Consider the following 391,975-nt stretch of genomic DNA (forward strand, 5'->3'; position numbering starts at 1 on the left):
TTCGGGCCGGTTTTTTTACGTCCGCCGCCGGGCTCAGTCGCGCTCGAACAGCGCGATCGATTCGACGTGCGACGTATTCGGGAACATGTTCACGACACCGGCGCCCTTGAGCCGGTAACCGGCCTCGTGCACGAGCAGGCCCGCGTCGCGTGCGAGCGTCGACGGGTTGCACGACACGTAGACGATCCGCTTCGGCAGCGGGCCTTCGCCGCTCTGCGCGATCTCGGCCAGCGCCTTCGACACCGCGAGCGCGCCTTCGCGCGGCGGGTCGATCAGGAACTTGTCGAATGCACCAAGCGCACGGAGGTCGTCACCCGTCACTTCGAACAGGTTCCGGCACGCGAACGTCGTATGACCGTCGACACCGTTCTCGCGCGCATTCGCCAGCGCCCGCGTCGTCAGCGTGTCGCTGCCCTCGATACCCATCACTTCGCGCGACAGTCGCGCGAGCGGCAGCGTGAAGTTGCCGATCCCGCAGAACAGGTCCAGCACGCGGTCGTCGCGCGACGGCGCGAGCAGGCGCAGCGCACGCCCCACCAGCACGCGGTTGATCTGGTGGTTGACCTGCGTGAAGTCGGTCGGCTTGAACGGCATGCGGATGCCGAATTCCGGCAGCGTGTAGTCGAGCGCCACGTCGAGCGGATAGAACGGCGTCACCGTGTCCGGGCCCTTCGGCTGCAGCCAGAACTGCACCTTGTGCTCGTCCGCGAACGCGCGCAGCAGCGCTTCGTCGTCCGCGTTGATCGGCTCCAGCACGCGCAGCACGAGCGCCGTGACTTCCGAACCGACCGCCAGCTCGATCTGCGGCATCCGATCGCGGATCGACAGCCCCTCGACGAGCCGGCGCAGCGGCACCAGCATCGCCGACACGTGCGGCGGCAGCACTTCGCAGCTCGTCATGTCGGCAACATAGCTGCTCTTCTTCTCGTGGAAGCCGACCAGCACGCCGCCCTTCTTCGCCACGTTGCGCACGGTCAGGCGCGCACGGTAGCGATAGCCCCACGACGGGCCGTGGATCGGCGCGAACATCGTTTCCGCGCGCAGCTTCGCGAGGTGCCACAGGTTGTCCTCGAGCACGCGCTGCTTGACCGCCACCTGTGCACGCATGTCGAGATGCTGCATCGAGCAGCCGCCGCAAGTACCGAAGAACTTGCATTTCGGCTGCGTGCGCATCACGCTCGGGCGCAGAATATCGACAACCGTCGCCTGCTCGTAACTCGGCTTGCGGCGGTAGCTCGAATAGGTCACGCGCTCGCCCGGCAACGCGCCTTCGACGAAGATGACCTTGCCCGGCTCGCCGTCCTCGGTGATCGTGCGGCCGACACCGCGCGCTTCCATGTCGAGCGATTCGATCTCGAGAACCGGGGCGGGCCCGGGCGCGACGGGCGCATTTTTCGATTTGCGCGCAGAAGTGGGGACGGCTTCGGACACCAGCTTTTCCTGACAAACGTTGAAGAAGGCGAGATTGTAGACGACGAAGGCCCGTATCGCCCGCTTTGGATGGGCCGAGCGTCGATACTTGATGATGGACGGCCCTGCATCGCGCCGCAACGGCCACGCAGCCGGCTTACGGCACCGACAGCCGCACAAGACCGCAGAACGCGTCAGGGCCGGCCCGTAGCCCGCCACCCAACCACCAGGAGATTCGAGCATGCGACTGATCGACTGGAACATCCAATGGGGTCGGGACGCGGACGGCATCGTCGACCTTTCCCGCACCGTCTCGGCGATCCAGCGGCTCGGCGATTTCGACGTACTGTGCCTGCAGGAGGTCACGCGCGGCTTCGGCGCGCTGCCCGGGCAGCCCGGCCCCGACCAGTTCGCCGAACTCGCAGTGCTGCTGCCCGGCTATACGATCATCGGAGCGATCGGCGCCGATCTGCCGGCCATCGAACCGGGCGCACCGCGCCGCCAGTTCGGCAACGCGATCGCGACGCGGCTTCCGGTCGGGCGCGTGCTGCGCCAGTTGCTGCCGTGGCCGGCCGACGCCGGTGCGCCGTCGATGCCGCGCGTCGCGCTGGACGTCGAACTGCAGGCCCCGTTCGGCCCGCTGCGCGTGGTGACCACTCATCTGGAATATTATTCGGCGCGCCAGCGGCTCGCCCAGGTCGGCGCGCTGCGCGGCCGGCATCGCGAGGCCTGCGCGCACGCAGAACGTCCGGCGCCTGCCGAGACCGCCGAGGGGCCGTTCAGCGCGACCGGCCAGCCGCGCGACGCGATCGTCTGCGGCGACTTCAACAGTGCGTTCGACAGCGATGCATATCGGCGCTTCCTGGAACCGATCGCGGACGCGCCTCGTTTCGTCGACGCATGGGTCGCGCAACACCCGGGGCGCACGCCGCCCCCGACGGCCGGCGTCTACGATACGGTGCAATGGCCGGACGGGCCGCTCGCATGCGACTTCGCGTTCGTGACCGAGACACTGCTGCCGCGCGTCACGCGCTGCGACATCGACGGTGACGTGCGCGCGTCGGATCACCAGCCGGTGCTGCTCGAACTGGCCTGATCGCGCCGGTTGCGACGCAGGCCGCCCGCGCTACGCGTCGAAACCGGCCAGGTACTCGACCCAGTGCGGCGCCGGCTCCAGGGCGAGCGCGTTCTTCACGATCAGGATCTCGTCCGCGTACTCGCTCGGTGTCAGGCCGCCGCGCATCAACTGGAACCGACAGTACAGCAGGTAGGTGTTGACGACGTCGGTTTCGCAATAGTTGCGGATTTCATCGATCCGGCCATCCCGGAACGCCGGCCACACCTGGCTGCCGTCCATCCCGAGCTTGCCGGGGAATCCGCACAGCTTCGCCAGCGCGTCGAGCGGCGCGTTGGCGCGCGCCTGATACATCGCGAGCACGTCCATCAGGTCGGTATGCCGCGAGTGATAGCGCGAGATGTAGTTGTTCCACTTGAATTCGCGGTCGTCCTCGCCGAGATCCCAGTAGCGGGTCGCGGGGATGCCGTGCACGAGCGCACGGTAATGCAGCACCGGCAGATCGAAGCCGCCGCCGTTCCACGACACGAGCTGCGGTGTGTATTTCTCGATCACGCGGTAGAACGACTGGATCAGCGCCGCTTCGTCGTCCTGCGGCGTGCCGAGCGAGCGCACACGAAAGCCGTTGTTGTCGCGGAACACGCACGAGATCGCCGCGATCCGCTGCAGGTGATGCGGCAGGAAATCGCTGCCGGTCTTCTCGCGGCGTGCGGCGAATGCATGTTCGGCCACCGCGGCATCGTCGAGCGTCGCGGACAGGTCTTCCAGACGGCGAATGCCGTCGACATCGGGAATCGTCTCGATGTCAAAAACAAGAATCGGAGTCATCAGTTACAGAACGGCGTCCTTGCGCACGCCGTTGGAGGCAAAGAACCGCTTGAGGCGCACCAGCGCTTCCTGCTGGATCTGCCGCACGCGCTCGCGCGTGAGCCCCATCTCGTCGGCGAGCTCCTCGAGCGTCGCCGGTTCGATATGGTTCAGGCCGAAGCGTCGCTCGATCACGTGCCGATGCTTGTCGGACAACCGCGACAGCCACGCGCGCGTCAGCGTTTCGAGCTCGCGGTGCTGCACCTCGGCGTCGGGTGACTGGCTCTGATCGTCGGGCAGCAGGTCGAGCAGGCTGCTCGCGGGATCGAGATCGAGCGGCGCGTCGAGCGACGCCGTGTGCTCGTTGAGCGCAAGGATGTCAGTGACTTCCTCGGCGGTCTTGCCGGTGAGATAGGCGATGTCGTCGATGCTGGCTTCACGGCGCTCGGCCGCCTCGCCCGTCGACATCGAATTCTTTTCGAGGTGGCGCTTCGCGCGCAGCACCTGGTTCAGTTCGCGGATGACGTGCACGGGCAGGCGCACCGTGCGGGCCTGATTCATGATCGCCCGCTCGATGCTCTGCCGGATCCACCACGTCGCATAGGTCGAGAAACGGAACCCGCGCGTCGGGTCGAACTTCTCGATCGCGTGCATCAGGCCGAGGTTGCCTTCCTCGATCAGGTCGAGCAGCGGCACACCACGGTTCAGGTATCCCTTCGCGATGCTGACGACGAGGCGCAGGTTGCGCTCGATCATCACCTGCCGCGCCTCGAATTCGCCGGCCTTCGCCAGGCGCGAATAGCGCTGCTCTTCCTCGACGGTCAGCAGCGGCTTCACGCTGATTCGGTTCAGGTAATGCTGGATCGTGTCGGCCGTGAGCTCGGCCTGCAGCATCGTGCGGAAATCGTCGACGTCGGGCGCCGCTTCCGGGCGGCCCTCGCGCTCGTCATCGCCACCGTCCGCCTCGGCGTCGCGTGCCTCGATATCGCGTTCGTTGTCCGCGATATCGTCCTCGTCGTCCGTCGAAGCACCTGCTCGCCCCACCGATGCTTGCGTGGCACGACTGATCTTCTCAGACTCGGCTTGCGGCTCGTGGCGCTTCGATTTCGGCATGGTCGTCTCGGTTATTGAGGCGGCAAATACTTCAGCGGATCGACAGGCTTACCCTGTCGGCGAACCTCGAAATGCAGCATCACGCGGTCGGCATCGCTGTTACCCATCTCGGCGATCTTCTGCCCCTTCGTTACCGCGTCCCCCTCTTTTACCATCAAAGCACGATTGTGTGCATACGCCGTGAGGTAAGTTGCGTCGTGTTTGATGATAATGAGGTTGCCGTAGCCGCGCAGGCCGTTACCGGAGTAGACGACGCGGCCGTCGGCCGCCGCCTTCACGGTCTCGCCGGCCGTGCCGCCGATGTTGACACCCTTGTTCTTCGCGTCGTCGAACCCGTTCAGCACGGGGCCGCGCGCGGGCCATGCGAACGTCACGGGGCCGCTCGGGGCCGCTGCCGTATCGCTCGAGCCGGCGGCCGCAGCCGGCGGCGTGGCGAGCGTGGACGACGTGCCGGCAGCCGGCGTTGCCGGGCCGCTGCTGAGCGGCGCGGTCGCGACGGCGGCGCCCGCGATCGGCGCAGCGACCTGCGTGCCCGCAACGGCGGCGCCCGCCTGCGGCGAAACGCGCAGCAACTGGTCGACTTCAATCTGATTCGGGTTCGCCAGGTTGTTCCACGCGGCGATGTCGCGATAGTTCTGCCCGTTTTCGAGTGCGATCCGGTACAGCGTGTCACCCGGCTTCACCCGGTAGTAACCCGGGGGCGCCGGCGGAAGCGGCGCCGCGGGCTGCGCGGTGCCGGTCGTGCCGAGCGAGCCGGAGCGATCGACGACAGGCGCGTTGTCGAGCCGCGTCGCACAAGCGGCCAGTAGCGTGGAGAACGCAGCCACACAGATCGCGCGCTGGGCGAGTGTGAGCGGTTCCCTGGATCGGTTGTTTTGCATCGCGCGCAACATACTCATCGGTTTCAAATCACTCCGGATTTTAAAGGGACAAAGAAAACGCGATCAAGCCGTGACTCTCGCCATTGCGCGTGCGCGACGCGCTCGACGAGCGTGAGCACCTGATGCTGCCCGCTCTGCGCGCCGACCGGCGCGACGAGCCGCCCGCCGATCGCGAGCTGCTCGAGCAGCGCCTGCGGCACGTCGAGCCCCGCCGCCGCGATCACGATCGCGTCGAACGGGGCCGCGGACGGCAAGCCGACACGCCCGTCGCCGTAGTGCAGACGGATGTTCGGCACGCGCAGCGGCCGCAGGTTCAGCTTCGCGCGCTCATAGAGCGGCTTGATGCGTTCAATCGAATACACGTCGCGTGCCACGTGGCTCAGCACGGCGGCCTGATAGCCGCACCCCGTGCCGATCTCGAGCACGCGCTCGAGTGTGCGGCCGGCCATCGCGAGCTCGATCATGCGCGCGACAACCGACGGCTTGGAAATGGTTTGCTGGTGGCCGATCGGCAACGCCGAATCCTCGTAGGCCTGCGTTGCGAGCCCCGGATCCACGAACATGTGGCGCGGTACCGCGGCCATCGCGTCCAGTACGCGCGCGTCGGTCACGCCGTTCGCGCGCAGTCGTTCGACCATCCGCTCGCGCACGCGTTCCGACGTGAGCGCGAACGCGCCGGCCGGCGCGACGCTCGGCGCAGCCGGTTTCGGCATCGCGGGCTTCAGCGCGGTCGGCTTCGGCGCGGTCGCCGGCTTCGCGGCGGCGGGACCGTGCGCCGCCGACCGCACGGCGGCAGGCTTCACCGCAACCGGTTTCAGCACGGCAGCGGGCTTGTCGGCAGCCTTCGGCACCGCAACCGCCGCATGGCGTTCGCCGGCCCGACCTTCCGATTTGCGTGGCGCTCGCTTGAGATCTTCGAGCGCGAGCGGAAACCGCTTCGCGCGCTCGCCGCTCATGAAGCCCGCCCTCCGGCGCGCGCCCATTCGCGCGTCGCGGGCAGCATCTGCGTATGCGTGAGGTCGAGCTGCAGCGGCGTGATCGACACGAAACCGTTTGCGACGGCGTGGAAATCGGTGCCGTCGCTCGCGTCCATCGCCGCGCCCGCGGCGCCGATCCAGTAGATCGGCTCGCCACGCGGGTCGGTCTGGCGAATCACCGGCTGCGACGGATGACGCTTGCCGAGACGCGTGACCTTCCAGCCCTTCAGTTCGTCGTACGGCAGATTCGGAATATTGACGTTCAGCAGCGGGTTGCCCGGCAGCGGATGCGCGAGGTAGTGCTCGACGATCTCCGCGGCGACGCGCGCGGCGTCCGCCAGATGGGCCCAGCCCTTGTCGGCCAGCGAGAATGCGATCGCCGGCACGCCGAACATGATGCCTTCGGTGGCGGCCGCAACTGTCCCTGAATAGAGCGTGTCTTCGCCCATGTTCTGGCCGTTGTTGATCCCGGAAACGACGAGATCCGGCTTCGCATCGGCCATCCCCGTCAACGCGACGTGCACCGAATCGGTCGGCGTGCCGTTCACGTAGAAGAAACCCGTACCCGCCGCACGCTGTACCGACAGCGGCCGCGACAACGTGAGGGAATTCGACGCGCCGCTGCAGTTCTGCTCGGGCGCGATCACCGTGAGCTCGGCCAGCGGCTGCAGCGCTTGGCTGAGCGCGGCGAGACCGGGGGCGAGATAGCCGTCGTCGTTGCTGAGTAGGATTCGCATCCGGCGATTGTAACCGAGGAAAGATGGCGCGAGAGCGACAGTCCGACGGGCGCGAGCGGACGGGTGCGCGCATGTGCGCAGGGTGCGCCGCCGCATGGCGCGGCGTCTTTCAGCACGCTCGGGAAAACGCCATGCCGCCCCGGGTTTTCCGCCCCAAAGGAGGTCCCGTCGGCGAATGCCTGCGTCGCGGACCTGGCACGAGGCGACAGGTCCGCGCGCACTTCCCTCAGATCGCGCCCGCTTCGCGCAGCGCGGCAATCGCCTGGGCGTCGTAGCCGAGGCCGCGCAGCACCTCGTCCGTATGCTCGCCGAGCTCGGGCCCGAGCCAGCGCGTTTCGCCCGGCGTATCCGACAGCTTCGGCGTGATGTTCGGCAGCGGAATGTCGGTACCGTCAGCCAGCTTGAAACGCTGGATCATCTGCCGGGCAACAAACTGCGGATCGGTGAACATGTCGGCGGCGCTGTAGATGCGCCCGGCCGGCACGTCGGCCGCATTGAGCACGACCAGCGCCTCGTCGATCGTGCGCGGCGTGAGCCACGCGGCGATCGCGTCGTCGATCTCCTGCGTACGCGGCACGCGCCCGTCGTTTTGCGCGAGCGCGGGATCGTCGGCGAGGTCGTCGCGCTCGATCGCCTTCATCAGCCGCTTGAAGATCGGGTCGCTGTTGCCGCCGATCACGATGCTGCCGTCGCGGCACGCATAGGTATTCGACGGCACGATGCCCGGCAACGACGCGCCGGTGCGCTCGCGCACCATCCCGTACACGCCGTATTCGGGCACCACGCTTTCCATCATGTTGAAGACGGCTTCATACAGTGCGACGTCGACCACCTGCCCCGCGCCGCCGTTGACCTTGCGGTGATGCAGCGCCATCAGCGCGCCGATCACGCCGTGCAGCGCGGCGATCGAATCGCCGATCGAGATGCCGATGCGCGGCGGCGGCAGATCGGGATAGCCGGTGATGTGACGCAGCCCGCCCATCGATTCGGCGATCGCACCGAAACCGGGACGGTCGCGGTACGGGCCCGTCTGACCGTAGCCGGACAGGCGCACCATCACGAGACCCGGGTTGTCGGCCGACAGCACGTCGCAACCGAGCCCGAGCTTCTCCAGCAGGCCGGGACGGAAGTTCTCGATCACGATGTCGGCCTCGCTCGCGAGCTGTCGCGCGATCGCCTTGCCGGCGTCGGCTTTCAGGTTCAGCGTGACCGATTTCTTGTTGCGCGCCTGGACGGACCACCACAGCGACGTGCCGCCCTGCTCCGGGTGGAGCTTGCGCCATTTGCGCAGCGGGTCGCCGCCGTTCGGATCCTCGATCTTGATCACTTCCGCGCCGAATTCGGCGAACAGCCGCGACGCGAACGGCCCCGCGATCAGCGTTCCGAATTCGAGCACTTTGACGCCCGCGAGCGGGCCCTGGCTGGTGCTCATGTGTCTCCCTGGCATGAGGAATGGCGCCGCCGGCAGGCGGCGCCCGGCTTACATCGTGCGGCGATCGAGCATCGCGCGGGCGATGGTGCCCGCGTCGACGTATTCGAGTTCGCCGCCCACCGGCACGCCGCGCGCAAGGCGCGTGACCGCGAGGCCGCGCGCCTTCAGCGTCTGACCGAGGTAATGCGCGGTGGCTTCGCCTTCGTTCGTGAAGTTGGTCGCGAGCACGACTTCCTTGACGATACCGTCGGACGCGCGCCGCACGAGGCGGTCGAAGTGGATTTCCTTCGGGCCGATCCCGTCGAGCGGGCTCAGTCGCCCCATCAACACGAAATACAGCCCGCGGTACGTCATCGTCTGCTCGAGCATGATCTGGTCGGCGGGCGTCTCGACGACGCACAGCAGCGTCGGATCACGCTCCTCGTCGCTGCAGACCTCGCAGATCTGCGCTTCGGTGAACGTGTTGCACTTTTCGCAGTGCTGCAGGTGCTCGGTCGCGAACAGCAGCGACCGGCCAAGCCGCTCCGCGCCTTCGCGGTCGTGCTGCATCAGGTGGACCGCCATGCGCTGCGCGGATTTCGGCCCGACGCCGGGCAGCACGCGCAACGCTTCGACGAGAGCAGACAGGGCGGACGGCTGTTTCATACGGCGGCAAACAGTGGCAAGGACGCGGCGCTCAGAACGGCAGCTTGAAGCCCGGGGGCAGCGGCAGGCCCGACGTCATGCCGCTCATCTTTTCCTGCGACGTCGCTTCGGCCTTGCGCACGGCGTCGTTGAACGCAGCGGCGACGAGATCCTCGAGCATGTCCTTGTCGTCCGCGAGCAGGCTCGGGTCGATCGCGACGCGGCGCACTTCGTTGCGGCACGTCATCGTCACCTTGACGAGGCCGGCGCCCGACTGCCCTTCGACTTCGATCAGCGCAAGCTGCTCCTGCATCTTCTTCATGTTTTCCTGCATTTGCTGCGCTTGCTTCATCAGTCCGGCGAGGTTGCCTTTCAACATGGAAATACTCCTTCTTGATCGTGTGAAAACCGGCACGCGGCGCGTGCCGGCCAAAGTGTGCGGGGCGTGATTGTGCCTGTCGCGGGGCGGTCAGTTCAATGCAGCGTCGGCGGCACGCCGTCCGGCGCCGAATCGGCGAGAGGACGGACCGAACCCTCGACGATGCGCGCACCGAAGTCGCGCACGAGCTGCTGGACGAACGGATCGCCGTGAATCTCCTGCTCGGCCTCGCGCTGGCGCGCCGCGCGCGCGGCCGCATCGAGCGCCGCCGCGGTGCGCCGTGCGGGCCCGACCTCGACGGCCACCTCGACCGGCTTGCCGAGCGCATCGGCCAGCGCCGCCTTCAGCTTCGCCACCTGCGCGGCGTCCGCGTACTGCGGCACCGGCACCGAAAGTTTCAGGGTGGTCGCATCGACGGCCGTCAGCTCGCTGTTGAAGGCGAGCTGGTACGCGACGCCCTTCAACGGCAACCGAGCGGCCAGCGCCGGCCATTCGCCGTCGAAGCCGAGCGGATCCAGCGCGATGGCGGGCGGCAACGGTCGCGCATCGACCGGCGCGGACGGACGCGTTTCCGCCGGCTTCGGCATCACGCGCACATCGTCGGGACCGCTGTTGAACTCCGGCACGAAGCCGTCGTCCGGGCCGCCGAACATCTCGTCGGCGCTGAGCGGCACGTAGTCGTCGGGCGGAATGTCTTCCCACGGCGGCGAGGCCTGGCGCGACTCGGCAGCCTGCGGTGCACGGGCCGCGGCACGCGGCGTCGGCACCTGCACGGCGGGACGCGGTGCGGCCGGCTTCTCGGCGACCGGCTGGGCTGCCGGTTTCGGCGCCGCGCCTGCGCGCCCCCGATCGGACGACACGCGCATCCCCGCATTGCGCAGCACGTCGAGCGCGGCGGCGGCACCGCCTGCGCGCGCGGCCGGACGTGCAGCCGGCTCCGGCGGCGCAGCGCGCGGCACCGGTGCGGCCTGTACGACCGGTTCTTCGATTTGCAGCGCTACCGCGGCAGCGGTAGCCCCAAGCGGCTCGGGCTCGTTGCGGACAGGCGGCGGCAGGTCCGTCGCCGCTTGCTGCACGACATCCGTTCCCGGCTGCGGCGTTTCGATGACGGGTGCGTCAACCGGCACCGGCGCGGGCGCGGGCGCCTGAACGGCAGCCGGCTTCGCGGCCGGCGGGCGGGCTTCGTCTTCAGACCGAGCAGGCGCCGAACGCGCGACGGCTGCGATCGGGGCAGCCGGAGCAGCCGCCGACGGGCGCGCCGCCTCGACGGGCGCAGCCGATACCGGCTTCGCCGCAGCAGCCGATGCCGCGGCAGCGCGCGGCGCCGGCACGGCCCGCGGCACGGACGGCTGACCGCCCGGCGCACTGCCGGCGGCAACCGTCGGCTCGAACGCGAGCATCCGCAGCAGCGTCATCGTGAAACCGGCATACTCGTCCGGCGCGAGACCGAGCTCCGCACGGCCGACCGTCGCGATCTGATAGAACAACTGCACCTGTTCGGGGCTCAATGTCTCCGCGAAACGGCGCAGATCGGCCGCTTCCGGCCATTCGTCGAGTACCGATCCCGGGGCGAACTGCGCCCACGCGATCCGGTGCAGCAGGCTCGCGAGATCCTGCAGCGCGGTCGAGAACGACAGGCTGCGCAGCGACATTTCGTCAGCGATCGTGAGGATTTCGGGGCCGCTGCCAGCCGCGAGCGCGTCGAGCAGACGCACCATGTAAGTCTGGTCGAGCGCGCCGAGCATGCCCGACACGGCCGACTCGGTCACTTCGTTCGCCGAATAGGCGATCGCCTGATCGGTAAGCGACAGCGCATCGCGCATGCTGCCCTGCGCCGCACGCGCGAGCAGGCGCAGCGCCTGCTGCTCGAACGTGATCTGCTCTTCGCCGAGGATCCGCTCGAGATGCGACACGATGTGCCCGGCCGGCATCTGCTTCAGGTTGAACTGCAGGCAGCGCGACAGCACGGTAACGGGAATCTTCTGCGGATCGGTCGTCGCGAGGATGAACTTGACGTGCGGCGGCGGCTCTTCGAGCGTCTTCAGCATCGCGTTGAACGCGTGGTTCGTCAGCATGTGCACTTCGTCGATCATGTAGACCTTGAAGCGCGCATCGACAGGCGCGTACACCGCGCGCTCGAGCAGCGCGGCCATCTCGTCGACGCCGCGGTTGCTCGCGGCATCCATTTCGACGTAATCGACGAAACGGCCCTCGTCGATCTCGCGACAGGCGCGGCACACGCCGCACGGCTGCGACGTGACGCCGGTTTCACAGTTGAGTGCCTTGGCGAAGATCCGCGACAGCGTCGTCTTGCCGACACCGCGGGTTCCGGTAAACAGATAGGCGTGATGGAGACGCCCGCCGTCGAGCGCGTGCGTAAGCGCCCTGACGACGTGCTCCTGGCCGACGAGCGAAGCGAAATCCTTCGGACGCCACTTGCGTGCGAGAACTTGATAGGTCATCGGGAAATTGTATCAGTAACGCTGCGTCGCGCCGACACGCGAAACGGTGCGGAGAACGGGCAAAGTGCGGGTCGAACGGAGTGTGATGCAGAAATAAAAAACGCCCGGCGAACGGGGCGAGATGGAAGGTGACGAGCCCAACCCTCGGCACTGGCGGAAAACGATTGTGGCTGCTTCGTTCCCGACCTGACCAGGTTCACCGCCCCACCATGCGAGGAGGCCCGTCACGGCATATTCTATCACCGCTTCCGGACGAATGCGACCGTTTGTTCGCATCAATGCGAATATCGCCGGGCAAACCGGCGCGCCATCCGTTCGCACGACGCGCAAGCGTGCCGGCCCCTTGTAATCTGCAGGCCAGCCTCCACTTGCATGGCACAACGGTCGAACGTCGCGTCGTACCCCTACTCGCGTAGCGGCTACTATCGCCGCCCGCAGCAGATAGCAATTTAGGCTAATATGACGCCCGAACGACCCGCGAGCCGCGGCATGCAGTGCTTACGCCCCTCCTTTCCGGAGCGCGGAGTGGCCTGCCGCAGCGGCCGGCAGCCTACGGCGGCCGGCACGCCGCAACGCGCAAGCAGGCAGTCCCCGAACCGTAAGAGGTATTGACCCAATGAGCGAACAGATCAAACACATCAGCGACGCATCGTTCGAACAGGACGTCGTCAAATCCGACAAGCCCGTGCTCGTCGATTTCTGGGCCGAATGGTGCGGCCCGTGCAAGATGATCGCCCCGATCCTCGACGAAGTCGCGAAGGACTACGGCGACAAGCTGCAGATCGCGAAAATCAACGTCGACGACAACCAGGCGACGCCCGCGAAGTTCGGCGTGCGCGGCATCCCGACGCTGATCCTGTTCAAGAACGGCGCGGCCGCCGCGCAGAAGGTCGGCGCGCTGTCGAAGTCGCAGCTCACCGCATTCCTGGACAGCCACCTGTAAAACCGGCAGTTCCGCGGACGTGTTGTCAGCCGGCAACACGTCCGCCGTCAAGCCGCCGATCGCTCGCTCAAGCGCGAATCGGCCTATGCTAGAATTAAAAAACGTCGACAAGACGCATTTAAGTCTCTGAGCGCTTCCGCTCGCCCTCCTCCCTTATTTTCTTTCGTCGCTTCTCCTCCCTGGCGGGTTCTCCGTATGCATTTATCCGAGCTCAAGTCTCTGCACGTCTCCGAACTGATCGAAATGGCCAATGGCCTGGAGATCGAAAACGCGAACCGCCTGCGCAAGCAGGAGTTGATGTTTGCCATTCTTAAAAAGCGCGCCAAGACGGGAGAGACGATCTTCGGCGACGGTACGCTCGAAGTGCTGCCGGACGGCTTCGGTTTCCTGCGCTCGCCGGAAATGTCGTACCTCGCGAGCACCGACGACATCTACATCAGCCCGTCGCAGATCCGCCGCTTCAACCTGCACACCGGCGACACCATCGAAGGTGAAGTCCGCACGCCGAAGGACGGCGAGCGCTACTTCGCGCTGGTGAAGGTCGACAAAGTCAACGGGCAGCCGCCCGAGGCCTCGAAACACAAGATCATGTTCGAGAACCTCACGCCGCTGCACCCGAACAAGCCGCTGTCGCTCGAACGCGAAATGCGCGGCGAAGAGAACGTCACGGGCCGCATCATCGACATGATCGCGCCGATCGGCAAGGGCCAGCGCGGCCTGCTCGTCGCGTCGCCGAAGTCGGGCAAGACCGTGATGCTCCAGCACATCGCACACGCGATCAAGCAGAACCACCCGGACGTGATCCTGTTCGTGCTGCTGATCGACGAACGCCCTGAAGAAGTGACCGAAATGCAGCGCTCGGTCGCCGGCGAAGTGATCGCATCGACGTTCGACGAACCGGCCACGCGTCACGTCCAGGTCGCCGAAATGGTGATCGAGAAGGCCAAGCGCCTCGTCGAAATGAAGCACGACGTCGTGATCCTGCTCGACTCGATCACGCGTCTCGCCCGCGCGTACAACACCGTGATCCCCGCATCGGGCAAGGTGCTGACGGGTGGTGTCGATGCAAACGCACTGCAGCGTCCGAAGCGCTTCTTCGGCGCGGCGCGCAACATCGAGGAAGGTGGCTCGCTGACGATCATCGGCACCGCGCTGATCGAAACCGGCAGCCGCATGGACGACGTGATCTACGAAGAGTTCAAGGGCACCGGCAACATGGAAGTGCACCTCGAGCGCCGCCTCGCGGAAAAGCGCGTCTACCCGTCGATCAACCTGAACAAGTCGGGCACGCGTCGCGAAGAAATGCTGATCAAGCCCGAGATCCTTCAGAAGATCTGGGTGCTGCGCAAGTTCATCCACGACATGGACGAAGTCGAGGCCATGGAATTCCTGCTCGACAAGATCCGCCAGACGAAGAGCAACTCCGAGTTCTTCGACCTGATGCGCCGCGGCGGCTGATCGCCTCCGCCCCCGCAAGACGGCCGCCCGCGCAACTCGCCCGGCGGCCGTTTTTCCGCCCCAACCTGAACGTGAACGTACAGGTTGATCTATAATCGCGTCATCGCCCCGACCCAACCCCGCGCCTCCCGATGCCGAACGACGCCCCCACCCCGCTGCTGACCGTGAGCGACGCCGCATCGCGGCTCGGTGTCACGCCGCGCACGCTGAAGTATTACGAAGAGCGCGGGCTCGTCACGCCATCGCGCAGCGGCGGCCGCTACCGCCTCTATGACGAAGCCGACCTCGAGCGCTTCGCGCGCATCCTGCGGCTACGCGCGCTCGGCTTCTCGCTGCACGGCATCACCGAAATGCTGAAGCGCCCGCTGGAAGAAACGGGCGACGGCCGGCGCCGCTATTCGGATGCGTCGCTGCGCGACATCCGCACAGGCCTTGCCGACCAGATCGACACGCTGGACCGGCGGATCGCGGCGGTCCAGCGCGAACTGAAGGAAGCCGTCGCACTGCGCAAGGAACTGCAGCACGACATCGACTACGTCGAGCGGCGTCTCGCCGGCGAAAACCCCGATGCGCTGATCGCGCAGCGGCAGGCCGAAGCCGGTACGCGGCGCACGCACAAGGATCGCGAATGAACGCGGGGGCCGGTCGCCCGCCGCTGTGGAGCCGTGCGAACCTGCGCACGGACCTGTTCCCGTGGGCACTCGCACTCGTCACCGGCATCGACTACTTCGACAACGCGGTCTTCTCGTTCTTCGCCAGCTATATCGCTGGCGGCATCAACGCGTCGCCCGACGAACTCGTCTGGTCGTCGAGCGCGTACGCGGTCACGGCCGTGCTCGGCATCCTGCAGCAGCAATGGTGGGTCGACCGGCTCGGCCATCGCCGCTACGTCGCCGGCTGCATGCTGATGTTCTCGTTCGGCGCGATCGCGGCCGCGCTCGCCGATACGTCGCTGCAACTCGCGTTCGCGCGCGGTTTCCAGGGGTATTTCATCGGCCCGATGATGGGTGCGTGCCGCATCCTGATCCAGATCAGCTTCAAGCCGCAGGAGCGGCCGCCCGCGACGCGCGCATTCCTGATCATGATCCTGCTCGGCAGCGCACTCGCGCCGATCGTCGGCGGGCTACTGGTCGCGCATTCGACGTGGCGCGCCCTGTTCGCGTGCACGGCGCCGGCCGGCATCGCATTCGCGATCCTCGCGCTGCTCACGCTGCCCGACTCGGGCCGCACGCCCGACGACGAGCGCGGCTCCGGACACTTCTGGCCGTATGTCGTGTTCGCGCTCGCACAAGGCGCGCTGCAGATCGTGCTGCAGCAGGTGCATTACCAGCTCTACAGCGGCTCGCCGATGCTGATCCTGCTGACGATCGCGGGGATCGGCGCGCTCGCGTGGTTCGCGTATCACCAGTGGAACCACCCGACGCCGCTCGTGCGGCTGCATGCGTTTCGAGAGCGGACCTTCCAGGTCGGGCTGCTGCTCTACATGTTCTATTACTACGAGACGACAGGTTTCAGTTACCTGACGTCGCGGTTTCTCGAAGGCGGGCTCGGCTATCCGGTCGAGAACGCCGGACGCCTGGTGGGCACGATGTCGCTGATTTCGGCCACCGCGCTGTTCGCGTACCTGCGTTATGCGAAGTTCGTCACGCACAAGAAGTGGTTCGTCGTGCCGGGATTCGCGATCGCCGTCACGGCCGCGCTGTGGATGACGCGCATGACGCCGCAGGTCGGCGAAGCCGCGCTGATCGTGCCGCTGCTGCTGCGCGGACTGCTGCTGCTCTTCATCGTGCTGCCGGTGGCCAACCTGACGTTCCGGATCTTCGCGATCGACGAATATACGCATGGCTACCGGCTGAAGAACATCGTCCGGCAACTGACGATCTCGTTCGCGACGTCGTCGGTGATCATCGTCGAGCAGCACCGCGTCGCCGTGCACCAGACGCGGCTCGTCGAGCGCGCGAACGTGTTCGACCCGCTATTTCAGCAGACCGTCGACGCGCTGACGCGCAGCTATGCGGCAGCGGGCCACGCACTGAACGAGGCGCACGCCCTCGCGATCGCCTCGATCGCGCGGATGGTCGCGCAACAGGCGTCGTTCCTCGCGTCGCTCGACGGCTTTTACTTCCTGGCGGGCGTCGCACTCGTCGGCGGCGTCTTCGCAGCATGGCAAAAAGAGATCGATTGAGTTAAAAGACAGGCTTTGGATTATCGTCAGCCATCTCCATGCTCTCGAAACTCACCCGCTGGTTCGACGATCGCCGCCGCGACCGTGCGCTGCGCAGCCACCCGATCTCCGACGCGCTGTGGCAGGACACCGTCGAGCGACTACCGTTCCTCGCGGTGCTGGCGCCTGATGCGCTCGGCCGGCTGCGCGAGCTGACGAGCCTGTTCGTCGCGAAGAAATCGTTCTCGACCGCGCACGGGCTGGAGCTGACCGACGAGATGATCGTCGCGATCGCCGCGCAAGCCTGCCTGCCCGTGCTGAATCTCGACCTGTCGTTGTACGACGGCTGGGTCGGCGTCGTCGTGTATCCGGGCGAATTCGTGATCCGCAAGACCGTGCAGGACGAGGACGGCGTGGTCCACGAAGTCGAGCAGGACGCGAGCGGCGAGGCCTGGGAAGGCGGCCCGGTGATCCTGTCGTGGGAAGACGCGCAAATGACGGATGGCCGGGATGCGTACAACGTCGTGATCCACGAATTCGCGCACAAGATCGACATGGTCAACGGCGCGGCCGACGGCTATCCGCCCCTGTTTCGCCGCTGGCACGCGCCGCATCTCGATGCGCAGGCCTGGGCCGACGTGTTCGAGCATGCGTACGACCAGTTCTGCGCACGTGTCGACGCGGTGCCGGACCGTGCGTGGGCGCGCTTCGAGCGGGACTCGCTGATTGACCCATATGCGGCCGACCACCCGTCGGAATTCTTCGCGGTGTGCAGCGAGGCGCTGTTCGTGCGGCCGAAAGCGTTCGAGTCCGAATTTCCGGAGCTGTACCGGCTACTCGCGCGCTACTACCGGCAGGATCCGGCCGGCACCGGCGCTCTCGACGCACGTTGAAAATTATTCGTCAACCATCTGATTTTCTGGCATAATCGCCGTTTTTCGACCTTAGGCAAGTGGCTCGCGCCGGGCTTGGCGTCGTCTGGTATTGCGCAATGTGCGCAGGCCGGCACGGCAAGCGGCGGGTTGGCTACCGCTCTCACCAAGGAAAGACCATGAAAGAAGGCATCCACCCGAATTACCGCGAAGTCGTCTTCCAAGACATGTCGAACGGCTTCAAGTTCATCACGCGCTCGACGATCCAGACGCGCGAAAACATCGAACTCGACGGCAAGACCTACCCGCTCGCCAAGATCGAAGTGTCGTCGGAATCGCACTCGTTCTACACGGGTCAGCAAAAGATCATGGACACGGCAGGCCGTGTCGAGAAGTTCAAGAACAAGTTCGGCGTTCGCGCCAGCGGCAAGGCGAAGTAAGCTTCGCTCCGTATCCGGTGGTTGCATTGCGCCGGTATCGCACAAAAGGGCAGCCCAGGCTGCCCTTTTTTGTCTCTGCTCGCCCGGAAACCGCCGGCCGGCGTCCGGGCATCGACCTGACGCGCCACGGCCGGCGCGTCTACAATGCCGGATGCTCGAAACCGGCTCGTCCGCGCGCGACCGCGCCGGACGCGCGCCCATAACAAAACGCTCATCTGCATGAAGCCTGTCGTCCGTCTCACCGCCTCCGCCACGCGTGCGCTACCGCGCTGGCTGCTGCTCACGCTCTGCCTCGTCTACGCGGCGTTCGGCCTGTTCGGCCGCGACCCGTGGAAAAACGAGGACGCGGCGGGCTTCGGCGTGATGTGGACGATGGCCAAGGGTGGCTGGCACGACTGGCTGCTGCCGAACCTCGTCGGCAAGTTCATCACGACCGACGGGCCGCTCGGCTACTGGCTCGGCGCGCTGTCGATCCGCGGCCTCGGCCCGTGGGTCGATGCCAGCAACGCGTCGCGCGTCGATACGGGCGTGCTGTTCTGCGTCGCGTGCGCATTCGTCTGGTACGCGGCCTACCTGCTCGGCCGACGCGCCGAGGTCCAGCCGTTCAAATACGCATTCGGCGGCGAACCCGAGCCGCGCGACTACGGCCGCACGCTCGCCGACGGCGCGCTGCTGGTGCTCGTCGCATGTTTCGGCCTCGCAGAGCGCGGCCATGAAACGACGCCGCAGCTCGCGCAGTTCGCATGGATCGCGATGCTCGTCTACGGGATCGTGCGCGGCATCGACAAGCCGATGCAGGGCGCGCTGTGGTGGGGCGTCGCGATCGGCCTCGTCGCGCTTTCCGGCAACCCCGTGCTGGTCGTCGCGCTGCTCGCCGGCACGGCCGCGCTGTGGCTCGTCACGCCCGAGATGCGCAACCTGCGCCTGCCGCTGATCGGCGTGCCGCTCGCGGCCGCGATCTTCGCACTGTGGCCGCTGGCCGCGTTCGTCGCGGCGGCCGACGATGCCGCATGGTTCTTCAACCAATGGATCCACGGCAGCCTGATGCGCTTTTCGGGCCCGCCGACCGCGGTGCTCGGCTATGCGGCAAAGAACCTGCCGCTGTTCACCTGGCCCGCGTGGCCGCTCGCGATCTGGGCCTGGTGGAGCTGGGCCGGCATGCGCCGCCGTGCGCACGTCGCGATTCCGCTGTCGGTCGCCGTGCCGCTCGTCGCGCTCGTGATCCTGCAAAGCCAGCAGTCGAACCGCATGTACATGCTGCTGCTGCCGCCGCTCGCCGTGCTCGCGACGTTCGCGCTGCCGACCCTGAAGCGCGGCGCGATCAACGCGATCGACTGGTTCGCGGTGCTGAGCTTCACGATCCTCGGCACCTTCGTGTGGCTCGTGTGGCTCGCGTCGCTCACCGGCTTCCCGCATCCGCTCGCACGCAACCTCGCGCGCCTCGTGCCCGGCTACGAACCGCATTTCAAGATCCTGTCGTTCATCTGCGCAGTGATCGCCACGGTGTGCTGGTGCTTCCTCGTGCGCTGGCGCATCTCGCGACAGCCGAAGGTCCTGTGGCGCAGCGTCGTGCTGTCGGGTGCGGGCACCACGCTGATGTGGGTGCTGCTGATGACGCTGTGGCTGCCGATCGTCAACTACGGCCGGACCTATCGCGATGTCGCGCAGCAGATCGCCGTGCATTTGCCATCCGACTACGAATGCATCTCGCCCGTGCGGCTCGGTGACGCACAGATCGCGACCTTCGCGTATTTCGGCAACATGCGCTTCGATTTCTCCGGCGACTGCGACGTGATCCTGCGCCAGGACCACGCTGACTTCGGCGAGCCGAGCTCGATGTCGCAATACGTGTGGCGTCTCGTGTGGGAAGGCCGCCGCGTCGCCGACCGCGACGAGCGCTTCCGCCTGTACGAGCGCATCGAACGGCCGAAGGCGCCCGTCAAGAAGCGTCCGCCCCGCCGCCAGGCGGCCGATTGACGATGTTCGGCGACATCCGCCGGATCGTCGGTCTCGCGTGGCCGGTGCTCGTCGGCCAGCTCGCGATCATCGCATTCGGCGTGATCGACACCGCGATGGTCGGCCGCTACTCGGCCGTCGATCTCGCCGCGCTCGGGCTCGGCTCGTCGATCTACATCTCGATCTATATCGGCCTGACGGGTATCCTGTCGGCGCTGCAACCGATCACCGGGCAGTTGTACGGCGCGCGGCGCTATGCCGAGATCGGGGAAGAAGTACGCCAGGCGCTGTGGCTCGCGCTGCTGCTCGCGATTCCCGGCTTCCTGCTGCTGCATTTTCCCGAGCCGCTGCTGCGGGTCGCGCACACACCCGCCGCGCTGCACGACCGCACCGTCGACTACCTGCGCATCCTGTCGTACGGCCTGCCCGCCAGCCTCGTCTTCCGCATCTACAACGCGCTGACCAACGCGGCCGGCAAGCCACGCCTCGCGATGATCCTGCAGATCGGCGCGCTGCTGCTCAAGTTTCCGCTCAACGTGTGGTTCATCTTCGGCGGGTTCGGCGTGCCGGCCCTCGGCGGCCCGGGCTGCGGGCTGGCCAGCACGCTGATCAACTGGGCACTTGCGCTGATCGGCTACACGCTGCTCGCGAAGCTCGACGTGTTCGCGCCGCTCGCGATCTTCTCGCGCTTCTGCTGGCCCGTCTGGGAACGCCAGAAGGCGATCCTGAAGCTCGGCGTGCCGATGGGCCTGTCGTACCTGATCGAAGTCACGTCGTACACGTGCATGGCGCTGTTCATCGCGCAGTTCGGCACGACCACGCTCGCCGGCCACCAGATCGCCGGCAACATCGGCGCGGTGCTGTACATGACGCCGCTGTCGATCGGCGTGGCGGCATCGACGCTGGTTGCGCGCGCGCTCGGCGCCGGACGCCCGGAAGAAGCGCGGCTGCTCGGCCGGCACAGCGTGATGTTCGCGTGCGGCGTGGCGGCCGCCTACGGCGTGCTCGTGTTCACGCTGCGCCCGCTGATCATCGGCGGCTATACGCCGAACCCGGCCGTCGCGGCGGCCGCGATGCCGCTCGTCGCGATCGTCGCGTGCTACCACGTCTTCGATGCGCTGCAGGTCACGTCGGCGTTCGTGCTGCGCGCGTACAAGGTGGCGGTCGTGCCGACCGTGATCTATGCGGTCGCGCTGTGGGGCGTCGGCCTCAGCGGCGGCTACGTGCTCGGCTTCGACGTCGGCGGCATCGCGCCCGCGTGGCTGACCAGTGCACGCGGCTTCTGGTTCGCGAACACGGTCAGCCTGATGCTCGCAGGCGCCGGGCTCGTGCTGTACCTGCGCCGCGTGAGTCGTGCGCACGCCGCTGCCGCATCCTCCTCCTCCGCCTGACGCCAGGCCCGCTACGCGCCCTCCAGCACGTCGGCCGCATGATAGGACGACCGCACGAGCGGGCCGGCGACGACTTCCCTGAAACCGAGTTCGAGCGCCTCGTCGCGCCACGCAGCGAACGCCTCCGGGCTCACGTAACGCCGCACCGGCAGATGGTGCGCCGACGGCGCGAGATACTGGCCGAGCGTCAGCACGTCGACGTCGTGCGCGCGCAGGTCGCGCAGCGTGTCGCGCACCTCGTCGTCGCACTCGCCGAGCCCGAGCATCAACCCCGATTTCGTCACCAGCCCCGGTCGCGCCCGCTTCGCCTGCGCGAGCAAGTCGAGCGAGCCGCGATAGTCGGCGCCCGGCCGCGCCGCGCGATACAGCGACGGCACCGTCTCGATGTTGTGGTTGAACACGTCCGGCCACGCCGTCGACAGTGCATCGAGCGCACGCGCCACGCGGCCACGGAAGTCCGGCGTCAGGACTTCGACGCCGATGCCCGGCACGCTCGCGCGCACCGCCTCGATGCACGCCGCGAAATGCGCCGCGCCGCCGTCGCGCAGGTCGTCGCGGTCGACCGACGTGATCACGACATAGCGCAACCCGAGCGCCGCGGCCGCGTCGGCCAGCCGCGCCGGCTCGTCGGGATCGAGCGGATCGGGGCGGCCGTGCGCAACATCGCAGAACGGGCAGCGCCGCGTGCACAGCCCGCCCATGATCATGAAGGTCGCGGTGCGCTGCGCGAAGCATTCGCCGATGTTCGGACACATCGCCTCCTCGCAGACGGAATGCAGCCGATGGTCGCGCAGCACGGCGGCCATGTCGGCCACCGCCGCGCTCATCATCGGCCGCGCGCGCAGCCACGGCGGCTTCGGCAGCGCCGCGCCGGCCGCGGGCTCGACGCGCACCGGGATACGCGCGAGCTTGTCGCGGCTGCGCGTGCCCGGCTGGCCGAGCGCCGTGAGGCTGGGTCGTTCGAGCGCGGCGGTCATCGTCAGTCTCCGAGAAACGCGACGATCAGGCGGTTCACGTCGGCGGCAGCCTCCATCTGCACCATGTGCCCGCTGCCGGCGATCACCTCGGCCCGCACGCCGTCCGGCAAGCCCTGCGCGTGCTGCGCGGGAATCACCTGGTCGCGCTCGCCCCAGATCACGAGCGTGCGCGGCGCAAGCGTCGAAAGCCGGTCGCGGAACACGCGCCGCTGTGCGGCGCCGTCGAACGCGGCATTCGCGATCTTCTCGAGCGCGGCCTGCACGCCTTCGAGCCGCTTGTACTTGACGAGATCCTCGACGAGCTGCCGCGTCACCAGCGCGTTGTCGGCGAACAACGCGCCGAGGTGCGGCTTCAGCGTGTTGCGGCTGTTGCCGGCAACGAAACCGTCGATATACGCACGGTTGATGTCGGTGCCGAGCCCCGCGCTCGCGATCAGCGTCAGCGACGCGACACGTTGCGGCGCACGCTCGGCCGCTGCCATCGCAACCGCGCCGCCCATCGAATGGCCGATCAGGTGTGCTTGGTCGATACCTTTCGCATCGAGCAGCGCGAGCACCGTGTCGGCCAGTTCGTCGAGGCTGCCCGTCTCGACCGCCTTGCCCGATTCGCCGTGACCGGGCAGGTCAAGTGCCCACACGGGCCGGTGCGCGGCGAGATCCGCGTGATTGAACAGCCAGTTGTTCAGGTCGCCGCCGAAGCCGTGGATCAGCACGGCGGGCGTGCCAGCGCCTTCGCCGAGCTTCAGGAAGCGCACCGTGCGGCCGCCGATCTGCGCCTTCTCGGGTTGCGGGCCGGCCGCTTCGTCAGCCGCCGCGCTCGGCACGAAATCGCGCTGGAATTCGGCGATTGCCGCATCGATGTCGGCATCGCTCGCCTCGGCCGCCGCGACGACGCCGAGCAGCGCGCCGACCGGCAGCGTGTCGCCTTCCTGCGCGACCTGCCGGCGCAGCGTGCCGTCGAACGCGCATTCGACGCCCGACGAGATCTTGTCGGTCTCGACGTCGAGCACCTCATCGCCCTTGGTCACGCGTTCCCCGAGCGCTTTCAGCCAGCCGTTGACCTGCCCCTGCTCCATCGACAGCCCCCACTTGGGCATCGTGATCATGTGAATCGACATCGTGTCAGCTCCTCGTCTTCAGGACCGCCTGCGCAATCGCATCGGCGGTCGGAATGTACAGGTCTTCAAGCACGCTCGCGAACGGCGCGGGCGTATGCGGCGCGGTGACGAGCTCGATCGGCGACTTCAGCGAATGAAATGCACGCTGCGCGACGAGCGCGGCGATGTCGGTTGCAATCGAGCAGCGCGGATTCGCTTCGTCGACGACCACCACGCGCCCGGTACGCTCCGCGCTTTCGAGGATCGTTTCCTCGTCGAGCGGCGATGTCGTGCGCAGGTCGATCACGTCGCACTGGATACCGTCCTTCGCGAGCTTCGCGGCCGCATCCGTCGCGAGATGCACCATTCGGCCGTACGTGACGATCGTCACGTCGTCGCCCTCGCGCACCACGTTCGCCTCGCCAAACGGAATCGCATAGGATTCCTCCGGCACGTCGCCTTCACGCGTATAGAGCAGCTTGTGTTCGAGGAAGATCACGGGATCGTTGTCGCGGATCGCCTGGATCAGCAGCCCTTTCGCGTCGTACGGCGTCGACGGGCACACGACCTTCAGCCCCGGAATGTGCGTGAACAGCGACGTCAGCATCTGCGAGTGCTGCGCGGCCGCACGCAAACCGGCGCCGTACATCGCGCGAATCACGACCGGCGTCACGGCCTTGCCGCCGAACATGTAGCGGAACTTCGCGGCCTGGTTGAAGATCTGGTCGAAACACACGCCCATGAAATCGATGAACATCAGCTCCGCGACCGGCCGCATCCCGCACGCGGCCGCGCCAACCGCCGCGCCGATGTAGCCGCCCTCGGACAACGGCGTATCGAGCACGCGGCCCGGAAACTTGTGGAACAGCCCCTTCGTCACGCCGAGCACGCCGCCCCATGCGTCGTCCTCGCCCGGCGCGCCCGCGCCGCCCGCGTTGTCCTCGCCCATCACGATCACGCTGTCGTCGCGCGCCATTTCCTGCGCGAGCGCTTCGTTGATCGCCTGCGAATAAGTGATCTTCCTTGCCATGTCTGTCTCCTGGAATGTTCGGTTCGCCGTGCCGGCTGCGGTGTCAGGCCGCGCTCACGGATACGACACGTAGACGTCGGTCAGCAGGTCGGCGGCATCCGGCACCGGCGCGGCCTTCGCCTGCGCGACCGCGTCGTCGATCAGCGCCTTCACCTGCGCGTCGACCGCGCGCAGGTCGGCCGTCGTCAGCGCCTCGGCGCGCACGACACGCGTCTCGAAATGCTTCAGGCAGTCCTTCTCGTCGCGCAGCTTCTGCACCTCGCCCGGCGCGCGGTAGGTTTGCGCATCGCCTTCGAAATGGCCGAAATAGCGTGTGAACTTCACCTCGACGAGCGTCGGGCCGCCGCCGTTGCGCGCGCGCTCGACGGCTTCGCCGAGCGCTTCGTGCACCGCGAAGAAGTCGAAGCCGTCGACGATCACGCCCGGCATCCCGAACCCGTTCGCGCGATCGGCGATGTTGTCGGTCGCGACCGACCAGCTCGACGACGTCGCTTCCGCATAGCCGTTGTTCTCGGCGACGAAGATCGCGGGCAGCCGCCACACCGACGCGAGGTTCATCGATTCGAAGATCACGCCCTGGTTCGACGCGCCGTCGCCGAAGAAGCACACGCCGACGCCGCCGGTCTTCTTGTGCTTCGCCGCGAGCGCCGCGCCGCACACGAGCGGGCCGCCCGCGCCGACGATCCCGTTCGCGCCGAGCATCCCCATCGACAGGTCGGCGATATGCATCGAGCCGCCCTTGCCGTGGCAAACGCCGGTTTTCTTGCCGTAGATCTCGGCCATCATCCCGTGCACGTCGACGCCCTTCGCGATGCAATGGCCGTGGCCGCGGTGCGTGGTCGCGACGTAGTCGTCGAGGCCGAGGTGCAGGATCGTGCCGACCGCGGACGCCTCCTCGCCCGCGTACAGGTGAACGAAGCCGGGAATCTCGCCGGTCGCGAATTCGACGTGCAGGCGCTCCTCGAATTCGCGAATCGTGCGCATCAGCCGGTAGGCGTCCAGCAGTTTGTCCCTGCTGAGCTGTGTCGAAGCGGTCATGTATGTCTCCTGGGTAGGTCTGACTGCGAATGCCGCCGCGGCGATGCCGTGGCGACGGATTGCACGGCCTGCGGCCGTCAGTGGAACGTGAAGCCGCCGTCGACGTTCACGGCCTGGCCCGTCACGTTGTCCATCGTCGCGAAGAACAGCGCGAGCCGGCCCATGTCCTCCGGCGTCTGCGCGCGGCCCTGCGGGATCAGCGTCAACTGGTGCCGCTGCCACGATTCCTCGACCGTTTCGCCGTCGGTCTTCCATTCGTCGGACAGCCGGTCCCACATGTCGGTACGGACGATGCCGGGGCAGATCGCGTTGACGGTCACGCCGTCGCGCGCGAGCTCCTTCGCGAGCGCGTTCGTGAAGCCGACGACCGCGAATTTCGATGCGCTGTAGTGCGCGAGATTCGGAAAGCCCTCCTTGCCCGCGATCGACGCGACGTTGATGATCCGGCCGTGCCCCTGCGCCTTCAGATGCGCGAGCGCCGCGCGACAGCCGAGGAACGTGCCTTTCGCGTTCACGTCCATCACGAAATCCCAATCGCGTTCGGTCAGCTCGGCAACCGGATGAATGCTGATCACGCCGGCGCAGTTCACGAGGATGTCGAGCCGGCCGAGTTCGGCGAGCGCCTGCGCGACCATCGCGTCGACCTGTGCAGCCTGCGTGACGTCGATCTTCGCAACCGCCGCGCGGCGGCCAAGCGCGCGCACCTCGCGCGCCGTGGCGTCGAGCGCGTCGTCGAGCAGATCGGCCAGCAGGATGTCGGCGCCCGCGCCGGCAAGCGTCAGCGCAATGCCGCGGCCGATGCCGCGCGCGCCGCCCGTGACGATGGCGACCTGTCCTTCGAGTGGGGCTGTCATGGCAATGTCTCCTTGATGATCGTTATGGATGTCGAAATGTGTCGCGAGAAACCGGATGCTCAGTCATGCCATGCGCCGGCATCGCGCAGCAATTGCCGCGAAGACGCGAAGCGCAGCGTGCGGCCGACATCGACCGTCAGCGGCCCGCGCCAGTCGAGCGAGATCTCGTAGCGATCGCCGCGGGCGACCTCGATCTCGCGCTCGCCGTCGAACGCGAGCGTGCCGCGTTCGAACGGAATCGCCTGCCACGTACCCGGTTCGAGCCGTTCGCAACTGCGCATCACGACGCGGTCGACGCGACCCGGCGCGATCGGCGCCACGAGCGGCGTGCCGGCCGTCTTGCCGGCTTCCGCGAAGCGCATCGCGAGCCCGTGCGGCGCGCTGCGTTCGAGCGGCGCCCACGCGCCGCCGAGCGCGGACAGGCCGATACCGTCCGGCTCCGCGAACGTCAGGTAGAGCGAATCGATGTCGTCGGATCCGGAGATCGCGCGCGCGCCGATGAAGCGCTGCCGCGCGGCGCACACGTCGACCAGCGCGATTTCCTCGCGCCCCGGCTGCGCACCGGCCACGCAACGCACGACGAGCCGCTTGTTGCGCACGAACGCGACCTCGGCCGGCACGGCGCCGGTCGCGGCGAGCCCTGCCGCGACGCCGGCGACGGTCGCCTCGCGATGTTCGGGAAACGCATTGTTGGTGCCGGTGGACAGCGCGACGAGCGGCGTCGCGCCGCAATGCGCGGCCACCGCGCGATGGGTGCCGTCGCCGCCGAGCACGACGATCAGCGCGACTTCCATGCGGTGCAGGTACGCAGCGCCGGCCTGCGTGTCGACGACGGTATCGGTGATCGGCAGGTCGACGAATTCGACCTCGGGCCAGCGTTCGTGCGGCGCGACCGCGCGATGCGTGTCGATCGCGCGCAGCAGCAGCGTCGCGATGCCCGTGCGATCGCGCAGCGTCAGTACGCGCTCGACGCCCATCGCACCGAGGCCGGCCAGCAGGCGCACGACCATGTTCGCCTTCTCGGCCGTCGGAAATACGGATGCATGCGTCGTGAGGCGGCGGATGTCGCGCCCCGATGCGGGGTTCGCGATCACACCGACGGTAACGGGCGTCGTCACGGGTTCGTCTCCATCCAGTGGGCCGGCATGCCTGCCCTGCCTGTTTCGTCCGCTGCCATCGACGGGCGGCGGATCGTCGTCGCCGACACGACCGCATCGGCTTGCCCGTGATCTCTGCAAGCGGCGTGCCATCGCCGCGGCAATGTCCGTGGAACCCGCGTGCACACTGGCTCGGCAGGCAGGCACGTGTTCAGGATTCGCGATCGCGACGACGCGGCACATGGCGAATCCGCCGGTGCGTCTCACGACGTCGATGCGACGACGCGATCGTCCCGGCATCGGCGCATGCGCACCGCGCTGCCCGCAAACCCCGCACGCGTGCGGCTCGACGCATGCGCCGGCAAGCCTGTCGACCACCGCGCGCCACGCATGCGGCTGTCTCAACCGCGCGAGACACGGCGAGATACCGGTGAGACGAACGTCTCACGCGCACCGCGTGCTGCGATGCAATGTGATCCGCCGAACGGGATGTGCTACAAGGACAGCGATATCCCCGCCGTACGGAACCGGAGCCGACCATGCCCTACGCCGTCCCCCAGGCCCAGCACGCCGACCGTGTACTCGGCGCGCTCGCCGGGCGCCTGCCCGCGCCGGCCGACTCCGAGCGTCTCGTGTCGTCGTGGCAACGGTCGCTGGAGCGCTACTGTCTCGACCCCGCTTCATCGATCGGCCCGCGGGTGCTGACCGCGGCCGAGCTGCGCGAAGTGCGCGACAAGGAAGAAGCCTTCCTGCGCGCATCGGGCCAGTGCCTGACGCGGCTGCACGACATGATCCGCGTCGCCGACTACTGCGTGATGCTGACCGACGCGCACGGCGTGACGATCGACTACCGGATCGACCGCGAGCGCCGCAACGACTTCCGTCATGCGGGGCTGCACATCGGCTCGTGCTGGTCGGAAAGCGAGGAAGGAACGTGCGGCGTGGCGAGCGTGCTGACCGATCTCGCGCCGATCACCGTGCACAAGACCGATCACTTTCGCGCGGCGTTCACGACGCTCACCTGCAGCGCGGCACCGATCTTCTCGCCGGGCGGCGAACTGATCGGCGTGCTCGACGCGTCGGCCGTGCATTCGCCCGACGGCCGCGACAGCCAGCGCCTCGTCTACCAGCTCGTGCGGCAAAGCGCGGCGCTGATCGAGGACGGCTACTTCGTGCACAGCACCGCGCAGTACTGGATCCTGTTCGGGCATCCGAACCGTCACTACGTCGAAGCGCAACCCGAATGGCTGATCGCGTTCGACGAATGCGGCAACATCGTCGCCGCGAATCGGCAGGCGCGCGACGCGCTGCCGGCGCTGCGCGAGCCGCGTCATATCGACGAGATCTTCGATGCGACCGAGATGCCGCTGCGCGATGCCGCGCGGCTCGACACCATCGTCGCACTGCGGCTGCGCGCGACCGGCGCACCGCTCTATGCGCGGTTGCGGGCGCCGCTACGGCGCGCCGGCCGCGAACCCGGCACGGTATCGCGCCGCGCGGGCACCGCGCCACGCCACGTCGGCGCGCTGACGCCGTTCCTGCACAGCAGCGACACGCATATTGCACAACAGGCCGAGCTCGCGCTGCGCGTGGCCGGCAAGCGGCTGCCGATTCTCGTGCTCGGCGAAACCGGTGCGGGCAAGGAAGTGTTCGCACGCGCGATCCACGATGCCGGTGCTCGGCGTGCGCGGCCGTTCGTCGCCGTCAACTGCGGCGCGCTGCCGGACGCGCTGATCGAGAGCGAACTGTTCGGCTATGCGGCCGGCGCGTTCACCGGTGCGCGCAAGCACGGCGCGCGCGGCAAGATCGCGCTCGCCGACGGCGGCACGCTGTTTCTCGATGAAATCGGCGACATGCCGCTCGCGCTGCAGACGCGCCTGTTGCGCGTGCTCGCCGACGGCGAGGTCGTGCCGCTCGGCAGCGATACGCCGGTGCGCGTCGATCTCGACGTGATCTGCGCAACGCACCGCGATCTCGCGCGGATGGTGGCCGACGGGACGTTCCGCGAAGACCTGTACTACCGGCTGAGCGGCGCAACGTTCGAACTGCCGCCGCTGCGCGAACGCGCGGACGTGCGCGACGTGATTGCCGCCGTGTTCGCCGAGGAAGCGCAGGCAACCGGCCACGTGCTCACGCTCGACACGACGCTCGCCGAGCAGCTCGCCGCGTATGCGTGGCCCGGCAACGTGCGGCAACTGCGCAACGTGCTGCGCTATGCGTGCGCGGTGTGCGACGCCGCGCGCGTGACGCGGCACGACCTGCCGGCCGACCTCGCCGCGCAACTCGGCGGCGCGTCGACCGGTACACTGCCCGACGACGAACGCGGCCGCATCGTCGCCGCGCTCACCGCGCACCGCTGGCGGCCCGACGCGGCCGCACAGGCGCTCGGCATTTCGCGCGCGACGCTGTATCGGCGCATCGCGAAGCACCGGATCGTCGCGCCGCACCGCGCGTGACGCACGGGCGCGACTGCGATCATGCGGTCATGCGGCCTGCCCGGCCGCTTCGACCGACTTTCCGGCGTTTCCAGCTTCGGCGGCCGCTTCGTCACGCCGCGTGAACACCTCGTGCGCGGCGAACAGCGCGTTGAGTGCGGCCGGCATACCCGCGTAGACGGCCATCTGCATGAACACCTCGACGATCTCGTCGCGCGTGCAGCCGACGTTCAGCGCGGCCTCGATATGCACCTTCAACTGCGGCTGCGCGTTGCCGAGCGCGGCCAGCGCCGCGATCGTCGCGATCTCGCGCGCTCTCAGATCGAGTTGCGGCCGGCTGTAGATGTCGCCGAAGCTGAACTCGACCAGCAACCGCCCGAAGTCCGGTGCAATCGGCGCCAGCGCCGCAATCACGCGTTCGCCCACTTCGCCGTCGATTTCCTTCAGTTTGTTCCAGCCGCGCGTGTAGCGGTCTTCAACGAGTCGTTCCATTGTGTCCGTCCTGTTCCGATAAAGCGTGAGAAGGATTTGCCGGTCGGGTCGTATCGCGCTCCTGTGCCTCGTAGTACGTGATCTTGTCGCTGATCGCATCGAGGTTCACCTGCAGCTCCGCGAGATGCGCGCGCACCGCATCGCGATGCGCGACCAGCAACCTGCGCCGCGCACCAAATGTCGGCTCGCCCTGCTCGCGCAGTTCCACGAACGCCTGGATCTGCGCGATCGGCATGCCGGTCGCCTTCAGGCGCATCACGAAGGCCAGCCCGGCAAGGTCGGCCGGTGCATAGAGCCGGTGCCCGGCCACCGTGCGCGAAATCGCGCGCAGCAGGCCGGCCTGCTCGTAGTACCGCAGCGTGTGCGTCGACACGCCCGTCAATTCGGCGACTTGCCCGATCGTCAGCGGACCGGCGGCGGAGGGTTGGGATACGGTTTTCGACATGGCAGGAACAAGGTTAGGAGTTAGAGTTCACTCTAAGTCAAGCGTTATCGAACGGCCAGCGCGACGACGATCCGCTCGCCCCCTGCGACACCGTAAACAATGGTCAAAATCGCCTCCCGACGCGGTTTTCAGTCTTTACAGCACCGCAAGCCTTCAGCAAGATTCGGTCAGCCTGTCTTAAAAAGGGCACGCATTTGTCCTATGCTTAACGGCGACGCCCGGTCGGGCCTCGCCCCGCCGTCTGTTGCAACAGCCATTCATCCGTCAGAACCAGGGAGCCTTTGCCATGCTGAAAAAGCTGCTGATGCTGTTCGTCGCGCTATCGCTGTCGTTCGCCGCAGGCCTTGCCGCGGCCGTCGAAGTCAACTCGGCCGACCAGGCCGCGCTCGAATCCGTGAAGGGTCTCGGGCCCGTGAAGTCGAAGGCGATCATTGACGAACGTACCAAGAACGGCCCGTTCAAGGACGCCGACGATCTCGCGAACCGCGTGAAGGGCCTCGGAACGAAATCGGTCGGGCACCTGGAGGAAAACGGCCTGACGATCGGCGGCTCGTCGACGCCGCCGAAGGGCGTGAAGCTGTCGAAGCCGGCTGCGACGACCTCGGCGACCACGTCGGCAACGACGTCGGCAGGCACGGCGTCGACGTCCACGACCGCAACGGCCGGCACGACGACCGCAGCGCCGGCCCCGGCGGCAAGCGCACCGGATGCGGCGGCGAAACCGGCCAAGGCGAAGCGCGCGTCGAAGAAGGAAAAAGCAGCAGCCGCGGCGGCGGCATCCGCCGATGCGGGTGCGAGCGCACCGGCCGCAGCGTCGTCGGCAAAAGCGACGAAGGGTTCGAAGAAGAAAAGCAAGAAGGACAAGGCAGCCTCCGCCGCCGCGGCGTCGGGCGCCTGATGTGCGCCGCGCGCGCGACGGCGTGCGCGCGGCATTCGTTCAACGGGCGCCCACAGCGTGGCGCCCTTATCGGTAAAGGTGAAAAACCATGGGTCTCCTCGACATCGTTGGCGGTCTGATCGGCGGCCAGGCCGGCGGCAACTCGCAAAGCGCGCTGATCACGACCGCGCTCGAATTCATCAACAACCAGCCGGGCGGCCTGAATGGCCTGATCGAGAAGTTCAAGGCCGGCGGTGCCGGCGACGTCATCGGCTCGTGGGTCGGCACCGGCCAGAACCAGCCGATCTCGCCGGACGCGCTGCAAAACGTGCTGGGCTCGGACGCGATCGGTGCGCTCGCGAGCAAGTTCGGCGTCGACCCGTCGATGGCCTCGACCGTCCTCGCGCAGGTGCTGCCGCACGTCGTCAACCACGCGACGCCGGACGGCGCGGTGCCGGCCGACGGCCAGGCCCAGGTCGACCCGTCGAACGTGCTCGGCTCGCTGTCGCAGCTCGCCGGCATGTTCGGCGGCAACAAGCAGGGCTGAGCCCTGCGTCGTTGCGACGCTCCATAAGCAAACACCCCGCCGAGGCGGGGTGTTTGTTTTTGCGCGCCCGGCGCGAACCGGGCGGGCGGCCGATGGCAGGCGATCAGTGCACGACGCGGTCGAACACGAACTTGCCGTCGTGGACGTCGACCGGAATCACGTCCTTCGGACCGAAGCGGCCCGCGAGGATGAGCTTCGCGACCGGGTTCTCGATCTCCTGCTGGATCGCGCGCTTCAGCGGCCGCGCACCGAACAGTGGATCGTAACCGACCTTCCCGATCTGTTCGAGCGCCGCTTCCGACACCTCGAGCGCCATGTCGAGCTTCGCGAGCCGATCGTGCAGGCGCGCCAGCTGGATCTTCGCGATCGACTCGATGTTGCTGCGGTCGAGCGCATGGAACACGACGACGTCGTCGATCCGGTTCAGGAACTCGGGGCGGAAATGCTGCTTCACCTCGAGCCACACCGCGTCCTTGATCTCTTCCTGCGGCGCCCCCGTCATCGCCTGGATCACCTGCGAGCCGAGGTTCGACGTCATCACGATCACCGTGTTCTTGAAGTCGACCGTGCGCCCCTGCCCGTCCGTCATGCGGCCGTCGTCGAGCACCTGCAGCAGCACGTTGAACACGTCCGGGTGCGCCTTCTCGATCTCGTCGAGCAGGATCACGCTGTACGGCTTGCGGCGCACGGCTTCCGTCAGGTAACCGCCTTCCTCGTAGCCGACATAGCCCGGCGGCGCGCCGATCAGCCGCGCGACGCTGTGCTTCTCCATGAACTCGCTCATGTCGATGCGGATCAGGTGCTCTTCCGAATCGAACAGGAACGACGCCAGCGCCTTGCACAGCTCGGTCTTGCCGACGCCCGTCGGGCCGAGGAACAGGAACGAGCCGTACGGACGGTTCGGATCGGCGAGACCCGCACGCGAACGGCGGATCGCGTCGGCCACCGCGCCGATCGCCTCATGCTGGCCGACCACGCGCTCGTGCAGCTTTTCCTCGATGTGCAGCAGCTTCTCGCGTTCGCCCTGCATCATCCGCGATACCGGAATCCCGGTCGAACGCGACACGACTTCCGCGATTTCCTCGGCGCCGACCTGCGTGCGCAGCAGGCGCGGACGCGTCGGGTTGTGCTGCTCCTGCTCTTCGGCCTGCGTGACCTGCTTCAGCTGCGCCTCGAGCTGCGGCAGCTTGCCGTACTGCAGTTCGGCGACCTTCTCCAGCTTGCCGTCACGCTGCAGACGCGCGATGTCCGCACGCACCTTCTCGATCTCTTCCTTGAGCTGTGCGCTGCCCTGCACCGCGGCCTTCTCGGCGGTCCAGATCTCTTCCAGGTCCGCGTACTCGCGGCCGAGGCGCTGAATCTCTTCCTCGATCAGCTGCAGGCGCTTCTGCGACGCTTCGTCCTGCTCCTTCTTCACGGCTTCGCGCTCGATCTTCAACTGGATCAGACGACGGTCGAGCTTGTCCATCTCTTCGGGCTTCGAATCGATTTCCATCTTGATCTTCGAAGCGGCTTCGTCGATCAGGTCGATGGCCTTGTCGGGCAGGAAACGATCGGTGATGTAGCGGTGCGACAGCTCGGCCGCGGCGACGATCGCCGGGTCGGTAATGTCGACGCCGTGGTGCAGTTCGTACTTCTCCTGCAGCCCGCGCAGGATCGCGATCGTCGCCTCGACGCTCGGCTCGTCGACGAGCACCTTCTGGAAGCGGCGTTCGAGCGCGGCATCCTTCTCGATGTACTTGCGGTATTCGTCGAGCGTGGTCGCGCCGATGCAGTGCAGTTCGCCGCGCGACAGCGCCGGCTTCAGCATGTTGCCCGCATCCATCGCGCCTTCGGCCTTGCCCGCGCCGACCATCGTGTGGATTTCGTCGATGAAGACGATCGTCTGGCCTTCGTCCTTCGCGATGTCGCTGAGCACGGCCTTCAGGCGCTCCTCGAACTCGCCGCGGTACTTGGCGCCCGCGAGCAGCGCGGCCATGTCGAGCGACAGCACGCGCTTGCCCTTCAGCGTTTCCGGCACTTCGCCGTTGACGATCCGCTGCGCGAGCCCTTCGACGATTGCCGTCTTGCCGACGCCCGGCTCGCCGATCAGCACCGGGTTGTTCTTCGTGCGGCGCTGCAGGATCTGGATCGAGCGGCGGATTTCGTCGTCGCGGCCGATCACCGGGTCGAGCTTGCCCGCGCGGGCCCGCTCGGTCAGGTCGACCGTATATTTCTTCAGCGCCTCGCGCTGGCTTTCCGCGTCCTGGCTATGCACCTGCGAGCCGCCGCGCACGGCGGCGATCGCAGCTTCGAGCGCCTTGCGCGTGAGGCCGTGCTGGCGCGCGAGCTTGCCGGCTTCGCCCTTGTCGTCGGACACGGCGAGCAGGAACATCTCGCTCGCGATGAACGTATCGTTGAGCTTCTGCGCTTCCTTGTCGGCCTGGTTCAGCAGCCCGGCCAGCTCGCGGCCGATCTGGATGTCGCCGCCCGTGCCCGTCACCTGCGGCAGGCGCGAGATGGCTTCGTTCAGCGCGCCTTGCAGCGCCTGGATGTGAACACCCGCGCGCGACATCAGCGAGCGGGCGGAACCGTCCTGCTGCGCAACCAGCGCGGCCAGCACGTGAACGGGTTCGATGTATTGATTGTCGCGGCCAGCCGCAAGGCTTTGCGCGTCAGAGAGTGCTTCCTGGAACTTGGTGGTGAGCTTGTCGATTCTCATTTAGTCGAGACCTCCAATTTTCGATTAACACCAAGATGAGGATGGTTATGCGGCTTTCAAGCGAAATTCGGGTTGATTCAGCGCAAAAATTGCTGGATTGGCTGGAAGCGGCCCCGGGACGGGCCACGCTCGGATCGCGGGACGCGGCGCCCGTGTATCAGCCGGCCGCCGACGGCGGCTCGGCAGTCGCCGGGGTATCGTCCGGCAACGATTCGGCACGCACGAGCGCGACCGGGCGGATGCCGAGCAGCGCCGCGAGCGGCGACGCGGGCTCGACCAGCTCGCCGAGCCGGTGACGATCGAGTTCGGCGAAAAACGCATCGCGCGCGGCCGCCAGCACCCCCTTCAGGCGGCACTGCGGCTCGATCACGCAGCCGCGCGATTCGCCGTTCTCGTCCGAAAAGCAGCCGACCAGCGCGAAGTCGCTCTCGGTCGCGCGCACGACCTCGCCAACCGTCAGTTGCAGCGATTCCGGAAAGAGCCGCAACCCGCCATTGCGGCCGCGAACCGTGTCGACCCATCCCAGCTCGCCGAGCTGCTGCACGACTTTCATCAGATGGTTCTTCGAGATGCCGTAGGCATCCGAGATCTCCTGGATCGTCGCGAGCCCCTCGCCGCGTACGGCAAGGTACAGCATCACGCGCAGCGAATAGTCGGTGTAGTCGGTGAGTCTCATGAGCGGATACGGAAATGATCGATCGTGCCCCGATGACGTGAGCCGGGCCGAGCGCGATGCGCGCAAATCCGGCTGACGGTCCCGTTCCACGGCCTCGGGTTGCCGGGATCGCGTGCGCGCAATAAGATGCGTTACATCTACACGTTTTTCAGGGGGTATTGGACGCTATTTTGCGTCAAAATCCGACCGGCGTCCTAACCGACGCCCATGCCACCGCCCGCCTGCGCCCCGATCTACCGGCCCTTTTTGCCATGACTGCCCTGCCCGCCTCCCCCGGAACCGCACCGGCCCGCCCTCGCGACGCCGAGCCGACCGAAGACAACATCCGCGATCTCGTCTACGCGTTCTACGACCGCGTGCGCACCGATCCGCTGCTCGGGCCCGTGTTCGACGCGAAGCTGGCCGGCCGCTGGGACGACCACCTGCCGAAGATGGTCACGTTCTGGTCGAGCCTCGTGCTCGGCACCAAGGGCTACCGCGGCAACGTGCAGCAGGCGCACCAGCCGCTCGACGGGATCGAGCCGGCCCATTTCAGCCGCTGGCTGGCGCTGTTCCTGAAGACGGTCGAAGCGCGCTACGCGCCGCCCGCGGCGATCCGCTTCATGGAGCCCGCGCTGCGGATCGCGCAGAGCCTGCAGTTGAGCCGGTTCGGCTGGGACTATCAGATTCCGCCCGAGCAGCAGGCGCTGCTCGACGCGATCGCACCGCGCCGCCGCGACGCGGGCGACGATCCACACGCGTTGCCGTCGCGTGCCCGCGGCGAACCGTTTCCGACGAAAATCATCGGGCGCGGCGTCGATCCGGACGCGTAACGCGCGACCCGCGCGATGCCCGGCGATCACGCCACCTGCGGCACTTCGCCGCATCGTTTGTCCGGATGCCGCGTTCAGCGCGGCGTATTGCCCGACTCGACACCCCAGCGCGCGAGCGCTGCATCGTCGGTGCTGCGCGCATCGACCCACCGCTCGCCGTCCGGTGTCGTTTCCTTCTTCCAGAACGGCGCCTCGGTCTTCAGATAGTCCATCACGAACTCGCACGACGCGAACGCGTCGCCGCGGTGCGACGCAACCGTCGCGACCATCACGATCTGGTCGAGCGGCAGCAGCTTGCCGACGCGATGCACGATCGCGACGTCGATGCCCGGCCAGCGCCGGCCGGCCTCGGCGGCGATCTTCTCGAGCGCCTTCTCGGTCATCCCCGGATAGTGCTCAAGCTCCATCGCGGCGACCGATTCGCCTTCGTTCAGGTCGCGCACCGTGCCGACGAAGCACGCGACCGCGCCGATCTTCGGGTTGCGCGCCCGTAATGCCGCGACTTCGGCGTTCAGATTGAAGTCGTCGGTCTGGATTCGTATCGTTGCCATTACACGTTCCTGTCGACCGGAGTTGGCGCGTGAGCGTCCACTCCAGTCCCATGCAAAGCTCAACCGCCCGTCACCGGCGGAAAGAACGCGACCTCGCAGCCTTCGGTGAGCCGCGTGTCGGGATCGGTCATCTCGTGATTGCACGCCATGCGCAGCGCGCGCCCTTCGGCGAGCGTCTCGGCCCACGCGCCACCGCGCACGCGCAGCCATGCACGCACGTCGCCGACGGTCGTCACGCTGTCCGGCACGTCGGCCTGTTCGTCGGCGACGCCCAGTGCCTCGCGGACGCTTGCAAAAAATTTCAGCTGAATCTTCATGGTTCGGGAAGCCGTCGCGTTACGACAGCAGTTCGGAAAACGGAATGAAACGCACGGTCTCGCCGGCGCTGATCGCATGCTGCGGCGGATTGTCGATCAGGCCGTCGCCCCAGACCGTCGACGTCAGCACCGCCGAGCTCTGGTTCGGGAACAGGTCGAGGCCGCCGGCCGCGTTGACGCGCGCACGCAGGAATTCGTTGCGCCGATCGCCCTTGCCTTGCGAAAAGTCCGCCCGCAGCGACAACGCGCGCGGCGCGACGTCGCGCACGCCGGACAGGCGCAGCAGGAACGGCCGCACGAACAGCAGGAACGTGACGAAGCTCGAGACGGGGTTGCCGGGCAACCCGATGAAGTGCGCATCGGCACGCTCGTCGCCGCGGCGCACCGCGCCGTACGCGAGCGGCTTGCCGGGCTTCATCGCGATCTGCCACAGTGCGAGCCGCCCTTCGGACTCGACGGCCGGCTTCACGTGATCCTCGTCGCCGACCGATACACCGCCGCTCGTCAGGATCACGTCGTGATCGCGCGCAGCCTCGCGCAGCGTGTCGCGCGTCGCGGCGAGCGAATCGGGCACGATCCCGTAATCGGTCACGTGGCAGCCGAGCCGCTCCAGCAACCCGCGCAGCGTGAAGCGGTTCGAGTTGTAGATGGCGCCGGGCTTCAGCGGCTCGCCGGGCATCGTCAGCTCGTCGCCGGTGAAGAACACCGCGACGCGAATCCGCCGTGCAACCGACAACTGCGCGCAGCCGACCGAGGCGGCCAGGCCGAGCGCCTGCGGCGTGAGCCGCGTGCCGGCCGGCAGGATCACCGAGCCCTGGCGGATGTCCGCGCCCTGCGCGGTGATCCACTCACCGGCCTTCGGCGTGTGCAGGATCTCGACCGCGTCTCCGTCGGCCGATGTCTGCTCCTGCATCACGACCGCATCGGCGCCGGGCGGCACCGTCGCACCGGTGAAGATCCGCGCGGCCGTGCCGGCCGCAAGCGGTTGAGCCGGATGGCCGGCCGGAATGCGCTGCGACACCGGCAACCGCCGATCGCCGTGCAGCAGGTCGGCGACGCGCACCGCATAACCGTCCATCGCGCTCGTATGCATCGGCGGCACGTCGAGCGGCGAGCTCACGTCGGCGGCCAGCACGCGGCCGAGCGCATCGAGCGTGGGGACGGTTTCGGCGCCGGGCAGCGGTTTCGCGGCATCGAGCAGCGCGGCCAGCGCCTCGGCAGTCGACAGCATCGGCGCGCGCGGCGCCGCGGGATTCGGGTTCGACATCGATGGGATCGGGGATCGTTGGAATCAATACGTCATTGTAGCGACGCCGTCACACGGACGCGCGATATGGCGGACATGCGAAAACTGTGATCAGCGCGAACGCGCGGGTCTGGCACTTGTTTCGTGCAACAGGCCATGCCCGGGCGCCAAACGAAACGGCCGGAACCCCGATCCGTGCGACGAATCGGCATTCCGGCCGTCCTGCGCAGCCGGGCCCGCGGGCCCGGCCATGCGTCATGCGCCCGTGTGGGCGACGATGAAGTCCTTCACCTGCTGCGCGTCGGCGTTCACGACCTCGAAGCGCTGCGGCAGCGCCTCGAGCCCGTCGAATGCAGCCGGACGCTCGGCTTCGCGATCGAGTGCCTCGCGAATCGTCTCGCCGAACTTGATCGGCTGCGCCGTTTCGAGCACGACCATCGGCACGCCTGCATCCAGGTGCTCGCGCGCGACCTTCACGCCGTCGGCCGTGTGCGTATCGATCATCGTGTCGTAGCGCGAGAACACGTCGCGGATCGTCGCGATACGATCGGTGTGGCTGCTGCGGCCCGACACGAAGCCGAACTCCGCGACGCGCGCGAAATCGCCGCTCGCCGCGAGATCGAAACCGCCCTTCTCCTCGACATCGCGGAACAGCTGCATCACGCGCACCGGATCGCGGCCGAGCAGGTCGAACACGAAGCGCTCGAAGTTCGACGCCTTCGAGATGTCCATGCTCGGGCTGCTCGTGTGATACGTGTTCTCGGCGCTGCGCACGCGATACGCGCCCGTACGGAAGAACTCGTCGAGCACGTCGTTCTCGTTCGTTGCGACCACGAGCTTCGCGATCGGCAGCCCCATCATTCGCGCGATGTGACCCGCGCAGACGTTGCCGAAGTTGCCCGACGGCACCGTGAACGACACGCGCTCGTCGTTGGACTGCGTCGCGGCGAAGTAACCCTTGAAGTAGTACACGACCTGCGCGACGACACGCGCCCAGTTGATCGAGTTGACGGTGCCGATCTTCTGCTGCGCCTTGAACGCGTGATCGTTCGACACGGCCTTCACGATGTCCTGGCAGTCGTCGAACACGCCCTCGACCGCGAGGTTGAAGATGTTCGGATCCTGCAGGCTGAACATCTGTGCCGTCTGGAACGCGCTCATCTTCTTGTGCGGCGACAGCATGAACACGCGCACGCCGGCCTTGCCACGCATGGCGTACTCGGCCGCGCTGCCGGTATCTCCCGACGTCGCGCCGAGGATGTTCAGCGCTTCGCCGTGCTTCGCGAGCGTGTACTCGAACAGGTTGCCGAGCAGCTGCATCGCCATGTCCTTGAACGCGAGCGTCGGGCCGTTCGACAGTTCGAGCAGCGACAGCGCCGTGCCGTTCTCGGTGCCGAGCGTCTTCAGCGGCGTGATGTCGGACGCATTCTCGCCGTGGCGCGTGTTGCTGTACACGGCGGCCGTGTACGTGCGGCGCGTGATCGCGCGCAGGTCGTCGGCCGGCACGTCGTCGCAGAATTTCGACAGGATCTCGAACGCGAGATCCGCATACGACAGCGTACGCCAGCGCGCGAGCTCGTCGGCGGACACCTTCGGATACTCGGCCGGCAGGTAGAGCCCGCCGTCCTTCGCGAGACCGCCGAGCAGGATGTCGGAGAACGTATGGCGCTCGCCGATGCCGGCGCCGCGCGTGGAGATGTAGTTCATGTCGCCTTTCGTCCTCAGTTCAGCGCTTCCATGCGCAGCTTCGTCACCTTCGACACGACCGTCGCGAGGCTCTCGATTTGCGCGATCGCCGCATTGACGTTCTTCTCGACCGTTTCGTGCGTGATCAGGATGATGTCGGTTTCGCCGTTCGCGTCGTCCACCTGCTCCGATTCCTTCTGCAGCAGCGCGTCGATCGAGATGCCCGACGCGGCGAGGATGCGCGTGATGTCCGCCAGCACGCCGGTCTGATCGGCGACGCGCAGGCGCAGGTAGTAGCCGCTCGTCACTTCCTCGATCGGCAAAATCGGCGTGTTCGACAGGCTGTCCGGCTGGAACGCGAGATGCGGCACGCGATGCTCCGGGTCGGCCGTATGCAGACGCGTGACGTCGACGAGATCCGCGACCACGGCCGATGCGGTCGGCTCCGCGCCCGCGCCCTTGCCGTAGTACAGCGTCGTGCCGACCGCGTCGCCGTGCACGACGACCGCGTTCATCGCACCCTCGACGTTCGCGAGCAGGCGCTTTTCCGGGATCAGCGTCGGATGCACGCGCAGCTCGATGCCGTTTTCGGCGCGGCGCGTGATGCCGAGCAGCTTGATCCGGTAGCCGAGCTCCTCCGCGTAGCGGATATCGGTCGCGTCGAGCTTGCTGATGCCTTCGACGTATGCACGGTCGAACTGCACCGGCACGCCGAACGCGATCGCGCTCATGATCGTCGCCTTGTGCGCGGCGTCGACGCCTTCGATGTCGAAGGTCGGATCGGCTTCCGCGTAGCCGAGCTCCTGCGCGGCCTTCAGCGCGGTCGCGAAGTCGAGCCCGCGGTCGCGCATTTCCGACAGGATGTAGTTGGTCGTGCCGTTGATGATGCCGGCGATGTACTGGATACGGTTCGCGGTGAGGCCTTCGCGCAGCGCCTTGATGATCGGGATGCCGCCGGCGACGGCCGCTTCGAATGCAACCATCACGCCCTTTTCGCGCGCCGCTTCGAAGATCTCGGTGCCGTGCACCGCGAGCAGCGCCTTGTTCGCCGTCACGACATGCTTGCCGTTCGCGATCGCGCGCAGCACGAGCTCCCGCGCGATGCCCGTGCCGCCGATCATCTCGGCGATGATCGCGATCGACGGATCGTCGACGACTGCATTGAAGTCATCGGTGATCTGTGCGGCGGCGGCGTCACCGCCGAGCGCTGCCTGCGCTTTGGCCGGGTTGCGCACGGCAATGCGCGCCACCTCGATGCCGCGCCCCGCGCGTCGCTTGATTTCTTCCTGGTTGCGGCGCAGCACCGTGAAGGTGCCGCTGCCCACCGTGCCGAAGCCCAACAGGCCAACTTTGATCGGTTCCATGCTGCGTGTGATCGATGAGTAAGAAGTAGTGAATTCCGTGTGACACTGCCCGCTCAGACCGAATGGCGCTTGCGGTAGCCGTCGAGGAAGCGTGCGATCCGGTTGATCGAATCGGTCAGGTCGTCGAGGTTCGGCAGGAAGACCACGCGGAAGTGGTCGGGCGTCGCCCAGTTGAAGCCCGTGCCCTGCACCAGCAGCACGCGCTCCTCGAGCAACAGGTCGAGAATGAATTGCTGGTCGTTCTGGATCGGGTAGAGCTTCGGATCGAGGCGCGGGAACATGTACAGCGCGGCCTGCGGCTTCACGCAGGTCACGCCCGGGATCGACGTAAGCATGTCATACGCGAGCTCGCGCTGCTTGAAGAGGCGCCCGCTCGGCACGATCAGCTCGTTGATGCTCTGGTAGCCGCCGAGCGCGGTCTGGATCGCGAATTGCCCGGGCACGTTCGCGCACAGGCGCATCGACGACAGGATGCCGAGCCCCTCGAGATAATCCTTCGCGCGCCGGCGGTTGTCGCCTCCGAGGCCCGACACGGCCATCCAGCCCGCGCGGTAGCCGCACGAGCGATAGCTCTTCGACAGACTGTTGAACGTCACGGTGATCACGTCTTCCGACAGCGAACCCATCGCCGTGTGCTCGAGGCCGTCGTAGACGATCTTGTCGTAAACCTCGTCGGCGAACACGATCAGCCCGTGCTGGCGCGCGATGTCGAGCAGCTCGAGCAGCAATTCGTCGGAATAAAGCGCGCCCGTCGGGTTGTTCGGGTTGATGACGACGATCGCCTTCGTGTTCGGCGTGATCTTGCTGCGGATGTCGTCGAGATCGGGCATCCACGCGTTCTGCTCGTCACACACGTAGTGCACGGGCGTGCCGCCCGACAGGCTCACCGCCGCCGTCCACAGTGGGTAGTCGGGCGCGGGCAGCAGCACTTCGTCGCCGTCGTTCAGCAGCGCCTGGGTCGCCATCACGATCAGCTCGGACGCGCCGTTGCCGATGTAGATGTCATCGAGGCCGACGCCCACGACGCCCTTTTCCTGCGTGTAGTGCATCACGGCCTTGCGCGCCGAGAACACGCCCTTCGAATCCGAATAGCCGGACGACGCCGGCAGGTTGCGGATCATGTCCTGGATGATCTCGTCCGGCGCGTCGAAACCGAACGGCGCGAGGTTGCCGATGTTCAGCTTGATGATGCGGTGGCCTTCTTCCTCGAGGCGCTTCGCGTGCTCGAGCACCGGGCCACGGATGTCGTAGCAGACGTTGAGCAGCTTGTTCGACTTCTGAATCGGTTTCACGACGACACGGTTCCTGGGTTGGCCTTGCGGCCGGGGGGGACGGGATCAAAACTGGAAAGCGGCCGGTCTGTGCGCGCTGTCTAGACTGGAAAAAAGCGGGCGGTCGGACGCAGCTTGTGGCGACGCACGACGCAAGTGGCGCCCGGGGGCGACCAAAAAGTTATAATTTAGCGGATTTTGGCCGACTTTCGCAATGCACCATAGCCGCGCCGGGCCCGCGCCGTCAGGCGTCCCCACGTGGCCAGGCGCGCGAAACCGGCCAGACCGGGCCGCTGAGGCCCAGCGAACCATTCCCCTACGGAACCGCGGAATACCGATTTGAAACTGCACCAGGACACGAGCGGCGCGCTCAATACCGTCACCGGCTACGGCCCCGATTACGTCGACGTCAATCTCGAACGCCATGAAACGAGCGTCATCGTGCTGCCCGGCGCGCCGGTCCAGGCATGGCCCGTGTCGTCGTTCGACGCGCTCGCGCCCGAGCATTTCGCGATGCTGCTCGACCCGACGCCCGAACTCGTGATCTTCGGCAGCGGCGCGCGGCTGCGCTTCCCGCACCCGCGGCTCGTCGCGGCGCTCACGGCCAAGCGGATCGGCGTCGAGACGATGGATTTCCAGGCGGCCTGCCGCACCTACAACATCCTGATGGCCGAGGGCCGGAAAGTCGCCGCCGCGCTCTTAATTGAACGTTAATCCCCGATGCGGTAAAACTCGGGCCGGCGCAGCGGGTCGATCCCCCCGATCGGCCCGGCCAGGCCGCCCGCCCCCGGCGCAACCCGCCGGCGGCTCGTCACAACAACCAACAGGCTGAAAATCCATGAACGATACGCCGTCGAGGCTACCGCTCAATCGCATCACGCTCGTCCTCCTGCTCGTCGCGCTCGCGATTGTCTGGTTCGCGCCGCTCGGGCTGCGCCACCTGATCCCGAGCGACGAAGGCCGCTACGCGGAAATGGCGCGCGAGATGTTCGTCACCGGCGACTGGATCACGCCGCGCTACAACGGCTACAAGTACTTCGAGAAGCCGCCGCTCCAGACCTGGCTGAATGCGCTCACGTTCGCGTGGTTCGGCATCGGCGAATGGCAGGCGCGCCTCTACACGGCCGTGGCGAGCTTCGCCGGCGTGCTGCTCGTCGGCTACACCGGCGCGCGCCTGTTCAACCCGCTGTCGGGCTTCCTCGCGGCCGTCGTGCTCGCGTGTTCGCCGTACTGGAACCTGATGGGCCACTTCAACGCGCTCGACATGGGGCTCGCGTTCTGGATGGCGCTGTCGCTCTGCTCGCTGCTGCTCGCGCAACGCCCCGGGCTGCGTCCGGCCGCGGTGCGCGGCTGGATGTGGACGTGCTGGGCCGCGATGGCGTTCGCGGTGCTGTCCAAGGGCCTCGTCGGCCTGATCCTGCCCGGCGCCGTGCTCGTGCTCTATACGCTGGTCGCGCGCGACTGGGCGCTGTGGAAGCGCCTGTACCTGGTGAGCGGCCTCGTGATCTTCTTCGCGATCGTCACGCCGTGGTTCGTGCTCGTCCAGCAGCGCAACCCCGAGTTCTTCAATTTCTTCTTCATCGTCCAGCAGTTCCGCCGGTACCTGACCCCGGAACAGAACCGCCCGGGCCCGCTGTACTACTTCGTGCCGGTGCTGCTGGTCGGCTTCCTGCCGTGGCTGTCGGTCGCGTGGCAGAGCATCCGCCATGCGCTGCGGATGCCGCGCCAGCCGAACGGCTTCTCGCCGATGCTCGTGCTGCTGATCTGGAGCGCTTTCATCTTCCTGTTCTTCAGCACGTCGCATTCGAAGCTGATCTCCTACGTGCTGCCGGTCGCGCCGGCGCTTGCGCTGATCATCGGCGCGTACCTGCCGCTGATGACGGCCGACCGGTTCCGCCGCCACCTGCTCGGCTACCTCGTGTTCTTCGTCGTCGCCGCGTTCGGGATCATCTTCCTCGCCTACCAGGGCGACGCCCGCACGCCGAATGCGCTGTACCGCGTGTTCCAGATGTGGCTGTACGCGGGCCTCGCGGTCTCGGCCGCGCTGACGCTCGCGGCCGCGTGGCTGAACCGCCGCACGGGCGTGGCCGCCGCGATCACCGCCTTCGGCGCCGCATGGCTCGCGTTCGGCACGATCGGCGGCACGGGGCACGACGAGTTCGGTCGCTACAGCTCGGGCGCGCTGCTCGCCCCCGCCGTGCGCGCCGAACTGGCGAAACTGCCGCCCGACACGCCGTTCTACTCGATCGAGATGCTCGACCACACGTTCCCGTTCTACATGGGCCACACGACGATCATGGTCCAGCGCCAGGACGAGCTCGCGTTCGGGATCTCGATGGAGCCGAACAAGTGGATTCCGACCGTCGACGAATGGATCACGCGCTGGAAGCAGGAAACCCATGCGCTCGCGATCATGCCGCCCGGCCAGTACGACACGCTGGTCAAGCAAGGCGTGCCGATGCGCGTGATCGCGCGTGACAACCGTCGCGTGATCGTCGAGAAACCGCAATCGTAAGGACGCCCGTCGCATGAATCCCGTATCGTTGGTCTGCATCGTCACCGGCGTGATGCTCAACGCCGTTGCGCAACTTTTGCTGAAAGCCGGCGTCAACGCCGTCGGGCACTTCGAATTCAGCCGTGCGAACATCATCCCGGTCGGCCTGAAGATCGCGACCCAGCTGCCGATCATCGGCGGCCTCGGCTGCTACGTGCTGAGCGTCGTGGTCTGGATTCTCGGGCTGTCGCGGGTCGACGTGTCGATCGCGTACCCGATGCTGTCGCTCGGCTACGTCGTCAACGCGTTCGCGGCCTGGTACCTGTTCGGCGAGGTGCTGTCGGTCCAGCGGCTCATCGGCATCGGCATCATCCTGATCGGGGTGCTCGTGCTCGCACGCAGCTGAGCACGCCCCGCGGCGTTAAGCGTCCGCCTACAAAAAATCACGGTGCGAATCCGCCAACCGGTGTTTAATGCCGGTTTCGGGCGGGATCGCCCGACCCTTTTATTACACGCCATTACAGGCCAACGCGTTCATGAGCCAGAATACCGCTCCGTTTCTGCCGTTCACCCGCCCGGAAATCGACGAGGAAACCATTCAGGGCGTCGTCGAAGTGCTGCGCTCGGGCTGGATCACCACCGGCCCGCAGAGCCAGAAGTTCGAAGCGGCGCTGTCCGAGTACTGTGGCGGCCGTCCGGTCCGCGCGTTCAATTCGGGCACCTGCACGCTCGAGATCGGCCTGCGCATCGCGGGTGTCGGTGCCGGTGACGAGGTCATCACGACGCCGGCGTCGTGGGTCTCGACCAGCAACGTGATCATCGAAACCGGCGCGACGCCCGTGTTTGCCGACATCGATCCCGTCACGCGCAACATCGACCTCGACAAGCTCGAGCAGGCGATCACGCCGCGTACGAAGGCGATCATCCCCGTGTTCCTGTCCGGCCTGCCGGTCGACATGGACCGCCTGTACGCGATCGCGCGCGCGCACAAGCTGCGCGTGATCGAAGACGCCGCGCAGGCATTCGGCTCGACGTGGAACGGCAAGCGCATCGGCGCGATCGGCGACATCGTGTCGTTCAGCTTCCACGCGAACAAGAACCTGACGACGATCGAAGGCGGCGCGCTCGTGCTGAACAACGAGGACGAAGCGACGCTCGCGCAGAAGTACCGGCTGCAGGGCATCACGCGCACCGGCTTCGACGGGATGGACTGCGACGTGCTCGGCGGCAAGTACAACCTGACGGACGTCGCCGCCCGCGTCGGCCTCGGCCAGCTGCCGCACATCGACCGCTTCACCGCGCAGCGCCGCGCGCTCGCCCGTGCGTATTTCGACGCGTTCGACGGTAGCGCGGCCGTGAAGCTCGGCGTCGGCCTGCCGGTTGCCGACTTCGAGAACAGCAACTGGCACATGTTCCTCATCACGCTGCCGCTCGAGCGCCTGACGATCACGCGCGCCGAGTTCATGGCGCAGCTGAAGGAACGCGGCATCGGCACGGGCATCCACTACCCGGCGATCCATCTTTTCACGCTGTACCGCGCGCGCGGCTTCAAGGAGGGCATGTTCCCCCACGCCGAGCGGTACGGCGCGTCGACCGTCACGCTGCCGCTGTTCACGCAGATGACGGAAGGCGACGTGCGTCGCGTGGTCGACGCCATCAACCAGATTTGCGAACAATACGGAAAATAAGCGTACATGAGTCACCTTGAAGCACGCGCCGGGCACCCGGGCGCCGGACACCTGGACGCCGGCCGGCCCGAAGTATCGGTCATCATCCCCGTGTACAACGAGGAAGATGGCCTCGCCGCGCTGTTCGCGCGACTGTATCCGGCGCTCGACGCACTCGACACGTCATACGAAGTGATCCTGATCAACGACGGCAGCCGCGACCGCTCGGCCGCGATGCTCGCCGATCAGTTCCACGTACGGCCCGACACGACACGCGTCGTGCTGCTCAACGGCAACTACGGCCAGCACATGGCCATTCTCGCGGGCTTCGCGCAGTCGCACGGCGAGATCGTCATCACGCTCGACGCCGACCTGCAGAATCCGCCCGAGGAAATCGGCAAGCTGATCGCGAAGATGCGCGAGGGCTACGACTACGTCGGCTCGATCCGCAAGCAGCGCCAGGACAGCCTGTGGCGGCGCAAGGCGTCGCAGATGATGAACCGGCTGCGCGAACGCATCACGCGCATCAAGATGACGGACCAGGGCTGCATGCTGCGCGCGTACAGCCGCCGCATCATCGACACGATCAACGTGTGCGGCGAAGTCAACACGTTCATCCCCGCGCTCGCGTACACGTTCGCGCAGAAGCCGACCGAAATCGAGGTCGCGCACGAGGAACGCTTCGCAGGCGAATCGAAGTATTCGCTGTACAGCCTGATCCGGCTGAACTTCGACCTCGTGACCGGCTTCTCGGTCGTGCCGCTGCAATGGCTGTCGTTCATCGGCGTGATCCTGTCGCTCGGCTCCGCCGCGCTGTTCGTGCTGCTGCTCGTGCGACGCTTCATCGTCGGCGCGGAAGTGCAAGGTGTGTTCACGCTGTTCGCGATCACGTTCTTCCTGCTCGGCGTGATCATCTTCGCGCTCGGCCTGCTCGGCGAGTACGTCGGCCGCATCTACCAGCAGGTGCGCGCACGGCCGCGCTACCTGATCCAGGCCGTGCTCGAGCAGCACGACGGCATGCCGCCGGTGCCGGCCGGCGCGAACCGCACGGGAGCCGGCCAATGAAGCCGCGCGCAGTCGTCTTCGCGTATCACAACGTCGGCGTGCGCTGCCTGCAGGTGCTGCTCGCGCGCGGCGTCGACGTCGCGCTCGTCGTCACGCACGAGGACAACCCGAACGAGAACATCTGGTTCGGCAGTGTCGCGTCGGTCGCGGCCGAGCACGGCATTCCGGTCGTCACGCCGGCCGATCCCGCCGATCCGGCACTGCGCCGCGCGGTGTCCGACGCGCAGCCCGATTTCATCTTCTCGTTCTACTACCGTCACATGCTGCCGGTGGACCTGCTCGCGATCGCGCCGCGTGGCGCGTACAACATGCACGGTTCGCTGCTGCCGAAATATCGGGGTCGGGTACCGACCAACTGGGCCGTGCTGAATGGCGAGACCGAAACCGGCGCGACGCTGCACGAAATGGCCGCAAAACCCGACGCGGGCGCGATCATCGGCCAGACCGCGGTGCCGATCCTGCCGGACGACACGGCCACGCAGGTGTTCGACAAGGTCACGGTGGCGGCCGAGCAGACGCTCTGGCGCGTGCTGCCCGCACTGCTCGCGGGCGAGGCGGCGCACCTGCCGAACGATCTGTCGACCGGCAGCTACTACGGCGGGCGCAAGCCTGAAGATGGCCGCGTCGACTGGTCGAAACCGGCCGCGCAGGTCTACAACCTGGTGCGCGCGGTCGCGCCCCCGTATCCGGGCGCGTTTACGGACTTCGCCGGCACGCGTTTCGTGATCGCGCGCGCGCGCCTCGCGGCGCCCGGCAGCGCGGCCGCGGCCGCCGCGGCAGATTTGCCGCCCGGCCTGCACGTAAGCGATAATGCGCTATTCGGCGTCTGCGGCGACAGCCGCGCCCTATCCATTCTCGAGCTGTGGCAGCAGCGCGACGGCAGCGAAACCGTCGTGACGCCCGCGGAATTCGCGCAGTTCATTCATTCTTCCCGTCATTCATGAAAGCAAAAAAAGTCCTGATCCTGGGTGTGAACGGCTTCATCGGCCATCACCTGTCGAAGCGCATTCTTGAAACCACCGATTGGGAAGTGTTCGGCATGGACATGCAGACCGACCGGCTTGGCGATCTCGTCAACCACGAGCGGATGCATTTCTTCGAAGGCGACATCACGATCAACAAGGAGTGGGTCGAGTATCACGTGAAGAAGTGCGACGTGATCCTGCCGCTCGTCGCGATCGCGACGCCCGCCACCTACGTCCAGCAGCCGCTGCGCGTGTTCGAACTCGACTTCGAGGCGAACCTGCCGATCGTGCGTTCGGCCGTCAAGTACGGCAAGCACCTCGTGTTCCCGTCGACCTCCGAGGTCTACGGCATGTGCTCGGACGAGCAGTTCGACCCCGATGCATCGGCGCTCACCTACGGCCCGATCAACAAGCCGCGCTGGATCTACGCCTGCTCGAAGCAGCTGATGGACCGCGTGATCTGGGGTTACGGGATGGAAGGCCTGAACTTCACGCTGTTCCGTCCGTTCAACTGGATCGGCCCGGGCCTCGACTCGATCTACACGCCGAAGGAAGGCAGCTCGCGCGTGGTCACGCAGTTCCTCGGCCACATCGTGCGCGGCGAAAACATCAGCCTCGTCGACGGCGGCTCGCAGAAGCGCGCGTTCACCGACATCGGCGACGGCATCAGCGCGCTGATGAAGATCATCGAGAACAAGGACGGCGTCGCGTCGGGCAAGATCTACAACATCGGGAATCCGAAGAACAACTTCTCGGTTCGCGAGCTCGCGCACAAGATGCTCGAACTGGCCGCGGAATACACCGAGTACGCCGATTCGGCCAAGCAGGTGAAGCTCGTCGAGACGACCTCCGGCGCCTACTACGGCAACGGCTACCAGGACGTGCAGAATCGCGTGCCGAAGATCGACAACACGATGCAGGAGCTCGGCTGGGCGCCGCAGGCAACGTTCGACGACGCGCTGCGCAACATCTTCGAAGCGTATCGCGGCCACGTCTCCGACGCGCGCGCGCTCGTCGAACAGCAAGGCTGATCGGGACGTTCGCTTGGCTCGCATCGTCCTCAAGATCGACGTCGACACGCTGCGCGGCACGCGCGAAGGCGTGCCGAACCTCGCGCGCATCTTCGACCGCTTCAGTGCGCGCGCGACCTTCCTCTTCAGCCTCGGGCCCGATCACACGGGCTGGGCGCTGCGGCGCGTGTTTCGCCCGGGCTTCCTGAAGAAGGTGTCGCGCACATCGGTGGTCGAACACTACGGCGTGAAGCAGCTGATGTACGGCGTGCTGCTGCCGGCTCCCGACATCGGCCGCCGCGCGATCGCCGACATGCGCGCGATTCACGAGGCCGGCTTCGAATGCGGGATCCACACGTGGGATCACGTGTACTGGCAGGACAACGTCCGCGCGCGCGATCGCGACTGGACCGCGCGTGAAATGCAGAAGAGTCACGCGCGCTTCATCGAGATCTTCGGCGCGCCGCCCGTCACGCATGGCGCGGCCGGCTGGCAGATGAACAATGCCGCGTTCGAGCAGATCGATGCATGGGGGATGCGCTACGCATCCGACGGGCGCGGCCATTCGCCGTACCTGCCCGTCGTCGGCGGCCGCACGCTGTCGCACGTGCAGATGCCGACCACGCTGCCGACGCTCGACGAAGTGCTCGGCGTCGACGGCGTCGACACGCACAACGTCGCCGCGCACATTCTCAAGTTCACCGAAACCAATCCGCACGACCAGGTGTTCACGCTGCATGCGGAACTGGAAGGCCAGAAGCTCGCGCCCGTGTTCGAGCAACTGCTCGCCGGCTGGCGCGCGCAAGGCCACACGTTTGCGACGATGGGCGACTACCACGCGACGCTGGACCGCGACTCGCTGCCATCGTACCCTGTCACGTGGGGCGAAATCCCCGGCCGCTCCGGCGAACTGATCGTCCAGCCCGACTGAGTTCGCGCGCGAGCCGGCGTCGCCCGCGGCGCGGTTGCCACGCGCTGCCGCGACGCCCCGCCGCACCGCGCCGCCGCAGCGGCGCCTTTCCATAACAACAGGAGAAACACGTGTCTGTCGAAGTTGACCGTCAAGTTCCCGATTTCACTGCACCGGCCACGGGCGGCGACATTTCGCTGTCCGACCTGAAAGGCAAGAAGCTCGTGCTGTACTTCTATCCGAAGGACAACACGCCTGGCTGCACGACCGAAGGGCTGCAGTTCCGCGATCTCTATCCGAAGTTCAAGAAAGCCGGTGCGGAAGTCATCGGCGTGTCGCGCGACAGCCTGCGCTCGCATGACAACTTCAAGGCAAAGCTCGAACTGCCGTTCCCGCTGATCTCCGATGCCGACGAAGCGCTGTGCGCGCTGTTCGATGTCATCAAGATGAAGAAAATGTATGGCAAGGAAGTGCGCGGAATCGAGCGCTCGACGTTCCTGATCGACGCCGACGGCGTGCTCCGTCAGGCATGGCGCGGCATCAAGGTGCCGGGTCATGTGGACGACGTGCTAAGTGCTGTACAAGCGCTTTGAGGCGCGTTATATTGGGCCGCAATGAATGCCAGTTCGCCCCATATTTCTCGTAGCTGCGCCGGTGCTCGATGCGATGCTTCCCGGCACCTGAAGCGCATCACGACGGTATCAGCCGAGCCGCATGTCCCTGTCGACGGGGCAGCGGCTTTTTTTATGGATTGCGCGCCGGCCCTCCCGGTCCGGCCCTAACCGCATCGAGGAGCTGATCGACACTTAGGCGAACCGGCTAGACGAAATTCCTGTGCGCCACCGCGCGCAAACTGCATGCGTCTACGTCACGCAGGATGCGATCAGCGGCGCACGTCATGCGACACGATTCTCCCGAGGGACACCATGCCTTTGCCTACCCCCCCCAGCAAGCTCGGCAGCCTGCTGCCGCCCGACGAATACAAGGCGAAAGCGCGGCCCGCGAAAGCCGCGAAGAAATCCGCCGAAGGGGACGCATCCACAGCCGGTGACTACGGTCCGGCGAGCGTGGCCCAACCGATGATCGAAGCCGCGAACACGGCCGCGCCTCTGCGCGCCGTCGCGTCTTCGGCGCAGGAAACCGCGAGCGCACCCGCACGCGGTCGCAAGACCAAACAGACGGCCGCACTGTTGCAGCCGATGCAGGCGCCCGCCGAACCCGCGGCGCCGGTCGTCGCGCGCAACGACAAGCCGGCTGCCGACAAACCGGCCGCGGCACCCGCGCGCGACACTGGCGCCGCGACGAAGTCGCGCAGCCGCAAGCCTGCCGAAGTCGAACAGCAGAAACTGTTCGTGCTCGACACCAACGTGCTGATGCACGACCCGAGCAGCCTCTTCCGCTTCGAGGAACACGACGTCTATCTGCCGATGATGACGCTCGAGGAACTCGACAACCACAAGAAGGGGATGTCCGAAGTCGCGCGCAACGCACGCCAGGTCAGCCGCACGCTCGACGCGCTGGTCGCCGATGCGGGCCCGATCACGGCCGGCATCCCGCTGTCGCGCCTCGGCAGCCGCGAAGCGGTCGGCCGCCTGTACTTCCAGACGAAGCTCACCGACATCGCGCCGGTCGAAGGCTTGCCCGAAGGCAAGGCCGACAACCAGATCCTCGGCGTCGTGCGCGCGCTGCAGCGCGACCGGCCAGACCGCCAGGTCGTGCTGGTGTCGAAAGACATCAACATGCGGATCAAGGCGCATGCGCTCGGCCTGCCCGCTGAAGACTACTTCAACGACCAGGTGCTCGAGGATTCGGATCTCCTGTACAACGGCGTGCGCGAGCTGCCGCAGGACTTCTGGACCAAGCATGCCAAGGGCATGGAGAGCTGGCAGGACACGAAGACGGGCACCACGTACTACCGCGTGACCGGCCCGCTCGTCGCGTCGATGCTGGTCAACGAGTTCGTCTATCTCGAGCCGCAGAACGGCGAGCCGACGTTCCATGCGATCGTCCGCGAACTGAACGGCAAGACGGCGCTGCTGCAGACGCTGCGCGACTACAGCCACCACAAGAACAACGTGTGGGGCATCACCGCGCGCAACCGCGAGCAGAATTTCGCGCTGAACCTGCTGATGAACCCCGAGATCGACTTCGTCACGCTGCTCGGCCAGGCCGGCACCGGCAAGACGCTCGTCGCGCTCGCGGCCGGCCTCGCGCAGGTGCTCGACGACAAGCGCTACAACGAGATCATCGTGACGCGCGCGACCGTGCCCGTCGGCGAGGACATCGGTTTCCTGCCCGGTACCGAGGAAGAGAAGATGCAGCCGTGGATGGGCGCATTCGATGACAACCTCGAAGTGCTGCAGAAGACCGACGACGCTGCCGGCGAATGGGGCCGCGCCGCAACGCAGGAGCTGATCCGTTCGCGCCTGAAGGTGAAGAGCATGAACTTCATGCGCGGCCGCACGTTCGTCGACAAGTACCTGATCATCGACGAGGCGCAGAACCTGACGCCGAAGCAGATGAAGACGCTCGTCACGCGCGCGGGCCCCGGCACGAAGATCGTGTGCCTCGGCAACATCGCGCAGATCGACACGCCTTACCTGACCGAAGGCAGCTCGGGCCTGACCTACGTCGTCGATCGCTTCAAGGGCTGGGGCCACAGCGGCCACGTGACGCTCGCTCGCGGCGAACGTTCACGGCTTGCCGACTACGCGTCGGACATCCTGTAACACCGCAAGCCGGCCGATCGGCCGGCTGTCGACGCCACACGGCGCTCCGTTTCCGGAGCGCCGTTTTTATTTGGGGTCGAAGAGAAAAGTAATGCTTCGTCACGCAACAACGCAGTTTACGCGCGAAACTTCAAGTAAATTCTCAAGAATGGTTGCTTAAGCCCCGCCGGAACGTCTACCATCGGGTCTGTCTGTTGTCATACGATTCGCGAGCGCGCCGCGCTCGCCCGCCTCGCCATGCTTCGAATCTGGGTTCCCGTTGCCGTCGTTTCCCTGCTTGCGGCCTGCTCCAGCGTGCCGCCGCAGTCGGCATCGCGTCCCGCGTCGGGCATGAAGATCACAACGCCGCGCGCGTTCCCTGCTCCGGCCAATTTCCCGAAATTCGTCGATCACAGTGTCGGCCAGGAAGAAATCTCGATCCAGGCGATGAGCCTCGTCGGCGTCCCGTATCGCTGGGGCGGCAACACGCCGACGAGCGGCTTCGACTGCAGCGGGCTCGTGCGCTACGTGATCGGCCGCGCGGCCGACGTCAACCTGCCGCGCACGACCGCCGACATGAGCGGCCGCGGCGTGTCGATCGAACCCGACGAGATCGCGCCGGGCGACCTGATTTTCTTCAATACGACCGGGCGGCCGCATTCGCACGTCGGCATCTATGTCGGCAAGCTGCGCTTCGTCAATGCGCCGTCGACCGGCGGCACCGTGCGGCTCGACTACCTGACGAACCCGTACTGGGCCAAGCGTTTCGACGGCATTCGCCGCGTCGCGCCGCCGCGCACGGCGCCGACGCCGTTCGATGCGCCGACCTACGAGGCGAAGCGCGACGAGCCGCGCAACCTGCCGGCAGCTGCGCCGGCCGCGGTGGTCGCGACTGCCGCTGCGCCGCGGCCGCCTGCCTACGCATCGTCGCAAGCGAAAACGACGCAAGCGCCTGCACCCGCTCCGGTCATCGCGGCCGCGCCGGTCGTGACGACCGCCGCAGCAGCCCCTGCGGCCCCGGCCGCCGATCCGTACGAACCGCCACCGCCGCGCATGCAGGCAGCGCAGCAACAGGTATCCTCGATGAATGACGGCATGACCGCGATGACGGCCAATGCGGCGCCCGCCGCCCCGTCGGAATCCGGCACGCAGATTCCGACGACCGCGCTGACGGCCGCCCAGGCCGCCGCGTTCGATGCCGAACCGCCGCCCGCCACTGCGTCGGCCTCTGCGCGCAGTATCGAGCCCGCCCCCGTGCAGGTATTGCGTGCGTCGACGCAATCCGCGCCCGTCAGCCCGCGCACCAGCACCGCAGACGATCCGATCGCGCGATTTGCGAACGGAAATTACTGACCGGTTGCCCGAACCGCGACGGTGAGTAACGTTGGCGGCATCGGCCGCCGCTCCGCCCGTTCGTTCCGTCGCCAACGCCCCGCCCCAAAAGAAAATGCGCCGCAGCCTTTCGGCTTGCGGCGCATTTCATGTCGATCCGGCTGTGTCGGCGATCAGAAGATCTGGTGGCCGAGCCACCATCCGCCGGCCGCGAACAGCGCGGCTGCGGGCAGCGTCAGCACCCACGCCCACACGATGTTGCCGGCGACGCCCCAGCGCACGGCCGACAGCTTCTGCGTCGCGCCGACACCGACGATCGCGCCGGTGATCGTGTGCGTAGTCGACACGGGAATGCCGAGGAACGACGCGATGAACAGCGTGATCGCCCCGCCGCTTTCCGCGCAGAAGCCACCGACCGGCTTGAGCTTCGTGATCTTCTGGCCCATCGTACGCACGATGCGCCAGCCGCCGAACAGCGTGCCGAGGCCCATCGACAGATAGCACGCACCGATCACCCATGCCGGCGGCGCGTCGGCGGTGGCCGATGCGTAGCCGCTCGCGATCAGCAGCATCCAGATGATGCCGATCGTCTTCTGTGCGTCGTTGCCGCCGTGGCCGAGACTGTACAGGCCGGCCGACAGCAGCTGCAGCCGGCGGAAGCGCCGGTCGACCTTGCTGGGCGCGGTACGGAAGTACAGCCACGACACGCCGAGCATGAACAGCGAACCGAGAATGAAGCCGAGCAGCGGCGAAATGAAGATGAACGCAACCGTCTTCAGCAGCCCGTCGATGTTCAGCGAGCCCCAGCCCGACTTCGCCAGCGCTGCGCCGACGAGACCGCCGATCAGCGCGTGCGACGAGCTCGACGGAATCCCGTAGTACCAGGTGATCACGTTCCAGCCGATCGCACCGACCAGCGCGCCGAATATGACGTAGTGGTCGACGATCTCGGGGTCGATCGTGCCTTTGCCGACGGTCTGCGCGACTTTAAGGTGGAAGATGAAATACGCGATCACATTGAACGCGGCCGCGAACACGACGGCCTGCTGGGGCTTCAGCACCCCGGTCGACACGACGGTGGCGATCGAGTTCGCCGCGTCGTGAAAGCCGTTCATGAAGTCGAATACGAGCGCGACGAGCACAAGCGTCGCGACCATCCAGAGGGCGAGTTGTATCGAATGCATCGTGGTCCGCTCAGGCGTTTTCCAGCACGATGCCTTCGATGATGTTCGCGACGTCCTCGCACTTGTCGGTGATCTCTTCGAGCAGCTCGTAGATCGCCTTCAGCTTGATGAGCGTCTTCACGTCGTCTTCCTCGCGGAACAGCTTCGACATCGCCGCGCGCAGCACGCGATCGGCCTCCGACTCCCAGCGGTCGATCTCCTCGCACTGCTTGAGGATCTGTGCCGACTGCTTCATGTCGGACAGCAGCCCGACCGCCTGCTGCACGTGCTGGGCCGACTGCGTGACGATGTGCGCGAGCTGGCTCGCCTCGGACGTGACGGCGCGCACGTCGTACAGCGACACGGCCGTCGCGACGTCTTCCATCAGGTCGAGGATGTCATCCATCGTCGTGATCAGCTTGTGGATCTCGTCGCGATCGAGCGGCGTGATGAAAGTCTTGTGCAGCAGATCGATCGCCTCGTGCGTGAGCTTGTCGGCGGCCTTCTCGGCGGTTTGCACGTTTTGCTTGTGAATCTCGGCGTCGGCGAGATTGTCGATCAGCAGTTCGAGCTCGCGGCCACCGGAAACGATGTGCTTCGCGTGCGCGTTGAAGAGTTCAAAGAACTTGCCCTCGGTGGGCATGAATCGACCGAACATGGGATTCCTGAGAGATTGTCAAACTACTGTCACGAAAACGGGCGACATTGTACCGTTTTCGGTCGCGACGCGACGCGCGCACATGCGCGCGCCGGGATTGGATACAACGTTTGGCGATTTAGGGCTTTACAATCGGCGTTACTCGCCGTAGAACGTCTGCGCCCCTGCAAAGTTATCGAACTTCGTGTATTGCCCCAGGAACGTGAGCCGAACGGGGCCGATCGGACCGTTACGCTGCTTGCCGATGATGATTTCCGCCGTGCCCTTGTCGGGGCTGTCCGGGTTGTAAACTTCGTCGCGGTAAATGAACAGGATCACGTCCGCATCCTGTTCGATTGCGCCCGATTCGCGCAAATCGGACATCACCGGACGCTTGTTCGGACGCTGTTCGAGGCCGCGGTTCAGCTGCGACAGCGCGATCACCGGCACGTCGAGTTCCTTCGCGAGGCTCTTCAGCGATCGCGAGATTTCCGAGATTTCGGTCGCACGGTTCTCGCCCTGCGACGAACCCGACATCAGCTGCAGGTAGTCGACGATGATCAGGCCGAGCTTGCCGCATTGCCGCGCCAGACGCCGCGCGCGCGAGCGCAGTTCCATCGGGTTCAGGCCGCCCGTCTCGTCGATGAAGAGCTGCGCCTCGCTCATCTTCTGCACCGCATGCGTCAGCTTCGGCCAATCCTCGTCCGTCAGGCGGCCCGTTCGCATCCGGTGCTGGTCGAGCCGGCCGATCGAGCCGAGCATACGCATCACGAGCTGGGTACCCGGCATTTCCATCGAGAACACCGCGACCGGCAGCCCGTACTCGACCGCGACGTATTCGCCGATGTTCATCGAGAATGCCGTCTTACCCATCGACGGGCGCCCTGCGACGATGATCAGTTCGCCGCCGTGCATCCCGGACGTCATCCGGTCGAGGTCGACGAAGCCCGTCGGCGTACCCGTGACGTCGCTCGGATTCGCGGTGTGGTACAGCGTGTCGATGCGCTCGACCACCTGCGTGAGCAGCGGGCCGATCTCAAGGAAGCCCTGGTTGCCGCGCGCGCCTTCTTCAGCGATCGAGAACACCTTCGACTCGGCTTCGTCGAGCAGCTGACGCACTTCCTTGCCCTGCGGATTGAACGCGTCGGCCGAGATTTCATCGGCGACCGACACGAGCCGGCGCAGCACCGCGCGATCGCGCACGATTTCGGCATAACGACGGATGTTCGCCGCGCTCGGCGTGTTCTGCGCGAGTGCGTTCAGGTACGCGAGCCCGCCGACGTCTTCGGCCTTGCCGGACGTGACCATCGCTTCGTACACGGTCACGACGTCGGCCGGGCGCGTCGACGCGATCAGCCGGCCGATGTGCTCGTAGATGATCCGGTGGTCGTAGCGATAGAAATCGCCCTGCGACAGGAAGTCGGCAATCCGGTCCCATGCCGCGTTGTCGAGCAACAGGCCGCCGAGCACCGACTGTTCGGCTTCGACCGAATGCGGCGGGACTTTCAGCGATTCGATTTGGGGATCTTGCGGCGCGTTCATGGGTTGGGATTATCGCGAATAGATCGCAGCTGCGCTACCGCTGAGGCGATCGGGCAATAAAAAAGGCAGGCCCCGGTTGCCCGGGCGCCTGCCCTTGTCCGGACGGCGGAAGCCGCCCGGAAAGCTTGCGTACGCTTACGCGTGGTCGCCGATCACGTTGATCGTGACGTCGACGACGACGTCCGTGTGCAGCGCGACCTGGACGTTGTGCTCGCCGATCATCTTCAGCGGGCCTTCCGGCATGCGAACTTGCAGCTTCTCGACTTCGAAACCTGCCTTCTTCAGCAGTTCCGCGACGTCGCCGTTCGTGACCGAGCCGAACAGACGGCCGTCAACGCCCGACTTCTGCGTGATTTCGAACGACTGGCCGTTCAGCTTCTCGCCGACTGCCTGCGATGCTGCCAGCTTTTCAGCGGCGATCTTTTCGAGTTCAGCGCGGCGCACTTCGAATTCAGCGATCGCTTCCTTCGTTGCACGGCGAGCCTTGCGGTTCGGGATCAGGAAGTTGCGAGCGTAACCGTCCTTGACCTTGACGATGTCGCCGAGGTTGCCCAGATTGGCGACTTTTTCCAACAGAATGATTTGCATTCGAATTCTCCTTATGGCGTCGCCGAGTTACGCCTTGTGCTGATCGGTGTACGGCAGCAGCGCGAGGAAACGCGCACGCTTGATTGCCGTGTCGAGCTGACGCTGATAGTGCGCCTTCGTACCCGTCAGACGCGCCGGCGTGATCTTGCCGTTTTCGCCGATGAAGTCCTTCAGCGTTTCCGTGTCCTTGTAGTCGATCTGATCGACGCCTGCAGCCGTGAAACGGCAGAACTTCTTGCGCTTGAAGAGCGGGTTTTGTTGCTGACGACGCTTGTCGAATTTCTTACCAGTCGGGCGGGGCATGATTTCAGTCCTTTCCAATGTCCTGCAATGCTGTGATGTGAAACACCAAGGTTCTCGCGTTGCGGCTTTTCTTGGCCAGGAAGCCCGTGAACAGCGTTTCGACGCCCATTTCACGACTTTCCAGCCTGCCGCTCGCCTCACCGGCCGCCACCGCCTCGATCGTCATTTCGACCTGACGGCGGATGCCTGCTTCGACGACTTCCGTGCGGTGCTGCAATGTGGCGCTAGCGATCGGAACACCTGCCGGCGTATATCGCACCGGTGCGCGTTCGACGACGCTCGCCGTCAATTGCAACCTGTTCACGAGAGTGGCGCGCTCCTTGATGGCTTAATGAATGACGAACTTAAGCCTGCGCTTCGGTCGGCTGAGCTGCAGCCGCCTTCTTGGCTTCTTCGCGCTGAACTTCCTTCATCATCGGCGACGGGCCGGTTTCGGCCTTCTTCATCTTGACGATGAGGTGGCGCAGCACGGCGTCGTTGAACTTGAACGCGTGTTCGAGTTCGTCGAGCGTCGTCTGGTCGCACTCGATGTTCATGCAGACGTAGTGAGCCTTCGCGAGTTTCTCGATCATGTAGGCCAGTTGGCGACGGCCCCAGTCTTCGACGCGGTGGATCTGGCCGCCGTGCGACGTGATCGTGGACTTGTAGCGCTCGATCATCGCGGGCACTTGCTCGCTCTGATCGGGGTGCACGATGAATACGATTTCGTAATGACGCATTACACACTCCTTGTGGATTAAAGCCACCCGGGCGTCTGAACCGGTGTGGCAAGTGAGAAGCCGAAGATTCTAACCCGATTACGGGGCGCATGCAAGACCAATCAACGATCGGCGCGCGGATTCGGCCATGTTTTCAACGACTTGAACGGGCGGCCGGTGCGCACGGCCGCCCTTCAGTTCTTTTTTATCGGGGTCTGAACTCAAGTCGCGCGCGCACCGGCGCGCAGCAGCCATCGCGCCGTCACTCGCTGCGCGTGCCGGAAAGCCGCGCGTCGAGCGCCGTGCGGAACGCCGTGAGCGCCGACGGCTCGGCGTCGGTCACGGCCCACCACGTCATCCCGGCCGCGTCCCAGCGGTCGAGCGCATAACCCTGCGACACGGTCGTGTACGGCGCCGCGGGACCTTCCCCGGCCGGCCGCACGTAGACGTCGATCACATGCTGCCGGTAGCGGTAGACGAGCACCGCGACGCGACGCCGCCCAACGTAGTCGAGCCGGCCGCCGACCAGCGCGAAGCCGTTCGCCGCGAGATCCTCGACCGGCGGTGCGTAGTCGAGCCGGCCGTTGAACCACGGCTTGACCGTGTGCCGGTCGGTCGAGATCACGTCGATATCGCGCGCCGACAGGTCGGCCCGCACGTGGCTCGAGACGAGTTCGTCGACCGTGCGGTCGGTATCGGCGTGGCGCGCGGACAGCGTCATCCCGCCCGCCGCCGCGAGCGCCACCAGCAACGCGACGCCCCAGCCGAGCCCCGGTAATGCCGCGACGCGCGGCCCGGTGCCGGCCGTGGCCGGCCGTGCCGACCCGCCACTCCCCGGCAGCCAGGACCACCAGTTGCGCTCGCGCGGCCGCCGCTGCGACTGCGATCGGGATTCAGGCCGCGGCTCCGCCCGAGACGGCTCGCGGGCAGGCGCGTCGGCCGCGGCAGGCAGGCTCGCAAGAATGCTCGCCCGCAACGCATCCGGCGCACGGTGATAATCGGCCTGCCGCACGGCCTGCACCAGCGTGACGATACGCGCGCGTTCGCGGCGGCACGCGTCGCACCCTTCGACATGCTGCTGGACCCGCAACGCATCGGGCGCCGACAGCTCGCGGTCGACGTCCGCGTCCAGCAACGCTCGCGCTTCGTTACAGTCCATCGATAGCCTCCGATGCGGTTCCGCCGGCCGGCGTACGGCCCGGCCTGCCTTCGGGCGCCGGTGCCGGCGCGCCGCCCAGCAGCGCGGCGAGCTTGCGCCGGCCGCGCGCGAGCCGCGACATCACCGTGCCGACCGGCACGTCCGCGATCGCCGCGATCTCGCGATAACTCAGGTCCTCCATCTCGCGCAGCACGAGCACCTCGCGGTATTCGGGCGGCAGCTTCGCGAGCGCCGCATTCACGAGCCGCACGTTCTCGCCGCGCAGCAAGTGCGCCAGCGGATCCTCCGTCGCCGGCTGCCAGTCGTCGGGCACGTCGGTGTCGTCGAGCGTGTCGGGCAGCTCGACTTCGTGCGCATGCGTGCGGCGCCGCCACTCCGTGTACCAGGTGTGGCGCACGATCGTCAGCAGCCACGGCCGCGCATTGTCGCCGCGACACGAATCGACGAAGCGCAGCGCGCGCATGCACGCGTCCTGGACGACGTCGTCCGCGTCGCCGGCGTTGCCGCTCAGCCAGCGGGCGAGGTTGTACGCGGCGTCGAGATGCGGCAGCACGAGCACGCGAAACCGCTCTCCGCGCGCGACCGCATCGTCTGCCACCCGTTCATCGACCGCCTGTCCGGCTTGCGCCACATGACCTCCCTGGTCCCGGCGGCCGATGCCGCGCCCGTTCCGCGCACGGTGCCCGGACAGACCGGCAACGTGCGCGCTCGATGACCATACCGTTGCTGCGTCGAGTTTATTCCCGCGCCGGGCACACGAAGCGTAAAAAATCGCCGGGCCGCCCGCCTCCCGTTACGGCGTGGTGCTCCAGTAACCGGGGTGCGCATACGCGTCGCGCAGGTAGTCGATGAAATAGCGCACGCGCGCCGGCACGTAGCGCTGCTGCGGGTAGACCGCGAGGATGTCGTAGTCCGGCAGCGCGTATTCGTCGAGCACCGTCTCCAGCGCGCCCGTCTCGAGCTGCGCGGCAATTTCCCACGTCGAGCGCCAGCCGAGCCCGAGCCCCTCGGCCACCCAGCGGTGCAGCAGCTCGCCGTCGTTGCAGTCGAGGTTGCCGGCCACGCGCATCGTCGCGATCTTGCCGTGGCGCTGGAAATACCAGCCTCGGTTCTGCCCGCCCTGCAGGTTGAACGCGAGGCAGTTGTGCTTCAGCAGGTCGTCGAGCGACTTCGGCCGGCCGTGCCGCCGGAAATACTCGGGCGTGCCGCACACGACGCGCCGGTTCGACGCGAGCTTCACCGCGACGAAGTTCGGATCGACGGCGCCGCCGATCCGGATCGACAGGTCGTAGCCTTCGCGCACGAGATCGACGACGCGGTCGGTCAGGTTGAACGACAGCTGCATCTCGGGCTTGTCGACCAGAAAGCCGGGCGCGTGCGGCGCAACGTGCTTGCGCCCGAACGCGGCGGGCGCCGATACGATCAGGTGCCCGCTGACCGCACGCCGCCCGGCGGCCAGTTCGTTCTCGGCCTGGTCCCATTCGGACAGCAGCCCGCGGCAGCGCTCGAGGAACGCGGCGCCCTCCTCGCTGACCACCAGCCGCCGCGTCGAGCGGTACATCAGCTTCACGCCGAGGCGCTTCTCCAGCGCGTCGATGCGCCGCCCGAGCACCACCGGCGACACGCCCTCCTCGAGCGCCGCCGCCGCGAGGCTGCCGGCATCGGCCACCCGCACGAACGTCTCGATCTGCTTGAAGCGATCCATCTCCTGTCTCCGTCTCTGTTCCGGCCCCGGCGGGAAGCCCCGTCCGGCCGTCATTCCATACTTTTAGTTTCGAAATAAGCGACTCGGGCTGATCTTATCAAACCTTTCCTGCATCCCTAAAGTGTTCCCAACAGACCCATTCGCAAGATCCGCCACATTCAAGGAGACATTCATGGCCAAGATGAGAGCCGTCGACGCAGCAGTGCTCGTGCTCGAGAAAGAAGGCATCCAGACCGCGTTCGGCGTGCCGGGCGCAGCGATCAACCCGTTCTACTCCGCGATGCGCAAGTCGGGTGGCATCAGCCACGTGCTGGCGCGCCACGTCGAAGGCGCATCGCACATGGCCGAAGGCTTCACGCGTGCAGCCCCGGGCAACATCGGCGTGTGCATCGGCACGTCGGGCCCCGCCGGCACCGACATGATCACCGGTCTCTACTCCGCTTCCGCCGATTCGATTCCCATCCTCGCGATCACGGGCCAGGCGCCGCGTGCACGCCTGTACAAGGAAGACTTCCAGGCCGTCGACATCGAGTCGATCGCGAAGCCGGTCACGAAGTGGGCCGTCACCGTGCGCGAACCGGCGCTCGTGCCGCGCGTGTTCCAGCAGGCATTCCACCTGATGCGCTCGGGCCGTCCGGGCCCGGTGCTGGTCGACCTGCCGATCGACGTGCAGCTCGCCGAAATCGAATTCGACATCGACACGTATGAGCCGCTGCCGGTCTACAAGCCCGCGGCAACCCGCGCGCAGATCGAGAAGGCGCTCGCGATGCTCAACGACGCGGACAAGCCGCTGATCGTGTCGGGCGGCGGCGTGCTCAACGCAGCGGCCGAAGACCTGCTCGTCCAGTTCGCCGAAACGATCGGCGTGCCGGTGATCCCGACGCTGATGTCGTGGGGCGCGATTCCGGACGATCACCCGCTGATGGCCGGCATGGTCGGCCTGCAGACGTCGCATCGCTACGGCAACGCCACGATGCTCGCGTCCGACTTCGTGCTCGGCATCGGCAACCGCTGGGCGAACCGCCACACCGGCAGCGTCGAGGTCTACACGAAGGGCCGCAAGTTCGTGCACGTCGACATCGAGCCGACGCAGATCGGCCGCGTGTTCGGCCCGGATCTCGGCATCGTGTCCGACGCGAAGGCCGCACTCGAGCTGTTCGTCGCGGTCGCCCAGGAATGGAAGGCCGCCGGCAAGCTGAAGGACCGCAGCGCATGGGTCTCGGAATGCCAGGAACGAAAGCGCACGCTGCAGCGCAAGACGCACTTCGACAACGTGCCGGTCAAGCCGCAGCGCGTGTACGAAGAGATGAACAAGGTGTTCGGCCGCGATACCTGCTACGTCAGCACGATCGGCCTGTCGCAGATCGCCGCCGCGCAGTTCCTGCACGTGTTCAAGGCACGCAACTGGATCAACTGCGGCCAGGCAGGCCCGCTCGGCTGGACGATCCCCGCCGCGCTCGGCGTGCGTGCCGCCGACCCGAGCCGCCCGATCGTCGCGCTGTCCGGCGACTACGACTTCCAGTTCATGATCGAGGAACTGGCGGCCGGCGCGCAATTCAAGCTGCCGTACGTGCACGTCGTCGTGAACAACTCGTACCTCGGGCTGATCCGCCAGGCCCAGCGCGCGTTCGACATGGACTACTGCGTGCAGCTCGCGTTCGACAACGTGAATGCGCCGGAACTGAACGGTTATGGCGTCGACCACGTGGCCGTCGCGGAAGGCCTCGGCTGCAAGGCGCTGCGCGTGTTCAAGCCGGAAGAGATCGAGCCGGCGCTGCGCCAGGCGCAAACGCTCGCGGAAGAGTTCAGCGTGCCGGTGGTCGTCGAAGTGATCCTCGAGCGCGTGACGAACATCTCGATGGGCACCGAAATCGACGCGATCAACGAATTCGAGGAGCTCGCCGAAAAGGCCGAGCACGCACCGACCGCGATCTCGATGCTCGACTGAACCGCACGACATTTTTGACTGACCGACCGAAGAGGCTTAGCTCATGCCGAAGTTTGCTGCAAACCTGACCATGCTGTTCAACGAAGTGCCGTTCCTCGACCGCTTCAAGGCGGCCGCGGACGCGGGCTTCGACGCCGTCGAGTTCCTGTTCCCGTACCCGTACGCGAAAGAGGAACTCGCCGAGCGGCTCGAGACGCACCGCCTGCGCCTCGTGCTGCACAACCTGCCGGCCGGCAACTGGGACCAGGGCGAGCGCGGCATCGCGTGCCTGCCCGATCGCGTCGGCGAATTCCAGGAAGGTGTCGGTCGTGCGATCGAGTACGCGAAGGCACTGAAGGTGCCGCAGCTGAACTGCCTCGTCGGCATCCCGTCGGCCAGCACGGCGCGCGACAAGACGTTCGTCACGATCGTCGACAACCTGCGCTTCGCGGCCGACGCGCTGAAGCGCGAAGGCATCCGCCTGCTCGTCGAGCCGTGCAACAGCTTCGACATCCCGGGCTTCGCGCTGAACCGCTCGTCGGAAGGGCTCGACGTGATCCGCGCGGTCGGTTCGGACAACCTGTTCCTGCAGTACGACATCTATCACATGCAGCGCATGGAAGGCGAACTGGCCGCGACGATCGAACGCAACCTCGCATCGATCGGCCACGTCCAGCTCGCGGACAACCCGGGCCGTAACGAGCCGGGCACGGGCGAGATCAACTACGCGTTCCTGTTCGCGCTGCTCGACCGGCTGGGCTACGCCGGCTACGTCGGCTGCGAATACAAGCCCCGCACCACCACGACGGAAGGCCTCGGCTGGCTGCAAAGCGTTGCCGGCTGCGCACCGGGCTCGGCGCGTCGCGCCGCCTGAGTAGCGCCCTTCCCGTTTTCAGCCCTATAGGAGACTTTCACATGGCAACCATCGGTTTCATCGGCCTCGGCATCATGGGCGCGCACATGGCGCGCAACCTGCTCAAGGGCGACCACCAGCTCGTCGTGAACGGCGCGTTCCCCATTCCCGACGACTTGCGCGCGAGCGCCAAGGTCGTGGCGAACTCGACCGAAGTCGCGCAGAACGCGGACGTCATCGTCGTGATGGTGCCGGACACGCCCGACGTGCGTAACGTGCTGTTCGCCGACGACGGCGTCGCGAAGGGCCTGACGGCCGGCAAGCTCGTGATCGACATGAGCTCGATCTCGCCGCTCGACACGCAGGAGTTCGCGAAGCAGATCAACGCACTCGGCTGCGACTACCTCGACGCACCGGTGTCCGGTGGCGAAGTCGGCGCACGCGAAGCGTCGCTGACGATCATGGTCGGCGGCCCGGAAGCGGCCTTCGAGCGCGCAAAGCCGCTGTTCGAGAAGATGGGCAAGAACATCACGCTCGTCGGCGACAACGGCGCGGGCCAGACCTGCAAGGTCGCGAACCAGATCATCGTCGCGCTGAACATCGAAGCCGTCGGCGAAGCGCTGCTGTTCGCCGCACGCTCGGGCGCCGATCCGGAACGCGTTCGCCAGGCGCTGATGGGAGGCTTCGCCGCGTCGCGCATTCTCGAAGTGCACGGCGCGCGGATGACGAAGCGCACGTTCGATCCGGGCTTCCGCATCGAGCTGCACCAGAAGGACCTGAACCTCGCGCTCGACGGCGCACGCAAGCTCGGCCTCGCCCTGCCGCACACGGCAAGCGCTCAGCAGCTGTTCAGCGTGTGCGCATCGCACGGCGGCAAGGCATGGGATCACTCGGCACTCGTGCGCGCGCTCGAAATCATGTCGAACTTCGAGATCGGCCAGACGCCGGCCGCGTAACGCGACTGTCGCAACGCGCGTTTCCGCTGCAATGGCGGAGGCGCGCGACAGACTTGTGCGATCCGGCCACGGCCGGTCGCATCGATGCGCGAACACGCGCATCACGGTGGGGCGCCCCGCCCTGCATCGCCAATGGCGTGCGGGACGGGGCGAAAAACGCCGCTCTGGGCTGAGAGCGGCGTGGTGGGGTCCGCAGCGGCACCCGGCGGCGCCGGGGAAGCCTTGGTCGGTCAGACGTCGTCGTCGGGTGTCCGCCTGTCGGATTTTGCGTATTACATTTCTTTACGTTCAAGCGTGCGATTTTTCATGCAATCGTCGCGCTGAACGCCTACACTTTCGCCACGCCTTTCGAGAAAACCGCCGCGCTTGCGTTCACCTTCGGTGACCGCGCCCAGCGCGGTGTTTTTTTCGCCACTTCACGGCGCGTTTTCTTTTCAACCACCTAGGGAGTGCAGCGATGGGTCTTCTTTCGTTTATCAAAGAGGCGGGTGAAAAACTGCTGGGTCACGCCGACGCGCAAGCGGCGGAAGATCCGAATGCCGCGAACCAGACCGCGGCCGATGCGATCAAGAATTACATCAACACGCAAGGTCTCGACACGTCGAACCTGACCGTCGCGTTCGATGGCGCTTCGCGCACCGTCACGCTGTCGGGCAGCGTCGCCGACCTCGACACGAAAGCGAAGGTCAAGGTCGCGGCCGGCAACGTGCAGGGCGTCGCGGGCGTCAACGACGACGATCTGCAGCCGGACGATCCGGAAGTGCAGTACCACGACGTGAAGTCGGGCGACACGCTGTCGGCGATCGCCAAGGAAGTGTACGGCGACGCGAACAAGTACCCGGTGATCTTCGAAGCCAACAAGCCGATGCTGTCGAGCCCGGACCGGATCTACCCGGGCCAGAAGCTCGTGATTCCGCCGCAGTCCTGAGCATTCCTGCCGGACTGACGCAAAAAAGGCAGGCCGAATGGCCTGCCTTTTTTTCATGGGCGCCGCGCGCCGCCCGATCGGTACGTATCGGTTACAGCGTATCGAACGCGCGTTGCAGCGCGTCGCGATCGTGAATGCCGTTCGCGAGCGCGAGCATCAGCAGCACGCGCGCCTTGAACGGGTTCAGCGAACCCGCGCTGACGAAACCGAGCGCATCGTCGTTCGCGGCGCCGTTGCGCATCACATGCCCCGACCCGACGCGCGACGCGCGGACCACTGCCACGCCCGCCTTCACCGCATCGGCCAGTGCCGCCTGCAGCGTCGCGTGGATCGACCCGTTACCGGTGCCCGCGACGACGAGGCCGCGCACGCCGGCAGCCACCAGCGCGTCGACGGCCGTGCGCGTCACGCCCGCATAGCTCGTGACGACTTCGACGGGCGGCCAGGTCGCGGCGATCGCCAGCTGCGTGTCGCGCGAACGCGTGACACGGCGCGCGAATTCGACGCGTCCGTCCTGCACCCAACCGAGTGCGCCGAGCTCCGGCGACTGGAAGGCATCCACGGCATAGGTGCTCGTCTTCACGACGTCGCGCGCGCCGTGGATCCGGTTGTTGAACACGACCAGCACGCCCTGCCCGCACGCGGCCGGGTGGCCGGCCACCGTCACCGCGTTCAGCAGGTTCAGCGGGCCGTCGGACGACAGTGCGGTCGCCGGCCGCATCGCGGCCGTCAGCACGACCGGTTTGTCGCCTTTCACGACCAGATGCAGCGCGTACGCGGTTTCCTCGAGCGTGTCGGTGCCGTGCGTGATCACGATGCCGTCGACCGCCGGATCGGCCATCAGCGCGTCGATCCGCGCGGCGAGCGTGTTCCACAGCGGCAGCGCGAGATCCTTGCTGTCGATGCTGGCGACCTGTTCGGCGTCGATGCGCGCGACCGACGCGAGCGCCGGCACCGCGTCGACCAGGAAATTGACGCCGAGCGCGCCGGCCTGGTAGCCGGCCGTGCTGGCCGCGTCGGGGGCGGCGCCGGCGATCGTGCCGCCGGTAGCGAGCACGGCGATGCGCGGCAGCGCCGCCGCGGACGAAGGAGATGCGGAATTCGATGTATTCATGGCCGCGATTGTAATGGCTCGCGGCCGGGATCCGGCACGTTCCGGCGCAGCGGCCGACGCCGGCGGCCGCACGTCATGGTTTGTCCCGATCGCCCGGCCGCACGCGCCGTCAACGGCCGTGGCGTCCGCAACGTTATAGGAAGTGCCGTTTTGGTGTTTTCACATTGATTTGCCATAATCGGAGCGCACGGTGCGATGCGGCCCTATCCGCAACGCCGCGTGCTTCGTGACGGCGTCGATAACACGCAATTCACCCCATGGGAGTGTCGAAATGAAAATCCAATCGCTCGTAGCCGCAGTGCTTCTCGGCGGCATGCTGGCTTCCCCCGCATTCGCGGCGAACAGCCAGCAGGACAAGATGAAGGCCTGTAACACCCAGGCAGCCGGCAAGTCGGGCGACGAACGCAAGGCGTTCATGAAGGACTGCCTGTCGGCGAAGCCCGCGAAGGCGATGTCGCAGCAGGACAAGATGAAGGCCTGCAACACGCAAGCTACCGGCAAGAAGGGCGACGATCGCAAGGCGTTCATGAAGAGCTGCCTGAGCAATCAGCCGGCTGCCTGAGTCCCGGCGCTCCCGTATCGAATGCCGCGCACCGCTTCGGCGGGCGCGGCATTTTCGTTTTCGTTGCACGCGCATCGACACCCGCGCTTCCCGCCTGATTTCCCCTTCCCGCCCCGCTTTTCCTGCCCGCCGCCACATGGTGCGGCAATTCGCCGCGTTTTCTTCTATGATGGCTGCAACGCGGCCCACCCAAGTACAAGAAGCGCCATCGGGCCGCCCTCGAGACGGACGCGCACGCGCGTCAAACGGAGGCTTGGATGGCATGGAGACAACACCGCTGGTTCCGCCGCTGGCTGATCGTGATCGTGTTCTGGGCCGTGCCCGTCGCGATCGTCGCCGTTCGCGAGATCCGCGAGGAAATGGCCTACAACAAGGCGGACCTGCAGCTCGCGCTGACCACCTGGCAGCTCACCGACGCGCAGCAGGCCGCAGGCGCCGCCGCGAAGTGCCACGGGGAGCCTGACGAGGCGCGCGCGGCCGGCTGCCCGGTCGACGTGCTCGCCGCCAACGCGCCGCGCCAGCAGGCGGCCCGCGACGAATACGTGGTGCGCCGCAATACGCTCGCCGGCTACCTGTGGCACGCGTTCATCGGCTACTGGGTCGTCCCGGCCGCGTTCCTGTTCGCGTGCGGCGTCGTGATCGCGCTGATCCGCCGTGCGCTGCGCCGCCCCCCGATCAAGCCGCCGGTTCCGCCGGTCACGCACTGACGTACGCCGCAGGCGCTTGCCGCCCTCCCGCTCGACCGTCGAGTTCCCCGCGCGCGCCGACCGCGTGCGGGGCGCCCCGCACGCGCCGGCGCCGCTTCGTCCGTTGGCGCGCCGCGACACCCCCATGCGATTTGACGCTTTTTCATGCGCCGACGAAAAGAGGCTGTAATCCGCTGTGATATAACTGCCGACGTGATCCGCTTCATGAGCGAGACTCACTCCGAACATCATCCGATGGAGAAGAACGATGCAAAAACGGAATCTTGTGCTGAAAGCCGCCGCTGCGCTCATCGTCGGTAGCCTCGCGCTCACCGGTTGCACCACCACCCCGGACAAGCCGGACAACGCCGCGACCAACGCGTCGAAGCGCCAGTCGATCGACGCGAGCGTCGACGCCACGCTGTCGCGCATGTACTCCACGGTCAAGGGTTCGCGCGAACTCGTCGCGAAATCGCGCGGCGTGCTGGTGTTCCCCGAAGTGATCCAGGCCGGCTTCATCGTCGGCGGCCAGTCCGGCAACGGCGCGCTGCGCGTCGGCGGCAGCACGGTCGGCTACTACAACACGTCGTCGCTGTCGGTCGGCCTGCAGGCCGGTGCGCAGTCGAAGGCGATCGTGTTCCTGTTCATGACGCAGGAAGCGCTCGACGAATTCCGCGGCTCGGACGGCTGGGCAGCCGGTGCCGGCGCTTCAGTCGCACTCGTGAAGATGGGCGCGAACGGCGCGGTCGACACGACCACGGCCACCGCGCCGGTCCAGGTCGTCGTACTGACGAACGCGGGCCTGATGGGCGACGTGTCGATCAACGGCACGAAGGTCACGAAGCTCAAGATCTGACGCTGACGCCCGCGCCCCGCGCGGGCCATGCGAAAACGGCGATGTCCTTGCGGGCATCGCCGTTTTTTTTATCCGTCCGCGTGCTGCGTCGGACCGCTCAGGTCGTCGAGTCGATCACCTTGAAGCGCGAGCGCTTCTGCGCGCGGATCACCGACTGGTAGACGTCGACGTACTGCTGCGCCATCCGGCGCGACGTGAAGCGCTCCTCGAAGCGCTGCCGCACGCGCGCGCGCGGCAGCAGGTGCAGCCGGTTCACGGCCGCCACCGCGCTGATTTCATCCTCGACGATGAACCCCGACACGCCCTCGTCCACCACTTCGGGCACCGCGCCGCGATTGAACGCGATCACCGGCGTGCCGCACGACATCGCCTCGATCATCACGAGGCCGAACGGCTCCGGCCAGTCGATCGGAAACAGCAGCGCATGCGCGCCCGACAGGAATTCGGCTTTCTGGTGATCGGCGATCTCGCCGATGTATTCGACATGCGGCAACGCGAAGAGCGGCTTGATCTCGCGGTCGAAGTATTCCTGGTCGGCCGCGTCGATCTTCGCGGCGATCCGGATCGGCAGCCCGCACTGGCGCGCGATGCGAATCGCGGTATCGACGCGCTTTTCAGGCGAGATGCGGCCGAGGAACGCGAGATAGCGCGGCTCGACGGGCTGCGGCATGTAAAGCGTATCGGGTAGCCCGTGATAGACCGTCGTCAGCCATTTCGCCTGCGGCAGCGGCTGGCGCTGCGAGTTCGAAATCGAGATCACCGGCGCCGTATTGAACGTGTCGAACACCGGCTGCTGCTCGGGCAGGTCGAGCCGGCCGTGCAGCGTCGTCACGTACGGCGTTTCCTGCCGGTTGAATACCGAGAACGAGTAATAGTCCATGTGGAAATGGAGCACGTCGAAATCCTTCGCGCGGCGCGCGACCGTCTCCATCAGCAGCATGTGCGGGGCGACACGGTCGCGGATCGACGAATCGAGCCGCAGCGCGCGCGGCCAGACGGGCTCGAGCTTCGCCCGCGTCGTCGAATCGCCGCTCGCGAACAGCGTCACATCATGGCCGAGCTCGACGAGCGCCTCGGTGATGTAGGACACGACGCGCTCGGTGCCGCCGTACAGCTTCGGCGGCACGGATTCGGTCAGCGGGGCGATCTGCGCAATTCTCATGGTTCACGTCTCCTGTGTCCTGTCCCTTGCGGCACGGCCGGCGGGCGATTGCGCCATTGCGCTCGCCCTCCCCATGCAGCGCTGGCCGGCCTGGCACCGGCCGGATATTCCGACATTATTCGCGATCCCGATGCCCGGAACCGCCCGTCTTGCATTTTATGGGCGTTGTTACAGGCAGGATACATTCCGCTCGCGGGTCAGCCGCTCCGAACCGGGCGCGGACGGATCGATCCGCCCCCTTTAACGATACAGGAGGGAGAACCCGCTACCCGGCCCGTCAACGCGACGGCCACTTCCAGGCCGGCAGGTCGCGCGTGTCGGCATCGACGAGCGCGGTCGCGCCGAGCTGCTTGTCGAGCACCAGCGATTCGCAGCCGGCCTCGCGCTCGAGCGTCGCGATCAGCCGCGCCGCGTGCGACACGACGAGCACCTGCGAACGCTGCGCGGCCTGCGCGATCAGGCGGCCGAGCGCCGGCAGCAGATCGGGATGCAGGCTCGTCTCCGGTTCGTTCAGCACCATCAGCGCCGGCGGGCGCGGCGTCAGCAGCGCAGCCGCGAGCAACAGGTAGCGCAGCGTGCCGTCGGACAACTCGGCGGCCGCCAGCGGCCGCAGCAGCCCGGGCTGGCGCATCAGCACGTCGAAGCGGCCGCGGCCGCCCGGGTTGTCGATCTCGACCGACGCGCCGGGAAACGCGTCGTCGATCGCCGCATCGAGCGCCGCACCATCGCCGATTTCGCGGATTGTCTGCAGCGCGGCAGCCAGATCCGCGCCATCGTCCGCGAGCACCGGCGTATGGGTGCCGATATGCGACTGCCGCGCCGGCGCCTGCGCGTCGGTCCGGAAATGGTCGTAGAAACGCCACGAACGGATGCGCTCGCGAACCGCGATCATCTCGGGCGCACCGGTCGGATCGGCGAACTCGGTCATCATGCTGTCGAAGCTTGCGACCGGCTGCGGAATCGTCTGCCAGTCGCCCGACGCGGTGCGGGCGCGAATCTGCGCGCCCTGCCGGTCGACCAGCAGCGTCGACGGGCGCAGCAGCGCCCCGCCCCAGATGCATTCGCGCTTGACCACCGGATCGAGCCCGAACTGAGAATGGCTCGGAACCGGCAGGCCCAGATCGATCGAATAGCCGAAATCGTCGCACGCGAAGCCGAGCCTCAGGCTCACGGGGCCCTTGCGCACCGTGCCCGTGACCGGCGTATCGCCGGCCAGCATCGCGCGCGAGAAGCGCTCGGGGCCGGCCCACAGCGTCGACGGCAACCCGCCTTCACGGGCGAGCGACGGGATCACGCGGCCCTGCGCGGTATCGGCGAGCAGCCGCAGCGCGCGGTACACGCTCGACTTGCCGCTGCCGTTCGGCCCCGTGACGACGTTGAGCGCCGCAAGCGGCACGATCAGCTCGCGCAGCGAGCGGTAATTGGCGATGGCGAGCGTGTTCAGCGCGGTCATGGGAAAGAGGAATGGCAGACAGGCACCGGGCCGCACTCAGCGGCCTTCGGCGGCCTGCGGATCGGCAGCGGTATTGGCCGCCGTGCTGGCGGCGGGCGCCCGCGCGTGCGGCCGTTCGGGATTCGGTGCGTCCGGCGCGGATTCGTGCGGATACAGTTCCATCCGGCTGCGCGGCAGGCATTGCGGATAGCGGTCCTGCAGGTAGGCGATCAACCCTTCGCGCACGCGGCAGCGCAGATCCCAGCACGACGACGAATCGGCCGCGCTCACGAGCGCGCGCAACTGCATCGCGCGCTCCGTTGCGTCGGTCACCTGCAACACCTGCACGCGGCCGTCCCACTCGGGCGCCGCATGGACGAGCCGCGCGAGTTCCTCACGCAGCGGCGCGAGCGGCGTGCGGTAGTCGACCGACAGGTAGACCGTGCCGATGATTTCCGAGCTGCTGCGCGTCCAGTTCGTGAACGGATTCTCGATGATCCACTGCAGCGGCACGACGAGGCGCCGCTGGTCCCACAGCCGCACCGACACGAATGACCCGGTGATTTCCTCGATGCGCCCCCACTCGCCCTGGATCACGACCACGTCGTCGAGCCGGATCGGCTGCGTGAGCGCGATCTGCAGCCCGGCGATCAGGTTGCCGAGCACCGGCCGCGCGGCGATACCGGCGACCAGGCCCGCGACGCCGGCCGACGCCAGCAGGCTCGCGCCCACCTGACGCACGTTCGGGAACGTCATCAGCGCGGCGCCGGTACCGATGATCACGATCAGCACCATCACGGTCCGCACGAGCACCTTGGCCTGCGTATGGATGCGTCGCGCCTGGAGATTGTCGGCCGTATCGATCGGATGGGCCTGGATGATCGCGTCGCCGACGCCGGCCGCGAGCCGCACCAGCAGCCACGTGAGCGACACGATCGAACCGACCGCTGCCGCGGTGCGCATGCCGCGCACGAACGACATGCCGTCGTCCGCCTGGACCCACAGGAATTCGAGCGCCAGCAGCGCGAGCACGACGAGCGACGGCTTGTCGATGTAGCGCAGGATCGCGCTCATCAGCGGATACGGTTGCGCGACGCGCTTGACGATGCGTGCGCCGAGCCGGTGCACGATCGTGACGACCAGCATGACGATGACCGACACGGCCAGCGTGCCGAGCCACGAATGCAGCGGCGCATCGGCGATGCGCTGCAGTTCCTCGATTGAAATCATCGGCGCCCTCGGGTGATGAGGCGCACGCGCCTCGTCCTGGATGCGTCGGCGACGTCCGGGCCGCGCACGCGCCCGGACACGGCGTCAGGTCAGTTGCCGCTCCTGCACGGAAACGCCTTGCCGAGACCGAGCGACACCGCGGTGCTCGCGTTGTAGTCGGCGAGCTTCGGATTTTCCGCGATGTACTTGCGCACCGCGTCGGTCATCTGCTGCGCCCGGATGTCGGGCGGCAGGCAGAAATACTGACCGACGCGCGGCCCCGTGGTGCCGCCGATCGCGTCGATCGTGTTGTAGACGCCGTCGGCGGCGCCTTCGATATAGGCCGCGCACGACGCCCGCGACTTGACGTCCGTCTTCGCGCACAGCCGGTCGAGATCCGCGCCCGTGAAAGCCGCCGCCGACAACGGTACGGCAAACGCCGCGGCACAAAACATTGCGCGCAACATGGTGTTCCTTATGTCAATGCGGCCCGAGACCGCCTGCTGCCTTGGCCGGCGCGCCACCGGGCACCCTGCTCCGGCCGGAATCCGGCCGGGCGGGCGCACCGCCCGCCGCCCTGGCCGGTCGCACCGAAAACCGTCATTTTGCACTCTTTTGCGCATCTGCCGGCGCCGATCCGCCGACGCGCTCGGTCCGCTTGCTCAGGATGTCGATCGCGTCCGGCGCCTTGTAGTGCTTCGCGAACTCGAGCGCGGTGATGCCGAGCTGGTTCTTCACCTGCGGATCGGCACCCTGGTCGAGCAGCAGGTTGACCGTCGAAGCATGGTTGCCGCGCGCCGCCATCATCAGCGGGGTCGTGCCGTTCGGCGACGCGGTGTCGATGTAGGCGTCGTGATCGAGCAGCAGCTTGACGACCGCGTCCTGGCCATTGGTCGCCGCGTAGTGCAGCGGCGCCCAGCCCTTCTTGCTGACTTCCGCGCCCTTGTCGATCAGCAGCTTCGCGAGGCCGACGTCGCCGTTCAGTGATGCCAGCATCAGCGCGTTCTCGCCGGCCTTGTCTTCCTTCTCGAGGTCGACGTTCGGCGTCGTCGCGATCGCGGCCGCAACCTTGTCCGACTTCTCGCGGGCGGCGATCACCAGGATCGGATCGCCGTTCGGCGCGAGCGTGTTCGGGTCGAGCTTGCCGCTCTTGAGTTGCTTGCCGATGTCGGCGATGTCGTCGAACTTGACGGCCTTGACGATCGCGTCGAGCGACTCGGCATGCGCGCCGGCGGCGGCGAACAGGCCGCTCGCGACCAGCGCGGCGGCGACGAGTGCGCGTTTGGGCAGATGATTGGTCGGCTTCGTCATTGTTGTGGGCTCCTTCCCTGGGTTGTATCGGCTGCGCGCACGTCGTTAGCGGGCGATCTTGAACAGCCGGAAAAAGTTCTGCGTCGTCGCATCGGCGAGCGCCTCGACGGCGATCCCGCGTTCGGATGCGATAAAGCGTCCGACATGGCTGACGTACGCAGGTTCATTCGGCTTGCCGCGATACGGCACCGGCGCGAGGTACGGCGAGTCGGTCTCGATCAGCAGCCGCTCGAGCGGCACGCGGCGCGCGACGTCCTGCACGTCGGTCGCATTCTTGAACGTGACGATGCCCGACAGCGAGATATGGAAGTTCTGGGCGAGCGCCTGCTCGGCGACGGACCACGGCTCGGTGAAGCAATGCATCACGCCGCCCGGCACGTCCGCGCGCTCCTCGGCCATGATCCGCAGCGTGTCTTCCGACGACGAGCGCGTATGGATGATCAGCGGCTTCATCGTCGCGGTCGCCGCGCGGATGTGCGTGCGAAAGCGTTCGCGCTGCCATTCCATGTCGGCGATCGAGCGGCCTTCGAGGCGGTAATAGTCGAGGCCCGTTTCGCCGATCGCGACGACCTTCGGGTGCGCGGCCAGCTCGACAAGCTCCGCGAGCGTCGGCTCGCGCGCCTCCTCATGATCGGGATGCACGCCGACCGACGCGTAGACGTTATCGTGCGCGTCCGCGATCGCGAGCACGTCGGGCAGCGTCTCGAAATCGACGGACACGCACAGCGCGTGCGTGACGTCATGCTCGCGCATGTTCTCGAGAACGGCCGGCAAGCGGTCGGCCAGGCCCTTGAAATTGATGTGGCAGTGAGAGTCGACGAACATCGTGTTTCCTGAATACGTAAGGCGCGCGCTCAAGCGCTCGCCGGCAGGCGACGACGGGCCGCGTCGCCGAGTGATCCGTTCACCGTTTCGCAATTCACGGGAAGCAATGCTGGATCACGCGAACATTTCCCGATATCCGAGAAACAATTCCTCGAATACGAGCCGCGCGTTGAGCGGATGGTTCTCGACCGTCCGCTGCCGCGTCACGGCTTTCATGAAGCGTGCGAATGCGTTCGCGTCGACCGACTCCGCGCAGCGCGCGAGCGCCGCCGCGTGCGTCGGGAAGTAGCGCGGCGCGCCCGCCATCCGCTGCGCGAGCAGATCGTACAACCAGCGCTGCAGCCAGCCGAGCACCAGCGGCACCGGCAGCTTCTGCAGCGTCTCGCCGCACGCGAACGGATCGCATTGCGCACCGGCCGCGAGCTGCCCGAGCGTGTAGTCGCGCAGCGGGCGGTTCTCGTCGCTCGCGAGCGCCAGCGCGGCAAGCGGCGCGCCGCCGGCTTCCGCAAGCAGCGCGCCCGCATGGTCGACGCCCTGCGCCGTGAGCCATGCCTCGGCCGCGTCGGGCGCCGGCACCGTCATCGGCCACTGCCGGCAGCGGCTGATGATCGTCGGCAGCAGGCGGTCGATGCGCGCCGACACGAGCAGGAACACGACGCCGGACGGCGGCTCCTCCAGCGTTTTCAGCAGCGCGTTCGACGCGGCGACGTTGAGCGCCTCGGCCGGATACAGCACGACGACGCGCGCGCCGCCGCGGTGCGAGCCGACCCCGCAGAAGTCGAGCAGCGCGCGCACCTGCTCGATCTTGATTTCCTTGCTCGGCGCACGCGTCTTCTTGCCGCCGTCGTCGGCATCGGCCGGCTTCGCGTCGTCCGCGGCGCCCGGCGCCTCGCCGGCCAGCGCCTCGGGCAGCACGATCCGGTAGTCCGGGTGGTTGCCCTGCGAGAACCACGTGCAGGCCGCGCAGGCGCCGCACGGCTCGCCGTTCGGCTGCGGCGATTCGCACAGGAAGCCCTGTGCGAGATGTTGCGCGAACTGCAGCTTGCCGATCCCGGCCTGGCCGTGCAGCAGCAGCGCATGCGGCCATTGCGCGCGCAGTTGCTGCAGGCGGTTCCAGTCGTCGGTCTGCCACGGATAGATCATGTGGTGCGTTCCTTGCGGGTTACAGCGCGGCGAGCACGCGTTCGAGCTGCTGGCGGATCTCGGGAATCGACTGCGTTGCGTCGACGATCGCGAAACGGTGCGGCGCCTCTTCCGCACGCCGCAGGTATTCGCCGCGCGTGCGCGAGAAGAACGCGTCCGACTCGCTTTCGAACTTGTCGGGCATGCGCGCGGCGCCGCGGCGCTCGCTCGCGACGTGCGGCGCGACGTCGAACAGCACCGTGAGGTCGGGCTGGAACCCGCCCTGCACCCAGCGCTCGAGCGTCTCGAGCTTGTCGCGCGGCAGCCCGCGGCCGCCGCCCTGATACGCGAACGTCGCGTCGGTGAAACGGTCGGACACGACCCAGTCGCCGCGCGCGAGCGCCGGCTCGATCACGAGCGCCAGATGCTCGCGGCGCGCGGCGAACATCAGCAGCGCTTCCGTCTCGAGATCCATCGGCTGGTTCAGCAGGATCTCGCGCAGTTTCTCGCCGAGCTGCGTGCCGCCCGGCTCGCGGGTGACGACGACCTGCCTGCCGGCCGCGGCCAGCTTGCCCTGGAGCCGTTCGCAGAACCATTGCAGGTGGGTGGTCTTCCCCGCCCCGTCGATGCCTTCGAACGTGATGAATTTACCGCTCGCCATTATTGACCTCGTATGTACTTGTCCACGGCCTTGTTGTGATCGCCCAGCGTGTCCGAGAACACGCTCGTGCCGTCGCCCTTCGCGACGAAATAGAGCGCGCTCGTCTGTGCCGGATTGATCGCCGCCTGCAGCGCGGCTACGCCCGGCAACGCGATCGGCGTCGGCGGCAGGCCGCGTCTTGTGTAGGTATTGTAAGGAGTGTCGGCCTGCAGGTCGCGCTTGCGCAGGCGGCCGTCGTATGCGTCGCCGAGGCCATAGATCACCGACGGATCGGTCTGCAGCGGCATGCCGATCCGCAACCGGTTCGCGAACACGGCCGCGACGAATGCGCGGTCGGCCGCGTGGCCCGTTTCCTTCTCGACGATCGACGCGATCGTCAGCGCTTCGTAAGGCGACTTGTACGGCAACCCCGGTACGCGCGCGGCCCACGCCTCGTCGAGACGCGTCTGCATCAGATGGTACGCACGCCGGTAGATGTTCAGGTCGCTCGTGCCCTTGTCGAACAGGTAGGTATCGGGGAAGAACAGCCCCTCGCCGCTGCCGCGCTGCACGGCGCTCTCCGGCGCGCCGATCGCGCGCAGCAGCTCGGCGTCGCTCATGCCGGCCGTCGAGTGCGACAGATCGGGATTCGCATCGAGTTCCGCGCGCATCCGCTTGAAGGTCCAGCCTTCGATGACCGTCGCGACATACTCGTTCACGTCGCCGCGCGCGATCTTCTGCAGCACCTCGTAAGGCGTGATCCCGGTCTTGAATTCGTAGTTGCCGGACTTGAGCCGGCTCGACAGCCCGAGCACGCGCGTCATCGCGACGAACCCGAACGGCTCGACCGGCACGCCGCCGCGCTTGAGCTGCAGCGCGACGCTCTTCACGGTGCTGCGCGGCTTGATCGTGACGTCGAGCGATGCCGAGCCCAGCAGCAGCGGCCGGGTCGCCCAGTAATATCCGCCGCCCGCGCCGGCAGCGGCCACAACGACGGCCAGCGCCACGATCGTCGCGGCGCATTTCTTCAGTAGGGACATGGAAACGTGACTCAGGTAAGACCCATATAATACTTGCTCGCCTCCGTCAAAGTCAGGGTTGACTGTTCCCTCATTCCATGAGCACACCGTTCGCTTCACCGGCTGCCCAGGCCGCATCTGCCTCGCTCCCCGTTTTCCCCCGCCCGTCCGCCGCCGATTTCGATGCGCCGGGCGCCTGCATGCCGCTGCCGCAGTTCGGCGTGATCGACGTGGCCGGCGACGACGCCGCCACGTTCCTGCACAGCCAGCTGACCAACGACATCGAGCATCTCGATGCCGCGAGCGCGCGGTTGTCCGGCTATTGCTCGCCGAAGGGGCGCCTCCTCGGCTCGTTCCTCACGTGGCGCGCCGGTCATGGCGTGCGCCTGCTCGTGTCGAAGGATGTCCAACCCGCCGTGCAGAAGCGGCTGTCGATGTTCGTGCTGCGCGCGAAGGCGAAGCTGACGGACGCGAGCGACACGCTCGCGGTGGCCGGCTTCGCGGGCGACGTGCGCGACGCGCTGTCGGGCATCTTCGATGCGCTGCCGGACGGCGTGCACGTGAAGGTCGACGGCCCGGCCGGCGCGCTGATCCGCGTGCCCGACGCAGCCGGCCGCAAGCGCTATCTGTGGATCGGTCCGCGTGCGGAAGTCGACGCGCGCCTCGCGGCGCTCGCCGGCACGCTGCCGGTCGTGTCGCCGGCCGTGTGGGACTGGCTCGACGTGCGCGCGGGCGAGCCGCGCATCACGCAGCCGGCCGTCGAACAGTTCGTGCCGCAGATGGTCAACTTCGACGTGATCGGCGCCGTTAACTTCAGGAAAGGGTGCTACCCGGGCCAGGAAATCGTCGCACGCAGCCAGTACCGCGGCACGATCAAGCGCCGCACCGCGCTCGCGCACGTCGCCGGCGACACCGATACCGTGCATGCCGGCGTCGAGCTGTTCCACAGCGACGATCCGGGCCAGCCGTGCGGGATGATCGTCAATGCGGCGGCCGCGCCCGCGGGCGGCGTCGATGCGCTCGTCGAGATCAAGCTCGCCGCGCTCGACAGCGGCACGGTGCACCTCGGTTCCGCCGACGGCCCGGCGCTCGCGTTCGACGCGCTGCCGTACGCCTGGCCGACGGAAGTGTGACGCACTGACAACCCGTTCGGGCGCAGGCTCGCGAGTCGCAGCCGGCGCCCGATGTTTCCTGCGAGAGATTCGCCCGATGTGTCTGATTGCCTTCGACTGGCAGCCCGATGCCGCCGCCGGTCCCGTCTTTACCCTCGCCGCCAACCGCGACGAGTTCTTTCGCCGAACCAGCGCGCCGCTCTCGTGGTGGGAAGATGTGCCTGGCGTACTGGCCGGCCGCGATCTCGAAGCGGGCGGCACGTGGCTCGGCGTCTCGCGCGACGGCCGGTTCGCCGCGCTGACGAACTATCGCGCGCCGTTCGACATCCGCGCGGGCGCCCCGACCCGCGGCAAGCTCGTGTCCGACTTTCTCGGCGGCCCGTCCGTCGCGCCGCTCGAGTATCTCGGGCAGCTGGCCGAGCATGCGGCCGTGTATAACGGCTTCAACCTGCTCGTCGGCGACTGGCGGCGGCGCGAACTCGCGTGGTTCTGCAACCGTGCACCCGAAGGCGAAAGCAGTGTCGCCGCGCCCGTCGCGATCACGCCCGGCGTGCATGCGCTGTCGAACGCGCGGCTCGATACGCCCTGGCCGAAAGTCGTGCGCAAGCGCGCGGAACTGGGCACGCTGCTCACCGACAATCCGACCCCGTCTCTCGACGAGCTGATCGCGCTGATGCGCGACCCGCATGTCGCGGACGACGACGCGCTGCCGCACACCGGCATCCCGATCGAGCGCGAACGCGCGCTGTCGGCCGCGTTCATCGAGACGCCCGAATACGGCACGCGCGGCACGACCGCGCTGCGCGTCACGATGAAGGAAGGCGTGCGGCTGACGGTCGAGATCAAGGAGCGCTGCGACGACGACGGTTCGCACCGCACCGTCCGTCCGGGTTCGTTCGAGCGCGCGTTCACGTTCGACCTCGACGCGACGCGGCCGCGCTGAACGCACGCACCGCGCGCTACGGCGCGCGCGTCATCTCGACGTGCGGCACACCGGCTTCGACGAACGGTTCACCGACCGCCGCGAAGCCGTGCCGCACGTAGAACGCCACTGCCGAATCCTGCGCGTAGAGCCGCACGGCGGTTTCGCCGCGGTGCCGCGCGGCACCCAGCAACGCGTTCAGCACGGCTGACCCGACACCCTGCCCGCGTACATCGGCCAGCACCGCGACACGGCCGATCGTGCCGGATGGCAATAGCCTTCCCGTCGCGACCGCCCGACGCGTACCTGTCGCCGCATCGATCCGGTAGGCAACCACGTGGCACGACAGCGGATCGTCGTCGTCGAGTTCCCATTCCGGCGGAATCTGTTGCTCGCGTACGAACACCGCGTCGCGAATGCGCGCAGCGTCGCCGCCCAGCACCGTCCAGTCGCCCGTTTCCACTACGCCGTCCGCCATCGCAGCTCCCATGCGGCGCATGCGCCGTCAAATGCCCGCCGTCAAACGTCGTCGAATGCGGCCTTCAGCGCCGCGACCGCATCAACATGCGCGGCCCGCACCTCGGGGATGTAGCCGCCCATCTTGAAGAATTCGTGGATCATTCCCGGATAGCAGACCAGCGTAACCGCGTTGCCGGCCGCGCGCAGCTTCTCCGCATACGCGGCACCCTCGTCGCTCAGCGGATCGTACTCGGCCGTCGCGATCCACGCCGGCGCGACGCCCGCAAACGACGGCGCGCCGCGCGTGCCGTCGAGCGGCGCGAAGCGCCAGTCGTCGCGAGCCGCCCGGTCGCGCACGTATTGCGTGAAGAACCACTGGATCGTGTCCTGCGTCAGCAGGTAGCCATTCGCGAGCCGCGCGTGCGATTCGGTGTCCTGGTGCCCCGTCACGCCCGGATAAATCAGCAACTGCAGCGTCAGGCGAATGCCCGCATCGCGCGCGAGCACCGCGCAGACGGTGGCAAGCGTGCCGCCCGCACTGTCGCCGCCGACCGCCAGCCGTCCCGCGTCGATGCCGAACGCGGCGGCCTCGCGATGGAGCCACTGCAACGCGTCGTCGGCGTCGTTCACCGCGGTCGGGAACCGGTGTTCGGGCGCGAGCCGGTAATCGACCGACAGTACCGCGCACTGCGCATCGCGCGCGAACATCCGGCACAGCGCGTCGTGCGTGTCGACGCTGCCGACCGTGAAGCCGCCGCCGTGATAGTAGACGAGCGCAGGCAGCGGCTCCGCGAGGCTCGGCGCGACCGGCAGGTACAGCCGCGCACCGATCGTGCGGCCATCGCGCGTCGGCACGACGCATTCTTCCACCGAATGCATCGGCGCCGGTGCGACATCGAGGATCGGCGCACTCTTCTCGTACGCGGCGCGCGCCTGCTGCGGCGTCTGGTGGTGATAGGACGGACGTTTCGCGCGCTCGATCATGTCGAGCACCTGGGCGATCTTCGGATTCAGCGGCATCGGGGAAGACAGCGCCTGTGCGGCGCCACGAACGGACAAGCGTGACATGATGCCACGCCCGCGTCAGGCCGGCGTGGCGCGCGATGTGCGGGAATCCCGTGCCGCAAAAACAAACCGGCCCTGCCTCATTCCAGAGACAGGGCCGTTCGTCCGGGTGCTTACGCGTCGCTCGGGCCGGGCTGGGCGTCCGGCGCGGTGCGCGAGCGTTGCCGCTTGATGTCGCGGCCGACCGCGAGCCGCCGCATGTACTTGAACGTACCGAGCGCCTTCGCGACGAAGTTGCCGTCGCTGTCGCGCACTTCGCCTTCGCAGTAGGCCATCGTCGTCGAGCGGTGCATCACGCGCCCGTAAGCGCGCAGCTCGCCGCGGCCCGGCTGCATGAAGTTCACCTTCATCTCGACCGTGACGATGCCGATGCCGTCGTCGGTCAGGCTGCGCGCCGCCATCGCGAGCGCGATGTCCGCGAGCGTCATCGTCACGCCGCCGTGCGCGATGCTCCACGTATTCATGTGCCGCTCCTCGAGCGGCAGCACGATCTCGCTGGCGCCGTCCTTCGCGGACACGAGCTGCACGCCGAGCATGTCGACGAACGGGCTTTCGATCGACGGGCCTTCCGTCGGGGTTGCCGCGTCGCTCATCGTGCGCTGTCGACGATGTAGTCGACGCACTCGCGCGATTCGGCCACCGCGACGACGAATTTCTTCACTTCCTGGTGGACCGGGTGCACCTGGTACGCGTCGAGCGCGGCCTTGTCCGCGAAATCGGACACGAGCACGATGTCGGCGGTTGCGTCGAGGCCGGGTGTCGCCACGCCGACGTCGATCTGCAGGGTGCCCGGCACGAGGTCGCGGCAGCCTTCGAGCTTTTCCTTCAGCTTCAGCGCGTTCTGCGCGCGCGTCGCGCCTTCGGCCGATTCTTTCAACTTCCACATGACGATATGTCGGATCACTTCGGTTGCTCCTGTTCGTTGGTGTTCACGATGCGGGCTCGGCTCCCATCGTGGCCGGCCGGGTGATGTCCGGCCAGTCGTCTGTCTGCTTCGCTTGCGCGCGGTCGCGGCAACGGGAAAACAGCGCGTGTCGAATCGGCTGTCGTCCGGCCTTTCCGGCGACGATACGCGCATTTTCACCGTGTCGCTCGCCGACCGTGCGATCCGCGCAAGCGGCGGCAATCGCCAAGCCTACCAAACTTGACGGCTTCGATGGAACGATCGCGCAGTCTTCCATTGAATCGCGGGAACGCGGCTTGCCCGGCTTCGCGTGTGCCGTTTCAGCGCATGCCTGCTCGCCTCTGCAATGACGCGCGCAAATGCAACGCTTCAATTCCTGTCCGGTAGCAATCGCCGGAATGAAACGTCATTGCCAATTATTTCTTCACCGCATATCCAGATCCCAATACTCGCCCTCATTAAATCGCACAATTTACCGATTCAACGGGTAATAGTTACGATCGTTTTTTCACAAAAATCATGAAATCAGAAAAACATCGTTGACTTCGATTATTTATAAAATTTAAAATCCCCTACAGCAGCTTACGATTTATTTTCTCCCGCTTCACACAAGCCGGCATCCGCCCGCACGAACACCGTCCACATTGCTTTTTCTCGCATCGCGGCGGGATGGTGTCCCTTGCCGTTTCAGTTTTCGGCATTTATCGCCTACTCATATATTTTCTGCCTCAGTTCACTCACCGCAGCAGCATCACATCGTGATTAACACCTGGCATTCACTTGAATGCCAGCGACGCGGTACCAAACGGACCAAAGATCCGTCGATTCGACCATTCAGATAAAAAATCGCCGATCCAATCATCAGGAGGGACATCAACATGCATCGCCTTGCGAAGTCGCTGTGTCTCGGGCTCGTCTGCGCCAGCCTGCTCGCGGCCTGCAACGACGACGTTCAGTCGAACAACCCGCCGTCGAACACCGCCGCGCTGTCGTTCCGCATGGACACCGGCGGCCAGATCAATGCGTTCTACCGACAGGACAAGGTCGCCGCGCACCTGCTCGTGCGTTCGTCGACGAAGCCGCGCCTGCTCGTGGTCTTCCCCGCCGGCAACAGCGGCACGGGGCTGTGGTTCGACGACACCGCGCAGCCCGTGAACTGGAGCCTCGACACGCCGCCGTCCGCGCTGTCGGCCCCCGACGGGCACGGCCGCCCGCTGTACGGTATCGGCGCCGACGTGTCGGTCGACACCGGCACGCTGACGATCCGCCAGGGCGTGCTCAGCAACGTACGCTTCCTGCGCGACTTCAACGGCGGCGCGACGATTCCGCAGCAGATCATCACCGCGCCGACCGTCCAGGGCAGCGCCGCGCAATGGCAACGCGACCGCATCGACGGCGCGCCCGGCTATTCGCTTCGCATCACACTGCGCGACGGCGGCAGCATCGCGCCCGCAGCCGGCGGCAAGCTCGTGCTGAACGCGCCGGCCGGCTCGCACACGCTGAAGTTGCACATCGATGCGCTGTCGGGCGAGACGCCGTTGTCGCCAATCACGCGCGCCGACCTGTTCGCGCCGTCCGTGAACCCCGATCCGGTGAGCCAGAACGTGCTCGAATTCCTGAGCTTCAACGACAAGTTGCTGGCCGGCTCGTGGCAATACGACACGTACTTCGGTCGCGACACGCTGATCTCCGTCCGCATGCTGATGCCGGTGCTCGAACCCGCGGCAATCGAGGCCGGCCTGTCGTCGGTGCTGAGCCGCCTGTCGGTCGACGGCAAGGTCGCGCACGAGGAAGGCATCGGCGAATTCGCGCTGGTCGACAACCAGAAGAAGGGGAAACCGAACGATCCGACGCCGACCTACGACTACAAGATGATCGACAGCGACTACCTGCTCGCGCCGATCGCGGCCGCGTGGCTGATCGACGATACGCGCGGCCAGGCGCGTGCGGCTGCGTATCTCGCGCAGCGCGGCAGCGACGGGCAGACCAACGGCGCCCGCCTGGTCGTGAACCTGCTGCACGTCGCGACGACCGCGCAGGCGTTCGCGCAGCAGCCGTCGGTCGCGAACCTGATCCACCTTCGGCCCGGCGAGATCGTCGGCAACTGGCGCGACAGCACCGACGGGCTCGGTGGCGGCGTCTACCCGTACGACGTGAACGCGGTGCTCGTGCCAGCCGCACTGCGCGCGGCAAACGCGTTCCTCGCGCATGGCCTGCTCGACCCGTACCTCGATGCCGCGCAGCGCGCGACGCTCGCCAACACGGCAAACGAAGCGACCACCTGGGAGACGCAGGCGCCGCCACTGTTCCAGGTCAGCGTGCCGGCCGCGCAAGCGACCACCGACGTGTCAGCCTATGCGCCATCCGCCGGCGTGCCGGCCGGAGCCGCACCAAGCGCGCCGCTGGCCTTCTACGCGCTGTCGCTCGATCAGCAGGGCAATCCGATTCCGGTGATGAATTCGGACGGCGGCTTCGCGTTGCTGTTCGGCACGCCGCCGGACGACCAGCTCCAGCGGATCGTCACCGACGTCACGCGGCCGTTCCCGACCGGGCTCGTGACCGATGCCGGCATGCTGATCGCGAACCCTGCGTATGCGAGCCAGTCACTGTGGCCGAAATTCACGAGTTCCGCGTATCACGGCACGGTGATCTGGTCGTGGCAGCAGGCGATGTGGGTGGCCGGGCTCGATCGCCAGCTCGCGCGCCCGGACCTGTCGGCCGCCACTCGCACGCTGCTCACGCAGGCACGACAGACGATCTGGCAGGTGATCTCGAACGGGCGCGACATGCGGACGTCGGAAATGTGGACGTGGTCCTACGTGAACGGCAAGTACCAGACCGACGCGTTCGGCACGCGCAGCGCCGATGCGACCGAAGCCAACGCGGCCCAGCTCTGGAGTACGACGTATCTCGCGATCCGCGATCCGCAACAGCGCGCTGGCAAGTACTGGTGGCAGGCGTCGCAGCAGATGCAGGACGGGCAGTCGAAGCGCGCGACGGCGGTGGCGTCGCGCTAGCGCATTGCCTGTCGCCTGCCGACCGGCATGCAAAAGCCCCGGGGCGTTGCCGCCTCCGGGGCTTCGGCGAAACCCGGATTACCGCGACACCACGCGATTGCGCCCTTCCCGCTTCGCCGCGTACAGCCGCTCGTCGACCACCCTCAGCAATGCGTCGACCGTACTTCCATCGACGCCATATTGCGCAACGCCGACACTGACCGTCACCTGCACGCGCTTGAAATCCAGCCCGAACGGCGAACTCGCGATCGACGAGCGCACGCGCTCGGCCGTCATCCGCGCGCCTTCGAGCGGCATGTCCGGCAGCAGCGCCATGAACTCCTCGCCGCCGACGCGCGCGAGCCCGCCCGCCGGCCGGATCGCCTCGAGGCACTGGCGCACGACGCCGCGCAGCACCTCGTCGCCGATCTGGTGGCCGTACGCGTCGTTGATGTTCTTGAAATTGTCGAGATCGAGCGCGAGCAGGCAGAACGGCGCGCCGTCGCGTTCCGCCCGCACCATCTCGCGCTCGACCTGCGCGATGAACTGCCGGCGGTTCGACGCGCCCGTCATCGGATCGGTCGCGGCCATGTACTCGAGCTTCTGGTTCGTACGCCGCAGTTCCTGCAACGCGCTCTCGGTACGCGCCATCGATTCCGACAGCCGGCTCATCAGGTCTTCCTGGCTGTAGATCGCCGAGAACGAGCGGGTCGTCTGCAGCGCCTGCACGACGCCGAAGCTGAGCAGGAAGAAGCCGCCCGCGAAAATCGCGTGCGCCAGCCACCACATGTGGTTCCACGGCTTGCCGAGAATGAATGCGAGCGAAGACAGCGCGAACGCCATGATCGACACGCCATAGATCACCATCAGCGGCGAGCGGATCCGCCGCGCGAGCAGCAGGCAGACGTTCAGCAGCGAGAACACGAGCGCGCCGCCCTCCATCGACAGCCGCGTGCCGAGCGCGCCGGCAATCGGCGAATACGCGACATAGGCGACGACGACGTTGACGATCACGAAGAACGCGATCCACGGCAGCCACGTCCGCGCGCTCGTGCGTTTCTCGATCCGGTCGGACGGACGCGAATACGACAGCAGGCCCGTCAGCAGCAGGATCGCCATCACGAGCCGCGACGCGGGCCCGTACAGCAGAAACAGCCAGATATTGTGGTGCGCCATCCCGGTGAACGCACCGTGCAGCGCATAGATCATCGCGAAGCCGAGAAAGCCGAGCGTCAGCCAGCGCAGCAGCGGCTCGCCGGACGACCGGTAGCACACCCACGTCACGTAGGTGACGAACGCGCCTTCGAGGGTCGCGGCCGCGATCGCGATTTCATGGAATGCGTGGCTCTCGAACACGACGTGCGGGTCGCTGAAGAACCACAGGTAGGCAATCAGATACGCAGGCAGCAACGCGAATCCGACCAGCAGGCATTTCGCGTAGAGCCTGGCGGCCGCGCTGACGACGCGCGGCGGTTCCCCGGCTGCATAGGTCGTACTCATTCGGTCCCCGGTCGGTCTGCTGCGTTGGTTCGAACCTTCGCGGCACGGATCGCGCGATGCACGATCCTGCCCATCGTGCCGAAAGGCAAATGTCAGAGCAAGTATAGGTGGGGCAATTCGTTTGACAAGTAAGGGGAAACGGCATTACCGGGCGCATGCCTTTTGCTTCCCGATTGTTTCGAATCGCGGTTCTGTCACGCCGATTCACGTCGCGGCCGCGCGCGTCGTCGAAACGACACCGCGGCCGCTACCGGTCAAAGATCAGAGGATTTCGAACAGGCCGGCCGCCCCCTGGCCGCCGCCGATGCACATCGTCACCACCACGTACTTCACGCCGCGCCGCTTGCCTTCGATCAGCGCATGGCCCGTCAGGCGTGCGCCCGACACACCGTACGGATGGCCGACCGCGATCGCGCCGCCGTTCACGTTCAGGCGATCCTCAGGAATCCCGAGTGTGTCGCGGCAGTACAGCACCTGCACCGCGAACGCTTCGTTCAGCTCCCACAAGCCGATGTCGTCGACCTTCAATCCTGCCTGCTTCAGCAGCTTGGGCACCGCGAACACAGGGCCGATGCCCATCTCGTCCGGCTCGCAGCCGGCCACCGCGAAGCCGCGAAACACGCCCAGCGGCTGCAACCCTTCGCGCTGCGCGGCATCGGCGCTCATCACGACGCATGCCGACGCGCCATCCGAGAACTGGCTCGCGTTGCCGGCGGTGATCACGCCGCCCGGCACGGCCGAACGGATCTTCGACACGCCTTCGAGCGTCGTATCGGGGCGAATGCCTTCGTCGGCCGATACCGTCACTTCCTTCGTAAACAGGCGGCCCGTCGCCTTGTCGGCGATGCCCGCGAGCACCGTGATCGGCACGATCTCGTCGCGAAAACGCCCGGCTTCCTGTGCCGCCGCGGCGCGCAGCTGCGACTGCACGCCGTACTCGTCCTGCCGCTCCTTCGAGATGCCGTAGCGCTTCGCGACGTTCTCGGCCGTCTGCAGCATGTTCCAGTAGATCTCCGGCTTGTGCTGGACGAGCCAGCCTTCCTGGACCATGTGCCGGTTCATCTCGTTCTGCACGCACGAGATCGATTCGACGCCGCCGGCAACATACACCTCGCCTTCGCCCGCGATGATCCGCTGCGCGGCCAGCGCGATGGTCTGCAGCCCCGACGAGCAGAAACGGTTCACCGTCATCCCCGGCACGGTCACGGGCAGCCCCGCGCGCAGCGCGATCTGTCGCGCGATGTTCGCGCCGGTCGCGCCTTCGGGGTTTGCGCAGCCCATGATCACGTCCTCGACACGCGCGGGGTCGAGCTTCGCGCGTTCGAGCGCGGCCGCGACCACGTGGCCGCCGAGCGTCGCGCCGTGCGTCATGTTGAATGCGCCACGCCAGGATTTCGCCAGCGGCGTGCGGGCGGTCGATACGATTACGGCTTCGGTCATGCGAGTCTCCTTCGGTCCTGCTTCATATCGGATAGGGAAATGCGCTACGCCGCCGGGCGCGCGCCGGCGGACGTCACATGCGCGACGCCCGCTGCCTGCATCTGTTGCCATGCGTGCGCGAGCGACCCGTTCAGGTCGATCGCACGGCACGCATCGTTGATCACCGCGGCTTCGAAACCGGCCGCGCGCGCATCGAGCGCCGACCACGCGACGCAATAGTCAGTCGCGAGCCCGCAGCACCACACGCGCTTCGCACCGAGCTCGCGCAGGTAGCCTGCAAGCCCCGTGCGCGTCGTGCGATCGGCTTCGACGAATGCGGAATAGCTGTCGACCTGCGCGTCGCCGCCCTTGCGGATCACGAGCCGCGCGTGGGGAATGTCGAGGTCGCGATGCAGCGCCGCGCCGTCGGTGTCCTGCACGCAATGCACGGGCCACAGCACCTGCTCGCCATACGGCAGCGTGAGCGTGGAAAACGGCTCGCGGCCCGGATGGTTCGCCGCGAACGACACATGCTCGCGCGGGTGCCAGTCCTGCGTCAGCACGACCTGGTCGAAGCGCTGCGCAAGCGCGTTGATCACCGGCACGACCGCATCGCCGTCGGGCACCGCGAGCGCGCCGCCCGGCATGAAGTCGTATTGCACGTCGATCACGAGCAGGACGTCGTCGGTGCGTTTCATTGCGTGTCTCCGGGTGTGCGTCGCGCCGCGATCGGGCGCGTCAGCCGTTGAACCCGCGGCCGGCCTTCGCCAGTTCCGCGATCGACGGCGCGAGCTGCCATGCGTCGCCGTTCGGCGCCGCAGCGTAGCGACGAATCGCACGCTCGACGTTGTAGAGGCCGACCACGTCCGCATACAGCATCGGGCCGCCGCGCCACAGCGGGAAGCCATAGCCGGTCAGGTAGACCATGTCGATGTCGGACGCCTTCGACGCGATCTTCTCCTCGAGAATCTTCGCGCCTTCGTTGACGAGCGCCAGCACCAGCCGCTCGACGATCTCGTCGTCGCCGATCTTGCGTCGCTCGACGCCGCGCTCCGTCGAATACGCGACGACCATCTCGTCGACCAGCGACGACGGCTTCGCCTTGCGATCGCCCGGCACGTAGTCGTACCAGCCGGCGCCCGTCTTCTGGCCGAAGCGGCCCTGCTCGCACAGGCGGTCGGCGATCTTCGAGTACTGCAGATCGGGTTTCTCGACATAGCGCCGCTTGCGGATCGCCCAGCCGATGTCGTTGCCGGCGAGGTCGCTCATCCGGAACGGCCCCATCGCGAAACCGAACTTCTCGATCGCGCGGTCGACCTGCGCGGGCAGCGCGCCTTCCTCGAGCATGAACAGCGCCTGGCGGATGTACTGCTCGATCATCCGGTTGCCGATGAAGCCGTCGCACACGCCCGACACGACCGCCGTCTTGCGGATCTTCTTCGCGACCGCCATCACGGTCGCGAGTACGTCTTTCGCGGTCTGCGCACCGCGCACGACCTCGAGCAGCTTCATCACGTTCGCCGGGCTGAAGAAGTGCATGCCGACAACGTCCTGCGGGCGCTTCGTGAACGCCGCGATCTTGTCGACGTCCAGCGTCGACGTGTTCGACGCGAGGATCGCACCCGACTTCGCGACTTCGTCGAGCTTCTTGAACACCTGCTCCTTCACGCCAAGTTCCTCGAACACGGCTTCGACGATCAGGTCGGCATCCTTCAGGTCGTCATAGGACAGCGTCGGCGCGATCAGCGCCATGCGCGCGTCGAGCTTCTCCTGCGTGAGCTTGCCCTTCTTCACCTGCGCGTCGTAGTTTTTGCGGATCGTCGCGATGCCGCGTTCGAGCGCGTCCTGCTTCGTCTCGAGCAGCGTGACGGGCAGGCCCGCGTTGATGAAGTTCATCGCGATCCCGCCGCCCATCGTGCCCGCGCCGATCACGCCGACGCGACGGATCTCGCGCAGCGGCGTGTCCGACGGCACGTCGGGAATCTTGCTCGCCGCCCGCTCGCCGAAGAACGCATGGCGCAGCGCACGGCTTTCCGGCGTCATCATCAGCGCGACGAAGCCCTCGCGCTCGGCGATGCTGCCCTTGTCGAAGCCGTGCAGCAGACCGGCCTCGATCGCGTCGATGCACTTGTGCGGCGCGGGGAAATTCGGCGCGGCGGCCTGCGCGGAATTGCGCGCGAACTGGATGAAGCCCGCGGCATTGTCGTGGACGATCTTGCGATCGCGCACACGCGGATGCGGCCCTTTCTGTGCGCCGGCCTTCTGTGCGAATGCGACGGCCGCGTCGAGCAGGTCGCCGTCGGCCATTGCGTCGAACAGGCCGCTTTTCGCCAGCTGCTCCGACAGCACGGGCGCGCCCGACACGATCATGTTCAGCGCGGTTTCGAGCCCCACCGCGCGCGGCAGCCGCTGCGTGCCGCCCGCGCCCGGCAGCAGGCCGAGCTTCACTTCGGGCAGCGCGACCTGCGCGCCGGGCGCCGCGACGCGGTAGTGCGCGCCGAGCGCGAGCTCAAGGCCGCCGCCCATCACGACACTGTGCAGCGCCGCGACGACGGGCTTCGCGCTCGCCTCCACCGCGCGAATCACGGTGTGCAGCGTCGGCTCCTGCAACGCCTTCGGCGTATTGAATTCGGTGATGTCCGCCCCGCCCGAGAACGCGCGGCCGGCGCCGGTCAGCACGATGGCCGTGACCGACGGATCCTGCGCGGCGCGATCGAGCGCGTCCATGACGCCCTGGCGGGTCGACAGACCGAGCCCGTTGACGGGCGGATTGTTGAGCGTGATGACGGCCACGCCGTCGCGAGTCGAGTAATCCACTGCCATCTGCCTGCCTCCATGCATCGCGCGCCGGGGTGGCTGCGCTTCATTGTGCGCGGTCGAACAGCCGCATGTCCGGATGAACTGAGGCAGCATACAACGAAAAAGCACGGTCGTTCAATTTGAATTTTGTTCCCGATCCGGGGACGGATCGGGCGACCGGTTCGCGGGCCGTCGCCGGCCCGGAGCGCAACGCTTACGGCTCCAACACTGCCGTCGGCAACACGTAATCGCGGAACGTCTCGCGCAGCTTCAGCTTCTGCAGCTTGCCGGTCGCGGTGTGCGGCAGCGATTCGACGAACACGACGTCATCGGGGATCCACCATTTCGCGACCTTGCCTTCGTAGAACGCGAGCAATGTGTCGCGGTTCAGGTTCGCGCCTTCGCGCGGCACCACGACGAGCAGCGGGCGTTCGGTCCATTTCGGGTGCGCACAGGCGATGCACGCGGCTTCGGCCACGCCGGGGTGCGCGATCGCGACGTTCTCGATGTCGATCGAGCTGATCCACTCGCCACCCGACTTGATCACGTCCTTGCTCCGGTCGGTGATCTGCAGGAAGCCGTCGGGATCGATCGTCGCGACGTCGCCGGTCGGGAACCAGCCGTCCGTCAGCGGCGACGTGTCGCTGCGAAAGTAGTGGTCGATCACCCACGGCCCGCGCACCTGCAGCTCGCCGAACGCGACGCCGTCCCACGGCAGCTCGTGGCCGTCCTCGCCGACGATGCGCATGTCGACGCCGCAGATCACGCGCCCCTGCTTCTCGAGCAGCTTGCGCTGCGCGTCGAGCGGCCGCTGCGACTGCGCCCAGTTGAGCTTCGCGAGCGTGCCGAGCGGCGACAGTTCGGTCATCCCCCATGCATGGATCACGCGCACGCCGTATTCGTCCTCGAAGGTGCGCAGCATCGCGGGCGGGCACGCGGAGCCGCCGATCACCGTGCGGTTCAGCGTCGAGAAGCGCACACCGGCTTCACGCATGTAGTTCAGCAGCCCGAGCCACACGGTCGGCACGCCCGCGGAGAACGTCACGCGTTCGGCTTCCATCAGCTCGTACAGCGATTTCCCGTCGAGATCCTTGCCGGGCAGCACGAGCTTGCCGCCCGTGAGCGGCACGGCGTACGGCAGCCCCCATGCGTTGACGTGGAACATCGGCACGACGGGCAGCACGGCGTCCATCGCGGACAGGTTCATCGCGTCGGGCAGCGCGGCGCCATACGCATGCAGCACGGTCGAACGATTCGAATACAGCACGCCCTTCGGGTTGCCGGTCGTGCCCGACGTGTAGCAGAGCCCCGACGCCTGCTGCTCGTCGAGGCGCGGCCAGTCATAACGGCCGTCCTCGGCTTCGACGAGCGTTTCGTAGCAGAGGTACGGCGTCGCGCCCGACGGCAGGTGCGCGGCATCGGTCATCGCGACCCAGCCCTTCACGTGCGGGCACTGCGGCGCGATGGCGTCGACGAGCGGCGCGAAATTGATGTCGAAGAAGACGCAGCGGTCTTCCGCGTGATTGACGATGAACGCGATCTGCTCGGGGAACAGGCGCGGGTTGATCGTGTGGCATACGGCGCCCATCCCGCCGATCCCGTAGTACGCCTCCAGATGCCGGTAGCCGTTCCACGCCAGCGTGCCGACGCGATCGCCGGTTGCGACGCCGAGCCGGGCGAGCGCCTGCGCCAGCTGCTTCGCGCGGCGTTCGCAATCGCGGTACGTGTAGCGATGCAGGTCGCCTTCCACGCGCTTCGACACGATCTCCGTGTCGCCGGCGTGCCGCGCGGCATGCGAAATCAGCGAGGACACCAGCAACGGCATGTCCATCATCTGGCCCAGCAACGGCTTACCCATCGTCTTGTTCTCCGTGAGGATGCGAATCGGTGACCAGCCTGGGGCGCGTTTCCGTCCGGAAGCCGCCCCCGCGGCGCGCCCGTCAGCGGCCCCGGACGGGCGTGGCGCACGGCGCGCGGGCCACCATGCGGGCGGCGCGGCGCCGCCTTACAATATCGGCTTACCCAGAGGCGCTCAACATGTCGTTTTCCCGAAGCGCAGCCGATGCGGCTGACACCCTCCCCGACCTCGCCGCCACGCTCGGCGCGCCCGCCGCAGGCGCGTTCGTCACGCTCGGCGATGCGTTTCATACGCGGCTGCCGGCCGCGCCGCTTGCCGCGCCGTACGTCGTCGGATTTTCCGGCGAAGTCGCTCAGCTGCTCGACCTGCCGCCGTCGATCGCCGCGCAGCCCGGCTTCGCCGAGCTGTTCGCCGGCAACCCGACACGCGACTGGCCCGCGCACGCGATGCCGTACGCGTCGGTCTATTCCGGTCACCAGTTCGGCGTATGGGCCGGCCAGCTCGGCGACGGCCGCGCGCTGACGATCGGCGAGCGGACCGGCGCCGACGGCCGCCGCTACGAGCTGCAGCTGAAAGGCAGCGGCCGCACGCCGTATTCGCGCATGGGCGACGGCCGTGCGGTGCTGCGCTCGTCGATCCGCGAATTCCTGTGCTCGGAAGCGATGCATCACCTCGGCATCCCGACCACGCGCGCGCTGACGGTGATCGGCTCCGACCAACCGGTGGTGCGCGAGGAAATCGAGACGTCGGCCGTCGTCACGCGCGTGTCGGAGAGCTTCGTGCGCTTCGGCCACTTCGAGCACTTCTTCTCGAACGATCGCCCCGACCTGCTTCGCCAGCTCGCCGATCACGTAATCGACCGCTTCTATCCGGCATGCCGCGACGCGGACGATCCCTACCTCGCGCTGCTCGAAGCCGCGACGCTGCGCACGGCCGACCTCGTCGCGCAGTGGCAGGCCGTCGGCTTCTGCCACGGCGTGATGAACACCGACAACATGTCGATCCTCGGCGTGACGATCGACTACGGCCCGTTCGGCTTCGTCGACGCGTTCGATGCGAATCACATCTGCAACCACTCGGACAACAGCGGCCGCTATGCGTACCGGATGCAGCCGCGCATCGCGCACTGGAACTGCTACTGCCTCGCGCAAGCGCTGCTGCCGCTGATCGGGCTGCAGCACGGCATCGCCGACGACGATGCGCGCGCCGAGCGTGCGGTGGACGATGCCCAGGCCGTGCTCGCGAAATTTCCGGAACGTTTCGGCCCCGCGCTCGAACGCGCGATGCGCGCGAAGCTCGGCCTCGAGCTCGAACGCGAGAACGACGCCGAACTCGCGAACAAGCTGCTCGAGACGATGCACGCGAGCCACGCGGATTTCACGCTGACGTTCCGCCGCCTCGCGCAGATCTCGAAGCACGACGCAAGCCGCGACGCCCCGGTGCGCGACCTGTTCATCGACCGCGAAGCGTTCGATGCATGGGCGAACCTCTACCGCGCGCGGCTGTCCGAGGAAACGCGCGACGACGCCGCACGCGCGGCCGCGATGAACCGCGCAAACCCGAAATACGTGCTGCGCAACCATCTGGCCGAAGTCGCGATCCGGCGCGCGAAGGAAAAGGATTTTTCGGAAGTCGAGCGGCTCGCGCAGATCCTGCGCCGCCCGTTCGACGAACAACCCGAGCATGAAGCATACGCGGCGTTGCCGCCCGACTGGGCCGGGTCGCTCGAAGTGAGCTGCTCGTCCTGAGCCCGCAACCCGCGCGTATCGACCGACCGATCAGGAGAACCCCACATGTCCCACGATTCCGACGACAAAACCTTCCCGTACCAGAAGGACGAAGCCGACCTGCGCCGCCGGCTCACGCCGATGCAGTACGAGGTCACGCAGCATGCGGCCACCGAGCGCGCCTTCACCGGCGAATACACCGACACGGAAGACGCCGGCATCTACAAATGCGTCGTCTGCAGCACGCCGCTGTTCGAATCCGGCTCCAAATTCCACTCGGGCTGCGGCTGGCCCAGCTACTTCAAACCGCTCAACGGCGAGGTGATCGACGAGAAGGTCGACTATTCGCACGGGATGGTGCGCGTCGAGGTCCGCTGCAACCATTGCGGCGCGCATCTGGGCCACGTCTTCGAGGACGGCCCGCGCGACCAGACCGGTTTGCGGTACTGCATCAATTCGGCTGCGTTAAACTTCGAGTCCCGACCCGAAAACGACTGAGCGGCGCCGGGCGGATCGGCGGGGTCGACTCTCGCCGGCCGGCCAGCCTCGGGCTGGCCGCCCCGATCCGCAACGGTGGTGCCTGGCGGGTCCCTACAACGGTGAAAGGCCGCGCAAGCGGCCTTTCACGCAGCTGCGAGCGCCATGAAATTCCTGTTCGATCTGTTTCCGATCATCCTGTTTTTTGTCGCCTTCAAGGTCTGGGGCATCTTTACCGCCACCGCCGTCGCGATCATCGCGACGCTGGCCCAGGTCGCATGGGTCGCCTTCCGGCACCGGAAGGTCGACACGATGCTGTGGGTCAGCCTCGGCGTGATCGTCGTCTTCGGTGGTGCCACCCTCGTCCTGCATGACGAGAAATTCATTCAATGGAAGCCGACTGTGCTGTACTGGTTGTTTGCGGTCGGGTTGCTCGCCGCGCGTTATGCGTTCAGCAAGAACCTGATCGAGAAGATGATGGGCAAGCAGCTCACGCTGCCGACCCCCGTGTGGGACAAGCTGAACGTCGCGTGGGCGCTGTTCTTCGCGGTGCTCGGCGTCGCGAACCTGTACGTGGTGCACAACTTCACCGAATCGCAATGGGTGAACTTCAAGCTGTTCGGTACGACGGGCGCGATGGTCGTGTTCATCATCCTGCAGAGCCTGTGGCTCACGAAATACCTGAAGGACGAGTGACATGACGGACGCCTTTCTCCACGCCTCGCCCGACGAGCGCATCGCACTGATCGAAGCGCGCCTCACCGCGTCGCTGGCGCCGCTGGCGCTCACCGTGCGCGACGACAGCGCGCAGCACGCGGGCCACGCCGGCGCGTCCGCCGGCGGCCACTTCACGGTCACGATCGTGTCGGCCGCCTTCGCGGGCAAGCCGCGCGTCGCGCGGCACCGGCTGGTGTATGATGCGCTCGCTGATGCGATGCAGCGCGGCATTCACGCGCTCGCGATCGTGGCTTACACGCCCGAAGAATTCAACGAATCTTCAATCTAGTCTCATTAGGAATTCCCGATGATCCTGAAATCCCCCCGCCTGTGGGTCGCGGCGGCTGCTTTCGCAGCGGCACCGGCATTTGCCCAGAACATCGCCGTCGTCAACGGCACGCCGATTCCGAAGTCGCGCGCCGATGCGATGGTCGCGCAGCTCGTCCAGCAAGGCCAGACCGACGGCCCGCAACTGCAGCAGGCCGTGCGCCAGGAACTCGTGAACCGCGAAATCCTGATGCAGGAAGCGATCCGCGAAGGCATCCCGAATCGTCCGGACGTGAAGGCGCAAGTCGCCGTCGCGCAGCAGACCGTCGTGCTGCGCTCGATGATCGAGAGCTTCCTGAAGAAGAACCAGCCGACCGACGCCGAAGTGAAGGCGCGCTACGACGATCTCGTCAAGGGCGCTGGCGGCAACCGCGAATACCACCTGCACCACATCCTCGTCGACAACGAGCAGCAGGCGAAGGACCTGATCGCGAAGATCAAGGCCGGCGCGAAGTTCGAGGATCTCGCGAAGCAGTTCTCGAAGGATCCGGGTTCGGGCAAGAACGGCGGCGATCTCGACTGGTCCGATCCGAAGGCGTACGTGCCGGAATTCGCGGCAGCGGCGCAGAAGCTGCAGAAAGGCCAGATGACCGACACGCCGGTGAAGACGCAGTTCGGCTGGCACATCATCCGCGTCGACGATATTCGCGACATCGCCCCGCCGCCGCTCGAGCAGGTGAAGGCGCAGATCGCGCAACAGCTCGTGCAGCAGAAGCTGCAGGCGTTCGAGGAAGGTCTGCGTCAGCAGGCAAAGATTCAGTAACGTCGGCGATACTCGCCCGCGCATCGAAAAGCCGCTCTTCGGAGCGGCTTTTTTATTGCCCGCAGGCTGACTGCCGGCGCATCACGATACGCGGCGGCGCCCCCAAAGAAAAAGCCGCTCCGAAGAGCGGCCTTTCCCGTGTGCCGGATCGACTCGTGCCACACCCTTGCGTTACGCGGGGTAGAACACGTCGTGATAGCGAACGTCGCCCGACGGCCGCGGCGCCGAGTCGTCAAGCGACAGCGCAAGGAAATACTCGGGCGGCACGCCAGGAAACACGATATCGCCGGATGGCGCGAAGCCGAAGCGCGTGTAGTACGCGGGCTCCCCGAGCAGCACGCAGCCACGCGCGCCAAGCCGACGCAACGCATCGAGCCCCGTGCGCACCAACCCGGCGCCGATGCTCTGTCGCTGGCAGCCGGGCAGCACCGCGAGCGGCGCCAGCCCGTACCAGCCGTACCAGCCGTGGCTGCCGGACGGCTCGCCGCCGATCGACACCGGCGAGAACGCAACGTGCCCGATCACGCGGCCGTCACGTTCCGCGACGAGCGATACGCTCAACGCACCGTCCGCACGCAGCGCGTCGACGATCCGCCGTTCGAACTGCCCGCCTTCCGGTTCACCCGCGAATGCGGCGACGATCACGCGGCCGATCGCGTCGACATCGCCCGCGCGCTCGTCGCGCAGCGTGACGACCTCGACCGGCGCGTTCGGGTCGAACATCATCCCGCTCAACCGATCCAGCGACGCGCGTTACGGAACACGCGCATCCACGGGCTCGCTTCACCCCAGCTTTCCGGGTGCCAGCTCATTGCGACCGTACGATGCACACGCTCCATGTGCGGCATCAGCACCGAGAAGCGACCGTCGGCCGTCGTGACCGACGTAATGCCGGCCGGCGAGCCGTTCGGGTTGAACGGATAACGCTCGGTCGCTTCGCCGCGGTGGTCGACGAAACGCATCGCGATTGCGACGCGATCGATGTCGCCCTGCTGCGAGAAGTCCGCATAACCTTCGCCGTGCGCGACCGCGACCGGAATCCGCGAGCCTTCCATCCCGGCGAAGAAGATCGACGGCGATTTCTCGACTTCGACGAACGAGAAGCGAGCCTCGAACTGCTCGGACTTGTTGCGCGTGAACTTCGGCCACGCTTCCGCGCCCGGGATCATCGACGCGATGCTCGACAGCATCTGGCAGCCGTTGCAGATGCCGAGGGCGAACGTGTCCGGACGCGCGAAGAACGCCGAGAACATGTCGGCGAGATTCGCGTTGAAGCGGATCGTCTTCGCCCAGCCTTCGCCCGCGCCCAGCACGTCGCCGTACGAGAAGCCGCCGCATGCAACTGCACCCGCGAAATCGGCAAGATTCGCGCGGCCGGCGAGCAGGTCGCTCATGTGCACGTCGTGCGCGTCGAAGCCTGCCCGGTCGAACGCGTAGGCCGTTTCCAGGTGCGAGTTCACGCCCTGCTCGCGCAGGATCGCGACGCGCGGGCGTGCGCCCGTCGCGATGAACGGCGCGGCGATGTCGTCGGCCGGATCGAAGCTCAGCACCGGCGAGATGCCCGGATCGGCTGCGTCGAGCAACGCGTCGTATTCGGCATCCGCGCATGCGGGGTTGTCGCGCAGGCGCGCGATGCGCCAGCTCACTTCGCCCCATGCGCGATGGAGTTCGGTACGCGGTGCGTCGAAGATCTTCTTCGCGTCGCGGTACACCTCGATCACGTCGCGGTCGTTGACCGAGCCGATCACGTGCGAGCATGCCGACAGGCCGAACTCGCGCAGCGCGCCGAGCACTGCGTCACGGTCGGACGCGCGCACCTGCACGACGGCGCCGAGTTCTTCCGAGAACAGCGCGCGCAGCGTGCGGTCGTCACGACGGCCGCTCGTCTGCTTCGCCCAGTCCTTCGCGTCGCCGTAGTCGGATTCGTGGTTCGGATCGAGCGTCAGCATGTCGACGTTCAGCGACACGCCCGCGTGGCCCGCGAACGCCATTTCGCACACCGTCGCCCACAGGCCGCCGTCCGAGCGGTCGTGGTAGGCGAGCAGCTTGTTCTGCGCATTGAGCGACTGGATCGCGTTGAAGAAGCGCTTCAGGTCCTCCGCATCGTCGACGTCCGGCGTCGTGTCGCCGACCTGCTGCGTCACTTGCGCGAAGATGCTGCCGCCCATCCGGTTCTTGCCGCGGCCAAGATCGATCGCGATCAGCACGCTGTCGCCCGCATCGGCGACGCGGCGCAGTTGCGGCGTCAGGTGACGGCGCACGTCCTCGACCGGCGCGAACGCGGAGATGATCAGCGACACCGGCGACACCACTTCCTTCGCGACGCCCTGTTCGTCCCACTTCGTCTTCATCGACAGCGAGTCCTTGCCGACCGGGATGCCGATCCCGAGTGCCGGGCACAGCTCCATGCCGATCGCCTTGACCGTGTCGAACAGCGCGGCGTCCTCGCCGGCCGTGCCGCACGCGGCCATCCAGTTCGCCGACAGCTTCAGCTTGTCGAGCGATGCGATCGGCGCGCTCGCGATGTTCGTGATCGCCTCGCCGACGGCCATGCGGCCCGATGCCGGCGCGTCGATCACCGCGAGCGGCGTGCGCTCGGCCATCGTCATCGCCTCGCCCTTGAAGCCCGCGTAGTCGAGCGCAGTGACCGCGCAGTCGGCCACCGGCACCTGCCACGGGCCGACCATCTGGTCGCGCACCGACGTGCCGCCGACCGAACGGTCGCCGATCGTGATCAGGAACGACTTGCTGCCGACCGTCGGGTGCTTCAGCACATCGACCGCGACTTCCGACAGCGCGATGCCCGTCACGTCGACCGGCGTGCGCTCGGTCGCCACGCGCGCGACGTCGCGATGCATGCGCGGCGGCTTGCCGAGCAGCACTTCCATCGGCATGTCGACCGGGTATTCGTCGGCGCCCGTCGCTTCGTCGTCGACGAGCTTCAACTGGCGTTCGTCGGTCGCGACGCCGACCACCGCGAACGGGCAGCGCTCACGCGCGCAGATCGCCTCGAAGCGCGGCAGGTCGGCCGGCGCGATCGCCAGTACGTAACGCTCCTGCGCTTCGTTCGACCAGATTTCGCGCGGCGACAGGCCCGATTCCTCGAGCGCGACCTTGCGCAGTTCGAAACGCGCGCCCTTGCCCGCGCCGTCGACGATCTCGGGGAACGCGTTCGACAGGCCGCCCGCGCCGACGTCATGGATGCTCAGGATCGGGTTTTCCGCGCCGAGCTGCCAGCAGCCGTTGATCACTTCCTGCGCGCGACGCTCGATTTCGGGGTTGCCGCGCTGCACCGAGTCGAAGTCGAGCTCGGCCGTGTTCGCGCCGGTCGCCATCGAGCTCGCGGCGCCGCCGCCCATCCCGATCCGCATGCCGGGGCCGCCGATCTGGATCAGCAGCGAGCCTGCCGGCACGTCGTGCTTGTGCGTATGTTGATCGGCGATGTTGCCGAGGCCACCCGCGATCATGATCGGCTTGTGATAGCCATGCACCTTCCCGCCGACGTTCTGCTCGTACACACGGAAATAGCCGCCGAGGTTCGGGCGGCCGAATTCGTTGTTGAACGCGGCGCCGCCGAGCGGGCCGTCGATCATGATCTGCAGCGGCGATGCGATGCGGTCCGGACGACCGTACGGGCCGTGCGCGTCGTTCGGGTTGCGCTCGCCGACCGGCTGCGCTGCGTCACGTGCGTTTTCCCACGACTGGCGGGCGTCCGGCAGGTCGAGGTTCGACACGGTGAAGCCCGTCAGGCCGGCCTTCGGACGCGCGCCGCGGCCCGTCGCGCCTTCGTCGCGAATCTCGCCGCCCGCGCCGGTCGCCGCACCCGGGAACGGCGAGATCGCCGTCGGGTGGTTGTGCGTCTCGACCTTCATCAGCGTGTGCGTGAGCTCGGTGTGACGGCCGTAGCGCTCGCCCGGCTCGCCGGCCGCGCCCGCGTTGCGCGGGAACCAGCGCTCGGCTTCCGCGCCGACCATGATCGACGAGTTGTCCGAATACGCGACGATCGTGCCCTGCGGGTTCAGCTTTTCGGTGTTGCGGATCATCGCGAACAGCGACATGTCCTGCGCTTCACCGTCGATCGTCCACTGCGCGTTGAAGATCTTGTGGCGGCAGTGCTCGCTGTTCGCCTGCGCGAACATCATCAGTTCGACGTCGGTCGGATTGCGTTCGAGCTTGCGGAACGCGTCGACCAGGTAGTCGATCTCGTCGTCGGCGAGCGCGAGGCCCAGCTCGACGTTCGCGCGCTCGAGCGCGCCGCGGCCGACGCCCAGCACGTCGACGCTCGCCAGCGGCTTGGCCGGCAACTCGTCGAACAGGTGCTTCGCGTCGTCGCGCGCCGCGACCACGCTTTCGGTCATCCGGTCATGCAGCGCATCCACGACGGCTGCGCGCGCGTCGTCGGACAGCGCCTTCTTGCCGCCGAGCAGACCCGACTTCAGCGTGACCGTGAATTCGACGCCGCGCTCGATGCGGCGCACCTGCGTGAGGCCGCAGTGCTGCGCGATGTCGGTCGCCTTGCTCGCCCACGGCGAAACCGTACCGAAGCGCGGCAGCACGACGAAGGTCTCGACCGTGCCCTTCTCGGCTGCCGGCTGGAACGGCTCGCCGTAGTGCATCAGCGCGTCGATGCGCGTGCTGTCGTCGGCCGACAGCGGCTCGGCCGCATTGACGAAGTGCAGGAACTGCCCGCGCACCGCGACGATGTTGGCGTCGATTTGCCTGAGCGTGTCGAGCAGACGGGTTTGACGGAAATCGGAGAGGGCCGAAGCGCCGGGAAAACACGAGAAGTGAGCCATGGGCTGGACTGACGTCGATGAGTCGCGCGAGGTGGCGACGTGGGGCGAAAGGAAGGCCGTAATTATACCCGGAAGTCGGGCGCCCAAGACCGGCCGATCGGTAGTCCGCGTGCACCGCAACGGTGCCCGGGTGCGCACGGCGCACGGCCGCCCGCCGGGCCGGCCCGCGCGGGTGCGGGCGCCGGCCGCCATGGTGCGACCGCACGGCGCATGCTCGCCCGACGCCGGTTTCCGCGATTTTGGCGCTATCATTCCGGGTTCACCGGGCCCGGGCCCTCAGCGAATTCTCACCGGGCGGCGTGCGCGCCGCCCGTCATCGAAGCAATCCATGGATGTCATCGTCATCGGCGGCGGAATCAGCGGCGTCGCCACCGCCTACCAGTTGCGCGCGGCCGGCCATCGCGTGTGCGTGGTCGAACGCCACGCGACCGTCGCGCAGGGTGCGACCTACGGCGACGGCGGCGCACTGCTGCCGAGCCCGCTCGACGTCTGGTTCGGCCCGACCTTCATGCGCCAGCGCCAGCCGCACGACAGCGGCATCGTCTACAAGCCGGGTTTCAACGGCGGCGTGCGCCGCTTCGTCAAACAGCTCGGCACGCTGCGCGAGCCCGACGCGTTCGCCGCGCAGTACGCGCGGCTGCGCCCGCTGATCGACGCGTCGCGCGACACGCTCGCCGATATCGAGGCACGCCTCGAACTCGAATTCGAGCAGAAGCCCGGCATCCTGCACGTCGTGCGCGACCCGCGCGACTGGGAAGCGCTGCAGCCCGCGCTCGACCTGCTGCGCACGCTCGACCAGCCGTACCGCACGCTCACCGCCGACGAATGCGCGGCGCTCGAACCGTCGGTGCCGGCCGAACCCGGCTTCGCGGGCGGCGTGCTGCTCGAAACCGAGCGCACCGGCAACTGCCCGCTGTTCGCGAAACTGGTCAAGCAGACGCTCGACGAGCATGGTGTGCAGTTCCGCTTTGGCGCTGACGTCGCCGCGATCCGCGTCGACAACGGCCGCGCCGCGGTCGAGCTCGTGCCGTCCGGCCAGCGGACCGCGGCCAAGGCGCGCGAAGTCGACGTGATTTCCGCCGACGCGATCGTAGTCGCCGCCGGCGCCGGCAGCGTGCCGCTGCTCGAACGGCTCGGCTGGCGCCTGCCGCTGCACCCGGTGCGCGTCCACACGCTCACCGCGCCGGTCGCGTACGAAGAACATGCGCCGCACCTGAGCGTCGTCGATTCGATCAAGCGGATCTCGATCACACGCACCCATCAGCGGCTGCGCATCGGCGGCGGCGCCGTGCTGCAGAGCCTCGCCGACACCGCGAAACCGCTCGCCGAGCCGCTGTCCGAGGCCGCGCTCGCCCTGCTCGGCCAGGCCGTCCACGACTGGGTGCCGGGCGCCGCCAAAATCTCGGCCGCGCTGTCGTGGCAAGGCATGCAGCTGCTGTCGCCGGACGGCCTGCCCGTCGTGGGTCCGACCCCGCATCCGCGCGTGTTCGTCAATTTCGGGCATGGCCCGACCGGCTGGGGGCTCGCGTGCGGGTCTGCTAAAGTGGTGACCGACTACCTGGGCGGCGACGCCCAGCAGTGGCCCGCCGACACGCTCGCCGCGCTCAGCGCCGGCCGCTTCACGACCTGACCGCCACGGGCCCGTCTCGTGGCGGCATCCTTGCCAGCCGCCACGATCCCGATGACCGTTACCCGCCCGCTTCCCGATTCCGATCCGATCGCACTGCTGCGCGTCGCCGACCTGCGCGCGGCCGAAGCCGACGCCACCGCCGCACTGCCGCCGCACACGCTGATGGGCCGTGCGGGCGCCGCCGCTGCGCACTGGCTGTCCGAGCGCGTCGCCGGCGATGACCGCCCCGTCTGGTTCGCGGTCGGCCCCGGCAACAACGGCGGCGACGCACTGGTAGCCGCCGCGCATCTCCAGCAGCTCGGTGTCGCGACGCAGGCGTGGATGCCGGTACCGGTCAAACCGGACGACGCGCAATGGGCGCTCGGCCTCGCACGCGCGGCCGGCGTCCCGCTGTCGGCCACGCCGCCCGCCTCGCTGGACGAATACGCGTGGGTCGTCGACGGGTTGTTCGGCATCGGTCTCGGCCGCGCGCTCGACGGCGCATTCGCCGAGCAGGCCACGCGCATCGCCACGCATGCGCGCAACGGCGGTCGTGTGCTCGCACTCGACGTGCCGAGCGGGCTCGACAGCGATACCGGCCGGATCGTCGGCGCGGGCGTCGCCGTCGCGGCCACCCATACGCTCACCTTCATCGGCGCGAAGCCGGGCCTCTACACGGGTGACGGCCGCGACTTCGCCGGCGAGATCGACATCGCGTCGCTCGACGTCGCGCCGCCCGCCGCACCGGCCATCGTGCTGAATGCGCCCGCGCGGTTCGCCGCGGCGCTCCCCGCGCGTGCATTCTCGTCGCACAAGGGTACGTACGGCAGCCTTGCCGTACTCGGCGGCGACACCGGCATGTGCGGCGCACCGATCCTGGCCGCGCGCGCCGCGCTGTTCGCGGGCGCCGGCAAGGTACATGTCGGCTTCCTCGGCGCCGGTGCGCCGCCGTACGATCCGCCCTTCCCCGAACTGATGCTGCACCCGGCCGATACCCTCGACCTCGGTGCGATGAGCGCGATCGCCGCCGGTTGCGGGCTCGGCACGCGCGAGGCCGCGGCGACGCTCGTGCGCGACGTGCTCGCACACGCCGCCGCGACGCTGCTCGATGCCGACGCGCTGAACCTCGTCGCGACGCACGCGGATCTCGCGGCCGCCGTCGCCGCACGCGGCGCGCGCGGCAATCCGTGCGTGCTGACGCCGCATCCGCTCGAAGCCGCACGGTTGCTCGGCAGCGACACGGCCGCCGTGCAGCACGACCGCATCGCGGCCGCGCAAGCGCTTGCGGCACGTTATATGGCGATCGTCGTGCTGAAAGGCTCGGGCACGGTGATTGCGGCGCCCGACGGCCGCGTGACGATCAACCCGACCGGCAACGCGGCGCTTGCTACCGGCGGCACCGGCGATGTACTCGGCGGCCTGATCGGCGCGCTGCTCGCGCAGCGCGTCGCGCCGTACGAAGCGGCGCTCGCGGGCGTCTACCTGCACGGGCTCGCGGCCGACACGCTGACCGCGAACGGCATCGGCCCTTCCGGGCTCACCGCAGGCGAACTCGCACCGATGGTGCGCTCGCTGATCAATCGCCTTTTTTATGCGTCGCCGCGCGCCGACACGTAACGCCGCTATACTGACTGCCCCGTCGCACGGCGGGCCCTCTCGTCCGCCGGCCTTCCGATCCCGATGAGCCGGCGCGGCATTCCTCCCGATTCACGCTTCACTCGAACCGCCATGACGCTGAATTCGCTCCCCGCCTGGACTGCCCTTCAATCCCACTTCGAACAGATTCGTCACGCCCGGCTGCGCGACTGGTTCGCGCCGGAAAACGATCGCGCGCCGACGCGCGCCGAACGCTTCACGATTCCGGGCGGCGGTCTCGCCGCCGATTTCTCGAAGAACCGCATCAACGACGAAACGCTGCGCCTGCTCGCGCAACTCGCGCGCGACGCGGGTGTCGAAGCGCGCCGCGACGCGATGTTCGCGGGCGAGATCGTCAACCCGACCGAAGGTCGCGCCGCGCTGCACACCGCACTGCGCGCGACCGATCCGCAAGCGCCGTTCCACGCACAGGTGAGCGCCGAGCGCGCGAAGATGGCGACGTTCGCGCGCGCCGTGCGCAGCGGCACGTGGACCGGCTACACGGGCAAGCGCATCCGTCACGTGATCAACATCGGTATCGGCGGCTCCGATCTCGGGCCGAAGATGGTCGTGCATGCGCTGCATCACGTCGCGACGCCGGAAATCTCGACCCACTTCGTATCGAACGTCGACGGCGCCGATCTCGCGCGTGTGCTCGAACAGGTCGATCCCGAGGAAACGCTCGCGATCATCGTGTCGAAGACTTTCACGACGCTCGAGACGATGACCAACGCACGCTCGCTGCGCGACTGGTTCGTCGCGCGCGGCTGCCCCGAGGACGCGCTGTCGAAGCACTTCGTCGGTGTATCGGCGAACCCGGCCGAAGTCGTGAAGTTCGGCATCGCCGCGGAGAACGTGTTCGAAATGTGGGATTGGGTCGGCGGCCGCTATTCGCTGTGGTCGGCGGTCGGGCTGTCGATCATGATCGCCATCGGCCCCGAGCAATTCGACGAACTGCTCGCCGGCGCGAACGACATGGACCGCCATTTCCGCGAAGCGCCGCTGGAACGCAATCTGCCGGTGCTGCTCGGCATGATCGGCATCTGGTACCGGAATTTCTTCGGCTCGCAGAGCTATCTCGTTGCACCATACTCGGAAGCGCTGCACTACCTGCCGTCGTACCTGCAGCAGCTCGAAATGGAGAGCAACGGCAAATCCGCGCGCCTGGACGGCACCTTCGTCGATTACCCGACGTCGGCCGTTACGTGGGGCGAGCCGGGCACCAACGGTCAGCACGCGTTCTTCCAGATGCTGCACCAGGGGCCGACGATCGTCCCGATCGACTTCATCGCGGTGCTGACGCCCGAGCACCTGCTCGCGAGCCATCATCCCAAGCTGCTCGCGAACTGCTTCGCGCAGAGCGAGGCACTGATGCTCGGCCGTACGCTCGAAGAGGCCCGCAAGGTCGCCGGGCCCGGCAAGGAGGCGCTCGCGCCGCACCTGACGTTCCCCGGCAATCGCCCGACCACGACGCTGCTCGTCGATGCGCTGACGCCGCGCACGCTCGGCGCGCTGATCGCGCTTTACGAACACAAGGTGCTCGTGCAGGCAACGGTGTGGGACATCAATCCGTTCGACCAGTGGGGCGTCGAGCTCGGCAAGATTCTCGGCAAGGTCGTGGAAGCCGACCTGTCGGCCGAATCGGTCGATCCGGCGAAGCACGACTCGTCGACCACGGCGCTGATCGAGCGCGCCCGCGCGGCGCTCAAGCGCTGACGCAACAGGCGCATGGCCATGCCGGCCGCGCAGTACACCCTGCACGGCCGGCAGAACAATTCATGGGTGGCGCTATGCCGTATGCGGCGCGACGATGCGACCGGTGTCGAGCGTCACGGTCGTCGCGCAGCGACGCGCGAGTTCGGCATCGTGCGTGACGAGCACGAGCGTTGCGCCGTGCGTGCGGTTCAGCTCGAACATCAGGTCGATGACGGCATGGCCCGTCGCCGCGTCGAGACTGCCGGTCGGCTCGTCGGCAAACAGGATCGCCGGGCGCGTGACGAACGCGCGCGCCAAAGCGACGCGCTGCTGCTCGCCGCCCGACAACAGCTTCGGATAATGCGCGGTGCGCTCGCCGAGCCCGACCTGCACGAGCAGCGCGCGAGCGCGATCCGCCGCATCGCGTGCGCTGATGCCGCCCTGCAACTCAAGCGGCAGCATCACGTTCTCGAGCGCCGTCAGGTGCGGCATCAGCTGGAACGACTGGAACACGAACCCGACCGCGCCGTTACGCAGCGCGGCACGCTCGTCCTCGTCGAGCTGGTCGAGCGCGCGGCCGAGCAGGCGAACCGTGCCGCTCGTCGCGCTGTCCAACCCTGCGAGCAGGCCGAGGAGCGTCGATTTACCCGACCCCGACGCGCCGACGATCGCAAGGCTGCTGCCCGGCCGCACGGCAAGCGTGATGCCATCGAGAATCGTCAGCTCGCCCGTCGCATCGGCGACCCGCTTGCACACGTCATGGACTTCGATGATCGGATCGGTAATCTTGAACATGGACACGACATTTCGCTGGAAAAGACGCACGGCGGTCGCCGCGCTGCTGGGCACCCTGCTGGCCGTCGCCGTACCGGCACACGCCGCGACGGCGCCAGCATCGGGCCAGCCCGTGATCGTCGTCCTCGGCGACAGCCTGTCGGCCGAATACGGGCTGCCGCGCGATACCGGCTGGGTAGCGTTGCTGCGGCAACGGCTTACGACGGAGCGAGTTGATTATAGCGTCGCGAACGCCAGCGTCAGCGGCGACACCACGAGCGGCGGCCGCGCGCGGCTGCCCGCGGTGCTGCAGCGGCTCAAGCCGTCGATCGTGGTCGTCGAACTCGGCTCGAACGATGCGCTGCGCGGTGTGCCGCTCGCGACGACCGAGCAGAACCTGCGCGACATCATCGCCGGCGCGCGGCGCGTGCAGGCCAAGGTCGTGCTGGTCGGCATGTACGTGCCACCGAATTACGGCCCCGACTACACGCAGAAGTTCCACGCCGTCTATACGCGCCTGTCGAAGGATCTCGGCGTGCCGCTCGTGCCGTTCCTGCTGGCCGGCATCGAGAACAAGCCCGAGATGTTCCAGGCTGACCAGATGCATCCCACTCAGCAGGCGCAGGGCATTCTGCTCGACAACGTGTGGCCGGCGCTGAAACCGTTGCTCGGCAAGCCGCGCGGCTGACGCCGCCTCCCCGCCGGAAAACACAAAGCCCCGCTCGAAGCGGGGCTTTTTTGGTTGCGTGCGAAACGATACTCAGTTGTCGCCGTCTTGCTTCTGGCTGGCCGTCGAACCGTACAGCTTCACCTTCGAGCGATCGCGCAGCGCGGTGAGATAGGCCTCGCCTTCGCTCTGTGCGTCGACTTGCGCCATCTGCTGCTGCGCGGCCGCCAGTTGCTGCGGATCGACCGCCGAACCGGGGATCACGGCATTCACGCGGTAGATCGCGTAGCCGTCCGCGCCGAGATCGACACCGACGTAGGCCGGCAGCGTCTTCGCGTCGACCTTGTAGACGGCGCTCAGTGCAGCCGGCGTCAGGCCTTGCGACTGCGTGCGCGACACCTTCTGCGCAGCGGTGAACCCGTCAGCCGACTTCGACTTCTGCAACTCGGCCAGCTTCGCCGCGCCGTCCTTCTTCGCGAGTTCCGCAGCCTGCTCGGCAACGACCTTCTGGCGCACGACGTCCTTGATCGCATCGAGCGCGGGCACGGCAGCCGGCTTGTAGTCGGTCACGCGCGCCGAGATCAGCGTGTTGTTCCCGACGTCGATCGCCTGCGTGTTGTTCTGGCTCTTCACCGAATCGTTCGCGAACACGGCGGCCAGGAACTTCGGATTGTTCAGCGGGCTGGTCGGCGGCAGTTGCGGGTTCGGCGTCGGCGTGACGGTGGCCGTCTGGATCGTCAGCTTGTACTTGTCCGCGGCCGGCTGCAGCGTCTTCGCCTTTTCGTACACGGTCGACGTGAAGCCTTCCGCGTTGTCCGTGAACGCCTTCGATGCGTATTGCTGCTTCAGGTCGACCGCGATCTGGTCCTTCACTTCCGCGAACGGCTTCACGGCCGCCGGCTTCACTTCAGTCGCCTTCAGGATGTGGAAGCCGAGATCCGACTGCACGACACCGCTCACGTCGCCCTGCTTGAGCGCGAACGCGGCGTCGTCGAACGCCTTGCCGCCTGCCGTCGAGCCACGCGTGATGAAGCCGAGGTCACCGCCCTTCGCTGCCGACGGCGCGTCCTGCGAGTTCTTCTGCGCGATCTGTGCGAACTGGTCCGGATGCGCCTTCACGTCGGCGAGCAGTTGCTCGGCCTTCGTCTTCGCTGCCGCCTTGTCGGCCGCGCTGGCGCTGCCCGGCGCCGCGATGAAGATGTGGCTCACGCGCACCTGCGCTTCGGTGCGGAAGTGCGTCGGGTTGTCGTCGTAGAACTTCTTGATGTCCGCGTCGGTCGGCTGCGCGCTCGCGGCCGCTGCGGCCGGCGAATACACGAGGTACTGGATCGTCGCGGTCTCCGGCGTCGCGAAGCTCTGCTTGTGCGCGTCATAGTACGCGGTGAGCTGTGCATCGGTCGGCTGGACCTTCGCCGCGAAGTCGCTCGTCTTCAGCACGAGCGCCTGCACTTCGCGCTGCTGCGCGGCCAGTTCGGACAGACGTTGCGCGAGACTCTTCGGCGTAAATGCACTCGACACGATGCTGGCCGGAATCTGTTGCAGCGACAGGCTGTAGCGCACGCGCTCCTGGTACTGTTCGGGCGTCATCCCCTGGAACGACAGCAGCTGCGCATAGCGCTCGACGTCGATCGTACCGTCGGGCTTCTTCAGCGACGCGATCATCGGGTCGCTCATCAGCGCATCGCGCACGGCGTTGTCGGAGGCGGTGAGGTGGAGGCGTTGCGTCTCGTCGGCCAGCACACGTTGCTGGATCAGGCCGTCGAGCACTTGCTTGCGATGCTCGGGCGTATCGAACATCTTGATGTCGAACTGCCCGCCGAGCGCCTGGCGCGCCTGGTCGATCTGCTGGCGGAACGCGCCGTCGAATTCGACCCGCGTGATCTTGTGCCCGTTGACTGCCGCGACGTTCGCACTGTCGTCGAAGAAGCCGCGGAAGCCTTGGATCCCGACGAAACCCAGCCCCGGCAACACGATCAGGAGCAGGAGCGCCATCATCAGGCGCTGGTGATTACGGAAGAAATCGAGCATGCGTGACGGGAAAATTGGACAAAACGTCCGATATTACAACATACGGGGTGGGACGGGAGAAAAGCAGGTGCGCTGCGTGCGGGCGCAGCTGGCAACGCAAATGAAAAAGCCCGCACAACGCGGGCTTTTTCATTTTTTGGCGGAGCGGACGGGACTCGTCGACATCGTGCAGGACGCGCAGACAACTGCCTCCGCTCCGCAGTCACGCGCCCGATACGGGCGCAACAACTGGACGCACAAACAACAATGCCCGCTCGAGGCGGGCATTGTTGTTTGTTTGGCGGAGCGGACGGGACTCGCCTACATCCTGCAGGCCGCGGATGCGCGTGCACGCGCATCCCTTCGAGTCCCGCCGGAAGCCGCGCAGGCGGCTTCCTCCGCTCCGCAGTCACGCGCCCGCAAGCGGGCGCAACCTACGACACAAATGAAAAAGCCCGCACAAGGCGGGCTTTCTCATTTTTTGGCGGAGCGGACGGGACTCGAACCCGCGACCCCCGGCGTGACAGGCCGGTATTCTAACCGACTGAACTACCGCTCCTTGGTCTGGCTGAATCAGGAAACTGGTGGGTGCTGAGGGGTTCGAACCCCCGACCTACGCCTTGTAAGGGCGCCGCTCTACCAGCTGAGCTAAGCACCCGTTTCCGATTCGTTCTGACTGCGATCTGCGTTTCCGCATCAACAACCAGCGAGCCCGCAAGTTTAATTCATCCCCGATCATTTTGCCAAGCCCCCACGCGATTTTTTTCAACGTTCATGCACGCGTTTTCAATGCGCATAAAAAAACCCGCGGACACGCCGCGGGTTTCGTGAACAACCGTCAACAACGACGGCGTTCAGGGGCTCAGTGCTTGACGACTTCCGTCGAGCCGGCATCCTTCGCCGCCTCGCCAACCGGCGCTGCTGCCTTCGCCTCTTCTTCCGGCGGCAGCGGCGTCGGCGAACGCTCGAGCGCGAGCTCCAACACCTTGTCGATCCAGCGGACCGGCACGATCTCGATCGCGTTCTTCACGTTGTCCGGAATGTCCGCGAGATCCTTCACGTTCTCTTCCGGAATCAGCACGAGCTTGATGCCGCCGCGATGCGCAGCCAGCAGCTTTTCCTTCAGCCCGCCGATCGGCAGCACTTCACCACGCAACGTGATTTCGCCCGTCATCGCGACATCGGCACGCACGGGGATACCCGTCAGCACCGACACCAGCGCGGTCGTCATCGCACCGCCGGCGGACGGACCGTCCTTCGGCGTCGCGCCTTCCGGCACGTGGATGTGGATGTCCTGCTTCTCGAACGCTTCGTCCTTGATGCCCAGACGGCGCGAACGCGAGCGCACGACCGAACGCGCAGCCTCGACCGATTCCTTCATCACGTCGCCGAGCGAACCCGTACGGATCACGTTGCCCTTGCCCGGCATCACTGCAGCTTCGATCGTCAGCAGATCGCCGCCGACTTCCGTCCACGCGAGACCCGTGACCTGACCGACCTGGTTTTCCTTCGCCGCGAGGCCGAAGTCGTACTTGCGCACGCCGAGGAACGTGTCGAGGTTTTCACCGTCGACCTTGATCGCACCCGATGCCTTCTTCAGCAGCAGCATCTTCACGACCTTGCGGCAGATCTTCGACACTTCCCGCTCGAGCGAACGCACACCGGCTTCACGCGTGTAGTAGCGGATGATGTCGCGGATCGCCTGTTCGGTGACATCGATCTCGCCGTCCTTCAGCCCGTTGTTCTTCTTCTGCTTCGGCAGCAGGTAACGCTGAGCGATGCTGACCTTCTCGTCTTCCGTGTAACCCGACAGACGGATCACTTCCATCCGGTCGAGCAGCGGCGGCGGGATGTTCAGCGAGTTCGACGTCGCGACGAACATCACGTCCGACAGATCGAAGTCGACTTCGATGTAGTGATCGGCGAACGTGTGGTTCTGTTCCGGATCGAGCACTTCGAGCAGCGCCGACGACGGATCGCCGCGGAAATCCATGCCCATCTTGTCGACTTCGTCGAGCAGGAAGAGCGGATTGCGCACGCCGACTTTCGTCAGGCTCTGCAGGATCTTGCCCGGCATCGAACCGATGTACGTACGGCGGTGGCCACGGATCTCGGCTTCGTCACGCACGCCGCCCAGCGCCATCCGGACGAACTTGCGGTTCGTCGCCCGTGCGATCGACTGGCCGAGCGAGGTCTTGCCGACGCCCGGGGGCCCGACGAGGCACAGGATCGGCGCCTTGACCTTGTCCACGCGCTGTTGCACCGCGAGATACTCGAGGATCCGTTCCTTGACCTTCTCGAGGCCGAAGTGATCTTCGTCGAGTACCTGCTCGGCGTTCGACAGGTCGTTGTTGACCTTGCTCTTCTTGCGCCACGGCAGGCCGATCAGCGTGTCGATGTAGTTGCGCACGACGGTCGCTTCCGCCGACATCGGCGACATCAGCTTCAGTTTCTTCAGCTCGGCGTCGGCCTTCTTCTTGGCTTCCTTCGGCATGCGCGCAGCGTTGATGCGCTTCTCGAGTTCCTCGAGATCCGCACCTTCCTCGCCTTCGCCCAGTTCCTTCTGGATCGCCTTGACCTGTTCGTTCAGGTAGTACTCGCGCTGGCTCTTTTCCATCTGGCGCTTCACGCGCCCGCGGATGCGCTTTTCGACCTGCAGGATGTCGATCTCGGCTTCGAGTTGCGCGAGCAGGTGCTCGAGGCGCTCGATGACCGGGAACATCTCGAGGATGTGCTGCTTCTGGTCGAGCTTCAGCGGCAGGCGCTCGGCGATCATGTCCGCGAGGCGGCCTGCTTCGTCGATACCCGACAGCGACGTGAGGATCTCCGGCGGGATCTTCTTGTTCAGCTTCACGTACTGGTCGAACTGCGACACGATCGCGCGGCGCAGCGCTTCCGTTTCAGCGCTGTCGGCGTGATCGGGCTCGAGCGGCATCACTTCGCAGGAGAACTGCGTCTCCTGTTCTTCGATCGACAACGCCTTTGCGCGCTGCAAGCCTTCGACGAGCACCTTCACGGTGCCGTCCGGCAGCTTCAGCATCTGCAGGATGTTCGCGATACAACCGACCTCGTACATGTCCTTTTCGGTCGGTTCGTCCTTGGCCGCGGTTTTCTGGGCGACGAGCATGATGTGCTTGCCGCCTTCCATCGCTGCTTCGAGGGCCTTGATCGATTTCGGCCGGCCCACGAAGAGCGGAATTACCATGTGCGGGAAAACGACGACATCCCGCAGCGGCAGCAGCGGGAGCGTGATGCGTTCCGGCGGGAGAAGTTGGGTGCCTGACATTTCATTTCCCCATGAGTGGAATCAATTGTTCGGTAATTGAGGCCGCCACAACGAATTGCAAGCCTTCAAGTGCGGGAAATATTCGGTAAGAAAGTAACCACCGCGTTTCGAGTCAGAGTTACCCACAAGATAAACGAAAAAAAGCCGCCCACGGTCTCATGAACGGCCTTTTTCGCAGAACATCGTCGGCAAGCCGGTCAGTTCGAACCCGCCACCTTCGGCGTGTCCTCGTAGATCAGCAAAGGCTTGCCGTCGCCATCGATGACGTTCTCGTCGATGATGACTTTGCTGACCCCTTTCATCGTCGGCAGCTCGTACATCACGTCGAGCAACGCCTGTTCGATGATCGAACGCAAACCGCGCGCGCCGGTCTTGCGGCGGATCGCCTTGCGGGCGACTGCCTGCAACGCGCCCGGCCGGATCTCGAGCTCGACGCGCTCCATCGCGAACAGCTTGTGATACTGCTTGACGAGCGCATTCTTCGGCTCGACCAGGATCTTCATCAGCGCCGCTTCATCGAGCTTGCCGAGCGTCGCGACCACCGGCAGGCGGCCGATCAATTCGGGGATCAGACCGAATTTGATCAGGTCTTCCGGTTCCGTCTCGCGCAGCACTTCGCCCGCGTCGCGTTCCTGCTTGCTCTTGACCGTCGCGCCGAAGCCGATGCCGGTTTTCTCCGTGCGATCGGTGATCACCTTTTCGAGACCGTCGAACGCGCCGCCGCAGATGAACAGGATGTTGGTCGTGTCGACCTGGATGAAATCCTGGTTCGGGTGCTTGCGGCCACCTTGCGGCGGCACCGACGCCATCGTGCCCTCGACGAGCTTCAGCAGTGCCTGCTGGACGCCCTCGCCCGACACGTCGCGCGTGATCGACGGGTTGTCCGACTTGCGGCTGATCTTGTCGATTTCGTCGATGTAGACGATCCCGCGCTGGGCCTTGTCGACCTCGTAGTTGCAGTTCTGCAACAGCTTCTGGATGATGTTCTCGACGTCCTCGCCGACGTAGCCGGCTTCGGTCAGCGTCGTCGCATCGGCGATCACGAACGGCACGTTCAGCAACCGCGCGAGCGTCTGCGCGAGCAGCGTCTTGCCGGAGCCCGTCGGGCCGATCAGCAGGATGTTGCTCTTCGACAGCTCGACGTCGTCCTTCTTGTCGAGATGCTTCAGGCGCTTGTAGTGGTTGTACACGGCCACCGCGAGGATCTTCTTCGCACGCTCCTGGCCGATCACGTACTGATCGAGGATGTCGCGAATTTCCTGCGGGCTCGGCAAATCCGACCGGGACAGGCTGGCCTCGACGCCGGCGGCAGCCGCCTCGTCGCGAATGATCTCGTTGCAGAGGTCGATACATTCATCGCAGATGAACACCGATGGGCCCGCGATGAGTTTTTTCACCTCATGCTGGCTCTTCCCGCAAAACGAGCAATACAACAGCTTCTCGCTGTTCGAACCTTTTTTGTCCGCCATGAATGTAGAGCCTCCGGACAGGTAAATGACATGATACGCCGAATGCTCCGGACGCCGCGCCTAGGGCGCGACCGGAGCCGGCTGGATGTGCTTGCCGCAGATGCTCAGGGCGTTCGGGGCAGCAGGGGCCGCCGCACGAATCGGGGCGGCACCCTACTTACGCTCACGGGCGCTTCAGCAACACCTGATCGATGAGCCCGTACGCCTTCGCATCCTCGCTCGACATGAAGTTATCACGGTCGGTGTCGCGCGCGATGCGCTCGACGTCCTGGCCCGTGTGCTGCGCGAGCAACTGGTTCAGCCGCTCCTTCAGGTAGAGGATTTCGCGTGCCTGGATCTCGATGTCGGACGCCTGGCCGCGCGCGCCGCCGAGCGGCTGGTGAATCATCACGCGCGAGTTCGGCAGCGCGAAGCGCTTGCCCTTCGCACCCGACGCGAGCAGGAACGCGCCCATGCTGGCCGCGAGGCCCATGCACAGCGTCGACACGTCCGGCTTGATGAACTGCATCGTGTCGTAGATCGCCATGCCGGCCGACACCGACCCGCCCGGGCTGTTGATATACAGGCTGATGTCCTTGTCGGGATTCTCGCTCTCGAGGAACAGCAATTGCGCGACCACGAGATTGGCGGTCTGGTCGTTCACTTCGCCGACCATGAACACCAGGCGCTCCTTCAGGAGACGCGAGTAGATATCGTACGAACGCTCGCCGCGGCCGCTCGTTTCGACGACGATCGGCACCAGCCCCAGCGCTTGCGCCTCGAAACCCTGCGGCGCGTTCGAAGCAAGCATGTCCAGCAATTCAGCGCGAGTGATCATTCAATGAACCTTGTTCGAATGGAAAATTGAACGGAAGGAAGCCGCCCGCTCAATCGCCATATTAATGGCAACCGTGCGCTTGACGTAAAAACGGCGTGCGGGCCGTCGCTCCGACAGCCGGCACGCCGCTAGAGCAACACTTACGCTTGCGCCGATGCGCTCGCGAGTGCCTCGAAGCTCACTTCCTTGTCCGTCACCTTCGCCTTGCCCAGCACGAAATCGACGACGTTGCTTTCAACGACGAACGCTTCCATCTCGGCGAGGCGCTGCTGGTTGGAATAATACCAGCGGACCACTTCCTTCGGGTCTTCGTAGCTCTTCGCGAACTCGTCGACTTCCGCGCGGATCTGTTCCGGCTTCGCTTCCAGGTTGTTCGACTTCACGAGTTCGGCCAGCACGAGACCCAGCTTCACGCGGCGCTCGGCCTGCTCGGCGAACATTTCCGCCGGGATCGGTGCGTCCTTCGCGTTCGGCACGCCGCGCTGCGCCAGATCCTGGCGAGCCATTTCGACGAGGCGTTGCTGGTCTTGCTCGATCAGCGCCTTCGGCACGTCGAGTTCGGAGATCTTCAGCAGCGCGTCCATCACCTGGTTCTTGACGATCGACTGCGTGCGACGCTTCGCTTCGCGCTCGAGGTTTTCCTTGATCTCGCCGCGCATCTTCGTGAGGTCGCCGTCTTCGATGCCGAGCGACTTCGCGAATTCGCCGTCGATTTCCGGCAGGTGCGGCCACTCGATCTTCTTCATCGTGACCGTGAATTGCGCCGTCTTGCCGGCAACGTCGGCACCGTGGTAGTCGTCCGGGAACTTCAGGTCGAACGTACGCGCTTCACCGACCTTCAGGCCCAGCGCGGCGGTTTCGAATTCCGGCAGCATGCGGCCTTCGCCGAGCACGAACGGGAAATCTTCGGCCGTGCCTCCCTGGAACGCGACGTCGTCGATCTTGCCCACGAAGTCGACCGTCACGCGGTCGCCGTTCTTCGCTGCGGTATCCGCGCCGCCGTCGCCGTGCTCGCCGGCTTCGCCGCGTGCGTGGAAGTGCACGCGCTGCTTGCGCAGGATGTCGAGCGTGCGGTCGATTTCGGCGTCGCTGATCGACGTCGTCGAGCGCTCGACTTCAGCCGTCGCCAGATCACCGATCTTCACTTCCGGGTAGACCTCGAACGTCGCGTCGAACGCGTATGCATCCTCAGCCTGCTCCTGCTTCGGCTCGAAGCTCGGCTGGCCGGCGACGCGCAGGTTTTCCGCGCGGCTGATCGTGAAGAATTCCTGGCCGATCTTGTCGCTCAGCACTTCGGCTTCGACCTGACCCGCGTACTGTTGCGCGACCATCTTCAGCGGCACCTTGCCCGGGCGGAAACCCGGCATGCGCACGTTCTTCGCGAGTTTCTGGATACGGGCGTCGATTTCCTTCTGCACGGTGTCTTTCGGCAGGGAAATCGTCACGCGGCGTTCAAGCTTGCCGAGGTTCTCAACAACGTTAGCCATGGCTTCAATCGTCCTAAAATTATTCGAGCGAATCGGGTTTTCCTTGCCGTGCCTGCCTGCAGCATGCGGTGCGTCGCACTCACACGCCGCGCCGGAGCGCCACGCCATCCCTGCACGCGCCGAATGGCTAGCGCAAGCGGCTCGGAGCACGGCTTTGGCCGGAAGAATCGACTATTCTAGCAAACAATTTTCCTCGTACCGCCAGATCAGCGCGTCGCGCGTGCATCGTCACCATGCCGACAGCCCCGCGCACCGCAACGCGCGCGGATCGCCGCTATGCCGAACGCCGTATCCTCTACGGCCCCACCATCCTGTAAGCTCCAATGGAAAGTGAGCCGTCATTGCGGCCGCGTCATTCTTCACACCAATTACGCCTTCCGGAGACACCATGCCGCAACACCCGTCCGCGCCTGTCGTCGTCATCGCGCCCGATTCGTTCAAAGGCTCGCTTTCCGCCGAGCAGGTCGCGGACGCGATCGCCTCCGGCATCCGCCGCGCCCGGCCCGACGCGGTCGTACGCTGCTGCCCGATGGCCGACGGCGGCGAAGGCACGCTCGACGCGATGCTGGCGGGAGGCGGCACGCGGCGCACGCTGCAGGTGGCCGGCGCGTCGCTCGCGGCACGCGACGCGGCGGTCGGCGTGATCGACGCGCGCACCGCGATCGTCGAGACGGCCGAGATCGTCGGCATTACCGACGCGGTCGGCATGAGCGTACCGGTCGACGCGCGCAGCACGCGCGGGATGGGCGAGGCGATCCGCACGCTGCTCGACGACGGCGTGCGCCGCTTCTTCGTCGCGCTCGGCGGCAGCAGCACCAACGACGCGGGCGCCGGGCTGCTCGCGGGCCTCGGCCTGCAGTGCTTCGACGCCGGCGGCCAGCCGGTCGAGCCCGTGCCGTCGCGGCTCGCCGACATCGCGCGCGTCGACGCGTCGGCACTCGACCCGCGCCTCAAGGAAACGGAATTCATCGGCATGTCCGACGTCGACAACCCGCTGACGGGCGCGCACGGCGCGACCGCGGTGTTCGGCCCGCAAAAGGGTGTGACGCCCGATCAGGTTGCGACCCTCGACGCCGCCCTCGCCCGCTTCGCCGACCTGCTCGAAGCCGAGCTCGACCGCCGCGGCCGCGACCTGCCGGGCGCGGGCGCCGCGGGTGGCCTCGGGTTCGCGCTGCATATGCTCGGCGCGCAGTTCGAAGCCGGCGCCGAAGTGGTCGCGCGCCAGGTCGGGCTCGACGCCGCGCTCGCCGGCGCCGACTGGCTGATCACCGGCGAAGGCCGCTCCGACGTGCAGACGCTGCACGGCAAGGCGCCGTTCATCGCATGCCGTCACGCGCAGGCCGCCGGCGTACCCGCGTCGCTACTGTCGGGTGCGGTCGACCCGGCCGCGCTGCCGCGTCTGTCCGAACATTTTTCCGGCTGTTTTTCGCCGGCTCCCGGGCCGATCACGCTCGACGTCGCGATCCGAGACGCGGCCAATCTGCTCGCGAACGAAGCGGAACAATTGACGCGCCTGAAATACGGTGCACACTGACCGTTGACCCGAGCGCGCGATACAGGAACAATCGGGCCCGCCCTTTTTCTTCAGGATTCGACATGAAAGGCCGTCAAGCCGGGCTCGATCAGTTTCTGACCTATCGCCTCCACGCGCTAACGAAGCGCTCCGACCGCGGGATCGGCGAGGTGTACCGGCACAAGCTCGACATCTCGCTGCCCGAGGCGCGCGTGATCGCCGCCGTCGGCGCGTTCGGTCCGTTCTCGATCATGGATCTCGCGCGTCACACCAATCTCGACAAGAGCCAGGCAAGCCGCGCGGCCGAGGCGCTGCTGCGCCAGGGGCTGCTCGAGCGCAGCGCGAGCGAGGAGGACGGCCGGATCGTGCTGATCGCGCTGACCGTCGACGGTCGCGCACTGCATCGCAAGATCATGCCGATCGTGCGCAAATGGAACGACGGCCTGCTCGCCTGCCTGTCCGACAGCGAACGCCAGACGTTCGAGCGGCTGCTCGACAAGGTCGTCGCGCACGCCACCGAGCGGGACGACTGAGCCGCCTCACGGGCGTCGCGCCGGCCATATTGATCCGACGAATTCGACGGGCTGCCCACGTTGCCTGACCGGCAACGCGGGCGGCCCGCTTTGCGTCATGTGGCGGGCGCGACGAACGTCCCGCGCTTCGCCGCTGGCGCCGGGCCGCACCGGTAGCGGCCCTGCACGCGCTAGAGCCCGCTGTTCGCCGCGCGCTGGCGCAACAGTCCGAGCACCGCGTCGCAGTACGGGGTCGGCACGCCAAGCTTGCGGCCGAGCTCCGGAAACACGCCGAGGATCGGCCCGATCTCGAGCGAACGCCCCGCTTCGACATCCTGCAGCATCGACGTCTTGAACGCGCCGAGCTTACGCGTGAACGCGATCCGCTCGGGTCCGCTCATCCCCGTGGACAGGCCGAGCCTTGCGCCGATCGCCGCCGCCTCCTCCATCATCCGCAGCGCGAGTTCCTGCGTGAACGGATCGCCGAGCAACTGCTCGGTCGTCGACCCCGTCAGCGCACTCAGCGGATTCATGTTCATGTTGCCCCACAGCTTCGTCCAGATCTCGGCCCGGATCGCGGGCGTCGACTCGACGTCGAAACCGCCTGCCGCGAGCGCCGCGGCAAACCGCGCCGTGGCCACGTCGAGCCGCTGATCCGGCGCGCCGACGATCAACCGGTTGCCGCGCCCGCGGCGCACGACGCCCGGCGCATCGGTGCTCGACGACAGGTGCACGACGCAGCCGATCGCCTGCGCGGGCGGCAACGCCGCCGACACCGCGCCGCCCGGATCGACCGCGTCGAGCGGCACGCCGTCGATCGACCCTGCCAGCCCGTGCGTGAACCACCATGGCAGCCCGTTCATCGCCGCGACGATCACGGTGTCCGGCCCGACCAGCGGCGCAATGCGCTCCGCCAGTGCCGGCAGCGCCTGCGCCTTCAGCGCGATCACCACGTAGTCCTGCACGCCGAGCGCCACCGCATCGTCGCTCGCGCGCACCGGCACCGACGAGGTATCGCCGGTTTCGTCGATCACGCGCACGCCGTGCGTGTTCAGCGCGTCGAGCGTCGCGCCGCGCGCGTATGCGCTCACGGTCATGCCGGCCCGCGACAGCGCGGCCGCAAGCAATCCGCCGATCGCGCCGACACCGACCACCGCCGCGCGCACCGACCCTGAATTCGTGTCGTTCATGATGGAATTCCGTCTCCTGGGAGCTGACGAGCATAACGTCAAATAGTTGCGGACACAACCATTCGCGCGGAAGCACGCCATGCGCCCGCATTCGCGTGCTTCAGCGCGGCATGCCGCCTGTTTCGACGGGTTCGACCGGTTCGTCGTCGGCCATGCTGCTGCCGGTGGCGCCGAGCACGCCCGCGATCTGGCTCTTGTCGTGCATGCCGAGCTTGCGGTACGCGCAGCGCAGGTAGTGACGCACGGTCGTCGGCGAAATCTCCATCTGTTGCGCGACCTCCTTGTGCGACCGCCCGGCGCCGTAATAGCGGATCGCCGCCAGCTCGCGCGGGCTCAGCCGGTCGAGCAGCGAGCGCGGCCGCGCTTCGATCTGGAACAGCCCCGCGACGGGCACGCACTGGATGCGCAGCGCGTCGCCGACGAACGGCTGGCTCGACTGGCGCCGCAGGTGCGCGACGAGCGGCTCCGGCACGCGCGCCCCGGCCCAGGCCGGCCACTCGGTGCGCAGCACGTCGTCGAAACCGTGATCGGCATGGTGGAGCACGCCGAAGTTGTCGCACAGCGCGCGCGCCGCCGGCGCCACCGTCTCGGCGCGCTCGCGCGTGAGTTGCGCGGCACGATTGATCGTCAGCGCGGCCGCGAGGTGCGGAATCACCTCCTCGAAGCGACGCGCATCGTCGTCGCTGAACGGGCGATTGAGCCCCTGCCGGTAGATCGACATGAACGTCGTCAGGCCGAAACGGCGATCGAGCGTACACACGCACATCAGCTGCGCGAGCCCGTACTTCACGCACCAGTCGCGAAACCGCGCGTCGAGCCCCGGCTCGACGACCGTCAGCCGCACCGCGCGGCCGTGCGCGCCGTGCAGCGTGCGGTGCGCCAGCGGATCGCAATCGCGCACGCGCTTCCAGTCGATGAAGAACGCGTGCGGCAAACGGTACAGAAAGCTGTTGTGCATCACGGGGCCGGTCGGCGCATGGGTCGCGACGCCGGTCCACGCGGCATCGAACGGAATGAGCGCCTGCAGCAGCGAAAAGAACCGGTATTCGAATTCACCGATGCCGGATTGCGCGGCCACTGCGTACAGGTCGAGCAGCATCAGGCCGAGTTCGCGCTGCGCTGCGTCGCCACGCGTGACACCGTCGAAATCGGCGCGCCGGGACGGCAGCGGCGGCCACGCGAATTCGTCGAGCACGATGGCGGCCGGCACGTCGCGCAGCGCTTCGAGATCCTGCCCGATATCCGTCGTGATCCTCACCTTCCGCTCCCCTGCCCGATCGGGCTGCTGATGTGCGCTACGACACCGGCCGATTATAGCGAGCGGCTTTTTTGGCGGGCCACGGTGCCGGAACGGGCGCCAACCCCATCCATTTGAACGGTGCACGGCACGTTGCTGCTCCGCAGCACGCCGCGCCGCGGCATCGCGCGGCGGTAATGCCGCGCACCGCGGGTTTTCCACACCGTTCATCTGTACGACTGTTCGAAGGTTTTCCCGCTGCGGACACTGCGTCGCGACAACACCAACGACAAACCGATGCAGGACGGTATGGAGAACCCCACGTGACGAAATCCCGCTTCATCCGCGCGGCCGCGACCGCCGCGACGCTTGCCGCGTGCAGCGCCGCCGCCCATGCGCAGTCCGCCCTCACGCTGTACGGCGCGCTCGATGCCGGCGTGCAATACCTGACGCACGCCGACGGACGCCACTCGGCCGTGCAGTTGCAGAACTACGGCATCCTGCCTTCGCAGGTCGGGATCAAGGGCCACGAGGATCTCGGCGGCGGCTGGCGCGCGCTGTTCAAGCTCGAACAGGGTCTCAACCTCAACGACGGCACCGCGACCGCGCCCGGCTACGCGTTCTTCCGCGGCGCGTACGTCGGCATCGCGGGGCCCGTCGGCACCGTCACGCTCGGCCGGCAGTTCAGCGTGCTGTTCGACAAGACGCTCTTCTACGACCCGCTCTGGTACGCGTCGTACAGCGGCCAGGGTGTGCTCGTGCCGATGAATGCGAACTTCGTCGACCATTCGGTGAAGTACCAGTCGCCGACGTTCGCGGGCTTCGACGTCGAGGCGCTTGCCGCGACGTCCGGCGTCGCCGGCAATACACGCGCCGGACGCGTGCTCGAACTCGGCGGCCAGTACACGAGCAACGGGCTGTCGGTCAGCGCCGTACTGCATCAGGCGCACGGCGACGTGGCGGCGGCCGACGACACGTCCGCGCGGCGCCGGGAACTCGGCACGCTCGCCGCACGTTATGCGTTCGCCACGCTGCCGCTCACCGTCTATGCGGGCGTCGAACGCCTGACCGGCGACCTCGATGCGGCGCGCACGATCGTCTGGGGCGGTGCGCGTTACCAGACATCGAACGGGATCGGCCTGAACGCGGGCGTCTATCACACCGATTCGCGCACGCCGGTGATCGGCCACCCAACGCTGTTCATCGCGAGCACCACGTACGCGCTGTCGAAACGCACCGTCGCATACGTGAACCTCGGCTATGCACGCAACAGCGGCCAGAGCTCACAGACCGTCTACGAATACGACCCGACGCCGCTCGCCGGCGCATCGCAGTTCGGCGCGATGGTCGGCATGTACCACCTGTTCTGATTCCCCCAACGAGATCCCGCCATGAAAACCCTGTCCCCGGATGCCGCACGCTCGCCCGACGGCCGTACGCCGGCCTTCGCGCGCTCGACGCTCGTCGCGCTCGTCGTGTTCGCGGCCATCACGCCGCTGCTGCTGCTCGTTGCACCGGCCGTTGCCGGCCAGCTCGCGACGCAACTCGGATTGTCGGCGTCGCAGATCGGCACCTACTTCTTCGTCGAACTCGGTGCGTTCAGCCTCGCGACCGTGCCGTCGTACCTGTGGCTCGGCCGGGTCGACGCGCGCCGCGTCGCCGGATTCGCCATTGCTCTGTTCGGCGCGGGCAACCTGCTGACCGCGCTGTGGATGCCGGGCTTCGCCGCGCTGCTCGCGCTGCGCGCCGTCACCGCACTCGGCGGCGGCTCGCTGATGGTGCTCTGCATGACGAGCGCGGCGACGAGCGAGAACAGCGACCGCGTGTACGGCCTGTGGGTCGTCGGCCAGCTGATCGCCGGTGCGATCGGCCTGTTCGTGCTGCCGCACGTGTTCGCCGCGTTCGGGCTGCGCGCGCTGTATGTCGCGCTCGCCGCGCTCGCACTGTTCGCGGCACCGCTATCGCGCGGCTTTCCGTCGTCGCTCGGCACGCGGACGACGCCCACCCGATCCGCGCACGGCGACGCGACGCAAACGCCGCGAAGCTTCGTCATGCTCGCCATCGGCGCGGTGTTGACGTTCTATCTCGCGATCGGCAGCGTGTGGACCTTCGCGAGCCGTGCCGCGGCCGAGGCCGGGCTCGATCCGCAGTCGACCGGCAACGTGCTCGCGATCGCGAGCGTGATGGGGATCGCGGGCGCTGCGCTCGCATCGTGTGCGGGCGGCCGGCTCGCGCGACGCGCGATGCTGGCGGCCGGTTACGCGCTGCTCGCCGCGTCGCTCGTCGCGCTCGCCGCGATGCGGCACACCGGCGGCTACAGCGCGGCGATTTTCGCGTTCAAGTTCGCATGGACATTCGTGCTGCCGTTCATCCTCGCGACCGTCGCGCAGATCGACACGTCGGGCCGCCTCGTGGCAACGCTCAATTTCGTGATAGGCGCAGGCCTTGCCGCCGGCCCGCTCCTTGCGGGCCTGATGCTCGACGCCGGCGGCACGATGCGCGCGCTGTTCGTGGCCGCGACGGCCGTCGCGATCGTGTCGTTCGCCGCGCTGCGCCATATCGATCGCCGCGCACGCCCTTCCGTTTCCGTTTCCTCCCAACCGTGACAGGTTACGCATCCATGAATCGCACTGCCTTCTTCACCGACGAACGCACTTTCTGGCACACCGGCGGCACACACGCGCTGTTCTTTCCGGTCGGCGGCTGGGTCCAGCCGCCGTCGAGCGCGGGCTACGCGGAATCGCCCGATTCGAAGCGCCGCTTCCTGTCGCTCGTCCAGGCGTCGGGCCTTGCCGCGCAGCTCGACCTGCGCGGCGCCGAGCCGGCCACGACGACCGATCTGCTGCGCATTCATCCGGCGCACTATCTTGACGCGTTCCGCGCGCTCAGCGACGCGAACGGCGGCGACCTCGGCGATCTCGCGCCGTTCGGCAAGGGCAGCTACGAGATCGCCGCGCTGTCGGCCGGCCTCGCGATCGCGGCTGTCGATACGGTCGTCGGCGAGCGCGCGGCCAATGCGTTCTCGCTGTCGCGGCCGCCCGGCCACCACTGCCTGCGCGACCGCCCGATGGGCTTCTGCATGCTGGCGAACATCCCGATCGCGATCGAGGCCGCCCGCGCGAAACACGGCATCGAGCGCGTCGCGGTGATCGATTGGGACGTGCATCACGGCAACGGCACGCAGTCGATCTACTACGACGATCCGGACACGCTGACGATCTCGCTGCACCAGGACCGCTGCTTTCCGCCCGGCTACAGCGGCGCGGACGACCGCGGCGAAGGTGCCGGCATCGACGCAAACCTGAACGTGCCGCTGCTCGCAGGCAGCGGCGACGACGCATATCGCTACGCGTTCGAGCGGATCGTGCTGCCGGCACTGGAGCGCTTTCGCCCCGAGTTGATCGTCGTCGCGAGCGGCCTCGACGCGAGCGCCGTCGATCCGCTCGCGCGCATGCAGCTGCATACCGACAGCTACCGCTTCATGACGCGCGCGGTGAAAGATGCCGCGCAGCGTCATTGCGGCGGGCGGCTCGTGATCGTTCACGAAGGCGGGTATTCGGAGGCGTACGTGCCGTTCTGCGGGCTCGCGATCGTCGAGGAACTGGCCGGCATTCGCACCGATGTCACCGATCCGATGCTCGATCTCGCGATCGCCCAGCAGCCGGGTGAGCGGTTCGTTGCGTTCCAGCGTGCGCTGCTCGACGAACTGGCGACGTCGTTCGGGTTGTAACGCGCGGGAACGGATGTGACGGGGCCGGCCCGCGCCGGCCCTTGCGCGATCCGCGCGGATGGGGTTTCCTGTGCTTTTACCCCTGTTCCGGCTCGAGGCCGCACTCTTCCGATGAAATCGTCCCCGCGCGATGACAACGACAACGCCAAAACGCGCCGCCAGCCATCGAAGCTGGTCCTGAACATCGCCGCCGTCACGGTCGGCCTCATCACGTTCGCGATCGGCGCGGCGTGGGTGATCTACAGCTGGGTCGTCGATCGCGAAGCGCAGTATTTCGCGATTCCGCTGGTGTTCTCGGTGCCGGTGATCGTGGCGGTCGCGATCCGGAGTTTCTGGGAGTAGACGCGCCTGAAATGACAAAGCGCCGCGGTCGGGCGACTCGCGGCGCTTGTTGTCGGGCTGGCTTCAGCTGAAGCAGTGAATCGCGCAGTTCGCTTGCGTGTCAGTCACAGGCCGGGGCGCGGGCACGGATTGGGCGCTGCGCCCTGATAACCGCCGGCGACGGCGCCCAGAGCCGCGCCAGCCAGCGACGTGCCGAGCGCTTTCAGCACGTTTTCGGTCGACAGCGTCTCTCCGCTCGACATCACCCGCCCCGAGTACGCGGAGCACGCCGACGACGATGCAACCGTCTGCACGGGCTTGGCGCTCCATGCGATGTTGTCGGCAGGCGTATTGGCAAAAGCCGGCGCGGCCAGCATCAGTGCCAGAACGGAAAACGGAATGCGTACGGTATTGTTCATCGGTGGCCCCTCGGTCTGTTTGTGCATGTTGTATTCGATCGTGAACACGATATTACACGCGGCCGAGTTTCAATAAGCGGTCGTATGGGCGTGCACGTCAGAGAAAGACGACCATCAACGAAAAAAGCGCTGCGGTCTGTCGACCGGCAGCGCTTTTTTGGGGAACCGTACCCTGGCGGGTACGTATCCGACTTCTGGTGCGTGAGGCCGGACTCGAACCGGCACACCCTTGCGGGCGTCAGGACCTAAACCTGGTGCGTCTACCAATTTCGCCACTCACGCGCATTTCTGTCGCCTGACCGCGCGGCACGCAAGATACGTGCGCCACGCGCCCGGGACTTCATGCCGGCCCGAAAACCGGCACGCCCGATCAGGCGAGCGCGAGATTCTACCCGATCCGCGCGGCGTTGTCTCGCCCCGCCGGCACGCGTCGTGCAGCGATGCTAGAATGCCGCGCTCGACGTTTCGGCACCGCGCCGTCGCGCGTCCCCCGAACCCGCCCCCACCCGATTCCGCCCGTGAACTTCGACGACTACTGTCAGCAAAAGGCCGCCCCTGCGGGCTCCAGCGCCTACTACGCGCTGCGCCAGGCGCCGCTCGCCACGCAGCCGCGCCTGACCGCGCTGTTCGCGCTGCGCCGCGAACTCGAGGAAACCGTCAAGGAAACCAGCGACCCGACCGTCGGACACACGAAGCTCGCGTGGTGGCACAAGGAACTCGCGGCACTGGCCGACGGGCAGCCGTCGCACCCCGTCACGAAGGCGCTCGCGCAGCATCATCCGGCGATCGCCGCCGAAGCCGATGCGTTGCGCACGCTCGTCAACGGCTACGGGATGGATCTCGAACAGGCGCGCTACCTCGATTTCGCGAACCTGCAGCGCTACATCGCGCAGGTCGGCGGCACCTTCGCGTCACTGGTTGCGCGCGCAAGCGCGGCGAACCCGGCCGACCCGCAGCCGTGGGCCGCGGACGCCGGCCGCGCGCTGATGCTCGCTCAATTCGTGCAGGAACTCGGCAACGACGCGCGCCATGGCCGCATCTACCTGCCAATCGACGAACTGCAGCGCTACAACGTGACCGCGGCCGATCTGCTGAACGGCCGCTACAGCCCGGCCTTCACCGAATTGCTGCAGTTCCAGACGGCCCGCGCGCGTGAAGCGCTCGCGGCCGCCGAAGCGGCGATCCCCGCCTCCGAACGCCGCTCGCAACGCACGCTGCGCGCGCAGATCGCACTGGCCGGCGCGCTACTCGACGAAATCGAGCGCGACGGCTACCAGGTACTGCACCAGCGCATCGCGCTGACGCCGATCCGCAAGCTGTGGATCGCGTGGCGCGCGTCGCGCCGCCGCTGACCCCACGCATCACGCCTTCAACAACGGCAGCGTATCGAAGCGCTGCTGCAGCACGCGCGACGCATCGAGCCCCCACCACGGCCCGAGCACGGTCGCATAGAGCTGGCGGAAATCGACCGCGACCGGCAGGTTGCCGTTGCCGTCGAGCCGGCCGAGCGCCGGCGGCGCACCGTACAGTCCGCCGGCCACGCGGCCGCCCATCACGAAATGCGGCGCGGCCGTGCCGTGATCGGTGCCGTTGCTCTGGTTCTCGCGCACACGCCGCCCGAATTCCGCATACGTCATCACGAGCGTCTGGTTCCAGCGCCCGAGTTCGATCAGCGCGCCGCGCATCGCATTCATCCCTTCCGCGAACTGCTTGAGCAACGCAGCCTGCTGCCCCGGCTGGTTCTGGTGCGTGTCGAAGCCGTTGAGCGTCAGGCGCAGCACCGCGACGCCATCCTGCGCGCCGGGCCCGGACGCTTCGCACGCGGCCAGCACCTGCATCGCGGTCTTCACCGACGTGCCGAACGCGCCGGCCGGAAAGGCCGTCCTGAACTCACGCATTCCGCCACGCGGACGCAGCCGGTCGGCCGCCTTCACGATGTCGTTCTCGACGTCGATGATGTGCGCGAGCGCAGGGTTCTGCTCGCGCAGCGACGACGGCTCGGCGAGCCGGGCCGCCCGGATGAACTGCGCGGGATTGACGAGCGCGATCGCACGTGCGCCATTCGACAGCGGCCCCATCTCGGCGCTGCCGAGCACGACGCCATCCGCCGCGAACCCCGGCGGCACGGGCGCCTGCGCGAACGTGCGCGTGAGCCAGCCTTCGTGCAGGTACTGGTCCGAGCGCGACGCGGTATCCCAGATCTCGATCGAGCGGAAATGCGACAGGTTCGGTTGCGGGTAGCCGACGCCCTGCACGACCGCGACCTGCCCGTCGCGCCACAGCGGCATCAGCGGCGCAAGCGACGGGTGCAGCCCCGTATGCGCATCGAGCTGCAGCACCTGCTCGCGTTTGATGCCGATGCTGCGCCGGAACTGGTAGTAGAGCGGATCCGTGTACGGCACCACGGTATTGAGCCCGTCGTTGCCGCCCTTCAGCTCGACGAGGATCAGCACGTTCGCATACCCGGCCGCCGGTTGCCGCCCCGCCTGCGTCGCGGAAGCCGCCATCGCGGGCGCTTGCCACATCGACACGCCGGCCGCGGCCGCAGCGCCGGTCAGCGTCAGAAAATCACGTCGGTTCATCGCGCATCCTTTGGTTCGCCGTCCGGCACCTTTGCCGCGGCGGCGCCCCGCTTCGTCGTCGTTCGAATCATTTCAGTTGATAGGCCGGATCCATCAGCAGCGCCTCGAGATACGCGCTGCCGGTCGAATCCGTGTCGATCGCCGCGACCGGCGACAGTTGCAGCACCGCGTGCTGCAGTTGCAGTTCGGTCGACAATCCCGCGATTGCCTGCGGCCGCGCGCGATATTGCGCGAGCCAGCGTTCGAGGTCGAAACGCAGGCCGGCGCGCGCGGGCTTCGGCGGCGTGGCGCGCATGCCGGCCGCGGACGCCGTGTCAACCACCGGCATCGCTTGCGCACGCGCATTCGGCGGTGGCGTCATCGGATGCGCGGGAGGATGCATGCTGGCCGTCTCCGTCGCGCGGAACAACTGCTCGACGAACTGCTTGCGCGACAGCAGCGTGGTGCTGTTGATCCACAGCGCGCCGCCCGGCCAGCCCTTCACGTTCGGCGGATAGAACAGGTTCTGCCCGAGCGTGCGCACGGTGTTCGCGAGCATCTGCGGATCGCCGTACGCGACATCGAACAACCGTACCGACCCGACGACGAACTCGGCCGGCGATTTGACGAGCACGCCACGGTTGCGCGGATCCCAGAATGCATCGGTCGACCACAGCGCGGCGAGCGCCGCGCGAATGTCGTAGCCGCTCGCGCGGAACCGTTCGGCCACCGTATCGAGCACGCCCGGATCGGGCGTATCGGACACGAACTCGCGCCACAGCTTGCCGGCAATGAAGCGCGCGGTGCCCGGCCGCTTCAGCAGGATGTCGAGAAAGCCGTCGCCGTCGAACGGCCCCGTTTCGCCGAGTATCGTCTTGTCGCCGGCATCGTGCACTTCGGGCCGCACCTCGAAGCGCAGCGTATCGGGATCGATCGTCCAGCCCGTCATCGCACGCGCGGCCTCGGTCACGTCGTACTGCGTGTAATGCCCTTCGCCGAGCGTGAACAGCTCCATCACCTCGCGCGCGAAATTCTCGTTCGGACGCCCCTTGCGATTGCTCGCGCCGTCGAGATACTGCAGCATCGCCGGATCCTTCGCGACCGCATGAAGCAGCGTGCCGAAATTGCCGAGCGCCTCGCGGCGAAACAGCGCGTTCTGCGCGGCCATCGTCTGCGGGTAAGGCACCTTGTCCTGCCCCGACGTGAAGTGCCCGTGCCAGAACAGCGTCATGCGTTCGGTCAGCGGCGACGGCGTGACGATCATCTCGTTGACCCAGGCCGCGCGCAGCGCATCGTAGCGGACGTTGCGCTCGCGCTGTTCGTCGCGGCGCATGTCGGGTGTCAGCGCCTGACGCTGCGCGCGTGTCGGCGGCAGCTCGGCGATCCAGTCGGGCCACGTCGTCACGGGCTCGTGCCGCACGCTGCCAAGCGTGTCGGCCACGATCTGCGCGCGCGTCATGCCGACGACGCGCGCGACGTCGGCGGGCGTGGGAGAAAAACCGGTGCGGCTGAGGAAAAACAGTGCGTCGTCGGCATCGAGCGGCGACTGCATGGCAGGCGACGGCGCCGGTGCGGCAGCGTTCGCTTTCATCGTCATGGACTCCCGGAACGCACCGACGGTGCGGATGCCGGTACAACGGCATCCGGCAGGCGAAAGTTGACGGAAAAAGTGCTACGAATTCTTTCCGCGCGGGATGTCCGCGCAGGGCGAAAGACGGCGCGTGTCAGCGCTTGTACAACTCGCGAACGGCGTCTTCGATGTGCTGGCGCAGCAGGTGCCGCTCTTCGGGCGTCATGTGCCCGTCGCGGCGGTGCTGTTCGAGATCGGGAGGCACGGCGGAACGGACCGTCATATCGGCGGTACGGTCCGACTGCGGCGCTTTGCCGCGCGGCAGCTTGCGCGACGGTGCGCCCTGCTCGGGGCGCTGCGCATACGCGAAGTTCGACGCATACGGACCGGCAAGTGCGATCGTCAGCATCAGTGCAATCCGGGCAGATCGCATGACCGTCCTCGCTTCTTTGGTCGATTTGTTCCCTTCGTCACGCGGCAACCGGCTACCTCTGGTACTTGAAAAACCCTGCGGAAATCGGGTGTACAAAGATGAATGATGGAGTGCAGGGGAGTATCTACCGAATTTCGGCTTCGAGTAAAGGAATCTCTATAGCCTGCCTTTACTCGGCGCGACACTACGGGTAAATTTTGTAACCGACTGTAACGCACGAAAATACGTGACCGTGCGTCAATTCCCATTCGCGATAAGATGCCGATCATGGAAACGAAAAACCCCTCCAAGATTCTCGTCGTCGACGACGACCCTCGCCTGCGCGATCTGCTGCGCCGTTACCTCGGCGAGCAGGGTTTCAACGTATACGTCGCGGAAAACGCGACCGCGATGAACAAGCTCTGGGTACGCGAGCGTTTCGACCTGCTCGTGCTCGACCTGATGCTGCCGGGCGAAGACGGCCTGTCGATCTGCCGCCGCCTGCGCGGCAGCAACGACCGCACGCCGATCATCATGCTCACCGCGAAGGGCGAAGATGTCGATCGCATCGTCGGCCTCGAGATGGGCGCCGACGATTACCTGCCGAAGCCGTTCAACCCGCGCGAACTCGTCGCGCGCATTCATGCGGTGCTGCGCCGCCAGGCGCCGGCCGAACTGCCGGGCGCGCCGTCGGAAACCACCGAGGTGTTCGAGTTCGGCGAGTTCTCGCTGAACCTCGCCACGCGCACGCTGACGAAGTCGGGCCAGGAAATTCCGCTGACGACCGGTGAATTCTCGGTGCTGAAGGTGTTCGCTCGCCATCCGCGCCAGCCGCTGTCGCGCGAAAAGCTGATGGAGCTCGCGCGCGGCCGTGAATACGAAGTGTTCGACCGCAGCCTCGACGTGCAGATCTCGCGCCTGCGCAAACTGATCGAGCCGGATCCGGGCAGCCCGCGTTTCATCCAGACCGTCTGGGGCCTCGGCTACGTGTTCATCCCGGACGGCGCCGCCTGACCTTTTTCCTTTCCGGTTTCGCCCGTCCACGGCCCGTCCCATGCGTATCGACCGGCGCCTCCTTCAGCTCGCGTTCGGCGGGCTGTTCTGGCGCACCTTCCTGCTGATCGCGCTGCTGATCTCGGTCAGTCTCGCCGCGTGGTTCCAGAGCTTTCGCGTGATCGAGCGCGAGCCGCGTGCGCAGCGCGTCGCGCTGCAGCTCGTCGCGGTCGTGAAGCTCACGCGCACCGCCCTGCTCTATTCCGATCCCGATCTGCGGCGCGCGCTGCTGCAGGATCTCGAGAGCAACGAGGGCGTGCGCGTGTATCCGCGCGAGAAAACCGACAAGTTCAAGCTGCAGCCCGACGAATCGCTGAACCGCCTGATCGAACACGACATCCGCAGCCGCCTCGGCGACGATACCGTGATCGCGCAGTCGGTCAACGACATTCCCGGCGTGTGGATCAGCTTCAAGATCGACGACGACGATTACTGGGTCGCGCTCGACCGCGACCAGCTCGACAACGTCACGGGCCTGCAGTGGGCCGGCTGGGGGCTGTTCGCGCTCGCGCTGTCGCTGTTCGGCTCGGCGTTCATCACGAGCCTCGTGAACCGGCCGTTCTCGCGGCTCGCGCTCGCCGCACGGCAGATCGGCTCGGGCCAGACACCCGAGCTGCTGCCCGAGCGCGGGATGGGCGTCGCGGCCGAAACCAATCGCAGCTTCAACCAGATGGTGCGCGACCTCGAACAGCTCGAGGCCGACCGCGCGCTGATGCTCGCGGGCATCTCGCACGACCTGCGCACGCCGCTCGCGCGGCTGCGGCTCGAAACCGAGATGAGCCCGTCCGACCAGGCGACCAAGGACGCGATGGTCGACGACATCGAGCAGATGGACCGCATCATCGCGGCCTTCATCGACTACGCGCGCCCGTCGCAGCGCAAGCCCGAGCCGGTCGACCTGTCGTCGATCGCGCAGGAAGTCGCCGCGCGCGTCTCCGGCGAGGACGGCGTCGAGATCCGCACGCGACTCGCACCGAGCGCGATCATCGAAGCCGACGAGACCGACATGCGCCGCGTGATCGGCAACCTCGTCGAGAACGCGCGCAAGTACGGCCAGAGCAAGCAGGACGGCATCTCGCGCATCACGGTCGAGACCCGCGTGTCGCATGCACGCGTCGAGCTGTCGGTGAGCGACGAAGGCCCCGGCATCCCCGAGGATCAACTGCCGCTCGTGATGCGGCCGTTCTACCGCGTCGACACCGCGCGCACCAAGGCGGACGGCACGGGCCTCGGGATGGCGATCGTGCTGCGCCTCGTCGGCCGCTATCGCGGCGCGCTGCGCCTGCGCAACCGGAACCCCGAAGCGGGTCTCGAAGTCACGCTCGAATTCCCCGGCGCCGGCAAGGTACGTGCGACTGCGTGACGCGCTCACGCACACCTCTTGCGCTGCACACTATCGATCCGGTTGAAAAAAACTATGAAGGTCGTTAGTCAAAATCTATTGAAGTACTTTACCAATAGTGTTATAGTTTTGGCCATGCTGTCACACCATCGTTGCAGCACCGAGGTAGCTTGACTCAGTCCTCTTCCCAACTCATACAGGAGTATCCGCATGAAAACCGTGGGCGATAAACTCGAAGCTTTCACCGTCGTAGCCGCGAAGCCGGGCTTCAACAATCACGAGGAAAACGGCCAGTCGGCATTCGAGACCGTCACCGAAGCGTCGTTCCCGGGCAAGTGGAAGATCATCTACTTCTATCCGAAGGATTTCACGTTCGTGTGCCCGACGGAAATCGTCGAGTTCGCGAAGCTCACGAAGCAGTTCGAAGAGCGCGATGCCATCCTGCTGGGCGGCAGCTCGGACAACGAATTCGTCAAGCTCGCATGGCGCCGTGAGCACAAGGACCTGAACAAGCTGAACCACTACTCGTTCGGCGACGTCAAGGGCGAGCTGATCGACCAGCTCGGCGTGCGCGACAAGGAAGCCGGCGTGGCCCTGCGTGCAACGTTCATCGTCGATCCGGACAACACGATCCAGCACGTTTCGGTGAACAACCTGAACGTCGGCCGTAGCCCGGAAGAAGTCCTGCGCATTCTGGACGGCCTGCAAACGGACGAACTGTGCCCGTGCAACCGTGCAGTCGGCGGCGCAACGCTGTAAGCGCATCGATGCACGAAGCCCGCGGCGCACGTCCTGCCTGCGGGCTTTTTTAACGGCCAACCCATAGGAGATATCAATGGAATTCATCGACTCGATTAAGGCACGCATCCCCGACTACGCGAAGGACATCCGCCTGAACCTCGACGGCACGATCTCGCGCTCGTCGCTCGAAGGCACCGACGCGGTTGGCGTCGCGCTGGCGGCCGCCATCGCAGCAAAGAGCCCGGTGCTCATCAAGACGATCCGCGAAGCCGGCGTCCTGTCGCCCGAAGAGACGAACGCCGTGCTGACGGCGGCCGCGCTGATGGGGATGAACAACACCTGGTATCCGTATGTCGAGATGGCCGACGACGCCGACCTGAAGACGCAGCGCGCCGAGCTGCGGATGGGCGCGTATGCCACGCACGGCGGCGTCGACAAGCGCAAGTTCGAGATGTACGCGCTCGCCGCGTCGATCGTCGGCAAGTGCCACTTCTGCGTGAAGTCGCACTATGCGCTGCTGAAGGACGAGCAAGGGATGACCGTCACGCAGCTGCGCGACGTCGGCCGCATCGCGTCGGTGATCAACGCCGCCGCGCAAGTGATCGCCGCCGAAGGCGAATAAGCCGTTGCGCCGCGCGCGCCGGCAGCGACGCCCGCTTCAAACGAAAATGCCACGCTGATGCGTGGCATTTTTCATTTCCGCGGGACGGCATGCGGCGCGAACCGCGCGCCGCCACGAGCAACCGTCAGCCGCCCTGCTTCACCAGCAACGCGGCGGCCTGCGCCTCGATGCCTTCGCCGCGGCCGAGATAGCCGAGCTTCTCGTTGGTCTTCGCCTTCACGTTCACACGATCGAGCGGCAGCCCGAGATCGGCCGCGATGTTCGCGCGCATCCCGTCGATATGCGGCGCAAGCTTCGGCGCCTGGGCGATCACGGTGCTGTCGACGTTCTGGATCGTGAAACCCGCCGCCTTCACGCGCTCGGCGCACGCGCGCAGCAGCACGCGGCTGTCCGCGCCCTTGAACGCCGCGTCCGTGTCGGAGAAATGGCGGCCGATGTCGCCGAGCGCCGCCGCGCCGAACAGCGCGTCGGTGATCGCGTGCAGCAGCACGTCCGCGTCCGAGTGGCCGAGCAGGCCGCGCTCGTACGGAATCGTCACGCCGCCGATGATGAGGGGGCGCCCTTCGACGAGCTGGTGCACGTCGTAGCCTTGTCCGATTCTGAAATCCATGCGTGTTCCGATTGAGATGGGGTGAAAGTCAGGAAGCGTTCGCGGGGCGCGCGAGGATCGCTTCCGCGAGCGCGAAATCTTCCGGGTACGTGACCTTGAAATTGCGCAGGCTGCCCTGCACGACGCGCGGCGTATGGCCGGCCCATTCGATCGCGCTCGCTTCGTCGGTCAGGTCGTGCCCTTCGCGCTGCGCGCGCAGGATCGCCTCGCGCAGCATGCCGATGCGGAACATCTGCGGCGTCTGCGCCTGCCACAGCGCGTCGCGCGACTCGGTGCGCGCGATCGCGTCGCCACCGGCCGGCACGCGCTTGAGCGTATCGGCCACCGGCAGTGCGACGATACCGCCGACCGGGTCGTCCTTCAGCGTCGCGACGAGGGCGCGGATCAGCTCAGGCGTGATGCCCGGGCGCGCCGCATCGTGCACGAGCACCCAGTCCTGGTCGGTCGCGCCGAATTCGGCGAGTTCGAGCAGCCCGTTCAGCACCGACGCCTGCCGCGAGCCGCCGCCGCAGCGGCGCACCGCGAAACGCAGGCCCGCGAAGCGGCGCGCGTCGAAATGGGAATCGTCGGGCGCGAGCACGACGAGCGTCTGCGCGAACTCGCTGCACGCGTCGAACGCGGCGAGCGTGTAGTGCAGCAGCGCGCGGCCGGCCAGCGTGCGGTATTGCTTCGGCACAGCGGAGCCGGAACGGCTGCCCGTACCGGCACAGGGAATCAGGGCGAAAAGTCGGGGAGTCACGAAGGGAAACGCCGGAAAGATGAAATCGAGAAGCGGATTTTATAATAGGTCTTTCGTCTCGACCGGCGCACCGCGATGCGCCCGTGCACGCCACCCCTGTCGTCCCTATGCCAGATAACGCTTCCACCCCGTCCGCCTCGCCCGTTGCGCGCGTCAAACCCGGCCAGCGCTTTGCCTTCGACGGCACGCACGGCTCCGCCGACGCGCTCGCCATCGCCCGTTATCTCGCCGACAACCGCCAGGACGTGCCGCTCCTCGCGGTGATCTGCGCAAACGCCGTCGACGCACAGCGGCTCTCGCAGGAAATCCGCTACTTTTCGCCCGATGCGCGCGTGCGCCTGCTGCCGGACTGGGAAACGCTGCCATACGACACGTTCTCGCCGCACCAGGACCTCGTGTCCGAACGGCTCGCGACGCTACACGACCTCGGCGAGGGCCGCTGCGACATCCTGCTGGTGCCCGCGACCACCGCGCTGTACCGGATGCCGCCCGCCTCGTTCATGGCCGCGTACACGTTCGCGTTCGCGCAGGGCGAGCGGCTCGACGAGGCGAAGCTGAAGGCGCAGCTGACGCTGGCCGGCTACGAGCACGTGAGCCAGGTCGTGCGGCCGGGCGAATACTGCGTGCGCGGCTCGCTGATCGACCTGTATCCGATGGGCTCGCCGCTGCCGTACCGGATCGACCTGTTCGACGACCAGGTCGACTCGATCCGCGCGTTCGACCCCGACACGCAGCGCAGCCTCTACCCGGTGCGCGACGTGCGCCTGCTGCCCGGCCGCGAATTCCCGTTCGACGAAGCCGCGCGCACGGCCTTCCGCAGCCGCTGGCGCGAAACCTTCGAAGGCGACCCCAGCCGCGCGCCGATCTACAAGGACATCGGCAATGGCGTGCCGTCGGCCGGCATCGAGTATTACCTGCCGCTGTTCTTCGACGAAACGGCCACGCTGTTCCACTACCTGCCGCAGGACGCACACCTCGTGTTCATCGGCGATCTCGAGGCGTCGATCCGCCGCTTCACGGCCGATACGAAGCAGCGCCACGCATTCCTCGCCCACGATCGCGAGCGGCCGATCCTCGAGCCGCAGCGGCTGTTCCTGTCCGACGAGGATTTCTTCGCGTTCGCGAAGCCGTTCGCGCGCGTCGTGCTGCCCGCGCAGCCGGCCGGCGGCTGGGCGACCGCGCTGCCCGAGCTGACCGTCGACCGCCATGCCGACGATCCGCTCGCGTCGCTGCGTACCTTCGTCGAATCGTCGGGCAAGCGCGTGCTGCTGACCGTCGAATCGGCCGGCCGGCGCGAGACGATCCTGCAACTGCTCGCCGAGCATCACCTGCGCCCCGCGTCGAACGACCACTTCGCGGGCTGGCTCGCGAGCGACGAACGTTTCGCGCTCGGCGTCGCGCCGCTCTCGAACGGCTTCGCGGTGCCGGGCGAAGGTTATGCGGTCGTCACCGAAACCGAGCTGTACGGCGCGCTCGGCCGCCGCGCGGGCCGCCGCCGGCAGGAACAGGCGAGCAACGTCGACGCGATGGTGCGCGACCTGTCGGAGTTGAAGGTCGGCGACCCGGTCGTCCATGCGCAGCACGGCATCGGCCGCTACATGGGCCTCGTGTCGATGGATCTCGGCGAAGGCGAGACCGAATTCCTGCATCTCGAATACTCGGGTGACAGCAAGCTCTACGTACCCGTCGCGCAACTGCACGTGATCTCGCGCTACAGCGGCGCCGATCCCGACAGCGCGCCGCTGCACGCACTCGGCTCCGGCCAGTGGGAGCGCGCGAAGCGCAAGGCCGCGCAGCAGATCCGCGACACGGCCGCCGAGCTGCTGAACCTGTACGCGCGCCGCGCGGCCCGCGAAGGCCACGCGTTCTCGCTCGATCCGCGCGACTACGTGAAGTTCGCCGAAAGCTTCGGCTTCGAGGAAACGCCCGACCAGGCGGCAGCCATCGCGGCCGTGATCGGCGACATGACGAGCGGCAAGCCGATGGACCGCCTCGTGTGCGGCGACGTCGGCTTCGGCAAGACCGAGGTCGCGCTGCGCGCCGCGTTCATCGCGGTGCTGGGCGGCAAGCAGGTCGCGCTGCTGTCGCCCACCACGCTGCTCGCCGAGCAGCACACGCAGACCTTCGCCGACCGTTTCGCGGACTGGCCGGTGCGGATCGTCGAGCTGTCGCGCTTCAAGACCGCGAAGGAAGTGAGCGCGGCAATCGCGCAGATCAACGAAGGCAGCGTCGACATCGTGATCGGCACTCACAAGCTGCTGTCCTCGGACGTGCAGTTCAAGCGGCTCGGCCTCGTGATCATCGACGAGGAACACCGCTTCGGCGTGCGCCAGAAGGAGGCGCTGAAGGCGCTGCGCGCGGAAGTCGACGTGCTGACGCTCACCGCGACGCCGATCCCGCGTACGCTCGGGATGGCGCTCGAAGGGCTGCGCGATTTTTCGGTCATCGCGACCGCGCCGCAGAAGCGGCTCGCGATCAAGACCTTCGTGCGCCGCGAGGAAGAAAGCGTGATCCGCGAGGCGATGCTGCGCGAGCTGAAGCGCGGCGGCCAGGTGTACTTCCTGCACAACGAGGTCGAGACGATCGAGAACCGCAAGGCGATGCTCGAGGCGCTCGTGCCGGAGGCACGCATCGTGATCGCGCACGGCCAGATGCACGAGCGCGAACTCGAACGCGTGATGCGCGATTTCGTCGCGCAGCGTGCGAACGTGCTGCTGTGCACGACCATCATCGAGACCGGCATCGACGTGCCGAGCGCGAACACGATCATCATGCACCGCTCGGACAAGTTCGGCCTCGCGCAGCTGCACCAGTTGCGCGGCCGCGTCGGCCGCTCGCACCACCAGGCGTATGCCTACCTGCTGGTCCACGATCCGCAGTCGCTGACCAAGCAGGCGCAGCGCCGCCTCGAAGCGATCCAGCAGATGGAGGAACTCGGTTCCGGCTTCTATCTCGCGATGCACGACCTCGAGATCCGCGGCACCGGCGAAGTGCTCGGCGACAAGCAGTCGGGCGAAATCCACGAGATCGGCTTCCAGCTCTACACGGACATGCTGAACGACGCGGTGAAGGCGCTGAAGAACGGCAAGGAGCCCGACCTCACCGCCCCGCTCGCCGCGACGACGGAAATCAACCTGCATGCGCCCGCGATCCTGCCGGCCGACTACTGCGCGGACGTGCAGGAGCGGCTGTCGCTGTACAAGCGGCTCGCGAACTGCGAGCACGGCGATGCGATCGACGGCATCCAGGAAGAGCTGATCGACCGCTTCGGCAAGCTGCCGCCGCAGGCGCACGCGCTCGTCGAGACGCACCGGCTGCGGATCGCCGCGAAGCCGCTCGGCATCGTGAAGATCGACGCGAGCGAGGTCGCGATCGGGCTGCAGTTCGAGCCGAATCCTCCGATCGATCCGATGCGGATCATCGAGATGGTGCAGAAGCACCGGCACATCAAGCTCGCGGGCCAGGACAAGCTGCGCATCGAAACGCGCTCGCCCGATCTCGCGATCCGCGTGTCGACGATCAAGGAAACGCTGCGCGCGCTGGCCCCGAAACAGGGGGCGGCCACCGCCGCGCGCTGACGCGATACCGACGGGCGCGACGTTGCTGCACCGCATCGCGCCCGACGAAGGCGGGCCGGCGCGTTTTTGAGTATGATTTCCCATTCATCAGACGGAGTTTTGCCATGTCCACTCTCGACGCGTCGGCGCCGTCCGCCGCAACCCAAGGCGACGAATCGCTCGTCAGCCTGCCGTGGGTCAAGCAACTGGTGTCGATGGACACGACGAGCCGCGTGCCGAACCTCGGCCTGATCGAAACGGTGCGCGACGCACTCGCCGCGAAAGGCATTGCTTCGACGATCACGCACGATCCGCGCGAAGGCTGGGCGAACCTGTTCGCCACCGTGCCCGCGCACGACGGCTCGACCAACGGCGGCATCGTGCTGTCGGGACATACCGACGTCGTGCCGGTCGACGGCCAGCAATGGGACAGCAACCCGTTCGCGCCGGAAATCCGCGACGGCCGCCTGTACGGCCGCGGCACCTGCGACATGAAGGGCTTCATCGGCACGGCGCTCGCGCTGCTGCCCGAGATGCAGGCGACGAAGCTCGCGAAGCCGATCCATTTCGCGCTGTCCTACGACGAGGAAATCGGCTGTGCGGGCGCACCGCTGATGATCGCCGATCTCGTCAAGCGCGGCGTGCAGCCGTCGGGCTGCATCGTCGGCGAGCCGACCAGCATGCGGCCGATCATCGCGCACAAGGGCATCAACGCGTACCGCTGCTGCGTGCGCGGCCACGCGGCGCATTCGTCGCTGACGCCGAAGGGGCTCAACGCGATCGAATATGCGGCGCGCCTCATCTGCCATATCCGCGACATCGCCGAGCGCTTCCGCGCCGAAGGCCCGTTCGACGAACTGTACGACGTGCCGTTCACCACCGCGCAGACGAGCACGATCCAGGGCGGCAACGCGATCAACACGGTGCCGGCCGAGTGCCGCTTCGATTTCGAATTCCGCAACCTGCCGACGCTCGATCCCGAGCAGATCTTCACGCGCATCGAAGCGTATGCGCAGGAAACGCTGCTGCCGCAGATGTTGCGCGAGCATCCGAATGCCGCGATCGAGTTCTCGAAGATCGCCGCGGCGCCCGGCCTCGACGCGACCGAACAGGCCGCGATCACGCAGCTCGTGCGCGCGCTGACGGCCGACCAGGACAAGCGCAAGGTGGCATACGGCACCGAGGCCGGCCTGTTCGAACGCGCGGGCATCCCGAGCGTCGTGTGCGGGCCCGGCAACATCGAGCAGGCGCACAAGCCGAACGAGTATGTCGAGCTCGCGCAGCTCGCCGGCTGCGAGCAGTTCCTGCGCAAGTTCATCCGCAGCATGTCGGTCGACGCGCACTGACTGCCTCCCGCCACGCTGGCCCGCGTGCGCGGGCCGGCCCTCTCCGCCACCCGCCACGTCATGTCGACTGAACAACAGGGCACTGCCCATACGACGATCGACGGCGAGCCGATTCCGACGCTCGACGAAATCGCCGCGCAGCATTTCGCTTTGTCGCCGTGGGTCGCGCGCACGCCCGTGTTCGAGCGCGCCGACCTGCCGTCCCTCGAGGGTACGCACGTCAACTTCAAGTTCGAGCTGCTGCAGGCGAGCGGCAGCTTCAAGGCGCGCGGCGCGTTCACGCACCTGCTCGCGCTCGACGAGGCGCGCAAGAACGCGGGCGTCACCTGCGTGTCGGCCGGCAATCACGCCGCGGCCGTCGCGTATGCGGCGATGCGGCTCGGCAGCAGCGCGAAGGTCGTGATGTTCCACACCGCGAGCCCGACGCGCATCGCGCAGTGCAAGCAGTACCGTGCGGAAGTCGTGCTCGCGGGCAGCGCGTCGCAGGCATTCGATCTCGTGCGGCGCATCGAGGCCGAGGAAGGCCGCTTCTTCATCCATCCGTTCAACGGCTATCACACGATCCTCGGCACCGCGACGCTCGGCTACGAATGGGCGACGCAGACACCCGACCTCGACGCGGTGATCGTGCCGATCGGCGGCGGCGGGCTCGCGGCCGGCATGGCGACCGCGCTGCGGCTCGCGAATCCGCGCGTGCACGTGTACGGCGTCGAACCGGAAGGCGCGGACGCGATGAGCCGCAGCTTTGCGGCGAACCACACGATCAAGATGAGCGCGATGCAGACCATCGCCGATTCGCTGATGGCGCCGCATACCGAGGAATACAGCTACCAGCTGTGCCGGCGCCACGTCGATCGCATCGTCACCGTGTCCGACGACGCGCTGCGCGCCGCGATGCTGTTCCTGTTCTCGCACCTGAAGCTGTCGGTCGAGCCGGCCTGCGCGGCTGCGCTCGCCGCGCTGCTCGGCCCGCTGCGCGAAACGCTGCAGGGCAAGCGCGTCGGCGTGCTGCTGTCGGGCACGAACACCGACCCCGGCACGCTCGGCATGCATCTCGCACACGCAAAACTGCAGCACTGACCCCACATCGGGCACCAACGGACCAACCTAGGGTTATCCCCAGATTATGTTGACAGCCCTGTTGATAACCCGCCGGACAAGCACGCAAGTGGTTGAGCGCGCAGCGTTTTGCGCGCGCGAAGGTCGATCGTCACGAAATGGGCAGATGCGGCCGCTGGCCGCATGCGCGATGGCGCTCGCGCTGCTCGCCGGTTGCGCGACGGCGCCCTCGCCTGTCGTCAACGCGCAACCGTCGTCCTGCACGCAACCGGGCGAAAGCCGCATGCTGCAGGCCGACCTCCTGTTCGGGCGCGACATCACCGGGCGCGGCCCCGTCACCGATGCAGAACGCGCGGCGTTTCTCGCCGACACCGTCACGCCGCGCTTCCCCGACGGCCTCACCTACTGGGACACGCATGGCCAGTGGCGCGACCGCGCAACCGGTGCGATCACGCGTGAAGACAGTTTCGTGATCCGTATCATCGCCGACGATACGCCCGACACGCACACGCGGCTCACCGCGATCCGGCAAACATACATGCAGCGCTTCCACCAGCAATCGGTCGGCATGACGGTCGCGCCGGCCTGCGCGTCGTTCTGATTCCCCCTCTCCTGCTGCCGGCGATTCACACAAAAAAACGGGCGCCCTGAGGCGCCCGTCGCTTGTCTGAAGAACAGCGTACCGCTTACTTGTTCTCGAACATGTCCATGATCTGCTGCTTCTCCTGCGGCGTGACGGGCGGCGGCGCGAGCCCTGCCGCGCCAGCCGAACCCAGCGCGTCGTTCGCGCTGATCGCGTTCTCGGCCGGGTTGATGTCGACGTTCGCGACGAAGCCGTTGCCCGGCGTGCGATCGGCGTAGTACAGCTCGCCGTCGATCGAGGTCAGCCCATCCGGCATCGGCATCTGCTGCTCGGGCACGCCGTTCAGCGCGGTGCGCATGTAGTTCACCCAGATCGGCAACGCGAGCTGCGCGCCGAATTCGCGGCTGCCGAGGCTCTTCGGCTGGTCGAAGCCCATCCATGCGACCGCGACGAGCGACTGCTGGTAGCCGGCGAACCAGCCGTCCTTCGCATCGTTCGTCGTACCCGTCTTGCCCTGCAGGTCGCTGCGGCCCAGTGCGTTGGTACCCGCGCCCGTGCCGGCCGTCGCGACCGAATGCAGCAGGCTGTTCATCACGTACGCGTTACGGCCTTCGATCGTGCGCGGCGCCGTGCCGCCCGCGATCACCGGCTGCGACTTCTGCAGCGGCTGGCCGCGTGCGTCGTCGACTTCGGCGATCAGGTACGGATCAACCTTGTAGCCGCCGTTCGCGAACACCGCGTAGCCGGTCGCGAGCTGCAGCGGCGTCACGAGGCCCGCGCCGAGCGCCATCGGCAGGTACGGGGGCGTCTTCGCCGGATCGAAGCCGAAGCGCTGCGTCACGTACTGCTGCGCATACTGCGTGCCGATCGATGCGAGGATCCGGATCGACACGAGGTTCTTCGAGCGCTGCAGGCCGGTGCGCATCGTCATCGGGCCGTCCGGCTGGTCGTCGTCCTTCGGCTCCCACGCGGTGCCGCCCGGCACGCTCGGCGGGAAGTACAGCGGCGCGTCGTTGATCATCGTCGCCGGCCCCATGCCCTTGTCGAGCGACGCCGAGTAGATGAACGGCTTGAACGACGAGCCCGGCTGCCGCCACGCCTGCGTCACGTGGTTGAACTTGCTCTTGTTGAAGTCGAAGCCGCCGACGAGCGAGCGGATCGCGCCGTCCTGCGGGGCAATCGCGACGAGCGCGCCTTCGACCTGCGGCAGCTGCACGACCTGCCAGCCCGTCTTGCCGTCCTTCAGCACGCGCACGACCGAGCCCGGCTTGATGCGCAGCGTGTCGTTCGCGCGCGGGCTCAATGCGGCCGACACGAAGCGCAGCCCGGCCGGCCCGATCGTCGTGGTCGCGCCGCCGACGAACTGCACCTCGACCGCATTCGGTGACGCCGACAGCACGACCGCCGACTGCAGGTCGCCGTTGTCCGGGTGATCGGCGAGCGCGTCGTCGATCGCCTCGTCGCGGTCGTCGCCGGCCGCGGGCAGCTGGATCGACGCTTCCGGCCCACGATAGCCGTGGCGGCGCTCGTAGTCGAGAATGCCGCGACGCACGGCCTGGTACGCGGCTTCCTGGTCGGACGAGTTGATCGTCGTCGTGACGGTCAGCCCGCGCGTATAGGTTTCGTCCTTGTACTGCTGGTACATCATCTGCCGCACCATCTCGGCGACGTATTCGCCGTGCACCGCGTACTGGTTGCCCGGCGTGCGCACGTGGATCTCTTCCTTGATCGCTTCGTCGTACTGTGGCTGCGTGATGTAGCCGACCTCGAGCATGCGCTTCAGGATGTATTCCTGACGCACCTTCGCGCGCTTCGGATTGACGACCGGGTTGTACGCGGACGGCGCCTTCGGCAGCCCCGCGAGCATCGCCGCTTCGGCAAGCGTGATGTCCTTCAGGTCCTTGCCGAAATACACGCGTGCGGCGGCTGCAAAACCGTATGAACGCTGGCCGAGATAGATCTGGTTCATGTACAGCTCGAGGATCTGGTCCTTCGTCAGGGCCTTCTCGATCTTGTACGCGAGCAGCATTTCGTAGATCTTGCGCGTGTAGGTCTTCTCGCTCGACAGGAAGAAGTTGCGCGCGACCTGCATCGTGATCGTGCTCGCGCCCTGCCGCGCGCCGCCGTGCATCAGGTCGGCCACGCCCGCCCGCAGGATGCCGACGAAGTCGACGCCGCCGTGTTCGTAGAAGCGGTAGTCCTCGATCGCGAGCACGGCCTTCTTCATCACGTCGGGAATGTCCTGGAAGCGCACGAGGCTGCGGCGCTCCTCGCCGAACTCGCCGATCAGCACGTGATCGGCCGTGAACACGCGCAACGGCACCTTCGGCTGGTAGTTGGTCAGCGCATCGAGCGACGGCAGTTGCGGCGCCATCACGACCAGCGCGTAGCCGACGATCAGCGCGCCGACGATCGCCAGCGTCACGAACAGTCCGGCGAACCACAGCGCGACGCGCGAGCCGAACGAGCGACGGCGTCCGCCGCCGCCCCCGCTGCGCTGCTGCGCGCGGCGATCATCGTCGCGATCGTCGTCATCGGGGTAATAGGCCCCGGACGGCGAACGGCGCAGCGTGTAGTGGGGTTCGTTCCTGTCGGAAGAAGAAGGCGGTCGTTTGATAATTGGCATGTCGGAATGGCGGGCGTACGTGGCGCCCTCGGACGCATGCGGAAATGCAAGCGGATGAATCAGGGTGGGTGCATCGAGATGCGGCTGTCACGTCGACAGACCCCGCCGCGCGGCGATCCGTTCCCGCGACGTGACAGCGCATTTTAATGAAATCGACCGGGTGCCTTCGCGATTTTTTGTAAAAATTCCCGCAATGCCGTGATTTGCGGAACGTATTGTCCGCATCCTCGGCCTATGATGGACACGCAATATCGCGTGTTACCGATTTTTTCTTTCAGTTGCGAAAGGTTCGGTATCCGGATACTCGGGCCGCTTGAACTCGCGCGTTTAAGCCGTATTTAAGTGAACCGGTGGTGTAATATCCGCCGGCTCATGCGGGTCGGAACCGGCCTGCAGCGGGCACTGCCGCGAATGCGCGGCGCCTTTCAATCACGGAGGATTTCATGTCGCTTTTCGACTCTGTTTCGCGCACGATCAAAGGCCTGCTGAACGATGCGGCCGATTCGGTACAGGATCCGTCGCGCGACGCACGGCAGATCGTGCGGGAGCTCGACGACAGCATCGGCCGTGCCGAGAATTCGCTGATCGAGATCGAGGCACAGGTCGCGACCCAGCGCAGCAAGCGCGATGCGGCCGACGACAAGGTGAAGAAGTACGAGGACGGCGCGAAGCGCGCGCTGCAGTCCGGTGACGAAGCACTCGCCCGCGAGGCCCTCGCCGCGCAGTCGAACGCCGAAGCGGAGCGCGATGCGCTCGCGGCCGAGCTGACGACGCTCGAGCCGTCGGTCGACAAGCTGAAGGGGCAGATCGCCGACATGCGTCAGCGCCGCAACGACCTGAATGCGCGCTCGAACATCCTGCAGGCCAAGCAGGAAATCGCGCAGGCGAAGGACGTCGCGGCCAGCGCGCTGGGCGGCATCGGCGGCAAGAACCTGTCCGAGGATTTCCAGAAGCTCGAAGACAAGGTCGCGCTGCAGAACGCCCGCTCGGACGCCCGCCTGAATTCCGCCGACACGTCGAGCGGCAAGGCGCTCGACGACAAGCTCGCCGCACTGAACAAGGGCCCGTCGGTCGAGGATCGCCTCGCCGCGCTGAAGAAGCAGCTCGATACGCCCGCGCAGTAACGGAAAACGCGCTGCGCCCCGGCCCGGGTGCGCAGCGCGAACCGATCGTCAGGAGACGGGCGCCTGCGCCCGGTTCGACCATGAAGAAATCTCTCGCCGCACTCGGCCTCTCGCTGATGTTGCTGTCGTCCGCCGCGTTTGCGGTACCGTCGCTGCAGCAGGTCGAGCAGTCGATCGCGCAACGCAACTGGCAGCAAGCCGACACGCAGCTGTCGCAAGTCATCGATGCCCATCCGAACAACGCGCACGCGCGCTATTTGTATGCGCAGGTGCTGGACCGCGAAGGCCGCGCGTCCGACGCGCTCGCGCAACTGCAGCAGGCGAAAACGCTCGATCCGCAACTGAAGTTCACCGACGCGTCGCGCTTCGCGCAGACCGAATCGCGCATTCGCGCCGACGCCGCGCGCGTGAGCGGCAACGTGCCGTCAGCCACGCAGGCCGGCACGCTGCAGCCGGGGCTCGCCCCCGCCGTCGCGCCGGCCGAAAAACACGGCCCGTCGACCGGCATGTGGATCGGCCTCGGGCTGATCGTCGCGATCATTGCGCTGGTACTGCGCTGGACGCTACGGCGCGCGCGCACGGCCGACGACGGCCGCGCCGACGACGAACGCCGCACGCAGCTCAAGCGCGCGACCGACGTGCTGAACGACATCCGTCCGCTGAAACTCGACGCGAAGCTGTCGACGGCGCCCGGCGCCGCGGCGCTCATCGGTGAAATCGAAGCGATCGAGACCGACGCGCGCACGCTCGTCGAGGCGCTGTCGAACGGCAAGAATCCGGTGCCGCCGTATCGCGTCGACGAACTCGAACAACGCCATGCGAGCGTGAAGGCGCGCGTCGAAGGCCGCCCCGATCCGGCCGCGCAACCTGCGGCACCGGCGAACGGCAGCGGCTCCGTGTACGCACAGGAAGCCGATCGCATGACGGGCGCGCAGGGCCAGCCCTACCCGCCACAACCCTATCCGCAACAGCAGCCACCCGTCGTGATCCAGCAAGGCGGCGGCGGTTTCGGCGGCGGGATGGGCGGGCTGCTGACCGGCGTGCTGCTCGGCGAGGCGATGTCGGGCGGACGCGAGCGCGTGGTCGAACGCGACGTGATCGTCGACGGCGAGCACCGCCGGCAGGAAACCGACCCGGGCTTCGACCTCGGCCGCGGCGACGCGTCGAACTGGAGCGACGGCAGTGGCGGCGGCGGCATGGACCTCGGCAGCAGCGACGACGGCTGGACCGACGACAATTCCTGACCCTGCGCCGCGCGTCGACACGCGCTGCCACGCACGCCACGCTCCCCTGCCTTGCCGGCCGCGCCGACGCGCGAATTTGTCAATCATTTCAAGATGGACTACCGGCAATGGGGAGCGTTCGCTATCATGCGGCCATCGGCGTGCCACCGACCCTCATTCGACGCAATGCAATTCAGCGCGTCGCGGCACGCCTCCTCTCGCCCCAACCAGGAGAAAGCCGCTCATGAGCATCATCAAGGAATTCAAGGAGTTCGCCGTCAAGGGCAACGTGATGGATCTCGCCGTCGGCGTGATCATCGGCGGCGCGTTCTCGAAGATCGTCGATTCGATCGTGAAAGATCTCATCATGCCGGTGATTGGCGTGCTGACCGGCGGTCTGGATTTCTCGAACAAGTTCGTTCTGCTCGGCACCATCCCCCCGACGTTCAAGGGTAATCCCGATTCGTTCAAGGATCTGCAGGCCGCGGGCGTCGCCGCATTCGGTTACGGCTCGTTCATCACCGTGGCGATCAATTTCGTCATCCTCGCGTTCATCATTTTCATGATGGTGAAATTCATCAACAAGCTGCGCAAGCCGGAAGAAGCCGCGCCGGCCGCGACGCCGGAAGACACCGTGCTGCTGCGCGAGATCCGCGATTCGCTCAAGCAGCGCTGATCGCCGCGCGCTCCGCTCGCCAGGCCCGCCTCGTGCGGGCCTTTTTATTGCGCGCGCGCTGCACCGCTGCAAGCGGCCTATCTCACTTTTTTGTGACGGGCGAATGCACGCGCGGGGAAAGCAGGTCTATGATGGAGACTAAACGACAGTACGGGCGCCAAGACGCTGGCTGTGTCGATCATGGCGAGCAGGTCGACGGGAGACATTGATCGTCGTACTGCACGAATGCAGCATTTTCGTGTGCTATAAAGGATCGACATGCGGCGTACATAGCCGGGAGTGGGTCGCATGAAAGTGCCGCATTTCTTGCAATTGTTTTTGAGGCGAGTGTTTATGTCCTTCCCGAAAAAACGTCGGCGTGCGCAGCAGGATGGCCAGGAGTCGTTCCTCGCGGTTCTGCGCCACTCGAAACCGTTTGCCCAACTCGACACCAAGATTGCCCGTGCCCGTGCGCAGGACGAACCCGTCCTCTATGCGCATGTGCTGCCCGGTCTCGACGTGCTCCTGTGCAGCGTGCGCGGTGCCCAACCGCCCTATCCGGCGATCGCCGAGCTGCGCAAGCGCTGCATCGAATCGATCGCCAACGCGCTCGAGCAGCCGCTCGACGGCCTCGAGAACGGCGGCTACTGGTACGAGGCGAACGGCTTCGGTTTCCTCGTATTTGCGAGCCGTGCGCGTGCGCGCATCCTGCCCGAGTTTGGTGCAGGCACGAAAGCGAGCCTGCGCGGCGGGCTTGGCCGCCAGAACGCCGGCGACACGACACCACGTTCGCTCGGCTGATTCGCCAGTCATTCGATGGGCCGCCTCCGGGCGGCCCATCTGCCATTCACGCGCCCCGCTGGCCCGTCACGACGCCTGCTGACGGCCGTTGCCCGGCCTCACGATGTCGATGAATGCGGCGAAATCGGCGCCGGCGAGCCCTTGCGCGGCGCCGAGCCGCAGCACCTGCTGGACAGTGGCCGATACGGGCATCACCGCGCCCGTGTCGCGCGCGGCGTCGGCAATCGCATCCACATCCTTCTGGAACGTGGCGAGCGCACCGATCGGCACGTGACCGCCCGACGTCATGCGCGGCACGAACGTCTGGAGCAGCACCGAATCGGCCCAGCCGCCGGCCAGTGCCTCGGCCAGACGCGCGGCATCGATGCCGCTCGCCTGCGCGAGACCGACGGCCTCGGCGATCGCCGTGACCGTCGCGGTGACGATCGCCTGGTTGCACAGCTTCGCCGTCTGGCCCGCCCCGGCGTCGCCCATGTGCGTGATGCGCGACGCGTACGTGTCGATCAGCGGCCGCACCGCGTCGAGATCGGCCGTGCGGCCGCCCGCCATCACCGCGAGCGTGCCGGCCTGCGCGCCCGGCACGCCGCCGGACACCGGCGCATCGACCCAGCCGACGCCGAGTGCAGCCGCACGCGCCGCGTAGTCGCGCGTCGCCGCGGGCGGAATGCTCGAATGATCGACGATGCGCAGCAGGCGGCGCGCAGCGGCGTCGCCGGAGAGCAGCCCTTGCTCGCCGAACACGACGTCGCCCACCGCACGGCCGTCGAGTACACACACGAATACCGTATCGACACGTTCGGCCAGTTCGCGCGGCGTGCCGACCACCTGCGCGCCGTCCTTGACCAGCGCCTCGGCCTTGTCACGCGAGCGATTCCACACGCTGACGCGATGCCCCGCCGCCAGCAAATGCCGAATCATCGGCGCGCCCATCAATCCCGGTCCGCAAAATCCGACTTCCACGATGTTCCTCGTCTCCGATATGGGTTGCACTTGCCGCCCATCATACCTATCACTCAAGAAGCCGGGCACGCACGGCACCGCTTCGGGACCGCGGCTTGCACCGGCAATACAGACCGATATCCCAGGGAGCGCATCATGAGCGACCACGTGTACAAGATGATCGAGCTGACCGGTTCGTCGCGGCAATCGAGCGACGACGCGATCCGCAACGCGATCTCGAAAGCCGGCAAGACGCTGCACAACCTGCACTGGTTCCAGGTAACCGAAACACGCGGCCACATCGAAGGCGACCAGGTCGTGCACTGGCAGGTCACGCTGAAAGTCGGCATGCGCATCGACGACTGACGCGCCCCCGCACCCCACGCCGCGCCGCGATCCGGATCCGCGCAATACGGATCCGTGCGGCGCCGTGCGCGTCGCTTTCCACCCCGTTCAGGCCCCTTGTCACGGCCCGGCCGGTGGGTGTCTGCGGGTATCCATCTCTTGACGCTGGACCCGCTTCATATTAAAAACGATATACCCCCCTTGCCCCTCGATCAGCCCAGCCATATAAACCGGAGATATCATGAGTCAGCAACGCGAGGCGATCGACACGTACCTCTTGCGCGTCTTGCACACCTTGTTGATGGAGCGCAGCGTTACGCGCGCGGCCGTCAAACTGAACCAGTCGCAACCGGCGATCAGCGCCGCGCTGCGACGCCTGCGCGACATCACCGGCGATCCGCTGCTGGTGCGCGGCAAATCCGGCATGGTGCCGACCGAATACGGGCTGCGCCTGCTCGAGCCCGTGCAGAATGCACTGCGTGAAATCGAGCGCATCAAGTTCCAGCAGCACAATTTCGACCCGGCCACGTCGATCCGCTGCTACCGGATCGGCTGCCCCGATTACCTGAACGTGCTGTTCGTGCCGACCGTCGTCGAACGCTTCCGCCAGGCCGCGCCGAACGCGACGCTCGAGTTTCATTCGCTCGGCCCCGCGTTCGACTACGAGCTCGCGCTGGAAGACGGCAAGCTCGACATCGTCGTCGGCAACTGGCCCGAACCGCCCGAGCAACTGCACCTGTCGAACCTGTTCGTCGACGAAATCGTCTGCCTGATGAGCAACACGCACCCGTTCGCGAAGCGCGGCGGGCTCACGCTCGACCAGTACCTGAACGCGCCGCATCTCGCGCCGACGCCGTACTCGGTCGGCCAGCGCGGCGCGATCGACGTGCATCTCGCTCGCGAACGCCTCAAGCGCCACGTGGTCGTCACGCTGCCGTACTTCAATCTCGCACCGTACGTGCTCGTGAAGTCCGACCTGATTTTCACGACGACGCGCCTGTTCGCCGATCACTACGCGAAGTTCCTGCCGCTGTCGGTCGTGCCGGCGCCGCTCGACTTCCCGCCGATGCAGTACTACCAGCTGTGGCACGAACGCTGCCACTACTCGGACGAAGTGCGCTGGCTGCGCAGCCTCGTCGCCGAAGCCACCCGCACGCTGATCGAGCCGTAACGGCATGCGCCGTCGCATCGCGTCGTGACGCGTCACGGCGCGACGGCGGCCGGCGGCATGCCCGGCAAGGCGGCCGCCGTACCGCTTCAGTGACGCTTCAGCGCGATGCCTCGACGAGCGCGTGCGCAAGCGCGTTGTGACGCTCGATGACGGGCGGCAGATCGAGCGTCGCCAGCCGCCCTTCCCGCACCACAACCTTCCCGTTCACCACCGTGTACGCCGTCTGCGACGGCGCGCAGAACACGAGCGCCGCCACCGGATCGTGCAACGCGCCCGCGAACAGCGGCTGGCGCAGGTCGAACGCCGCGAAGTCCGCGGCCATGCCGGGCTTCAGCGCACCGATGTCGTCGCGGTTCAGCACCTTCGCACCGCCAAGCGTCGCGATCTCGAGCGCTTCGCGCGCGGTCATCGCATCGGGCCCGAAGCCGACCCGCTGCAGCAGCAGCGCCTGCCGTACTTCCGCGACCATCTGCGCGCCGTCGTTCGACGCGGAGCCGTCGACGCCGAGGCCGACCGGCACGCCCGCGAGACGCATCTTCTTCACCGGCGCGATACCCGACGCGAGCCGCATGTTCGAGCACGGACAGTGCGCGACGCCCGTGCCGGTGCGCGCGAACAGGCCGATGCCCGCATCGTCGAGCTGCACGCAGTGCGCATGCCACACGTCGTGGCCGACCCAGCCGAGATCTTCCGCATATTCGGCTGGCGTCATCCCGAACTTCTCGCGGCTGTACGCGATGTCGTTGACGTTCTCCGCGAGGTGCGTGTGCAACGACACGCCGTATTCGCGCGCGAGCACGGCCGCGTCGCGCATCAGGTCACGGCTCACCGAGAACGGCGAGCACGGCGCGACCACCACGCGCAGCATCGCGTAACGGCCTTCGTCGTGATAGGTCTCGATCAGGCGCTGCGTGTCGCGCAGGATGTCGGGTTCGCGCTCGACGACCGAATCGGGCGGCAGCCCGCCGTCGCGCTGGCCGACGCTCATCGAGCCGCGGCTCGCGTGAAAGCGCATGCCGATCCGCTGCGCGGCGCCGATGCTGTCGTCGAGCCGGCTGCCGTTCGGATAGATGTACAGGTGGTCGCTCGACGTTGTGCAGCCCGACTGCAGCAGCTCGGCCATCGCGGTCAGTGTCGACACTTCAATCATCTCGGGCGTCAGGTGCGCCCAGATCCGGTACAGGTTCGTGAGCCAGCCGAACAGCTCGGCGTTCTGCGCCGCGGGCACCGCGCGCGTGAGGCTCTGGTACATGTGATGGTGCGTGTTCACGAGCCCCGGGATCACGAGGTGGCCGCGCAGGTCGAGCACTTCGTCGGCCGTGTCGGGCAGCTCCGCGGTCGGGCCGACCGCGACGATTCGGTTGTCTTCGATGTAGAGCCCGGCATCGCGCAGCTCGCGGCGCGTGTCGTCCATGGTCACGAGCACGTCGGCGTGCTTGACCAGCAAGGTTTTCGGGCGGGATGAAGAGGTGTTCGGCGCGCGTGCGCCAGCGTGCTGCTCGAGGTTCATGCGTTCTCCGCGTCGGTCTGCCCCCAGGGGCTGTCCTGGAGGCGGTCACACAGCCGTTCGAACGCTGAATCGCGGCACGCCCCGGTGCCTGCGTCCGTTCGAACGCCCTGGCCCGGTTACCCGGCGTGCTCGCCGTCTTCGGGGTACGCGCCGGCCACCGGCCGACGCGCACGGCGGGAGGATCGCCCAAGCGCGCGCCGCACACAATGCGCGATCCGGAATACCGCGCTTCAGGGTTCCGATATGGTACGCCGCGCAGGCCCCCGCCGGGCACCTGAAAGCCCGCCGGAAGCCGCGTCCGGCGTGCCGTCGACAGCCGCTCATGCGCGGCGCATTATCTTTGATATCGCGCCCGTATTTGCGCGGGGAACCTTTTTACAATGCCTGCACGGCGCTCGCTTCAATCTCGCCGACGGGTATGTAGCCACGTGACGTGGAGCCTCGATCCGCCGCACAGTCAATGGATCGAGTCGCCGCCGAACCTCGCATTCACACAAGGACAATTGCGAATGGGAAAGCTCACTACCCACGTACTCGATACGGCGCACGGCCGTCCCGGCGCTGCAATCAAGGTGGACCTCTACGCGCTGGACGGCGAATCGCGCCGCGCGATCAAGACCGTGCTGACCAATAGCGACGGCCGCTGCGACGAACCCCTGCTCGAAGGCGCCGCGCTCGCCGCCGGCGAATACGAACTCGTGTTCCATGCCGGCGACTACTTCGCGTCGCTCGGCGTGAAGGTACCCGAACCCCGTTTCGTCGATCGCGTCGTGCTCCGCTTCGGCATCGCCGACACCGGCTCGCACTACCACGTGCCGCTGCTCGTGTCGCCGTGGTCGTACAGCACCTATCGCGGCAGCTGACATTCGAATCAGCGCCCACATCAAACAAACGATTTGAGTCTGGAGGAGTTTCATGGAAGGCTTCATCACCGACTGGCTGAACCTCGCGCTGCGATGGCTGCACGTCATCGTCGCCATTGCGTGGATCGGCGAGTCCTTCTATTTCGTCGCGCTCGACAACAGCCTGAAACCGCCGACCGACCCGAACCAGCGCAAGCGCGGTGTGTTCGGCGAGCTGTGGCACGTCCACGGCGGCGGTTTCTACAACATGCAGAAGTACACGGTCGCCCCGCCGGAAATGCCGGATGACCTGCACTGGTCGAAGTGGCCGTCGTACACGACCTGGCTGTCGGGCTTCTCGCTGTTCTTCGTGCTGTACCTGCTCGCGCCGAACACCTACCTGATCGACAAGAGCGTGCTCGACATGGGCCCGGTGGTCGCCGTCGCATCCGCACTCGGCTTCCTCGCGGCCGGCTGGATCGTCTACGACTCGCTGTGCCGCATCCTCGGCACCAACGATCGCGTGCTCGGCATCTGCGTCGGCCTCTACGTCGTCGTCGCAGCGTACCTCGCGTGCCACATTTTCTCGGGCCGTGCCGCCTACCTGATCGTCGGCGCGATGCTCGCGACGATCATGTCGGCGAACGTGTTCTTCGTGATCATCCCGGGCCAGCGCAAGATGGTCGACAAGATGCTCAAGGGCGAAGAACCGAACCCGATCTACGGCAAGCGCGGCAAGCAGCGCTCGGTGCACAACACGTACTTCACGCTGCCGGTCGTGTTCGCGATGCTGTCGAACCACTATGCGATGACGTACACGAACAAGTTCAACTGGGTCGTGCTCGTGCTGATCATGCTGGCCGGCGCGCTGATTCGCCAGTTCTTCGTGATGCGTCACCGCGGCAAGCAGCTGTGGTACCTGCCGATCGGCGGCGTCGCCCTGCTGTCGGGCGCGCTGGTGTGGACGATGCCGAAGCCGGTCGCACCGGAAGCGCAAGCCGCGAACGCACCGAAGATCGTGATCAACGACATCATGCCGATCCTGCAGCAGCGCTGCGTCGAGTGCCACTCGTCGAAGCCGACGCTGATGGGCAGCGCACCCGCGGGCGTGATGTTCGACACGCCGGACGAAGTGTCGAAGAACGCGCAGCGTATCTACGAACAGGCCGTGCGCCTGAAGGCGATGCCGATCGGCAACGTCACGCACATGACCGACGACGAGCGCACCAAGCTCGCCGCCTGGTTCGAGGGTGGCGCGAACAAGTAAGCCGCCGTGCGCCGGGTGAAAATGCCCGGCGCAATCCTCTCCGTTCGCGGGCCCGGTGACGGGCCCGTTTTTTTTGCGTGCACCGAATGCGCTTCGTGCGCTAGCCGCGTAGCGCGTCGCGCTGCAGTGCGACAAGCGCATCGACCGCGCGCGGGCCGTCGTCGAACGGTACGAAGATGTGATCGTGGTACGCGGCGGCCATCACGTTGCAGCTGATACCGGCCGCGCCGAGCGCCCGCGCGAATGCAGCCGTGAGGCCTACGGCCGCGAGGTCGGAATGCACGGTCAGCGTGATCCATGCCGAGCGGAACAACACCGGCCAGCCGCGACGTGCGGCCGTCTCCTCGTCGACCACGACCGTCAGCCCTTCCGCTTCGCGGAACGTCGCAATCACTTCGGATAACGATACGTCCACATCGGTCGGCAGCGACACGAAGGCGAACGCGCCCGGATGCATTTCGGGTTGCATCGTGCGCAGCAGGACCATGAGGTCGTTTTCAGGTTGGCTCATCGGTGGGGCGCGTCCGGAACCGGACGTCGTGCGGTAAAGATGCGGGCACGATAGCATGCGCCGGCGCCACCGCTACGCGTGCATCGTCGCGACTTCGTCCGCGAGCCAGTCACGCAATGCGACGATGCGCGGATCGTCCTGCGTGCGCTCCGGATACACGACGTGATACGCAAGGCCCGGCGCCACCTCGACGTTCACGTCGAACAGCTGCACGACGCGCCCTTCCGCGAGATCGCGCACGATCATGTGCGGCTCCGCAAGACCGACCGCCGTGCTGTCCGTCACGGCCTGCACGACGTGGCTCGAATCCGGAAACGACACGCACTGGCCGTCATCGAAACCGTCGACGCCGGCCGCGGTCATCCACGCCGACCAGCGCGGCCAGGTCACGCCGTCGACTTCGCAGTCGACGTGACAGAGCGTGTGGCGTAGCAGATCGCGCGGCTTGCGCAACGGCGGCCCGGCCGACAGCAAGGCCGGGCTGCAAATCGCGACGACCGACGTATCGAACAGGCGCCGAGCGCACGTGCCGCGATAGCGCCCGGTGCCGAAGCGGATCGCGACATCGACGTCGTCGTCGTCGAAATCGCGCAACCGGTCGCTGATGTCGAACGTCAGCTCGAACGCAGGGTGCGCGGCCCTGAAACGCGGCAGGCGCGGCAGCAGCCAGTGCGTCGCAAAACGCGCGCCGACCGACACGCGCAACTCCGTCTGCTCCCGCGCGACGCGCCGTGCCCGGGCAGTCGCGCGTAGCAGGCCCGCCAGCGCATCGGCGGCCGCGGCAGCCAGCACGACACCGGCCGGCGTCAGCCGGATGCTGCGGCTCGTGCGGACGAACAGCGCCATGCCGAGCTGCGCCTCGATCTCCTTGATCTGGTGACTGACGGCTGCCGGCGTTAGCCCCACCTCGTCGGCCGCCCGCGAAAAATTCAGGTGCCGCGCCGCCGCATCGAACGTCCTCAGCGCGCGCGTACCGGGCCACATGCGTTCCATCGATCTTCAAAAAGAATTTGATGACAGTTCCAAAACCACTCGTTTTTCATGACGCCATCAATCGGCAAACAATAGGCTTTCTTGAAGATGCCGCGCGCCGTCCCGTGCCCGCAGCCAACCTGGAGAGTCGCAGATGACCGCTGCACCGTTCCCGTCCGTCGCCCAGATCAACGGCGTAGCCGCCACGCCCGATGCGCTCGCCGCATTGGCATTCGCGGGCCACGCGCATTTCACCGCGATGCAGATACGCGAAGGCCGCGTCCGCGGGCTCGACCTGCACCTCACGCGATTGCGCGACGCGTCGAACGCGCTGTTCGGTCATGCACTGCCCGACGAACGGATATGCACGTTCCTGCGCGCCGCGCTCGATCGCGCACCGTCGGCACTGTCGCTGACCGCGACCATCCATGCGTCGACAGGTGAATTCGTCGCACCGCGCGACGACGAAGCGCTCGACGTGCTGGTGCGCACCGCCGCGCCGTCGCCGGGGCCGGTCGGCCCGCTCGATCTCGCGCTGTTCGAACACGAGCGCGTGCTGCCCGACATCAAGCACGTCGGCGAAGTCGCGAAGACGCACTTCCTGCGCCGTGCGGTCGCGCAGGGTTTCGACGATGCGGCATTCGTCGATCGTCAGGGGCGCATCAGCGAGGGCTCGATCTGGAACCTGGCGTTCTGGACCGGCGATTCGGTCGTGTGGCCGGTGGCCGGCATGCTCGGCGGCGTCACGATGGGCATCGTGCGCCGGCAACTGGCACACCTCGGCATCGCACACCACGACCGTGAAGTGACACCGGCCGATCTGCCGTCGATGGCCGGCGCCGTCGTGATGAATTCGTGGACGCCGGGAATTGCCGTGCGCCGGCTCGGCACGACGATGCTGCCCGACTCGTCATCGCTCGCCGTGCTGCTGCATCACGCTTATGAACAGGAGCCGTCCGTCGCGCCGTGACGCACGCCCTGCTCACCCGTCGACCGCCTCCGGCAGCCGCGCGATCGCCTTGATCTCGAACTGGAAGCCGTACAGCCAGGTCACGCCGACGGCGGTCAACGTCGGATGCGGTGCACCGCCCCAGTAGTCGGGGACGATCTCCCAGATCCGCTCGAACGTCGCTTCGGGATCGACGAGGAACACCGTCACGTCGACGACATCGTCGAACGTGCAGCCGGCCGCGCGCAGCACCGCATTCAAGTTCTCGAACGCGCGGCGGACCTGCGCGCCCAGTTCCGGCTCGGGCGAGCCGTCCTCGCGACTGCCGACCTGCCCGGACACGAACAGGAAGCCGTTCGAGCGCAGCGCCGGCGAATAACGGTTGCGCTCGTACAGTGCCTGCCGACCGGGCGGAAAAACCACGCTACGCTTTACCATTCAGCACCTCCTTCGGTTTGTGGGGCGAAACTGCCCCGGCATCAACGATGAAGGCACTTTAAGGACCGTTGCCCGACTGATAAACGGGCAACCCTGTCCAACACTGTTTGCACGTCCCAAACAATTTCCGAACGACGCGGAGCCCTGACCCGATGGATCGATTCGACGCAATGCAGGCGTTCGCCCGCGTGGTGGAAGCCGGCAGCTTCACGAAGGCCGCCGACACGCTGCACATGAGCCGCACCACCGTCACGCAACTGGTGCAGCAGCTCGAAGCGCGGCTGCGCGTGAAGCTGTTCAACCGCACGACGCGCAAGGTCATCGTCACGGCCGACGGCGCCGCGTACTACGACCGCGTGGTGCGGCTGCTGGCCGACATGGACGATGCCGAAACGAGCCTGTCGGTTGCATCCGCATCGCCCCGCGGGCGGCTGCGCGTGGACGTGCCGAGCCCGTTCGCGCGCCTGATCCTGATCCCCGCGCTGCCCGCGTTCCATGCGCGCTATCCGGACATCCAGCTCGACATGGGCGTGAGTGACCGCGTGGTGGACGTGATCGGCGAGAACGTCGACTGCGTCGTGCGCGGCGGTGAACCGACCGACCGCTCGCTGGTCGCGCGGCAGGTCGGCGACCTGCGGCTCGGCGTGTATGCGTCGCCGGCCTACCTCGCGCGCGCCGGCACGCCGGCGCATCCGGAGGAACTGGAGGACACCCATCACCGGATCGTCGGGTTCCTGTGGGCACGCACCGGCAAGGCGTTGCCGTTTGCGATGGCATGCGACGGCGAGCAGATCACCGTGCGCGGACGCTACGTGCTGGCGGTCGACGACGGCAATGCGTACCTCGAGGCCGGCCTCGCCGGGATGGGCATTCTGTGGCTGCCCGACTACATGGCCGACACGTATCGCTCCCGTGGCGAACTGGTGCCGCTGTTCGAGCGATGGCAACTCGAACCGATGCCGATGTACGTCGCGTTCCCGCCAAACCGGCACGTCAGCGCGAAGCTGCGCGTCTTCATCGACTGGGTCGCCGAGCTGATGGCGCAGCATGCGCCGCTCGCGATCCGGCGCCGCGGCGGCCACGGTTCGCGCAGCGCGCGCAACAACGCGGCGACCTGACGCGCGCGGCGCGGGCCGCGCATAAAAAAACCCGCGCATCGTGCGCGGGTTTCGACAGACGCCGGCTGAAACGCCGGTGACTCAGGCAGTCAGCGCGGCGAGCGCCTCGTCGGTGAGCCACAGCGATTCCTGCAGGTCCTGCTCGTTGAGGTTCAGGCCGTCTCCGCCGCGATCGACGACGATGAAGTCACTGACGCCGCCGAGCGCGATCAGCGGGTGGTGCCACACGCCCTTCGCGTAGTTGACGCCCTGCCAGCCGCTCGTCACGAATGCGCGGATCTTCGCCGGATCGAGATCGCCCGCGGGCGCCACGACGACGAGATACGGCTGGTCGTTCAGCGGCACGAATGCCTGGCTGCCGAGCGGGTGGCGCTCCAGCATCTTCACTTCGAACGGCAGCGTGCGCGGCTGGCCACGGAACAGGTTGACGAGCGTGCGGCCGTCTTCATCGGTCACGTCGACTTTCGCGAGATCGTGAAACCGGATCGTCGTGCCGAGGTTGATCGGGATCTGCTTCGCCCCGTCCGTTTCGACCACGTCGCCGAACGGCGCGAACGCTTCCTTGGTCAGCGGTTCGATAACAAGCGTCTTCATTTGTCGAGCGTCCCCCACAGACGCAGGCGCGACACGCCACCGTCCGGAATGATGTTCAGTCGCACGTGCGTGACAGGGCCGAGCGACGCGATGTCGTGTTCGAAATAGTGCTGCTTGTCCATCTGCAGCTTCTGCTCGCCGAGCAGCACCGGCCAGAACATCGACTGCGTGATCAGCGAGCTGTCCGTGCCGCCCGACACGTAAGCGGCCTGGATCGAGCAGCGGTCCGGGTAGTTGCCCTTGAAGAACGCGGTATCGACTTCGATCTTGCGGATCACGCCCGGCTGCGCGAGCGCGATGATCGCCCAGTCGTTGCCCGGTTCGCGGCGGCGGCGGGTTTCCCAGCCGTCGCCCATGTTCACGCCGCGGCCCGGCAGCAGCAGGTTCGATGCGACGCCGAAGTGCTGGTTGTTCGCGGCCACGACGTAACCGCCGTTTTCCATCGCCGCGAGGTCGAACTGCTCGGTCGCGCTCGCGCCGGCCCAGTCGAGCTGCGGCTGGCCATACACGCGCAGGCGTGCAATGCCGCCGTCCGGGTAGATGTTCACGCGCAGGTGCGTGAACGCATGCGCGTCGCTCGTTTCGACGTAGTGATGGCTGTTGCCCTGCAGCGTCGTCGACGGCACGATCTCGACCCATTCGGTCGCATGCGTCGGCGCACCGTCGGCCACGAACGCGGCCTCGATCGACGCGGCCGGCGGGAAGTTGCCGGTGAAGTGGCTCGTGTCGATGTCGAAGCCCTTGATCACGCCCGGGCGCGCGAGTTTGACGATGCACCAGTCATAGCCCGTCGTGCGCTTGCGGCGCGTTTCCCAGCCGTCCATCCACTTGCCGTGGTCGTCGTACTTGCCGGGAATGAACACGGCCGGCTCGGGGTTCAGCATCCGGTCCTTCGGCGCGAAGAAATCGTCGCTGGCCTCGAGCGCCTGCGCACCGAGACGCGGGTCGGCAAGATTCACGTAGCGCCGCGTGAAATCGGGTGCGTTGGGATCGAGAAGCGGAACAGCCATGATGTTTCCTTGTTTCAGTGATGCGATCAGGCCGCTGCGACGCAGCAGGCCGTATTGCGGTGTCAGGCGTCGATCAGGTCGTCGAGACGGAAGCGCGCGATGCGGTAGATCTGGTCGAGGCTCGCACGCAGTTCCTCGGTGCGCGAATGATTCACGCGCGACTCGAAGTTCGCGATGATGCCGTGACGGTCATAGCCGCGCACCGCGAGGATGAACGGGAAGCCGAACTTCTCGCGATACGTGCGGTTCAGCGTCAGCAGCTTGTCGAACTCTTCCTGCGTGCACTGGTCGAGGCCCGCGCCGCTCTGTTCGCGCGTCGACTCGGCCGTCAGCTCGCCGCGCACGGCGGCCTTGCCGGCCAGCTCCGGGTGAGCGTTGATCAGCGCGAGCTGGCGCACTTCGCCGCCGGCTTCCACCGCACCCGACATCGTCTTGTGCAACGCGTCGATGCTCGCGAACGGCCGCTCGCCCGCGGCGACCTCGGCCACCCACGGCGAATGTTCGAAGATCCCCGACAGTGCCGCGACAAATGCGCTCGGCGCCATCGTGTTCAGTTGTTCCAACGTGTAGCGCATCGCCTTCATGCTTTCCCTTCGTTTTGATGATTGGGCTGATACGGATGATGTTCACGCCAGTGACGCGCGATATCGACACGGCGCGTCACCCATACGCGATCGTGCTTCTCGATGTGGTCGAGGAAACGCTGCAGCCCGCGGAACCGGCCCGGCCGGCCGAGCAACCGGCAGTGCATGCCGATCGACAGCATCTTCGGCGCCTCGTCGCCCTCCGCGTACAGCACGTCGAATGCGTCGCGCAGGTAGTCGAAGAAGTGATCGCCGGTGTTGAAGCCCTGCGGCGTCGCGAAGCGCATGTCGTTCGTGTCGAGCGTGTACGGCACGATCAGCTGCGGCAACGTCTTGCCGCCCGACACTTCGACGTCCATCCAGAACGGCAGGTCGTCGCCGTAGTTGTCGGAGTCGTACAGGAAACCGCCGTGTTCGGCGACCAGGCGGTGCGTATTGGGACTGTCGCGGCCGGTGTACCAGCCGAGCGGGCGCTCGCCCGTCACGCGCTCGATCGCTTCCATCCCGAGGCGCATGTGCTCGGCTTCGAGTTCCGGCGCCATGCTCTGGTAGTGGATCCAGCGCCAGCCGTGGCACGCGATTTCATGGCCCAGCTCGACGAATGCGCGCGCGAGCTCCGGATGACGCTCGATCGCCATGCCGACGCCGAATACCGTCAGCGGCATCCCGCGCTTCTCGAATTCGCGCAGGATGCGCCACACGCCGGCCCGCGAACCGTATTCGTAGATCGACTCCATGCTCATGTGGCGGTCCGGATACGCGGCTGCGCCGACGATTTCGGACAGGAACTGTTCGGAGCCCGGATCGCCGTGCAGCACGCAGTTCTCGCCACCCTCCTCGTAGTTCAGCACGAATTGCACGGCGATGCGGGCGCGCCCCGGCCAGTTCGCCTGAACGGGATGGCGGCCGTAGCCGATCAGGTCGCGAGGATAGTTGGGATCGAGTGACATGGGTTCGAAATGCGGCGAAAGCGGGCTGAAATAATGGGTTCGCATCGACTGCGCGGTGCCGGGAGGCCGGCCGCGCAAGCCGATGCGATGACGGCCCAGTGTAGCGAAAACGTTCATACGCGCCCATACAGCGACGCAGATAGTGCGTGTCAGACGGTGTGTATGTGCGGTTGCGGCAAATTCGGGACCGGTTCCTCCGCATCCCCGTCCGGCGGGCTGAAGCGGGCGAACGCGCCGTCGTAGCGCTTCGGCAGCGGCCGGGCGAAATCGCCGCGTTTCGCGGTCGCGAGGCGCAACGCGACGAGCGCCTCGGCCCATTTGACAGCCGCCGTGACGCCCTCGACCACCGGCGCGCCGATCTGCTGCTCGATCTCGTGCGCGAATTCGGCCATCCCCGCGCAACCGAGCACGATCGCGTCGGCGCCGTCCTCGTCGAGCGCGCGCCGGCATTCGTCGACGATGATCCGGCGCGCGGCCGAGCCGGGCCGGTCGAGCTCGAGCACCGCGACGTCGGTCGCGCGCACGTTGCGGCAGAAGCGCTTCATCCCGTAGCGCTCCGCGAGATGCCACGCCATTCCGCAGGTGCGCGCGAGCGTCGTGACGACCGAGAAGCCCGGCGCGAGCACGCTCGCCGCATGCATCGCGGCCTCGGCGATGCCGATCACCGGCCCGCGCGCGAGCTCGCGCGCCGCGTACAGGCCCGGGTCGCCGAAGCACGCGATCACGTACGCGTCGCAGCCGTCGCGCTCGCCCTGCACGATCTCGGCGAGCAGCCCCGGCGTCGCGAGCGCCTCGTCGTAATACCCTTCGATCGACGGCGGCCCCATCGGCGGGCTCACCGCGACGATCTCCGTGCCGGCGGCCGCGACCTCGCGCGCGCAGCGACCCATCGCGTCGGTCATCCGCTGCGTCGTATTCGGATTGATCAGTCGGATCTTCATCGCACGCTCCTCACGCCTTCGTGCTCACGAGCAGCCGGTAGAACACGAAGCCGAGCCCCGCGCCGATGAACCACGAGAAGTTCGCGACGCCCTGCCAGCCTGGCATCATCACGCAGACGATCGCGATCACCGCGGCCGGCAACAGCGCGGCGACCGCACGGCGGTTCACGCCGCCCGTGTACCAGTACGTGCCGCTTTCCGACATCGTGTACAGGTCGTCGCGTACGAGCCGGCCGCGCTTGACGAGGTAGAAGTCGGCGATCAACACGCCGTACAGCGGGCCGATGAACGCGCCGAGCACGTCGAGCGTGTAGTGGATCACGGCCGGGTTGTTGAACAGGTTCCACGGCGTGATGAAAATCGACGCGACGGCGGCGAGCATGCCGCCCGCGCGCCAGCTGATCAGCTTCGGTGCGACGTTCGAGAAGTCGAACGCGGGCGACACGAAGTTCGCGACGATGTTGATGCCGATCGTCGCGATCGTGAACGTCAGCGCGCCGAGGATCACCGCGGTCGGGTGATCGATGCGGCCGACCGTCTCGACCGGGTCGGTGATGAGTTCGCCGAACACCGGCAGCGTTGCTGCCGTCGTGATCACCGTGACGAGCGAGAACGCGAGGAAGTTGACGGGCAGCCCCCAGAAATTGCCGCGCTTCACTTCGCCGAACGAGCGGCAGTAGCGAGAGAAGTCGCCGAAGTTCAGCATCGGCCCGGAGAAGTACGACACGACCAGCGACACGGCCGTGATCATCACCGGGATCACCTCCGCGCCGTGATACTTGACGCCGCCGAGGTTGATGCCGATGTTGCGCCAGCCCGCGCGCCACACCATGTAGCCGGCGAGGATGAACATCACGACGTAGACGGCCGGGCCCGCGAAGTCGATGAACTTCTTGATCGTCTCCATCCCGTTCCAGAACACGAACGCCTGCAGCACCCACAGCAGCATGAAGCCGGCCCAGCCGACCGCCGACAGCCCGAGGAAGCCGTAGCGATGGACGTCCGCGTACGGCAGCCATTGCGGGAAGAACTTCAGCACGACGATCACGAGCGCGCTCGATGCGAGATAGGTCTGGATGCCGTACCACGCGATCGCGATCAGCCCGCGGATCACGGCCGGCACGTTCGCGCCGAGCACGCCGAACGTCGCGCGGCATGCGACCGGATACGGCACGCCGATCTGCTGGCTCGGCCGTGCGATCAGGTTGCACAGCACGTTCACGAGGCCGATGCCGACGATCAGCGCGATCAGCACCTGCCAGCTCGTCAGACCGAGCGCGAACAGGCTGCCCGCGAACACGTAGCCGCCGACGCTGTGTACGTCCGACATCCAGAACGCGAAGATGTTGTACGAACCCCATGTCTGATTCTTCAGGGGTGCCAAATCTTCGTTATACAGACGTTCGCTGTACCCATTCGGCAGCGTCGGATCGCCGCCCTCGCCGCCTTCTTCCGCCGGATAGGCGCTCTCGTGCGCCACACTGAACTGAGCCATGACTTCTCCTTGACGCGGCCGGGCGGCCGCTCCACCGTCATCGATATCGCTCCGGATCGTCGCCCGGAGTCGGACCCGCCGCCCGCGGCAAGTACCGCGGGCCTGCATTTCGCTCGTTCTGTGGCGCGCGGCCGGGTTCGCGTCGCCGCTCAGGCGCCGCCGAACACTTCGCGCAAATCGACCTGCCCTTGCGCGGGCCGGTCGAGCATCTTCAGTTCGACATGCTGCAGGTGGCGCGCCATCAGCGTCGCCGCCTGCTTCGGATCGCCCGCCTCCAGCGCGGCGAGGATCTCGTCGTGGTCGTCGCACGAGCACGGGCTGCGCCCGTGCGATTCGTACAGTGCGGACATCAGCGTCGAGCGTGCGACGAGCCCTTCGAGGCACTCGCTGAGCGTCGCATTTCCCATCAGCGTGGCGAGCGTCGTGTGAAATTCGCCCGACAGCCGGATCCACGCCGCGAAGTCGTGCCGCTCGAACGCCCTGCGTTCCTTGTCGATCAACGCAGCAACGCCTTTCAGCCGCTTCGCGCCGGGCCCGGTTGCAAGCCGCTCGACCACCGCAAGCTCGATGATCCGGCGCATCTCGAACACCTCGTGCACGTCCTGCAGCGTCGGGCTCGCGACGAACGCGCCGCGGTTCGGCTCGAGCTCGACCAGCTTGTCGGTCGCGAGCTGCGCGAGCGCCTGGCGGATCGTCCCGCGCTTCACGCCGAACACGTCGCAGAGCTGCGCCTCCGTCAGCTTCGCGCCGGGCGCGAGCCGATGCTCGAGGATCGCGGTGCGGATCCGCTCGGCGATCGCTTCGGGGCCGGCTACGCCGGACGGCTGGGAATCGGGCTCGTTCATGATCTGCATCGTGTGATGATCCTCATGCTAGGGCGGACATAAAGATTGTCAACAATTCTTTTCGGGGATTGCGCACAATTGGCGTGCATCGATGTGACCCTGCCCGGTGCATGATGCGCTCATTCCATGCACGACAAGCCTTTCAGGCAAGACAGAAGCCCATCTCGTCGTATACCCGCCCGGCCATTTTGTTGACAAAAATGGTGCACAACCTGGCAACGACCGGATTCAAGTCGATGAAAATTTCCGACCGTTAGTTGCGTACTTATATAAAGAAAAAGGCGGGAAACCCGCCTTTCGATCGATCGCGCCGGCATCAGCCGAGATGCGGATAGTCCGACAGTGTCAGCCGGAAGCCGTGCGCATTCGCAACGAGCTGTGCCTGCGCGCCGAACGGCAGTGTCAGCAGGTCCGGCACGTGGCCGAACTGGAGCCCCGTGACGACCGGAATCCCGATCACCGCGCGCACCTGGTCGATCATCGCCTGCATGTCGTAGCCGTTGTCGTACTCGAACGGCCGCGCGCCGGTGAACTGGCCAAGCACGAGCGCCTGCTGGCGCGCGAGCAGCCCCGACAGGTGCAGCTGATAGATCATCCGCTCGATCCGGAACGGCTGCTCGTTGACGTCCTCGATGAACAGGATGCCGCCTTCGATGTCGGGCATGTATGGCGTGCCGATCAGCGACGTCAGGATCGCGAGGTTGCCACCCCACAACGTGCCCGTCACGTTCACGCTCTGCACCTGCGGCGCCTCGGTGACGATCGTCGTGCTCGGCTGCGTCAGCGTCTGCCAGAAGTGCTGCATCGTGAAGTCGCTCGGCGTTTCCGCGCCGAAGTCGGCGGACAGCATCGGGCCGCCGAACGTCTTGATGCGCGCCTTTGCATAGAGCGCGAGCTGGATCGCGGTGAAGTCGCTGTGGCCGACGAGCGCGACCGGTTGATCGCGCAGCCGACGCTCGAGCCCGCGGTAGTCGAGCCCGTGCAGGATCCGCGCGGCGCCGTAGCCGCCGCGCACCGCGAGCGCGATGTCCGGCAACGGCCGCTCGGGATCGGCGAGGCGGTTCAGGTCGCCTGCCCGCTCGCCGTCGGTGCCGCCGAACCGCTGGAAGCGTCGCTGCGTCGCCTCGATGTTCTCGATGCGCTGCTGCGCAGTGCTGAGGCGCTCGAGCGCGCGGTTGATCGCGTCGGGGTCGTGCGGATAACCGGACGGCGCCAGCAGGCGGATGGTGTAGGACGCGGCGGGCTGGAAGGACATGGCGAAAGGTGTCGGGTCGTCAAACCTGCTTAGAGGGTCCGAACCGTCTCCGGTTCACGGCGTCGTGCGCGGCGAGCGTGCTTACGACGCGCCGGATTCGGCATCGCGGGCGAGCCGCGCTTCGCGCAGCGCTCGGCGGCGCTCGGCGAAGAACGACTTCAGCGCGGCGCCGCATTCGTCGGCGAGCACGCCGCCCGTCACTTCGGTATGGTGGTTGAGCTGCGGATTCGCGAACGCGTCGATCACGCTGCCGCACGCGCCCGTCTTCGGATCGGCGGCGCCATAGACGACTCGCGCGATGCGCGCATGCATGATCGCCCCTGCGCACATCAGGCACGGCTCGAGCGTCACGTACAGCTCGCAGCCGGGCATCCGGTAATTCTCCAGATGCTGCGCGGCCATGCGCAGCGCGGCCATTTCCGCATGGGCCGACGGGTCGTGCCCGCCGATCGGATGGTTGAAGCCGCGTGCGATCACTTCGTCACCGCGCACGAGCACCGCGCCGACCGGCACTTCGCCGGCCGCGCGCGCCTCTTCGGCGGCGGCCTGCGCGAGCCGCATGAAATGCAGGTCGCGCGCCGACACGGGCGTGGCTTCGGGAACAGGTGTATCGGTGGCCGGCTCGGCCGCCGGGGCGATTGCCGACCGGGCTGCGTCGTGCAGCTCGCCGGACGTCACATCGGCCCCGCTTCGGCGGGCGCTTCGTCGAGCCCACGCTCGCACAGGCGTTCGGCGATGCGTCGGCAGTAGTCGCGCGGCATCACCATCGGGCCGCCGCGCAGCGATTCGAGCGCCATGTCGAGCGCGAGGATCTTGGCCTGCAACCGGCAGCGCGCGGCACGGTCGCTGACCGCCTGCACTTCGTCATGCAGGTTGCGCAGCGCGCGCAATTGCTCGACCGCCGGCGGCACGAAGCCCGCGTTCTTCAGGATACGGTTGGCCACCCGCACCTCCTCGGGCACGAGCAGGTCGTCATCCAGCGCCTGCGGCGCGCCGGTACCCGGCAAATCGTCGAACTCGCCCCGCGCGGCGGCGGCGGCAATACGTTGTTCGACCAGGGCGTCAAGCAATCTCATCAGTCAATCGGAACAATGCGGCAGGCCGAATTCTAGCAGGGTGACGCGGCTATGACAGGCCCTTCGAATATATGCTCGATATTGTGTTTTTTAGGGGCCGAATCGCTGCGCATGCACGCCGATCACCGTCAAATGCCGCTCTGCTGCGCCGCAGCGGGCTGAGCGGCGTCCGGACCGCGTCAAACGCACGCGGTGTCGGGCCCTTTTTTTTAATCGTGATGAGGCGAGTCGAACCCCGCCGATCCGGCGAAATGGCCGCCGCCCCGCTGTCGTTGCCGCGTCACGCGGCCACCGTTTCCGGGTGCGGTTTCGCGAACGGGCGGAACATCATCGCGATCAGGAACGCGCCGATGCCGATCGCGAACGAACCGAGGTACAACCAGCCGTAGCTGCCGAACGTGTCGACGATCAGGCCGCCGGCGACCGGGCCCGCGGCCATCCCGAGGCTGCCGGCCATCGCGCAGCCGCCGATCACGGTGCCCATCATCCGCAGCGGGAAATTCTCGCGCGCGAGCACCGAATACAGCGGCATCACGCCCGCGTAGATGAAGCCGAACAGCGTCGCAACCGCGTAGAACCCGTCGAGCGAGCGCACGAAGTAGTAGCCGAGCGCGCCGAGCGCCTGCGCGAGCAGCCCGGCCACCAGCATGCGCTTCGCGCCGAGGCGATCGCCGAGAATCCCGAACGCGATCCGGCCGCCCATGCCGGCGAGCCCTTCGACGCTATAGATAGACACCGCGACGATCAGCGGGATGCCGCACGTGACCGCGTAGCTGACCGTATGGAAGATCGGGCCCGAGTGCGTCGCGCAGCAGAAGAAATTGGTCAGCAGCAGGATCATGAACTGCGGCGAGCGCAGGGCATCCGCGACCGACATCGCCGCGGGCGCGCCGGCAGCCGAAGGCGCGGCGTGCGCGGGAGCATGGTCGAGCGCGGGCGCCCGCCGCACCAGCAGCGACACGGGAATCATCACGACGGCGGCCAGCGCGGCAATCAGCAGCATCGACGTGCGCCAGTCGCGCACCGACACGAGCCACGCGGCGAGCGGCGCCATCGTCATCGGCGCCATCCCCATGCCGGCCGACACGAGCGACACCGCCAGGCTGCGATGCGTGTCGAACCAGCCCGTCACGCACGCCATCATCGGCGCGAATATCGCGGCCGTCGCGCTGCCGACGGCGAGGCCGAAGGTCAGCTGGAACACGAGCAGCGACGGCGCGCGGCTCGCCAGCGCCAGGCTCGCCGACAGCAGCACCGCGCCCGCGATGACGACCGGCCGCGTGCCGATCCGGTCCGACAGGCTGCCCCATGCCATGCTCGCGAAAGCCATCGCGATGAAGCCGAGCGTCATCGCCGTGGAAATGCCGGTCATCGACCAGCCCGTATCGCGCGCAATCGCGCGCAGGAACACCGGCAGCGAAAACATCGCGCCGATCGCGACGCAGCCCATCAGGCCGCCCGCGGCGACGATCACCCAGCGGTATCGGGAATCCGTCATCTCGTGTCTCCTGGTTCGTTTCGACCGTCTCGGAAACCGGGCGCGGGCCGCGCGCACGGCGCAATGCCCGGTCGACATGGGTACGACGGGCGAATCCTCGGTAAATCGACATGCGCGACCCACGGACCGACGATTTTTTATTGTCGATCAATTCGCGCGGCCGGCAAGGGGCGCATCACGCGTTCGCCCCGCTTTTCCGGAATCGGAAATTCGATATCGCAAATGATTGGTTTGGCCCTGCGGCCGCGCTGACTACACTCGACTCATCTTGTCATAACAAGTTGATCGATGACCTCATCCAACGTCGTGCCGCTGTCGGCGGCCCCGCTCTACGTGCAGATCAAGGACACGTTGCGCGCGCGCATTCTCGACGGCACCTATGCGCCGCACAGCCGGATGCCGTCCGAGCACGAGCTGTGCGCAATGTTCGACGTCAGCCGCATCACGGTGCGCCAGGCGCTCGGCGACCTGCAGAAGGAAGGACTGCTGTTCAAGCTGCATGGCAAGGGCACGTTCGTGTCGAAGCCGAAGGCATTCCAGAACGTGACGTCGCTGCAGGGCTTCGCCGAGGCGATGTCGTCGATGGGCTACGAGATCGTCAACCAGTTGCGCAGTTTCCGCACCGTGAAAGCCGACCGCCATCTCGCGACGAAGCTGAACGTGCCCGAAGGCGCACCGCTCGTCGAGATCCATCGCGTGCGGCTGCTGAACCGCGAACCGGTGTCGCTCGAACAGACCTGGGTGCCCGAAGCGCTCGGCAAGCGCCTCGCGGGCGCCGATCTCGCGACCCGGGACATCTTCCTCGTGCTGGAAAACGACTGCGGCATCCCGCTCGGCCATGCCGACGTGTCGATCGACGCGATCCTCGCCGACGACGAGATCGTCGACGCGCTGCGCGTCGAGGAAAGCAGCCCCGTGCTGCGCATCGAGCGCCTCACGCACGACGCGTCAGGTACCCCGATCGACTACGAATACCTCTACTTCCGCGGCGACGCATTCCAGTACCGGCTGCGCATCGACCGGCAAAAAGCACGCAAATCTGCAAGGAAACAGCAATGACGACCCAGGTTCATGAATACGACATCGTCGTGGTCGGCGGCGGCACGGCCGGACCGATGGCGGCGATCAAGGCGAAGGAGCGCGATCCGTCCCTGCGCGTGTTGCTGCTCGAGAAGGCCAACGTGAAGCGCAGCGGCGCGATCTCGATGGGCATGGACGGCCTGAACAACGCGGTGATCCCCGGGCATGCCACGGCCGAACAGTACACGCGCGAGATCACGATCGCCAACGACGGCATCGTCGACCAGGAGGCCGTGTACGCGTATGCGACGCACAGCTTCGCGACGATCGAGCAACTCGACCGCTGGGGCGTGAAGTTCGAGAAAGACGGCACCGGCGACTATGCGGTGAAGAAGGTCCATCACATGGGCTCGTACGTGCTGCCGATGCCGGAGGGACACGACATCAAGAAGGTGCTGTACCGGCAGCTGAAGCGCGCGCGCATCGCGATCACGAACCGCATCGTCGCGACGCGCGTGCTGACCGACACGCAGGGCCGCGCGAGCGGCGTGCTCGGCTTCGACTGCCGCACCGCCGAGTTCCACGTGATCCGCGCGAAGGCCGTGATCCTCTGCTGCGGAGCGGCCGGCCGCCTCGGCTTGCCGGCGTCGGGCTACCTGATGGGCACCTACGAGAACCCGACCAACGCGGGCGACGGTTATGCGATGGCCTATCACGCCGGCGCCGCGCTCGCGAATCTCGAATGCTTCCAGATCAACCCGCTGATCAAGGACTACAACGGCCCCGCGTGCGCATACGTGACGGGCCCGCTCGGCGGCTTCACCGCGAACGGCAAGGGCGAGCGCTTCATCGAATGCGACTACTGGAGCGGCCAGATGATGTGGGAGTTCTATCAGGAACTGCAGAGCGGCAACGGCCCCGTGTTCCTGAAGCTCGACCATCTCGCGGAGGAAACGATCCGGACCATCGAGCAGATCCTGCATACGAACGAGCGGCCGAGCCGCGGCCGCTTCCATGCCGGGCGCGGCACCGACTACCGCAGCCAGATGGTCGAGATGCACATCTCCGAGATCGGCTTCTGCAGCGGCCACAGCGCATCGGGCGTCCATGTGAACGCACGCGCAGAGACGACGGTGCCGGGGCTCTATGCAGCCGGCGACATGGCGGCCGTCCCGCACAACTACATGCTCGGCGCGTTCACGTACGGCTGGTTCGCCGGGCAGAACGCGGCCGACTACGTGGCCGGCCGCGATCATGCGCCGGTGGACGACGAACAGGTCGAGGCCGAACGCGCCCGCGTGCTCGCGCCACTTCTGCGCGAACACGGCCTCGCGCCGGCGCAGGTGGAGTACAAGCTGCGCCGCATGGTGAACGATTACCTGCAACCGCCGAAGGTGACGCGCAAGATGGAAATCGGGCTGCAGCGTTTTGATGGAATTACTGAGGATATCGAACAGATGAAGGCCAGCCATCCGCACGAACTGATGCGCGCGGCCGAAGTGCGTGCGATCCGCGACTGCGCGGAAATGGCCGCGCGCGCGTCGCTGTTCCGCACCGAGAGCCGCTGGGGGCTGTATCACCATCGCGTCGACTTCCCGCATCGCAACGACGCCGAATGGTTCTGCCATACATGGCTGCGCAAAGGCATCGACGGCGCAATGCGCAGCGAGAAACGGCCCGTCGAACCCTACATCGTGCCGCTTGCCGATGACGAACGCGGCGCCTACGCGCAGTTGCGCATCCGCGAACCGGCCGCGCTCGCGGCCGCCCTCTGAGGAACCATGCCATGCCGCATACCCCGCACGACATCTTCCAGCGCAGCAGCGCGCCCGTCACGATCGACGACGCACTGTGCATCGCTGACAAGGGCTGCACCGTCTGCGTCGACGTGTGCCCGCTCGACCTGCTCGCCATCGACGTGACCAAGGGCAAGGCCTACATGCAGTTCGACGAATGCTGGTACTGCATGCCGTGCGAGCGCGATTGCCCGACCGGCGCAGTCAAGGTCGATATCCCTTACCTGCTGCGCTGACCGCCTGCGTCAGCGCCCTATCCCCTCGCTCATGACCGACTTCTCCTACGCTTCCCCGCTACCCGGCGCACACGAGCGCGACCGGGCCGCGCTCGTCGCCCGCCTCGCCGCGCCCGACGCATCCGTGCGCCGTGTCGCGCTCTTCGAACTCGCGGATCTCGAGGATCCCGAGCTCGTGCCGGCATTCGTCGCCGCACTGCGCACCGATCCGTCGGCCGACGTGCGCGGCGAGGCTGCCCGCGTACTCGGTGCGTGGGAACAGCCCGATGTCGTCGATGCACTGTGCGGCGCGCTGCTCGATCCCGACGACGACGTACGCGCCGCCGCCGCGCAGAGCCTGTCCGAACTGAAGGACGCGGCATCGGGTGCCGTGCTGTGCCGCTGGGCCGACCGGCCCGAGCCGTTCGTCCGCCGCGCCGTGCTGCGCGGCTTGCGCGAATTGCGCGACCCCGCCGCGTTCGCCCCCGCGCTGCACGCGCTCGATGCCGAGCCGCCGGCCGTGCGCGCCGAAGCCGTTGCAGTACTCGGCTGGCTCAGGGATCCGCGCGCGCTATCGCCGCTCGCGCGCATCGCGACGGCCGATGCCGACGCGGACGTGCGACGCGCCGCGGTCGGCTCGATCGGCTTCGCGGCGGCCGACGATGCGACCGTCATCGACGCATTGCTCGCCGCGCTGCGCGACCGCGCATGGCAAGTGCGCGAGGAAGCGGCCACCACGCTCGGCAAGCTGCGCGTGACGACCGCGCGCGAGCCGCTCGTCACCGCGCTCGACGACGATTTCTGGCAGGTGCGCCTGCGCGCCACGCGCGCACTCGGGCAGTTGCGCGATGCGGCTGCGGCACCGGCCGTCGTCGCGCTGCTCTCGCATGCGATCAGCAACCTGCGCAAGGAAGCCGCGCTTGCGCTCGGCGAATTAGGCGACCCTGCGACGCTGCCCGCACTGAACGATGCGCTCGAGGATCGAGATCCGGAAGTCCGCAAGGCCGTGCGGATCGCGATCCAGCAAATCGGCGACGCTCCGCGATGATCTTGCCGACCGAAATCGCACTCGATCATTCCGCACGCACGCTGACGCTGCACTGGCCCGATGGCAACACGCAGCGCATCGGCTATGCGCAATTGCGCAGCGATTGCCCGTGCGCGGAATGCCGACGCATCCGGCGTGACGGCGGCCGTGTCGATGCACGCCCCGACCTGACGATGGAAGGCGTGGAACCGGCCGGCTACGGCATCCGCCTCATGTTCGGCGACGGCCACGCACGCGGCATCTATCCGTGGCCCTATCTGGCGGACCTCGCGTAGCACCCGTCATGCGGCTCACGCGGGCTCGCAGGCGAGATGGCCGGCGTGCGCAAACGCTGCGATACTGACGCCCACGACCGTCTCCACCCACCGTGGGAGCAAGGACATGCAAACCGCAGTCGGATTCATCGGCCTCGGCGTGATGGGCACGCCGATGGCGCTCAATCTCGCGCGGGCCGGCACGCCGCTCGTCGTTTGGAGCCGGTCGCACGGCAGCGACGATGCATTGCGCGACGCCGGCGCACGCGTCGCCAAGCACGTCGACGACGTATTCGCGACCTGCCGCACCGTGATCCTGATGCTCGCGAACGACGCGGCGATCGACGCCGTCCTCGCGCGCGGCACGCCCGGTTTTGCCGCGCGCGTCGGCGGCCACACGATCGTGAACATGGGCACCAACGCCCCCGAGTACTCGCGTGCGCTCGCCGATGAAATCGCCGCTGCGTCGGGCCGCTACGTCGAGGCGCCCGTGTCGGGCTCGCGCAAGCCGGCCGAGGCCGGCCAGCTCGTCGTGATGCTGGCCGGCGCGCCGCACGACGTCGACGCCGTGCGCCCGCTCGTGAAGCCGCTGTGCCGCGACAGCTTCGTATGCGGCGACGTGCCGTCGGCGCTGACGATGAAGCTCGCGGTCAACCTGTTCCTGATCACGATGGTCACCGGCCTGACCGAAGCCACGCATTTCGCGCAACGTCACGGCATCGATCTCGCCCGCTTCGCCGACGTGCTGAACGCCGGCCCGATGGCAAGTGACGTGTCGCGCGTGAAGCTCGGCAAGCTGGTCGCCGGGGATTTCTCCGTGCAGGCCGCGATCACCGACGTGCTGAAGAACGCGCGCCTCGTCGCCGAATCCGCGCGCAGCATCGGCATCGCGTCACCGCTGCTCGACATCTGCCACGCGCTTTATGGCGAGACCGCCAAGGCCGGACATGGCTCGGACGACATGGTCGCTGTCATCCGGGCGATTGAGCGTCGCACCGACGCGTAGGCACGACCATGTCCGGATCGTCGCATTCCGCACCCGTTGCCGCCGCACCCGTGCGCGCCGTTCCCGCCGTGATCGGCATCGTGCTGCGCGAACGCGACGTACTGCTCGTGCGCCGCGCGAATCCGCCCGATGCGGGATGCTGGGGATTCCCCGGCGGCAAGATCGAACCGGGCGAGCCGATCGCGGACGCGGTCGTTCGCGAGATCGCCGAAGAGACGACCGTCGAAGTCGCAGCGCTCGATGCCTTTACCGCGCTGGATGCGTTCGATTACGATGCCAGCGGCGCCGTGCGCCAGCATTTCATCATGGTCGCGGTGCTGTGCAGATGGTTGCGCGGCACGCCCGTTGCCGGCGACGATGCGCTCGATGCGCGCTGGTTCGGCATCGACGAGCTCGACCGCGACGATTTGCCGATGAGCGCAGGCGTGCGCGACGTCGCACGACGGGCGATCGAACGGGCGGCATCGCTGGGCGACGCGAGACGCTCGCCTATCTGAAATTCCGTTGTCGTTTTCGCGCTACCGTGCGGGCGACGCGCTCGGTCCATCAAGGGGCCGGCTACCCGCCGAGTCCCGGATCACCACTTATCCAGCCATGATCAGAATTCGCAAATCCACCGACACCGACGGCACGCGCGTGCTGGCCATCTGGCGCAATGCAGTCGATGCCACGCATCACTTCCTGAGCGACGACGATCGTCGCGCGATCGAATCCGAAGTCGTCGCGTTCCTGCCCGCCGCACCGCTCGACCTGGCTGTCGACGAACACGATCGGGCGATCGGTTTCATGCTGCTCGACGGCAGTCACATGGAAGCGCTGTTCGTCGACCCCGGCCACCATGGCGCGGGGGTCGGGCGGCGGCTTGTCGAACATGCACTCGCGCGCCATCCCGGCTTGACGACCGACGTCAACGAGCAGAACGAAGCGGCGACGGGATTCTACGAACGGCTCGGATTCGAGCGCTGCGGTCGATCGGCGCTCGATGGACAAGGCCGGCCTTATCCGCTGATTCACCTTCGTTATCGGGGTGGTAAGCAGCCCTGAGGAGGATCGGGAAAACGCGTGACATCCAATCGCGTCGCATCAATCCGATACGCCCCTCACGCGGCTACACGCAGCTACACGCGTCGTCGCGGCAGCACACGCTCGGCGACGGCGAACGCACGTTGCATGAAGTGATTGAACCGCTCGGCCTCGCGCCGCAGCCCCGCCTGCTGACCGCCGATCAAGCACAGGTGCGCGACCTGCCCCACGATCTCGGCTTCGCCCGGCATGCGGACCCAGCGACGGGACATCTCGACCGCGAAGGCGAGACGCGTGGCATCGACGCGCTGCTGGAACGCTGCAACCAGCGCGTCCTGCAACGCCCACGCGCGAATCGCCACTTCGCGTCCCGGCCGCTTTTCAGCTGCGATGCGCAGGTAGCGCGTCAGCGTGTCGCCCGCACTGCGGCCCTCCGCCGCGTACGCGAGCATGCGTGCGGTGTAGTCGTCCTCCCACGCGGTCAGCAGTGCCCGGACGAAGTCTTCGCGATTGCGGAAGTGGTGATAGAACGAGCCGCGGGTCACGTTCAGCCGTCGCGCGAGGCTTTCGGCCGAAATGCCCGAATAGCCCTCCCCGTCGAGGGCGTCGAAGCCCGCCGCGATCCAGTCGTTTCGAGTCAGTGTACGCATCGGCATCGCCATACAGGCTGTGTATGGTGCGGGTTGGACAGTTAGGCTGCGAACTCTATCACGGCCGCCGCCGCTTCCCGCATGGCGCCACGACTCATGGAGTTCGCGTTGAAAGACATCGTGCTCGTTGCATTCGACCGGTTCACCGACATCGACCTGTTCCTGATGTGGGACATCCTCGGGCGCAACACCTCGGACTGGCGCGTCCGGATTCTTGGCGCGCAGCCCGTGCTGCATTCCGCGCATGGGCTGGCCATTCCCGTTCACGGCCCGCTGTCGGATGCCAATCACGCCGATGCCGTGTTGTTCTCGAGCGGCAAGCAAGGCATACCGGCCGCGCTGGCGAGCCCGGATTTCCTGCCGTCGTTCGAACTCGATCCGGCGCACCAGCATATCGGGTCGATCTGCGCCGGCGCGTTCATTCTCGAACGGCTTGGGTTGCTGGCGGAGCGTCGGGCAACCACCCATCCCGATGCGCGGGATGGCTTGCTCGCACACGGGCTGCAGGCGCCGGATCAGCCGCTGGTGTGTCACGGCAACGTCGCGACGGCGGGCGGCTGCCTCGCGGCGCTCTACCTGACTGGGTGGCTGGTGGAATCGATGTTCGATCCGGACAAGCGCCGCGAAACGCTGCTGCCCGTGCTGCCGGCCGGGCAGCGGGACATCTATGAGGAACTGATCGAATTCAGCATCAGGCAAGGGACGGGGCAAACCACGGGCTCGATCCGAATGATCGAAGGCGCGAGCGGGCTTGCCGCCTGATGTTCGGAGCGACGTGCATCCAATCGCCAGCGTACCGATCGGGCATCGCGGCGAAGAAAAGGCGATGCTTCTGAACCGGCGGCGGCACATCGAATCCGGGCAGCGTCAGTTGGGTCGCGGCACCATGGCAGCGGATCGCAAATGGTGAAATGGCGAGAAAGTGCGTTTCTGGGGCTGAACGAGTCTATCGCAGACTCGAAAGTGCTACCCTCTCGGCCAACCCAAACGTCACCCCATGAAGCAGCAGGATTCAACCATGCAAACCGTCGCGGTACTGGACTTCGAAACTACCGGGCTGTCGCCGAATATGGGCGACCGTGCGACCGAAATCGCCGTCATCCTTCTGCGTGACGGGCAGATCGTCGACCGTTTCCAGAGCCTGATGAATGCGGGCAGACGCATCCCGTCCGACGTCGTCGCGCTCACCGGCATCACGAACGACATGATTGCGGCGGCGCCACCGGCGTCCGAAGTCATGAAGGAAGCAGCGGCGTTCGTCGGCAAGCATGCCGTCGTCGCCCACAACGCTGGTTTCGACAAGCGCTTCTGGCAGTCGGAGCTCGGGCTGCTCGGCATGTCGGCCGAGCACTCCTTCGCCTGCACGATGCTCGTCGCGAGACGGATCTACCCGGACGCCCAAAGTCACCGCCTGTCGAGTCTGGTCGAGATGCTGCGGTTGCCGAAATCGGGCCGTGCGCACCGGGCGATGGTCGATGCCGAGATGGCTGGCCATCTGTGGTGCCGGTTGCAGGACGACATTGCGCGGACTTACGGGCTGGACCGGATCGATCACACGCTGATGTCGCGTGTCCAGGCAACGAGCAAGGCAAAGGTGCCGACGTACCTGCGATCGCTCGTGCGCGCGCACGCGTGAGCATCCGAATTCGATCGCGGCCGGGAACACGACGCGTCCTGATCCACGCGATGCGTTAGCGCAAAACGGCTTGGCAATCGCCAAGCCGTTTTTTTGTCCGGACCGGAGCCTGGACAGCAGACGAACCGAACCGGCCACCCGCTACGCACTATCGCGCCATCAACCGACGCGCAATGACGAAAGCGAACCCGAACGCCGATTCGGCCGCGATGCTCACTCCCACTCGATCGTCGCCGGCGGCTTGCCCGAGATGTCGTACACGACCCGGTTGATCCCGCGCACTTCGTTGATGATCCGGTTCGACGCACGGCCGAGCAGCGCGTACGGCAAGTGCGCCCAGTGCGCGGTCATGAAGTCGGTCGTCTGCACGGCGCGCAGCGACGTCACGTAGTCGTACGTGCGGCCATCGCCCATCACGCCGACCGACTTGACCGGCAGGAACACCGCGAATGCCTGGCTCGTCAGGTCGTACCAGCTCTTGCCGACATCGGCCTCGCCGCACAGGCCCGCAGCCGCATCCTGCGCGGTCGCGGTCGTGTTGCGCAGCTCCTCGATGAAGATCGCGTCCGCGCGGCGCAGCAGGTCCGCGAACTCGCGCTTCACTTCGCCGAGAATCCGCACGCCGAGGCCCGGGCCCGGGAACGGATGGCGGTACACCATCTCCGGCGGCAGGCCGAGCGCGACGCCCAGCTCGCGCACTTCGTCCTTGAACAGGTCGCGCAGCGGTTCGAGCAGCTTCAGGCCGAGCGTTTCCGGCAGGCCGCCGACGTTGTGGTGGCTCTTGATCGTCGTCGCCTTCTTCGTCTTCGTGCCGCCCGATTCGACCACGTCCGGGTAGATCGTGCCCTGCGCGAGCCACTTCGCCTTCGACAGCTTCTTCGCCTCGGCCTGGAACACCTCGACGAACTCGCGGCCGATGATCTTGCGCTTCGCTTCCGGATCGGTCACGCCGGCCAGGTGGCCGAGGAACTGATCGGCTGCATCGACGTGCACGACCTTCGCATGCAGGCGGCCTTCGAACATGTCGAGCACCATCTTGCCTTCGTTCAGGCGCAGCAGGCCGTGATCGACGAACACGCAGGTGAGCTGGTCGCCGATCGCGCGGTGGATCAGCGCCGCTGCGACGCTCGAATCGACGCCGCCCGACAGGCCGAGAATCACTTCCTCGTCACCGACCTGCTCGCGGATCTTCGCGACGGCTTCCTCGATGTGGTTCTTCATGATCCAGTCGGGCTTCGCGCCGGCGATCTGCAGCACGAAGCGTTCGATGATCTGGCGGCCCTTCACCGTGTGCGTGACTTCCGGGTGGAACTGCACCGCGTAGTAGCCGCGCGCCTCGTCGGCCATGCCGGCGATCGGGCAGCTCGGCGTCGACGCCATCAGCGCGAAGCCCGGCGGCAGTTCGGCAACCTTGTCGCCGTGGCTCATCCAGACCTTCAGCATCCCGTGGCCTTCGGCCGTCGTGAAATCCTCGATGCCGTCGAGCAGGCGCGTATGGCCGTGCGCACGCATTTCCGCGTAGCCGAATTCGCGATGGTCGCTCCACTCGACCTTGCCGCCGAGCTGCACGGCCATCGTCTGCATGCCGTAGCAGATGCCGAGCACGGGCACGCCGAGATCCCACACGGCCTGCGGCGCGCGCAGTTGATGGTCTTCGTACGTGCTCGCATGGCTGCCCGACAGGATCACCGCCTTCGGCGCGAACTCGCGGACGAAGTCGTCGGACACATCGTTCGGATGGATTTCGCAGTAGACGTGGGCTTCACGCACACGCCGCGCAATCAGTTGGGTGACTTGCGAACCGAAGTCGAGAATCAGGATTTTGTCGTGCATGGCTGCGGACGGGATGAAGAGAATGAGAAAAGCAGCGCACAAAGCGCTGCGTCAAAAGCATGGACAACGGCGTCGGGCGGCAGGTGGCTCGCGCGACGCATCGCCGGTCAATCCTGCATCGGCGGGCGTTCGTCGAGAGCGACGCCGCCGGACGACTGACTGGAACCGGCTGAAGCCGGCGACGATGCCGCAGGCGCCGCGGGACGGCTGACGACGGGCTCGACACGCTGCGGCGCGGGCGACGACGCCTGCGCCATCGCCGGCTCGGCCGGACGCTGCGCCGGGGCGCGCGCCTCGAGCGCTTGCGCCTTCTCGCGCCGGCGCACGGCCGATGCGATTCGCACGCCGCCGAGGCCGAGCACGATCAGCACGATGCCGGCCGCGACCGACAGCACCCTGCCGGCGGCCGCAAGCGCGGGACCGCTGCCGGCGCCGAACGACCAGACGATCGTCAGCACGCCGGTCAGCCAGTACACATGGCCGACCGACCGCGCCACCGGCGCCGTGAGGTCACCGTTGAACGCCGCATGAAACGCGAGCCACGCGAGCCCGAGCAACGCGATGCCGAACGCCTGGCCGAGCATCGCCGGCTGGATGTTCTGCAGCTGCAGCGCATTGAACAGCGACTGCCAGGGCGTCAGCACGAACAGCACGCCGAACGCCAGCAGCAGCACGGCATCGAGGATCAGCACGGCTCGCAGCAGCGGTTTCATCGGCGATCAGTCCACGTGGTAGTTCGGTGCTTCCTTCGTGATCTGCACGTCGTGCACGTGCGACTCGCGCATGCCCGCCGCAGTGATCTGGACGAATTCGGCCTTGTCGTGCAGCTCGTCGATCGTGCGGCAGCCGCAGTAGCCCATGCTCGCGCGCACGCCACCGACCAGCTGGAACAGGATCGCGTTGACCGAACCCTTGTACGCGACGCGGCCTTCGATGCCTTCCGGCACGAGCTTGTCGATGTTCGCCGAGTTGTCCTGGAAGTAGCGGTCTGCCGCGCCGTCCTTCATCGCACCGACCGAACCCATGCCGCGATACGACTTGTACTGGCGGCCCTGAAACAGGAACACGTCGCCCGGCGCCTCTTCGGTACCCGCGAACATGCTGCCCATCATCACCGCGTTCGCGCCGGCCGCGAGAGCCTTCGACACGTCGCCCGAGAAGCGCACACCACCGTCGGCGATGCACGGCACGCCAGTGCCCTTCAGCGCTTCCGCGACGTTCGAGATCGCGCTGATCTGCGGCACGCCCACACCGGCGACGATCCGCGTCGTGCAGATCGAGCCCGGGCCGATACCGACCTTGACCGCGTCCGCGCCGTATTCGACCAGCGCCTTCGCGGCGGCGGCCGTCGCGATGTTGCCGCCGATCACCTCGACGTGCGGGAAGTTCTGCTTGACCCAGCGGACGCGCTCGAGCACGCCCTTGCTGTGACCGTGCGCGGTATCGACGACGATCACGTCGACGCCGGCCTGCACCAGCAGCTCGACGCGCTCTTCGTTGTCGGGGCCGACGCCGACCGCCGCGCCTGCGCGCAGCTTGCCGTGTTCGTCCTTGCACGCGTCCGGGTGCTCGGTCTGCTTCGTGATGTCCTTGACGGTCATCAGGCCGCGCAGTTCGAACGCATCGTTGACGACCAGCACGCGCTCGAGGCGGTGGCTGTGCATCAGTGCCTTCGCTTCGGCGAGCGGCGTGCCTTCCTTGACCGTGACGAGGCGCTCGCGCGACGTCATGATCGACTTGACCGGCTCGTCGAGGCGCGTTTCGAAACGCAGGTCACGGTTCGTGACGATACCGACGAGCTGCGGGCCTTCGACAACCGGGAAGCCCGAGATGCCATGCTGGCGCGACAGCGCGATCACGTCGCGCACCTTCATTTGCGGCGGCACCGTGATCGGGTCGCGGACGACGCCCGACTCGAAACGCTTGACCTTCGCGACCTCGCGAGCCTGCTCGGCCGGCGTGAGGTTCTTGTGGACGATACCGACGCCACCCTGCTGCGCCATCGCGATCGCGAGGCGACCTTCGGTGACCGTGTCCATCGCGGCGGACACGAGCGGCATGTTCAGGGAGATGTTGCGGGTCAGCTTGGTCTTGAGGCTGGTGTCGCGCGGGAGAACGTCGGAGAAGGCGGGAACGAGGAGCACGTCATCGAAAGTGAGTGCTTTTTGGATCAGACGCATGGCAAATCCTATGGGCGCAAAAGCGAATTATACGCGAAGCGCCGTGAATTTTCACAACACGAACAACGGCTTAGCCGGTTTCAGCCGTTCGGGGGCCGAATCGTTCGGATCGCGGTTCGGTTCGTTTTCGATCGCCTTTCGTTTCACCGCTGCATCGAGCCATTCGCGCAACGGGCGGCAATCCGGCCCATCGGCCCGTTGCGAACCGGTCACGCGGCCGAAGCGGCCACGATGAAACAAGGCCCGGCAACGTGTCGAATCGGCCTGCGTACCCTGTGTTATAGCAGCCCTGCCGCACGCACGATCATCCCGATGCCGCAGCCGACCGCCACGCAACCGGCGATCCACGCAACACGCCCGCCGGGCGGCGCGAGGCGCTCGGCGGCGATCGCGACCGTCACGGCGGCCATCACGCGCAGGTCCATCATGCCGGCCGCCAGCGCGATCGCCATCAGGTTCCCGCAACAGGCGCTGCAGTGCATGGCGGCCCGCACGCCGTGCCGCCATGCCGCACCGGCAACGGCCGACGACCGGTGTACGCCGCCTGCCGGATGCCGGCAGCATGCCAGCCGCCGCGCCTTCCACGCGGAGAATTGCAGCATGCCCGCAACCGACACGACCGCGCCGGCCGCGAACGGCAGCGCACGGGCAAGCGCCGGCAGCCGTGCGGCGGCGGCCGTCAGCGCGGCGCCAGCCGGAAACACGAGCGCCCCGAGCGCCATCCACACCGCGAAATACCCGGCGCCCGCGACGACGACGAGCCAGGCGGAACGCGCCATGGCCATCGGGCCGATACGCTGCCGGTATCGCCAGAGCATCGGCGCCAGCACCGGCAGCATCATCGTCATCGTCATCGCGCCCCACATTCCGGCGAACGCCGCGAATGCACGTCCGGCGCCCCGGCCACACGGCTGCAGCCATGCGGCCGAAGCCATCCAGCCACCGGCCATCGGTTCGCTGCCCATCGCGGCCATCGACGCATGCTGCGCCAGTGTCGCCGTCACGGCGACGGCGAACACGGCCGCGAGTGCGGCCCCGAATGCCCGCGGATCAGGGCCTGCCCCGCCGATTGCCGACCGCACCATCGCACGCTCCCGCCCGTCGCCGGCTTGCGCTCAGCCGCGCGCGTACTCGTCGTGACGGCGCCACCACGGGCCGGCTTCGTTGCGCCCGCGCGGCGCGCGATCGAGCCACTGGTACATCCCCCACAGCCCGTCAAGCCCGCGCGCATAGGTCGAGTACGTGTGATAGACGACACCATCCTCGCGCACGAATGCGCTCATCCCCGGCCGGTCGAGCGAATACGTGACCGCGTCGGTGCCGCAGGTGGCCGCGAACTGCACGACGGGCGCCGGCGGCGGATCCATGTCCATCGCATGGCCGGCCCGCACATAGTTGTATTCGACGTCGCCCGTGCGCTGCTGTGTTTCGGTGAACGATACGTTGAAGTCGAAGTTGAAATCGCTGCCGACCGACGATGCCCACGGGAAGGTCCACCCCATCCGCTCGCGGTACGCGAGCAGCTTCGCGAGCGGTGCGCGCGACACGGCCGAGAGCGTCACATCGTGGTGCGCCAGGTGCACGGCGAAGCCGTCGAACCCGTCGGCGAGCGCCGAGCACGACGGGCAGCCGGCCTTGTAGTCGGGGCCGAACATGAAGTGATAGACGAGCAGTTGCGAACGGCCGCGAAACAGGTCGTCGAGCGTCGCCCGGCCGTCCTCGGTGTCGAACCGGTAGGTCTTGTCGACACGCACCCACGGCAGCGCCTGGCGCCGCCGTGCAAGTTCGTCGCTTTGCCGCGTCAACGCCTTTTCAGCGTCGAGCAGTGCGCGGCGCTCGGCCAGCCATTCGTCGCGCGTTCCGGTGAGATGGTTCGTCATTGCGGGTGCCTCCTTCGGTGGATATCCGGGCACGGCGTACGAAGCCGTGTACGTGGTGCTAGATTAGTGGCCGGCATCGGACCGGAGGGAGTGACAACTGTGTCGGGATTCGGATGGATTCGCTGATCACCGCGGCCGCGCGCGCGCTCGCGGCCGGTGACGCGCTCGGCGCGCTGAACCGCGTCGCGCTGCGTGACGATGCGCCGGCGCTCGCGCTGCGCGGCATCGCGATGGCGCAGCTCGGCGATTTCGAACGCGCGCGGGCCCTCGTGCGCGGCGCCGCACGTGCATTCGGTGCGAAGGAAGCCGTTGCACGGGCGCGCTGCGTCGTCGCGGAAGCCGAGATCGCACTCGCGTCGCGCGACCTGCGCTGGCCGACGCGCGCGCTCGATGCGGCCTGCGCAACGCTCGACGCGCACGGCGACCGCGCAAACGCCGCGCATGCGCGCTATCTCGGCGTACGCCGGCTGCTGCTGATCGGCCATATCGACGATGCCGAGCAACTGCTCGCGCATCTCGATCCCGCACCGCTGCCAGCCGCGTCGCGCGCCGCCCATGAACTGATCGCGGCCGGCATCGCGATGCGCCGCATCCGTACGCACGCGGCCCGCGCGGCGCTCGCCCGTGCGGACGCGGCCGCGCGCGACGCAGGCATCGCCGCACTGACGGCCGAGGTCGACACCGCCGCACGCGTGCTCGACGCACCGGCCGCGCGCCTCATCGCGCGCGGCACCTCGCGGCTCGTGCGGCTCGACGAAGTCGAGACGCTGTTCGCATCGAACGCGCTCGTCGTCGATGCGTGCCGCCACACGGTGCGCGATGCGCGCACGACCGTGTCGCTTGCGCGGCGCCCCGTGCTGTTCGTGCTCGCCCGCGCGCTCGGCGAGGCCTGGCCGGCCGACGTGTCGCGCAACGCGCTCGTGGCCGCCGCGTTCCGCGCGAAACATGCGGACGAATCGCATCGCGCGCGGCTGCGCGTCGAGATCGGCCGGCTGCGCGCGGTGCTGCGGCCGCTCGCGAACGTCATCGCGACACCGCGCGGCTTTGCGCTCGAACCGCTCGGCGTGCGCGAGACCGTCGTGCTCGCGCGCCCGGTCGACGATCGCCACGCGGCCGTGCTTGCACTGCTCGCCGACGGCGAAGCATGGTCGAGCTCCGCGCTGGCGCTCGCGCTCGGCGCAAGCCAGCGCACCGTGCAGCGCGCGCTCGACGCGCTCGCGGAGGCCGACAAGGTGCAGGCGCTCGGTCGCGGCCGCGCGCGCCGCTGGATGACGCCGCCGCTGCCGGGATTCGCGACGACCTTGTTACTCCCTGCTCCGCTGCCGGGAGATTAGGATGGCCTCACCGAACGACGAGGTGACAAACATGAAACGCTCCCATGCAGAGATCATTCGCGAATACGGCCCGTTTCCGGGCGTCGACGGCGTGCACGGCGTCACGTTCGACGGGCAGCACGTGTGGTACGCGTCCGGCGACAAGCTGAACGCGCTCGACCCGGAGCGCGGCACGACCGTCCGCTCGCTCGACGTCGCCGCGCATGCGGGCACCGCGTTCGACGGCCGCCACCTGTTTCAGATCGTCGAGGACCGCATCGAGAAGCTCGACCCCGAATCGGGCCGCGTGCTCGCGACGATCCCGGCCCCCGGCGGCGGTGCCGATTCGGGGCTCGCGTGGGCTGAAGGCACGCTGTGGGTCGGCCAGTACCGCGAACGCAAGATTCATCAGATCGATCCGGAATCGGGCGCCGTGCTGCGCACGATCGAATCGAACCGCTTCGTCACCGGCGTGACGTGGGTCGACGGCGAGCTGTGGCACGGCACGTGGGAAGCCGACCAGAGCGACCTGCGGCGCATCGACCCGCGCACGGGCCAGGTGCTCGAGCAGGTCGACATGCCGGCCGGCGTCGGCATATCGGGGCTCGAATCCGACGGCCACGACCGCTTCTACTGCGGCGGCGGCAACAGCGGCAAGCTGCGCACCGTGCGGCGCCCGGCGCACTCGAGCGCAGCGGGCGACGGCGCGGGCGCGACGCCCGATCCGGCAGGCGGTTGATCCGTCGCCGGTCCACGCCGCTCGGGCACGCAACGGCTCGAAATCCCGCCGTGCGCCGAGTGCAGGAATGAACAAGACGCCGCAGCAACGGCGTCGCTAAGATGCGCGCACATCTGTCATTTGTTCGGAGCGGTCGATGCAGCGCGGCGTGGTTTATGGTGTCCTGGCAGGTGCCCTGTGGGGCATGGTGTTTCTCGTTCCGCGGCTGCTGACCGACTTCTCGCCGCTGCTGCTGAGCGTCGGCCGCTACGCGATGTACGGCCTCGTGTCGCTCGCGGCCGCGCTGCCGGCCGCCCGCTCGCTGCTCGCGCGGCTCACCCGTGAAGATCTCGTCGCGTTGGTGAAACTCGCCGTCGTCGGCAACGTCGCGTACTACATGCTGCTGTCCGGCGCCGTGCACCTGATCGGCATCGCACCGAGTTCGCTGATCGTCGGCGTGCTGCCCGTGACCGTCACGCTCGCCGGCCTGGGCGACCACGGCGCCGTGCCGCTGCGGCGGCTCGCCGCCCCGCTCGCGCTGGTGATCGCGGGCATCGTCTGCATCAACGTCGACCTGTTCACGTCCGAGGCAGCACACGCGACGACGCTCGGCCAGAAACTCGCGGGCATCGCCTGCGCGGCCGGCGCGCTTGCGAGCTGGACCTGGTACGCGGTGGCGAACGCGCGCTACCTCCAGCGCCATCATCATTTCGGCGGCAACGAGTGGTCGGTGTTGTGGGGTGTCGTGACGGGCCTGATCGGCGGGCTCTGCTGGATCGCGATCCTCGCACTGCCGGCGGGCATGGTGCAGGCAGCCGTCCCGGCGTCGCGCTGGCAGTTGTTCTGGTTGCTGAACCTCGTGCTCGCGATCGGCGCGTCGTGGCTCGGCAACGGGCTGTGGAATGCCGCGTCGAAGCGCTTGCCACTCACGCTGTCCGGCCAGTTGATCGTGTTCGAAACCGTATTCGCGATGCTGTACGCGTTCGTGTACGACCAGCGGCTGCCGCACGCGCTCGAGGTCGCCGCGCTCGTGCTGCTGCTCGCCGGCGTGTACGGCTCGGTGCGGCAGCACGGCGACACGCCGGGCAGCGCGTCGACCAACGCAAACGCCGCGGCCCACTGAGTGCGCCGCGGCGTTTGATCAGACGAATCGGAACGAAAAACGCGTCAGCGCGCGTCCTTGTGCATCCACTTGCGGCCCTCGATCGAGCCGGCGCGGCGGGATTTGTCGACGCGCCGCTGGCGCGCCAGCTTCGGATCGACGATCAGCGGGCGGTAGATCTCGACACGGTCGTGGTCGGCGAGCGGCGCGTCGAGCGACGCGAGCTTGCCGTACACGCCCGTCTTCGCGTGCGCCAGGTCAATCTCCGGATGCAGCGCGAGCACGCCGCTCGCGTCGATCGCCGAGCGAACGGTCGCCCCTTCGGGCAGCGACAGCGGGATCAGCGTCTGGCGATCCGGCAGCGCATAGCAGACTTCGATCGACAGCATCGCGTCACCCCTTCCCGTAGCGCTGGTCCGCGCGCTTCACGAACGAATCGACGAACGTGTTCGCGATATGGTTGAACACGGGCCCGATGATCTTCTCGAGCAGGATGCTCGAAAACTCGTAGTGCAGCGCGAATTCGATCTTGCACGCATCGGCACGCAGCGCCGTGAAGCGCCACGTGCCCGTGAACTTCTTGAACGGACCGTCCGTGAACTCCATGTCGATCCGCGTCGGGCGTTCCTGCGTATTGCGCGTCGCGAAATGCTGCTTGATGCCCTTGAAGTTGATATCGATGCGCGCTTCCATCCCGCGCTCGTCCTGACGGCGAATCTCGACGCCGCCACACCAGGGCAGGAAATTGGGGTAGTCGGCCACGTCGGTGACGAGGTCGAACATCTGTTCCGCCGAATGGCGGATCAATACGGTTTTCTGGACATCTGCCATAAATCGCGCGGCATCGCTGAAAGTGGAAACGCCAAGCCGGGCGATTCCCGCCCCGCTTTGCTAAAATCGTGATTTTAAACGAGTTGGCCCGATCCTTTCATGAGCATCATCGACAACAGGAAAGCGCACTTCGATTATCACATCGAGGAACGCTACGAGGCGGGGCTCGTGCTGGAGGGCTGGGAAGTCAAGGCGCTGCGCGCCGGGCGCGGCCAGATCCGGGAAGGTTACGTCGTCGTGAAGAGCGGCGAGATCTTCCTGATCGGCACCCATATCAGCCCGCTGCCCGAAGCCTCGACGCACATCACGCCCGACCCGGTTCGCACGCGCAAGCTGCTGCTGCACCGCGAGGAAATCAAGAAACTGATCGGCAAGGTCGAGCAGCGTGGCTACACGCTCGTGCCGCTGAACTTCCACTACAAGGGCGGTCGCGTGAAGTGCGACATCGCGCTCGCGAAGGGCAAGAAGCTGCACGACAAGCGCGAAACCGAGAAGAAGCGCGACTGGGAACGCGAGAAGGCACGCATCATGCGCGCCGGCACCTGACGCGCGCAACCTGCAACGCAAACGACACGGCCCGCTCGAAGCGGGCCGTGTTGCTTTGGGTTCCGTGAATCCCACATGCCGATCGCCCGGAGGCGGCCGGCGGCGTTCGATACGCAGAGCCGGTGGTTTTACCTGACGACTCGCGCCGAAGGCACCTTACGGGCTCCGGCCGAACTCGCCCGAACACGCGACGATTGGCCGCACGCGGATCGCATACAGCAGCCGCCAGCGCATCAGGAACGCCCCGGCTCAGCCCTTCCCGCCCGCGGCCGGCGACGCGCGTTTGACGATCGACATCGCCGATGCGATCGCACTGCCGAGATCCGACAGGTTCGACGGCACGATCAGCGTGTTGCCCTGCTTCGCGAGATTCGCGAACGCGCCGACGTACTGCTCGGCGACCTTCAGGTTCACCGCGTCCATCCCGCCCTGCGACTGCATCGCGCTCGCGATCTTCTGGATCGCCTGCGCGTTCGCCTCGGCCACCGCGAGAATCGCAGCGGCCTCGCCCTGCGCCTGGTTGATCGCGGCCTGCCGCTCGCCTTCGGACTTCTGGATCGCCGCTTCACGCGCGCCCGACGCGAGGTTGATCTGTTCCTGCTTGCGGCCCTCGGATGCGGCGATCAGCGCGCGCTTTTCGCGCTCCGCGGTGATCTGCGCCTGCATCGCGTGCAGGATTTCCTTCGGCGGCGTCAGGTCCTTGATCTCGTAGCGCAGCACCTTCACGCCCCAGTTCGACGCGGCCTCGTCAAGCGCCGACACAATGCTGTGGTTGATGAAGTCGCGTTCCTCGAACGTCTTGTCGAGTTCCAGCTTGCCGATCACCGAGCGCAGCATTGTCTGCGACAACTGCGTGATCGCGAGCACGAAGTTGCTCGACCCGTACGACGCCTTCATCGGGTCCATCACCTGGAAATACAGCACGCCGTCGACCTGAAGCTGCGTGTTGTCGCGCGTGATGCAGATCTGGCTCGGCACGTCGAGCGGGATTTCCTTCAGTATGTGCCGGTACGCGATGCGATCGACGAACGGCAGCACGATGTTCAGACCGGGCGACAGCGTCGCGTGATAGCGCCCGAAGCGCTCGAGTACCCATGCATGCTGCTGCGGCACGATCTTCACCGTCTTCGACACGATCACGATCGCGATGATGAGCAGGACAACCCAGATGATCAGCGAATCCATGAAGTATTCCCTCCTTGTTGTATTGGCGGACGATCAGCCCGCGGGTTTCGCCACGACCACGAGACAATTGCCGCGCACGGCACTCACCTGATACACGTGCACATCGTCGCGCTCGCCGTTCGCAAGCTCGACGTCCCAGTCGGCGCCGCGATACTGCACGCGTGCGCGGCCGTCACGCCACGCATCGACCGTGACGGTCGAGCCAATGTCGAGATTGACGTCGGGATTCGTCGACGTGTCGCGCTTCTGCTTGCGGCCGAGCCCCGAGCGGCGCAGCGCGATCATCGCGATGAGCGCGACCGCGGCCGCCGCGCCGAACTGCACGTGCGGCGCGAAACCGGCCAGTTGCAGCAAGCCGCCCGCGAGAAAGCCGAGCGCGATCATCAGCAGGTAGAACGTGCCCGTCAGCAGCTCGGCCACGACCAGCACGCCCACCGCGACCCACCAGAACAGATGCCCCGACATCATTTTGGCCTCCAGAAAAACGCCCCCGATACTCACTATATTCGCTGCCGCGAGCGGAGGCGACCGGCATGCCCGGATCGGCACGTTGCATACCGACAAAAAAACACCCCGGTGCGTACCGGGGTGTTTATAACACGAACCTTGCATTTTGCCTTCAACGAAAGCGCGGCGGCACCGCGCTTTCGCCGAAGCGGCATCACCGACCGTTACTTCCGGTTGGCGGCAAGTGCCTGCCACGTATCGATGATCGTGTCGGGGTTCAGCGAAATCGACACGATGCCTTCGTCGGTCAGCCATTGCGCGAAGTCCGGGTGATCGGACGGGCCCTGGCCGCAGATACCGACGTACTTGCCCATCTTGAGGCAGGTATCGATCGCGCGCTTCAGCAGGAACTTGACGGCCGGATCGCGTTCGTCGAAGTCGACGGCCAGCAGTTCCATGCCCGAGTCGCGGTCGAGGCCGAGCGTGAGCTGCGTGAGATCGTTCGAGCCGATCGAGAAACCGTCGAAGTGTTCCAGGAACTCTTCGGCGAGGATCGCGTTGGTCGGCACTTCGCACATCATCACGAGGCGCAGGCCGTTTTCACCGCGCTTCAGGCCGAACTTCTCGAGCAGGCCGACAACACGCTCCGCCTGCTTCACGGTCCGCACGAACGGCACCATGATCTCGACGTTGGTCAGCCCCATCTCGTCGCGCACGCGCTTCAGTGCACGGCACTCCATCTCGAACGCCTGCGCGAAGTCTTCGGCGATGTAACGCGACGCGCCGCGGAAGCCCAGCATCGGGTTTTCCTCGTCCGGCTCGTAACGCGAACCGCCGATCAGCTTCTTGTACTCGTTCGACTTGAAGTCGGACAGACGCACGATCACGGGCTTCGGATAGAACGCCGCAGCGATCGTCGCGACGCCTTCGGTCAGCTTGTCGACGTAGAACTGACGCGGCGATGCGTGACCGCGCGCGACGCTCTCGACCGCCTTCTTCAGGTCCTGATCGATGTTCGGGTACTCGAGAATCGCCTTCGGGTGAACGCCGATGTTGTTGTTGATGATGAACTCGAGACGCGCGAGACCCACACCGCCGTTCGGCAGTTGCGAGAAGTCGAACGCGAGCTGCGGGTTACCGACGTTCATCATGATCTTGACCGGGATTTCCGGCAGTTCGCCGCGCTGCACTTCCGTGACTTCCGTCTCGAGCAGGCCGTCGTAGATCTTGCCTTCGTCGCCTTCCGCGCACGACACCGTGACGAGCGCGCCATCCTTCAGGACGTCGGTCGCATCGCCGCAGCCGACGACTGCCGGCACGCCGAGCTCACGCGCGATGATCGCCGCGTGGCAGGTCCGGCCGCCACGGTTCGTGACGATCGCGGCCGCACGCTTCATCACCGGCTCCCAGTTCGGGTCGGTCATGTCGGCCACCAGCACGTCGCCCGGCTGCACGCGTTCCATTTCCGACGGATCCTGGATCACGCGCACGGGGCCCGCACCGATCTTCTGGCCGATCGCTCGGCCCGTCGCCAGCACCTGCGACTGGCCCTTCAGCTTGAAACGCTGCTCGGCCTTGCCGGTTGCCTGGCTCTTCACCGTTTCCGGACGCGCCTGCAGGATGAAGATCTTGCCGTCGCGGCCGTCCTTGCCCCACTCGATGTCCATCGGACGCTGGTAGTGCTTCTCGATGATGACCGCGTACTTCGCCAGCTCGATCACGTCCTCGTCGGTGATCGAGTAGCGGTTGCGCTGCTCGTGCGGCACGTCGACCGTCTTCACGCGGCCCGGCTCGCCCGGCTGCGTGAATTCCATCTTGATCAGCTTCGAGCCGATCGAGCGGCGGATGATCGGGTACTTGTCCTGTGCGAGCGTCGTCTTGAACACGTAGAACTCGTCCGGGTTCACGGCGCCCTGCACGACGGTTTCGCCCAGGCCGTAGCTCGACGTGATGAACACGGCGTCCTTGAAGCCCGATTCGGTGTCGATCGTGAACATCACGCCGGCGGCGCCGACGTCCGAGCGGACCATGCGCTGCACACCGGCCGACAGCGCGACTTCGGCGTGCGTGAAGCCCTTGTGGACGCGGTACGAGATCGCGCGGTCGTTGTACAGCGACGCGAACACGTGCTTCATGCGGTCGAGCACGTCTTCGATGCCGACGACGTTCAGGTACGACTCCTGCTGGCCGGCGAACGATGCGTCGGGCAGGTCTTCCGCGGTCGCGGACGAACGCACGGCAAACGACAGCTCGGCCGGCGAGCCGTTCTTCAGGACTTCAAACTGCTCGCGAATTTCCTGCTCGAGACGTGCCTGCATCGGCGCGTCGACGATCCACTTGCGGATTTCGGCACCGGCTTCGGCAAGCGCCTTCACGTCGTCGATGTCGAGGGACTCGAGACGCTTGGCAATACGATCGGTCAGGTCGTTGTGTGTGAGGAAATCGCGGAACGCGAGCGCGGTCGTGGCGAAACCGGTGGGTACGCGAACGCCTGCTTCGGAAAGCTGGCTGATCATCTCGCCGAGCGACGCATTCTTGCCGCCCACGATCTCCACATCGGTCATCCGCAACTGCTCGAACGGAATTACATACGCCTGGTCCTTTGCGACGTTTGCTGCGTTAGTCATACAAGCCCCTAAGTGTGAAAAAAATGCTCGATTGCGCAAGTGGGCTCGGACGCGGGCGCTTGCAAAAAGGCGCGGCGCGTCTTGCGCAACCTGTTAGATAAACACTCGCAGCGGCGAAAAATCTTTCGACCCGATTTGCAAAAATCCCGGCAGAACGGCGATATTTGCAGACAAATCGCCACACTTGCCGGGAATTTTGGAATCGAGCGGCAAAGCCTGGGGCGCCGTTCGCGCCCTGCCCCCGCAATTGCTTATCCAACAGGTTGCCGCTATTCTACCGTGCCGGCTGCCGGATGTGGCGCGACCTTGTCACTGCGTCTGGAGGCGAACCTCCAGCCGCCCGCGCAACCGCCCTTCACGCTCGACGCCCAGATTCATGCTGCCTACCGTATTCATCGTCTCCGACGGCACCGGGATCACTGCCGAAACCTTCGCGCACTCGATCCTCTCCCAGTTCGACCAGAAATTCCGTCTCGTGCGCGTGCCGTTCGTCGACTCGCTCGACAAGGCCTATGCGACCGTCGAGAAAATCAACGAGGCCGCCGTACACGACGGCCGCCGCGCGATCGTGTTCACGACGCTCGTCGACAGCGAGTCGAACGACATCGTCAAACGCTCGAACGCGCTCGTGCTCGACATGTTCCAGCGCTTCGTCGAACCGCTCGAGCAGGAACTGGAGCTGAAATCGAGCCACGCGATGGGCCGCGGCCACCAGAACGCCGACACCGAGGAGTACAAGACGCGGATCGAGGCGATCAACTTCTCGCTCGCGCACGACGATGGCCAGTCGAACCGCAACCTGTCGGAAGCCGACGTGATCCTCGTCGGCGTGTCGCGCAGCGGCAAGACCCCGACGAGCCTGTATCTCGCGATGCAGTACGGCGTGAAGGCGGCAAACTATCCGCTGATTCCGGAAGATTTCGAGCGCGGCAAGCTGCCGTCGGCGCTGTCCGCGCACCGCGAGAAGCTGTTCGGCCTGTCGATCGACCCGCAGCGCCTGTCGGAGATCCGCAACGAGCGCCGGCCGGGCAGCAAATATGCGGCGCCCGAGAACTGCCGTTACGAGATCAACGAGGCCGAGGCGATGATGCGTCGCGAAGGGATCAAGTGGCTGTCGTCGACGCACAAGTCGATCGAGGAAATCGCGACGACGATCCTGCAGGAAATCCGTCTCGACCGGCAGTCGTACTGAGCGCCTGCGCGCGGGCGGCCGCCTGGCCGCCCGCCGGAAACAAAAAGGCGGCACTGCCCAGGAAATCCCAGCGGTCCAATGAAAAACCCCCAAGGGTTGGAATGATGTCCAACTCTTGGGGGTCAGCTCACGAACGCGGCCTTTTGGTTGTGCGGCGCTTGCGCGCGCGGCGTCATGCAGGCCGCTGCTGGCGCACCTGCTCGAACAGGCATACCGCTGCCGCTGCCGCGACGTTCAGCGACTCCATCCCGCCCGGCTGCGGGATCGTCACGCGATGCGTGGCCGCGTCGCGCCAGAACGCCGACACGCCGGCGCCCTCGTTGCCGAACACCCACGCAACCGGCCCCGACAGGTCGCAATCGTAGACCGCCTGCGCGCCGTGCGAGTCGGTCAGTGCAACCGGCACGTCGAGGCGTTCGGCGAGCGCGGCAGCGTCGACATCCTCGTGGATCGACAGCAGGAAATGCGCCCCCATGCCCGAGCGCAGCACCTTCGACGACCAGGCATACGCCGTTCCCGGCGCACAGAATACGTGGCGCACGCCGGCCGCCGCCGCGCTGCGCAGGATCGAGCCGACGTTGCCGGCATCCTGCACTCCGTCGAGCACGACCGACGTATGCGCGACGCGAGCGGGCAGCGGTTGTTCAGGCCGGTCGACGAGCAGCAGGAAGCCGACGCCGTTGACGACGTTCGACAACTGCCCGAACAGCGCGTCGGGCAGCGTGACGATCCGCTGTGCTTCCACGCGCGCGACGATCGCCTGCGCCTCGGCATGGCCGAGCGCGCCTTCGGTCGCCACGCACAGCTCCGGCGTCGCGCCCGTATCGAGGTACGCGCTCGCGAGATGGAATCCTTCGAGCAGCGCCTGGCCGCTGCGGCGCTGGTGGGGCGTCGAACCCGCCAGCGCCTTCAGGCGCTTGTACAGCGGGTTGTCGCGGGAAGTAATGCTTTTCATCGAATCAGGTCGAGTGCCGCACGGACGGGCGCGAACGAGCGCCGATGCGCTTCGCACGGGCCGTGCTCGCGCAGTGCGGCAAGGTGTTTCGCGGTGCCGTAGCCCGCATGCACGTTGAAGCCGTACACCGGGAAGCGTTCGTGCAGGTCGACCAGCATGCGGTCGCGCGTGACCTTCGCGAGGATCGACGCAGCCGAGATGCTCGGCACCAGCGCGTCGCCGCTGACGATCGCCTCGGCCCGAACGGTCAGCGTCGGGCAGCGGTTGCCGTCGATCTGCGCGAGCGTCGGCAGGAGCGACAGCCCCTCGACGGCCCGCTTCATCGCGAGCATCGTCGCGTGCAGGATGTTCAGCGTGTCGATCTCGTCGACGCTCGCCGACGCGACGCAGTACGCGCGCGACCGCGCGACGATCAGGTCGTACAGCGCGTCGCGCTTCTTCGCGGACAGCGCCTTCGAATCGTCGAGCCCGTCGATCGGCTGCGCCGGATCGAGAATCACCGCGGCCGCCACTACCGGCCCCGCGAGCGGGCCGCGGCCGGCTTCGTCGACGCCGCAGACGATCTCGTCAGGGCGGCTGAAGTCGAAACCGCCCTGCTCGTCGCTCGACGAACGGCGGCGTGATGCACGTACTGCGGTCATGCGCGCCCCTTGCGATGTTCGAGCACGCGTACGACGGCTTCGGCCGCCTTCACGGCCGTATTCTGCCGCAGTGAAAGATGCATTTCGGTAAACACGTCGGTCAGCGTGCGGCGGTTCGCGTCATCGCGCAGCTGCGTCAGCGTCGCATCGGCGAGCGCCTCGGGCGTCGCGAAATGCTGCAGCAGCTCGGGCACGACGAAACGCCCCGCCAGGATGTTCGGCAAGCCGACGTACGGCAGGTAACCCTGCCGGCGCATGATCTGACCGGTCAGCCAGGGCACCTTGTACGAGATCACCATCGGCTTCTTCAGCAGCGCGGCTTCCAGCGTGACCGTGCCGCTCTTCACGAGGATCGCGTCGGCGGCCGTCATCGCGACTTGCGAGCGGCCGTCGGTGAGCGTCAGCGCGAGTTGCGGATGCGCATCGACGAGCGGCTGCAGCAGTTCTCGCAGTGCGGGCGTCGCCGCCGGCATCACGAACCGCACGCCGGGCTCGCGCTGCTGCATCAACGCCATCGCCGCGAAGAACGTCGGGCCGATCAGCGCGATCTCCGAGCGCCGGCTGCCCGGCAGCACCGCGATCACGGGGCCGTCTGCGGGCAGGCCCAGCGCGATGCGCGCGCCGTGCGTATCGGGTTCGAGCGGAATCTCGTCGGCCAGCGGATGGCCGACATACGTCGAGGCGACGCCTGCCTTGTCGAGGATCGCCGGTTCGAACGGGAACAGGCACAGCATGTGATCGACGGACTTCGCGATCTTCTTGATCCGGCCGCCGCGCCATGCCCAGATCGACGGGCACACGAAGTGGATCGACGGAATGCCCGCGTCGCGCGCGGCCTGTTCGACATTGAAGTTGAAGTCAGGCGCGTCGACACCGATGAATGCGTCCGGCCGCTCGGCGAGCAGCTGGCGCTTCAGTTCGCCGCGAATCCGCAGGATCTCCGGAATCTGGCCCAGCGCCTCGACATAGCCGCGCACGGTCAGCTTGTCCATCTGCCAGTGCGAGTCGAAGCCCTGCGCGATCATCCGCTGCCCACCGATCCCGTAATACTGGGCCGAATCGGGCAACCGCTCGCGCAGGCCGCCGAGCAGCGATGCCCCGAGCAGGTCGCCCGACGGCTCGCCGGCCACCATCGCGAGCCGGAGCTGATTGGTCGGAAGCGCCATCGCTTAGCGGATGATGCCGCGTTGCGACGCGTCGATGAAATCGACGAGCGCCTTCACCGGCGCATCGCCGTCGCCGCCGGCCTCTGCCAGCTCGCGCAACTGCACCTTCGCTTCCTCGAACGACAGGCCGTTCTTGTAGAGCACGCGGTACGCGCTTCGCAGCGCCGAGATCGCATCGGCCGAGAAGCCGCGCCGGCGCAGCCCTTCGACGTTGATTCCGTGCGGTTCGGCCTTGTTGCCGGCCGCGATCACGAACGGCGGGATGTCCTGCACGAGCGCCGACGCGCCGCCCAGCATCGAGTGCGCGCCGATGCGCACGAACTGGTGGACACCCGACATGCCGCCGACGATCGCCCAGTCGCCGATCTCGACGTGGCCGGCCATCTGCGCGTTGCTCGACAGGATCACGTTGTTGCCGACGCGGCAGTCATGGCCGATGTGCACGTAGGCCATGATCCAGTTGTCGTCGCCGAGCGTCGTCACGCCGATGTCCTGCACGGTACCCGTGTGGATCGTCGTGAATTCGCGGATCGTGTTGCGGTTGCCGATCACGAGCTTCGTCGGCTCGTCCTTGTACTTCATGTCCTGCGGACGGCCGCCGACCGACGCGTAATGGCCGATGCGGTTGTCTTCGCCGAGCGTCGTATGGCCTTCGATCACGCTGTGCGAGCCGATCGTCGTACGCGCGCCGATCGTGACGTGCGGGCCGACGATCGCGTACGGGCCGATCTCGACCGATTCGTCGATCTGCGCGCCCGGCTCGACAATCGCGGTGGGATGAATCCTGGTCATGCGCCGTTGCCTCTCGATGTGATGTGTCGCGTTGCGTTGCCCATGCGTGCCGCGTCGCTCAGGGCGCCGCGTCGGCCGTCTTGACCGTGCACATCAGTTCGGCTTCCGCCGCCACCTTGCCGTCCACTTCCGCCACTGCCTTGAACTTCCAGATACCGCGGATGTAGCGTTCGAACGTCACGTTCAGAATCAGTTGATCGCCCGGCTCGACCACACGCTTGAAGCGCGCGCCGTCGATGCCGACGAAGTAGTACAGCGTGTTCTCCGGATCCTTCGGCTGCTCTTCCGCGAAGGTCAGCAGTGCGGCCGCCTGCGCGAGCGCCTCGAGGATCAGCACGCCCGGCATCACCGGCCGCTTCGGGAAGTGCCCCTGGAAAAACGGCTCGTTGATCGACACGTTCTTCAGCGCTTTGATCCCTTTGTGCGGCTCGAGTTCGAGCACGCGATCGACGAGCAGAATCGGGTAGCGATGCGGCAGCAGCGTGAGGATCTTGTGGATGTCGAGATTGATTTTTTCAGTGCTCATGATGGTTCGTCTCACGCAGAGGCTGCGCGGTGGTGATGCAAAGGCTGAAGCGGGCCGCCGCGCGGCCCAGTCTGGCAAACCGGGCCGGTTGCGCTGGCCGTGCCCGGTTCGTGGTCTCGCATGATGCGCTCAGGCGTCCGTGCCGCCCTGGGCGGCGAGCGCGGCTTCGAGCGCCTTGATGCGATCGCGCAGCTTGTCGAGGTTGCGCACGAGCGCGGCGCTCTTGTTCCATTCGCCGTGGTCGACGGCCGGGAACGCGCTGGTATAGATGCCGGCCTTCGGCAGCGACTTCGATACGCCCGAATTCGCGGTGATGATGACATAGTCGCCAAGCGTCACGTGGCCAGCGATCCCGGCCGCGCCGCCGATCATGCAGTGGCGGCCGATCGTCGTGCTGCCCGCGATGCCTGCCTTGCCAGCGATCACCGTGTAGGCGCCGATCCGGCAGTTGTGGGCGATCTGCACCTGGTTGTCGATCTTCACGCATTCCTCGATGACGGTATCCGCCATCGCACCGCGATCGATCGTCGTGTTCGCGCCGATTTCGACGTCCGGGCCGATCGTCACGCCGCCGACCTGCGGGATCTTGACCCAGCTGCCGGTGCGCGCGTCGCCGTCGCCGACGAAATCGGGCGCAAAGCCGAAGCCGTCGGAGCCGATCACGGCGCCCGCATGGACGATCGCGCGCGGGCCGACCTTGCAGCCGTGGTACACCGATGCGTTCGGATAGAAGTGCGAGCCGGCGCCGATCGTCGTGCCGCGGCCGACGAACACGTTCGCGTCGAGCTGCACGCCGTCCTCGATCACCGCGCCGGCCTCGACCGTCACGTTCGGGCCGATCACCGCACTCGCGGCGACCTTCGCGGCCGGATCGATCGTCGCGCTCGGATGCACGCCGGCGGCGCGCTGCGGCGTGGCCAGGTCGATGAACATCTGCGCGACGCGCGCGAAGTACGCGTACGGATTCGGCGTCACAATGAAATTGCGGGGGCCGCTAGCGGCCGCACCCAGCTTCTCCAGGTCCTTCGGCGCGATCAGCACCGCGCCTGCCCGGGTCGCCTCGACCTGCGACAGGTACTTCGGATTCGCGAGGAACGCGAGCTGCTGAGGGCCTGCCTGGTCGAGCGGTGCGAGCCCGCTCACCTTGCACTGTGCGTCGCCGGCGATCTCGCCGCCGAACCGCTTTACGAGTTCCTCAAGCGTCAATGCCATTCGTCGTCTGCTCCGTTCAGTTCGTCGAGCCGGACGCGAGCGCCTTGAGCACCTTGTCGGTGATGTCGATGCGCGGGCTGACGTACACGGCTTCCTGCACGATCAGGTCGTAATTCTGCTGCTCGGCGATCTGCTTGATGACCTTGTTCGCCCGCTCCAGAACGGCCGCCAGTTCCTCGTTGCGACGCTGGTTCAGGTCTTCGCGGAACTCGCGCTGCTTGCGCTGGAAGTCGGTATCGAGCTGGGCGAGATCGCGCTGCTTCTGCGCGCGATCGGCCGCCGACAGCGACGTGCCGTTCTTGTCCAGCGAATCGGACATCGACTTCAGGCGCGCGGCCAGATCCTGCAGATCCTTGTCACGCTTCGCGAACTCGGCTTCGAGCTTCGTCTGCGCCGCCTTCGCGGGCGCCGACTCGCGCAGGATCCGATCCGAATTGACCGCCGCGATGCGGGCGACGTCCTGTGCGTGCACCGTTGCCGCGCCCAAGGCCAGCGCAACGGTCAGCGCGCACATCACTCGTTTCGAAAACTTACCGGTTAGCAAAATTACCCTCTCGTTGCTGTTGTCATGCGTTCGGTCAGAACGCCGTCCCGATCTGGAACTGGAATTTCTGGTACTGGTCGCCTTCGTGCTTCTGCAGCGGGAAACCGAGGCTCAGCTTCAGCGGGCCGATCGGCGAGATCCACGCGAGACCCACACCGTAGCCGTAACGCAGGCCGTTCGCGCCGGTACTCGTGCCGCCCGGCGCGTTGCCCCACACGTTACCGCCGTCGAGGAACGTGAACACGCGCAGCGTGCGGTCGTAGCCCGTGCCCGGCAGCGGGAACGTCAGTTCGATGTTGCCGACGAGCATCTTCGAGCCGCCGATCGGGTCGTTCGTCTTCGTGTCGCGCGGGCCCAGCGAGCTCGGCTCGTAGCCACGGACGGAGCCGATACCGCCCGCGTAGTAGTTCTTGAAGATCGGGTACGGATTGCCGATACCGTTACCGTAGCCGCCTTGCAGGTTCAGGCCCAGGATGAAGCCGCGCGAGAACGAATAGTAGTATTGCGCCTGCAGGTCGGCCTTGTAGTACTGGATCTTGCCGACCGGCACGCCGTACTCCATGTTCGCCTGCGTGAAGTAGCCGCGGCTCGGGATCAGCGCGCTGTCACGCGCGTCGCGCGACCATGCGACGGTCAGCGGCACCGTGTTCGACACGCGGCCGAACTGGTTCACGTAATCCTGGTAGCTCTGCGGCGTGTTCGAATCGACGTCGAGGCGGTTCTGCTCGAAGCCCGCGCCGAAGTAGACGGTGTCGACTTCCGAGAACGGAATGCCGAACTTCAGGTTGCCGCCCGCGCTGATGATCCGGAAGCTCGAGCTCGTCGAATAGTAGAGCGGCTGATACGTGCGGTAGTAGACGTCCGTGATCCGCTTGATGCCGTCGACCGTGAAGTACGGGTCGACCTGCGTAACGGTCAGCGTACGGTAGCTCTTCGCGGTGTTGACGTTCACCGACAGGCTGGTACCCGAACCGAACACGTTGTCCTGCGACACGCCGGCCGACAGCACGACCTTGTCCGTCGACGAGAAGCCGGCACCCAGCGTGATCGCGCCGGTCGGCTTTTCGTCGACCTTCACGTTCACGTCGACCTGGTCGTTCGTGCCGTCGACCGGCACCGTCGTCACGTCGACGTTGGTGAAGTAGCCGAGACGGTTCACGCGGTCCTTCGACAGCGCGAGGCGGTTCGAATCGAACCACGAGCTTTCGAGCTGGCGCATTTCGCGGCGCACCACCTCGTCGCGCGTGCGCGTGTTGCCGACGACGTTGATGCGGCGCACGTACACGCGGCGGCTCGGATCGACGACGAGGTTCAGGTTCACCTTGTGGTTCGCCTGGTCGATGTCCGGCTGGGCGTTGACGGTCGCGAATGCGTAGCCGTATTCACCGAGCTTGTCGACGATCGACTTGGTGGTCTGCTGGAGCTTTTCGGCCGAGAAACGATCGCCCGGCTTGATCTTGATCAGCTTGTTGAGTTCGGCTTCGCGATCGAGCAGGTTGCCCGACAGCTTGATGCCCGACACCGTGTACGGCTCGCCTTCGTGCAGCGTGACCGTCAGGTACATGTCCTTCTTGTCGGGCGAGATCGACACCTGGGTCGACTCGATGTTGAACTCGAGGTAGCCGCGGTTCAGGTAGTACGAGCGCACGGCCTCGAGGTCGCCCGTGAGCTTTTCCTTCGCGTACAGGTCGTTCTTCGTGTACCAGGAGAACCAGTTCGGCGTCGACAGCTGCATCTCGTCGCGCAGCGCGCTGGTGCTGAATGCCTTGTTGCCGATGAAGTTGATCTGACGGATCTTCGCGCTCGGGCCTTCGGCCACCGCGAACAGGATCGACACGCGGTTCGCGTCGACCGGCGTGATCGTCGTCTTGACCTCGGCCGCATAGAAGCCACGCGTCAGGTACTGGCGCTTGAGCTCCTGCTCCGCCTTGTCGACGAGCGCCTTGTCGTAATAGCGGCCATCGGCGAGACCGACGGCGCGCAGCGCCTTCGTCAGGTTGTCCTTGTCGAATTCCTTCGTGCCGGTGAAGTCGATCGACGCGATGGCCGGACGCTCCTGTACCTGCACGATGACGACGTTGCCTTGCGTGGCGATGCGAACGTCGTTGAAAAAGCCCGTCGCGTACAACGCGCGGATTGCTTCGGATGCCTTGTCGTCCGTGAAGGTATCGCCCTGCTTGATCGGCAGATAGGCGAACACCGAACCCGCTTCGACGCGCTGCAGCCCCTCGATCTTGATGTCTTGCACCACGAACGGTGCCGCTGCATGCGCCGCGAGGCCGTGAGCGGCGAGCGCGGCCGCTGCAACTGTCTTAGGTACAAAGCGATGAGGTTTGAACAACATGCATCCCCAATATTTAGCTGCATCAAATCGGGCGACTGCCGTGCAGCGGCCGCCTGACGCTTCAGAAATGGATTAACCGAGCCAGATCGTTGAACAGCGCGATCGCCGACAATGCGACGATGCAGATCAACCCGGCTCTTTGCAGAATCAGCTGCCAGCGCTCCGAGACGGCTTTCCCGGTCGCGGCTTCAACCGCATAATATAACAGATGCCCCCCGTCCAAAACGGGAATCGGCAACAAGTTCAGGACGCCAAGGCTAATGCTGACAAGGGCGAGGAACGACAGGAAGGCCGATGGTCCGAGCCGCGCGCTCTTGCCCGCGTAGTCGGCGATCGTCACCGGACCGGACAGGTTCTTCAGCGACGCGTTGCCCGTGATCATCCGCCCGAACATCTTCAGCGAATACACGGAGATGTCCCACGTGCGGCGCGCACCGAGCCGCAGGCTATCGATCGGCCCGTAGCGCACGTCGACGGACGGCGCATGCATCGACAGCGCCGCGCCGATCCGGCCGACCTGCTGCCCCGATTCGTCGTCACGCTGCATCTGCGGCACGATCGACACCGTCTGCGCGGCGCCGTCGCGCTCGATCTGCAGGTCGAGCGCCTGGCCGGCATGGTGCTTCACCGAGTCGATGAAACGCGTCGCGCCGCCGATCGGCTTGCCGTCGAGCGCCACCAGCTTGTCGCCGGCCTTCAGGCCGGCCTGCTCCGCCGCGCTGCCCGGCTGCACGGATGCGACCGACAGCGTGCCGCCGCCGGTCTCGAAGCCCAGATGGGCCATGAAATCGTCGTCGAGCTGACTTTCGGGAACATTGCGGAGGTCGACGCGGAAATCGAACGTCGCGTTGCCATCGCGTGCGCCGAGCACGATCTCGCGGTGGTCGAACGCGGCCGACAACAGCTTCCAGCGCAGGTCCGACCACGAGCGCACCGGCTCGGACTCGCCGCCGTGCGCATTGCGGATCGACACGATCGTCTCGTTGCCGTCGAAGCCCGCGCGGGCCGCCACCGTCCCGGCGGCCGGCGGCGCGACGATCGCGGTCGGCTCGGTCACGCCGGTGGCAAACACGATCGAGAACAGCGCGATTGCCAACAGGAAGTTCGCAATCGGCCCGGCCGCGACAATCGCGATCCGTTTGTAGACGGACTGCCGGTTGAAGGCCTGCCCGAGCTCCTCGGGCTGGATGCCGGGGCCCGGATCGCGCTCGTCGAGCATCTTCACGTAGCCACCGAGCGGCAGCACGGACAGGGTCCACTCGGTGCCCGTGCGGCGGCTGACCCAGCGCGCGATGGGCTGGCCGAAGCCGATCGAGAAACGCAGCACCTTCACGCCGCACCAACGTGCGACGCGATAGTGTCCGTACTCATGCACGACGACCAGTACCCCGATCGCCACCGCAAACGCGACCAGTTCGACCAGCACGTTCATGAGCACCCCATTCAGACAGTACGCTCCACGCGGGGCGCAGGCGCTTTAGCAATGATCTCGGCGGCGAGGCGGCGTGCCTCTGCATCCGCTGCCAGGACGTCGTCGAGCCCGTTGGGCGCACGGTTCGGCAGCGCGTTGAGCACCGAGTCGACCGTCGCCGCGATCGCCATGAAGCCGATCCGGCGCTCGAGAAATGCTTCGACCGCAACTTCGTTCGCCGCGTTCAATGCGGCGCTCGCGATGCCACCCTCCTCGAGCGCCTTCAGCGCGAGCGCGAGGCACGGGAAGCGCGTGTAATCGGGCTTCTCGAACGACAGCTGCGCGATCTGCGCGAGGTCGAGCTGGTCGACGCCCGCATCGACGCGCTCGGGGAATGCGAGCGCGTGCGCGATCGGCGTGCGCATGTCGGGGTTGCCGAGCTGCGCGAGCACCGAGCCGTCACGGTACGACACGAGCGAATGGATCACGCTCTGCGGATGGATCAGCACGTCGATGCGATCGCCCGGCAGCCCGAAGATCCAGTGCGCCTCGATCACTTCGAGGCCCTTGTTCATCATCGTCGCGGAATCGACCGAGATCTTGCGGCCCATCACCCAGTTGGGGTGCTTGCACGCTTCATCCGGCGTCACGTCGACGAGCGTGGCCGGTTCGCGCGTGCGGAACGGGCCGCCCGACGCGGTCAGGATGATCTTCGAGATCCCGCCGTGCTCGGCCGCATCGCGCGGCATGCACTGGAAGATCGCGTTGTGTTCACTGTCGACCGGCAGCAGGATCGCGCCATGGTCGCGCACGGCGTCCATGAAGATCGCGCCCGACATCACGAGCGCTTCCTTGTTCGCGAGCAGGATCCGCTTGCCGGCGCGCGCGGCCGCGAGGCTCGGCGCAAGACCGGCCGCGCCGACGATCGCCGCAACCACCGTATCGCAGCCGTCGCTGTTCGACACGTCGACGAGCGCCTGCGGGCCGTACAGCACGGTCGTCTTGCTGCCCGCCGCGCGCAGCTTCGCCTCGACGTGCGAGGCCGTCGCGGCATCGCCGACCACCGCCACTTCGGGCGCGAAGCGCAGACACTGCTCAACGAGCTTGTCGCCGTTGCGGTGCGCGGTCAGCGCGTAGACCGAGAAGCGCTCGGGATGGCGCGCGACCACGTCGAGCGTGCTGTCTCCGATCGAGCCCGTGGAACCGAGCAATGTCAGACGTTTTTGCATAACAGAATTAATGGTTTAACCAAGCAGCAGCATCGCAAGCGGCAGCACCGGCAGCAGCGCGTCGACACGATCGAGCACGCCGCCATGGCCCGGCAGCAGTCCGCTCGAATCCTTCACGCCCGCTTGCCGCTTCAACAGCGACTCGAACAGATCGCCAATCACGCTATACGCAACCAGCAGCGTCAGCGCGGCCCACGCGCCGGGCATCCCGTAGCGGGCGGCGAATGCGGAAAACAGGGTCGGCTCGAACGCATGCGAGGCCATCGCGACACCGGCGACGACCATCACGGCCAGCCAGCCGCCGATCGCGCCTTCCCAGCTCTTGCCAGGGCTGATCGTAACGGCCAGTTTACGCTTTCCGAAGGCCTTGCCCGCGAAGTATGCGCCGATATCGGCCAGCCAGACGACCAGCAGCAGCGACAGTACGAACGGCACGCCCTGCGCGCGCGCCGCGACGAGCGCATGCCAGCAGGCCGCAAACACGATCAGGCCGGCAGCGAGCAGGAACGGCCGCCACACGCCGCCCGCGAGTTCGGGCTTGCGCCGCAGTGCGAACGGGCCGACCAGCAGCCAGAATACGCCGGCTGCCATGAAAAGGGGGCGGGATCCCGCCGCATCGATGCCGAGCGGCGTGGTGGCCGCCAGCGCAAGCGCTGCGACGACCGCATAGACGACCGGGCCGGCGCCACCGAGCTTCAGCAGGCGCGCCCACTCCCACGCGGCGAACACGAGCACGGCGCCGATCAGCGCGCCGAACGCCGTGAGCGGCGCGAACAGCGTCACCGGCAGCAGGACTGCCAGCATCACGATCGCCGTGATCACACGGGTTTTCAGCATGAAAGGGAGTCGGCGTTCTGCGATTGCGGTTCGAGCTGCGCACTCGTGCGCCCGAAACGGCGCTCGCGCTCGGTATACGACGCCATCGCGTCGGCCAGCGCCGCGCCGTCGAAATCCGGCCAGTATTTGTCGGTGAAATAGAACTCGGCGTACGCGAGCTGCCACAGCAGGAAGTTGCTGACGCGCTGCTCGCCGCCCGTTCGGATGAAGAGATCGGGCTCCGGCGCATAGGCCATTGCCAAGTGCGGCGCGAACGCGTCCTCGGTCACTTCGACCTCGCGACCCTCGCGCACGGCTTGCTCGATGAGCTTCTTCGTCGCCTGCAGGATGTCCCACCGGCCGCCGTAGTTGGCCGCGATGGTGAGCGTCAGGCGCGTATTGCGCGCCGTCTTGGTTTCGGCGCGGCGAATCAGTTCGCGGATGCGCGGCTCGAAACGGTCGAGATCGCCGACGACACGCAGGCGGATCCCGTTTGCATGCAGCTTGCCGACCTCGCGCTCGAGCGCGGTGATGAACAGCCGCATCAGGAACGACACTTCGTCGTTCGGCCGGCGCCAGTTTTCGGAACTGAACGCGAACAGCGTCAGGTATTCGACGCCGGCGCGCGCGCAACCTTCGACCACCGCCCGCACGGCATCGACGCCGCGGGTGTGCCCCGCGACGCGCGGCAAGCGGCGTTCGGTCGCCCAACGGCCATTGCCGTCCATGATGATCGCGATGTGACGCGGCACGACGCCGACGTCAGGCACGCGAACGGTAGAGCTGGTATAGGTCATGGCCGTTGAGACAGTAATGCGGGAAGAAGGCGGCGCGCGAGGACGGTCGTCAGACCGTCATGATCTCGGCTTCCTTGCTCTGCACGAGCTTGTCGATTTCGGCGACGTGCTTGTCGGTCAGCTTCTGCACGTCGTCGCTCGCACGGCGCTCGTCGTCTTCCGAGATTTCCTTGTCCTTCACCAGCTTCTTGAGCGCTTCGTTCGCGTCACGGCGCAAGTTGCGGATCGCGACCTTGGCCGTTTCGCCTTCGCTCTTCACGACCTTGGTCAGCTCGCGGCGGCGCTCTTCCGTCAGCGCGGGCATCGGCACGCGGATCAGGTCGCCGGACGTTGCCGGATTCAGGCCGAGATCGGCTTCGCGAATGGCCTTCTCGACCTTCGCGACCATCGGCTTTTCCCACGGCTGCACGCCGATCGTACGTGCGTCGACGAGCGTCATGTTGGCAACCTGCGAGATCGGCACCATCGACCCGTAGTAGTCGACCTGCACGTGATCCAGCATGCCGGTGTGCGCGCGGCCCGTACGGATCTTCGCCAGATCGCTCTTGAATGCATCGATCGAGCGCAGCATCTTCTGCTCAACGCCCTTCTTGGTATCAGCGACACTCATTTCAACCTCCGAACCTTCAAACCTTCAAAAAACGCGGGTGCTGCCCGGCGCGCCACGCACACCAGGCCGACGACCCGCATCCGCGGGAGTTTACACGTGGACGAGCGTACCTTCGTCCTCGCCCAGCACGATGCGCTTGAGCGCGCCCGGCTTGTTGATCGAAAACACGCGAATCGGCAGCTTCTGGTCGCGGCACAGCGCAAAGGCCGTCGCGTCCATCACCTGCAGGTTGCGGCTGATCGCCTCGTCGAAAGTGATCGTCGTGTAACGCGTGGCCGACGGATCCTTCTTCGGATCGGCAGAATATACGCCATCGACCTTGGTCGCCTTCAGCACGACTTCGGCGCCCACTTCCGAGCCGCGCAGCGCGGCGGCCGTATCCGTCGTGAAGAACGGGTTGCCCGTACCGGCCGCGAAGATCACGACACGGCCTTCCTCGAGCTGGCGGATCGCACGGGGGCGGATGTACGGCTCGACGACCTGGTCCATGCGCAGCGCGGACTGCACGCGCGCCTCGATGCCAGCGTGGCGCATCGCGTCCTGCAGCGCCAGCGCGTTCATCATCGTCGCGAGCATCCCCATGTAGTCGGCCGTCGCGCGGTCCATGCCGGCCGCGCCACCCGCGACACCACGGAAAATATTACCGCCACCGATCACGACCGCGAGCTGCGTACCGAGACGCACGACTTCGGCGATATCGGCCACCATCCGTTCGATCGTCGCGCGATTGATGCCGAAGGCATCGTCGCCCATCAGCGCTTCGCCGGAGAGTTTGAGAAGGACGCGTTTATAGGCATTGGACATAGGGGCTTCCGAGCGACGAGAGGATGACAACCACGAACTGTAGGGGCGAAATACTGATTCGGGCAAGCGCCGACGACCGGACCGGGGTTCCCGGCCGGCCGGCAGCGCCGCCGGCCGCGGCGGAGCGGACGCCCGCCGCGGATACTGCCTGACTGCTTACTGCTGCTTTGCTGCTGCGACTTGCGCGGCCACTTCGGCGGCGAAGTCGTCCTGGCGCTTCTCGATGCCTTCGCCGACGACGAACAGCGCGAACTTCTGCACTGCGGAATCCGCTGCCTTCAGCATCTGCTCGATCGTCTGCTTGTCGTTCTTAACGAACGTCTGGTTCAGCAGCGACACTTCCTTCAGGTACTTCTGGACGCTACCGTCGACCATCTTCGCGACGATTTCAGCCGGCTTGCCCGATTCCGCAGCCTTCTGCTCGGCCACGCGGCGTTCCGTTTCGATCAGTTCCGCCGGCACGTCGGCCGACGACAGCGCGACCGGCTTCATTGCCGCGATGTGCATCGCGACGTCCTTGCCGACCTGCTCTTCCGCGCCCGTGTACTCGACGATCACGCCGATACGCGCGCCGTGCAGGTACGTTGCGATCTTGTTCGCGGTTTCGAAACGGACGAAACGGCGGATCGACACGTTCTCGCCGATCTTGCCGACCAGTGCCAGGCGCACTGCGTCGACCGTCGTGCCGTCGAGCGGCAGCGCCGACAGCGCAGCCACGTCGGCCGGGTTTTGCGTCGCAACGAGTTCCGCGACCGTCTTCGAGAACGCGAGGAAATCATCGTTCTTCGCGACGAAGTCGGTTTCGCAGTTCAGCTCGACCAGCGCGCCTGCGTTGCCGCCGACGAACGATGCAACGACGCCTTCAGCCGTCACGCGCGATGCCGCCTTGCTCGCCTTGTTGCCGAGCTTGACGCGCAGCAGCTCTTCAGCCTTGGCCAGATCGCCGTCGGCTTCCGTCAGCGCCTTCTTGCACTCCATCATCGGTGCGTCGGTCTTTGCGCGCAGTTCTGCCACCATGCTTGCGGTAATTGCCGCCATCATTCGCTCCTTGAGTCTGTATTCACAACGCCGCCCGCTTGGACGCGAACGGCCGAGATTCGTTTCCGGACCCGCGCCGATTCGGCGCGATCAGGTCCGGCGCACAAGCTTAAAAAAAGGGGGCCTGTTGAGAGCCCCCTTTTTGCGCCGGCTCGGGGCCAGTTACGCGTTTTCCTCGACGTACTCGTCGTCGCCGCGTGCTGCCTGGACCACTTCGTTGACCGCGTTCGCACGGCCTTCGAGGATCGCGTCGGCCACGCCTTCGGCGTACAGCGCGACTGCCTTGCTCGAGTCGTCGTTACCCGGGATCACGTAATCCACACCTTCCGGCGAGTGGTTCGTATCGACCACGGCGATGACCGGCACGCCCAGCTTGTTCGCTTCCGTGACGGCAATCTTGTGGTAGCCGACGTCGACGACGAAGATTGCGTCCGGAATGCCGCCCATATCCTTCACGCCGCCGATCGACTTCTGCAGCTTGGCGATTTCGCGTTCGAACAGCAGCGCTTCCTTCTTGCTCATCTTCTCGGTTTCGCCCGATTCGACGGCTGCTTCCATGTCCTTCAGGCGCTTGATCGATACCTTCAGCGTCTTGAAGTTGGTCATCATGCCGCCGAGCCAGCGTGCGTTGACGTACGGCATGCCTGCGCGCTGCGCTTCCTGGGCGATCGTGTCACGCGATTGACGCTTCGTGCCGACGAACAGGATCGTGCCGCGGTTCGCTGCCAGCTGGCGCACGTACTTCTGTGCGTCCGTGAACATCGGCAGCGTCTTTTCGAGGTTGATGATGTGAATCTTGTTGCGGTGACCGAAAATGAACGGAGCCATCTTCGGGTTCCAGAAGCGCGTCTGGTGACCGAAGTGGACACCCGCTTCCAGCATTTGGCGCATCGTAACTGCCATGTAAATTCTCCACGAGGGTTGGGTCTTAAGCCGGCCGCCGTACCGCCGCGCAAACCCGCCCGCAAGGGCGCAAATTCCGCGCGGCCGGCACCCTGGTTGCGCCGGCTTGTGATTCGGCACGTGCAAAACGCCCGTGCCGCAAGCCTTTCACCGCGATGCCGCCCCACAACGGGGCACTACGGCATTTGGATGTCGACTTAGCCAAAGAGTATAGCACGCCGATTTGTCCGCTCTCAAGTCGCTCGCCACTTTCGCTAGCCGCGCGGCGGCCGGCCGGACAATCCGCGAAAACCCGCACCCGCACCGCCGGCAGGGGCTGCGAGGCCCGCCATAAGGTGCGATAATCCGTCAATTCACCGCATTCCAGGCATACCTCGATGGCTATTACGCTCAAAAACGAACACGATATCGCGGAGATGCGCGTCGCCTGCCGTCTCGCCAGCGAAGTGCTCGACTTCATCACGCCGCACGTCGTCGCGGGCGTCACGACCGCCGAACTCGATCGCCTCTGCCACGAGTTCATGCTCAACGAACAGGGCACGGTCCCCGCGCCGCTGAACTACCAGCCGCCCGGCTATCCGCCGTACCCGAAGGCCACCTGCATTTCGGTCAACGACGTGATCTGCCACGGCATTCCCGGCGAGAAGGTGATCAAGAACGGCGACGCGCTGAATATCGACATCACCGTGATCAAGAACGGCTACTTCGGCGACACCAGCCGGATGTTCATCGTCGGCGAAGGCTCGATCCTCGCGAAGCGCCTCGTCCAGACCACCTACGAATGCATGTGGCTCGGCATCGACCAGGTCAAGCCCGGCGCGCACCTCGGCGACATCGGCTACGCGATCCAGAAGCATGCGGAAGCGCAGGGCTACAGCGTCGTGCGCGAATACTGCGGCCACGGCATCGGCACGGTGTTCCACGAGGATCCGCAAGTCGTCCACTATGGCCGTCCGGGCACCGGCATCGAACTGAAGGCCGGGATGATCTTCACGATCGAGCCGATGATCAACGCCGGCAAGCGCGACATCCGCACGATGCCCGACCAGTGGACGGTCAAGACGCGCGACCGCAGCCTGTCGGCGCAGTGGGAGCACACGGTGCTCGTCACCGAAACCGGCTACGACGTGCTGACCGTGTCGGCCGGCACGCCGGCGCGCCCCGTGTTCGCGCAACCGGCCGCCGCCGTCTGAGCGCCGTCGCGCCAGCCCGCCCCACCCGCACCTGAACGGCCGCCCATGAGCGCTCACGCCGCCCCCTCGCCCGACGCGCTGTCGCGGCGCGCCGAATTCAAGGCCGCCAAGACGGAGATGCTCGAGCGCTTTCGCCGCGCGACGAATGTCGCCGCGCTGATGCACGCGCTGTCGAAACTCACCGACGACGCGCTGAAGCGCGTGTGGGACGACTGCGGGCTGCCCGCGACGCTCGCGCTCGTCGCCGTCGGCGGCTACGGGCGCGGCGAGCTCGCGCCCTACTCCGACGTCGACATCCTCGTGCTGCTGCCCGATGCGCACGACCCGGCGCTCGACGCGCGCATCGAGCGCTTCATCGGGATGGCGTGGGATCTCGGCCTCGAGATCGGCAGCAGCGTGCGCACGGTCGCGCAGTGCATCGAGGAGGCGTCGCAGGACGTCACGGTGCAGACCTCGCTGCTGGAAGCGCGCCGCATCGTCGGCAGCACCGCGCTGTTCGAGCGCTTCACGGTGAGCTATCACGAGGCGCTCGACGCCCGTGCGTTCTTCACCGCGAAGGTGCTCGAGATGCGCCAGCGCCACGCGAAGTTCCAGGACACGCCGTACAGCCTCGAACCGAACGTGAAGGAAAGCCCCGGCGGGCTGCGCGACCTGCAGACGATCCTGTGGATCGCACGCGCGGCCGGCTTCGGCAGCAGCTGGCGCGAACTCGACACGCGCGGCCTCATCACCGATCGCGAAGCACGCGAACTGCGCCGCAACGAAGGCTTCCTGAAGACGCTGCGCGCGCGGCTGCACGTGATCGCCGGCCGCCGCCAGGACATGCTCGTGTTCGACCTGCAGACGCAGGCCGCCGAGAGCTTCGGCTACCAGCCGACGCAGGCCAAGCGCGCGAGCGAGCAGCTGATGCGTCGCTACTACTGGGCCGCGAAAGCCGTCACGCAGCTCGCGACGATCCTGATCCAGAACATCGAGGCGCAGCTCTTCCCCGCGACGAGCGGCATCACGCGCGTGCTGTCTCCCGATCGATTCGTCGAGAAGCAGGGCATGCTGGAGATCGTCGACGACAGCGTGTTCGAACGCCATCCCGACGCGATCCTCGAAGCGTTCCTGTTGTACGAGACGACCCGCGGCGTGAAGGGCCTGTCCGCCCGCACGCTGCGCGCGCTGTACAACTCGCGCGAAATCATGAACAACGCGTGGCGCCGCGATCCGCAGAACCGCGACACGTTCATGCGGATCCTGCAGCAGCCCGAAGGCATCACGCACGCGTTCCGGCTGATGAACCAGACGAGCGTGCTCGGCCGCTATCTGTTGAATTTCCGCCGCATCGTCGGACAGATGCAGCACGACCTGTACCACGTGTATACGGTCGACCAGCACATCCTGATGGTGTTGCGCAACATCCGCCGCTTCGCGGTGGCCGAGCATGCGCACGAATATCCGTTCTGCAGCCAGCTGATCGGCAACTTCGAGCGCCCGTGGGTGCTGTATGTCGCGGCGCTGTTCCACGACATCGCGAAGGGCCGCGGCGGCGACCACTCGACGCTCGGGATGGCCGATGCGCGGCGCTTCTGCCGCGAGCACGGCATCACCGGCGACGACGCGTCGCTGATCGTATGGCTCGTCCAGCATCACCTGACGATGAGCCAGGTCGCGCAGAAGCAGGACACGAGCGACCCCGAAGTCATCAAGCGCTTTGCCGAAGTCGTCGGCAACGAACGCTACCTCACCGCGCTGTACCTGCTGACCGTCGCCGATATCCGCGGCACGAGCCCGAAGGTATGGAACACGTGGAAGGGCAAGCTGCTGGAAGACCTGTACCGCATCACGCTCGCGGTGCTCGGCGGCGCGAACCCCGACGCACATTCGGAGCTGAAGTCGCGGCAGGAACAGGCGCTCGCGCTGCTGCGCCTCGAGACCGTGCCCGACGACGCGCACCGCGCGCTGTGGGATCAGCTCGACGTCGGCTTCTTCCTGCGTCACGATGCGGCCGACATCGCGTGGCAGACGCGCGTGCTGTACCGGCACGTGAACGCCGAAACCGCGATCGTTCGCGCACGGCCGTCGCCGATCGGCGACGCGCTGCAGGTGCTCGTGTACGTGAAGGACCGCCCCGACCTGTTCGCGGGCATCTGCGCGTATTTCGACCGCAACGGGCTGTCGGTGCTCGACGCGCGCGTCAGCACGACGCGCCACGGCTATGCGCTCGACAACTTCATCGTCACGCAGACCGAACACGACGTGCGTTACCGCGACATCGCGAATCTCGTCGAACAGCAGCTCGCGACACGGCTCGCCGAAACCGCACCGCTGCCGGAACCGTCCAAGGGCCGCCTGTCGAGGCTGTCCCGGACGTTTCCGATCACACCGCGCGTCGACCTGCGGGCCGACGAGCGCGGCCAGTACTACATCCTGTCCGTGTCGGCCAACGACCGGCCGGGCCTTCTCTATTCGATCGCGCGCGTACTCGCCGAGCATCAGATCGGCGTCCACGCGGCGCGGATCAATACGCTCGGCGAACGCGTCGAGGATATCTTCCTGCTCGCGGGCGCCGGCTTGTCCGACAACCGCCTGCAGATCCAGCTCGAAACCGAATTGCTGCGAGCGATCGCAGTCTGAGTGAATTCCAGCGTTTATGCGCACCAAACTAACCGTCAAGAATCCGAAGCCGGCGTCGCCGACCCGCGCCCCTGTACGCTCCGGCAGCCTCGTCGCCCGCAAGGCCGTGCGCCCCGCGGCACCGCCCGCCGGGGACAAGCCGGCCCGCCCGAAGAAGGCCGCCCCGGCAGCCGCCAGCGAACGCTCGTTCAAGCCGCGTGGCGCGGCCGGCGCCGAGCGCCCGGGCGCGGATCGCGCACCGGCCAAGCGTGCGCCGCGTGACGGCGGTGCCGAACGCGGCCCGCGCGCGCCCTATCGCGACAATGCATCCGGCGAAGGCGCGAAGCGCAGCTTCGGCGACCGTCGCACGTCGTCCGACCGTCCGCCGCGCCGCGATGACGATGCACGTCCGCGTCGCGCGGGTGGCGAAGGCGGTGCACGTCGCGACAACGCAGCCGGCGAAGGCGCGAAGCGCAGCTTTGGCGATCGCCGCACGTCCTCCGATCGTCCGCCGCGCCGCGATGACGATGCACGGCCGCGTCGCGCGGGTGGCGAAGGCGGTGCACGTGCGCCGTATCGCGACAACGCAGCCGGCGAAGGCGCGAAGCGCAGCTTTGGCGATCGCCGCACGTCCTCCGATCGTCCGCCGCGCCGCGATGACGATGCACGGCCGCGCCGAGCGGGTGGCGAAGGCGGTGCACGCGCACCGTATCGCGACAACGCATCCGGCGAAGGCGCAAAACGCAGCTTTGGCGATCGCCGCTCGTCCTCCGATCGCCCGCCGCGTCGTGATGACGATGCCCGCCCGCGCCGAGCGGGTGGCGAAGGCGGCGCACGGCCGCCGTATCGTGACAACGCATCCGGCGAAGGCGCAAAACGCAGCTTCGGCGACCGCCGCACGTCGTCCGATCGCCCGCCGCGCCGCAACGACGACGACGCGCGCCCGCGCCGCGCAGGCGCCGATGAAGGCAAGCGCCCGTCCTATCGCGACAAGCCGGCCGGCGAAGGCGCAAAGCGCAGCTTCGGCGACCGCCCGGCTCGCCCCGCACGCGACGGCGAGCGTCGCTCGTTCGGTGCGGTCAAGACCGCGCAACCGGTCAAGCGCGCTGCGGCCGATGTCGACTACGGCGACGAAACGGGCCTGATGCGTCTGTCGAAGCGGATGTCCGAGCTCGGCATGTGCTCGCGCCGCGAAGCCGACGAATGGATCGAAAAGGGTTGGGTACTCGTCGACGGCGAACGCATCGACACGCTCGGCACCAAGGTCCGCGCCGACCAGAAAATCGAGATCGACGAGCGCGCGAGCGCCGCGCAGGCCGCACAGGTGACGATCCTGCTGCACAAGCCGGTCGGCTATGTGTCGGGCCAGGCGGAAGACGGCTACGAGCCGGCGGCCGTGCTGATCACGCGCGCGAATCGCTGGAGCGGCGACCATTCGCCGGTACGCTTCTCGCCGCAGCACCTGCACGCGCTCGCGCCGGCCGGCCGGCTCGACATCGACTCGACCGGCCTGCTCGTGCTGACGCAGAATGGCGTGGTCGCGAAGCAGCTGATCGGCGAGCAGTCGGACATCGACAAGGAGTACCTGGTGCGCGTGCGCTTCGGCGAGCGACTCATCGACATCGACCAGCACTTCCCCGCTGAATCGCTCGCGAAGCTGCGCCACGGCCTGGAGCTCGACGGCGTCGCGCTGAAGCCCGCGATGGTGAGCTGGCAGAACGGCGAGCAGTTGCGCTTCGTGCTGCGCGAAGGCAAGAAACGCCAGATCCGCCGCATGTGCGAACTGGTCGGCCTCGACGTGATCGGCCTGAAGCGCGTGCGCATGGGCCGCGTGATGCTCGGCGCGCTGCCGCAGGGCCAATGGCGCTATCTGTCGGCCGACGAGACGTTCTGACCGCAGGCGTACCATGTGCGCCATGCAATGAAGAAGCCCGCGCAAGCGGGCTTTTTTCTTGTCTGCCGGAGACCGGACGATCAGTCGTCGTCGGTCGGGTCGAGCCCGGGGAACAGCACCTCGGTGAAGCCGAAGCGCGTGAAGTCGGTGATCCGCATCGGATACAGCTTGCCGATCAGGTGATCGTATTCGTGCTGGACCACGCGCGCGTGGAACCCGTCGGCGACGCGGTCGATCTTCGCGCCGAACTGGTCGAAACCGCTGTAGCGCACCTTCGCGTAGCGGCTGACGACGCCACGCATGCCCGGCACCGACAGGCAGCCTTCCCAGCCCTCCTCCATGTCCGGCGGCATGTACTCGATCTTCGGGTTGATCAGCACGGTCTCGGGCACCGGCGGCGCATCCGGGTAGCGGTTGTTGTTGCCGAAGCCGAAGATGATGATCTGCAGCCCGATACCGATCTGCGGCGCGGCCAGCCCGGCGCCGTTCGCGTGGTGCATCGTCTCGAACATGTCCGCGACGATCTCGTGCAGTTCGGGGGTATCGAACCGCTCGACCGGTTTGGCGATTTCGAGCAGGCGCGGATCGCCCATCTTCAGGATCTCGCGAATCATGGCGTATTGCCCTCCAGGAGTTGGTGCAGACCGTCTTCGTCCAGCACGGGGATGCCGAGTTCCTCGGCCTTCACGAGCTTGCTGCCGGCTTCGGCGCCCGCGACCACGTAATCCGTCTTCTTCGATACCGAGCCCGCCACTTTCGCACCGGCCGCTTCGAGCATCTCCTTCGCGGCGTCGCGCGTGAGATTCGGCAGCGTGCCCGTCAGCACGACCGTCTTGCCGGCCAGCACGCCCTGCGGCGCCTTCGGCGCGGGCGGCCCTTCCGGCCACGTGACCTTGCCCGGTGCGCGCAACTGCTCGATCACGGTCCGGTTGTGCTCTTCCGCGAAGAACTGATGAAGCGACTCGGCGACGATCGGCCCGACGTCGTTGACTTCGAGCAGTTCCTCGACCGACGCGTCCATGATCGGCGTGAGCGAACCGAAATGCTTCGCGAGATCCTTCGCGGTCGATTCGCCGACGTGGCGGATGCCGAGCCCGTAGATGAAGCGCGCGAGCGTCGTGTGCTTCGCCTTCTCGAGCGAATCGAGCAGATTCTGTGCGGACTTCTCGGCGAAGCGGTCGAGCTCGGCAAGCGTCGCGAAGCCGAGATTGAACAGGTCGGCCGGCGTGCGCACGAGATTCAGCTCGACCAACTGGTCGATGATTTTCTCGCCGAGCCCGTCGATGTCGAGCGCGCGACGCTGCGCGAAGTGCCACAGCGCCTGCTTGCGCTGCGCCGGACAGAACAGCCCGCCCGTGCAGCGGGCGATCGCCTCGTCCGGCAAGCGCTCGATCTTCGAGCCGCACACCGGGCATTCGGTCGGCATCACGAATTCGGCCGCGTCGGCCGGACGCCGATCGAGCAGCGCGCCGACCACCTCGGGAATCACGTCGCCCGCACGGCGCACGATGACCGTATCGCCGATCCGGATGTCCTTGCGGCGCACCTCGTCTTCGTTGTGCAGCGTCGCGTTGGTCACGGTCGCGCCGCCGACGAACACGGGCTCGAGGCGTGCGACCGGCGTGATCGCGCCGGTGCGGCCGACCTGCACGTCGATCGCGACGAGCTTCGTCAGCGCTTCCTGCGCGGGAAACTTGTGCGCGAGCGCGAAGCGCGGCGCGCGCGACACGAAGCCGAGCCGCTCCTGCTCGTCGCGCCGGTTGACCTTGTAGACGACGCCGTCGATGTCGTACGGCAGCGAGTCGCGCTTCTCGCCGACCTTGCGGAAGAACGCGAGCAGGCCCTCGGCGCCCTGCACGACCGCGCGCTCGCGGTTCACGGGCAGGCCGAGCGACTCGTACCAGTCGAGCAGCGCGCTGTGCGTGTCGGGCATCGCCATCCCGTCGAGTACGCCGATCCCGTACGCGAAGAACGACAGCGGACGCTGCGCGGTGATCTTCGAGTCGAGCTGGCGCAGGCTGCCGGCCGCCGCGTTGCGCGGGTTCGCGAATTCGCGCTGTTCGGCCGCGCGCTGGCGTTCGTTCAGGCGTGCGAAATCGCGCTTGAACATCAGCACCTCACCGCGCACGTCGAGCACGGCCGGCACGTTCTTGCCCTTCAGCTTCAGCGGAATCGAGCGGATCGTGCGCACGTTCTCGGTCACGTCCTCGCCCGTCGTGCCGTCGCCGCGCGTCGACGCCTGCACGAACACGCCCTGCTCGTAGCGCAGCGAGATCGCGAGACCGTCGAACTTCAGTTCGCACGCGTATTCGACGGGCTCCGTCGCCGAGCCGGCAAGATCGGTCGCCTTGTCGAGCGCATCGGCGATGCGCTTGTCGAACGCGACGATGTCCTCGTCGGCGAAGCCGTTGTTCAGCGACAGCATCGGCGCGTCGTGGACGACCGGCGTGAAGCCGCCGGCCGCCTCGCCGCCCACGCGTTGCGTCGGCGAATCGGGTGTTATGAGTTCGGGATGGTCGGTTTCGAGCTGCTGCAGTTCGCGGAACAGCCGGTCGTATTCGGCATCGGGCAGATCCGGCTGGTCGAGTACGTAATAGGCGTGGTTCGCCCGCTCGAGTTGGTCGCGCAGCCACGCGGCGCGCGCGTCGGGCTGGCTGGCTGGCGGTTCGGCTTGGGTTCGGGCCATGCTGGCGGGGGATTCGCTCTGAAAAATCGGATGCCCGATTATCTCAGTTTGACGCCGCGGCGGGGCATGCAATGCAAGCCCGATGAACGTGTTGCAGCGCACACCGAAGGGTGTTTGCCGCAACGGCGAACGGCGGCACCGAAGCCCGCCGCCCGCGCGTTCGCATTACTGGCTGAAGAGGCGGCGCGTGACCGGCGAACCGGCCGGGATGCCGGCTTCCTCGAGCTTCGCGTACAGCTTCATCAGTTGCTGGTCGATCGCGACGAGCGTCGATTCCGGCAGCGGCCGGCGCGAATCGTCGACGACGCGCGCGCCGATCCGTTCGGACAGCGACTTCGCGTAATCGCACATCAGCCGGAACGGCAGGATGTCCTCTTCGGCAACCGGCACGTCGAGCACCAGCGTGATCATGTTGCCGCCCTTGTACGTGAGGTCGTCACGCAGGAAGTTCGTATCGCCGAACTGCAGCATGAACACCGGGCTCTGCTTCGCGTCGAGCTTCACGAACCGCGTGCCGTCGCGCGACAGCAGCAGCCCGTCCTGCGATGCGACCGCCTGCACGTAGTTCGCCGACCACGGCGCACCGTCCGACATCACGTTGATCGACAGCTGCGCGTCGCACTGCGCGGCAAATGCGTCGAGCTCGCGCGCCATCGCGACCGTTTCCATCATGTCCGGGAATTCCGGTGCGCCGTCGATCGCGTCGGCGAACTGCTGGACGCCCGTTACGAACTCCGAGAATTCGAGCTCGTTCAGCGCGCCGCTGCGGTTCGCGAGCTGTGCGGCCGCGCGCAGCTCTTCGTAGCGCACGCCGTTCTGCAGCAGCTCCCACTGGCCGCCTTCCGGCTTGCCTTCGATGTGCACGGGCTTGCTGCCCGCGCGGCGCAGCCGCTGCGCGGCCGGCAGGATCTTGTCGCCAGGCAGCGGCCCGGTGAGGCGGATCGGCACGATGCAGTCGATCCGGCGATCGACGATCGCGGGCGGCGCCGACGAGATCGTCGTCGTGGCCGGCAGCACGGGTTCGGACGGCTCGGCCGCCTCGGCCGGCGCTTCGTGCGCGGCGACAGGCGCGGCTTCGTCGCCGGCTGCCTGCTCGGTCACGTCGGACGGCGTGTCGACGCCGGTCGCCTCGGCCTGCAGATCGGCCGGCATGTCAGCCGGTGCCGCCCCGCCGAACGTCGGCTCGACGCGTGCGACTTCAGCCGGCGCAGCGGCAGCCGCCGCGACCGGGGCCGCGGGCTCGCGGCGCACCGGCTGACGCACCGGTTCGATGAACGGCAACTCTTCGTCGCGCTCGGGGCGGTTCATCGCCTCGGCCGCTTCCTCCGGCATCGGGCGCGGCATTCTGCGCCGCACTTTCGCGCCCTGCCATGCGTTGTAGACCACGACGCCGCCCACCACGACAGCGCCCGCGCCGATCAAACCGAGTGTCAACTCGTCCATGCACGCTCCATCAGCAATTCTTATTCGTCGGGACCGCGAACGGGCGCGTCATGCGCCGCGCGAACGCGATCCGGTTTCGTCAAACGTCAATTCTGGGCAAAACCCGCGGCCGTTTCCATGTCCACCGCGACGATCCGCGACACGCCCTGCTCCTGCATCGTCACGCCGATCAGCTGCTGCGCCATTTCCATCGCGATCTTGTTGTGCGAGATGAACAGGAACTGCGTCTTGTCGGACATCGCGCGCACGAGATTCGCGAAACGCTCGGTATTCGCGTCGTCGAGCGGCGCGTCGACCTCGTCGAGCAGACAGAACGGCGCCGGGTTCAGCTGGAACATCGCGAACACCAGTGCGGTGGCCGTCAGCGCCTTCTCGCCGCCCGACAGCAGGTGAATCGTCGCGTTCTTCTTGCCCGGCGGCTGCGCCATCACCTGCACGCCGGCGTCGAGAATCTCGTCGCCCGTCATGATCAGCTTCGCCTGGCCACCGCCGAACAGGCGCGGGAACAGATCGCTGAAGTGACGGTTGACCTCGTCGAAGGTGCCCTGCAGCAGCGTGCGGGTTTCCTGGTCGATCTTGTGGATCGCGTCCTCGAGCGTCGTGATCGCGTCGATCAGGTCGGCCGACTGCGCATCGAGGAACACCTTGCGCTCGCTCGCGGCCTTCAGCTCGTCGAGCGCGGCCATGTTCACCGGGCCGAGCGCGTTGATCGCGTTGTTCAGGCGCGTGACTTCGCCCTGCAGGTACGACGGCCTCAGGTCCGGCGTCAGCTTCGCGGACAGCGCGGCCTCGTCGACCTCCGCCGTCACGAGCTGCTCGGCGAACTGTTCGACGGACAGGCGCGCGGCCTGCTCCTTCAGCTGCAATTCGGTGATGCGATCGCGCAGCGGCTGCAGCGAGCGCTCGGCCACGAGGCGCTGCTCGTCCGACGCACGCAGCTTCGCGGTCAGGTCGTCGAGTTCGATCCGCGCGGCCTGCAGCGCTTCTTCCTTCACCGCGCGAATCTCGAGCGCGTCCTGCAGGCCGGTGTGCGCGGTCTGTTCGTTGATCGTCTCGAGTTCGGCGCGCGCGTCTTCCAGCGACCCGGCAACGCGCTCACTCTGCTCGTGCGCGACCTGGATGCTGCGCTTGAGCTCGTCGATCCGCGTCACCGCATTGCGCGCAGCGAAGCGGGCGTCGTTCGCGCCGCGTTCGAGATCGCGCGCTTCCTGGCGTGCCTGCGTCAGCGATTCGTCGAGCGCTTCGAACGCGAGCTGGTTGTCTTCGAAGCGCGCCTGCAGTTCGGCGAGTTCGCCGTCGAAACGCTCGAAATTCGCTTCCGACTCCGCGCGCAGCGCGCGCTGCTCTTCGATCTGCGCGCCGATTTCCTCGAGTTCCTCGCGGATCTGCGTGCTGCGCTGTGTATAGCGTTCGTGCGCCTGCGCGAGCTTCAGCACGTCCATCTGCAACGCGTGCACGCGCTGCGTCGCACGTTCGGCCTGCGCGCGCACGTCGCCGAGCGCCTGCGTGGCCTGCGTGTGTGCGGCTTCCGCACGCACGGCGGCCGTACGCGCCTCGTCGGCGAGCAGCGCCTGGGCACGCACCTGGCGCGTCAGGTTTTCGATTTCCTGCTGGCGGGCCAGCATCCCGGCCTGCTCCGAATCGGCTGCGTACAACTGCACGCCGACGCGCGTGACGACGTGACCCGCCTTGACGACGAACGCGCCGCCTGCCGGCAACTGCGCGCGCGCGGCAAGCGCCTGGGCGACGTCGTCGGCGACGTACACGTTGCCGAGCCAGTCGTTCAGCACCGCACGGATGCCCGCGTCGTCGATACGCACGAGCGACAGCACCGGACGCAGCCCGGCCACCGCGGCGGGCGGTTCACCGGCCGCGGGCGGCGCGTAGAACGCGAGCTTCGCGGGCGGCGCATCGGTCGCGAACGCCTTCACCCAATCGAGATTCGACACTTCGAGCGCGGCGAGGCGCTCACGCAGCACGGCCTCGAGCGCCGCTTCCCAGCCGGCCTCGACGTGCAGCTTCTTCCACAGACGCGGCAGCGCGCCGAGCTCGTGCTTGTCGAGCCACGGCTGCACCTTGCCTTCGGTCTGCACGTTTTCCTGCAGCTGCTTCAGCGCGGCGAGGCGCGCCTCGAGCTGGTGGATCTGCGCGGCTTCGGCCTGCACGCGCTCCTGCGCGGCACGGCGCTCGCCGTCGAGACGCGGCACCGTTTCCTGCGCGTCGGCAAGGCGCGCCTGCGCTTCGGCGAGGATCTCTTCCTGCTCGGCCAGCTGCATGCGCAGCTCCTCGAGCTGTGCCTCGTCCGGCGCATCGAGCCCGCCCGCTTCGCCCTTCAGGCGCTCATGGCGCTGCTGAAGCTGCTGCAGCTGCTGGTCGGCGTTGCGCTGGTGCGCGGCCTCGAGCTTCAGCGACTGTTCGGTCTGCGCGATCCGCGCGCGCTCGTCGTTGAGCTGCGCCTGCGCATCGCGCCACTTCGCCTCGAGCGCCGGCAGCGCGTCGTGCTTCGACGCCGCGCTGTCTTCGGCAAGCGCGGCCTTCTCGTCGGCCATCGCGCGCGCTTCTTCGGCTTCCTCGAGCTCGTCCTGCGCCTTCTCGGCCTGCGCGCGCCATTGCTCGCGCTGCGCGTTCAGCGCGGCGATCTGCGCCTGCACGCGATTGCGCGATTCGACGATGAACTTGATCTCGGCCTCGAGGCGGCTCACTTCGGCATTCGCCTCGTAGAGCGAGCCCTGCGCGCCCTGCATCGCGTCGCTTGCCGCGTAGTGCGCGACGCGCAGCGTCTCGAGCTGCGCCTCGACCTCGCGCAACCTGGCCGTCTGCGCCTCCAGGTCGATCTGCGCCTGTTCGATCGCGCGCTGCTGCTTCTGCTGCTCGCCCGCGGCCTCGTTCTTGCGCAGCAGCCACAACAGGCGCTGCTTCTCCTCGCCGTCGGCGACGAGTTCCTTGTACTTCGTGGCGACAACGGCCTGCGCCTCGAGCTTCTCGAGGTTCGCGCCGAGTTCGCGGACGATGTCCTCGACGCGCGTCAGGTTCTCGCGCGTGTCGTGCAGGCGGTTCTCGGTTTCGCGGCGGCGTTCCTTGTACTTCGACACGCCCGCGGCTTCCTCGAGGAACACGCGCAGCTCTTCCGGCTTCGCCTCGATGATCCGCGCGATCATGCCCTGCCCGATGATCGCGTACGCACGCGGCCCGAGGCCCGTGCCGAGGAAGATGTCCTGGATGTCGCGGCGACGCGCCGGCAGGTTGTTGATGTAGTAGCTCGACGTGCCGTCGCGCGTCAGCACGCGCTTCACGGCGATCTCGCCGTACTGGCCCCACTGCCCGGCCGCGCGGCCGTCGGAGTTGTCGAAGATCAGCTCGACGCTGGCCCGGCTGCCGGGCTTGCGTGCGGTCGAGCCGTTGAAGATCACGTCCTGCATCGACTCGCCGCGCAGCTCGGAGGCACGCGACTCGCCGAGCACCCAGCGCACGGCATCGATGATGTTGGACTTGCCGCACCCGTTCGGGCCCACCACGCCGACAAGCTGGCCCGGAACCTGGAAATGCGTGGGATCGACAAAGGATTTGAAGCCAGCGAGTTTGATCGAGCTCAGACGCACGGCGGTATCGGATGTGAAGAAGGTGTGAAACGGACGGGGCCGCACTGCGCCGGGCCAGACGGCCCATGCGCGCGACGCGCCCCGGAATTCAAAAACGGGGCCGCGCGCATACAGCGTTGGGCCCCGCAAACGGCTTCCATCATACCATCGCGCGTGCGCCGTCCCGACCGTCGCCGGGTTTGCCCGGTGCGGGCGCGGCACGATGGACCCGGCTCGACAGCAGCGTCGCCAGCACGATGCACACGCCGCCCGCCCATTCGCGCGCGGTCGGCAACTCGCTGGCGAACACCCACGCCGACAGCGCGGTGATCACGATCTCGAACAGCATGATGATCGACGCACGGTTCGCCGGCACCCGCGCAAGGCCGTACTGCACGAGCAGGTTGTTCGACGCCATCGTCACGCCGATCGCGGCGATGATCAGCGCGGCCGTCCCGAGCTGGCCGCCCGCCGGCGCCGCCGGCAGCCCTTCGAACAGCGACGCGATCGCGCCGAACACGGCCGCGCCGCCGAACAGCGTCGCGGTGCGCATTTCCGCGCGCATCTCCGGCAGCTCGCGGCTCGCCTTGATCACGAGCACGTTGCTCATCGCGAAGCTCAGCCCGGCCGCGAGGCCGGCCCATTCGGCCGGATTGGCGGGCAGCGGCAGGCCGAGTTGCGGCGACCACAGCATCAGCATCGCACCGCCGATCGACAGCGCCGCGAGCCCCGCGCCGGCCCAGGTCAGCCGCTCGCGCAGCAGGAAATGCGCATAGATCGCGGTCCACGCCGGGGTCAGGTAGAACAGCAGCATCACGCGCAGCACCTCGCCGTGGATCGTGCCCCACACGAAGCCGAGGTTCGTCACGCCGGCCGTCACCGCGATGCCAGGCAGCACCCAGTGCCAGCGCAGCGTCGCGATCGTGCGGTGCCGCGCGACGATCACGAACAGGAACGCCACGAGGCTCGTCAGCGCGCTCGCGAGGGTGCCCGTCACGCCGAGCGATGCGAGGATCCGCAACGGATACCAGATCAGGCCCCATACCGATGCCCCAATCAGGATGGCCAGCGTCGGCAGGCTGCCGCGTACCGCGTTATTCATTTGGTTCGATACCCTTTATTCGGCCGGCCCGGCCGCCGTTCCGGCAGGCCGTGACCGCATTCCGTCACGCTATAATCGTTCGTTGCGACCCGCGCGCCGTCGGCGCCCGTTCGCAGCCGCGCGGCACGCCCGCCGCTTCTTTCGCTCCAACCGGCCGCGATGGCCGCTTCGCCCGTGAACCCTCGACTCGACTCGCTCCAGCCCTATCCATTCGAAAAGCTGCGCGCCCTGTTCAAGGACGTGACGCCTTCCGGCGACCTCAAACCGATCAGCTTCGGCATCGGCGAGCCCAAGCACCCGACGCCTGCGCTGATCCGCGACGCCGTGGTGGCCGCACTCGACGGCCTCGCGTCGTACCCTGCCACGGCCGGCTCGGACGCGCTGCGCACGTCGATCGCGCACTGGCTCGAGCGCCGCTACGGGCTGCCGGCGATCGATCCGGCCACGCAGGTGCTGCCCGTGTCGGGCTCGCGCGAAGCGCTGTTCTCGCTGGCGCAGACGGTGATCGACGCGCGTCCTACCGCGCAGGGCGAGAAGGCGATCGTACTCTGTCCGAATCCTTTCTATCAAATTTACGAAGGCGCGGCGCTGCTGGCCGGTGCCGAACCCTATTTCGCGAACAGCGACCCGGCCCGCAACTTCGCGTGCGACTACGCGGCCGTGCCCGACGCAGTCTGGGCGCGCACGCAGCTGCTGTACGTGTGCTCGCCGGGCAACCCGACGGGCGCCGTGCTGACGCTCGACGACTGGCGCGAACTGTTCGCGCTGTCCGACCGCCACGGTTTCGTGATCGCGTCCGACGAGTGCTATTCGGAAATCTATTTCGACGAAGCGGCGCCGCCGCTCGGCGGCCTCGAGGCCGCACACCGCCTCGGCCGCGGCTTCGAGCGCCTCGTGATGCTGTCGAGCCTGTCGAAGCGCTCGAACGTGCCGGGCATGCGCTCGGGCTTCGTCGCCGGCGACGCGGCGCTGCTGAAGAAATTCCTGCTGTACCGCACGTACCATGGCGCGGCGCTGTCGCCGGTCTGGCAGCACGCGAGCATCGCCGCGTGGAACGACGAGGCGCACGTGCGCGAGAACCGCGCGCTGTACCTGCAGAAATTCAATACGGTCACGCCGATGCTCGCCGACGTGATCGACGTGAAACTGCCCGACGCCGCGTTCTACCTGTGGGCCAACGTGTCGCGCACCGGGCTGTCGGACACCGAGTTCGCCCGTCGCCTGTACGCCGACTATAATGTGACGGTTCTGCCCGGCTCGTACCTGGCGCGCGATGCGCACGGGTCGAATCCGGGCCGCGATTTCATCCGGATCGCGCTCGTCGCGGGCACCCCCGAATGCGTCGAGGGCGCGCAACGCATCGTCGATTTCTGCCGGTCTCTCGCGCGGTAATCGTCCATCCGATCAATTCCATCCATCTCCTGCGAAAACGAACATGTCGCAACAACTTCAGCAAATCATCGATACCGCCTGGGACAACCGCGCCGAGCTGTCGCCGAAGGCCGCACCGGCCGACGTCCGTGAAGCCGTCGCGCACGCGATCGAGCAGCTCGACAAAGGCGCGCTGCGCGTTGCCGAGAAGATCGACGGCAACTGGACCGTGCACCAGTGGCTGAAGAAGGCCGTGCTGCTGTCGTTCCGCCTGGAAGACAACGCACCGATGCCGGCCGGCGGCTACTCGCAGTTCTACGACAAGGTGCCGTCGAAGTTCGCGAACTACACGGCTGAAGATTTCGCCGCGGGCGGCTTCCGCGTCGTCCCGCCGGCCATCGCGCGCCGCGGCTCGTTCATCGCGAAGAACGTCGTGCTGATGCCGTCGTACACCAACATCGGCGCGTACGTCGACGAAGGCACGATGGTCGACACGTGGGCGACGGTCGGTTCCTGCGCGCAGATCGGCAAGAACGTGCACCTGTCGGGCGGCGTCGGCATCGGCGGCGTGCTCGAGCCGCTGCAGGCGAACCCGGTCATCATCGAAGACAACTGCTTCATCGGCGCACGCTCGGAAGTCGTCGAAGGCGTGATCGTCGAGGAAAACTCGGTGATCTCGATGGGCGTGTACCTCGGCCAGAGCACGAAGATCTACGACCGCGAGACGGGCGAAGTCAGCTACGGCCGCATCCCGGCCGGCTCGGTCGTCGTCGCCGGCAACCTGCCGTCGAAGGACGGCTCGCACAGCCTGTACTGCGCGGTGATCGTCAAGAAGGTCGACGCGAAGACGCGTGCGAAGGTCGGCCTGAACGAGCTGCTGCGAGGCGACTGATGGCAAAGCCGCACACCGTGGTCGTCTACGGTATTCCGAACTGCGACACCGTGAAAAAGGCCCGCGTGTGGCTTGACGATCACGGCGTCGAGTTCGAGTTTCACGACTTCAAGAAGCTCGGCGTCAGCGCGCCGCTGGTCGAGGACTGGCTGAAGGACGTGTCGCTCGACGCGCTCGTCAACAAGCGCGGCACCACGTGGCGCGGCCTGGACGACGCAATGAAGGCGGCCGCCGAAACGAAGACCGGCGCGGTCGCGCTGATGATCCACAAGCCGTCGGTCATCAAGCGTCCCGTGCTCGTCGTCAACGGCCGCGTGAAAGCGCTCGGCTTCGTGGCCGATCAATACGCGGCGTTGTTTGCCGCATAGGGCCGCCCGCGCTGCGCCTTCCGGCGCAGCCCGACGTCCTGTCGCTGCCGGCCACCGCGCCGGCATTTTTTATCGAAAGTGGTCCGAACCATGTCCGCCACCCTAGCCCTTACCGAACAACTGATCGCCCGCGCGTCCGTGACGCCCGACGACCAGCACTGCCAGCAGATCATGACCGAGCGCCTCGCCGCGCTCGGCTTCGAATGCGAGACCATCGCGTCGCACGGCGTGACCAACCTGTGGGCCGTCAAGCGCGGCGCCGACGGCCGCGACGGCAAGCTGCTCGCATTCGCGGGCCACACCGATGTCGTGCCGACCGGCCCGCTCGAGCAGTGGAGTTCCCCGCCATTCGTCCCCGCCCATCGAGACGGCAAGCTGTACGGCCGCGGCGCGGCCGACATGAAGACGTCGCTCGCGGCATTCGTCGTCGCGTCCGAGGAATTCGTCGCGGCCCATCCCGGCCACCGCGGCACGATCGCGTTCCTGATCACGAGCGACGAGGAAGGCCCGGCCACCGACGGCACCGTGAAGGTCGTCGAGCTGCTCGAAGCGCGCGGCGAACGCATGGACTACTGCATCGTCGGCGAACCGACATCGACCAACGCGCTCGGCGACGTCGTCAAGAACGGCCGCCGCGGCTCGATGTCGGGCGAACTGGTCGTCAAGGGCGTACAGGGCCACATCGCGTATCCGCACCTCGCGAAGAACCCGATCCACCTGCTCGCGCCGGCGCTCGCCGAGCTCGCCGCCGAGCAGTGGGACGAAGGCAACGAATACTTCCCGCCGACGACCTGGCAGGTGTCGAACCTGCACGCCGGCACCGGCGCGACCAACGTGATTCCCGGCCACGCCGACCTGCAGTTCAACTTCCGTTTCTCGACCGCCAGCACGGTCGAGGGCCTGCAGGCGCGCGTGCACGCGATCCTCGACAAGCACGGCCTCGAATACACGCTGAAGTGGTCGGTGAGCGGCCTGCCGTTCCTCACGCCACGCGGCGAGCTATCGGGCGCGCTGGAAAACGCGATCCGCACCGAGACCGGCATCACGACCGAGCTGTCGACGACGGGCGGCACGTCTGACGGCCGTTTCATCGCGCGCATCTGCCCGCAGGTGATCGAATTCGGCCCGCCGAACGGCAGCATCCACAAGATCGACGAGCACATCGAGGTGCGCTTCGTCGATCCGCTGAAGAACGTGTACCGCCGCGTGCTCGAACAACTGATCGCCTGATGGAGCCTCGCATGACGACACCTTTTGCTACTGTTCGCGACCTGCTGCGTTACGCGGTCACGCGCTTCTCGAAGGCGAAGCTCGCGTTCGGCCACGGCTCGGACAATGCGTACGACGAAGCGGCCTACCTCGTGCTGCGCACGCTCGACCTGCCGCTCGACACGCTCGAGCCGTTCCTCGACGCGCGCCTGCTGCCCGACGAGATCGCGGCCGTGCTCGCGGTGATCGAGCGGCGCGCGACCGATCGCGTGCCGGCCGCGTACCTCACGCATGAAGCGTGGATGCACGGCCACCGCTTCTATGTCGACGAACGCGTGATCGTGCCGCGCTCGTTCATCGGCGAGCTGCTCGACGACGGCCTGCAGCCGTATGTCGCCGATCCCGAGCAGGTCGGCGCGGTGCTCGAACTGTGCACGGGCTCGGGCTGCCTCGCGATCCTCGCCGCGAGCGCGTTCCCGAATGCCGAAATCGACGCGGTCGACCTGTCGGACAAGGCGCTCGAAGTCGCCGAGATCAACGTGCGCGACTACGGCCTCGAAGACCGCATCGGGTTGCACCGCGGCGACCTCTACGCACCGCTGCCTGCATTCCGCACCGACCCGGGCTCGCGCTACGACGTGATCCTGACGAACCCGCCCTACGTGAACGCATCGTCGATGGCCGCGCTGCCGCCCGAATACCGGCACGAGCCGGAAATGGCGCTCGCAGGCGGCGACGACGGCATGGACATCGTGCGACGCATCGTCGCCGAAGCGCACCGCTGGCTGCACGACGACGGCGTGCTCGTCGTCGAGATCGGCAACGAGCGCGAGAACGTCGAAGCGGCGTTCGGCGGCCTCGAACTCACGTGGCTGCCCACCAGCGCGGGCGACGACGCCGTCTTCCTGATCCAGGCATCGGACCTGCCGCGCAAGGCCTGAGCCTTTCCGGCCGACCCGCCGTGCGGCGCACCATTGCGCCGCACGGTTGGGTAAGATGCGCGTAGGCGGCCGCCCGGCCGCATGACTTCAGGAGTCCGTCACGCGCCCATGACCCTCGACTGGTTACATCTCGGCACCCTGATCCTGACCATCCACGTGCTCGGGATCGTCGCGGCGTGCCACGCGATCATGAACACGCGCACGTCGCAAGGCGCGATCGCGTGGGCCGTCTCGCTCGCAGCCATGCCGTACCTGACGCTCGTTCCGTACCTGTTCCTCGGCCGTAGCAAGTTCTCCGGCTACGTCGACGCGCGGCGCCACGAGCTGGAAATGTTGCGCATGCACACACCGCGCTCGCCGTGGCTCAGCACCGACGCGACCGACGGCCCGGCTGCCGATGCGCTCGGCCAATCGGCCGTGCTCGCGCTGACGCGGCTCGGCGGCATGCCGTTCCTCGGCGGCAACTCGGTGCGCACGCTCGTGAACGGCGACGCGACGTTCTCGGCGATCCTGTCGGCGATCGACGCCGCGCGCGACTACGTGGTCGTCCAGTTCTTCATCGTGCGTGACGATGCGCTCGGCCAGATGCTTCGCGACGCGCTGCTCGCGCGCGCGGCCGCCGGCGTGCGCTGCTGCCTGCTGTACGACAGCATCGGCAGCTTCGACCTGCCGCACAGCTATGTCGACACACTGCGCCGCGGCGGTGTCGAGGTTCATCCGTTCGCGACCAACCGTAAGTTCGTCAACCGCTTCCAGCTGAACTTCCGCAACCATCGCAAGATCGTCGTGGTCGACGGCAATCGCGCGTTCGTCGGCGGCCACAACGTCGGCGTCGAATATCTCGGCGCGAAACCGCGCCTGTCGCCGTGGCGCGACACGCACATCGAAATTCGCGGCCCGGTGGTCGCGAGCATCCAGTACGTGTTCGCCGAAGACTGGCACTGGGCGACGCAGAAGCTGCCGCCCATCGCGCTGCCGCCGCCCGCGCAGCCCGGCGACGGCATGCATTGCCTCGCGGTACCGATGGGGCCGGCCGACAAGCAGGAAACCGGCTCGCTGTTCTTCGTCGAGGCGATCAACGCCGCACGCGAGCGGGTCTGGATCACCACGCCGTATCTCGTCCCCGACGAAGCGGTGATCTCCGCGCTGAAGCTCGCGGTGATGCGCGGTGTCGACGTGCGCATCCTGATCCCGAGCCGGCGCGATCACTACGTGGTGTTCGAGGCGTCGAAGCTGTACGCGCGCGACCTCGTCGACGCGGGCGTGAAGGTGTTCCGCTACCAGCCCGGCTTCCTGCACCAGAAAGTCGTGCTGATCGACGGCATCGCCGCGGCGGTCGGCAGCGCGAATCTCGACAACCGCTCGTTCCGGCTCAATTTCGAGATCATGGTGCTGACCGTGGACCGCGCGTTCGCCGGCGAAGTCGAAACGATGCTCGATGCCGACTTCGCGCAGGCGTACGAGGTCGATGCGAACGAATACCGCCAGTCGCCCGCGTGGCGGCGCATCGCGATGCACGTCGCGCGGCTGTTCGCGCCGATTCTGTAACGGCCAGGGCGGCATGTGCGCCGCCCACCGCCCTCACAGCAGCTTGTCGATATCGGCGGCGATTTCGTCGGGCTTGGTCGACGGCGCGTAGCGCTTGACGATGCGGCCGTCGCGATCGACCAGGAATTTCGTGAAATTCCACTTGATCGCCTTGAGGCCGAGAATGCCGGGCGCCTCGTCGGTCAGGTAGCGGTACAGCGGATGCGCATGATCGCCCTTCACGTCGATCTTCGCGAACATCGGGAACGTGACGCCGTAGTTGCGCTCGCAGAACGCGCCGATCTGCGCGGCGTCGCCCGGCTCCTGCTTGCCGAACTGGTTGCACGGGAAACCGAGCACGAAGAAGCCACGCGCCGCGTACTGGTCGTACAGCTTCTGCAGGCCCGCGTACTGCGGCGTGAAGCCGCACTCGCTCGCGGTGTTGACGATCAGCAGCACCTTGCCGCGATACGCGTCGAGCGGGGCCGGCGCGCCGGCGAGCGTCTCTGCGCTGAACGAATACAGGGTGGACATCGGGCACTCCTTTTACGAAACCGGATCGACGTGGAGTCTAGGCGAAATTGCGCCGTTGCGGCATCCGCCGAGCGGCCGATGCCCGGCGCCACCTGCTCGCAGTCTAGAATAGCGGTTTTGGCCAGTCATTTCCGCCGTGATCCGCTTCAATCAGTTCAGCCTTGCGCGCGGCACCAAGCCGCTGTTCGAGTCGACCTCGTTCGTACTCAATCCCGCCGAGAAAGCCGGCCTGATCGGCGCGAACGGCGCCGGCAAGTCGACGCTGTTCTCGGTCCTGCGTGGCGAGCTGCACTCGGACGCCGGCGATTTCTCGATGCCGCCGTCGTGGCGGATCGCCCATGTGTCGCAGGAAACGCCCGCCGTCGACCGCTCGGCGCTCGACTACACGCTCGACGGCGACGCCGCGCTGCGCGAGATCGAGGCACGCATCGCCGCTGCTTCCGCCACGCATGACGGCGCCGCCGAAGCCGACGCGCACGCCGCGTTCGCCGACGCCGACGGCTACACCGCGCCGGCCCGTGCCGAAGCACTGCTGCTCGGCCTCGGCTTCACGCTGGCGCAGACGCGCGAATCCGTCTCGAGCTTCTCCGGCGGCTGGCGCATGCGCCTGAACCTCGCGCAGGCGCTGATGTGCCGTTCCGACCTGCTGTTGCTCGACGAACCGACGAACCACCTCGACCTCGACGCGATCGTCTGGCTCGAGGATTGGCTGCACCGCTACCCCGGCACCCTCGTCGTGATTTCGCACGACCGCGAATTCCTCGATTCGATCTGTAACGTCACGCTGCACCTGGAAAACCGCCAGGTGAAACGCTACGGCGGCAACTACTCGCAGTTCGAAGTGCTGCGCGCGCAGCAACTGGCGCTGCAGCAAAACGCATACGAAAAGCAGCAGAAGACGATCGAGCACCTGCAGAGCTTCGTCGACCGCTTCAAGGCCAAGGCGACCAAGGCCAAGCAGGCGCAGAGCCGGATGAAGGCGCTCGAGAAGATGGAGCTGATCGCGCCCGCGCACATCGCGTCGCCGTTCACGTTCGAATTCCGCACGCCCGACGCCGCGCCGAACCCGATGATGGTGATGGAAGACGTCCGCTGCGGCTACCACGCCGAAGGCGGCGCGGAAATCCCGATCGTCGAGCGCGTCGCGCTGTCGATCCAGAACGGCCAGCGCATCGGCCTGCTCGGCGCGAACGGCCAGGGCAAGTCGACGCTGATCAAGACGCTGGCCGGCACGCTCGCGCCGCTGTCGGGCCACGTCCGCGACGGCAAGGGTTTGACGATCGGCTATTTCGCGCAGCACCAGCTCGAAACGCTGCGTGAAGACGATTCGCCGCTCGCGCATCTGGCGCGGCTCGCACCCGATACACGCGAGCAGGAGCTGCGCGACTTCCTCGGCGGCTTCAATTTCTCGGGCGACATGGCGACGAGCCCGGTCGGCCCGTTCTCGGGCGGTGAAAAAGCGCGCCTCGCGCTTGCGCTGATCATCTGGCAGAAGCCGAACCTGCTCCTGCTCGACGAACCGACGAACCACCTCGACCTCGAAACGCGCCACGCGCTGACGATGGCGCTCGCGCAGTTCGAAGGCACGCTGATCCTCGTGTCGCACGACCGCCATCTGCTGCGCGCGACGACCGATCAGTTCATGCTGGTCGCGAAGCACCGGCTGCAACCGTTCGACGGCGACCTCGACGACTACCGCGACTGGCTGCTGCAGCACGCGGCCGAGCAGCGCGCGGCCGCGAAGGCCGACAGCGCGGCTTCGCCGGGCGCCGGCGCCGCGGCCAACCGCAAGGATCAGAAGCGGCAGGCCGCCGAGGAACGGCAACGTCTGTCGGTACTGAAAAAGCCGCTGCAGACGCGCATCACGAAGCTCGAAAAGGAAATGGAGGCGCTGCACACGGAGAAGGCGCGTCTCGACGCGTTCGTCGCCGATCCGGCGAGCTACGAAGCCGAGCGCAAGACCGAGCTGACCGACGCGATCCGCAAGCTCGGCGACGTCAACACGCGCCTCGAGACGGTCGAGGCCGACTGGCTCGCCGCGCAGGAAGAACTCGAGCAGATCGGCTGAGGCTGAACGCGGCGGCCGATACGCGCGCACGGCGTGCCGGCTGCCGCGGGTAATCGACACCCCGCCGGACCTTGTCCGGACCCGGATACGACAAGGCCGGGCGCACTGGCCCGGCCTGTTGATCGAATTGCCGCTGCTCGGCCGTTCGCCGCGCCGCCGGTTCAGCGCCGCGGCAGCGTATCGCGCGGCATCTGCTCGTCGTCGCCCATCAGGTGCCGGCGCCCTTCGGTCGGCCGCCGGATCGCGTCAGCGACTTCCGCTTCCGTCACGTCCTCGGACACGACCTTGCGCGCGAGACGTCCTTCGTCGTCGATCCATTCGACGATCCGGCATCCGCCGCCCCACGGCTGGCGAATCGGCTCCGACACGCGGCAGCCGCGCAGGTTGTAAAGGCGTCCGCCCGGCGCTTCCCCATACGATTTCAACATAGGTTCCCTTCGCATTGCGCGGTTCGACAATCCGGCAAAGGATAGGGAAAAGCAATGTCCGGCGGGTTACAGAAGCCTACATATTCTTTACAGGGAATTACGCGCCAGATCGTCGGCAGGCCCGGCCCGCGTGCCTGTACGGCCGATCACTCGAGATCGCGCACGCGGTCGATCGCCTGCTCGAGCCGGTCGACGGCCATCACGTTCAGTCCTTCGATCGGCTGCTTCGGCGCATTCGCCTTCGGAATCAGCGCGGACGTGAAACCGAGCTTCGCGGCCTCGCGCAGCCGCTCCTGCCCGCGCGGCGACGGCCGGATCTCGCCTGCCAGCCCCACTTCGCCGAACACGATCAGCCCCTTCGGCAGCGCCTTGTTGCGCATCGACGAATGGATCGCGAGCAGCACCGCGAGGTCGGCGGCCGGCTCGGTGATCTTCACGCCGCCCACCGCGTTGAGGAACACGTCCTGGTCGAAGCACGCGATGCCCGCATGACGGTGCAGCACCGCGAGCAGCATCGCGAGCCGGTTCTGTTCGAGGCCGACCGCGAGCCGGCGCGGGTTCGGCACGTGCGCGGTGTCGACGAGCGCCTGGACTTCGACGAGCAGCGGCCGCGAGCCCTCCTGTGTAACGAGCACGCATGAGCCGGGCACGACCTGCTCGTGCTGCGACAGGAACAGTGCGGACGGATTCGCGACGCCGCGCAGCCCGCGCTCCGTCATTGCGAACACGCCGAGTTCGTTGACCGCGCCGAAGCGGTTCTTGAACGCGCGCACGAGCCGGAACGACGAATGCGTGTCGCCTTCGAAGTACAGCACCGTGTCGACGATGTGCTCGAGCACGCGCGGGCCGGCCAGATTGCCTTCCTTCGTCACGTGCCCGACCATGATGATCGCGGTTCCCGATTGTTTCGCGATCCGCGTGAGCTGCGCCGCGCATTCGCGCACCTGCGCGACCGAGCCCGGCGCCGACGTGAGCGCTTCCGAATAGACGGTCTGGATCGAGTCGATCACGGCCACATCCGGCCGTTCCGTATCGATCGCGGCCTGGATCTTCTCGAGCTGGATCTCGGCGAGCAGCTTCAGTTCGTCCGCCGGCGCACCGCCGTCGAGCAGCGCAAGCCGTTGCGCGCGCAACGCGATCTGCGCGGCCGATTCCTCGCCGCTGATATAGAGCGCGCGCCGCTCGCTCGCGATGTCTGCAAGCGACTGCAGCAGCAGCGTCGACTTGCCGATGCCCGGATCGCCGCCGATCAGCACGACGCCGCCCGGGACCAGCCCGCCGCCCAGCACGCGGTCGAATTCACCGATGCCGGTCGAGAAGCGCGGCACGTCGGCCGCCTCGATGTCGACGAGACGCTGCACGGGCGCACGCTTCGCGAGCGACTGGAAACGATGGGCAGCCGGCGCTTCGGCGACCGATTCGACCAGCGTGTTCCATGCCTGGCACGACGGGCACTGGCCCTGCCACTTCGGGGTCTGTCCGCCGCACTCGCTGCAGACATAAACGGTTTTCTGTTTGGCCACGCGCGACGCCCTTATTCCGCTCGCACGGGCACGCGGCCGGCGACCGCGCACATCAGCTCGTAACCGATCGTCCCGCAATGGCGCGCGACGTCGTCGATCGGCAGCGCGTTGCCCCACAGCTCGACGCGCGCACCGACACCGGCCTGCGGGCACGGGGTCAGGTCGACGGTAATCATGTCCATCGACACGCGGCCGACGATCCGCGTACGGATGCCGTCGACGATCACCGGCGTGCCTTCGGGCGCGACGCGCGGATAGCCGTCCGCGTAGCCGCACGCGACGACGCCGATCCGCATCTGCGCCTGCGCGGAGAACGTCGAGCCATAGCCGATCGCCTGGCCCTTCGCGATCGTCTGCACGGCGATCAGCTCGGACGCAAGCGTCATCGCGGGCTTCAGTCCGGTGTCGGCGATATCGGCCGACAGCCCGGACGGCGACGCGCCGTACAGCACGATGCCCGGCCGCACCCAGTCGAAGTGCGTATCCGGATGCCACAGCACGGCCGCCGAATTCGCAAGGCTGCGCGCGCCGGCGATGCTTTCCGCGCCGCGCTCGAAGGTCGCGAGCTGCTCGGCGACGCCACGCTCGTTGTCCGCATCCGAAAAATGGGTCATCAACGTGATCTGGCCGATGCCGGGGCACGCGCGGGCGCGCTCCCACGCCGCGCGGTATTTTTCCGGCACGTAGCCGAGCCGGTTCATCCCGCTGTTCATCTTGAGCTGCACGTTGACGGGCTTCGACAGCCGCGCCGTTTCCAGCATCCGCATCTGCTCGTCGTTGTGAACCGTCGTCGTCAGGCTGTAACGGTCGATGACGTCGATGTCGGTCGAACGGAAGAAACCTTCGAGCAGCAGGATCGGGCCGGCCCAGCCGAGCTCGCGCAGCTTCACGGCCTCGTCGAGGTCGAGCAGGCCGAAGCCGTCGGTGCCGCGCAGGCCCGGAAACGCACGGGCGAGACCATGGCCGTATGCGTTGGCCTTGACGACCGCCCAGACCTTGGACGGGCCGGCAAATCGGCGGACGACGGAGAGATTGTTCGCGAGAGCGGCGGTGTGGATGGTGGCGGAGATCGGGCGCGGCATGGGAAATTTTCGTAAAGACGCTTGCGAATCATCAGCTTACCGCGCCTTTTGAGCACCGAAGCCGACAATTTGCGGAACGATCGGGGAATCTTGCTAGTCCGAATTGGCGTATTTTCATGTTATAAAGCCGTGCGCACAACCCATTTCGAACGGAATAAGCCGATCGCATACCAGGCGGCCTACGCGGCCCTGCCGCAGCGACGAAAGCATCGCATCAGATGAAAAAAGGTTTTTACACCATCATGGCCGCGCAGTTTTTCTCGTCGCTGGCCGACAATGCGCTCCTCATCGCCGCCATCGCCCTGCTGAAAGATCTCCACGCCCCCAACTGGATGACACCGCTGCTGAAGCTGTTCTTCGTGTTGTCGTACGTGGTGCTGGCGGCGTATGTCGGTGCGTTCGCGGATTCGCGCCCGAAGGGCCGCGTGATGTTCATCACCAACTCGATCAAGGTGGTCGGTTGCATGATCATGCTGTTCGGCGCCCATCCGCTGATCGCGTACGGGATCGTCGGCTTCGGTGCCGCGGCCTACTCGCCCGCCAAATACGGGATTCTCACCGAGCTGCTGCCGGCTGACCGGCTGGTCGCCGCGAACGGCTGGATCGAAGGCACGACCGTCAGCTCGATCATCCTCGGCACCGTGCTCGGCGGCGCGCTGATCAGCCCGCACATCGCATCGCACGTGATCGCGCACACGCCCAGCTGGATCAACACGCCCGCCGAAGCGGCGATGGCGATCATCATGGCGATCTACGTGATTGCCGCGCTGTTCAACCTGCGCATTCCCGATACGGGCGCCCGCTACCCGAAGCAGGAGCGCGGCCCGGTCAAGCTCCTCACGGATTTCGCCGACTGCTTCATGGTGCTGTGGCGCGACAAGCTCGGCCAGATCTCGCTGGCCGTCACGACGCTGTTCTGGGGCGCCGGCGCGACGCTGCAGTTCATCGTGCTGAAGTGGGCCGAGGTGTCGCTCGGCATGTCGCTGTCGGAAGGCGCGATCCTGCAGGCCGTGGTCGCGGTCGGCGTCGCGGCCGGTGCGATCGCCGCCGCCGCACGCATCCCGCTGAAGAAGTCGCTGTCCGTGCTGCCCGTCGGCATCATCATGGGTATCGCGGTGATGCTGATGGCGTTCTACACGCGCGACCTGTTCCCGCCGCACTGGGCCGTGCACTTCGGCCACCTGCGCATGCCCGTCTACCTGATCATCGCGTACATCTTCCTGATGTGCGTCGGCGCGCTGTCGGGCTACTTCGTCGTGCCGATGAACGCGCTGCTGCAGCATCGCGGCCATGTGCTGCTGTCGGCCGGCCACTCGATCGCGGTGCAGAACTTCAACGAGAACCTGTCGGTGCTCGTGATGCTGTGCCTGTACGCGGTGCTCGTGTGGCTCGACGTGCCGGTCGGCGTCGTGATCGTGCTGTTCGGCACGTTCGTCTGCCTGACGATGTGGCTCGTGATGCGCCGCCATCAGGCGAACCAGCGTCAGTTCGACTCGGTCGCGCTGATCGGCGAATCGCGGCACTGACGCTACACTTTCCGTTTCCGTCCGCCGGCGCCGGTCTTCGAACCGGCGCGTTGCCCTCATGACGCACCCGATACCCAACATCCTGACGATCGCCGGCTCCGATTCGGGCGGCGGCGCAGGCATCCAGGCCGACCTGAAGACCTTTTCCGCGCTCGGCGCGTACGGCGCCAGCGTGATCACCGCGCTGACCGCGCAGAACACGCGCGGCGTGACGGGCGTGCATGCGCCGGACGCAGCGTTCGTTACCGCGCAGCTCGACGCGGTGTTCGACGACATCCGCATCGATGCGGTCAAGATCGGCATGCTCGCGAACGCGGCGATCGTCCACGCGGTGGCCGACGCGCTGCGGCGTTACACGCCGCGCTTCGTCGTGCTCGACACGGTGATGATCTCGAAAAGCTCGCACGCACTGCTCGCGCCCGACGCGGTCGAGGCGCTGCGCGACGCGCTGCTGCCGCTCGCGACGGTCGTCACGCCGAACCTGCCCGAAGCGGCCGCGCTGCTGGACGATGCACCCGCCAACACCGAGGACGACATGGTCCGGCAAGGCCAGGCGTTGCTGCGGACGGGCGCGCGCGCGGTGCTGATGAAGGGCGGCCACTTGCCCGACGCGTCCGCCAGCCCCGACTGGCTCGTCGAAGCGGCACGCACCGTGCGGCTCGACGGTGCGCGCGTGCCGGTCAGCAACACGCACGGCACCGGCTGCACGCTGTCGTCGGCGATCGCCGCCCTGCTGCCGCAGCGGCCCGACCTCGAAAGCGCGGTGCGCGAAGCCAAGACCTACCTGACCGGCGCGATCGCCGCGAGCGGCCACCTCGACGTCGGCCACGGCGTCGGCCCCGTCCATCACTTCCATCGCTGGTGGTAAGCACCCGCTGACGCGGCGTCAGTGATCCTGCGCGGCGAACGCCTGCGCGCGCGCCGGCCAGTCGTCGGGCACGACGAAACCGCGCGCCATTTCGCGCCACGTGCCGTCGCTGCCCTGTTCATGGATGCCGATCAGCGCAGGCGCCTCGCGCGTCGTCAACACGGGCGGCGGTTCCAGCGCGGCCGCCAGCGGTTCGGGTTCGAAGCCGGCGTCGGCGGCGACCCGCCGCGGCGCGAGCCACGCCAGCCGCGGCAACACGCTCCACGCAACACCGGCATGCTGCGCGGCCGCCCACGCCGGCCACTGCGCGTGCGTCAGCCAGAATCCATGGGGATGATCCGACGCGATTTCGTCTGACACCGGCGGCAACGGCGCGCCGTGCGGATAGAACAGCCAGCCCTTGATGAACATCTGCGCGTCGGCAGGTGCGCCATAGCCGAGCCGCGCAAAGCCGTCGTGTTCGCCGAGCCGCAACTGGTGATCGAGCAGCCGGCTGCGCTTGCGGTCGAACCGGTCGACGAGATTGGGGCCGACGAAGTCGGCGAGCGTCGCGCCGTCGTGCACCGGTGCACATAGATAGCACTTCACCGCGAGTTCCCAGTGCAGGCGCTGCCCGTCCGGCGCATCGACGAGGAAATCGACTTCGCCGAGCGTCCTGCCGTTGCTGCGCAGCGGGAGATTGGCCGCGACGAGCCGCAGCGACGGGCCGTGCGTGAGGAAATATTCGAGCAGGCATTCCGCGTATCGGCCAAGCCGGGTCGGCCGGAACCCGTCAAGCGCGCGATGCAGCGGCTCGGGCTGCGCATCGAGCGCGGCGAGCCACGCCTCGACGGCCGACCGTCCGGCCGCATCCGGCCACGGTCGCGCAAGCGGCGCGCCCGGCACCGCGGTCAGCAGGCTCGGGCTGGCCAGCAGCCAGCCCAGATCGCGCACCGCGGTGTCGCGCAGCGTATCGACGAATGCGTACGCCGCGCCGGTCGTCATTGCCCGGCCGGCCCGCTCGTGTCGGCGCCCTCTGCGCGCTGGAACGCGTCGCGCGCCAGGCACAGGTCGGCCCACGCCTTCGACTTGTCCTGCAGGCTGCGCAACAGGTACGCCGGGTGATAGGTGACGATCACCGGCACGCCTTCGTACGCATGCACGCGGCCGCGCAGCGACGCGATGCTCGCGTCCGTCTTCAGCAGCGTCTGCGCGGCGAAACGGCCGAGCGCGACGATCAGCTTCGGCTTCACGAGCGCGACCTGGCGCTGCAGATAAGGCTCGCAGCTCGCGACCTCGTCCGGCTCCGGGTTGCGGTTGCCGGGCGGGCGGCACTTGATCACGTTCGCGATGTACACGTTGTCGCCGCGCTTGAGCGACAGCGACTGCAGCATGTTGTCGAGCAGCTTGCCGGCCTGGCCGACGAACGGCTCGCCCTGCTTGTCCTCGTTTTCGCCCGGCGCTTCACCGATCAGCATCCAGTCGGCTTCGCGGTCGCCGACGCCGAACACGGTGTTGGTGCGCTTCTCGCACAGCCGGCACAACGTGCAGTCGGACACGCGCGCGGCCAGCGCATCCCAGTCGAGCGCGGCAACCAGTGTGCCGGCGGGGCGCGATTCGGCGGCCGGCACGGGCACGGGATCGCCCGGCGGCGCCGCATCGAACCACGCGAAATCGTCGGCGCCGGCAGGCGGCGCATCGTCCATCGGCGGCATCGTGTCGGCCGAGGCAACCGGCGCGGGCGCGCGATCGCTCTCGACAACCCGGCGCGCCGGCGCAGCATCGGCGGCACGCACCTCCGCCGCCGGCCTGTCGTCCTGCACCGGCTTACGTGCCGGGCGCGCCTGTGGATCGTCCACGCCGGCAGCGGCGCTGTCCGCCGCACCGGCTTGCGCCACGACGGGCGCTTCGGCTGCCGCGCTTTCATCCGCGCGCTGCCCGCGCCGTACCCAGATCTGCGCGAGGCCCAGTTCCTCGAGCGCCGCTTCAGCCCACGCCATGCGCGTCCCCCTCGTCCTTGTTCAGCGTCAGACGCATCACGATCGCGTCCTCCCGGCTGCGATGCTTCGCCGGATAGTAGTTCTTGCGGCGGCCGATCGTAACGAAGCCGAACCGCTCGTACAGCTGGATCGCGCGCGGATTGGACGGCCGTACCTCGAGCAGCACGCCGTCGAGCCGCTCCGCGCGCGAAATGCGCACGGCCTCGCGCAGCAGCGCAAGGCCCGCGCCAGCATGCTGCGCAGCCGGCGCGACGCACAGGTTCAGCAGGTGCATCTCGTCGACCACGGGCATCAGCACGCAATAGCCGACGAGCGACCCCGTCACGTGCCGCAGGCACACGCCCAGGTAACCGTTGCGCAACGAATCCTCGAAGTTGCCGCGGCTCCACGGGAATTCGTACGCGACGTGCTCGATCGCGACGACCTCGTCGAGATCGGCGTCCGTCATCGGCGCCAGATAGCGGTCGCTCAGCAAGACACCCGTCATCCCTTCGCTCCGCCCGTCTGAGCGGCCCGTGCCGCGACACGCTCGGCGGTCGTTTGCGCGACCTTGTCGCGCACGTATTCAGGCGCGGCCTGATCGGCCGGCACCGCCCGCCCGGCACGCAACGCGCGCAACGCGGCATGCGCGACGGCCAGCGCATGCGGCATTGCGTCGCTGTCGATCACGGCCGCACGCGCCGCGGCCGGCAACTGCGTGCCGAACGCGGCGGCCGCATTGCCCGCGAGTGTGAACGGCACATCGGGCACGCCGACGGCGCCCGGCGCATCGAGCGAAGCCGGATGCAGCGTGCGCCAGTCGCCGGCGTCGGCGTCCCATTCGAAATCGGCCCAGTAGGCTTCGTCCATCCGCGCGTCCAGCGCGGCCAGCACGCGGGTCGTGCCGGGCGCGCGCAGCCGCGCGTGCTCGGCGCAGGCGAGCAGCGTGCCGATCGGCACGACCGGCAATCCGCCGCCGAATGCGAGGCCCTGCGTAATGCCCGTCGCGGTACGCAGGCCCGTGAACGAGCCGGGGCCCGCGCCGAACGCGATCGCGTCGCAATCGGCGAGCGTCAGCCCGGATTCGGCGAAGAGCTCCTGGATCGCCGGCAGCACGCGCGTGCTCGACACGGCGCCCGTCGGTTCGTGGCGGACCCAGGTTTGCGGGGAGGAAACGGCGTCATCGGCATGGGCCGAGCGCAGCAGCGCGACCGAGCAGTATTCGGTCGACGTATCGATGGCGAGGAGCACTGTTTGCGTCATGGCCGACATTGTAATGCGGCGCCCCGCTCCCACGGGCGATCGGGACCGATCCGTGCGCTTGCGCGGCACCGGCGGCGGTTTGGAAGGATCGCTCGACCCCGCGCGGCGGTCCGCTTGTTAAGATCGCCCGACCTGGAACCCTTACGGAGACACCCGATGAGCGAACTCACCGCCCAATTCGACCAAGCCCAGATCGACGTCAAGCAACTGACCGAACGCCCGGGCAACCTGACCCTGCTGCGCCTGTACGCGCTCTTCAAGCAGGCAACCGACGGCGATGCGCACGGCGACAAGCCGGGCTTTACCGACATCGTCGGCAAATACAAGTACGACGCGTGGGACGCGCTGAAGGGCACGTCCTCGGATGCGGCAAAGCAACAGTACGTCGAACTCGTCGAATCGCTGAAAAACGGCACGGCTTCCTGACCGGATCACCCGCCGCCGCAATAGGCAATCAAATCAGTGGCGCAGCGCAGCAAATTTCTTTATAATGCTGCCTGCGTCACCTCCCGCGCTCGGCTCGCAAGCCGTTCCGGCCAGACGCCTCGTAGCGTTAAGCTCCAATCCGGTTTAGAACCTGTCCCCTCCTGCTTCGACCCTCGCGGTCGTCACTTATCAGGCTGGCGGCCCCGCTCCTGAAGCGCGCCGCACCCAAAACAGCTTCTAATGCCTCATCCGCCGACGGTTCGGCGGATTGCACCCGTTTCCCGATTTGCTCGCTGAATCCGACGACTTGGGTATGCGCGATTGGCGCCGACGTTTCACCCACTGTGTTTCAAGGATTGTTATGACTTCGAGCATCAACTCCAGCCCGCTCAACGCGATCGCCGACCAGGCGCTCGGTCTCGACGACGCCGCCGTACCGGCCGCGGTCGAACCGGCGTCGGACGAGCCGAGCTTCGCGTCGCTCGGGTTGTCGCCGGAGATCGTCTCCGCGCTGCAGGCCGCCGGCTACGTGAAGCCGACGCCGGTCCAGCAGCGCGCGATTCCGGCCGGCATCGCCGGCCGCGACCTGCTGGTGTCGAGCCCGACCGGATCGGGCAAGACCGCCGCATTCATGCTGCCCGCGATCGAACGTTTCGCGCAGCTCCAGAAGACGCAGGCGCAGCAACCGCGCGCGCCGCGTGAACCGAACCAGGGCGACCGCCGTGCGCGCCGCCCGCAACCCGTCGCGCGCCCGGGCCTGCTCGTGCTGACGCCGACCCGTGAACTCGCGATGCAGGTCACCACGGCTGCATCGACCTACGGCAAGCACCTGAAGCGCCTGCGCACGGTCAGCATCCTCGGCGGCGTCGCCTACGGCCAGCAGCTGATGCTGCTCGCGAAGAACCCGGAAATCCTGGTCGCCACGCCGGGCCGTCTGCTCGATCACCTCGAGCGCGGCCGTATCGACCTGTCCGAACTGAAGATGCTCGTGCTCGACGAAGCCGACCGCATGCTGGACATGGGCTTCATCGAAGACATCGAAACGATCGTCGCCGCCACGCCCGAGTCGCGCCAGACGATGCTGTTCTCGGCCACGCTCGACGGCAAGATCGGTTCGCTGACGGGCCGCCTGCTGAAGGATCCGGAACGCATCGAGATCCAGCAGCGCCTCGAGTCGCGCGCCAACATCGCGCAGACCGTGCACTACGTCGACGACCGCGACCACAAGGATCGCCTGCTCGATCACCTGCTGCGCGACGACGCGCTCGACCAGGCGATCATCTTCACGGCGACCAAGATCGACGCCGACCAGCTCGCCGGCCGTCTCGCCGACGCAGGCTTCGAATCGGCTGCGCTGCACGGCGACCTGCCGCAAGGCGCGCGTAACCGCACGATCCGTGCGCTGCGCGAGCGCCGCGTGCGCGTGCTGGTGGCCACCGACGTCGCGGCACGCGGCATCGACATCCCGGGCATCACGCACGTGTTCAACTACGACCTGCCGAAGTTCGCGGAAGACTACGTCCACCGTATCGGCCGTACCGGCCGTGCAGGCCGTTCGGGCACGGCGGTGAGCCTCGTGCACCATGCCGAGCAAGGCGCGCTCAAGCGCATCGAGCGCTTCGTGCGCTCGCCGCTGCCGGTCAACGTGGTCGAAGGTTTCGAGCCGCGCAAGGCGCCCCCGCGTAACGGCGGCAACGGCGGCCGCGGCCGTCCGGGCGGCGGTAACGGCGGTGGTCGACGTTTCGGCGGCAAGCCGGGCGGCGGTTACGGCGGCAACGGCAACGGTAACGGCCGCAGCTACGGCGGCGGCAATGGCGGCGGCTGGAGCGGCAAGCCGGGTGGCAGCCGTGACGGCGGCCCGCGTCGCGACGGTCAGCGCAGCGGCGGCCCGCGTCGCAGCAACTCCGCGTCGTAAGCACGCACGGGCGGCGCCTCGCCGCCGCCCCACGGATGGGCCCCACCCATCCAGCCAACCGGCGCACCTGCGCCGGTTTTTTTTCGCTCCGCCCACATTTCACGATGCGGAAAATTTTTTTGCGTCGTAAAAAATCATGCTGCACGGCACAACCCGTGTGATTGCGGGATGGAAAAATGCATTTCTTATTCCGAAATAAAAAATACAAGCACTTGATTTAAAACACTTAAAAATTTACCCAATCCCCGGAAAAGCCCCCTGTTTCGCGCCTGCCGATTTGCCTAGACTCTTATACAAGACTTCGCGAAACGGAATGCCCCGCACCCCGCTTCGCGAACTGCATCACACCCGTCAGATTCGGCACATTCGGCAACACACCGCATCAAGGAGCTCATCATGTCGCGTCAGCAACAGGCACAGGAACTGCAAAAGCAATGGGAAACCGACCCGCGCTGGAAGGGCATCAAGCGCGGCTATTCGGCTGAGGACGTGGTTCGCCTGCGCGGCTCGGTCCCGATCGAGCATACGCTGGCCAAGCGCGGCGCGGAAAAGCTGTGGAGCCTCATCAATCACGAGCCGTTCGTCAACGCACTCGGCGCGCTGACCGGCAACCAGGCGATGCAGCAGGTGAAGGCCGGCCTGAAGGCCATCTACCTGTCCGGCTGGCAAGTGGCCGGCGACGCGAACGTCGCGGGCGAGATGTACCCGGACCAGTCGCTGTACCCGGCGAACTCGGTGCCGCTCGTCGTGAAGCGCATCAACAACACGCTGACGCGCGCCGACCAGATCCAGTGGTCGGAAGGCAAGAACCCGGGCGACGAAGGCTATGTCGACTTCTTCGCACCGATCGTCGCCGACGCGGAAGCCGGTTTCGGTGGTGTGCTGAACGCGTTCGAACTGATGAAGGCGATGATCGAGGCCGGCGCATCGGGCGTCCACTTCGAGGACCAGCTCGCGTCGGTGAAGAAGTGCGGCCACATGGGCGGCAAGGTGCTCGTGCCGACGCGCGAAGCCGTCGCGAAGCTGTCGGCCGCACGCCTCGCGGCCGACGTGATGGGCACGCCGACCGTGCTGGTCGCGCGGACCGACGCGGAAGCGGCCGACCTGATCACGTCCGACGTCGACGACAACGACAAGCCGTTCCTGACGGGCGAGCGCACCGTGGAAGGTTTCTTCCGCACGAAGCCGGGCCTCGGGCAGGCGATCTCGCGCGGCCTCGCGTATGCGCCGTACGCCGACCTGATCTGGTGCGAAACGGGCAAGCCGGATCTCGAGTACGCGAAGAAGTTCGCTGAAGCGATCCACAAGCAGTTCCCGGGCAAGCTGCTGTCGTACAACTGCTCGCCGTCGTTCAACTGGAAGAAGAACCTCGACGACGCGACGATCGCGAAGTTCCAGAAGGAACTCGGCGCGATGGGCTACAAGTTCCAGTTCATCACGCTCGCCGGCTTCCATGCGCTGAACTACTCGATGTTCAACCTCGCGCACGGCTATGCCCGCACGCAGATGAGCGCGTTCGTCGAACTGCAGCAGGCCGAGTTCGCGGCAGCCGACAAGGGCTTCACGGCCGTCAAGCACCAGCGCGAAGTCGGCACCGGCTACTTCGACGCGGTGACGCAGACGGTCGAGCGCGAAGCGTCGACGACCGCACTGCACGGCTCGACCGAAGACGAACAGTTCTTCGACGGCAAGAAGGTCGCGTAACACGCGCAAGCGTCACGCCGGTGCGCACCTCGTCACGGCGCGGCACCGGCCACCGGACAACAATCAGGGAGGAGACGGCAGGCGCGCGATGCTGATCGCGCGACCGGCCGCGCGGCCCGCGGGCCGCGGGCCGCGGGCCGCGGGCCGCGGGCCGCCTGCAACGATGCGCGCCGGCTTCGTCCGGCGCGCCCTTTTTTGCGGCGCTGCCCGAGCAGCCAGGGGCGGCGACGCCCTACCGATAAACGATCACCGGAATTTTCGTATGGGTCAGCACGCGCTGCGTCTCGCTGCCGATCAGCAGGCTGCCGAGCCCGCGGCGTCCGTGGGACGCCATGAAGATCACGTCGCAGCCGCCGCGTTCGGCCGCCTCGATGATGCCGAGGTACGGCGACGGATGGACGCTCGTCCACGTGTCGCAGACGACGCCGGCCGCCCTCGCGGCCGCCTCGACCTCGTCGAGATGCGCGCGCGCCTCGCGTTCGCTGCGCGCGCGGAAATCGGCGGGCGGCTCGATGATCACTTCGGAAAACGGCGAGTACGGGTACTGCGGCAGGCACGCATAGGCCGTCACGCGCGCGCTGACCGCGCGTGCCAGGTCGATCGCGCCGTCGATCGCCTTCTGCGACAGTTCGGAACCGTCGGTTGGAACGAGGATGTGCCGGAACATCGCGCCCTCCTTCGTCAATCGCACGCCGCGTGCCGCGATCCCGTCAGGACCGTTCGCGACGCATCGGAGATGCCTCCTACGATTGTAGTGCGCGAAATCGCCCGACCGGCACCGGCAGCGGGTTCGCCCTCATATCGGAAACGCGCGGGCGTGCGCCGGCTACTCTCCCCAATAGCCGGGCTGCTCGTACGTGTGCTTCAGGTAATCGAGAAACAGGCGCACGCGCAACGGCAGGTGCCGGCGCTGCGGAAACACCGCGTGAATGCCGATCGGCGGCGCGGCGAACGCGTCGAGCACGCTGACGAGCCGGCCGGCCGCGATGTCGTCGCCGACCTCCCACCACGAGCGCCATGCCAGACCATGGCCTTCGAGGCACCACTCGTGCAACACCGCACCGTCCGAGCATTCCATCGTGCCGTTCACGCGGATCGACACAACCTTGTCGTCCTCCTGGAATGCCCAGCCGCGCTGCTGGTTCGCATTCGCCGCAAGCGCGAGGCAGTTGTGCCGCGCCAGCTCCGCGAGCGTGACCGGCGTGCCGCGCCGCGCCAGATACGCGGGCGACGCGACGCATACGCGGCGATTCTCGCCGAGCTTCAGCGACACGAGCGACGAATCGGGCAACTCTCCGAGCCGCACCGCGCAATCGAACCCCTCGTTGACGAGGTCGACCATCCGGTCGGACAGGTCGAGCGTGACCGACACGTCCGGATGCCCGACGCTGAATTCGGGCACGAGCGGCGCGACGTGCCGCCGGCCAAAGCCGGCCGGCGCGGAAATCCGCAGGTGGCCGCTCGCCTTGACGCCGCCGGCGGACACGCTCGCCTCCGCGTTCTGCATGTCGTTGATGATCCGCTGGCAATCCTCGAGGAACGCCGAGCCCTCGAACGTCAGCGTGAGCTTGCGCGTCGTGCGCACCAGCAGCTTCACGCCGAGCCGCTCCTCGAGCGCGTCGAGGCGGCGGCCGATGATCGCCGGCGCGATGCCTTCCGCGTGCGCGGCCGCCGACAGGCTGCCTTTTGCCGCGACCGCGGCGAAAGTTTCGATCTGTTTGAACCGGTCCATGAGTCGCAAGGACGGCACGGCCGCCCTTCAAATCGCTTAAGTCGTCAAGATTAGGTATATGAAAGTAAAAGATCAAGTGATGAATAGCGTCTTTTTTAGACCATACGATCACGAATAGAATCGATCCGACCTCTGAAACTGGAGCGCAAGGCTATGTCGGCCACAACGACACTCTCCTCTCCCGACGCAATCCTCTTCGACGCATTCGGCACGTTGTTCGACGTGCGTGCGGTCCTGGCCGCGGCGGAGCAAATGTTTCCCGGACACGGGGAACGGTTGTCGCAGCTGTGGCGACGCAAGCAAATCGAATACTCGCAGTTGCGCACGCTCGCCGATCCGGCCGGCGCGCGCTATCGCCCGTTCCGGGACATCACGCTCGACGCGCTGCGGTTCGCCGCGCGCCGGCTCGGGCTCGCGCTGAACAGCGCGGCCGAGAAGCGGCTGATGGACGAATACGCGTGCCTGTCCACCTATCCCGACACCGTGCCCGCGCTGCGCAAGCTGCGCGCGCTCGAACCGCGCCCGCCACTCGGGATCCTGTCGAACGGCACCCCGCAAATGCTCGACATCGCGATCAAGAGCGCCGGCATGTCCGGGCTGTTCGATCGCGTGCTGTCGGCCGACACCGTGCGTGCGTACAAGCCGAGTCCGGCCGCCTACGCACTCGGCACCGCCGCGTTCGGGTCGAACCCGCGCAGCATCGTGTTCGTGTCGTCGAACGCCTGGGACGTCGCCGGCGCCGTCTGGTTCGGCTACACGACGTTCTGGCTCAACCGCACGGGCGCGCCCGCCGAGGAACTCGGCGCGCCGCCCGACGGCACGGGCACCGGCATGGCCGACCTGCTCGCATTCCTCGCCACCCCGGCTCCGTCCGGCAAGCCCGCAAACCGCACGCGCCCCAGCCCGGGTGCATGACGTTCGCAGCGCTGCCGCCTTCCCCCTTCACCGAAACCGCAACTGACCGACCAAGGAGATGAGACTCATGAGCACCCCGATCACGCTGCCGCAAGGCATGACGATCACCGGCGAAATCAAGCCGGGTTATGAAGCGATCCTGACGCCCGAAGCACTGGAACTCGTCGCGGCGCTGCACCGCACGTTCGAACCGCGCCGCCAGACGCTGCTGCAGGCGCGTGTCGAGCGCACGAAGCGCCTCGACGCGGGCGAGCGCCCCGACTTCCTCGCCGAGACGAAGTCGATCCGCGAAGGCGACTGGAAGGTCGCGTCGCTGCCGGCCGACCTGCAATGCCGCCGTGTCGAGATCACGGGCCCCGTCGAGCGCAAGATGATCATCAACGCGCTGAACTCGGGCGCCGATTCGTACATGACGGACTTCGAGGATTCGAATGCACCGAGCTGGACGAACCAGATCGATGGCCAGATCAACCTGAAGGACGCGGTGCGCCGCACGATCTCGCTCGAGCAGAACGGCAAGTCGTACAAGTTGAACGACAAGGTCGCGACGCTGATCGTGCGTCCGCGCGGCTGGCACCTCGACGAGAAGCACGTGACGGTCGACGGCCAGCGCGTGTCCGGCGGCATCTTCGATTTCGCGCTGTTCCTGTTCCACAACGCGAAGGAGCTGATCGCGCGCGGTTCGGGCCCGTACTTCTACCTGCCGAAGATGGAAAGCCATCTCGAGGCGCGCCTGTGGAACGACATCTTCGTCGCCGCGCAGGAAGCGGTTGGCGTGCCGCGCGGCACGATCCGCGCGACGGTGCTGATCGAGACGATCCTTGCCGCGTTCGAGATGGACGAGATCCTGTATGAGCTGCGCGAACACAGCTCGGGCCTGAACGCCGGCCGCTGGGACTACATCTTCTCGGCGATCAAGAAGTTCAAGAACGACCGCGACTTCTGTCTCGCCGACCGTTCGAAGATCACGATGACGGTGCCGTTCATGCGCGCGTACGCGCTGCTGCTGCTGAAGACCTGCCACAAGCGCAACGCGCCGGCGATCGGCGGGATGGCTGCGCTGATTCCGATCAAGAACGATCCGGAAGCGAACGAAAAGGCGATGGGCGGCGTGCGCTCGGACAAGGCCCGTGACGCGACCGACGGCTACGACGGCGGCTGGGTCGCGCACCCGGGCCTCGTGCCGATCGCGATGGAAGAGTTCGTCAAGGTGCTCGGCGACAAGCCGAACCAGATCGCGAAGCAGCGCGACGACGTGCAGGTCGAAGGCAAGAACCTGCTCGACTTCCAGCCGGAAGCACCGATTACCGAAGCGGGCCTGCGCAACAACATCAACGTCGGCATCCACTACCTCGGTGCGTGGCTCGACGGCAACGGCTGCGTGCCGATCCACAACCTGATGGAAGACGCGGCCACGGCCGAGATCTCCCGCTCGCAGGTGTGGCAGTGGATCCGTTCGCCGAAGGGCGTGCTCGACGACGGCCGCAAGGTCACGGCGGAACTCGTTCGCGAGTATACGAAGGCCGAGCTCGACAACGTGAAGCGTTCCGTCGGCGGTAACACGCAGCCGTACGAGCGCGCCGCGGCCATCTTCGAACAGATGTCGACGTCGGAAGGCTTCACCGAATTCCTGACGCTGCCGCTGTACGAGGAAATCTGACGACGCGGCACGCAGCGACGGGCAGCCGCCTCACGCGCCGCCGCCCGTCGCATGCGATGACCGCATGAAAAAAGCGCCCCGCGGGGCGCTTGTTCTTTTGCAGCGAAGCCGGCTGCCGCCGGCCCGCTCAGGCGGCTTCCTGCTCGCGCCGGTGCTGAACCCAGTCGCCCGACGCGATGCGCGGACGCCCGGCGACCGCATGCGCGGCGATCGGATAATACAGGCACGCGTATTGCCGGCCACCAAGCTCGACCGTCACCTCTTCCGGCTTGAACAGCGAGTCGACGCCCGGATAGACGCGCTCGATCTCGTCGAGCACCGGGACGAGCTGCTCGTCGACCTCGTAGACATCGCCCCACACCAGCGACTTGTCGGTCGCCGGGCCGGCGATCATCCCCGGGTACGTGCCGAAATCGTACAGCTCGCCCGGCAGCGCGGCCGCGCCCAGCAGCGTCGGTGCCGCGATGCCGTGCCGTGCGGCCGCATGGCCGATGTCGTTGGCCTGTCCGGCTCGCAAGGTGCCGTAGACGAATACGTAGCGCATCGTGGTTCTCCTCTTCGATTCGTGATTGCCGTGTTCTCGCGCGATTCACATGAAAATGCGCCTGCATCGATAGACCACGCTACCGGCCCGATGGTTCGAACCCGCCGGCACACGCGCCCGCGGGCCGCCGCCCGGGAATCGCCGGCGCCCATACAAAGTTCATTTGAACACGGCATGATCGCCCGAAAAACCGCCGCATGCGCACGCGCTGCGCCTTCTAAAATAACGGCATCGCCGCCGCGCAGCCCGAACCGTCCATGAATCCGCCCGTCCAAGCCGACGCATCGAACCCGTACGACGTCATCGACATCCCGCCCGAATTCGCGCCGACCGCCGTCCATCCGATGCGCGTGCGCGCACGGCAGGTCGATGCCGGCCGCCGCATCCCGCTGCACACGCATGCGTGGGCGCAGCTCGCGTACGCGTCGCGCGGCGTGCTGCGCGTCGCGACGACCGGCACGACGTGGATGGTGCCGCCGTCCCGCGCGATCTGGGTGCCGCCGCACGTGACGCACGAGGTCGTGATCGTCGAAGAGGCGTATTTGCGCACGCTGTATATCGACGAGTCGATCGTGCCTGACGGGCTCGACGCGTGCCGCGTCGTCGAAGTGACGGGGCTGCTGCGCGAACTGATCGTCGCGCTCGACGCACGCGACCTGAGCGCCGCACGCGAGCGCCTGCTGTGCGGGCTCGTGCTCGACGAGCTGAGTCACGCCGAACCGTTGCCGCTCGCGGTGCCGATGCCCGACGAGAAGCGGCTGCGCATGCTGTGCGAATCGGTGCTCGCGCACCCGGCGCATGCGGAATCGCTCGAACACTGGGCGAGCGAGGTCGGCGCGAGCACGCGCACGATTTCGCGGCTCTTCAAGCAGGAACTGGGCGTGAGCTTTTCGCAGTGGCGCCAACAGGCGCTGCTGGCGCGCGCGATCCCGCTGCTGAACCAGGGGCGCCCGCTGTCGCATATCGCCCGCGAACTCGGCTACCAGAGCCAGAGCGCGTTCTCGGCGATGTTCCGCCGTGCATTCGGTCAAAGCCCGCGCGCGTTCATGCTGCGCGGCTATGAGCATCGCGGCGCCGAAGGCGGCCTCGCGGAAGACGAAACGCCTGACGACAACGCGATCGACGCTGCTGGCTGATCGCGCGCGGCGGATCGTCAGCCCTTCAGACCGGCCGCACCATGTGACGGATCGAGCCGAGTTGCGCGAGCCGCGACCCGGCGACCCGGTAGCCCATGCGCTGGTAAAGACGCGCGGCGGGATTGTCGACGAACACGCGCAACTGCAGTTCGTGCAGCCCGCGCGCACGCGCCCAGCGGTGGGACATGTCGAGCATGTAGGTGCCGGCGCCCTGCCCGCGATGACCGGCCGCGATCTGCACGTCGCGGATGTGCAGCGAATCGCCTTCCTCGGTCACGCGCAGCACGCCGATGCGCTCGCCGTCCGCCTCGAGGATGAAGTTTTCGGATTCGCGCCAGCTCGCGTAGAACAGGTCGCTGCGCCACACGAGTCCATGGCGCTTGTAGTAGCCGCCCATGTTGCCGTGCGTCAGCGCTTCGGCGAACGGGAAATCGCCGGGCTCCGCGGGCCGGAGCTGATACAGGAGTCGCAGGTCGGTCGGATCGAGCATCACGCAGGGGTCAAGAACGCATCCCGCCACGATAGCGCAGTCGCGCGGGGATGCAATCGCGAATTTCTCGTAGCGGCGAGGTACATGATGCGGGATGGGCGCAACCGACGACACAAATGAAAAAGCCCGCACAAGGCGGGCTTTTTCATTTTTTGGCGGAGCGGACGGGACTCGCCTACATCCCGCAGGCCGCGGATGCGCGTGCACGCGCATCCCTTCGAGTCCCGCCGGAAGCCGCGCAGGCGGCTTCCTCCTCTCCGCAGTCACGCGCCCGCAAGCGGGCGCAACCGACGACACAAATGAAAAAGCCCGCGCAAGGCGGGCTTTCTCATTTTTGGCGGAGCGGACGGGACTCGAACCCGCGACCCCCGGCGTGACAGGCCGGTATTCTAACCGACTGAACTACCGCTCCAGTCTTGCTGCTTGCCTGGCAGGCGTCGGTTACTTCCTGCCGGCGCGTCGTTTGTTCGAACGACGCCGAAATCTGGCGTCCCCTAGGGGATTCGAACCCCTGTACTCACCGTGAAAGGGTGATGTCCTAGGCCTCTAGACGAAGGGGACAACGTACTGCTTACATCTTTAACGATAAAGCCCGTTCAAAAAACGTTCTTTGAACGGGCTTCGTTCTGGCGGAGCGGACGGGGCTCGAACCCGCGACCCCCGGCGTGACAGGCCGGTATTCTAACCAACTGAACTACCGCTCCAGCTTTCTGCACTACCGCCTGCAGGACATCGTCACGGTCCTGCCTGCGTTGCGACACTTCTACGAAACGCCGCTGAATCTGGCGTCCCCTAGGGGATTCGAACCCCTGTACTCACCGTGAAAGGGTGATGTCCTAGGCCTCTAGACGAAGGGGACAACGTACTGCCTACATCTCTAATACAAAAGCCCGCTCAAAAACGTCTTGAACGGGCTTCGTTCTGGCGGAGCGGACGGGACTCGAACCCGCGACCCCCGGCGTGACAGGCCGGTATTCTAACCGACTGAACTACCGCTCCAACTTTCTGCACCGTTACCTGCAGGACGTCGGTTACGTTCCTGCAAGCCTCGCGACACTTCTATGAAACGCCGCTGAATCTGGCGTCCCCTAGGGGATTCGAACCCCTGTACTCACCGTGAAAGGGTGATGTCCTAGGCCTCTAGACGAAGGGGACATGATCTTTTCAGACCTGTCTGACTTTCGCTATTCACTTCTGGTCAACAGCGAAGGCCGAAATTCTAACTGCTTTGAATCATTTTGTGAAGCATTTATTACTACCACTGCTTCGCAAATCAATCCAGCTTGTTCTGTTGGTGGAGGTAAGCGGGATCGAACCGCTGACCTCTTGCATGCCATGCAAGCGCTCTCCCAGCTGAGCTATACCCCCTTGCAGAACAGAAATGAGATTATATGGACCTACTTTGATCTTGTAAATACCCTTTTTGCGATTCGCGCGAAATATTTTGCGAAGCTGCCGCGCGCTCACGCGCAGACAGCTTCACTGACGCACGAACCTCAGGCGAGCGCGCCCTCGATGCGCGACACCACGACGTCACGACCGAACAGCACGAGCACCGCATCGATCGACGGCGTATGCGTGGTGCCGGCCACCAGCAGGCGCACCGGCATCGCGAGTTGCGGCATCTTCAGCTTGTGCGTGGCGAGCGTCGCCTTCAGCGCCGCGGACACCGCTTCCTTCGTCCAGTCGGCCGCCTTCAGCGCGGCGGCGAGATCGGCCAGCGCCGGCCGCACCGCATCGGTCACGTGCTGCGCGATCGCGTCGGCTTCCGGTGCCGGCACACGGTAGAACATCGCCGCACCTTCCGCGATCTCCTTCACCGTCGTCGCGCGATCCTTCATCAGGCCGACCACCGCATCGAGCGACGGGCCCGTCGCAAGTGCCACGTCGTCGATGCCGAGCGCGCCGAGGAACGGCTTCGCGAGTTCGGCGAGGCGTGCGTTGTCGGCTTCCTTGATGTAGTGCGCGTTCAGCCAGCTCAGCTTGCTGTGGTCGTACTGCGCGGGCGACTTGCCGAGATGCTCGAGATCGAACCATTCGACGAACTGCTCGCGCGAGAAGATCTCGGCGTCACCGTGCGACCAGCCGAGGCGCGCGAGATAGTTGACGACCGCTTCGGGCAGGAAACCCGCGTCGCGGTACGCCATCACGCTCATCGCGCCATGCCGCTTGCTCATCTTCTCGCCCTGCTCGTTCAGCACGGTCGGCAGGTGCGCATAGACGGGCGCCTCGCCGCCGAGTGCATTCAGGATGTTGATCTGGCGCGGCGTGTTGTTTACGTGATCGTCGCCGCGGATCACGTGCGTGATGCCCATGTCCATGTCGTCCACCACCACGCAGAAGTTGTAGATCGGCGTGCCGTCCGGGCGCGCGATCACGAGGTCGTCGAGCTCCTCGTTCGAGATCTCGACACGCCCCTTCACCGCGTCTTCCCACACGACCGTGCCCGTCAGCGGATTGCGGAAGCGCAGCACCGGCTTCACGCCGGCCGGCGGCTCCGGCAGCACCTTGCCGGGCTCCGGACGCCACGTGCCGTCATAGCGCGGCTTCAGGCCGGCCTCGCGCTGGCGTTCGCGCAGCGCGTCGAGCTCCTCGGCCGACATGTAGCACGGGTACGCGAGGCCCTTCTCGAGCATCTGCGCGAGCACTTCGCGATAGCGGTCCATCCGCTGCATCTGGTAGATCGGGCCTTCGTCGAAATCCAGGCCGAGCCATTGCATCCCTTCGAGGATCGCATCGACCGCTTCCTGCGACGAACGCTCGACGTCGGTATCCTCGATGCGCAGCACGAACGTGCCTTCCATCTTGCGGGCGAACGCCCACGGATAGAGTGCGGAGCGGATGTTGCCGAGGTGAATGAAGCCGGTGGGACTCGGCGCGAAGCGGGTACGGACAGGACGGGTCATAAACGGTAACTCGAACGCCTGGGGCGCATGAATGATTCGACGCGGGACGACGGCGGCAGCCCGGACAGCAACGGAGCCGACGACACCCGGAACGGGAAAGAAGCCGGAATTATACTCGCGCCGCACATCGCGCCAAGCGCGCCGCGTGCTTTATGATGTGCGCGCCGCGGCCGCCAGCCGGCGCGGCGCCGGCCGCACGGAACCCGCCGCGCGGCCGCTCGGAACCTATCGCCGCCGCGGGCCGTGTAACCCGCCGCCAAGCCGCCGGAGAACCATTCGATGTCGTCCCCTCGCCTGTCGCGCCGTCATTTCACGATCGCATGCGCGTCCGCCAGCCTCGCCGCCTGCACGTCATTCGGCGACAAGTCCCGCCCCGGCAACACGTCCGGCACCGCACCGTCGCAAGAGAAGCCCGTGAAGATCGGCATCGCGCTCGGCGGCGGCGCCGCGCGCGGCTTCTCGCACATCGGCGTGCTGAAGGCGCTCGAGGCGCGCGGCATCCCGGTCGAGATCGTCGCCGGCACGAGCGCCGGCTCGGTGGTCGGCGCGCTCTATGCGTCGGGCATGAGCGCGCTGCAGATCAACAAGATCGCGCTCGACATGGACCAGGCGGCCATCAGCGACTGGGCGCTGCCGTTCCGCTCGCGCGGCCTCCTGCAAGGCGTCGCACTGCAGAACTTCCTGAACAAGACGTTGAACAACCGACCGATCGAGAAGATGGCGAAGCCGCTCGGCATCGTCGCGACGGATCTGCAGAGCGGCCAGCCGATCCTGTTCCAGCAGGGCAACACGGGCCTCGCGGTGCGCGCGTCGTGCAGCGTGCCGTCGGTGTTCGAACCGGTGAAGATCGGCAATCGCGAATACGTCGACGGCGGCCTCGTGAGCCCGGTGCCCGCGTCGTATGCGCGCAAGATGGGTGCGAGCTTCGTGATCGCGGTCGACATCTCGGCCCGACCGGATGGCGCCGCGACCAACAACCCGATCGAGATGCTGCTGCAGACCTTCACGATCATGGGCCAGACGATCAAGACCTACGAGCTCGACAAGTACGCGGACGTCGTGATCCGACCGAACCTCGCGGCGATGGGCGGCAGCGACTTCAACCAGCGCAACGCGGCGATCCTCGCGGGCGAGGAAGCGGTCGCGCGCATCATGCCGGAACTGCAGCGCAAGCTCGCGGCCGCGCGCGGCGTGGCTGCGGCGTAATCGCGCCCGTCAGCGAGGAAGCGGCCGAGGTCGCCGCCTCGCTGCGGCCTGCCGTGCGATAGCCACGCCGTCGCGCGCGCCACCCCCAAAACAAAAAACCCTGCCGCCTTTCGGTGACAGGGTTTTTTTCGGTCTGACCGACCCCGAACGTCAGTTGTTGCCGTTCGCCGAATCGTCGCCGATCGTCGCGCGCACGCGCTGACGGAGGTCTTCGGGCTTCATCGGGAATTCCGATTCGAGCCGGCGCGCGCCGGTGAACCGCTTTTCCCAGTAGCCGCTGTCGAGATCGTCGACGCGAACGGTGCTGCCCGTCGACGGCGAGTGCACGAACTTGTTGTCGCCGATGTAGATGCCGACGTGCGAGAACGTACGGCGCATCGTGTTGAAGAACACGAGATCGCCCGGCTTCAGGTTGCTCATGCTCACCTTCTCGCCGACGCGGCTCATCTCTTCCGCGCGACGCGGCAGCGACATGCCGAGCGTGTCCTGGAACACGTAGCGGACAAAGCCGCTGCAGTCGAGACCCGAATCCGGCGAGTTGCCGCCCCAGCGATAACGCACGCCGATCATGTTCAGCGCGCCGACGACCACGTCGCCTGCCTTGCCGGCCATGCCGGCGAGGAACGACTTCGCGCCGCCGCTCGACGGCTGCGCGCTGGTCTGCTGGAGGGAGGAACCCGACCCGATCTGAGTCGAATTGGTGACATTCTGGTTAAAACTGCTGACTTCGTCGGCGAACGCGCCGGGAGCTGCTGCGAACAGGGCGCCGATGAACAGCCCGGCGATGGTGCGCGCGCATGCCTGGGTCAGGGATCGATGCTGCATTGGTCGATGGAATGTGCTTAAAAATCAGCTGATTGGCGGAAAATTTCGGTCGATACTAGCCAGCGCGTAATCGTTTGTCAAAACAAATTAATAAATACAATCGAGATGGTCAGACCATTGGCGGCCTATCACGCTTTCCAGACCGCTTTCAACAGCTTTTGTGTGTAAGGATGTGTCGGTCTCGTGAAGATGTCGGACACCTCCCCCGACTCGACGACGGCACCGTCCTGCATCACCGCGACGCGGTGCGCCATCGCGCCGATCACCTCCAGGTCGTGGCTGATGAACACATAGCCGAGGTTGTATTTCTGTTGCAAATTCGCGAGCAGTTTCAGCACCTGCTGCTGGATCGACACGTCGAGCGCCGACGTCGGCTCGTCGAGGATCAGGATCCGCGGTTCCAGCACCAGCGCCCGCGCGATTGCGATCCGCTGGCGCTGCCCGCCCGAGAATTCGTGCGGATAACGGTGCAGCACCGTGCGATCGAGGCCCACTTCGCGCAGCACCGCGAGCGACTTCGTGCGGCGCGCGTCGGGCGTCATGTCGGGGCGATGCAGCTCGAGCCCCTCGCCGACGATCCGCTCGATCGTATGACGCGGCGAAAGCGAACTGAATGGATCCTGAAAGACCACCTGCATGTTCGAGCGCAGCGCGGTCTGTTCGCGGCCGCGATAGGTCGACAACGCGCGCCCCTGGAATTCGATCTCGCCGCCGGCAGTCTTCTGCAGCCCGAGCAGCGCCATCGCGAGCGTCGACTTCCCCGACCCCGATTCGCCGACGATGCCGAGCGTCTCGCCCTGCCGCACCGACACCGACACGTCGGCGACGGCCGTCACCGGCACCGTGCCGAACCAGCCGGCGATGCCCGGCCGCTTGCGCGCGAACTGCACGCTCACGTGGCGCGCATCGAGCACGACGGGCGCGATGGGCATCACCGGCATGACCGCGCGCTGCGGCCGGCTGTTCAGCAGTCGCTGTGTATACGGATGTTCGGGTTCCGCGAAGATCCGCTCGACCGGCCCGCTCTCGACGAGCCGGCCGCGCTCCATCACGGCGATGCGTTCGGCGAAATGTCTGACGAGATTCAGGTCGTGCGTGATCAGCAGGATCGCCATCCCGCGCTTTTCCGCCTCCTCGCGCTGCAGCTCCAGCAGCAGGTCGACGATCTGCGCGCGGATCGTCACGTCGAGCGCGGTGGTCGGTTCGTCGGCGAGCAGCAGCCGCGGCCGGCAGGCCAGCGCCATCGCGATCATCGCGCGCTGCCGCTGGCCGCCCGACAGCTGGTGCGGGTAACTGTCGACCCGCTTGTCCGGCTCCGCGATGCCCGTGCGCGCGAGCAACGCGATCGCGCGCTTGCGCGCCTCGACGGCCGACACGCCATCGTGCAGCACGATCGTCTCGCCGATCTGCACGCCGATCGTATACAGCGGGTTGAGCGCCGTCATCGGCTCCTGGAAGATCATCGCGATGTCCGAGCCGCGCAGCCCGCGCATCTCGCGCTCGCTCTTGCCCGAAAGGTCCTGCCCCGCGAAGCGGATCGCGCCACTGACTTCGGCGTCGCGCAGCAACCGCAGGATCGACAGCGCGGTCACGCTCTTGCCGGAACCCGACTCGCCGACGAGCGCGAGGCGCTCGCCGCGCCCGATCGCGAGCGTCACGTCGTCCACCGCGACCGTGTCGCCGAAGCGCACGTGCAGATGCTCGAGCGACAGCAGCGGTTCGTGCTGCGTCGATACGGTCGGCTCGCTCATCGCTGGCCTCCCGCTGCGCGCACCGAATCGGCGATCCGCGTGTCGAGCGCGTTGCGCAGGGCGTCGCCCATGAAGGTCAGCAGCAGCAGCGTCGCGACCAGCACGCCGAACGTCGACAGCGAGATCCACCATGCGTCGAGGTTGCCCTTGCCCTGCGCGAGCAACTCGCCGAGGCTCGGCGTCGGGGGCGGCACGCCGAGCCCGAGGAAATCGAGGCTCGTGAGCGCGAGGATCGAGCCGCTCATCCGGAACGGCAGGAACGTGATCACCGGAGTGAGACTGTTCGGCAGCACGTGGCGCCAGATGATCTGCCAGTTCGTGAGGCCCATCGCGCGTGCCGCGCGCACGTAGTCCTGCGTGCGGTTGCGCAGGAATTCCGCGCGCACGTAGTCGGCGAGCCCGATCCAGCCGAACAGCGACAGCAGCACGATCAGCAACAGGAAGCTCGGCTCGAAGATCGATGCGAAGATGATCAGGAGGTACAGCTCGGGCAGCGAACTCCAGATCTCGATCAGCCGCTGCCCGACGATGTCGATGCGCCCGCCGAAGAAGCCCTGTACGGCGCCCGCGGCGATCCCGAGCAGCGTGCCGATCACGGTCAGGATCAACCCGAACTCGACCGAGATCCGAAACCCGTACACGAGCCGCGCGAGCAGGTCGCGCCCCTGCGCGTCGGTGCCGAGCCAGTTCTCGCGCGACGGCGGCGCCGGGTTCGGCACGTTCGAGAAGTAGTTCAGCGTATCGTAGTAATAGTGGTTCGGCGGATAGACGACGAAGTTGCCGGGCGCCTCGAGCCGCTTGCGCACATACGGATCGAGATAGTCGGCCGGCGTCGGGAAATCGCCGCCAAAAGTCGTTTCCGGATACGCATGGAACATCGGGAAATAGGTCTCGCCGTCGTAGCGCACGACGAGCGGCTTGTCGTTCGACCACAGCGGCGCCGCGAGGCTCGCGGCGAACGCGACGACGAAGATCACGAAGCTCCAGTAGCCGAGGCGCTGCTGCCTGAAGCGTTGCCACACGCGGCGCGCGGGTGACGGCGACACGCGCGCACGGGCGGCATCGATGCGGGATGATGCGACGGCCCGGTTCATCGCGCTCCTCGCCCCACGGCGCCGGGCATGCGGATGGATCGTTTCATGTCAGCGCTCCAGATTGTCGAATTGAATGCGCGGATCGACCCACACATAGCAAAGATCGGAGATCAGCTTGGTCGCGAGCCCGATCAGCGTGAACAGGTACAGCGTGCCGAGCACGACCGGATAGTCGCGCCGCACGACCGACTCGTACGACAGCAGCCCGAGGCCGTCGAGCGAGAACAGCGTCTCGATCAGCAGGCTGCCCGTGAAGAACGCGCCGATGAACGCGGCCGGGAAGCCGACGATCAGCGGCAGCATCGCATTGCGGAACACGTGCTTCCACAGCACGCTGCGCTCGGAGAGCCCCTTCGCGCGCGCGGTCAGCACGTATTGCCGGCGGATCTGGTCGAGGAACGCATTCTTCGTGAGCATCGTGACGACCGCGAAGCTGCCGACGACCGACGCCGTGATCGGCAGCGCGATGTGCCACAGGTAGTCGAGCACCCTGCCGACGAGCGATAGCTGCGCGAAGTTGTCCGACGTGAGGCCGCGCAGCGGAAAGAGCTGCCAGAACGAGCCGCCGCCGAACAGCACGAGCAACAGCACGCCGAGCACGAAACCCGGGATCGCATAACCGACGAGCACGACGAGGCTCGTCGCGATGTCGAACGGCGAACCGTTGCGCACGGCCTTCGCGATGCCGAGCGGCACCGAAATCAGGTACGTGAGGAAAAACGTCCACAACCCGATGCTGATCGACACCGGCAGCTTCTGCACGACCAGCGACCACACGCTCTGGTGGCGGAAATAGCTGTCGCCGAGATCGAAGCGCGCGAAGCGCTTCAGCATCAGCCAGTAGCGTTCGAGCGGCGGCTTGTCGAAGCCGTACAGCGCCTTGAGCTGCGCGAGCTGCTGCGCGTCGACGCCGGTGTGTGCGCGCATCCCGAACGGCACCGCGCCCTGCTCCGTCGCGCCCTTGCGCAACTCCTGCACGGCCTGCTCGACGGGCCCGCCCGGCACGAACTGGATCACCGCGAACGTGAGGGTCAGCACGCCGATGAGCGTCGGGATCATCAGCAGCAGGCGTTTGAGGATGTAGCTCCACATAGGGCGTCGACTCGTGATCGGTGGCGGGTTGAACGAAGGGCCGGTGCGGGTCAGTGATCGGGCTTCGCCCACCAGGTCGACACGACCCAGCCCTCGGCCGAATAGTACAGCGGCAGCGTCTGCGGATAGGCCAGCGTGTGCCGGTACGCGATCCGGTGCGTCGTGCTGTACCACTGCGGCACCGCGTAGTAGCCATGCATCAGCACGCGGTCGAGCGCGTGCGTCGCGTCGAGCAGGTCCTCGCGCGTCTGCGCGGTGCCGAGCGCGTGCAGCAATGTGTCGACCGCCGGCGACTTCAACCCGATGAAGTTGTCGGAGCCCGGCTCGTCGGCGAACTTGCTCGCGTAACGCGAGTACTGCTCGGCGCCCGGCACCTGCACGCCCGGCAGGCGGATCGTCGTCATGTCGTAGTCGAACGCGTCGAGGCGCTTCTGCAGCAGCGCGAAATCGGCCGTGCGAAAGCGCGCGTCGATGCCGAGCTTCGCGAGATTGCGCTGGTACGCCGTCACGACACCTTCCATCGCGGCGCCCGAATCGTCGAGGATCTCGAACGTGAACGGCTCGCCCTTCGCGTTGCGCAGCGCGCCGTCGCGATAGGTCCAGCCGGCTTGCGCGAGCAATGTGCGCGCCTTCAGCAGGTTCGCGCGCAGCGAGCCCGGCGGGTTCGTGTCCGGCTGCGTGACCATCGGGCCGAACACGGCCGGATCGAGCTGCGCACGCAGCGGCTCGAGCAGCTTCAGCTCACCCTCGCCCGGCGTACCGGTCGCCTGCAGGTCGGTGTCGGCGAAATAGCTGTCGAGGCGCGTGTACGCGCTGTAGAACAACTGGCGGTTCAGCCATTCGAAGTCGAACGCGAGGTCGAGCGCCTGGCGCACGCGCACGTCGCGAAACAACGGCCGGCGCAGGTTCATGAAGAAACCCTGCATGCCGGCGCCGTTATGCTGGCGGAATTCGCGCTTGACGAGCTCGCCGCTGTCGAAACGCTTGCCGACGTCGCGCCGGGTCCAGTTGCGCGCGATGTACTCGACGAGCACGTCGTATTCGCCGGCCTTGAACGCCTCGAGCCGCGCGACGCCGTCGCCGTACAGCTTGTAGACGATCCGCGCGAAGTTGTTGGTGCCGACCCGCACCGGCAGGTCGGCGCCCCAGTAAGCGGGGTTGCGCCGGTACGTGATCGTGCGGCCGTTGTCGTAATGCTCGATCAGGTACGGACCGCTGCCGATCGGCTGCTCGAACGCGAGCTGGTCGAACGGGATGCGCGAGCCGTCCGCGCGCAATCCCCACTTGCGCGAGAACACGGGCACGCCGCCGGCGATCAGCGGTAGCTCGCGATTCGCGCTGCGGAACTCGAAGCGTACGGTGGCCGGGTCGACCACCACGGCCTTCGCGATCTCCGCGAAATACGCGCCGAACTGCGGCGCGGCCTGTTTGCTCTTCAGCGTATCGAACGAAAACTTGACGTCGTCGGCCGTGACCGGGTCGCCATTGGAAAAGCGCGCGCGCGGATTCAGATGGAACGTGACCGAACGGCGATCGGGCGCGACGTCGATGTCGTCGGCCAGCAGCCCGTAAGCGGATGCCGGTTCGTCCGAACTCCCCGTCGCGAGGCTCTCGAACAGATTGTCGATGCCCGGCGCCGGGTTGCCGCGCATCGTGAACGGATTGAACTTGTCGAACGACGTCAGCCGGTTCGGGTTCGCGAGCACGAGCGTGCCGCCCTTCGGCGCATCGGGGTTGACGTAGTCGAAATGCTTGAAGCCCGGCGGATATTTCGGCTCGCCGTACTGCGCGATCGCATAGACCGCGTGGGCGGCCGGCGCGGCCAGCGTCGCGTACAGCGCAAACGCCGCGGCAACGCGGCCGGCGGCCCGTACGGCACGCTGCGCGCCGAAGCAGGCCCGTGAGGCGGCGGCCCGGGGCGAACCCTTCGTCATAGAGGCCCTGTCGGTCGAATGAGGGTAGTAACGAGGGACGATTCTACCCATTCAGGCCTGCGGGCCAAAAGAAAACCGCCACGCGGGCGGTTTCTTCACGAGCGAATCGCGGGCGCGCATCAAGCGGGCGCGCCGCGCCGATCAGCGCCAGCCGTTGTGGCGGCCGTTATCCCAGTGGCCGCGATCGCGATCGCCGCCCCAGCCGCGACCATGGTGGCGATACCACTCGTCACGGCCCCAGTAGCGACGGCCGTCCCAGTAGCGGTCGCCGTGCCAGCCGATGATGATGGCCGGCGCCGGTGCGTAGACGGGTGCCGGCGCGTAGACCGGCGCAGGCTGATAGACGACCGGCGGCGGAGGCGGCGCATACACGGGTGCGGGCGCGACGTAGACCGGTGCCGGAACGCCGAGATTGATCCCGACATTGACTCCCGCCATTGCTGCGCCCGACACGAGCAAGGCCGTCATACCGGTCAAGAGCGAGGCAATACGCAAGGTCTTCATGGATTCCTCTTTGGGGGTTGTTTGATGTGTGATTCGACTATAACGGCAAGCACCGTCTCCGCATATTTCAAGTTTGTAAGAACTGATGCGCGGCATCGCAACGGGAAGCCAGCGCTAACGTCTTGTAACAATCGACGCCTGCCCCGCCCCTCACCACCCGTTCCTAAAACATCTTTCATCCTGCCCCGCGCCTCGCGTTAAGGGGCGACACGCACACTGCGCGAGCCGAACCGGGCTCCCGCCACGCTTCGGCACTTCGCTGACAGGCCGGCGCCCCGCGCCGGCGGAGACCTCGCCGATGCTGAAACTCGTCCGACTCGCGCTCGCGCGCCCCTACACGTTCATCGTCCTCGCGCTGCTGATCCTGATCGCGGGGCCGCTCGCGGCGCTGCGCACGCCGACCGACATCTTTCCCGACATCCGGATTCCCGTCATCAGCGTCGTATGGAATTACGCAGGCCTGCAGCCGGCCGACATGTCGGGGCGCGTCGTAACCTATTACGAGCGCACGCTCGGAACGACGGTCAACGACGTCGCGCACATCGAGTCGCAGTCGTTCCGCAGCTTCGGGATCGTCAAGATCTTCTTCCAGCCGAGCGTCGACATCCGCACCGCGACTGCCCAGGTCACGTCGATCTCGCAGACGGTGCTCAAGCAGATGCCGCCTGGCACCACGCCGCCGCAGATCCTCAACTACAACGCATCGACGGTACCCGTGCTGCAGCTCGCGCTGACGAGCGACACGCTGAACGAGCAGCAGCTCGGCGACTACGCGACCAACGTGATCCGGCCGCAGTTGCTCTCCGTCGCGGGCGTCGCGATTCCGTCGCCTTATGGCGGCAAGGTGCGCCAGGTGCAGATCGACCTCGACCCGCAGGCACTGCAGGCCAAGGGGCTGTCCGCGCAGGACGTCGCGACCGCGCTTGCGCAGCAGAACCAGATCATCCCGGCCGGCACGCAGAAGATCGGCGGCTTCGAATACAACATCCGGCTCAACGACAGCCCGCTGAGCATCGACCAGCTCAACGCGCTGCCGATCCGGACCGTGAACGGCGCGGTGATCTTCATGCGGGACGTCGCGCACGTGCGCGACGGTTTTCCGCCGCAGGGCAACATCGTACGCGTCGACGGCCGCCGCGCGGTACTGATGAGCGTGCTGAAAAGCGGCTCGGCGTCGACGCTCGACATCATCGCGGGTGTCAAGGCGCAATTGCCGCGCATCGAGGCGACGCTGCCGCCGTCGCTCCGGCTCGTCGTGATGGGCGACCAGTCGGTGTTCGTCAAGGGCGCCGTGAGCGGCGTCGCGCGCGAAGGCCTGATCGCCGCCGCGCTCACCTCCGCGATGATCCTGCTGTTCCTCGGCAGCTGGCGCTCGACGCTGATCATCGCCGCGTCGATCCCGCTCGCGGTGCTGGCGGCGATCGCCGCGCTCGCCGCCGCGGGCGAGACGCTCAACGTGATGACGCTCGGCGGGCTCGCGCTCGCGGTCGGCATTCTGGTCGACGACGCGACCGTCACGATCGAGAACGTCAACTGGCATCTGGAACAGGGCAAGGACGTGCGCAGCGCGATCCTCGACGGCGCATCGCAGATCGTCGCACCGGCCTTCGTGTCGCTGCTGTGCATCTGCATCGTGTTCGTGCCGATGCTGCTGCTCGACGGCGTCGCGCGCTTCCTGTTCGTGCCGATGGCCGAAGCCGTGATCTTCGCGATGATCGCGTCGTTCGTACTGTCCCGCACGTTCGTGCCGATGATGGCCCGCTACCTGCTGAAACCGCATGCCGCGCATCCGGCGGCCGTGCTCGCGCCGCACGGTGCGCCGTTCGCGCCGCCGCGCGCGCGCAATCCGCTGGTCGCGTTCCAGCAGGGTTTCGAGCGCCGCTTCGCCGCGCTGCGCGCCGGCTATCGTGTCGTGCTCCGGCTCGCGCTTGCCGACCGCGCCCGCTTCGTCGTGTTGTTCCTCGCGGCGGTCGCCGTGTCGTTCGTGCTGGTGCCGGGTCTCGGCCGCAATTTCTTCCCGTCGGTCGACTCGGGCGAGATCGCGATCCACGTGCGCGCGCCGATCGGCACGCGCATCGAGGAAACGGCCGCGCTGTTCGACCGCGTCGAGCGCACGGTGCGCGGCGTCGTGCCACCGCGTTCGATCGCGAGCATCGTCGACAACATGGGGCTGCCGAACAGCGGGATCAACCTCACGTACAGCAACAGCGGCACGATCGGCCCGCAGGACGGCGACATCCTCGTGTCGCTCACCGGCGACCACGCGCCGACCGCCAGCTATGTGAAGCAGCTGCGTACCGAGCTGCCGCGCGCTTTTCCGGGAGTGACTTTCTCGTTCCTGCCCGCCGACATCGTGAGCCAGATCCTCAACTTCGGCGCACCGGCGCCGATCGACGTGCAGGTGACGGGCCCCGACCGTGCGGCCAACCGCGCCTACGCGACCGAGCTGTTGCGACGCATCCGCACGGTGCCGGGCGTCGCCGATGCGCGCGTGCAGCAGGCGTCGACCTATCCGCAGTTCACGGTGTCGGTCGATCGCGCGCGCGCCGCGCAGCTCGGCATCACCGAGCAGGACGTCACCAATGCGGTGGTGGCCAGCCTGTCCGGCACGAGCCAGGTGTCGCCGACCTACTGGCTCGATCCGCACAACGGCGTGTCCTATCCGATCGTCGCGCAGACGCCGCAGTACCGGATGACGTCGCTGTCGGACCTGCGCGCACTGCCCGTCACGGGCCGCACGGGCGCCCCGCAACTGCTCGGCGGTCTCGCGACGATCGTGCGCGGACAGACCGACGCGGTCGTGTCGCACTACGACATCGCGCCGCTGTACGACATCTTCGCGACGACGCAGGATCGCGATCTCGGCGCGGTCAGCACCGACATCGAGCGCGTGCTGCGCGCGAGCGCCGCCAGACTGCCGAAGGGATCGCGCGTGACCGTGCGCGGCCAGGTGCAGACGATGAACGGCGCATTCGGCGGGCTGCTCGCCGGCCTCGCCGGCGCGGTGCTGCTGATCTACCTGCTGATCGTCGTGAACTTTCATTCGTGGCGCGACGCGTTCGTGATCGTGAGCGGGCTTCCCGCGGCGCTCGCCGGCATCGTCTGGATGCTGTTCGTCACGCGCACGCCGCTGTCGGTACCCGCGTTGACGGGCGCGATCCTGTGCATGGGCGTCGCGACCGCGAACAGCATCCTCGTCGTCACCTTCGCGCGCGAACGGCTCGCGCACACCGCCGACGCGGCCGGCGCCGCGCTCGAGGCCGGCTTCACCCGCTTTCGGCCCGTGATGATGACCGCGCTCGCGATGATCATCGGCATGGCGCCGATGGCGCTCGGTCTCGGCGACGGCGGCGAACAGAACGCCCCGCTCGGCCGCGCGGTCATCGGCGGCCTGCTGTGCGCGACCGTCGCGACGCTGGTGTTCGTGCCCGTCGTATTCAGTCTCGTCCATCGGCGCGATCGCGCGCCGCGCTCCGAATCCCTTTCCGTCACTCCGGGAGAACAGCATGTCCACTGAATTCGAAGTCCGTCCCCCCGGCACGCCGCGCTACCTGAAGCCGCTCGCGATCGCGGGCGCCGTCGCTGCGCTCGCCGTCGCGGCCGCCGGCGTCTTCGCCCGCCTGCACGACGCGCACGCGGTCGCCGCATGGACCGCGCAGCAAGCGGTCCCGACCGTCGCAACGGTCGCGCCGCAGCAGGCCGCGGCCGACGCACTCGTGCTGCCGGGCCGTCTCGACGCGTATGTCGACGCACCGATCTATGCACGCGTACCGGGTTACCTGCATGCGTGGTACGCGGACATCGGCGCGCATGTGAAGGCCGGCCAACTGCTTGCGTCGATCGACACGCCCGATCTCGACCAGCAGTTGCAGCAGGCCCGTGCCGATCTGCAAAGCGCGAGCGCGAACGAGCGGCTCGCAGCCGTCTCGGCTGCACGCTGGGCCGAGATGCTTGCGCAGGATTCCGTATCGCAGCAGGAGGCCGACGAGAAACGCAGCGACCTCGACGCGAAACGCGCGGCCGTCGCGGCAAGCACGGCCAACGTGCGGCGACTCGAAGCGCTCGAATCGTTCAAGCGGCTCACGGCGCCGTTCGACGGCGTCGTGACGGCCCGCAAGACCGACGTCGGCGCGCTGATCGACGCGGGCAGCGGCAACGGCGCCGAACTCTTCACCGTGTCGGATGCGCGGCGGCTGCGGTTGTACGTCCACGTCCCGCAGGACGACGCGACCGCGATCCGCGCGGGCATGCAGGTCGCGCTGACCGTGCCCGAGCGCCCCGGCACGACGTTCGACGCAACGCTCGCGAATTCCGCGCAGTCGATCGATCCGGCATCCGGCACGCTGCTCGCGCAGTTTTCGATCGCCAACCCGGCCGGCACGCTGTTTCCCGGCGAATACGCGCAAGTGCGGATCGCGATGCCCGGCGCCGCGCATGCACTGACGATTCCTGCCAGCACGCTGATCTTCCGCCGTGACGGGTTGCAGGTCGCGGTGCTCGACGCGAACGGGCACGCCAGGTTGCGCAACATATCGATCGCGACCGATCTCGGCACGCGCGTCGAGATCGCGTCGGGGCTCGCGGCCGGCGATCGCGTGATCGACAATCCGCCCGATTCGCTTGCTGACGGCGACCCCGTGCGCGTCGCCGGCGCCGCGACGACGGAGCGCGCGCATGGCTGACCGACTGCTTGCTGCATGGCTGGGCAGCGCCGCGCTGCTTGCCGGCTGTTCGCTGGCGCCAACCTATCGCGCGCCGGATGTCGCGGTGCCGGCCGCGTTTCGCGAAACGGGCCCGTGGGTCGACGCCACGCCGGCCGACCGACTCCCTAGCGACGGCTGGTGGCGCGTATATGGCGACGCAACCCTCGACCGGCTAGAACCGCTCGTCGCGCGGGCGAATCCCGACCTCGCGGTCGCCGTCGCGCGGCACGACGAAGCTGCCGCGCTGTTCGACGAAGCGCATGCGGCATTGCTGCCGACCATCGGCATCGATGCCGAACCCGACCGCGACCGGCAGTCGGCGCGCCGGCCGCTGCGCGGCAACGGCCAGCCCGACGTCTACGAATCGAACACGCTCGAAGCCGGCATCGGCTACGACGTCGATTTGTGGGGCAAGGTCCGCAACACGGTCGCGGCCGGCCGCGACGATGCGCAGGCGGCCAACGATGACCTCGCCTCGGTCCGGCTCAGCCTGCAAGCCGGTGTGGCCGCCACCTACTTCGACCTCGCCGGTCTCGACCGCGAAGCGGACACGCTCGCGCAAACGATCGACACCTACCGCCGCGCGTGGCAGCTGACGGTCAGCCGTCATCGCGGCGGCCTTGCGTCCGGGCTCGACGTGTCGCGTGCGCAAACGCAACTCTCGCTCGCCCAGGCGCGCGCATCAGACATCGCCGCGCGCCGCGCCCTCGACGAACATGCGATCGCGGCGCTCGTCGGCGCATCCGCATCGACGTTCACGCTGCCACCCGTCGCGGCGCTTCCGGGCGTGCCGTCGATTCCGACCGGACTCGCGTCGACGCTGCTCGAACGCCGGCCGGACATCGCCGCCGCCGAACGTCGCGTCGCGGCGGCGAACGCACGGATCGGCGTCGCCCGCGCGGCCTATTTCCCCGACCTGTCGCTCGGCCTCGACGCCGGCTTCCAGAGCGATACGTTTTCGCCGTGGCTCGCCGCGCCGAACGAGATCTGGTCGATCGGGCCGCGCCTCGCGATGACGCTGTTCGACGGCGGCCTGCGTGCAGCCGGCGTACGCAAGTCACGCGCGCAGTTCGCCGAGCAGGGTGCGCGCTATCGCGCCGTCGTGCTGCAGGCGTTCCGCGAAGTCGAGGACGATCTCGCGCTGCTGCACCGCCTCGGCGACGAGTCGGACCAGGACGACGCGGCGCTCGTCGCGGCGCGACGGTCGCTCGCCCTCGCGATGTCGCGCTATCGCGACGGTGCGGTCAGCTATCTCGACGTGGTCACGGCGCAGACGACCGAACTCGATACGCAAATCGCGTCACTCGATGCCGATGCGCGACGCCTGCAGGCATCCGTCGGGCTCGTGCGTGCACTCGGCGGCGGTTGGCACGGCGCGCGTTCATGAACGTTTCTTCATCGGCGCGCCCGGTGTCCGCACCGGCGCGCCCGATAACGTGGTTCCTGCCGGCATTGCCGTCGCGGCACCGGCCTCTGCCACTTGAACAGGATCACGCCATGAAGACCTTGATGTTCGCCACGCTCCTCTCCGCCCTCTGCGTCGCACTGCCCGGCCGGGCCAGCGCGATGCCGCCCAATGCGGCGACAGCTTCGCCGACGCTCGCATCGGCCGCGCCCGTACCGCTGCCGTCGCAACCGGCATGGAACTGGAATGCCCCGCAAGCCGCGCCGCTGACGCGTGCGCAGGTCTATCGTGAACTCGTCCACGCCGAACGCGATGGTCAGCTCGCGCAACTGAATCGCGAACTCTATTCGCACTGACCACGCGCACGCGAACGTGCCGTGCGACGCGCGGCACGTTCGGCGCAATACCGACCGTCACCCGCCCGCGTCGAACCTGAACCCGAATCGCGCAACGGTTTCGATCCGCGCGGAGAACGCATGCTCGGCCAGCTTGCGCCGCAACCGCACGACCAGCGCATTCACCGTTTCGGGCTCGATATCGGCATCACCCCATGCATAACGCAGCACGGCATCGCGCCCGACCGGCCGCCCCGATTCGCGCAGCAGGCATTCGACGAGACGGAATTCCCGTGCGCTGAGCGCCAGCCGCCTGCCATGCTCCTCGAGTGCGCGCGTCGCCGCGTCGAGCCGGACCGATTCACGCGTTTCGATCGCACCCGTCCGGCGCCACAACGCGCGCAGCCGCTCGTGCAGCTCCACGAACGAACACGGATGGGCAAGACACACGTCGCAGCCGGCCTGCAGCATCCGCGCACGCTGCGCGGGTGTTGTGCCGGTGACGATCGCCGCAATCGTCGCGCCACCGGCCGATACGGCGAGTCGTGGAAATCCGGTGAGGATCTCCGGGTCGGCTGCCGCATCGGGTGCGGCAATCACGATGGCATCGAACCGGTCCTGCGTCGCCGCGAAGCAGCCGTCGCGCCATCCGTCGACGCGCTCGACGCCATGCATGCTCTCGCGAAACGCCTTGTCGAGCCGCGCGGCCTCGGGCGTAGGCGGAGCAATCAGCAGGATGCGCATCGATCGGTCTCCTGCGCCGTCACGCGAGCGAGCGCGGCCAGCATTCGACCGTGATCGCCGCACCGACCGGCTGCGCATCGCCGATCCGCAGTGCGAAACCATGCACGCGCATCACGGCCGACACGACGCTCAAGCCGAGTCCCGACCCGCTCACGTGACGCGTGCGCTCGCCGCGATAGAAGCGTTCGAGCACCGCATCGCGCTCGCCCGGCGGGATGCCGGGACCGGTGTCCTCGAACCGCACGAGCGAGCCGTTCGGTGTCGCGTGGAGCACGACGCGCACGCGGCCGCCCGGCGGTGTGAACTTGATGGCGTTGTCCGCGAGATTGCTGAACGCCTCGAACAGCAATGCGCGGTCGCCGTGAATGCCGTCGACCGGTGCCGCGTCGAGCGCGAACGACACGCCGACGGCCTCGGCCAGCGGCTCGTAGAGCTCGCATACGTCGCGCAGCAACGCCGCGACGTCGACCGCGGCAAAGCCGCCGCGCCGGCTCAGCGTGCCGATCTCGGAAATGCGCAACATCGCGCGAAAGCGTTCGAGCAGCCGGTCGGTTTCGTCGCGCGCCGACGCCAGCAGCGCCGCCGACGCAGGGTCGTCCGCGCAGAACGGCTGGTCGGCCAGACGCGCCAGCATCGTATGCACGCGTGCGAGCGGCGTGCGCAGGTCGTGCGCAATGCCGTCGCAGGTATGGCGCACCTCGCCCATCAGCCGCTCGACCTCGTCGAGCATGTGGTTCACGAGATGCGCGAGCAGGTCGAGTTCGTCGTAGCGGCCGACCGGCAGCCGCTTGCCGAGATCGCCTTCGGCGATCTGCCGCGTGACGCGCCGGATCGCGGCGACGCGGCGCATCTGCCGCATGCCGAGCATGCTGCCGCCCGCGATGCCCGCGATCAGGATCATCACGCCGCCGATCACGAGCCCGCGGATCGCAACATCGCGGATCTGGATGAAATGCGACAGGTCGCGCGCGACGACCAGCGTCATCCCGTTGTCGCGGCGCACGGCCATCGCGCGCGTGATCGGCGCGGGCTGGCCGTCGAGCGGCGCGAGCGTACGGTTCAGCGTGCGCCCGTCGCGATCCGTGCGCAACGCGGGCAGTGTCGCGATGTCGCCGGCCACACGGCGACCGGCCGCGTCGAACAGCCCGTAGAAACTCGTATGCATGTGTTCGTGCTCGAGCCGCCGGTGGATCGCGAGCGGCAGCTCGGCATCGGGGATCGAATCGAAATAGATCAGCTGCCACGCGAGCACCTCGTCGGTGTCGCGCGTCATCGTGTGCGTCGCGGCCACGTTGATCACGCCCGCGAGCAGCAGCAGCGACACCGAGAAGATCGCCGCATACGCGCACAGCCAGCGAAACGTCGTCGTATGCCAGCGGCGCGTGAAATTCGCCGCGCGAGCCGCGTCCATTCCTGCCTCCGTCACGCGAGCATGTAGCCCGAGCCGCGCACCGTCTGGATCATCGGTTGCGCGCCGGGCGGATCGATCTTCTTGCGCAGCCGGCCCATGTGGACGTCGATCAGGTTGGTGCCGGGATCGAAGTGATAGCCCCACACGGTCTCGAACAGCATCGTGCGCGTGATTGTCTGGCCCGCGTTGCGCATCATGAACTCGAGCACGCGGAATTCGGTCGGCAGCAGTGGAATCTCGTCGCCGCCGCGGCGCGCGCAGCGCGAAATGAGGTCGAGCTCCAGTGCGCCGACCTTCAGCAGCGTCTGCTGCGGCACGCCCGATGCTTGCCGGCGACGCAGCAGCACCTCGATGCGCGCGCTCAGCTCGCCGGAATCGAACGGCTTCGTCAGGTAATCGTCGCCGCCCGCACGCAGCCCACGGATGCGCTCGTCGACATCGCCGAGCGCGCTCAGCATCAGCACAGGCGTATCGATGCCGACCGTGCGCATCGCGGTCAGGATCGCGAGACCGTCCGCGCCCGGCAGCATCCGGTCGAGCGTGATCGCGTCGTACGATGTGCTCATCGCGCGCATCATCCCCTCGCGGCCGTTGTCGATCCAGTCGACCTCGAACCCGCGCGCGGTCAACTCGCCGACGATCTCGTTCGCGGTCACCGCATCGTCCTCGACCGTCAGTACTCGCATGGTTGTCCTCGCAATGAACGTCATGACGGGCGCACACGAAGCGCCCGCGACTATCGTAGGCGACGCGGCCGCCGTCCGGCGTTACATGAAACATGCTTCATCCAGCGCCACGGCAAGCACGCGTGAAACAAGTTTCATCCGTGCGTCGCCTGCCCCGCAGTGCGCGCCACCTACGCTGACGTCATGCGGCATCGGGCCGCGAAACCAGGAGCTACCGGATGAAACTGCCGACCACCGTCGCCTGCATGCTGCTCGCATGCGCCAGCACCGCCGCGTTTGCGGGGCCGCACCTCACCCCTCGCGAATGCCAGGCGTACCCGTTCGTTCACACGGGCCACGAGGTCACGCATGCGGACCTCGTACGCGAGCTGACCGAGCTCGAACAGGTCGGCTACAACCCCGCGCACGCGAGCCCCTACTACCCCGACGATCTCGACGGCGCGAAGCATCGGCTCGACGTCGAATACCGCACGGACTGCACGCATGCGCTGACGGCCGACGCGGGCGTGCAGCACTGATCGCACGGCCTGGCGCAACGCGGCCGGGGAGCAATAAAAAGGCGGCACGCGAGTGCCGCCTTTTTGTCGTGACCGCGCATGGATATCGACCGCTGCGCCGCGATGCCGCTCAGCGCGACATCATGTTCATGCTGACGTTGTGCATCACCCACAACGTCCCGACGATCAGGATCGCCGCGGTCAGCACCGTATAGCTGAACGCCATGACGTTCCAGCGCTGGCCCGACGAGCCGTTCATGTGCAGGAAGTACACGAGGTGCACGACGATCTGCACGAAGGCGAGCACGGCCAGCGCGATCAGCGACGCATGCGGCGACAGCACGCCGCCCATCACGAGGCCGAACGACGCGGCCGTAAGCAGCACCGACAGGATGAAACCGGCGACATAGCCGCCGACACTGCCGTGCCCTTCTTCGAGTTGAGACGAATGCGAATGGGCCATTTAGATCACGCTCGCGAGATAGACAAAGGAAAACACGCAGATCCACACGATGTCGAGGAAGTGCCAGAAGAGGCTCAGGCACGTCAGGCGCCGCAGGTCGCGATCGGTCAGGTCGCCGCCGCGGAACACGATCTGCCCGGCGAGCACGATCATCCACAGCAGGCCGGCCGTCACGTGCAGCCCATGCGTGCCGACCAGCGTGAAGAACGCCGACAGGAACGCGCTGCGCTGCGGGCCCGCGCCTTCCGCGATCAGGTGCGAGAACTCGCGCAGTTCCATCGCGAGAAACGCCGCGCCGAGCACGAACGTCACCGCGAGCCATGCGAGCAGTGCGCCGCGCCGCTGCTTGTATGCCGCGAGCATCGCGAAACCGTACGTGATGCTCGACAGCAGCAGCGCGGCGGTTTCCACCGCGACACCCGGAATGTCGAACAGCTCTTTCGCGGTCTGGCCGCCCGCATACTGGTGGCCGAGCACCGCGAACGTCGCGAACAGCGCCGCGAAGATCACGCAGTCGGTCATCAGGTACAGCCAGAAACCGAACACCGAATGCGACGGCGGATGGTCGTCGTGCTCGAGCAGGGTTGCGCTCAAGGTTTTCTGCAACATCAGTTGGCCTCCAGTTCCACGTCATCGACGCGCGCGGCCACGCGCTTCGTCGGCTGCTTGTCTTCGATCTTCCGCACCGTCGACGCGGGGACGTAATAGCCGTCGTTATCGCGCGAGCTGTAGATCACGAGCGTCGCGATGATCCCGACGAGCCCGCCGATCGCCATCCACCAGATGTGCCATACGAGCGCGAAGCCGAGCACCAGGCTGAAGATCGCGATCACGAGGCCCGCGCAGGTATTCGACGGCATGTGGATGTCGCGGAACGTTGCCGGGTTCGGCCGGCCTTCGCCGCGCGCCTTCATGTCCGCATAGGCGTCGAGCGTGCGCACCTGCGGGATCGCCGCGAAGTTGTAGTCGGCCGGCGGCGACGACGTCGCCCACTCCAGCGTGCGGCCGCCCCACGGATCGCCCGTCGTGTCGCGGTACTCGGGCAGGTGGCGATTGCGGATGCTGACCACCAGCTGCAGCACCTGGCACGCAATGCCGATCGCGATCAGCACGGCGCCGAACGCGGCGACCAGCAGCCACGGATGCCATGCCGGGTTGTCGTAGTGGTTCAGGCGGCGCGTCATGCCCATGAAGCCGAGCACGTAGAGCGGCACGAACGCGACGTAGAAGCCGATCTGCCAGAACCAGAACGCGGCCTTGCCGAGCTTCTCGTTCAGCTTGAAGCCGAACGCCTTCGGGAACCAGTAGTTGAAGCCCGCGAGATAGCCGAACAGCACGCCGCCGATGATCACGTTGTGGAAGTGTGCGATCAGGAACAGGCTGTTGTGCAGCACGAAGTCCGCGCCGGGAATCGCCATCATCACGCCGGTCATGCCGCCGAGCGTGAACGTGACCATGAAGCCGATCGTCCACAGCACGGGCGTCGTGAATTCGATCCGGCCGCGATACATCGTGAACAGCCAGTTGAACACCTTCACGCCGGTCGGGATCGCGATGATCATCGTCATGATGCCGAAGAACGCGTTGACGTTCGCACCCGAGCCCATCGTGAAGAAGTGATGCAGCCACACGAGGAACGACAGGACCATGATCGCGCAGGTCGCGTACACCATCGTCTTGTAGCCGAACAGCGGCTTCTTCGCGAACGTCGCGATGACTTCCGAGAAGATCCCGAACGCCGGCAGGATCAGGATGTACACCTCCGGATGGCCCCACGCCCAGATCAGGTTCAGGTACAGCATCGCGTTGCCGCCGGCGTCGTTCGTGAAGAAGTGCATGCCGAGGTAACGGTCGAGGCCGAGCAGCGCGAGCGTCGCGGTCAGGATCGGGAACGACGCCATGATCAGCACGTTCGTGCAGAGCGCCGTCCACGTGAACACCGGCATCTTCATCAGCGTCATGCCAGGCGCGCGCATCTTGATGATCGTCACGAAGAAGTTCACGCCGGTCAGCAGCGTGCCGACGCCCGAGATCTGCAGCGCCCACAGGTAGTAGTCGACCCCTACCCCCGGACTGAACTGCAGCTCCGACAGCGGCGGGTAGGCGAGCCAGCCCGTCTGCGCGAATTCGCCGATCACGAGCGACACGTTGATCAGGATCGCGCTGACGGCCGTCATCCAGAACGACAGCGAGTTGATGAACGGGAACGCAACGTCGCGCGCGCCGATCTGCAGCGGCACGACCAGGTTCATCAGGCCGACCATGAACACCATCGCCATGAAGAAGATCATGATCACGCCGTGTGCCGTGAAGACCTGGTCATAGTGGTGCGGCGGCAGGTAGCCGGGCCCGTTGTACGCGAGTGCGAGCTGCATGCGCATCATGATCGCGTCGGCGAAGCCGCGCAGCAGCATGATCAGCGCGACGATGATGTACATCACGCCGAGTCTCTTGTGGTCGACCGTGGTCAGCCATTCCGTCCACAGCCATTTCCACCGGCCGGTGATCGTCAGCGCGGCGAGAATACCCAGCACGACCAGACCCATGAAGGCGCCCGCCCCCATGATGATGGGCTGATCGAACGGGATCGCCGAAAGTGTGAGTTTGCCGAACATGCGTTACCCCTTCGTGCCGCAGGCGGCGTCCTTCAGGTCGAGGACGTGGCCATCGTTGTATTTCGCGATGATGTTGTGAAAGAGCCGCGAATCGACCGACGAGAAGTAGCGCACCGGCGCCTTCTCGCTCGGTTGCGCGACGGCGCCGTACACGGTCGCGTCGAGCCGGTCCGGCGACGCCTTCACTTTCTGCACCCATGCATCGAATTGTTCGCGCGGCTCGGCGAGCGTGCGGAACTTCATGTCCGAGAAGCCGCGGCCGCTGAAGTTGGCGGACGTACCCGCGTAGTTGCCGGGTTCGTCGGCGATCAGGTGCAGGCGCGTCTGCATGCCGGCCATGGCGTAGACCTGACCGCCGAGCTGCGGGATGAAGAACGAGTTCATCACCGAATCCGACGTGATGCGGAAGTTCACCGGCGTGCCCACCGGAATCGCGAGCTGGTTCACCGACGCGATGCCGAGTTCCGGATAGATGAACAGCCACTTCCAGTCGAGCGCAACGACTTCGACGTCGATCGGTTTCACCGACGACTCCAGCGGCTTGTACGGATCGAGCTCGTGCGTGGTCTTCCACGTGAGCACGCCGAGGAACAGGATGATCAGCGTCGGCACCGTCCAGATCACGACCTCGATCGCGGTCGAATGCGACCAGTTCGGCGCGTAGGTCGCGTTGCGGTTCGATGCTCGATAGCGCCACGCGAACCACAGCGTGAGCAGGATCACCGGAACGACGACGACCAGCATCGCCCAGGTGGACGTCGCGATCAGCGCCTTTTCGGCGGCACCCACGCTTCCTTTCGGATTTAGTACATCTAAATTACAGCCTGACAGGCTCAGTGCCGCGCCGATTGATATCAGCGCCGACCAGCCTCTTGAAGCTTTTCTTTTCATCACACAGCCCGAGGGTCATTGAATCCGTTTGCGTATGCCCGATGCGCATTCGATTCACGAAAGTGGCCGAATCATACGTCGCGCGGGCGTGATGAAAAACTGGTTGATGCGGCAAATCATCATTGCAAAATCTGCCGTGAGTCACATTGTCGCGGGGCAATTTCACGCAGCCGGAAGCGGGCCCGGCGCTCGCCGTGCCGGACCTCGATAGATGCGCGCGCAACGAGCCGTATCGCCGTGCGATGCGGCCCGCTTGCGCGGCTCGATGCGTTGGGGTCAGTCGTGCGTCGACGCCATGTACGACGGCAGTGCCGGAACGGGGCCGTCCCCTGCCGGCACCTTCGACTGGCTTGCTTCCTGGATCAGCTTGCCGACGGTCGGATCGATCGCATCGGTGAACGGCTTCGGATCGATGCCGATCGCCAGCACGACCAGCGCGAGCGACGCGAATATCACGATCTCGCGACGATTCAGGTCCGCGAGCTTTGCGATCCGCTGGCTCGCGACCTTGCCGAACACGACGCGCTTGAGCATCCACAGCGTGTACGACGCGCTGAGGATCAGCGTCAGTGCCGCGATCGCGCCGATCCAGAAGTTGAAGCGGATCGCGCCCATGATGACCATGAACTCGCCGACGAAGCCCGACGTGCCCGGCAGGCCGACGTTGGCCATCGCGAACAGCACGGTGAAGGTCGCGAAGCGCGGCATCACGCCCGCCACGCCGCCGTACGCAGCGATCTCGCGCTGCTTCGTGCGATCGACGAGCACGTTCACGCACAGCAGCATCGCGCCGGCGACGAAGCCGTACGACACGAGCTGCACGATCGCCCCCTCGACGCCGATCCGGTTGAACAGGAACAGCCCGAGCGTGACGATGCCCATGTGTGCGACCGTCGAATATGCGAGCAGCTTGCCGAGATCGGTCTGCGCAAGCGCGATCAGGCTCGCATAGACGATCGCGAACAACGACAGCGCGATCACGGCCGGTGCGAAGAAGTGACTCGCATCGGGCGTGATCGGCAGCGCGAAACGCAGGAACCCGTAGCCGCCGAGCTTGAGCATCGCGAGCATCAGCGCGGCACCGGTCGGGCCGTCGGTGTAGACGTCGCTCAGCCACGTATGAACCGGCCACATCGGCACCTTCACCGCGAACGCCGCGAAGAAGCCGAGGAACACCAGCAACTGCGGCGCGAAGCCGAGCTGCAGCGTGCGCCACGCGGCCATGTCGAACGTATGCGATTGCGCGTACAGGTACAGCATCGCCATCAACAGCAGCAGCGAGCCCGCGAACGAGATGAAGAAGAACTTCACGGCCGCATACACGCGGCGCTCGCGCCCCCAGGTGCCGATCAGCAGGTACAGCGGGATCAGCGTCGCCTCGAAGAAGATGAAGAACAGCAGCCCGTCCTGCGCGACGAACACGCCGACCATCAATCCCGACAGGATCAGGAACGACGCGTAGTACTGCGCGACGCGCACCGTGACCGACTCCCACGACGCGATCACCACCACGAGCGTCGTGAAGGCGGTCAGCACGACGAGCCACAGCGACGCACCGTCGATGCCGACGCGCCATCCGGAATTGAACGCCGCCAGCCAGTCACGGCTTTCGACGAACTGCATCGCCGCCGAATGCGCGTCGAAGCCGGCAACCAGCGGGACGACGGCCGCGAGCCCCACGATCGCGCCCGCGAGCGCGATCAGCCGCGTGCGGCGCGGGTGACGGTCGGAACCGGCGCGCAGCAGGCACGCGCCGAACAGGATCGGAGCCCAGATGGCCAGGCTCAGGAAGGGGAAATCATGCATGTCAACAAGGCCTTGAGGAGGTCGCGCACTGCATCGGGGACAGGCGAGACGAAAGGAACGAAATCAAATCGACAGGTAGATTTCGTGAATCGCCAGTGTTGGCAAAATGTAAAGCGACATCACAGAGAAACTTGATGTCGCTCAAACGCGATCGGGTTAACCAGCATAAGGCGATTGATTATTTTCTGCAGCGCAGCAGAGCCTCAATTTTCCATCCCGATGCATTATGCTGATTTTATTAAGTAATTTTTTGTATTGCGTGCCACGGCAAATCGCGAAAAACGATGCGATGCCGCATTTTTGGCGTCAGCACGTCATTTCGCGGGGCCGGAACAGGATCAGCGAGGGCGCGATGGGTGGTGATCCGACGCCTCGCACTTCCTTACACACATCATTACGTTTTAATTACTTTTCATCGACGCGATACGGGCCGAGTGATTGCCCCCTTCCCGCCCGGTGTCGCGGCACGCATCGCATCCGTCATGTTCCCGACCGTCAGCGCCGATGACTCAGCCGGTCCCAGACGCGCATCGTCACCGCGCGATAGTGGTTGTGTTGTGCGGGGAAATGGACGAAGCGGCTGTCGCCCGTCGCATAGACCGGCGATGACGCGAGCGTCGTCGCATCGACGATATGACGCGCATCGACCAGGCCGGATTCCAGCAGCTCCACATAGATCGCCTGCTGGTCGCCGCCGCTCGCGTAGACCGACGATCGATCGTCGAAATGCTCGATGCGCGCGCAGATGCGCTCGACGAGTTCACGCATCGGCGCCACGTTGCGCACGCCGATCATGCACGAGTTGATCGCCCAGGCCGTGTGATCGGTACCGATCAGGAAGTCGCGGCCGTCGATCACGCTGTCGATCGCCTGACTCTGGTCGATCGCCAGGATGTCCGCATCGACCCAGAACACGAATTCGTGATGCGGCAGATGTTCACGAATCAGATGCAGCTTCGCCCAGTTCGCGTCGATGCCGCCCGGCAGGAACGCGGGCGCCTCGCGATACGCGTGGTACGCATAGCCGTGCCGCGTGCAGTAGCGGACGAAGTTCTCCTCGTGCAGATCGCCATAGCCCGCGATATGCGACGTATGCAAGCTCACGAACGCAATACGCGCATGCGGATTCACATGCCGCTCCGCCTCGCGCGTTCGCTGCTGCGCGGCGCGCCAGTCATCCAGCGCGCGCGGTTGATCGCCGTGCTGGTACCGCTCGGCATCGTCGACGAGCGCAACCACGTAGCGGAAATCGTAGTCGGCCGCCGGCGCCCAGACGCCCTCCACCGCCTGCCACTCGGGCGCGTTGTGCGCGACGAGCGGCCGCGCTCCGGCGATCGAATCGATCGCGATGCCATCGCTCCAGACCGTCTGCGCCGACGCGAAATGGCCGTTCGCGAGCGGCACATCGAACGGCAGCGGTGGAAAGTGCTCCGCAAGCAGCGTCGCCTCGCAAGCATCGCGGCGTTCCGGAAGGCGCATCGCCCACTTGCCCAGTTCGAATACGAGCTTGCGCAATCGCTCCCGCACATCGGGCACGTTGCGGAAGATCATGCCGCTTGCGGCGGGCAACGGCGACTTCGACGTCTGCGTGGTGACGATGGCGTCGTAGCCGTGCGCGACGTCCGGCAGCGCGTGCGGATCGAACACGACGGAGAACGGATCGAGTACGAGCAGCAATGCGCCCGGCTCCATCGCGACGAGTTGCGCGATGATCGCGTGATACTTGTGCAGGATCTGTTGGCGCTCGCCGTACACGTGCATGCCGTCGACCGTCGCATGCCGATAGCCGTGCAGCTGCGCGTAACGCGCGTGGTTATCGACGAGTCCGTCGACAGGCCGATGAGAAAGGAAAGTCAGAACGGAATGCGGGCTTGCCAAGTGCATCACCTTGAGTTGCGCCAGGACGATACGCGATATGTAGCGCATGACCGGTGCTCAAGTCGAGCATTCATTGCCCGAGGGGCCGCGACGAAGTTCGCGTGAGGATGCGATCCGGCATCATCGAACCTTTCTCGCGCGACACGGCACGATGGTGCCCGAAAAAGAAAAAGCCCCGTCAGTCCTAGAACTGACGGGGCTTTGTCACCGCTTTTGGCGGAGACGGAGGGATTCGAACCCTCGATCCAGGTTTTGGCCCAGATGCTCCCTTAGCAGGGGAGTGCCTTCGACCTCTCGGCCACGTCTCCCAAACCTTCGCTCGCACCAGGGAGTCAGTGCGACGAGAACGAAATAATATAGGGTTTCGAACCGTACGTCAATTTCCGTGATGCATTTTCTTCAATGCATCACGAAAAATTCACGATGCCTGATCGAGTTCGAATGCCTTGTGCAACGCGCGGACAGCCAGCTCCATGTATTTCTCGTCGATCAGCACCGAAATCTTGATTTCGGACGTCGAGATCATCTGGATGTTGATGCCCTCTTCCGACAGCGTGCGGAACATCTTGCTCGCGACGCCCACGTGCGAACGCATGCCGACGCCGACGACCGACACCTTCGACACCTTCGGGTCGCCCTGCACGCGCTCGGCGCTGACATGGCCCTTCACCTGGTTGGTGAGAATGTCCATCGCCTTCTGGTAGTCGCCGCGACCGACCGTGAACGTGAAGTCGGTTTTGCCTTCGACGCTCTGGTTCTGGATGATCATGTCGACGTCGACGTTCGCGTCAGCGACCGGGCCGAGGATCTGATATGCGATGCCCGGCTTGTCGGGCACGCCCATCACAGCAATGCGTGCTTCGTCGCGCTGGAACGCGATGCCGGAAATGACTGCCTTTTCCATGGTCTCGTCTTCTTCAAAAGTAATCAGGGTGCCAGAGCGCATTTCTTCGTCGAGCGCAATCAGCGGATCGGTCAGGCTCGACAGCACACGCGTCTTCACCTGGTATTTGCCGGCGAATTCGACCGAGCGGATCTGCAGGACCTTCGAGCCGAGGCTGGCCATTTCCAGCATCTCTTCGAACGTCACGCGTTCGAGGCGGCGCGCCTCTTCGACGACACGCGGGTCGGTCGTGTAGACGCCGTCCACGTCCGTGTAGATCAGGCACTCTGCAGCATCGAGCGCAGCCGCGACCGCCACCGCCGACGTATCGGAGCCGCCACGGCCCAGCGTCGTGATGTGACCGTCGGGATCGACGCCCTGGAAGCCCGTGATGATCACGACCTTGCCCGCGTTCAGATCGGCCTTCACGCGCTCGTCGTCGATCGAGTGGATGCGCGCTTTCGTGAACGCGCTGTCGGTCTTGATCGGCACTTGCCAGCCGGCGTAGCTCACGGCCTCGACGCCGATTTCCTGGAGCGCGATCGACAGCAGGCCGACGCTGACCTGCTCGCCGGTCGACGCGATCATGTCGAGCTCACGCGGGCTCGGCTGGCTCGAAATCTCTTTCGCAAGACCGAGCAGACGGTTGGTTTCGCCGGACATCGCCGAAGGCACGACCACCATCTGGTGCCCGGCCTGATGCCATTTTGCGACGCGTTTCGCGACGTTCTTGATGCGCTCGACCGAGCCCATCGAGGTGCCGCCGTATTTGTGTACGATGAGTGCCATTGTCGTTCTGAACTGGAGGAGAAACCGCACGGGCGCGCTGGGCAGGCCGCGTAGCCGTTCGGTCACGCGGCTTGTGGCTGTGGACGGACGACGAGAGGGACGGCTGGGACGCAACACGCAAGCGTGACGGATTTTGCCCGGAAGGCCGATCAGGCCGCGCAAACCGGGTACGTCACGCGGAAAACCTGCACAAAACGCTCAAAAATCGAGCCGAGCAAACGACCGAGCGTACCCGATAGAAGCCCGCTTGACAAGCCGCCCGCCGTGTTGGGGGCCGTTCCGGCGCTGTTTACCAAATGGTGAAAATGGGCGCGCCATCGCGACGCCGGAAGCCTGCCCGCCGTTACGCGATCAGCAGATCGGGACGCCATTCGATCCGGCGCCACGCGCCGTCGCCGGCCGCCTCGCGGTCGAACAGGTCAGCATCGCGATTGATGCCGAGCCGCGGCACGTAGATCAGCCGCTCGCCCGCGAACAAGAGCGGCACGTCGCGCTGCCAGGCCGGTACGCCGCGCTCCTGGAACAGGTTCTTCAGCGTGCGGCCCGGCCCGCCCGGCGACGTGCGCATCCGCTCGCCGCCCGCGCGGGCGCGTACCGCGAGCCGCACGCTGCGCAGCAGTGCCTCCGGCACGGCATCGGCACTCCCCGCCTCGGCTTGCGCGAACACGTATGTGCCGCGCCAGCCCGGCAGGTGCCACACCTCCTGCCCATCCCACGCGAGCGCCGCTTCGGGGTGCGGCGAGCCCGTGCCGTCGTCGGCCGCCTCGCTGCTGTCGCCCGCTTCCCAGTAGACGACATCGCGATAGAGCCGCAGGCACTGCCCCGCGTGATCGACACGCAGTGCGTGGGCATCATGCGCGGCGCGCAGTTGCCGCATCATGTTGGCGAGCCGCGCGGCCGACGCGCCCGGCAAGCCGAGCCGGCGCATCCAGAATCGCAGCAGGTTCGCACCGCGCGTGTCGTCGAACGCGACCAGCGCGTCGCGCGACAGCGCATGCCCGTCATCGCGCGCGGCGGCGGCGAAATCCAGCTCGGCCAGATCATCGAGCAGCCGCTGCGCGGCGGCCGCGTGCTGGGCCGCACGGCCGAGCGCATCGCGAAAGCCCGGGAAATGCACGGCCAGCGCCGGCAGCACATCGATGCGCAGCGCATTGCGCGCATAGCGCGTGTCGCCGTTCGATTCGTCGTCGATCCAGGCAAGCGCGTGCTGCTCCGCATAGCGCTCAAGTTGCACACGCAACAATCGCAACAACGGCCGCACACGCTCGACGCTCACACCGTCCGGGCGATAGCGTGGCGCCATCGCGGCGAGCCCGGCGATGCCCGCGCCGCGCAGCAATTGCAGCAGCACGGTCTCGGCCTGGTCGTCCGCATGCTGCGCGAGCCATAGCGTGGCTGCGCCGTGGCGTTCGCACATCGCGTCGAGCGCCGCATAGCGACGCTCGCGCGCCGTCGCCTCGATGCCGAGGCCGCTGTCGCGCGGCACGTCGACACGCATCGATTCGAATGCGACGCCGAGTCGCGCGGCTTGCGCTTCGGCATGCGCGACCCACGCATCGGCGTTCGCACTCAGGCCGTGATGCACGTGCAGCGCGACGCAACGGGACGCGCCCGCGACACGCACGGCCGCATCGAGCAGCACGGTCGAGTCGAGGCCGCCGCTGTAGGCGATCGCGATGCACGCATCGGCCGGCATGCCGGAAAGCGCAACGCCGACCGCGTCGAGGACGACGCGGTCGGCGGAGAATTCGGTCGGCGGGATCACGAGCGGGACGCGCGCGCAGCGGCGCGCGAACTGAATACGCAGCCGGTCATGCGCCGGGCGTGGTTTCCTTGAACTTGCCGTAGGCCATCAGGCGTTCGAAGCGGCGCTCGCGCACTGCATCGATGCTCATGCCCTGGAACTGGCGCAGCGAATCGGCGAGCGCGCGGCGCAGCAGTGCAGCCATGCCCTTCGGATCGCGATGCGCGCCGCCGAGCGGCTCGTTGATGATCTTGTCGATCAGGCCGAGCGCCTTCAGGCGGTGCGCGGTCAGGCCCAGCGCTTCCGCGGCTTCCGGCGCCTTCGCGGCGCTCTTCCACAGGATCGACGCGCAGCCTTCCGGCGAGATCACCGAGTAGGTCGAGAACTGCAGCATCATCACGGTGTCGGCCACGGCGATCGCCAGCGCGCCGCCCGAACCGCCCTCGCCGATCACGGTCGTGATGATCGGCGTCTTCAGCTCGGCCATCACGTACAGGTTGTGGCCGATCGCTTCCGACTGGCCACGCTCCTCCGCGCCGATGCCCGGGTAGGCGCCCGGCGTGTCGACGAACGTGAAGATCGGCAGCCCGAACTTTTCGGCGAGACGCATCAGGCGCTCAGCCTTGCGATAGCCTTCCGGACGCGGCATCCCGAAATTGCGCGCGGCGCGCTCCTTCGTGTCGCGGCCCTTCTGGTGACCGATCACCATGCACGGATGACCGCCGAAGCGCGCGAGGCCGCCGACGATCGACAGGTCGTCCGCGAACGCGCGGTCGCCATGCAGCTCGTGGAAATCGGTAAACAGTTCCGCGACGTAATCGAGCGTGTACGGACGCTGCGGATGCCGCGCGATCTGCGAAACCTGCCACGGCGACAGGTTCGCGTAGAGGTCTTTCGTCAGTTGCTGGCTTTTCTTCGACAGCCGCTCGATTTCTTCCGAAATATCGACAGCCGAGTCGTCCTGCACGAATCGCAGCTCTTCGATCTTGGCCTCGAGTTCGGCGATCGGCTGTTCGAAATCCAGAAACGTGGTCTTCATGTGTTCGAATCCTTGGGTCTTGCGGCAGCGCGTATTCTACCCGCGCGGGCGACGCTCAAAACCGGCTCTCAACTATTGATGTTTAAAACCCGATAGCCGACACTCAGGCGTCGGTGTCGGGCGCATCGAGGCTGCGCCACATGTACCAGGTCGCGACGGTGCGCCACGGCTCCCAGTTGGCTGCGACTTCACGCGCCTCGCTGCGCGTGACGGGTTCCCCGCTGAAATAATTGACGCTGATCGCGCGGATCAGGCCCGGGTCGTCGAGCGGCAGCACGTCCGGCCGCGACAGGTTGAAGATCAGGAACATCTCGGCCGTCCAGCGGCTGATGCCGCGGATCTGCGTGAGTTCCGCGATCACGTCCTCGTCGTCCATCGACGTCCATTTGTCGACGTGCAACGCGCCCGATACGAAATGCTGCGCAAGATCGAGGATGTATTCCGTCTTGCGTTTCGACAGTCCGCACGCGATCAGCTTGTCCGCGCCGAGCCGGATCACCGGCTGCGGCGCGAGCTTCGGGCAGGCGTCCTCGATGCGCGCCCACAGCGACTGCGCGGACGGCACCGAAATCTGCTGGCCGACGACCGAGCGCGCGAGCGTGACGAACGGGTCGCCGCGCTTCACGAGATGCGCGGGACCGAACTTCGGAATCAGCTTCTTCAGGATGCGGTCGCGCTTGACGAGATCGGCGCACGCCTTGTCCCAGTAGGCAGGACGCACGACGACCTCCTCGCCGTCCACTTCGGACGCACGGGTCTTGCGGGCCGCGTCGGTAGCCGGTTGCGCAGCCGCCGGCTGTGCATGACCGTTCAGCGCGCCGTTCGGCGCGGCACGCGTCGCGTCCGCCTTCGCCGCCGGCACGCGCCTGGCTGCCGGACGCGCGGCGACCGCGGTCGCGCGCCTGACCGGCGCTTTTCTAGCCGTTGCCATCTTGCCTCCTACCTGACGGATCGGTCAGTGGAACGCATCGCGGTCATACGCGACGCCATTCGGTCGATCCGCCCGGTTTGTCTTCAAGTGCGATGCCGGCTTCGAGCAATTGCGCCCGGATCCGGTCCGCTTCGGCATAGTCCTTCGCTTGCTTCGCCGCGACGCGCGCGGCGATCTTCGCTTCGATCTCGTCGGCGGCGACCGCGCCCGCCTGCGCGGCGCCGGACGCCTGCTGCAGGAATGCGCGCGGCTCGCGGCCCAGCAGGCCGAGCAGGCCCGCCAGCTGTTTCAGCTGCCGCGCGAGCGACGCGTCGCGCGTGCGATTCACTTCGCCCGCGAGCTCGAACAGCGTCGCCACCGCGACCGGCGTGTTGAAGTCGTCGTTCATCGCGGCCGCGAAACGCTGCGCGTGCGGCTCGTTCCAGTCAAGCGCGAGCGTGTCGGCCTCGACGTCCTTCAGCGCCGTATACAGACGCGTGAGCGATGCACGCGCGTCGTCGAGATGCACGTCGCTATAGTTGAGCGGCGACCGGTAGTGCGTGCGCACGATGAAGAAGCGCATGACTTCCGCGTCGTACCGCTCGAGCACTTCGCGGATCGTGAAGAAGTTGCCGAGCGATTTCGACATCTTCTCGTTGTCGACCTGCACGAAGCCGTTGTGCATCCAGTAGTTGACGAACGTCTCGCCGGTCGCGCCTTCGCTCTGCGCGATCTCGTTCTCGTGGTGCGGAAATTGCAGATCCTGGCCGCCACCGTGGATGTCGAAGTGATTGCCGAGCAGCGAGCAGCCCATCGCCGAGCATTCGATGTGCCAGCCCGGGCGCCCCATCCCGTACTTCGATCCCCACGACGCGCCTTCCGGATCTTCCGGCTTCGCGCGCTTCCACAGCACGAAATCGAGCGGATCTTCCTTCGCGTCGTTCGCGGCGACGCGTTCGCCCGCGCGCAGATCGTCGAGCGACTTGCCCGACAGCTTTCCGTAGTTCGTGAACTTGCGCACCGAATAATTGACGTCGCCATCGGTCGCCTGGTACGCGTAGCCGTTCGTCTCGAGCGTCTCGATCATGCCGAGCATCTGCGGGATGAACTGCGTCGCGCGCGGCTCGATGTCGGGCCGCTGGATGCCGAGCGCACTTTCGTCCTCGTGCATCGCGCCGATGAACCGGTCGGTCAGCGACTTGATCGTCTCGCCGTTCTCGACCGCGCGGCGGATGATCTTGTCGTCGATGTCGGTGATGTTGCGCACATACGTGACCCGGTAACCGATCGCACGCAACCAGCGCTGGACGAGGTCGAACACGATCAGCATGCGCGCGTGGCCCACGTGACAATAGTCGTAGACGGTGATCCCGCATACGTACATCCGCACTTCGCCGGACTGGCGCGGCACGAAAACTTGCTTGTCACGCGCGAGCGTGTTGTAGATGCGCAGTGATTCCATAGAGATGAACCGTGAGCCGAAGGAAACCGCCCTGGCGAAGCTCGCCCAGCATGCGAAACGGACGGACCATCTGCTGCGGCGCCAGGCCGAGCGTCCTCGTATCACATGGGGCGGTCAGGCTGCAAGCACAGCGGTGACGGCCACGAGAGGCAAAGAAAGACTGTCTGCCGCTCGCCGGAACGCGCAGACGTTTTGTTAGAATGGCTCGGAGTATAACATTCCGATTTACGCCTATGAAACCTCATCGCGGCCGCGCGCAGAGCGCTGCGACCCTCGTTGCGACCACCGTCATGGGCGTCGCGCTGACGCTGTTCGCGGTCCCCGCGGCGCATGCGCAGAAGGCCCCGGCCGTCGCCGACGGCACCCCCGAAATCGATGCGTCGATCGCCGGCAAGCAATGGAAGCAGGCGCTCGCGCAGCTCGACGCGCGCATCGCGTCGAACCCGCACGACGTGCAGGCGCAGTTCAAGCGCGGCACCGTGCTGGCCCGCCTGAACCGCGACGACGACGCGATCCAGCAGTTCGTCGCGATCACGCAGGCGTACCCCGAACTGCCCGAGCCGTACAACAACCTTGCGGCGCTTTACGCGAAGCATGGCCGCTACGACGACGCGCGCACCGCGCTCGTCACCGCGACGCAATCGAACCCGAGCTACTCGCTCGCGTACGAGAACCTCGGCGATCTCTACCTGCGCCTCGCGGCCGAGTCGTACAAGCGCGCGCAATCGCTCGGCCGCACGAGCGGCGCCACCGCGCAGCGCCTCGCCGATCTCCAGAAGATCGTGTCGCCGCCGAAAGGCGCGTCGAACGCACGCGCGGCGACGCCCGCCACGCGCGACTACACCGACCGCGCCGCCGCGAACGTGAGCACCACCACGCTGCCGATGTCGCCGACGTTCCAGTTCAGCGGTCCGTCGGGCGCACTGGCGGCGCCGTACGTCGCGCCGTCGCAATAAGCGGCGCGGCCTTCTTTCCCTCCCAACCTGAGGATCGCAATGAAACGTCTGTTGCTGGCGCTTGGCGGCGCCGCCCTTCTCGCGACCACGACCGCACCTGCGTTCGCGCAATCGGCTACCGCGCACCCCGTCGTGCAGCTGAAGACCTCGCAGGGCGACATCCGCGTCGAGCTCTACCCGGAGAAGGCACCGAAGTCGGTCGCCAACTTCCTCGATTACGTGAAGGCCGGCCAGTACAACGGCACGATCTTCCATCGCGTGATCAAGGGCTTCATGATCCAGGGCGGCGGCTACAAGACCAACTTCGAGGAGAAGCCGACTCGCGCGCCGATCCCGCTGGAGAGCCGCAATGGTCTGAAGAACCTGACGGGCACGATCGCGATGGCGCGCACGAGCGATCCGAACTCGGCCACCGCGCAGTTCTTCATCAACACGGTCGACAACAGCGGCCTCGACTACCCGAACCCGGACGGCAACGGCTATGCGGTGTTCGGCAAGGTCGTGTCGGGCCTCGACGTCGTGAAGAAGATCGAAGGCGTCGCGACGACCTCGCGCGGCCCGATGCAGGACGTGCCGGCACAACCGATCGTCATCGAATCGGCCAGCATCGTCTCGAAGTAAGAACCTGCCGGCACGTCCGGCGCCTCACGCGGCCGCGTCGCACGACCGGCCGCGTGCCATTTAAACCGCCTCACCGAAGGAATTCATCATGGTTGAACTGCATACGAACCACGGCGTGATCAAGCTCGAGCTCGACGCCGAGAAGGCACCGAAGACGGTCGAGAACTTCCTGAACTACGTGAAGAAGGGCCACTACGACGGCACCGTGTTCCATCGCGTGATCAACGGCTTCATGATCCAGGGCGGCGGCTTCGAGCCGGGCCTGAAGCAGAAGCCGACCGACGCGCCGATCGACAACGAGGCGAACAACGGCCTGAAGAACGACAACTACACGGTCGCGATGGCTCGCACGAACGATCCGCACTCGGCCACCGCCCAGTTCTTCATCAACGTGAACGACAACGACTTCCTGAACCACTCGTCGCCGACGCCGCAGGGCTGGGGCTACGCGGTGTTCGGCAAGGTCGTCGAAGGCCAGGACGTGGTCGACAAGATCAAGGGCGTCAAGACGGGCAACGCTGGTTTCCACCAGGACGTGCCGGCCGACGACGTCGTGATCGAAAAGGCCGTCGTGGTCTGACGCACGGTTACGGAGACACTTCGATGTTGCAGGAGAGTCCGCCGCGAAGCGTCTCCGCGGGCGTGCCAGGCGAGCGCGAGTACGCGCAAGCCGCACGCCCGTTCCTGTTTCTCTCCGATCTGCATCTGAGCGAAGCGATTCCGAAGACGGTCGCCGCGTTCGAGCATTTCGTGAAATACACCGCCGACAGCGCCGACTCGGTGTTCATCCTCGGTGATCTTTTCGAATACTGGATCGGCGACGACATCCTCGACGACGATCCGTTCGCGGCCCGCATGGCCGCGCTGATGCACACGTTCTCCGAGCGCGGGATCGCGCTCTACGTGATGCACGGCAATCGCGATTTCCTGCTCGGCCGGCGCTTCATGAAGGCAGCCGGCGCGATGCTGCTGCCCGACCCGTCGCTGATCATGGCGTTCGGCCAGCGCATCGTGCTCGCGCACGGCGACGCGCAATGCACGGCCGACCGCGGCTACCAGGTGTTCCGCCGCTTCGCGCGCAACCGCGTCGCACAATGGCTGTTTCTCGCGTGGCCATTCCGCTGGCGCCGCGCGCTCGCGCAGCGCATGCGCTCGAACAGCGAAACGGGCCGGATGCGCCCTGCTTCGGCCATCTACGATGTCACGCGTGAAGGCGTGGCCGCCCTGTTCCGCAAGAGCCGCGCGAGCGTGATCATTCACGGCCACACGCATCGCCCCGCGCGCCACCTGGAACCGGGCGGCATCCGCTGGGTGCTGCCCGACTGGGATCTCGATCACGGCGCGCCGCGCGGCGGCTACCTTCGCGTCGACGCGGAAGGCATCCACGCGATGCCGCTCGACTGACGCCGCCGTCGCACTGACCGGCGGCCGTCGGCACGCATCGCGTTCGTTACATCTGGCGCTCGACCGTCTTTCCCTCCAGCACCGCCGACAGCCTGCGCAGGTCGAGGCGCGCCGCATCGGCGCCCTGCAGCGTTTCCAGATGCGTCCCGAGCTGTTCGAGCGCCGCGACGATCTCGTCGACACGACGGCTTTCCTTCGCCGCGTGATCGATCAGGCCGTGGATCGCGAGCGACATCGGATCGTCGGCGTTCGGCGTGATCCCGTACGCACAGAATGCCGCGCGTTCGGGCTGCGGCTTCGGCTGCGCCGGCATCACGACGCGCGCCGGATTGCCGACCGCCGTGCCGCCTGGCGGCACCGGCTTCACGACGACCGCGTTCGAGCCGATCTTCGCCCCCGCCCCGACCGTGAAACTGCCAAGCACCTTCGCACCCGCACCGACGATCACGCCGGCTTCGAGCGTCGGGTGGCGCTTCGCGCCGCGCGTGAGCGACGTGCCGCCCAGCGTCACGCCCTGATAGATCGTGCAGTCGTCGCCGATAATCGCCGTCTCGCCGATCACGACACCCATGCCGTGGTCGATGAACACACGCCGGCCGATCGTCGCGCCGGGGTGGATTTCGATCCCCGTCAGGAACCGGCCGGCCTGCGACGCGAAACGCGCGAGCCAGTAGCGTTTCGCGCGCCAGCATGCGTGCGCGAAACGATGCAGCACGAGTGCATGCAGCCCCGGATAACAGGTCAGCACTTCCCATGCACTGCGAGCGGCGGGATCCCGCTCGCGAATCGTTGCAACGTCTTCGCGCAGTCTCGTGAACATGATGTGGTCTGGGAAAAGGCCGGCGCGCATCGCCGGCAATGACCGGCCGTTATCGCGCCGGGTAATTTGCTTATGACGTCCGGCGATTGTAGGGCCAGTCGCGCACGGCCGCACGCGGTCGCGCGTTCACCCCGCGACCGGCACGGGTATTCGGGCGGGAGGCTTGCCGGCGCGGGCTTGCCGGGAGGGTCGACCGGGTGGATTGCGCCGGGCCGGGGCGCTTCCGCGCCGGCCGACGCGCGACCTGCCCGGCCCGAAGCCGTATCCGGGCGACGACCGAGCGACCGAGCGAGCGACCGGCCGCCGGTGCACAGGCCGCTTACGCGTCGCCGTCGGGCTTGCCCGATTTCAGCAGGATGTGCTTCGCGACGCCGCGCAGGATGTTGACTTCCTCGCGCTCGAGGCCCGTGCGCGCGAACAGGCGCCGCAACCGCGGCATCAGCTTCTTCGGATTACGCGGATCGAGGAAATCGAGCGCGATCAGCGCGTTCTCGAGGTGGACGTACATCCGCTCGATCTCGTCACTTTGTGCGAGCGTGCCGACTTCGGCCGACGGTTGCGCCAACGGCTCGGCCGCCTGCTCGAGAAACGCGACGCGCAACTCGTACGCGAGGACTTGCACGGCCTGCGCAAGGTTCAGCGAGCTGTAGGCCGGGTTCGCCGGAATGTGCGCGAGCGCGCTGCACTGCTCGACATGCTCGTTCGCGAGGCCCGTGCGCTCGTTGCCGAACACGAGCGCGATGTCGCCCGTGCCGACCTGCGCGCACGCCTGCGCGGCGGCCGCACGCGGCGCGAGGCGCGGCGGCCCGTATTCGCGCGTGCGCGCGGTCAGTGCGATCGACCAGTGAACGCCGGACAGCGCGTCGCCGAGCGTCGGCACGACATGCGCGGACGCGAGGACGTCGTCCGCGCCGCTGGCCATCGCGATCGCCTCGGGGTCGCTCTGCACGTGCGGCACGCGCGGCGCAACCAGTACGAGACGCGAAAAGCCCATCGTTTTCAGCGCGCGGGCGGCCGCCCCGACATTGCCAGGATGGCTCGGCTCGACGAGCACGAAGCGGGTGGATGTGAAGCCGCCGGACGGCGGCGGGGACGAGACCGCGCCCGGCTCGGACGGCGCGGCGGTGTTCTGCGGAGTTTCCACTACGATGCGACTCGGTTCATCAGAATGGCAGTATGGTATCGCCATCGCCGCGGCAAACCCACTCGTCCGGACGGACAGTGGGGGTTTCCCCGCATTCCGGTCGCCTGAAACCGCCAAAAATCGGGTAAAATCATGCCTTTACGCGTCGCGCACCGTGCGGCGCGGGTCGTACCCCGCTCTTTGTCAATTCGCGTCTCACCTCGCCCGGCATGCTTGCGCCGTTCCGGGCGGTTGTCCCACTTCGTGGCGGCCCGTGCCGCCGGCTACAGGATCCAGGCTCATGCATCCCATGCTCAACATTGCTGTCAAGGCTGCGCGCCGCGCCGGACAGATCATCAATCGCGCGTCCCTCGATCTCGACCTGATCGAGATCCGCAAGAAGCAGCAGAACGACTTCGTCACCGAAGTGGACAAGGCCGCCGAAGACGCGATCATCGAGACGCTGAAGACCGCCTACCCCGATCACGCGATCCTCGCGGAAGAATCGGGCGAATCGGAGAACGAATCCGAATTCAAGTGGATCATCGATCCGCTCGACGGCACGACCAACTTCATCCACGGCTTCCCGTACTACTGCGTGTCGATCGCGCTCGAGCACAAGGGCGTCGTCACGCAGGCCGTCATCTACGATCCGAACAAGAACGACCTGTTCACGGCCACGCGCGGCCGCGGTGCGTACCTGAACGACCGCCGCATCCGCGTCGGCCGCCGCGACCGCCTGGCAGATGCACTCGTCGGCACCGGCTTCCCGTTCCGCGAGAAGGACGGCCTCGACGCGTACGCACGCCTCTTCACCGAAATGACGCAGGCCTGCACGGGCCTGCGCCGCCCGGGCGCGGCGGCACTCGATCTCGCGAACGTCGCGGCCGGCCGCCTCGACGCGTTCTTCGAGCAAGGCATCAACGTGTGGGACATGGCCGCGGGCAGCCTGCTGATCACCGAGGCCGGCGGCCTCGTCGGCAACTACACGGGTGACGCCGATTTCCTGCATCGCCATGAGATCGTCGCGGCGAACCCGAAGATCTACGCGCAGATGATCCCGATCCTGAACCGCTACAGCCGAGTCCACCCGGCAGCGGAGTAAAAGTCCGAGCCGCGCCCGCATGGCGCGGCTTTTGTGCAAACCGCTCGCGGGCATCGTCACGATCGCGCGCCGTTCGCCCCCCGATCACCCGGGAGGCGCGACAATCTGCCGTGCACAAGGGGCGCTTCGTGCGCCTATCCTGAAGTTGCCCGAGTCGTCCGGGCGGGTCGGCGTACTGCCGCTCGCCCCGCTTCTCCCGCAACGACAATGAATGGTTTGCGTCCGGCAGGCCCGCGCGACGAACAACGCCGCCGCCGGCATACCGGCCCCACCCGTATCAACATCGCCACGACGCCGTGGCAATCGCATCCGAGTCCCCATGTTACGGCTAAGCGAAATCAAACTCCCCCTCGACCACCCCGAGAGCGCACTCGAGGCCGCCGTTCGCGCGCGCCTCGCCGAGCTTGGCGTGGCGGCGGACGAGCTCCTCCGTTACACCGTGTTCCGCCGCGCGCACGATGCGCGCAAGCGTTCGGACATCAAGCTCACGTACATCGTCGATCTCGAGGTCAAGGACGAAGCGGCCGCGCTCAAGCGCATGGCCGGCAAGCCGCATTGCGGCAAGACGCCCGACATGGCGTACCACTTCGTCACGAAGGCGCCCGAGCGCGCCGATTTCCTGCGCCCGGTCGTCATCGGCATGGGGCCGTGCGGCCTGTTTGCGGGCCTGATCCTCGCGCAGATGGGCTTCCGTCCCATCATCCTCGAACGCGGCAAGGCCGTGCGCGAGCGCACCAAGGACACCTTCGGCCTGTGGCGCAAGAGCGTGCTCAACCCCGAATCCAACGTGCAGTTCGGCGAAGGCGGCGCCGGGACCTTTTCCGACGGCAAGCTGTACAGCCAGATCAAGGATCCCCACCACTATGGCCGCAAGGTGCTGGACGAGTTCGTCAAGGCCGGCGCACCGGAAGACATCCTGTATCTGAGCCGGCCGCACATCGGCACGTTCCGCCTCGTGAGCATGGTGGAAAAAATGCGCGCGTCCATCCACGAACTCGGTGGCGAAGTGCGCTTCGAAACCCGGGTCGACGACATCGACATCGATCAGGGCAAGGTGCGCGCGCTCAAGCTGTCGAACGGCGAAACGCTCCCGTGCGACCACGTAGTGCTGGCCGTGGGCCACAGCGCGCGCGACACGTTCCAGATGCTGCACGACCGCGGCGTCTATATCGAAGCCAAGCCGTTCTCGCTGGGTTTTCGCATCGAACACCCGCAGGGGTTGATCGACCGCAGCCGTTTCGGCAAGTTTGCAGGCCACAAGCAGCTCGGCGCGGCCGACTACAAGGTGGTTCACCACGCCAACAACGGCCGGGCCGTCTACAGCTTCTGCATGTGTCCGGGCGGCACGGTGGTCGCGGCGACCTCCGAGCCGGGGCGCGTCGTGACCAACGGGATGAGCCAGTATTCGCGCGCCGAGCGCAACGCGAATGCCGGCATCGTCGTCGGCATCACGCCGGACGACTATCCCGGCGGCCCGCTGGCAGGCATCGCGTTCCAGCGCAAATGGGAAGAACGCGCGTTCGAACTCGGTGGCGGCGATTACCGCGCGCCGGGCCAGTTGGTCGGCGATTTCATCGCAGGCCGGCCGTCGACGTCGCTGGGTTCCGTGGTCCCGTCGTACAAGCCTGGCGTGAATCCGACCGACCTCAGCACCGCGCTGCCGGACTACGTGATCGAAGCCATCCGCGAAGCGCTGCCCGAGATCGACAAGAAGATCGCCGGCTTCGCGATGCACGATGCGGTGCTGACCGGCGTGGAAACGCGCACGTCGTCGCCGATCCGGATTCGACGCAAGGACGACTACCAGAGCATGAACGTGGACGGCCTGTATCCGGCCGGCGAAGGCGCCGGCTATGCGGGCGGCATCTATTCGGCCGCCATCGACGGCATCGAAGTCGCGCAGGCGGTCGCACTCAGCATGACGTCGGGACACACGTCCTGACAAGCCGGACAAAGCCGGCGTGCGAAGGTCCGTGACCCGAGTACGCCGGCTTTTGCATGTCCGCCGCGCCAGTGTGCTGCATCGGCGCGCAGCCATCGCGCGCTTTCGGCACTCCCGTCAAAACACGCCGGGAATCAGCCGATATCGAACCTTCGTCTTGTACGCACGATAATCGGCGTCTTCCGACAGCACTCGCTCCTCCATACTGATTCGCCCGATCTGCAACAGCATCCAGATGCCGATCGTGAGCAGGTTTCGCGTACTGAAGTTTGCCAGCAGGAAACCGATTTCGGACAACAGATAACCGGCATAGATCGGGTGGCGCATGAACCGGTACGCACCGGTCGACACGACGCCGCGATTCGCCGGCAGCAAACCGAACGAGCGCCCGAGCGACAGTTTCGCGAACAGTTGCCACGCAATCCCGCAAATTTGCCAGGCGCCCCCCGCCCACTCCGGAATCAGTTGCGTGCTGGCAGTCAGCTGATAGGTCAGGCAGTAGAACGAACCACCCAGAGAAATGCACACCGCGACGGGATGCCAATCGCGCCGTGTCGGCAATTTGGCAAAAGCCGACATGCCGACGGTCAGTACCGCGGATACCAGCAGCAGGATCAGCGTGATCCGGCTCGGGTCCGCTCGCCACGGCATGTAAATCAGATAAGCAAATACGCCTAGCACGGTCACCGACGCCACGCGAGCACAAAGCTCGATCAGATTGATCCGCTCCGACTCATGCGCAACCGCTGTAACGTGCGGCACCAGCGTACTTTGCGCGCACGCGCGCCCCGCATCCTGTATGGCCTGCTTCATGTTTGTGCCCCGAACTTACCGCGTTTTTATTTATATTGCCGTTTCAGACTAGCACGCTCCCGCCATTGAAACTTGTTTAAGTTTCAGTTTTGCGAGGTTGATTGGTGTAAGTCCCGAGAGCATCGGCAAATATAAAGACCGTGTAACCGGATTACGCGGTCTGCCAAACGTTTCACAGTTCGCAGCGCTGTTCAGGCAGACGAAATCGTCTGCGGCCGGCGGTAATGGGTGGCCTGTCTCCCCGGCAAAAAAAGGGCCGAATGAAAGCCGCGGACCGGGTGGCCATGATCGAAACCGACCGACGGCGCTGCGCAGCCAGATTCGAAGCCGCAGCGCGCCGCCCGACGTCCAGACACACGCGCTGAGATGCGAGGCGCCGTCGGCACGCATGGGTTCGCGTGATCGTCCACACCTGGCCAAACGGCGAACTTCACGCGTGCATATGGAAGCGACTGGTAAACTCGGGCAACCAAAGCAACAACTTCATGCCTGACCTATGACCACGCTGTCGCCCGACGCCTTTGCCGGCCACACTCCGATGATGCAGCAGTACCTGCGCATCAAGGCCGATCATCCCGACACACTCGTCTTCTACCGGATGGGCGACTTCTACGAGCTGTTCTTCGAAGACGCGGAAAAGGCCGCACGCCTGCTCGACCTGACCCTCACGCAACGCGGCGCGACGGCCGGCACGCCGATCAAGATGGCCGGCGTGCCGCATCACGCGGTCGAACAGTATCTGGCGAAGCTCGTGAAGATGGGCGAATCGGTCGCGATCTGCGAACAGATCGGCGATCCCGCCACGTCGAAGGGGCCCGTCGAGCGCAAGGTCGTGCGCGTCGTCACGCCCGGCACGCTGACCGATGCCGCGCTGTTGTCCGACAAGAACGACGTGTACCTGCTCGCGATGTGCACGGGCCACAACAAGCGCGGCGTCGCGGTCAATGTCGGCCTCGCGTGGCTGAACCTCGCCAGCGGCGCACTGCGGCTCGCCGAAATCGAACCCGATCAGCTCGCAGCGGCGCTCGAACGCATCCGGCCGGCCGAAATCCTGACGCCGGACGGCGCGACCGACGCCGTGCCCGCAGGCGCGGGCGCAAGCAAGCGCGTGCCGGCCTGGCACTTCGACATCGCATCGGGCACGCAGCGCCTGTGCGACCAGCTCGACGTCGCGAGTCTCGACGGATTCGGCGCGCACTCGCTGACGAGCGCATGCGGCGCGGCCGGCGCGCTGCTGCTCTATGCGGCGGCGACGCAGGGCCAGCAGTTGCGGCACGTGCGCAGCCTGAAGGTGGAGAACGAAACCGAATACATCGGGCTCGATCCGGCCACGCGCCGCAACCTCGAATTGACCGAGACGCTGCGCGGCACCGAGTCGCCGACGCTGTATTCGTTGCTCGACACCTGCTGCACGACGATGGGCAGCCGCCTGCTGCGTCATTGGCTGCATCACCCGCCGCGCGCGTCGGTTGCCGCGCAATCGCGCCAGCAGGCCATCGGCGCGCTGCTCGATGCGCCAGCGAACGCAAGCCTCGATGCGCTGCGCAGCGCGCTGCGCCAGATCGCCGACGTCGAACGGATCACCGGGCGTCTCGCGCTGCTGTCCGCGCGCCCGCGCGACCTGTCGAGCCTGCGTGACACATTCGCCGCACTGCCGGCGCTGCGCGAGCGCATCAGCGCGATCGTCGCGAATGCCGATGCGCTCACGCGCGTCGATGCGGCACTCGCGCCGCCCGCCGAATGCCTCGACCTGCTGACCAGCGCGATTGCGCCCGAGCCGGCCGCGATGGTGCGCGACGGCGGCGTGATCGCGCGCGGCTACGATGCCGAACTCGACGAACTGCGCGACATCTCGGAGAACTGCGGGCAGTTCCTGATCGATCTCGAAGCACGCGAACGCACGCGCACTGGCATCGCGAACCTGCGCGTCGAATACAACAAGGTGCACGGCTTCTACATCGAAGTCACGCGCGGCCAGGCGGACAAGGTGCCCGACGACTACCGCCGCCGCCAGACGCTGAAGAACGCCGAGCGCTACATCACGCCCGAACTGAAGACCTTCGAGGACAAGGCGCTGTCCGCGCAGGAACGTGCGCTCGCGCGCGAGCGCGCGCTGTACGACTCGGTGCTGCAGGCGCTGCTGCCGTTCATCCCCGAGTGCCAGCGCGTCGCGTCGGCACTCGCCGAGCTCGACCTGCTCGCCGCCTTCGCCGAACGCGCGCGCGCACTCGACTGGGTCGCACCGACCTTCACCGACGAGATCGGCATCGACATCGAACAGGGCCGCCACCCGGTCGTCGAAGCGCAGGTCGAGCAGTTCATCGCGAACGACTGCCGGTTCGACACCGAGCGCAAGCTGCTGCTGATCACCGGTCCGAACATGGGCGGTAAGTCGACGTTCATGCGGCAGACCGCACTGATCGCGCTGATGGCTTACGTCGGCAGCTACGTGCCGGCGAAGTCGGCGTGCTTCGGTCCGATCGACCGGATCTTCACGCGCATCGGCGCAGCCGACGATCTCGCGGGCGGCCGCTCGACGTTCATGGTCGAGATGACCGAGGCCGCGGCGATCCTCAACGACGCGACGCCGCAAAGCCTCGTACTGATGGACGAGATCGGCCGCGGCACGTCGACGTTCGACGGCCTCGCACTCGCGTGGGCGATCGCGCGCCACCTGCTCGCACACAACGCGTGCTACACGCTGTTCGCGACGCACTACTTCGAGCTGACGCAGCTGCCAGCCGAATTCCCGCAGGCGGCCAACGTCCACCTGTCTGCCGTCGAACACGGCCACGGCATCGTGTTCCTGCACGCGGTCAACGAAGGGCCGGCGAACCAGAGCTACGGCCTGCAGGTCGCGCAGCTCGCCGGCGTCCCGGCACCGGTGATCCGTGCCGCGCGCAAGCACCTCGCCTATCTCGAACAGCAGTCGGCGCCGCAACACACGCCGCAACTCGATCTGTTCAGCGCACCGCAGGCGATCGTCGACGATCTCGAATGCGCAGATGCACCGGCCCGGCCCGACGCACCGCATCCGGCGCTCGACAAGCTGCGCGACATCGATCCCGACGATCTCAAGCCGCGCGAGGCGCTCGATCTGCTGTACGAACTGCGCACGCTGGTCCGGTCGCACGATGCCGACGGGCACGCGTAAGCGCGTCTCGCCGGGCCTGCCGGCCCGCGCGGCCGCCGCGCTCTGCGCGGCGTTACTCACGCTCGCGCAGGCCGGTGCGCAGGCTGCACCGCCGAAGCGCACCACCGCGCCCTACTCGTTCGCGGTTGTGTCGGGCGTCATCAACGTCCCGGCGGACGAACCCTCCGCCCAGCGGCTGCTCGATTCGATCGCGCGCGAGCGCAACCTCTCTTTCGTCGTCTATGCGGGCGATCTCAAGGGTTCGAAGGAAGCGTGCCGCGATGCGCTGTATTCGCAGCGCGGCGCGATCCTGGATTCGGCGCGCGTGCCGCTCGTGTTCATTCCCGGCCACGACGACTGGCTGACGTGCAACACGGCAGCCGGCGGCGGCTACGATCCGGTCGAGCGGCTCGACTTCCTGCGGCAGACGCTGCTCGCCGACTCCGCGCTGCCCGATCCCGGCGGGCTGCAGATCACGCGGGAAAGCGAAGTCGCACGGTTCCGGCCGTATCGCGAGAATGCCCGCTGGATGCGCGACGACATCGTCTACGTCGCGCTCAACGCACCGGCGCCGAACAACCACTACCTGACAGCCGGCGGCCGCAACGGCGAATTCGAGGATCGCATCATCGCTAACGGTTTCTGGATCGATCACGCGGCCGAATACGCGAAGCGGCGCGAAGCGCGCGCGATCGTGGTGATTTTCGAGGGCGATCCGCAGTTCGAACGCTATGAACGCGCGGAACGCTTTGCGTGGCTGCGTTTCAACCGGCCGCGCGTACGCGACGGCTTCCGTGAACTGAAACGAACGCTGGTGAAGGCTGCGGCGACGTTCCGCGGCCCGATCCTGGTGATGCACGCGAGTGGCGAACCGCTGGCGAACGGCTTCCTGATCGACCGGCCGCTGCGTGCCGACGATGGTGAGCTGATAGGAAACGTGACGCGCGTCGCGATCGGACCGCGCCATCCGGCGAATCAGTGGGTCAAGGTGAGCGTGTCGCCGTCACGGCAGACAATCTTCAACGTGAGCCTGCAGGAGGTGCCGAAGAACCTGCCTGTGCCGCCCGCGCTGCCGCTCGTGCCGCACGACGACGTACCGCTGCCACAGATGCCTGAAATCCCTGCGTTGCCGGCGTTGCCCGACTCGTCGTCGGTCGCGCCGCCGCTGCAGGGTGACGGCGCCGCCCCGGGCGGCGCGTCGTGGCCGGTGCCGCCCCCTGCATCGGGGCCGGCGCCCGGCCTGCCTGCCAGCTCAGTGCAGGGTACGCCCTGACGGCGCTTCGCCGTCTTCGTCTTCGTCCTCGTCGACGATTTCGAGCCCTTCCGCGCCATGCGCGTGCTCATGCTCGATTTCGTCTTCGGTGGCTTCGCGAACGTCCTTCACGGTCAGTGCGAAACGCAGCGCCATGCCGGCCAGCGGGTGATTGCCGTCGAGCACGACCTTGTCTTCGGCGACGTCGGTGACCGTATAGATCAGCGAATCGACTTCCTCGTCGCCGTCTTCCGGCGTGCCTTCGAACTGCATACCCACTTCGAGCGGCTCGGGAAAACGATCGCGCGGCTCGATCTTCACGAGTTCGGGATCGTAGTCGCCGAACGCGTCCTGCGGCTCGAGCTGAACCTGCGCCTCGTAGCCCGGCTCGTGGCCGTCAAGCTGTTCCTCGATCTTGGGGAACGTGCCATCATAGCCGCCGTGCAGATAGACCATCGGCTCGTCGCTTTCCTCGATCAGATTGCCCTGTGCATCCGACAGCTTGTAAGTGACCGACACGACGGTGTTTTTTGCGATTTTCATCCAATTCTCCCAAATACAACTCTCATTATACGATGCGCAACCGGTCTCAAGCCGAACCGCGGGATACCGCTGCCGCCCCGCTCGGCGCGCCGCCTTCCGATCTTCCCACACCGCTGCTCGGCGGTCTCACGCCGGCGCAATTCATGCGCGGCTACTGGCAGAAGAAGCCGCTGCTGATCCGTCAGGCGATCCCCGGCGTTGCATCACCGGTCTCGCGCGACGCGCTGTTCGAGCTTGCCGCCGACTATGACGCGGAATCGCGACTGATCACCCATTTTCGTAACAAGTGGCAACTGGCGCACGGCCCGTTCGAACCGGGCTCGCTGCCGGCCGTCACGCGCAAGGCGTGGACCCTGCTCGTACAAGGGCTCGACCTGCACGTCGACGCGGCGCGCGCGCTGCTCGACCGCTTCCGCTTCATCCCCGACGCGCGGCTGGACGACCTGATGATCTCGTATGCGACGGACGGCGGCGGCGTCGGCCCGCATTTCGATTCATACGACGTCTTCCTGCTGCAGGTCGAAGGCCGGCGCCGCTGGCGTGTCGGTGCGCAAAAGGACCTGTCGCTGCAGCCGGACGTGCCGCTGAAGATCCTCGAAAACTTCGAGCCGAGCGACGAGTGGGTGCTGGAGCCCGGCGACATGCTTTACCTGCCGCCGCACATCGCGCACGACGGCGTCGCCGAAGGCGCGTGCATGACCTGCTCGATCGGCTTCCGGGCGCCGTCGGCCGGTGAACTGGGCGCCCAGTTCCTGTACTATCTCGCGGAGCGCGGCGGCCTGCGCGACGGGGGCGGCGACGATCTCTACCGCGACCCGAAGCAGCCGGCCGTCGATACGCCCGCTCAATTGCCTCCGGCGATGGTCGAGCGTGTCGCCGAGATCGTCGATGCGATCCGCTGGCGCAAGCGCGACGTCGCTGAATTCCTCGGTTGCTACCTGAGCGAGCCCAAGCCGAACGTCGTTTTCGACCCGCCGGCGCGCCCGTTGTCCGAGTCCGCGTTCGTCACGCAAGCTTCACGACGTGGCGTGTGTCTCGACAGAAGGGCCGCATTGATGTATAACGCGCGCTCGTACTTCATTAATGGTGAGGAAGGGCCGCTCGAGCAGGCCGGTGAATGGCTGCCCGAACTGGCCAATCAACGCCAGATGGAGGCGAAACGGTTTGTAACACTATCCCGGGTTCCCTCAATGACAGCCTTGTTGCACGAGTGGTATTGTGCGGGCTGGATACGGGTCGGAAACCGGAATTAGTGTGAGTCGCCCCGTATGCCCGTACGGATCAAATTCTGTATGGGAAAGACAACGTATTGACCCCGCATTTGTCGACGGTCGATAGGAAAGTGCATATAATTTCCGCCCAAGCCGTAGGGAAGATTCACGCTCTAAGAAGTGCATCTCCACCAGCGGCCCAGGTCGGTGTTGGAGCACATTACCGGTATTGTTTCGCGCTGTTGCTTACCTTTAACCATAAAAGGACGTGATCATGAAGAAATCCCTCCTCGTAGCTTCCCTGTTGGCTGCTGTTGCACTGGCTGCTTGCAACAAGAGCGCTGATCAAGCTGCTTCGTCGGCTGCAAGCGACGCGGCTGCTGCTGCTTCGACGGCTGCTTCGGCAGTTGCTGGTGCAGCGAGCGACGCTGCTGCCGCTGCTTCGTCGGCAACGGCTGCTGCGAGCGACGCTGCTGCTGCAGTGGCGTCGGCTGCTTCGGCAGCGACGGCTGCTCCGGCTTCGGGCGCAAGCCAGTAAGCCTCAGCGTCAGCTGAAAAAAAACCGGCCCGAGGGCCGGTTTTTTTACGTCTGCCGTTTCCGTACATATCGCCCGGCAGCCGCACCGGGCCGCCGTAGCGGCCCTGCCCCGCTCATCCGAGCATCAGCCAGTCGAAGCCCGCGTCCTGCGAGGCCACGATCACGTCCTCCCCATCCGTCCCCAGTACGCCGCCGAACGCCCGGCGGGCCAGTTCCGGCAGGTTGTTCTGCTGGCTCAGGTGCGCCGCGACCAGGTGCTTGAGGCGACTGCGTTCGAGCGACGCGAGGATGTCGGCCGCCGCGTCATTGCTCAGGTGCCCATGGTTGCCGCCGATCCGCGCCTTCAGCGACTGCGGATAGCGGCTCGCAGCCAGCATCGCGGTATCGTGGTTGGATTCGAGCACCAGCGCGTCACAGCCGCTCAGGACGGCCGTAATGTGCGGCGTGGCCATCCCGACGTCGGTCAGCACGCCGAGCCGGCTGCAGCCGTCCATGAACACGAACTGGAGCGGTTCCCGCGCATCGTGGGGGACCGTATAGGGCATCACGGCCAGATCGCGTATCGCGGCCGTCTCGTCGCCCCACAGCACGTGGAGATCGACATCGGCCTCGTCCGCACCAACCGCGCGCGCGGTGCCCCAGCTCATGTAGAGCGGCAGCGACGCACGACGGGCGAGCGTCAGCGCGCTGCCGACGTGGTCGCTGTGTTCGTGGGTGATGAGGATCGCATCGAGATCATCGATGCCGAGATTCAGTCGGCCGAGCCGGCGCTCGACCTCCTTGGCGGAAAAGCCGCAGTCGAGCAGCACGCGGGTGGTCGTCGTGCCGCTCGAGGCCTCGACTACCAGCGCGTTGCCTTCGCTGCCGCTTCCGAGGCTGGCGAATCGCACGCGCTCAGTTCAGTTGCGCGTGCAGCAGCGAGATGATCCGCTGCGCGTCCGACGAGTTGTCGACCTGGCCGTTTGCGCCGACCACCGCGACCTGCGTGCCACCGGCGCCTTGCGCGCGTACGTTGACGAGGAATTCCTTGCCCGGCTTCGCCGCCGACGGACCGCCGTAGAACAGCTTGCCGAACAGGCCGTCACGCTTGAGCTCTTCCATCGTATTCGCGTAGCGCACGGTATACATGCCCTTCTCGCGGTCGCGATTGTCGACCGTGAAGTTGGTGCGGTCGAGCGCCAGGCCCACACGCAGCCACGCGCGATCGAACGACTCGGCCAGCTGCAGCGTCGCCGCGCCGCCGCTCGTGTCGCTGACCTGTGCCGGCGCCGTCGCGGGATGCGCGTCGGTCAGCAACTGCTTCGCCTGCGCGTCGGTCAGGCCGAACTTCTGCATCAGCTTCGACAGGAAGACGGCTTCGAGCACCGGGTTGCGCGGACGCTCTTCCCAGCGCGACGACGTGCCGCCCTGCGGGCCGACCATCATTTCTTCCATCGCGCTGTGCGTGATCGAGATGTCGGTATTGCCGTCCGGCGTGCGGTTCACGAGCGTGCGGAAGCGGTCGCGCGTGCCCGACGAGTAGGCGAAATCGATGACCTTGCCGATCGTGCGGCGGAACCAGTCGTCCGGAATGTTCGCGCGGTTTTCGGCCCAGTCGGTCGCCATGATGCCCGTCGACGGCGCATCGGTCTTCAGCGAGAAGCCGTTCTCCTGCCAGAACTCCTTCAGGATCGGCCACAGCTGCTCGGGCGTCCGGCCATCGACGACGAGCCAGCGGCGATCGCCGTCGCGCTCGATATGCATGCCGAGCGGATCCTGCGCGCTCGGGATGCCGTCGGTCGCGTTGCCGGCCTGCGTCGTGACCCGCGGCGGCAGCGTACCGAGCCCCGCGTTGCTCGGCGGCGCAACGAACTGCTGCGTCGTCGGCACCGGCTTCAGGTCGCTCGGCACCGCGAGCGGCGGCGCCGAGCCGGTGTTCTTGTAGTTGACCCGGTCGGGGGCCAGGTAGTCGTTCAGCGTATCGCAGCCAGCGAGCGCGCCCAGCGCCAGCGCCACCACCGACAGCTGGATGGCGCGAGAGGAAATGGCGAAACGTTTCATGAAATCCTTCGTCTTGCTAGAACGCTCGTCAGGAGCGGCGCCGGACGGAGCCGGCCGGTGCGGGTTGATCAGGGGTCGAGCCGGCGACCGCAGGACGCGGCCGCCTCGGCATCAGAGAACGCCGGCCTCGACGAGGGCCGAACGCACGGCATCGTGACAGCGCTCGTCGAGCGCCGTGAGCGGCAGCCGGATACCGCCCTGCATCTTGCCCATCGCCTGCAGCGCCCACTTCACCGGGATCGGGTTCGCCTCGATGAACAGGTTCTTGTGCAGCGACAGCAGCTTCATGTGCAGCGCCCGGGCGGTCTGGACGTCACCGGCCAGCGCCGCGCGGCACAGGTCGCTCATCGCACGCGGGGCGACGTTCGCCGTCACCGAGATGTTGCCGTGGCCGCCGAGCAGCATCAGCGCGATCGCAGTCGGATCGTCGCCGCTGTAGATCGCGAAATGCTTCGGTGCGGCCTTGATCAGGTGCGCCGCGCGATCGATGTTGCCGGTCGCTTCCTTCACGCCGATGATGCCCGGCACTTCCGCGAGGCGCAGCGTCGTTTCGTTCGCCATGTCCGCGACCGTACGGCCCGGCACGTTGTACAGGATCACCGGCAGATCGACCGCTTCGGCGATCGTCCGGAAGTGACGGTACATGCCTTCCTGCGTCGGCTTGTTGTAGTACGGCACGACCTGCAGCGTAGCGTCCGCGCCGACCGCCTTTGCGTGCTTCGTCAACTCGATCGCCTCGGCGGTCGAGTTGCCGCCCGCGCCCGCGATGATCGGGATGCGTTTTGCCGCATGCTCGACCGCCGTGCGGATCATCAGGATGTGCTCTTCGACGTTGAGCGTTGCCGACTCGCCGCTCGTACCGACCACGACCAGCGCATCGGTGCCTTCCGCGATGTGCCAGTCGATCAGTTTGCGAAACGCCGGCAGGTCGAGACTGCCGTCTTCGAGCATCGGGGTGACGATCGCGGGGATGCTGCCGCGGATTTGAATGCCGTCTTGGGTGCCGTTAGCCATGAAACGCGATTGAATGTGTACCGGTAAACGTTGAGATTGTAGCGGATTAGCCGGGCAGTTCGTAACGTGGAATTCCCGCCCCCGCCTTCGGGGTCGCGCCCTCGCGCACCGCGCAGAGACGCTGGACGAACGCCTCGCGCGGCGCGGCGACGAAACCGTCCTCGTACGCGACCACCCGCAGGCGGCCGTGCACTGCGTCCAGCAACTCGCCCGGGGCGAGCAGGAACGCGGGGTTGGACGGTTTTCCGACCGTTTCGTTTCCTTGCGCGAAGGTTTCGTAGATCAGCACGCCGCCCGGCGCCACTGCATCGAGCAGAAGGGGCCAGAGCGGACGATGCAGGTAGTTCGTGACGATCACGGCCGCAAACCGCTCGCCGGCCGGCAGCGGCCACGGCGCGCCTTCGAGATCGGCCGCGCGGGCCTCGACGCCGGGAATCGTGCGCAACGCGGCCAGCGCGACCGGATCGCGGTCAAGCGCGACGACCGGATGCCCATGCGACGCGAACCAGCGCGCATGGCGGCCGCCACCCGCGGCGACGTCGAGCACGGCGCCGCCGGCCGGCACGAGCCGCGACCATTGCGCGACCCAGCGCGACGGCTCGGCCTGAGCGACGTGGCCGCCCGCGGCGGCGATGACGGATTCGCTCATGCGCCGGATCAGTTGTACGACAGGCCCATCGCGTCGCGCACGTCGCGCATCGTTTCCGTCGCGTACTTGCGCGCCTTGTCGCAACCGTCCGCGACGATCGCGCGCAGCAGCGACGGATCGTCCATGTACTTCTGCGCGCGCTCGAGCATCGGCTGCTGTTCGCGCAGGATGCCTTCGACGACCGGCTGCTTGCAGTCGAGGCAACCGATACCCGCCGAGCGGCAGCCCTTCTGCACCCACTCGTGCGTCGCTTCGTCCGTATAGACCTGGTGCAGCTGCCACACCGGGCACTTGTCCGGATCGCCCGGATCGGTGCGGCGCACGCGCGCGGGATCGGTCGGCATCGTGCGGACCTTCTTCGTGATCGTCTCGGCGTCTTCGCGCAGGCCGATCGTGTTGCCGTACGACTTGGACATCTTTTGCCCGTCGAGGCCCGGCATCCGCGATGCCTCGGTCAGCAGCGCCTGCGGCTCGACCAGGATGATCTTGCGCGCGCCTTCGAGATAGCCGAACAGGCGCTCGCGATCGCTCATCGACAGGCTCTGCGATTCCTGCAGCATCGCGCGCGCCTGTTCGAGCGCCTCGTCGTCGCCCTCCTGCTGATACGCATTGCGCAGCTCGTGATAGAGCTTCGCACGCTTGCCGCCGAGCTTCTTCGCGGCTTCGAGCGCCTTCTCCTCGAAGCCGGGCTCACGGCCGTACAGGTAGTTGAAGCGGCGCGCGATCTCGCGCGTCATCTCGACGTGCGGCACCTGATCCTCGCCGACCGGCACGAGCGAGCCGCGATACAGCAGGATGTCGGCCGCCATCAGCACCGGGTAGCCAAGGAACCCGTAGGTCGACAGGTCCTTGTCCTTCAGCTTCTCCATCTGCTCCTTGTAGGTCGGCACGCGTTCGAGCCAGCCGAGCGGCGTGCTCATGCCGAGCAGCAGCGCGAGTTCCGCGTGCTCGGGCACCTTGCTCTGGATGAACAGCGTCGCCTGCGCCGGATCGATGCCCGATGCGAGCCAGTCGATCAGCACGTCCCACACGTTCTTCTCGATGACCTCGGGAGTCTCGTAGTGCGTCGTCAGCGCATGCCAGTCGACGACGCAGAAGAAGCACGGGTACTCGGACTGCAGCTTCACCCAGTTTTTCAGCACGCCGTGGTAATGACCGAGGTGCAGCGACCCGGTGGGTCGCATGCCGGAGAAAATACGTTCTGGGAACATGATTGTCGTTAGAAAAGCGAGGCGAATGGGGACAGGATGGCGCTCAGGACGGCATAGCCGACGTTGACGAGCGGGCGCAGCCAGAAGTTCGTCAGCACGCCCGTCGCGACCAGCGCGAGGACGATGATGAAACCGTACGGCTCGATGCGCGACAGCGCGATCGATTGCTTCGGTGGCAGCAGCGCCGCCAGGATGCGGCCGCCGTCGAGCGGCGGCAGCGGAAACAGGTTCAGCACGCCGAGCACGAGGTTCGCGCTGACGCCGGCAAGCGCCATCCGCGTGAAGAACGGCTCGTCGATGCCGACGGCGGGCAGCACGAGGGTCAGCAGGCCCCAGACCAGCGCCTGCACGAAGTTGCAGGCCGGGCCCGCGAGCGACACCCACAGGCTGCCCCAGCGCGGGTTGCGCAGGTTGCCGAACGAAACCGGCACCGGCTTCGCATAGCCGAACAGGAACGCGCCGCCCGTCAGGAAGTACATCACGAGCGGGATCGCGATCGTGCCGAGCGGATCGATGTGGCGCATCGGGTTGAACGACACGCGCCCCATCACGTAGGCGGTGTTGTCGCCGAGCAGGCGGGCGGCGTAGCCGTGCGCGGCCTCGTGCAGCGTGATCGCGAAGATCACGGGCAGCGCATAGACGGCGATGGTCTGTATCAGGGAAGCATCCATATCGCGTTATTGTAACAAGCGCACTCGCGCAAAATTGAACGGCCCGCTCATGCGGCCGAGAGGCCGAACGGTTCCAGCGCGCCGCGCCCCGCGCGCACGAGCTCCGGCTCGTCGCCGGTCAGGTCGATCACCGTCGACGGTTCGCGCGGGCACGCGCCGCCGTCGATCACGAGGTCGACCTGCTTCTCGAGCCGCGTGCGGATTTCTTCGGGATCGTTGAGCGGCTCGTCGTCCGGCGGCAGGATCAGCGTCGTGCCGAGCAGCGGCTGGCCGAGCGATTCCAGCAGCGCGAGCGTGATCGCGTGGTCGGGCACGCGCAGCCCGATCGTCTTGCGCGATGGGTGCGACAGCCGGCGCGGCACTTCCTTCGTCGCCTGCAGGATGAACACGTAGGGGCCCGGCGTCACAGACTTGATCTGCCGGTACTGGCGGTTGTCGACCATCGCGAAGTTCGCGAGCTCCGACAGGTCGCGCACGAGCAGCGACAGGTGCTGCTTCTCGTCGAGCCCGCGAATCCGGCGCACGCGTTCGACCGCATCCTTGTCGTCGAGATGGCACGCGAGCGCATAGCTCGAATCGGTCGGCATCGCGATCACGCCGCCCTTGCTGATGATGTCCACGGCCTGCTTGATCAGGCGCGGCTGCGGATTATCCGGATGAATCCTGAAGAACTGGGACATGGGGGTACGTAAAGGGGGAGGAATCGGCAACGCACGGCGGCGGCAAGGGCGGCGATCAGCCGCCCGGCGTCAGAGCCAGCGCTCCCAGACCGGTGTGAGGTCGGACGGCAACGGCGGCAGGCTGCCGAGCTCGATGCGGCCCTCGCCCGGCGCGTGGAAATCCGAGCCGCGCGACACTTCGAAGCCGAAGCGACGCGCGACCTCCGCGTATTCGCGGTACTGGTCGGGTGTATGACTGCCCGTGATGACTTCGATCGCGCGGCCGCCCAGATCGATGAACTCACCGAAGAATGCGTCGAATTCGACGGGCGTGTAGCGGTAGCGGCCCGGATGCGCGACCACGGCTTCGCCGCCCGCCGTGCGGATCCAGCCAACCGCGTCGGACAGCGATGCCCAGCGATGCGGGACGAAGCCGGGCTTGCCGTCGCCGAGCAGCCGGTCGAACACGTCCGACGTCGATTCGGCGTGGCCGTTCTCGACGAGAAAGCGCGCGAAGTGCGTGCGCGAGATCAGGTCGGGATTCGAGACGTACTTCAGCGCGCCTTCGTACGCGTCGGGAATGCCGAGCGTCGCAAGCTGCTCGCCGATCGCCAGCGCGCGCGCCGCGCGGCCGTGGCGCGTGCGATACAGGCCGTCGACCAGCGCCGGGTTCGCGGGATCGATGTTCAGGCCGACGATGTGCACGGTGCGCGCTGCCCACGTGACCGAAATCTCGACGCCGCTCAGGTAACGCATGCCGAGCGCTTCCGCCTCGCTGCGTGCCGCTGCCTGACCGCCGATTTCATCGTGGTCGGTCAGCGCCCACAGGGTCACGCCGCCCGCATGCGCGCGGCGCGCGACGTCGGCAGGCGACAGCAACCCGTCGGAAACATTGGAATGGCAGTGGAGATCGGCGTTCATTGTCGGCATGGCAGGTAAGGCTTCATTCTACTGCAACGCGGCAATTGCGCCGCCCGCCTGCCCTGCCGACGGCATCGCGCGCCTACGCGCAGAACGCCTCGATCAGCGCCGCGATCTGCTCGGGCTGGTCGTGATGCACCATGTGGCCGGCGTCCTCGACGAGCTTTTCGCGCCAGTCGGGGAACGCGTCGAAGCGCGCCTTGAATTCAGGCAGCGGGATGTCGCCGGCGATATGCGCGAGCGTCGGCGAATTGACTGCTTCGACGTGCAGCACCTTCGCCCGCACCTGCTTCCAGGTCGCCATCACTTCATCGAGCCGGTACAGCTGCGGGCCCGGCATCTTGTGCGCCGGATCGGCCAGCAGGTGGTAGAGACCGTCGTCGCCGCGCTTCGACCAGTGCTCGGCGAGGAACGCGGCGCGGCGCGGGGCGAGCCGCGGATTGGTCTTGATCAGGCGCGCCGCCACCTCGTCGAGGGACGCGTACGGCCGCAACGCCGGCGGCTCGCGCAGTTCGTCCAGCCAGCCGCGCAGCCGGCGCGGCGCCTGTTCGGCCCGGGCAGGCGCGAGCCCGAAGCCTTCGAGGTCGACCACGCGACGCACGCGCTCAGGCCGGGCGCCGGCGTACAGGCACACGACGTTCGCGCCCATGCTGTGCCCGACCAGGTTGACTTCGCCGGCCGGCGCATAGTGGTCGACCAGCGCATCGAGATCACCCAGGTATTCGTGGAACCAGTAGTGGCCGCCGCCCTGCCGGGCCACCGGCCAGTCGGACAGCCCGAAGCCGCGCGCATCGGGCGCAATCACCTGCCAGTCGCCCGCGAGCGCGTCGACGACGAACTGAAACGACGCCGCGACGTCCATCCAGCCATGCAGCATGAACAGCATCGGCGCATCGGGCCGGCCCCAGCGCCGCACATGCAACTGGACGCCGCGCACCGTGACGAAATCGGAAACAGAACTCGAGGCACTCATTGCAACCGCCAAAAAAAGAATGGTCGTTCGATTATAGCGGCGACGCCTGCGTTCCGGCGCTCGGCAATCGAGGCCGCGCTCTAGCAGCGGCGGCATTCGGACGGCCGCCGGGAAGCACCGTCGGCCGGATGCGCGGGCCGGCTAAAGTGCCGCGTTTCCGTCCGCGGCGTCCTGCGCGGCCAGTTCGTCGAGTTCGGTCTGCTCGAAGCCGGCATCGCGGCGCGCATCGAAATTGAATGGGCCGCGCAGCCGCGGCGCATGGTATTGCTCGGCCAGCTGCCGGTAGGTCGGCACCGGATCGCGGCCGGCTGCGTCGCACAGATGCCGGAACCAGCGGTTGCCGATCGCGACATGGCCGATCTCGTCGCGCAGGATCACGTCGAGGATCGCGGCCGACGCGCCGTCGCCCGCCTGCACGAGCCGCGCGCGGATCGGCGGCGATGCGTCGAGCCCGCGCGCCTCGAGCGTGCGCGGCACGAGCGCCATGCGTGCCAGCACGTCGCCCTTGGTCCGCTCGCACATCTCCCACAGTCCGTTGTGCGCGGGAAAATCGCCGTACACATGCCCGAATGCCGCCAGCCGGTCGGACAGCAGCGTGAAGTGATAGGCCTCCTCGGCCGCGACCTTCAGCCAGTCCGCATAGAACGCGTCAGGCTGGCCCGCGAAGCGCCAGACCGCGTCGAGCGCCAGGTTGATCGCGTTGAATTCGATATGGGCAAGCGCGTGCAGCAGCACCGCGCGCCCCTCGGGCGAACGCATGCTGCGCCGTTCGAGCTGGCGCGGCTCGACGAGCGGCGGACAGGCAGGACGTCCGGGCAGGTCGGCCGGTTCAGGCAGCGCGAGCGACGGCGCGATCGCGGCCTGCCCGGCTCGCAGCGCATCGTGCAACGCGCGCACCCGCGCGGCCTTCGCGGCCGGTTCGGACAGGCGCAGCGCGTCGAGCGCCACGCGGCGCACACAGGCCGGCGTAGCGCCGGACGACGAAGACTCCATGCTCATAAACGGGGACACCTTGCGTACGCATCGCGGGAGCATATGCACGCGACGGTTTACAATATGCGTTTGTTCCACGGCGCCATGCGCCGGGCAAACCGGACGCGCCATTCTACCGGCGCCCATCATCGAAGAGACAAGGAGACTCCGTGACGATCTACAAACTGGGCGAGACGGCCCCGACGATCCACGAAAGCGTATTCGTCGCCGACACGGCGGCCATCATCGGCAAGGTCGTGCTCGAGGAGAACGCGAGCGTGTGGTTCGGTGCGACGATTCGCGGCGACAACGAAACCATTGCCGTCGGCGCCGGCAGCAACGTCCAGGAAGGCGCGGTCCTGCACACGGACCCGGGCTTTCCGCTGACGATTGCCGAAAACGTGACGATCGGGCACCAGGCGATGCTGCACGGCTGCACGATCGGCGAAGGTTCGCTGATCGGGATTCAGGCGGTGGTCTTGAATGGTGCGGTCATCGGCCGCAACTGTCTGGTTGGCGCAGGCGCGGTCGTGACGGAAGGCAAGACGTTCCCGGACAACTCGCTGATTCTCGGCGCACCGGCGAAAGTCGTGCGCGAGCTGTCGGCGGAAGACATCGCGCGGCTGCGCGCAAACGCGAAGACGTATGTCGAGCGGCGCGCGCATTTCAAGGAGCAACTCGTGCGGATCGGGTGATTCGCGCGGATTTCAAGGAAGAAGAGTGAGCGACCAGTTACAGAAATTCATGTTCAATGCGGCGCCCGTGCGCGGCGAGATCGTTTCGCTGCGCAATACGTGGCAGGAAGTGCTCGCCCGCCGCGACTACCCTGCCCCCGTGCGCACGGTGCTCGGCGAGATGATGGCCGCGTGCGCGCTGCTGTCCGCGAACCTGAAATTTCACGGCACCCTGATCATGCAGATCTTCGGCGACGGGCCGGTCCAGATGCTGGTCGTCCAGTGCGGTTCGGATCTGTCGATGCGGGCCACCGCGAAGTTCGCCGGCGACGCGGCGCAAACGATCGGCGACGATACCAGCTTCGCGTCGCTCGTCAACGCGAGCGGCCACGGCCGTTGCGTGATCACGCTCGACCCGGCCGACAAGCTGCCGGGCCAGCAGCCGTACCAGGGCATCGTGCCGCTGAACGGCGTCGACGGCCCGCTCGAGTCGGTGTCGCAGGTGCTCGAGCACTACATGCATCACTCGGAGCAGCTCGATACGCGGCTGTGGCTCGCGGCCGATCGCGACCGCGCGGTCGGCATGCTGTTGCAGAAGCTGCCGGGCGACGGCGGCATCGTGCCGCGCAACGCCGAAACCGATATCGACACGTGGGAGCGCGTCTGCACGCTCGGCGGCACGCTGTCCGCCAAGGAACTGCTCGAGGTCGAACCGGAAGTCGTGTTCCGCCGGCTGTTCTGGCAGGAAAACGTGCAGCACTTCGAACCGGCCGGCACGCGTTTCCAGTGCTCGTGCTCGCGCGAGAAAGTGGGCGCGATGCTGCGCATGCTCGGCCGCGATGAAGTCGACAGCGTGATCGTCGAGCGCGGCCACGTCGAGATCCACTGCGAGTTCTGCAACCAGCGCTACGAGTTCGATCCCGTCGACGTCGCGCAGTTGTTCGCAGCACCCGGCGTCGAAACCGGCATCGCGCCGGCAACCGACCAGCGTCACTGAGCGGCGCGCTCGTGCCCGCCATCCGGGCACGGGCGCATAATGACGCACGAGCGCCGCACGCACGGCTCAGGCACCGGAGGCTCGGCCTTCGGTGCACACCACTTCCCGCCGTCGGCGCGCTGCAGGAGAAACACATGAATCGCCTCCGCCCGTTTCGCACCCTCATCCTGACGAGCGTCGCCGCCGGCACGCTCGCGCTCACCGGCTGCGCGATGCCGCCGCCGACGTCCACGATCCTGAGCCGCCTGCCCGAGCCGGGCGCGTCGGGTGGCCAGCCGCCCGCGCTCTCGAGCGCCGAACGCAAGCGCTACGACGAGATCGACCAGCAGGTGCTGCGCGAACAGAACAGCGCCATCGCGGCCGAGGCAGCCGCACGCGCATGGGCGTACTACTCGCCACCGCCCGTGACCGTCTACGGCGGGTATTACGGCGGATGGGGAAATCGCTGGGGAACGGGTGTCAGCTACGGCTACCCGGGCTGGTGGTGGTGAGCGGTCAATCGATCGATTGACGACTGGCAGGAAATAAAAAAGCGCGGTATTTCCCGCGCTTTTTCAATGGGTTCGAGGTATCGCGATCAGTGATGCGCGGCCTTGCCCTTGTCGCCGCCATGATGCCGCGACGGCTTCGCAATCGACTGCGGGTTCGGCACGACACGCACCGGCGCCGCGGAGACGGTACCGCGCGTCGACGTGTTCGACGGCGTGTTGTTCAGCGGGCCTGCGGGCGCATTCGGCGACACGAACTGCACGAATACTTCGCCGTCCTTCACCATGCCCATCTCGTAGCGCGCACGCTCCTCGATGGCCGCGGTGCCGCTCTGCAGATCCTGCACTTCGCCGGCCGTGCGCTCGTTGCGCAGCTTTTCGTCCGCATTCTTCTGGAGCTGGTCGTCGAGCTGCTGACGCAATTCATGCACCCGCAGCCAGCCGCCGTGTCCCCACCATAGGGGGTACTGAATGAGCGCCAGCAAGGCAATCAGGACGACAGTGACAAGCCGCATGTAAGAGACGCAGATATAAGAAGCGCCGCTCCGCGCACGTGCACAGAGCGGCGTCGATATGACGAACCCGATAGTAGCGCGTTAGCGCAGGTTATAGAAAGCCGATTTACCCGGGTAGCTTGCGATGTCGCCGAGATCTTCCTCGATGCGCAGCAACTGGTTGTACTTCGAGATGCGGTCGCTGCGCGACAGCGAACCCGTCTTGATCTGACCGGCATTCAGGCCGACCGCGATGTCCGCGATCGTCGAATCTTCCGTTTCGCCCGAGCGGTGCGAGATCACGGCCGTGTAGCCCGCGCGCTTCGCCATTTCGATCGCCGCGAACGTTTCGGTCAGCGTACCAATCTGGTTGATCTTGATGAGGATCGAGTTCGCGATGCCCTTCTCGATGCCTTCCTTCAGGATGCGCGTGTTCGTGACGAACAGGTCGTCGCCGACCAGCTGCACCTTCTTGCCGAGGCGGTCGGTCAGCAGCTTCCAGCCTTCCCAGTCGCTTTCGTGCATGCCGTCCTCGATCGACACGATCGGGAACTTGTCGGCGAGCGTCGCGAGGTAGTCGGTGAATTCGGCCGACGACAGTTGCAGGCCTTCGCCCGCGAGCTGGTACTTGCCGTCGTGGTAGAACTCGGATGCCGCGCAGTCGAGCGCGAGCAGCACGTCTTCGCCCGCGCGGTAGCCGGCCTTCTCGATCGCCTGCAGGATCGTCGACAGGCACTCGTCGTTGCTGCCGAAGTTCGGTGCGAAGCCGCCTTCGTCGCCGACTGCCGTGCTCATGCCGCGGTCGCTCAGGATCTTCTTCAGCGCGTGGAACACTTCCGCGCCGCAACGCAGGGCTTCACGGAACGTCGGCTGGCTGACCGGGACGATCATGAATTCCTGGATGTCGAGGCTGTTGTTCGCGTGCGCGCCGCCGTTGACGATGTTCATCATCGGCACCGGCAGCTGCATCGCGCCCGAGCCGCCGAAGTAGCGGTACAGCGGCAGGCCTGCCTCTTCGGCAGCGGCCTTCGCGACGGCCATCGACACGGCCAGCATCGCGTTCGCGCCGAGACGCGACTTGTTGTCGGTGCCGTCCAGCTCGAGCAGCGTCTTGTCGAGGAACGCCTGTTCCGACGCGTCGAGGCCCATGATGGCTTCGGAGATTTCGGTATTGATGTGCTCGACTGCCTTCAGCACGCCCTTGCCGTTGTAGCGGCCGGCTTCGCCGTCGCGCAGTTCGATCGCTTCACGCGAGCCGGTGGACGCGCCCGACGGCACCGCCGCGCGGCCCATCGTGCCCGATTCGAGCAGCACGTCGCATTCGACGGTGGGGTTGCCGCGCGAATCCAGAATCTCGCGGCCGATGATATCTACGATGGCACTCATGGGTTTCCTCTGAGAATGACGATGGATTCTTCAAACTGCGACGGCGCGCACGCCTGAACCGCTTTCGCTACAGACGCGCGAAGCCGTCGCAAGGTTCATTCGATCTTTAATTGAAATCGTTTTCCAGGAACGGATTGCGCTTCACCGCCTGGTCGAGCGTGACCAGCGTCTCCAGCAGCGCACCCATCCGGTTCAGCGGCACCGCGTTCGGGCCGTCCGACTTCGCTTCCGCCGGATTCGGGTGCGTTTCCATGAAGAGGCCGGCGACACCCGTCGCGACCGCCGCACGCGCGAGCACCGGCACGAATTCTCGCTGGCCGCCCGAGCTCGTGCCCTGCCCGCCCGGCAACTGCACCGAGTGGGTCGCGTCGAACACGACCGGCGCGTTCGTCTCGCGCATGATCGCGAGCGAACGCATGTCCGACACGAGATTGTTGTAGCCGAACGAGACGCCGCGCTCGCACGCCATGAAGCGGTCTTCCGACAGCCCCGCTTCACGTGCCGCGTCGCGCGCCTTGTCGATCACGTTCTTCATGTCGTGCGGCGCGAGGAACTGGCCCTTCTTGATGTTGACGGGCTTGCCCGAGCGTGCGCACGCGTGGATGAAGTCTGTCTGGCGGCACAGGAACGCCGGCGTCTGCAGCACGTCGACGACCGACGCGACCTGCTCGATCTCGTCGATCGAATGCACGTCGGTCAGCACCGGCAGGCCGAGCTGGCGCTTCACCTCGGACAGGATCCGCAGGCCTTCGTCCATTCCGAGGCCACGGAACGACTTGCCCGAACTGCGGTTCGCCTTGTCGTAGGACGACTTGTAGATGAACGGAACGTTCAGCTTCTCGCAGATCTCCTTCAGGCGGCCCGCCGTGTCGATCGTCATTTGCTCCGATTCGACGACGCAGGTACCCGCGATCAGGAAGAAAGGCTTGTCGAGACCGACCTCGAAATCGCACAGCTTCATGCTTTACACTCCGGGCGCTTGCTTGTTGGCCAGCGCAGCTTCGACGAACGACTTGAAGAGGGGATGACCGTCACGCGGCGTGGACGTGAATTCCGGGTGGAACTGGACGCCGACGAACCACGGGTGCATCGAACGCGGCAGCTCCATCATTTCCGGCAGATCCTCGCTCGGGGTACGGGCGCTGATGATAAGGCCGCCGGCTTCGAGCTGGGGCACGAAGCGGTTATTGACTTCATAACGGTGGCGATGGCGTTCGTTCACGTCCTTGCCATAGATTTCTTCCGCCATCGTGCCCGGCTTGATCGGGCAGCGCTGCGAACCGAGGCGCATCGTGCCGCCGAGGTCGGATTCCTCGGTGCGCGTCTCGACCTTGCCGTCGCGGTCATACCACTCGGTGATCAGCGCGACCACGCGTTCCGGCGTGTCCGGCTCGAATTCCGTGCTGTTCGCCTGCTTCAGGCCGACGACGTCGCGCGCGAATTCGATCACCGCGAGCTGCATGCCGAGGCAGATGCCGAGATACGGCACCTTGGCTTCGCGCGCGTAGCGGATCGCCGCAATCTTGCCTTCCGTGCCGCGACGGCCGAAACCACCCGGCACCAGCACGGCGTCGAGATGCTTCAGGCTGTCGACACCGTTCGCCTCGATCTCTTCCGAGTCGATGTACTCGATGTTGACCTTGGTCGACGTGTGCAGCGATGCGTGGCGCAGCGCCTCGATCAGCGACTTGTACGACTCGGTCAGGTCGACGTACTTGCCGACCATGCCGATCGTCACTTCGTGCTTCGGGTTCTCGAGCTTCTCGACGAGCGCCGACCACATGCTCAGGTCGGCGTCCTTCGGCGACAGCTTCAGTTCCTCGCAGATGATGCGGTCGAGGCCCTGGTCGTGCAGCATCTGCGGAATCTTGTAGATGCTGTCGGCGTCCCACACCGAGATCACGGCGTCTTCCGGCACGTTCGAGAACATCGAGATCTTCTTCGATTCGTCGTCGGGGATGCGGCGGTCGGCACGGCACAGCAGCACGTGCGGCAGGATGCCGATCTCGCGCAGCTTCTGCACGCTGTGCTGGGTCGGCTTCGTCTTCAGCTCGCCGGCCGTCGCGACGTACGGCACCAGCGTCAGGTGCACGAAGCACGCGCTGTTGCGACCGAGACGCAGGCTCATCTGGCGCGCAGCCTCGAGGAACGGCAGCGACTCGATGTCGCCGACCGTGCCGCCGATCTCGACGATCGCGACATCCGGCTCACCGCAGGTGGCCGACGCGGCCCCGCGCTCGATGAACGCCTGGATTTCGTTCGTGATGTGCGGAATGACCTGCACGGTCTTGCCGAGATAGTCGCCGCGGCGTTCCTTGCGGATCACCGATTCGTAGATCTGGCCGGTCGTGAAGTTGTTGGCCTTGCGCATCTTCGTGCTGATGAAGCGCTCATAGTGGCCGAGGTCGAGGTCGGTCTCCGCTCCGTCTTCCGTCACGAACACTTCGCCGTGCTGGAACGGGCTCATCGTGCCGGGGTCGACGTTGATGTACGGATCGAGTTTGAGGAGGGTGACTTTCAGACCGCGCGATTCTAGGATCGCGGCGAGGGAAGCGGCGGCAATACCCTTGCCAAGGGAAGAAACTACGCCGCCGGTGACGAAAACATATTTGGTCATCGCTGGATGCTCGCGGGAAAAACGGATTATACCGTAAAGCCCGCCCTTCTCTCAGCAATTGGCGCGATGATCGCGCCCTTTCGCGCCGACCCGCGCCAGCCGAGCGCGCCGGGGCAAACCGGCCGGCCGGTCGACGCGCGGCGGCCCGCGCGACGCGTCAGGCGCGCTTCGCGAGCGGCGCGCTGACCTGCGAAACGCCGCCCTCCTCCGCCTTCAGCGAATTCAGCATCCGCTGCAATGCGCGGGCGGTCTCGAGCGGCCGCTCCATCGGGAACAGGTGACTGCCTTCGAGCCACTCGACGCGGCCGCGCGCCGCGCGCCGCGTCGCGTCGAGCCCGACCTGCCGCACCTCGCGCGAACGCGTGCCGGCCAGGAAGCCGAGCGGCACCGGTGCGCCGTGCGCGAGCCGCGGGCCGATCGTGTGCGGCAGTGTACGGTAGATCAGATACTCGACCTGGCGGTCGAACGCCAACGCCCGCTCGCCGTCGGCGCCGGCCTGCGGAATCCCGTAGTCGATGTAGTCGGCCAGCATCCGTTCGTCCCAGCGCGCGAACGCCGGCTTCTCGCGGAAGTGCCGCCAGACTTCGTCGCGGCTGACCCAGCGCGTGCGCCGGTTGCGCGTCGCGGCGGCCGGCGACAGCCGCTCGTCGAGCCCTGCCCACTGGCTCGCGCGCAGTGCGCCGGCACGCCAGCCCGCGATGATCGGCGAATCGATCATCACGACGCCGCGCACCCATTGCGGCTTCTTCAGCGCGGCCATCAGCGACAGGTAGCCGCCGAGCGAATGGCCGACGAGCCATACCGGGCGCTCGTAGCGCCTGCCGATGTCGTCGAGCAGCTGCTCGACGAGGTGCGGCCAGTCGCGCGTCACCGGATAGCGGCGGTCGTGGCCGATCCGTTCGATGTAGCGCAGCTCGTAGTCGTCGGCCAGTTCGGCGAAGATCGTCCGATACGTCGACGCCGGGAAGCCGTTCGCATGCGAGAAGTGGAGGATGTCCTTCAAACGCCGTTGTCTCCTTTGTCGACGAGAGTTAGTGCTTTAGCACTTACTCTCGTCCCATGCTTCGCGGTCGACGAGAGTGGATGCCTGAGCACTTGCTCTCGTCCCATGCTTCGCGATCGACGGGAGTGGGTGCCTGAGCACTTGCTCCCGTCCCGTGCTTCGCGGTCGACGAGAGTGGGTGCCTGAGCACTTGCTCCCGTCCCGTGCTTCGCGGTCGACCGGAGTGGGTGCTTCGTCACTGCTCCGCTCCCGTGCTTCATTTTCTACCGGGCCCTGCTTCGGCACTTTACCCGCCGGCCCCGCGTTTTCTTGCCTGATACGCCGGCCTTCGCCGCACTCACCGGCCCATCCAGTACCGGCGCCGCTCGTCGCGATAACGCACGAATGCGAACCCGCCATCGGCCGGCGCGACGTCGAACCGTATGGCGCCGTCGCGATCGGTGCGCGGCAGCGGAATCCCGCGCGCCTCGTAGCGTGCGAGGACGCTCCGGTGCGGATGCCCGAAACGATTGCGATAGCCTACAGGAAATACCGCGACGCGCGGCCCGACCGAATCGAGGAAAGGCTCGACCGACGACGTACGGCTACCGTGGTGCGGCACGACCAGGATCTGGGCGGCCAGCGCGTCGCGCGCGGCGCTCACGAGCCGGCGTTCGGCGGGCGCTTCGATGTCGCCCGTCAGCAGCGCGGACGTCCCGCCCGCATCGATGCGCAGCACGCACGACTGCCCGTTCGACGAACCCGTGTCCGGGCCGCTCGACGGCCAGAGCATCGTGAACACGACACCGTCCCAGGTCCAGCGCTGCCCGGCCGCGCACGGCAGCCGGTCGGCCACGCCGGCAGCCGTCGCATCGCGCCACAGTCCGCTCTTTGGCGGAACGCCCGCCAGCAACTGGCGCACGTCGGCGGCCGCATAGACGGCCGGTGCGCCGCCCGTGTGGTCGGCATGCGCGTGACTGAGCACGAGCGAATCGATCACCGCGATGCCGCGCGAGCGCAATGCCGGCGCGACGATCCGCGCACCGGCATGCGTCGACTCCGCGCCCGGCCCCGCATCGAACAGCAAGGTCCGCCGCGCGGTTTCAACCAGCACCGACGCGCCCTGCCCGACGTCCAGCACGGTCAGCCTGAAACCGCCCGGCAGCGGCGTGTCGGGCGCCGGCGCAACGAGCGGCAGCCACGTGAGCGGCGCCGCCCAGCGCAACGGCCAGCCGCGCGGCATCAGCGCCCACACGACACCCACGCAGGCCAGCGCGAGCACCGGCCACTCGGGCATCGGCAGCCAGAACACGCCAGCCGGCCAGTCGGCGAGGTGCTCGAGCAACGTCATCATCGGTTCGAGCGCCGCGTGCGCGAGCCGAAACGCATACGCGTCGAGTGGCGCGGGCAGCGCGATGCCGGCCAGCACGACCGGCGTCACGACCGAGCTGACCCACGGAATCGCGAATGCATTGCCGAACGGGCCCGACAGCGAAATCTGCGCAAACCAGGCGGCCGTGAGCGGCGCGAGGCCGATCGTCACCGCGTACTGCACGCGCGTGGCCTCGGCGAGACGACGTCCCGCGCGCATGCCCCACGCGCCCAACCGGCTCGACAGGCCGACCACGCCGCCGCCCTCGTCGCCTTCCGCGTTCGCCTCCCGCACCGCGCGCCAGCCAGCAACCGCCAGCAGGATCACGGCGACCGCACCGAACGACAGCCAGAACCCGGCCGACAGCACCGCCCACGGATCGGCCAGCAGCACGCCGCCGAGCGCCGTGCACAGCACCGCCGACGTCGGCACGCTGCGTCCGGCCAGATACGCGATGCCACCGCCCGCGATCATCCACCACGCGCGCTGCGCCGGCACGTTGAAGCCGGCGAGCGCCGCATAACCGGCCGCGGCCACCAGGGCGGCAAGCGCGGCCGCGTACTGCGCAGGCAACACGAGCGCCGCGGCCCGCGCGCGCCAGCGCAGCTGGCGCCAGACCATCGACACGAGCCCGCCCGCGATCGCGCCGACCAACCCGACATGCAGGCCGGAAATCGCGATCAGGTGGCTCGTGCCGGTGTTGCGCAGGACGCGCCAGTCGTCGTCGCCGATGCCCGACTGGTCGCCGATCGCCAGCGCGGCGACGATGCCGCGATGCGCCGCGTCGACACCGAGCGTCTCGCCGATACGGGCCCGCAGCGCGTCGCGCAGTCGATCGATCGTCGCACGCCATCCCGATGCGCGCGCGTCGAGCAATGCCGCCCGCCGTGGTGTGCTGATGTACCCGATGGCACGAATGCCCGCCGCGAGCCACGCCGCCTCGCTGTCGCGCACGCCGGGATTGGCCTCCGCATGCGGCCGCTTCAGGCGCACGACGAAACGCCAGCGCTGTGCGGCGCGCAGGTCGGGCAGCGCTTCGCGTGTCGCGGGCCTGCCGTACGTGCGCCACGACAGCCGGATCAACGGCGGAAAACTGGTCAGCCCCGCATCGTTCGACTCGACCGCGAACAGCAGCCGCGCGCCGCGCTCGTCGACGACGGGCAGCCCCCTGATCACGCCCGTGACGACGATGTCGCGCCCTTCCCATTCCGCCGGCAGGCTGTCGCCCAGCCGCCATTCGGCGCGCACGGCCGCGTAGCCGAATCCCGCGACGCAGGCCGCGAGCGCGCACAGCATCCAGCCGAGTGCGGCCGTCGTACGCGTACGCCGTCGACGCATGCACCACGCACCCAGCGCCGCGCATCCGGCGAGCATGGCCGCCCCGGCCACCCATGCGATCGCACCCGGCAACGCCGCCTGCCGCTGCAGCACGACGACGCCGAGCGCGAACGCGATCCACGCCACGCGCATTCCACCTCCTCGTCGACCTGGCGCCGCGATGACGAATGCGGCGCCTTCCGGCAACGATTATGCGGACGAAAGTGCGAGTCGCGGCAGCGCGGCGAGCGCGTTAGCCGAAGTGCATAGGGACACGGCACCGGCGTCGAGCCCGCGAAGTTCGGCGAGCACGTCGCCGATGCGCGGCACCTGGTCGGGCGTGTTGCGGGACTTGTACGCCCATTCGGGCGCGATGTCGGGGGCGTCGGTCTCGACGACGAGCGCGTCGAGCGGTAACTCCGTCGCAAGGCGGCGGATCTGCAGCGCACGCGTGAACGTCACGTTGCCGCCGAAGCCAAGGTGCAGCCCTTGCGCGAGATACGCTTCGGCCTGCTGGAAACTGCCGTTGAACGCATGCGCGATGCCGCGCCGCACGCCGAAACGGCGCAGCCCGGCGAGCACGCGGTCCTGCGACTTGCGCACGTGACACAGCACGGGCAGGTCGAATTCGCGCGCCAGCTTGAGCTGCCCCTGATAGAAGAACTGCTGCCGGTCTTCGTCGAGCCCCGGCACGAAATAGTCGAGGCCGATCTCGCCGATCGCGACGAAGCGCGGATCGTCGAGGCTCGCCTCGATTTCCATGCGCAGGCGGTCGAGATCCTCGTCACGCGCCTGCGGCGTATACATAGGATGGATGCCGAGCGCATAGACGGCGCCCGGCGTGCGTTGCGCGAGTTCGCGCACCGTCGTGAAGTTGTCGCGCCCGATGCTCGGGATCACGATGCGCGACACGCCGGCCGCGCGCGCCGCGTGCGCGACCGCGTCGCGGTCGGCGTCGAACTCGGCGGCATCGAGATGGCAGTGCGTGTCGATCCACATGGCGGCAGTCCTGCGCCCTCGCACCGCGCCGGGACGCACCCGGCAGCAGCCCGAAAGCGTTCGCTTCTTACACCGGCAACGCCGGCTCCTCGTACAGCACGCCGTCGCGCAACCGCATGATGCGGTCGCAGCGCGCGGCGAGATCGGGATCGTGCGTGACGATCACGAAGCTCGTTTCGAGCGTCTCGGACAGTTCGAGCATCAGGTTGAACACCGTGTCGGCCGTCGTACCGTCGAGGTTGCCGGTCGGCTCGTCGGCGAGCACGCACGCGGGTTTCGTGACCAGCGCACGCGCGATCGCGACGCGCTGCCGCTCGCCGCCCGACAGCTCGCCCGGCCGGTGCTTCGCGCGCGGGCCGAGACCGACGCGCTCGAGCATCGTCTGCGCCTCGGCACGCGCGGCCTCGGTCGTCATCCGGCGGATGCGCAGCGGCATCGCGACGTTGTCGAGCGCGGTGAATTCGGGCAGCAGGTGATGGAACTGATAGACGAAACCGAGCGCACGATTGCGCAGCTCGTTGCGCTCGCGCTCGGCGAGTTGCGTAAACGGCTTGCCGAGCAGCGACACCTCGCCCGCGCTCGGCTCGTCGAGCCCGCCGAGCACGTGCAGCAGCGTACTTTTGCCGGAGCCCGACGCGCCGACGACCGCGAGCTTCTCGCCGCGCCGCACCGTCAGCTCGGTATTGTTGAGCACCTGCACGTTGAAGCCGCCCTGCACGAACGCCTTCGTGATCCCGCGCGCCTGAAGCACGTATTCCTGCATACCAGCCGAATCCTGTCTGTTGTGTTGTCGTGAATCCGCCAATGCGGTCGCGCGGTCATTCATAACGGAGCGCCTCCGCCGGCTTCACCTTCGCGCCGCGCCAGCTCGGGTAGAGCGTCGCGACGGCCGACAGCGCGAACGCGATCAGCCCGATCCGGATCACGTCGCTCGCGACGAGTTCGGACGGCAGCTCGCTGATGAAGTACACCGACGGCGGCAGGAACTGCACGCCGAACAGGTGCTCGATCATCGGGATCAGCCACGGGATGCTCCACGCGATCAGGCAGCCGAGCGCGACGCCCGACGCGGTGCCGACGAAGCCGATCGTCACGCCCTGCACGACGAAGATCTTCATGATCGACCCCGGCTGCGCGCCGAGCGTGCGCAGGATCGCGATGTCGGCCTGCTTGTTGGTCACCGTCATCACGAGCGACGACACGAGGTTGAACGCGGCCACCGCGATGATCAGCGTGAGGATGATGAACATCATCCGCTTCTCGATCTGCACGGCCGAGAACCAGGTCTTGTTCTGCTGGGTCCAGTCGCGGATGTACAGGCTGCCCGACAGCGTATGCGACAGCTCGACCGCCACGTCCGGCGCCTTTTGCATGTCCTTCAGACGCAGCCGCACGCCGGTCGGTGCGACCATCCGGAACAGCGCCTCGGCGTCGCGAATGTTGATCATCGCGAGCGTGCTGTCGTATTCGTAGTGGCCCGACTCGAATACGCCGACGACCGTAAACTGCTTCAGGCGCGGCATCATGCCGGCCGGCGTGATCGACCCTTCCGGCGCGACCAGCGTGACCTTGTCGCCGACCGTCACGCCGAGGTTGCCGGCGAGCGCATCGCCAAGCACGATGCCGAACTGACCCGGCACGAGCGCGGCGAGTTGGCCGGCCTTCATGTCCTTGCCGATGTCCGACACCTGCGGCTCGAGTGTCGGCTCGACGCCACGCAGCATCACGCCGCTCACCGCGTCCTGGCGCGTGAGCAGCGCCTGCGCGTCGACGTACGGCGCCGCGCCGATCACCGACGGATTGCGGCGCGCTTCCTGCGCGGTCAGTTGCCAGTCGGGCATCGAGCCCGTCGGCGAGAACACCTCGACGTGCGCGAGCACCGACAGCATGCGATCGCGCACTTCCTTCTGGAAGCCGTTCATCACCGACAGCACGACGATCAGCGCCGCGACACCGAGCGCGATCCCGAGCATCGACACGAGCGCGATGAAGGAAATGAAGCCGTTGCCGGTCGTGCGTTTGCCGGCGCGCGTGTAGCGCCAGCCGATCTGCCATTCGTACGGAAGTTTCAAGCGAATCCTTTCTGCTGGTTACGGCGGGGAGGCGCCCCGCGGCCGGCCCGCCACCCGGTGGCGGCCACCGGCCCGGGCACGGTCGAAAAACGGCCGCCGGACGCAAACGGGCCGTCAGCCGGCCCGATCACGCGCGCAGTTTGCCATACAATGCGCACCATCATGCACGACCGACGCCTCCATTTTCTCGTTCCGTTCGCGCTGCCGTCGGCGGCCGATGCGGCCTCGTCCCTGCACACGCTGGACAGCCCCGCGCTCGAAAAGTTGCTCGCCCGCGCCAGCCTCGTCGAGCGCGTGGCCGGCGAGGACTTCCAGCGCACACTGCCGCACGAGCGCTGGCTGGCCCGCCAGTTCGGCGCGACCCAGGGCAACGCCGCGGACGAGGCGCCGCTCGCGCCCTACATGTTGCTGGCGGATGGCGGCGATCCCGGCACGCAAGCGTGGGCGTGCGTCGAGCCCGTGCACGTCGAAATCGCCCACGATCACCTGGTGCTCGTCGACCCGGCCGCCCTCGCGCTCGACGAAGGTGACGCAGCCGCGCTGCTCGCGGTCGCGCGACCGCTGATCGAGGAGCTCGGCGTGCGGCTCGAAGCGCCGAACCCGGCGCGCTGGTACCTGTCGAGCGACCAGCTCGCCCGGCTGGCCGGCGCCGCGCCGCTGCGCGCAAGCGGCCGCAACATCGAGATCTGGCTGCCGCACGAAGCCCACACCGGCGAACGCTCGCGGATGTGGATGAAACTGCAGAACGAAGTGCAGATGGCGTGGTTTCAGCACCCGGTCAACGACGCTCGCGAAGCGCGCGGGCTGCCGGCCGTCAATTCGATCTGGTTCCATGCACAGGGCACGCTGAAGCCGGTCGGCAAGCCGTTCGCGCGCGTGCTGTCCGCGTCGCCCGCGGCGCTCGGCCTCGCGCGCGCCGCGCAAACCGAAGCCGGCAGCCCGCCCGCGACGTTCGACGCGCTGCCCGCCGCCGACGGCACAACGCTCGTCGAACTGCCGGCGCTGACCACGCCGTTCATCGAGCAGGACTGGGCGCGCTGGCACGACGGGCTCGTCGCGCTCGAGCGCGACTGGTTCGCACCGGCCCTCGCCGCGCTGCGGAACGGCGCGTTGTCGAGCGTCGATGTCACGCTGTGCGGCGACACGAGCTCCGTGACGCTGCACGCGACGCGCGGCGACCTGCGCAAGTTCTGGCGCCGCCGCGCGCTCGCCTCCCTGTTCGAATAACCCACCCACTGCGTATGACCCGGATCGTTACCCGCCCCGTCGCGCCCGCCGACGCCGAAGTGCTCGCGCGCCACGGCCTGCACCCCGTTCTCGCGCGCCTGTATGCGTCGCGCGGCGTGCAGTCGCCCGCCGACATCGAGACTGCACTTGCGCGCCTCGTCCCGCCCACCGAACTGAAGGGCTGCGCCGATGCGGCGTCGCTGCTCGCCGACGCGATCGCCGACAAGCGACGCCTGCTCGTCGTCGCCGACTATGACTGCGACGGCGCGACCGCCTGCGCGGTCGCGGTGCGCGGCCTGCGGATGTTCGGCGCGCAGATCGACTACCTGGTGCCGAACCGCTTCGAATACGGCTACGGCCTCACGCCCGAAATCGTCGAACTCGCCGCCGCGCGCAAGCCCGACCTGCTGATCACCGTCGACAACGGGATCGCCAGCGTCGCGGGCGTCGAAGCCGCGAACGCCCGCGGCATCGACGTGCTCGTGACCGACCACCACCTGCCCGGCGACGCACTGCCCACGGCCCGCGCGATCGTCAACCCGAACCAGCCCGGCTGCGCGTTCCCGAGCAAGCACCTCGCCGGCGTCGGCGTGATGTTCTACGTGCTGCTCGCGCTGCGCGCCGAGCTGCGCCGCCGCGGCGCATTCGCGAGCAAGGAAGCCGAGCCGCGCCTCGACGGGCTGCTCGACCTCGTCGCGCTCGGCACCGTCGCCGACGTCGTGCGGCTCGACGGCAACAACCGCGTGCTGGTCGCGCAGGGGCTGCAACGCATCCGCAACGGCCGCATGCAGCCGGGCATCGCCGCACTGTTCCGTGCCGCCGCGCGTGAAGCGCGCACCGCGTCGGGCTTCGACCTCGGCTTCGGCCTCGGCCCGCGCCTGAACGCCGCCGGGCGGCTGTCCGACATGTCGCTCGGCATCGAGTGCCTGATCACCGACGACATCGGCCGCGCGTGGGACCTCGCGCAGCAGCTCGACGGGATGAACCGCGAACGCCGCGAGATCGAGGCCGGCATGCAGCAGCAGGCGCTCGCCGATCTCGCCGACGTCGACCCGGCCGACGCGTGCACGATCACGCTGTTCAATCCCGAGTGGCACCAGGGTGTGATCGGCATCGTCGCCGGCCGGCTCAAGGAAAAATTCCACCGCCCGTCGTTCACGTTCGCGCACGCCGACGAGGAAGGCAAGCGGGTCAAGGGTTCGGGCCGGTCGATCGCCGGCTTCCACCTGCGCGACGCGCTCGACCTCGTGTCGAAGCGCGAACCGGACCTGATCGTCGCATTCGGCGGCCATGCGATGGCGGCCGGACTCACGCTCGACACCGAGAACGTGCCGCGCTTCGCGGCCGCGTTCGAGGCCGTCGCGCGCGAATGGCTGTCCGACGACGCGCTCGCCCGCGTGATCGAGACCGACGGCGAACTCGAGGACGCGTACTTCACGCCGCAGTTCGTCGGCCTGCTCGACGAGGCCGTGTGGGGGCAAGGTTTTCCGGCCCCGCTTTTCTCGGGCGAATTCGACGTCGTGTCGCAGTCGCTCGTGAAGGAGAAGCACCTGAAGCTGCAGCTTGCGCGCGGCCGCCAGCGCTTCAATGCGATCTGGTTCAACCACACCGAACCGCTGCCCGAGAGCGCGCTGGTCGCGTACCGGCTCGTCGCCGACACGTGGAACGGCGTCACGCGCGTCCAGCTGATCGTCGAGCACGCAGCCGGCTGAGCGCGCGCCAACCGGCCCGCTGCCGCGCCCGCCCCGGCATGCGCGCCGCGCCGGATGGCGCCGCGGCACACGTGCGCGCACCGTTTGCGTCACCGGGCAACCCTGCCGATCGGCTATAATTCCGCTTTTTTACGAAGCAAGAATAGCGAACGATCATGGAAGCGGAACGTCTCAACGCGATCGAAAGCTCCCTGCTCGACCTGCGCAACCGCGCGGGCGAGCTTCGGGGGTATCTTTGACTACGACGCCAAAGCTGCGCGTCTGACCGAAGTCAACAAGGAACTCGAAGACCCGAACGTCTGGAACGATTCGAAGAACGCCCAGGCGCTCGGTCGCGAGAAGAAGCTGCTCGAAGGCGTCGTCACGACGCTCACCGCGCTGGATGGCGACCTGCGCGACGCGCTCGACCTGTTCGAGCTGGCGCGCGAGGAAGGTGACGAGGACACGCTCCTCGCGTCGGAAGAAGACGCCGCGAAGCTCGAAGCGCGTGTCGGCGACATCGAGTTCCGCCGGATGTTCTCGAACCCGGCTGACCCGAACAACTGCTTCATCGACATCCAGGCCGGCGCCGGCGGCACCGAGGCGTGCGACTGGGCATCGATGCTGCTGCGCCAGTACCTGCGCTACTGCGAGCGCAAGGGCTTCAAGGCCGAGGTGCTCGAAGAGTCCGACGGCGACGTCGCCGGCATCAAGAACGCGACGGTCAAGGTCACGGGCGAATACGCATACGGCTTCCTGCGCACCGAAACGGGCATCCACCGCCTCGTGCGCAAATCGCCGTTCGACTCGTCGGGCGGCCGCCACACGTCGTTCTCGTCGGTGTTCGTCTATCCGGAAATCGACGACTCGATCGAAGTCGAGATCAACCCGGCCGACCTGCGCATCGACACGTACCGCGCATCGGGCGCGGGCGGTCAGCACATCAACAAAACCGACTCCGCGGTGCGGATCACGCACATGCCGACCGGTATCGTCGTGCAGTGCCAGAACGACCGCTCGCAGCACCGCAATCGCGCAGAAGCGATGGCGATGCTGAAGTCGCGCCTGTACGAAGTCGAGATGCGCAAGCGCCAGGCCGAACAGGACAAGCTCGAATCGAGCAAGACCGATGTGGGCTGGGGCCACCAGATCCGCTCGTACGTGCTCGACCAGAGCCGCGTGAAGGACTTGCGTACGAACGTCGAAATGAGCAACACGCGTGCGGTGCTCGACGGCGATCTCGACGACTTCATCAGCGCCAGCCTCAAACAGGGCGTGTAAGCGCCGCGGCGCGGCCTGGCCCGCGCCGCCCTTCCCGTTTGCGTTGCCGCACCCACTCCGAATTCCGACCATCATGACCGAACCGACCCAAACGCAGCCCGCCGTCACGGCGGACGAAAACCAGATCATCGCCGAGCGCCGCGAGAAGCTGCGCGCCCTGCGCGAGCAAGGCGTCGCCTACCCGAACGATTTCCGGCCCGAGCACCACGCAGCCGACCTGCAGGCGAAATTCGCCGAGTCGGACAAAGCCGCGCTCGAAGCGAACCCGGTCGAGGTGTCGGTGGCCGGCCGCATGATGCTCAAGCGCGTGATGGGCAAGGCGAGCTTCGCGACGGTGCAGGACGGTTCGGGCCAGATCCAGTTCTTCGTGACGCCCAACGACGTCGGCGCCGAAACCTACGACGCATTCAAGAAGTGGGACCTCGGCGACATCGTCGCCGCGCGCGGCGTGCTGTTCCGTACCAACAAGGGCGAGCTGTCGGTCCAGTGCAAGGAGCTGCGCCTGCTGTCGAAGGCGCTGCGTCCGCTGCCGGACAAGTTCCACGGCCTGTCCGACCAGGAAATGCGCTACCGCCAGCGCTACGTCGACCTGATCGTCACGCCGGAAACGCGCGACACGTTCCGCGCCCGCACGAAGACGATCGCGTCGATCCGCAAGTTCATGGACAACGCCGAGTTCATGGAAGTCGAAACGCCGATGCTGCACCCGATCCCGGGCGGCGCGGCGGCGAAGCCGTTCGTCACGCATCACAATGCGCTCGACATGCAGATGTTCCTGCGCATCGCGCCGGAGCTGTACCTGAAGCGCCTGATCGTCGGCGGCTTCGAGCGCGTGTTCGAGATCAACCGCAACTTCCGGAACGAAGGCGTGTCGCCGCGTCACAACCCGGAATTCACGATGATGGAGTTCTACGCCGCGTACACCGACTACCGCTGGCTGATGGACTTCACCGAGCAACTGATCCGCCAGGCGGCAATCGATGCGCTCGGCACCGCGACGATCCAGTATCAAGGCCGTGAGCTCGACCTCGCGAAGCCGTTCCATCGCCTGACGATCACGCAGGCGATCCAGAAGTACGCACCGGACTACACCGCCGGCCAGCTGTCGGACGACGCGTTCCTGCGCACCGAACTGAAGCGCTTCGGCGTCGACGTGTCGCAGCCGGCGTTCCTGAACGCGGGCATCGGCGCGCTGCAGCTCGCGCTGTTCGAGGAAACGGCCGAAGCGCAGCTATGGGAACCGACGTTCATCATCGACTACCCGGTCGAGGTGTCGCCGCTCGCACGCGCATCGGATACGGTGCCGGGCATCACCGAGCGCTTCGAGCTGTTCATGACGGGCCGCGAAATCGCGAACGGCTTCTCGGAGCTGAACGATCCGGAAGACCAGGCCGCACGCTTCAAGAAGCAGGTCGAGCAGAAGGATGCAGGCGACGAGGAGGCGATGTTCTTCGACGCCGACTACATCCGCGCGCTCGAGTACGGGATGCCTCCGACCGGCGGCTGCGGGATCGGCATCGACCGTCTCGTGATGCTGCTGACCGACAGCCCGACGATCCGCGACGTGCTGCTGTTCCCCCACCTGCGCCGCGAAGACTGATCGCCGCGCCCGCGTGTGCGCCGCGCCCTGCGGCGCGCACGCGTCAGCTTTGTAACGACGCGTAAATCCCATCAGCCCGCGTTCGCCGGCTTTCGATCCTACCCCGTTTTATTCCCTCGTCGCGACGGCCTTCTCCGGGTTTTCCCTGTCACGACCGCCAGCGCCCCGCTGCAATTCGTTACACCTTGATACGGTGCGCCGCACGCCGCTGGACGACACTCCTGTTGCGTCACCACGCATGACCACGGGACCAGAACCAGGCGCAGGAACGCCCGGTCTGCTCGCTCCCGAGCGTGGGATCCTGCCCGGCCCGCAGCGCCGACCCGGATCGACATCGGAGAAAAAAATGGACAACCAGAATCAGACCACGCCGCAAAAGCAACGCCTCCACCCGCTCATCGCCACCGCAGCCGGCGCCGTCATCGTCGCCAGCCTCGCGGCGACGGCCGCGATCACGGGCGTGTTCCCGAAGGCGAGCAGCAGCAACGCACAGAACGGCCAGACCCAGGCTGCGCTGATCGCATCGCAGCCGGCCGTCGATACGGCTGCGGCCGCCAGTGCGGCATTGGCCGCGCAAGCACAGCAGCAGGCAGCCGAACAGGCCGCCGCGCAGCAGAAGGCTGCCGTCGCACAGGCCGAGCCGAAGCCCGCGCCGCGTCCGGCAGCGCCGGTGCACCGCCGTCATGCGACGGCACCGCAGCCGCCGCAATACGCGCAACAGCCGTCGGCGCCGGCCCAGACCTACTGCCAGAGCTGCGGCACGGTCGTCGCGATTTCGCAGACGCGCACGCCGGGCCAGAGTTCGGGGATCGGCGCCGTGGGCGGCGCTGCGGCCGGCGGCCTGCTCGGCAACCAGTTCGGTCACGGCAACGGCCGCACCGCGATGACGATCATCGGCGCGCTGGGCGGCGGTCTCGCCGGCAACCAGGTCGAGAAGCAGGTGCGCGCGGAAACCGACTATCAGGTGCAAGTGCAGATGGAGAGCGGCGCGACGCGCACGTTCACGTACCACAACCCGCCGCCGTTCGGCCAGGGCCAGCGCGTGCGGATCGAGAACGGCACGCTGGTCGGCGCGTAATCGCCTGATCGCATCGGTGCCCCCTGCCCGCGTGTCGTACGCGGGCAAGCGGCCTGAAAACAAAAACGGCTCGTGAGCAGGTGCTCACGAGCCGTTTTTCATTGGTGCCGTACGCGCCAGTGCGGCACACGCGGTGCCCGGTCGGTCAGTCCTCGTCGTCGAAATCCGATTCGTCGATCCAGTGTGCCTGGATCGCTTCGAGGATCTTCTCGCCGGAGTGCTTGGGATCGTCGTCGAAGCCGTCGAGTTCGAGCACCCACTGTCGCAGGTCGACGAAGTTGATCCGCTGCGGGTCGATGTCCGGGTGCTTGTCCGCCAGCGCAATGGCTATTTCACGCGAATCGGTCCATTTCATCGCCTGCCTCCGGTTTAGGTCAGTGGTTTTCCTTCGCGTGGTTGATCGAGTACTTCGGAATCTCGACCACCAGGTCCGAATCTTCCTTCACGATCGCCTGGCACGACAGGCGCGACGTCGGCTCGAGGCCCCACGCCTTGTCCAGCAGATCGTCTTCGTCCTCCTCGGACGGCGTCAGATCGTTGAAGCCCTCGCGGATCACCACGTGGCACGTCGTGCATGCGCACGACTTCTCGCATGCGTGCTCGATCTCGATCCCGTGATCGAGCAGGTTGTCGCAAATACTCTTGCCGGGCGTCGCGTCGATCACTGCGCCATCCGGACACAGTTCGACGTGAGGCAGCACTACCAGTTGAGGCATGTCCGTTCCGTCAGTCAGGGTGCGGCGCCGGGCGCCGCACGGTTCATTATCGCGCGCAGGCCGTCGCCAGCCGATGCGCGGTTCGCAAGTTCAGATCTCGTCGAGCCGGCGGCCCGACAGCGCGCGCTTGATGCTCTTGTCCATCCGGCGCGCCGCGAATTCGTCGGTGCCGTCGGCCAGCGACTTGGTCGCCGCTTCGATCGCGTTCGTATCGTCGCCCTGCGCGACCGCGCGCAGCGCGGCGGCAAGCGCATCGACCTGCGTACGCTCGTTGGCATCGAGCAGTTCGCCGTCGGCCGCCAGCGCAGCCTGTGTCGCCTCGAGCATCCGCTCGGCCTCGACCTGCGCTTCGCGCAGCGCGCGGGCGCGCATGTCGATTTCGGCCGTCTTGAAGCTGTCCTCGAGCATCTTCGCGATGTCGTCGTCGGCGAGGCCGTACGACGGCTTCACGACGACCGACGCCTCGACGCCCGACAGTTGTTCGCGTGCGAACACCGACAGCAGGCCGTCCGCGTCGACCTGATAGGTCACGCGAATGCGCGCGGCGCCGGCCGTCATCGGCGGAATGCCGCGCAGCTCGAAGCGCGCGAGCGACCGGCAGTCGGCGACGAGCTCGCGCTCGCCCTGCACGACGTGGATCGCCATGGCGGTCTGGCCGTCCTTGAAGGTCGTGAATTCCTGCGCACGCGCGATCGGAATCGTCGAGTTGCGCGGAATGATCTTCTCGACGAGGCCACCCATCGTCTCGACGCCGAGCGACAGCGGAATCACGTCGAGCAGCAGCCAGTCGTCGCCGGTACCGCGATTGCCCGCAAGCAGGTCGGCCTGGATCGCCGCACCGAGCGCGACAACCTGGTCCGGATCGAGGTTCACGAGCGGCGGCTGGCCGAAATATTTCGCGACCGCGTCGCGGATCACCGGCATGCGCGTCGCGCCGCCGACCAGCACGACACCCTTGATGTCGGCCGGCGTGACCTGCGCGTCGCGCAACGCCTTGCGGGTCGGCGAGAGCGTACGCTGCACGAGCGGCTCGACGAGCGACGCGAACGTGTCATGCGTAATCGCCTGCACGAGGTGCGCACCGCCCGACAGCGTGACATCCAGCGACGCTTGCGGCGCGGCGGACAGCGCTTCCTTCAGCACACGCACACGGTCGAGCAGCAGGCGCACGTCTTCGGGCGCCAGCGTCTTCGCGTCGATGCCGGCCTGCGCGAGCACGTGATCGAACAGCGCATGGTCGAAATCGTCGCCGCCGAGCGCGGAATCGCCGCCTGCGGCCAGCACTTCGAACACGCCCTTCGTCAGCTTCAGGATCGACAGGTCGAACGTGCCGCCGCCGAGGTCGTACACCGCGTAGAGGCCTTCGGCCCCGTTGTCGAGGCCGTAGGCAATCGCCGCGGCAGTCGGTTCGTTCAGCAGGCGCAGCACGTTGAGGCCCGCGAGGCGCGCGGCATCCTTGGTTGCCTGACGCTGCGCGTCGTCGAAATACGCGGGCACCGTGATCACCGCGCCGACCAGATCGTCACCGAGCGAATCCTCGGCGCGATAGCGCAGCGTCGCGAGAATTTCGGCCGACACTTCGACCGGGCTCTTTACCCCGTCGATCGTACGGATCTGCACCATGCCCGGCGCATCGACGAATTCGTACGGTGCGTTTGCCGCACCTTCGACCTCGGCCTTGCCGCGGCCCATGAAGCGCTTGACCGACACGATCGTGTTGCGCGGATCGGTGGCGGCCTGCTCCTTCGCTTCGTGGCCGATGCGACGGCCGCCCTTCTCGAGGTAGCGGACCACCGACGGCAGCAGCATGCGGCCCGCTTCGTCCGGCAGCACTTCCGGCACGCTGTTGCGCACGGCCGCGACGAGCGAGTTCGTCGTGCCGAGATCGATCCCGACGGCGAGTCGCCGCTGGTGCGGCGCCGGCGCCATGCCCGGTTCGGAAATTTGCAGTAAAGCCATCTTGGTTCGTTCGGGCGCTCGGCCCGTTTGCTGCGCGTGCCGCGAGGCACGCGGTTAAGTTTCGAGGCGCTCGATCTGCGCGCCCACTTCCGACGCGACGCGTTCGATGAACATCAGCTGGCGCACGGCTTCCGCGGCGGCCTGGTCGGCGCCGCTGTCGAGCAGCGTGCCGAGGCGCTCGACACGCACGCGCTTCTCGTCGCGCAACTCGGCGAGCAACCCGTCGAGCGCGTCGACGTTGCGGGCGGCCGCGGCATCCTCGATGCCCTCGCGCCACTCCATCTGCTGCATCAGGAACGCCGGCTCCATCGCCGTGTTGTTTTCCGCGCCGATGTCCACGCCGCGCAGCGACAGCAGATAGGACGCGCGCTTCAGCGGATCGCGCAGCGTGCGGTACGCCTCGTTCGCGCGGGTCGCCCATTGCATCGCGATGCGCTTCTGTGCATCGCCGGCCGCCGCGAAGCGGTCCGGATGCACCTGCGTCTGCACCGTCCGGTAGGCGGTGTCGAGCGCCGTTTCGTCGAGCGCGAATTGCGCCGGCAGGTGAAACAGGTCGAAGTGGCTGTCTTTCAGCGAGACCATCGTCGCGTTCAATTCCGGTTCGTCGCGCGGCAAACGCCGCACATTAAAAAGGCGGCCCGTGCCGCCTCTTGCCCGCATCGCGCGGAGATCCCCGTCACACGCGGAACGATTCGCCGCAACCGCACTCGTCCTTCACGTTCGGGTTGTTGAACTTGAACCCTTCGTTCAGGCCTTCGCGGGCGAAGTCGAGCTCGGTGCCGTCGATGTACGCGAGACTCTTCGGATCGACGATCACCTTCACGCCATGGCTCTCAAACACCTGATCCTCGGGAGCCAGCTCGTCGACATACTCGAGCTTGTACGCGAGCCCCGAGCACCCGGTCGTGCGAACGCCAAGCCGCAGGCCCACACCCTTGCCACGACGGACGAGGTATTTCTGGACGTGCTGTGCTGCTTTTTCGGTCAGTGAAATTGCCATGATGTCCTTGCTGCGGCGCGCCACCGGGGCCCGCCGCGTTTCCCTCTCTAGCCGCTCGATGCCGCTCAGGCTGCTGCCTGATCGCCTTCCTTGGTGTCGTGGCGCTTCTTGTAGTCGGCCACGGCTGCCTTGATCGCGTCTTCCGCGAGGATCGAGCAGTGAATCTTCACCGGCGGCAGCGCGAGTTCTTCGGCGATCTGCGTGTTCTTGATCGACAGTGCTTCGTCGAGCGTCTTGCCCTTCACCCACTCGGTGACGAGCGAGCTCGACGCGATCGCCGAACCGCAACCGTACGTCTTGAACTTCGCGTCTTCGATCACGCCGTCCGCGCCGACGCGGATCTGCAGCTTCATCACGTCGCCGCAAGCCGGCGCGCCGACCATGCCCGTGCCGACCGTGTCGTCGTCCTTCGCGAACGAACCGACGTTGCGCGGGTTTTCGTAGTGATCCAGAACCTTGTTGCTGTAAGACATGACTCAGACTCCTTGACTCGTTACGTCTGCGTGCGTCAATCCGCCCGCGGGTGCATTCAATGCGGTATTAGTGTGCGGCCCATTCGATCGTCGACAGATCGATGCCATCCTGGTGCATTTCCCAAAGCGGCGACAGTTCGCGCAGCTTCGCGATCTTGCTGTTCAGCAGGTTGATCACGAAGTCGACTTCCTGCTCCGTCGTGAAGCGGCCGACCGTGAAGCGGATCGAGCTGTGCGCGAGTTCGTCGTTGCGGCCGAGCGCACGCAGCACGTACGACGGCTCCAGCGACGCCGACGTGCACGCGGAGCCCGACGACACCGCAACATCCTTGATCGCCATGATCAGCGACTCGCCTTCGACGAAGTTGAAGCTGATGTTCAGGTTGTGCGGGACACGACGTTCCATGTCGCCGTTCACGTAGGTTTCCTCGATCTGCGACAGGCCGCGCAGCAGCTTGTCGCGCAGCATGCGGACGCGCTCGTTCTCGGTCGCCATTTCTTCGCGGGCGATGCGGAACGCTTCGCCCATACCGACGATCTGGTGCGTCGGCAGCGTGCCCGAACGCATGCCGCGCTCGTGGCCACCGCCGTGCATCTGTGCTTCGATGCGCACGCGCGGCTTGCGGCGCACGTACAGCGCACCGATGCCCTTGGGGCCGTAGGTCTTGTGCGCCGAGAACGACATCAGGTCGACCTTCAGCTTCGCGAGGTCGATCGCGACCTTGCCGGTCGACTGGGCGGCGTCGACGTGGAACACGATGCCCTTCTCGCGGCAGAGCTCACCGATCGTCTCGATGTCCTGGATCACGCCGATCTCGTTGTTCACGTGCATCACCGACACGAGGATCGTGTCCGGGCGCAGCGCGGCCTTGAACACGTCGAGGTCGATCAGGCCGTCATCCTTCACGTCGAGGTAGGTGACTTCGAAACCGTCGCGCTCGAGCTCGCGGCAGGTATCGAGCACGGCCTTGTGCTCGGTCTTCACCGTGATGATGTGCTTGCCCTTGCCCTTGTAGAAGTTCGCGGCACCCTTGATCGCAAGGTTGTCCGATTCCGTGGCGCCGGACGTCCAGATGATCTCGCGCGGATCGGCATTCACGAGTGCGGCCACCTGTTCGCGCGCTTCCTCGACCGCACGCTCCGCGTCCCAGCCGTAAGCGTGGCTGCGCGACGCCGGGTTGCCGAACTGCTCGCGCAGGTACGGCACCATCTTGTCGACCACGCGCGGATCGACGGGCGTCGTCGCGCTGTAATCCATGTAGATGGGCAGGTGGAGAGTCTCTTGGGTCATCTGTCGCTCCGGGTATTCTGTGCAGGGACTAACTATGTGCGTTATGGGGTATGGCGGGCGCCTTCGCGCTCACGAACTCGCGATGTTGAACACCGAATTGGGGCCGAGCGGCATCGTGCGTACGGGCTCGGCCGGTGCGGCGACGGGCTCCGGTGTGCGGCGATCGCGCAGCACCGCAGGGGCGCCCTCGCGTGCACGCTGCTGATCGACGAGATCCTGCAGCGACACGGAATCGAGGTATTCGACCATCTTCTGGTTCAGGGTCGACCACAGCTCGTGCGTCATGCAATGGCCGTCGGGCTGCTTCGAGCCGTCGCACGTGCCTTTGCCGCCGCACTGCGTGGCGTCGAGCGGCTCATCGACCGCGATGATGATGTCGGCAACGGTGACGTCCTGCGCGCGACGCGCGAGGTTGTAGCCGCCGCCCGGGCCGCGCACGGACTCGACGATTTCATGCCTGCGCAGCTTGCCGAACAGCTGTTCGAGATACGAGAGCGAAATCCGCTGGCGCTGGCTGATGCCTGCAAGCGTCACCGGGCCCTGCTCCTGGCGCAGTGCCAAGTCAATCATCGCCGTGACGGCGAAACGGCCTTTGGTGGTGAGTCTCATGGTGTCTAGGGGACTGCAATCTTGACGATTTTGGTCAAGTATAAATATTTGACGTTTTTAGTCAAGTATCCATGTCTTTGAAAGGGTATTCGCAGATCGCTGAATACCGCGCGATCAGCCCGCCGTACGGGCCCGAAGCGTCTCCAGCAGGCCCGCGCACGCGCGCTCGACCTGATCGAGTACCTGTTCGAACCCCTGCGCGCCGCCGAAATACGGATCGGCCACTTCGGTTTCGGTCGAGCCCGGCGCGAAGTCCATCAGCAGGCGCACCTTGTCGCGATGCTGCGGCGGGCAGCGCCGTTGCAATTCCGCGAGATTCGCTTCGTCCATCGCGAGCAGCAGGTCGAAGCGCTCGAAATCCGCCGCGCCTACCTGCCGCGCACGCAGCGCCGACAGGTCGTAGCCGCGGCTGCGGGCGGCTGCCTGCGCCCGCGTATCGGGCGGCTCGCCCACATGCCAGTCGCCGGTGCCGGCCGAATCGATCGCGATCCGGTCGGCCAGCGCGGCCGCGTCGACCTGGTGACGCATCACGCCTTCCGCGGTGGGCGAACGGCAGATGTTGCCGAGACAGACGAAACAGATGGCAACGCGGGTCATCGCACTATCGGAACGTTGCGGCGGACCGCGTGGGAGAAGAGCACGCCATTATACAAAGACGGCCGAAATCGCGCCGCCGCGCAAAGCGACGGCGCCATGCATTACAACGCCTTCGGTGCGGCGAGCACGACGTCGCCGGATGCTGCCGGCAGCGGCTTCGCCGCGTCGTCGACCAGCCCGAACGACACCGCGCGCGCCAGTTCGGCGGACGCCTGGTGCACCGCCAGCGGGCCACGCGACGGCGCATCGGCCATCGCATGCAGATAGGCTGCCGCTGCCAGCGGGACGACGATTGCCAGCGGCCAGTACATCGATATTGTCTTTCTCATGATGCGGACCTCCTTGACCTCGTACCCCGAAACCCAATTCCGGGGACTACAGACAGGATTCTATAGACCGCATCTATCGAGATAAATATGCAAATAGCGAACGCACTGTTGCCGCCCGATGAACAGTCGTCAGCCGAGGTGGCTTTGGGACGCCGCGTACAGTTCGCGGAACGTGCGCCCGGTGGGTGTCGGCATGTCGCGCGTGTCCATCCAGCCGCCCATCATCGGCAGGCGCCGCAGCGTGCCGCCGTTGCCGCCCAGCCGCTCGAGGATGCGCACGGCGAGCTTGGTCGTCAGCGCGTACAGCATCGGCCGCCGCGCGAAGAAGCCCCATGCGGCGAGCGCCGCCCGCTCGCGCCACGGCCGCAGGTGCCGCTCGACCTGCTTCTCGCGCAGCGTGCGCAGCAGGTGCGACAACGGAATGCCGGCCGGGCACACACTGTCGCATTCGCCGCATAGCGTCGCGGCCTGCGGCAGGTCGAGCGTGCGATCGAGCCCCACGTAGCTCGGCGTCAGCACCGATCCCATCGGCCCCGGATAGACCCAGCCGTACGCGTGGCCGCCGACCTTCTGATACACCGGGCAGTGGTTCATGCACGCGCCGCAGCGGATGCAGCGCAGCATCTCCTGGAATTCGCCGCCGATCAGGCCCGTGCGGCCGCCGTCGACCAGCACCACGTAGTTGTGCTCGGGGCCGTCCTCGTCGCCCGTCCCGCGCGGCCCGGTCAGCAGCGAGAAATAGTTCGACGTCTTCTGCCCGGTCGCCGAACGCGGCAGCAGGCGCATCGCGGTCGCGAGGTCCTCGAGCGTCGGCAGCACCTTCTCGATGCCCGTCACCGCGACGTGCACGCGCGGCATCACCGTGCACATCCCCTCGTTCCCTTCGTTCGTCACGATCGCGACCGAGCCCGTCTCGGCGATCACGAAGTTGCCGCCCGTGACGCCCATGTCGGCCGACATGAAATGCGGGCGCAGCACCTCGCGCGCCTCGCGCGTCATGTCCGGAATCTCGGTGAGCCGCTCGCGGTGGTGCGTGCGCGCGAACAGGTCGGCGATCTCGTCCTTGTCCTTGTGCACGACGGGCGCAATGATGTGGCTCGGCGGCTCGTTGTCGTTGATCTGCAGGATGTATTCGCCGAGGTCCGTCTCGATCGACTGCACGCCCATCTCCGCGAGCACCGCGTTCAGGCGCATCTCCTCGGACACCATCGACTTGGTCTTGATGACCTTCTTCACGTCGTGCCGGCGCGCGATGTCGGCGACGAGCCGCGCGGCATCCGCGGTCGTTTCGGCGAACAACACCGTCGTGCCGCGCCGCGTCGCCTCGCGCTCGAACGCTTCGAGCCACACGTCGAGGTTCTCCAGCGCGCGGTTGCGGCGCGCCTTGAGCGCGGCGCGCGTGGCCGGGAAGTCGATCGCGGTCATCGCGTCGGCGCGCGCGGACACGAACTTCGTCGACAGCTTCTTCAGGTTCTGCTGCAGGCGCTGGTCGGCCAGCTTCTGGCCGGCGCGCGCCTTGAAATGCATCGATTGGACTTGCATCGCGGTATCGGGAAAAGTGAGCGGAACCGGGCGTCAGACGTCGCCCGCCAGCACCTGCGCGACGTGCAGCACGCGCGTGTCGCGGTCGCCGGTGCGGCGCAACCGCCCTTCGATGTTCAGCATGCAGCCGAGATCGCCGAGCACGACGGCGCCGGTGCCCGATGCGCGCACGTTCGCGCATTTCTCGTCCGCGATGGCCGCCGAGATGTCACCGTACTTGATCGCGAACGTGCCGCCGAAGCCGCAGCAGTGCTCGCAGTCCTTCATTTCGGTGACCGCGACGCCACGCTGCGCGAGCAGCGCGCGCGGCTGTGCCTTCACGCCGAGTTCGCGCAGGCCCGAGCACGAGTCGTGATAGGTGACGGGCCCGGTGAATTCGCCCGGCGCGAGCGACACCTTCGCGACGTTCGCGAGGAAATCGGTCAGTTCGTAGACTTTCTGCTGGAACCGCGTGTAGCGCCCCATCAGTTCGGGGTCGTCGCGGAACAGGTCGCCGTAATGCGCGCGGATCATCCCGCCACACGAACCCGACGGCGCGACGACGTAATCGAACTGCTCGAACTCGCGCAGCGTCTTTTCGGCGAGATCGCGCGCCAGCGCGCGGTCGCCCGAGTTGTAGGCCGGCTGGCCGCAGCAGGTCTGCGCGGGCGGCACGATCACCTCGTAGCCGGCGTCGCGAATCAGCTTGAGCGCCGAGAAACCGATTTCGGGGCGCATCAGATCGACCAGGCAGGTCACGAACAAACCGACTCGCATACGTGCTCCTTCGAGAAAACGGCTCTCATTATCCGCCGTTTGGCCGGCAAGACCAACGCCGGCTCGCAGGCAAGCCCGCCGCGCGCGAAACGAGGACTTCCTCGAACGGCGTTCGCTTTTTTCACAATACGAGATACAATCGTTGCAACACCGCTTGACGCGTCAACCGATTTCTCCCCCGACATGAGCCAACCCACCCCGGATTCAAAAACGTCGATCCAGGTGATCGAACGCATGATGCGGCTGCTGGACGCGCTCGCCGCGCACAGTGATCCTGTCAGCCTGAAGGAACTGGCGCAGCGCACGGAGCTGCACCCGTCGACCGCGCACCGCATCCTCAACGACATGGTGACCTGCCGCCTCGTCGATCGCTCCGATCCCGGCACCTACCGCCTCGGCATGCGGCTGCTGGAGCTCGGCAACCTCGTGAAGGCGCGCCTGTCGGTGCGCGACGCGGCGCTGATGCCGATGCGCGAGCTGCACCGCCTCACCGGGCAGACCGTGAATCTGTCGGTGCGCCAGGGCGACGAGATCGTCTACATCGAGCGTGCGTATTCCGAGCGATCGGGGATGCAGGTCGTCCGCGCGATCGGTGGCCGTGCGCCGCTGCACCTCACGTCGGTCGGCAAGCTGTTCCTCGCGGCCGACGAAACGTCGCGGGTGCGCGCCTATGCGACGCGCACCGGGCTGTCCGGCCATACGCAGAACAGCATCACCGACATCGCGAAGCTCGAGCGCGAGCTGACGATCGTCCGCCAGCAATCGTGCGCACGCGACAACGAGGAACTGGAGCTCGGCGTGCGCTGTATCGCGGCCGGCATCTACGACGATTCGGGCAAGCTCGTCGCGGGCCTGTCGCTGTCGGCGCCGGCCGACCGCCTGCAGGACGCATGGCTTGGCCAGTTGAGCCGCACGGCGCTCACCATCTCGGAATCGCTCGGCTACCGGCCGGCGCCCTCGAAGGACATGGACGGGCTGCAACGGCAGGCGTAAGCCGTCCTCGCCGGCCTCGGTGCCGGTTCCGGTTCCGGTTCCGCCGGACGAAAAAAAGCCCCGCGATTGCGGGGCTTTCTTGTTGCAGCCTGCGGGGCGATCAGGTTCCGCCGTTCGGCGTGTTGGCTGCCGTCAGGCGCTCGCCGCCACCGGCGTCGAGCCAGTTGCGCAGGCGCGATGCGTCGGCGAAGCGCGAGTACTTGCCGAACGAGTCGAGCAGCACCATCACCATCGGCCGGCCATGGATCGTCGCCTGCATCACGAGGCATTCGCCTGCTTCGTTGATGAAGCCCGTCTTCTGCAGGCCGATGTCCCACGAGCCGTTGCCGCGGATCAGCGCGTTCGTGCTGTTGTACGCGAGATTGCGCTTGCCCGTGTACACCTCGTAGCTGCGATCGGTCGAGAACTGGCGGATCATCGGATACTGATAAGCGGCATTGACCATCTTCACGAGGTCACGCGCACTCGACACGTTCGAGCTCGACAGGCCGGTCGAATTCTCGAAGTGCGTATCGGCCATGCCGAGCGTCTTCGCCTTCGCGTTCATCGCGGCGATGAACGCCGGACGACCGCCCGGGTAGTAACGCGACAGCGCGGCAGCGGCGCGGTTTTCCGACGCCATCAGCGCGATGTGCAGCATGTCCTCGCGCGACAGCACCGAGCCGACCGACAGGCGCGAGCCCGTGCCCTTCTCGTAGTCGCGGTCTTCGTCGGTGACTTCAATCTGGTCGGTCATCGGCGCCTTCGCGTCGAGCACGACCATCGCCGTCATCAGCTTCGAGATCGACGCGATCGGCACGACGGCGTGCGAATTCTTGTCGAACAGCGGCTCGCCGGAATTCTGGTCGACGACGTACGCGACGCTCGAGCGCAGCGCGAGCGCGTCGGGCGTGTCGTGCAGGCCGAACGCCTGGCCGACCGTCGGCCGGCGCGGCTGGAACGCGACCTTGCGGACCGCGCCACGATGGCCGCCATGCAGGTTGTTCGCCGCGAGCGTCACGCGCTTTCGCGACGCCTTCGCGCGCGGCGCATCGGCCGCAGCGACCTTGGCGGATTTATCGGACGTCGCCTTGGCCGACTTCTTCTTCGCTGACGAAGCAGGAGCGACGGCCTTTTTCTTGGCGGCTTGTTGGGTCTTCGCGGTAGCGGCAAAGGCGTCAGCAGGCGCGACGGACGCGGTGGTCGCCAGCAAGGCGACTGCGACCGACACAGCCGTGCCGAGCGTCATGCTCTGCAACAATCTGCGCGGTGAAAACGATTCGGCTTTCATTGGGGTCTGGACAAAGCGGGCGGGAGGTTTCCGCAAGTGTAGTTAAAGCTGAAAAAAAGAGCAATATTAGGCACTTACCGATCGTCGTTAAACCGGAATGTAAGGGTCGGTCAACCTCAGACCAATTGACCCTCCCGCCCCCATCGAAAAAACTCATGGGTGCACTGCCCGACAGCGCCCGTCTCCCGATTACCACACGGTTAATTGAGATAACGTCACTTTGGAGGCGATTTAAAGCGGGGAAACTACGTATCCGGTGCTCGGCGTGCCAAGGGCGCCGGTCTCGACCGTAGCGGCGGCACGTCGCCACGGCACGCGCATCGAAACGGCGCGCTTTTCGACAGGAACAGAAGGATAACGTTCCATGGGCCTGTCAGGTTTACCTGTGCATGATCATGGTGCGCCACGCTTGCCCCGCGGTCGTGCGCACCATCTGGGATCGCGCATGAAACCGATTCCGGACGACTACGATAACTCGTTGTTTTATCGATAATTTGTCGCGATTGTGCAACGCACAAAAAATACTTGACATCCGTTTTCTCTGCCCTAAAATACGCCTCATTGCTGCGTTGCACAAAGCACGCGCATCCGAGGTTCCCCGTCGTAGTGCCCTTTACCCTGCGATCGACGCGATCGCTTTTCAGGAGCTGGACATGTCCTTGCTGACCCCCGAGCAAATCGCCGCTGCACAGAAAGCCAACCTCGAAAGCCTGTTCGGTCTGACGACCAAGGCATTCGAAGGCGTCGAAAAGCTGATCGAACTCAACCTGCAAGTCGTGAAGTCGACGCTGGCCGAAGGCCAGGAAAACGCACAGCGCCTGCTGTCGGTGAAGGACGCTCAGGAGCTGATCGCACTGCAAGCCAGCCTGTCGCAGCCGGTCGCTGAAAAGGTGCTGTCGTACGGTCGTCACCTGTACGAAATCGCATCGTCGACGCAAGCCGAGTTCGCGAAGGTTGCCGAAGCGCAATTCGAAGAGCAGAACAAGAAGGTCCAGGCACTCGTCGACAACGTCGCGAAGAACGCCCCGGCCGGTTCGGAAACGGCTGTCGCCGCGCTGAAGTCGGCACTGAACGCCGCGAACACGACGTACGAAACGGTTCAGAAGGCCACGAAGCAAGCCGTCGAAATCGCTGAAACGAACTTCAACGCTGCTGCTGCCGTCGCAACGAAGGCTGCAACCGCCGCTGCTGCACGTCGTTCGAGCAAGCCGGCCGCGTAAGCGTCCCCTGCTCCTGAAAGAGCCGCGCCCAGCGCGGCTTTTTCGTTTCTGGCGCCGGAATTTGCGCGAACGGCCCGCCGCTCGCCTCGTTCGATCAAGCGTTCCGATCGCAGCATCGGCCGCAGACAAAAGAAAACGCCGCCGCCCGGATAACCCGGGCGGCGGCGTTTTTTCGTGGCCGGCGCATGGCCGGCCGTGCCGGTCGCGTTACTTCTTGCGTTGCGGCGGCAGGTCCGTGCAGACGCCTTCGTACAGTTCGGCAGCCATGCCGACCGATTCGCCGAGCGTCGGGTGCGGATGGATCGTCTTGCCGATGTCTTCCGCGTCCGCGCCCATCTCGACCGCGAGGCACACTTCGCTGATCAGGTCGCCCGCGTTCAGGCCGACGATTGCGCCACCGATCACGCGATGGGTTTCCTCGTCGAAAATCAGCTTCGTGAAGCCTTCGTCGCGGCCGTTCGCGATCGCGCGGCCCGATGCGGCCCACGGGAACACGGCCTTGCCGTACTTGATGCCTTCGGCCTTGCACTGGTCTTCCGTCTTGCCGGCCCACGCCACCTCCGGATCGGTGTACGCCACCGACGGGATCTGCAGTGCGTCGAAGTACGCCTTTTCGCCGTGCGCGGCTTCCGCTGCGACGTGGCCTTCATGCACTGCCTTGTGCGCGAGCATCGGCTGGCCGACGACGTCGCCGATCGCGAAGATGTGCGGGACGTTCGTGCGCATCTGCTTGTCGACGTCGATGAAGCCGCGATCCGTGACCGCGACGCCAGCCTTGTCGGCGCCGATCTTCTTGCCGTTCGGGCTGCGGCCCACCGCGACGAGCACGAGGTCGTAGCGCTGCGCTTCCGCCGGCGCCTTCTCGCCCTCGAACTTCACGTAGATGCCGTCTTCCTTAGCTTCCGCGCCGACCGTCTTGGTCTTCAGCATCACGTTGCCGAAGCGCTTCGCGTTGTACTTTTCCCAGACCTTCACGAGATCGCGGTCCGCGCCCATCATCAGGCCATCCATCATTTCGACGACGTCGATCTCGGCGCCGAGCGTCGAGTACACCGTGGCCATTTCGAGGCCAATGATGCCGCCGCCGATCACGAGCATGCGCTTCGGCAACTGGCGCAGTTCGAGTGCGCCCGTCGAATCGACGACGCGCGGGTCTTCCGGCATGAACGGCAGCTTCACGGCTTGCGAGCCGGCAGCGATGATCGCCTGCTTGAACTTGACGACCTTCTTGCCGTTTTCGCCCTGCACTTCCATGTGGAACGGATCGACGAATGCGCCGACGCCGGTGACCACTTCGACCTTGCGCGCCTTGGCCATGCCGGCGAGGCCCGTCGTCAGCTTCTTGACGACGCCGCCCTTGAAGTCGCGCAGCTTGTCGAGATCGACTTCCGGCTTGCCGAACGTGATGCCGTGCGACGCGAGCGCTGCGGCTTCTTCGACGACGAGCGACGTATGCAGCAGCGCTTTCGACGGGATGCAGCCGACGTTCAGGCACACGCCGCCGAGCGTCGAGTAGCGCTCGACGAGCACGGTCTTCATGCCGAGGTCGGCAGCGCGGAACGCGGCCGAGTAGCCGCCGGGGCCGGCGCCGAGCACGAGCATGTCGCACTCGATGTCGGCGGCGCCTGCGTAGCTGCCGGCTTGCGGCGCGGGCGCCGGAGCCGCTGCGGCTGGTGCCGGCGCAGCTGCCGCGGGCTTCGGCGCTTCGGGTGCTTTCGCGGGCGCGGCTGCGCCAGCCGACGCTTCGACGATGGCGATGACGGTGCCTTGCGAGACTTTCTCGCCGGCCTTGACCTTGATTTCCTTGACGGTGCCGGCGACGTCGCTGGGCACTTCCATGGAGGCTTTATCGGATTCGAGCGTGATGAGCGTTTGCTCTTTTTCGATCACGTCGCCGGGTTTCACGTTGACTTCGATGACATCGACGCCGCTGAAATCGCCGATATCCGGAACCTTGACTTCGATGAGACTCATTACTGTCCCCTTCTTGATTAGCTGCAGACAGAGGGGGGAGAAACCCGCGGAAGAACCCGTTACCGCGACTACGGCCTGACAAGAGAACGCGACGTTGGGCAGAACCACCTTTGCCGTCCGCCCAAGGACGCGCCTTTCTTTTGGTTACTTTTCTTTGGAAGACAAAGAAAAGTGACCGCCGCCCCGCGCAGGGGCGACGCTAATAGACCGTTAGCGAAACAGGTTCAACGAAGAGGCGTGGACGACCGACACAAAACCCACGACCCCGCGAGCCACTCCCACGCTCATCAAAGAATGATGCGACGGAAATCCGCGAGCAACGCGCCGAGATACGCATTGAACCGCGCGGCTTCCGCGCCATCGATCACGCGATGGTCATACGACAGCGACAGCGGCAGCGTCAGACGCGGCACGAACTGCTTGCCGTCCCACACCGGCTTCATCTGGCCGCGCGACAACCCGAGGATCGCCACTTCCGGCGCGTTGATGATCGGCGTGAAGTTCGTGCCGCCGATCCCGCCGAGCGACGAGATCGAGAAGCAACCGCCTTGCATCTGGTCCGGCTTCAGCTTGCCGTCGCGTGCGGCCTTCGACAGCTCGGCCATTTCCTTCGCGATATCGACGAGCCCCTTCTTGTCCGCGTCGCGGATCACCGGCACGACGAGACCGTTCGGCGTGTCCGCGGCAAAACCGACGTGGTAGTACTGCTTGAACACCAGGTTGTCGCCGTCGAGGCTCGCGTTGAAGGTCGGGAATTTCTTCAGCGCGGCGACGACTGCCTTGATCACGAACGCGAGCATCGTGAACTTCACGCCCGCCTTTTCGTGCTCCTTGTTCAGCTGCACGCGCAGCGCTTCGAGCTCGGTGATGTCCGCTTCGTCGTTGTTCGTGACGTGCGGGATCATCACCCAGTTGCGATGCAGGTTCGCGCCCGAGATCTTCTTGATGCGCGACAGCGGCTTCGCCTCGAACGGGCCGAACTTCGAGAAGTCGACCTTCGGCCACGGCAGCAGGTTCAGCTCGCCGCCGCCTGCCGGCGCGGCTGCCGCGCCCGGTGCCGCGCGCTGGCCCGTCATCACGCCCTTCACGAAGCCCGTGACGTCTTCCTTCGTAATGCGGCCCTTCGGACCCGAACCCTGCACGCGTGCGACTTCGACGCCGAGTTCGCGCGCGAACTTGCGTACCGACGGCGACGCGTGGCTGGCGCGGTATTCACCCGACGGCGCGGCGGCCGGTGCGGCGGCAGCCGGTGCCGGCGCAGCCTTCGCGGGCGCCGGTGCAGCAGCCGGCGCCGGCGCGGCGGCGGCCGGAGCCGGTGCGCTCGCCTGCGGGGCGGCAGCCGGTGCGCCTGCGGCTTCGAGCAGCACGATCAGCGTGCCTTCCGATACCGAATCGCCCACCTTGACCTTGATGTCCTTCACGACGCCGGCGGCCGGGCTCGGCACGTCCATCGTCGCCTTGTCGGACTCGAGCGTGACGAGCGACTGCTCCTTCTCGACCGTGTCGCCGACCTTCACGCCGATCTCGATGACCGGAACGTCCTTGTAGTCGCCGATGTCGGGCACCTTCACTTCGAGCGTGCCGCCGGCTGCTGCCGGGGCGGCAGCCGGTGCCGCCGCGGCCGGCGCAGGCGCTGCCGCCGGAGCCGGTGCAGCGGCCGGCGCAGCCGCGCCATTGGCCTGCGCTGCAGCGCCGCCTTCGAGCAGGATGATCAGCGAGCCTTCCGACACGGAATCGCCCACCTTGACCTTGATTTCCTTCACGACGCCGCCTACCGGGCTCGGGACGTCCATCGTCGCCTTGTCGGACTCGAGCGTGACGAGCGACTGCTCGGGCTCGACCGTATCGCCGACCTTCACGCCGATCTCGATGACCGGCACGTCCTTGTAATCGCCGATATCCGGCACCTTCACTTCGATCGCTTGACTCATCTGTTTCTGTCTCCATGGCCGCGCGCGCTCCTCGCGGGAGCGACGCGCGGCATCACACGGCGTGTGCGTTAAACGGTCATCGGGTTGGGCTTGGACGGATCGAGGTTGTACTTGGCAATCGCGTCCGCGACCACCTTGCGCTCGATCGTGCCCTCGTCGGCCAGCGCGTTGAGCGCGGCGACGGTGACCCAGTGACGGTCGACTTCGAAGAAGTGACGCAGCTTCTCGCGAGTGTCCGAACGGCCGAAGCCGTCGGTGCCCAGCACGACGAAGCGGCGATCGATCTGGCCGCGGATCTGGTCGACCAGCGCACGAACGTAGTCCGTCGAGGCGATGACCGGGCCCTGCGTATCCTTCAGGCACTTCTGCACGTGCGACAGGCGACGCTCTTCGGTCGGATGGAGCAGGTTCCAGCGTTCGACCTGGTGGCCTTCACGCGCGAGCTCGGTGAAGCTCGGCACGCTCCACAGGTCGGCAGCGACGCCCCAGTCGTTCTTCAGCAGGTCGGCCGCGGCGATCACTTCGTTGAAGATCGTGCCCGCGCCGAGCAGCTGGACGCGCGGCGCCTTCTTGTCGGCGTCGGCCTTCTTGAACGCGTACATGCCCTTGATGATGTCGGCCGCCACGTGCTCGCCCTGCGGAATCGCCGGGTGCTCGTAGTTCTCGTTCATCACCGTGATGTAGTAGTACACGTCTTCCTGGTCCTGCACCATGCGGCGCAGGCCGTCCTGGATGATCACGGCGAGTTCATAACCGAACGTCGGGTCGTAGCTCACGCAGTTCGGCACCGATGCCGCCCACAGGAGCGAGTGGCCGTCTTCGTGCTGCAGGCCTTCGCCGTTCAGCGTCGTGCGGCCCGCGGTACCGCCGAGCAGGAAGCCGCGCGAACGCATGTCGCCTGCGGCCCATGCGAGGTCACCGATCCGCTGGAAGCCGAACATCGAATAGAAGATGTAGAACGGCACCATGATCTCGCCGTGCGTCGAGTACGACGTCGCCGCCGCGATCCAGTCGCACATGCCGCCCGCTTCGTTGATGCCTTCCTGCAGGATCTGGCCGGTTTCCGATTCCTTGTAGAACATCAGCTGGTCGGAATCTTCCGGCACGTACTTCTGGCCCTGCTGGTTCCAGATACCGATCTGGCGGAACAGGCCTTCCATGCCGAACGTGCGCGATTCGTCCGGGACGATCGGCACGACGCGCTTGCCGAGCGCCTTGTCCTTCAGCAGGATGTTCAGGATCCGCACGAACGCCATCGTCGTCGAGATCTCGCGGCCTTCGCCCGTGCCCTTCAGCAGCGGCTCGAATGCATCGAGCGCCGGCACCGGCAGCGACGTCGCCTTCTCGCGGCGGTGCGGCAGGTAGCCGCCGAGGTCCATGCGCTGCTTGCGCATGTATTCGAGTTCCTTCGAGCCTTCCTCGAACTTCAGGTACGGCACGTCGGCGATCTGTTCGTCGGTGATCGGCAGGCGGAACTGGTCGCGGAACTTCTTCAGTTGCTCGACCGGCAGCTTCTTCTGCTGGTGCGTGATGTTCATCGCCTGACCCGACTCGCCCATCCCGTAGCCCTTGATGGTCTTCGCGAGGATGACGGTCGGCGCGCCCTTCGTGTTGCTGGCTTCGTGGAACGCTGCGTAGATCTTGTGCGGATCGTGGCCGCCGCGGTTCAGCGCCCAGATGTCGTCGTCCGACCAGTCGGCGACGAGCGCCTTCAGTTCAGGCGTATTGAAGAAGTGCTCGCGCACGAACGCGCCCGACTCCGACTTGTACGTCTGGTACTCGCCGTCGACGACTTCCATCATCCGGCGCATCAGCGCGCCCGACTTGTCGCGTGCGAACAGCGCATCCCAGCGGCTGCCCCAGATGACCTTGATCACGTTCCAGCCGGCGCCACGGAACTCCGATTCGAGTTCCTGGATGATCTTGCCGTTGCCGCGCACCGGGCCGTCGAGACGCTGCAGGTTGCAGTTGATCACGAACACGAGGTTGTCGAGCTTTTCGCGGCTCGCCATCCCGATCGCGCCGAGCGATTCCGGTTCATCCGTCTCGCCGTCGCCGAGGAATGCCCACACCTTGCGGCCTTCCGTCTTCGTGATGCCGCGCGCCTCCAGGTACTTCATGAAGCGCGCCTGGTAGATCGCCATGATCGGGCCGAGGCCCATCGACACGGTCGGGAACTGCCAGAAATCCGGCATCAGCCACGGGTGCGGGTACGACGAAATGCCGTTGCCGTCGACTTCCTGGCGGAAGTTGTCGAGCTGCTCTTCCTTCAGGCGGCCGAGCAGGAACGCGCGCGAATACACGCCCGGCGACGAGTGGCCCTGCACGAACACGAGATCGCCGCCGTGCTGGTCGGACGCTGCGTGCCAGAAGTGGTTGTAGCCGACGTCATAGAGCGTCGCGGCCGACGCGAACGATGCGATGTGGCCGCCGACGTTCGTGTCCTTGCCTGCACGCAGCACCATCGCCAGCGCGTTCCAGCGCGTGTACGAACGGATGCGGTGCTCGAGGTCCTGGTCGCCCGGGATCTTTGCCTGGGCGCCGACCGGAATCGTGTTGATGTACGGGGTGTTGGCGGAGAACGGCAGGTGTTCGCCGTGCATGCGGGCGAACTCGATCTGCTTTTCGATCAGGTAGTGCGCGCGGCCGGTGCCCACGGAGGAGATCACGCCATCGAGCGACTCCAGCCACTCGACGGTTTCTTGCGGGTCGTCGTCACGTTCGGCGGCGACATATTTCATCACTTCGTTCGGTACAGCGGACATTCTCGTCTCCTGGGTCCTGGAATGTGAGGATCGCTCTCGTGCAGACGTCGCGACGCGGCCGGCTGCGGGCAAGCTCCAGCGGATTGTAATGAGCGTGCGCGGGCCCGCGCAACATAATTTTCGAATTGTGAGATCTTTTCTCGTAATGCGGAATATTGCTGCGCTGCACCCATGTTTCGGGGCGCTCCGGCACGCCGCGGCGGAACAAATCCGTTTCCGTTCAACATATCCGGTATAGGTTTTCCATGTATTGCGCTGCGCTACAATCCTGCCATGTTGACCGATCGGCTTTTCGCACGCTCGGCGCGACCGTCGGGCCCGCCGGCGGAGTCGCAGCCGTCCCGTTGGCACCACGGACCGTGGTGGTCCAATTCCTATTTGCTGACGCCGCTGCTGTCGATCCTGGTGTTCCTGGTGGTGATGAGCCTCATCCTGTGGAGCCTCAATCGCCGCGAACAGCAACAGCAGGAAGACACCCTCTTCCGTAACGTCGCGTGGGCGCAGCAGCAGATCCGCCTGTCGATGACGGGCGCGCAGGAGCAACTGCAGGCGCTGTCGCGCGATCTCGCGTCGGGCCGCCTCGACCAGAACGCGTTCCAGATGGCCGTCGCGGACGTGATGCAGACGCATCCGGAAATCCTCTACCTGAACTGGTACACCGCACCCGGCGTGCAGCGCTGGCCGACCGTGCATCCGCCACTGCTCGGGCAGCGGCTCGCGAAACCCGGCGACGCACAGATGCAGGACGCCGTGCGCGGCGCGTACGACGAAGCGCGCAGCACGCGCCGCCAGGCCTACTCGCCGCTGATCTACGACGACTTCGGCAACGGCTTCATCACGCTGCAGACGCCCGTGATGCGCGGCGACCGCGAATATCTCGGCTCGATCGCCGCGGTGTTCTCGGTCGAAGGCATCCTGAAGCACGACATCCCGCAGGAACTGTCGTCGAAGTACAAGATCTCGATCACCGACTCGAACAACCGCGAGCTGTCGTCCACGTCGACACGCCCGCGCCTGCCGCGCGACTCGCACTACGACCTGCCGCTCGATCCGCCCGGCCAGGGGCTGACGGTGCGCGTGTACGCGTTCCCGCAGCTCACGAACCTGACCAACAACACACTCGTGTGGCTCGTGGCCGGCCTGTCGTGCTTCGTGCTGTGGAGCCTCTGGAGCCTGTGGAAGCACACGCGCCAGCGCTTCGAGGCGCAGCAGGCGCTGTACGCGGAAGCGTTCTTCCGTCGCGCGATGGAAAACTCGGTGCTGATCGGCATGCGCGTGCTCGACATGCACGGCCGCATCACGCACGTGAACCCCGCGTTCTGCCGGATGACGGGCTGGGACGAAACCGACCTCGTCGGCAAGGTCGCGCCGTTCCCGTACTGGCCGCGCGATGCGTACCCGGAAATGCAGCGCCAGCTCGACATGACGCTGCGCGGCAAGGCGCCGAGCTCGGGCTTCGAACTCCGCGTGCGGCGCAAGAACGGCACGCTGTTCCATGCGCGCCTGTACGTGTCGCCGCTGATCGACAGCTCGGGCCGCCAGACCGGCTGGATGTCGTCGATGACCGACATCACCGAACCGAAGCGCGCGCGCGAGGAACTCGCGGCCGCGCACGAGCGCTTCACGACGGTGCTCGAAAGCCTCGACGCCGCGGTGTCGGTGCTGGCCGCCGACGAAGCCGAACTGCTGTTCGCGAACCGCTACTACCGCCACCTGTTCGGCATCCGCCCGGACGGCCACCTCGAGCTGTCGGGCGGCGGCTTCGACCGCGCGCAGGCATCGTCCGACTCGATCGACATGGTCGACGCGTTCGCGGGCCTGCCGGCCGCCGCGCTGACGAGCAGCACGGCCGACGCGCAGGAGGTGTACGTCGAGAGCATCCAGAAATGGTTCGAAGTACGCCGCCAGTACATCCAGTGGGTCGACGGCCACCTCGCGCAGATGCAGATCGCGACCGACATCACGACCCGCAAGAAGGCGCAGGAACTCGCACACCAGCAGGAAGAGAAGCTGCAGTTCACGAGCCGGTTGATGACGATGGGCGAAATGGCGTCGTCGATTGCGCACGAACTGAATCAGCCGCTCGCCGCGATCAACAACTACTGCTCGGGCACGCTCGCGCTCGTCAAGAGCGGCCGCGGCACGCCCGAGACGCTGCAGCCCGCGCTGGAAAAGACCGCGCAGCAGGCGTTGCGCGCCGGGATGATCGTCAAGCGGATCCGCGAATTCGTGAAGCGCAGCGAGCCGAAACGCCAGCCGGCGCGGGTTGCGGACATCGTCGCCGACGCAGTCGGGCTTGCCGAAATCGAGGCCAGGAAGCGCAGGATCCGGATCGTCACGGAAATCCTCGCAAGAATGCCTATTATTTATGTCGACCCCGTGCTGATCGAGCAGGTGTTGATGAACCTGATGAAGAACGCGGCCGAGGCGATGGCCGACGTGAAGCCGGCGTCGGCGGACGGCGTGATCCGCGTCGTCGCCGACATCGATGCGGGCTTCGTCGACATCCGCGTGATCGACCAGGGTCCGGGCGTCGACGAAGCGACCGCCGAGCGCCTGTTTGAACCGTTTTACAGCACCAAGTCCGATGGCATGGGCATGGGGCTGAACATCTGCCGTTCGATCATCGAATCGCATCGGGGGCGTCTGTGGGTGGTCAACAACGTCGAGCCGGATGGCCGCATTTCCGGCGCGACGTTCCACTGCAGCCTGCCCATTGGGGAACCCGCTGATCTCGGCCAAGGGGGGCGCGAGGCATCGGCATCACATACCGTTACGGGAGAACTATGAATAGCCCTGTCACCACCACTCAGGAAACCGTCTTTGTCGTCGACGACGACGAGGCCGTACGGGACTCGCTGCGCTGGCTGCTGGAGGCGAACGGCTATCGCGTGCAATGCTTTTCGAGCGCGGAGCAGTTCCTCGATGCCTACCAGCCGGCTCAACAGGCCGGCCAGATCGCATGCCTGATCCTCGACGTGCGGATGTCGGGCATGAGCGGTCTCGAGCTGCAGGAACGCCTGATCGCCGACAATGCCGCGCTGCCGATCATCTTCGTCACGGGTCACGGCGACGTGCCGATGGCCGTATCGACGATGAAAAAGGGTGCGATGGACTTTATCGAGAAACCGTTCGACGAAGCCGAGCTGCGCAAGCTCGTCGAGCGGATGCTCGACAAGGCCCGAAGCGAAAGCAAGAGCGTCCAGGAGCAGCGTGCCGCAAGCGAACGCCTGTCGAAGCTGACCGCGCGCGAGCAGCAGGTGCTCGAACGCATCATCGCGGGCCGCCTGAACAAGCAGATCGCCGACGATCTCGGCATCAGCATCAAGACGGTCGAAGCGCACCGCGCGAACATCATGGAAAAGCTCAACGTCAACACGGTGGCCGACCTGCTGCGCCTCGCGCTGTCGAAGAAGCAGGCCTGAGCGTTGCGCGCGGTGCCGGGCAGCCCTGCCCGGCCGGCCGCACCATCGGACTACCGCGCCGCGCGATGCGGCCCACTCGCGCGGCATGGCCCGGCGCTTCCTCCCGGAGCGCCGGCACCGGCGCCATGACGCTTTCCTTGTATTCCCTGTCGGACGACAGCAGGCGACCGGTATAATTGCGTGCTTTGCTGCGGCGCTTCGCGCGTCGCACGCCCGCATTCCAACTTCCCGGCAGGACCCACCACCATGACAGCCCTCCTCATCGACGGCAACGCCCTTTCGAAGACCCTGCGCGCTCAGGCCGCCGAACGCGCCGCCGCCCTGACCGCACGCGGCCACCAGCCCGGTCTCGCGGTGATCCTCGTCGGCGAAAACCCGGCGAGCGAAGTCTACGTGCGCAACAAGATCAAGGCGTGCGAGGACAACGGCTTCTTCTCGCTGAAGGATGCGTACCCGGCCACGCTGTCGGAAGCCGGCCTGCTCGCGCGTATCGACGAACTGAACCGCGACCCGAAGATCCACGGGATCCTCGTCCAATTGCCGCTGCCCGCGCATATCGACAGCCACAAGGTGATCGAGGCGATCGCGCCGGAGAAGGACGTCGACGGCTTCCACGTCGCGAACGCCGGCGCGCTGATGACCGGCAAGCCGCTGTTCCGCCCGTGCACGCCGTACGGCGTGATGAAGATGTTCGAGGCGCACGACATCGCGCTGCAGGGCGCGAACGCGGTCGTGATCGGCCGTTCGAACATCGTCGGCAAGCCGATGGCGATGATGCTGCTCGACGCCGGCGCGACCGTGACGATCTGCCACAGCAAGACGCGCGACCTCGCCGCGCACACGCGGCAGGCCGACATCGTGGTCGCCGCGGTCGGCAAGCGCAACATCCTGACCGCCGACATGGTGAAGCCGGGTGCGACGGTGATCGACGTCGGCATGAACCGCGACGACGCCGGCAAGCTGTGCGGCGACGTCGATTTCGCGGGCGTGAAGGAAGTGGCCGGCCACATCACGCCGGTGCCGGGCGGTGTCGGCCCGATGACCATCACGATGCTGCTGATCAACACGATCGAAGCGGCCGAGCGCGCCGCCGACGCGGCCGCCTGACCCCCTGCCCGTTCAGCCGGCGCGCGGTTCCGTGCGCCGGCGTCTCGCCAGCCGCATCGCCGCGGCTGCACCGCGCCGGCCGCCCGTCGCCGGTCGCCCGTCGCCCGCATCCGCCCCTGCGTCAATCGCGTCATTAGAAACTAACGATTGGAAAGCGCACGATGCGCCCCAATAATGTCGGTATCGGGCGCCATCGCGCCCCGCCGCCGTTACCCTTTTCATCCCGGTTCATCCGGCAACAGACAGGGAGTCTTATGTCCGCCAGCGCCAACACCAACCCGCTCCTCGACTTCTCCGGCCTGCCCCGTTTCGGCGAGATCCGCCCGGAACACGTGACGCCCGCGCTCGATACGCTGCTCGACGCAGCCAGCCGCGCGGTCGAAGCCGCGAGCGCAAGCGCGACGCCGTCGACCTGGGCCGCCGTCGTCGAGACGGTCGAGCACGCGACGGAGCCGCTCGGCCGCGCATGGGGCATCGTCGGCCACCTGAACGCGGTCGCCGACACGCCGGAACTGCGCGCCGCCTACGGCGAAAACCTGCCGCGCGTGACCGAGTTCTGGTCGAGCGTCGGCCAGAATCTCGCGCTGTACGAGAAGTACAAGGCGATCGCCGCGAGCGCCGAATACGCGACGCTGTCCGCCGAGCGCAAGAAGATCCTCGACAACGCGCTGCGCGATTTCCGCCTGTCGGGCGCCGAACTGCCCGAAGACCAGAAGCCGCGCTTCGCGGAACTGCAGGAACAGCAGGCCGCCCTGTCGAAGGCGTTCTCCGACCACGTGCTCGACGCGACCAACGCGTACGCGTACTTCGTCGATAACGAAGCCGACCTCGCCGGGCTGCCCGGCGACGCGATCGAAGCCGCCCGTGAAGCCGCGCAGAAGGACGGCAAGGACGGCTGGAAATTCACGCTGCACTTCCCGTCGTACTTCCCGGTGCTGCAGTACGCCGACAACCGCGCGCTGCGCGAGACGCTCTATCGCGCCTATGCGACGCGCGCATCGGAGCTCGGGCCGCAGCACGGCGACGGCAAGGCCGAATGGGACAACACGGCGATCGTCGCCGACGAGCTGAAGCTGCGCCGCGAAGAGGCGCAGATGCTCGGCTACCGCAACTTCGCCGAAGTGTCGCTCGCGCCGAAGATGGCCGAATCGCCGCAGCAGGTCATCGCGTTCCTCGAGGATCTCGCGACGCGCGCGCGCCCGCACGCGGACAAGGACTGGGACGAGCTGCGCGCATTCGCCGCGAAGGAACTCGGCCTGACCGAACTCGCGCCGTGGGACGTCGCATACGCGGCCGAAAAGCTGCGCCAGCAGCGCTACGCGTTCTCGGAAAACGAGGTGAAGCAGTACTTCCCCGAGCCGGCCGTGCTGAAGGGCCTGTTCACCGTCACCGAGACGCTGTTCGGCGTGCGGATCAAGGCGGACGACGCGCCGGTATGGCACAAGGACGTGCGCTTCTTCCGCGTCGAGAACCGCGACGGCTCGCTCGTCGCGCAGTTTTACCTCGACCTGTACGCGCGCGAAGGCAAGCGCGGCGGCGCTTGGATGGACGACGCACGCTCGCGCGCGAAGCGCGGCAGCGGCGTGCAGACGCCGGTCGCGTACCTCACCTGCAACTTCTCGGCACCGATCGGCGGCAAGCCCGCGTGCTTCACGCACGACGAAGTCATCACGCTGTTCCACGAGTTCGGCCACGGGCTGCACCACATGCTCACGCGCGTCGACGAACTCGGCGTGTCGGGCATCAACGGCGTCGAATGGGATGCGGTCGAGCTGCCTTCGCAGTTCATGGAGAATTTCTGCTGGGAATGGGACGTGCTGTCGTCGATGTCGTCGCACATCGATACGGGCGCCACGCTGCCGCGCGAGCTGTTCGACAAGATGATCGCCGCGAAGAATTTCCAGAGCGGGCTCGGCACGCTGCGCCAGATCGTGTTCTCGATGTTCGACATGCTGCTGCACGTCGACTTCGACCCGGCCGGCGCCACCGGCGTGACCGCGTTCGCGCGCGAGATCAACGAGCGCTATCACGTGATCCCGCAGGCGGCATTCTCGCGCTGGCCGAACACGTTCAGCCACATCTTCGCGGGCGGCTATGCGGCCGGCTACTACAGCTACAAGTGGGCCGAGGTGCTGTCGGCCGACGCGTACGCGGCATTCGAGGAAGCGGCCGCCAAGAGCGGTAGCGTGCTCGACGCGGCCACCGGCACGCGCTATCGCCGCGAGATCCTCGAGGTCGGCGGCAGCCGCCCGGCGATGGATTCGTTCAAGGCGTTCCGCGGCCGCGAGCCGGAAATCGATGCGCTGTTGCGCCACAACGGGATGGCCACGCCCGCGCACTGAGCGCGCCGCCCGGCCCTTCCGGTCGCATCGACAGGCACCGCTTCGGCGGTGCCTTTTTTCATGGCGCGGGCACGTCGTCGTCGAACAGCGAGAACTGCCCGTGCCGCTCGGCGGTGTCCTCGTCGATGCGCACGCCGACGCCGAGCAGCCGCACGGCCTGCGCGCGCCGCTGCAGCCCCTTCGCGAGCAGCGTGACGGCCGTCTCCGCGTTCGTCGCGTCGGCCACGCATTCGACTGTCGTGCGCTGGAAATCGGCGAAGCGGATCTTCACGTACAGCTTGCGGATCGACCGCGCGGCGCCCGCGCGCGCGATCCGCGCGTCGAGCTGCACGACGAGGCGGCGGATCTCGTCCGCGCATTGCTCGAGCGTCGTCAGGTCGGTCACGTAGGTCGTCTCGACGCTGACCGACTTGCGCTCCTGGTCGGCCTGCACGGGCCGTTCGTCGATTCCGCGCGCCAGTTCGTACAGCCGCCGCCCGAATGCGCCGAACTCGCGGTGCAGGTCGATCAGCGGCCAGTCGCGCAACTGCGCGCAGGTCTGGATGCCGAGCCGGTCGAGCCGCGTGGCCGTCACCTTGCCTACGCCGTGCAGCTTGCGCACCGGCAGCGCCGCGACGAACGCGTCGATTTCGTGCGGCCGCACCACGAACAGGCCGTCCGGCTTGTTCCAGTCCGACGCGATCTTCGCGATGAACTTGTTCGGCGCGACGCCGGCCGACACGGTCACGCCGACCGTATCGAACACGCGCTGGCGGATCTCGCGCGCGATCAGCGTCGCACTGCCCTGGCAGCGGTCCGACCCGCTGACGTCGAGGTACGCCTCGTCGAGCGACAACGGCTCGACGTCGGGCGTGTAGTCGCGATAGATCGCCATGATCTGCCGCGACGCCGCGCGATACTTGTCCATCGCGGACGGCAGGATCAGCAGGTCCGGGCACTTGCGCATCGCCAGCGCCGACGACATCGCCGAATGCACGCCATAGCGCCGCGCCTCGTAGTTGCAGGTCGCGATCACGCCACGCTGGTCGGGCCGGCCGCCGACCGCGAGCGGCCGGTTGCGCAACGACGGGTCGTCGCGCATCTCGACCGATGCGTAGAAACAGTCGCAGTCGCAGTGAATGATCTTGCGCATGCGCGGCAGCGCGTCGCCCGGCGGCGGCACGTGCGGATCGGCAGGCGGAATGGTGGTCGGGTTCACGGTGCCGATACTGTACAAAAACACAGTGCCGGTTTCAACTGTCGCGTGCGGCCACGCCCGGCTGCGCCGTACCGGCCCGCTTTGCGCGGATCGTACCGGCCGGGCATGGGCAGCGGCGCCTATACTCGTCGGCCGCGACACACGAAACGAGAAGGTGACGGATGAAGACGATCGGACTGATCGGCGGCATGAGCTGGGAATCGTCGGCCGAGTACTACCGGATGATCAACCGGCACTCGAAGGCGCTGCATGGTGGCCACCACAACGCGAAGAGCGTGCTCGTCACGGTCGATTTCGCGGAAATCGAAGCGCTGCAGCGCACGCACGACTGGGCGGCGCTCGGCGAGCGGATGGCCGATGCGGCACGGCAGCTCGAAGCGGCCGGCGCCGACCTCGTCGTGTTGACGACCAATACGATGCATCGCGTGCACGACGCGATCGAAGCCGCGGTGATGCTGCCCTTCCTGCACATCGCCGATCCGACCGGCAGCGCGCTGCGCGACGCAGGCGTCGAGCGCGTCGCGCTGCTCGGCACGCGCTACACGATGGAGTTGCCGTTCTATGCGGAGCGGCTGCGCGACAAATTCGGGATGGACGTGCTCGTGCCGGACGAACGCGGGCGCGACGACGTGCACCGGATCATCTACGACGAGCTGTGCCACGGCGTCATCACGACGGAATCGCGTGCGACCTATGTGTCGATCATCGAGGAACTGGCGCAGCGCGGCGCGCAGGCCGTGATCCTCGGCTGTACGGAGATCACACTGCTGATCGGCGCGGACGATTCTTCGCTGCCGGTGTTCGACACGACCGCGCTGCATGCGAAGGCGGCCGTGGAGTGGGCCGCGCGATAACCGCGACGACGATTTCGCGCACGGAAAACAAAAAACCCGGCACGAGGCCGGGTTCCTGTCGACGAAGCGCGCATCGGTCACTTGCGCTGCACATCGTCTGGTGTGCTTGGTTGCGGGGGTAGGATTTGAACCTACGACCTTCGGGTTATGAGCCCGACGAGCTGCCAGACTGCTCCACCCCGCGTCAGAGAAATAAATTATAGGGTGATGAAGTACTCACGTCAACACTTTTGTCACAATTTCTTCTCCCCCCCTTCCAGATAGCGTGGCATGCCCGCTGCTCCGCGTCACGCATGACGCGCGTTCGCACCGCATGCACGCGGTAAGATGGCGGCCTTCGCATTCACGCCGCACACACACTCCCGTTCATGAAAATCGCCACCTGGAACGTCAACTCGCTCAACGTCCGCAAGCAGCACGTGCTCGACTGGCTCGCGCAAAGCGGCACCGACGTGCTGTGCCTGCAGGAACTGAAGCTGCCTGACGAGAAATTCCCGCGCGCCGATCTCGAGGCGGCCGGCTACCGCAGCTGGTTCACGGGCCAGAAGACCTACAACGGCGTCGCGATCCTCACGCGCGAGTCGCTGACCGTCGACGAATCGGACGTCGTGCGCAACATCCCCGGCTTCGACGATCCACAGCAGCGCGTGGTCGCCGCGACGGTCGACGGCGTACGCATCGTGTCCGCGTACTTCCCGAACGGCCAAGCGCCCGACTCCGACAAGTTCGTCTACAAGATGCAATGGCTCGACGCGCTGCAGGCGTGGCTGCGCACCGAGCTGCAGCGCTTTCCGAAGCTCGCGCTGCTCGGCGACTACAACATCGCACCGGAAGACCGCGACGTGCACGATCCCGCGAAATGGGAAGGCCAGAATCTCGTGTCGCCACAGGAGCGCGCGCACTTCGCGCAACTGATCGAGCTGGGCTTCGTCGATGCGTTCCGCCGCTTCGAGCAGCCCGAGAAGACCTTCACGTGGTGGGACTACCGGATGATGGCGTTCCGTCGCAACGCCGGGCTGCGCATCGACCACATCCTGCTGTCGCCGGCGCTCGCGGAGACCTGCACGTCGTGCGAGGTCGATCGCACGCCGCGCACGTGGGAACAGCCGTCCGACCACACACCTGTCGTCGCGGTCGTCGGCTGATCGTCCAATCCGCCCGCGCGCTCAACGCCGCGCGGGCGCCGGCCCGAGATGGGCCCACAGGAAGCCGAACTCGGCCGCATCGGCCTCCGCACGCTCCAGATCGTCGGCACTGCCGTGGCCGCCGTCGGTGTTCTCCCAGTACCACACCCGTTCGTGACCGAGCGCATGCATGCGCGCGGCCATCTTGCGCGCGTGCGCAGGATGCACGCGGTCGTCGCGCGTCGACGTCGTCAGCAACAGCGGCGGATACGCGACACCTTCGCGCACGCGGTGATACGGCGAGTACGCCGCCAGCGCCGCGCCCTCGCCCGGATCGTCCGGGTCGCCGTATTCGTCGAGCCACGCGGCGCCCGCGTGCAGCTTCGGATAGCGCTGCATGTCGAGCAGCGGCACGCGGCACAGCACCGCGCCGAACAGCTCCGGGCGCTGCATCATGCACGCGGCGACCAGCAATCCACCGTTGCTGCCGCCCTCGATCCCGAGTTGCGCGGCGGTCGTCACGCCGGTCGCGGCGAGATCCTCGGCTACGGCGATGAAGTCGTCGAATGAGCGCTGCCGGTGTTCGCGCTGCGCGTCGACGTGCCAGCGCGGCCCGAACTCGCCGCCGCCGCGGATATGCGCGAACGCCATCACGCCGCCGCGTTCGAGCCAACCGATGCCGAACGCGTCGCTGTAGCCCGGCAGGTTCGGAATCGCAAAGCCGCCATAGCCCGACAGCAGGCACGGCCGCGCGACGCGCGTGGCGCCTTCGGCCGGATCGAGTGCATCGCGCGGCCCGATCAGCGTGTACGGCACCACCGTGCCGTCCTGCGAGCGCGCGCTCGCGCGGCGCACGACGAGCCCGGCCGCATCGAACTGCACCGGCGGCCGGTCGAGCAGCACACGGCGCGACGGTGCATCGTCCGCGCGATCGGCCAGGTCGGCCAGCCAGCATTCGGGCGGATCGAGATAGGTGTCGACATCGACGTACACTTCGTCGTTCAGCGTCGCCTCGACGGGCTCGACGTCGATCTGCGCGTCGCCCGCCCACTCGAACGGCCGCGCATCCCATGTCCACTTGCCGTCGTCGGCCTGTCGCGGTTGCCACAACATCGTGCGGTTGTGCACGTCGTCGAGCCAGCTCGCGATCAGCGTCGTGCGCGTGTGCGTCCACGTGCACGCGGACGTCGTCGGCTGCGGCGCGAACAGCGTCGTAAATTCGCGCGCCCCCGCGAGGAATGCCTGCTCGCGGATCGCGAGAAGCGAACCGCCCGCATGGCGCGCCCCCTGGCAGTCCCAGTCGAGACGCGGCTCCAGCACGAGCCAGCCTTCCCAGAACCCGACCTCGACATGCGTCGGCACGTCGTAGCGGGCCCACTCGCCCGCTTCGGTCAGCCAGTACGCGTGCGCATCGAAGAAGTCGACGCTGCGCCACGCGACATGCCGGTTGTCGATCGGATCGAACCACGCACCCGCGCTGATGTCGTCGGGTTCGCCGCTGAAGACGACAGGCGCATCGGCGAGCGCCGTGCCACGCACCCAGCGCAACGCTTCATACGGATAACCGGCCGCGGTCGCATGCGCTTCGCCGCGATCCCAGCTCACGTAGACGGTGTCGCGGTCGATCCAGCCGACCGTGTGATGGCCCGGCTCGTCGATCGTGAAGCCGCCGTCGACGAAACGGCGTTCGACGAGATCGAATTCGCGCACGACGACCGCGTCGGCGCCGCCCGGCGACAGCGACAGCAGCGCGCGATCGCCGTCCGGATACAGGATCGCGTCCTGCTCGAACACCCACGACTCGCCCTCCTCGGCACCGAGCGCGTCGACGTCGAGCAGCGTTTCCCATACAGGCTGACCGGCACGCCAGTCGTCCCAGCGCGTGCGGCGCCACAGCCCCTTCGGATGGAGATCGTCCTGCCACAGGTCATACGCCCAGTCGCGCCAACGGGTCGGAATCACCGGACGTTCGCGCGGCAGATACGCTTTGGCGAGACGCGCAGTCAGCGCGCGATACGCGTCGTCATCGCGCAGCGCGGCGCGCGTGCGCGCATTCTGCTCGTCGACCCACGTGCGGGCGCGCTTGCTGTCGAGCGCTTCGAGGAAACGGAACGGGTCGGCCCCGGCGGGCCAGCGGAAGGAATCGGACATTGAGGATCGGCGGAATGGCAAACGGCGTGCAAACCGCGATTATGTCCGATCGCGGCATGCGCGACGCCCGCGCATGCCGCAAATCGTGCTCAGGGCTCCAGGTGGAGTTCCTGGATCTTGCGCGTGATCGTGTTGCGGCCGATGCCGAGCCGCTCCGCGGCCTCGACCTTGCGACCGCGCGTGAAGTCGAGCGCCTCGCGGATCACGGCCGCCTCGAAGCGGCGCGCGAGCTCGTCCATCACGTCGGCCGAATTCTCGCGCAACAGCCGCGCGACTTCGGTGCGCAGGCCATGCTCCCACAGCGGGTAGCCGGCCGGCGCACTGCCGTTCGGCGCGGCCGCGACGGGCGCGCTCGCCACCGGCGTCACACCGATCGTGAGCGGCGCGGCCGGCACGCTGCCGGGCGCATCCGCGCCGTCGCCCGTCGCGACGACCGGCGCACCGGCCGGCACGAGGTCGGGCGGCAGGTCCTTGATCTCGACCGTCTGCGCGGGCGCCATCACGGTCAGCCAGTTCGCGAGGTTCTCGAGCTGCCGCACGTTGCCGGGAAACGCGAGCGACGTCAGGTACGCGAGCGCGTCGTCGGACACGCGCTTCGGCTCGACGCCGAGATCGCGTGCGCTCTTCTGCAGGAAGTGGCGCGTGAGCAGCGCGATGTCCTCGCTGCGTTCGCGCAGCGGCGGCAAGCGCAGCCGGATCACGTTGAGGCGGTGGTAAAGATCCTCGCGGAACAGCCCCTGACGCACACGCGATTCGAGATTCTGGTGCGTCGCGGCGATTACGCGCACGTTCGCGCGCAGCGGGTTGTGGCCGCCGACGCGATAGAACTGCCCGTCCGACAGCACGCGCAACAGGCGTGTCTGCAGGTCGAACGGCATGTCGCCGATTTCGTCGAGGAACAGCGTGCCGTTCTCGGCCTGCTCGAAGCGGCCCTGCCGCGTCGTCTGCGCGCCGGTGAACGCGCCGCGCTCATGGCCGAACAGCTCGGATTCGAGCAGGTCCTTCGGAATCGCCGCCGTGTTCAGCGCGATGAACGGACCGTTCGCGCGCGGGCTGTGACGATGCAGCGCGCGGGCGACAAGTTCCTTGCCGGTGCCGGACTCGCCGGTGATCAGCACGGTCGCGGCCGAATGCGACAGGCGGCCGATCGCGCGGAACATGTCCTGCATCGCCGGCGCCTGGCCGAGCATCTCGGGCGCTTCGGCCACGCGCTCGTCCTGCGGCGCGCCGCCGCGCAGGCTTTCTTCCACCGCACGGCGGATCAGCTCGACGGCCTTGTCGACGTCGAACGGTTTCGCGAGATATTCGAAGGCGCCGCCCTGGAACGCCGCGACGGCGCTGTCGAGATCGGAGAACGCCGTCATGATGATGACGGGCAGGCCCGGCAGGCGCTCGTGCATCGCCTGCAGCAACTCGAGGCCCGAGCCACCCGGCATCCGGATGTCGGACACGAGCACCTGCGGCGTCTCGTGGTCGAGCGCGGCCAGCGCGTCGCGCACGTTCGCGAAGCTCTTCGTCGCGAAGCTGTCACGGGCGAGTGCCTTTTCAAGCACCCAGCGGATCGATTGGTCGTCGTCTACTATCCAGATCGGCTTCATAGGTCGGTCAGGTTTGGGTGAATCCGGTGAATCGCAATGTCGCCGCTCAATGGTCGAGCGGCAGCAGAATCTGAAATTCGGTACGTCCGGGCCGGCTCTCGACCTCGATCATCCCGTCGTGCTGCTGCACGAACGTCTGCGCGAGCGTGAGGCCGAGACCGCTGCCGTCTTCGCGCCCGGACACGAGCGGATAGAAGATCCGGTCGCGGATCTCTTCCGGAATGCCGGGCCCGTTGTCGATCACGTGCAAGTCCAGTGCCAGCCGGTACAGGCGCTTCGCGATCGTCACCTTGCGCGCGATGCGCGTGCGCAGTTCGATCTTCGCGTCGCCTTGCGCGATCCGCTCGCGCAGCGCCTGCGCCGCATTGCGCACGATGTTGAGCAGCGCCTGGATCAGCTGCTCCTTGTCGCCGCGCAGGTCCGGCACGCTTACGTCGTAGTCGCGCTCGATCGTGAGCCCGCGCGGGAATTCCGCGAGCATCACCGCGCGCACGCGTTCGCACACTTCATGAATGTTCACGTCGCCGACGATGTGCGGATGCCGGTGCGGCTCCAGCAACCGGTCGACGAGCGTCTGCAGGCGATCGGACTCCTTGATGATCACCTGCGTGTATTCGCGCAACTCGCCACGCTCGCGCTCGCCCAGTTCGAATTCGAGCAGCTGGGCTGCGCCCCGAATGCCGCCGAGCGGGTTCTTGATCTCGTGCGCGAGGTTGCGGATCAGCTGCTTGTTGACCGCGGTCAGGTCGTGGATCCGCTCTTCCCGATCGGTACGCGACTGCCGTTCGTTCTCGAACAGCTCGACGAGTACGAAATCGGGCGAGGTCTCGAGGAAGCCGACGATCGCGTGCACGTGCAGCGGTTCGCGGCCGGGCCGGTCGAGCACGGTATCGAGGTGCGTCGCGTGAAAGCGTTCCTCGCCGATCGCGGTGATCGTCGACGCCAGCTCGTTCGCGTTCGGAAAAATCTCGCCCCACGGCCGCTGCGCGAGCTGCCGGCGCGAGATGTCGAGCATCGCCTCCGCCGACGGGTTCGCGAACGCGATCCGCAGCGTCTTGCGGTCGAGCACGATCACGACCGTCGGCAGCGCTTCCAGCCCCGCCAGCAGGCCCGAGCGTGCGAGCCGCTCGTCGTCCGTCAGTCGCTCGGGCTGCCCCGTTTTCGCCTTGATCAGATTCTTCAGAACCATCTGCGTGCTTGTCGCGCCTCACCGGGCCAGAAAATGAAAATCACCGGAACAAAAAAGGGACGGCTGGACGCCGTCCCCTTTCAGACTCCGCCGTTCCCGCCGCAGGCCGTGCAACGGGAACGAACCGGCAAAACGGCGCTGAATCGAAGCGCCATCGCCGATTAGAGCGAGTAGTACATCTCGAACTCGATCGGGTGCGTCGTCATGCGGAACTTCGCCAGCTCCTGCTCCTTCAGCGCGAGGTATGCATCGAGCATGCCGTCCGTGAACACGCCGCCGCGCGTCAGGAACTCGCGATCCTTGTCGAGCGCTTCGAGTGCCTGGTCGAGGCCCGCGCAGACGGTCGGGATCTTTGCATCTTCTTCCGGCGGCAGGTCGTACAGGTTCTTGTCCGCTGCTTCGCCCGGATGGATCTTGTTCTGGATCCCGTCGAGACCGGCCATCATCAGCGCCGTGAAGCACAGGTACGGGTTCGCCATCGGATCCGGGAAGCGCGTTTCGATACGGCGGCCCTTCGGGTTCGACACGTGCGGAATGCGGATCGATGCCGAACGGTTACGCGCCGAGTAGGCGAGCTTGACCGGTGCTTCGAAGTGCGGGACCAGACGCTTGTACGAGTTCGTCGTCGGGTTCGTGATCGCGTTCAGTGCACGGGCGTGCTTGATGATGCCGCCGATGTAGAACAGCGCCAGTTCCGACAGGCCGGCGTAGCCGTTGCCCGCGAACAGGTTCTGGCCGTCCTTCCAGATCGACTGGTGAACGTGCATGCCCGAACCGTTGTCGCCGACGACCGGCTTCGGCATGAACGTCGCCGTCTTGCCGTACGAGTGCGCGACGTTGTGGATGATGTACTTCGACCATTGCGTCCAGTCGGCGCGCTCGACCAGCGTCGAGAACTTCGTGCCGATTTCGTTCTGGCCCTGGCCCGCCACTTCGTGGTGGTGCACTTCGACCGGGATGCCGAGCTGTTCGAGCAGCAGGCACATTTCCGAACGCATGTCCTGGAACGTGTCGACCGGTGCGACCGGGAAGTAGCCGCCCTTCGTGCCCGGACGGTGGCCCGTGTTGCCGCCTTCGAATTCCTTGCCGGCCGACCACGGTGCTTCTTCCGAGTTGATCTTCACGAAGCAGCCCGACATGTCCGTGTTCCACTGGACCGAGTCGAAAATGAAGAATTCCGGTTCCGGACCGAAGTAGGCCGTGTCGCCGATGCCCGTGCTCTTCAGGTACGCTTCGCCGCGCTTCGCGAGCGAACGCGGATCGCGCTCGTAGCCCTTGCCGTCGGCCGGCTCGACCACGTCGCAGGTCAGCACGAGGGTCGACTCTTCATAGAACGGGTCGACGAACGCTGCGTTCGGGTCCGGCATGAGCAGCATGTCCGACGCCTCGATGCCCTTCCAGCCCGCGATCGACGAACCGTCGAATGCATGGCCGCTTTCGAACTTGTCCTCGTCGAACGCCGAAACCGGCACCGACACGTGCTGTTCCTTGCCGCGCGTGTCCGTGAAGCGGAAATCGACAAACTTGCAGTCCTCGTCCTTCACGAGTTGCATGACGTCGGCGACGGTTTTACTCATAACCTCTTCTCCTGATTGAACAATTCCGGCGGACTGGGAACCGCCTCGTTTATCGAGCTGACCGGGGTCTTGCTTTTGGCGCAGCGCGCCCCGATTCGACCGAGTTCTATATAGCAGCTTCCGTGCCACCTTTGCGAACGACGGGCGCAAATCGCGCCAGAGCTCGCCACGACGGGGCTGTGCTGCGCGATTCCGGGGCCTTGCGCCGCACCGGTCGCTCGCCGAAAGCACCCCAATGGTGCAATCACGGCAGTCCGCCGCAGCCACCGAATCATTCTGGTGCATGCGCACCATTCTGCACTCTTTTGGTGAACGCGTGGGCCACGCGTGCACCACACCGCATGCGGGCGTCCGTGCCGCGACGCCGCGCTAGAATGTTCGTTTGACCGATACGGAGACTCCCTGCCATGAGTACGCTCGACCAGCTTTACGCGAAGGCCGACGAACGCCGCGCACAAAACGCGCTCAACTACGCCGGCGCCCTGCTACCGGTCGAGGCATTCGAACTGTTGCAGCTCGACCCGTCCGCGCGCCTCGTCGACGTGCGCACGCGCGCCGAACTCGACTGGATCGGCCGCCCGCTCGTCGGCGACGGCCAGTACCTGCACCTCGAATGGACGCGCTACCCGGGCGGCGTGCCGAACGCCGAATTCGTCAACGAACTGAAGGCGGCCCTCCCGGCCGATACGCCGATCCTGTTCCTGTGCCGCAGCGCCGCGCGCTCGAAGCTCGCCGCGGTCGCGTCCGCGCAGGCCGGCTTCACGAAGGCGTTCGACCTGCTCGAAGGCTTCGAGGGTGCCAAGGACGCCGAAGGCCACCGCAAGACGGTCGACGGCTGGTGCTTCCGCAAACTGCCGTGGATCGGCGCCTGACGGCGTACGACGTTCACCGGCTACGACAACCTCATCGTCGAGCCGGGCGATGACATGCCGATGACGGGCCGCGTTGCGCGGCCCGCGGCTTTTGTGCGGCCGCCTGGCCGGCCGCTCAGACGCGCGGCGTGTCGGGCTCGACGACGTCGCCGCCGAGCAGGTGCACGCCTTCGCGCAGCTTCACGAACGCGGCCGCGACGGCCTCCGGCTCGCCCTTCACGCCGAGGTCGATGTGACGGCGCGCATAGATGCCGCCGCGCTCCGCATCGCCGACGCTCGGCAGGCTGAACACGCGCACGCCCGGGAAATCGCGCTCGATGCGCTCCATCAGCGGCGTAAGCGTCGATTCCGGCAGCTCGAACACGTACAGCGAACGCTCCGCGTGCGGCGTCGCGTGATGCAGGTGCGCGTACTTCGTGTCGAGCACCCATTCGATCATCGGCCAGGCCATCACCGGGAAGCCCGGTACGAAATGCAGGTCGCCGGCCGAGAAGCCGGGAATCCGGTTATAGCCGTTCGGGATGATCGTCGCGCCCACCGGGAACACGCCCATGTTGAAGCGGTGCTGGTTCTCCGGCGATTCGAAGTCGACCGGCGTGGCCGGATCGGTGTGCGTTTCGCGGATCCGCTCCGAAATCAGCGCCTTCGCTTCCGGATGCAGTTCGAGCGCCACGCCGAGCGCGGCGGCCGCGCACTGGCGCGTGTGGTCGTCCGGCGTCGCGCCGATTCCGCCCGTCGAGAACACGATGTCGCCCGACGCGATCGCACGCGCGAGCGTCGCCGTGATGCGCGCCGGATCGTCGCCGACGTATTCGGCCCAGTCGAGCGCGAGGCCGCGCGCGCCGAGCAGCTCGATGACCTTCGCCAGATGCTTGTCCTGCCGGCGGCCCGAAAGGATTTCGTCGCCGATGATGATGATGCCGATGCTCATGCCTGCCCCATGTCGATTGCGGTGGCGCGCGCGCTCGCGCGCAGGTCTTCCAGCGCGCGCAGGCAATAGTGCCCGAACCACAGCGCCGAGAAGACGAGGATGAAAGCGTATACCCAGATCATGGCGGCCGCGACGAACGGGAACAGCACCATCATCCAGACCGACGAAACCCACACGAAGGTCGGCACGGTGCCGAGCAGCCCGGTCGCGACGCCGATGCCGATCAGCGGCCAGCGGTGCCGGCGCACGAGCGCGCGGCGCTCGTCGCGGCTCGCGTGCAGCGCGAGCGCATCGTAGGTCATCACGCGGTACGTGAGCCAGCCCCAGATCACCGGCGGCAGCAGCGCGAAGAACGGCGGGATCAGCCACAGCGGGATCGTGACGACGAGCAGCACGACGCCGACGAGCGCCGCGCCGAGCGAATTGAACGCGCTGCCGAAGAAGGTGCCGCCGCGCTTCGATTCGAGCGCCGCGAACTGCCGGTTCGACAGGTGCTTGATCACGACCGGCATCGAGATCGTCGCGATCAGCAGCAGCACCGTCAGCACGATCAGCGGGATCGCGAGCGACACGACCACGAACGGCGCGACGACCGCATGCAGCTGCGACATGCCGATCGCGTCGAACGCGCGATACAGCATGGCCGTCAGCACGAAGCCGTCGAGCGCGCCGCGCGCGATATCCAGCAGCGTCTGCCACGAGAACCACAGCACGGCGCCCCAGAGCAGCGCCGAGACGACGAACGGCATCAGGGTGAGCCACAGCATGCGCGGGTGCAGCGCGCTGGCGAGCGCCCGGACGAAAGAGCGCAGCAAGTCGTTCATGCGAGCCTGTATCGACGGTGAAAAACGGGGAAAGGATAAACCACACGGCCCGCATGCGCCGAAGCGCATGCGGGCCGTGTGGGAATGCCGTTCAACGGGAGCGGAATCGCGTCAGGCCGACGCCGCGCCGCGCTTGGCGGGGAACAGGCGCCGGAAGATCCGCACGAACGCGAGGCCGTGCTGCGACCAGAAGCCGTCGCCGTAGGACACGCCCTCGACCTGCTCGCGGATGCCGGTCGGCTCGACCGTGCGGTTCCACGAGGCGGTGCCGAACATCATGTCCCACCACGGGAACAGCACGCCGAAGTTGCAGCCGTACTTGGTGCCTTCGTGACCGTAGCCGACCGCGTGGTGGCGCCGGTGGAAGATCGGGCTGACGAGCAGGCGCTCGCCGAGCCAGCCGAACGACAGGCGCGCATTCGTATGCTGGATGCTCTGCATGAAGTTCGTGAACGCGGTCAGCACGACGAACTGCGACGGCGTCACGCCGATCACGAGCGCGATCGCCGCGAAGAAGCACGACTGGAGCACGTCGTCGAGCAGGTGGTTGCGGTCGTCGCACCACAGCGACATCTGCCGCTGGCTGTGATGGACCGCGTGCAGCTCCCACCAGATGCCGAACTTGTGCTGCCAGCGGTGATACCAGTAGCCGGCGAAATCGAGCACGACGAGGTAGATCGCGAACGAAATGATCGGCTTCGAGGTCACGCCCGGCCACAGATAGTCGAGGTTGACGTTCGCGACGCCATGCAGGCGCAGCCACGCCTGGAAGTTGTCGAACACCGGCTGCAGCGCGAAGAAGAAGAACAGCGTGTAGATGCCGAGCTTCGAGATCGCCGTGTAGATCACGTCGACCCGCACCGCGCGGCGGTTCTTCCAGCGTTCGACCGGCAGCAACGCCTCGAGCGGGCGCAGCAACGCAAACATCAGCACCATCTGCAACGCGCCGATGATCACCCAGTACAGCGCGTCGTAGGTGTCCTCGTCATAGTCCATCAGGTTGAACTTGAAGAGGAGCGGCTGCACGACGTCGACGTACAGCCAGGTCTGGATGTCCGACACGAACGCATCGATCAGGTGCAGCATCGTTCGCCTCCGCCGGTCACGCGCCGTTCGCCGCCTTCCACGGCGCGCGGTCGTAGAAGTAGATGCCGTGCGGCGAGCGGCCGACGGCGATCGTCTGCACCAGCTTGCGCGAGGCCAGGTCGATGATCCCGACCTTCTTCGCGAAGCGGAACGTCACCCACAGCGTCTTCTTGTCGGCGGACAGCTCCATGTCGTCGGGGCCCGGCAGCAGGCCGGTGATGTCGCCGACGTTGGTGAGCGTGTTCTCGTCGATGATGCTGATCGTGTTCGCGACGCGGTTGGTCACCGCGACATGCGTGCCGTCGGCGAGCGAGCGGAAGTTGTGCGCGCCCTTGCCCGTGTAGATCTGCTTGACGACCTTCTGGTTGCGCCAGTCGACGACTGCGACGTAATCCGCGCCCGTCATCCCGATGAGCAGGAATTTGTCGTCCGGCGTGAGCCACAGGCCGGCCGGCACCTTGCCGACCTTCATCTTCCACTTGACCGTCTGCGTCGGCAGATCGATCGCCGCGATCTCGCCGGACACCTGCAGCGACACGAGCAGTGTCTTGCTGTCCTTCGTGAACGCGAGGTGGCTCGGCATCACCGCGAGCGGCACGCGCTTCACGAGCTTCAGGTCGCGGCCGTCGTAGCCGTAGATGTCGACGCGATCGAGGCGCAGGCCGGCCGCCGCGAACCACTTGCGGTCGGGCGAGAAGCCGAGCTGGTAAGGATCGTCGATCCCTTCGACGGTACGCTGCAGCTTGCCCGTCTTCGGATCGAGGAACATCAGGCTGTTCGAGACCGAATTTGCGACGATCAGCGACGAATTGTCGGGCGTCGCCATCAGGTGATGCGGCTCCTTGCCGGTCGGCATCGTGCTGACGACCTCGCGGGTCTGCTGGTCGATCAGGGAAAGCGTCGCTTCGGCCGAATTGAGGACGATCACGTTATTCGCGTGTGCGGCGGGCGCCAGTACGGCGGCGGCCAGCGCGAGCGTGCGGCCGAGGGAAAGGAAAGTGCGCATGAAGACTCACGTCGTGGAACAACCGTCATTGTAAAACGTTCAACCGGCCGCACCGGTTGACGGCGGCCGGCATTGCGCCACTTCGACGCACGCCGCGGCGGCCGGATGAGCCGCCGCGGCAGGTCCCGCGCGGCCGGCCGGGGCCGGCCGCCGGTACGGGCCCGGGAAGCCGATGTTGCGCTAACGCTGCATCGATTCCCAGACCTTGTGCAGGCGCTTCACAGAGACAGGCATCGGCGTGCGCAGTTCCTGCGCGAACAGCGAAATCCGCAGTTCCTCGAGCAGCCAGCGGAATTCCGCGAGCCGCGGGTCGGCGACGCCGCCGCGCTGCGACACCGCGCGCTGGTACTGCTGGGCAAGCGGCAGCAGGTCGGCCGACTGCTTCGCGTCGCGCGCCGGATCGGCCTTCAGCTTGTCGATCCGCAGCGCGATGCCCTTCAGGTAGCGCGGGAAATGCGCCAGCTGCGTGTACGGCGTGTCGATCACGAAGCGCTTGCCGACCAGCGCGGCGAGCTGCTGCTGCAGGTCCGCGTGCGCCTGCGCGAACGGCTTCGCCTGCGCGAGCTTCTTCACGAGCCCCGCATATTCGGCCAGGACCTGGCCGACCAGCCGCGCGATTTCCTGCGCGAGCAGGTTCAGGCGGCTCCGGCCCTCGTCGCGGCGCGCGTGGAAGCTCGCGTCGTCGTCGGGCAGCGGGTCCTGCAGGCACGCGCGGTCGAGCGCCGTGTCGATCAGCTGGTCGCGCAGCTCGTCCTGCGTGCCGAGCGACATGTACTGCATCGCCATCTCGCGCAGGCCCGGCAGGTTCTTCTCGAGGAACTTGATCGGCTCCTTCAGCTGCAACGCGAACAGCCGCCGCAGGCCGGCCCGGTGGATGCGCGCGGCCTCCTCCGGCGAATCGAACACCTCGACGTCGCAATGCGTGCCGCGGTCGACGAGCGCCGGGTAGCCGTACAGCGTCTGGCCGCGCCGGCGGATTTCCAGCAGCTCGGGCAACTTGCCGAAATTCCAGGTCGTCAGGTTCTCGTACAGCGCCGTCGCGCCGGCTTCCGCCGGAGCGGCCGTCTGCGGCGCCGCGCCCTTGCCGGCCTTCGCGCCGCGACCGGCGGCACCGGCCGTACCAGCCGCACCAGCCGCCGCCGGCGTCTGGCCGACCGACTGACCTGCATCGGCATCGCCGCCCGTCGCGATCGTCGACGCCGCCGCGATCTTCTGGAACTGCTGCTGCGCCTGCGCGCCAAGCTCCTGCCGAAGCTGCGCGAGATTGCGCCCCATCGCGAGCTGGCGGCCGTGCTCGTCGATCACCTTGAAGTTCATGAACAGGTGCGCGGGCAGCGTCTCGAGCTTGAAGTCGGCCGTCTTCATCGCGATTTGGGTCTCGCCGCGCACGTCGGCGATCAGCGCCTCGACGAGCCCGCCCGCGCCGAAGCGCTCGCGCCCCATCCGCTCGACGAAACCGGCCGCGTACTCGGGCAGAGGCACGCAGTGCCGGCGCAGCTTCTGCGGCAGCGACTTCAGCAGCAGTTGCACCTTTTCCTTCAGCATCCCCGGCACGAGCCACTCGCAACGGCGCGCGTCGACCTGGTTCAGCGCGTACAGCGGCACCGCGAGCGTCACGCCGTCGCGCGGCGTGCCGGGCTCGAAGTGATACGTGAGCGCCATCTCGACGCCGGCCATCGTCGCGCGCTTCGGGAACAGCTCGGTCGTCACGCCGGCCGCCTCGTGGCGCATCAGGTCGTCGCGCGACAGGTACAGCAGCCGCTGCTTGTCCTCCGACTGGCCGCCCTTCTTCACCTCGTCGCGATACCAGCGCTCGAACGCGACGCCCGTGTGGATCCCTTCCGGGATCGCCTGGTCGTAGTACGCGTAGATCAGCTCGTCGTCGACCAGCACGTCCTGGCGGCGCGACTTGTGCTCGAGCTGCTCGATGTCGGCGAGCAGCTTGCGGTTGTGCGCGAAGAACGGCAGCTTCGTGTCGAATTCGCCTTCGACCAGCGCGCCACGGATGAACAGCTCGCGTGCGCGTGCCGGATCCTGCTTGCCGAACGCGACGCGCCGGCGGTGGTAGATCGGCAGCCCGTACAGCGTCGCGCGTTCGTACGCGCTGACCTGCGCCGGGCGCTTTTCCCAGTGCGGCTCCGACAGCGATTTCTTCAGCAGGTGCGCGCCGATCTTCTCGACCCATTCGGGCTCGATCTTCGCGAGGCAGCGCGCGTACAGCCGGCTCGTCTCGACGAGCTCGGCCGCCATCACCCAGCGGCCGGCCTTCTTCGCGAGCACGGAGCCCGGCCACAAGTAGAACTTGATCCCGCGCGCGCCGAGATAGTGCGGATCGTCGTCGGCTTTCAGGCCGAGGTTGCCGAGCAGGCCCGTCAACAGGGCCAGATGGACCTGTTCATAGGTCGCCTCGACTTCGTTCAGCCGCCAGCCGTGCTCGCGCACGACGGTCAGCAGCTGCGAATGGACGTCGCGCCACTCGCGCAGCCGCAGGTGCGACAGGAAGTTCTGCCGGCACGCGTCGACGAGCTGGCGATTCGACTTCTTGTGCGCGACGGCTTCTTCGAACCACGCCCAGATCTTCAGCCACTGCAGGAACTCGGAACGCTCGTCGGCAAACCGGCGGTGCGCCTGGTCGGCCTGCTCCTGCGCCTCGATCGGGCGGTCGCGCGGGTCCTGCACGGACAGCGCGCTCGCGATGATCAGCACCTCGCGCAGCGACTGCTGGTCGCGCGCGGCGAGAATCATCCGGCCCACGCGCGGATCGAGCGGCAGCCGCGCGAGTTCGCGGCCAAGCGGCGTCAGCGCGTTGTCGTCGTCGACCGCCCCGAGTTCATTGAGCAGTTGATAGCCGTCCGCGATCGCGCGGCCGGGTGGCGGCTCGAGGAACGGAAACGATTCGATCGCCGTCAGGTGCAGCGACTTCATCCGCAGGATCACCGACGCGAGCGACGAGCGCAGGATTTCCGGATCGGTGAAGCGCGCGCGCGCCTGGTAGTCGCTTTCCTCGTACAAGCGAATGCAGACGCCGTCGGCCACGCGGCCGCAACGGCCCGCGCGCTGGTTCGCGGCCGCCTGCGAGATCGACTCGACCTGCAGCTGCTCGACCTTGTTCCGGTACGAATAGCGCTTCACGCGCGCGAGGCCCGTGTCGACCACGTAACGGATGCCCGGCACCGTCAGCGAGGTTTCGGCGACGTTGGTCGCGAGCACGATCCGGCGCGCATTCGACGCCTTGAACACCTTGTCCTGGTCGGCCGCCGAGAGCCGCGCGAACAGCGGCAGGATCTCGGTGTGCGGCGGATGGTGCTTGCGCAGCGCCTCGGCCGCCTCGCGGATCTCGCGCTCGCCGGGCAGGAACACCAGCACGTCGCCGGGGCCTTCGCGGCACAGCTCGTCGACCGCGTCGACGATCGCGTCCATCAGGTCGCGCTCGGCTTCGCGCGCGGTCTTCACGCGATCGCGGCCGCCCGTGCCTTCGGCATGCTTCACGGCCGGGCGATCCTCGGCCACCGGGCGGTAGCGCATCTCGACCGGATACAGCCGCCCGCTCACCTCGATCACGGGCGCCGGGCGCTCGTCGGTGCCGAAATGGCGCGCGAAGCGATCAGCGTCGATCGTCGCGGACGTGACGATCAGCTTCAGGTCCGGCCGCCGCGGCAGGATTTCCTTCAGGTAGCCGAGCAGGAAGTCGATGTTCAGGCTGCGTTCGTGCGCCTCGTCGATGATCAGCGTGTCGTACGCCTTCAGCAGCGGGTCGGTCTGCGTCTCGGCGAGCAGGATGCCGTCCGTCATCAGCTTCACGGACGCGCCCGGCGCGAGATTGTCGGTAAAGCGCACCTTGTAGCCGACCACCTCGCCGAACGGCGTGCCGAGCTCCTCGGCGATCCGGCGGCCGGTCGACGACGCGGCAAGCCGGCGCGGCTGCGTATGGCCGATCAGGCCCGTGCCGCCGGCGCCGAGGCCGCGACCGAGGTCGAGACAGATCTTCGGCAACTGCGTGGTCTTGCCCGAGCCCGTTTCGCCGCAGACGATGACAACCTGATGACCGGCGATCGCGCGCGCGATTTCGTCGCGCTTGCCCGACACGGGCAGGCTTTCGGGGTACGTGATCGGCGGGACGGGATTCGGCGCGACGACGGCGCGCGGCGGACGCTCGCGGCGCGGAGGGCGCTCGCCCGTTGCCTGCGGTGCGCCCTTCGCGGCCGGCTGGCGCGCATCGCCGCGCCGTTCGTCACCGCGCGGCGCGTGTGCCGGCGTGCCCGCCGGCTGGTCCTGCTGCTGGCGCGGCGGCTGGCCCTGCTGCCCGCGTGCATCGGCCGCACCATCCGGGTGCCGGGCCGACGGCGTATTGGCCCGCGTCGGCGCGGGACTTTTAGAAACATTCGACATGGGGGCGCATTATAATCCCGCCCATGAATTCCCAAACCGACCTCCCTCCCGCCCAGACCGGCGCCGCGACGCCGCCGGCCGCCGACGATTCGGCCGCCAGTCACGCGCAGTTCGTCGACTGGATGCGCTCCGTCGCGCCCTATATCCACAAGTTCCGCAACAGCACGTTCGTCGTGGGGTTTGGCGGCGAGGTGGTGCAGCAGGGGCTGTTGAACGCGCTCGTGTCCGACATCGCGCTGCTGCAGGCGATGGGCATCCAGATCGTGCTCGTGCACGGCTCGCGCCCGCAGGTCGAGGAGCAGCTGAGCCTGCATGGTGTCGAATCCGAGTTTTCGCACGGCCTGCGCATCACCGATGCGCGCGCGCTCGAATCCGCGAAGGAAGCGGCCGGCGAAGTGCGTCTCGACATCGAGGCCGCGATCAGCCAGGGTTTGCCGAACTCGCCGATGGCGCACGCGCACATCAGCGTCGTGTCGGGCAACTTCGTGACCGCCCGGCCGGTGGGGATTCTCGACGGGGTCGATTTCGCGCACACGGGCATCGTGCGCAAGATCGACGCCGAATCGATCCGTCATTCGCTCGCGAGCCGCAAGCTCGTGCTGCTGTCGCCGCTCGGCTTCTCGCCGACCGGTGAAGCATTCAACCTGTCGATGGAAGACGTTGCGTCGGCGGCCGCGATCGCGCTGCGCGCCGACAAGATCATCTTCCTGACCGAAGCGCCCGGCATCGTCGACGACGAAGGCGAGCTGGTGCGCGAAATGTCGCTCGACGCGGCCGCCGAACTGCTCGATTCCGGCAACGTCCAGGGCGACGACGCGTTCTTCCTGAAGCACTCGATCCGCGCGTGCCGCGGCGGTGTGACCCGTGCCCACCTGATCCCGCAGTCGCTCGACGGCAGCATGCTGCTCGAACTGTTCCTGCACGACGGCGTCGGCACGATGATCTCGTACGAGAACCTCGAAAGCCTGCGCGAGGCGACGCCGGACGACGTCGGCGGCATCCTGTCGCTGATCGAGCCGCTCGAGTCGGACGGCACGCTGGTGCGACGCGGCCGCCACCAGATCGAACGCGACATCGACCACTTCTCGGTGATCGAGCACGATGGCGTGCTGTTCGGCTGCGCGGCGCTGTACCCGTACCAGCAGGAGAAGATCGGCGAGATGGCGTGCCTGACGGTCGCGCCGGAAGCGCAAGGTTCGGGCGACGGCGAACGCCTGCTCAAGCGCATCGAGCAGCGCGCCCGCGCGCGCGGCCTCACGCACATCTTCGTACTCACGACGCGCACCGAGCACTGGTTCCTCAAGCGCGGCTTCGTCAAGGTCAGCGTCGACGACCTGCCGGAAGACCGCCGCAAACTCTATAACTGGCAGCGCAAGTCGCTCGTGCTGATGAAACAGCTCTGAGCGCAGGCACGACTGCCCTCCCCCCAGTTCGATTACAGGAGAAGTACACGATGGCTCGAATGATCCAATGCGCGAAGCTCGGCAAGGAAGCCGAAGGCCTCGATTTCCCGCCGCTGCCGGGCGAACTCGGCAAGCGCATTTACGAGAGCGTCTCGAAGGAAGCGTGGCAGGGCTGGCTCAAGCAGCAGACGATGCTGATCAACGAGAACCGCCTGAACATGGCCGACCCGCGCGCGCGCCAGTACCTGATGAAGCAGACGGAAAAGTACTTCTTCGGCGACGGCGCGGACCAGGCGTCCGGCTACGTGCCGCCGACGGAAGGCTGATGACTCGACGCGCGCGGTTGGCAGCCTGCCGGCCACGCGCTCCAGGAAAGACGGCACCGTGATTCGCACGGTGCCGTTTTCTTTTGGCGATACGCATCAGGTGCGCTCCGGCCTCCCGCGCGGCAGCGTTGCGTGCCGCTCAGCCGGCCGGCTTCAGCGCACCGCCCTCGCCCGGCTGTGCATTCCCGTCAGCCGCGGATTCCGCGCTGCCGCCTTCGGCGCCCCATTCGGCCGCATCGCTGCGTTCGGCCGTCGACAGTTCGTCCGCGCGATACCCGGTGCGATTCAGCAGCGCCAGCATGCAGGCGAGCGACACGAGCGCGTAAAGCCCCGATGCGACCGCGACGCCGACGATGCTGCCCGTCGCGTTGAGGATCGCCTGCGCGAGCACCGGCGTGCCGCCGCCGACGACGAGCGCGCTCAACTGATACGCGAGCGACAGGCCCGTGTAGCGGATGTTGGCCGGGAACACCCGCGCGAGCACGCCGCCGACCGCGCCATAGAACATGGCCGACGGAATCGTCGAGATGCACATGCCCGCGACGGCCACCCAGTATGACCGCGTCGCAAGCGCATGGAACATCACGGGCATCAGCACGATTTCCGGAATCAGGATCCAGCACATCGCCCGGCGCATGTCGACCTTCGACACGAACCACGCGCCGACCGGCTGCATCAGGAACTGCACGACGAGCGAGATCGACAGGATGCCGAGGAACGTGCCCTGCGCATAGCCGAGTTCCTTGGTCGCCCACGACAGCGCGAACGTGCTGCGGAAATACGTGACGTTGATCACGGGCAGCGTGCCGGCCGCGAGCAGCACGACCACCCAGTGATCGCGCACGACGTCGCGCAACGGCAGCTTCACCGTGCGCTTGCGCGCGAGCACGCGCTGCATGTCGGCCGACTCCTCGAGCTTCAGCCGGATCACCATGCCGATGATCACGAGCACGGCCGACAGCAGGAACGGAATGCGCCAGCCCCACATCAGGAACGACGGTGTCGGCAGCGCGCTCAGCACGAAAAACGCGGCCGTGGCCAGCAGGTTGCCGGTGGGCGAACCCTGCTGCGCGAATGCCGCATACAGGATGCTGCGATGCTTCGGCGCGTTCTCGCTCGCGATCAGCACCGCGCCGCCCCACTCGCCGCCGACCGCGATGCCCTGCAGGACGCGCAGCACGACGAGGCCGGCCGGCGCCCAGACGCCGATCTGCGCGTAGCCGGGCAACAGGCCGATGCCGGTCGTCGCCAGCCCCATCATCACCAGCGTGATCACGAGCGCGGTCTTGCGGCCGACACGATCGCCGAGATGCCCGAACACGATGCCGCCGAGCGGCCGCGCGGCGAAGCCGGCCCAGAACGTGACGAACGCAAGCAGCGTCGCGACGCCCGGGTCCATCGTGCTCGCAAAGAACACCTTGCCGAACACGAGCGCCGCGGCCGTGCCGTAGATGTAGAAGTCGTACCACTCGATCGTGGTGCCGACGAACGCCGCGAAGGCGGCGCGGCCAGGCCGCGGCTGCGGCTGGGCGGCGAACGGGGATTGCGGACGGCTCATCGATGTCTCCATGTCTGTGATCGGTGGCGCGACTGTCGCGCGCCTTTTCCGGGTGGCCGGCTCTACGCCGCCGGCCGGCGAGGTTGCTCCAGGGTGCGTTGCCCTGTGTTGCGCTGCTTTTCATTGCTTTTCGTTGCCGTCCGCCGGCCCGTCATGCTCGCCTGCGGGCCTCGTCGGCCGGTCACGTCTGGTCGGGCGCAGCCCTCAGAACACCGGCCTCGAGCAGTTGCTGCTGAAGCGCGCGATCGACGCCGAGCCGGTCGAGCACGGCACGCGTGTCGCCGCCGAGCGCGGGCGGCGGCGAACGATAGGTCGCCGGCGTGCGCGACAGCTTCACCGGCGACGCGGTGCCGCGATACGCGCCGATCTCGACGAACAGGTTCCGGTGCAGCGCATGCGGATCGTGCGCGACGTCGGCCACCGTCCGTACCGGCCCGCACGGCACGCCGGCCGCCATCAGGTCGTGCGCGAGCGGCTCGCACGCGTGCGCGGCGAGCCGCGCTTCCAGTTCGGCCTTCAGCTCGGGCCGGTGCGCGCAGCGGCTGCGGTTGTCGACGAAGCGCGGATCGCTGGCGAGCGCCGGCGCACCGAGATACGCGACGAGCCGCGCGAACTGCCGGTCGTTGCCGACCGCGAGGAAAATCGGCACGGTCGCCGTGCGGTAGCTGTCGTAAGGCGCGATGTTCGGATGCGCGTTGCCGCTGCGCTCCGGCACGCGCCCGGAGCCGAAGAAGTTCGGCAGGTGCGGATGCAGCAGCGACACGCCGCAGTCGTACAGCGCAATGTCGATCGACTGTCCGCGCCCGCTCTTCTCGCGCTCGGCCAGCGCCAGCAGGATGCCGGCGAGCGCATTGAGCCCCGTGACCATGTCGACGATCGGCAGACCGATGCGCGTCGCATCGCCGTCGCGCTCGCCGTTGACGCTCATCAGCCCGGCCATCGCCTGGATCACCGCGTCGTAGCCGGGCAGCCCGCCGAGCGGGCCCTCGTCGCCGAAGCCCGTCACCGCGCAGTGGATCAGCCGCGGGAAGCGCGGCTGCAGGTCGCGTGCATAGTCCATCCCCCAGCGCGCGAGCGTGCCGGGCTTGAAGTTCTCGACGAGCACGTCGGCCTCTTCGAGCAGGCGCCACAGGATCGCTCGCCCCTCGTCGCGCGACAGGTCGAGCGCGAGCCCTTCCTTGTTGCGGTTGACGCCCATGAAATACCACGCGGTATCGCCGAGGAACGGCGGCCCCCAGCCGCGTGTTTCGTCGCCGTCCGGCGGCTCGATCTTGACCACCGTCGCCCCGTGGTCGGCGAGCGCCTGCGTGCAATACGGGCCGCCGAGCACACGGCTCAGGTCGACGACTTTCAGGCCGTCCAGTGCGCCGCCGGTCGCATTCGTCGCGTTCGTCGCGCTCATCGTTCGACCTCCGGCAACAGGTCGAGCGCCGTGTCGAGCGCGACCGGCGTACCGCACAGCAATGCATCGAATGCGGCCGATTCGTCGTCGCGCGACGCCGGCGCGAGCGGATCGACCGGCAGCAGCTTGTGGCGCACGATCAGGTGCGCGAGCGCGAGACGCCGGAAGTCCGGCGCAAGGCGTACGCCCTCGCAGGCCATCAGCACGGCCGCGCTCGCGTAGTACAGCGCGGACGCGGCCTGACGCACGCGTGCGTCGTCGCCTTCCGCCGCGACCCGCGCCAGCGCATCGCAGGCGCGCGCGAGAATGCGCCGCAGCGCCGCGCGGCTCGCATCGGGCAGCGGTGCCGCGCCGAGCCGGTCGCCCAGGAACGCGCGCAGCGCATCGAGTGCGTGCTCGCGCTGCGCGGCCCGCGCGACGTCCAGCGCGACGATGTTGCTCGTGCCTTCCCAGATCGAGCCGAGATGCGCATCGCGCACCAGGCGCGCGTCGCTCCATTCCTCGATGTAGCCGGTGCCACCGCGCACTTCCATCGCATCGCCCGTCACGCGGCGCGCATCGCGGCACGCGCGAAACTTGATCAGCGGCGTCAGGATCCGCACGCAGCGCGCGGCCTGCTCGTCACCCGCGTCGGCCTGCGGCAGGAGCAGCGCAATCTGCATGAACATCGCGCGCGCGGCCTCGGCCGGCAGCAGCATCTTCATCAGCTGGCGCTGCATCAACGGCATCTCGATCAGCTTGCGGCCGAACGCCTCGCGATGCGCGGCGACGTGCAGCGCCTCGTTCAACGCACGCCGCATCAGCCCCGCCGCGCGCACGCCGTTCGACAGCCGCGACATGTTGATCATGTCGGCCATCTGGTGAAAACCGCGGCCGATCTCGCCGATCAGGAACGCCTGTGCACCTTCAAGCGCGATCTCGCCGCTCGCCATCGAACGGCTGCCGAGCTTGTCCTTCAGGCGCACGATCCGGTAGCGGTTGCGCGTGCCGTCCGGCAACGTCTTCGGCAGCAGGAACAGCGCCAGACCCTTGATGCCGTCCGGCGCGCCGTCGGGCCGCGCGAGGAGCATCGCGAGATCGGCGTCCGCGTTCGAGCAGAACCATTTGTCGCCGGTCAGGCGCCAGACGGTCTCGCCGTGTGCGTTCGTCTCGCGCGCTGCGCGCGTCGCGATCCGGGCGACGTCGGAGCCCGCTGCCTGCTCGGTCATGAACATCGCGCCCTGGTACAGCGTGTCGAAGTCGCGCGACGCGAGCATCGGCAGGTAACGCGCGACAAGCGCCGGATCGCCGAAGCGACGCAGCGTGCGCGTCAACGAGTCGGTCATGCTGACCGGGCAGCACAGCCCGAACTCCGCCTGGACGAACAGGAACGTCAGCGCGTACTTGATGAGCGGCGGCACGGATTCCGGCCCATGGCTCAGCGACGCGAGCCCGAGCTCCGCATAGGCGACGCGTTCGAGCGCGACGTACGCGGGATCCTTGTCGATCCGCTGCACGGCCTCGCCGCGCCGGTTGCGGTGCTCGAGCACGGGCGGGTGCTTGTCCGCGCGCGACGCCCATTCGTCGAGTTCGCCCGACACGCGTGCGCCGAGCGCGCGCAGCCGCGGCTCGAGTTCGGCATAGTGCGCGTCGCCGAGATGCAGCTTCAGCAACGCGCCGAGATCGGGATCGGCGGTGAAGAAATTGATGCCCCGGCTGTCGGGGATGTTGGATGCGCCGGCGTCCGGCGTGCGAGCGGTGTCGTTCATGCGTGCGTCTCCTGGGATGCCTGCACGTCGGCTGGAGGCGCCGCCGCGGCGCCCGGCCAGTCCCGCGCAAAGCCTTCCGCAGAGCGTAGGCGCGCGATCGATAAGCGTCCAATACAGGATTTGTCCGGTACGATAGATATCGCTTATCGATGCCGACGCCGGGAGGAGACACCATGGAACTGAGGCAGTTGCGCTACTTCGTGGCGGTCGCCGAGGAACTGCATTTCGGGCGTGCAGCGAAGCGCCTGTTCATCTCGCAACCGGCGCTGAGTTTCGACATCCGCAAGTTCGAGGAGGCGCTCGGCGTGCAGTTGTTCTCGCGCACCAACAAGACCGTCGCGCTGACCAACGCGGGCGAGGTGCTGCTCGGCGAAGCGCGCCGGTTGCTGCTGCAGGCGGCCGAGGCCGAGCGCCTGACGGTGCGCTCCGCATCGGGCCTCGCGGGCCGGCTGCGGATCGGCTTCGTCCATTCGATGCTGTATCGCGGGCTGCCCGATGCGGTGCGGCGCTTCGAGGCCGACTACCCGGGCGTCGAGGTCGTGCTGAGCGAGATGAACACGCAGGCGCAGGTGCAGGCCATCCAGCGCGGCCAGATCGATCTCGGCTACGCGCACTGGGGCCACTTCCCGCCCGAGGTCGAATCGGTCTCCGTCTATGCGGAGCCGTTCGTGTGCTGCCTGCCGGCCGCGCATCCGCTCGCCCGGCGCAAGCAGGTCGCGCTCGCCGCGCTCGCTGCGGAACCGTTCATCCTGTTTCCGCGCGAAGCGGCGCCGCACTATCACGACCTGATCATCGCGCAATGCGTGAACGCGGGATTCAGTCCGCTGATCCGCCACGAAGCGCGGCTGTGGCAGACGATCCTGTCGATGATCGAGTTCGGGATGGGCGTCGCGCTGGTGCCGCGCGTGCTGCAGCAGGCGAAGAGCGACCGGCTCGCGTTCCGGCCGCTGAAGGATGCGTCGCTCGAATCGCGCACGCTCGCGTTGAAGCGCAGCGGCACCGCCGAGCCGGTTGCGCTGCGCTTCGCCGACTACGTGCGCGCATCGATCGACGGGTTGCCCGCGCTCGCGGGCTGAGCGCGCTCGCCCGCCGCTACGTCACGACTTCGCGCCGGGCTGCAGCACCGGCTGTGCGCGTCGATACCACACCGCGTACACGAACGACAGCGCAACCAGGAACGGAATGCCGAAGATCAGCGTCATGTGGAATTCCGCCGTGAAGTAGGTCGTCACCATCACCGCGAGCATCAGGCCCGCGCCGAGCAGCGTCAGCAGCGGAAAACCACGCATCCGGAACGCGGGCGCCGGCAGACCGAGCGCCGCGCGACGCCGCCGGAAGCAGTAGTGCGTGACGAAGATCATCATCCACGTAAACAGCGCACCGAACATCGACACGGCCATCATGATCGTGAACGACGCGTCCGGATACAACACGCTCAGCACGGTCGCAAGCGCGATGCCGAGCGTCGACAGCATCAGTGCGCCGAACGGTACGCCGCGCGCGTTCACTTCTCCGAGCGCCTTCGGCGCATGCCCCGCACGCGACAGGCTGAACATCATCCGCGTCGTGATGTAGAGCTGACTGTTCATTGCGGACAGCGCGGCGATCAGCACGACGAAGTTGATCAGTCCGGCCGCGCCCGGCAGGTGGATTGCCTCCATCACCTTCACGAACGGGCTTTCGTCGCGCCCTGCCGCCGTCCACGGCACGATCGCGAGCATCAGCGCGAGCGTGACGAGGTAGAACAGCACGAGCCGCACGATCGTCGAGCGGAACGCACGCGTGACCGCGCGCTCGGGATCCTCGGCTTCACCGGCCGCGACCGCGATCATCTCGATGCTCAGGTAGCTGAAGATCGACACGATCACCGCGACCCAGGTACCCCACGCCCCCTTCGGAAAAAAGCCGCCGTGATCCGTGTAGTGATGGAATCCCGCGCGTGCCGCACCGTTGCCGACCAGCCCCGGATTGCCGAACACGACATAGGCGCCGAGCACGATGAAGCCGACGATCGCCGCGATCTTCACGACCGAGAAGCCGTACTCGACCGCGCCGAACACATCGACGCTACGCGCGTTGACGAACACCAGCAGCGCGGAGAACCCGACGATCCACAGCCAGCCCGGCACGCCCGGCAACCAGTACTTCATGTACAGCGCGATCGCGGTGACCTCGGTGCCGACCGCGAGCACGATGCACGCCCAGTACGCATAGCGCACGAGGAACCCGGCCCACGGGCTCACGTAATGTTCGGCGTACGCGCCGAACGAACCGGATGTCGGGTGCGCGACCGTCATCTCGGCGAGACAGCCCATCAGCAGCAGCGAGATGAACGCACCGATCGCGTAGCTGACGAGCACGCTCGGACCCGCGAAGCCGATCGCGAAGCCGCTGCCGAGAAAGAGGCCGGTGCCGATGGCGCCGCCGATCGCGATCATCGCCATCTGCCGTGCGGAAAGCGTGCGGCGCAAGCCTTGCTCGCGCGCCGCGATATGCTGGAATTGCCCTTCTGGTTGCATCGAATGACCTCGTTCGAAAGCGATTGTCCGGTCGGAATGTCGACGGCGCGCGGCCCGGCGCCGGACGGCCGGCCGCCGCGCGCCGCGGGCTCAGAACACGTGGCGCAGGCCGGCCGCGATGCCCGTCTGGTTGCCGCGTCCGGGCATTTCCGTGAACGCGCCGCCCGTCACGCGGTTGTAGTCGACCGTCGCGTAGACCTGCGTTGCCTTCGACAAGGCGTACTCAGCCTCGAGCACGCCCGTGTAGCGCTTGCCGCCGTTACCGGCCACGCCGTTGACGTTGCGGATGTCGTCGTAATACGCGACGCCCGTCACCGACACGGCCGGCGTGACATTGACGCTCGCACCCGTATAGAAGATCGCGTCGCGACGCGGGTTGTCCGCGAACGCACCGTAGGTCACGTCGCGGCCCGGCGCGTTCAGCAGCTGCTGGTCGAGCATGCCCGTGCGGTCGATGCCGCCGAGATAGCCCGCGTACAGCGTCGCCGCGCCGAACGCGTAGCGCGCGCCCGCGCCCCACGCCTGCTGCGCGCGGCTGTTCAGGTCCCGCACCTGCTGGTAGGTCGCGCCGACCATCAGCCCGCCCTGCGTGTACGACACGTGCGTGCCCCAGTACGCGTTCGCGCCGAGGCTGCCCGCGACGCCGCCGAAGCCGTAGCTCGCGCCGACGTTCAACCCGCCGAACGTGCCGTCGTAGCTGACGACGTTGCTCGCACGGCCTTGCGTGAGGAAATACGGCCACATGTTGGCCGTGTAGTTGCCGACCGTCAGCGGATCGAGATCGCCGAACAGGTTGAACGCCTCGGTCGCCTGGCGGCCGAGCTTCACGGTCCCCCAGTCGCTCGCAAGACCGACATACGCGTAGCGACCGAACAGCGCGCCGTCGAGCTGCCCGTTCTGCGGCTCGAAGCCGCTCTCGAGCTGGAAGATCGCCTTCAGCCCGCCGCCGAGCGCTTCGCTGCCCTTCAGCCCCCAGCGGCTGTTCGTGATCGCGCCGTTGGTCATCTGCACGCTCGCACCGTTCGACGCGTCGGCATGCGTCGTGTAGCGAATGCTCTGGTCGACGATTCCGTACAGCGTCACGCTGTTCTGAGCCATCGCGCCGCTCGCGGCAAGCGCACCGGACATCATTGGCAGTACGAATTTATGGATTGTCCTCATGTTCTCCTCCAGTCCTGTTGTCGTTTGTCGATGATTGCGCGACTGCGCACCGCGCAATGCGGTGTTCCTGCTAGGTGCGTGCCACGGGCAGCGCGACGTACGCGACGAGTTCGACGCGCATCGCCGGATGCGCGAAACCCTGCACGCCGACGCATGTCCGGTTCGGATACGGTTCGCGGAAGTGGCGCCGGTATTCGGCGTCGAATTCGGGCATCGCCTTCACGTCGGACAGGTAGACGAGCACCTGCGCGACGTCGTCCATCGTCGCGCCGGCCGCCGCGACGGCCTTGGCGAGATTCGCGAGCGTGACGCGCGCCTGTTCGGTCATCGTGTCGCCGGCGATCGCACCGGATGCGTCGACCGGCCCGTGCCCCGTAAACATCAACCCTCCGGCGCGGGTCGCCCACGAGAATGGTTGTGCGAGCTGCGGCAGGTCGACCGGGATCGTTTCAGCCATCGTGTCCTCCTTGTGATCGGGGCCGGGATATTCAGGCGGCCTGCCGCGACGCACCGCCGAGCACATCGGCGATCGCGTTCGCGACGTGGTCGACGTTCGCATCGTTCAGGCCCGCGATGCACATGCGGCCGGAGCGCAGCAGATAGACGCCATGCGATGCACGCAGGCGGTCGACGTCGGTCGCGGCCATGCCCGTGTAGCTGAACATCCCGCGCTGCGCGACGAGTGCGTCGAACGCACGGTCCGGCAGCCGCGCATCGAGCCGCGCCTTCAGTTCGCCGCGCATCCGCTTGATGCGCGTGCGCACCTGCGCGACCTCGTCTTCCCAGCGCGCGCGCAGCGCGTCGTCGTTCAGCACGGTCGACACGAGTTGCGCGCCGAACAGCGGCGGGCTCGAATAGGTGCGGCGCACGCCGGCCTGCAACTGACTCAGTACCGTTGCGGCCTCGCCCGCGTTCGCGCAGACGACCGACAGGCCGCCGACACGCTCGCCATACAGCGAGAAGTTCTTCGAAAACGAATTGCCGACGATCGCGGGCAACCCGGCATCGACGATCGCGCGCACGGCCCACGCGTCGTCGGCGAGACCGTCGCCGAAGCCCTGGTACGCCATGTCGAGAAACGGAATCAGCCCGCGCCGCGCGAGCATGTCGATCACCGCGCGCCATGCGTCGCGGCCAAGGTCGAGACCCGTTGGATTGTGGCAGCACGGCTGCAGCAGCACGACGCTGCGCGCCGGCAACGCATCGAGCGCGGCGAGCATCGCGTCGACGCGGATGTCATTGCGCAATGCGTCGTAGTACGGATACGTATGCACGTCGAGGCCGGCGGCCGAGAAGATCACGCGGTGGTTGTCCCACGTCGGGTCGCTGATCCAGATCGCACTGTCGGGGAAATAGCGCTTCACGAATTCCGCGCCGAGCCGGATCGCGCCCGAACCGCCGAGCGTCTGCAGCGTCGCGATGCGCCCTTCCGCGAGCGCCGCGCAGTCGTCGCCGAACACGAGGCGCTGCACGCCCTGCCGGTACACGGCCAGCCCTTCCATCGGCAGATAGGTATGCGGCGCGCCGGCTTCGCGCAGACGCTCGGCCGCGATGCGCGTGCTGTCGAGAACCGGAATCCGGCCCGCGTCGTCGTAGTAGAGGCCGATGCTCAGGTTGACCTTGTGCGGATGCGCATCCTGCTGGAAGGCCTGGAACAGCGACAGGATCGGATCGCCCGGGTAGGCGGGAATGTGTTCGTACATGGCGAAATGGCGGTAGAGGTTGAAAGCGGCGGCGCGCCCGGCGGCATCGCGTTGCGCCGGGACGAGCAGTCGGGACATGGGGCGCATGTTATCGAGGACGAAATAGAATGAGCTTCACTTTTCGATGACGAACTCGCCCGATTGCAGTAGAGTCTGCGGATCCAATCTCAAAATTCACCGGATTCTGCGAAATGACTCTCGATCGAACCGATATGCGGATCCTTCGGCACCTGGAACGGGACGGACGCATCAGCAATCAGGACCTCGCGAACGCGGTCGCGCTGTCGCCGTCGGCATGCCTGCGGCGCGTGAAACTGCTGGAGGAACGCGGCGCCATTGCCGGGTATCGCTGCGCGATCGAGCCGAAGAAAGTCGGCGTCGCGTTCGAGGCGCTCGTGCATGTGTCGATGCGGCCTGACGTGCCCGAGTGGCACGACCGGTTCGTGGAAGCGATCCAGCAGTGGCCAGAGGTCATCGCGGCGCAGATCGTCACGGGCGGGTCGAACTACGTGCTGACGGTTCGCGCGCGCGACCTCGATCACTATTCGGATTTCGTGATCAACCGGCTGCACCGAGCCGCGGGCGTGATGTCGATCAACTCGAGCATCGTGCTCGCGACGCTCAAGCGCGACGGATCGATCCTGGATCTCGTCGAGCCGTCGACGGCCGGCTGACCGATCGTTGCGCGGGCCTGAAAAATATTTGCAGAAAGTACTTTACAGACCCTCAAAGCACTGACATAATTTCAGCTTCTTTGGGCGGTTAGCTCAGCGGTAGAGCACTGCCTTCACACGGCAGGGGTCACTGGTTCGATCCCAGTACCGCCCACCAAAGAATTCAAGGCCCTGCGTCTCACGACACAGGGCCTTTTCGTTTTGGTGCCGCACTCGTCAAAGCGTGCGCATCCGGGCGGCAATGCCGTCCCGGAACCACACCACGCACGCTGCGCGGACTTACCGTGCCTACCCCACCCGCTCCGCCGTCGCATCGAACGCGCGCTTCGCCTTGTCGACGATCTCGTCGACCTCCGCCTCGCGAATCACGAGCGGCGGCGACAGCAGCATCCGGTCGCCCGTCGCGCGCATGATCAGGTTGCCGTTGAAGCAGAAGTCGCGGCAGATCGTGCCGATATCGACATCCGCACCGAAGCGCTCGCGCCGGCCGCGATCGCGCGCAAGCTGAACGCCCGCGACCAGCCCCGTGCCCGCAATCTCCCCGACGACCGGATGATCACCCAGCGCGTCGCGCAGCCGGCGCTGGAAATACGGCCCGATGTCGTTCTTCACGCGCTCGACGATGCCTTCGTCGCGCAGCAGCTTCAGGTTCGCGACCGCGACGGCCGCCGCCACCGGGTGGCCCGAGTACGTGAGCCCGTGATTGAATTCGCCGTTGTCGATGATCGGCCGTGCCACGCGCTCGTGAATGCCGACCGCGCCCATCGGCACG

Annotated in this window: 348 protein-coding genes, 13 tRNA genes, 1 other RNA gene and 2 pseudogenes; 141 read left to right on the top strand and 223 right to left on the bottom strand. The window is 66.8% G+C overall.

Annotated features, from left to right (window positions below; genetic code table 11):
* Window positions 1-33: 33 nt before the first annotated feature.
* Window positions 34-1,431 (bottom strand): 23S rRNA (uracil(1939)-C(5))-methyltransferase RlmD, encoded by a 1,398-nt coding sequence (rlmD, locus tag U5809_RS04640; protein ID WP_176047183.1) that lies wholly within the window; start codon window positions 1,429-1,431, stop codon window positions 34-36.
* 220 nt (window positions 1,432-1,651) lie between these two features.
* Here rlmD and U5809_RS04645 point away from each other — a divergent pair, with 220 nt between their 5' ends.
* A complete protein-coding gene (locus U5809_RS04645) occupies window positions 1,652-2,506 on the top strand; it encodes an endonuclease/exonuclease/phosphatase family protein (protein ID WP_322085731.1) in 855 nt (284 codons plus the stop codon).
* A gap of 30 nt (window positions 2,507-2,536) precedes the next feature.
* Here the strand turns inward: U5809_RS04645 and U5809_RS04650 are convergent, their stop codons facing one another.
* The 10 genes from U5809_RS04650 to ffs form a co-directional block, all read right to left on the bottom strand.
* Window positions 2,537-3,313 carry a 3'-5' exonuclease gene (locus U5809_RS04650; RefSeq protein ID WP_322085732.1) on the bottom strand — a complete coding sequence of 259 codons (777 nt, stop codon included), beginning with the start codon at window positions 3,311-3,313 and terminating at the stop codon, window positions 2,537-2,539.
* Between the two features lie 3 nt (window positions 3,314-3,316).
* The gene (gene rpoS, locus U5809_RS04655) at window positions 3,317-4,405 is read right to left on the bottom strand and encodes an RNA polymerase sigma factor RpoS (protein ID WP_282505194.1); all 1,089 of its coding nucleotides are present in this window, start codon (window positions 4,403-4,405) and stop codon (window positions 3,317-3,319) included.
* Window positions 4,406-4,416: 11 nt separating this feature from the next.
* Window positions 4,417-5,304, bottom strand: coding sequence for a peptidoglycan DD-metalloendopeptidase family protein (locus tag U5809_RS04660; protein ID WP_322085733.1), 888 nt, complete (start codon window positions 5,302-5,304; stop codon window positions 4,417-4,419).
* A gap of 5 nt (window positions 5,305-5,309) precedes the next feature.
* Window positions 5,310-6,242: a protein-L-isoaspartate(D-aspartate) O-methyltransferase gene (locus U5809_RS04665; protein ID WP_322085734.1), complete on the bottom strand. Its 933-nt coding sequence runs from the start codon at window positions 6,240-6,242 to the stop codon at window positions 5,310-5,312.
* On the bottom strand, window positions 6,239-7,000 hold the full coding sequence (gene surE / locus U5809_RS04670; protein ID WP_322085735.1) for a 5'/3'-nucleotidase SurE: 762 nt from the start codon (window positions 6,998-7,000) through the stop codon (window positions 6,239-6,241). The genes U5809_RS04665 and surE overlap by 4 nt, the downstream gene beginning before the upstream one ends.
* Window positions 7,001-7,226: 226 nt before the next feature.
* Complete coding sequence (locus tag U5809_RS04675; RefSeq protein ID WP_322085736.1) at window positions 7,227-8,432, bottom strand: CaiB/BaiF CoA-transferase family protein; 1,206 nt, start codon at window positions 8,430-8,432, stop codon at window positions 7,227-7,229.
* A gap of 48 nt (window positions 8,433-8,480) precedes the next feature.
* Complete coding sequence (recR, locus tag U5809_RS04680) at window positions 8,481-9,077, bottom strand: recombination mediator RecR (protein ID WP_034181272.1); 597 nt, start codon at window positions 9,075-9,077, stop codon at window positions 8,481-8,483.
* A 31-nt stretch (window positions 9,078-9,108) separates the two neighbouring features.
* Window positions 9,109-9,435, bottom strand: a complete 327-nt coding sequence (locus U5809_RS04685) for a YbaB/EbfC family nucleoid-associated protein (RefSeq protein WP_014896896.1) — start codon at window positions 9,433-9,435, stop codon at window positions 9,109-9,111.
* A gap of 95 nt (window positions 9,436-9,530) precedes the next feature.
* Window positions 9,531-11,897: a DNA polymerase III subunit gamma/tau gene (locus U5809_RS04690; RefSeq protein WP_322085737.1), complete on the bottom strand. Its 2,367-nt coding sequence runs from the start codon at window positions 11,895-11,897 to the stop codon at window positions 9,531-9,533.
* A 127-nt stretch (window positions 11,898-12,024) separates the two neighbouring features.
* Window positions 12,025-12,123: signal recognition particle sRNA small type (gene ffs, locus U5809_RS04695), an RNA gene on the bottom strand.
* A 390-nt stretch (window positions 12,124-12,513) separates the two neighbouring features.
* On the opposite strand from ffs, the gene trxA reads away from it, so the two are divergent.
* The 8 genes from trxA to U5809_RS04735 all read left to right on the top strand — a co-directional run bounded on the left by trxA (window position 12,514) and on the right by U5809_RS04735 (window position 21,121).
* A complete protein-coding gene (gene trxA, locus U5809_RS04700; protein ID WP_006402348.1) occupies window positions 12,514-12,840 on the top strand; it encodes a thioredoxin TrxA in 327 nt (108 codons plus the stop codon).
* A 195-nt stretch (window positions 12,841-13,035) separates the two neighbouring features.
* Window positions 13,036-14,298, top strand: a complete 1,263-nt coding sequence (gene rho / locus U5809_RS04705) for a transcription termination factor Rho (protein ID WP_006478662.1) — start codon at window positions 13,036-13,038, stop codon at window positions 14,296-14,298.
* Window positions 14,299-14,429: 131 nt separating this feature from the next.
* Entirely contained in the window at window positions 14,430-14,930 is a 501-nt protein-coding gene (locus tag U5809_RS04710; RefSeq protein ID WP_282505204.1) for a MerR family transcriptional regulator, read from the top strand.
* Window positions 14,927-16,483 (top strand): MFS transporter, encoded by a 1,557-nt coding sequence (locus U5809_RS04715; RefSeq protein WP_322085738.1) that lies wholly within the window; start codon window positions 14,927-14,929, stop codon window positions 16,481-16,483. Before U5809_RS04710 ends, U5809_RS04715 begins: the two co-directional genes overlap by 4 nt.
* A gap of 38 nt (window positions 16,484-16,521) precedes the next feature.
* Window positions 16,522-17,355, top strand: a complete 834-nt coding sequence (locus U5809_RS04720; RefSeq protein ID WP_322085739.1) for a M90 family metallopeptidase — start codon at window positions 16,522-16,524, stop codon at window positions 17,353-17,355.
* Window positions 17,356-17,513: 158 nt separating this feature from the next.
* Entirely contained in the window at window positions 17,514-17,774 is a 261-nt protein-coding gene (locus U5809_RS04725; RefSeq protein WP_006753671.1) for a type B 50S ribosomal protein L31, read from the top strand.
* Window positions 17,775-17,918: 144 nt separating this feature from the next.
* A complete protein-coding gene (locus tag U5809_RS04730; RefSeq protein WP_322085740.1) occupies window positions 17,919-19,751 on the top strand; it encodes a glycosyltransferase family 39 protein in 1,833 nt (610 codons plus the stop codon).
* A gap of 2 nt (window positions 19,752-19,753) precedes the next feature.
* The gene (locus U5809_RS04735; protein ID WP_322085916.1) at window positions 19,754-21,121 is read left to right on the top strand and encodes an MATE family efflux transporter; all 1,368 of its coding nucleotides are present in this window, start codon (window positions 19,754-19,756) and stop codon (window positions 21,119-21,121) included.
* Window positions 21,122-21,132: 11 nt separating this feature from the next.
* Here U5809_RS04735 and lipA read toward each other — a convergent pair whose 3' ends face one another.
* From lipA to U5809_RS04765, 6 genes are all read right to left on the bottom strand, one after another.
* On the bottom strand, window positions 21,133-22,098 hold the full coding sequence (gene lipA, locus U5809_RS04740; protein ID WP_322085741.1) for a lipoyl synthase: 966 nt from the start codon (window positions 22,096-22,098) through the stop codon (window positions 21,133-21,135).
* A gap of 2 nt (window positions 22,099-22,100) precedes the next feature.
* The gene (locus tag U5809_RS04745; protein WP_322085742.1) at window positions 22,101-23,216 is read right to left on the bottom strand and encodes an acetoin dehydrogenase dihydrolipoyllysine-residue acetyltransferase subunit; all 1,116 of its coding nucleotides are present in this window, start codon (window positions 23,214-23,216) and stop codon (window positions 22,101-22,103) included.
* Between the two features lie 4 nt (window positions 23,217-23,220).
* Window positions 23,221-24,225, bottom strand: coding sequence for an alpha-ketoacid dehydrogenase subunit beta (locus U5809_RS04750; protein WP_176047198.1), 1,005 nt, complete (start codon window positions 24,223-24,225; stop codon window positions 23,221-23,223).
* A gap of 54 nt (window positions 24,226-24,279) precedes the next feature.
* On the bottom strand, window positions 24,280-25,263 hold the full coding sequence (locus tag U5809_RS04755; protein ID WP_059233993.1) for a thiamine pyrophosphate-dependent dehydrogenase E1 component subunit alpha: 984 nt from the start codon (window positions 25,261-25,263) through the stop codon (window positions 24,280-24,282).
* Between the two features lie 77 nt (window positions 25,264-25,340).
* A complete protein-coding gene (locus U5809_RS04760; protein WP_322085743.1) occupies window positions 25,341-26,117 on the bottom strand; it encodes an SDR family NAD(P)-dependent oxidoreductase in 777 nt (258 codons plus the stop codon).
* 59 nt (window positions 26,118-26,176) lie between these two features.
* The gene (locus tag U5809_RS04765; RefSeq protein WP_322085744.1) at window positions 26,177-27,235 is read right to left on the bottom strand and encodes an ATP-NAD kinase family protein; all 1,059 of its coding nucleotides are present in this window, start codon (window positions 27,233-27,235) and stop codon (window positions 26,177-26,179) included.
* A gap of 518 nt (window positions 27,236-27,753) precedes the next feature.
* Between U5809_RS04765 and U5809_RS04770 the strand changes: the two genes are divergently transcribed.
* Window positions 27,754-29,670 (top strand): sigma-54-dependent Fis family transcriptional regulator, encoded by a 1,917-nt coding sequence (locus U5809_RS04770; RefSeq protein WP_322085745.1) that lies wholly within the window; start codon window positions 27,754-27,756, stop codon window positions 29,668-29,670.
* Between the two features lie 27 nt (window positions 29,671-29,697).
* On the opposite strand, the gene U5809_RS04775 is transcribed toward U5809_RS04770, so the two are convergent.
* Window positions 29,698-30,141 (bottom strand): carboxymuconolactone decarboxylase family protein, encoded by a 444-nt coding sequence (locus U5809_RS04775; protein ID WP_322085746.1) that lies wholly within the window; start codon window positions 30,139-30,141, stop codon window positions 29,698-29,700.
* Window positions 30,125-30,586: a MerR family transcriptional regulator gene (locus U5809_RS04780; RefSeq protein ID WP_322085747.1), complete on the bottom strand. Its 462-nt coding sequence runs from the start codon at window positions 30,584-30,586 to the stop codon at window positions 30,125-30,127. The genes U5809_RS04775 and U5809_RS04780 overlap by 17 nt, the downstream gene beginning before the upstream one ends.
* 286 nt (window positions 30,587-30,872) lie before the next feature.
* Here U5809_RS04780 and U5809_RS04785 point away from each other — a divergent pair, with 286 nt between their 5' ends.
* Together U5809_RS04785 and U5809_RS04790 are read left to right on the top strand one after the other, a co-directional pair.
* Window positions 30,873-31,484 (top strand): ComEA family DNA-binding protein, encoded by a 612-nt coding sequence (locus U5809_RS04785; protein ID WP_282505224.1) that lies wholly within the window; start codon window positions 30,873-30,875, stop codon window positions 31,482-31,484.
* 88 nt (window positions 31,485-31,572) lie between these two features.
* A complete protein-coding gene (locus U5809_RS04790; RefSeq protein ID WP_176047206.1) occupies window positions 31,573-32,010 on the top strand; it encodes a YidB family protein in 438 nt (145 codons plus the stop codon).
* Between the two features lie 103 nt (window positions 32,011-32,113).
* Here the strand turns inward: U5809_RS04790 and clpB are convergent, their stop codons facing one another.
* Both clpB and U5809_RS04800 read right to left on the bottom strand, forming a co-directional pair.
* Complete coding sequence (gene clpB / locus U5809_RS04795) at window positions 32,114-34,711, bottom strand: ATP-dependent chaperone ClpB (protein WP_282505225.1); 2,598 nt, start codon at window positions 34,709-34,711, stop codon at window positions 32,114-32,116.
* Between the two features lie 157 nt (window positions 34,712-34,868).
* Window positions 34,869-35,387 (bottom strand): Rrf2 family transcriptional regulator, encoded by a 519-nt coding sequence (locus U5809_RS04800; protein ID WP_322085748.1) that lies wholly within the window; start codon window positions 35,385-35,387, stop codon window positions 34,869-34,871.
* A gap of 251 nt (window positions 35,388-35,638) precedes the next feature.
* Between U5809_RS04800 and U5809_RS04805 the strand changes: the two genes are divergently transcribed.
* Window positions 35,639-36,199, top strand: coding sequence for a group III truncated hemoglobin (locus U5809_RS04805; RefSeq protein ID WP_322085749.1), 561 nt, complete (start codon window positions 35,639-35,641; stop codon window positions 36,197-36,199).
* Window positions 36,200-36,273: 74 nt separating this feature from the next.
* On the opposite strand, the gene U5809_RS04810 is transcribed toward U5809_RS04805, so the two are convergent.
* The 6 genes from U5809_RS04810 to U5809_RS04835 form a co-directional block, all read right to left on the bottom strand.
* Window positions 36,274-36,750 (bottom strand): molybdenum cofactor biosynthesis protein MoaE, encoded by a 477-nt coding sequence (locus U5809_RS04810; RefSeq protein ID WP_322085750.1) that lies wholly within the window; start codon window positions 36,748-36,750, stop codon window positions 36,274-36,276.
* A 59-nt stretch (window positions 36,751-36,809) separates the two neighbouring features.
* Window positions 36,810-37,067: a molybdopterin converting factor subunit 1 gene (gene moaD / locus U5809_RS04815; RefSeq protein ID WP_011352296.1), complete on the bottom strand. Its 258-nt coding sequence runs from the start codon at window positions 37,065-37,067 to the stop codon at window positions 36,810-36,812.
* Window positions 37,068-37,086: 19 nt separating this feature from the next.
* Window positions 37,087-38,334 (bottom strand): gephyrin-like molybdotransferase Glp, encoded by a 1,248-nt coding sequence (gene glp / locus U5809_RS04820; protein WP_322085751.1) that lies wholly within the window; start codon window positions 38,332-38,334, stop codon window positions 37,087-37,089.
* Between the two features lie 234 nt (window positions 38,335-38,568).
* Window positions 38,569-40,020 carry a threonine synthase gene (gene thrC / locus U5809_RS04825; RefSeq protein WP_322085752.1) on the bottom strand — a complete coding sequence of 484 codons (1,452 nt, stop codon included), beginning with the start codon at window positions 40,018-40,020 and terminating at the stop codon, window positions 38,569-38,571.
* A 14-nt stretch (window positions 40,021-40,034) separates the two neighbouring features.
* A complete protein-coding gene (locus U5809_RS04830; RefSeq protein WP_176047213.1) occupies window positions 40,035-41,363 on the bottom strand; it encodes a homoserine dehydrogenase in 1,329 nt (442 codons plus the stop codon).
* A 53-nt stretch (window positions 41,364-41,416) separates the two neighbouring features.
* Window positions 41,417-42,655 carry a pyridoxal phosphate-dependent aminotransferase gene (locus U5809_RS04835; RefSeq protein ID WP_176047214.1) on the bottom strand — a complete coding sequence of 413 codons (1,239 nt, stop codon included), beginning with the start codon at window positions 42,653-42,655 and terminating at the stop codon, window positions 41,417-41,419.
* Window positions 42,656-42,973: 318 nt separating this feature from the next.
* Between U5809_RS04835 and U5809_RS04840 the strand changes: the two genes are divergently transcribed.
* The 11 genes from U5809_RS04840 (at window position 42,974) to U5809_RS04890 (ending at window position 54,806) form a co-directional block, all read left to right on the top strand.
* A complete protein-coding gene (locus U5809_RS04840) occupies window positions 42,974-43,348 on the top strand; it encodes an Mth938-like domain-containing protein (RefSeq protein WP_012328660.1) in 375 nt (124 codons plus the stop codon).
* Between the two features lie 124 nt (window positions 43,349-43,472).
* Window positions 43,473-45,149, top strand: a complete 1,677-nt coding sequence (locus U5809_RS04845; protein WP_322085753.1) for a glycosyltransferase family 39 protein — start codon at window positions 43,473-43,475, stop codon at window positions 45,147-45,149.
* Between the two features lie 13 nt (window positions 45,150-45,162).
* On the top strand, window positions 45,163-45,534 hold the full coding sequence (locus U5809_RS04850) for an SMR family transporter (protein ID WP_153488433.1): 372 nt from the start codon (window positions 45,163-45,165) through the stop codon (window positions 45,532-45,534).
* Window positions 45,535-45,664: 130 nt separating this feature from the next.
* Complete coding sequence (locus U5809_RS04855) at window positions 45,665-46,816, top strand: DegT/DnrJ/EryC1/StrS family aminotransferase (RefSeq protein WP_282505240.1); 1,152 nt, start codon at window positions 45,665-45,667, stop codon at window positions 46,814-46,816.
* Window positions 46,817-46,822: 6 nt separating this feature from the next.
* Window positions 46,823-47,860, top strand: a complete 1,038-nt coding sequence (locus U5809_RS04860; protein WP_176047218.1) for a glycosyltransferase — start codon at window positions 46,823-46,825, stop codon at window positions 47,858-47,860.
* Window positions 47,857-48,804, top strand: a complete 948-nt coding sequence (locus U5809_RS04865; protein ID WP_322085754.1) for a formyltransferase — start codon at window positions 47,857-47,859, stop codon at window positions 48,802-48,804. The genes U5809_RS04860 and U5809_RS04865 overlap by 4 nt, the downstream gene beginning before the upstream one ends.
* Window positions 48,801-49,856 carry a bifunctional UDP-4-keto-pentose/UDP-xylose synthase gene (locus U5809_RS04870; protein ID WP_282505245.1) on the top strand — a complete coding sequence of 352 codons (1,056 nt, stop codon included), beginning with the start codon at window positions 48,801-48,803 and terminating at the stop codon, window positions 49,854-49,856. The genes U5809_RS04865 and U5809_RS04870 overlap by 4 nt, the downstream gene beginning before the upstream one ends.
* A 13-nt stretch (window positions 49,857-49,869) precedes the next feature.
* Entirely contained in the window at window positions 49,870-50,766 is an 897-nt protein-coding gene (locus U5809_RS04875; protein ID WP_282505246.1) for a polysaccharide deacetylase family protein, read from the top strand.
* Between the two features lie 110 nt (window positions 50,767-50,876).
* On the top strand, window positions 50,877-51,338 hold the full coding sequence (locus tag U5809_RS04880) for a peroxiredoxin (RefSeq protein WP_006756046.1): 462 nt from the start codon (window positions 50,877-50,879) through the stop codon (window positions 51,336-51,338).
* A 333-nt stretch (window positions 51,339-51,671) separates the two neighbouring features.
* Window positions 51,672-53,474 carry a PhoH family protein gene (locus tag U5809_RS04885; RefSeq protein ID WP_282505247.1) on the top strand — a complete coding sequence of 601 codons (1,803 nt, stop codon included), beginning with the start codon at window positions 51,672-51,674 and terminating at the stop codon, window positions 53,472-53,474.
* 237 nt (window positions 53,475-53,711) lie between these two features.
* Window positions 53,712-54,806 (top strand): C40 family peptidase, encoded by a 1,095-nt coding sequence (locus U5809_RS04890; RefSeq protein WP_322085755.1) that lies wholly within the window; start codon window positions 53,712-53,714, stop codon window positions 54,804-54,806.
* A 152-nt stretch (window positions 54,807-54,958) separates the two neighbouring features.
* Here the strand turns inward: U5809_RS04890 and U5809_RS04895 are convergent, their stop codons facing one another.
* From U5809_RS04895 to U5809_RS04940, 10 genes are all read right to left on the bottom strand, one after another.
* A complete protein-coding gene (locus U5809_RS04895) occupies window positions 54,959-55,969 on the bottom strand; it encodes an inorganic phosphate transporter (protein ID WP_021156518.1) in 1,011 nt (336 codons plus the stop codon).
* Window positions 55,970-55,979: 10 nt separating this feature from the next.
* Window positions 55,980-56,606 carry a DUF47 domain-containing protein gene (locus U5809_RS04900; RefSeq protein WP_096503051.1) on the bottom strand — a complete coding sequence of 209 codons (627 nt, stop codon included), beginning with the start codon at window positions 56,604-56,606 and terminating at the stop codon, window positions 55,980-55,982.
* Between the two features lie 138 nt (window positions 56,607-56,744).
* Complete coding sequence (locus U5809_RS04905) at window positions 56,745-58,127, bottom strand: replicative DNA helicase (protein WP_282505249.1); 1,383 nt, start codon at window positions 58,125-58,127, stop codon at window positions 56,745-56,747.
* 135 nt (window positions 58,128-58,262) lie between these two features.
* Window positions 58,263-58,715 carry a 50S ribosomal protein L9 gene (gene rplI, locus U5809_RS04910; RefSeq protein ID WP_021156519.1) on the bottom strand — a complete coding sequence of 151 codons (453 nt, stop codon included), beginning with the start codon at window positions 58,713-58,715 and terminating at the stop codon, window positions 58,263-58,265.
* 27 nt (window positions 58,716-58,742) lie between these two features.
* Window positions 58,743-59,018, bottom strand: a complete 276-nt coding sequence (gene rpsR / locus U5809_RS04915; RefSeq protein ID WP_011657068.1) for a 30S ribosomal protein S18 — start codon at window positions 59,016-59,018, stop codon at window positions 58,743-58,745.
* 4 nt (window positions 59,019-59,022) lie between these two features.
* Window positions 59,023-59,322, bottom strand: coding sequence for a primosomal replication protein N (gene priB / locus U5809_RS04920; protein WP_282505252.1), 300 nt, complete (start codon window positions 59,320-59,322; stop codon window positions 59,023-59,025).
* A gap of 40 nt (window positions 59,323-59,362) precedes the next feature.
* On the bottom strand, window positions 59,363-59,737 hold the full coding sequence (gene rpsF, locus U5809_RS04925) for a 30S ribosomal protein S6 (protein ID WP_004193673.1): 375 nt from the start codon (window positions 59,735-59,737) through the stop codon (window positions 59,363-59,365).
* A gap of 241 nt (window positions 59,738-59,978) precedes the next feature.
* Window positions 59,979-60,875, bottom strand: a complete 897-nt coding sequence (locus U5809_RS04930) for an anti-sigma factor (RefSeq protein WP_322085756.1) — start codon at window positions 60,873-60,875, stop codon at window positions 59,979-59,981.
* Entirely contained in the window at window positions 60,865-61,506 is a 642-nt protein-coding gene (locus U5809_RS04935; protein ID WP_282505266.1) for an RNA polymerase sigma factor, read from the bottom strand. The genes U5809_RS04930 and U5809_RS04935 overlap by 11 nt, the downstream gene beginning before the upstream one ends.
* A 162-nt stretch (window positions 61,507-61,668) precedes the next feature.
* On the bottom strand, window positions 61,669-62,580 hold the full coding sequence (locus tag U5809_RS04940) for a LysR substrate-binding domain-containing protein (protein ID WP_322085757.1): 912 nt from the start codon (window positions 62,578-62,580) through the stop codon (window positions 61,669-61,671).
* 172 nt (window positions 62,581-62,752) lie between these two features.
* Between U5809_RS04940 and gcl the strand changes: the two genes are divergently transcribed.
* The 4 genes from gcl to lysM all read left to right on the top strand — a co-directional run bounded on the left by gcl (window position 62,753) and on the right by lysM (window position 67,244).
* Complete coding sequence (gene gcl / locus U5809_RS04945; RefSeq protein WP_322085758.1) at window positions 62,753-64,528, top strand: glyoxylate carboligase; 1,776 nt, start codon at window positions 62,753-62,755, stop codon at window positions 64,526-64,528.
* A 43-nt stretch (window positions 64,529-64,571) separates the two neighbouring features.
* A complete protein-coding gene (gene hyi / locus U5809_RS04950; protein WP_011657073.1) occupies window positions 64,572-65,381 on the top strand; it encodes a hydroxypyruvate isomerase in 810 nt (269 codons plus the stop codon).
* A gap of 41 nt (window positions 65,382-65,422) precedes the next feature.
* On the top strand, window positions 65,423-66,316 hold the full coding sequence (locus U5809_RS04955; protein ID WP_176047230.1) for a 2-hydroxy-3-oxopropionate reductase: 894 nt from the start codon (window positions 65,423-65,425) through the stop codon (window positions 66,314-66,316).
* A gap of 457 nt (window positions 66,317-66,773) precedes the next feature.
* A complete protein-coding gene (gene lysM / locus U5809_RS04960; RefSeq protein ID WP_011352321.1) occupies window positions 66,774-67,244 on the top strand; it encodes a peptidoglycan-binding protein LysM in 471 nt (156 codons plus the stop codon).
* Window positions 67,245-67,335: 91 nt separating this feature from the next.
* Here lysM and U5809_RS04965 read toward each other — a convergent pair whose 3' ends face one another.
* Window positions 67,336-68,358 carry an asparaginase gene (locus U5809_RS04965; protein ID WP_322085759.1) on the bottom strand — a complete coding sequence of 341 codons (1,023 nt, stop codon included), beginning with the start codon at window positions 68,356-68,358 and terminating at the stop codon, window positions 67,336-67,338.
* 271 nt (window positions 68,359-68,629) lie between these two features.
* On the opposite strand from U5809_RS04965, the gene U5809_RS04970 reads away from it, so the two are divergent.
* From U5809_RS04970 to U5809_RS04980, 3 genes are all read left to right on the top strand, one after another.
* Entirely contained in the window at window positions 68,630-68,920 is a 291-nt protein-coding gene (locus U5809_RS04970) for a PsiF family protein (protein WP_176047233.1), read from the top strand.
* 257 nt (window positions 68,921-69,177) lie between these two features.
* Window positions 69,178-69,627 carry a hypothetical protein gene (locus U5809_RS04975; protein ID WP_322085760.1) on the top strand — a complete coding sequence of 150 codons (450 nt, stop codon included), beginning with the start codon at window positions 69,178-69,180 and terminating at the stop codon, window positions 69,625-69,627.
* A 247-nt stretch (window positions 69,628-69,874) separates the two neighbouring features.
* Window positions 69,875-70,462, top strand: coding sequence for a YSC84-related protein (locus U5809_RS04980; protein ID WP_059233959.1), 588 nt, complete (start codon window positions 69,875-69,877; stop codon window positions 70,460-70,462).
* Between the two features lie 97 nt (window positions 70,463-70,559).
* On the opposite strand, the gene U5809_RS04985 is transcribed toward U5809_RS04980, so the two are convergent.
* The 9 genes from U5809_RS04985 to mltG form a co-directional block, all read right to left on the bottom strand.
* A complete protein-coding gene (locus U5809_RS04985) occupies window positions 70,560-71,624 on the bottom strand; it encodes a glycosyltransferase family 4 protein (RefSeq protein ID WP_175848316.1) in 1,065 nt (354 codons plus the stop codon).
* A gap of 277 nt (window positions 71,625-71,901) precedes the next feature.
* Window positions 71,902-73,077 (bottom strand): AAA family ATPase, encoded by a 1,176-nt coding sequence (locus U5809_RS04990; protein ID WP_322085761.1) that lies wholly within the window; start codon window positions 73,075-73,077, stop codon window positions 71,902-71,904.
* 36 nt (window positions 73,078-73,113) lie between these two features.
* Window positions 73,114-74,286: a mechanosensitive ion channel family protein gene (locus tag U5809_RS04995; protein ID WP_322085762.1), complete on the bottom strand. Its 1,173-nt coding sequence runs from the start codon at window positions 74,284-74,286 to the stop codon at window positions 73,114-73,116.
* An 89-nt stretch (window positions 74,287-74,375) separates the two neighbouring features.
* The gene (locus tag U5809_RS05000) at window positions 74,376-74,732 is read right to left on the bottom strand and encodes a Rap1a/Tai family immunity protein (RefSeq protein ID WP_006485939.1); all 357 of its coding nucleotides are present in this window, start codon (window positions 74,730-74,732) and stop codon (window positions 74,376-74,378) included.
* Window positions 74,733-74,865: 133 nt separating this feature from the next.
* Window positions 74,866-75,576: an ankyrin repeat domain-containing protein gene (locus U5809_RS05005; RefSeq protein ID WP_309291302.1), complete on the bottom strand. Its 711-nt coding sequence runs from the start codon at window positions 75,574-75,576 to the stop codon at window positions 74,866-74,868.
* A gap of 45 nt (window positions 75,577-75,621) precedes the next feature.
* Window positions 75,622-76,401, bottom strand: coding sequence for a TatD family hydrolase (locus U5809_RS05010; RefSeq protein WP_282505277.1), 780 nt, complete (start codon window positions 76,399-76,401; stop codon window positions 75,622-75,624).
* A 114-nt stretch (window positions 76,402-76,515) separates the two neighbouring features.
* Window positions 76,516-77,544, bottom strand: a complete 1,029-nt coding sequence (locus tag U5809_RS05015; protein WP_322085763.1) for a DNA polymerase III subunit delta' — start codon at window positions 77,542-77,544, stop codon at window positions 76,516-76,518.
* Window positions 77,545-77,563: 19 nt separating this feature from the next.
* Window positions 77,564-78,184 (bottom strand): dTMP kinase, encoded by a 621-nt coding sequence (gene tmk / locus U5809_RS05020; protein WP_034188700.1) that lies wholly within the window; start codon window positions 78,182-78,184, stop codon window positions 77,564-77,566.
* The gene (gene mltG, locus U5809_RS05025; RefSeq protein WP_322085764.1) at window positions 78,184-79,203 is read right to left on the bottom strand and encodes an endolytic transglycosylase MltG; all 1,020 of its coding nucleotides are present in this window, start codon (window positions 79,201-79,203) and stop codon (window positions 78,184-78,186) included. Before mltG ends, tmk begins: the two co-directional genes overlap by 1 nt.
* 77 nt (window positions 79,204-79,280) lie before the next feature.
* Here mltG and U5809_RS05030 point away from each other — a divergent pair, with 77 nt between their 5' ends.
* Together U5809_RS05030 and U5809_RS05035 are read left to right on the top strand one after the other, a co-directional pair.
* The gene (locus tag U5809_RS05030; RefSeq protein ID WP_322085765.1) at window positions 79,281-80,315 is read left to right on the top strand and encodes a folate-binding protein; all 1,035 of its coding nucleotides are present in this window, start codon (window positions 79,281-79,283) and stop codon (window positions 80,313-80,315) included.
* Window positions 80,316-80,391: 76 nt separating this feature from the next.
* Window positions 80,392-81,237: an NRDE family protein gene (locus U5809_RS05035; RefSeq protein ID WP_176047242.1), complete on the top strand. Its 846-nt coding sequence runs from the start codon at window positions 80,392-80,394 to the stop codon at window positions 81,235-81,237.
* Between the two features lie 16 nt (window positions 81,238-81,253).
* Here U5809_RS05035 and U5809_RS05040 read toward each other — a convergent pair whose 3' ends face one another.
* The 4 genes from U5809_RS05040 to U5809_RS05055 all read right to left on the bottom strand — a co-directional run bounded on the left by U5809_RS05040 (window position 81,254) and on the right by U5809_RS05055 (window position 83,644).
* On the bottom strand, window positions 81,254-81,694 hold the full coding sequence (locus tag U5809_RS05040; RefSeq protein ID WP_322085917.1) for a GNAT family N-acetyltransferase: 441 nt from the start codon (window positions 81,692-81,694) through the stop codon (window positions 81,254-81,256).
* A gap of 41 nt (window positions 81,695-81,735) precedes the next feature.
* A complete protein-coding gene (locus U5809_RS05045; protein ID WP_322085918.1) occupies window positions 81,736-82,695 on the bottom strand; it encodes an alpha/beta hydrolase in 960 nt (319 codons plus the stop codon).
* A 158-nt stretch (window positions 82,696-82,853) separates the two neighbouring features.
* Window positions 82,854-83,333: a PaaI family thioesterase gene (locus U5809_RS05050; RefSeq protein WP_322085766.1), complete on the bottom strand. Its 480-nt coding sequence runs from the start codon at window positions 83,331-83,333 to the stop codon at window positions 82,854-82,856.
* Window positions 83,330-83,644 carry a Dabb family protein gene (locus U5809_RS05055; RefSeq protein ID WP_027787175.1) on the bottom strand — a complete coding sequence of 105 codons (315 nt, stop codon included), beginning with the start codon at window positions 83,642-83,644 and terminating at the stop codon, window positions 83,330-83,332. The genes U5809_RS05050 and U5809_RS05055 overlap by 4 nt, the downstream gene beginning before the upstream one ends.
* Before the next feature lie 878 nt (window positions 83,645-84,522).
* Here U5809_RS05055 and U5809_RS05060 point away from each other — a divergent pair.
* Complete coding sequence (locus U5809_RS05060; protein ID WP_322085767.1) at window positions 84,523-86,661, top strand: hypothetical protein; 2,139 nt, start codon at window positions 84,523-84,525, stop codon at window positions 86,659-86,661.
* A 78-nt stretch (window positions 86,662-86,739) separates the two neighbouring features.
* Here U5809_RS05060 and U5809_RS05065 read toward each other — a convergent pair whose 3' ends face one another.
* The 5 genes from U5809_RS05065 to U5809_RS05085 form a co-directional block, all read right to left on the bottom strand.
* Window positions 86,740-88,140, bottom strand: coding sequence for a GGDEF domain-containing protein (locus U5809_RS05065; protein WP_322085768.1), 1,401 nt, complete (start codon window positions 88,138-88,140; stop codon window positions 86,740-86,742).
* Window positions 88,141-88,401: 261 nt separating this feature from the next.
* A complete protein-coding gene (locus tag U5809_RS05070) occupies window positions 88,402-89,580 on the bottom strand; it encodes an acetyl-CoA C-acyltransferase (protein ID WP_282505287.1) in 1,179 nt (392 codons plus the stop codon).
* Between the two features lie 44 nt (window positions 89,581-89,624).
* The gene (gene pncA / locus U5809_RS05075) at window positions 89,625-90,257 is read right to left on the bottom strand and encodes a bifunctional nicotinamidase/pyrazinamidase (RefSeq protein ID WP_124450416.1); all 633 of its coding nucleotides are present in this window, start codon (window positions 90,255-90,257) and stop codon (window positions 89,625-89,627) included.
* 40 nt (window positions 90,258-90,297) lie between these two features.
* Window positions 90,298-92,382, bottom strand: coding sequence for a 3-hydroxyacyl-CoA dehydrogenase NAD-binding domain-containing protein (locus U5809_RS05080; RefSeq protein WP_322085769.1), 2,085 nt, complete (start codon window positions 92,380-92,382; stop codon window positions 90,298-90,300).
* 190 nt (window positions 92,383-92,572) lie between these two features.
* Window positions 92,573-94,216, bottom strand: coding sequence for a 3-(methylthio)propionyl-CoA ligase (locus U5809_RS05085; protein WP_322085770.1), 1,644 nt, complete (start codon window positions 94,214-94,216; stop codon window positions 92,573-92,575).
* A gap of 179 nt (window positions 94,217-94,395) precedes the next feature.
* Here U5809_RS05085 and U5809_RS05090 point away from each other — a divergent pair, with 179 nt between their 5' ends.
* The 5 genes from U5809_RS05090 to U5809_RS05110 all read left to right on the top strand — a co-directional run bounded on the left by U5809_RS05090 (window position 94,396) and on the right by U5809_RS05110 (window position 98,227).
* Entirely contained in the window at window positions 94,396-95,964 is a 1,569-nt protein-coding gene (locus U5809_RS05090) for a protein adenylyltransferase SelO (RefSeq protein ID WP_322085771.1), read from the top strand.
* Between the two features lie 45 nt (window positions 95,965-96,009).
* Window positions 96,010-96,441, top strand: a complete 432-nt coding sequence (gene msrB / locus U5809_RS05095; protein ID WP_322085772.1) for a peptide-methionine (R)-S-oxide reductase MsrB — start codon at window positions 96,010-96,012, stop codon at window positions 96,439-96,441.
* A gap of 144 nt (window positions 96,442-96,585) precedes the next feature.
* Window positions 96,586-97,116: a septation protein A gene (locus U5809_RS05100; RefSeq protein WP_176047256.1), complete on the top strand. Its 531-nt coding sequence runs from the start codon at window positions 96,586-96,588 to the stop codon at window positions 97,114-97,116.
* A 1-nt stretch (window position 97,117) separates the two neighbouring features.
* Window positions 97,118-97,426: a BolA family protein gene (locus tag U5809_RS05105; protein WP_322085773.1), complete on the top strand. Its 309-nt coding sequence runs from the start codon at window positions 97,118-97,120 to the stop codon at window positions 97,424-97,426.
* Between the two features lie 18 nt (window positions 97,427-97,444).
* Entirely contained in the window at window positions 97,445-98,227 is a 783-nt protein-coding gene (locus U5809_RS05110; protein WP_176047258.1) for a peptidylprolyl isomerase, read from the top strand.
* A 171-nt stretch (window positions 98,228-98,398) separates the two neighbouring features.
* Here the strand turns inward: U5809_RS05110 and U5809_RS05115 are convergent, their stop codons facing one another.
* Window positions 98,399-98,953 (bottom strand): N-acetyltransferase, encoded by a 555-nt coding sequence (locus U5809_RS05115; protein ID WP_322085774.1) that lies wholly within the window; start codon window positions 98,951-98,953, stop codon window positions 98,399-98,401.
* Window positions 98,954-98,958: 5 nt separating this feature from the next.
* Window positions 98,959-103,023 carry a phosphoribosylformylglycinamidine synthase gene (gene purL / locus U5809_RS05120; RefSeq protein WP_322085775.1) on the bottom strand — a complete coding sequence of 1,355 codons (4,065 nt, stop codon included), beginning with the start codon at window positions 103,021-103,023 and terminating at the stop codon, window positions 98,959-98,961.
* Window positions 103,024-103,351: 328 nt separating this feature from the next.
* Between purL and U5809_RS05125 the strand changes: the two genes are divergently transcribed.
* The 3 genes from U5809_RS05125 to pgi all read left to right on the top strand — a co-directional run bounded on the left by U5809_RS05125 (window position 103,352) and on the right by pgi (window position 107,983).
* On the top strand, window positions 103,352-104,653 hold the full coding sequence (locus U5809_RS05125; RefSeq protein ID WP_322085776.1) for an FAD-dependent oxidoreductase: 1,302 nt from the start codon (window positions 103,352-103,354) through the stop codon (window positions 104,651-104,653).
* A gap of 51 nt (window positions 104,654-104,704) precedes the next feature.
* On the top strand, window positions 104,705-106,249 hold the full coding sequence (locus tag U5809_RS05130; RefSeq protein WP_322085777.1) for an NAD(P)H-hydrate dehydratase: 1,545 nt from the start codon (window positions 104,705-104,707) through the stop codon (window positions 106,247-106,249).
* 111 nt (window positions 106,250-106,360) lie between these two features.
* Window positions 106,361-107,983 (top strand): glucose-6-phosphate isomerase, encoded by a 1,623-nt coding sequence (pgi, locus tag U5809_RS05135; RefSeq protein WP_322085778.1) that lies wholly within the window; start codon window positions 106,361-106,363, stop codon window positions 107,981-107,983.
* Between the two features lie 72 nt (window positions 107,984-108,055).
* Here pgi and U5809_RS05140 read toward each other — a convergent pair whose 3' ends face one another.
* Window positions 108,056-108,757, bottom strand: coding sequence for an ABC transporter ATP-binding protein (locus U5809_RS05140; protein ID WP_124450440.1), 702 nt, complete (start codon window positions 108,755-108,757; stop codon window positions 108,056-108,058).
* Here U5809_RS05140 and U5809_RS05145 point away from each other — a divergent pair.
* Window positions 108,756-109,424, top strand: a complete 669-nt coding sequence (locus U5809_RS05145; RefSeq protein ID WP_322085779.1) for an arylesterase — start codon at window positions 108,756-108,758, stop codon at window positions 109,422-109,424. The two genes, U5809_RS05140 and U5809_RS05145, sit on opposite strands and share 2 nt — an antisense overlap.
* Before the next feature lie 72 nt (window positions 109,425-109,496).
* Here the strand turns inward: U5809_RS05145 and U5809_RS05150 are convergent, their stop codons facing one another.
* The 7 genes from U5809_RS05150 to tig all read right to left on the bottom strand — a co-directional run bounded on the left by U5809_RS05150 (window position 109,497) and on the right by tig (window position 118,469).
* Entirely contained in the window at window positions 109,497-111,431 is a 1,935-nt protein-coding gene (locus U5809_RS05150; RefSeq protein WP_282505309.1) for a SurA N-terminal domain-containing protein, read from the bottom strand.
* A 461-nt stretch (window positions 111,432-111,892) separates the two neighbouring features.
* Window positions 111,893-111,969: transfer RNA gene (locus tag U5809_RS05155), tRNA-Asp, on the bottom strand.
* A 23-nt stretch (window positions 111,970-111,992) separates the two neighbouring features.
* Window positions 111,993-112,068: transfer RNA gene (locus U5809_RS05160), tRNA-Val, on the bottom strand.
* 204 nt (window positions 112,069-112,272) lie between these two features.
* Window positions 112,273-114,696, bottom strand: coding sequence for an endopeptidase La (lon, locus tag U5809_RS05165; protein ID WP_176047266.1), 2,424 nt, complete (start codon window positions 114,694-114,696; stop codon window positions 112,273-112,275).
* Window positions 114,697-114,893: 197 nt separating this feature from the next.
* Window positions 114,894-116,165, bottom strand: a complete 1,272-nt coding sequence (gene clpX, locus U5809_RS05170) for an ATP-dependent Clp protease ATP-binding subunit ClpX (protein WP_006489345.1) — start codon at window positions 116,163-116,165, stop codon at window positions 114,894-114,896.
* A 163-nt stretch (window positions 116,166-116,328) separates the two neighbouring features.
* Window positions 116,329-116,982, bottom strand: a complete 654-nt coding sequence (clpP, locus tag U5809_RS05175) for an ATP-dependent Clp endopeptidase proteolytic subunit ClpP (RefSeq protein WP_010092137.1) — start codon at window positions 116,980-116,982, stop codon at window positions 116,329-116,331.
* 140 nt (window positions 116,983-117,122) lie between these two features.
* Window positions 117,123-118,469 (bottom strand): trigger factor, encoded by a 1,347-nt coding sequence (gene tig, locus U5809_RS05180; RefSeq protein ID WP_176047267.1) that lies wholly within the window; start codon window positions 118,467-118,469, stop codon window positions 117,123-117,125.
* 388 nt (window positions 118,470-118,857) lie between these two features.
* Here tig and U5809_RS05185 point away from each other — a divergent pair, with 388 nt between their 5' ends.
* Both U5809_RS05185 and U5809_RS05190 read left to right on the top strand, forming a co-directional pair.
* Entirely contained in the window at window positions 118,858-120,003 is a 1,146-nt protein-coding gene (locus U5809_RS05185; protein WP_322085780.1) for a glycerate kinase, read from the top strand.
* Window positions 120,004-120,065: 62 nt separating this feature from the next.
* Window positions 120,066-120,515 (top strand): MarR family winged helix-turn-helix transcriptional regulator, encoded by a 450-nt coding sequence (locus U5809_RS05190; protein WP_322085781.1) that lies wholly within the window; start codon window positions 120,066-120,068, stop codon window positions 120,513-120,515.
* 170 nt (window positions 120,516-120,685) lie between these two features.
* Here U5809_RS05190 and U5809_RS05195 read toward each other — a convergent pair whose 3' ends face one another.
* Window positions 120,686-121,684 (bottom strand): 2-dehydropantoate 2-reductase, encoded by a 999-nt coding sequence (locus U5809_RS05195; protein WP_322085782.1) that lies wholly within the window; start codon window positions 121,682-121,684, stop codon window positions 120,686-120,688.
* Between the two features lie 100 nt (window positions 121,685-121,784).
* Window positions 121,785-122,942 (bottom strand): helix-turn-helix transcriptional regulator, encoded by a 1,158-nt coding sequence (locus tag U5809_RS05200; RefSeq protein ID WP_322085783.1) that lies wholly within the window; start codon window positions 122,940-122,942, stop codon window positions 121,785-121,787.
* 302 nt (window positions 122,943-123,244) lie between these two features.
* Here U5809_RS05200 and U5809_RS05205 point away from each other — a divergent pair, with 302 nt between their 5' ends.
* The 4 genes from U5809_RS05205 (at window position 123,245) to U5809_RS05220 (ending at window position 126,993) form a co-directional block, all read left to right on the top strand.
* Window positions 123,245-124,291, top strand: a complete 1,047-nt coding sequence (locus tag U5809_RS05205) for a porin (protein WP_322085784.1) — start codon at window positions 123,245-123,247, stop codon at window positions 124,289-124,291.
* A gap of 21 nt (window positions 124,292-124,312) precedes the next feature.
* Window positions 124,313-125,527, top strand: a complete 1,215-nt coding sequence (locus U5809_RS05210; RefSeq protein WP_322085785.1) for an MFS transporter — start codon at window positions 124,313-124,315, stop codon at window positions 125,525-125,527.
* Between the two features lie 14 nt (window positions 125,528-125,541).
* Window positions 125,542-126,651 (top strand): class II histone deacetylase, encoded by a 1,110-nt coding sequence (locus U5809_RS05215; protein ID WP_322085786.1) that lies wholly within the window; start codon window positions 125,542-125,544, stop codon window positions 126,649-126,651.
* A 111-nt stretch (window positions 126,652-126,762) separates the two neighbouring features.
* Complete coding sequence (locus tag U5809_RS05220) at window positions 126,763-126,993, top strand: hypothetical protein (RefSeq protein ID WP_059233918.1); 231 nt, start codon at window positions 126,763-126,765, stop codon at window positions 126,991-126,993.
* A 104-nt stretch (window positions 126,994-127,097) separates the two neighbouring features.
* Here the strand turns inward: U5809_RS05220 and U5809_RS05225 are convergent, their stop codons facing one another.
* Both U5809_RS05225 and U5809_RS05230 read right to left on the bottom strand, forming a co-directional pair.
* The gene (locus tag U5809_RS05225; RefSeq protein ID WP_322085919.1) at window positions 127,098-127,391 is read right to left on the bottom strand and encodes a hypothetical protein; all 294 of its coding nucleotides are present in this window, start codon (window positions 127,389-127,391) and stop codon (window positions 127,098-127,100) included.
* Between the two features lie 195 nt (window positions 127,392-127,586).
* A tRNA-Leu gene (locus U5809_RS05230) sits at window positions 127,587-127,673 on the bottom strand.
* 236 nt (window positions 127,674-127,909) lie between these two features.
* Between U5809_RS05230 and hpnD the strand changes: the two genes are divergently transcribed.
* Window positions 127,910-128,743, top strand: a complete 834-nt coding sequence (gene hpnD, locus U5809_RS05235; RefSeq protein ID WP_322085787.1) for a presqualene diphosphate synthase HpnD — start codon at window positions 127,910-127,912, stop codon at window positions 128,741-128,743.
* 9 nt (window positions 128,744-128,752) lie between these two features.
* On the opposite strand, the gene U5809_RS05240 is transcribed toward hpnD, so the two are convergent.
* The 3 genes from U5809_RS05240 to U5809_RS05250 form a co-directional block, all read right to left on the bottom strand.
* Window positions 128,753-129,973 (bottom strand): DUF1501 domain-containing protein, encoded by a 1,221-nt coding sequence (locus U5809_RS05240; protein ID WP_322085788.1) that lies wholly within the window; start codon window positions 129,971-129,973, stop codon window positions 128,753-128,755.
* A gap of 67 nt (window positions 129,974-130,040) precedes the next feature.
* Window positions 130,041-131,543, bottom strand: a complete 1,503-nt coding sequence (locus tag U5809_RS05245) for a DUF1800 domain-containing protein (protein ID WP_322085789.1) — start codon at window positions 131,541-131,543, stop codon at window positions 130,041-130,043.
* 133 nt (window positions 131,544-131,676) lie between these two features.
* Complete coding sequence (locus U5809_RS05250; protein WP_282505327.1) at window positions 131,677-131,955, bottom strand: hypothetical protein; 279 nt, start codon at window positions 131,953-131,955, stop codon at window positions 131,677-131,679.
* A 258-nt stretch (window positions 131,956-132,213) separates the two neighbouring features.
* Here U5809_RS05250 and ompR point away from each other — a divergent pair, with 258 nt between their 5' ends.
* From ompR to U5809_RS05270, 4 genes are all read left to right on the top strand, one after another.
* Window positions 132,214-132,948: a two-component system response regulator OmpR gene (gene ompR / locus U5809_RS05255; protein ID WP_006478565.1), complete on the top strand. Its 735-nt coding sequence runs from the start codon at window positions 132,214-132,216 to the stop codon at window positions 132,946-132,948.
* A 40-nt stretch (window positions 132,949-132,988) separates the two neighbouring features.
* A complete protein-coding gene (locus tag U5809_RS05260; protein ID WP_282505328.1) occupies window positions 132,989-134,350 on the top strand; it encodes an ATP-binding protein in 1,362 nt (453 codons plus the stop codon).
* 189 nt (window positions 134,351-134,539) lie between these two features.
* A complete protein-coding gene (locus U5809_RS05265) occupies window positions 134,540-135,088 on the top strand; it encodes a peroxiredoxin (protein WP_043188036.1) in 549 nt (182 codons plus the stop codon).
* A gap of 76 nt (window positions 135,089-135,164) precedes the next feature.
* The gene (locus tag U5809_RS05270; RefSeq protein ID WP_282505331.1) at window positions 135,165-135,692 is read left to right on the top strand and encodes a carboxymuconolactone decarboxylase family protein; all 528 of its coding nucleotides are present in this window, start codon (window positions 135,165-135,167) and stop codon (window positions 135,690-135,692) included.
* Window positions 135,693-135,816: 124 nt separating this feature from the next.
* On the opposite strand, the gene ispF is transcribed toward U5809_RS05270, so the two are convergent.
* A complete protein-coding gene (ispF, locus tag U5809_RS05275) occupies window positions 135,817-136,302 on the bottom strand; it encodes a 2-C-methyl-D-erythritol 2,4-cyclodiphosphate synthase (RefSeq protein ID WP_034188783.1) in 486 nt (161 codons plus the stop codon).
* Window positions 136,303-136,330: 28 nt separating this feature from the next.
* Window positions 136,331-137,041: a 2-C-methyl-D-erythritol 4-phosphate cytidylyltransferase gene (ispD, locus tag U5809_RS05280; protein WP_322085791.1), complete on the bottom strand. Its 711-nt coding sequence runs from the start codon at window positions 137,039-137,041 to the stop codon at window positions 136,331-136,333.
* A gap of 107 nt (window positions 137,042-137,148) precedes the next feature.
* On the opposite strand from ispD, the gene mfd reads away from it, so the two are divergent.
* From mfd to U5809_RS05300, 4 genes are all read left to right on the top strand, one after another.
* Entirely contained in the window at window positions 137,149-140,619 is a 3,471-nt protein-coding gene (mfd, locus tag U5809_RS05285) for a transcription-repair coupling factor (protein ID WP_322085792.1), read from the top strand.
* 104 nt (window positions 140,620-140,723) lie between these two features.
* Window positions 140,724-141,944, top strand: coding sequence for an acetylornithine deacetylase (gene argE, locus U5809_RS05290; protein WP_282505333.1), 1,221 nt, complete (start codon window positions 140,724-140,726; stop codon window positions 141,942-141,944).
* Window positions 141,945-142,004: 60 nt separating this feature from the next.
* Window positions 142,005-143,024: a threonine/serine dehydratase gene (locus tag U5809_RS05295; RefSeq protein ID WP_322085793.1), complete on the top strand. Its 1,020-nt coding sequence runs from the start codon at window positions 142,005-142,007 to the stop codon at window positions 143,022-143,024.
* Between the two features lie 145 nt (window positions 143,025-143,169).
* A complete protein-coding gene (locus U5809_RS05300; protein ID WP_322085794.1) occupies window positions 143,170-143,604 on the top strand; it encodes a DUF3574 domain-containing protein in 435 nt (144 codons plus the stop codon).
* An 85-nt stretch (window positions 143,605-143,689) separates the two neighbouring features.
* On the opposite strand, the gene U5809_RS05305 is transcribed toward U5809_RS05300, so the two are convergent.
* The gene (locus tag U5809_RS05305) at window positions 143,690-146,212 is read right to left on the bottom strand and encodes a penicillin-binding protein 1A (protein WP_322085795.1); all 2,523 of its coding nucleotides are present in this window, start codon (window positions 146,210-146,212) and stop codon (window positions 143,690-143,692) included.
* A 443-nt stretch (window positions 146,213-146,655) separates the two neighbouring features.
* On the opposite strand from U5809_RS05305, the gene U5809_RS05310 reads away from it, so the two are divergent.
* The 4 genes from U5809_RS05310 (at window position 146,656) to U5809_RS05325 (ending at window position 150,015) form a co-directional block, all read left to right on the top strand.
* The gene (locus U5809_RS05310) at window positions 146,656-147,336 is read left to right on the top strand and encodes a PspA/IM30 family protein (protein WP_059233905.1); all 681 of its coding nucleotides are present in this window, start codon (window positions 146,656-146,658) and stop codon (window positions 147,334-147,336) included.
* 80 nt (window positions 147,337-147,416) lie between these two features.
* A complete protein-coding gene (locus U5809_RS05315; protein ID WP_322085796.1) occupies window positions 147,417-148,580 on the top strand; it encodes a tetratricopeptide repeat protein in 1,164 nt (387 codons plus the stop codon).
* A gap of 223 nt (window positions 148,581-148,803) precedes the next feature.
* Window positions 148,804-149,235, top strand: coding sequence for a large conductance mechanosensitive channel protein MscL (gene mscL, locus U5809_RS05320; protein WP_176047291.1), 432 nt, complete (start codon window positions 148,804-148,806; stop codon window positions 149,233-149,235).
* A 333-nt stretch (window positions 149,236-149,568) separates the two neighbouring features.
* Complete coding sequence (locus tag U5809_RS05325) at window positions 149,569-150,015, top strand: hypothetical protein (protein ID WP_027784713.1); 447 nt, start codon at window positions 149,569-149,571, stop codon at window positions 150,013-150,015.
* Between the two features lie 66 nt (window positions 150,016-150,081).
* Here U5809_RS05325 and U5809_RS05330 read toward each other — a convergent pair whose 3' ends face one another.
* Window positions 150,082-150,975 carry an NAD(P)-dependent oxidoreductase gene (locus U5809_RS05330; protein WP_322085797.1) on the bottom strand — a complete coding sequence of 298 codons (894 nt, stop codon included), beginning with the start codon at window positions 150,973-150,975 and terminating at the stop codon, window positions 150,082-150,084.
* A gap of 135 nt (window positions 150,976-151,110) precedes the next feature.
* Here U5809_RS05330 and U5809_RS05335 point away from each other — a divergent pair, with 135 nt between their 5' ends.
* Together U5809_RS05335 and U5809_RS05340 are read left to right on the top strand one after the other, a co-directional pair.
* Window positions 151,111-151,320, top strand: coding sequence for a dodecin (locus U5809_RS05335; RefSeq protein WP_006493215.1), 210 nt, complete (start codon window positions 151,111-151,113; stop codon window positions 151,318-151,320).
* Window positions 151,321-151,540: 220 nt separating this feature from the next.
* On the top strand, window positions 151,541-152,470 hold the full coding sequence (locus U5809_RS05340; RefSeq protein WP_006490213.1) for a LysR substrate-binding domain-containing protein: 930 nt from the start codon (window positions 151,541-151,543) through the stop codon (window positions 152,468-152,470).
* Between the two features lie 97 nt (window positions 152,471-152,567).
* On the opposite strand, the gene U5809_RS05345 is transcribed toward U5809_RS05340, so the two are convergent.
* The gene (locus tag U5809_RS05345) at window positions 152,568-153,980 is read right to left on the bottom strand and encodes an 8-oxoguanine deaminase (protein WP_059233901.1); all 1,413 of its coding nucleotides are present in this window, start codon (window positions 153,978-153,980) and stop codon (window positions 152,568-152,570) included.
* A gap of 509 nt (window positions 153,981-154,489) precedes the next feature.
* On the opposite strand from U5809_RS05345, the gene uraH reads away from it, so the two are divergent.
* Together uraH and U5809_RS05355 are read left to right on the top strand one after the other, a co-directional pair.
* On the top strand, window positions 154,490-154,843 hold the full coding sequence (gene uraH, locus U5809_RS05350) for a hydroxyisourate hydrolase (RefSeq protein ID WP_011352401.1): 354 nt from the start codon (window positions 154,490-154,492) through the stop codon (window positions 154,841-154,843).
* 52 nt (window positions 154,844-154,895) lie between these two features.
* Window positions 154,896-156,089, top strand: a complete 1,194-nt coding sequence (locus U5809_RS05355) for a urate hydroxylase PuuD (protein WP_176047293.1) — start codon at window positions 154,896-154,898, stop codon at window positions 156,087-156,089.
* Between the two features lie 100 nt (window positions 156,090-156,189).
* Here the strand turns inward: U5809_RS05355 and U5809_RS05360 are convergent, their stop codons facing one another.
* Together U5809_RS05360 and U5809_RS05365 are read right to left on the bottom strand one after the other, a co-directional pair.
* The gene (locus tag U5809_RS05360; protein ID WP_322085798.1) at window positions 156,190-156,600 is read right to left on the bottom strand and encodes an ACT domain-containing protein; all 411 of its coding nucleotides are present in this window, start codon (window positions 156,598-156,600) and stop codon (window positions 156,190-156,192) included.
* Window positions 156,601-156,672: 72 nt separating this feature from the next.
* A complete protein-coding gene (locus U5809_RS05365; protein ID WP_322085799.1) occupies window positions 156,673-157,593 on the bottom strand; it encodes a LysR substrate-binding domain-containing protein in 921 nt (306 codons plus the stop codon).
* Window positions 157,594-157,726: 133 nt separating this feature from the next.
* Here U5809_RS05365 and U5809_RS05370 point away from each other — a divergent pair, with 133 nt between their 5' ends.
* The gene (locus U5809_RS05370) at window positions 157,727-158,542 is read left to right on the top strand and encodes an aminotransferase class IV family protein (RefSeq protein WP_322085800.1); all 816 of its coding nucleotides are present in this window, start codon (window positions 157,727-157,729) and stop codon (window positions 158,540-158,542) included.
* 12 nt (window positions 158,543-158,554) lie between these two features.
* Here U5809_RS05370 and U5809_RS05375 read toward each other — a convergent pair whose 3' ends face one another.
* The gene (locus U5809_RS05375) at window positions 158,555-158,959 is read right to left on the bottom strand and encodes a RidA family protein (RefSeq protein WP_322085801.1); all 405 of its coding nucleotides are present in this window, start codon (window positions 158,957-158,959) and stop codon (window positions 158,555-158,557) included.
* A 152-nt stretch (window positions 158,960-159,111) separates the two neighbouring features.
* Between U5809_RS05375 and U5809_RS05380 the strand changes: the two genes are divergently transcribed.
* On the top strand, window positions 159,112-160,077 hold the full coding sequence (locus tag U5809_RS05380; RefSeq protein ID WP_322085802.1) for a LysR substrate-binding domain-containing protein: 966 nt from the start codon (window positions 159,112-159,114) through the stop codon (window positions 160,075-160,077).
* A gap of 81 nt (window positions 160,078-160,158) precedes the next feature.
* Here the strand turns inward: U5809_RS05380 and U5809_RS05385 are convergent, their stop codons facing one another.
* The 11 genes from U5809_RS05385 to U5809_RS05435 form a co-directional block, all read right to left on the bottom strand.
* On the bottom strand, window positions 160,159-160,671 hold the full coding sequence (locus U5809_RS05385; protein WP_282505352.1) for an ureidoglycolate lyase: 513 nt from the start codon (window positions 160,669-160,671) through the stop codon (window positions 160,159-160,161).
* Window positions 160,668-161,681 carry an allantoicase gene (alc, locus tag U5809_RS05390; protein ID WP_322085803.1) on the bottom strand — a complete coding sequence of 338 codons (1,014 nt, stop codon included), beginning with the start codon at window positions 161,679-161,681 and terminating at the stop codon, window positions 160,668-160,670. Before alc ends, U5809_RS05385 begins: the two co-directional genes overlap by 4 nt.
* Window positions 161,682-161,743: 62 nt before the next feature.
* Window positions 161,744-162,265, bottom strand: coding sequence for a 2-oxo-4-hydroxy-4-carboxy-5-ureidoimidazoline decarboxylase (gene uraD, locus U5809_RS05395; RefSeq protein ID WP_059233892.1), 522 nt, complete (start codon window positions 162,263-162,265; stop codon window positions 161,744-161,746).
* Window positions 162,262-163,215, bottom strand: coding sequence for an allantoinase PuuE (gene puuE, locus U5809_RS05400; RefSeq protein ID WP_322085804.1), 954 nt, complete (start codon window positions 163,213-163,215; stop codon window positions 162,262-162,264). Before puuE ends, uraD begins: the two co-directional genes overlap by 4 nt.
* Before the next feature lie 149 nt (window positions 163,216-163,364).
* Window positions 163,365-164,156 (bottom strand): aspartate/glutamate racemase family protein, encoded by a 792-nt coding sequence (locus tag U5809_RS05405; protein WP_322085805.1) that lies wholly within the window; start codon window positions 164,154-164,156, stop codon window positions 163,365-163,367.
* Between the two features lie 10 nt (window positions 164,157-164,166).
* On the bottom strand, window positions 164,167-165,651 hold the full coding sequence (locus tag U5809_RS05410) for an NCS1 family nucleobase:cation symporter-1 (RefSeq protein WP_322085806.1): 1,485 nt from the start codon (window positions 165,649-165,651) through the stop codon (window positions 164,167-164,169).
* Window positions 165,652-165,800: 149 nt separating this feature from the next.
* Entirely contained in the window at window positions 165,801-166,505 is a 705-nt protein-coding gene (locus U5809_RS05415; protein WP_322085807.1) for a GntR family transcriptional regulator, read from the bottom strand.
* A 307-nt stretch (window positions 166,506-166,812) separates the two neighbouring features.
* Window positions 166,813-167,751 (bottom strand): muramoyltetrapeptide carboxypeptidase, encoded by a 939-nt coding sequence (ldcA, locus tag U5809_RS05420; RefSeq protein WP_322085808.1) that lies wholly within the window; start codon window positions 167,749-167,751, stop codon window positions 166,813-166,815.
* 81 nt (window positions 167,752-167,832) lie between these two features.
* Window positions 167,833-168,429, bottom strand: a complete 597-nt coding sequence (gene tadA, locus U5809_RS05425) for a tRNA adenosine(34) deaminase TadA (RefSeq protein WP_322085809.1) — start codon at window positions 168,427-168,429, stop codon at window positions 167,833-167,835.
* A complete protein-coding gene (locus tag U5809_RS05430; RefSeq protein WP_012328731.1) occupies window positions 168,426-168,827 on the bottom strand; it encodes a DnaJ family domain-containing protein in 402 nt (133 codons plus the stop codon). The genes tadA and U5809_RS05430 overlap by 4 nt, the downstream gene beginning before the upstream one ends.
* Before the next feature lie 280 nt (window positions 168,828-169,107).
* Window positions 169,108-170,325 (bottom strand): MFS transporter, encoded by a 1,218-nt coding sequence (locus U5809_RS05435; RefSeq protein WP_322085810.1) that lies wholly within the window; start codon window positions 170,323-170,325, stop codon window positions 169,108-169,110.
* 288 nt (window positions 170,326-170,613) lie between these two features.
* Between U5809_RS05435 and U5809_RS05440 the strand changes: the two genes are divergently transcribed.
* The 8 genes from U5809_RS05440 to U5809_RS05475 all read left to right on the top strand — a co-directional run bounded on the left by U5809_RS05440 (window position 170,614) and on the right by U5809_RS05475 (window position 176,708).
* A complete protein-coding gene (locus tag U5809_RS05440; RefSeq protein WP_322085811.1) occupies window positions 170,614-171,384 on the top strand; it encodes a GntR family transcriptional regulator in 771 nt (256 codons plus the stop codon).
* Window positions 171,381-173,120 carry a fumarate reductase/succinate dehydrogenase flavoprotein subunit gene (locus tag U5809_RS05445; RefSeq protein WP_322085812.1) on the top strand — a complete coding sequence of 580 codons (1,740 nt, stop codon included), beginning with the start codon at window positions 171,381-171,383 and terminating at the stop codon, window positions 173,118-173,120. The genes U5809_RS05440 and U5809_RS05445 overlap by 4 nt, the downstream gene beginning before the upstream one ends.
* Before the next feature lie 11 nt (window positions 173,121-173,131).
* Window positions 173,132-173,377, top strand: coding sequence for a ferredoxin family protein (locus U5809_RS05450; protein ID WP_175920231.1), 246 nt, complete (start codon window positions 173,132-173,134; stop codon window positions 173,375-173,377).
* A gap of 31 nt (window positions 173,378-173,408) precedes the next feature.
* Window positions 173,409-174,404 carry a HEAT repeat domain-containing protein gene (locus U5809_RS05455; protein WP_322085813.1) on the top strand — a complete coding sequence of 332 codons (996 nt, stop codon included), beginning with the start codon at window positions 173,409-173,411 and terminating at the stop codon, window positions 174,402-174,404.
* Window positions 174,401-174,679 (top strand): gamma-butyrobetaine hydroxylase-like domain-containing protein, encoded by a 279-nt coding sequence (locus U5809_RS05460; RefSeq protein WP_322085814.1) that lies wholly within the window; start codon window positions 174,401-174,403, stop codon window positions 174,677-174,679. Before U5809_RS05455 ends, U5809_RS05460 begins: the two co-directional genes overlap by 4 nt.
* A 106-nt stretch (window positions 174,680-174,785) precedes the next feature.
* Complete coding sequence (locus U5809_RS05465; protein ID WP_176047313.1) at window positions 174,786-175,664, top strand: NAD(P)-dependent oxidoreductase; 879 nt, start codon at window positions 174,786-174,788, stop codon at window positions 175,662-175,664.
* A gap of 8 nt (window positions 175,665-175,672) precedes the next feature.
* Window positions 175,673-176,161 carry an NUDIX hydrolase gene (locus tag U5809_RS05470; RefSeq protein ID WP_322085815.1) on the top strand — a complete coding sequence of 163 codons (489 nt, stop codon included), beginning with the start codon at window positions 175,673-175,675 and terminating at the stop codon, window positions 176,159-176,161.
* Window positions 176,162-176,258: 97 nt separating this feature from the next.
* The gene (locus tag U5809_RS05475) at window positions 176,259-176,708 is read left to right on the top strand and encodes an acetyltransferase (protein ID WP_322085920.1); all 450 of its coding nucleotides are present in this window, start codon (window positions 176,259-176,261) and stop codon (window positions 176,706-176,708) included.
* A gap of 74 nt (window positions 176,709-176,782) precedes the next feature.
* Here U5809_RS05475 and U5809_RS05480 read toward each other — a convergent pair whose 3' ends face one another.
* Window positions 176,783-177,349, bottom strand: a complete 567-nt coding sequence (locus tag U5809_RS05480; protein ID WP_322085816.1) for a helix-turn-helix domain-containing protein — start codon at window positions 177,347-177,349, stop codon at window positions 176,783-176,785.
* Window positions 177,350-177,433: 84 nt separating this feature from the next.
* Here U5809_RS05480 and U5809_RS05485 point away from each other — a divergent pair, with 84 nt between their 5' ends.
* Window positions 177,434-178,099 carry a DJ-1/PfpI family protein gene (locus U5809_RS05485; protein ID WP_322085921.1) on the top strand — a complete coding sequence of 222 codons (666 nt, stop codon included), beginning with the start codon at window positions 177,434-177,436 and terminating at the stop codon, window positions 178,097-178,099.
* 256 nt (window positions 178,100-178,355) lie between these two features.
* Complete coding sequence (locus U5809_RS05490; protein WP_322085817.1) at window positions 178,356-178,973, top strand: 3'-5' exonuclease; 618 nt, start codon at window positions 178,356-178,358, stop codon at window positions 178,971-178,973.
* Between the two features lie 213 nt (window positions 178,974-179,186).
* Here U5809_RS05490 and guaA read toward each other — a convergent pair whose 3' ends face one another.
* The 5 genes from guaA to U5809_RS05515 form a co-directional block, all read right to left on the bottom strand.
* Window positions 179,187-180,806: a glutamine-hydrolyzing GMP synthase gene (gene guaA, locus U5809_RS05495; protein ID WP_282505383.1), complete on the bottom strand. Its 1,620-nt coding sequence runs from the start codon at window positions 180,804-180,806 to the stop codon at window positions 179,187-179,189.
* Window positions 180,807-180,913: 107 nt separating this feature from the next.
* The gene (locus U5809_RS05500; protein ID WP_322085818.1) at window positions 180,914-181,519 is read right to left on the bottom strand and encodes a hypothetical protein; all 606 of its coding nucleotides are present in this window, start codon (window positions 181,517-181,519) and stop codon (window positions 180,914-180,916) included.
* A 6-nt stretch (window positions 181,520-181,525) separates the two neighbouring features.
* Complete coding sequence (gene guaB / locus U5809_RS05505) at window positions 181,526-182,986, bottom strand: IMP dehydrogenase (RefSeq protein WP_322085819.1); 1,461 nt, start codon at window positions 182,984-182,986, stop codon at window positions 181,526-181,528.
* Window positions 182,987-183,264: 278 nt separating this feature from the next.
* Window positions 183,265-184,071, bottom strand: coding sequence for a DUF2182 domain-containing protein (locus tag U5809_RS05510; RefSeq protein ID WP_322085820.1), 807 nt, complete (start codon window positions 184,069-184,071; stop codon window positions 183,265-183,267).
* A gap of 30 nt (window positions 184,072-184,101) precedes the next feature.
* A complete protein-coding gene (locus tag U5809_RS05515; RefSeq protein WP_322085821.1) occupies window positions 184,102-184,866 on the bottom strand; it encodes a DUF899 domain-containing protein in 765 nt (254 codons plus the stop codon).
* Window positions 184,867-184,979: 113 nt separating this feature from the next.
* Here U5809_RS05515 and U5809_RS05520 point away from each other — a divergent pair, with 113 nt between their 5' ends.
* The 3 genes from U5809_RS05520 (at window position 184,980) to U5809_RS05530 (ending at window position 188,020) form a co-directional block, all read left to right on the top strand.
* A complete protein-coding gene (locus U5809_RS05520; RefSeq protein ID WP_322085822.1) occupies window positions 184,980-186,200 on the top strand; it encodes a helix-turn-helix domain-containing protein in 1,221 nt (406 codons plus the stop codon).
* A gap of 31 nt (window positions 186,201-186,231) precedes the next feature.
* Window positions 186,232-186,918 carry a DUF5074 domain-containing protein gene (locus U5809_RS05525; protein WP_322085823.1) on the top strand — a complete coding sequence of 229 codons (687 nt, stop codon included), beginning with the start codon at window positions 186,232-186,234 and terminating at the stop codon, window positions 186,916-186,918.
* Window positions 186,919-187,054: 136 nt separating this feature from the next.
* Entirely contained in the window at window positions 187,055-188,020 is a 966-nt protein-coding gene (locus U5809_RS05530) for a DMT family transporter (RefSeq protein ID WP_322085824.1), read from the top strand.
* Window positions 188,021-188,064: 44 nt separating this feature from the next.
* On the opposite strand, the gene U5809_RS05535 is transcribed toward U5809_RS05530, so the two are convergent.
* Window positions 188,065-188,388: an RnfH family protein gene (locus U5809_RS05535; protein ID WP_322085825.1), complete on the bottom strand. Its 324-nt coding sequence runs from the start codon at window positions 188,386-188,388 to the stop codon at window positions 188,065-188,067.
* Between the two features lie 4 nt (window positions 188,389-188,392).
* On the bottom strand, window positions 188,393-188,830 hold the full coding sequence (locus U5809_RS05540; RefSeq protein WP_322085826.1) for a type II toxin-antitoxin system RatA family toxin: 438 nt from the start codon (window positions 188,828-188,830) through the stop codon (window positions 188,393-188,395).
* A 99-nt stretch (window positions 188,831-188,929) separates the two neighbouring features.
* Between U5809_RS05540 and smpB the strand changes: the two genes are divergently transcribed.
* A complete protein-coding gene (gene smpB, locus U5809_RS05545; RefSeq protein WP_014896751.1) occupies window positions 188,930-189,376 on the top strand; it encodes an SsrA-binding protein SmpB in 447 nt (148 codons plus the stop codon).
* 249 nt (window positions 189,377-189,625) lie between these two features.
* Here the strand turns inward: smpB and U5809_RS05550 are convergent, their stop codons facing one another.
* The 3 genes from U5809_RS05550 to ppsA form a co-directional block, all read right to left on the bottom strand.
* Window positions 189,626-190,561, bottom strand: a complete 936-nt coding sequence (locus U5809_RS05550; RefSeq protein WP_282505398.1) for an SPFH domain-containing protein — start codon at window positions 190,559-190,561, stop codon at window positions 189,626-189,628.
* Between the two features lie 33 nt (window positions 190,562-190,594).
* Entirely contained in the window at window positions 190,595-191,029 is a 435-nt protein-coding gene (locus tag U5809_RS05555) for an NfeD family protein (protein ID WP_282505399.1), read from the bottom strand.
* Between the two features lie 203 nt (window positions 191,030-191,232).
* A complete protein-coding gene (gene ppsA / locus U5809_RS05560) occupies window positions 191,233-193,635 on the bottom strand; it encodes a phosphoenolpyruvate synthase (protein WP_322085827.1) in 2,403 nt (800 codons plus the stop codon).
* Between the two features lie 376 nt (window positions 193,636-194,011).
* Here ppsA and U5809_RS05565 point away from each other — a divergent pair, with 376 nt between their 5' ends.
* Window positions 194,012-194,827, top strand: coding sequence for a pyruvate, water dikinase regulatory protein (locus U5809_RS05565; protein ID WP_047900996.1), 816 nt, complete (start codon window positions 194,012-194,014; stop codon window positions 194,825-194,827).
* A 172-nt stretch (window positions 194,828-194,999) separates the two neighbouring features.
* Here U5809_RS05565 and U5809_RS05570 read toward each other — a convergent pair whose 3' ends face one another.
* The 16 genes from U5809_RS05570 to rpsB form a co-directional block, all read right to left on the bottom strand.
* Window positions 195,000-195,782 carry an RNA methyltransferase gene (locus U5809_RS05570; protein WP_322085828.1) on the bottom strand — a complete coding sequence of 261 codons (783 nt, stop codon included), beginning with the start codon at window positions 195,780-195,782 and terminating at the stop codon, window positions 195,000-195,002.
* On the bottom strand, window positions 195,779-196,423 hold the full coding sequence (gene rnhB, locus U5809_RS05575; RefSeq protein WP_322085829.1) for a ribonuclease HII: 645 nt from the start codon (window positions 196,421-196,423) through the stop codon (window positions 195,779-195,781). Before rnhB ends, U5809_RS05570 begins: the two co-directional genes overlap by 4 nt.
* A complete protein-coding gene (gene lpxB / locus U5809_RS05580; protein WP_322085830.1) occupies window positions 196,420-197,589 on the bottom strand; it encodes a lipid-A-disaccharide synthase in 1,170 nt (389 codons plus the stop codon). Before lpxB ends, rnhB begins: the two co-directional genes overlap by 4 nt.
* Before the next feature lie 3 nt (window positions 197,590-197,592).
* Window positions 197,593-198,381 carry an acyl-ACP--UDP-N-acetylglucosamine O-acyltransferase gene (gene lpxA, locus U5809_RS05585; RefSeq protein ID WP_175845272.1) on the bottom strand — a complete coding sequence of 263 codons (789 nt, stop codon included), beginning with the start codon at window positions 198,379-198,381 and terminating at the stop codon, window positions 197,593-197,595.
* 58 nt (window positions 198,382-198,439) lie between these two features.
* Entirely contained in the window at window positions 198,440-198,907 is a 468-nt protein-coding gene (fabZ, locus tag U5809_RS05590; protein WP_006495559.1) for a 3-hydroxyacyl-ACP dehydratase FabZ, read from the bottom strand.
* A gap of 129 nt (window positions 198,908-199,036) precedes the next feature.
* Window positions 199,037-200,119: a UDP-3-O-(3-hydroxymyristoyl)glucosamine N-acyltransferase gene (lpxD, locus tag U5809_RS05595; RefSeq protein WP_282505403.1), complete on the bottom strand. Its 1,083-nt coding sequence runs from the start codon at window positions 200,117-200,119 to the stop codon at window positions 199,037-199,039.
* A gap of 16 nt (window positions 200,120-200,135) precedes the next feature.
* On the bottom strand, window positions 200,136-200,633 hold the full coding sequence (locus U5809_RS05600; RefSeq protein WP_048248617.1) for an OmpH family outer membrane protein: 498 nt from the start codon (window positions 200,631-200,633) through the stop codon (window positions 200,136-200,138).
* Window positions 200,634-200,697: 64 nt separating this feature from the next.
* Window positions 200,698-203,007 (bottom strand): outer membrane protein assembly factor BamA, encoded by a 2,310-nt coding sequence (gene bamA, locus U5809_RS05605; protein WP_322085831.1) that lies wholly within the window; start codon window positions 203,005-203,007, stop codon window positions 200,698-200,700.
* Between the two features lie 61 nt (window positions 203,008-203,068).
* Window positions 203,069-204,439 carry an RIP metalloprotease RseP gene (gene rseP, locus U5809_RS05610; RefSeq protein ID WP_322085832.1) on the bottom strand — a complete coding sequence of 457 codons (1,371 nt, stop codon included), beginning with the start codon at window positions 204,437-204,439 and terminating at the stop codon, window positions 203,069-203,071.
* Between the two features lie 11 nt (window positions 204,440-204,450).
* Window positions 204,451-205,647: a 1-deoxy-D-xylulose-5-phosphate reductoisomerase gene (locus tag U5809_RS05615; RefSeq protein WP_176047334.1), complete on the bottom strand. Its 1,197-nt coding sequence runs from the start codon at window positions 205,645-205,647 to the stop codon at window positions 204,451-204,453.
* Between the two features lie 15 nt (window positions 205,648-205,662).
* Window positions 205,663-206,484, bottom strand: a complete 822-nt coding sequence (locus tag U5809_RS05620; protein ID WP_322085833.1) for a phosphatidate cytidylyltransferase — start codon at window positions 206,482-206,484, stop codon at window positions 205,663-205,665.
* Window positions 206,478-207,260 (bottom strand): polyprenyl diphosphate synthase, encoded by a 783-nt coding sequence (gene uppS, locus U5809_RS05625; RefSeq protein WP_011352457.1) that lies wholly within the window; start codon window positions 207,258-207,260, stop codon window positions 206,478-206,480. The genes U5809_RS05620 and uppS overlap by 7 nt, the downstream gene beginning before the upstream one ends.
* A gap of 49 nt (window positions 207,261-207,309) precedes the next feature.
* On the bottom strand, window positions 207,310-207,870 hold the full coding sequence (gene frr, locus U5809_RS05630) for a ribosome recycling factor (protein ID WP_014896735.1): 561 nt from the start codon (window positions 207,868-207,870) through the stop codon (window positions 207,310-207,312).
* A 90-nt stretch (window positions 207,871-207,960) separates the two neighbouring features.
* The gene (gene pyrH, locus U5809_RS05635) at window positions 207,961-208,674 is read right to left on the bottom strand and encodes a UMP kinase (protein WP_011352459.1); all 714 of its coding nucleotides are present in this window, start codon (window positions 208,672-208,674) and stop codon (window positions 207,961-207,963) included.
* Between the two features lie 156 nt (window positions 208,675-208,830).
* Window positions 208,831-209,712: a translation elongation factor Ts gene (tsf, locus tag U5809_RS05640; protein ID WP_282505408.1), complete on the bottom strand. Its 882-nt coding sequence runs from the start codon at window positions 209,710-209,712 to the stop codon at window positions 208,831-208,833.
* Between the two features lie 162 nt (window positions 209,713-209,874).
* Entirely contained in the window at window positions 209,875-210,615 is a 741-nt protein-coding gene (rpsB, locus tag U5809_RS05645) for a 30S ribosomal protein S2 (RefSeq protein ID WP_011352461.1), read from the bottom strand.
* Window positions 210,616-210,992: 377 nt separating this feature from the next.
* Here rpsB and map point away from each other — a divergent pair, with 377 nt between their 5' ends.
* Genes map through U5809_RS05660 form a run of 3 tightly spaced genes read left to right on the top strand, consistent with a single transcriptional unit; the run spans window position 210,993 to window position 216,303 of the window.
* Complete coding sequence (gene map / locus U5809_RS05650) at window positions 210,993-211,808, top strand: type I methionyl aminopeptidase (protein WP_282505409.1); 816 nt, start codon at window positions 210,993-210,995, stop codon at window positions 211,806-211,808.
* Window positions 211,809-211,853: 45 nt separating this feature from the next.
* Complete coding sequence (locus U5809_RS05655; protein WP_322085834.1) at window positions 211,854-214,430, top strand: [protein-PII] uridylyltransferase; 2,577 nt, start codon at window positions 211,854-211,856, stop codon at window positions 214,428-214,430.
* Between the two features lie 16 nt (window positions 214,431-214,446).
* Window positions 214,447-216,303 (top strand): pseudouridine synthase, encoded by a 1,857-nt coding sequence (locus U5809_RS05660; RefSeq protein WP_322085835.1) that lies wholly within the window; start codon window positions 214,447-214,449, stop codon window positions 216,301-216,303.
* 80 nt (window positions 216,304-216,383) lie between these two features.
* On the opposite strand, the gene def is transcribed toward U5809_RS05660, so the two are convergent.
* The 5 genes from def to U5809_RS05685 form a co-directional block, all read right to left on the bottom strand.
* Complete coding sequence (gene def, locus U5809_RS05665) at window positions 216,384-216,917, bottom strand: peptide deformylase (protein ID WP_176047340.1); 534 nt, start codon at window positions 216,915-216,917, stop codon at window positions 216,384-216,386.
* A complete protein-coding gene (ligA, locus tag U5809_RS05670) occupies window positions 216,914-218,989 on the bottom strand; it encodes an NAD-dependent DNA ligase LigA (protein ID WP_322085836.1) in 2,076 nt (691 codons plus the stop codon). The genes def and ligA overlap by 4 nt, the downstream gene beginning before the upstream one ends.
* Before the next feature lie 165 nt (window positions 218,990-219,154).
* Window positions 219,155-220,432: a cell division protein ZipA C-terminal FtsZ-binding domain-containing protein gene (locus U5809_RS05675; protein WP_322085837.1), complete on the bottom strand. Its 1,278-nt coding sequence runs from the start codon at window positions 220,430-220,432 to the stop codon at window positions 219,155-219,157.
* A gap of 86 nt (window positions 220,433-220,518) precedes the next feature.
* Window positions 220,519-224,031, bottom strand: coding sequence for a chromosome segregation protein SMC (gene smc, locus U5809_RS05680; RefSeq protein WP_322085838.1), 3,513 nt, complete (start codon window positions 224,029-224,031; stop codon window positions 220,519-220,521).
* Between the two features lie 139 nt (window positions 224,032-224,170).
* Window positions 224,171-225,112, bottom strand: a complete 942-nt coding sequence (locus U5809_RS05685) for a DMT family transporter (RefSeq protein WP_176047344.1) — start codon at window positions 225,110-225,112, stop codon at window positions 224,171-224,173.
* A 159-nt stretch (window positions 225,113-225,271) separates the two neighbouring features.
* Between U5809_RS05685 and dapC the strand changes: the two genes are divergently transcribed.
* The 6 genes from dapC to cls all read left to right on the top strand — a co-directional run bounded on the left by dapC (window position 225,272) and on the right by cls (window position 231,441).
* Window positions 225,272-226,504, top strand: coding sequence for a succinyldiaminopimelate transaminase (gene dapC / locus U5809_RS05690; RefSeq protein WP_322085839.1), 1,233 nt, complete (start codon window positions 225,272-225,274; stop codon window positions 226,502-226,504).
* 43 nt (window positions 226,505-226,547) lie between these two features.
* Window positions 226,548-227,375 carry a 2,3,4,5-tetrahydropyridine-2,6-dicarboxylate N-succinyltransferase gene (dapD, locus tag U5809_RS05695; protein ID WP_014896723.1) on the top strand — a complete coding sequence of 276 codons (828 nt, stop codon included), beginning with the start codon at window positions 226,548-226,550 and terminating at the stop codon, window positions 227,373-227,375.
* Window positions 227,375-227,743 carry an ArsC family reductase gene (locus U5809_RS05700; RefSeq protein WP_322085840.1) on the top strand — a complete coding sequence of 123 codons (369 nt, stop codon included), beginning with the start codon at window positions 227,375-227,377 and terminating at the stop codon, window positions 227,741-227,743. Before dapD ends, U5809_RS05700 begins: the two co-directional genes overlap by 1 nt.
* Window positions 227,744-227,833: 90 nt before the next feature.
* Window positions 227,834-228,973, top strand: a complete 1,140-nt coding sequence (gene dapE, locus U5809_RS05705; RefSeq protein ID WP_322085841.1) for a succinyl-diaminopimelate desuccinylase — start codon at window positions 227,834-227,836, stop codon at window positions 228,971-228,973.
* Between the two features lie 11 nt (window positions 228,974-228,984).
* A complete protein-coding gene (gene prmB / locus U5809_RS05710; RefSeq protein ID WP_039342673.1) occupies window positions 228,985-229,893 on the top strand; it encodes a 50S ribosomal protein L3 N(5)-glutamine methyltransferase in 909 nt (302 codons plus the stop codon).
* A 108-nt stretch (window positions 229,894-230,001) separates the two neighbouring features.
* Window positions 230,002-231,441, top strand: coding sequence for a cardiolipin synthase (cls, locus tag U5809_RS05715; RefSeq protein WP_322085842.1), 1,440 nt, complete (start codon window positions 230,002-230,004; stop codon window positions 231,439-231,441).
* Between the two features lie 33 nt (window positions 231,442-231,474).
* Here the strand turns inward: cls and U5809_RS05720 are convergent, their stop codons facing one another.
* Window positions 231,475-231,954, bottom strand: coding sequence for a glutathione peroxidase (locus U5809_RS05720; RefSeq protein ID WP_175845253.1), 480 nt, complete (start codon window positions 231,952-231,954; stop codon window positions 231,475-231,477).
* A 136-nt stretch (window positions 231,955-232,090) separates the two neighbouring features.
* On the opposite strand from U5809_RS05720, the gene U5809_RS05725 reads away from it, so the two are divergent.
* Complete coding sequence (locus tag U5809_RS05725) at window positions 232,091-234,022, top strand: ATP-binding cassette domain-containing protein (protein ID WP_322085843.1); 1,932 nt, start codon at window positions 232,091-232,093, stop codon at window positions 234,020-234,022.
* Between the two features lie 161 nt (window positions 234,023-234,183).
* Here the strand turns inward: U5809_RS05725 and U5809_RS05730 are convergent, their stop codons facing one another.
* From U5809_RS05730 to alr, 3 genes are all read right to left on the bottom strand, one after another.
* Entirely contained in the window at window positions 234,184-234,450 is a 267-nt protein-coding gene (locus U5809_RS05730; protein ID WP_176047350.1) for a DUF2866 domain-containing protein, read from the bottom strand.
* 146 nt (window positions 234,451-234,596) lie between these two features.
* Window positions 234,597-235,973, bottom strand: a complete 1,377-nt coding sequence (gene radA, locus U5809_RS05735; RefSeq protein ID WP_322085844.1) for a DNA repair protein RadA — start codon at window positions 235,971-235,973, stop codon at window positions 234,597-234,599.
* Window positions 235,974-235,984: 11 nt separating this feature from the next.
* Window positions 235,985-237,055, bottom strand: coding sequence for an alanine racemase (gene alr / locus U5809_RS05740; protein ID WP_282505431.1), 1,071 nt, complete (start codon window positions 237,053-237,055; stop codon window positions 235,985-235,987).
* Between the two features lie 218 nt (window positions 237,056-237,273).
* Between alr and lplT the strand changes: the two genes are divergently transcribed.
* Window positions 237,274-238,581: a lysophospholipid transporter LplT gene (gene lplT, locus U5809_RS05745; protein WP_322085845.1), complete on the top strand. Its 1,308-nt coding sequence runs from the start codon at window positions 237,274-237,276 to the stop codon at window positions 238,579-238,581.
* 58 nt (window positions 238,582-238,639) lie between these two features.
* Window positions 238,640-239,449 carry a bifunctional hydroxymethylpyrimidine kinase/phosphomethylpyrimidine kinase gene (gene thiD, locus U5809_RS05750; RefSeq protein WP_322085846.1) on the top strand — a complete coding sequence of 270 codons (810 nt, stop codon included), beginning with the start codon at window positions 238,640-238,642 and terminating at the stop codon, window positions 239,447-239,449.
* Between the two features lie 18 nt (window positions 239,450-239,467).
* Here the strand turns inward: thiD and U5809_RS05755 are convergent, their stop codons facing one another.
* The 4 genes from U5809_RS05755 to tsaB are packed head-to-tail and all read right to left on the bottom strand — an operon-like array spanning window position 239,468 to window position 242,679.
* Complete coding sequence (locus tag U5809_RS05755; protein WP_322085847.1) at window positions 239,468-240,433, bottom strand: DUF1853 family protein; 966 nt, start codon at window positions 240,431-240,433, stop codon at window positions 239,468-239,470.
* Window positions 240,430-241,428, bottom strand: a complete 999-nt coding sequence (locus U5809_RS05760) for a uracil-DNA glycosylase (RefSeq protein WP_322085848.1) — start codon at window positions 241,426-241,428, stop codon at window positions 240,430-240,432. The genes U5809_RS05755 and U5809_RS05760 overlap by 4 nt, the downstream gene beginning before the upstream one ends.
* On the bottom strand, window positions 241,415-241,915 hold the full coding sequence (gene rimI / locus U5809_RS05765; protein ID WP_176047357.1) for a ribosomal protein S18-alanine N-acetyltransferase: 501 nt from the start codon (window positions 241,913-241,915) through the stop codon (window positions 241,415-241,417). The genes U5809_RS05760 and rimI overlap by 14 nt, the downstream gene beginning before the upstream one ends.
* Window positions 241,912-242,679 (bottom strand): tRNA (adenosine(37)-N6)-threonylcarbamoyltransferase complex dimerization subunit type 1 TsaB, encoded by a 768-nt coding sequence (gene tsaB, locus U5809_RS05770; protein WP_322085849.1) that lies wholly within the window; start codon window positions 242,677-242,679, stop codon window positions 241,912-241,914. The genes rimI and tsaB overlap by 4 nt, the downstream gene beginning before the upstream one ends.
* Before the next feature lie 147 nt (window positions 242,680-242,826).
* On the opposite strand from tsaB, the gene U5809_RS05775 reads away from it, so the two are divergent.
* From U5809_RS05775 to aceA, 3 genes are all read left to right on the top strand, one after another.
* Window positions 242,827-243,096, top strand: a complete 270-nt coding sequence (locus U5809_RS05775) for an acyl-CoA-binding protein (RefSeq protein WP_176047359.1) — start codon at window positions 242,827-242,829, stop codon at window positions 243,094-243,096.
* A 361-nt stretch (window positions 243,097-243,457) separates the two neighbouring features.
* Window positions 243,458-245,011, top strand: a complete 1,554-nt coding sequence (locus U5809_RS05780; RefSeq protein ID WP_322085850.1) for a DEAD/DEAH box helicase — start codon at window positions 243,458-243,460, stop codon at window positions 245,009-245,011.
* Between the two features lie 396 nt (window positions 245,012-245,407).
* A complete protein-coding gene (gene aceA, locus U5809_RS05785) occupies window positions 245,408-246,715 on the top strand; it encodes an isocitrate lyase (protein WP_124450638.1) in 1,308 nt (435 codons plus the stop codon).
* 232 nt (window positions 246,716-246,947) lie between these two features.
* Here the strand turns inward: aceA and U5809_RS05790 are convergent, their stop codons facing one another.
* The gene (locus U5809_RS05790) at window positions 246,948-247,382 is read right to left on the bottom strand and encodes a universal stress protein (RefSeq protein WP_176047362.1); all 435 of its coding nucleotides are present in this window, start codon (window positions 247,380-247,382) and stop codon (window positions 246,948-246,950) included.
* A gap of 159 nt (window positions 247,383-247,541) precedes the next feature.
* A complete protein-coding gene (locus U5809_RS05795; protein ID WP_322085851.1) occupies window positions 247,542-248,447 on the bottom strand; it encodes a LysR family transcriptional regulator in 906 nt (301 codons plus the stop codon).
* A 153-nt stretch (window positions 248,448-248,600) separates the two neighbouring features.
* Here U5809_RS05795 and U5809_RS05800 point away from each other — a divergent pair, with 153 nt between their 5' ends.
* Complete coding sequence (locus U5809_RS05800; RefSeq protein ID WP_175845241.1) at window positions 248,601-249,362, top strand: haloacid dehalogenase type II; 762 nt, start codon at window positions 248,601-248,603, stop codon at window positions 249,360-249,362.
* A gap of 67 nt (window positions 249,363-249,429) precedes the next feature.
* Window positions 249,430-251,022 (top strand): malate synthase A, encoded by a 1,593-nt coding sequence (aceB, locus tag U5809_RS05805; protein ID WP_282505448.1) that lies wholly within the window; start codon window positions 249,430-249,432, stop codon window positions 251,020-251,022.
* Window positions 251,023-251,149: 127 nt separating this feature from the next.
* On the opposite strand, the gene U5809_RS05810 is transcribed toward aceB, so the two are convergent.
* Window positions 251,150-251,566, bottom strand: a complete 417-nt coding sequence (locus tag U5809_RS05810; protein WP_322085852.1) for a gamma-glutamylcyclotransferase family protein — start codon at window positions 251,564-251,566, stop codon at window positions 251,150-251,152.
* A 257-nt stretch (window positions 251,567-251,823) separates the two neighbouring features.
* Here U5809_RS05810 and U5809_RS05815 point away from each other — a divergent pair, with 257 nt between their 5' ends.
* Window positions 251,824-252,702, top strand: a complete 879-nt coding sequence (locus U5809_RS05815) for a helix-turn-helix transcriptional regulator (protein WP_322085853.1) — start codon at window positions 251,824-251,826, stop codon at window positions 252,700-252,702.
* Window positions 252,703-252,727: 25 nt separating this feature from the next.
* Here U5809_RS05815 and U5809_RS05820 read toward each other — a convergent pair whose 3' ends face one another.
* From U5809_RS05820 to gltX, 9 genes are all read right to left on the bottom strand, one after another.
* On the bottom strand, window positions 252,728-253,192 hold the full coding sequence (locus U5809_RS05820) for a GNAT family N-acetyltransferase (RefSeq protein WP_322085854.1): 465 nt from the start codon (window positions 253,190-253,192) through the stop codon (window positions 252,728-252,730).
* A gap of 335 nt (window positions 253,193-253,527) precedes the next feature.
* Window positions 253,528-253,604 (bottom strand) — tRNA-Asp (locus U5809_RS05825).
* Window positions 253,605-253,677: 73 nt separating this feature from the next.
* Window positions 253,678-253,753, bottom strand: a tRNA-Glu gene (locus tag U5809_RS05830).
* A 66-nt stretch (window positions 253,754-253,819) separates the two neighbouring features.
* Window positions 253,820-253,896, bottom strand: a tRNA-Asp gene (locus U5809_RS05835).
* Between the two features lie 79 nt (window positions 253,897-253,975).
* Window positions 253,976-254,051, bottom strand: a tRNA-Glu gene (locus U5809_RS05840).
* 63 nt (window positions 254,052-254,114) lie between these two features.
* Window positions 254,115-254,191: transfer RNA gene (locus U5809_RS05845), tRNA-Asp, on the bottom strand.
* 80 nt (window positions 254,192-254,271) lie between these two features.
* Window positions 254,272-254,347, bottom strand: a tRNA-Glu gene (locus tag U5809_RS05850).
* A 137-nt stretch (window positions 254,348-254,484) separates the two neighbouring features.
* A tRNA-Ala gene (locus U5809_RS05855) sits at window positions 254,485-254,560 on the bottom strand.
* Between the two features lie 128 nt (window positions 254,561-254,688).
* The gene (gene gltX / locus U5809_RS05860; RefSeq protein ID WP_322085855.1) at window positions 254,689-256,098 is read right to left on the bottom strand and encodes a glutamate--tRNA ligase; all 1,410 of its coding nucleotides are present in this window, start codon (window positions 256,096-256,098) and stop codon (window positions 254,689-254,691) included.
* Between the two features lie 279 nt (window positions 256,099-256,377).
* On the opposite strand from gltX, the gene U5809_RS05865 reads away from it, so the two are divergent.
* On the top strand, window positions 256,378-257,304 hold the full coding sequence (locus U5809_RS05865) for a patatin-like phospholipase family protein (protein ID WP_282505455.1): 927 nt from the start codon (window positions 256,378-256,380) through the stop codon (window positions 257,302-257,304).
* A gap of 150 nt (window positions 257,305-257,454) precedes the next feature.
* Here the strand turns inward: U5809_RS05865 and U5809_RS05870 are convergent, their stop codons facing one another.
* The 6 genes from U5809_RS05870 to U5809_RS05895 form a co-directional block, all read right to left on the bottom strand.
* A complete protein-coding gene (locus U5809_RS05870) occupies window positions 257,455-258,129 on the bottom strand; it encodes a C40 family peptidase (protein WP_282505457.1) in 675 nt (224 codons plus the stop codon).
* A 128-nt stretch (window positions 258,130-258,257) separates the two neighbouring features.
* Entirely contained in the window at window positions 258,258-259,880 is a 1,623-nt protein-coding gene (locus U5809_RS05875; protein ID WP_322085856.1) for a dipeptide ABC transporter ATP-binding protein, read from the bottom strand.
* The gene (locus tag U5809_RS05880; protein WP_322085857.1) at window positions 259,877-260,974 is read right to left on the bottom strand and encodes an ABC transporter permease; all 1,098 of its coding nucleotides are present in this window, start codon (window positions 260,972-260,974) and stop codon (window positions 259,877-259,879) included. The genes U5809_RS05875 and U5809_RS05880 overlap by 4 nt, the downstream gene beginning before the upstream one ends.
* A gap of 48 nt (window positions 260,975-261,022) precedes the next feature.
* Window positions 261,023-262,066 carry a microcin C ABC transporter permease YejB gene (locus U5809_RS05885; protein WP_322085858.1) on the bottom strand — a complete coding sequence of 348 codons (1,044 nt, stop codon included), beginning with the start codon at window positions 262,064-262,066 and terminating at the stop codon, window positions 261,023-261,025.
* Window positions 262,067-262,116: 50 nt separating this feature from the next.
* Window positions 262,117-264,000, bottom strand: coding sequence for an extracellular solute-binding protein (locus U5809_RS05890; protein WP_322085859.1), 1,884 nt, complete (start codon window positions 263,998-264,000; stop codon window positions 262,117-262,119).
* 141 nt (window positions 264,001-264,141) lie between these two features.
* Complete coding sequence (locus U5809_RS05895; RefSeq protein WP_322085860.1) at window positions 264,142-264,504, bottom strand: hypothetical protein; 363 nt, start codon at window positions 264,502-264,504, stop codon at window positions 264,142-264,144.
* 298 nt (window positions 264,505-264,802) lie between these two features.
* Between U5809_RS05895 and U5809_RS05900 the strand changes: the two genes are divergently transcribed.
* From U5809_RS05900 to U5809_RS05915, 4 genes are all read left to right on the top strand, one after another.
* Window positions 264,803-268,021 (top strand): efflux RND transporter permease subunit, encoded by a 3,219-nt coding sequence (locus U5809_RS05900; RefSeq protein ID WP_322085861.1) that lies wholly within the window; start codon window positions 264,803-264,805, stop codon window positions 268,019-268,021.
* Window positions 268,011-269,186, top strand: coding sequence for an efflux RND transporter periplasmic adaptor subunit (locus U5809_RS05905; RefSeq protein WP_322085862.1), 1,176 nt, complete (start codon window positions 268,011-268,013; stop codon window positions 269,184-269,186). The genes U5809_RS05900 and U5809_RS05905 overlap by 11 nt, the downstream gene beginning before the upstream one ends.
* Window positions 269,179-270,594: an efflux transporter outer membrane subunit gene (locus U5809_RS05910; protein WP_322085863.1), complete on the top strand. Its 1,416-nt coding sequence runs from the start codon at window positions 269,179-269,181 to the stop codon at window positions 270,592-270,594. The genes U5809_RS05905 and U5809_RS05910 overlap by 8 nt, the downstream gene beginning before the upstream one ends.
* Before the next feature lie 110 nt (window positions 270,595-270,704).
* A complete protein-coding gene (locus U5809_RS05915) occupies window positions 270,705-270,968 on the top strand; it encodes a DUF4148 domain-containing protein (protein WP_322085864.1) in 264 nt (87 codons plus the stop codon).
* A gap of 57 nt (window positions 270,969-271,025) precedes the next feature.
* Here the strand turns inward: U5809_RS05915 and U5809_RS05920 are convergent, their stop codons facing one another.
* From U5809_RS05920 to U5809_RS05930, 3 genes are read right to left on the bottom strand one after another with little or no spacing between them, the layout of a single operon-like run.
* Window positions 271,026-271,691: a response regulator transcription factor gene (locus tag U5809_RS05920; RefSeq protein WP_322085865.1), complete on the bottom strand. Its 666-nt coding sequence runs from the start codon at window positions 271,689-271,691 to the stop codon at window positions 271,026-271,028.
* A gap of 19 nt (window positions 271,692-271,710) precedes the next feature.
* Complete coding sequence (locus U5809_RS05925; RefSeq protein WP_322085866.1) at window positions 271,711-273,102, bottom strand: HAMP domain-containing sensor histidine kinase; 1,392 nt, start codon at window positions 273,100-273,102, stop codon at window positions 271,711-271,713.
* 11 nt (window positions 273,103-273,113) lie between these two features.
* The gene (locus U5809_RS05930) at window positions 273,114-273,788 is read right to left on the bottom strand and encodes a response regulator transcription factor (protein WP_322085867.1); all 675 of its coding nucleotides are present in this window, start codon (window positions 273,786-273,788) and stop codon (window positions 273,114-273,116) included.
* Between the two features lie 218 nt (window positions 273,789-274,006).
* Here U5809_RS05930 and U5809_RS05935 point away from each other — a divergent pair, with 218 nt between their 5' ends.
* Window positions 274,007-274,306, top strand: coding sequence for a DUF4148 domain-containing protein (locus U5809_RS05935; RefSeq protein ID WP_322085868.1), 300 nt, complete (start codon window positions 274,007-274,009; stop codon window positions 274,304-274,306).
* Between the two features lie 109 nt (window positions 274,307-274,415).
* Here the strand turns inward: U5809_RS05935 and cyoD are convergent, their stop codons facing one another.
* The 8 genes from cyoD to U5809_RS05975 all read right to left on the bottom strand — a co-directional run bounded on the left by cyoD (window position 274,416) and on the right by U5809_RS05975 (window position 283,610).
* A complete protein-coding gene (gene cyoD / locus U5809_RS05940; RefSeq protein WP_011352504.1) occupies window positions 274,416-274,748 on the bottom strand; it encodes a cytochrome o ubiquinol oxidase subunit IV in 333 nt (110 codons plus the stop codon).
* The gene (gene cyoC / locus U5809_RS05945; RefSeq protein WP_034188894.1) at window positions 274,749-275,357 is read right to left on the bottom strand and encodes a cytochrome o ubiquinol oxidase subunit III; all 609 of its coding nucleotides are present in this window, start codon (window positions 275,355-275,357) and stop codon (window positions 274,749-274,751) included.
* Complete coding sequence (gene cyoB / locus U5809_RS05950; RefSeq protein WP_322085869.1) at window positions 275,357-277,363, bottom strand: cytochrome o ubiquinol oxidase subunit I; 2,007 nt, start codon at window positions 277,361-277,363, stop codon at window positions 275,357-275,359. Before cyoB ends, cyoC begins: the two co-directional genes overlap by 1 nt.
* Before the next feature lie 3 nt (window positions 277,364-277,366).
* A complete protein-coding gene (cyoA, locus tag U5809_RS05955) occupies window positions 277,367-278,254 on the bottom strand; it encodes a ubiquinol oxidase subunit II (RefSeq protein WP_322085870.1) in 888 nt (295 codons plus the stop codon).
* 276 nt (window positions 278,255-278,530) lie between these two features.
* Window positions 278,531-280,060: a complex I subunit 4 family protein gene (locus U5809_RS05960; protein ID WP_282505465.1), complete on the bottom strand. Its 1,530-nt coding sequence runs from the start codon at window positions 280,058-280,060 to the stop codon at window positions 278,531-278,533.
* A gap of 495 nt (window positions 280,061-280,555) precedes the next feature.
* Window positions 280,556-281,944, bottom strand: coding sequence for a hypothetical protein (locus U5809_RS05965; RefSeq protein WP_322085922.1), 1,389 nt, complete (start codon window positions 281,942-281,944; stop codon window positions 280,556-280,558).
* Window positions 281,945-282,152: 208 nt separating this feature from the next.
* Window positions 282,153-282,246: transfer RNA gene (locus U5809_RS05970), tRNA-Ser, on the bottom strand.
* Between the two features lie 110 nt (window positions 282,247-282,356).
* Window positions 282,357-283,610: an aspartate kinase gene (locus tag U5809_RS05975; RefSeq protein WP_282505486.1), complete on the bottom strand. Its 1,254-nt coding sequence runs from the start codon at window positions 283,608-283,610 to the stop codon at window positions 282,357-282,359.
* On the opposite strand from U5809_RS05975, the pseudogene U5809_RS34660 reads away from it, so the two are divergent.
* A pseudogene (locus tag U5809_RS34660) lies at window positions 283,593-283,830 on the top strand (hypothetical protein); the annotation flags it as partial. The gene U5809_RS05975 and the pseudogene U5809_RS34660 sit on opposite strands and share 18 nt — an antisense overlap.
* 123 nt (window positions 283,831-283,953) lie before the next feature.
* On the opposite strand, the gene tilS reads toward U5809_RS34660, so the two are convergent.
* The 4 genes from tilS to cysS form a co-directional block, all read right to left on the bottom strand.
* Window positions 283,954-285,375, bottom strand: a complete 1,422-nt coding sequence (gene tilS, locus U5809_RS05980; RefSeq protein WP_322085871.1) for a tRNA lysidine(34) synthetase TilS — start codon at window positions 285,373-285,375, stop codon at window positions 283,954-283,956.
* Between the two features lie 46 nt (window positions 285,376-285,421).
* The gene (locus U5809_RS05985) at window positions 285,422-286,393 is read right to left on the bottom strand and encodes an acetyl-CoA carboxylase carboxyltransferase subunit alpha (protein WP_322085872.1); all 972 of its coding nucleotides are present in this window, start codon (window positions 286,391-286,393) and stop codon (window positions 285,422-285,424) included.
* 103 nt (window positions 286,394-286,496) lie between these two features.
* Entirely contained in the window at window positions 286,497-287,324 is an 828-nt protein-coding gene (locus U5809_RS05990) for a DNA-3-methyladenine glycosylase (protein ID WP_322085873.1), read from the bottom strand.
* A gap of 43 nt (window positions 287,325-287,367) precedes the next feature.
* Entirely contained in the window at window positions 287,368-288,765 is a 1,398-nt protein-coding gene (gene cysS / locus U5809_RS05995; RefSeq protein WP_322085874.1) for a cysteine--tRNA ligase, read from the bottom strand.
* Window positions 288,766-288,998: 233 nt separating this feature from the next.
* Between cysS and U5809_RS06000 the strand changes: the two genes are divergently transcribed.
* From U5809_RS06000 to U5809_RS06015, 4 genes are all read left to right on the top strand, one after another.
* Complete coding sequence (locus U5809_RS06000) at window positions 288,999-289,721, top strand: tetratricopeptide repeat protein (protein ID WP_322085875.1); 723 nt, start codon at window positions 288,999-289,001, stop codon at window positions 289,719-289,721.
* Window positions 289,722-289,760: 39 nt separating this feature from the next.
* Entirely contained in the window at window positions 289,761-290,342 is a 582-nt protein-coding gene (locus U5809_RS06005; protein ID WP_322085876.1) for a peptidylprolyl isomerase, read from the top strand.
* A gap of 88 nt (window positions 290,343-290,430) precedes the next feature.
* Complete coding sequence (locus U5809_RS06010) at window positions 290,431-290,922, top strand: peptidylprolyl isomerase (protein WP_027784822.1); 492 nt, start codon at window positions 290,431-290,433, stop codon at window positions 290,920-290,922.
* Between the two features lie 23 nt (window positions 290,923-290,945).
* The gene (locus tag U5809_RS06015; RefSeq protein ID WP_322085877.1) at window positions 290,946-291,746 is read left to right on the top strand and encodes a UDP-2,3-diacylglucosamine diphosphatase; all 801 of its coding nucleotides are present in this window, start codon (window positions 290,946-290,948) and stop codon (window positions 291,744-291,746) included.
* 46 nt (window positions 291,747-291,792) lie between these two features.
* Here the strand turns inward: U5809_RS06015 and cysE are convergent, their stop codons facing one another.
* Complete coding sequence (cysE, locus tag U5809_RS06020) at window positions 291,793-292,596, bottom strand: serine O-acetyltransferase (RefSeq protein WP_282505494.1); 804 nt, start codon at window positions 292,594-292,596, stop codon at window positions 291,793-291,795.
* A 289-nt stretch (window positions 292,597-292,885) separates the two neighbouring features.
* On the bottom strand, window positions 292,886-293,710 hold the full coding sequence (locus tag U5809_RS06025; protein ID WP_322085878.1) for an RNA methyltransferase: 825 nt from the start codon (window positions 293,708-293,710) through the stop codon (window positions 292,886-292,888).
* Between the two features lie 280 nt (window positions 293,711-293,990).
* On the opposite strand from U5809_RS06025, the gene U5809_RS06030 reads away from it, so the two are divergent.
* Window positions 293,991-294,794 carry an inositol monophosphatase family protein gene (locus tag U5809_RS06030; protein ID WP_176047396.1) on the top strand — a complete coding sequence of 268 codons (804 nt, stop codon included), beginning with the start codon at window positions 293,991-293,993 and terminating at the stop codon, window positions 294,792-294,794.
* Window positions 294,795-295,113: 319 nt separating this feature from the next.
* Window positions 295,114-296,736 (top strand): NAD(P)/FAD-dependent oxidoreductase, encoded by a 1,623-nt coding sequence (locus U5809_RS06035; RefSeq protein ID WP_322085923.1) that lies wholly within the window; start codon window positions 295,114-295,116, stop codon window positions 296,734-296,736.
* A gap of 117 nt (window positions 296,737-296,853) precedes the next feature.
* Here U5809_RS06035 and U5809_RS06040 read toward each other — a convergent pair whose 3' ends face one another.
* Complete coding sequence (locus U5809_RS06040) at window positions 296,854-297,549, bottom strand: methyltransferase family protein (protein WP_322085879.1); 696 nt, start codon at window positions 297,547-297,549, stop codon at window positions 296,854-296,856.
* A gap of 496 nt (window positions 297,550-298,045) precedes the next feature.
* On the opposite strand from U5809_RS06040, the gene mutS reads away from it, so the two are divergent.
* Window positions 298,046-300,703: a DNA mismatch repair protein MutS gene (gene mutS / locus U5809_RS06045; RefSeq protein ID WP_322085880.1), complete on the top strand. Its 2,658-nt coding sequence runs from the start codon at window positions 298,046-298,048 to the stop codon at window positions 300,701-300,703.
* Window positions 300,684-301,955 (top strand): hypothetical protein, encoded by a 1,272-nt coding sequence (locus tag U5809_RS06050; protein WP_322085881.1) that lies wholly within the window; start codon window positions 300,684-300,686, stop codon window positions 301,953-301,955. Before mutS ends, U5809_RS06050 begins: the two co-directional genes overlap by 20 nt.
* Here the strand turns inward: U5809_RS06050 and U5809_RS06055 are convergent.
* A complete protein-coding gene (locus tag U5809_RS06055; protein WP_175045517.1) occupies window positions 301,935-302,477 on the bottom strand; it encodes an FKBP-type peptidyl-prolyl cis-trans isomerase in 543 nt (180 codons plus the stop codon). The genes U5809_RS06050 and U5809_RS06055 overlap by 21 nt on opposite strands.
* Before the next feature lie 32 nt (window positions 302,478-302,509).
* On the opposite strand from U5809_RS06055, the gene U5809_RS06060 reads away from it, so the two are divergent.
* From U5809_RS06060 to U5809_RS06070, 3 genes and pseudogenes are all read left to right on the top strand, one after another.
* Window positions 302,510-303,730 (top strand): cupin domain-containing protein, encoded by a 1,221-nt coding sequence (locus U5809_RS06060; RefSeq protein WP_322085882.1) that lies wholly within the window; start codon window positions 302,510-302,512, stop codon window positions 303,728-303,730.
* A 56-nt stretch (window positions 303,731-303,786) separates the two neighbouring features.
* Window positions 303,787-304,033: pseudogene (locus tag U5809_RS06065) on the top strand (hypothetical protein).
* Window positions 303,963-304,226, top strand: a complete 264-nt coding sequence (locus tag U5809_RS06070) for a hypothetical protein (protein WP_034195863.1) — start codon at window positions 303,963-303,965, stop codon at window positions 304,224-304,226. Before U5809_RS06065 ends, U5809_RS06070 begins: the two are co-directional and overlap by 71 nt.
* Before the next feature lie 113 nt (window positions 304,227-304,339).
* Here the strand turns inward: U5809_RS06070 and U5809_RS06075 are convergent, their stop codons facing one another.
* From U5809_RS06075 to U5809_RS06120, 10 genes are all read right to left on the bottom strand, one after another.
* Window positions 304,340-305,116, bottom strand: a complete 777-nt coding sequence (locus U5809_RS06075; protein WP_282505507.1) for an MBL fold metallo-hydrolase — start codon at window positions 305,114-305,116, stop codon at window positions 304,340-304,342.
* A gap of 4 nt (window positions 305,117-305,120) precedes the next feature.
* Window positions 305,121-306,266 carry an outer membrane protein assembly factor BamC gene (bamC, locus tag U5809_RS06080; RefSeq protein ID WP_322085883.1) on the bottom strand — a complete coding sequence of 382 codons (1,146 nt, stop codon included), beginning with the start codon at window positions 306,264-306,266 and terminating at the stop codon, window positions 305,121-305,123.
* Window positions 306,267-306,377: 111 nt separating this feature from the next.
* Window positions 306,378-307,280, bottom strand: coding sequence for a 4-hydroxy-tetrahydrodipicolinate synthase (gene dapA / locus U5809_RS06085; protein WP_059233738.1), 903 nt, complete (start codon window positions 307,278-307,280; stop codon window positions 306,378-306,380).
* A gap of 46 nt (window positions 307,281-307,326) precedes the next feature.
* Complete coding sequence (locus U5809_RS06090; RefSeq protein WP_322085884.1) at window positions 307,327-307,929, bottom strand: class I SAM-dependent methyltransferase; 603 nt, start codon at window positions 307,927-307,929, stop codon at window positions 307,327-307,329.
* Between the two features lie 8 nt (window positions 307,930-307,937).
* A complete protein-coding gene (locus U5809_RS06095; RefSeq protein WP_006487046.1) occupies window positions 307,938-309,140 on the bottom strand; it encodes a tryptophan--tRNA ligase in 1,203 nt (400 codons plus the stop codon).
* 8 nt (window positions 309,141-309,148) lie between these two features.
* Window positions 309,149-309,811, bottom strand: a complete 663-nt coding sequence (locus U5809_RS06100; RefSeq protein ID WP_282505509.1) for a site-2 protease family protein — start codon at window positions 309,809-309,811, stop codon at window positions 309,149-309,151.
* Window positions 309,812-309,858: 47 nt separating this feature from the next.
* Window positions 309,859-310,491 (bottom strand): L-threonylcarbamoyladenylate synthase, encoded by a 633-nt coding sequence (locus U5809_RS06105; protein ID WP_176047446.1) that lies wholly within the window; start codon window positions 310,489-310,491, stop codon window positions 309,859-309,861.
* A 69-nt stretch (window positions 310,492-310,560) separates the two neighbouring features.
* The gene (locus U5809_RS06110; protein WP_322085924.1) at window positions 310,561-311,391 is read right to left on the bottom strand and encodes a 3',5'-nucleoside bisphosphate phosphatase; all 831 of its coding nucleotides are present in this window, start codon (window positions 311,389-311,391) and stop codon (window positions 310,561-310,563) included.
* An 82-nt stretch (window positions 311,392-311,473) separates the two neighbouring features.
* Window positions 311,474-312,364: an alpha/beta hydrolase gene (locus tag U5809_RS06115; protein ID WP_322085885.1), complete on the bottom strand. Its 891-nt coding sequence runs from the start codon at window positions 312,362-312,364 to the stop codon at window positions 311,474-311,476.
* Between the two features lie 141 nt (window positions 312,365-312,505).
* Window positions 312,506-313,363: a ferritin-like domain-containing protein gene (locus U5809_RS06120; protein ID WP_322085886.1), complete on the bottom strand. Its 858-nt coding sequence runs from the start codon at window positions 313,361-313,363 to the stop codon at window positions 312,506-312,508.
* Window positions 313,364-313,506: 143 nt separating this feature from the next.
* Between U5809_RS06120 and U5809_RS06125 the strand changes: the two genes are divergently transcribed.
* The 3 genes from U5809_RS06125 (at window position 313,507) to U5809_RS06135 (ending at window position 315,498) form a co-directional block, all read left to right on the top strand.
* Window positions 313,507-314,031: a gamma carbonic anhydrase family protein gene (locus U5809_RS06125; RefSeq protein ID WP_176047450.1), complete on the top strand. Its 525-nt coding sequence runs from the start codon at window positions 313,507-313,509 to the stop codon at window positions 314,029-314,031.
* Between the two features lie 25 nt (window positions 314,032-314,056).
* On the top strand, window positions 314,057-315,007 hold the full coding sequence (gene hslO, locus U5809_RS06130; RefSeq protein WP_176047451.1) for an Hsp33 family molecular chaperone HslO: 951 nt from the start codon (window positions 314,057-314,059) through the stop codon (window positions 315,005-315,007).
* A gap of 134 nt (window positions 315,008-315,141) precedes the next feature.
* Window positions 315,142-315,498 carry a hypothetical protein gene (locus U5809_RS06135; protein WP_322085887.1) on the top strand — a complete coding sequence of 119 codons (357 nt, stop codon included), beginning with the start codon at window positions 315,142-315,144 and terminating at the stop codon, window positions 315,496-315,498.
* An 86-nt stretch (window positions 315,499-315,584) separates the two neighbouring features.
* Here the strand turns inward: U5809_RS06135 and ftsB are convergent, their stop codons facing one another.
* From ftsB to U5809_RS06180, 9 genes are all read right to left on the bottom strand, one after another.
* A complete protein-coding gene (gene ftsB / locus U5809_RS06140; RefSeq protein WP_027784847.1) occupies window positions 315,585-316,010 on the bottom strand; it encodes a cell division protein FtsB in 426 nt (141 codons plus the stop codon).
* A gap of 81 nt (window positions 316,011-316,091) precedes the next feature.
* Complete coding sequence (eno, locus tag U5809_RS06145; protein ID WP_011352544.1) at window positions 316,092-317,375, bottom strand: phosphopyruvate hydratase; 1,284 nt, start codon at window positions 317,373-317,375, stop codon at window positions 316,092-316,094.
* A 106-nt stretch (window positions 317,376-317,481) separates the two neighbouring features.
* Window positions 317,482-318,336 (bottom strand): 3-deoxy-8-phosphooctulonate synthase, encoded by an 855-nt coding sequence (kdsA, locus tag U5809_RS06150; protein ID WP_047898480.1) that lies wholly within the window; start codon window positions 318,334-318,336, stop codon window positions 317,482-317,484.
* 3 nt (window positions 318,337-318,339) lie between these two features.
* Window positions 318,340-319,992, bottom strand: a complete 1,653-nt coding sequence (locus U5809_RS06155; RefSeq protein WP_322085888.1) for a CTP synthase — start codon at window positions 319,990-319,992, stop codon at window positions 318,340-318,342.
* Between the two features lie 157 nt (window positions 319,993-320,149).
* The gene (locus U5809_RS06160) at window positions 320,150-320,995 is read right to left on the bottom strand and encodes an alpha/beta fold hydrolase (protein ID WP_282505514.1); all 846 of its coding nucleotides are present in this window, start codon (window positions 320,993-320,995) and stop codon (window positions 320,150-320,152) included.
* 337 nt (window positions 320,996-321,332) lie between these two features.
* Entirely contained in the window at window positions 321,333-323,816 is a 2,484-nt protein-coding gene (locus tag U5809_RS06165; protein WP_322085889.1) for a DNA internalization-related competence protein ComEC/Rec2, read from the bottom strand.
* A gap of 57 nt (window positions 323,817-323,873) precedes the next feature.
* Window positions 323,874-324,662 carry a TatD family hydrolase gene (locus U5809_RS06170; protein WP_176047455.1) on the bottom strand — a complete coding sequence of 263 codons (789 nt, stop codon included), beginning with the start codon at window positions 324,660-324,662 and terminating at the stop codon, window positions 323,874-323,876.
* Between the two features lie 67 nt (window positions 324,663-324,729).
* Entirely contained in the window at window positions 324,730-325,488 is a 759-nt protein-coding gene (gene lolD / locus U5809_RS06175; protein ID WP_415877928.1) for a lipoprotein-releasing ABC transporter ATP-binding protein LolD, read from the bottom strand.
* Window positions 325,481-326,734 (bottom strand): lipoprotein-releasing ABC transporter permease subunit, encoded by a 1,254-nt coding sequence (locus U5809_RS06180; RefSeq protein WP_175829644.1) that lies wholly within the window; start codon window positions 326,732-326,734, stop codon window positions 325,481-325,483. Before U5809_RS06180 ends, lolD begins: the two co-directional genes overlap by 8 nt.
* Window positions 326,735-326,896: 162 nt before the next feature.
* Between U5809_RS06180 and U5809_RS06185 the strand changes: the two genes are divergently transcribed.
* The 5 genes from U5809_RS06185 to U5809_RS06205 all read left to right on the top strand — a co-directional run bounded on the left by U5809_RS06185 (window position 326,897) and on the right by U5809_RS06205 (window position 333,611).
* Window positions 326,897-327,961 carry a regulator gene (locus U5809_RS06185; protein ID WP_322085890.1) on the top strand — a complete coding sequence of 355 codons (1,065 nt, stop codon included), beginning with the start codon at window positions 326,897-326,899 and terminating at the stop codon, window positions 327,959-327,961.
* 14 nt (window positions 327,962-327,975) lie between these two features.
* Window positions 327,976-329,673, top strand: coding sequence for a single-stranded-DNA-specific exonuclease RecJ (recJ, locus tag U5809_RS06190; protein ID WP_322085891.1), 1,698 nt, complete (start codon window positions 327,976-327,978; stop codon window positions 329,671-329,673).
* A 155-nt stretch (window positions 329,674-329,828) separates the two neighbouring features.
* Window positions 329,829-330,933 (top strand): peptide chain release factor 2 gene (gene prfB, locus U5809_RS06195; protein WP_124455448.1). Its coding sequence is split into 2 segments (ribosomal slippage): window positions 329,829-329,909 and window positions 329,911-330,933, totalling 1,104 coding nucleotides; the frame shifts between segments, so codons are not numbered across the junction.
* Between the two features lie 73 nt (window positions 330,934-331,006).
* Window positions 331,007-332,533, top strand: coding sequence for a lysine--tRNA ligase (gene lysS / locus U5809_RS06200; RefSeq protein WP_282505519.1), 1,527 nt, complete (start codon window positions 331,007-331,009; stop codon window positions 332,531-332,533).
* A 346-nt stretch (window positions 332,534-332,879) separates the two neighbouring features.
* On the top strand, window positions 332,880-333,611 hold the full coding sequence (locus U5809_RS06205) for a glycine zipper 2TM domain-containing protein (protein ID WP_322085892.1): 732 nt from the start codon (window positions 332,880-332,882) through the stop codon (window positions 333,609-333,611).
* A 145-nt stretch (window positions 333,612-333,756) separates the two neighbouring features.
* Here U5809_RS06205 and iscX read toward each other — a convergent pair whose 3' ends face one another.
* The 12 genes from iscX to U5809_RS06265 form a co-directional block, all read right to left on the bottom strand.
* A complete protein-coding gene (gene iscX / locus U5809_RS06210) occupies window positions 333,757-333,966 on the bottom strand; it encodes a Fe-S cluster assembly protein IscX (RefSeq protein ID WP_021157676.1) in 210 nt (69 codons plus the stop codon).
* Window positions 333,967-333,985: 19 nt separating this feature from the next.
* Window positions 333,986-334,327 carry an ISC system 2Fe-2S type ferredoxin gene (gene fdx / locus U5809_RS06215; RefSeq protein WP_006478392.1) on the bottom strand — a complete coding sequence of 114 codons (342 nt, stop codon included), beginning with the start codon at window positions 334,325-334,327 and terminating at the stop codon, window positions 333,986-333,988.
* A 90-nt stretch (window positions 334,328-334,417) separates the two neighbouring features.
* The gene (gene hscA / locus U5809_RS06220) at window positions 334,418-336,286 is read right to left on the bottom strand and encodes a Fe-S protein assembly chaperone HscA (protein ID WP_322085893.1); all 1,869 of its coding nucleotides are present in this window, start codon (window positions 336,284-336,286) and stop codon (window positions 334,418-334,420) included.
* Between the two features lie 54 nt (window positions 336,287-336,340).
* The gene (gene hscB / locus U5809_RS06225; protein WP_176047509.1) at window positions 336,341-336,868 is read right to left on the bottom strand and encodes a Fe-S protein assembly co-chaperone HscB; all 528 of its coding nucleotides are present in this window, start codon (window positions 336,866-336,868) and stop codon (window positions 336,341-336,343) included.
* 94 nt (window positions 336,869-336,962) lie between these two features.
* Window positions 336,963-337,286 carry an iron-sulfur cluster assembly protein IscA gene (gene iscA, locus U5809_RS06230; RefSeq protein WP_011352561.1) on the bottom strand — a complete coding sequence of 108 codons (324 nt, stop codon included), beginning with the start codon at window positions 337,284-337,286 and terminating at the stop codon, window positions 336,963-336,965.
* Between the two features lie 65 nt (window positions 337,287-337,351).
* Window positions 337,352-337,759: a Fe-S cluster assembly scaffold IscU gene (iscU, locus tag U5809_RS06235; protein ID WP_006481982.1), complete on the bottom strand. Its 408-nt coding sequence runs from the start codon at window positions 337,757-337,759 to the stop codon at window positions 337,352-337,354.
* A 67-nt stretch (window positions 337,760-337,826) separates the two neighbouring features.
* Complete coding sequence (locus U5809_RS06240; protein ID WP_322085894.1) at window positions 337,827-339,050, bottom strand: IscS subfamily cysteine desulfurase; 1,224 nt, start codon at window positions 339,048-339,050, stop codon at window positions 337,827-337,829.
* Window positions 339,051-339,119: 69 nt separating this feature from the next.
* Window positions 339,120-339,659 (bottom strand): Fe-S cluster assembly transcriptional regulator IscR, encoded by a 540-nt coding sequence (iscR, locus tag U5809_RS06245; RefSeq protein ID WP_009691731.1) that lies wholly within the window; start codon window positions 339,657-339,659, stop codon window positions 339,120-339,122.
* Between the two features lie 114 nt (window positions 339,660-339,773).
* Entirely contained in the window at window positions 339,774-340,256 is a 483-nt protein-coding gene (locus tag U5809_RS06250; RefSeq protein WP_322085895.1) for a low molecular weight protein-tyrosine-phosphatase, read from the bottom strand.
* A 101-nt stretch (window positions 340,257-340,357) separates the two neighbouring features.
* Window positions 340,358-340,585, bottom strand: a complete 228-nt coding sequence (locus U5809_RS06255; RefSeq protein WP_175014046.1) for a hypothetical protein — start codon at window positions 340,583-340,585, stop codon at window positions 340,358-340,360.
* Between the two features lie 129 nt (window positions 340,586-340,714).
* Window positions 340,715-342,127, bottom strand: a complete 1,413-nt coding sequence (locus U5809_RS06260; RefSeq protein ID WP_322085896.1) for a lactate utilization protein B — start codon at window positions 342,125-342,127, stop codon at window positions 340,715-340,717.
* Window positions 342,128-342,160: 33 nt separating this feature from the next.
* The gene (locus U5809_RS06265) at window positions 342,161-342,883 is read right to left on the bottom strand and encodes a (Fe-S)-binding protein (protein ID WP_282505525.1); all 723 of its coding nucleotides are present in this window, start codon (window positions 342,881-342,883) and stop codon (window positions 342,161-342,163) included.
* A 183-nt stretch (window positions 342,884-343,066) separates the two neighbouring features.
* Here U5809_RS06265 and U5809_RS06270 point away from each other — a divergent pair, with 183 nt between their 5' ends.
* Window positions 343,067-343,876, top strand: coding sequence for an IclR family transcriptional regulator (locus tag U5809_RS06270; RefSeq protein ID WP_282505526.1), 810 nt, complete (start codon window positions 343,067-343,069; stop codon window positions 343,874-343,876).
* A 100-nt stretch (window positions 343,877-343,976) separates the two neighbouring features.
* On the opposite strand, the gene pbpG is transcribed toward U5809_RS06270, so the two are convergent.
* On the bottom strand, window positions 343,977-345,146 hold the full coding sequence (gene pbpG / locus U5809_RS06275) for a D-alanyl-D-alanine endopeptidase (RefSeq protein ID WP_282505527.1): 1,170 nt from the start codon (window positions 345,144-345,146) through the stop codon (window positions 343,977-343,979).
* 653 nt (window positions 345,147-345,799) lie between these two features.
* Between pbpG and U5809_RS06280 the strand changes: the two genes are divergently transcribed.
* Window positions 345,800-346,366: a phasin family protein gene (locus U5809_RS06280; protein ID WP_006481973.1), complete on the top strand. Its 567-nt coding sequence runs from the start codon at window positions 345,800-345,802 to the stop codon at window positions 346,364-346,366.
* Between the two features lie 207 nt (window positions 346,367-346,573).
* Here the strand turns inward: U5809_RS06280 and lpdA are convergent, their stop codons facing one another.
* The 3 genes from lpdA to aceE form a co-directional block, all read right to left on the bottom strand.
* Complete coding sequence (gene lpdA, locus U5809_RS06285) at window positions 346,574-348,340, bottom strand: dihydrolipoyl dehydrogenase (protein WP_322085897.1); 1,767 nt, start codon at window positions 348,338-348,340, stop codon at window positions 346,574-346,576.
* Window positions 348,341-348,627: 287 nt separating this feature from the next.
* A complete protein-coding gene (gene aceF / locus U5809_RS06290; protein WP_322085898.1) occupies window positions 348,628-350,271 on the bottom strand; it encodes a dihydrolipoyllysine-residue acetyltransferase in 1,644 nt (547 codons plus the stop codon).
* A 68-nt stretch (window positions 350,272-350,339) separates the two neighbouring features.
* The gene (gene aceE, locus U5809_RS06295; protein ID WP_322085899.1) at window positions 350,340-353,036 is read right to left on the bottom strand and encodes a pyruvate dehydrogenase (acetyl-transferring), homodimeric type; all 2,697 of its coding nucleotides are present in this window, start codon (window positions 353,034-353,036) and stop codon (window positions 350,340-350,342) included.
* A 273-nt stretch (window positions 353,037-353,309) separates the two neighbouring features.
* Between aceE and fixL the strand changes: the two genes are divergently transcribed.
* The 4 genes from fixL (at window position 353,310) to U5809_RS06315 (ending at window position 359,910) form a co-directional block, all read left to right on the top strand.
* Window positions 353,310-355,826 (top strand): oxygen sensor histidine kinase FixL, encoded by a 2,517-nt coding sequence (gene fixL, locus U5809_RS06300; RefSeq protein ID WP_176047471.1) that lies wholly within the window; start codon window positions 353,310-353,312, stop codon window positions 355,824-355,826.
* Entirely contained in the window at window positions 355,823-356,461 is a 639-nt protein-coding gene (fixJ, locus tag U5809_RS06305) for an oxygen response regulator transcription factor FixJ (protein ID WP_006493245.1), read from the top strand. The genes fixL and fixJ overlap by 4 nt, the downstream gene beginning before the upstream one ends.
* 246 nt (window positions 356,462-356,707) lie before the next feature.
* Window positions 356,708-357,568, top strand: a complete 861-nt coding sequence (gene folD, locus U5809_RS06310; protein ID WP_322085900.1) for a bifunctional methylenetetrahydrofolate dehydrogenase/methenyltetrahydrofolate cyclohydrolase FolD — start codon at window positions 356,708-356,710, stop codon at window positions 357,566-357,568.
* 254 nt (window positions 357,569-357,822) lie between these two features.
* Entirely contained in the window at window positions 357,823-359,910 is a 2,088-nt protein-coding gene (locus U5809_RS06315; protein ID WP_322085901.1) for a M3 family metallopeptidase, read from the top strand.
* 58 nt (window positions 359,911-359,968) lie between these two features.
* Here the strand turns inward: U5809_RS06315 and dinB are convergent, their stop codons facing one another.
* Entirely contained in the window at window positions 359,969-361,132 is a 1,164-nt protein-coding gene (gene dinB, locus U5809_RS06320) for a DNA polymerase IV (protein WP_322085902.1), read from the bottom strand.
* 137 nt (window positions 361,133-361,269) lie between these two features.
* Here dinB and U5809_RS06325 point away from each other — a divergent pair, with 137 nt between their 5' ends.
* On the top strand, window positions 361,270-361,962 hold the full coding sequence (locus tag U5809_RS06325; protein ID WP_322085903.1) for an aspartate/glutamate racemase family protein: 693 nt from the start codon (window positions 361,270-361,272) through the stop codon (window positions 361,960-361,962).
* Between the two features lie 107 nt (window positions 361,963-362,069).
* Here U5809_RS06325 and U5809_RS06330 read toward each other — a convergent pair.
* Window positions 362,070-362,146 (bottom strand) — tRNA-Met (locus tag U5809_RS06330).
* 184 nt (window positions 362,147-362,330) lie between these two features.
* Between U5809_RS06330 and xth the strand changes: the two genes are divergently transcribed.
* On the top strand, window positions 362,331-363,107 hold the full coding sequence (xth, locus tag U5809_RS06335; RefSeq protein ID WP_322085904.1) for an exodeoxyribonuclease III: 777 nt from the start codon (window positions 362,331-362,333) through the stop codon (window positions 363,105-363,107).
* Between the two features lie 21 nt (window positions 363,108-363,128).
* On the opposite strand, the gene U5809_RS06340 is transcribed toward xth, so the two are convergent.
* The 4 genes from U5809_RS06340 to glnA all read right to left on the bottom strand — a co-directional run bounded on the left by U5809_RS06340 (window position 363,129) and on the right by glnA (window position 369,601).
* Complete coding sequence (locus U5809_RS06340; RefSeq protein WP_322085905.1) at window positions 363,129-365,237, bottom strand: prolyl oligopeptidase family serine peptidase; 2,109 nt, start codon at window positions 365,235-365,237, stop codon at window positions 363,129-363,131.
* A gap of 89 nt (window positions 365,238-365,326) precedes the next feature.
* Window positions 365,327-366,835 carry a nitrogen regulation protein NR(I) gene (ntrC, locus tag U5809_RS06345; RefSeq protein WP_322085906.1) on the bottom strand — a complete coding sequence of 503 codons (1,509 nt, stop codon included), beginning with the start codon at window positions 366,833-366,835 and terminating at the stop codon, window positions 365,327-365,329.
* A 46-nt stretch (window positions 366,836-366,881) separates the two neighbouring features.
* Window positions 366,882-368,024 (bottom strand): nitrogen regulation protein NR(II), encoded by a 1,143-nt coding sequence (glnL, locus tag U5809_RS06350; RefSeq protein ID WP_176047479.1) that lies wholly within the window; start codon window positions 368,022-368,024, stop codon window positions 366,882-366,884.
* 161 nt (window positions 368,025-368,185) lie between these two features.
* Entirely contained in the window at window positions 368,186-369,601 is a 1,416-nt protein-coding gene (gene glnA / locus U5809_RS06355; RefSeq protein ID WP_014896606.1) for a type I glutamate--ammonia ligase, read from the bottom strand.
* Between the two features lie 407 nt (window positions 369,602-370,008).
* Between glnA and U5809_RS06360 the strand changes: the two genes are divergently transcribed.
* Window positions 370,009-370,473: a rhodanese-like domain-containing protein gene (locus U5809_RS06360; RefSeq protein WP_322085907.1), complete on the top strand. Its 465-nt coding sequence runs from the start codon at window positions 370,009-370,011 to the stop codon at window positions 370,471-370,473.
* Window positions 370,474-370,588: 115 nt separating this feature from the next.
* Here U5809_RS06360 and U5809_RS06365 read toward each other — a convergent pair whose 3' ends face one another.
* The 5 genes from U5809_RS06365 to hrpA all read right to left on the bottom strand — a co-directional run bounded on the left by U5809_RS06365 (window position 370,589) and on the right by hrpA (window position 378,709).
* Complete coding sequence (locus tag U5809_RS06365; RefSeq protein WP_282505540.1) at window positions 370,589-371,404, bottom strand: competence/damage-inducible protein A; 816 nt, start codon at window positions 371,402-371,404, stop codon at window positions 370,589-370,591.
* The gene (locus U5809_RS06370) at window positions 371,401-372,228 is read right to left on the bottom strand and encodes an EI24 domain-containing protein (RefSeq protein ID WP_176047482.1); all 828 of its coding nucleotides are present in this window, start codon (window positions 372,226-372,228) and stop codon (window positions 371,401-371,403) included. The genes U5809_RS06365 and U5809_RS06370 overlap by 4 nt, the downstream gene beginning before the upstream one ends.
* 111 nt (window positions 372,229-372,339) lie before the next feature.
* Entirely contained in the window at window positions 372,340-373,314 is a 975-nt protein-coding gene (locus U5809_RS06375) for a sterol desaturase family protein (RefSeq protein WP_282505541.1), read from the bottom strand.
* Between the two features lie 16 nt (window positions 373,315-373,330).
* A complete protein-coding gene (locus U5809_RS06380; RefSeq protein ID WP_282505542.1) occupies window positions 373,331-374,320 on the bottom strand; it encodes a beta-propeller fold lactonase family protein in 990 nt (329 codons plus the stop codon).
* Window positions 374,321-374,500: 180 nt separating this feature from the next.
* Window positions 374,501-378,709 (bottom strand): ATP-dependent RNA helicase HrpA, encoded by a 4,209-nt coding sequence (gene hrpA, locus U5809_RS06385; protein WP_322085908.1) that lies wholly within the window; start codon window positions 378,707-378,709, stop codon window positions 374,501-374,503.
* A 23-nt stretch (window positions 378,710-378,732) separates the two neighbouring features.
* Here hrpA and argA point away from each other — a divergent pair, with 23 nt between their 5' ends.
* On the top strand, window positions 378,733-380,112 hold the full coding sequence (gene argA / locus U5809_RS06390) for an amino-acid N-acetyltransferase (RefSeq protein WP_014896599.1): 1,380 nt from the start codon (window positions 378,733-378,735) through the stop codon (window positions 380,110-380,112).
* A 50-nt stretch (window positions 380,113-380,162) separates the two neighbouring features.
* Entirely contained in the window at window positions 380,163-380,438 is a 276-nt protein-coding gene (locus tag U5809_RS06395) for an oxidative damage protection protein (RefSeq protein ID WP_006478357.1), read from the top strand.
* A 139-nt stretch (window positions 380,439-380,577) separates the two neighbouring features.
* Here U5809_RS06395 and U5809_RS06400 read toward each other — a convergent pair whose 3' ends face one another.
* From U5809_RS06400 to U5809_RS06410, 3 genes are all read right to left on the bottom strand, one after another.
* Window positions 380,578-381,996 (bottom strand): MFS transporter, encoded by a 1,419-nt coding sequence (locus U5809_RS06400; protein WP_322085909.1) that lies wholly within the window; start codon window positions 381,994-381,996, stop codon window positions 380,578-380,580.
* A gap of 181 nt (window positions 381,997-382,177) precedes the next feature.
* Complete coding sequence (locus tag U5809_RS06405; protein WP_322085910.1) at window positions 382,178-383,398, bottom strand: CaiB/BaiF CoA-transferase family protein; 1,221 nt, start codon at window positions 383,396-383,398, stop codon at window positions 382,178-382,180.
* The gene (locus U5809_RS06410) at window positions 383,395-385,146 is read right to left on the bottom strand and encodes an acyl-CoA dehydrogenase family protein (RefSeq protein ID WP_322085911.1); all 1,752 of its coding nucleotides are present in this window, start codon (window positions 385,144-385,146) and stop codon (window positions 383,395-383,397) included. The genes U5809_RS06405 and U5809_RS06410 overlap by 4 nt, the downstream gene beginning before the upstream one ends.
* A gap of 173 nt (window positions 385,147-385,319) precedes the next feature.
* On the opposite strand from U5809_RS06410, the gene U5809_RS06415 reads away from it, so the two are divergent.
* Complete coding sequence (locus tag U5809_RS06415) at window positions 385,320-386,222, top strand: LysR family transcriptional regulator (protein WP_322085912.1); 903 nt, start codon at window positions 385,320-385,322, stop codon at window positions 386,220-386,222.
* 21 nt (window positions 386,223-386,243) lie between these two features.
* On the opposite strand, the gene U5809_RS06420 is transcribed toward U5809_RS06415, so the two are convergent.
* From U5809_RS06420 to U5809_RS06435, 4 genes are all read right to left on the bottom strand, one after another.
* Window positions 386,244-387,665, bottom strand: coding sequence for an amino acid permease (locus U5809_RS06420; protein ID WP_322085913.1), 1,422 nt, complete (start codon window positions 387,663-387,665; stop codon window positions 386,244-386,246).
* Between the two features lie 90 nt (window positions 387,666-387,755).
* On the bottom strand, window positions 387,756-388,826 hold the full coding sequence (locus U5809_RS06425; protein WP_415877929.1) for a porin: 1,071 nt from the start codon (window positions 388,824-388,826) through the stop codon (window positions 387,756-387,758).
* A 70-nt stretch (window positions 388,827-388,896) separates the two neighbouring features.
* Window positions 388,897-389,283 carry a RidA family protein gene (locus tag U5809_RS06430; protein WP_322085914.1) on the bottom strand — a complete coding sequence of 129 codons (387 nt, stop codon included), beginning with the start codon at window positions 389,281-389,283 and terminating at the stop codon, window positions 388,897-388,899.
* Window positions 389,284-389,314: 31 nt separating this feature from the next.
* Window positions 389,315-390,529, bottom strand: a complete 1,215-nt coding sequence (locus U5809_RS06435) for an amino acid aminotransferase (protein WP_322085926.1) — start codon at window positions 390,527-390,529, stop codon at window positions 389,315-389,317.
* A 191-nt stretch (window positions 390,530-390,720) separates the two neighbouring features.
* Between U5809_RS06435 and U5809_RS06440 the strand changes: the two genes are divergently transcribed.
* Window positions 390,721-391,203, top strand: a complete 483-nt coding sequence (locus U5809_RS06440; protein ID WP_174917730.1) for an Lrp/AsnC family transcriptional regulator — start codon at window positions 390,721-390,723, stop codon at window positions 391,201-391,203.
* Between the two features lie 82 nt (window positions 391,204-391,285).
* Window positions 391,286-391,360 (top strand) — tRNA-Val (locus U5809_RS06445).
* A 131-nt stretch (window positions 391,361-391,491) separates the two neighbouring features.
* Here U5809_RS06445 and U5809_RS06450 read toward each other — a convergent pair.
* The coding region (locus tag U5809_RS06450; RefSeq protein WP_322085915.1) for an aminotransferase class III-fold pyridoxal phosphate-dependent enzyme at window positions 391,492-391,975 on the bottom strand (484 nt) is incomplete at its 5' end.

Source organism: Burkholderia sp. BCC1999, from assembly GCF_905339975.1.
Lineage (GTDB): Bacteria > Pseudomonadota > Gammaproteobacteria > Burkholderiales > Burkholderiaceae > Burkholderia.

Bases quoted from the DNA above. Each gene is read 5' to 3' on its own strand.
- U5809_RS05700 (WP_322085840.1), top strand. From the start codon at position 227,375: ATGGCAAAGCCGCACACCGTGGTCGTCTACGGTATTCCGAACTGCGAC.
- U5809_RS05370 (WP_322085800.1), top strand. From the start codon at position 157,727: ATGACCGCTGCACCGTTCCCGTCCGTCGCCCAGATCAACGGCGTAGCC.
- U5809_RS06240 (WP_322085894.1), bottom strand. From the start codon at position 339,050: ATGACCCAAGAGACTCTCCACCTGCCCATCTACATGGATTACAGCGCG.
- clpP (WP_010092137.1), bottom strand. From the start codon at position 116,982: ATGATCACTCGCGCTGAATTGCTGGACATGCTTGCTTCGAACGCGCCG.
- bamC (WP_322085883.1), bottom strand. From the start codon at position 306,266: ATGAAACGTTTCGCCATTTCCTCTCGCGCCATCCAGCTGTCGGTGGTG.
- U5809_RS04895 (WP_021156518.1), bottom strand. From the start codon at position 55,969: ATGCATTCGATACAACTCGCCCTCTGGATGGTCGCGACGCTTGTGCTC.
- cyoD (WP_011352504.1), bottom strand. From the start codon at position 274,748: ATGGCCCATTCGCATTCGTCTCAACTCGAAGAAGGGCACGGCAGTGTC.
- U5809_RS06325 (WP_322085903.1), top strand. From the start codon at position 361,270: ATGAAGACGATCGGACTGATCGGCGGCATGAGCTGGGAATCGTCGGCC.
- U5809_RS04865 (WP_322085754.1), top strand. From the start codon at position 47,857: ATGAAGCCGCGCGCAGTCGTCTTCGCGTATCACAACGTCGGCGTGCGC.
- U5809_RS06090 (WP_322085884.1), bottom strand. From the start codon at position 307,929: ATGAGCGAATCCGTCATCGCCGCCGCGGGCGGCCACGTCGCTCAGGCC.
- U5809_RS05465 (WP_176047313.1), top strand. From the start codon at position 174,786: ATGCAAACCGCAGTCGGATTCATCGGCCTCGGCGTGATGGGCACGCCG.
- U5809_RS05110 (WP_176047258.1), top strand. From the start codon at position 97,445: ATGATCCTGAAATCCCCCCGCCTGTGGGTCGCGGCGGCTGCTTTCGCA.
- U5809_RS05185 (WP_322085780.1), top strand. From the start codon at position 118,858: ATGCCGCAACACCCGTCCGCGCCTGTCGTCGTCATCGCGCCCGATTCG.
- U5809_RS05490 (WP_322085817.1), top strand. From the start codon at position 178,356: ATGCAAACCGTCGCGGTACTGGACTTCGAAACTACCGGGCTGTCGCCG.
- U5809_RS06420 (WP_322085913.1), bottom strand. From the start codon at position 387,665: ATGCAACCAGAAGGGCAATTCCAGCATATCGCGGCGCGCGAGCAAGGC.
- lolD (WP_415877928.1), bottom strand. From the start codon at position 325,488: ATGAATGACCGCGCGACCGCATTGGCGGATTCACGACAACACAACAGA.
- U5809_RS05430 (WP_012328731.1), bottom strand. From the start codon at position 168,827: ATGAGATTGCTTGACGCCCTGGTCGAACAACGTATTGCCGCCGCCGCC.
- U5809_RS06040 (WP_322085879.1), bottom strand. From the start codon at position 297,549: ATGAAGCAGGCCATACAGGATGCGGGGCGCGCGTGCGCGCAAAGTACG.
- msrB (WP_322085772.1), top strand. From the start codon at position 96,010: ATGTCCCACGATTCCGACGACAAAACCTTCCCGTACCAGAAGGACGAA.
- lpxA (WP_175845272.1), bottom strand. From the start codon at position 198,381: ATGACCAGGATTCATCCCACCGCGATTGTCGAGCCGGGCGCGCAGATC.
- U5809_RS04775 (WP_322085746.1), bottom strand. From the start codon at position 30,141: ATGGAACGACTCGTTGAAGACCGCTACACGCGCGGCTGGAACAAACTG.
- prmB (WP_039342673.1), top strand. From the start codon at position 228,985: ATGACGACACCTTTTGCTACTGTTCGCGACCTGCTGCGTTACGCGGTC.
- U5809_RS05500 (WP_322085818.1), bottom strand. From the start codon at position 181,519: ATGAAACCGCTGCTGCGAGCCGTGCTGATCCTCGATGCCGTGCTGCTG.
- U5809_RS04730 (WP_322085740.1), top strand. From the start codon at position 17,919: ATGCCGGATGCTCGAAACCGGCTCGTCCGCGCGCGACCGCGCCGGACG.
- U5809_RS06265 (WP_282505525.1), bottom strand. From the start codon at position 342,883: ATGCGAGTCGGTTTGTTCGTGACCTGCCTGGTCGATCTGATGCGCCCC.
- U5809_RS05875 (WP_322085856.1), bottom strand. From the start codon at position 259,880: ATGAGCGAGCCGACCGTATCGACGCAGCACGAACCGCTGCTGTCGCTC.
- dapE (WP_322085841.1), top strand. From the start codon at position 227,834: ATGTCCGCCACCCTAGCCCTTACCGAACAACTGATCGCCCGCGCGTCC.
- U5809_RS06400 (WP_322085909.1), bottom strand. From the start codon at position 381,996: ATGAGCCGTCCGCAATCCCCGTTCGCCGCCCAGCCGCAGCCGCGGCCT.
- U5809_RS06435 (WP_322085926.1), bottom strand. From the start codon at position 390,529: ATGTACGAACACATTCCCGCCTACCCGGGCGATCCGATCCTGTCGCTG.
- U5809_RS04645 (WP_322085731.1), top strand. From the start codon at position 1,652: ATGCGACTGATCGACTGGAACATCCAATGGGGTCGGGACGCGGACGGC.
- U5809_RS04715 (WP_322085738.1), top strand. From the start codon at position 14,927: ATGAACGCGGGGGCCGGTCGCCCGCCGCTGTGGAGCCGTGCGAACCTG.
- U5809_RS05360 (WP_322085798.1), bottom strand. From the start codon at position 156,600: ATGAGCCAACCTGAAAACGACCTCATGGTCCTGCTGCGCACGATGCAA.
- U5809_RS05880 (WP_322085857.1), bottom strand. From the start codon at position 260,974: ATGAACCGGGCCGTCGCATCATCCCGCATCGATGCCGCCCGTGCGCGC.
- recJ (WP_322085891.1), top strand. From the start codon at position 327,976: ATGACCCGGATCGTTACCCGCCCCGTCGCGCCCGCCGACGCCGAAGTG.
- U5809_RS05005 (WP_309291302.1), bottom strand. From the start codon at position 75,576: ATGACGAAGCCGACCAATCATCTGCCCAAACGCGCACTCGTCGCCGCC.
- hscB (WP_176047509.1), bottom strand. From the start codon at position 336,868: ATGGTCTCGCTGAAAGACAGCCACTTCGACCTGTTTCACCTGCCGGCG.
- uraH (WP_011352401.1), top strand. From the start codon at position 154,490: ATGGGAAAGCTCACTACCCACGTACTCGATACGGCGCACGGCCGTCCC.
- U5809_RS06360 (WP_322085907.1), top strand. From the start codon at position 370,009: ATGAGTACGCTCGACCAGCTTTACGCGAAGGCCGACGAACGCCGCGCA.
- U5809_RS05930 (WP_322085867.1), bottom strand. From the start codon at position 273,788: ATGCGAGTACTGACGGTCGAGGACGATGCGGTGACCGCGAACGAGATC.
- U5809_RS04830 (WP_176047213.1), bottom strand. From the start codon at position 41,363: ATGGAACCGATCAAAGTTGGCCTGTTGGGCTTCGGCACGGTGGGCAGC.
- U5809_RS06120 (WP_322085886.1), bottom strand. From the start codon at position 313,363: ATGAGCATGGAGTCTTCGTCGTCCGGCGCTACGCCGGCCTGTGTGCGC.
- U5809_RS05445 (WP_322085812.1), top strand. From the start codon at position 171,381: ATGACGACCCAGGTTCATGAATACGACATCGTCGTGGTCGGCGGCGGC.
- U5809_RS06440 (WP_174917730.1), top strand. From the start codon at position 390,721: ATGACTCTCGATCGAACCGATATGCGGATCCTTCGGCACCTGGAACGG.
- U5809_RS05485 (WP_322085921.1), top strand. From the start codon at position 177,434: ATGGAGTTCGCGTTGAAAGACATCGTGCTCGTTGCATTCGACCGGTTC.
- U5809_RS05435 (WP_322085810.1), bottom strand. From the start codon at position 170,325: ATGACGGATTCCCGATACCGCTGGGTGATCGTCGCCGCGGGCGGCCTG.
- U5809_RS05470 (WP_322085815.1), top strand. From the start codon at position 175,673: ATGTCCGGATCGTCGCATTCCGCACCCGTTGCCGCCGCACCCGTGCGC.
- U5809_RS06340 (WP_322085905.1), bottom strand. From the start codon at position 365,237: ATGTCCGATTCCTTCCGCTGGCCCGCCGGGGCCGACCCGTTCCGTTTC.
- U5809_RS05475 (WP_322085920.1), top strand. From the start codon at position 176,259: ATGATCAGAATTCGCAAATCCACCGACACCGACGGCACGCGCGTGCTG.
- lplT (WP_322085845.1), top strand. From the start codon at position 237,274: ATGAAAAAAGGTTTTTACACCATCATGGCCGCGCAGTTTTTCTCGTCG.
- lon (WP_176047266.1), bottom strand. From the start codon at position 114,696: ATGTCAGGCACCCAACTTCTCCCGCCGGAACGCATCACGCTCCCGCTG.
- moaD (WP_011352296.1), bottom strand. From the start codon at position 37,067: ATGAAGATTCAGCTGAAATTTTTTGCAAGCGTCCGCGAGGCACTGGGC.
- mutS (WP_322085880.1), top strand. From the start codon at position 298,046: ATGACCACGCTGTCGCCCGACGCCTTTGCCGGCCACACTCCGATGATG.
- lpxB (WP_322085830.1), bottom strand. From the start codon at position 197,589: ATGGCGCTTCCGACCAATCAGCTCCGGCTCGCGATGGTGGCCGGCGAG.
- U5809_RS05250 (WP_282505327.1), bottom strand. From the start codon at position 131,955: ATGCGATCTGCCCGGATTGCACTGATGCTGACGATCGCACTTGCCGGT.
- U5809_RS06280 (WP_006481973.1), top strand. From the start codon at position 345,800: ATGTCCTTGCTGACCCCCGAGCAAATCGCCGCTGCACAGAAAGCCAAC.
- U5809_RS04755 (WP_059233993.1), bottom strand. From the start codon at position 25,263: ATGACCGCTTCGACACAGCTCAGCAGGGACAAACTGCTGGACGCCTAC.
- U5809_RS05775 (WP_176047359.1), top strand. From the start codon at position 242,827: ATGAGCGAACTCACCGCCCAATTCGACCAAGCCCAGATCGACGTCAAG.
- U5809_RS06105 (WP_176047446.1), bottom strand. From the start codon at position 310,491: ATGTCCCAGTTCTTCAGGATTCATCCGGATAATCCGCAGCCGCGCCTG.
- U5809_RS06410 (WP_322085911.1), bottom strand. From the start codon at position 385,146: ATGAACGACACCGCTCGCACGCCGGACGCCGGCGCATCCAACATCCCC.
- U5809_RS05525 (WP_322085823.1), top strand. From the start codon at position 186,232: ATGAAACGCTCCCATGCAGAGATCATTCGCGAATACGGCCCGTTTCCG.
- U5809_RS04860 (WP_176047218.1), top strand. From the start codon at position 46,823: ATGAGTCACCTTGAAGCACGCGCCGGGCACCCGGGCGCCGGACACCTG.
- U5809_RS05145 (WP_322085779.1), top strand. From the start codon at position 108,756: ATGGACACGACATTTCGCTGGAAAAGACGCACGGCGGTCGCCGCGCTG.
- fabZ (WP_006495559.1), bottom strand. From the start codon at position 198,907: ATGAGCACTGAAAAAATCAATCTCGACATCCACAAGATCCTCACGCTG.
- U5809_RS04975 (WP_322085760.1), top strand. From the start codon at position 69,178: ATGGCATGGAGACAACACCGCTGGTTCCGCCGCTGGCTGATCGTGATC.
- U5809_RS05920 (WP_322085865.1), bottom strand. From the start codon at position 271,691: ATGCGCATCCTGCTGATTGCTCCGCCTACGCCCGAGGCCGCGCGGCTC.
- U5809_RS06060 (WP_322085882.1), top strand. From the start codon at position 302,510: ATGCGCAACCGGTCTCAAGCCGAACCGCGGGATACCGCTGCCGCCCCG.
- U5809_RS05305 (WP_322085795.1), bottom strand. From the start codon at position 146,212: ATGCCAATTATCAAACGACCGCCTTCTTCTTCCGACAGGAACGAACCC.
- U5809_RS05675 (WP_322085837.1), bottom strand. From the start codon at position 220,432: ATGGACGAGTTGACACTCGGTTTGATCGGCGCGGGCGCTGTCGTGGTG.
- U5809_RS05345 (WP_059233901.1), bottom strand. From the start codon at position 153,980: ATGAACCTCGAGCAGCACGCTGGCGCACGCGCGCCGAACACCTCTTCA.
- lpxD (WP_282505403.1), bottom strand. From the start codon at position 200,119: ATGGCATTGACGCTTGAGGAACTCGTAAAGCGGTTCGGCGGCGAGATC.
- glnL (WP_176047479.1), bottom strand. From the start codon at position 368,024: ATGGTTCTGAAGAATCTGATCAAGGCGAAAACGGGGCAGCCCGAGCGA.
- alc (WP_322085803.1), bottom strand. From the start codon at position 161,681: ATGGCTGTTCCGCTTCTCGATCCCAACGCACCCGATTTCACGCGGCGC.
- trxA (WP_006402348.1), top strand. From the start codon at position 12,514: ATGAGCGAACAGATCAAACACATCAGCGACGCATCGTTCGAACAGGAC.
- rimI (WP_176047357.1), bottom strand. From the start codon at position 241,915: ATGACGGGTGTCTTGCTGAGCGACCGCTATCTGGCGCCGATGACGGAC.
- pncA (WP_124450416.1), bottom strand. From the start codon at position 90,257: ATGAAACGCACCGACGACGTCCTGCTCGTGATCGACGTGCAATACGAC.
- U5809_RS05910 (WP_322085863.1), top strand. From the start codon at position 269,179: ATGGCTGACCGACTGCTTGCTGCATGGCTGGGCAGCGCCGCGCTGCTT.
- U5809_RS05100 (WP_176047256.1), top strand. From the start codon at position 96,586: ATGAAATTCCTGTTCGATCTGTTTCCGATCATCCTGTTTTTTGTCGCC.
- mscL (WP_176047291.1), top strand. From the start codon at position 148,804: ATGAGCATCATCAAGGAATTCAAGGAGTTCGCCGTCAAGGGCAACGTG.
- U5809_RS04900 (WP_096503051.1), bottom strand. From the start codon at position 56,606: ATGTTCGGTCGATTCATGCCCACCGAGGGCAAGTTCTTTGAACTCTTC.
- surE (WP_322085735.1), bottom strand. From the start codon at position 7,000: ATGCGAATCCTACTCAGCAACGACGACGGCTATCTCGCCCCCGGTCTC.
- kdsA (WP_047898480.1), bottom strand. From the start codon at position 318,336: ATGAAGCTGTGCGATTTCGAGGTCGGTCTCGACAAGCCTTTCTTCCTG.
- U5809_RS05405 (WP_322085805.1), bottom strand. From the start codon at position 164,156: ATGAAGATCCGACTGATCAATCCGAATACGACGCAGCGGATGACCGAC.
- U5809_RS06110 (WP_322085924.1), bottom strand. From the start codon at position 311,391: ATGAACGCCGATCTCCACTGCCATTCCAATGTTTCCGACGGGTTGCTG.
- U5809_RS04675 (WP_322085736.1), bottom strand. From the start codon at position 8,432: ATGAGCACCAGCCAGGGCCCGCTCGCGGGCGTCAAAGTGCTCGAATTC.
- U5809_RS06255 (WP_175014046.1), bottom strand. From the start codon at position 340,585: ATGAGAAAGACAATATCGATGTACTGGCCGCTGGCAATCGTCGTCCCG.
- thiD (WP_322085846.1), top strand. From the start codon at position 238,640: ATGACGCACCCGATACCCAACATCCTGACGATCGCCGGCTCCGATTCG.
- U5809_RS05325 (WP_027784713.1), top strand. From the start codon at position 149,569: ATGTCCTTCCCGAAAAAACGTCGGCGTGCGCAGCAGGATGGCCAGGAG.
- U5809_RS05755 (WP_322085847.1), bottom strand. From the start codon at position 240,433: ATGACGACCGGCGCGGCGTACGCATTCGTCGATACGCTGCGCGACACC.
- U5809_RS06315 (WP_322085901.1), top strand. From the start codon at position 357,823: ATGTCCGCCAGCGCCAACACCAACCCGCTCCTCGACTTCTCCGGCCTG.
- U5809_RS05015 (WP_322085763.1), bottom strand. From the start codon at position 77,544: ATGATCTATCCGTGGCAGACCGACGACTGGAACCGCCTGCAGCAACTG.
- U5809_RS05985 (WP_322085872.1), bottom strand. From the start codon at position 286,393: ATGAAGACCACGTTTCTGGATTTCGAACAGCCGATCGCCGAACTCGAG.
- U5809_RS04985 (WP_175848316.1), bottom strand. From the start codon at position 71,624: ATGAGAATTGCGCAGATCGCCCCGCTGACCGAATCCGTGCCGCCGAAG.
- U5809_RS05820 (WP_322085854.1), bottom strand. From the start codon at position 253,192: ATGCTCGATCCGACCGACCTGCGACTCCTGTATCAGCTCCGGCCCGCG.
- U5809_RS04995 (WP_322085762.1), bottom strand. From the start codon at position 74,286: ATGATTTCAATCGAGGAACTGCAGCGCATCGCCGATGCGCCGCTGCAT.
- guaB (WP_322085819.1), bottom strand. From the start codon at position 182,986: ATGCGTCTGATCCAAAAAGCACTCACTTTCGATGACGTGCTCCTCGTT.
- U5809_RS06005 (WP_322085876.1), top strand. From the start codon at position 289,761: ATGAAACGTCTGTTGCTGGCGCTTGGCGGCGCCGCCCTTCTCGCGACC.
- U5809_RS05195 (WP_322085782.1), bottom strand. From the start codon at position 121,684: ATGAACGACACGAATTCAGGGTCGGTGCGCGCGGCGGTGGTCGGTGTC.
- ligA (WP_322085836.1), bottom strand. From the start codon at position 218,989: ATGGCCCGAACCCAAGCCGAACCGCCAGCCAGCCAGCCCGACGCGCGC.
- pgi (WP_322085778.1), top strand. From the start codon at position 106,361: ATGACGCTGAATTCGCTCCCCGCCTGGACTGCCCTTCAATCCCACTTC.
- tmk (WP_034188700.1), bottom strand. From the start codon at position 78,184: ATGGCGAGCGGTAAATTCATCACGTTCGAAGGCATCGACGGGGCGGGG.
- U5809_RS05570 (WP_322085828.1), bottom strand. From the start codon at position 195,782: ATGAAAAGCATTACTTCCCGCGACAACCCGCTGTACAAGCGCCTGAAG.
- U5809_RS06055 (WP_175045517.1), bottom strand. From the start codon at position 302,477: ATGAAAATCGCAAAAAACACCGTCGTGTCGGTCACTTACAAGCTGTCG.
- rpsF (WP_004193673.1), bottom strand. From the start codon at position 59,737: ATGCGTCATTACGAAATCGTATTCATCGTGCACCCCGATCAGAGCGAG.
- U5809_RS06415 (WP_322085912.1), top strand. From the start codon at position 385,320: ATGGAACTGAGGCAGTTGCGCTACTTCGTGGCGGTCGCCGAGGAACTG.
- U5809_RS04745 (WP_322085742.1), bottom strand. From the start codon at position 23,216: ATGTCGATTCACATGATCACGATGCCCAAGTGGGGGCTGTCGATGGAG.
- U5809_RS05270 (WP_282505331.1), top strand. From the start codon at position 135,165: ATGGAATTCATCGACTCGATTAAGGCACGCATCCCCGACTACGCGAAG.
- U5809_RS05720 (WP_175845253.1), bottom strand. From the start codon at position 231,954: ATGTCCACCCTGTATTCGTTCAGCGCAGAGACGCTCGCCGGCGCGCCG.
- clpB (WP_282505225.1), bottom strand. From the start codon at position 34,711: ATGAGAATCGACAAGCTCACCACCAAGTTCCAGGAAGCACTCTCTGAC.
- recR (WP_034181272.1), bottom strand. From the start codon at position 9,077: ATGAAACAGCCGTCCGCCCTGTCTGCTCTCGTCGAAGCGTTGCGCGTG.
- U5809_RS05660 (WP_322085835.1), top strand. From the start codon at position 214,447: ATGCGCACCAAACTAACCGTCAAGAATCCGAAGCCGGCGTCGCCGACC.
- U5809_RS05550 (WP_282505398.1), bottom strand. From the start codon at position 190,561: ATGGATTCGCTGATCATCTGGGTTGTCCTGCTCATCATCGCGATCGTG.
- U5809_RS04720 (WP_322085739.1), top strand. From the start codon at position 16,522: ATGCTCTCGAAACTCACCCGCTGGTTCGACGATCGCCGCCGCGACCGT.
- U5809_RS06430 (WP_322085914.1), bottom strand. From the start codon at position 389,283: ATGGCTGAAACGATCCCGGTCGACCTGCCGCAGCTCGCACAACCATTC.
- U5809_RS05600 (WP_048248617.1), bottom strand. From the start codon at position 200,633: ATGTGCGCGCTGACCGTTGCGCTGGCCTTGGGCGCGGCAACGGTGCAC.
- rseP (WP_322085832.1), bottom strand. From the start codon at position 204,439: ATGAACGTGCTGGTCGAACTGGTCGCGTTTGCGGTGGCGATCGGGGTA.
- U5809_RS04905 (WP_282505249.1), bottom strand. From the start codon at position 58,127: ATGAACGCGCCGCAAGATCCCCAAATCGAATCGCTGAAAGTCCCGCCG.
- U5809_RS05895 (WP_322085860.1), bottom strand. From the start codon at position 264,504: ATGAAGACCTTGCGTATTGCCTCGCTCTTGACCGGTATGACGGCCTTG.
- U5809_RS04710 (WP_282505204.1), top strand. From the start codon at position 14,430: ATGCCGAACGACGCCCCCACCCCGCTGCTGACCGTGAGCGACGCCGCA.
- U5809_RS05045 (WP_322085918.1), bottom strand. From the start codon at position 82,695: ATGCCGCTGAATCCGAAGATCGCCCAGGTGCTCGACATGATCGAGCGC.
- U5809_RS05960 (WP_282505465.1), bottom strand. From the start codon at position 280,060: ATGCATGATTTCCCCTTCCTGAGCCTGGCCATCTGGGCTCCGATCCTG.
- U5809_RS04970 (WP_176047233.1), top strand. From the start codon at position 68,630: ATGAAAATCCAATCGCTCGTAGCCGCAGTGCTTCTCGGCGGCATGCTG.
- U5809_RS05060 (WP_322085767.1), top strand. From the start codon at position 84,523: ATGCATCGCCTTGCGAAGTCGCTGTGTCTCGGGCTCGTCTGCGCCAGC.
- U5809_RS05885 (WP_322085858.1), bottom strand. From the start codon at position 262,066: ATGTGGAGCTACATCCTCAAACGCCTGCTGCTGATGATCCCGACGCTC.
- U5809_RS06370 (WP_176047482.1), bottom strand. From the start codon at position 372,228: ATGAACGACTTGCTGCGCTCTTTCGTCCGGGCGCTCGCCAGCGCGCTG.
- U5809_RS05515 (WP_322085821.1), bottom strand. From the start codon at position 184,866: ATGACGAACCATCTCACCGGAACGCGCGACGAATGGCTGGCCGAGCGC.
- U5809_RS06375 (WP_282505541.1), bottom strand. From the start codon at position 373,314: ATGCTGCACCTGATCGATGCGTTCGTGTCGGACATCCAGACCTGGCTG.
- U5809_RS05890 (WP_322085859.1), bottom strand. From the start codon at position 264,000: ATGACGAAGGGTTCGCCCCGGGCCGCCGCCTCACGGGCCTGCTTCGGC.
- U5809_RS04750 (WP_176047198.1), bottom strand. From the start codon at position 24,225: ATGGCAAGGAAGATCACTTATTCGCAGGCGATCAACGAAGCGCTCGCG.
- U5809_RS05795 (WP_322085851.1), bottom strand. From the start codon at position 248,447: ATGGACCGGTTCAAACAGATCGAAACTTTCGCCGCGGTCGCGGCAAAA.
- thrC (WP_322085752.1), bottom strand. From the start codon at position 40,020: ATGAACTACATCTCCACGCGCGGCGCCGGCATCGGCGAGCGCCATACG.
- fixJ (WP_006493245.1), top strand. From the start codon at position 355,823: ATGAATAGCCCTGTCACCACCACTCAGGAAACCGTCTTTGTCGTCGAC.
- U5809_RS04980 (WP_059233959.1), top strand. From the start codon at position 69,875: ATGCAAAAACGGAATCTTGTGCTGAAAGCCGCCGCTGCGCTCATCGTC.
- cysS (WP_322085874.1), bottom strand. From the start codon at position 288,765: ATGGAATCACTGCGCATCTACAACACGCTCGCGCGTGACAAGCAAGTT.
- U5809_RS04955 (WP_176047230.1), top strand. From the start codon at position 65,423: ATGGCAACCATCGGTTTCATCGGCCTCGGCATCATGGGCGCGCACATG.
- pyrH (WP_011352459.1), bottom strand. From the start codon at position 208,674: ATGTCCAATGCCTATAAACGCGTCCTTCTCAAACTCTCCGGCGAAGCG.
- U5809_RS05555 (WP_282505399.1), bottom strand. From the start codon at position 191,029: ATGATGTCGGGGCATCTGTTCTGGTGGGTCGCGGTGGGCGTGCTGGTC.
- iscA (WP_011352561.1), bottom strand. From the start codon at position 337,286: ATGGCAATTTCACTGACCGAAAAAGCAGCACAGCACGTCCAGAAATAC.
- U5809_RS04735 (WP_322085916.1), top strand. From the start codon at position 19,754: ATGTTCGGCGACATCCGCCGGATCGTCGGTCTCGCGTGGCCGGTGCTC.
- U5809_RS06165 (WP_322085889.1), bottom strand. From the start codon at position 323,816: ATGCGCGTGGCGTGGATCGCGTTCGCGCTCGGCGTCGTCGTGCTGCAG.
- bamA (WP_322085831.1), bottom strand. From the start codon at position 203,007: ATGTTGTTCAAACCTCATCGCTTTGTACCTAAGACAGTTGCAGCGGCC.
- U5809_RS05225 (WP_322085919.1), bottom strand. From the start codon at position 127,391: ATGAACAATACCGTACGCATTCCGTTTTCCGTTCTGGCACTGATGCTG.
- U5809_RS05915 (WP_322085864.1), top strand. From the start codon at position 270,705: ATGAAGACCTTGATGTTCGCCACGCTCCTCTCCGCCCTCTGCGTCGCA.
- U5809_RS05215 (WP_322085786.1), top strand. From the start codon at position 125,542: ATGAATCGCACTGCCTTCTTCACCGACGAACGCACTTTCTGGCACACC.
- iscX (WP_021157676.1), bottom strand. From the start codon at position 333,966: ATGAAATGGACCGATTCGCGTGAAATAGCCATTGCGCTGGCGGACAAG.
- ntrC (WP_322085906.1), bottom strand. From the start codon at position 366,835: ATGAAGCCGATCTGGATAGTAGACGACGACCAATCGATCCGCTGGGTG.
- U5809_RS04890 (WP_322085755.1), top strand. From the start codon at position 53,712: ATGCTTCGAATCTGGGTTCCCGTTGCCGTCGTTTCCCTGCTTGCGGCC.
- mltG (WP_322085764.1), bottom strand. From the start codon at position 79,203: ATGTCCCTACTGAAGAAATGCGCCGCGACGATCGTGGCGCTGGCCGTC.
- U5809_RS06365 (WP_282505540.1), bottom strand. From the start codon at position 371,404: ATGAGCATCGGCATCATCATCATCGGCGACGAAATCCTTTCGGGCCGC.
- U5809_RS05780 (WP_322085850.1), top strand. From the start codon at position 243,458: ATGACTTCGAGCATCAACTCCAGCCCGCTCAACGCGATCGCCGACCAG.
- U5809_RS05315 (WP_322085796.1), top strand. From the start codon at position 147,417: ATGAAGAAATCTCTCGCCGCACTCGGCCTCTCGCTGATGTTGCTGTCG.
- rplI (WP_021156519.1), bottom strand. From the start codon at position 58,715: ATGCAAATCATTCTGTTGGAAAAAGTCGCCAATCTGGGCAACCTCGGC.
- U5809_RS05685 (WP_176047344.1), bottom strand. From the start codon at position 225,112: ATGAATAACGCGGTACGCGGCAGCCTGCCGACGCTGGCCATCCTGATT.
- glp (WP_322085751.1), bottom strand. From the start codon at position 38,334: ATGTCGAACCCGAATCCCGCGGCGCCGCGCGCGCCGATGCTGTCGACT.
- U5809_RS04725 (WP_006753671.1), top strand. From the start codon at position 17,514: ATGAAAGAAGGCATCCACCCGAATTACCGCGAAGTCGTCTTCCAAGAC.
- U5809_RS04770 (WP_322085745.1), top strand. From the start codon at position 27,754: ATGCCCTACGCCGTCCCCCAGGCCCAGCACGCCGACCGTGTACTCGGC.
- U5809_RS04790 (WP_176047206.1), top strand. From the start codon at position 31,573: ATGGGTCTCCTCGACATCGTTGGCGGTCTGATCGGCGGCCAGGCCGGC.
- U5809_RS05090 (WP_322085771.1), top strand. From the start codon at position 94,396: ATGTCGTTTTCCCGAAGCGCAGCCGATGCGGCTGACACCCTCCCCGAC.
- ispF (WP_034188783.1), bottom strand. From the start codon at position 136,302: ATGGATTTCAGAATCGGACAAGGCTACGACGTGCACCAGCTCGTCGAA.
- U5809_RS04965 (WP_322085759.1), bottom strand. From the start codon at position 68,358: ATGAATACATCGAATTCCGCATCTCCTTCGTCCGCGGCGGCGCTGCCG.
- U5809_RS04785 (WP_282505224.1), top strand. From the start codon at position 30,873: ATGCTGAAAAAGCTGCTGATGCTGTTCGTCGCGCTATCGCTGTCGTTC.
- U5809_RS05125 (WP_322085776.1), top strand. From the start codon at position 103,352: ATGGATGTCATCGTCATCGGCGGCGGAATCAGCGGCGTCGCCACCGCC.
- U5809_RS04805 (WP_322085749.1), top strand. From the start codon at position 35,639: ATGACTGCCCTGCCCGCCTCCCCCGGAACCGCACCGGCCCGCCCTCGC.
- U5809_RS06000 (WP_322085875.1), top strand. From the start codon at position 288,999: ATGAAACCTCATCGCGGCCGCGCGCAGAGCGCTGCGACCCTCGTTGCG.
- U5809_RS06095 (WP_006487046.1), bottom strand. From the start codon at position 309,140: ATGTTCCCAGAACGTATTTTCTCCGGCATGCGACCCACCGGGTCGCTG.
- folD (WP_322085900.1), top strand. From the start codon at position 356,708: ATGACAGCCCTCCTCATCGACGGCAACGCCCTTTCGAAGACCCTGCGC.
- U5809_RS06250 (WP_322085895.1), bottom strand. From the start codon at position 340,256: ATGACCCGCGTTGCCATCTGTTTCGTCTGTCTCGGCAACATCTGCCGT.
- U5809_RS04855 (WP_282505240.1), top strand. From the start codon at position 45,665: ATGAGCCAGAATACCGCTCCGTTTCTGCCGTTCACCCGCCCGGAAATC.
- U5809_RS04660 (WP_322085733.1), bottom strand. From the start codon at position 5,304: ATGAGTATGTTGCGCGCGATGCAAAACAACCGATCCAGGGAACCGCTC.
- fixL (WP_176047471.1), top strand. From the start codon at position 353,310: ATGTTGACCGATCGGCTTTTCGCACGCTCGGCGCGACCGTCGGGCCCG.
- U5809_RS06405 (WP_322085910.1), bottom strand. From the start codon at position 383,398: ATGAGCGCGACGAACGCGACGAATGCGACCGGCGGCGCACTGGACGGC.
- U5809_RS05040 (WP_322085917.1), bottom strand. From the start codon at position 81,694: ATGGCGGACGGCGTAGTGGAAACGGGCGACTGGACGGTGCTGGGCGGC.
- U5809_RS04685 (WP_014896896.1), bottom strand. From the start codon at position 9,435: ATGTTGAAAGGCAACCTCGCCGGACTGATGAAGCAAGCGCAGCAAATG.
- U5809_RS05975 (WP_282505486.1), bottom strand. From the start codon at position 283,610: ATGGCACTCATCGTACACAAATACGGCGGCACCTCGATGGGCTCGGTC.
- alr (WP_282505431.1), bottom strand. From the start codon at position 237,055: ATGCCGCGCCCGATCTCCGCCACCATCCACACCGCCGCTCTCGCGAAC.
- aceE (WP_322085899.1), bottom strand. From the start codon at position 353,036: ATGTCCGCTGTACCGAACGAAGTGATGAAATATGTCGCCGCCGAACGT.
- U5809_RS05260 (WP_282505328.1), top strand. From the start codon at position 132,989: ATGCGTATCGACCGGCGCCTCCTTCAGCTCGCGTTCGGCGGGCTGTTC.
- U5809_RS05800 (WP_175845241.1), top strand. From the start codon at position 248,601: ATGTCGGCCACAACGACACTCTCCTCTCCCGACGCAATCCTCTTCGAC.
- U5809_RS05150 (WP_282505309.1), bottom strand. From the start codon at position 111,431: ATGCTCGATTTCTTCCGTAATCACCAGCGCCTGATGATGGCGCTCCTG.
- U5809_RS06185 (WP_322085890.1), top strand. From the start codon at position 326,897: ATGCACGACCGACGCCTCCATTTTCTCGTTCCGTTCGCGCTGCCGTCG.
- frr (WP_014896735.1), bottom strand. From the start codon at position 207,870: ATGAGTGTCGCTGATACCAAGAAGGGCGTTGAGCAGAAGATGCTGCGC.
- U5809_RS05140 (WP_124450440.1), bottom strand. From the start codon at position 108,757: ATGTTCAAGATTACCGATCCGATCATCGAAGTCCATGACGTGTGCAAG.
- U5809_RS05965 (WP_322085922.1), bottom strand. From the start codon at position 281,944: ATGCACTTGGCAAGCCCGCATTCCGTTCTGACTTTCCTTTCTCATCGG.
- U5809_RS05375 (WP_322085801.1), bottom strand. From the start codon at position 158,959: ATGGTAAAGCGTAGCGTGGTTTTTCCGCCCGGTCGGCAGGCACTGTAC.
- U5809_RS05815 (WP_322085853.1), top strand. From the start codon at position 251,824: ATGAATCCGCCCGTCCAAGCCGACGCATCGAACCCGTACGACGTCATC.
- U5809_RS05065 (WP_322085768.1), bottom strand. From the start codon at position 88,140: ATGAGTACGACCTATGCAGCCGGGGAACCGCCGCGCGTCGTCAGCGCG.
- rpsR (WP_011657068.1), bottom strand. From the start codon at position 59,018: ATGCCCCGCCCGACTGGTAAGAAATTCGACAAGCGTCGTCAGCAACAA.
- iscU (WP_006481982.1), bottom strand. From the start codon at position 337,759: ATGTCTTACAGCAACAAGGTTCTGGATCACTACGAAAACCCGCGCAAC.
- argA (WP_014896599.1), top strand. From the start codon at position 378,733: ATGAATTCCCAAACCGACCTCCCTCCCGCCCAGACCGGCGCCGCGACG.
- U5809_RS04850 (WP_153488433.1), top strand. From the start codon at position 45,163: ATGAATCCCGTATCGTTGGTCTGCATCGTCACCGGCGTGATGCTCAAC.
- rnhB (WP_322085829.1), bottom strand. From the start codon at position 196,423: ATGACCGCAGTACGTGCATCACGCCGCCGTTCGTCGAGCGACGAGCAG.
- dapA (WP_059233738.1), bottom strand. From the start codon at position 307,280: ATGGCTAACGGCACCCAAGACGGCATTCAAATCCGCGGCAGCATCCCC.
- U5809_RS05520 (WP_322085822.1), top strand. From the start codon at position 184,980: ATGGATTCGCTGATCACCGCGGCCGCGCGCGCGCTCGCGGCCGGTGAC.
- U5809_RS06070 (WP_034195863.1), top strand. From the start codon at position 303,963: ATGAAGAAATCCCTCCTCGTAGCTTCCCTGTTGGCTGCTGTTGCACTG.
- U5809_RS05355 (WP_176047293.1), top strand. From the start codon at position 154,896: ATGGAAGGCTTCATCACCGACTGGCTGAACCTCGCGCTGCGATGGCTG.
- tsaB (WP_322085849.1), bottom strand. From the start codon at position 242,679: ATGTCGGCCATGACGCAAACAGTGCTCCTCGCCATCGATACGTCGACC.
- U5809_RS04930 (WP_322085756.1), bottom strand. From the start codon at position 60,875: ATGGACTGTAACGAAGCGCGAGCGTTGCTGGACGCGGACGTCGACCGC.
- U5809_RS04810 (WP_322085750.1), bottom strand. From the start codon at position 36,750: ATGGCAACGATACGAATCCAGACCGACGACTTCAATCTGAACGCCGAA.
- hscA (WP_322085893.1), bottom strand. From the start codon at position 336,286: ATGGCTTTACTGCAAATTTCCGAACCGGGCATGGCGCCGGCGCCGCAC.
- U5809_RS05380 (WP_322085802.1), top strand. From the start codon at position 159,112: ATGGATCGATTCGACGCAATGCAGGCGTTCGCCCGCGTGGTGGAAGCC.
- U5809_RS05990 (WP_322085873.1), bottom strand. From the start codon at position 287,324: ATGGCAACGGCTAGAAAAGCGCCGGTCAGGCGCGCGACCGCGGTCGCC.
- cls (WP_322085842.1), top strand. From the start codon at position 230,002: ATGACCCTCGACTGGTTACATCTCGGCACCCTGATCCTGACCATCCAC.
- U5809_RS06425 (WP_415877929.1), bottom strand. From the start codon at position 388,826: ATGAGGACAATCCATAAATTCGTACTGCCAATGATGTCCGGTGCGCTT.
- U5809_RS05115 (WP_322085774.1), bottom strand. From the start codon at position 98,953: ATGATGTTCGACCCGAACGCGCCGGTCGAGGTCGTCACGCTGCGCGAC.
- U5809_RS05035 (WP_176047242.1), top strand. From the start codon at position 80,392: ATGTGTCTGATTGCCTTCGACTGGCAGCCCGATGCCGCCGCCGGTCCC.
- smpB (WP_014896751.1), top strand. From the start codon at position 188,930: ATGAGCATCATCGACAACAGGAAAGCGCACTTCGATTATCACATCGAG.
- guaA (WP_282505383.1), bottom strand. From the start codon at position 180,806: ATGCACGACAAAATCCTGATTCTCGACTTCGGTTCGCAAGTCACCCAA.
- aceB (WP_282505448.1), top strand. From the start codon at position 249,430: ATGAGCACCCCGATCACGCTGCCGCAAGGCATGACGATCACCGGCGAA.
- U5809_RS05010 (WP_282505277.1), bottom strand. From the start codon at position 76,401: ATGTTCGTCGACTCTCACTGCCACATCAATTTCAAGGGCCTGGCCGAC.
- U5809_RS04690 (WP_322085737.1), bottom strand. From the start codon at position 11,897: ATGACCTATCAAGTTCTCGCACGCAAGTGGCGTCCGAAGGATTTCGCT.
- U5809_RS05080 (WP_322085769.1), bottom strand. From the start codon at position 92,382: ATGGCAGTGGATTACTCGACTCGCGACGGCGTGGCCGTCATCACGCTC.
- puuE (WP_322085804.1), bottom strand. From the start codon at position 163,215: ATGTCACTCGATCCCAACTATCCTCGCGACCTGATCGGCTACGGCCGC.
- aceA (WP_124450638.1), top strand. From the start codon at position 245,408: ATGTCGCGTCAGCAACAGGCACAGGAACTGCAAAAGCAATGGGAAACC.
- purL (WP_322085775.1), bottom strand. From the start codon at position 103,023: ATGGCTCACTTCTCGTGTTTTCCCGGCGCTTCGGCCCTCTCCGATTTC.
- pbpG (WP_282505527.1), bottom strand. From the start codon at position 345,146: ATGAAAGCCGAATCGTTTTCACCGCGCAGATTGTTGCAGAGCATGACG.
- cyoC (WP_034188894.1), bottom strand. From the start codon at position 275,357: ATGTTGCAGAAAACCTTGAGCGCAACCCTGCTCGAGCACGACGACCAT.
- U5809_RS05865 (WP_282505455.1), top strand. From the start codon at position 256,378: ATGTCGTCCCCTCGCCTGTCGCGCCGTCATTTCACGATCGCATGCGCG.
- U5809_RS06260 (WP_322085896.1), bottom strand. From the start codon at position 342,127: ATGCAAGTCCAATCGATGCATTTCAAGGCGCGCGCCGGCCAGAAGCTG.
- U5809_RS05410 (WP_322085806.1), bottom strand. From the start codon at position 165,651: ATGGCTCAGTTCAGTGTGGCGCACGAGAGCGCCTATCCGGCGGAAGAA.
- U5809_RS05130 (WP_322085777.1), top strand. From the start codon at position 104,705: ATGACCGTTACCCGCCCGCTTCCCGATTCCGATCCGATCGCACTGCTG.
- tsf (WP_282505408.1), bottom strand. From the start codon at position 209,712: ATGGCGGCAATTACCGCAAGCATGGTGGCAGAACTGCGCGCAAAGACC.
- argE (WP_282505333.1), top strand. From the start codon at position 140,724: ATGTCCACTCTCGACGCGTCGGCGCCGTCCGCCGCAACCCAAGGCGAC.
- U5809_RS05480 (WP_322085816.1), bottom strand. From the start codon at position 177,349: ATGGCGATGCCGATGCGTACACTGACTCGAAACGACTGGATCGCGGCG.
- U5809_RS05085 (WP_322085770.1), bottom strand. From the start codon at position 94,216: ATGGGTAAGCCGTTGCTGGGCCAGATGATGGACATGCCGTTGCTGGTG.
- lysS (WP_282505519.1), top strand. From the start codon at position 331,007: ATGACCGAACCGACCCAAACGCAGCCCGCCGTCACGGCGGACGAAAAC.
- U5809_RS06205 (WP_322085892.1), top strand. From the start codon at position 332,880: ATGGACAACCAGAATCAGACCACGCCGCAAAAGCAACGCCTCCACCCG.
- uppS (WP_011352457.1), bottom strand. From the start codon at position 207,260: ATGACCTATACCAGCTCTACCGTTCGCGTGCCTGACGTCGGCGTCGTG.
- U5809_RS06010 (WP_027784822.1), top strand. From the start codon at position 290,431: ATGGTTGAACTGCATACGAACCACGGCGTGATCAAGCTCGAGCTCGAC.
- U5809_RS06170 (WP_176047455.1), bottom strand. From the start codon at position 324,662: ATGTGGATCGACACGCACTGCCATCTCGATGCCGCCGAGTTCGACGCC.
- U5809_RS05460 (WP_322085814.1), top strand. From the start codon at position 174,401: ATGATCTTGCCGACCGAAATCGCACTCGATCATTCCGCACGCACGCTG.
- U5809_RS04665 (WP_322085734.1), bottom strand. From the start codon at position 6,242: ATGAGCGGCGAGCGCGCGAAGCGGTTTCCGCTCGCGCTCGAAGATCTC.
- clpX (WP_006489345.1), bottom strand. From the start codon at position 116,165: ATGGCGGACAAAAAAGGTTCGAACAGCGAGAAGCTGTTGTATTGCTCG.
- U5809_RS04885 (WP_282505247.1), top strand. From the start codon at position 51,672: ATGCCTTTGCCTACCCCCCCCAGCAAGCTCGGCAGCCTGCTGCCGCCC.
- U5809_RS06380 (WP_282505542.1), bottom strand. From the start codon at position 374,320: ATGCGCACTTTCCTTTCCCTCGGCCGCACGCTCGCGCTGGCCGCCGCC.
- U5809_RS06155 (WP_322085888.1), bottom strand. From the start codon at position 319,992: ATGACCAAATATGTTTTCGTCACCGGCGGCGTAGTTTCTTCCCTTGGC.
- U5809_RS05900 (WP_322085861.1), top strand. From the start codon at position 264,803: ATGCTGAAACTCGTCCGACTCGCGCTCGCGCGCCCCTACACGTTCATC.
- U5809_RS05620 (WP_322085833.1), bottom strand. From the start codon at position 206,484: ATGCTGAAAACCCGTGTGATCACGGCGATCGTGATGCTGGCAGTCCTG.
- U5809_RS05655 (WP_322085834.1), top strand. From the start codon at position 211,854: ATGAGCGCTCACGCCGCCCCCTCGCCCGACGCGCTGTCGCGGCGCGCC.
- aceF (WP_322085898.1), bottom strand. From the start codon at position 350,271: ATGAGTCAAGCGATCGAAGTGAAGGTGCCGGATATCGGCGATTACAAG.
- U5809_RS06030 (WP_176047396.1), top strand. From the start codon at position 293,991: ATGCATCCCATGCTCAACATTGCTGTCAAGGCTGCGCGCCGCGCCGGA.
- U5809_RS05000 (WP_006485939.1), bottom strand. From the start codon at position 74,732: ATGTTGCGCGCAATGTTTTGTGCCGCGGCGTTTGCCGTACCGTTGTCG.
- map (WP_282505409.1), top strand. From the start codon at position 210,993: ATGGCTATTACGCTCAAAAACGAACACGATATCGCGGAGATGCGCGTC.
- U5809_RS04760 (WP_322085743.1), bottom strand. From the start codon at position 26,117: ATGACAGCCCCACTCGAAGGACAGGTCGCCATCGTCACGGGCGGCGCG.
- U5809_RS04990 (WP_322085761.1), bottom strand. From the start codon at position 73,077: ATGACCGCGCTGAACACGCTCGCCATCGCCAATTACCGCTCGCTGCGC.
- U5809_RS05730 (WP_176047350.1), bottom strand. From the start codon at position 234,450: ATGTTGAAATCGTATGGGGAAGCGCCGGGCGGACGCCTTTACAACCTG.
- U5809_RS05760 (WP_322085848.1), bottom strand. From the start codon at position 241,428: ATGGCGTGGGCTGAAGCGGCGCTCGAGGAACTGGGCCTCGCGCAGATC.
- rpsB (WP_011352461.1), bottom strand. From the start codon at position 210,615: ATGGCAGTTACGATGCGCCAAATGCTGGAAGCGGGTGTCCACTTCGGT.
- U5809_RS05245 (WP_322085789.1), bottom strand. From the start codon at position 131,543: ATGAAAGCGAACGCTGCCGCACCGGCGCCGTCGCCTGCCATGCAGTCG.
- U5809_RS05050 (WP_322085766.1), bottom strand. From the start codon at position 83,333: ATGAGCGACGCGGCAACCCCGACGGAAGGCCCGTCGATCGAAAGCCCG.
- U5809_RS04940 (WP_322085757.1), bottom strand. From the start codon at position 62,580: ATGGATCGCTTCAAGCAGATCGAGACGTTCGTGCGGGTGGCCGATGCC.
- U5809_RS05450 (WP_175920231.1), top strand. From the start codon at position 173,132: ATGCCGCATACCCCGCACGACATCTTCCAGCGCAGCAGCGCGCCCGTC.
- U5809_RS06135 (WP_322085887.1), top strand. From the start codon at position 315,142: ATGAATCGCCTCCGCCCGTTTCGCACCCTCATCCTGACGAGCGTCGCC.
- xth (WP_322085904.1), top strand. From the start codon at position 362,331: ATGAAAATCGCCACCTGGAACGTCAACTCGCTCAACGTCCGCAAGCAG.
- U5809_RS04780 (WP_322085747.1), bottom strand. From the start codon at position 30,586: ATGTCGAAAACCGTATCCCAACCCTCCGCCGCCGGTCCGCTGACGATC.
- fdx (WP_006478392.1), bottom strand. From the start codon at position 334,327: ATGCCTCAACTGGTAGTGCTGCCTCACGTCGAACTGTGTCCGGATGGC.
- U5809_RS06270 (WP_282505526.1), top strand. From the start codon at position 343,067: ATGAGCCAACCCACCCCGGATTCAAAAACGTCGATCCAGGTGATCGAA.
- U5809_RS05105 (WP_322085773.1), top strand. From the start codon at position 97,118: ATGACGGACGCCTTTCTCCACGCCTCGCCCGACGAGCGCATCGCACTG.
- ppsA (WP_322085827.1), bottom strand. From the start codon at position 193,635: ATGACTAACGCAGCAAACGTCGCAAAGGACCAGGCGTATGTAATTCCG.
- U5809_RS05070 (WP_282505287.1), bottom strand. From the start codon at position 89,580: ATGACCGAAGCCGTAATCGTATCGACCGCCCGCACGCCGCTGGCGAAA.
- U5809_RS04650 (WP_322085732.1), bottom strand. From the start codon at position 3,313: ATGACTCCGATTCTTGTTTTTGACATCGAGACGATTCCCGATGTCGAC.
- ftsB (WP_027784847.1), bottom strand. From the start codon at position 316,010: ATGCGGCTTGTCACTGTCGTCCTGATTGCCTTGCTGGCGCTCATTCAG.
- hrpA (WP_322085908.1), bottom strand. From the start codon at position 378,709: ATGTCGAATGTTTCTAAAAGTCCCGCGCCGACGCGGGCCAATACGCCG.
- U5809_RS05295 (WP_322085793.1), top strand. From the start codon at position 142,005: ATGTCGACTGAACAACAGGGCACTGCCCATACGACGATCGACGGCGAG.
- U5809_RS05415 (WP_322085807.1), bottom strand. From the start codon at position 166,505: ATGCAGATCATGAACGAGCCCGATTCCCAGCCGTCCGGCGTAGCCGGC.
- U5809_RS05210 (WP_322085785.1), top strand. From the start codon at position 124,313: ATGAAAACCCTGTCCCCGGATGCCGCACGCTCGCCCGACGGCCGTACG.
- lysM (WP_011352321.1), top strand. From the start codon at position 66,774: ATGGGTCTTCTTTCGTTTATCAAAGAGGCGGGTGAAAAACTGCTGGGT.
- U5809_RS05385 (WP_282505352.1), bottom strand. From the start codon at position 160,671: ATGAAGACGCTTGTTATCGAACCGCTGACCAAGGAAGCGTTCGCGCCG.
- cysE (WP_282505494.1), bottom strand. From the start codon at position 292,596: ATGCGCGCCGGCCTTTTCCCAGACCACATCATGTTCACGAGACTGCGC.
- U5809_RS05510 (WP_322085820.1), bottom strand. From the start codon at position 184,071: ATGGTGCGGTCGGCAATCGGCGGGGCAGGCCCTGATCCGCGGGCATTC.
- rpoS (WP_282505194.1), bottom strand. From the start codon at position 4,405: ATGCCGAAATCGAAGCGCCACGAGCCGCAAGCCGAGTCTGAGAAGATC.
- U5809_RS05265 (WP_043188036.1), top strand. From the start codon at position 134,540: ATGAAAACCGTGGGCGATAAACTCGAAGCTTTCACCGTCGTAGCCGCG.
- eno (WP_011352544.1), bottom strand. From the start codon at position 317,375: ATGAGTGCCATCGTAGATATCATCGGCCGCGAGATTCTGGATTCGCGC.
- U5809_RS05310 (WP_059233905.1), top strand. From the start codon at position 146,656: ATGTCGCTTTTCGACTCTGTTTCGCGCACGATCAAAGGCCTGCTGAAC.
- ompR (WP_006478565.1), top strand. From the start codon at position 132,214: ATGCCGATCATGGAAACGAAAAACCCCTCCAAGATTCTCGTCGTCGAC.
- U5809_RS05565 (WP_047900996.1), top strand. From the start codon at position 194,012: ATGCTGCCTACCGTATTCATCGTCTCCGACGGCACCGGGATCACTGCC.
- rho (WP_006478662.1), top strand. From the start codon at position 13,036: ATGCATTTATCCGAGCTCAAGTCTCTGCACGTCTCCGAACTGATCGAA.
- gltX (WP_322085855.1), bottom strand. From the start codon at position 256,098: ATGACCCGTCCTGTCCGTACCCGCTTCGCGCCGAGTCCCACCGGCTTC.
- U5809_RS06035 (WP_322085923.1), top strand. From the start codon at position 295,114: ATGTTACGGCTAAGCGAAATCAAACTCCCCCTCGACCACCCCGAGAGC.
- U5809_RS06395 (WP_006478357.1), top strand. From the start codon at position 380,163: ATGGCTCGAATGATCCAATGCGCGAAGCTCGGCAAGGAAGCCGAAGGC.
- U5809_RS05365 (WP_322085799.1), bottom strand. From the start codon at position 157,593: ATGGAACGCATGTGGCCCGGTACGCGCGCGCTGAGGACGTTCGATGCG.
- gcl (WP_322085758.1), top strand. From the start codon at position 62,753: ATGGCCAAGATGAGAGCCGTCGACGCAGCAGTGCTCGTGCTCGAGAAA.
- U5809_RS05220 (WP_059233918.1), top strand. From the start codon at position 126,763: ATGAAATCGTCCCCGCGCGATGACAACGACAACGCCAAAACGCGCCGC.
- mfd (WP_322085792.1), top strand. From the start codon at position 137,149: ATGCCAGATAACGCTTCCACCCCGTCCGCCTCGCCCGTTGCGCGCGTC.
- dapD (WP_014896723.1), top strand. From the start codon at position 226,548: ATGTCGCAACAACTTCAGCAAATCATCGATACCGCCTGGGACAACCGC.
- U5809_RS05540 (WP_322085826.1), bottom strand. From the start codon at position 188,830: ATGGCAGATGTCCAGAAAACCGTATTGATCCGCCATTCGGCGGAACAG.
- U5809_RS05440 (WP_322085811.1), top strand. From the start codon at position 170,614: ATGACCTCATCCAACGTCGTGCCGCTGTCGGCGGCCCCGCTCTACGTG.
- U5809_RS05810 (WP_322085852.1), bottom strand. From the start codon at position 251,566: ATGCGCTACGTATTCGTCTACGGCACCTTGCGAGCCGGACAGGCCAAC.
- U5809_RS04845 (WP_322085753.1), top strand. From the start codon at position 43,473: ATGAACGATACGCCGTCGAGGCTACCGCTCAATCGCATCACGCTCGTC.
- dapC (WP_322085839.1), top strand. From the start codon at position 225,272: ATGGCCGCTTCGCCCGTGAACCCTCGACTCGACTCGCTCCAGCCCTAT.
- lipA (WP_322085741.1), bottom strand. From the start codon at position 22,098: ATGACCGCCGCGCTCGAACGACCCAGCCTCACGGCGCTCGGCCAGCCG.
- hyi (WP_011657073.1), top strand. From the start codon at position 64,572: ATGCCGAAGTTTGCTGCAAACCTGACCATGCTGTTCAACGAAGTGCCG.
- glnA (WP_014896606.1), bottom strand. From the start codon at position 369,601: ATGAGTAAAACCGTCGCCGACGTCATGCAACTCGTGAAGGACGAGGAC.
- U5809_RS04870 (WP_282505245.1), top strand. From the start codon at position 48,801: ATGAAAGCAAAAAAAGTCCTGATCCTGGGTGTGAACGGCTTCATCGGC.
- U5809_RS05240 (WP_322085788.1), bottom strand. From the start codon at position 129,973: ATGAACCGACGTGATTTTCTGACGCTGACCGGCGCTGCGGCCGCGGCC.
- U5809_RS05905 (WP_322085862.1), top strand. From the start codon at position 268,011: ATGTCCACTGAATTCGAAGTCCGTCCCCCCGGCACGCCGCGCTACCTG.
- U5809_RS05530 (WP_322085824.1), top strand. From the start codon at position 187,055: ATGCAGCGCGGCGTGGTTTATGGTGTCCTGGCAGGTGCCCTGTGGGGC.
- U5809_RS05925 (WP_322085866.1), bottom strand. From the start codon at position 273,102: ATGGACGCGGCTCGCGCGGCGAATTTCACGCGCCGCTGGCATACGACG.
- U5809_RS05870 (WP_282505457.1), bottom strand. From the start codon at position 258,129: ATGCAGCATCGATCCCTGACCCAGGCATGCGCGCGCACCATCGCCGGG.
- uraD (WP_059233892.1), bottom strand. From the start codon at position 162,265: ATGAAGGCGATGCGCTACACGTTGGAACAACTGAACACGATGGCGCCG.
- U5809_RS05300 (WP_322085794.1), top strand. From the start codon at position 143,170: ATGCGGCCGCTGGCCGCATGCGCGATGGCGCTCGCGCTGCTCGCCGGT.
- U5809_RS05535 (WP_322085825.1), bottom strand. From the start codon at position 188,388: ATGCTGTCGATCGAAGTCTGCTATGCGCTGCCGGATCGCCAGACGCTG.
- tig (WP_176047267.1), bottom strand. From the start codon at position 118,469: ATGGCTAACGTTGTTGAGAACCTCGGCAAGCTTGAACGCCGCGTGACG.
- U5809_RS06100 (WP_282505509.1), bottom strand. From the start codon at position 309,811: ATGGATGCTTCCCTGATACAGACCATCGCCGTCTATGCGCTGCCCGTG.
- U5809_RS05935 (WP_322085868.1), top strand. From the start codon at position 274,007: ATGAAACTGCCGACCACCGTCGCCTGCATGCTGCTCGCATGCGCCAGC.
- iscR (WP_009691731.1), bottom strand. From the start codon at position 339,659: ATGAGACTCACCACCAAAGGCCGTTTCGCCGTCACGGCGATGATTGAC.
- U5809_RS05455 (WP_322085813.1), top strand. From the start codon at position 173,409: ATGACCGACTTCTCCTACGCTTCCCCGCTACCCGGCGCACACGAGCGC.
- U5809_RS05190 (WP_322085781.1), top strand. From the start codon at position 120,066: ATGAAAGGCCGTCAAGCCGGGCTCGATCAGTTTCTGACCTATCGCCTC.
- def (WP_176047340.1), bottom strand. From the start codon at position 216,917: ATGATTCGCGAGATCCTGAAGATGGGCGATCCGCGCCTGCTCGAAATC.
- cyoB (WP_322085869.1), bottom strand. From the start codon at position 277,363: ATGTTCGGCAAACTCACACTTTCGGCGATCCCGTTCGATCAGCCCATC.
- lpdA (WP_322085897.1), bottom strand. From the start codon at position 348,340: ATGAGTCTCATCGAAGTCAAGGTTCCGGATATCGGCGATTTCAGCGGC.
- U5809_RS05615 (WP_176047334.1), bottom strand. From the start codon at position 205,647: ATGCAAAAACGTCTGACATTGCTCGGTTCCACGGGCTCGATCGGAGAC.
- U5809_RS04800 (WP_322085748.1), bottom strand. From the start codon at position 35,387: ATGAGACTCACCGACTACACCGACTATTCGCTGCGCGTGATGCTGTAC.
- U5809_RS05340 (WP_006490213.1), top strand. From the start codon at position 151,541: ATGAGTCAGCAACGCGAGGCGATCGACACGTACCTCTTGCGCGTCTTG.
- U5809_RS05790 (WP_176047362.1), bottom strand. From the start codon at position 247,382: ATGTTCCGGCACATCCTCGTTCCAACCGACGGTTCCGAACTGTCGCAG.
- ldcA (WP_322085808.1), bottom strand. From the start codon at position 167,751: ATGTCCTTCCAGCCCGCCGCGTCCTACACCATCCGCCTGCTGGCGCCG.
- cyoA (WP_322085870.1), bottom strand. From the start codon at position 278,254: ATGAAAAGAAAAGCTTCAAGAGGCTGGTCGGCGCTGATATCAATCGGC.
- U5809_RS06050 (WP_322085881.1), top strand. From the start codon at position 300,684: ATGCCGACGGGCACGCGTAAGCGCGTCTCGCCGGGCCTGCCGGCCCGC.
- U5809_RS06115 (WP_322085885.1), bottom strand. From the start codon at position 312,364: ATGAGTGCCTCGAGTTCTGTTTCCGATTTCGTCACGGTGCGCGGCGTC.
- U5809_RS05335 (WP_006493215.1), top strand. From the start codon at position 151,111: ATGAGCGACCACGTGTACAAGATGATCGAGCTGACCGGTTCGTCGCGG.
- U5809_RS05030 (WP_322085765.1), top strand. From the start codon at position 79,281: ATGAGCACACCGTTCGCTTCACCGGCTGCCCAGGCCGCATCTGCCTCG.
- U5809_RS06015 (WP_322085877.1), top strand. From the start codon at position 290,946: ATGTTGCAGGAGAGTCCGCCGCGAAGCGTCTCCGCGGGCGTGCCAGGC.